The sequence below is a fragment of the Polaribacter sp. HL-MS24 genome (assembly GCF_032758595.1).
Taxonomy (GTDB): Bacteria; Bacteroidota; Bacteroidia; order Flavobacteriales; family Flavobacteriaceae; genus Polaribacter.
Map to the genome: position 1 here is coordinate 1935172 of NZ_CP136415.1, position 461373 is coordinate 2396544.

The window sequence follows — 461373 nt, forward strand, 5'->3', positions numbered from 1 at the left end:
AAAGTAGCATTAATTACAGGGATTACAGGACAGGATGGTTCTTATTTAGCAGAACTCTTATTAGAAAAGGGGTATGAAGTGCATGGAATCAAAAGAAGATCTTCATCATTAAATACAGATCGAATAGATCATTTGTATCAAGATCCTCACCATCCGAATCAACGGTTAAAATTGCATTATGGAGATCTAACAGACGCAATGAATCTTACCAAGATTGTAGAAGAATGTCAGCCCGATGAAATCTATAACTTAGGAGCGATGTCTCATGTGAAGGTGTCTTTTGATACTCCAGAATACGTTGGGAATGTCGACGGATTGGGAACTTTACGTATTTTAGAAGCGGTTCGTTTATTAGGTTTAGAAAAGAAAACGAGAATCTATCAAGCCTCAACCTCAGAATTGTATGGAGGAATGCCAGAGAATAAAAACGCCAAAGGATTTTATGATGAAAATTCACCATTCTATCCAAGATCACCCTACGGTGTTGCAAAAATCTATGGCTTTTGGATTACTAAAAACTACAGAGAGGCCTATAATATGTTTGCATGTAACGGTATTTTATTCAATCATGAATCCCCTAGAAGAGGAGAAACCTTTGTAACTCGTAAAATTACAAGAGCGACAGCAAGAATTGCCCTAGGGTTACAGGAGAAAATCTATTTAGGAAATTTAGATGCCAAACGAGATTGGGGGCACGCTAAAGATTATGTCCGTATGATGTGGATGATATTGCAAGCTGAGCAACCGGAAGACTGGGTCATCGCCACAGGAAAAACTACGACAGTAAGAGAATTTGTAAGAATGGCTTTTGGAGAAGTAGGGATTGAATTGGAATTTACAGGTAAGGGAGTAAATGAAAAAGGGACTGTTCTATACTGTACGAACCCTTTGTTTCAAATTGAATTAGGAAAAGAAGTAGTATCGATAGATCCTACTTATTTTAGACCAACGGAAGTAGATTTATTAATAGGAGATCCGAGCAAAGCAAAAGAAAAATTAGGTTGGGTGCCCCAACATGATTTGGCATCGTTGGTAAAAGACATGATGCAATCAGATGTGAAATTAATGCAGAAAGATCAATATTTGAAACAGGGAGGGTATTCTACAAATAACTATTTTGAATAAATAGGGCGATTAGATGAATGAGTCTTAAGGAAATGGTAATGTTTTTTTTAAACAGAAAATGAAATTTTGAATCACAGATAAAGAATAAAAATCAGTACTTTTGCAAAATTAACAATAGAGAAAATGAAAAAGAAAATTCAATTATTAGTAGTGATTTTATGTGTGTTTTGTTCCTCAATAATTCATGGACAAGATGTTAGTCAGTTAAAAAATATAGAGATAAGCACCTTGTCCGATGACCAAATTGCTTCGTATTGGGATGCCATTCAGAAAAAGGGGTACAGCCTTGAGCAAGTTGAGGTTCTTGGAAAAGCCCAAGGGATTTCAGCAACTAAAATTGATGAATTTAAAACAAGGGTAAATAGTTTAAGTTCAATCAAAGCTGTTGAAAGTAAAATTCTTAAAGTAAACGATGATGACGATGAATCATTCAATGATTCTTTTGGAATAAAAGAAGGCGAAATGGATGATAAAGACCAAAAAGAGACCTTGCTTTTTGGGTATGATTTCTTCAACAATTCGAAGGTTACTTTTACTCCGAGCGTGAATTTAGCGGTCCCTGATAATTATCAGATTGGTCCTGGAGATGAACTGATGATCGATTTATGGGGGGCCTCAGAAATAACCTACAAGACAACCGTAAACAATAACGGAAGCATCAAAATTAATGGAGTGGGTTTTATTTATGTCAACGGATTTAGTTTGGAAGTTGCCAGTAAAAAAATTATTGCCAAACTCAAAAAAAAACATGCTGGAATTGGAGCTTCCAAGGACAGTTACAATAAAATTGAGACCAATGTTACAGTATCAAAAATCAGAACAGTTCAAGTCAATATAATTGGAGAAGTGAAGGTGCCTTGGCACCTATTCATTGAACTCTTTGTCTACCGTATTAAACGCATTGTATGTAGCGGGAGGGCCCACAAAATTAGGAACTTTTAGAGAAATTAAACTAGTTCGGAAAGATGAAACTGTTGCGACATTAGACGTTTATGAATATTTATTAAATGGAACTCAAAAAGGAAATTTAAAATTACAAGATCAAGATGTCTTGTTGGTTGGACCGTATAAGAATTTAGTTACTGTAGAGGGAGCAGTAAAAAGACCTGGAATTTATGAGTTGACCCAAGAACAAACCCTGGCGAATTTAATTGATTATTTTGGAGGTTTTACCTCAAAATCCTACACCAGTTTATTAGTGGTTGAGCGTTTGAATGGAACTCAAAAAGAAGTCAAGGAAGTTGCTTTGAGCCAAGCAGACACCTTTGTAATGAAATCTGGAGACCGATTGGTCATTCAGGAAGTATTGGATACCTACGAAAACAAAATTTCTATCGAGGGTGCAGTTTATAGACCTGGAAATTTTGAATTTAATGAGGGACTAAGTTTAAAAGACCTCATAGAAAAGGCTCAGGGAGTAACTCCAGAAGCTTTTTTGTCGAGAGGTATTTTGGTAAGAACCTATGACGATACCCAAAAAGAAAATATTCCATTTTCTGTTCAAGCGATTATAAATGGAGCAACAACCATTCCTCTTTTGGCGAGAGATGATATTCGAATTTTTAGAAAAGATGAGTTAAGGGAGAATCGAACTATATCAGTATCAGGTGCTGTAAATACAGAACAAACGATCGATTTTATCGACAACTTGCAAATTGAAGATGTTATTGCAATGTCAGGAGGTCTTCAGGAAGGTGCAGATCCAGAGCAGATAAGTGTTTCTAGAAGGTTGAAAGATGGTAGTTTTAGGACCTTAAGCACGGTGTTTTCTGTTTCTTCAGCTAAAAATTTAGAAATTACTAGTGGTGAACCCTTTTATTTGAAACCTTTTGATATTGTGAGTGTTCGGTATGCAAAAGGCTATACAGCTCAGAAAACGGTTAGTGTGAAAGGAGAGGTCTATTATGAAGGAAAGTATGTGTTACAAGATAAAAATGAACGGATTTCAGACCTAATAAACAGGGCTGGAGGATTGACAATATTTGCTTATTTAGAAGGAGCTTATCTCAGTAGAAAAACCATTGGGAATAAAGAAGATATTGGAGCAACTCTTGAAAATACTTCTGAATTGGGGAAGGAAATTTCAAAAGAGTTGACCGAACAAACTACAGCAAAAATTGGTATAAATTTACCCTTAATTTTAAAGGCTCCTGGTTCCCAGATTGATTTATTATTAGAAGAGGGGGACGAATTAATTATTCCATCTGAAAAACAAACTGTAAATGTTACAGGAATGGTATTGTCCCCTAGTTTGGTGCAATTTGATTCAACCAGAAGTTTAAAAGATTATATTAATGGTTCAGGGGGGTTCTCCGAAAAAGCTAAAAAATCTAAAACCTATGTTGTCTATCAAAATGGGGATATCAAAACTACACGGACTTTTTTGTTTTTCAAATGGTATCCCAAATTAGCGCTAGGAGCAACTATTTTTGTTCCAGAAAAAGAGGAAAATAAAAAGAGATTGACAGTATCAGAAATATTAGGAATCACGACTTCGTTAGCTACTCTTGGGGTGCTTGTGCAAACCTTGACAAAATAAATTTACAACTCCTTTTAAAATTTAATTTTAATGTTACAACAAGAAAATAAAGATAGCAGCAATTTCGAAGAAGATTCTATAGACATCATAGCACTTATAAAGAAATTATGGATTGCAAGAACAACAATTTTAAAAACAACTCTCGTCTTTTTGTTTTTAGGACTCTTTATTGCGATCTTTTCAGAAAATCAATACACAGCATCTACTACTTTTGTGCCCATCAATCAAGGGAAATCTTCTGGAGGTAGCTTAAGTGGATTGGCTTCTTTAGCAGGAATAAACCTATCTGGAGCAGCAAGTGACACAAAAATTTCTCCAGAATTGTACCCAGAAATTTTTAGTAGTATTCCTTTTCAGATGGAACTGTTAAACACTCCACTTTCTATAGAAGGACAAGAATCTCCAGTAAGTTATAAAGAATATTACACTTCAATTTATAGTCCAGGTCTTTTGGGGAATTTAAAGAAATATACCATTGGCTTGCCATCTGTTATTTTTTCAGCATTGAAGTCAGATTCCATTGATGACAACATCGTTTTTGAAGAAAATCAGTTGATTCGCCTTTCTTCAATTGATAGGAGGTTAACTCGGCAATTAGAAAAACAACTCCTTTTAACGGTGAATGCTAAAGAGGGGTATATTACGATCGCTGTAACTCTTCCAGAGGCTGCTGCAAGTGCTCAAATGGCACAAAAGGCTCAAACTCTTTTGCAAGACTATGCTTTGAAATTTCAAACACAAAAATCGATTGAAGAATTCAATTTTATTGAAGATCGCTTTCAAGAAAAAGAAAATGAATTCAATAAGATAAAAATCGATTTGGCTCGTTTCAGGATCAAAATAGTGCGATCAATACCGCTTTAGGAAAAACAAAATTATTGCAATTACAATCGCAGTATAACCTAGTCTTTGCAGTCTATTCAGAATTGGCAAAACAATTAGAAACTCAGCGCTTACAGGTAAAAAAAGACACTCCAATATTTACCGTTCTAAAGCCTGTAACAATTCCTTCAGAAAAGGCAACTCCAAAAAGAGCACTAATCCTTGTTGTTTATTTGTTTTTGGGATTTGTTCTAAGCATAGGGTATGTATTGGTAAAAGAACCTCTTCAAAACATCTTAAAAGAAATAAGGGCGACTACGTAATTAAAACGTGTTGTCAACACTTTATTGAGTACTTTCAGAAAATTATTTTCTGAAAGTACTTTTTTTATTTTCTAGACTTTCGTTTTTTAAAAGGAGTTTTGAGGGATTTTGGAATACTTCATTCAATAGTAGTTTAGGGGGTTTTGTGCATAAATTGAGCTTCGTGTGTTTTAAATAACTATATTTGTAAAAAATTAGTAAATACTGCTATACTTACTAGAAAAAGACAAGAAAATGAATTATTTAAACACATTCCCCCTAAGAATGAGTGGAACAAATCATGGCTTCATGATTTTGTTATTCTTTGGTATTTTTTCACTCTCTCTTTATTTAATCCCCAAAATTAGAGCCATTGCACTCAAGGGAAATCACAGTGATACTCCAGATCATCGGAGTTCACACTCAAGTCCAGTAGCTACTTTTGGTGGTGTTACTTTTTTTATCAGTTATATTTTAGTGTTGTTTTTCGCACAGTCCTTGGACGATAATCAAATTTCTCTTACACTCATTGCTTCAATTACCATCTTATTTTTTACTGGTTTTTTGGATGATTTATGGAATCTGTCTCCCAAAATTAAATTTTTAGGTCAATTTGTAGGAGTTGCACTTTTGATGTTTCATCCAGAGTTTCGAATTCTCTCCCTACATGGTTTTATGGGCATTTTTGAAATCCCATTGTATGTGTCTATTGTTGGAAGTATGATTTTTTTACTGGGCTTGATAAACGCTTTTAATCTAATTGATGGAATAGATGGGTTAACTGGAATTACAGGGATTATAGTCGCTTCTTTTTACAGTTTTATGTTGTACAAATTAGAGTATTACTTTTTTTTATCAATCAGTATTGCTACCATTGGTACCCTGTTGGCTTTTCTCAGATTTAATTTTTCAGTTTCCAAAAAGATTTTCATGGGAGATACGGGGAGTTTGGTGATTGGTCTGGTATTGGGATTATTAACCCTAAAATTTATGTCGCTAGAAGATGGAGCCTATACAGTTTTATCCTTCAAGCGCCTGCAATTGCCTCTTTTTTTAGTGGGTGTATTGTTTGTGCCCATCTTAGATACTTTGCGAGTTATGTTTTTAAGGGCCGTAAAAGGTGTCTCTATGTTCAAGCCTGATAGGAATCACATTCATCATATCATTGTTGATTTTGGCTTGTCTCATCGTAAAGCATCCTTTTTTATTGGAGGAGTGAATTTTATAGTTGCATTGACTATGTTTATTGTGATTCAATATTTTAATGCGCTTCAGTCTTCGTTCATATTGCTGTTACTTTTTTTATTAGCCATTATTTTATTGTTTTTGATGAACAAGAACAGAGCTTCACTAAAGTTAAAAGCAAAGATTAAAAATTCAATGCTGAAAATGTTTTTTTAAGTTGAAACTTAGTGCGATTCAAAAGGATCTCTTACAATAATAACGTTATTTTTGCCCCTGATAACCAATGAATACAAAAACTTCCAAAAAATGGTTTGTAGTTTATACAAAACCTAGAGCAGAGTTAAAGGTTGTAGACCGTCTCTCTGCTACAGGAATCAAAGTATATGCACCTACTCAAACAGAAGTTCGTCAATGGTCCGATCGGAAGAAAAAGATACAAGTTCCCTTATTGCCTTCAATGGTTTTAGTGTATTTGTCGGAGCAAGAGACAAATGAGGTGTTTACTGTGTCAGGAGTCGTTCGTTATTTGTTTGAAAATGGAAAGCGTGCATGTGTTTCTAATGATGAAGTAGTTGCTATGCAATGCTATTTGGACACGAAGTATGAAATTCCAAAAAAAGGATTGGAAGTTGGTGATACCGTTAAGGTACCCTTGTTGGAACAGGAAGCTATTTTGCTTTCCGTGAAAGGAAAAAACTGTATTGCCCAGTTAAAAAAAATTGGAGCGCTAGTGTCATTTCAATCGAGTTAATCTATTGAAATTTTTATTTCCTCTAAATCCATTACTGTGAGTAGTGACGGCGAAGCCGTGGAAATAGACTACTTTTAGGCTGAAAAAAAATAGATAAAAAATAAAACAGACTAGCGATGGTAGTCGAGAAAAATATAAGTTATGAAAGTAGGAATCACCTTTTCAACCTTTGATCTTTTTCATGCCGGGCATGTAAAGATGTTGGAAGAAGCCAAACGTCAGTGTGATTATTTAATCGTTGGCTTGCAATTAGACCCTTCGATTGATCGCCCTGAGAAAAACGGACCTTCACAGTCTATAATAGAACGTTACATTCAGCTAAAAGGATCAAAGCATGTAGATGAGATTGTCCCCTACGTATCTGAGCAAGATTTAGAAGATATTTTACGTTCTTTTAAATTGGATGTTCGCATCATTGGAGACGAGTATAAAGAAAAGAACTTTACAGGAAGAAACTATTGCGATGAAAAAGGAATCGAGCTCTATTACAACGCTAGAGATCATAGGTTCTCTTCGAGTGGACTTAGAAAGCAAGTGAAACAAGTAGAAGATAAATAAGAAATGAATATTACAGTTATAGGATCCGGATATGTTGGGCTCGTCTCAGGAGCATGTTTTGCCAATAAAAACAGGTTAATATCCAACAATAGCAAACAGGTTTCATTTTAGTTTGTTAAGTAAATATAAATTAAAAGAAACCTTTTATAAAGAAATACCATTTTGGAAAGAATTGTTTTAGGTTTGTTAAAAAAAAAATCAATTTATCATAACAAAAAATTAAGAACTATGAAAATTTGTATTATAGGTGCTGGTTCGTTTGGAACAGCTATGGCAAATCAATTATCCAATAATTTATTAAATAAAGTAATCCTTTTTTCTAAAAATCAGCAGCAAATTATAGAAATTAATGAGGCTAATAGAAACACCAAATACTATCCCAATAAAGTTTTAAACAAGAATATTAAAGCTACTAGTGATAAAAACGAGGTTTTAAAAGCTGATGTTGTTTTAATAGCGGTTCCAAGTAACGAAATTAAAAATATTATTAATTTAATAAACTTCATAAATAAGAATTCCCTAATAATTAATTTATCAAAAGGAATATTTGAAGAAGGAAAGACTATTGTTGAGTTTTTAAAGGAAAATATTATTAACAGAAATATAGTAACGATGAAAGGGGGTACTTTTTCAGAGGAAATAATGAATAATTCACCGTCATTATTTACCCTTGGTTTTGATACAATTGAACAATACCATATCCTAAAAAAAGTGATTGTCAATACAAATATTTATGTTGATTACACTTCAGATATAAGAGGTGTTGAACTATTAAGTGTCTTGAAGAATATTTATGCCATACTAATAGGGGTAATAGATGCGAAATATAATTCAGCTAACACTAGGTTTATGATTCTTACAAAAGCATTTTCAGAAATTAGATTATTATTAGTAGCTCTAGGAGGCGAACAAGATACAATTTTTTTAGGTGCTGGATTTGGTGATTTAGGCTTAACAGCATTAAATGATATGAGTAGAAATAGGACATTAGGACTGTTAATTGGAAAAGGGTTTTATAATAACGAGTATAATTCAAATACTGTCGTTTTGGAAGGTATAAACGCAGTCAAAATGATTCATGAGTTGAGGTCTAAATCTCTTCATAATAGAACACCTTTGCTTAATAAGCTTTATAATTTTTTTGAAAATAAAGAACAATCTATTGCAATAGATTTTGAATCTCTAATAAGTAAAAAGATAAAAGTGGTCATCACGTATGGTACTTTTGATTTGTTGCATTATGGTCATCTTGAGATTTTAAAACGCTGCCGTGCACTAGGTGATAAATTAATTGTAGGTTTATCTTCTGATGAATTTAATGAGGTTAAAGGTAAAACATGTATAATTCCATATGATAAAAGAAAAGAATTTCTAGAATCATTAGAGTATGTAGATATGGTTATTCCTGAAAATAACTGGGATCAAAAGATTGAAGATATAAAAAAGAATAGTGCAGATGTGTTTGTTATGGGAAATGATTGGGAAAATAAGTTTGACAATTTAAAAGAATACTGCGAAGTGATTTACTTAGAAAGAACAAAAGGAATTTCTACTACAAAATTAAAATCTATTCTTGACAAATAGCTGAATATAGAAATTTTAAATACTGTTTAATAGAAGTTGTATAAATATTTTATTAATTAACAAGAATTGTTAAATATGTTGAAGATTAAAATTGGAATACTAAAACAGTTTACATTAAATAGTTTATTATATTGGATATCGAAAATGATACCAAAAGATGAGAATATATGGGTTTTTGGAGCTTGGTTTGGTAAAAAATATGCTGATAATAGCAAATACTTATTTGAATATATAAATGAATTTCATCCACAAATCAGAACAATATGGCTGACGGATAACGATGAAGTTATAAAGCAATTAGAATCAAGAGGAAATGAAGTATATAAAAAATATTCATTAAAAGCAATTATGATTGGCTTGAAGGCTAAATATTCAATTTTTGTGCATTCTAATGAATCTGATTGTATGTCGTTTTTGAATAATAGAGCTAAATTAATACAACTTTGGCATGGTATACCTTTAAAAAAAATAGGAAATGATGATTTATTAAAATTTAATACCAAAAAATATTTGAATCTTAAAAACCTAATTTTTCCTTTTTCAATAGAACATAATTATTTATGTATATCTGCATCAGAAGAAGATAAATCAAAATTTATGACGGCATTTAATTCAAAAAGGGTTGTTATATCAGGTTATCCCAGAAATGACACTTTTTTTAGTAGCAAATCTTTTAATAACAAACAATTTACGATAACTTATTTGCCAACATTCAGAGATAATTTAGATGATAAGATTGACCTGTTTTCAGATTTTGGTTTTCAGATAGAAAAATGGAATGAAACATTGAAAAATTTGGATATTAAACTTAATGTTAAAATGCACCCTGTAAATAAACCAAAAGATAGCTTGTTAAAGAATTATAGCGAATATAAATGTATAAATTTTTTAAATGAAATCGATGTTGCAGATGTTTTACCAAATACTGATATTTTAATAACTGATTATTCAAGTGTCTTTTTTGATTACCTACTTACAAATAAACCCATAATTTTTGCGCCGTTTGATTATGAGAAATACATAACAAAAGATAGAAAACTATATTATGATTATAATAAAACAACGCTAAGGTCCAAAATGTAAAAATTGGGACGAGGTACTTGAATGGGTTATAAAGTTTAAAGAAAATCAAGAGCTTTTTAAAGAAGAAAGGATAGTTATTAAAAATAGATTTCACACATTCCAAGATGGGAATAGTTGCGAGCGGGTCTACAACGAGATTATTAAAAAATAATTAATGATATAGTAAGTTTTGGAAATATTTAAAAAAGGGTCTATTAATTTTCTATATAAAATACTAGGTGGGATACTAGGTTTCGCAATTCAATGTTTTGCGGCAAAAATATTAGGAGCTTCAGAATTTGGGAAATATAGTTATTTCATGGGTTTAGTAAATACCTTGGGACTTATATTTACATTTGGAATCGCTTTTTATTTTCCTAAGATTTTTCAAAATAAAATAGACAAGATCACTATTATGTTATATAAATCACACTTTATGGGGGTTAACGTTTCTGATTTTACGAATACTGAAAGAATAATTCATTTCGATAGTGAAATAGAGCCGGACATAAATTTATTTATGAAAGATGTTGATGTGTTAATTACAGATTATTCTGGTGCTTATTTTGACTTTAAACTGACATCTAAACCTATTATACCTAGTCCTTTTGATTTAGAAGAGTACATGTCTTTTTCAAGAAAGCTGTATATAGAATACGAATCTTTAGAAGAATTAAAAGGAGAGGGCTGGAATGAAATATTAATGATCTTAAAACAAAAAAAATTCGCTAGCGTTCTTAATACTAAAGTAAAACTTAACGATTATTATGACGGAAACTCATCTAAAAGACTTTTAAAATCAATTAAACAAAGATTTTTTAACTGATGGGTATATTCAAAAAAGGCCTAACAAGTGTAATTTATAATTTGTTAGGTGCTTCAATAGGTTTATTTACACAATTTTATGCCGCAAAAGTTTTAGGTGTAGTTGAATTTGGTAAATTCAACTATTTTATGGGTATTGCTAATTCTATCGCATTAATATTCTCTTTTGGGGTTTCATTTTATTTCCCCAAAATATTCCAAGTGACCCATGATAAGAAAAAGTTATTCTCTCAATTTTTTTATAGTTTTGTTATTATTTTTTTAGTTTTTTTCCCAATTTGTTTCATTTTAATGAAGCCAAACATAAATGATAGTAATGATATTTTTCTTTTGGTTACAATTTGTTTCTTAATAATTTCCATAGGGTATTATAGGGCTTTCTTAATTGGAGTAAATAAAGCTCATGTATCAGCTAAAGTAAATAACTTTCTATTGAAGTTATTCGTATTGGTTGTTTTTGTATTTATTTATAGTTTCTATGACAAATCGAGTTATGCACTCATATATGCAGTCTTAATTTGTAATTTAATAATTTTAATACCTTTTCTGAAAAATACACTAATAAAAGGAGGGCCCAGTTTTTCTTTTATTAAAGGTTCTATCCTGTTTTATCTCATTCAATTATTATACAGTTTTTTTAATGAGTTCTCCAAAGTTTTACAATCAGATTTATTCAATTACGAAGCAGTTAGTTACCTGTCAATAGCATTATTGTTAGGTCAAGTTTTAGTTATTTTTGGTCAAAATTTTGCAAATGTGAGTTTGCCAACTTTTGCTAAAGCTTACATAGATAAAGATTTTGATTTAATGGCATATACTTTTAGAAGCGTTACCAGAATCAATGCATATTTTTTAATTCCAGTTTTTTTATTCTTTTTTTTTAATTCTGAGTTTATTTTATCCTTGATCGGGGAAAACTACGTTAAGGGTTCATTAATGTTGAAATTCATTTTATGTGGAACTTTTATAGGTTCTATCGTTGGACCTAATGGTTCGGTCTTATTAATGACTAATAAAAGTATTTATGAACTCGTAAATGGAGTATTAAAAATTTCTATAGTTATTTTAGTTCTAGTATTTTATGCTCAAAATTTTATTTGGGGTATGGCTTTTAGCATCGCAATTTCGGAGATTTTAATAAATGTAGTTAAATCTTTTGAATTATATTATTTATACAGAATATTTCCTTTTAATAAAAAAGAAGGATTTTATTTATTGTTAATTTTTATTTTAAGTTTGTGTATTTTCTATCTAATATCCATTTGTATTAATGGAACTATAAATATAATTGCTGTTAATTTTTTTGTTGGTTTTTCATTGTTGTTTTTATCTTTTTATTTTTCACCAAATAGTTATGATAGAGCTTTCCTAATGAAAACAATTAAACTAAAAGTTAAATAATACCCAGGGTTACCATTATAATGAAAAAGCTACTAATTATTTTTTTTGGACTAACTATCTTTATAACTACGAGATATGTTCCTCTTGGCAGTTTATCTGTATTAGCAAATATTTCATTAATATTAATTCCTGTAATTTATTTTCTCTACCATAAGAATAATATTAAAAAAAAAGATTTTATTTTTTTTATATTTATAATTTTGTGGACCAGTTTGCTATTTTTTTATTCAATAATTTTCTGTGGTAATGATTTTATTTTGGCACTTAGGTTTTTTATAATTGTTAACTTGATATTAGCTGCCTATTTCATTAAGTTGCCAATCATAATTTTGAAATTTCTTTTTTATTGTGTAGCGCTCCAATGTTTATTTCTCTTTCTTTTTGAAATAATACTAATGTTTAATTTGATTAATATATCACCCAGTGATATAAGATATTTTTTTAAGCTTCAAGAATGGGGTGATGTTTATTCATATAATAATTTTTTTTATAAAATCCAATTAAAGGGTAATGCTTTAATTCCTTTTGTTCTTTTTCTTTCTTTGCTTAAAATTAACATGATTAGGAACATAAATATTTTTAGAATTATTTTTTTTGCTGGCCTTATCATTTCAGGTAATTTTGCTTATATTTTAGGTTCAGCTTTCTTCTTGTTTTTTTATAATTTTTCGAACATCACTATAAATCAGTTTCACAGAAATGTAATTATTCTATTTACTCTAATAATTATATTTTCTTTTCCAGTTGCTGATTACTTAGATAATCAAATTAGCATGAAAAAGGATGTTTCTTTGGCTGTAAGGAAAGATCAAGTTAATGTTTTAACTAATAATCTTACAGAAAAACCTTTTAATTTCCTTTTTGGAAAAGGGATAGGTAATACTATAAATGTTAAAACTGCTTTCAGGGATTATACCGATGATATTTATTTTGAATTACAGCCTCTTTATTTTATAAATCAAATGGGTGCAGTAAATTTTTCTGTTTTTCTATTTTTAAATGTTATTTTTTTTCTGAAAAAGATGAGACTAAAATCAATAAAGATTGTTTATCTGTCTTACATTATTTATGCAGTAACAAACCCTTATATTTTAGACACAAACCATGTTATCGTGATAATCTCACTAATAACTTTAGATAATTATTTAAGAAATGAAAATAGGATGTATTCTAGTACTTTATAATCAAGAAAGTGAATTATTGACAACTATCCTAGATAGGATATCTAATCAAGTTAGTGAAGTTTATATCTCAGATAACTCTTCAAAAAATCAAAGTAATTTGTTTTCAAATTATAAAAACATAACATATCACTTTATTGGAAGTAATATTGGTATTGCAAGTGCTCAAAATTTAGGAATTAATTTCTTTTTAGAGAAGAGGATGGATTACATATTATTCCTTGATCAAGATAGCATACCAACTTCTAATTTGGTTTCTAGTTTAATTGCTAGTATTAATTTACTTTTGAAGAAAGGGGTGAAAATTGGTGCTGTAGGTCCAAGGCCATTTAATCGAGAAGAAGGTGTTGAATATAGAGGGAGAATAATGAAAGGGAAAAAGATCACGAAAGATATTACCGAAGTTAATGAATTAATCAGTTCGTCTTCATTAATACCATCACAAAACTTTAGCTCAGTTGGTATGCTGGATGATAGTCTTTTTATAGATGGAGTAGATCATGAGTGGTGTTGGAGAGCTTCATTTAACTTACATTTAAGATTTTTTATCATCGAAAGTGTTTTACTAAGTCATATGTTAGGTGAGGGTGATAGGCAGTTTTTAATAAGAAAAGTAGCCATTCCAACTCCTTTTAGAACTTATTTTCAGTTTAGAAACTACCTTAAATTAGTTAAAAGAAATTATGTTCCAATATATTGGAAGTTTTCAAATGGTTTTAAATATATAGTAAAGTATTTTTATTTCCCTTTAATGATAAAACCAAGGAGGGAGTATTTTAAAATGATTAATAAGGGAATTATCGATGGATTAAAAAATAGGAAGTAAATTATCGCAAAAAATTATAAATATTAATTTATAAACATTTATATGAAAGGAATTGTATTAGCCGGAGGAAGCGGAACAAGATTGTATCCGATTACAAAAGGAGTTTCAAAACAGTTATTGCCAGTCTATGATAAGCCAATGATATATTATCCATTATCTGTGTTAATGTTGTCTGGCATAAGAGATATTTTAATTATATCGACTCCTGAAGATTTGCCAAATTTTGAAAAACTTTTGGGTACTGGAGAAGATTTAGGAATAAAGTTAACATACAAAGAACAACCCAGTCCTGATGGATTGGCACAAGCTTTTATTATAGGAGAGGATTTCATAGGAAATGATGATGTGTGTTTGGTATTAGGAGATAATATTTTTTATGGGTACGGTTTTTCAGGAATTTTACAAAATGCTATAAATAATGTAGCTGAAGGCAAATCAACTGTATTTGGTTATTATGTAAATGATCCTGAACGTTATGGAGTTGCCGAATATGATAAAAAAGGAAATGTAATCTCTATCGAAGAAAAACCTACTGATCCTAAATCAAATTTTGCAGTAGTTGGATTGTATTTTTATACAAACGACGTCGTGGAAATTGCAAAAAAAATAAAACCATCTCACAGAGGAGAGTTGGAAATTACTACCGTAAATCAAGAATACTTAAAACAACAAAGCTTAAAGGTAGAATTGTTAGGTAGAGGTTTTGCATGGTTAGATACTGGGACGCATGACTCTCTAATGGAGGCTGGCCAGTTCATAGAAACCATTGAAAAGAGACAGGGGCTTAAGGTTGCTTGTTTAGAGGAAATAGCGTACAATATGAAATACATAGACAAAACGCAGTTAAATAAATTAGCAGAGCCATTAAAGAAAAATGGTTATGGTCAATATCTATTAAAATTAGCAAAGTAATAACATGAAGTTTATTAAAACAGAAATATCAGATGTTTATGTTATAGAGCCTTCAGTTTTTGGAGACAACAGAGGTTATTTTTTAGAATCCTACAATCAAAAAAGGTTTGAAGAAGTTGTTGGTAAAACCTCTTTTCTACAAGACAATGAGTCAAAATCATCTAAGGGAGTATTGCGTGGTCTTCATTTTCAAAAACCACCTTATGAGCAAGCCAAACTAGTAAGGTGTATTGAAGGAGAAGTTCTTGATATTGCGGTAGATATTAGAAAAAAATCAAAAACCTATGGCCAGCATATTGCAGTGCTATTATCTGGTAAAAATAAACGGCAGTTATTTGTTCCTAGAGGTTTTGCACATGGTTTTTTGGTTTTGAGCGAAAGCGCTACTTTTGCCTATAAAGTAGACAATACCTATGCGCCAGAGTTTGATGCAGGTATTCGATGGAACGATAAGAAGTTAAACATCCAATGGGGATTAGAAGAAAGTGAAGTTTTAGTCTCTTCAAAAGATTCTGAACTTCCTTTTTTTTTAGAATTTGAATCTCCTTTTACAAACTAAAATATGAGAGTATTAATTACCGGATCGAACGGGCAATTAGGATCAGAAATTAAAGAGTTAGTAACTAACTATAAAAAGGTAGATTTTATTTTCAAAGATCTTCCTGAGTTGGATATATGTAATTTTAAAGCATTACAAACCTTTATTATAGATCATAACATCAATGCAGTTATTAACTGTGCGGCTTATACCGCTGTAGACAAAGCTGAAGAGGAGTCAATTATTGCAACAAAAGTAAATAATGAAGGAGTATTAAATATTGTCAATGCTTTGGCAAAAGTGAATGGAAAGTTGATTCATATCTCTACTGATTATGTGTTTGATGGTGATCATTTTTCACCTTATAAAGAGTTAGATCCAGTGAGCCCAATTGGAGTATATGGAGAGACCAAAAGAGCAGGGGAACTTGCTGTTATCAATAGTGATATAGATTCGGTTGTAATTAGAACTTCGTGGTTGTATTCTTCTTATGGAAATAATTTTGTCAAAACAATGTTGCGTCTTGGCTCCGAGAAAGAAAACTTGGGAGTCATTTTTGATCAAGTCGGAACACCCACTTATGCAAGAGATTTGGCAAAATGCTGTCTTGATATTCTTGCTTTTAGTAAAGAAACGAATATAAATTCTAAAGGGAATCTGTATCATTTTTCTAATGAAGGTGTAGCTTCTTGGTATGATTTTGCTATTTCGATTATGGAACTAGGAGGAAAGAACTGTAAAATAAATCCAATTCAAACCAAAGATTATCCAACCTTGGCAAAAAGACCTCAATATTCAGTATTGAATAAGTCTAAAATAAAAATAGATTTTAAAATTGAAATACCTTACTGGAGAGATTCTTTAAAAGATTGTATCGAAAAAATTAAAAATTAGTTTATGAAAAATATATTAGTTACTGGCGGTGCTGGTTTTATAGGTTCTCACTTGGTAAGATTATTGGTTAATAAATATCCTGAATATCATGTAATAAACATGGATGTGTTAACCTATGCTGGTAATTTAGAGAATTTAAAAGATGTTGAAGATAAAGAGAATTACACTTTTGTGAAATGTGATATTTGTGATTTAAAAAAAGTATCACAAATTTTTAAAGAGTACAACATAGATTCAGTAATTCACTTAGCAGCCGAGTCGCATGTAGATCGTTCTATTGAAGATCCATTTTCATTTGCTCAGACCAATGTGATGGGAACCTTAAGCCTGCTGCAAGCAACAAAGGGATTTTGGAACTCCAATTTTGAGAATAAGTTATTTTACCATGTTTCAACCGATGAGGTTTATGGGTCATTGGGTGAAGAAGGATTCTTTACAGAAGAAACAGCCTATGACCCTCATTCTCCTTATTCTGCATCCAAAGCGTCTTCAGATCATTTTGTAAGAGCCTTTGCAGACACTTATGGCTTACCTGTGGTGATTTCTAATTGTTCAAATAATTATGGTTCTTATCAGTTTCCAGAGAAATTGATTCCGTTATTTATAAATAATATCGTTAATAATAAACCACTACCTGTGTATGGAAAAGGTGAAAATGTTCGTGATTGGTTGTTTGTAAACGATCATGCAAGAGCTATTGATGTTATTTTTCACAAAGGAAAATTGGGAGATACTTATAATATTGGCGGATTCAATGAATGGAAAAACATTGACTTGATAAAAGTAATGATTAAAACGGTAGATCGTTTGTTAGGTAGAAATGAAGGTACCTCTGAAAAGTTAATCACTTATGTAACGGATAGAGCAGGTCATGATCTTCGCTATGCAATCGATTCCTCAAAATTAAAAAATGAGCTAGGCTGGGAGCCTTCGTTACAATTTGAAGAGGGAATTGAAAAAACAGTGGCTTGGTATCTTCAAAATAATGAATGGATGGAGAAGGTAACTTCAGGAAAGTATCAAGAATATTATCAAAAAATGTACGATAATTAATTAAAATTTTCTTAAATATAATTATGAATTTTTCAGTTTTAATATCTGTTTATAAAAATGATAAACCAAGTTTTTTTAATTTAGCACTAGAAAGTATCTATGAGATACAATCGCTTAAGCCCAATCAAATTGTAATTATTAAAGATGGTCCACTAGGCCCTGACTTAAATCAAATTATTGATAGTTTTAAGAAAAACACTCCAAATGTTAAGCTAGTAAATTTATCAACAAATAAAGGACTAGGTGAAGCATTGAGAATTGGATTAAGAGAGTGTAGTTTTGAGTTTGTCGCAAGAATGGATTCTGATGATATCTCAAAACCTGATAGATTTAAAACCCAAATTAATTATTTAATTCAAAACCCAAACATAGATATATTAAGTTCTTGGGTAGATGAGTTTAGTGGTTCCGTGAATAATATCGTTTCAACAAGAAAATTACCATTAACTCATTCTGAATGTGCCAAAATGTTAAAGTATGGTTGCCCTATAAATCACCCTGCGGTAATTTTTAAAAAATCTAAAGTACTTAGCGTCGGCAGTTATGAAGCTTTTCATCTTAAAGAAGATATATATCTTTGGTTGAAATTATATGTCAATAATGCAAAATTTGCTAATATACCTGAATCTTTACTTTTATTCAGAGTTAATGATAACATGTACAAAAGAAGAAGGGGTTTTAAATATGCTAAATCTGAATTAAAACTATTTATATTCAGATATAAAAATCAAATCATTAATTTTTTTGAGTTAATAAAATTTGGGTTTTTAGTCAGTTTTATTAGGTTGCTACCAACATGTTTTGTAAAAAAAATTTACAAAATATTAAGGAAAAATTAGTTTTTTTCTGAATCCAATCGAATCCAATTGCGTTTATTAAGAAAGTTTCTAAAAATGCTCTTATTTCTAATCAATTATATTTCATTTTAATATTTGTGGGCGCCATTTTGTTAATCAAAGTGATTTTTTTTAAAATAATCTAAAATTGGTTTTATTGATACTACATAAAATTTGAATTTATAACAAATATAGACAAAGAAATTAAAGTTTATAAAATGAGTTCAAATTTTTAGATAAGGTTAAAAGACATCCTAAATATGCTCTGATCTATATTTTTTGTTTTCTGAAATATTGTAGCATATTGTTAAAAAAAATTCAGATAAAGACGATATTATATAAGTAAAAAATACTTTTTTTAGATAAAAATTCAAAATATGAGTAAGAAAAAAGGAATGATAGTATCTGGGTATTTTAACCACATACACAAAGGACATATAGAGTATTTTAATAATGCGAAAGCCCTAGCAGATGAGTTATTTGTGATTGTAAATAATGACCATCAAAGAGCACTAAAAGGGTCTAAAGAATTTCAACAAGAGCAAGAACGTGTTTTTATCGTCTCTAATGTAAAATCTGTAAATCATTGTGTTTTGTCTATAGACCAAGACAGAACGGTTTGTAAAACCATTGAAAAGATTGCTATAGACTTCGGAGAGTCTTATGATTTGAGTTTTGCAAATGGTGGAGATCAAAATAACAACACCATTCCAGAAAGACCAATCTGCGATCAGATGGGAATTACTTTAGTTGATGGGTTGGGTGATAAAATACAGTCTAGCAGTTGGTTATTAGAGAAGTAAACTTTTTTAACTAAATTTGAATGAGAATTTAATTTTAACACACATGTCATTCAATCCAAATTCAGCAAAGAAAGCAGGAAAAAAGTCTAAAAGAGGACCTGCAAAAAAAGAAGGGCCTTCTATCAAGGAAAAAATGGAAATGCTTTATGAAAAAGACTACGGACTGTAGTCGATTTATTTTAATCAACAATTTGATTTACAGTATTTTGTATTTTTTTAGATAGAGATTTCATTACTAAACGGCCATGAGTTTTTAAATTCATAAGCTTACTGAGTAACACAAAAGTTCCTCTTATTGTGTTTGATTTTATTAATCATAACACAATCTTCAATGTTTTTAATTTCTATGTTAAACTTTCTGAGTTATTTGATCATATCACCTTCCTTTTGTAAAGAAAATTGATTTTTTTTATACATAATGATGATTCAGATAAATTTCAGATAATAATTAAAGGTTCTAAAAGATCTTTCTTGGGTTTGTTATTAGTAGACTAGTACAAGAAATAATTAAATACTCCTTCAACCCTTTTTTTGAAAAATTGACAACCTAAGAAAATTAAGGGATTTCCAATATACCCATTAATTTATGGTTAAGATATAATTTTTCTTTACCCACTTTTTCAGATATCAAAAAACCAAATTTTTCTAATTCCATTAAATATTTACCCACGGTTTTTGGTGTCCCTAATTTAGCATCAATTAAAAACTGTCGTTTCGTGTAAGGCAATCTAAATAGTATTTCAACCAATTCTTTAGTATATACTTTAGGGATTGTTTCCTTAATCTTTGATGCCATTTGATCCATTAATGTAGTAACATTTTTTAAGCGTTCTAGTCCTTTATTAGCTGTATATTCAACCATTTCTAGCATATAAAGTATCCACTCTTCCCAATCATTATTTTCAGTTACCTTTCTCAGTTTTGTATAATAATCCGTCTTATTTTTAATAATATATTCACTTAAGTAAATAGCAGGAGTATCCAGTAGTTTTTCGAGTTTTAGATATAATAATAACAATATGCGTCCTGTTCTACCATTAGCATCACTAAAAGGGTGAATCGCTTCAAATTGATAATGCATTAACGCCATTTTAATCAATGAGTCAATAGGATCTTCACCATTTATAAAAGTTTCAAGATCATCCAACTTTTCTCTTATAATAGCTTCCCCTGAAGGTGGTGTGTAAATGGTTTCACCTTTCGTGTTTTTTAGGACAGTTCCCGGTATAGTTCTAATGCTAGCAGTATTTTTTTTAATACTTTGTACAATTTCAATACATAAGTTTGCACTTATAAAAGGTCGAGTTTCTATTGGTTGTAAACCATTCCAAAGTGCTTCTTTGTAGCTTATGACTTCTTTCGTAGCTGGATTATCAAACTTTTTGTCTTCTACTAAAGACCTATATAAATCATCATTTGTTGTGATGATATTTTCTATTTCTGAACTTGCTTTCGTCTCTTGTAAATGAATCGTATCCAAAAACAACGTTGGATTTGGTAAATTGCTAAGCATACCATTAAGTTTTGCTAGTGCTCTACTAGCATCAATCGTCTTGCGTAACACTTTAGTAGTTTCTAAATTTGTTCTAGGAGGTAAAATTGGTGAACTATTATAAGGTATATTTCTATTAAATTTTGTCATTTTAAACAAGGGTACATAGAACTCATATAATCTTAACGAGGGTAAATATGCTAAAAATTTACCTTTATTCTGCTAATGGATGTAATTTTTAAGTTCAATAAACAGATAATAAAAAAAAATAAGCGTTACGAATTACTATAGTAATCAAGAATTATTTGATATTTTGTAAAAATAGTGATTCAATCAAATTAGTTATTGTTATTTAATTAAATTGAAACCCTCTCTTTTATTGTAACTTAAGTTGAGGTTAAATTGACTTCTTTAGAAGCTCCCTGATTCAGATGGCAACTATTTTATTTTTAAAAATCGATTTTTTTCCAAAAAAAATGAAAAAACATTCGATCAAATCTCTGAGTATCCTCTGGAAAAGTCGAAAATACCCATAATAAAGAGGGGATACGGGAAGGGGGGGTGCGGGAGGGGGCAGCCAAATTTAAATCTAATCAATGAGCTTTTAAAATCGAACCCAAAAGTTCAATTTTAATTGGCATAAGATGTATTCAACTTTTGCTTTCTTTTACAAACTATATTTTAATAAATTCTCTAAAATTAGTTTTATCAATTATGATTTCCTTGGCCTCGTATTCGTTTACAAAAGTTTTTGGTAATCTTACTTTTTTCTTGTTATTCCATTTAAACTCAAAACCTGAGATCCTACCATTATGTTCTTCTACTAAATCTACCTCTTGCTGTTGTTTGGTTCTCCAGAAGTACATTTTAGCATTTGTGCTCTTATACTTATTTTGTTTAAGTCTTTCTGAAATTAAAAAGTTTTCCCATAAAGCACCAGTATCTTGTCTTAATTCTAAAGGATTAAAATTTCCAATAATTATATTTCTAACACCGTTATCATAGAAATATATTTTTTTATTCTTTTTAATTTCATTGCGTAAGTTTCTGCTAAAACTATGTAACTTAAATATTACATATCCTTTTTCTAAAATATCTATATAGTTGGCAACTGTATTTTTATCTACACCAACTATTTGAGCCAGTTCATTGTAGTTTACTTCACTTCCGATTTGAAGCGCTAAAGCTTGTACCAACTTTTCTAATACTTCTGGTTTTCTAATATTTGCAAAGGCTAAAATATCTCTATACAGATAACTGTTTACCAATTGTTTTAATAGTTCTTTTTCTTCTCCAGGATTGTTTAATATATCGGGATAGAAACCGTATAATATCCTATTTTCTAATTGTTGTTCTGCTGACACATAGCCCTCTGTATTTTCCAACTCTTCCCAACTTATTGGAAACAATTCATACTCCCATTTCCTTCCTGTTAAAGGTTCATTAATTGTATTTGATAAATCAAAAGATGATGAGCCACTTACAAATAATTGTACTTCTTTAAATTGATCTATAATTATTTTTAATGTTAGCCCAATACCTTCTATTCTTTGAGCTTCATCAATAAAAATGATTTTGTTAGACCCTATAATACTTCTAATTTGTGTTGTGTTAGGATTGTTTAATAGACTTCTTACTGTAGGATCATCTCCATCTAAAAATAGATGTTCTTTGGTATCTATGATCGTTTTAAGTAGCGTCGTTTTCCCTACTTGTCTGGGACCAATTAATGTAATAGCTTTCCCTTTGTTTATTTTACCTTCAATAGTTTTTTTTAGGTCTCGGTTGTACATTGTCTTTTTTTTTCACAAATATACTATTTTAGATTATATTCACTAATAGTTATGCTTTTTAGTGAATACAAGTATTGGGATACTATTTATGTATTTCATGTAACGTCATAAAAATTATAACAATAGTCCTTCATGAAATTTTTTAGAAAATTTAGAAGATGGTTCCCATTGGGGTTTTTAGTTCATCTTAATTGTTATAATTGCAAGAGATAACCGAAAGGCAGTATCTCCTCCAAGTGGGATCTGATTTACATATAATACTAATCGACAAACAGAAATTTCATTAACCGCTAAAATTTACCATCAGGTCCATTCACTGATTCTAATCGGAACTTATAATTTTCAATGAATCCTGAAGATAACTCGTGGTAATCCATCTGAGGTTTTAATCAACTTAAGGAAATTAAATCAGATAAAAACTTTTACAGCCTCCCTTGTAACATTTAAGTTTTACCTCGGACCTTCTTTAATTCTTATCTGCACATAAAAAGTGTCTCAAAACATTTATTGTAGCAAAAATTTAGCATTTTTTCTTCTGGCACCCTAATTTTTCGCTGTATCATAGCTTCAAAGAAATTCAAAGAATTTCTTTACACACTAAACCGTCGTCGTTAAGCTGTCTTTTTACCTTTTTAAGATGCCTCAACTTCATTTTTTTAAAACTAGATGTTCTTAAAAAGAATGATTAACTTTGAAATATGAAAGGAATCATATTAGCAGGAGGCAGTGGCACACGATTATATCCCATTACAAAAGGTGTATCAAAACAATTATTGCCAGTATACGACAAGCCAATGATTTACTACCCTTTATCAGTGTTAATGTTGGCGGGTATAAAAGAAATTTTAATTATTTCAACACCTGAAGATTTACCTAATTTTGAAAAACTATTAGGTTCAGGTGAAGATTTAGGAATTCAATTAAGTTATAAAGAACAGCCAAGTCCAGACGGTTTGGCACAGGCCTTTATTTTGGGTGAAGAATTTATCGGAAAGGATAGTGTTTGTCTTATTTTAGGCGACAATATCTTTTATGGTCAAGGTTTCACAGGAATGTTGCAAAATGCCGTAAAAAATGTAATGAAAGGAAAATCAACTGTTTTTGGCTATTATGTAAATGATCCAGAGCGATATGGTGTTGCTGCGTTTGATACGGACGGGAATGTAACTTCAATAGAAGAAAAGCCAGAACATCCAGCGTCGAATTATGCTGTAGTTGGCTTGTATTTCTACACGAATGATGTTGTGGAAATCGCTAAAAATATAGTTCCTTCTCCTAGGGGGGAATTGGAGATTACCTCCGTGAATCAAGAATACTTAAGACAACAAAACTTAAAGGTCGAATTGTTAGGCAGAGGTTTTGCTTGGTTAGATACGGGCACTCACGACTCTCTAATGGAAGCTGGACAGTTTATTGAAACGATTGAGAAACGTCAAGGACTAAAAGTTGCTTGTCTGGAAGAGATTGCTTTCTATATGAAGTATATTGACGTAAAACAATTATTAAAATTGGCAGAACCTCTTCGGAAAAATGGATATGGTCAATATTTATTAAAAATAGCAAAGAAAAATGAAGTATATTGAAACCGAAATTCCAGATGTTTTTATTATTGAACCCTCTGTTTTTGAAGATGAAAGAGGTTATTTTTTAGAATCTTTTAATTTGAAGAAATTTAAAAAGACCATCCACCCTATTACATTTGTACAAGATAATGAATCAAAATCTTCAAAAGGAGTTGTAAGAGGATTACACTTTCAAAAACCCCCTTTTCATCAAGCAAAATTAGTACGGTGTATAGAAGGAAGTGTTTTAGACGTTGCTGTTGATATTCGGAAAGGGTCTCCAACCTTTGGGAAGTATATTGCAGTTGAATTGTCAGGAGCAAATAAAAAGCAATTATTTGTTCCTAGAGGATTCGCACATGGATTTTCTGTGTTGAGCGAAACTGCAATATGTATTTACAAAGTAGATAACGAGTATGCACCAGAATATGATGCTGGAATTCGATGGAACGATACAAGTTTAAATATCAATTGGGGCTTGGCAGAAAATGAGGTAATCGTGTCTGAAAAAGATAAAGCTTTGCCTTTTTTGAATGAATTCGATACTCCTTTTAGTTTTAACGGATGAAACTATTAATTACAGGTTCAAATGGACAACTAGGATCAGAAATAAGAGTGCTTTCAGCCTCTTACAAATCCTTGAATTTTATCTTCAAGGATTTACCCGATTTAGATATTTGTAATTTAAAGGAATTACAAAATTTCATAACCAAAAATAAGATCACTGGTGTAATTAATTGTGCCGCATATACTGCAGTAGATAAGGCAGAGGAGGATGAAGGGATTGCAAAAAATGTAAATTCAAAAGGAGTCTCTAACATAGTGAAAGCGTTGCAAAAAGTAAATGGGAAGTTAATTCATATTTCAACAGATTATGTGTTTAATGGGGATCATTTTTTACCATATAAAGAGTCAGACCCAGTAAGCCCAATTGGAGTATATGGAGCAACCAAAAGAGCAGGGGAACTGGCTGTCATCAATAGTGCTATAGATTCGATTGTGATTAGAACTTCATGGTTGTATTCCTCTTATGGAAATAATTTTGTCAAAACCATGTTGCGTCTTGGTAACGAGAAAGAAAGCTTGGAAGTTATTTCTGATCAAGTGGGTACACCCACCTATGCAAGAGATTTAGCGAAAACATGTCTAGAGATTCTTTGTCGTGATAGTTCTAATGAAATCAGTGAAAATGGAAAGCTGTATCATTATTCCAATGACGGAGTTGCATCGTGGTATGATTTTGCTAAAGAGATTATGACACTGGGAGAGATGAACTGTAAAGTGCATCCAATTCAAACAAAAGACTATCCAACTCTGGCAAAAAGGCCTCAGTATTCGGTATTGAACAAGTCAAAAATAAAAACAGATTTTGATATTGAAATTCCCTATTGGAGAGATTCACTAAAGGAATGTATTGAAAAAATTAAAAGTTAGTTTATGAAAAATATTTTAGTCACAGGAGGAGCTGGTTTTATAGGCTCTCATTTGGTGAGATTATTAGTCACTACATATCCAGAATATCATATTGTAAACATGGATGTGCTAACCTATGCCGGGAATTTAGAGAATTTGAAAGATATTGAAGATAAAGCCAATTATACCTTTGTAAAATGTGACATTTGTGATGTTAAGAAAGTCGCAAAAATTTTTGAAGAATATACCATAGACTCAGTAATTCATTTAGCAGCAGAATCTCATGTAGACAGATCTATTGAAGACCCTTTTTCTTTCGCTCAAACCAACGTGATGGGAACTTTAACCTTGTTACAGTCTGCAAAAGCATATTGGAATGGAAACTTTTCAAATAAATTATTTTACCATGTTTCTACGGATGAGGTCTATGGTTCATTAGGTGAAGAAGGTTTTTTTACAGAGGAAACAGCCTATGACCCACATTCTCCGTATTCCGCTTCCAAAGCATCTTCAGATCATTTTGTAAGAGCTTATGCAGACACTTACGGTTTGCCTATAGTAATTTCTAATTGTTCTAATAATTACGGTTCGTATCAGTTTCCAGAAAAACTAATTCCGTTATTTATAAACAACATTGTAAATAATAAACCTTTGCCTATCTATGGGAAAGGAGAAAATGTTCGCGATTGGTTATTTGTAAACGATCATGTGAGAGCCATTGATGTTATTTTTCACAAAGGAAAAATTGGAGACACCTATAATATTGGTGGATTTAATGAATGGAAAAATATCGACTTGATCAAAGTACTAATTAAAACGGTGGATCGTTTGTTGGGTAGGAAAGAAGGAGCTTCTGATGCATTAATTACCTATGTGACTGATAGAGCAGGCCATGATGTACGCTATGCAATCGATTCCTCAAAATTAAAAAATGAGCTGGGTTGGCAGCCCTCTTTACAATTTGAAGAAGGGATTGAAAAAACAGTAGCTTGGTATTTAGAAAATCAAGAATGGATGGAAAACGTAACCTCTGGAGATTATCAGAATTATTATACAAATATGTATCAAACATAAAATGTTTTTTGTAATGTTGTGTGATTAGCTATGAGTCTCATACAGTATTCTTAAGAAGAATGCGATTGTATTCGAGTGTAAGATGATCTTAGAAGATAAATAAATAGGATGAGTAAAAAAAGGGAGTAATTGTATCTGGGTATTTTAATCCCATACACAAAGGCCATATTGAGTATTTTAACAACGCAAAAGCCTTGGCAGATGAATTGTTTGTGATTGTAAATAACGATCATCAAAGAGCTTTAAAAGGATCTAAAGAATTCCAACAAGAGCAAGAGCGAGTTTTTATCGTTTCAAATATAAAGTCGGTAGATCATTGTATTTTATCTATAGACCAAGACAGAACCGTCTGTAAAACCATTGAAAAAATTGCTTTAGATTTTGGTGCAACTTATGATTTGAGTTTTGCCAATGGTGGCGACCAAAACAACAATACCATCCCAGAAAGAGCTATTTGTGATCAAATGGGAATTAACTTGGTAGATGGTCTTGGAGATAAAATACAGTCGAGTAGTTGGTTGTTAAAAAAATAAATACGATTCCCAATTCAACCAATAATGGCATAACGTAAAAAGAAGTTCATTCTTATTTGTAGTAACCACCTACAATGGTGGTTTTTTTTCTTTGTATCAGAATGCTTCAATTTATTTACAGAACGAAAACGATTGAGGTTTTGAATTGCCTTGTGTATAAATAAAACTTACAATACCTTTGATTTAAATACTTTTTTATATGATCTTAATAGCAGATGGTGGTTCTACAAAAGCGGATTGGATAGCCTTAGATACAAACAAACAAGAGGCATTTAGAGTGCGTACTTTAGGTTTAAACCCAGCAGTAGTTTCTCAGGAGGAATTGACCAATAGAATTGTCAATATGTTTCAATTGATGAATGTCAAATCGGAAGTTACAGAAATTCATTTTTACGGAGCCGGTTGTGGTACCCCGACACCTATTGAGATTTTAAAGAATGTATTGCAAGAGATTTTTGTCAATGCAAAAATTCATATAGCAGAAGACGTACTTGCAGCTGTCTATGCTTCCACGGGTAATGCACCTGCTATTGTTTGTATTGTTGGGACGGGTTCTAATAGCTGCTATTATGATGGGAAGACTGTGCACATGAATACTGTTTCTTTAGGATACACCGTCATGGATGAGGCCAGTGGGAATTATTTCGGAAAACTGTTGTTGCGGGAGTATTTTTATGAGATGATGCCGAAAAGAATCGCTGCCAGATTTGAAGAACTGAATAATTTAGATCCCGATTTTATCAAGTTGAACTTGTATCGAAAACCAAATCCCAATATGTATTTGGCATCCTTTGCAAAATTTATGTTCGAATTTAAAGACGACCCATATATTCAGGAAATCATCAAAAGAGGATTTAATGAATTCTTCAAATATAGAGTATTACCATATGGGAAAACCTCGGATACTCCGATCTATTTTATCGGATCAATTGCGTTTTACTTTAGGGAAATTCTAGAAAATGTAGCCGAAGAAAATGGATTGAAAATCACGGGAATTATCCAAAGACCTATTGATAACTTACTTGACTATCACAGAAATAACATCAATTAAGCACTTCTAAAACGCGTTCTAATTGCATTCCTCGTGAACCTTTGATCAGGATATGACTTTGCGAAGGTTTATGTTTTTTTAGATGGTTTTCAAGATCTTGAAATGTGTTAAATTGAGGGTAAGCAGTATGCACTTGATGGAATAATTTCCCAACCAACAATACCGATTCAAAATTTGCTTCTAAAAGAAAGTCAGCAATCTGTTGATGCTCTTCTAGTTCAGCTTCACCCAACTCAAACATATCTCCTAAAATGAGTAGTTTGTGATCGGCCTTCATCATCTGAAAGCTTTCAAGAGCGGCTCTCATACTAGTGGGATTTGCATTATAGGCATCTAAAATAATTTTATGGGATGCTTTTTCTATGATTTGTGATCTGTTATTGTCAGGAGAATAGGTCGCTATTGCGCTTTTAATTGCTTGAAGTGGAACCTTAAAATAAGCTCCAATTGTTATGGCTGCGCAAATATTATCAAAGTTGTATTTTCCAATAAGATTGCTTTCGATAGTTGAATCTTGATAGCTCAATCTTAAGAATGGCTCTGAACTTAATAATTGCAAACTTTCCTCAAAAAATACTCTCTTGATTTTTGCAGTTTTTTCAACTTGAAGACGATCTTGCTGATTGACAAAAACAGTTTTGTCATTTTTTTGTAAATACGTATAGAGTTCTGTTTTTCCTTTGATCACTCCTGCAACACCTCCAAAACCTTCAAGGTGTGCCTTTCCAAAATTTGTAATGTATCCAAAATCGGGTGCAGACATTTCTGAAAGAAACTCTATTTCTTTTTGATGATTGGCCCCCATTTCTACAATTCCAATTTCTGTATCGGGTTTCATGGATAAGAGGGTAAGTGGCACACCAATATGATTGTTTAAATTGCCTATTGTAGCTACAGTTTTAAATTTTTTTGAGACAACAGCCTTGATCAATTCTTTGGTTGTTGTTTTACCGTTACTTCCAGTGAGTCCAATAATTGGAATTCCCAATTGGGTGCGATGATAGTTTGCCAATTTTTGAAGCGTTTCTAAAACATTATCGACCAATAATATTGACGAATGGGTTGCGTAGATTTCTTCATCTACAATGCTATAACTTGCTCCTGCTTCGAGGGCTTTTTTAGCAAAGCTATTTCCATTAAATCGTTCCCCTTTTAAGGCAAAGAAGAGCGTGTTTTTCCGAATTTTCCTTGTATCGGTATCGACTAAATGATACGTTGTATACAATTGGTACAGTTCCTCTATTTTCATTGTTTAAAGATAAAAAAACCTCATTGACTTGAAGCAATGAGGTTTATAAATAGTGCATCTATATTATATTCCTATTATCTAGAAGGGGTTCTTGCGGTTCTTTTTTCAGAAGTCATTGGACCGAATCTATCAGTAACACATCGGAAACCGATATAGTTGGAAGCCATGTATTCTGGTAGATACCTTCTTTGAGCTGGATCTAACCAGTACTCTCTATCAGACCAAGAGCCTCCTTTGTAAACTCTTGTATTGTTGCTGATCAATGTTGTTCTTTTTTCAGCGTCGTAAATGACAATCTCTGCACCTGTTATTGAATCTAAACCAATGGTAGGTTTTTTAGGAGAATTGTACATATTATCTCTTTTTGCATATTCATCCGTAGAATCATCATAATATGCTGATGAATTCAAATCCCCATCGAGAATACTTGCATTGTCAGCTTTTGTGAAATTTCTTCTCAAGGCTGCATCACTTTTTGTAATGAGATCATATTGTAAGGTACCTGGTAGATTTTTAGGGACAATTCTGCCGTTTTCTAGGGTGTCGTATTTAATTTCTGAGTTCTCAGTCCCAGTAATTATCACTTTTCCCTCTTTGTTGATCATTTTTTTAGTAAACACATTTCCTCTAAAATAATTAAAGTCATTGGCGTCGTTATCAACAATAGGTCTGTAAATATCGGAAACCCATTCGGCTACATTTCCAGACATATCATACAATCCAAATGCATTGGGAGGGTATGATTTTATTTTGGCAGGAATATCAGCTCCATCAGAACTCCACCCAGAGATTCCGCTATAATTTCCTTTTCCTTGTTTGAAGTTGGCCAATTGGTCTCCTTTCGATTTTTTAGCTTTCGATCTCGAATATTTACCATTCCATGCATATTTTTTTCTACCTCGAACAATATTGTATTCCCGATTTTCTATATTCGCCTTGGCTGCAAACTCCCATTCAGCTTCTGTGGGCAATCGAAATTTCGATTGTAAAATTGCATCTGCTTTGGTTATAGGTCTCCCTTGAAAAGAACCCCTTTCCTGACTCGCAGCTCCTCGAGCCCTTCTTTGTTTAACTCCTTTTTTGTAGATCGTTGTATCTCCTTCAAAAAGTAAAGAAGCATCTGTTAAAAAAACATCCGAATCAAAAAAGTTTCTAGTGCTGTCCGATTCAAAAATATTTTCAATGTGCCCTTTGTCAATCAGTTTTTTTAGGTTTACCACATTCGTTCTCCATTTACAGTATTCATTGGCTTGTAACCAACTAACTCCTACTACAGGATAATCAGCATAAGCAGGATGTCGCAAGTAATTCTCAGACAACAAATCTGTATTTCCAAGACTATTTCTCCAAACTAAGGTGTCTGGAAGTACGGAATTGTAGATGTGTTTGTATTTTTCTTCAGAAGGAGGAAAAACATCTTTTGTATATTGAATGTAAAGAAAGTATTCTGAATTGGTTACTTCGGCTTCATCCATAAAAAATGAGCGAACGTGAATTTGTTTTGGAGTGGAATTCCAATCAAACATTATGTCATCTTGAACTTGACCCATTGTAAAGGAGCCCCCATCTATAGCAACCATTCCTAAAGGAGGTTTTTGACCTTCGAAAGAATTTCCGCGAAGGTAATTACCATTTCTTGGATCGTTAAAGCTTAAGCCTGTTAGGGAAGATTTCCCAGTAGAAGATTGTTTACAACTAACAAAAAATACTGTTGATAAAACAATGAAAGTAATTTTTAATACGTTTTTCATTTCCTAAATGATATTGATAGGGTTTTTGATTAATTGTGCAATTTACGATAATTATAGTTTGCTGCAAGTAAAAATAAAATTAACGATTCAATTTTGATACTTATCTACAAAACGATTCCGTTTTTATTTTAGTATAGTTTATCTTTGAATCTCTTAAAATAACTCAATACAATCTGCGTTATTTGAATGTCACATATGAAAAAATCTGTATTCTTATTTCTTTTTACTTTTTTGGGGGTTACAATGTCAGCGCAAACAACCAATTCTGTCTTAGCAAAAGGGGAATGGTTTCAGTTTTCTATTGATACTTCAGGTGTTTTTAAAATTGATAAAAATCTTCTGCAGCAAATAGGAATTGGCGCCAATAATTTGAACCCAAAAAAAATACATATTTACGGAAACGGTGGAAACCCGTTACCTGTTTTAAATTCTGATTTTAGATACCAAGATCTTCAAGAAAATGCCATTTATATTGAAGGGGAGAATGATGGTGTTTTTGATCCTGACGATTATATATTATTTTATGGACAAGGGCCTCATCATTGGGCTACAAATCCGACCAATAAAACTGCAAGTCACATCCAGAATATTTATTCAGATAAAGCCTATTACTTCATTACTGTCAACGAGCTCGACGGAAAACGTATCCAGCAAAAAGCGCCTCTTACCAGTTCGGCTTCACAAACAATTACTACTTTTGATGAGTTTGTCTTTCATGAGAAAGAACTGATCAATATTTTTGCAACTGGGACCCAGTGGTTTGGTGAAAATTTGAGTTTTGAAAACAGTACTACTATTCGCATTCCTTTTCATAAGGCATTGGCAAATTCTCCACTATCAATTAAAGTACGAGGAGCAACCGTTTCGTCTACTGCCTCAACGATGGAGGTAAGTATGAATTCTCAAAACCTTTTTACCATCAATTTTCCTGCGGTCAATCCGAGCTCTTTAACCAAGGGTTTTGCAATTGATAATTCGAAAACATTTGAGAATTCGTCAGAATCTTTAGAGCTGACTGTTTCTTTTAATAATAATGGAAATCCATCGGCGAATGGTTACTTAGATTATATTGAAGTGGTTGGTAAAAAGCAATTAGTTGCAGATGGCACTCCTTTTTCTTTTCGAAGTTTTGAACAAGCCAATGCAACGAGTACAGTAGCATTTCAAATAGGAAATGCAACAAATGTTGCTCAGGTTTGGGATGTGAGCAACCATACAGCACCAGAGTCTATAATCAATGAGAATCCTACTGGAAGTACTTTTGATTTTAGGGGCGAAGCTGGAATTTTAAAAGAATACACTGTATTGGGGAGTACAGGTTTCTATATTCCTGAAACGGTTCAAAATGCCAAAATTTCCAATCAGAATTTACACAGTTTAAAAGAAATTAATTACCTCATCATTACCAATGCTGAACTCAAAGATCAAGCACAGCGATTGGCCGATTATCATCAAAGCAATTCGGGCTTCACAACTAAAGTCGTTAATCTTGATGAGATTTATATTGAATTTGCTTCGGGTTCGAGAGATATTACTGCCATTCGGGATTTTATCAAACATCTCTATGAGACCAGTACGTCTGAAGAGAAAAAATTAAAATATGTCACCTTTTTCGGAGATGCCACCTACGATTATAAAGATCGAAATTCTGAAAACAACAATATCGTTCCAGTTAAACTCACTTTTGATAGTTTCAATCTCGCAAATTCGTATGTTACCGACGATTTTTTTGTGATGTTAGAAGAGGATGAAGGAACGATGCAAAATACTCATACTGTTGATGTTGCTACAGGGAGAATTCCTGTGAATACCATTAGTGAAGCAAAAATAACCATCGATAAAATTTTGAGCTATTACAAAAAAGAAGCCATAGGGGACTGGCGGAACACCGTAACACTTCTGGCAGATGATATTGATCAAACTGCAGATATTTCCATTCAAAATGGAGTGGAGTTGATTGCAGATGAAATTCGTACTAATAAGCCTATTTTTAATGTCAATAAAATTTATGTAGATTCCTTTGTTCAAGAAAATTCTTCTGGGGGAGAGCGCTATACTGAAGTGAATACAGCAATTACCAATGCGATTGAAAAAGGCACTCTGGTCTTTAATTATTTTGGGCATGGGGGAGAGGATGGTTTTGCTTCTGAAAGAATTTTAGAAAAGCCTCAAATTCAAGCACTAAACAATCCCAATACTTTACCTCTATTAATCACAGTCACTTGTGATTTTTCTCGGTTTGATAACCCAAGTAGGTTGACTGCAGGTGAGCTAACTTTTCTCAATCCAACGGGGGGAGCAGCAGCCATGATTACCACAACTCGAGAAGTGTATATCTCTGTAGGTCAAAATTTCAACAAAGAGTTAATGGGGTATATTTTAGAATACAACAACGAAGTGTATACCATTTCGGAAGCACTGGTACAGACCAAAAACCAGTTTTTTAGTACTCAAAAATTCTTTATTTATTTCTTTGGAGATCCTGCAATGAAATTATCAGTACCTAAACCGAATGTGCGGATCACGAAAATGAATGGAATAGAAATTACCCAACCATTAGATACCCTAAAAGCCCTTTCGAAAGTGAGTTTTGAGGGAGTGGTTACAGATAATTTAAATACCACTTTAGTCGATTTTAATGGCTCATTATCGACCACTGTTTTTGATAAAATAATTGATAAAAAAACCTTAGATAATGACGGTTTTGGAGTGTTTTTAACTTTTGACACGCAAGACAGTAAGTTGTTTAGAGGGAAATCTACCGTACAAAATGGAGTGTTTCGATTCGATTTTATAGTACCTAAAGATATTAAAATATCGTACGGTAAAGGGAAAATGAGTTTCTACGCAGAAAATGGAATAGAAGATAAAGCAGGATATAATTTTGATCTTACAATCGGAGGAATAAATAAAAATGCACCTGAGGACACTATTGGTCCCGAAATTCAATTGTACATGAATGATGAGTCATTTATAGACGGAGGAAATACCAATACCTCTCCGAACTTAATTGCTGTATTGTCGGACGAAAGCGGAATAAATACTTCCATAACTGCCGTTGATCATAATATTGTTGGGGTTCTTGATGGTGATGAATCAAATCCAATTTCTTTGAATGATTTTTATCAAACAGAATTAGACGATTTTACCAAGGGGAAAGTAAGCTATAAATTAAGAGATTTGGAAGTAGGGCCGCACACCTTAAAATTAAAAGCTTGGGATACTTATAATAATTCCTCAGTGGCTACGTTAAATTTTGTGGTAATTAGTGATGGGATATTAAATTTAGAAAATGTATTAAATTATCCAAATCCTTTTGTAAATTACACAGAATTTTGGTTCAATCACAATAAGCCCAACGAGCTGTTAGAAGTGCAAATCCAAATTTTTACAGTATCGGGAAAGTTGATCAAAACGATCAATCAAAACGAACAAACTACTGGAAATTTGTCAAAATCAATTTCTTGGAATGGTTTGGACGATTTTGGAAACCGGATTGGAAAAGGAGTTTATATTTATAAATTAAGAGTAAAATCAATAGCAAGTAATCTTGTTGCTGAGAAGTATGAAAAATTAGTAATTCTTCAGTAAGTATCAGATATGCCAAATTAATAAGAAAATAGAAACATGAGAAAATTAGGATTATTTATTTTAATATGTTGTTCAGTTGTTTTAAAAACAAATGGGCAAGCAACAGAAATTGATACGAGACAAATTGGAGGAATTACAACCGCAGCCCCTTTTTTATTAATTATACCCGATGCACGATCTGGAGGAATGGGAGATATTGGAGTGGCAACAACGGGAGATGCTTTTTCACTGTTTCACAATCCTGCAAAAATTGCCTTTCATTCAAGACAAGTCAATTTCGGAATTACTTATTCTCCATGGTTACGAAATTTAACAGACGACATCTTTACAGGAAGTGCGTCTTACATTAATAGATTCAATGAGAATGCAGCATGGGGTGCAGATTTCAAATATTTTTCTCTGGGTCAAATAGAATTGACGGATGCAGGAGGGACTTCTACTGGGGTAATCAATCCAAATGAATTTGTTTTCACAGGTTCCTATGCCTTAAAATTGAGTGAAACTTTTTCGATGGGAGTTTCTTTGAAATACCTTCGTTCAAACCTAGCCTTTACAGGAGTTTCATCAACTTTACAGCCTATTAATTCATTCGGAGTTGATGTTTCTGGATTCTATCAGTCTGAAGAAGAAAACTATGGAACCTTCAATGGAAAATATCGATTAGGATTTAATATTGCCAATTTGGGACCCAAAGTTTCTTATGTTCCAGGTAGTGAGGACTTTATTCCTACCAACCTAAAATTAGGTGGGGGATTTGATTTTATCATAGATGATTATAATACCATTACAACCACATTAGAATTTACAAAATTATTAGTTCCTACACCTCAGGTTGATGGTTCAGAAGAAGATATTACATGGATTTCAGGTGTCTTCTCTTCTTTTGGAGATGCCCCAGATGGGTTTAGCGAAGAGCTAAAAGAATTTACCTACGCATTTGGAGCAGAATACTTATACAATAATGCATTTGCCCTGAGATCTGGATATTTTCATGAGAGTGAAGATAAAGGGAATAGACAATATTTTACGATGGGTGCAGGATTTAAAACCAATGCATTGAATATCGATTTATCCTATTTGATCAATGCTTCAGATGTCAATAATCCTTTAGAAAACACACTCCGCTTTTCAGTTTCTTTTGATTTAGGGGAGATTTATGATGATTATTAGCAAAGTGCTTTTTTTTTAGTAAGTTCGTACCAATAAAAGCAGTCAGAAAAGGCTGCTTTTTTTGACCAATCTATTTTGTATGAAAAAAATTGAAATAAAGTCTTCCGCACTTCTTTATGCGGATTTGTCAGAGCTTCCAAAAGCAGACAAGCTACTGATGAACAGAGCGATTGAAGCTAGGAAAACGGCCTATGCACCGTATTCAAAGTTTAGTGTTGGTGCTGCATTATTGCTGGCTAATGATGAAATTGTATTGGGAAATAATCAAGAAAATGCAGCCTATCCTTCAGGAATGTGTGCCGAAAGAGTCGCCATTTGGAAAGCGGGATCTGATTTCCTGGAATAAAAATTTTAAAATTAGCAATTTCTGCAAGTTCCTCTATTTCGAAAGTTGATAAGCCGATTGGTCCCTGCGGAGGCTGTAGACAAACGCTTTCAGAATACGAAATCAATCAAAAAGAACCAATGGAAATAATTTTTATGGGTGAAGTCGGAGAAGTGGTCAAAACAAACTCATTACTTTCTTTATTGCCTTTTTCGTTTGATAGTTCTTATCTGTAATATTCGGTAAAACAATTTTGATAAATCTAAAAAATAATCGTAAACTTCTTTTTAAGAGTTCCATTTTGAACGTTGGATATCGTATTTATTTGAAGTAATTGACACACATTTTGAAGGAGAGGTCCTCCATGAAATGAAACAACGAGTGATCTTTATCTCAATGGTAATCAGGCTTAAGCTGGAGAAGTGTAAAAAATAGCAGCACTGTTTTTTTTCTTCATAGTTTTTGAATTTTGTGTTGAACTTTCCATTGAGTAACATTCAATGAAGTCTTTATGTTCTCTATTTTGCTAATTTTGGTTAATAAATTGTATTTGCATGAATTTTTCTAAAATAACAGGAACCGGTTCTTACATTCCAACCATTAAAAAAAGAAATAGTGATTTTTTAGATACTCATTTTCTAAATCCTGATGGGAGTGATTTTTCAAATGGAAATGAGGATATTATTCAAAAGTTCAAAATGATTACAGGGATTGACGAAAGAAGGTATGCAGCCCCTGAATTTTTGACTTCAGACTTGGCGTTTTTTGCAGCTGAAAAAGCGATAGAAGATGCCCATATAGATCGAGAAGAATTGGACTATATTGTTGTGGCACATAACTTTGGAAATTTAAAAACTGGAGCCAATCAAAGTGATCTTTTGCCTAGTTTGGCAACAAGAGTCAAACATTTGTTAAAAATTGACAATCCAAATTGTGTTGCCTACGATATTCTTTTTGGTTGTCCAGGTTGGGTAGAAGGAGTGATTCAAGCACAAGCATTTATCAAAGCTGGAATTGCCAAAAAATGTTTAGTGATCGGAGCAGAAACACTTTCAAGAGTCGTTGATAAATTTGATAGAGATTCAATGATTTACAGTGACGGAGCTGGAGCTTGTATCATAGAGCTTTGTGAAAGTCAAGATTCTGGAATTTTAGGTCATGCTAGTCAAACATTTGCGAAAGATGAAGCCTATCATTTGTTTTTTGGAAATTCAAACAACAAAAAGGAAGACGAAAATGTACGCTACATCAAAATGAATGGAAGAAAAATCTACGAATTTGCATTGACAAATGTTCCCAATGCAATGAAGACTGCTCTTGATCAAAGCGGTGTTTCTATTGATGAAGTGAAAAAAGTATTCATTCATCAAGCAAATGAAAAAATGGACGAAGCAATTATCAAACGCTTTTACCGTCTCTATCAAAAACAGGTTCCAGAAAAAGTGATGCCTATGAGCATTCATACCTTAGGAAATAGTTCTGTTGCTACGGTTCCAACTTTATTAGACCTTGTGTTGAAGGGAAATATTGAGCACCAAGAAGTGCGCAAAGGAGATGTCATTATTCTTGCTTCGGTAGGTGCAGGTATGAATGTAAATGCTGTAGTGTATCGCTATTAAGTTTAAAATTGAAAGGTTGATCAGATTCTGAGAGTTGAACGATAATTCTACCTCATAAGAATTCTTTGCTCGTTTTGTCCTAAAACTTTTTCATACAAGGATTTCTTCATGACTAGATAGGAATACTATTTTATCAAAAAAAAACTATTTTCAGGACTTGAAATTTAAACTGAAATAGTATTTTTGCGCATGCAACAAAACAACGTACTCATATTAGATTTCGGATCGCAATACACACAACTAATTGCGAGACGTGTTAGAGAATTAAACATTTACTGTGAAATTCATCTTTTTAACAAACTCCCCAAAAACTTAGTAGATTTTAAAGCTGTTATTTTATCAGGAAGCCCAACTTCTGTTCGTTCAGAGCTTGCTTTGCACCCTGATTTATCAGAAATAAGAGCTAAGAAACCTGTTTTAGCGGTTTGTTATGGAGCACAATATTTAGCTCATTTCTCTGGAGGAAAGGTTGCTCCATCTAGTACCAGAGAGTATGGAAGAGCGAATTTATCTTACATAAAAAAAGACGAAACTTTTTTTGAAAATATTTCTGAAGGAAGTCAAGTTTGGATGAGTCATTCAGATACCATCAAAGAACTACCTGCCAAAGCAGTCTTATTGGCAAGTACCAAAGATGTAGAGAATGCTGCATATAAAATTGAAGGCGAAGAAACCTATGCCATTCAATTTCACCCAGAAGTATATCATTCTACAGATGGGAAACAACTTTTAGAAAATTTTCTAGTAAAAATAGCTCAGGTAGCACAAACGTGGACTCCCGATTCTTTTGTTGAAAGTACTGTAAAGTCTATTCAAGAGAAAGTTGGAAATGACAAAGTAGTTTTAGGACTTTCAGGAGGAGTAGATTCTACAGTAGCAGCCGTTTTGTTGCATAAAGCAATTGGTAAAAACCTCTATTGTATATTTGTAAATAACGGACTTTTACGTAAAAATGAGTTCGAAAGTGTTCTAGCTCAATACGAAGGGATGGGATTGAACGTTAAAGGAGTAGATGCTTCCGAACGTTTTATTTCGGCATTGGCAGGAATTATTGAACCCGAGTTGAAACGAAAAGCCATTGGAAATTCATTTATTGAAGTTTTTGATGATGAAGCACACCAAATTCAAGATGTAAAATGGTTGGCACAAGGAACGATCTATCCAGATGTAATTGAGTCGGTTTCTGTCAATGGTGGGCCTTCAGCAACCATTAAGAGTCATCACAATGTAGGGGGATTACCTGATTTTATGAAATTGAAAATTGTGGAGCCTTTGCGAATGATTTTTAAAGACGAGGTAAGAAGAGTAGGTGCCTCTATGGGCATTGATAAAGAATTGTTAGGTCGCCATCCTTTTCAGAGCCTGGATTAGGAATTCGAATACTAGGAGATATTACTCCAGAAAAAGTTCGTATTTTGCAAGAAGTTGATGCGATTTTTATCAATGGATTGAAAGAATATGGACTTTACGACAAGGTTTGGCAAGCAGGAGCAATGCTACTGCCAGTAAACTCTGTAGGAGTAATGGGAGATGAACGAACTTATGAAAAAGTAGTTGCCTTGAGAGCCGTAGAGAGTACTGATGGGATGACGGCTGATTGGGTAGACTTACCCTACGAGTTTTTGCAAAAAACCTCAAATAATATCATTAATAAAGTGAAAGGTGTTAATAGAGTTGTGTATGATATTAGCTCTAAACCACCTGCTACTATCGAATGGGAATAAAAAAAATTTTGCACACAATGAGAGAATTGAAACTTGTATTGTTTTTGTGTTTGTTGACCTTTGCGATTTCTTGTGGTCAGCAAAAGAAATACATCGAATACAAAGTTGCAAATGGGGAAACAATGCGCACCATCGCAAAAAAACTAGAGATTAAAACGAGAGATTTATTGCGTTTAAATCCTGATATTGGTCGAAGACCTAGCCCCAATACAGTTATCATTGTACCCAATAATAAATCCACCTATAAATTAAAAATACAAAAAGAAACAATTACTACATTTCCTACAGATGTTGAAAATGATACTCTTTCATCGGTAGCAATAGACGCAGAAAAGTTTCTTATGCACACGGTAAAAAAAGGAGATACGTTCTATAACCTAACCCGTTTTTACAATGTTACGCAGGAGGAATTGATTTTGTTAAATCCTGAACTTTCTGAAGGATTGAAATTATTACAGGAGATTAAAATCAAACCGATTAGAGTTGACCAGATTGAAGATAAAATTTACGAAGACGAAATACAGGAAGCAGTTTCTTTAAAAGTCGCTTTATTACTGCCTTTTATTGCATCAGAATATGATACAGTTTCTGCTGACGATATTTTTGACAATAGTAGATTGGCAAACTATGTTTCCGACTTTTATTTGGGAGCAGAATTGGCAATCGATTCGTTAAGGTCTCAAGGGATTTCAATAGACTTGAATCTCTTTGATACCGGTAGGAATAGTAGCGCTATAACAAGAATTTTAGAAGAAAATGATCTTAACGAAAATGATGTTATTATTGGCCCTCTGTATTCTGAAGAAGCAAACATCGTTGCTAAATCAATAAAAAAACCAATTATCTTTCCTGTATTCTCTAAAAATCAATCAAAGTTTATTTCGCCAGAAATTATAAAAACTGCTCCTGAAAAAAAAGTGTTTAGTGAAGCACTAGCTCATCATCTTAAAGAAGCTTACACCGAAGGTTCTCTTACGATAGTAAGTGATTACAAACCTGAATCGGATGCGCATGCTTTAAAAATTAGAGATGTGTTACAATCTTTAGATTCTGTAAAAGAAGTACATCTTTTAAAAGCGACGGAAGGATATATTGAGAAAGAACGTTTTTTAGAGGTTTTTAAGCCCTTAACCAACAATTGGGTAATCATGACTTCTTCAGATAATGTTTTGGTATCTGATGTGATTAATAGTGTGATCAGTTTGCCAGATTCGATCACTGCAAAGGTTTTTTCGATTGAAAAAGGAGCTGCCTTTGATCGAATTTCCAACAACAAACTTGCGAAGCTGGGGTTCACCTATGTGAGTGACCGTTTTGTGGATGAAAATTCACAAACTACTGCAATTTTCAACAAACAATACATCGCTAAAAATAATACATTACCTTCCTTTTACGCAACCAAAGGTTTTGATATTACCTATGATGTATTGATGCGTTTGGCTTCTGGAAATCATTTAAAAGCCACCTTTGAAAACGGGACTTCATATCGAGTTGAAAGTAAATTTAACTATAGCAAACAGCTCTTTCAGACAACTGAAAACAACGGCTTGTTTATCATCCAATACAATGAGGATTTAACACTTACGAGGTTAAAATAATGATCACACACAAATTTCAGACATAAAAAAAACCGCTCGATAGCGGTTTTTTTATGTAAAAAAGAAAACTTAAATCTTTTTCATTTGTTGTTTCATCATGGTCATTTGTTCTTTTAACATCCCATGTTTGTCTAGTTTTTTTGCTTCTGCCATCAAAAGTGTCGCTTCACGTTTACGTCTCTTTGTCATTGCAATCCCTGCCAATTGCAATTTTGCCATTGCCAAATCATGATTCATTGCCAAACCAAGTTTTACTGCTTTTCGTAAATACTTTTCAGCTTGTGTCATATTGGTTTGAGACAACATTATTCCATGCAAATAATTATAATATCCTTCTTGCTTCGTAGTCAAAGCAGCTGAGGGATTTTTAATGCGTCCCAACCATTTTTGAGCTCCAGGAAAATTTTGTTTTCGCAATTGCAGGAAAGATAACAAGATGAATTCATTTTTAAAATATAATAGAACAAAAATTCCTGCTAATAAAAGAATGGAAATTCCATTCATAATATTACCTAAACTGAATTGATAAACAGCCCAAATAGTGATGATTGCTGCAATGACGATTTTTATATTTTTATTGAACATGGCTCTTTTTTTGTGAATAGCAAAAATACATTTTTAAATGAAAAAAATGAAGACTTACTTTTTATAATATTTTTTGTACCTAAATGCTGCTGCTACAAATAGGAGTATTAAAAAACCAATATAGATATATGCCTCTCTAGGAGTTACTTGTTTGTCTCCACTAGCGTAGGAATGCAAACCAGATAAGTAAAAGTTGACTCCAAAATAGGTCATCATGATTGATAAGTAGACAAATGCCGATGCAAAATTGAACGCCAATCTACCTCTCAACCCAGGAATCAAACGCATGTGCAATACAAAAGCATAGAGCATAATTGAAATAAGTGCCCAAGTTTCTTTTGGATCCCAACCCCAATAGCGTCCCCAACTTTCATTGGCCCACATTCCCCCTAAAAAGTTTCCAATGGTTAACATTACCAAACCTACGGTCATAGACATTTCATTGATGACTGTCAATTCTTTGATGTTGATGTCCATTTTTTTCTTATTCTTCTTATTGGTAAATACAATTAAAAAGAGAGCGAATATCCCCAAGATCATCGAGAGTGAAAAAGGTCCATAGCTGGCTACAATAATTGAAACATGCACCATTAACCACCAAGAATTAAGAACTGGCTGTAAGTTGGCAATTTCTGGGTCCAACCAATTTTGATGTGCAAAAGCCAATGTGATGGCAGTTAAAAAAGTAGCAGCCGTTAACGTTAAAGAGGACTTTCTTCCTATGGTTAGTCCAAACAGCATTACTGCTATAGGCAACATAAATTATTGATTCGTAAGCATTACTCCAGGGTGCATTTCCGCTAATGAACCAACGAGATATTAAACCCATTGTATGCAAAAAGAATAGCACTCCTGTCAATCCAATTAACACTTTCACCAAAGTATTGATCCATTTTTTGGTATAAAAAATTTGTGTAATTACAAATAGGATCAGAAAAATACTTAGATACCCATAATACTTAGATAGCGTTAAAAAAGGCTGCGTCTTATTGTATAAAATTTCTAAATCGATAGTTTTCGCAGAGGGGTAGACAGCGGCTCCATATTTCTTTTGAAATGTTTTAATTCCTTCTAAAACTGTATCTGCTTGAGAATAATCCTTAGTCTTTTTAGCCTCTTGTAAAAATTGAATATAGACAGGTAAGGATTGTCTTACGAAAACAGAATCAGTGGCCTTAAAATTCACCTAGCAGTTTCTGGTTGAGAAACCCATGTGTTGTTTTCATCATTGGGGATTGGAAATATTTTTAATATTCCGCCACCGATAGCACTATATAATAAGCCAATTCTTCTGTCAATTTTGATAAGATCTTTTTGAAATTTATTTTTTACATTTTCTTTTTGAGCTTCTGCAACTTTTTCTCGTATTTTATAGACACCGGTTGGAGTAATAAAGTCCGATAATCGAGCATATTTTGTCTCTTTAGGAAGTTCTAAAATCTCTCTAATTTGTGTATTTCCTTTTTCAAGGTAAATAAAGGGAACTTCAAACCACAATCGAGGATTTTCGATAATTGATAACAAAACCTGACTGGGTTTCATATCGTTAAAACTATTCGTTTGGCTAACTTTTCTTACCAACTCTGAAGCAAAAGTATGGGCAGGTTTCATTCGCCCACCAGCATCTTGAATGATTAATTGGTTAAAAGCTTCTGCGTGTTTTTCGTCAACTAAATTCGCTTTTAAAATCGAATCAATTTGTCGATTCGAAATGGTTGTTTGTAGATGGCTGTTTTGTTGTCCAAAAGAAATTTGGCTAAACAACATCAACGCTATTGCAGCCATTGCTGATTTTTTAGCACGCATCTTTTTTAAGGATTTTTTTAAATCATCAAAACGAGTGTTTTTGGCGAAAAAGATACAAATCATTCCAAAATACAGCATCGAATATCCCAAGTAGGTCACAAAAGTTCCCCAAAAATCGTGATTTACTGAAAGGCGAGTTTGTTCGACTTCTCCCGATAAATCATAACTCGCCTGAAAGAATTTATACCCTCTGTAATCTAGAATATGATTCATGTAAATCCGGTAATCAAAAGTCTCACTAGGATCAATTAAGGTGATCTCACTGGCATACGAAGCTGCACTTTCTGAACTAGGATATTTTTCCAGCTGAAAATCATTCAGCTTGATCTGAAATGGAAGTTTTAATACTCTGGAACCGTATAAGATCCTAAAGTTTAGATTGTCCACTGTAATTTCTTTTGCACCTTCTGAATTGTATTTTCCTCCTGTTAATTCTATTCTTTCTGTAACTCCATTTGTTGTGATGTCAAAGACAACAACATCTAATTTTTTATCATCTTTAGGTCCACTTACCATTTTTAGGGTTCCTTTTTCTGCTGGCCTAGGAATGACAAACTGAAGTCCAGAAACATTGTGTAGGGTTAGGTATTGGAAATTCTGAACAGAATCTCTGTTGATAGTTCCTCTTTTCTGATCTGCCATACGAAACCAGTCTCCCTCTTCTTTTGCAACCATTTTTAAGTTTCCATCTTCTTTGAAGAAACTAACTGTTGCATTGTTATTCGGAGCATTGAAGCCTACCAGAATTCCGTGAATATTTTGGATAGTACCGCTTTTTATATAGTGTTCATGGCGGGTACCTTCAGAAGATTCGACAAAGAAAAGATGTTCTTCTCCATTTTCATCTTCAACCAATTTTTTTTCTGCCCACGGGATATAATCAACCAAGTCAAAGCTTACCTTTTGTTGCTGATCACTATTCTTTCCAAAGGAAGTTTCAAAGTGAACGTCATTTTCTCCCCAAGCAGAGAGCAAAAGTTTTTTGTGAATTTTTGGGGCCTGATCTTTATTGTCATCCATGACAATATTCAAATAAGTTGTTTCAGATAAAAATAAATCAGTAGTTTCCCCTTCATCAATTGGCATCACGCCTTCATAACCTACATACCGGGTAATTCCTGCACCAATTAAAATGAATAGAAAAGCCATATGAAATAACAGCACCGGCCATTTTTCTTTTCGAAGTAAACGGTATCTGAAAATATTTCCAAAAAAGTTGATGATGAAGAAAACCATGATCAACTCAAACCACCAAGCATTGTAGACAAGAGCTTTTGAAGTCTGTGTTCCGAAGTCATTTTCTATAAAAGTAGCAACCCCCATAGCAGTTGCATACAAAACGAATAAAAAAGCGGTTAAGCGGGTAGAATATAATAGATTGATAATTTTTTTCATCGGAATTGATGCTTTTTTTAGTTTCGCAAATTTAAGGATAAAACGCTTAAAAAGGGAATTCCTTTTCTTGTTTTTTAGTATTTAGAACTTTTAAAAAGAGTCGGTTTATAAAACTTTTTTAACGTTCAATAAAGTCCTGATAGGCTTGTTGTGTTATTGCTTTCCCTAAGGAGTCCAATGCTGTGTTTGAAGCGCCTGAAGATAGGATTGCTTTATTGCTTACAAAATCATAAACCACAACACCGTTTTTATCTAAAGTTCCAAATCCATTGTTAAAAATATAATGGGCATATTGATGCTCATCGTCAGTCAAAATACTCTTTCCCCATTCAAAAGCACTATTGTCAATCTCCAGCAATTCGAGGATTGTATAGGGAAAATCGACTTGCGATGCAATCGTATTTACAGTAATGTTGGTTTGCTGCAATGCACCTCCTAACCATAGCATCGGAATTTTAAATTTTTTAGGAGAGTTAAAAATACCCTCGTGTTTTGGTGAACGATGTCCGTGATCTGCCATGATCACTATTAATGTGTTGTTCCACCACTCTTGTTTTTTAGCATTTTTGATAAACTCTCCAATCGCTTTGTCCGTATAGGCGTGGGAACTTCTAAATTTATTTTCTTCAGTATCTTTACCAAATTTATACCTGTCTGGAAATTCAAAAGGTTCATGACTACTTAGTGTAAGCGCGAGTTTAAAGAAGGGTTCTTCTTGCTTTTGACTTAAATCATCACTTAATTTATTCATAAACACATGATCGTGAGCACCCCATTTTGAGTTCCAGTCTTTTTGATCAAACGAATCACCATCAACAAAATGGGTAACCCCTGCGTTTCTTAAATAGGTGTTCATATTCCCGAAATTCAGATCGCCTCCATAATAAAATGAAGTGTGATAGCCAGCATCAATCATGCTTTGGGTGAGCATGGGCAAGCTTCTATTTTTATTGGGAATTTTAATAATGCTCTTGTTGGTTTGTGGATAATACCCGCTTAAAATTGCGATCAATCCTTTGTCTGTTCGATCTCCATTTGCATAGAAGTTGGTAAACAAAATCCCTTCTTTAGAGAGTCGATTGAAGTTTTCTGTTACATTGGGTTCGCCACCAGTAACTGCTACTAATTTTGCCGTCAGTCCTTCCCAGATAATTAAAATTACATTGGGTCTTTTGGTGTTTAAAATTGAATCTTTTGTCGCTTTTAAACTATTTTTTCTCCTTGTAAGGATGATTTTATCGGCAATACTCGATTCAAATTTTTGATAGGGATTTTCAGTAGAAACCTTACTGTAGATAGAGTGGGTAAAGTTCCACATAAAGTTGACGGCTGCATGGTTTCCAAACATGTTCTTAGAGAAATACACATTACTTTGATTGATAGGAATCACTTGTAATCCCCCTCGAATTGGAATGATTAGTGTGGCTATTACTATGAAAAGAAAAGGGATAGCGAGGAGCGTTCCTCTTTCTAGTTTTTGAAATTGGGTGTTGATGGTTTTTTGAAAGCAGCGAATAAATATAAAGGAAAAAACAACCCACAGCAAACTACCAAAAAGCAGTTGAAAAGTAGAAGCACTTGCCCACATGAGCTCTGGGGTGTTTAAATAATTGAGCAAGGTTGCGTCGACTCGTATTCCCCAAGATTGATAGAGTGATGCATCGATCATTAGTATCAAATTCATCACGATTATTGCGATATAACTACTTACTTTCAATAGGAATGCACTTATTTTTTTAGAAACTAAAAGAGTGGAGGTAATTAAAAGAAAAGGGATGATCGAAAGATAGGCTGAAAAAGAAGCATCTAAACGAAAGCCGTACAGAAATGTTTTTAAAGTATCGATAATGCCTAATTGGGCGGTATCTGGATAATGAAAAAGTAAAAAAAGATTCCGAGCAAAGAAAAAATAGGCAATCCACAATAAATAATACTGAACGAAAAATTGAATCCTATTTTTGAAAGCTGTCATTTGAAGCGTATAAATAATTATTCGGTAACTTTTAACCGAGCTTTTGCACTGATGGTCTGATCTGCATAGCTTCCGTTTAAATATTTTAAATATCCTGTAATGGCAATCATTGCTGCGTTGTCTGTGGTGTATTCAAATTTTGGAATGTAGGTTGTCCAACCAAAATGTTGTTGGGCTGTTACTAATCGTTTTCGGATTTCTGAATTTGCAGAAACTCCTCCAGCTATTGCAATGTGTTTGATCCCCGTTTGACTTACAGTATTTTTAAGTTTGTCCATTAAAATTTCAACAATCGTATTTTGGATAGACGCGCAAATGTCATTTAAATTTTCTTTGATAAAATGGGGGTTGAGTCGTTGTTTTTTTTGAATGAAATATAAAATACCTGTTTTTAAACCACTAAAACTAAAGTCTAAATCCCCTACTTTGGGTTTGGTAAAAGAATATGCTTTCGGGTTTCCTAATTGAGCGTGTTTGTCTATTAAGGGGCCTCCAGGATAAGGGAGTCCTAATATTTTTGCTGATTTATCAAAAGCTTCTCCTACGGCATCATCAATAGTTTCGCCTAAAATTTCCATATCAAAATGATCGCTTACTTTTACAATCTGTGTATGCCCACCACTGATGGTTAAACAAATAAAAGGGAAGGGAGGAATTGTGCTTCCTTCTTCCAAAATAAAATGCGCCAAAATATGTGCTTGCATATGATTGACGTCAATCAATGGAATTGCCAAGCCCAAGGCTAAAGATTTTGCAAATGAAGTACCCACCAACAAAGACCCCATCAAACCAGGGCCACGTGTAAAAGCAATGGCAGAAAGATCTTCTTTTCGAATGTTTGCCTTTTCCAACGCTTGTTGGACAACGGGGACAATATTTTGCTGATGTGCTCTAGAAGCTAATTCTGGAATAACTCCCCCGTATTTTGAGTGTACCTCCTGATTTGCAATTACATTGCTCAGTACTTTACCATTACAAATAACAGCAGCACTTGTATCATCACAAGAAGACTCGATCCCTAAAATGTATGTTTTTTGCATTCAATGTTGTTGAATGACAAAATTAATCATAATTTTTTACGATGTAAGCGTTTTTTAAGAATAGAAATTTAATAGTTTGTTATATTTGGGCGTTCTTTGTGAAGGCTGGCAGTGTTTTTGAAAGATTGTTCAGGTTTCCCATCACTTAATACAATTGGTTATCAGAAAAATTGGAAAAATACTGCTAAAATGGATAAAGTACTTGGTGCTTTTTCTATTGTTGTTGGCTTTTTTGTTGTCTACATCTTTTGTTCAGACCAAATTAGCGAACATGGCTACCCATAAAATCAATACGGAGTACGGTACTGATTTATTGATAAAAAAAGTCGATTTATCTTTTTTGGGAAGTGTTCAATTGAGAGGGATCGAAATCAGAGACCATCACAAAGACACTCTTATTTTTGTAAATAGATTATCGACCTCACTCCTCAATGCCAAAAAAATACTTGATGGCGACGTAAAATTGAAAAACATCCGTTTGGAGGATGCTCATTTTTATATGAAAACTTACAAAAATGAACAGGAAGACAATCTTACAATTTTTATAGATCGCTTTGGTGAATCGTCGAAAGATTCTTTAAAACCTCCTTTTGTATTAGAAACGTCCAAAATAGCTGTCAGCAATTTAAATTACCAGCTGATCAACGAAAATGATCAACAAAAAATTAAGTACCAAGCTTTCAATATTAGTGGGGTTTTACAGGATTTCTCTATTGTTGGTCCCGAAGTGAAATCCGAAATTCGCGGTCTATCTTTTATCGATTCGAGTGGTTTGGGAATTACAAGTTTCAGTACTGATTTTGAATATACTCTCAGTGCAATGCACTTTCAAAATACTAGTTTAAAGACGCTGAATTCTTCTATCGATGGAGATGTTCTTTTTACATACAAGAGAGCCGATTTAGCCGATTTTAATAATAAAGTAAAGGTAAAGGCAGCTTTCAGAAAAAGCACTTTTTCTATTCGTGATTTTAAAAAACTATATAGTGAGCTGAGTGGGAACGATCTGCTCATTTTTACGGCGAACGCTAGCGGAACACTGAATAATTTGAAGATTCAAAATTTAGAACTTACATCCAAGAAGGGAGTCGAAATTTTTGGAGATCTTTCATTCAAACACTTTGTCAATTTTGACAGTGGTTTTACTTTTAAAGCAGATCTAAGCAAACTCTCTGCCACCTATTCCGATCTTAAAAGTATTCTTCCCAATATTTTAGGAAATACGATGCCATCAGAGTTTTCTCGTTTTGGGAGATTTAGTTTAAACGGATTGATTAAGGTTACTCCAGAGCAAGTCAACGCAAATGTGAAGATAGCTTCTGATATAGGAAGTGTAGTTTCGAATTTAACGATTGCCAATATTGACAATATTGACTTCGCAACCTATAAAGGAGATATTGGTTTGGTAAATTTTGACATTGGAGCCTTTTTCAACAATCCTCTTTTTCATCAGTTGTCTTTAAAAGGGGCTGTCAATGGAAGTGGATTTAAATTGGAAAACATCAATACCTCTTTTAAAGGAGTTGTTTCTAAATTTGATTTTAAAGACTATGCCTATCATCATATCAATGCAAATGGTCAGTATCAAAACAACAAGTTTGATGGCGAATTATCTGTTGACGATGAGAATCTTAAAATGAATTTTAAAGGTTTGGCTGACCTGTCTTCAGCAATTCATAAATTTGATTTTGATGCAGACATTTCTTTATTGAACCTCCAAAAAACAAATCTTTTTACAAGAGACTCTATAGCCCTTTTAAAAGGTAAAATTGTCATAGATGTTGAAGGAAATTCTTTTGAAAATATTGTAGGAAATGCATTTTTTAAAGATGTTTTTTACACGAATCAAGAGGAAGAATTTACGTTTAAAGAATTTAAAGTTTCTTCATCTGTCATTGAAGATATCAAACGAATTGAAGTTGAATCAAAAGACATTGCTAATGGATACTTGTCGGGTAAATTTACTTTTTCAGAATTGCTTCCTGTAGCCCAAAATGCCCTAGGAAGCATTTATACGAATTACCAACCCTATCAAGTTGCCGAGAATCAATTTATTGATTTTAATTTTACGGTTTACAATCAAATTGTACACGTGTTTTTTCCTGAAATTTATATTGATGATCAAACAAAGATCAAAGGGAAAATTGTGGCTGACAAAAACCAATTAAAACTCAACATCACTTCTCCAAGAATTGAAGCGTATGGAAATGAAGTTAAAGATGTCCGATTGCTAACCGACAACCAGAATACATTGTATAACACCAGTTTAACAGCCTCAAAACTGAATACCAAATACTATAGTCTTTCTAAATTGAATCTTTTAAACAGAACTGAAAATGACACTTTATATTTCAAATCCGTTTTTGATGGAGGAAAATTAAGTAAGGAAGCATTCAATGTCGATTTTTATTATACGATCAATCCAGAAGGAAAATCGGTGCTAGCTTTCCAAGAATCGACTTTCAATATCAAGGATAATGTTTGGAAGATTCATCCGAATAAGACATTTACAGATAAAATAATCTTTGACTTAAAAGCCGGTGAATTCGATTTCAGTGAGTTTCAAATTAATTCTGAGGAGCAACAAATTACGTTTACAGGAAGTTTAAAAGGCAATACGGAAAAGGCATTAAGAGCAGATTTTTCCCAAGTAAAATTAGAAAGTTTCTTGCCACAAATTGACAGTTTGGATTTAAAAGGAGTGTTTTCTGGAAATGTAGATTTTTTGCAGCAAAAAGGTGTTTACAGTCCTGTAGCTAGTATTCTAATTCAAGATTTTGAAATTAACAATGTCCTACAAGGTGATTTGGCATTGAATATTATTGGAGATAACTCCTATGAGAAATACAATGTAGACTTGTCTCTCAATAGCGAGAAAGTAAAAAGTATCGCAGCTAGTGGATCGTTAGATTTCTCTTCTACTCGTCCTTTAATTGAGTTGAACGTTTTTTTAGAAGATTTTCATCTCAATGCATTCAGCCCACTGGGCAAGGACGTTTTATCTTCCCTACGAGGAACGGCTAGTGGAGCTATCAAAGTAACAGGTTTTTTAGGAAACCCAGACATGCAAGGGATTTTGAGATTAAAAAAAGCAGGAATGCTTTTTCCGTATTTAAACGTTGATTATAATTTTGATGGGGAGTCTGTAGTTATTTTAGATGGGCAATCCTTTTTCTTTGACAAAATTAATTTGTTGGACAAAAAATTCAATACCAAGGGTGTTTTAGATGGGCGAATTTCTCATCTTAATTTTGAACTGTGGGAATTGGAATTGAATATTGATACCGATAATCTTTTAATTCTAGATACTCAAAATACCGATGATGCTCTGTACTATGGTACTGGATTTTTTAAAGGTTCTACAAGTATTACAGGACTGACAGATCAATTGACCATCGATGTAAATGGAAGTACACAGTAGGAACTGTTTTCGTAGTTCCCTTAAAGGATGTGGAAACTGTGAATAGTTATAAATTAATTCATTTCAAATCAGACACACTCAAATTTGCAGATCGACAAAAAGAATTGGTGCGAGACGCTTTGAAAGGACTCTCTTTAAATATGAACCTCGATGTTACCAAAGACGCAAAAATGCAAGTCGTAATTGATGAAGTATATGGAAGTCAGTTAACAGGTTTTGGTTCTGGAACCATTGATATTCAAATCAATACCAGAGGAAAGTTCAATATTTTTGGTGATTATACGATTGATAATGGAGTCTATGACTTTAAATATGGAGGTTTTGTCAATAGGCCTTTTGCCATTCAAAAAGGGGGAACGATTTCTTGGAATGGAAATCCTACTGACGCCAATTTAAATGTTGCAGCTGTATACAAAGCCAGAGCAAATCCGTCGATTTTATTACAGAACTTTAATTCCAGTAGAAATATTGAAGTTGATTTGGTAACTAAAATTACCGGTGGATTGTTCAATTCCCAACAAGAATTGGATATCGAATTGACAAATGTAGATCCTTCTATTGCAACAGAATTGGAGTTTATTTTAAATGACAATAACGTCAATGAAAAAACGACACAATTCATTTCCTTACTTACACTAGGGAGTTTTGTAAATCCAGATAAATTAAATTTTGATAGCACCTCTGCTATTACGAGTACCGCATCAAGTGCTGTTGCTGCCGCTTTCTCTAGTTTAATGAATAGTCCCGATAGCAAGTTGACTTTTGGAGTAGATTATGTGCAAGGAGTGGATAATAGTGATACAGACCGTCTTAATATTGACAACCAAGTAGATGTTTCTGTGAGTGCAAATGTAAACGACAGAGTTATTATCAACGGAAAAGTAGGAGTCCCTGTGGGGGCAAAAACCCAATCAAGTGTTATTGGAGAAGTAAAAATAGAAGTCTTGTTGAATAAGGGAGGCAACTTTAGAGGTGTCATTTTTAATCGACAGAATGAGATTCAATACTCAACAGAAGAAGAAGGCTATACACAAGGAGTAGGGCTCTCTTATCAAGTAAATTTCAATAACTTTTCTAGTTTTCTCAAAAAAGTCGGTTTAAAGAAAGCGTTTCAACCACAACCAGATCGTATTGTAAAAGAATAGCACCTTTCTAAAGAAAGAGATTTCGAGGATACCACAAATTAAAAGTTAGACTATTTTTCTCCAAATTTTTATCAGTATACAGACACAAATTAGCGAGAGAATAGAGAGGGTTGTTGCGATTAATTGTTCTCCATAAATCCAGTTTCCTGTTGCAAATAAAAAGGCATATACTCCAACAACTCCTGTACAAAAGGCAACAATTTTAATTCCAATATTTTTGAATTTATCTTCACCATCAAACACCAATTTTTCAAAATTCTCGATGGTTTCTTCCGAAGAGGGCTTTGTCAATAGTGTAACAGAAACCCAACCGATTGTTGTAATTAAGACTCCAATAATTAATTGCCAATAGCTGGCAATTTCAATCCAAGGGACTTCTTTTTTTCCATTGATAAAAAAGAAAATGGCAACGACAAAAGAAATCGCCATGGCAGCAATTTCACTGTAAGGGTTGATTCTATGCCAGAACCATCGCAGAATAAATAACAATCCAGTTCCAGCTCCAATCTGCAACAGCAAATCAAAAACATCTTTTGCTGACTGGAGGTAAAAAGAAAAAGTTGCAGCACTTATCATTAGAGCAACTGTAGTAATTTTACCCACCACTACTTTTTGTTGTTCAGAGGCTTCCCTGTTGATGAAACGTCCGTATAAATCATTGACAACATAGGAACTTCCCCAGTTGAGTTGTGTAGAGATGGTACTCATAAAAGCAGCGATTAGTGAGGTTAAAACAATGCCAATTAATCCTGCTGGTAAATAGGTAATCATTGCTGCATAGGCAACATCGTGTCCTTGCATTTCTGGGGGCAGATTTGGAAAGGCTGCATTGATATCTGCTAGAGTTGGAAAAATTACTAAAGAAGCCAATCCTACTAAAATCCATGGCCAAGGTCGCAAAGCATAATGTGCAAAGTTAAAAAATAGCGTGGCCCAGGTGGCATTTTTCTCGTCTTTTGCAGCCAACATTCTTTGTGCGATATAGCCGCCTCCACCGGGTTCAGCACCAGGATACCAAGTACTCCACCATTGCACTGCTATCGGAATTATAAATAAGGTAACCAAGGCTTCAGTATCTGAAAAATCAGGCAACAGGTCCAATTGTCCACTTACATTCTCGTGAGACAATAAAGTTGTCAATCCTCCAATTTCAGGCAAGTCTAAAATATAAATAGTTGCCCAAATTGAACCAATCATGGCAATGATAAATTGTACAAAATCGGTAATTAAAACGCCTTTAAGTCCTCCTAAAGACGAATAGATTACCACAACGATTGATGAGTAGACTAACATTTCTCCTTGGTCAATTCCCAATAGGATATTGGCGATTTTTGATCCAGCCAAACAAACGCTTGCCATGGTTACCACATTAAAAATAACTCCTAAATAGATAGCTCTAAAGCCTCTTAGAAAACCAGCCATTTTTCCTGAGTACCGAATTTCATAGAACTCTAGATCAGTTGTAATTCCAGATTTCCGCCACAATTTTGCATAAAAAATTACGGTTAGCATTCCTGTTAGTAAGAATGCCCACCATACCCAATTCCCAGAAACCCCTTCTTTACGAACCAATTCGGTTACTAATCCTAGCGTATCTGCAGCAAAAGTGGTAGCTACCATAGAGACTCCTAGCAGCCACCATGGCATATTTCTTCCAGAAAGAAAATACTCTGAAGTATTTTTTCCAGCCTTTTTTGAGACCCAAAGACCAATGCTAAGCGATAGAATAAAAAAACCGATAATGATCCCATAATCAAGATTCGACAAATTCATGCGTATATTTGTTTTTGTTTGACGAAAATAGTCAATCCATTTGAATAGACTGTAGCTTGAAATAAAAACATGAAATTCAGATATAAAATTCAGAAAAAAAACAGTGCTTAATTCGAAAACGATTTCGTCATTTTTTTATAAAAAAACCTTTAAATTCAGTACTTTTGTAATGTAAAAAATATGGAGAAAATAAAAAAAATTGGAGTAATGACTTCTGGTGGAGATGCTCCTGGGATGAATGCAGCAATTAGAGCGGTGGTTCGAACTTGCGCTTATCACAACATAGATTGTGTTGGGATCTATCGAGGATATGAAGGAATGATGCAAGGTGATTTTATTGACCTAAATGCACGTAGTGTAAAAGGGATTATCAATAAAGGAGGTACTTTCCTAAAATCGGCAAGATCGATTGAGTTCCGAACCAAAGAAGGTAGACAAAAAGCATACAATGCTTTAAGAGCAGCAAATATTGATGCTTTGGTTACCATTGGTGGAGATGGAACTTTTACAGGTGCAATGATTTTTAATCAAGAATTTGACTTTCCCGTAATTGGAATTCCAGGGACTATCGACAATGATATTTTTGGAACTTCACATACTTTAGGATATGATACAGCATTGAATACTGTTGTAGAGGTAATCGATAAAATTAGAGATACTGCGAGTTCACACAACAGATTGTTCTTTGTGGAAGTGATGGGAAGAGATGTTGGGCATATAGCTCTAAACGTTGGAGTAGGAGCAGGAGCTGAAGAGATTTTAATTCCCGAAGAAGATTTAGGCCTTGATCGATTGTTAGAATCTTTGGTAAGAAGTAAAGAATCTGGTAAATCTTCAAGTATCGTAGTAGTTGCTGAAGGAGATAAAATTGGAAAAAGCGTTTTCGAATTAAAAGATTATGTCGAAGAGCACATGCCAGAATATGATGTTCGTGTATCGGTTTTAGGGCACATGCAAAGAGGAGGTTCTCCTTCATGCTTTGACAGAGTATTGGCGAGTAGAATGGGTGTAAAAGCAGTTGAAAGTTTATTGGATGGAAAATCGAACTATATGGTTGGTTTGTTGTGTGATAAAATTGCATTAACTCCATTGGATAGAGCCATTAAAGGACAATCAAAGATAAATAAAGAATTAATTCGTGTGTCAGATATTATGACCACATAATAACAATTACAAATAAATAGATTATGATTAAAATTGGAATAAACGGATTTGGAAGAATTGGAAGGTTAGCTTTTCGTTCAGCAGTAAAAAGAGAAAATGTACAAGTTGTAGCAATCAACGATTTATTAGAAGTTGACTATTTAGCATACATGTTAAAATACGATTCTGTTCACGGTGCATTTGATGGAACTGTTGAAGTAAAAAATGGAATGTTAGTTGTTAACGGAAATGAAATTAGAATTACAGCAGAAAGAGATCCGGCAAACTTAAAGTGGGATGAAGTTGGTGCAGAATACGTAATTGAATCTACAGGATTTTTCTTAACTGAGGAAACTGCTGGAAAACACTTAGTAGCAGGTGCAAAAAAAGTTGTTTTATCGGCTCCTTCTAAAGATCATACGCCAATGTTTGTAATGGGTGTAAACAATACAGAATTAAAAGCAGATCAAAAGATTTTTTCGAATGCATCTTGTACTACCAACTGTCTAGCTCCAATCACAAAGGTTTTGAATGACAATTTTGGTATTGTTGAAGGTTTAATGACTACAGTACATGCAGCTACGGCAACCCAAAAAACTGTTGATGGTCCTTCTATGAAAGACTGGAGAGGTGGACGTTCTGCAATTCACAACATCATTCCTTCTTCTACAGGTGCTGCAAAAGCAGTAGGAAAGGTAATTCCTGCAATGGACGGGAAATTAACTGGAATGGCTTTTAGAGTTCCAACAATGGATGTTTCTGTTGTAGATTTAACGGTAAAGTTAGAAAAAGCGGCTAGCTACAAAGAAATTTGTGCTGCCATGAAAGCTGCTTCTGAAAGTGGACCGATGAAAGGTGTTTTAGGGTATACTGAAGACTTAATCGTTTCTCAAGATTTCGTTGGAGATACGCGTACATCAATTTTTGATGCAAATGCTGGAATCGCTTTAAACGACAATTTCGTAAAAGTTGTTTCTTGGTACGATAATGAAATGGGATACTCTACAAAAATTGTAGATTTAATTGAATATGCTGCAACTTTATAGTTGTTAAAAAATACATTGAAAATAAAAACCTGATAGATTCATTTCTATCAGGTTTTTTTATTTTTCAAGAGTTTCTAATAATTATTTTACGGCAATCATGCTAATTTCAACATTGACAAATTTTGGTAAGTTAGCAACTTCTACAGTTTCTCTTGCGGGTGCAGTTGCTTCGTTAAAATAAGTGCCATAAACAGCATTGATTTCGCCAAAATTATGCATATCAGAAATAAATATAGATGTTTTAATGACGTTTTCAAAGGTCATTTCTGCAGCTTCTAAAACAGCTTTCATATTTTCCATTACCTGTTTGGTTTCTGCCTTGATGTTTTCGAGGACCAATGCTCCTGTTGAAGGGTCTATGGCAATCTGTCCTGAAGTGTATAAAGTGTTTCCGCTTAATACAGCTTGATTATATGGACCTATAGGTGCAGGTGCTTTTGAAGTTGTAATAATTTTTTTCATAAGTGTATGAGTTTCTAAAGTGTAAAGATTTATAAAAATTAAAGTTTTAAATTCAAAATAATAATAATAATAGAAGACTGCCTACTGCCTACTGCCTCCTGCTTACTGCCAACTGTCTAAAGCATCCTAAAAAAGTCTCCTATCTGGTGGCTTGTTTTTATCCCATTTCAAATCTTGTAATACGGTTGATTTTACACCGATAAAGAAAGTGTATGAAGATATATTTCCAAAAGGAACCCAGTTAAAATTAAATTGCCAACTGTCTAAATCTCGAGCAAAGTTAAATCGAGAGAAGGTAAAAGCACCTCCTTTTACGTCGTATCCAGATGAATATCCTACTTTCCATTTTGGAGATAGTTCTAAATTTCCACTAAACATTATTGAGTGTGATTTTATTTCACCGGGTGTTATTCCGTTATTTGCATAGGCTGCAGAATAAGCTAAATTGATTGTCCAAGGGATGCTTGCTTTGTAGAGGTTAGCTTGTACATCCTCCTTTTTTGGATCTCCTCGGTTGACTCCCGTTTGAGAAAATCGATTGGAGGGATTCATTCCTTCGCCCAGTAAGTCAGGGGTAACTTGAGCTCCATTTCCTTTTTTGTCACCTTTTTTGGAGTCCTCCTCTTTCTTGAAATCAGCACTAGACAAACTATAGTTCGCTGTTAAGTTAGCTCTCTCTAGTCGAAAAATAGAGGCATTGAATTTATCAATCCGATTCCCATCATCATTTAGTTGATAAGGGTTTAATGAAGCGTTAAAGTTGACAGCCATCTTATCATTAAAAAGGCGCGTACCTGCACTCATACTTACATTACTCCAGCGCAAACTATCTGCCGCTATATTGTATGATGAGCTAAAATTCAAGTTGTTTAAGATTGATATCTTTTTGTCTTCTTCATCACTTTCTGGATCTTTGGGTGCCACTTTTGCCTCAACGACATTGTTTAAGGTGATTCCAATTGCATTACTCAATCCAGCATTGGGTTTTCCATACAACCCAACATTGTTGTCAAAAGGAGAATAGACACCCAAATCTAAAGGATCTTCACTTTGCTGTACTTGTTGATTGTATTTATCCGCAAAGTCAGGAGTGTAATTGTAAGAAATGGAAGGACGCACCGTATGTCGAATTGCCTTGAGACGCCCTTTTTTGAATTTAAAGGTTCCATATCTTGCAAAAGAAAGACTAACCCCTGTATTGTATTCTCGAAAGGATTTAAAACCACTAATAGTATCAGTGATGACCTCCTGAGTGTCTTGGTTGTATGTTTTTTGAAGGTACTTGAAATTCCAAGTTTCTTGATACGAAATATTAGGTGACAAGGTGAAATGTTTCAAAACTTTGATGTTTGTACTGGTTCCTGTTCTGTGTTTTACTCCAGAGCGCGCCGACTTAAACATTGCTGCTGTAAAGAATTCATCTTCAGTTGTACTAATTCGATACTCTCCTTGCATCGCGTAGTCAAATCCCATTTTCTGAAATGGATTTTTCTTTACTCCCCCTTTTCCTTCAAAAGGAAAAATCTTAGACATGGTAAGGTTGACAGAGGGGAAGGTCATATTCACAGACTGGTTATTGGTATTCTGAGAATGGGTTGCCGAGGTAGAAAGATTGAACGGTGTGCCTACAAATGTTTTTGAGTAACTTATGGATGAGTTGAATGTGTTGGTTAAAAATTGTGAGGTATTGAATTCGTTTAATGATTCTCTAAAAAAACGGCTACTTCCTACGTTTACAGATGCTGTAAACCTAGAGTTTGGACTCGCTTTTGCATCTTGAGAATGACTCCATCGTACATTGAAATTGCTAGCTTTGTTGTAGGTGTCAAAACCCCGAATTCCTTGTATATTGTTTTCAAAACTTAAATTAAAACTTCCGCTAAATCGATATTTTAAATTGTAGTTTGAAAGTGCTCGTAAGCCCCAGCTACCATTGGAATATACATCTCCTCTAAGGGCTAAATCTGCATAATCATTAATAGCGAAATAATACCCTCCGTTTTGCAAACCAATACCTCTGTTTGAACTTCCCGTGTCAAGCGCAGGGATTAAAAAACCAGAAACACTTTTTTCACCTAGGGGAAAATAGGCAAAAGGTAAAAACAACGGTGTTGGAATATCTGCAATGACCAAGTTACTAGTTCCAACTATTATTTTTTTACCAGGAATGAGTTTTGCTTTGTCAGTAGTGATATAATAATCAGGCTTCTCTTTTTTATCAGAAGTGGTAAACCGAATGTTTCGGACATAAATTGTAGAATCATTTACTCGTTTTGTTTTTTTTCCATAGGTAAACATTTCTCCCTGCTTGGTTTTTAAACCATAAATTAAGGCTCTTTTACTTTTGAAATTGTACAGTAAAGAATCTTGTTCAGTTTCTTCACTTCCTTGTTTAAAATAGGGACGTTGACTATAGCCCGTACTGTCTAAAATTCCCTTTGCAAATAAGGTCTCTTTTTCGTAATCTACAACAATAAGACCTGCTTTTAAATCAATTTCGCCATAAATTAAGACCGCTTCGTTATAAAGCGTTAATGTTTTGTCTTTAGCGTTTTGGATGGTGTAATCTTTTGCATCATGTGTAATAATGTCTTCGATGGTTTCCTTAGGTTTGATCGAATCTATCCGACTGGTATCTGCTTTTTTTGTAAAAAGGGTATCGTTTTTGATGTCTAAAGAAGTGTTTCGCTGGATGGTTTTTGCAGTATCAATTCGAATCGAAGAGATATCTCGTTCCTTTTGCTCCTGAACCTTCTGAGCATGCCCTATCTGGTATAGGAAAAGAGAGAAAAATAAAAGAATGTATGATCGGTTTGATTGCAAAGCTATAAATGCTATTTTTGTATCATGGTAAAAGTAGGATTAATGTTTGAAGCATCAAACTTACAGCTGCCAAAATTAGTTAAATTTTATTGATGAATTTTCTACTACACAACAAATTTATTGCCAAAACTAAAAAAACACTATTTTTAGTTATCATTTGTTTTTCGCTTGTCTATTCTTCAGGTCTTCATGCTCAAAAAAAGTATGTAGTCGTCTTGGATGCAGGACATGGAGGAAAAGATCCGGGAAATATGGGGAATGGCTTTAAAGAAAAGAACATTGCCTTAAAAGTAGCTTTAGGGGTAGGAGAACTTTTGGAGGAAGAGAATGCGATTAAAGTTGTTTATACAAGAGATAGAGATGTTTTTATTGATTTGTGGAAAAGAGGGGATGTCGCCAACCAAGCAAAGGCCGATTTATTCGTTTCCATTCATTGCGATTCACACACCTCGAATGCTTACGGAGCAGGAACTTTTGTTTTAGGAATCCGTGGAAATAAAAAAAACTTAGAAATTGCCAAAAGAGAAAATGCTGTAATTCTCTTGGAGGACAATTATCAACAACGTTATAAAGGATTTGACCCCAATTCTGCCGAATCGATGATAGGTTTGTCACTTTTACAAGAAGAAAATTTAGATAAAAGTTTAAATATTGCGAGCTTAATTCAGACCAATTTTTCCAAGAAATTAAAACGTTTGGATCGAAAAGTAAAGCAAGATAACTTCCAAGTTTTACGAGAAACCATTATGCCTAGTGTTTTGATTGAGTTGGGTTTTTTAACAAACAAACAAGAAGGACGGTATTTAAATTCTACAAAAGGACAAAAAGCATTTTCATCTACAATTGCTGAAGCGATTAAAAAATACATCAATCAACTGAAAATCAACACCATTGATGAGGTGAATGATGTTCCTGATACAAATAAAGAAACGCGACTAGAGTATAAAGTTCAAATAGCTTCGGGTAAAAATAAAATTGCTCCCAAATCGTATAATTTTAGGGGACTAAAAAATGTTGAAAGAATACAAGTAGGGGCCTCATATAAATACTATTATGGAGCTTCAAGTCTTTTGAAAGAAGCTAAGAATTCTTTGCGGTTGGCAAAGAGGAAAGGATATAAATCCGCCTTTATTGTAGCTTTTAAAAATGGAGTGAAAATCACTTTGAAACAAGCTCAGAATATCGAGTGATTTTAACACATTCGCAGCAAAATAATCAGTATTTTTGTTAAAAGAACAAGAAAAAAAATATGTCAAAAGAATTAAAAACTGGAATTGTAGCTATTATTGTGATTGTACTCTTTGTATGGGGGTATAACTTTTTAAAAGGAGAAAATATCTTTCAACCCAACAGTCGTCAGTTTCGAGTAGAATATTCCAATATTGCGGGTTTGAGTAAATCCAGTTTAGTCACCATTAATGGATTGAAAGTAGGAAAGGTAGATAAAATTTTATTCAACCCAGATTCTACAAAAAGAGGAGACTTAATTGTCCTTTTTTCTATGGAGAGTGATTTTCAATTTTCAAAAAATAGTGTTGTAAAAATCTATTCTCCTAGCCCTTTGGGAGGATCTAATTTAGCAATTGTTCCTAGTTATATTGGAGAAAACGCCATTTCTGGAGATGTTTTAAAAGGTGAGATTGAATCGAGTTTGTTTACTTCTATCGGTGAACGTTTAGACCCTATTCAAACAAAATTAGAACACGTTATTGTAAGTGCCGATTCATTATTTAAGAATGTCAATACCATCCTAGATGCCAAAACAATTTTAAGTGTTAAGAAATCGGTCAAAACGATTGAGTATACCATTGCAGATCTGCGTAAAACCATTCAATCGGTCAATGGAATTATGGATGCTACTTCATTAGACTTAAAAGAAACTGTAAGAAATACAAAATACCTTACACAGAATTTAGCCAATGTGACCGACACTCTTGTGAGTGCAGATATCGGAAAGATTTTGAGAGATGCCGAGCTTACCTTAGCAACTGTCAATTCGCTATTAGAAGGAATAGATCAAGGGAAAGGGTCATTAGGAAAGTTTATCAATGATGATGCGATGTATACCAATTTGACCAATGTTTCTAAAGAATTAGAGCAATTGCTCAGGGAAGTAAAACTCAATCCAAAACGTTTTGTTCATTTTTCACTATTTGGCAAAAAGGCGACACCTTACAACTAGGAGAATAATTTGGAAAACAAAACCAATCAATAATCTACGATATGAATTATATTTCTAATGTTCTTTTTGGAGTTTTGTTATTTGTCGGGATTGGTTTTTTCGTAATGAATATTCGAAAGATTTTTAGAAATATCAAGTTAGGAAAATCCGTTAACAGAACAGATAATAAAAAGCAACGATTCAAAAACATGGCAATGATTGCCCTTGGGCAGTCTAAAATGGTCAAAAGACCTTTTTCAGGTTTTTTACACATCATAGTCTATGTCGGTTTTGTGATCATTAATATTGAAGTTTTAGAAATTATTATTGACGGCTTATTTGGAACTCATAGAATCTTTCAACCTCTCTTGGGGAATGAATTTTATGGTTTTTTAATTGGGGTATTTGAGGTTTTAGCAACCTTGGTTTTTGTGGTTGTAATCATTTTTTGGTTGCGGAGAAATGTATCAAACATTCAACGATTTTTGAGTAAGGAAATGAAAGGTTGGCCTAAAAGAGATGGAAATTTAATTCTATACTTCGAAATGGTATTGATGTCTTTGTTCCTTATCATGAATGCCACAGACACTCCTTTTCAAGAAGCAGGCATTGGAAATATCGTCAGTCAATATGTAGCACCGATTTTTGAAAATTATTCCGCAGCAACGCTACATGCAATTGAACGAACAGCTTGGTGGTTTCATATTACGGGTATTTTAGTGTTTTTAAATTATCTATTTTATTCCAAACACTTACACATTTTATTAGCCTTCCCTAATACCTATTTTGGAAATCTAAATCCAAAGGGACAATTCCCGAATTCAGAAGCGGTCACCAAGGAAGTGAAATTGATGATGGATCCTTCAGCAGATCCCTATGCAGCTCCGGAAGAAGGGACTGAAGAGGAAGTTCCTGAAAAATTTGGAGCTTCTGATGTAGCTGATTTGAGCTGGGTACAATTGTTGAACTCCTACACTTGCACCGAATGTGGAAGATGTACTTCAGCATGTCCAGCAAGTCTCACAGGAAAAGAGCTTTCTCCACGAAATATCATGATGAAAACGAGAGATCGTTTGGAAGAAGTTGGACGGAATATCGATTTAAATAAAGGATCTTTTGTAGATGATGGAAAACAATTATTAAACGATTATATCACACCAGAAGAGCTTTGGGCTTGTACCAGTTGTAATGCCTGCGTTGAAGAATGTCCAGTAAGTATTGACCCATTATCGATTATTATGGATATGAGAAAATATTTGGTCATGGAGCAAAGTGCAGCACCACAAGAATTGAATATGATGATGACCAATGTAGAAAACAATGGTGCACCTTGGCAATACAATCAGCAAGATCGATTGAACTGGACTAAAGAAGAGTAAACGAAAACTTCAAAATAACATAGATGATGGTAGTACCTACAATGGCAGAAATGATGGCACAAGGCAAGCAACCCGAAGTTTTGTTTTGGGTGGGAGCAGCAGGAAGTTATGACGACCGAGCAAAAAAAATCTCCAGAGCATTTGTTAAAATTTTGCATTCTGCAAAAGTAGATTTTGCTGTATTAGGAACAGAAGAATCCTCAACAGGAGATGCCGCAAAAAGAGCTGGAAATGAATTTTTATTCCAGATGCAAGCATTGATGAACATTGAGGTTTTAAATGGATATGAAGTAAAAAAAATAGTGACATGTGACCCGCATTCATTCAATACCCTAAAAAATGAATATCCGGGATTAGGAGGAAAATACGAGGTTTTTCATCATACACAATTTATCCAGCAATTAATCGCTGAAGGTCGTTTAGAAGTCGACAAGACACCCCTAAAAGGAAAAAGAGTTACTTTCCATGATCCCTGTTATTTAGGAAGAGCCAATGAAGTTTATGAGTCTCCAAGAGATCTTATTCGAAGGTTGGGTGTGAATCTAACGGAAATGAAACGTCACAAAGAAACCGCACTATGCTGTGGAGCAGGGGGGGCGCAAATGTTTAAGGATGCTGAAAAAGGAAACAAGGAAATCAATGTTTTACGAACAGAAGATGCTTTGGCTACTCAACCTCAAATTATTGCAACGGGCTGTCCTTACTGCAATACCATGATGACAGACGGAATTAAATTCAAAGAAAAAGAAAGCGAAGTTGTGGTAAAAGACATCGCTGAGTTAATCATAGAAGCTAATAATTTATAATTATGAAACAGATTTTCTTATTTATTTTGGGAACTTTTATTTTTTCGTGCACGAAAACTGCGAGCGTAAAAGAAACCCCTACAACTCCTATTCAAGTAGTAGACAGTATTGTTTCTACTGATCAAAAAGAGAGTGAAAATGAAGTTGTACAAAATGATCAAATCATTTTTAAAGTTCAAATTGCCGCTTTGAAAAATTCAAATGCAATTTTAGCGAAGCTAAAGAATGTTACGATTACTCAAGAAAACTCACTGATCAAGTATCGATTGGGAGATTTTGAGAGCTATAAAGAAGCTCGTTCCTATAGAAGACAACTATTAGGAAGTTATCAAGGCGCATTTGTACAAGCCTTGCGAAATGGAGTTCCTATTTCGATCACAGAAGCGATACAAGACTAATTCTATGTCGGATTCTTTCCAAAACAGTGTCATCAACACATTTCCAACTATTTTTGAAGTGGTTTTTAAGCCAATTCAAAAGTCTTATTTAAAAGTAATTTTATTAAATATCACTTTTGTTTTTTTGTTGACATTAGGGCTTGTTTTTTTTTTAGATTCAAATGAACTTTTTGAAGTAAGTGAGTTTTCTTTTGCAATTTATATCATTATTACAGCTCTTTTTGCGGTGATTTTTTTTCTTAAAATAATAAGTTTTAAAACAAGAAAGTACATTGTTAGAGAAAAAGATCTCTCTTACAAAAGTGGATTGTTATTTAAAAAACTGACGACTGTTCCTTTTAACAGAATTCAGCATGTAGAAATAGATCAAGGCCCTTTTACTCGAATGTTCCATTTGGTTTCTTTGAGTGTTTTTACGGCTGGAGATAGCAGTGATGACTTAAAGATTCGTGGACTTTTAAAAGAAGAAGCCGATCAAATAAATGATTTTATCAGTTCACAAATAGATGGATAACAAAGAGCTCTTCCATCAGTTTAGCAGACAATCAAAAAAAGGGATTCTGATTATTTATTTGAATGCATTGTACAAATCTCTTAAAGTTTTATGGATTTTCCTTTTCTTCTTTCTTCAAAAATTCTCTAAGATTTCTGATAGCCAACTTGGTCTGATTTATTTGGGTATTGCCTGTTTGTTACTGTTTTTATTTTTTAGATCGTTACTGATCTTTAAGAATTTTCAATTCAAAATTGAAGATCAGCATTTTATTTTACAAAGAGGCATTCTAAAAAAGACGAATACCTCCATTCCATTTGATCGGATTCAGAACATTAAATTTAAACAAAATATTGTACAACAACTCATCAATGTTTTTGAAGTCAATATTGAGACAGCGGGTTCGAGCAAAGCAGAAATATCGATCAAAGCATTGTCTTTTAGCGATGCAAATGCATTAAAACAAAGTCTTAGCTCAAATACTTCTCGAACTTCAGATATTGAAAACATATCGAAACAAAAACCCTTATTGAAAATTAGTCTTTCACAACTGATAAAGGTGAGTCTTACGGAAAATCACCTACAAAGCTTCTTGCTTTTACTCGCCATTTTAATTGGGGTTTATCAACAAATCACAGAACTTTTTGGTGGCATGGGGGAGCGCGAATTAATGGATTTCTATATTGAAGAAACAAGTTTCTCTGGAACCAATATTCTTGTTATTATTGGTTTGCTTGTCCTATTTCTAGTAATTTCAGTTATCAGTTCAATGGTTCGAGTCTATTTTAGACATTTCAATTTAACGGTTTTTATTCAACATAATGCCTTAGAAATTGATCAGGGATTGACCACTAAAAGCTCGGTCATTTTAAAGAAAGAAAAGGTGCAGCATATTACCATTTCAGACAATCCTATAAAAAAGAAATTAGGGATTTCATTCATTACTTTTAAACAAGCAATTAGCGGGAAAACAAAAAAAAAACAAGATAAAATCATTAAGATTATAGGGTGTAAAAAGGAACAGGTTGGCGCAATAAAAAAATTATTGTTTCCAAATGAAGCCTTTGAAAATCCACTAAAAAAACTCTCTGACCACTACTATAAAAAAAGACTATACATGTTTACTGGAACCTTTTTTTTGGTCTTGAATGTATTGCTGTACGTTCGTTTTGAGTTGCATCCATTGTTTTGGTTGAATGCGTTAGTATTGCCTCTTTTAATTGGATGGATTCACTTAAAATATCAGAAACAATATTACTTTTGTACAAAAGATATTATTGTGATTGGTTCTGGAAGTATTGAAACGCACCATACCTATTTACCTTTCTTTAAAGTTCAAAATATCAAATTGAAACAGTCAATTTTTCAAGCAAAATACAAGGTGATTGATCTTGTTTTTCAAACAGCCGCTGGAAAAATACGCATTCCTTGTTTGAAAGAAGAAGACGCGTATAAAATTTATAACGATACTTTATTCAAAGTAGAAACAAGTAGACAATCATGGATGTAAATAGTTATCTCAAAGCCGCACGTTTAAGAACCTTGCCCTTATCGGTCTCTGGTATTATCGTTGGAAGTTTTCTAGGCAATCATAGTGAAGTGAATTCTTCAGCAGCCTTTATCGTTGTGTCTCCTATTTTTTGGTTGGCAATTTTTACTACAATTGGTTTTCAGGTTTTATCCAATTTTGCCAACGATTATGGGGATGGGATCAGAGGAACCGATGACAACCGAAAAGGGGAAGCAAGAATGGTCTCTTCAGGGGCTATTAGTCCCTTGCAAATGAAACGAGCAATGTTATTGACTTCTGCTATCACTTTGTGTTTGGCAATTGTTTTAATTTACCTAGCTTTTGGACGTGAAAATTTCGGCTATTCGGTTTTGTTTTTTTTCTTTGGGGTCGTATCCATAGTTTCTGCTATCAAATATACCGTGGGCAAATCGGCCTATGGCTATAGTGGTTTGGGCGATGTTTTTGTATTTTTGTTTTTCGGATTGCTCAGTGTGGTTGGGAGTTATTTTTTATATACTAAACAAGTAGAAGGGATTGTTTTTTTGCCTGCAATTTCGATAGGTTTGTTAAGTGCTGCTGTTTTGAACTTAAATAATATGAGAGATCAAATAGAAGATAAAAAGCATCATAAGAATACATTGGTTGTAATGTTGGGAAGTCAAAAAGCAAAAGTATATCACTTTTCATTGATTATTTTTGCCTTCATAGCAGCTGTTGTTTATGTTGAGTTGACTTATGCTTCATCCATTCAATATGTCTTTTTAATTGCTTTTATTCCCTTATTTCTCAATTTAAAAGTTGTAGCGCAAAACATTCTTTTTTCAGAATTGGATAGGGAGTTGAAGAAAGTAGCTTTGAGTACTTTCTTATTTGCAATCCTTTTTGGAATTGGTCAAATTTTATAAATTACTACCATGAAAACTATAAAAATCATATTAGGTCTCATTACTTTTTTAGTGCTAGCTTTTTTTTCAACGGGTTTGTTTGTGAGAGTAACAAATTATGAGGTTCATGTTTCCTTGGATCAACCTATTTCAGAAGTTTTTTCAAATTTCACAAACATTGAAAATAGGAAAAGTTGGATTCCCGAAATACAATCTGTTACTCGTTTGTCAGGAAATGAATACAGCGTAGGGTCGACCTATAAAATTGTTATTGAAAACAAAGGTCAAGAAATTACTATGACCGAAAAAATACTCGCATTTGTACCCAACGAAAAAGTAAGTATATTTTTTGACGCAGAAAATATGTTAAAAACAAATGAGTATATTTTTACTAAAAATAACGGGGGCACTATCTTGCAATTAAATTCGAGTTGCAGAAGTGATTCATACATTATGGCATGTATATTTCCATATTTTAAAGGAACCTTTAAAGCTCAAGATCAAACGTATTTGAATAATTTTAAAGCTTACATAGAAAACTAATTTTATTTTGAAAACAGCTAGTTATACTAAATACACTCTTGATTTTAAAAACCCTAGTGGAACTTCCCGAGGGATTTTGAGAACCAAAGAAACTTGGTTTATTATTTTAGAAGAAAATGGGCATAAAGGGTATGGCGAAACAGGTCTTTTTAGAGGCTTGAGTATGGATGATGTTCCTCATTACGAGGAAACTCTTCAGTGGGTCTGTAAGAACATCCATTTAGGACTGGACGAATTATTGAAGAAATTGATCTCTTTTCCATCCATTCAATTTGGCTTGGAGCAAGCTTTTTTATCCTTACAGAGCAAGGAACCTTTTGTATTATTTCCCTCTTCATTTACAGCTTCTCAAACTTCTATTCCCATCAACGGTTTAATTTGGATGGGAGATTCTTCTTTTATGAAAAGTCAAATAAAAGAAAAGTTGGTACAAGGGTTTTCTTGTTTGAAAATGAAGATCGGAGCCATTAATTTTGATGCAGAAATCGAGATATTGAAATCCATTCGGAAAGAATTTTCATCTTCTGAAATTGAACTAAGGGTCGATGCAAATGGTGCCTTTGCACCAAAAGAAGCTATGGGTAAACTACAAATCTTATCAGAGTTGGACTTGCATTCTATAGAACAACCCATAAAGCAAGGACAAGTTGAAGAAATGGCTGCATTATGCGCAAAAACACCCTTACCAATAGCACTAGACGAAGAACTAATAGGCGTGTTTTCTTCAACGGAAAAGAACGAATTGATCGAAACTATTCAACCTCAATATATTATTTTGAAGCCAAGTTTGGTTGGGGGGCTTGCTGGGTCTACAGCGTGGATTGCACTTGCTGAAAAAAATCATATCGGCTGGTGGATTACCTCCGCTCTTGAGAGTAATATTGGGTTGAATGCCATTGCTCAATTTACAGCGACCCTAAAAAACAAGAATCCTCAAGGACTTGGAACAGGCGGACTATTTACCAACAATTTTGAGTGCCCTTTGGAAGTTAAAAAGGGTACATTGCACTACAATAATACGAACAATTGGAAATTTAAATTATAAGGATGGGATTTATTGAGACAGGTTACAAAGGGAAAAATGATTGGTGGATGTATCTTTTGGGGGTATTTCTGGTTTTTTGCGGAACACAATTGGGTTCTATTCCTCTAGGAATTGTAGCTTTTATCAAATCAGAAGGGAATTTGAGCGTGCTTCAAGAAGCTGCAAATGATAATTTCATGAAAATGGGAATCAATTCGAATCTCTTTCTGTTCTTAATGATTTTTACTTTTATGGTAGGACTTTTAAGCTTGTTTATTACTGTAAAATACATTCATAAAAAACAATTCAAATGGATTGTTACTTCTCGAAATCAAATCGACTGGAAACGTGTTTCTTTTGGTTTTTTCTCTTGGGGATTAGTTGCAAGTTTCCTGATTTTGGTTGGGATCTATTTTGAACCAGAACTCTATGTGTGGAACTTTAAACCGATTCCGTTTTTTACACTCGTCTTTGTTTCAGTAATTTTCCTTCCTTTTCAAACAAGTACAGAAGAGTTGTTATTTCGAGGATATTTTATGCAAGCGTTGGGGTTGTTGGCAAAGAACAGGTGGTTTCCTTTAGTAATGACTTCGGTTGTATTTGGATTGCTGCATATGGCAAATCCTGAGATTGAAAAAATTGGAAATTTGGCATTGGTTTTCTATATCGGAACGGGTATGTTTTTCGGTATTACAACCCTAATGGATGAAGGAACCGAGTTGGCATTGGGCTTACACGCCTCAAATAATATAGTTGCTGCATTTTTAGTTACGACCGATTGGTCTGTCTTTCAAACCGATGCTTTATTTGTAGATAAAACAGAACCCTCATTATCTTTTCTCACGTTTTTGCCGGTTTTTATTTTGTATCCATTAATGTTATGCTGGTTTTCAAACAAATACCAATGGAGAAATTGGAAAGAAAAACTTTTTGGAAAGATAGAAAAACCACTATTTATTGATGATAATGAAATTGCATAACAATTTTCAATTAAACGGGAGAGGGTTTTCTTCTTCGGATGAACTCATTGATTTTTCCAAAGAAATTTCAGAGGAGGTATCTCTTTTCTTTAAAAGTTGGTTTTCTAAGACGCTTTCGATTGAAGTACATACTTCTGGATCTACAGGAGCTCCTAAAAGCATTTCATTAAAAAAAGAACAGTTATTTCATTCTGCCTATGCAACCGGTAAAGAACTTGATTTAGGACCCCATACAAAGGCTTTGATGTGTTTATCTCCAGCATATATTGCTGGTAAAATGATGTTGGTGCGCGCAATGGTTTTGGGATGGAGCTTAGACATTGTCAGCGCAGATTCAAATCCGTTGAAAGGCAATGACAAAGCCTATGATTTTTCTGCAATGGTGCCCTTGCAATTACAGAATTCTTTAGATAAGATTCATCAAGTGAAAAAACTAATTGTTGGTGGAGGAGTGGTTTCTCAGGAGCTCCAGGAACAATTACAAACTATTGATACAATTGTTTACGCAACTTATGGAATGACTGAAACTAGTACTCATATTGCATTGAAGCAGCTAAATCGTTTTCCGTTGGGAGAATGCTCTCAACACTCCTTTTACAAAGTACTTCCAAATATTAGAATCTACAAAGACACTCGAAACTGTTTGGTGATAGATGCACCAAAGGTTGCGGATACCATTCTTTTTACCAATGATGTAGTCGATCTAATTTCAGACACCCAATTTGATTGGTTGGGGCGTTTTGACAATGTAATCAATTCTGGAGGAGTTAAATTACATCCTGAAAAAATCGAAGAAAAACTATCTGTAATTCTTAGTCAGCGTTTTTTTGTCACTGGAATATCTGATGAACAATTAGGAGAAAAATTAGTATTGGTAGTAGAATATGGAGGCTTGAAAGTTAAAACCTTTAAATATTCTTTGGAACAAAAAATAAAAAATTTAGAAACACTTTCAAGGTTTGAAGTTCCAAAAGAGATCTATCTGACGTCCTATTTTGTAGAAACTGCGACCCAAAAAATCCAACGAAAAAAAACGTTGGATTTGATTGATTTGGCGTAGTGATTTTTTTATATTTCCATAGAATGATAGACATTTTGAACGTCATCATCCTCTTCTAATTTTTCTAATAATTTGTCTACATCTGCTTGTTGCTCTTCGTTAAGCTTGACCGTAGTAGTTGGAATTCTCTCAAATCCTGAAGATAAAATTTCTACAGACCTCTCTTCAAAGAAAGTTTGAATGGCACCAAATTGTTCAAAAGGAGCATAAATAATAACTCCTTCCTCGTCATCAAAAACTTCTTCTACTTCAAAATCAATGAGTTCTAATTCTAGTTCTTCCAAATCAATTGTGATGTCTTCTTTCTTAATGGTAAACGTACAAGTATGATCAAACATAAAAATAACGGAACCGGAATTTCCTAAGTTTCCATCACATTTGTTAAAAGCAGATCGAACATTTGCTACAGTTCTATTGTTATTATCAGTAGCCGTTTCTACAACAACTGCAATTCCGTGAGGAGCATAGCCTTCGAACAATACTTCCTTATAATTAGCAGTATCCTTATCTGTTGCTTTTTTTATTGCACGTTCTACGTTTTCTTTGGGCATGTTTGCAGCTTTTGCATTCTGCATTACAGCTCTCAAACGTGAATTTGCTTCTGGGTTTGGCCCTCCATCCTTAATCGCCATTACAATATCTTTACCAATTCTGGTAAAGGTTTTTGCCATTGCCGACCAACGCTTCATTTTACGTCCTTTTCTTAATTCGAATGCTCTACCCATTTCTAAATATTTTTGTATTAAAATTACTCAAGGCAAATGTATCAATTTGAAATCTGTTTCACAATTTTTTATGAACGAGTTCTATAAACTTATGGATTCATTTGTAGTAGTTGATACGATTGTTTGGCAATTTCAATCTCTTCATTGGTAGGAATTACTAAAACTTTAACAGGTGCATTGTCTTTTTGAATTTCCCGAATTGATGAAGAACGAATTTGGTTTTTAGTTTGGTCCAATTCAATTCCAAGAAAAGAGAGGTTTGTGCACACCATTTTTCTTGTTAAAATTGAATTTTCTCCGATTCCAGCTGTAAAAACAAGTGCATCTAATCCGTTTAAAATAGTAGCATATCCACCAATATATTTTTGAATTCGGTACGCTGCTAGTTGTAAAGCATTTTCACATTCTGTATCTCCAATAGTTGCTTTTTCTTCAATTTCTCTTACATCTGAAAACCCTGTTAGACCGAAGAGTCCAGACTTTTTTTGCAAAATTGCATTAACTGCATCAGCAGATGTATTCAGTTTTTTCATTAAAAAGAAAATAATAGATGGATCAATATCACCTGAACGTGTTCCCATAATTAGGCCATTTATCGGTCCGAAACCCAAAGAGTTTTCAATACTTTTTCCATTTTTAATGGCAGAAATACTACAACCATTTCCTAAATGAATGGTTATTATTTTTGATGATTTTATACCTAAATATGAAATTGCTTTTTCAGAAACGTATTTATGACTGATTCCATGAAATCCATAAGCACGAATTTTATAGGTCTCAAAATATTTTTTAGGAATTGCATATTGATATGCTTTTTGAGGCATGGTTTGATGAAATGCAGTATCGAATACAGCTATTTGTTTTGCAGAGGTAAAAATGGTTTCAGCAATTTCAATTCCTGTTAAATTTGCAGGATTGTGGAGTGGTGCCAAATCGAATAATTCACGAATATTATTTTTTACGTCATCAGTAATTACCACAGTTTTACTATAGTTACCTCCTCCATGAACCACTCTATGACCAACAGCCATAATTTCATCGACAGTATTTATAACTCCAATTCTTGCATCCATTAATGTGCTTGCAATCTTTTCTAAACCAATTTTGTGGTTTAAAATAGGAACTACTTCAGAATATTTTTCATCTTTCTTTTTATGTGTAAAAATGGCATCTTCCATTCCAATTCTTTCTACTAAACCCCTACATTTTACATTTTGTGAAGGCATGTCTATGACTTGATATTTTAAAGAAGATGAGCCTGCGTTTATGACTAAAATATTCATAATTATTGTTGTTGAGCTTGAATTACTGTTAATAAAACAGTGTTGAAAATATCATCTACCGTGCACCCTCTGCTCAAATCATTTACGGGTTTATTTAATCCTTGTAACATTGGTCCAATTGCCAATGCACCCGTTTCTCTCTGAATTGCCTTGTAGGTATTGTTTCCTGTGTTTAAATCTGGGAAAATTAAAACGGAAGCTTGTCCGGCAATTTCAGAATTTGGCATTTTGGTTTTTGCGACTGATATATCCACTGCAGCGTCATATTGTAGAGGGCCTTCAATTTTTAATTTTGGGTTTTTAGCTTGTACAATTTTTGTTGCTTTTCTTACTTTTTCTACTTCTTCTCCTTTTCCCGAACTTCCAGACGAATAGGATAACATAGCAACTTTGGCTTCAATACCAAAAGCTTCAGCAGAGCGTGCAGAAGAAATAGCTATTTCTGCCAATTGTTCTGCATTGGGATTGGGATTTACTGCACAATCTCCCATTACAGAAACTCTATCAGGCAAACACATGAAAAATACAGAGGATACAATAGAGACTCCTGGGGTTGTTTTTATTAATTGCAAAGCAGGTTTTATGGTGTGCATGGTGGTATGAATGGCTCCAGAAACCATACCATCTGCTAATCCACTTAAAATCATTAAAGTTCCAAAATAAGAAACATCTTTTGTAAGATCTTTAGCTATGGTTTCTGTCATTCCCTTGTGTTTTCTTTCATTAAAAAGAATGGTTGCAAAATCATCGTTATACATGGAGTTTTCTGGATTTATAATACGGATTTTGTTCAAATCGATTTGTAATCCCATTTGGTTGCACTTTTGTTGAATGCTCTCTTTATCTCCTAAAAGCGTTAAATTAACGATATCCAAAATTTGTAAACGAACGGCAGCCTTTAAAATTCGTTCGTCATTTCCTTCTGGTAAAACAATATGTTTTTTGTGTGTTTTTGCTTTTTGAAGTAAGTTGTACTGAAACATACTTGGTGTGAGTTTTACCGAGCTATATGAAGTTAACATATTAGTCAAACCTTCTACATTTACATAAGTGTCAAAAGTATCTAATGATAAGATTATTTTCTTGCTATGTGAAGCGTAAATTTTAGGTTGTACAGCACCCACTTTATTTGAGGTTTCAAAGGTTTCACTACCAACAGAAACAATAGGGACTGTTGCTTGTACGCCTTCAATAAGTTTCATAATCGATTCCTCTGGTAAGAGGCTTCCAGTTAAAACAATACCTGCTATTTTGGGATAATTACGAGAAGCATTTGCTTGTAAGGCACCCAAAATAATATCTGCTCTGTCACCAGGAGTAATCACGAGTGCATTTTCTTTAATACGGGTAAGGTAATTTCGTAATTGCATGGCTCCTGTACTGAAACTACCAATTGGATTGTCCAAAAATTGTTCTCCAAAAATGACCTTTCCATGTAAACTTTGAACAATTTCTTTGACAGTGGGATATGTTAAAAAATTTACTTTTGGAATTACGTCAATTTGTACCTTCTTGGGAATGATTTTTTTTAGCTTCTTGGTAATATATTCAATTTCTTCAATTTCAGTTTTGTTGGCAACGAGCCCAATTACATCGACTTCTTTGTTTACAAAAGAGGTATACGATAATTGCATACTATGAATGAACTCTTTTTTCTTTTTATCATTTCCTGAACCAACAATTAATACTGGAATTCCTAAGTTTTTCGCAATCATCAGATTTACATCTAATTCTGTAATTCCCCCTTCACCAGAAAAATCGGTTCCTTCTACGAGAACATAATCGTATTTTTTTTCTAGTTTTTTATACTTTTTAATTACATTCTGAATTACTTGATTTGATTTTCCTTCACTAAAAAGTGCTACAACTTCACTTTGTTCGTATGCGAAACAATCATCATAATCAATATCTAAATGAAAGAACTGAATTGCTGTATGGATGTGATTGTCATACCCCTCATTTTTGCTATTATTGATGATGGGTCTAAAAAAACCAACTTTAGAAGATTTGGTGAGCATCATTCTTAATAAACCTAATGATATGAGAGATTTGCCACTATTGGGTTCTATAGTAGCAATATAAATAGCTTTGCCCATTATAATTTAAAAATTAAAATACAATTATAAGGCATAAAAAAATGACTAAATGTGACATTAGTCATTGTTTAAGAACTTTCAAAACAGTGCTTTATATTTCCTAGGTTTGTGATCGTTGTATTAAAAAAAAGGAAGAGGATTGACTATATCCTTTTCCTTAGCTTCCATCTCAATAAGAACTCTGTAAGATTCAATAAATTCAGTATTGAAGCGTCGATGGTAGAAATGAGGAGTCTCGTTAAAAGGTATTTTGAACACCAACTTACACCTGTAATACTCCTAAATTAAATTTCTTTTCAATTGGCGCATGATTCGCAGCTTCTATTCCCATAGAAATCCAAGTTCTGGTGTCAAGTGGGTCGATCACTCCATCTGTCCAAATTCTTGCGGCAGCATAATACGGAGATATCTGATTGTCATAACGTTTTTTAATGTTGTCGAATAATTCCGCTTCTTTTTCGGGAGTAATTTCTTCGCCTCGCTTTTTTAAGGAAGCAGTTTCTATTTGCAACAGCACTTTTGCGGCAGAGTTACCACTCATGACGGCCAATTGTGCCGAGGGCCATGCTGCAATTAATCTTGGATCGTATGCTTTTCCACACATCGCATAATTACCTGCACCGTACGAGTTTCCGATAATGATGGTAAATTTAGGAACAACTGAATTACTTACTGCATTTACCATTTTGGCACCATCTTTTATGATTCCTCCATGTTCCGATTTACTGCCGACCATAAATCCTGTTACGTCTTGCAAGAATACTAAGGGTATTTTTTTTGATTACAATTGGCGATAAAACGAGTTGCTTTGTCAGCCGAATCGTTATAGATAACTCCTCCAAACTGCATTTCTCCTTGAGCTGTTTTCACCAATTTTCTTTGATTGGCAATAATCCCAACAGCCCATCCATCGATACGCCCATAACCCGTTAAAATGGTTTGTCCATACCCTTCTTTGTATTGATCAAATTCGGAGTGGTCTACCAGACGTTTGATGATTTCCAACATGTCATATTGGGCATTTCGTTCTTTAGGTAATATTCCAAAAATTTCTTCTGGATTTTCTTTGGGAGCTGCAGCTTCCGATCTATTAAAACCTGCTTTGTCATAATCTCCAATTTTATCTACGATTCGTTTTATTTTATCCAAGGCGTCTTTGTCGTCAAGTGCTTTGTAGTCGGTAACTCCAGAAATTTCACAATGAGTAGTTGCACCGCCTAAAGTTTCATTGTCAATACTTTCTCCAATTGCTGCTTTGACCAAATAACTACCTGCTAAGAAAATACTTCCCGTTTTATCCACTATGATGGCTTCATCACTCATAATTGGTAAATAAGCTCCTCCGGCTACACAGCTTCCCATGACTGCAGAAATTTGTGTAATTCCCATACTACTCATGATGGCATTATTTCTAAAAATACGACCAAAATGTTCTTTGTCTGGAAAAATTTCATCTTGAAGCGGCAAATACACTCCTGCAGAATCGACTAAATAAATGATTGGGATTTTATTTTCAATGGAAATTTCTTGGGCTCTTAAATTTTTCTTTCCTGTGATTGGAAACCAAGCACCAGCTTTTACAGTAGCATCATTGGCAACAACAATACATTGCTTTCCTCTGATATAGCCCATCTTCACAACCACACCTCCAGAAGGACATCCACCGTGTTCTTTGTACATATCATCACCAGCAAATGCTCCAATTTCAATACATTTTGAATTGTCATCTAACAGATATTCCACTCGTTCACGAGCAGTCATTTTTCCTTTTTCGTGATGTTTTTCAATCCGATCCTTGCCACCACCTAGTTTCACTTTGGCAAAACGTCTGCGCAAGTCTGAAACTAATAGTTTATTAAAATCCTCGTTTTTATTGAAGTTAATATCCATTGGGATGTATTTATGAGTCAGTAAAAATAATCATTTTTTGTCTTTTAAAAATGGGATTTCTTTTAAAACACTTTACCCTCAATTATTTTCTCAAAAGTGAGAAGTTTCCCCTTTTTTGGATTGGTTTTTTTAAAGTGTCAAACGGAGTTAAACGAATAGAGAGCTGTTTCGAGAATCACCTGATTGTAATAGGATGTTTTAAATTCCACTGTAATATATTCCTTGGAAAATAAATTGAGATTTTGTACTTTTGTCAAACGTTTAAAACCAGCTATCATGAAAATATGCTTATATGGAAAACAAGGACACGCGCATACTGTTGCATTTAAAAATTTTTTAAGAACGGGAGAGATTCCCTTCGAATACAAAGATGTTTTAAAAGATGAAGCGGCAAAAATTCATACCAAAGAGTTGTACAATGGACTTGTAAAAATACCTACCTTATTTATTGATGATTTGGTGTACTTACAGCCCACTTCAGATGAGTTTAATAAGATTATGGAAAACTTAATGTTAAAAGGATAATGGGAGATATTTCAAAAGATATTCAGTCTAAATTTGAAAATGAAAAAATCAAAGCATTTATCAATATCAAATACACTGCCAATTGGTTGAATAGTAAAGAAAACGATTTTTTCAAACCTTACGGAATTTCTCCCCAGCAATTCAATATTCTTAGAATAATACGAGGAGCAAAAAAAGAGATCAAAGTGCAGCTGATTAAAGATCGAATGATTGAACGTGCGCCAAATGCAACTCGTTTGATGGACAAACTGTGTGAAAAACAATTGATTGAAAGAATCCGTTGTGAACAAGACCGAAGAGTGGTTTATGTAAAAATTACACCCACAGGATTACAATTATTGAGCACCATTGATACTCACAAAAACTTATCTTTTTTAGATAATTTATCTAAAGAAGAAGCAAAAATATTAAGTGACTTATTGGACAAAATCAGATAACTAAGGGTTTGATTTATTGAGTTTAACATCATCAAGTACTATGAAAAAAATAAAAACAATTCAGTACAAAGTGGCAAGTCCCTTTGTCAATATGGGCCCCATACGATTGCGTCAACCATTACCAACAGCAGGGATAGAAAATGTAGACCCTTTTTTATTATTACACCATTATGGACCATATGCAATTTCTGAAATGAACAATCCGTTCGATTTAGGACCGCATCCTCATCGGGGTTTTGAGCCGATTACCCTGCTCTTTAAAGGAGAGCAATTCCACAGAGATTCTCTTGGGAATGAAATGGTTGTCAAAGCTGGAGGAGTTCAGTGGACTACTGCAGGGAGAGGAATTATTCATGCGGAAGCACCTACCAAAGAGTTTGTAAAAAAAGGAGGTGAGTTGGAAGGCATTCAATTGTGGCTCAATTTACCAGCAAAGGATAAAATGATGACTCCAAATTATCAACATTTAGAGGCCAGTCAAATTCCAACAATTACTTCGGAAGATCAAAAGGCAAAGCTGCATATAATTGCTGGAGATCAAAAAGGCGAAAAAGGATTGATCAAAACTCAAACAGCGGTCAATGTTTTTACAGCAGAATTGGATGCAGAGGGACAATTAGAAATTGACCTTCCAGAAAGTCATCAATCGCTCATTTACTTGTTGGAAGGATCTGTTGTGGTCAATCAAACTGAAGATTTACAAAAGGGAGAAGATCAGATGATTACTTTTCATCAAGATGGAAATGCCATTCAGGTAAATGCAAAAACTCGCAGTACACTTTTGATCTTATCGGGTGCTCCAATCAATGAAAAAGTGACGCAATACGGCCCTTATGTAATGAATACCCAAACCGAAATTTTAGAAGCAATGCGCGATTATCAGCAAGGAAAAATGGGGTATTTGTATTAATAATTTTTAAGAATCAATTAAACAATGAAGAAAATACGACACAACGCAAACTCAAGAGGACTTGCTGACCATGGTTGGCTAAAATCTTTTCACACTTTTAGCTTTGCCAATTATCAAAATTTCGAAAGAATGAACTTTGGAATGTTACGTGTATTGAATGATGATGTTGTTCAGCCCATGATGGGGTTTGGTACCCATCCGCATAAAAATATGGAAATCATTTCCATCCCACTTTCAGGTACTTTATCGCATAAAGACAGTATGGGAAATCAACGCGCTATTGAGGTTGGAGAAGTTCAGGTTATGAGTGCAGGAACAGGATTGACCCATTCAGAATTTAATGATAGTAAAACTGAAGCCGTCCATTTTTTACAACTTTGGATTTTTCCAGAAGTTGAAAATGCGAAGCCTAGCTATGACCAAAAAATGTTTTCAGAAAGTGGTCGGAAAAATAAATTTCAATTTCTTGTTTCTCCCCTTAATCAACAGATAGAGGGTTCATTGCCAATTCGTCAACAAGCCTACATTTCTAGGATAGATTTAGACAAAGAATTTGAGATTCATTATGAACTTACAAATGGCGCCTATTTTTTCTTATTGGAAGGGGAACTTTCTGTGGCGGATGAAATCCTTGAAAGAAGGGATGCTATCGGAATTTCAGAAACGAAAAAAGTATTGCTAAAAGCACGTACAAAAAGTTCAGTATTGATTATTGATGTTCCAATGGTGTAAAGTAGTTTACTTAAAACGACCTCCAATAATATAGTGTCAAGCCAAAGAATCATTTTCTTTGGCTTTTTCATTTGATAAATATAACTTATCTTGCTAACTGTTATGCATGCATAGCAAATAGAACTCTAAAAAATGAAATACAAGCACATATTTGAGCCTTTAGATTTAGGGTTTACCACCTTAAAAAACAGAATCCTCATGGGTTCTATGCACACGGGGTTAGAAGAAGAAAAAAATGGCATTGATAAAATAGCGGCCTATTATGCAGAACGTGCCAGAGGAGGTGTAGGGCTCATTGTTACTGGTGGAATTTCACCGAACATTCAAGGTTGGACTGGACCTTTTGCAGCAAGAATGTCTACTATAAAACACGCAACACAACATCAAAAAATTACCGCTGCAGTTCACAAAGAAGGGGGGAAGATTTGTATGCAAATCTTACATTCGGGGCGCTATGGATACCATCCCTTTACTGTAGCTCCTTCAAAAATAAAAGCACCTATAAACCCATTTAAGCCTTTCAAATTAACTCAATCAGGAATTAAAAGAACGATTCGAGATTTTGTCAATTGTGCTGAATTATCAAAGATTGCAGGGTATGATGGCGTAGAGATAATGGGTTCTGAGGGCTATTTGATCAACCAGTTTATTGCTAAAAGAACGAATAAACGAACAGATGCTTGGGGAGGTGATTATAAAAACAGAATGCGCTTGCCAATTGAATTGGTCAAACAAACAAGAGCAGCTGTCGGAAAAGAATTTATCATTATTTATCGCTTATCGATGTTGGATTTGGTCGAAAATGGTAGTTCTTGGGAAGAAGTTGTGCAATTGGGAAAAGAAATTGAAAAAGCAGGTGCAACGATTATCAATACCGGTATTGGATGGCACGAATCTCGTATTCCTACCATTGCAACTTCTGTTCCTAGAGCAGCATTTACTTGGGTAACCAAAAAAATGAAATCAGAAATTCAAATTCCTTTGATAACAACGAACAGAATTAATATGCCAGAAACGGCTGAAAAGGTTTTGGCCAATGGTGATGCAGACATGATTTCGATGGCGAGGCCTTTTTTGGCAGATCCAGAATGGGTAAATAAAGCCGCAGCAGAAAAGTCCGATGAAATCAATACATGTATTGGTTGTAATCAGGCTTGTTTAGATCACGTTTTTGAACAAAAAGTAGCCAGTTGCCTATAGTGAATCCTAGAGCCTGTCATGAGACAGAACTCAATTATCTTCCTACTAAAAATGTCAAAAAAATTGCAGTGATTGGAGCAGGGCCTGCAGGTTTGGCAGCTGCTACTATTGCTGCACAAAGAGGGCATTTAGTCACTTTGTTTGATTCAGATTCGGAAATTGGAGGACAATTTAACATCGCAAAACAAATTCCAGGAAAGAAGAATTTTACGAGACCCTACGGTATTTCAACAAACAAATAGAATTGCATAAAGTCACTGTTGAATTGAATACTAGAGTGAGCAATGAAGCACTTTTACAGTTCGATTTTGATGAAATTGTTATTGCTACTGGGATCAAACCTAGAACTCTGGATATTGAGGGAATTCATCATCCAAAAGTACTTAGTTATCTGGATGTATTGAAATTGAAGAAACCAGTTGGAAAACGAGTGGCTGTCATTGGTGCAGGAGGAATTGGCTTTGATGTTTCTGAATATTTATCACATGAAGGACCGTCTACTTCTCAAAATATTGAAGCTTGGTTAAAAGAGTGGGGAATAGACCCCTCCTTAGAAGCTAGAAGTGGAATAGAAAATATAACACCCGAATTTGAACCTTCTCCAAGAGAGATTTTTATGTTCAAAAGGAGTAAGGGTAAGTTTGGCGGAAACCTAGGAAAAACTACTGGTTGGATTCATCGTTCTTCTTTAAAAAAGAAAAAGGTGCAGTTTATTGGATCTGTTTCCTACACTAAAATTGACGATCAGGGCTTGCATTATTATCAAGATAATGAACACAAAGTACTAGCGGTGGATCATATTGTTATTTGTGCGGGACAAGTTCCTTTTAGGGAGTTATATCAGCCACTTCTCGATGCTGGAAAAAGTGTTCATGTGATTGGAGGAGCCGATTTCGCCTCCGAATTAGACGCCAAAAGAGCGATTCGTCAAGGAGCTAGATTGGCTGCAATTTTATAGCTATTTATCGAGCTAAAGTAAATAGATACAATATATTTGTACCTTAATTAATTTTTATCATGAAAAACAATATTCTCATACTTTTCCTACTTCAAGGTTTTTTGTTACTTGCACAGGAACCTCCTAAAATGTTAAAATACGATGCTGAAAATTCGGCAAATATTTTCTATTACCAAATAGATGAGGTTGCGAAGAAAATTAAAGTCAAAAAGGAACAGGTAAAGAATGTCACTAGAAAGGCACTCATTGATTATAACAATAAGATCAAAGATATTTCTTTTTTAAATTTTCAAGAATTAAGAGAACTTGAAACGTTAATCAATTCAGTTGGAGATCAAGTAAGAGGAAATCCTGATTTGGGAAGAAAACTTAGGAAAAATATTGAAATAGTTATTCTTCCAATTCGAGATTCTATCGAGGTGCATGAAAAAAAATTAAACAGTGCTCTGGAAACGATCTTGTCGAAAAGACAATATAAACGATGGCTCAAATACCAAAGAAATCAAAAAAGAAGTCTATTGCCAGAACGACCTAGGAGCAACAACCAAAGCATTCCTTCAAATATGAATAGAAGAAGTAATCGAGGTAGACCCAATTCAAGATTCTAAAAAAATATTTGCCACAAAACACTCTCATCAATAAGGACAAAAAGACTTTTAGGTTTTTGTTTCTATTTTCAGATTTAAACAATTAAAATAAAATAACGATATTTGTAACCCCCACTTAAATATAAGTTTTTAACTTTTTTTACAAAAAAAATAGACAAAAATGATGAACAAAAATACAGTGCTCTCTTGGGCCACGTTGATAATGATTATAGTTGGAATTAGTTTAATCGCTTTAGGGCTTTTTCGATATAGAGAGATTTCTGGTTGGGGATTTGCGGCAGTTGGTGCAGGTTTCTTTGCAATTGCATGGGTTTTTAATGCCTTAAAAGGAAGGGTATAATTAATATTGAACATTCAACACAAAAACATAATTAATGAGCGACGATAAGAAAGTAATTTTTTCGATGAATAAGGTGTCAAAAACCTATCAATCTACTGGAAAACAAGTTTTAAAAGATATTTATTTAAGTTTTTTTTATGGAGCTAAAATTGGAATTCTAGGTCTTAACGGATCTGGAAAGTCTACCTTATTAAAGATTATTGCAGGTGCAGAAAAGAATTTTCAAGGAGATGTCACCTTTGTACCAGGGTATAAGGTAGGGTATTTAGAGCAAGAACCTCAATTAGATCCAGAGAAAACAGTTTTAGAAGTAGTCAAAGAAGGTGTTGCCGAAACCGTTGCAATTTTAGACGAATACAATAAAATCAACGACATGTTTGGTTTGGAAGAAGTCTATTCGGATGCAGATAAGATGGACAAACTGATGGCACAACAGGCAGAATTGCAAGACAAAATTGATGCTGCTAATGCTTGGGAATTGGATACTAAATTAGAAATCGCCATGGATGCTTTGCGTACTCCCGATTCTGATAAGAAAATTGGCGTCTTGTCTGGTGGAGAAAAAAGACGTGTTGCGCTTTGTCGATTGTTATTGCAAGAGCCAGAAATTTTATTGTTAGATGAACCTACCAACCATTTAGATGCAGAATCTGTTCACTGGTTAGAGCATCATTTAGCACAGTACAAAGGAACAGTAATCGCAGTAACTCACGATAGGTATTTCTTAGACAATGTTGCTGGATGGATTTTAGAACTCGATCGTGGAGAAGGGATTCCTTGGAAAGGAAACTATTCTTCATGGTTGGATCAAAAATCACAAAGAATGGCTAAAGAAAGCAAAACGGCTTCAAAACGCCAAAAGACTTTAGAACGAGAATTGGAGTGGGTTCGTCAAGGAGCAAAAGGTCGTCAAACAAAGCAAAAAGCACGTTTGAAGAATTATGACAAATTGATGAGTCAAGACCAAAAGCAGGTTGATGAAAAACTGGAAATTTATATTCCCAACGGTCCTCGTTTAGGAACCAATGTAATAGAAGCTTCTGGAGTTTCAAAAGCTTATGCAGATAAATTATTATATGAAGACCTTGCATTCAATCTTCCACAAGCAGGAATTGTAGGAATTATTGGTCCAAACGGAGCTGGAAAAACAACCATTTTTAGAATGATCATGGGAGAAGAAACTCCTGATGCAGGAACTTTTAAGGTTGGAGATACTGCCAAACTTGCCTATGTAGATCAATCACATTCTAATATAGATCCTGAAAAATCCATTTGGGAAAACTTTTCAGAAGGACAAGATTTAGTCATGATGGGGGGAAAGCAGGTAAATTCTAGAGCCTACTTAAGTCGATTTAACTTTTCTGGAAGTGAACAAAACAAAAAAGTATCAACGTTATCAGGAGGAGAGCGCAACCGTTTGCATTTGGCAATGACTTTGAAAGAAGAAGGAAATGTGTTGTTATTAGATGAGCCTACCAACGATTTGGATGTAAATACCTTGAGAGCCTTAGAAGAAGGTTTAGAGAATTTTGCCGGTTGTGCCGTTGTGATTAGTCACGATAGATGGTTTTTAGACAGAGTATGTACTCATATTTTAGCTTTTGAAGGAGACAGTCAAGTGTACTTTTTTGAAGGTTCTTTCTCTGACTATGAAGAAAATAAAAAGAAACGTTTGGGCGGAGATTTGATTCCAAAACGATTGAAATACAAGAAGTTAATTCGATAATGATTTGTTGTAAATAGGTTACAATCCCCCTTCATTTTTTTGAAGGGGGATTTTTTTTACAAAAAAGGAATGAATTAAGATTTATGTTTTAAATTGAGCTCTTAATAGAAAAAGAATTCATTTTATGATCAAAGCCATTGCCCAAAATTTAGAAAGAGGAGTTCAGTTACTAACATCCATTACAGACGAACAATATTCAAACGCAAGCATACCCCCTTACTTTTCAAGTATTGGTTGTCATATGAGACATGTTTTAGATGCTTTTACGTCTATATTTAATGGATTGGAAAGTGGATGTGTCGATTTCTCAGATCGGAAAAGAAATACCATTAGTGAAGAAAAAACAACAGAAGGAATTCGCTATTTTCAAGAAACTCTCCAAAAACTCAAGAATCTTTCTTCTGAAAATTTAGAAAAAACAATCGAGGTGACGGATAATCTAGGAACTGGAGATATCACCATTACATACACCGTTGAAAATGCTTTAGCATATGCACATTCTCATGCCATTCACCATTTTGCGAGTATTGGGTTTTTAGTACATCAGCTTGGAATTGAATTGAAGAATCCTGATTTTGGATACAATCCTACGACCCCGAAAAACACTTTTAAAACACCATTTTCTTCAAACTAAATTTTTTCCCTTTTTGATGTACGAAAGCTTCAAGACAATTTGTGGGATGTACAAATTGATATTCTTGTGTGGGATCAAACCCTTCTTCATCAAACCTAAATATTCCTTCAAAGTCTTTTTGTCCCGAAGCGCTATATCTTGCTATTTTATAGGTGTCTTGATGCTCTTTTTTTACAATTTGAAACCATGCACCACTTCCAATTCCTCCTAGCCAAGTAGCACGTTCTGGAAAAAAAAGCTCTTTGTTTGGGAATTCTGTACCGATAGTACTGATTTCAGTGTTGAGCTTATTAAAAAAACAATTCTTGTATTCTTTAAAAATGGAACGGTTGAGGTATTCTCTATACTTTCCTTGATATACTTCGTGAATTTTCGAGGTTGTTTTTCCTTTAATCACATTTCCAATAGGACTTGATGTAATTACTTTAAAAGCTTTAAGAGCTGTTTTTATTTTTCTTTGTGTGGTTGATATTCTCAGTGTATCAGCAACAAATCGGGCACAATTACTCCCATTTTTATTGAATGCCCCGTAGGAGATTTCTTTTTGAAGAATGCACTGATGAATATAGTCAAATGCTTTTTGATAGTCAATTGCTTCATTGACACTTGCTATAAGTCTTCCTTCTCCATGTGTTTTCTCTGGGTGTTGTTCTATCCACAAAAGAATTTCTTTCAAGTTGGTTAAGGATCCTTTTTTGAAGTTTGCGGAAATTGGAATTGCGAGTTCAACATCGGTCTCTTTTGAACGTACCCTCCCATTTTTGTAGCTGGTAATGTATCGACCAAAATCAAAATAATTAATTTCTGTTTCATTTTTTTTAATCAACAATAAAGCTGCGTGTCCGGCTTGAATTGCATTTTTTTGACCAATGCCTAGGTAAGGCCAAAATCGGCTTGAAAACTCCCAAGTAGCAGGTCTGACAAAGGTGTCAGGGTAAGATAAAATTACAATGATTCCGTTTGAATGTAGCATGTGTACGCTGCCTTACTATTTTTGAAAGATGGCTTTAGAAATTGTGCCAAAGGTTTTAAATGCAAAATAGATGGTAAAAATAATTAAAAGACCTGCACTTACAAGAAATAAATGAGAAAGCCAATATTCAAATCCTTCCTGATATCTTTTGATCGCTTTGAATGCCATCGTTAATAAAACGGGAGACGCAATAAATAAGAGAATCAGTATAGCGAGTCTCTTCAGTGCCGTTGCCAATAGGTCTACATTCATATCTATAAGTTGAAATTTTTTATGGCATTTCTTACACTGCCATGTTTTTTTAATAATGTACTAGCGGTCTGTGGATCGATATTCAATTCTTGGATAAGCATATCAGTGCCTCTTGCTACCAGCTTATTGTTTGAGAGCTGCATGTCAACCATTTTATTTCCTTTTACTTTTCCTAGTTGAATCATTGTAGTAGTAGAAATCATATTCAAGACCAATTTTTGTGCTGTTCCTGCTTTCATTCGGGAACTTCCTGTTACAAATTCAGGGCCTACAACGACTTCTATTGGAAATTTTGAAACCGCAGCCAAGGGACTATTTTCATTACAAGTGATACAGCCTGTTGGAATATTTTTTTCATTGCATTTATTCAATGCAGCAATTACATAGGGGGTTGTTCCAGAGGCGGCAATTCCAATTACGATATCTTTTTCTGAGATAGCGTAAGCGAATAAATCTTCCCAACCTTGATTCAAGGAATCTTCTGCAAATTCAACTGCTTTCCGGATAGCAACATCACCACCGGCAATTAATCCTAAAACTAAATCATGTGAAACTCCAAATGTAGGAGGACATTCCGAGGCATCTAGGATACCAATACGCCCACTGGTTCCTGCACCTATATAAAACAATCTCCCTCCCTTTTGAAGTTGCTCAACAATTTTTTGTGTCAATTCTTCAATTTGTGGGATTGCTTTTTTGACGGCGAATGCAACAGTTTGATCTTCTTTATTGATCGTTGTCAATGTTTCTGAGATTGACATTTTTTCTAAATGATTGTATTTAGAATCTTGTTCTGTAGTTTTTATAAAAGACATGCTCCAAAAATACACTTTTTAAGGCAATTTTGAAGCATGATAAAATATGGGGAATTTATTTTATTCTGTTAAATTCAATTCATAGGTGGCTGTTTCTGCGATATGAAAATATCCCAAAGGAAAATTTTTTGAATTGGTTGTATTTACAATATTTCCTAGTAAAGAGGATGGAATAGTAGAAAATGGACCGCCCCCGCTTTGACCACTCTGACTAGAAAATACTCTAAAAAAAGTATAATACTCTTTGGTGACACTTGACATTTTTATGTCAACTGTTGAAGGGACCTCGATTTCCTCTTCTTGATAGAAAAAAGAAAAATTATATTCCGACCCATTGAAAAATCGATCTTCAATAGATAAGTAAAGGTTGTTTGCAAAATCGAATTGATAAAAATTATCTTGACTTCCATCATCAGGAAATATCACTTTGACTTCGGTTTCTTTTCCAGAAAACAACGTTTTTGTTCCTTGTTCAACGCTTAAAAACTGGGGTGTTTTCGTCTTTGTTGCTCTCCCTTTAAAAACTTGGTTGTTGTAGGTTACAGTTAATTCATATTCCACATCGTCTTCAGGGATGAAAGAACTACTTGGTTGATAGTTTCCGTTTGAATTGATATCTTCGAAATTGAGAGTGGTATTGTTTGAACTATTTGTCAAAGTTACGATGGCATTGGTCACCACAGGAATTTCTTCATCAAAATAATCTGCAGACAAACGCAATTTTACACTGGTATCTGCTGTTACAGGTACATTGTCAAAATACACCTCAAAAATCGCTTCTATGACTAATTTAGGTTCTCCAGAAGGAACCTCAATTTCGATGACTTCTTCACAGCTAAATAAGATGAGTACGCAAGAGATGAGGAGTGCTAATTTTTTCATTTTCTTTAGAATTTAAAGTTATAAGTAACAGAAGGGACCAAACCAAAAATGGATGTTTTGATGGCTTCATTTCTGTAGGTCTCTTGATTTTGTGTAAATGAAATGGAAGCTGCGTTTTTACGGCTGTAGAGGTTGTAGATTCCGAAAATCCATTCTCCTTGCCATTTCCTATTCTTATTTTTACTTGGATTCAAGGTTGCAGAAATATCCAATCGATGGTATGCTGGCAATCTATCTGAGTTTCTACGTGTATCATCATAAATAGGAGCATTCAGTCCTTGAAAATCGTATTGTCCAACAGGGTAGTTGGTTGGTTGCCCTGTTTGTAAAAGGAAGTTTGCGCTGAATTTCCACTTTTCATTGAGTTCGTAACTTGCATTTATAGAGAGGTCGTGTGTTTTGTCGTAAGGCGTGTTGTACCAGTTTCCGTTATTAATTCCTGGTTCGTTGTCATTTCGACCTGCGGTCAATTGTTCTGATTTGGAAAGTGTATAGGCAATCCACCCTTTCAGATTTCCTTCGTTCTTTCTGAATAAAAATTCCAAACCGTAAGCTCTTGCTTTTCCGTTTAAAATCACAGTTTCAATTGCGTTGTTGGCAACCAAATTTGCTCCATTGATATAGTCAATTCGATTTTGTATGTCTTTATAAAACACTTCCGTTTCTAAAGAGTACATTCCTTCTTGAATGGTTTTAAAATACCCGAGGGCATATTGATCTAAAAGTTGGGGCTTGATAAACCTTCCACTTGGTGCCCAAATGTCTAAAGGGGTTGGAGAGGAGGTATTGGACAGCAAATGTAAATATTGTGCCATTCGATTATAACTTGCCTTGATGGAACTTTCCTCATTTAATAAATAAGAAAATGAAACTCGGGGTTCAAAATTGTGAAAATTCGCGATGATATCACTCCGTCTGTAGGTTTCGATTCCTGTTTCAACTGCAGGCTCATATTTTTGTAACTCCTGATTATAGAGTACAGGAGTATCATTGGTGTAGACATTCAATTCATCTTGCCCCAGACGCGTGAAATTACTAAATCGAAGTCCGTATTTTAAAGTAAAATTAGCACTGATTTTTTGATCTGCCTCAATATAAGCAGCAAACTCATTCGCATATTTGTCAGTGAGTTTTTTTAAGAGGATACCAGAATCTTCTCTATTTGGGGCTATTTTCCCAGGATTGAATTTGGTGTAGATATTGTTAATTCCATAACTCAACTTAAAATTATCTTTAAGATAGTGATCAAAATCATATTTTAAATTCAAGTTGGTGATTCCAGAATCCCATTCAAATCCTACAAAATCTAGGGTTAATCCATAAAAATAATCGGAGTAAATGATGGATAAGTTTGAAAATAACTTGTCAGAAAAAAGATGATTCCAACGCAAATTAGCGACGGTATTCCCATAAGTATTGATAAAACTTTCATTGATTCCAAAGACATCCTTACCAAAATAGGTAGAAAAGAACAGGTTGTTTTTGTTGTCGAAACGATAGTTAATCTTGGAATTTAAATCATAAAAATAGGCTGTATTGTCATTGTTGAATAGCGGTAAAAAAAGATGCGCATAGGAGGCACGACCACCAATTAGAAAAGAACTTTTTTCTTTTTTGATAGGACCTTCTAATAACAATCTACTAGAAACCAATCCAATACCACCAGTCAGTTTGTACTCTTTGTTATTTCCTTCTTTTTGATATATGTCCAAAACAGATGAAAGGCGTCCTCCATATCTGGCAGGAATGCCTCCTTTGTATAATTGAACATCTTTGATGACATCGGGATTGAAAACAGAGAAAAAACCAAATACATGAGAGGAGTTAAATACGATCGCTTCATCTAATAGAATTAGATTTTGATCTGCAGAACCACCTCTTACATTAAAGCCAGAAGCTCCTTCACCTGCACTGGTAACACCTATGGCAATAAGATAATGGATTTAATAATGTCTGCCTCTCCCAACACTACCGGAATTTGCTTGATAGTCTTGGTTGACAATTTATGAACACTCATTTGAGGTGTCTTTATATTTAGCCTTTCAATACTACTTTCAATGATAATTTCATCCAAATTTTCAGCTTCTTCAAATAGAAAAAAGTCTTTGGTAGTTTTTTGAGTGAGCTCAAGGATTTCTGAAATGCTAGTATATCCTAAATATCCAATAGAAATTGTATGACTTCCAGCTGGAATCGTGATGGAATAAAATCCATATTCGTTGGTACTGGTTCCTGAATTCAATTCAGGAAAATAAATTGAGACTCCGATTAGAGTCTCGTTACTACTTTGATCATAAACAGTCCCACTAATCGTATAATTCTCTTGTCCAAAAACACCGAATGTTATGAGAAGTGAAGTGAGGAGGATGTATTTTTTAAAATCGTTCATTGATTTTTGTTTGTTTAGCAAAATTACAAATTTATTAAACAAAATTCAATAAATTTTTGTTAAATCATTGAACTGTATTTATATAGGAAATAAAATAACGGCTTTAGAATGCTATTGAGAACATTGTAAAAAAAAGACAGAACACCCATGGATGCTCTGTCTTCTATTTTTGGATTTATCTTTTTAAATAGCTGATAGAATTGAATTTAAAGTAGCACTTGCTCTCATGGCATTTACAGTCAATTCTTCATTCGGAAGGTAATAGCCTTTAATATCTACGGGCTTTCCTTGGATAATTTTCAATTCGTTTACAATGGTTTCTTCGTTCTCAGTCAATGCTTTTGCAATAGGTGCAAATTGTGCTTTTAAATTAGCATCGGTACTTTGTGTTGCTAATTTTTGTGCCCAATACATTGCGATGTAGAAATGGCTTCCTCGGTTGTCTAATTCCCCGACTTTTCTTGAAGGAGATTTATTCGTCTCTAAAAAAGTACCTGTTGCATCGTCTAGCGTTTCCGATAACACGATTGCCATTGAATTGTTGGTTGTTCTTCCTAGGTGTTCTAAAGAAACTGCTAATGCCAAAAACTCTCCTAAAGAGTCCCAACGCAAATGATTTTCTTCTTGAAATTGTTGAACGTGTTTTGGAGCAGAACCTCCAGCACCAGTTTCAAACAATCCGCCACCATTCATCAAAGGAACAATCGATAACATTTTTGCTGAAGTTCCCAATTCTAAGATAGGAAATAAATCGGTTAAATAATCACGCAAAACATTTCCTGAAACTGATATGGTGTCCTTTCCGTCTTTAATTCTTTTTAGAGTAAATTCAGTAGCCTTTACAGGTGATAAAATACGAATGTCTAACCCAGTTGTATCGTGAGTTGGTAAATAGCTATTTACTTTTTTTATGATTTCTGCGTCGTGAGCTCTTTCTTCATCCAACCAGAAAACGGCTGGAGTTTGAGAGTCTCTAGCTCTTGATACTGCTAATTTTACCCAATCTTGAATAGGTGCATCTTTTACTTGGCACATTCTCCAAATATCTCCTGCTTCAACCTTATGACTTAACAAAATTGTTCCATGGCTGTCAATAACATTGACAATACCGTCGGATACAATTTCGAATGTTTTATCATGAGAACCATATTCTTCAGCTTTTTGAGCCATCAAACCTACATTAGGAACCGTTCCCATAGTGGTTGGATCAAATGCTCCATGTTTCTTGCAGAAGTCGATGGTTGCTGAATAGATTCCTGCATAAGAGCTGTCAGGAATGACTGCTTTTGTATCTTGAAGTTGCCCCGTTGCATTCCACATTTGTCCAGAAGATCGAATCATTGCTGGCATTGAAGCATCTATTATGATATCAGAGGGCACATGTAGATTGCTTATCCCTTTTTCAGAGTTGACCATAGCAACTTCTGGGTTGTTTGCAAAAATAGTTTCAATATCTGCTAAAATTTCACTCTTTTCTGCTGCGGAAACTTGGTCCAAACAGCTCAATAAATGGCCAAATCCGTTATTGACATCCACACCAATTTTCTCAAAAGTTTGATTGTGTTTTGCAAATAAATCTTTGAAGAACACTTTGACAGCATGTCCAAATATAATGGGGTCAGAAACTTTCATCATGGTTGCTTTCATATGTAATGAAAACAAGACGTTTTGTTTTTTAGCATCTGCAATTTCAGCCTCTAAGAAAGACAATAAAGCCTTTTTACTTAAAGTAGTTGCGTCAATAATTTCATCTGCTAACAATGAAACCTTTTCTTTTAAAACCGTTTTGGTTCCATTAGAATGAATGTGTTCTATGCGAATGTCTGTAGCTTTGCTAAGGGTAATCGATTTTTCATTATGTGCAAAATCTCCTTCAGTCATTGATGCCACATGAGTTTTAGAGTCTGCCGACCAAGCACCCATAGAATGTGGGTTCTTTTTTGCAAAGTTTTTAACCGCTTTTGGAGCTCTTCTATCCGAATTTCCCTCTCGCAAGACAGGATTTACAGCAGAACCTTTTACTTTATTATATTTAGCTAAAATTGTTTTGTCTTCTTCGGTAATTACTTCTTCTGGAAAATCAGGGATGTTAAACCCTAAAGACTGTAATTCCTTTACAGCTGTTTTTAATTGTGGTACTGAAGCACTAATGTTTGGCAATTTAATAATATTTGCTTCAGGTTTTTTTGCCAAATCTCCTAGTTGTGCTAATGCATCTTCTACCTTTTGGTCCTCTGTTAAATACTCTGGAAAATTTGCCAAAATTCGAGCGGCCAAAGAAATATCTTTTGTTTCAACTTCAATATTTGATGAATTTGTAAATGCCTTTACAATTGGTAAGAATGAACGAGTTGCCAAAGCCGGAGCTTCATCAGTTTTTGTATAAATTATTTTAGCCATTAGATGATGTATTTTATAAAAAGCCTCAAGGCTTGAAATCAATCGAAATTTGCTTAAAAATAAGCTGCGCAAATTTAGGAATTAAGACTGATATTTTTACTGTTAAATTCTTATTAATTTGAGTATATTATTGTTAAAAACGAAAAATAGATGAATGATTTATGAATTTGTTTTATAATAATTGTCAAATTCAAGTATAGATTAAAAAAAGGTTATTTTAAAAATTGATTTCAAGAAAAAATTGAAACAATATTCTAGGATCAATGAAATGGTTTGTCAGTTGTTTTAGACTAAAAGAGGAAGCTCTATGATTCGAGAAGCTCAAATATTTAGAGTTTCTAATTTACTGCTCTTCTAAATTGCAAGTAATGAACATTTTGTGAACAATGGTTGTTAACATTTGTGCGTAAAAAAAGCGTTGTGGATAATCACAACGCTTTTAGATACTTTTATGTAAAAGAGATTATCTTCTTTTTTCAGTAATTCTAGCTTTTTTACCAGTAAGACCTCTAAAGTAAAAGATACGAGCTCTACGAACTTTACCTCTTTTGTTAATTTCAATTTTTTGAATAGAAGGTAGGTTTACAGGGAAAATTCTTTCAACACCCACAGTACCAGACATTTTTCTGATGGTAAATGTTTCAGAAAGACCAGATCCTCTTCTTTGAATAACAACTCCTCTAAAAAACTGAGTTCTTACTTTCTCTCCCTCTTTAATTTCATAAAATACAGTGATTGTATCACCTGCACCAAATGTTTCAAATTCTTTTTTTGTTACAAATTCGTCTTGAACAAATTTTATTAAAGCTTCCATATCTTAATTTAATAGTTTTTGTAAAATAACATTCACGATTTCTTCGTCAGAGGTTAATTTAGCGTGTGCAAAAATACCACTTTTTTTTAGTTCTTAAAACTAAAACGAATTATTTTTTAGATTGATAGTTTGTACAGTGAAAAACCCAGAATTTTCTCCGTTCTGAATTATTTATAGTAATGATAATTGGCTCTAATTCAGTTACTATATCGAAATATTTATGAAGTAATGGATGGTGTTTTCCGAGCTTGTTGTCGTTTTTAAAGCGCTTGTCCGAATCTATAAATAAGGCATTTTGGCCATCTAAAAGAGAGAGATCATCTCCTAAATAATCAAAATGCAGAGCGGGGAGCCCTATAATATTCTGAGCATAAACTTTATCCTCCATAAAAAAGTTCAAGCAGGCTGATGTCTTATAATTGTCATTGGAAAAAACAAAAGTGTCTTTATGGTTTTCTTTTATAACATCAATTTCTTCAGCCAATTCTTCCCATCCCACCCATGTATCATCACTTTTAATGGGAGCCACGTACCAAATTATTTGAATGCTGACAAGAAGGTGAAATACAATCGAAAAAAGGACTTGAATTTTCAATGTTTTTTTACGGATAAACATTCCTGCTAAAATAATTCCAGTGATGTAGGAGGGCATCATCCAATTGAGTTTTACCCAATAAATAGGAGTAAGGATAAAAAACCCCACAAAAGTTGGAATAAAAAATGCTAATAAAAATAAGGTTTTTGATTGTGGGAGTCTCCACTGAAGTAAGACTTTTTTACAATATTTAAATGTGAATGTGACAAATACTACAAAGAGTACTGGAAGCAATAGAAGCATCTGATGTCCTATGGCTCCAAAAAAGTATTTCGGAGAAAGTTTGAATTCTGAGATGGAATGGGTTCTTTCTGAAGATTGAAATGCAAAGGATGCGAAATCGTTTAGATAGTTCCAGTACCAAACCGGAAATGTAACTACTACCGATGCAAGTACTCCAAACCACATCCATGGTGATCGAAATAATTTTCTATATTCGTTTGAAAAGAGAAGAAAACCAAACAACCCAATTTGTAACAATAGGGCTGTGTATTTGCTGTTAAAAGCCAATCCCATTGCAATTCCGCCTAAAATAAAAAAGCCTTTTTGTTCTTTGAAAATTGCTTTGTACAAGCAAATCAAACTCAGTGTCCAAAACAAAACTAACGGTACATCGGGTGTTGAATTAAAGGATAAAATAGATATAAAAATTGTGGATGTAATAAGTACCATTGCCCTTTGTAGTTTTCCAAATGAAAGGAAGTAAGAGGCTAGTTTGTAGAAACTCAAAAGACTGATTGAAGTCACAAAAAAATCAGCGAACTTAACAACAAAAACCGATGTTCCAAAAATATCTGTAAAGAAACGAAGCAAGTACCCAATCATTCCAGGGTGATCAAAATAGGAAAGGGATAAATTTTGTCCGTATAAATAGTAGTACGCATCCTGAGGCATCAATCCCATAAAAGGTAAAAGTGCCAATCTAAAAACCTGAAATCCTATGACCCAATACAATGCATTGTTTTTCTCAATATGAGTATAGAGTCCCTTCAATAAATTACCAATGGTGTTATTCATGATTAAGAGTGGTCATCTAATAAATCGGGCCGTATTTGTTGGGTTCTTTCATAGGCCTTATCGCTTCGCCAATCTTCTATTTTTGGGAAATTTCCAGAAAGTAAGATGTCAGGAACGACATGACCTTCATAATTGGAAGGTCTCGTATAGACAGGAGGTGATAATAAATTGTCTTGAAAAGAATCAGTCAGTGCTGATTGCTCATCACCAATTACACCTGGAATCAATCGAACAACTGCGTCTACTAGGACAGCTGCGGCTAATTCTCCACCAGTCAATACATAATCTCCTATAGAAATTTCTTTGGTAATGTAAAGGTCTCTAATTCGTTGGTCTACTCCTTTATAATGCCCTGTTAAAATTAGAATATTTTCTTTTAATGAAAGTGTGTTTGCGGTAGATTGATTCAATGTTTTTGCATCTGGAGTCATGTAAATGATCTCGTCATAGATGCGTTGTTTTTGAAGATTTTTTATGCAATTTGCAATGGGTTCGATCATTAAAACCATGCCAGCACCACCCCCAAATTGGGTATCGTCAATCTGTCTATAGTTGCCCAAACCAAATTCGCGCAAATCATGCAAATAGATTTCTGCCAATCCTTTCTCTTTCGCTCGTTTTATAATCGAATGGTTAAAAGGACTTTCTAATAATTCTGGTGAAACAGTAATGATGTCTATTCGCATATTGCAAATGTAGTATTTTTGTGAGGGAATTTAAACGCTTGGATTTTAAAAAAGAATAAAGAGGCAGTCCGAAAAGGATTTGCTTTGTCAACCTGAACTCGTTTCAGATTCTAAATCAAATTGATTTTTAGTAAATCGAGATCCTAAAATACATTCAGAATGGCCAATTGACTCCTTTTAGATTGCCTCTTTATTTTTTCAATGTAGAGTTCTATTATTTTACATCCATCAATTCAACATCAAAAATTAATGTTGCATCTGGTGGAATTACACCTCCTGCGCCGGCAGAACCATAAGCTAAATTAGATGGAATTACAAAACGAGCTTTGTCACCCACTTTCAATAATTGAATTCCTTCGTCCCATCCTGCGATTACTTGACCAAGACCAACATTAAAATCGATTGGTTCTTTTCTTTTGTATGAAGAATCAAACACTGTTCCGTCTAATAATTGTCCTTTGTAATGTACCGAAACTCCAGCACCTTTTGTAGCTTGTTTTCCGGTTCCTTTTTGTAAAATTTGGTAACGCAAACCGCTTGTCGTTTCGTCATATCCAGCTGCAACCGAATCTAACAATGCTTTTTGAGCCGCTTTTTGTTCAGCTTCACGAGCTTCTCTTGATCCTTCAAAAGTTCTAAAAGCTTCTACAGCATTAAAATTTTCAGCAGTTTCGCCTACTCTTATAATTTCTACAGAGGTCAATTCATCTCCTTGACTAACGGAATCGACAATGTCTTGACCTTCAATAACAGATCCAAAAACAGTATGTTTATTATCCAACCATGGAGTTGGAATGTGAGTAATATAAAACTGACTTCCATTGGTCGCTGGACCAGAATTTGCCATGGCCAATTTTCCAGGGGCATCGTGTTTTAAATCTGGATGAAATTCATCATCAAATTTATATCCTGGATTTCCAGTTCCGGTTCCTTGTGGACAACCTCCTTGGATCATGAAATCTGGAATTACCCTATGGAATTTTAATCCATCATAATAAGGAGTTCCTTGCGGTTTAACTGAATTCTCTAAATTTCCTTCAGACAATGCTACAAAGTTTCCAACAGTTCCTGAGTTTTTTCATCTTCTAATTTTACTAAAATATCACCTTTTGAAGTGGTGAATTTTGCGTATATCCCGTTATTCATATTCTTAGTTATTTATCGATTATTTATTTTTTATGTTTTTATCGTTAAGGTTGATAAACCAAAACTACATCCAATATTAAAATTAGTTACATTTAGATTTCCCAAAGGAGAATTCATTTTCCCTGCCGATGCAAAGAACGAAATTCTATTTGTAATTTCATAATTCAACCCAATGGTGGGACGAATAATTATTCCTTCTCCAGTATCTACACCAGCACCACCAGCAGCGCCACCAGCAACTTCTATAAAAGCATGTACTTTGTTATTTAGTATTTTAGGACTATTTAAACCAATTCCAGCGATTCCTTGTGCATATCCTCCTGATTCTCCCTGATAAGCAAATCCAGCTTCACCAGTTAAATAAAAAGTAGTATTTAGATCATAATTCACTTTAAGAGCAAATAATTGCAAATCTACATTAGGATTATCCATGCGATAATGACTATCTGTTTTAGGGACATCAAAATAGGTTTGATTTTGTAGATGTATTCTTATTCCCTGTGTTTTAAACTCAGTAAAATCTTTTTGCCCATTATTGTTTTGTGTTCCACCAGAACTAACAAAATACTTAAATCCAAAACCAACAGTATAGGCCTCTAAATCACCATCCAAAGCTTTATAGTAGCCTCCATGAGAATTAAATGCAATAGATTCTGTAATTTTCAAATCTACTCCAACGCTTGGGTACATCATAAGTCCACCTTCTGGTGCAATTCTTCCTCCTGCAGCGCCTAAAGAGAATTTTGTAAATATATTCAGATATTTATCTTGATAGGGATGATATCCTAGCCCCAAAAATAAATCCATAAAGCCAGCACGGATTCCTTTATAAATAGCATCTGTATGAATAAAAAAGAAGGCATTACTCTGTAAGTATTTTTGATATTCAAACCCTAAAACAGACAATGTTTCAGTTAGAGGGCTTTGGTCATCTTTTTTTGAGCTTCCGAAAGGTTTAAAAAAATCGAATCGAATTTGAAAAGCACTTTTTGTGGCGGGTTGTATCCAAAAATTATCTACGGATACATTTGTTGCAGTAAATTGTTTTTCTGAATTTTTATACTCTGAAAAGTTCAATATACTTGGGATTTCTATGAAAAAAGAAACAGAATTGCTATTAATTTCTCCTGAATAAAAATTTAAATGGCTCAACTGAAGACCCAATGCGTAATTTTTTTGCTGGTATTTAAGTCCAATGTTTGGATTGATGAAGGCACCATCGTTGACTAAGTATCGATAACCTCCACCACCACCAAAATGAACATTCATATCGGCAAAAACATTTTTAAAAAGCTGTTTTTTAATTCCTAATTCTAAGCCAAGTGTAAACAAACCTCCTTGGTCACCAGTTAAAGCAGCATGCATTCCTACACCTGTATAGAACCAATTATTTAGTGGAACTTGATAATGAACACCTAATAAGCCCATTGTAGATTTAAGTTCCGAAAATCTATCTGAGGGCATTTTTACAGGAATGTAATTTAGGCGAAAAGAATTCTGAAGTGGTACTCCCTCTAATTCAGATAATGATATCGTTTCTTGGGATGTAAGCCTCCCAGAAAATATCAAAAGAAAAATAAGGAGCATTTTATTCATATTAATTTTTAAATTCGCTCGTGAAATGTAATTTTACTGTAGGGTACTTGCTCTGTGTCATTTGAATTGTAAACTCAGAGTCTGCTAAAAAGACCAACTGCCCCTGTTTATCTTTTGCTAAAAAACGTTGTTTGACTCTTTTAAAGTCTAAAAACTCAGCATTTTTAACATTTTCAGCTTCTACCCAACATGCCTTATGTACTTGTAAATTTTCATAACTACATTTGGCCCCATATTCGTGTTCTAATCGGTACTGAATTACTTCATACTGGAGTGCTCCAACCGTTCCGATCACTTTCCGGCCATTGCTATCTAGTGTAAATAATTGCGCCACACCTTCATCCATTAATTGATCCAATCCTTTTGAGAGTTGTTTTGATTTCATTGGATCTGCATTGTTCACATATCGAAAAAATTCTGGCGAAAAACTTGGTATTCCTTTAAAATTGAGGATTTCTCCCTCGGTCAAGGTATCTCCAATTTTGAAATTCCCAGTGTCATGGATTCCAACAATATCTCCAGGAAATGACTCATCAACAATTTCTTTCTTTTCAGCAAAAAAAGCATTGGGACTCGAAAATTTTACTTTTTTCCCATTTCGAACATGAAGATAAGGTGCATTTCGTTTAAAAGTTCCCGAAACTATTTTGATAAATGCCAATCGGTCTCTGTGTTTTGGATCCATATTTGCATGAATTTTAAACACAAAACCGGTCATTTCTTGTTCTTTAGAATCGACAAGACGTTCTTCTGCTTTTTTAGGAAGCGGGGCAGGAGCAATTTCAATAAATGCGTCCAACAATTCTTTTACACCAAAATTGTTTAATGCAGAACCAAAAAATACGGGTTGTAGTGTTCCGTTAAGGTATTCTTCTTGGTTAAAAGGAGGATAGACCTCATCAATTAATTCTGTTTCTTCTCGTAAAATAGAAGCCGCTTTTTCTCCAATAATATCGTCCAATTTGGGGTTTGATAAATCGTCAAATTCAAGCCCCTCACTAATCGACGATTTGTTGTCTCCAGAAAAGAGGTTTAATTTTTTCTCCCAAATATTATAGATCCCTTTAAAATCATATCCCATTCCAATGGGAAAACTCATCGGTGTTACTCGTAAACCTAATTTTTGTTCTACTTCATCTAGCAAGTCAAATGCGTCTTTTCCTTCTCTATCTAGCTTGTTGATAAAAACGAGCATTGGGATGCTTCGCATTCTACAAACTTCTACCAGTTTTTCGGTTTGTGGTTCTACTCCTTTTGCCACATCAATCACAACGATAACACTGTCTACAGCGGTTAAAGTTCTAAAAGTATCTTCTGCAAAGTCTTTGTGACCCGGGGTATCAAGAATATTGATTTTTTTGTCCTTGTAGATGAAAGCTAAAACGGAAGTGGCTACAGAAATTCCACGTTGACGTTCGATTTCCATAAAATCGGAAGTAGCTCCTTTTTTAATTTTATTGTTTTTTACAGCACCTGCCTCCTGGATGGCTCCTCCAAAAAGTAATAATTTTTCGGTTAAGGTTGTTTTTCCAGCATCTGGATGCGAAATAATCCCAAATGTTCTCCTACGCTTAATTTCTTCTAAAAAACTCATCAATAAAAATTAGGCTGCAAAGATACGTTTTACATTGGCAAAATCAATCTAAAATGCGGACTTTCATATGTACGTCCTCTTCGGGCCATTCGTCTATGCCCACCTTTAATTCTGCAATTTTATCCAGGGTTGAAAATCCAGATATTACTTCCCCAAAAACAGTGTGTTCGTTGTTTAAATGATGGGCCCCTTTTTTGTTCTGTACGATGTAAAATTCAAAAGGACTGGATTGTTTGTCGGGGTTGTTTTTCCAATCTCTAGCTGCTGCTAATGCTCCATATGAATGGGTTCTGTTTTTCCTGAATTCGGTTGGTAATTTGTAATTTCCATACTTGTATCGATCTTTGATGGTTTGAAAATTATCAGAATTTCCTCCTTGAATGACAAAGTTTTTTGCAATTCTATAAAAAACAGTGGTGTCAAAATATTGAATTTTAGTAAGGAAAATAAAGTTAGCTCTGTGCAGAGGAGTGTCGTTGTACAAACGCAATTGAATGTCGCCATAATCGGTTGAAATGATTACTTTGGTCTCTTTGTGTTGCTTGCCGTATTCTTTGAAGAAAACTTCAACATTGTGTTTGTTTAGGCTATCCCAAGCTTTTTCAACCTTTAATGGTGTTGACTTCTCAATCTTTTGGATGAGATTTAGGGGGACTGTTTTTTTTTCGTCTTTACATTGATACACAAGACTTAATAAAAGAAGGAAGAGGAATTGGTGTCTAATGTTCATGAAAACAGGTGATTTTTTTACAAATATAAATCATCAGAATGAAAGAAGGCAGCACAGCTATTTTTAGATTATTGATTATTGTAGGAGGGTTTCATTAGAGGATATTTTTTTTAGAAGAAAAGTAGAGTTAAAACAGTAAATACATCAGACAATAAATAAATACTGCAGAGAAAAGTAAGTGTCGGTTGATTTCACTATTTTTGTAGGATGGAGGAAAACGTGATTTTGGTAGATGAACATGACAATCAAATAGGATTGATGCCAAAAATGGAAGCACATGAAAAAGCAGTTTTACACAGAGCTTTTTCAGTATTTGTGTTTAATAAAAAAGGAGATTTAATGTTGCAACAAAGAGCTGCTCACAAATATCATTCTCCGTTACTATGGACAAATACTTGTTGTTCACACCAGCGAGATGGTGAAACCAATCTAGAAGCAGGAAAGCGCAGGTTGTATGAAGAAATGGGATTTACGACCCCTCTAAAAGAGGTTTTTTCTTTTATATACAAAGCTCCTTTTGACAATGGGTTGACAGAACATGAGCTCGACCATGTAATGGTGGGGCGTTTTGAAGGGAATCCAAATATCAATAAAGAAGAAGTAGAAAGTTATAAATGGATGCCCTTAGAAGCGGTTCAACAAGATATCAAAGCAAATCCAAGTATTTATACTGCTTGGTTTAAAATTATTTTTAAAGAATCTTATAAAATATTAAAAAATGCCTAAAGTTACTGTACACAGAAAAGCACATTTTAACAGTGCACATCGATTATATCGCAAGGATTGGTCTGATCAAAAAAATGTAGAAGTTTTTAATAAGTGTAGCAATCCTAATTTCCATGGTCATAATTACGAGCTAATTGTCTCTTTAACAGGTGAAATTGACAAAGAAACTGGCTATGTCTATGATTTGGGGATTTTAAAAAACTACATCAAATCAGAAATTGAAGAAGCTTTTGATCATAAAAATCTAAATATTGAAGTTCCCGAATTTAAGGAGCTTAATCCGACTGCAGAGAATATTTCAGTGATAATTTATGATAAACTGCGACTCCTTTTGCCTAAACATTTAGATTTAAAAATCACGCTTTACGAAACACCTAGAAATTTTGTAACTTATTCTGGAGAATAAATCCCATTCCTTTTTTATTGAATTAAAAATTGAAATATCCTATGAAAATTATAGCAATGATACCTGCTCGATATAGTGCATCTCGTTTTCCAGGGAAGTTAATGAAGGATCTAGGAGGGAAGTCGGTTATCCTTAGAACCTATGAAGCTGCCCTTAATACGCAGTTGTTTGATGAGGTATTTGTAGTAACTGACTCTGAAATCATTTCTAAGCATATTGAAGATGCTGGTGGAAAGGTTCTTATGAGTCAAAAAGATCACGAATGTGGTTCAGACCGAATTGCTGAAGCAGTAGAGTTTATTGACACAGATATTGTCATCAATGTTCAAGGAGATGAGCCTTTTATCGATGCTGTTTCGCTATCAAAGTTGATAGACGTTTTTCAAGAGGATAAAATAAAAGAAATAGATTTGGCCTCTTTAAAGGTTGAAATTACGGACAAAGATGAGATTGAAAACCCCAACAATGTAAAAGTAATTACAAATCAATTAGGATTTGCCTTGTATTTTTCAAGGAGCGTCATTCCCTTTCATCGAGACAAACAATTGGATGTAAAATATTACAAACACAAAGGAGTCTATGCGTTTCGAAAGCAGGCCTTGATTGATTTTTATCACATGGATCTAACGCCCCTTGAAGCTTCAGAAAAAATTGAAGCCATTCGATATTTAGAAGTAGGAAAGAAGATTAAAATGGTCGAAACTACAATCGAATCTGTTGGAATTGATACTCCAGAAGACTTAGAAAAGGCAAAGAAATATTTAAATTCATTATAAACTTCAACAATGTATAAAAACATAAAAGTAATTGCTTTTGATGCAGACGATACATTATGGGTAAACGAAACCTACTTTAGAGAAGCAGAACACCTATTTGCAAAACTGTTAGCGAACTACGAAACCGAAAATAAAATAGACCAAGAGCTTTTTAAAAAAGAAATTGAAAACCTCCAGTATTATGGATATGGAATTAAAGGTTTTGTTTTGTCTATGGTGGAGAGTGCATTAGAAATTTCAAACTATCAAATACCACAACAAAAGATAGCAAAAATTTTGAATATTGGAAAAGAAATGCTCGAAAAACCCATTGAGTTGCTTCCCGATATCGAACATGTTTTAGAGTTCCTGCAAAGAAATTATAAGTTGATAGTTGCTACGAAAGGGGATTTATTAGATCAAGAACGCAAATTAGAAAAGTCGGGTTTGCTAAAATATTTCCATCATATTGAAGTAATGAGTGATAAAAAACCGAAAGACTACCTCAAGTTGATTCAGCACTTAGACATTTATCCAGAAGAGTTGTTAATGATCGGTAACTCTTTGAAATCAGATATTCTGCCCCTGGTAGAAGTAGGGGCTATGGCAATTCATGTTCCTTTTCACACTACTTGGGTGCACGAAGAAGTTACAGAAGAAGAAAAGTCCACTACGCATTATAAAACAGTTTTAAATATAAAAGAAGTTTTAACGCTCTTTTAAATAAATAAACTATTTTTGCACTCATAAATAAATAAGATTATGGCAAGCATAAAAAACTTAAAAAAAGATATTAATTACACTTTAGGAGATTTGATTGAAGAATGCTACGTGTATCAATTATTAAACCCTAAAGCAGATGTAAAAGCTTCTGAAGCACTTATAGATGAGTCTATTGCTACTTTTGATGATTTAATTGCAAAATTAAATGCGAAAAATGTAGAGAACAAAAAAGCTCATTTTAAAGGAATCAGTTTAGAATTAGAAACAAAAGCTTCAGCTTTGGTAACTAAAATAAACGCTTTATAAACATAAAATTTTAATTTTATTTTAACGATTCTCTAACAAGGGAGTCGTTTTTTTTTGGCTATTTTTGAAAGGTAATAAACACAATAACAATATCTTTCATTAGATTTCGTTATTGTAAAAATGATCTTTAACTTATGGCTAGAGCAATGTTTGAGTACACTAAAACAATATTGAAAAAGGTAAGCTTTAATTCAGATTTGTTTTGTAAGGAGTTACAAAAGGCTTTAACGAGGTTGTTACCTCACGAAGTAAATGAGTTGACCATTTGGTTACAATCTTTTATTCAGAATAAGCCAGAATTACATGTTTGTATGAAATTAATTAGAGCATAAAAAAAGGAAGCGAAATGAATCGCTTCCTTTTTTTATTTTTTATCATTCATTCTTTTTCTACGATATTTTCGCATTAACTTTCTGCCAAATTCTCGTTCTGCAAGCCTTAGTTTTAAGATTTTTTTTATCGGAAGAATGGTTTTTAGTTTTCTGTAATATTTTTGAGTTTCTTCAAACTTCTTTTTTTCCAGGATTGCATCATGTCAAATAACACAAGTGCTCTACTTTCTTCAATACTATCGATTGTTTTTGCAGTTTTTAATTCGTTTTTTATCGACTCCGACTTTTTTCTGTATAGATCATGAGTTTCTGAATTGTATACATTATAGATTGGCCAAAACTTTTCTGCTTCAGAAGCTGTCAAATTGAGCTGTTCAGTTAAAAAAGCAATCTTAAGAGTCTTAATTTTTTGTTGGTGTTTCTCGAACTCTTGAGCATTTATTGAAATACTAAAAGTAATCATCACCAAAAGACTTAGAAGTGGTTTTTTCATATTAATAAAGTTCTTGGATTATTGTTATTTCTTCATTGGTGTAGAGATAACTTTCAATAGTGCTATCGCTGATATTTGTAAAGGCAAATTCATTCTCTAGCAATTCAGCTTCAGAAACAATTGAAACGATATCCTCTGTAATAGAGTTACTGGAATTATTTTCCAACCAATTTTCGATTTCGTTATCTGTAATATTATCAAAATTTACAACTCCAATGTCTCCAAATTGAAAAGAGTTGATTCCTATAAATATTACGACAGATGCAACTGCTGCGAATGGTATGATTTGTAAAAAACGGTTTTTTAACGAGATGACTTTGGGTTCTTTCGTAGTTCTTTTTAAAATACTGTCTTCCAAGGTGTTAAAGTAGTCTACGGGAGTTTCAAAGGCTAGAGGCTTTCTGTTTTTTTCTTCAAACAAACGAATCGAAAAATCGTCTTCTAAAGTTTCAAAGTAATTCTTTGATACCCTAAAGCCGGTTTCTTTCCCTGCCTTTTGTTGGATGAATTTTTCGCTATGAGAAGTCTCGTTGATCATTATTTTTAGACTATTATTTTGTTGAAAGGTTTAATGATGATTGTTTTTTATATAGGTTTCGATTTTCTTTACTGCGTGAAAATAAGAGGCTTTTAAAGCTCCCACCGAAGTTTCTAAAATTTCTGAGATTTGAGTATACTTTAACTCATCAAAATATTTCATATTAAAAACCAATTGTTGTTTGGAAGGCAATGTTGCAATTGCTTTTTGTAAAATGAGTTGAATCTCATCTCCTGAAAAATACACATCACTTTGCAGATTGGACACCATTTCTGAGTGAATTTCAGAAATATCAACATTTCGATCTTTTGCTCTTTTATTGATGAACGTAATAGATTCGTTGGTGGCAATTCGATACATCCAAGAAAATAATTTACTATCCGCTTTGAAGGTGTCAATATTTTTGAAAATTTTAATAAAAGTGTTCTGAAGTACATCATCAGCATCGTCATGAGAAATGACAATTTTCCGAATATGCCAGTACAGCCGCTCCTTGTATTGTGCAATCAACTCACGAAAAGCAAGTTCCTTACTCTTCGTGTTTTTCAATTGTTGTACTAAAGTAACTTCGTCTGTCAACTACCTCTTTTTTTATTAGACGGATTGAATACAAAAAGGTTTAATAACACTTGGCTTATCTCCTAAGTTTTGATTTAGAATATCCAAAAAGTCTTTTTTCTTTAATGGTGTCTGCTATTCCTTTTGGTAACATTTCTTCCCAATATGGTTCTCCTTTGAGAATCATTTTTAAAACCGTTCTTGAAAAGACATCTAAAATTTTGGGATCAAAATCATCAATATTGATAAGCTTCCCATTGTTCTTGAAGAATTTATACAATTCTTTCATTCTAGGATGCACTTTTAAATTTTCACTGTTAATGTATTCGTCTGTATTCTGGTCATGATATGGATACATATACACTTTCAAGTCTCTGTAAAAGAGTTTTCCAAATGCTTCCAATATACCACCACTTAAATTACGGTAGTATTTTTCATCAAAAATTTGAATTAAATTGTAAACTCCCATGGCAAGACCCATCCGTTCTTTGGTAAACTCACTAAAGTATTCGACCAATTTAAAATATTGTTGAAAATTGGTAATCATCACATTTTGTCCCAAAGAGCATAAGAGTTCTGCTCTGTCTAAAAAGTCACGTTCATTAATTTCTCCTTCAGCGCGGAGGTTACTCAAAGTAATTTCAAAAATGATTTTTGTATTTTTTTCAGTAACTTTATTTTCTGCAAAGAAGAGTTTTTTAGACTTCTCATACATATCCATATTTACTTTGGTTACAGGCCTAAAACTACCTCGCAAAGCTAAAATATTTTTCTTGTACAGAATTTGCGCGGGTAAGAGGTTGATTCCGTCAGGACCAAACATCACTGCATTTGTCATTCCGTTTTTTAGTAATTGCAAACTCATCAAACGATTGTCTACATACATAAAACGAGGACCGGAAAAATTGATCATGTCGATCTCTAATTGATCTTCATCCAAATTGTCATAAAAAGATTTTACGAGCTCTTTAGGATTGTCATTCAGATAAAATGCTCCATAGATGAGGTTGACTCCCAGAATACCTAGAGTTTCTTGTTGTAAACGTGCATCAGTTTCTTTAAAACGCAAGTGCAAAATAATCTCATTATATTCTTCTAAAGGATCTAGTTGGAAACGAATTCCAACCCAACCATGGCCTTTGAATTTCTTAGCAAAATCGATGGTAGCTACCGTATTTGCATAAGAAAAGAATAATTTTTCAGGGTGTTTATTTCTACTTAAACGATCTTCGATTAAATCAATTTCATGACGTAACATTCGTTTTAAACGCGGTTCCGTAACGTAGCGTTTGTCTTCTTCAATTCCATAGATAGCGTCAGAGAAATCTTTATCGTAGGCACTCATCGCTTTCGCAATTGTTCCTGAAGAGGCTCCAGCTCTAAAAAAATTTCTTACTGTTTCTTGACCGGCACCAATTTCTGCAAATGTTCCATAAATATCGGTATTTAGGTTGATTCTTAAAGATTTACTCTTAGTTGGAGGAATCGTACTTAATTTTTGATCTCCTTTTAAAGAAATTGCCATTTTTTATATTTATAAAGTCTAACAAATGTACTAAAATAGAATGCTATCAGTCAATTTTTATCTTATTTTTGTTTTGTGAGAAAACAAATAGCAAATAAATTTACAATTATTTTTTTAGGTACGGGAACCTCAACAGGAGTACCGATGTTGGCAAATAACCATCCCGTTTGTTTATCTCAAAATGAAAAAGATAAACGTTTGCGTTCATCCATTTTAATTTCTTGGGATGAATTTACCTATGTAATTGATTGTGGTCCTGATTTTAGACAGCAGATGTTGCGAGAACAGGTGCAATCTATTGATGGCGTTTTGTTCACTCACGAGCATTCAGATCATACAGCTGGAATCGATGATTTAAGACCTTATTGTTTTCAAATGGGAGAAGTTCCTGTGTATTTGGATCAATTAACCTTACAGAGTTTAAAACAACGATTTCAATATATTTTTGAAACAAAAAACAGATATCCTGGTGCTCCAAAAATTCAAATTAATCTAGTTGATACTATCGCATTTAGTTTACAAAATGAAAGAGTGCTTCCAATTAAAGCGATGCACGGAAGTTTACCAATTACTTGTTTCCGATTTGAGAACTTTGCCTATTTGACCGATGTAAAAACAATCGATTCTTCAGAAAAAGAAAAACTTAAAAACCTGGATGTGTTGATTGTAAATGCATTGCGAATCGAAGAGCATCCAACTCATTTCAATTTAGAGGAAGCACTGCGTTTTGTCAATGAAATCAATCCTAAAAAAACCTATTTCACACATATCAGTCACAAGTTTGGACTTCATGATGTTATTCAAAAAAACCTCCCAAAAAATGTTTTTATAGCCTTTGACGGATTAAAGATTGAAGTTTAATCGAAAAGAATTCCTCTAAGATCTCTCTCTTGGGGTTCCTTAGAAAGTTTCATGCCAGAGAAATCGGGAGTCTAAATCTTAAAATTTCGATTTTTGAACTTTTTTAGGTTGAAATGAAAATAGTGAAATACCTCTAAGCTTTGAATCGAGGATAGTTCGATTCAATAAATTTTTATTTTCCCCTTTTTATTTCTATTTATTGATAGAGAGATTATTCTATACCAAGGGTGGCATAGGAATTGATTTACCTATGCATGACCATCGGTGTTGAGTTAGTATAGAGCTGATTGTTAATGAATTAGTAAAAAATAAATATAAATTGACCATTCAATATTTAAAAATCAATGTCATTTTGACATATATAGCCCATGAGTAAGCCAAAAATAACCACTTTAGACAGTATGTCTTTGCACAATGCTTTAAATGAAGATTCTGAGTTAATACCATTGATGACTCCTGAAGATGAGGAAATTATCAATAATGAGAGTGTTCCAAACACTTTAGCCATTTTACCTTTGCGTAATACCGTTTTATTTCATGGGGTAGTTATCCCAATTACAGCTGGAAGAGACAAGTCGATTCAGTTGATCAAGGAGGCAAACAAAGGGGATAAAGTAATTGGAGTAGTTGCTCAAAAGGATGAAGATGTTGAAGAACCATCTTTGAAAGATATTCACACGACAGGTGTTGTGGCACAAATACTTCGTGTATTAAAAATGCCTGATGGGAATACCACGATTATCATACAAGGAAAAAAACGTTTTGAAATTGATACAATCATTCAAGACAAACCATATTTGAAAGCAACCGTAAAAGAGGCCATAGAGGACAGGTCTGTTGAAGATGAAAAAGAGTTCAAGGCGATTATTGAATCGATAAAAGAGCAGGCTTTAGAGGTGATTAAAGAAAACCCAATGCTCCCTTCAGAAGCATCGTTTGCGATTAAAAACATTCAGTCCGACGCTTTTTTGGTGAATTTCATTTCCTCAAATATGGATTTAAGTGTAGCTCAAAAACAGCTCATTTTAGAGAAAGACAATCTAAAAGAACGTGCTATATTGGCTTTGAAAAACTTGAACAAAGAACTTCAAAAACTACAATTACGCAATGATATTCAATCGAAAACCAGAGAGGATTTAGATCAACAACAACGAGAATACTACTTAAATCAGCAATTAAAAACGATTCAAGAAGAATTGGGCGGCGTTTCTAACGATCAGGAGTTGGAGGAAATGCGTTTAAAGGGAAAAGAGAAAAAGTGGAACAAAGAAGTAAAAGAAACATTTGAAAAAGAATTGTCTCGTTTGCGAAGAATGAATCCACAAATGGCAGATTATGGTGTGCAACGCAATTATTTAGAATTGTTGTTAGATTTGCCCTGTGGAGTCTATTCCAAAGACAAATTTGATTTAAAGCGCGCAGTTAAAATACTTGATAGAGATCACTTTGGCCTGGAGAAAGTAAAAGAGCGAATCATAGAACACTTGGCAGTTTTAAAGTTGAGAAAGGATATGAAATCGCCAATTATTTGTTTGTATGGACCTCCAGGAGTTGGAAAAACTTCTTTAGGGAAATCGGTTGCTGAAGCATTAGGACGGAAATATGTAAGAATGTCTTTAGGAGGTTTAAGAGATGAGTCTGAAATCCGTGGGCATCGAAAAACCTACATTGGTGCCATGCCAGGAAGATTGATTCAAAACCTAAAAAAAGCTGGAACATCAAATCCTGTTTTTGTGTTAGATGAGATAGATAAATTAGGTCAAAGTCATCAAGGAGATCCTTCTTCAGCAATGTTGGAAGTGTTAGATCCAGAGCAAAATACTGCGTTTTACGACAACTATTTAGAAGTTGGCTACGATCTGTCAAAAGTACTTTTTATAGCCACTGCAAATACTATTGGCGAGGTTCCTTGGGCTCTAAGAGACCGAATGGAGCTAATCAATGTTTCAGGTTATACGATTGAAGAAAAAATTGAGATTGCTAAAAAATATTTATTACCAAAACAATTAAAAGAACACGGACTATCGTCTAGTAACTTAAAGTTAGGGAAAGCTCAAATAGAAAAAGTAGTGGTAGGATACACTCGAGAATCTGGAGTTAGAGGTTTGGAAAAACAGATTGCCAAAGTGGTGCGTTTTGCTGCAAAATCGATAGCCTTAGATGAAGAATATGAAATTGTTATCTCTACCAAAAAAATAGAAGATATTTTAGGACCTCCAAGATTGGAAAGAGATAAATATGAAAATAATGGAGTTGCAGGGGTAGTTACTGGTTTGGCATGGACTGCTGTTGGTGGAGATATTTTATTCATTGAATCTATTTTATCCAAAGGGAAAGGGTCACTCTCAATTACAGGGAATTTAGGAAAAGTAATGAAAGAATCTGCAACCATAGCAATGGAATACATCAAAGCAAATGCAGTAGATTTTGAAGTAGATCCAGAAGTATTAGAGAATTACAATGTTCATATTCATGTACCAGAAGGGGCAACACCAAAAGATGGTCCTAGTGCAGGGATTACCATGTTAACCTCTTTAATTTCCTCATTTACTCAACGTAAAGTAAAAAGTAAATTAGCGATGACTGGTGAAATTACACTTCGAGGAAAAGTGCTTCCTGTAGGTGGAATTAAGGAAAAAATCTTAGCTGCCAAAAGAGCGAATATCAAAGAAATCATTTTGTGTAAAGAAAATGAAAAAGACATTTTAGAGATTAAAGAAAGTTATTTGAAAGGGCTTAGCTTTCACTATGTTTCAGAGATGAAAGAAGTTATTGATATTGCATTGACCAAGCAAAAAGTTAAGAACGCTAAGAAATTAGTTTAGGAAATTAGTCTTAGAAATTTAAGCTCCAGTTGTACAAAATCAATTTTGCAACTGGAGTTTTTTTTATTTAATTTCCAGAGTTAGTTTGGGAGGTTTTCCAAGATTCTGGAACAAAGTATCTAAGTGATTAATTGTATTTGAAGAATTCTTTTGAATTCTATTAGTTTTTATTTGAAGAATTCTTTCGAATTCTCCCAATGAACATCCATTTCACTTAAGGACATTTCGGAGAGGTTTTTGCCTTCTTTTTTTGCCGATTTTTCAAGAAATTGAAATCTATTGATGAATTTTTTATTGGTTTTTTCTAATGCATTTTCAGGATTCACACCAATAAAACGAGCATAGTTAATCAAAGAAAATAAGACATCTCCAAACTCCTTCTCGGTGTTTTCTGTATCTCCTTTTTTTATTTCTTCGTTCAACTCGGTCAGTTCTTCTTGAACCTTTTCCCAGACTTGTTCTGGTGCTTCCCAATCAAAACCCACACCGGCTACTTTTTCTTGAATTCGACTCGCCTTTACTATAGCAGGTAGATTTTTCGGAACTCCTTCCAAAACTGAGGTTTTACCTTCTGCTAGTTTCAATTGTTCCCAATTTTTCTTTACATCCTCCTCATTTTCTACCGTTACATCACCATAAATATGTGGATGTCGAACGATTAGTTTATCAGAAATTGAATTGGCAACGTCTCCAATATCAAAGGCTTTTTTCTCACTTCCTATCTTGGCGTAAAAAACAATGTGTAATAATACATCACCCAATTCTTTTTTGATTTCTTCTAAATCATTGTCAAGAATTGCATCTGCAAGTTCATAGGTTTCTTCTATAGTAAGATGTCGAAGGCTTTCTATGGTTTGCTTCTTGTCCCAAGGACACTTCTCACGAAGCTCGTCCATAATATCCAACAAACGACCAAAGGCGGCTAACTGCTCTTTTCTAGAATTCATTTTTTAAGGTATTGTGATGAAAGTTGTAACAGTTGAAAATTGAAAGGCTGCATATTTTGATATAGAATTCATTTTCAACTAATAACCACTATTCTCTTTCTGCTTCTTCTTTGGTCGCTTCTATTTTAGAGAAGTCCAAGCCAGCTTTTACCAAAAGATTATACCATTGAATTACTTTTTTTATATTTGAGGTATACACCCTTTCTTCATCGTAATTTGGTAATACTTCTGAAAAATATGCAACAAGATTTTTGCTATTTTCTTTATGCGAGATGCATTCTTTTCCTTCCTCTTTTTCAAAGATGGTTTTGAATACAGAAAGCAAAAGCACTTCTTCTTCGTAGGTGTAGATTGCAATGTTTTCCAGCATACTAATGTTTTGTGAAGATACGACAGGAAATCTTTTTTTGTCGACTAAAGATTCAACAATAACCCCTGTTTTTGTTTGTGAAACTACTTCGAATAATCCTGGTTTTCCAGTAACTGCAATAATTTTATTATATTCCATATGTATGTTTTGGTCTAACTAAATAGACTATTTACCTTTTTTTAAATTTGGGAAACGCATTCTATAATCCGCTCTAATTTTTCCTTTTGAAATGTTTTCTAATTTCTTTTTAAGAATTCGTTTCTTCAATGAAGAAAGTTTGTCAGTAAATAAAATACCTTCAATATGATCGTATTCGTGCTGAAACACTCTTGCAGCCAATCCGTCCAGAATTTCAGTGTGTGTTTGAAATCCTTCGTCTTGATATTCGATGGTGATTTTTTCATGACGAGTGACGTCTTCACGAACATCAGGAATACTCAGACAACCTTCATTAAAAGCCCATTCTTCTCCTTCTTCTTTGATGATTTTTGCGTTGATAAAAACACGATTAAAGTTCTTTAATACCTCTCTGTCTTTTTCTGATAGATCTTCATCATCAGCAAATGGAGAAGCGTCAATCAAGAATAAACGAATTGCTTTTCCGATTTGCGGTGCTGCCAATCCTACTCCAGAAGCATTGTACATGGTTTCTTTCATATTAGAAATAAGGGTTTCTAATTCGGGGTAGGTAGCATCAATAGAGGTTGCCACTTTTCGTAAAACAGGGTCACCGTATGCAACAATGGGTAATATCATTTATTCTTTTTTTTAAGGATGCAAAAATACAATTTACTCTGACCAATTGCCAATTTTAAGTGCGAATTTATATGAGTACACTATTTTTATTGATTGTATAAATAGGATTGCAATAGGATTGTAGCACTAATTTCGTCTACTAATGCTTTGTTCTTACGTTGATTCTTTTTGAGCCCACTATCGATCATTGTTTGAAAAGCCATTTTGGAAGTAAATCTTTCGTCGACTCTTCGCATTGGGATTTTGGGAAATAGGTTTTTTAGTTTTTTTAAAAATGGCAGAATTAATATTTCGCTTTCGCTATCTGTATTGTCCATTTGTTTGGGTTTTCCTACTAAAAATAATTCGACCTTCTCTCTAGAGCTATACTCTTTTAGAAAAGAAAAAATTTCTTTAGTATCAACTGTAGTTAAACCAGATGCAATAATTTGCATTTCGTCTGTTACCGCAATTCCTGTTCTTTTTTTTCCAAAATCAATTGCTAGAATCCTTCCCAAATTATCTTATTTTTCAACAAAAATACGAAATTAAACAAGGAAAGTAAATATGTTTAAAAATTGTATATTCGTGATGATTTTTAATGATAAATTTATATTTGTAAAAATTAAATAATGTAGATGAAAGATATTAGAGAAATTATTGAAGCAGCTTGGGACAACCGTGATTTGTTAAAAGAAGAAAAAACAATTGCAACCATTCGCAACGTTGTTGATTTATTAGACAAAGGTGCGTTAAGAGTTGCAGAACCGGCTGTGTCGGGTTGGAAAGTGAACGAATGGGTAAAAAAAGCGGTTGTTTTGTATTTTCCAATTCAGAAAATGGAAACCTTAGAAGCTGGAATTTTTGAATATCATGACAAAATACCTTTAAAGAAAAATTTTGCTGAAAGAGGTATCCGAGTGGTACCCAATGCAGTTGCTAGACATGGCGCTTTTATTGCACCGGGCACAATATTAATGCCAAGTTACGTTAATATAGGAGCCTATGTTGATGAAGGAACCATGGTAGATACTTGGGCAACCGTCGGATCTTGTGCACAGATTGGTAAAAATGTTCATTTATCGGGAGGTGTAGGAATTGGTGGCGTTTTAGAACCTTTGCAAGCTGCACCTGTCATTATAGAAGATGGTGCTTTTATTGGTTCACGATGCATCGTTGTCGAAGGTGTGCATGTGGAAAAAGAAGCCGTTTTAGGGGCCAATGTTGTTCTTACCATGAGTACCAAGATTATTGATGTAACGGGAGACACTCCTATAGAAATGAAAGGACGTGTTCCTGCAAGATCTGTGGTGATTCCTGGAAGTTATACGAAGAAGTTTGCAGCAGGGGAGTACAATGTACCTTGTGCATTGATTATTGGAAAAAGAAAAGAAAGTACTAATAAAAAAACCTCATTAAATGATGCCTTGCGAGAATATGATGTGGCTGTTTAATTGAAAAAAACACAATGAAAAAGATTACGGCAATCATTCCGACACTCAATGAAGAAATTCATATTTACGAAGCGATTCGTTCTGTTCGTTTTGCCGATGAAATTATTGTTATTGATTCTTTTAGTTCAGATCAAACGCTAGAAATTGCTCAAAAACACAATGTAAAAATCATCAAGCGAAAGTTTGATGATTTTTCTTCTCAAAAAAACTTTGCCATTGATCAAGCGCAGCACGACTGGATTTATGTCTTAGATGCTGATGAAAGAGTGACTCCAGAAGTTGAAAAAGAAATCTATGAAGCTGTTCAAAATCCAGGAAGTATGTTGGGTTTTATGTTCGTAGGACATTTTATTTTGCAGGAAAAAAATTAAACTATTCTGGATGTCAAAGAGATAAAGTGATTCGCTTATTTTTGAAGGAGTATTGCAGATACAATGGGAGTCTCGTGCATGAAACTATTCAGGCGAACGGAAAAATAGGTTACTTTAAACACAGGATTGATCATTTTTCCTACAAAAATTATGATCATTATATGTCTAAAATGAATCATTATGGAGGTTTAAGAGGAAAACAACTTTTTGAAAAAGGAATGAACGTAAATGTCTTTCATTTTTTGATCAAACCTACTGCAAGATTTCTAATTCATTACTTTTTAAGACTAGGGTTCTTAGATGGAATTCTGGATTTATATTTGCTAAAGCTCAGGCTTATGGAGTATATGTAAGATATGTAAAATTGTGGTTATTGAATAATGGAATTCAAGACCATTAATTTTTTTGGTAGAATGAATAATTGGCAATCAGCCTATATGCTTTGTAAGTTAGCAACGAAAATACTTGCCAAAAAGGACGAATAATTTCACGTATTATTTTTTTCCATAGAATCATTTTATTTTGTTGAATCGTACTCCCCCCAATTTTCTTATCAATACTTGTAACATATTGCTTGTTTGTCGATAGCAGCTTAACTTTGTGCTTGTGTACATCTTGTTTCATCACATCAATAGGAGCATAATAGCTGCTCAAATTCAGAGATAATTTTTTGGCTGCGTTTCTTCCGATAATTTGACCAATCATTAACACAGGTGGGATTATAAAAGTGGTAAGAAGTTCCTTTTTTTCGAAGCTTAAAAACCCCTTTTTGCCAGAGATATCAATAAAATCATTTATAGTAACTTGTGATAAAAGTTGTTCTAGATCGGTAAAAAAATCTTCATGTATTTGTGCATCATCTTCAAGAATAATCGAAAATTCTTCAGGTTGTTCAGACAGTGTTTTCCAAAGTTTAAAATGCGTCAAACAAATTCCGATTTCTCCATCATTTGGAAATGGGAAGTGTGCTAAAATAGTATGTTTTCTTTTTTCTTTTCGTAAGATACTTTTATCCAATTCTTTCCCGTAGATCGCAGGTATTCTTGTGAGAGGAATGTTTAATTTCTGAAATTGTTCCTCCATAAAACGTCTTCGTTCGACGCTTTTTTCTAAATTGATGTAATATACTTTGTATCTACTCATAGTCGGATCCAATTTTCGCAAGCAATTTCATTTTCGGTATTTACAAACCACTTTTTTGGGGAAATTACCGTTTTCTGTTTGTTGTTGTTCAGCCATGCTCCCCACCAAGAAAAACTACTATTTGCAGTGATATTGTTTTTGCAAAGACTCATTAGATATAGATCTTCATGCGGTATTGTTGTATGATCTATAAAAGTAGCATTTTCTATTTTTAGGTTTTCTTTTGTCCACGAAATGTCGTCAGAAAATACAAAAAAATGAGTTTCTTGATGTTTTTCAAGTAAAATGCTGATCGCTTCTTTATAATAGTCTAAACCACAAGTACCATGAACTGTATTTGTTTTTTTATTAGAAATATAATCTCCTCTTCGTATGTGTAAGGAACAGCTGCTTGTTTCTGATTCAATGGTTGTTCTATACATTTTTGTGGTTTCAGAAAGTTCTTTTTGGATGACAAATTCCTCAAGTAATCTTTCTCGGATGCCTAAAAAATATTTTTCGGATTGAAAGTAGCCTTTTACAAATTCATTCCCAGAAAGATGCAATAAGCTTTTGTCAAACAAAAGACTATTTTCTTTTCGGTTTTTTTTGAGTTGAATGTTCCCTAAAAAACTAGTAATAGGACTTGCAGCCTCCAAACCAATCTTAAAATGATCTAATTGATAGCCACCATGTAATTTATAGGTTTTGATTTTTGAAAGACCTAATGTTACTTCATAGCCTTTTTGTTGTAGGGCTCTTGCATAAGCATATTGAAACATTTGATTACCCAAACCACCAAGAATTCTAACAACAATCATTTTAGGTTTAATTTATAAGAATATCCTATTTTTGCAACAGCAGTAAAAATACAAATTTATTGTTATAAAGATTGAATTTTAAAAAATTGAAAACACAAAAACAACCTAGAATCTCTCTTGTTAAAGAATGTTTAGAGTTAGGAGGCACAATTTTATATCCAACAGATACTGTATGGGGAATAGGTTGTGATGCTACAAATTTTAAAGCGGTATCAAAAGTTTTTGAATTAAAAAAGAGAGCAGAAACTAAAAGTTTGATTGTGTTGGTAAGTTCGATTCATATGTTGAAAAAGTACGTTTCAGTTCCGAAAAGAGTCCTTCAAATATTAAAAGAAACCACTCAACCAACTACTATCATCTACCAAAATCCGAAAGGATTTGCAAAAAATGCAATTGCAACAGATGGTACGATAGCGGTACGAATAGTTCAAGATGCATTTTGTAGAAAACTAATTAAACGCTTTCAAAAACCAATCATCTCTACTTCTGCTAATCTAAGTGGTGCTGATACTCCAAAATCATTTCAAGAAATTAGCCTACCAATTTTGGAAGGTGTTGATTATATAGTAAATTTGCAGTCCAACAATGCGCATACAAAACCATCGACAATTTTGAAAGTGGATGGAAATGATATTTTGGTTTTAAGAGCCTAGGTTTTTACCATCAATTCACGATTTAAATTTTACTCCCCACAGGAGTTCAAACCCAGTAAGGGCTTTTAAAAATAATATGAACTACAAAGAGGCAATTTCGTTAGAGATTTTTAAAGTAATTTCCAATGCATCACAAGAATTATCCATCGATAGTTATGTGATTGGCGGGTTTGTCCGTGATTTTTTTCTCAAAAGAGGAGCTACAAAAGATATCGATATTGTTGCAATAGGAAGTGGGATTGATTTGGCTGAAAAAGTGGCCAGTCTTTTGCCTCACAAGCCCAAAGTTCAAGTTTTTAAAACCTATGGAACTGCCATGTTGCGCTATAAAGATGTTGAAATTGAATTTGTTGGCGCACGGAAAGAATCCTATACTGAGGATAGTAGAAACCCAGAAGTTTCGGCTGGAACGCTTCAAGACGATCAGAATAGAAGAGATTTTACAATGAATGCGTTGGCATTGAGTTTGAACGCCTCTAATTTTGGAGATTTGTTAGATCCGTTTCAAGGAATTGAAGATCTTGAAAATAAGTGCATTAAAACCCCCTTAAATCCAGATATTACTTATTCTGATGATCCTTTGCGAATGATGCGTGCCATCCGATTTGCAACACAATTGCATTTTAATATCGAGGAAACTTCTTTAAACGCTATTCATAAAAATTCGAAGAGATTAGAAATCATCACCCGAGAGCGTATCATTGACGAATTGAACAAAATCATCTCCTCTCCAGTTCCTTCCGTTGGGTTCTTATTGTTAGAGCAAACAGGCTTATTGCATCAAATTTTACCAGAACTGGTAGCTTTAAAAGGGGTAGAGGAGATTGAAGGACAAAAGCACAAAGATAATTTTTATCATACTTTAGAAGTGGTTGATAATATTTCTGAAAACACCCAAGATGTTTGGTTGCGTTGGGCTGCTTTATTGCATGATATTGGAAAAGCACCCACTAAAAAATTTAGTAAAAAAGTTGGGTGGACTTTTCATGCTCATGAATTTGTAGGCTCAAAAATGGTTTATAAATTGTTTAAGCGCTTAAAAATGCCTTTAAACTCTAAGGTGAAGTTTGTCCAGAAAATGGTTTTATTAAGCTCTAGGCCGATCGTTTTGGCAACCGAAGTTACAGATGCAGCAGTAAGGCGCTTGGTTTTTGATGCGGGAGACGACATCCATTCTCTGATGACGCTTTGTGAGGCAGATATTACAACCAAAAACCCAAAAAAATTCAAGAGATATCATCACAATTTTGAAGTAGTTCGAACCAAGATCAAAGAAGTAGAAGAACGCGATCGAGTTCGTAATTTTCAACCTCCAGTTTCTGGAGAGGAAATTATGAAAGTATTTAATTTACAACCTTGTAGAGAAATTGGCCAAATTAAAGAAGCCATTAAAGAAGCCATTTTAGATGGAAAAATCCCAAACGAATACCAAGCTTGTTTTGAGTTTATGCTTGAAAAGGGCAAGAATTTAGGGTTTGTTGTTGAATAGAATCTCTTTTGCAAGCTTCCGCTAATTGGGTGAAGTTTCGATTTTAACTCAAACTTTGCATAGTGACTAACTTATAATATTCACCTTTTTGAGCTAGTAATTCATCGTGTTTTCCTTGTTCTACAATTTTTCCTTTTTTGAGAACAACTATTTTATCTGCTTTTTGGATGGTCGATAAACGGTGGGCAATCACTAAAGAGGTTCTGTTTTGCATCATTTGCTCCAAAGCAATTTGCACCAATTGCTCCGATTCGGTATCAAGAGCAGAAGTTGCTTCATCTAAAATCATGATTGGAGGATTCTTCAAAACAGCTCTTGCGATCGACAAGCGTTGTTTTTGACCTCCCGAAAGGGTGTTTCCGCTATCCCCAATATTAGTGTCAAATTTTTGAGGTAGTTGTTGAATGAATTCGTTGGCATTGGCAATTTCTGAAGCTTCTAAGACGTCTTGATTTGTGGCATTTTGATCTCCTAGTTTAATGTTGTTTGCAATACTGTCGTTGAATAATATTGATTCTTGTGACACTATACCCATTAAGTCTCGTAAGGATTTTTTTGTCACGTCTTTGATGTTGTGACCATCAATTAAAATTGCTCCTTTGTGAACATCGTAAAAACGTGTAATTAAGTTGGCGAGTGTTGATTTTCCACTCCCAGACTGCCCAACCAGAGCAACCATTTCCCCTTTTTTAATGGTCAGTGAGAAATCTTTTAAAACTTCGGTTTTTTTGTATTTGAAAGAAATATTTTGAAATTCAATTTCAGAGTTAAAGCTAGTAATGAGAGTCGCATTTTCTTTTTCTTGAATATCGTTTTTAGTATTCAATACTTCTATAATTCGCTCTGCGGAGGCTTCACCTTTCTGGATATTATAATAAGCGGTTGTAATTAATTTAATAGGATTTAAAACGGTATAAAATAGCACGATGTACCCAAAAAATTCATCAGGTTGTAAACTACTAGTGTTGGATAAAACTTCTGATCCTCCATACCATAAAATAGCAATAATAGTAGCAGAGCCCAAAAATTCACTCATTGGAGAGGCTAAGGTTTGTCGATGAAAAACACTGGTCATTAAATTTTTAAACTCTTTTGTAGAAGCATTGAATTTAGATTCAATAACGTTTTCAGCATTGAAGCCTTTTATAATTCGTAAGCCTGTTAGAGTTTCTTCAATAAAGGATAGAAAATTTCCCGTTTCTTTTTGTGCTTTTTCAGATTTTGCTTTTAATTTTTTACTAATGGATGAAATGATAAAACCAGAAACAGGGAGTAAAACAAATACAAATAAGGTCAGTTTTACACTCATAAAAAGCATGATTCCAATTGCGATTATCACTGTTAGTGGTTCTCGAACAATGGTTTCGATAGATGTAAGAATCGATACCTCGACTTCTTGTACATCTGCTGTCATTCGTGCTATAAGATCTCCTTTTCTTTTTTCTGAAAAATACGCAATGGGTAAAGTAACGATTTGATGGTACAATTCATTTCGTAAATCTCTTACAATTCCAGTTCTTAAAAAAGTTATGACAAAGGATGCCAAATAGCGAAATAAGTTTTTTAAAAAAAATAGGGACAAGGCCAACAAACAAATAAATAACAGGGTTTTGATAGTTCCCTGAGTTTCAATTTTATCAGAAATAAAATGATAAAAGGAATCTTTAAAATAGGTTCCTATTTTTGTAATTCCTTCATAGGTAGGTTTTTGGGTCACTTTATTTTCAGTGCCAAATAAAATCCCTAAAACAGGAATAAAAGCCAAAACAGAGAGCACATTGAAAAAGGCATATAAAATATTAAACACAACGTTGAATACCGTATACTTTCGATATCGCTTTTCGTATTTTAAGATGTCTTTAAAATAGCTCATTAATTGAGTTTCATTTCTTTGATAATTCTTTGAATTTTAGCATCCAAAGCGACTTCTGTTTTTTCAGCATTTGCTGTTGTGTCTAAAGGAGTGTTTACACTAATATAAAATTTTATTTTAGGTTCTGTTCCACTGGGTCTTGCTGCAATTCTTGTTCCATTTTCTGTTTGATAAATCAATACATTCGATTTTGGCAAGTCAATATTTGTTTCTTTTCCAGTTATCAGATTTTTTTCTATGGAAGAATTATAATCCGAAAGTGTTATGATTCTTTCTCCATCAATCATTGTCAATGGATTGTTTCGCATCTCACTTAATATTTGTTGAATTTGAGCAGCACCATCCATTCCTTTTTTGACAATAGAAATTAAATGCTCTTTGTAGCAATTGTTTGCTACATAAATTTCCAATAATTCTTGATAAAATGAACTGTTGTTTTGTTTTGCATAAGCTGCAACTTCGCAAGCCAAAAGGGTAGCGGTTACTGCATCTTTGTCTCTTACAAAATCGCCTACCATATATCCAAAACTTTCTTCACCACCGCCAATAAAGTCCATCGTTTTGAAATCTTGAATCATTTTGGCAATCCATTTAAAACCAGTCAACCCAATTTTAGTTTCGACACCGTAATTGCTAGCAATTTTATTAACCAATTCAGTGGAAACAATAGTGGAGCCAATAAATTGGTTTCCATTAATTTTTCCTTCTTCTTTCCATTTCTTTAATAAGAACTGAGTCATGACTACCATGGTTTGATTTCCATTCATCAATTTCATGTTTCCTTGAAGATCCCTAACAGCAACCCCCAATCGATCACAATCGGGATCTGTACCAATCACGATATCTGCCCCAATTTTATTGGCCAAATCTGTTGCCATTTTTAAAGCTTCAGGTTCTTCAGGATTTGGTGACTTTACCGTTGGGAAATTTCCATCCGGTTTTCTTTGTTCTTCAACGATATGTACATCCGTATACCCTGCTTTTTCCAAAGCATCTGGAATTGAAACAATCGAGGTTCCATGCAACGAGGTAAATACAATTTTCAAGTTCTTTCGGTCAATAGTTTCTGAGAGACTTCCGTTTTTTACAGCACCATCAATAAATGCAGCATCGACTTCTGCTCCAATTTCTTCGATAAGTGCATCATTTCCAGTAAAGTTGATGTCAGAAAAATGAAGGCTATTGACAGTTTTGATAATTCCGTTGTCATGTGGAGGTACGATTTGACCACCATCTGACCAATATACTTTGTATCCGTTGTATTCTGGTGGGTTGTGAGAGGCTGTTAATACGATTCCTGCATCACAGTCTAAATAACGAACAGCAAAAGAGAGCTCTGGTGTTGATCGTAAATCTTCAAACAAAAAAACTTTGATATTGTTTGCCGTAAAAACATCGGCTACAATTTTGGCAAATTTCTTGCTGTTGTGTCTGCAATCGTAGGCAATTACTACTTTTAGTTCTTCTTTTTGAATGTTCTGAATAAGGTAATTAGAAAGGCCTTGAGTAGCTCTTCCTAATGTGTATTTGTTAATTCTGTTGGTCCCAGCACCCATAACACCTCTCATTCCTCCGGTTCCAAATTCTGTGTCTTTATAGAACCTGTCTTCCAATTCAGGAGAGTTGGTGTCAATCAGTTGCTGAATTTCTTTTTGTGTTTCGGTATCAAAAGTTGAAGAAAGCCACTGCTTCGCTTTGTCTAAAATATCACTCATTTTAATAATTTAAGCTGCAAATATAAGTATTAGAAATTGAGTTTTTCTTTTATTGAGTAGTGTTTTACGTTGTCCTTAGATTTAATTATCAATTCACCAATAAAACCTGCTAAAAACAATAATGTTCCTAAAATCATTGATGTCAAGGCGATAAAAAACCAAGGATTTTCAGTTACCAAAATAGTAGGATATCCGTGGTAGAGTTTATACAATTTGACTGCTCCAATATATAGTGCGGAAGTGGTACCAAAGAAAAACATAAAAGTTCCCCAAAGGCCAAAAAAGTGCATGGGTCTTTTTCCGAATTTTGATAAAAATGAAATCGTGATTAAATCGAGAAATCCATTGATAAAACGATCGATTCCGAATTTGGTAACGCCATATTTTCTGGCTTGATGACTTACAATTTTTTCACCAATTTTTGTAAACCCTTCATTTTTAGCTAAAACAGGAATGTATCGGTGCATTTCTCCACGGACTTGTACTGTTTTGATAACTTCTTTTTTGTAAGCTTTTAATCCACAATTAAAGTCGTGTAGTTTTAGTCCCGAAGTTTTTCTGGCAGCTGCGTTGAATAATTTTGAAGGAATGTTTTTTGTAATGATATTGTCATAGCGTTTCTTTTTCCATCCCGAAATAAGGTCAAAATTTTCTTTAATGATCAGATCATACAATTCTGGAATCTCATCGGGATTGTCTTGTAGGTCTGCATCCATAGTGATTACCACAGCACCTTGTGCCAATTCAAAACCTGCATCCAAAGCTTGAGATTTTCCGTAATTTTTTTGAAAACGGATTCCTTTTACGGCAGAATTAACTTGAGACAGTTTTTGAATCACTCCCCATGAAGTATCCTCACTACCATCATCTATAAAAATGATTTCATATGCATATTGATTGGATTGCATGACTTTTGCAATCCAATCGTGTAATTCTTGTAAAGATTCATCTTCGTTTAAAAGAGGTATAACTACCGATATATCCATATTATGTTGTTACTGGATTGATATTGTAAACTTACAAAGTTTGTCGTTTACATTCGGTAATTTAATAACTTTCTTCTTCTTTCTTTTTCTTTAAGATCAATGCGAGCAATAATCCTACTATGGAAGAGATTGCCAAAGTTGAGAAGTATCCTTTTATTTGCGCTGTTATTGAGAAGTTATCTTGTGCTTTTATTTTTTCAATTGCTTCATCGATCTGTTCCATTGGAACATTGAAATTCTCCATGGTTTCCGTCGTTTTTATTATTGTCAATTCTTTTACGGTTTCCTGAAGTTCAGGATCTACAACGATAAAAATTAAGATGGTCAGCAAGGTTGAAAGTAAAAGTGCCAAAGCGTTTGAAATAAAGAAAACAGTAAAACCTTCTTTAAAAGTCATATACCCTTGCTGTTCTTTTTTCAAACTTCCAATGACCCAAAATCCGTTTACAAAAAAACCAATCAATAGCAATACAATAAACCAGTAGTTTGTAAAAAAGTTAATGTCAACTACATAAGCGTATAGTGTAAGAGAAATTAAAAAAAGTCCATAAATAATTCCAAAATTTATTCCTTTTGCTTTGATAAGTGGATTCATAGTTTTTAAATTTAAGTGGTTACAAATATATTGAATTCCTTTTTGTCGTTTTTAAAAAACAATCAAAAACAATTGATTAGTAGTCAAACTATTAGAAATGTTACAAAAATTTTGACATTTTTTTAACGGTATAAATAAAAATAGATTGTAAATTTGCCTAGCAAGTCCTACACAACTAGCTCCCTTTGAATCCTCCAGGGCGGGAACGCAGCAAAGGTATTAGGTTGTAGCAGTGTGATGTAGATAGCTTGCCATTTTTTATGCCCTAAAGTTTCCTGTCTAAAGTGTTGATTTCTTTCATCTTTATAAGAACACTTCAGCTATTTTTTTTCATATTTGTACTTGAATCAGAAGTTACAATCCATCTTTTTCTGAATTCGTTAAGGTTTTTATTTTTTTAATTCAATCTAAAAGATATTCATGTCCAAAGTCGTCATCGTTACTGGAGCATCCTCAGGAATTGGGAAGGCAATCGCGACTCTTCTAAATGCTGAAGGATGTAAGGTGTATGGTACTAGCCGAAATCCAAGTACTTTGACCTCTTCTCCTTTTGAAATGATTGCTTTAGATGTACTTGACACTGAAACCATTGAACATACGATTCGTTTTATTCTGGACAAAGAGGGTAGAATCGATGTATTGGTGAACAATGCAGGAATGGGAATTACAGGATCTTTAGAAGAGACTCCTAATTTTGAAATGCGAAGAGCTTTTGATACCAATTTTTTTGGAGCAATCGATATGATGAAGGCTGTTTTACCTCAAATGCGAGCACAAAAGTCAGGCACGATAATTAATATTACTTCGATTGCAGGTTATATGGGCTTACCATTTCGAGGGGTGTATTGTGCCACAAAAGCAGCATTGGAAATCATTACTGAAGCAATCAGGATGGAGATAAAAAGCTTTGGGATTGATGTCGTAAATATAGCTCCCGGAGACGTTGCAACCAATATTGTTGCGGGTAGGTATCACACTCCAGTCTTTGAGGACTCAGCATACAAAGAAGTGTATGAAGCAAATTTAGACTTGATAAATGCAGATGTAACTACAGGAATAGATCCCTCTCGAATAGCTAAAAAAGTTCACCAAATTATTCATAAAAAAAATCCTAAAATCCATTATAAAGTTGGAGGATTCATGGAGAAATTTTCGATCGTTTTAAAAAGGATTTTACCCGATTACCTCTTTGAAAAATTGCTAAGGAACCATTACAAAATATAAAAAGGGGAATTGTTTATAAATGATAGAAAATACTTTTTATTCCGTTCAGTAAATAAAGGGCTTCTTAGTATCTTTGTTTCATTATGAATAAAAAAGTCACCACTAAATAGATACAAATGAAATTTTTTATTGACACAGCAAATTTAGATCAGATACAAGAAGCACAGGCTCTTGGTATTTTAGATGGAGTAACTACGAACCCGTCTTTGATGGCTAAAGAAGGAATTACAGGACAAGCCAACATCATCAATCATTACAAAGCAATTTGTGAGTTGGTAGAGGGCGATGTTTCTGCTGAAGTGATCGCTACAGATTTTGATGGAATGGTCAAGGAAGGAGAAGCCTTGGCTGCTTTAAACCCGCAGATTGTGGTAAAATTACCAATGATTAAAGACGGAATCAAAGCGTGTAAGTATTTTTCTTCTAAAGGAATTAAAACAAATGTTACTTTGGTGTTTTCTGTAGGTCAAGCCTTATTGGCAGCAAAAGCCGGTGCTACCTATGTTTCTCCATTTATAGGCCGTTTGGATGATATTTCTACAGATGGTTTGAATCTAATTTCTGAAATTCGTTTGATCTATGACAACTACGGATTTGAAACGCAAATTTTAGCAGCTTCTGTGCGTCATACTATGCACATCATCGATTGTGCAAAGTTAGGTTCGGATGTAATGACAGGACCTTTAAGCGCGATAGAAGGCTTATTGAATCATCCTTTAACTGATATTGGTTTGGCTAAATTTTTAGCGGATTATAAAAAAGGAAACTAGTAAATAGGTATTTGGTTGAAAAGCAAAGGTTTTTATAGTAGCCACTGTTCAAACTTTTTCTTTTCAACTTTTTACTTTTGAACATCAGCAATGTATCCCAAAAAAGAATTAGCACAAATGGTGATAGCCGCCTGTATTCAATTTAATATTGATACAGTAGTGATTTCTCCAGGTTCACGTAGTGCCCCACTAACAGTCGGTTTTACCAATCATAAAGATTTTAAAACCATTAGTCTTGTAGATGAGCGTAGTGCTGCTTTTTTTGCGCTAGGAATTGCCCAGCAAACCCAAAAACCAGTTGCTATTTTATGTACTTCTGGGTCGGCTTTACTCAATTATTATCCTGCTATAGCTGAAGCTTTTTACAGTTCAATTCCCTTAGTAGTTCTCTCAGCAGATCGACCTAAACATTTGATTGATATCGGTGATGGACAAACAATTCGTCAGGAAAATGTGTTCGAGAATCACATTTTGTTTGCTGCCAACTTAATTGAGGGAGAAACGTTTAACATTCAAAATGCACAATTCTTAGTCGATGCATTACAGACAGCAACAAGTCAACTAGGCCCTGTGCATATCAATGTACCTTTTGATGAGCCCCTGTATGAAACGGTAAGTACTTTTAACGAATTTCATTTTCCTATTGCGACTTCAAAGTCTTCCATAGCTGGTTTTTCGGAATTATCAATTTCTACTGAACTTGCAGGTATTTGGAATACTGCCAAAAAGAAACTCATCCTAGTAGGAGTACATTTTCCTGAAGCAGAAATCAACTCACTAATGCATTTTTATGCGGATGATCCGTCGGTATTAATTATGACCGAGACGACTTCTAATTTACATCATGCAAATGTAGTGGAATCTATAGATCAATTGATTTTTTCGTTAGATGAAAAGGAATTCAAAGAATTACAGCCAGAAGTTTTGATCACTTTTGGAGGAATGATTGTTTCCAAGAAAATCAAACAATTTTTACGCACTTATCCACCCAAACATCATTGGAGCATTGATGTACAAAAAGCCACAAATACATTTTTTTGTTTGACAGAATTTCTTCAGATTTCTCCAATTGCTTTTTTTACTGCCTTCAATCAGGTAGTTCATAAAGGAAATGGAAATTATCAACAACATTGGTTGAAATTTCGAGATCATAAGCGACGCAAACATCAAGAGTATTTGGCAGATATTGAGCATTCAGATTTTAAAGTCTTTCACCAAGTTTTACAGAGTGTTCCTCAGAATTCACAATTGCAAATTAGCAATAGCTCTATGATTCGTTATGCACAGTTATTCTCGATTCCTCAATCGATAGAAGTCTTTTGCAATCGAGGGACAAGTGGAATAGACGGTAGTACCAGTACAGCTATTGGTGCCGCATTTGCGAGTAAGAAACAGACAGTTTTTGTTACAGGAGATCTTAGTTTTTTTTATGATAGCAATGCATTGTGGAATCGTCAAATCCCTATCAATTTCAGATTGATTTTGATCAACAATTCTGGAGGAGGAATTTTTAAAATTATTCCAGGGCCTTCCACAACAAATACGATTGAATATTTTGAAACACCTCATTGTCTCACAGCAAAACATTTGTGTGCAATGCATGGTTTTGAATATCAGGTTGCAGCATCAACAGCCCAAGTAGAAAAAGAATTGAATGGGTTTTATGATTCGTCAGAAAAGCCAAAAATTTTAGAAATTTTTACGCCAAGTGCAAAAAATGATTTAGTTTTAAAAGAATATTTTAAATATATAAAGTAATGGAGTTACAAGAAGGAGATAAAGTGCAGCTCATTATTGAGACAGAAACGGCCCTGGGCTATACGGTTTTAATCAATGAAGAATTTGACGGATTGTTATACCGAAACGAAGTTTTTCAAGAATTGGAAGAAAATATGGAAGTGACCGGCTATATAAAAACCATTAGAGATGACGGTAAAATAGATGTTTCATTACGTCCTCAGGGATTTCGAAATGTGATTGACTCTGATGTAGATAAAATACTCCATAAATTAAAAGAAAGTAGAGAAGGCTTTTTATTATTGACCGATAAAAGTTCGCCAGAATCGATTAAATTCCATTTAAAAATGAGTAAAAAATCGTTTAAGAAAGCCGTTGGAAACTTATACAAGCAAAAACAGATCACGATTAAATCGGATAGAATAGAGTTAATTAAAGCCTAAATTATGATAAAAGCCGATTGGAAAACAGCTAAAGTTTACGAAGACATTACCTATACCAAATCGAATGGAGTAGCAAGAATTGCATTCAACAGACCCGATGTTCGGAATGCTTTTCGTCCCAAAACGACCAAAGAATTGTATGATGCATTTTACGATGCAGGCGAAGATGTCAACATCGGAGTGGTATTGCTTTCTGCTGAAGGACCAAGTGCCAAGGACGGAGTGTATTCTTTTTGCTCTGGGGGCGATCAAAAAGCACGAGGACATCAAGGCTATGTAGGAGATGATGGGTATCACCGATTAAACATATTAGAAGTTCAAAGATTGATTCGTTTTATGCCTAAAGCTGTCATTGCTGTTGTTCCAGGATGGGCGGTAGGAGGCGGACATAGCTTGCATGTGGTGTGCGATTTAACCCTAGCTTCAAAAGAGCATGCAATTTTTAAGCAAACAGATGCAGATGTAACCTCTTTCGATGGAGGCTATGGTTCTGCCTATTTGGCAAAAATGGTCGGACAAAAAAGAGCAAGAGAAATCTTCTTTTTAGGAAGAAACTATTCTGCACAAGAAGCCTATGAGATGGGAATGGTCAATGCGGTAATTCCACATGAAGAACTTGAAGATACGGCTTTTCAGTGGGCACAAGAGATTTTAGAGAAATCTCCAACCTCGATAAAAATGTTGAAATTTGCAATGAATTTAACTGATGACGGAATGGTCGGGCAGCAAGTATTTGCAGGCGAAGCAACTCGTTTGGCATACATGACGGATGAAGCAAAAGAAGGGAGAGATGCTTTTTTAGAAAAAAGAAAGCCTAATTTTCCTAAAAAATGGATTCCATAGGTTCGTTTTTCTAACTCATAATTTCAATTCATTACAATGAAATCACAAATCGTTACTTTTTTAATAAAATGCCCAGATCAAAAAGGATTGGTCGCAAAAATCACGAATTTCTTTTTCGAAAAAGGATTTAACATTATTAGCTGTCAGCAATATGTAAATTCCATAGAAAAAATGTATTTCATGAGAATTCGACTTGATGCAGAGGGAGCTAGTCTTACCAAAAAAGAATTGGAACACAGTTTTTTAGAAATTGCAGTTCCTTTGCAGTTTGATTGGTCTGTTAATTTTGGAGGGGTCAAACAAAAGGTTGCCATTATGGTATCGCACACAAGTCATAATTTATACAATTTGTTAGAGCGTCAAAAAGAAGGGAATTTAGATTGTGAAATTGAAATGGTGATAAGCAACCATAACAAATTAAGACCCATAGCAGAAATGTTTGGGGTTCCCTATCATTATTTACCCATTACCAAAGACACAAAATCTGAGCAAGAAGCTCAAATCATCGCGTTGCTTGATGCTCATGAGATCGACTTGGTCATTATGGCTCGATACATGCAAATTTTATCTTCTGAGTTTATCAATCGATATCCAGAAAAAATTATCAATATTCACCATTCATTTTTACCAGCTTTTCAAGGAGCAGACCCTTATAAAAAAGCTTATGAAAGAGGGGTGAAGCTGATCGGAGCTACCGCACATTATGCAACTGAAGATTTGGATGAAGGACCTATCATTGTGCAAAACGTGGAAACTGTAACCCATGATAGTACTCCAAAAACCCTAAAAAAATTGGTGCAGATATTGAAACCTTAGTCTTGTCGAGAGCTGTTAATTGTCATTTACAAAACCAAATTATTGTTTCAGGAAATAGAGCTATTGTTTTTCCAGAAGCGGGAGAGTAGTTCGAATGCCATGGGACCAACAGGAAATTACGAATTGCGATGTGCATTTGAATCCTTTTTAAATGATTTGTAACACATCATTGATAAATTGAAGAACTATTTTGAAAATAATTTGCATTGGGCGCAACTACGCAAAACACATTGAAGAATTGGCAAATGAAAGACCGGAAAATCCTGTTGTCTTTTTAAAGCCAGATTCTGCGATTCTACCTAAGAAAAATCCCTTTTTTATTCCTCCGTTTTCAAATGATATTCATTATGAAGTTGAGGTTTTGGTCAAAATCAATAAAGTTGGAAAGCATATTTCTGAAAAGTTTGCCCATAAATATTATGATGAAATTGGTTTGGGAATTGATTTCACAGCCAGAGATGTTCAAGAAGAATGCAAAACAAAAGGTTTGCCTTGGGAAAAAGCAAAAGCGTTTGATGGCAGTGCCGTTGTTGGAGAATTTTTTCCGAAAACGCAATTCGATCTTACAGCTTTAAATTTTCAATTAACTTTGAATGAGACATTGGTTCAGGATGGAAATACCAATCAAATGCTTTGGAAAATAGACGAACTGATATCTTATGTGTCCCAATATTTTACGCTGAAAAAAGGAGATATTATTTTCACAGGTACTCCTGCAGGTGTAGGGAAAGTTTCAGAAAACGATGTTTTAGTAGGAATAATCGCAGGGAAGGAAGCTTTTCGAATTCGAGTGAAATAGAAAAGCCTTCTTAATAAAGGTGCCAATTAGTAACCCATACAACATGAAAGCTGAAATTATTACCATAGGAGACGAAATTTTAATTGGTCAAATAGTAGATACCAACTCACAATGGATTGGGACAGAATTGAATAAAATTGGAGTTTCTGTTTACCAAATTTCCTCAATACAAGATGACAAGCAACATATTCTAAATGCCTTACAAGAGGCACAGGAACGAGTTGATATTGTTTTGATTACAGGTGGATTGGGGCCTACTAAAGATGATATCACCAAACACACTATCGCAGCGTATTTTAATGATCATTTGGCCTTAAATGAATCTGTTGTAAACCATATTAAGCAATTGTTTGAAACCTATAACATTCCTTTTGGGGAGTCGAATCGTTTACAAGGAATGCTCCCTACCAAAGCTACTTATTTAAAGAATGAAGTGGGTACAGCATATAGGAATGTGGTTCAATGAAAATAACACTGTTTTTATTTCGATGCTTATGGAGTTCCAAACGAAATGAAACATTTGATGCGAACAAAAGTGCTGCCTAAAATTCGAAAGGAATTTAACTTGCCTTTCATTATTCATAAAACCATTATGACTTATGGACAAGGAGAAAGTATAATTGCAGAACGGATTGCTGATTTTGAAGACAATTTACCTTCTTTTATCAAATTGGCCTATTTGCCAAATTACGGACGTGTTCGATTGCGCTTGACAGCGAAAGGAGATCAAAAAGAGCTTTTAGAGACCACTTTAACGAATTTGATTCAACAATTGTATCAATTGCTACCAGATATCATTTCTGGTGTCGACGAGTCGGGTACGATTGAGAAAAAAGTAGGTGATTTGCTAACCGAGAGAAATCAAACGGTTTGTACCGCAGAAAGTCTCACAGGAGGAAGAATTGCTGCAACTTTGGTGGAAGTTCCAGGTGCTTCAGCTTATTTTAAAGGCAGTTTGGTTGTGTATACCGCTGCGTTAAAGGAAGAACTTCTTGGAATTTCCAAGGAGCTAATTGACAAATATACCGTAGTTAGTAGTGAAGTGGCCATCCAAATGGCAATACAGGCACGATTGAAATTGAAGACAGATTACGCCATTGCAGTTACAGGAAATGCTGGCCCTACAACAGATCACAACGATAAAAGTGTGGGATTGGTATATATATCAATTGCTTCAAAAGACGAAGTTATAGCGCATGAGTTCAACTTTGGGCAACCTAGAGAAAAAGTTTTAAAAAGAACAGTGAATAAAGCCCTTGAATTATTCGCGAAAGAAATTCAAAAAAATTAGCGAAATAGTTTTGTTTGAACTTAAAAAAATATGTAAATTTGCACCTCGTTTAGAGATAATACAATAAAAACGATCCAGAAGAATGTCAAAAGTTTGTGAATTAACAGGAAAAAAAGCGATGGTTGGGAACAATGTTTCTCATGCTTTGAATAGAACCAAAAGAAAATTTAACGCTAATCTTATGACCAAGCGTTTTTATATACCAGAAGAAGATAAGTGGGTAAAACTTAAAATATCTGCCTCTGCGTTAAAAAACATTAATAGAAAAGGTATTTCTGCAGTTATTAAGGACGCGAAAGCGAACGGATTTTTAACGAAGTAATCTTCCCTCAATAAAAATATACAGAGATGGCAAAAAAAGGAAACAGAGTTCAAGTAATATTAGAGTGTACAGAACACAAAGCAACTGGTTTACTAGGAACTTCAAGATATATTACTACTAAGAATAAGAAAAATTCTCCTGATAGAATGGAAATTAAAAAATTCAATTCTATCTTAAAGAAAATGACAATTCATAAAGAAATTAAATAAGAAGGAACATGGCAAAGAAATCAGTAGCATCGTTACAGACAGGATCAAAAAGATTAAGTAAGGCTATAAAAATGGTGAGATCTCCAAAAACAGGAGCCTACATGTTTGTAGAAACAATCCTAGACCCTTCAAAGGTAGATAGCTTTTTAGCTAAAAAGTAATTATCTTCCATACATATTATACAAAGCTACCTTCTAATTTAGAGAGTAGCTTTTTTTTATATCTTTACATCTCAGTTCTTCCTTTTTAAGAAAAGGAGTTTCAATTAAATTTTTATTCAAAGATGTTACTAATAAGAAGGGTAGGATTGCATTGGAATTTTTTTTAGAGCACAAGAAATAGCATACATACAAACCATGAGTTTTTTAAAAAACATATTTTCAAAAGAAAAAAAAGAAACCTTAGACAAGGGCTTAGAAAAAACCAAAACAAGTTTTTTCACAAAGCTTTCCAAAGCTGTTGTTGGGAAATCGAAAGTCGACGATGATGTTTTAGATAATTTGGAAGAAATTTTAGTCGCATCAGATGTTGGTGTTGCTACTACCTTAAAGATTATTAATAGGATAGAAGAGCGAGTTGCCAAAGATAAATACTTGGGTACAGAGGCCTTAAATCAAATCCTACACGAAGAAATTGCAGGTTTATTATCCGAAACTAATTTGGGAGACGAAACTGAGTTTACTATTCCTACAAACCAAAAACCCCATGTTATTATGGTTGTGGGTGTTAATGGCGTTGGAAAGACAACTACAATTGGTAAATTGGCAAGTCAGTTTAAAAAACAAGGGTTCAAAGTTGTCTTGGGAGCAGCAGATACCTTTAGAGCGGCAGCCATTGATCAATTACAGATTTGGGCAGACAGAACAGGTGTTCCAATTGTTCGTCAAGAAATGGGTTCAGATCCAGCATCGGTAGCATTTGATACCTTGACCTCCGCAGTCACTCAAAATGCAGATGTGGTCATTATTGATACGGCAGGGCGCTTGCATAACAAAGTCAATTTAATGAACGAATTGACAAAGATCAAGCGAGTTATGCAAAAGGTGGTTGTAGATGCACCTCACGAAGTGTTATTGGTATTGGATGGGTCTACTGGACAGAATGCCTTTGAACAAGCAAAACAATTTACAAAAGCCACTGAGGTAACTTCTTTGGCTGTAACAAAATTAGACGGAACCGCAAAAGGGGGAGTTGTCATTGGAATTTCAGATCAATTTCAAATACCTGTAAAATATATTGGAGTCGGAGAAGGAATCGATGACTTACAAGTCTTTAATAAGCACGAATTTGTCGACTCCTTTTTTAATTAAAGTTGAAAATAGCGTGTTTTAATACTCCTTTTACTTCTTTGTAAAAGGAGTATTTTTTTTATCATATATTTATCATTCATACTAAATAACCTAATTGAAAACTATTTTAGGGGAATTTTTAAGAAGTAAAAGGGAATGATTTATCTTTGTAACAGTTAAAAAAAAAGAAAATGGCATTAATAAAATCAATCTCTGGTATTCGAGGTACAATTGGAGGGAATACAGGTGATAACTTAACTCCAATAGATGCAGTAAAGTTTGCAGCAGCATACGGAGCCTTCATTAAGAAACGAAACGCAACAAAACAACAAATAAAAGTAGTTATTGGAAGAGATGCTCGTATCTCTGGAAAAATGATCTCGAGTTTAGTCGCCAATACCTTAGTGGGGTTGGGGATAGATGTCATTGACCTAGGCCTGTCTACAACACCAACTGTTGAGGTCGCTGTTCCTTTAGAAAAGGCAGACGGTGGAATTATCCTCACTGCTTCTCACAATCCAAAACAATGGAATGCTCTGAAATTACTCAACGAAAAAGGAGAATTTTTAAATGGCGCCGAAGGAGAAAAAATATTAGAATTGGCAGAAAGTGAAGCCTTTTCTTTTGCAGAAGTTGATGATTTAGGAAGCTATACCAAAGACAGTTCCTATTTAGAAAAACACATACAGGAAGTTTTAAAATTAGACTTGGTGGATGTAGCCGCCATTCAAAAGGCAAACTTTACAGTAGTGGTCGATGGCGTAAATTCTACTGGAGGAATCTTTATTCCTGCATTGTTAAAAGAACTCAATGTTACTTGTATAGAATTGTACTGTACACCTAATGGAGAGTTTCCACACAATCCTGAGCCATTAAAAGAGCATTTGACCGATATTTCTAATTTGGTCGTAGAAGAAAAGGCAGATTTTGGAATTGTGGTGGATCCCGATGTAGATCGATTGGCATTAGTTTGTGAGGACGGTTCTATGTTTGGTGAAGAATATACCTTATTGCTTGTGCAGACTACGTTTTAGGGCGTTTGGGTGGCGGAAATACCGTTTCCAATTTGTCTTCTTCAAGAGCCTTAAGAGATGTCACCGAAAAGCATGGGGGTAGCTATACTGCAAGTGCTGTTGGAGAAGTGAATGTAGTGCTGAAAATGAAGGAAACCAATACGGTAATTGGTGGAGAAGGAAATGGTGGAATCATCTATCCAGCTTCGCATTATGGGAGAGATTCTTTGGTAGGAGTTGCCTTGTTTTTATCGCATTTGGCGCATCAAAAAATATCATGTAAAACACTAAGAGATTCGTATCCAAGTTATTTTATGAGTAAGAATAAAATTCAATTAACGCCATTAATAGACGTTGATCAAATTTTAGAAACCATGACCCATCTATATAAAGAGGAAGAAGTAAATACCATCGATGGTGTGAAAATTGATTTTGCAGATGAATGGATTCATCTGAGAAAGTCAAATACAGAGCCAATTATTAGAATCTATACAGAAGCAACCTCACAAGAAGCTGCAGATAATTTAGCAGTACGATTTATCAACGAAATTAAGGAGATTATAAAATAATTTAATAATAAATTATGAACATACATACTGGAATTTTGTGGGGACTCCTTTTTAGCTTTTCAACTTTACTAGGACAAGAAATAGGAGATGTTCCAAAGGCTCACACAGTGGTCAATAAAGGAAAATTCTTTGTGTATTGGGGTTGGAATTGGGCAAATTATTCCAATTCAGATATCCGATTCCAAGGGGCAGATTATGACTTTATATTGTCGGATGTCCGTGCGGAAGACCGACAAACAGCATTTTCTGTGAATGATTATTTCAATCCCGCAAATATTACCATCCCACAAACCAATTACAGAATTGGGTATTTCTTCAAAGAGCATTATACCATTTCTGTGGGGGTAGATCACATGAAATATGTCATGATTGCTGATCAAAAGGTTCAAATTAACGGAGAGATCAATACTCAAAACCCGATCTATGACGGTAGCTATACGAATCAAGAAATTCAATTATCTGAGGATTTTTTACAATTTGAACACACTGATGGGTTGAATTATGTAAATTTAGAACTCAAACGGTTTGACAATATTGATCATTACTTGGGTTTGGATTTAGAAAATTTACAAATCAATCTTACTGAAGGATTTGGTGCAGGGATATTGTATCCAAGAACAGACACCACATTGTTAGGGAAAGAAAGGCATGATAATTTTCATTTATCTGGATGGGGAATTTCTGCTGGAGCAGGATTGAATATTACTTTTTTAAAGCATTTTTATATTCAGGCTGATTATAAAATTGGATACATCAATATGTCCGATATCAAAACCTCATTAAGTTCTTTAGATTCGGCATCTCAACATTTTTATTTTTTTCAAAACAACATTTTAATCGGAGGGAAATTTGGAATTTTCTAGTAAGAAAATGAAGCTAGAGCAATATTTTAATCAATTTAGAGAACAGATCATCGGTATTGATCAGACCTTTCAAACCCCTTATGGGTTGAAAAAAATGAGATATACAGATTGGACTGCTAGTGGAAGATTGTATGGTCCAATTGAGTCTAAAATTACACATCAATTCGGTCCTTTTGTTGCAAATACGCATACAGAAACTTCGACTTCTGGAGCTGCAATGACACTCGCGTATCGGGAAGCACGAAAAATAATTAAAAATCATGTAAATGCCAATGATGATGATGTCCTGATTACTTCGGGTTCTGGGATGACAGGGGTTGTCAATAAATTTCAGCGAATTTTAGGGCTAAAAGTTTCTGAAGGCTTAAAACCCTATACTACAATTCCCGAAGACTTGAAACCGATTGTTTTTGTCTCTCATATGGAGCATCATTCCAATCAAACTTCTTGGTTAGAAACAATAGCAGATGTCGAAGTAATTCCTTCTAATGAGGAGGGTTTACTTTGCTTGAAAAATTTTGAAAAAGCGATTCTAAAATACCAACACCGAAAAATTAAAATAGCTTCGATCACTGCTTGTTCAAATGTAACAGGTATTAAAACGGAATATCATAAAGTGGCAAAATTACTTCACCAGTACAATGGGTTGTGTTTTGTCGATTTTGCTTGTTCTGCACCTTATGTAAGGATCGACATGCATCCAGCAGCTCCCGATGCCTCTTTGGATGCAATTTTTTTTTCGCCACATAAATTTTTGGGAGGACCTGGAAGTTCTGGTGTTTTGATTTTTAATAAAAGGTTATATAAAAATGCGGTTCCAGATAATCCTGGAGGAGGAACTGTGAGTTATACCAATCCGTGGGGACAACATGATTATTTTGATGATGTTGAAACCCGAGAAGATGGGGGAACTCCAGCGTTTCTTCAAACGATTCGGGTAGCGCTTTCGATTCAATTAAAGGATCAAATGGGCACCGATAAGATTCAAAATCGTGAAGACGAAATTAATGAAATTATTTTCAAGACCTTAGAGAATCTCCTGGGGTTAAAATTTTAGCACCCAATCAAAAAAAACGGTTGAGTATTTTTTCCTTTTATTTTGAAAAATACCACTTTAATTTAGTTGTAAAGTTGTTAAACGATCGTTTTGGAATGCAAACTCGAGGCGGTTGCTCTTGTGCAGGAACCTATGGTCACTTTTTGTTGAATGTTGATCAAGAAGCCTCTCATAGAATTAAAGGAGAAATTTTGGAAGGCTGTTCTTCTCATAAACCAGGTTGGATTCGGATGTCTCTTCATCCTACTATTTCCAACGAAGAAGTTGATTTTATTTGCAATTCATTACAATTATTGGCAGTCCATATCGAGGATTGGTCAAAAGAGTATCGTTATGACATCCAAAAAAATGATTTCGTTCATATTTCTGTTCCACCAGTTGAAACGGACCTAATTGACGATTGGTTCTCTTTGTAATCTTTATTGAAATTTTGCAGGTACCTTGTTTCTGTGTTTAAAACGCTTGTGAGACCACAAATAGAGTTCGGGCTGCTGCATAATATTTTGTTCCGTTAATGCGATGTATTGGTCGGTAATTTCGTAATTGTTAAATTTCGTTGGGGTATCTGTGATCAATTGAAATTCAGTCTCATAATACCCTCGTTTAATTTTTCTTGTTACATAATTGATCACTACCAAGTCAAATTTCTTTGAGAGCATTTCTGCACCTGTATGTACAGGAACTTTTATTTGAAAAAAATCTCTCCAGTAATACGTTTTGTGTACTTGAGGAGATTGGTCACTTAATAAGAGATAAGCTCCTGGTCATTTCCAGAAAACCGTTCATGCATTCCTTTCACCATCTCAGAAGTTTTGTATCCAATACAGCCAAACTTTTCTCTGGAGGCACGAACCCATTTTTCAAAATAGGGATTACTAAGTTTTGTGTAGGCACCGTAGATAGGGTTGTTTAGTACCAAAGGCAAACTTATAGACCATTCCCAATTGGCTTGATGTGCACCTACCAAAGCCACACTTCGTTGTTTCTTGAAATATAAGTTAACCAATTCTGGATTTTTGTAGGCATATCGTTTTCGGATTTCTTTTTCGCTAATAGAAAAAGCTTTGATACTCTCTACAAATAAATCAGTAAAATGCGAAAAGAACTTTTTTGAAATTGCTGTTCTTTCTTTTTGCGTTTTATCTGGGAACGCCAATTGCAAGTTTTCTAAAACAACTTGTTTTCGATATCTAAAAACATGATAAATTAGAAAGTATAAAACGTCTGATAGAAGATATAAAAGTCGCATTGGTGTTCTAGACAACATCCAAATAAGTGGGTATGAAATTGCAAATAGAAGAAACTGCATGGATATTCTTTTTATTTTGCAAATATCGTATTAAAATTAATAATGGAATCGTTTTCCTAAGTTCATTTTAGTATGTTTGTGAAAAGCTACAAAAATATGAATCAAGCCGTTTTATGTATCATTATTGCGAATGTAATTGCCTCTATGAAGGGGTTTCATGATCCTTCGTTTTTAAATACCTATAAATTTCAGGTAAATAAAGTGCTTGCTGGAGAAAAATTAAGAACGCTTACCTCAGGATTTCTTCATGTTGATTGGACACATCTTGGCTTCAATATGTATGCCCTCTATTTGTTTGGAAGAATCGTTAGCAGTATGTTGGGGACTCCTTATTTTTTACTCATCTATTTTGGAAGTTTGATTACTGGAAGTTTATACGCTTTACAACATCATAAAAACGAACCCTATTATAGTGCAGTGGGGGCCTCGGGTGCTGTTACAGGAATCGTTTATGCTTCTATTTTATTATACCCAGAAATGGAACTGTATCTCTTTTTTGTTCCGATTCCGATACTAAGGCTATATTTTTGGGATTGGGTATTTGTTGTATTCTATTTATGGAATGAAAAAGCAAGTGGGAAATATTGGTCATTCTGCACATTTAGGAGGAGCAATGGGCGGTTTTGCACTCACGCTTTTAGTAAAACCGGAGCTATTTTCAACCCATACATTTGTGGTTGGTTTGTTGGCAGTTCCAATCGTTTTATTGCTGCTTTTTGGGGATCGCTTAAAAGAGCTGTAATACACCAATCCAAACTTTTTGAACGAGGAATTTGAGTGAAGTTATTCAAGATGAATTACTCCGCTGGGTTTTCTAAAATAAATAGAGTTTAGAGCAAAAAAAAACTCCATTGTGCAATGGAGTCTTTAGAGCGAAAGACCGGGTTCGAACCGGCGACATTCAGCTTGGAAGGCTGACGCTCTACCAACTGAGCTACTTTCGCGTGGTAAAGAGCCACAAAGATAGAATCATTTTTAACTTAAACAATCTTTTTTTGTGAAAATTTATGAATATTTTGTTCTCTCTTACAGTATATTTTAAAAGTGAAATGCACCAATAAGAGTGCCTTTATTGACTTGAAATTCACGGTTTCTTCCTAACGAGATCTCAACTGCCTCACTACCTATTACTTGCATGTATTTGGGAGTGAGAATTGTAAGCTCCCCCTAATTAGGACTGTTTAAATTTTCTACTATCGAATTTGATGATATTTTGAGCTATAAATCAAGTTTTTATCGCTCAAAATTGTTTCCTATAAGAAAAATGGGAGTTATTAGCGTAGAAAAGAACAAGAATAGTAGTTGTCAAAAAAATAAAAAAGCAGTTACATAAACGATGTAACTGCTTTTTTTTTGTAGCGAAAACGGGATTTGAACCCGTGACCTCAGGGTTATGAATCCTGCGCTCTAACCAACTGAGCTACCTCGCCATTTATTCTTTGAGGCTGCAAATATAATCGAATTTTACAGACTAGCAAGAGCTGGTTTTAAAATTTTTTTAAAATAGAATAAATAACTATATTGTGAGCTCAATAAAAAAGCAATGGAAAAAATAAAATACGAAATTGAGATTCCTATACATGCTTCTCCAAGAATGTTGTATCAATATATTTCTTCACCCTCAAATTTGCAAGAATGGTTTGCAGACAAGGTGAACTCTCGGGGTAAGATTTTTAGTTTCTTTTGGGAAGATGTTGAAGAAAAAGCAGAATTGATTACCAAAAAAGCAGATGATCGAATCCGATTCAAGTGGTTGGAAAGTGAGGATGATGATAGTTATTTTGAGATTAAAATTCAGGTAGATGCACTTACCAAAGATGTTTCACTAATCATTACAGATTTTGCTGATGATGAAGATGAAGTTGAAGAATCAAAGCAACTGTGGGAAAATCAAATTGACGAACTTAAACATACCATCGGAGCCTAATCTCCAAAGGAAAGAATCTGAAACTCGACAAATCGTCGGGTTTTTTTATGCTTCATTCATACAAAAAACAGTAATTTTACGCTTTTAAAAATCTACAGATGGTAAACTTCAACGGCGATCTCGTCCATTCAGATCAGATCACTTTAACAAAAGACAATAGGGCATTTAAATACGGTGATGGCCTTTTTGAAACCGTAAAAGTAGCCCAGAATTCTGTTGTTTTTTGGGAAGATCATTATTTTCGACTCATGGCTTCTATGCGAATGTTGCGAATGAACATACCAATGTCTTTTACTTTAGAGTTTTTGGAAGAAGAAATTTTGAAAACAGTAAAAGTTCAAGACGCAGCAACGTCTTATCGAGTTCGTTTGTCTGTCTATAGAAGAGACGGTGGTTTGTATACCCCGGCGACCAACGAAATTGATTATTTATTGGAGGTTTCCCCAATCAAAATTCTTGAAAAAGGAAGTTACAGCATTGATTTGTATAAGGATTTTTACAATTATTCAGGATTGCTTTCTACAGTGAAAACAAACAATAGAATGCTCAATACCCTAGCAAGTATATTTGCCCATGAAAATGATTTGAACAATGCCATCCTTTTAAATGAAAATAAAGGAGTAGTTGAGGCGACCAATGGAAATATCTTTATTGTAAAAAATCAAGTTATTAAAACACCTGCTTTAACAGAAGGCTGTATCAAAGGAGTTACTCGTGGGAAGATTATAGAAATCATCTCAAAAAACGAAGATTTTACAATTGAAGAAACTTCCATCTCACCTTTCGAAATTCAAAAAGCAGACGAAGTCTTTATCACTAACGCGATTACCGGAGTGCAAACAGTGACCAATTACCGGAAGAAAGTTTTTGCTACTGCAATTGGAGAAAAGCTTTCGAATTCTTTACGAATCTTACAAGTATTAAAGAAGTAATTAGTTTTGATTGAAGTCACTAGGAGCATTTGCCCAAAGTTTGTAAGCACCTCCTTTTTGTAACAATTTATTTTTCCAAAGAGTCGCATTGTCTTTAGCAAAAATATTATCGAAGTCATTTTCTGAAACAAACCAAGAATCGCTTTTTACTTCTTCTAAAAGTTGCTCTTTTGTCCATCCAGAATATCCTAAGAAAAATCGAATATCTGAATTGTCTAAGACATTGTTTTCTAATAATTTTTTGAGGGTTGAGAAATTTCCTCCCCAATAAATTTCATTGCTTACGGCAACACTATCGGGAATCAAATTGGGAACACGATGCACAAAATAGAGGTTGTCTTGTTCTACAGGTCCTCCTTCATATACGGTAAATTTTGATTGAATGTCAGGCAATAAATCTTGAAGAGTAAACTCTAAGGGTCTGTTCAGTATAAAGCCAACAGCATTGTTTTCTGTCAATTCTGTAAGCAAAATGATGGTTCTATTAAATGAGTTGTCATTTAAAATAGAAGGCTCAGCAATGAGTAAGTTTCCTTTTTCTGGTTTGATAGCTAATGATTTTATTAGATCGAAGATACATTTTTTTTAATCCATAAAAAAAACTCTCTTAAAAAATAAGAGAGTTTTATATAACTTAAGAGTACGTATTAGTTTACAGCTTCGCTTAAACCAGCACCAGCTTTAAATTTTGCTACGTTTTTAGCAGCAATTTGAATTGTTTTTCCTGTTTGAGGGTTTCTACCATTTCTAGCAGCTCTGTTAGAAACAGAAAATGTTCCGAAACCTACTAATGCAACTTTTCCACCAGCTTTTAAAGCTGAAGTTACGTTACTAGTAAAAGACTCTAATGCTGCCTTAGCTGCTACTTTAGAAATTCCTGCGTCTGCAGCGATTGCGTCGATTAAATCTGACTTGTTCATAATGATTAAATTTTTAAAATTAGTGTAAAGTTTTTGCCTATCGGCTTAACAAATATAGACGGATTCAGCTTTCACGCAAATTAACACCCTAAAAAAATCCTGTTTTGTTAATAAATAGAGTGATTTTGTTAATAACAGCACTAAAAAACAGGGTTATCTCTCGAATACCATACCAATAGGGGCTTTAGATCATTTTTGATTCCGTACTGAAAACGTAGCCATTGAGAAGACTTTTTGAATCCATTTTTTTCTTTCCAGCGAGTTTAATTTCATCAATAAAGAGGTAGCCACCTTGAACAGCAACTTTTAGTTCTTTTTTTGAAGAAAGAATGGTTCCAATCTCATTTTTATGTGGAGTAAATTCTTTACGAACAGCATATATTTTTGCAGAAATTACTTCATCACCATCTATGATGTTGGTCCATGCTGCTGGAAAAGGATTCAATCCACGTATTTTGTTATAGATGGTCTCTAAAGGTGCGTTCCAATCAATTTTACAATTATCAGAATTCAGTTTGTAAGCCGATTTTTCTTCCAGCTCGGGTTGTGTATAGGTTGTTACGGTATTGTTTTGAATTAATGCTACGGTTTCGTTCACCAAGTCAGCACCTAAGTGCATTAATTTGTCATGCAGGGTTCCAACAATCTCATCCGAATCAATTTCAACTTCTTTTTGAAGGATGATTTCTCCAGTATCTATTTTATCATCAATAAAAAAAGTAGTAACACCAGTTTTGGTTTCTCCATTTATAATAGCCCAATGAATGGGAGCTGCCCCTCGATATTCAGGTAATAAAGAAGCGTGAAGATTGAATGTTCCATAAGCAGGCATCTGCCATACTTCTTTGGGCAACATTCTAAACGCAACCACTATTTGTAAATTGGCATTTAAATTTTTTAACTCTTTTTGAAATGCTTCACTTTTTAAATTGAGAGGTTGCAAGAGGGGCAATCCTTGAGACATTGCATATTCTTTTACAGCAGATTGATGAATTTTTCTTCCCCTACCAGCGGGTTTGTCAGGCGCAGTAACAACACCTACAATTGTATAATTTGCTGAAACTAATTTTTTTAAAATTGTCACCGCAAAATCTGGGGTTCCCATAAAAATAATTCGGATATCTCTCATTCGTTGTTCTTTAAATAGAATTTGTTTTGATTGTTGATTGCTAGAGTATCTTCCAATACCAATGCTTGCAAATGTATTAAAATGTGCTTTTCATTGGCTTCAATACGATGACAAATCTCTAAAGAACTTAACGATGTATTTTGGGAGAGTAGTTCTAAAATCATTGCTTTCAAAGAATCAGGACTCTTTTTTTTGGACAGACACACATCACAAATACCACAGGGTATGGTTTTTAGTTCATCAAAATAGCGCAGTATTTGGATGCTTCTACACATACTGTCATTCTTTATAAAACGAATGATGTCGGTTGCCTTTTTTCTTTTTTGAAGAAGGTAGTGTTCAATTTCTTTGGCACTTCTGTTGATCGTTTTTTCGTCTTCTCTAGGGTGTAAAAACAGTATTTCGGAATTGGATAGGGCGGGCTTGTATATCAAAATCTCTTCTTTTTCTAGGGCAGTAAAATAGGCACAAACCATTTGATGGGTCAATCCAGCTTTTTTTGCCAAAAAATATTCATCAATTTTTGTTTCTTGCTCAAATAAACCTGCATAACTTCTTAAGACGATCGCTATAAAATGATGTAGTTTTTTATTTCTTTGAGTAAAATGTATGACTTGTTTGCTCGTGGCTGTAAATTGCAACACTGATTTTTTATTGAAATCGGAGTGTATACTTATAATTTCTTGGTTATTCAGTAATTTTAAACAGGTAGATACTTTGGAAGCTGAAAACTCATATTTTTTACTAAATGCAAATACGTCAAATTGAAATGGAGTTTCGACCAATTCTCCATTGGCTATTTGAAAATATTGAAACAATTTTTTGTAAACATTTTTAATTTCTACAATTGTGGGTAAGTGATGTTCTAACTGTTCTTCGAAAAGTCGAATGTCTGTATCATTTTGCAATACAACCGAAAATGATTTTTTACCATTTCTTCCCGCTCTTCCTGCTTCTTGCACATAGTTTTCTATACTAGATGGGATATTCAAGTGAATAACAACTCCTACATTTGCTTTGTCGATTCCCATACCAAAGGCATTCGTCGCTACAACAATGGGGGTTTTTTCGCTCATCCAATTGTCAAAAGTTACTTTTTTTATGTCTGAAGATAGACCTGCATGATAAAAGCTACTTTTGAAGTTATTGGCATTTAGAAAATTTGAAATCTCTTCGGTTCTTTTTCTTGAATTGGCATAAACAATTGCAGGTGTTTTTGTTTTTTTAAAAATCTCAAGAAGTCGATTCAATTTATCCTCAACTTTAAAAATTTGATATGCCAGATTTTCTCTTTTAAAGGTTTGTTTAAAAAGAAGGGCATCTTCAATTCCTAGATTATTATGAATGTCGTCAATTACTTTCTGATTTGCTGTGGCAGTCAATGCAATCATTTTCACATCGGGTAAAATTGCTTTCAAAACATTGATATTTCTATAAGAGGGCCTAAAATCGTGACCCCACTCTGAAATGCAATGTGCTTCATCTACAGCAATAAATGAAACGTGAAGTTCTTTTATTTTTTGTTGAATGAGACTAGACTGAAGACGTTCTGGAGAAATGTATAAGAATTTAAAGTTACCAAATTTTAAATTATCAAAAAGTGAGACGATATCATCTTGGGTGCTTTTCGCAGGAATGCTCATAGCTTTAATTCCTTTTTCTTGCAAACTATTCACTTGATCTTGCATCAACGCTATAAGGGGAGAAATAACAATGCAAACTCCTTTTTCTAAAAGAGCTGGAACTTGAAAACAAATCGATTTCCCTCCTCCAGTAGGTAATAAGGTAACTATATTTTTTTTTGCTAAAACCGCAGCGATGATTTCCTCCTGTAAGGGTCTAAATTTTGGATGGCCCCAATACTCTTTGAGTATTTCTATTGAGGTACTCATAGTGAATGCTCTAACGAATTGAGAATAAATTGGCTTCGATCGGTGATGCTACCAAAAGGAACATTGATCATTTTATAACCAATTTGTTCGTAAGCTTTTTCTATAAATGTATTGATGAATTGGGCTTGCTCAAAAGTTTCATACCGCTCATTGTCGGAGATATAAATTTCTTCCCAGGAGCAAACATAAATACTTTGTCGTAAAGATATTCATTGCTTTTCGATAAAAATTTTTCTGGAAACGGAGTGTTGAAATAATTCATATAGGCAAACACGTCTGGGATTCCTCTGTCAAAAAAAATAAGAGGCTCTTTACTTTGAGAAGCTTCTAGGTATTGTCGCTCTCTTCCTTCTAAAAGCAGTGTACTAAAAAGTAGAGGCTCTGTCAAAAACATCTGCTCGATTCCTTCTTCTTTTGCTTTTAGGGTTACTTCTCTTGAGACTTCCTGCATGCACAAAAAACCTTGATTAGTTAAAGCATTTAGTACCGAGGTTTTGCCTGTTCCTAGCCCGCCAATTAAAACAATTTTCTGCTGCATATCACAAAAATAAATCATTCCCTTTATAAAACTAAGTTTTTAGTGTAATTTTGTGTATTGTTATTTTAAAGTAAACAATAAAAAATAGAATTTATGGTTAATGAAAGAGATGCGTTTTATTCAAATTTAAAACTGCAGCTAGAAGATACAACAGATTTTCCAGCAGAGTACATGTACAAATTTATTGTCCCTACAAGCGAAAATCAAGTACAAGAAGTACAAGATGTTTTTAATAAAGGAGGTGCTGTGATAACAACAAAAAAATCAAAAACTGGCAAATACGAAAGTTTAACCGTTCTTTTAAAAGTAATCAATGCAACAGAGGTTATTGAGTATTACCAAAAAGCTGAAAAAATAAAAGGAATAGTATCATTATAAGGAGTCTAAATCATGAAAAAAATTATTGTAGTAAGTATGTTGTTGATGCATACATTCGTTTTTTCTCAAACGAAGTCTAAAACATTAGTAACGATCAATGATGAAAAAATTTCAGTTGCTGATTTTAAACAGGTGTACGAAAAAAATTTAAACGTTATTGAGAGTGAAGCTTCAAAAGACATTGCGAATAATTTAGATTTATTCATCAATTTCAAATTAAAAGTGAAGGAAGCTTATGCAATTAAATTAGATACCCTCCCGTCCTACAAGAAGGAGATTGAGATGTATCGAAATCAATTATCAGCACCTTACTTACAAGATAAAAGTTTAATAGAAAAATTATTATCGGATGCTTACTATAGAACTAAAAATGAAATCAAAGCCAAGCATATCTTAATTCGCTCTGCTATGGATGCAAGTCCAGCAGACACTTTAGCAGCCTATCAAAAAATTGTAGAAATTAGAAACCGAATTATGGCTGGTGAGGATTTTGAAACTGTTGCCGAAGAGACCTCTGAAGATGAGTCTGCGAGAGATAATTTGCAGAGAAAATACCGAGGAAATAGAGGTAATTTAGGCTATTTTTCCGCATTTAGAATGGTATACCCTTTTGAAAATACAGCTTACAATACAAAAATTGGAGAGATTTCGATGCCTTTTAAAACCCGTTTTGGGTATCATATAGTGAAGGTAGATTCTATACGACCTTCCAAAGGTGAAGTAGAAGTAGCACATATTTTAGTTACAGATACGACACAGGTAGGGAAAGCAAAAATTGAAGAGGCATATGCAAAACTAAATGCGAATGAATCTTTTGAATCTTTGGCAAAAGAATACTCGAATGATACTTCTTCAAAAGGGAATGGTGGAAGATTGAATAAATTTGGTTCTGGAAGAATGGTCCCACCTTTTGATAAAGCAGCATTTTCTTTGAAAAGAGAGGGGGAATTTTCTGCTCCTTTCAGAACTCGTTTTGGATGGCATATCATACAACTCATAAAAAAACATCCTGTAAAATCTTTTGAGGAAATGAAAGCTGAACTAACTACTCGCTTAAAAAATAGCGGTACTATGAAGCTTTCTGATGAAGCTGTTTTAAACAAGTTAAAGAATACATATCAAATTGAAGTCAACGAAAGCTCCAAAGCAATTTTCAAACGAAAAGAGATTAGGAGTATTCCCAAAGATTCTTTACAAAATATTTTGTTGCAAATTAACGAGAAAAAATTCACTCAAGAGGATTTCGTAACCTCTATTCAGAATAAGAAAAACACTCCCATAAATGTGCTTTTCGAAGCTTATAAGGATCAAGAAATACTAAGGTATTTTAAAGAAAATCTAGTGCATACCCAACCTGAATATGCAAATACACTTAAAGAATACGAAGACGGCTTGCTTTTGTTTGAATTGATGAAAGAAAAAGTATGGGAAAAATCGACCAAGGATACTTTAGGCTTGAAAGAATTTTTTATAAAAAATAAAAAGAACTATTCCGAGGATGATTTAACCAAAATCAAGGGGCAGGTCATCAATGATTATCAAAATTTATTAGAGCAAAACTGGATTTCAGATTTAAGAAAGAAGAACCAAGTCATCGTGAACAAAAAACAATTAAAAAAACTGATTCAATTTTACGAAAAAAACTAATGAAATTCATCTCATTTCTTTCGATTCTTTTTCTTTTTTCTTCATGTAATTATCTGAGCTTTAAAAAAGAAGAAATTCTTGTTCCAGTTCCTATAGCGTCAATTTTTGATGATGAATTGTTTGTAGATGATATTCGGAATTTAGTTCCAAAAAATATTTCTAAAGAGGATAGTTTGGTGATTGTGAAAAATATGATACACAATTGGGGAGTGAAAAAAATTATGCTAAAAAAATCCTTAGACAATAATACTTCGCAAGAAAATGCTAAAATTAATAACTTGGTTGAAAACTATAAGCAAAGTTTGTTAATAAATAATTATAAAGAGCAATTGATCAAACAACAATTAGATACCCTTATTTCTGATGAAGAAGTTGAGCAGTACTATGAATTGAACAAACAAAATTTTAAACTCAATGAAGAGCTTTTGAAAATAAAGTATTTACACTTTAAAAAGGATTTAATCAATAAAAAAGAGATTGTATCCTTATTCAAATCCGATGAGATTGAAGATTTAGAAGCTTTAGAAAAACATCAATTGACCTTTAATTCTTTTCAATTAAATGATAGTGTTTGGGTTGCTTTAGATAACATTTTGTTAAAAATCCCTTTTTCGAGAGAAATCCTGTTAAAAAAAACAAAATTCATTCAGAAACAAGATTCATTAAGTTTATATTTGGTCACTGTTAAAGATGTTTTAAAAAGAAACGATCTTGCACCAATGAGTTATATTGAGTCGACCATCAAACAATTAATTTTACACCAACGTAAAATAGAATTAATTAGAAAAATAGAACAAATAATAGTTAAAGATGCCATACAAAACAAAAGTTTCAAAATATATTAAATCCATTATTTTACTGTCTTTTTTTGCGATCTCAATTCAAGGGACAGCTCAGAAAGTTAAAATAGATGGTGTTGCAGTTGTGATTGGAAAGAATATTGTTTTAGATTCTGATATCGATAAGTTTAAGCAAGAAGTTTTATCAAACAGTGAAGGAAAAATTGAAATATCCGATTGTGAAATGTTAGAGCAACTGATGTTACAGAAATTACTTTCTCATCATGCGATTATTGACAGTGTTACTGTTTCAGATTCTCAAATCAATGCAAGTGTTGAAAACAATATTGCTTACTTTAAGCAACAATACGGTTCTGTTGAAAAAATGGTTTCTGCTTATGGTTTTAATGATGAAGACGATTTGAAAAAAGAATTGTACAAAATCGAAAAGGAAAATGCTTTGGTAAAACAGGAGCAACAAAAAATCACAGAAAAAGTAGATGTAACTCCCGAAGAGGTTCGTTTGTACTATCAAGGTTTAAAAGACAAAAACGAATTGCCAGAATTCCCAGCAGAAATTGAATTGGCCCAAATTGTTTTGTATGCAGAACCTACTGAGGAGGAGAATAACCGTATTGTTGAAAAATTGAAAGAAATTCGACAGGATATTCTTGATGGGTCTAGTTTTAAAATGAAAGCGATTATCAATTCCGATGATCCAGCGGTAACTCAAAATGGCGGTAAATACGAACTGACGAAAGAAACTCAGTTTATCAAAGAGTTTAAAGAAGTAGCATTTACCTTAGATACAGAAGGTCAAATATCAGAACCTTTCAAATCTTTGTTTGGATATCATATTATTCAGCTGCATAAAATCAAAGGAAACACTAGATCTGTGTCTCATATTTTAATGCAACCAGAAATTCCAGATGAAAAATTAAAAGAAACTGAAAAGAAAGTAGAAGATATAATCAAAGAGATAGAATCAGGTTCAATTACCTTTGAAGAAGCTGTCAAGAAATATTCTCAAGACAAAGATACCAAAAACAATGGAGGACTGATTATCAATGGTCAAACAGGAGAATCTAAATTCGATTTGACCAGAATGGATCCAGCCTTGTACGCTAGAGTCAACGATCTACAGCAAGGAAGCATGACACCTCCATTTTATGATGAAAGTAGAGGAGGAGAAAAAATGTACAAGTTTTTTTATATGAGAGAAAGAACCAATACTCATACAGCAGATTTGGTTCAGGATTATGAAAAAATTCAAACTCTTGCCCTTCGAAAAAAGAAGGAAGAAACGATTGCAAAGTGGTCTAAAGAGAAAATTTTTGAAACATATATCAAGCTGAATAATAAGCATGCAAAATGCAGTTTCGAAAGAAATTGGAAAAAGGAAATTGGAAAGTAATGTCAGATGTCGTAGCCGTAGATAATTTAGTCGAAAAGTATCATCAATTAAAAAAGGAGATAGGAAAAATCATTGTAGGGCAGAATGAAGCGGTTCACTTTACCCTCGTTTCTCTATTTTGCGGTGGTCATTCACTTTTGATTGGGGTACCCGGTTTGGCAAAAACTCTTTTAGTCAATACGGTCTCTGATGCGTTAGGGTTGAATTTTAAACGAATTCAATTTACTCCTGATTTAATGCCTTCTGATATTTTAGGAAGTGAAATTTTGGATGAAGATCGTCATTTTAAATTTCTAAAAGGGCCTATTTTTGCCAACATCATTCTTGCTGACGAAATCAATAGGACACCCCCAAAAACTCAAGCTGCTTTGCTAGAAGCAATGCAAGAGCGATGTGTAACAATTGCAGGAAATCAATACCCTTTAGCTCCTCCTTTCTTTGTGTTAGCAACACAAAACCCTATTGAACAAGAAGGAACTTATCCTTTGCCAGAAGCACAGTTGGACCGCTTCATGTTTTCGATTCATTTAGAATATCCTACTTTTAAAGAAGAAGTACTTGTGGTAAAAAACACAACCTCTTCAATCGTGAATGCCATAACACCTATTTTGTCTGCTCCAGAAATTATAGCTATTCAACAGTTGATCCGAAGAGTTCCTGTAGCCGATAATGTGATTGAATACGCAGTGAAATTAGTTGGAAAAACAAGGCCCAAGTCAATAGAAGCGAGTGACTTTGTTCAAAAATATTTGGATTGGGGTGCAGGTCCTAGAGCCTCACAGAATTTAATTTTAGCAGCCAAAGCACATGCAATTGTGAGCGGAAAATATTCTCCAGATATCGAAGATGTCAAGGCAGTGGCAATACCTATTCTTTCGCATCGAATTGTGAAAAATTACAAAGCTGAAGCAGAAGGGATTAGTGTTTCAGAGATTATTACCACATTATTTTAGCACTTTTCAGGAAAAAAAGATTACGATTTTTAAAAAGTGATTCTTTATCAATTTAAGATATTTCTGTATGTTCAAAGAAGCTAAAAACATTTCCTCCATACCTTTTGTCGTAAGAATGCTTTTCGTGTTTTGTCAAATCGGTGTGTTTTGAATGCTCAATGATTAAGACTCCCTCTTCTTCTAGCGAATCATTTTCAAAAACCAAATCTACAATTTTTAAAAATTGTTCTTCTTCAAAATCATAGGGAGGATCTGCAAAAATTACATCGGCTTTAAGGGGTGTTTTTTCTAAAAAAACATAGACGTCTTTTTTGTAAGTATTGATGTCTAAATCTAGCTCTTTAGCAGTTTCGTTGATGTACTTGATACACCCAAAAAAGCTATCTACAGCATAAATCTCTTTGGTACCACGAGAAGCAAACTCAAAGCTAATATTTCCAGTTCCTGCAAATAAATCTAGTACGCGTATGGAATCAAAATAATAAGTGTTGTTTAAAATGTTAAACAACGACTCTTTTGCCATATCTGTAGTAGGTCGTACAGGTAATTTTTTTGGTGCCGATAATCTTCTTCCTTTGTGTTTTCCTGAGATGATGCGCATTGGTTATCCTAAAAGTATATAGTTTGTATGATTGGAGAAAGTGGTGTTTGAAAATATTGGGTTTTTGCTTTGTAAGAAATTTATATTTCTAACATATTGAAAAGCAATTTTATAAATGGCATCATTTTTTTCAATCTCTCCTGTGAAAAATAATGGGAATGTATTGGTGTTCAAGCCTAATTGTTCTGCTGTAAAAAGAATGTAGTAAATAAAGTCTTCTTTTGTTTCAAATGAAAATGAATTTGAAAGGAGTACCTGCTTCTTTTCTAATACTACTATCGAAAAGTGTTGTTTTTGAACATCAACATACATGGTCTTTTCTTCTTTGTTTGAAATTTTAATCAGTTTTTCTATTAAAATAGTGGTTGCATGTTTGTATTCAAATTCGCCATAATTTTGAAATAAGTAGTTATTGACATTCACAAACGGTAGATAAACGTTATGAGCTTGTATCGAAGGAAGTGAGTCAAAGGCATAGAAATCAGTCGCTAAGGTTTTAATTGTGTGCCCTAGGTAGTCTTTAAGGTTTTTCTCATTAAAAAACGCCTCAGGAACCAAGGTAGATAAATTGTTTTGGTGAACGACCAAAACTTCTGAAAAATCTTCTTGTAGAAAACTATTTTCTTTAAAAATAGTTTCAATTTCCGTAACTAAATTATCGGCGGTTTGTAGAGATTTTGCAAAGGTATATTCGCAAAAATGTAAGATATTTTGAGTATCTAAGTTTGTAATACAAAAAGAAAATCCATCCAATGTAAATTGGATGGATAATTTATGATGATTAGATTTCTCTAATGATGTGTTAATTGTCTTCTTTGTCACTTTTTTTGTCATATGAAGGAGGCCAGTTTCCACCGGAAGTTACTTCGTTTAAAGAACCTACAGATATAAACTCTCCTTTAATTTGATCAGTAGCATTGGCTTCTAATTCAAGTTTTATTAACGAAGGATTTAAGCCTTCTAAGATTGATTTTTTATCAGTTTTTGCTTCAAAGGTAGGAACAACTAAGCCTTGTACTTTTTCAACAGTACCAATTTCTAATTCAAATTCTTTTCCTTCAATTCCTGGAACTTGAAACATTGTTTTATAGTCAAGGTCTTTAAAATACTTCAATACGGGTTCATAACCAATCGTATCTTTAATTCTCTTTTCTACAGCGACCATCAGGGGTTGCCATCTAGAGCCTTTGTTTACTTGGATCACAGTATCTCTAATCTCCGTAAGTGCTAGTTCTGCGCTGTCAATAAATTGAATTAATCCCGCCTTGTCTTTGGAATACTTTCCTGTTACTTGGTAGTGACGGACTTCTGCTTTTCTAATGATTTTTAATTTTTCAACAACTTTCGTATATCTTTTAACTTTTTCTTCATTAAAATGGATAGGTTCCATAATACCATTGTAAATTTTAGAAACCAATAAAATTGTTATAACTAATAATAGCAACGAAGCTATCCATCTTAACTTTAAAGGTAAATACTTCACGACTACGATAGCCAATCCAATTGCAACTAAAATCGCTGCTAAAATCTGTAATATTAATCCCATCTGATATTTTGTTTATTTTAAGAGTATAGTGGCAAATCTACAATTTTTTTTCAATGATAAAAATTTTTATTCGTATTTCAATGTATCTTTGATCTTTTATCAATTTTATGATCAAATCTCCAGCCGATTTTTATACCGAAATCGTACAAAAATTTCCTTTTACTCTAACAACCAAACAGCGCGAATTGTTTGCTTTATTGGGGAATTTTATATTTGATCCCGATAGGAATGCTATTTTTATTTTAAAAGGGTATGCCGGAACCGGAAAAACGACTACCATTAGTACATTTGTGAATGGCTTAAGGTACGCTGGAATGAAATCGGTCTTACTAGCACCAACAGGTAGAGCCGCCAAAGTAATCGCCGTATATTCTAAGAAACCTGCATTTACAATTCATAAGAAAATTTATTTTCCAAAAAAACAAAGCAATGGGGGAGTCCGTTTTGTCATTCAACCCAATAAGCACACCAACACTATTTTTATTGTAGATGAGGCCTCTATGATTCCGGACAAGTCACAAAACGGTCAGCTCCTTGATTCGACGTCTTTATTGGATGACCTTATTTCTTATGTGTATTCTGGTAAAAACTGTAAATTGGTTTTTGTAGGAGATACGGCTCAGCTTCCTCCTGTAAAATTAGATGTAAGTCCAGCGTTGGTATCTGATACCTTGGAGTTGGATTATGATAAAAATGTAGTAGAAATTGAATTGGATGAAGTGACTCGTCAGCACGAGAATTCTGGTATCCTAGCCAATGCGACTCAATTGCGATTACAAATTCAACAACAAAATGTAGATTTTAGGTTTGATATCAAATTTCCCGATATTATTCGATTGACTGATGGGTACGATATCGAAGATGCACTTGTAACTGCCTATGAAAATGGAGTAGAAGACACTGCCTTTATCGTCCGTTCCAACAAAAGAGCCAATCAATACAACGAGCAAATACGATATCAGATACGAGGGCAAGAAAATGAGATTTCTACAGGCGATTATATCATGGTGGTCAAAAACAATTATTATTGGTTAGACGACACTTCTGATGCAGGCTTTATCGCGAATGGTGATATTTGTGAAGTGGTTCGGATTAAAACAATCAAAGAGTTGTATGGTTTTAAATTTGCAGAAGTAGAAATTAGGATGATCGATTACCCAAACATCAAATCTTTCGAAACGGTTGTGATGTTAGATACCCTTTCTAGCGAGAGTCCTTCTTTGTCTTATGAGGAATCAAATAAATTGTATGAAGCAGTGAAAGAGGATTATGCCGATGAAAAATCTAAATTCAAGCAGTTTTTAGCCATAAAAAACAATAAGTATTTCAATGCGCTACAAATTAAGTTTTCCTATGCCATTACTTGTCATAAATCGCAAGGGGGACAGTGGAAAACTGTTTTTATTGAACAACCCTATTTGCCAGAAGGACCCTCAGTAATTTATTACCGATGGCTATACACAGCCATTACCAGAGCCCAAGAGAAGCTCTATTTAATAGGTTTTAAAGAAGATTGTTTCGATTTAGTTGAATAAGTAATTCAGTTGAATGCTTCCGAAATAATTGGCATTTTTATATCGTAAGTCTTTAGACTTTCTTCCATTTAAATGATAGGCATATCCAAAATTAAATCGGTGTATGGAAAAGCGAAGTCCAAATTCAAGGCTCATATATTCACGAATGAGTTTTTTGGTTACTTCACTACCTGTATTTAAAAAACTACCTTGTATTGTTGCATCATACAAGGTGTAATTAAAATGTGTTTTTAGATAGAAAAAAACTTCCTGCTCGTTATGATATTTAGAAAAATGATCATTAATGCTAGTATTGAAAGCAATCGAATTCATCATTTCTTGTAAAGGGTAAAAGCTCATTCGTCCCAAAAAACCACTAGAAATATTGGTAAAAACAGTTCCCACTTTTGCACTATTGTTCCAAGTAAGGTCGAAGTGGTTGGAGGGATCTGTTATGATTAGTTTCTGATAAGATGCCTGTAAGTTCAATCCAAATGCATTTTTGATTTGATGCTTCCAACCCTCAGCCTTGACAAAACCTCTTATAGTATGAATGGCATCTTGTAACTCTTTTCCAAATGCAGCAGGACCAATCATACCCAATTGTAGAGAGGTAATAAAAATTTGATTGTTGGGATAGATACGATGAATGCCAAAACTTCCATAGAGATAACTCGCAAAAGGTCTGTCATGCATGGAAACATCTGTAACTTCAACTTTATAAGGAGTGAACATTTGATGCCCAATTTTACACTCTAAAATTTTTTTTTCTAACTTTTTAGTGGTATTTTTACTTAGGTAACGATAGGTTAAAAAAATACCATTGGTGTAATATCGATCTTTAGAAATGGAGATGTAATAATCATTATCCGTTTGAAAACTAAACTCTTTGCGGAGTTTTTTCTGTGAATAGAGAACAGAAAAAGAGCAAAAAAACAAAATTAGAATACTATTTTTCATAAGAAAATCAAATATAAGCTTTGTGATTTAATTTCATTAAAATAGAACAATTAGATTAAAAAAACGAAGTACTTTAGACCATTAATTATCTAGTATGATTGAAGAAGAAAAAAAACTAACAGCAGAAGATTTTGAAAGGATTTCGACAACCAAAGACTTGTTAGATGCCTTAGAAAGAAAAAACATTTCATTTTCAAAAGTACAAAAAACTATTTTGTACAATGAAGAATTAAGACAATTACAAATTGAACTTGTTAAACTTCAGCAATGGGTTTCTAAAAACAATAAAAGAGTTGCTGTGGTCTTTGAAGGAAGAGATGCTGCAGGAAAAGGGGGGAGCATTCGACGGTTTATGGAGCATATGAGTCCGAGGTCAACACGTTCTGTCGCGTTAAACAAACCGACAGAAATTGAAAAGGGACAATGGTATTTTCAACGATATATTAAAGAATTACCCAATCCTGGAGAAATTGTTTTTTTTGATCGAAGTTGGTACAACAGAGCTGTAGTGGAACCCGTGATGGGGTTTTGTAGTAAAGAGCAATACAAAGGATTTTTAGTACAAGTTCCAGAGTTTGAGCACATGATGTATGAGGATGGGTTGATTATTATTAAGTTTTGGCTTTCAATATCGAAAGAAGAGCAATTAAAGCGTTTTAGTAATCGAATTATCAACCCTTTGAAAAAATGGAAGTTTAGCCCTGTTGATCAAAAAGGACAAGAATTATGGGATATATATACGCACTACAAAGAAGAAATGTTTTCAAAAACACACACCTCATATAGTCCTTGGGTGATAATCAAAACCAACGATAAAAAGACAGCACGTTTAGAGACTATCCGACACGTACTATCTCAATTCGATTATGATGATAAAGGGACGGTAGCGACAACCTTAACTCCTGATCCAAACATTGTCATGCGTTACTTTCGCTCTAATATTCAAATGGATTAATCATGGAAAATAAATTGACAGAATTAGACCTTAAAAAACTGAACTCCAATAAAGGACTTTTGGCCTTATTGTCCAAAGAACCACTCAGTACAGAAAGAGCCATCCGATTTGTAGACTACGAAAAAAGATTGATAAAACTGCAAACAGAAATTATCCGTTTGCAAAAGTGGGCCATTGAAAAAAATGAACGAATTATCATCCTATTTCAAGGAAGAGATGCTGCCGGTAAAGGGGGAGCAATCCGAAGAGCCACAGAACGAATCAATCCAAGACATATGCGAATTGTTGCTTTGCAAAAGCCCACCTTAGACGAGCAAACGCAATGGTATTTTCAACGGTATGTAGAACAATTCCCAAAAGCTGGAGAAATGGTCTTTTTCGATAGAAGCTGGTACAATAGGGCGGTGGTAGAGCCTGTAAATGGTTTCTGTACCCAAAAACAGTATGAAGTTTTTATGAATCAAGTGAATAATTTTGAACGAATGATTTTAGAATCGGGAATTCATTTGGTTAAAATTTACATGTCAATTTCTAAAAAAGAACAAGCAAAACGTTTTGAAGATATTAAAAGTGATCCTTTGAAACAATGGAAAATGACTGCTGTAGATGAAAGAGCACAAGAACTTTGGGATGATTATACAGAGTATAAAAAAGCCATGTTTGCCAAAACCAATACTGAGGCATCTCCTTGGAAAATTATTCGTGCCAATAGAAAAACAGAAGCACGTTCTAATGTGATCAAACACATTTTAGCAAGCATACCGTACGATAAAAATACAGAAATTTAAGACAATTTAGATTTCATTTTTGTAAATATATAGTACACTTCGCCTGCTATTTGTTGACTGGTCTTTTCATAAATAGCGTCTTGATCTTGAGAATCATCAGAGAATTTTGGGTCTACAAAAGGAAGATGAAAACGATGAGATGCTGTTGGAATAAAAGGACAGTTTTCGTCGGCATTATTACAAGTAGTAACTGCAATAAAAGGATGTAAGTTTTCAGGATCGTCAAACAATTTTGAAAAGCCTAGAATTGATTTTTTTGCGTCTTTAAATGAAATTGAATATTTGGGGTTTTCATGGGAAAAATTGAGAAGCTCAAATTCAAACCCTTCCGATTGTAATGTGTTTACTGTATTTTTGAAAAAAGCAGTGACTTCTGTTCCTCCAGAAAACGCATTGATGTTGAGCTCAAAATAGGCTGCTGCATAATAAGACCAAACTTGACCGAATTGACTTCTACGAGAGTTGTGGGTACAAATAAAGTTTAAATTAACCGTTCCCTCCTTTTGGTATATTGCTGCAAGGGTATTTGCAATATTGTTTAATAATTCAGACCTCTCTTTAGAGATTGACAGTGTAGCATAGGAATTTTCAAAGAAATTTTGAAGAGAAGTAGTTGAAGTCTTTAGCATCTTGTTATTTTTGTGCAAAAATAAGACATAATATTCAAGGTCAAAATTAATTTAAAGTTAAATAATTCTATGAAAATTGGTCAAAAAGTGGCTGTTTTAGATGATGTATTAAAAGGAGAAGTTGTTTCAGTAAACGGAACCACTGTTTCGATTCGAGATACTCAGGGCATGGTGTTTAATTTTGAAGCAAAAGAATTGGTATTGGTCAAAGAAGATCAATTTGAAATTTCGAAATTTTCAGATATCAATCACCCTTTACTCAAAGAGAAAATGCAGGAGCAAGTAAAGAAACCTTCTTTTTTTGTTAAAGACAAAAACGAAGTGATTTTGGAGGTTGATTTGCATATAAACCAATTGACAAAGTCTACTCGTGGGATGGATAACTTTGATATGCTGACTCTACAAATAGATACCGCTAGGAGTAAAGTGGAATATGCAATTCAAAAAAGAATTTCAAAAATTGTCTTTATTCATGGTGTTGGAGAAGGGGTTTTAAAATCAGAACTCAATTCTTTACTCAATAAATATCCTGTAAAATACTATGATGCTTCTTACAAAAAATACGGTTTAGGCGCAACCGAAGTATATATATTCCAAAACCCTAATTAATTCCTATTTTTGTGAAATGAATTTAATTTACTTAGACAATGCAGCCACTACTTCCATCGATCCAGAAGTCATTCATGTGATGCATGCGTCCATGCAAGATACTTTTGGAAATCCATCTTCAACCCATCAATTTGGTAGAAAAGCCAAGACAGCAGTTGAAACGGCTCGAAAAAACATTGCAAATCAATTTAATATCTCTTCAAGTGAAATTGTTTTCACCGCAGGAGGTACAGAGGCAGACAACCTGATCATACACAATGCAGTCGTGCATCTAGGGGTACAGCGAATCATTACTGCAAAAACAGAACATCATGCTGTTTTACATACGGTAGAGCACTTTCAACAATTGGGACTCATTAGCACTGACTATGTTCATGTAGACGAATTTGGATCTGTAGAGATGCATCATTTAGAAACGCTATTAAGTTCTTCTAAGCAAAAAACATTAGTGAGTTTAATGTACATCAACAACGAAGTAGGAACTATTTTACCCGTTGAAGAGGTCTCTTTTTTATGTAAAAAATATGCAGCATTATTTCATTCAGATACCGTACAATTGATTGGGCATTATCCGTTGGATCTCCAAAAAACAGCTATCGATTTTATGGTAGCAAGCGCACATAAATTTCATGGACCTAAAGGAGTTGGTTTTGCCTATTTCCGAAAAGGATTTGGTATTATGCCCATGTTTCACGGAGGCGACTAGGAAAGAGGCGCAAGGTCTAGTACCGAAAATGTGCACAGTATTTTAGGTATGGAAAAAGCCTTGGAAATTTCGATTGCTGGAATGGAAAAGGATCAGCAACATATTTTGAAGATCAAGGACTACTTTATTGCTGAACTTCAAAAATTAGATAAAAGGATTCAGTTTAATGGGCATTCCTCTGATCCAGATAAAGGCACCTACACTCTTTTAAACGTTCGTTTTCCGATTCAAAATGAGATGTTGCTTTTTAGCCTAGATATGGCAGGAATTGCCGTCTCGGGGGGAAGTGCATGTCAAAGTGGTAGTCAGAACGGCTCTCATGTATTGCAAGAGATTTTAAGTGCTACTGAAGTTACGAAGACTTCAATTCGATTTTCATTCTCAAAGTATACCACACAACAAGAAATTGATGCAACTATTTTAAAGCTACAAGAAATTGTATAACTGAGCTCAGATGAAATACACATTCGGATTCCTACTAATAATCACTTCTCTTTCTTCTTTTGCCCAAAATGCACTGAGAATATTTGAAAGTGCCAGTGTGTCTAAAGAGAATTTATTAGAAATTAAAGTGAATGACGGGGACTATTACATTCAGTTTTACACCCCCACAATTGTAGAAACAAATTTTATCCCTAAGGGTGAGCTGAAAAACAAACAATCCCATGCGGTAGTTTTAACTCCGAAGAGACATAAGGTCCGTTTCAAAGAAACTTCAGAAAATCTTAATTTCACTTCAAAAGGGATACGAGTGGAGGTGCAAAAACTGCCCTTTAAAATCTCGTATTTTTATAAAAAGAAGCTCATTAGCTCTGAAAAATTAGGCTATTCTAGAGATTCAGTACACCAGAAAATTGAACTTAATTTGAACCAAGATGAGGTGTTGTATGGAGGTGGAGCAAGAGCTTTGGGAATGAATCGAAGAGGAAATCGCATGCAACTCTACAATAGAGCACACTATGGGTATGAGTCCCATTCTGAGCTGATGAATTTTACCTTACCTATTGTTCTCTCTTCTAAAATGTATATGATTCATTTTGACAATGCACCGATTGGGTACTTGGACTTGGATAGTAAGCAGGACAATACCTTGACTTATGGAACCATTTCAGGACGCAAAACCTATCAAGTTATCGTAGGAGATTCTTGGAAAGCACTCATCGATTCTTATACCGATTTGACAGGAAAACAACCTTTACCTCCCAGATGGACTTTTGGTAATTTTTCTAGCAGATTTGGGTATCATTCTCAAGAAGAGACGGAAGCGACTATTCAAAAGTTTCATGAAGAAAGAATCCCTGTAGACGCTGTAGTTTTGGATTTGTATTGGTTTGGAAAAGAGATTCAGGGAACCTTAGGGAATTTTGAAGTGTACAAAGATTCTTTTCCAGACATGAAGGGAATGATTTCTAAGTTTAGAAAAAAAGGAATCAAAACAGTTTTAATCACTGAGCCTTTTGTATTGACTACTTCAAAAAAATGGGAAGAAGCGTCTGCTAAAAAAATATTGGGAAAAAAGGCAGATGGAAGTCCGTATATCTATGATTTCTATTTTGGAAATACAGGTTTGATTGATATTTACAATCCAGAGGGAAAACAATGGTTTTGGAACATTTATAAGGATTTAAGAAACTTGGGAGCTCAAGGAATTTGGGGCGATTTGGGAGAGCCCGAAGTGCATCCGAGTGATTTGTTACACGAAACTGGGACAGCAGATGAAGTGCACAACCGATACGGACATGATTGGGCTCGATTGATCTTTGAAGGCTACCAAAAAGAGTTCCCAACAGAAAGACCTTTTATTTTAATGCGTGCTGGAGCTGCTGGTTCTCAACGTTTTGGTATGATTCCTTGGTCAGGAGACGTGAGTCGAAGTTGGGGAGGATTACACTCCCAACCAGAAATAGCTCTTCAAATGGGAATGCAAGGTTTGGGGTATATGCATTCCGATTTAGGAGGGTTTGCAGGTGCAAATCTAGATGACGAGCTTTACGCACGGTGGCTGCAATATGGCGTTTTTCAGCCTGTTTTCAGACCTCATGCTCAAGAACAAGTTGCTAGCGAGCCAGTTTACAGAAGCGAACCTACCAAACAATTGGCGAAAAAAGCAATCGAATTGCGATACCAATTATTGCCCTACAATTACAATTTGGCATTTCAAAACAATCAACATGGAACTCCGTTGATGCGTCCTTTATTTTTTGAAGAGCCCAATAACAAAGCACTCAGTTCTAATTCGAGAACCTACTTGTGGGGAGACGATTTTTTGATTTCACCTATTTTAACTGCAGGCGCTCAAAAACAAGAAGTGTATTTTCCAAAAACAGCTTTTTGGTTTGATTTTTATACCGATGCCAAAATCGCAGGTGGACAGACAAAAAGTGTGGATGTGTTTGAAAATTCAATTCCTACTTTTGTGAGAGCAGGGGCTTTTATCCCTATGGCAACATCGATGCAATCTACTGATGAGTACGATGCCAATACGATTGAGTTACACTATTATCACGATGCCTCAGTTACCAAGAGTAAAAGACAATTGTATACAGATGATGGGGCACTTTCGAATGCTTTTGAGAACGAAAAATATGAATTGCTAACATTTGAAGCTGAGCTGACAAAAAAATGCTTAGAAATTCAATTTGAAGCTACATTTGGCGCTCAGTGGAACCCGAAGCAAAAAGAAGTGCTATTGATTCTCCACAATATTGATTGGCAGCCTAAAAAAATTAAAGTAGGGCGTAAAAGAGTACGCATTGCTCAAAAAGAAAACATCCTCAGTATTCCGTTGCAATGGAATGTAAACCGAACATTAAAAATAAAACTAACTCGTAACTAATCATTCATGAAAAAACTACTTTCCATTGGATTAATGACAATTGTTGTAATGGCTTGTGTCAAAAAAGAGGTATCGATGATGCCTGCTATTTCCAAAGCAGATTTAGAAACTGCTGTTATTTATGAAGCAAATATCCGTCAGTATTCCCCAGAGGGGACTTTTGAAAAATTTACAAAAGACATCCCAGAACTCAAAAAATTAGGCGTTAAAATCTTATGGCTAATGCCAATTTTTCCAATATCACAAACCAATCGAAAAGCAACTGGAGGAGCCGATAGCAAGTTTGCTTCTGAGTTTCCTTTGGAAGAACAATCGAAATATTTGGGGAGTTATTATGCAATTTCAGACTACACGAAAATTAATCCAGAATTTGGAACCATCGAAGATTTTAGAGAATTGATAACTACAGCTCACGAACATGGGATTTATGTGATATTAGACTGGGTTCCCAATCATACGGGTTGGGACCATACTTGGTTATCGACACATCGAGATTATTATACCCAAAACGAAGAAGGGCAGGTTATTCACCCAAAAGATACCGATTGGACCGATACCGCAGATTTGAATTACGACAATCCGAAAATGAGAGAACAGATGATTTCGGAAATGAAATATTGGATCCAACAGGAAGATATTGATGGGTTTCGATGCGATGTTGCAGGGTCAGTCCCCACTTCTTTTTGGAAGACAGCCATCCCAGAATTAAGAGCAGAAAAAGATATTTTTATGCTGGCAGAAGCATGGGAACCTGAATTGATGGAAGATTCTCTTTTTGATATGGCATACGCATGGGATGGACATCATCTGATGAACAGTTTGGCAAAAGGAGAAAAAACCATAGAAGATTTGAAAACCTATATCAACAGAACCTATTCAGAGCGCTATGCAGAAGACGATATCTTAATGAATTTTGTTACCAATCACGATGAGAATTCGTGGAGTGGTACTATTCAAGAACGAATGGGAGCTCAGGCGGAACTTATGACAGTAGTAAGCTATATTTTACCGGGGATGCCTTTAATTTATTCAGGACAAGAATATGACTTAAATTATCGATTGAAATTTTTTGAGAAAGATTCGATTCCAAAAACCAAAGGGAAAATGTTTGCACTCTTGGAAAAATTAGGAAAATTAAAAAATAACTATTCAGCCTTGAATGGTGGAAAGCAAAAAGCTACTTTTGAGGTGTTGGAGAGTACCGATGAGGTATTTGTTTTGAAAAGAAATAAAGGAACTCAAACACTACTTTTGATTTCGAATTTTTCAAATACACCTTCACAGGTAACGCTTTCAGAAAAAGGAAGTTTTACCGATTATATGTCTGGAGCGTCTTTGGAGATCAATGGTTTACCTATTTCTCTAGAGGCCTTTACCTATAAAATTTTGATTAATTAAATAGAATTTACTGAGTTGTCTAGATGTCTAAGACGAATAGAGCTAACAGTAGCCGTATTAAAACTAAAGAAACACGATGAAAAAAATACTCGTATTGATAAGTATTGTTGCTTTTATGAGCTGCAAACCTACTTCAGAAAAGCAAGTGATTGCTTTAACTAACCAAAAGGAATTTGTTTGGGAAGGTGCAAACATTTATTTTTTGTTGACAGATAGATTCCAAAATGCTGATCCTTCCAATGATGTTCATTTTAACCGACAAGATGATGCTGCAACACTTAGAGGGTTTAAAGGGGGAGATTTGAAAGGGATTACTCAAAAAATAAACGAAGGTTATTTTACTGATTTAGGCATTAATGCCATTTGGTTAACACCAATAGTAGAGCAAATTCATGCAGGAACCGATGAAGGGACTGGGAAAAGTTATGGGTATCATGGATATTGGACCAAAGATTGGACGGCAATAGATCCCAATTTTGGAACTAAAGAAGATTTAAGTGAATTGGTCGCTACTGCCCATAAAAATGGAATTCGAATTTTGTTGGATGCAGTCATCAATCACACTGGACCCGTGACCGACCAAGATCCCGTTTGGCCAGAAAGTTGGGTGCGAACAGCTCCACAATGTGACTATTCCAATTACGAAAAAACGACCAGTTGTACCTTGGTTAAAAATTTGCCAGATATTCGAACTGACAGTAATGAAAATGTAGCACTGCCTCCCCAATTGATAGCCAAATGGAAAGCTGAAGGAAGGTACGAACAAGAAGTTGAGGAATTGGATGCCTTTTTTGCAAGAACTGGCTATCCTAAAGCACCTCGTTTTTACATCATGAAGTGGCTTACAGACTATATTACAGAATTTGGAATTGATGGCTATCGAGTAGATACTGTTAAACATGCAGAAGAATATGTTTGGCAAGAATTTAGTAAAGAATGTGATTATTCTTTTGCTCAATACAAGAAACAGAATCCCGAAAAAGTGTTAGACAGCAACGATTTTTATTTAGTTGGTGAAGTTTATAACTATGGAATCTCGACAGGAACCACCTATGATTTTGGGGATAAAAAAGTAAATTATTTTGACAATGCCTTTCAGAGTTTGATCAATTTTGATCTTAAATGGAATGCACAGCAAATGGCAACAAAAGACGTGTTTTTTATGTACGATTCTATTTTGAACAGTAGTTTAAAAGATTATGGTGTTTTGAACTATATGACTTCTCACGATGATGGTCAGCCTTTTGATAGGGAGCGTAATAATCCAATCAAAACTGCTGAACTCTTACTGCTATCTCCAGGAACTTCGCAGGTTTATTATGGTGACGAATCTGCAAGAGAATTGATTGTGCCAACGGCAACTGGAGATGCCAACTTACGCTCGTTGATGAACTGGAATACAATCGAAACTGATCCAAAAACACAAGCGATTTTACAGCATTGGCAAAAAATTGGTCAGTTTAGAGCAAATCATCCAGCAGTTGGTGCAGGGAAACACGAACTGATTGCAAGTGCTTCAGGTTTGGTGTTTTCGAGAGTGCGAAACAACGACAAAATCATTGTGGGTATGGAGCTTCCAATAGGCTACAAAACAATTCCAGTTGCTTCTCTTTTTAACGATGGCACACTGCTTAGAGATGCTTATTCGAAACAAACTCTTACAGTTATAGCTGGGGAAGTTAGTCTTACCAACAACGCAGCAATTGTCTTGTTAGAAGAACTTCCTGTCTTGTAATCAGTTTAGATTGTAAAATATAAATGTCAAATTGACATTTTTTAAAGTAAAAAAGATCAATGTTTTGAAAATTTGACAGCTAAAGACCCAATTTTAATCAAAATTGGATGATAAAATGCAGTTTTTTATGATTTGGTATTTTTTTTGTTTGAAGAGAATTGAAATTCTATAAAGATTTCAAATTTCAAATAATGTTTAATTTAAATTTTGTAATTATGAGCAATTTAGTTAATGTTCCTAAAAGCGGAAGTTTATCAAACAGTAATTTAAATCAAAACTTCCCAACTTTGTCAAATTGGTTGGACGATATTTTTAATAGAGACCTACCATCAGTATTTACATCCAACTTCAATACTGGAATCACTTTACCAAAAGTAAATATTAAAGAAACTGCCGATGCTTTTATCGTAGAAATGGCTGTTCCTGGTCTCAAAAAATCAGATTTCCATATTGATATTGACAATCAAGTATTATCAATTTCTACAAAATCAAAGGTAGAAAATGAGCAAAAAGAAGAAAATTATACCCGTAGGGAGTTTGGGTACGCTTCTTTCAAAAGAACTTTTACTCTTCCTGAAAGTGTCAATGATGATAAAATTAATGCAAACTATAACGATGGTATTTTGAGTATTGAGTTACCTAAAAAAGAGGAGGCAAAACAAAAGCCTATCAGAAGCATTAAGATTTCATAATTGATTCATTGAATTTTTTTATTGAATTCTATAGAGGAGACCGATACGTCGGTCTTCTCTCTATTTCATTTAAGATCGAAATAACCTAAAAATGAGAGATTTTGTTGAAGTTACTATTCACAGCAAATCCTTAATTAAGTTGAATCTAATATTTAAAGAGATGAAAAAATATTTTTTAGTAATGATCATTAGTTTGTTAAGTGTCAGCTGCAATGGACAGCAAAAAGATACAACTAAAAATGAAGAAAAAAAATTGAACAGCCAAAAGGTTCTTGGAAAGTTGATAAGGAATATGACGATCAAGGAAATTTAATTAGATATGACAGTATTTATTCATGGTCATCATCCAGGAAATTCAATGATCTTTCAACTTTAGAAAAAGATAGTGTATTGCAATCTTTTAAATCGAGATTCTTTACCAATTTTTCCGATTTTGACAATAAAAGGTTTGAGGACATTTTTTCTAAAGATTCACTTTTTAGCAAACAGTATTTTAACGATGATTTTTTTAGAAGTGATTTTGGAAAGGACTTTATGGATATTGACAAAATTCTTCAACAAATGATTGCTAGGCAGAAGAAATTTTTGGAAAAATATCACTCAGAATTTACCAAACCTACAGACGAAAACTAATTAGTTTTCGTCTTTTTTTGAATTTTATTTTCAATTTAATGTTTAGGTGATTTCAATAAATGCTTAAAGTGTCTTAATAAGGGTTGTTTTTTTAAAGTTCTAAGCTTGATGGAAATTCTCAATGTTATCGAACGATTTTACAACCTATATTATAATAATAGTCTGAAACAATGGTGGTATTCTCTATTTGATCTGTGCAATTTGTATGCATCCAAAAAGAACGAATAAAGTCCTTGAGCTCCTCTCTTGGTTTTATTTCTTTATAGATACTTTGTTTAGTCATTTCAAGCTTTCTTGAAAATTTTTCTTTTGGATTGGTATGATATTGTTTTACTATTTAAAACGATGTACTTGTAAAAATTGTAAATTTTAAGAGACTTCATAAACCTAATAATAGTTTGTTTTCGACATGGGTTGATTGGCATTTTTATAATTTTTAGATCTCCTTCTGATAATTCTGAAATTAAAAGGTCATATAACTTGTTGAAATGAGAGTCTCTATACCTGCGTTTTGAACTCAATAGAAGATTTAGTAACGCTCTTGAATTAAATGGTGATACTATATCTTTACCCAAAGCGTGACTTTCTGTTTTTGATTTTGCAGCCCAGTTTCCCATTTTTTCCTCCCAGTAAAACATATCTAAGTAGTGATATCCATTTTTTTTAAATAGTTCCTTGTCCTTTAACCATTCAAAGTATTGATTAATTGCAAAAGTTAAATTTGAATAGCCCTCTAAAAAACACAAATCTTTAGCTGTTGCTCTTTTATAGTAGCCATAATAATTTCGTGATATTTCACTAATATTCCCATTTACAAAGATGTATTTTTCTTTATTTTTAGTAGTCATTTTTAGAAATCTAGGGAAATCAATATCATTAATGTAGGCAGTATTTTTTTTAGAAGATGTTGTACAGATTTTATCATCTTCAATTGTAAATGATTTATTATAGTGGGCTGTGATTTTTTTTGGTATATCAATATCATGATGAGAGTTATTCATATTCCAGTGTTTTGAAATAAAATATTCACAATCCACATTTAAACTTGATAAAAATAATACACGACTATCATAACCTCCAGTTACTGCCATTTTTAATTTGTTCCGGAACGCCAAAGATGAAATGTATCCTTTTAGCATCTCTGCACTTCTTTTGATAATTTCTCTATTAGGGAGTTCTTTAATTTTTTGGTTAGGGAAAAAACGAAAAACAATTTTATCTTTAACCTTCAAAAGGTGGTTTGGCATAAGATGAAAAATATTTTTCTTATGTGTAGTATTTCTAACAAAAAGACATTTTTTATAAAATGTTTTTGATTGATAGAATGCTATTGCATCAGCATCTGTATGTTCCTCTGGTTCTATTGATAAACTTAATAATTTTGGTTGAGTCCCAAAGCTTCTAAAGTTGTCATCGTAGTATATTTCTTTTTGACCAGAAGCATCATTAAAGATGTAAATAGTGTCGAAAAGTTTTACAATTAAAACGAATGCACCACAATATATATCAGTATTACTAATGATGTTATCAATAGCTGTATTTTCTGAAATCTTTTGAAGTATTTGCTTATTTGTAAATTCAGGATTTTCCCAATCGTATACTGATCCCAATAAATGAAATTCTGAACACTCAGTTTTTATAAACTCATATTTTGAATCTACTCCAAGATAAAGAAAGTAATTTTCAATAGTTTGTTTATGTTCTAAATTAGGGTGACTTAATTTTTTGTCTGTTAATAAAAATTGTTTTCTATACATTGTTTTTCCTTTTTCATAACAGTTTCATATTGATTATTCTTCTGTAATTTCCAAACAATAAAAATCTTAATTTGATTATTATTAATATTATCTAAAAATGTTGGATTTCTATATTGTACTTCAATTTTCAGTATGTTTGTTCGGATCATTTATTCCTCACTCTATTCAATTATATATATCCAATAGGTATGTGTTGTCGAATTATTATAAAGGTAGGGTACTCAATGCAATTTAATTATTTTTTTTAATATGACAAAATAAATATAAATATACCCTTATCTTATAGTGTAGCATTTACTATAGATAAGCACATGTACTTGAATGAAAAAGCTATTTAATTTAAATAACAGTAAAGTACTAAAAGGAAGATTGATTTTGTGTGGCGATGTGAGTACGGGAATAGGAAAGCAAAAAAAAAGCACCCCAATCGGAGTGCTTTGAATGATTAATTTGAGTAAATATCGTCGTATAGGTCTTGGTATATTTTTAGGATGATGGCACGTTTCATTTTCATGGTAGGTGTCAAATGCCCAGCATCTATTGTCCATTCTTCTTTGGTAAGTCTGAATACTTTTATTTGTTCCCATTTCCCAAAATGCGTATTGCAAAGATCTACTTCTTGTTGAATTCGGTCTTGGACTTCTTGAGATGCAATGATTTCTTCGTTCGTTTTTCCTATTGAAAGTTTTTTGCGATCGATCCATTCTCGAATAAAATCAAAGTTGGGTTGAATCAAGGCAGCTGGCATTTTTTGTCCTTCTCCAATTACCATTACTTGTTCTATAAATCGAGATTGTTTCAATTCTCCTTCCAATAAAGGTGGAACTACATATTTCCCCCCAGAGGTTTTGAACATTTCTTTTGTCCTTCCCGTTATGGTTAAAAATCCGTCTGCATCCACTTCTCCTTTATCTCCTGTGTGAAAATATCCATCCTTAATGACTTCTGCAGTTTTTTCTGGGTCTTTATAGTAGCCCATCATTACATTGGGACCTTTGACTAAAATTTCTCCGGTCTCAGCAATTTTAATGTGTACATTTTCGATAATCTTTCCAACCGTTCCTACCCTGAACCCACCGTCTTCCACACAATTTACAGAAACTACGGGAGAGGTTTCTGTAAGTCCATACCCTTCCATAATTGGCATTCCTGCTGCAGTAAATATCCGTGTCAATCGTTGTTGTAGGGCAGCAGAACCTGAAACCATTAATTTCAACTCACCTCCTAAGGCAGCTTGCCATTTTGAAAAAATCAATTTTTTTGCCAAGCTCAATTGCTTTTCATACCACCAACCATTTGCGCCATAAGGTTCGTATTTCAGTCCTAAATCGACCGCCCAAAAGAACAAGCGTTTTTTGATTCCGGTCAAATCAGCTCCTTTTGCAATAATTTTATCATAGATCTTTTCATACAGTCGCGGAACAGCGGTCATCACTTGTGGTTTGATTTCTTGTGCGTTTTCGCTAAGTTTTTCTAAGGACTCTGCAAAATAGACGTGTACACCACAGTATTGGTATAAATACAAAATCATTCGTTCAAAAATATGACAAACAGGCAAGAAACTGAGTGCCTTATCTTTTCCGTAAGCTAGAGGAACTCTTTTCTTACTTGCCAACACATTGGTCACAATATTGTTGTGGCTAAGCATTACACCTTTTGGTTTTCCTGTGGTACCTGAAGTATAGATTAAGGTAGCCAAATCCTCGGGTTGTACGTTGTTTTTTCGCTCTTCTACTTGGGGTTGTAGACTCATGTCTTCTCCCAAGGTTATTATTTCTTCCCAGTTATTTTCACCCTCAATGGCATCAAAGGTATAAACACCTTTAAGCTCTGTATTTCCTTTAATGAGATTAATTTTGTCCAGAACTTCCTGATCGGATACAAATACATAGATTGCTCCAGAATGATTGAGCACATATTCGTAGTCTTCTTTAGAAATAGTAGGATAAATCGGTACATTTTGTGCACCAAGTTGTAAAATTCCGATATCACAGATATTCCATTCGCTTCTGTTGGTGGATGAAATAATAGCGATTTTATCATTGGCTTGAACTCCCAATTGCAACAAGCCTCTGCTGATTGTATTTGCCTTGTTGATGTATTCTTGAGAGGAAATGGTTTTCCATTTCCCATTGTATTTTGTTGAAAAAGCATAAGGCAGATTGTACTTTTCTAATTGATGGTAAGGGAAATCAAATATTCGTGTAATTTCAGCGGACATATTTCTTGTTGTTTGTGTAGGGCAAATTAGGAAATTTCTCTTGAATTCGCAAATGAATAAGATTTGTATTAAAAAATTAAGAATTATATATTTTTTGATACAAATCTTGGTATTTTTCTTTAATTATTTTCCGTCTCATTTTCATAGTAGGAGTAAGGTGACCTCCTTCAATGGTCCATTCATCGGGAGTGATTTCAAACTTTTTGATTTGTTCCCACTTTCCGAATTTCTGATTGTGAATATAAATTTCTTCAGCTACTCGATCGATAAACCGTTGGTTGGTGAGTATGGTTGTGGTATCCAAGTTTTTTCGAAGTGCCCATTCTTTAGCGAAATCAAAATTTACTTGCAAGATGGCAGCCGGCATTTTTTCCGATTCACCTACAATCATTATTTGTTCTATAAAACGAGATTGTTTGAGTTCATTTTCCAGAACAGCTGGAGCGATATATTTTCCTCCAGAAGTTTTAAACATTTCTTTTTTTCGGTCGGTAATTGTTAAAAAACCATCGGCGTCAATTTCTCCAATGTCCCCTGTATGTAAATACCCATCAATAATGGTTTTTTGAGTCATTTCCTCCTCCTTATAGTATCCCATCATTACTGTTGAACCTTTCATTAAAACCTCCCCATCTGCTGCAATTTTAAGTTCCAACCCTTCAAGGGCTTTTCCTACGGTACCAATCTTTAATCCATTATTTTTTAACTCATTTAAGGTTATTGCCGGCGAGGATTCGGTCATTCCATAGCCTTCAAAAATGGGGATTCCTGCTGCCATAAATACACGAATCAATCGTCCTTGCAAGGGAGCGCTTCCGCTGAGCATAAATTCTAAGTGTCCTCCTAAGGCTTCTTGCCATTTAGAAAAAATGAGTTTTCGTGCGATGTTCAATTTGAAGTCATACCATTTCCCATTTTGATGATAAGGCTCAAATTTTTCTCCCAAAGAAATTGCCCAAAAAAACAAGTTTTTTTTGATGCCTGTTAATAAACTTCCCTTGGCGATAATCTTGTCGTATATTTTTTCTAGCAACCTAGGAACTACTGCTAGAAAATGAGGTTGTACTTCCCGAATGGTCTCGCCTAATTGATCGATACTTTCAGCAAAATAGACTTGATAGCCCAAATATTGATAATAGTAGGAAGCCGATCGTTCAAAAATATGACAGATAGGCAAGTAGCTGATGATTCTTTTATGATTTTCGGCTAAGGATAGTACTGAATGGGTTTTAAAGATATTGTCTACAATGTTTCGATGTGAAAGCATCACTCCTTTGGGAGTTCCTGTAGTTCCTGAAGTATAAATGATGGTTGCTAGCTCTTCGGGGTGTATACTTTGTTTTAACTGTGCAATCGTTTCGGTATGATTGTTTTTTTCTGCGATAGCTAAAAAGGCATTCCAGCTGTTGTCTGTATTGGTTTCGTTTAAATAAAATACTTTTTGAACCTGAGTTTGATCGAGTACTTTCTGTACTTTTTCGTAAAGGGCTTCATCTGACACAAAACAGTATTTTGCATCAGAATGATGTAATACATAGGCATAGTCCTTTTCGGAAAGGGTAGCGTATAAGGGAACATTTTGAGCTCCAATTTGCATCACTCCAATATCTAGGATATGCCAATTTGGATGATTATTTGTTGTGATAACGGCAATCTTATCGTTTTTCTGAACTCCTAATTCCAACAAAGAGGCACTAACTTGATGTGCTTGTGCGATGTATTTTTTGGTGCTAATGTTTTTCCATTGCTGATTTTCTTTGTACAAAAAACAGTTTTCTTGAGCATGGTTTTCTAACTGATAGTCTGCAAAGTCAAAAAGACGGGTCGGTTTCATAGGGGAATATTTATAGCAATATAAGAAAAGAATTTCACACAAAAAGAAGGTTCGCTTCTGATGAAACGAACCTCGAGAAATATTGAGTTCAAAAATGGAGTGTTTAGACGGACGAAATTATTCGATTTCCCTAATTTTTATGGACTAGGAATTTACTAAAACTCTGCCCATTGATTTGGGTATATTTGTTCTCGATATTAAAGGCAACTCTCATTCCATTGATGTTAAAGTCACCATCAATCATGGCAAATTTTAGATCTAAATTGTCTTCAAATTTTGAATTTTTAAAAGAAACTCCTTCTGAAAATTTTGCGTATTTAAAAATGGCTGTATCTTTAAAGACTGCCTCCGAAAAATTGGCGTGATTATTAAAATACGCATATTTAAAGGTGGCTATTTCGTAGAAAATACTGCTATCAAAAAGTGCTTTTCGTTCAAATTTTCCATATTTAAAGGAACTATCACCATTAAATTTCGATTCAGAGAATTCTGAATGTTGACTGAATTTGGAATATTTAAAAAGTGCTTTTTGTTCAAAGGTGCAATTTTTAAAAATTACATCCTCTTCAAAATTTGCGATATAAGTATATCCTGAATTTTCATCTGGAATGTATGCCAATACGTCGTCTTCAAAAGTGCAATTGACAAAAGAAATCTTGGTTTTGATGTTTTTTTCAATCACATTGGAAGTTCCATTTTGATTCCAATTGAACCAGCTTTTTTTCTTTTTTGGATTTTTTTAATGGCATCTTCTCTGAACGTTAAGTCAAAAGTACCAACAATAGTTGCATTTTCGTAGGCTATGGATTTTCCGCTTTTGATATCTTGTAGGATTTTTGAAGCTTCAATTTTTTGTTGTCCATAACTAACGATTCCGAAGAATAGAACTAACAATCCTACAAATCTAATTTTCGTTTTCATTTGATTCATTTTAAAGAGTTTCTAATTTAATGACGCTAGATGCTGAACGATGTGACAGTGTTGCTAAAAAAAAAGCAAACTTTTTAATGAAAGTTTGCTTTTTTATTTTTGTCTAGAATCGATTACTTTTTGGTATTGATCCATTTTCGTGCATTCACAAAAGCTTCCAGCCATGGAGAGACTTCATCTTTTCTTTTCGATGGATAGTTTGCCCAGTTCCATTGAAAGGTAGAACGTTCTATATGGGGCATGGTAACTAAATGACGACCAGAAACATCGCAAAGCATAGCCGTGTTGAAGTCGGAGCCATTCGGGTTGTTTGGATAACCTTCATAGCCGTATTTTGCAACGATATGATAGTTTTCTTCTGTTTCTGGTAAATTGAATTTTCCTTCTCCATGAGATATCCATACTCCTAATTCAGTTCCTGCTAATGAAGACAGCATCACAGAGTTGTTCTCTTGTATTTTTACTGAAGTAAAAGAAGATTCGTGCTTATGAGAATCGTTGTGCACTAATTTCCCATGCACTTTGTGTTTTGGATAAATTAAATCCAACTCCATCCAAAGCTGGGCACCGTTACAAATACCAACAGACAATGTGTCTTCTCTTTTAAAGAAATTTTTCAAGGCTTTGTTTGCTTTGGCATTGTATTTAAATGCTCCTGCCCAACCTTTGGCAGAACCCAAGACATCTGAATTGGAAAAACCACCTACTGCTCCAATAAATTGAATGTCTTCTAATGTTTCACGTCCCGAAATTAAATCAGTCATGTGAACATCTTTTACTTCAAAACCAGCCAAGTACATGGCGTTAGCCATCTCGCGTTCGGAATTGGACCCTTTTTCTCTAATAATGGCAGCTTTGGGTCTTTGAAAGCCGTTTCCTACTACCTCGTTTAATTTTCCACTAAAGTTTTTTGGAAAACGGTATTGTAAAGGTTGTTTTTTATAGTTTTCAAAACGATTTTTTGCCAAACCGTTTGCTGTTTGTCTTTGATCGAGTAGGAAAGAGGTTTTGTACCAAAGGTCTCTCAAAGTTGCAACATCAAAGGTACATTGCGTTTCATTATTTTGGATACTAACGGTTCCTGTTGAATTGGCTGTACCAATTGTGAAAAATTCAATATTATTTTTTTCAAATACCGTTTCAACAGCTGCATCTGCTTGGAAGACAATTCCTGCGTTTTCAGCAAACAAGACCTTGATTGTATCTTCTTCATTCAGTGATGAAAGATTGATATTGGCTCCTATTTGCACTTCAGCAAAACACATTTCTAGCAAGGTTGTTATCAAACCTCCTGAAGCGACATCGTGTCCTGCAACAATTTTTTCTTCTTTGATTAATGTTTGCAAGGAATTGAAAGCACTCTTTACAAATTTAGCATTTTTGACATCAGGTGCATCGCTTCCAATGGCATTCAATGCTTGGTAAAAAGAACTTCCTCCCAATTTGAACTCATCCTGAGAGAAATTGATATAGTAAATTTTTCCTCCATCAAGTTGTAAAACAGGTTCAACAACCTTACTGATTTCACTACAATTTGCAGCTGCAGAAATGATTACCGTTCCTGGAGAAATCACCTCTCCATCTGGATATTTCTGTTTCATTGAAAGTGAATCTTTTCCTGTAGGAACATTGATTCCCAATTCGATAGAAAAATCCGAAACTGCCTTCACGGCTTTGTACAAACGAGCATCTTCTCCTTCATTCTTACAAGGCCACATCCAGTTTGCGGATAATGAAACGGAGGCTAAATTATCTTTTAGAGGAGCCCAAATGATGTTGGTCAATGCTTCTGTGATTGAATTTCTACTTCCTGCCCCTGGATGAATTAATCCAGAAATTGGTGAGTGGCCAATCGAGGTGGCAACCCCTTCTTTACCATTATAATCCAATGCCATTACACCGACATTGTTCAACGGAATTTGTAAAGCACCTACACATTGTTGTTTGGCAACTTTTCCCCCTACACATCGGTCTACTTTATTGGTAAGCCAGTCTTTACAGGCAACAGCTTCTAATTGTAATACTTGTTCTACATAGCTGTGAATATTTTTGCTTTTGTATCGTGGATTTTTATAACTTCTTACTACAGTAGTGTCGGTAAGTATGGTTTTGGGTGAAGAACCAAACATGTCTTCTAGAGCCAAATCCATCGGCTTATCGCCTTTGGTTTTTGATGCAAAAGTAAATCGGTTGTTCCCAGTTACTTCACCAACGGTATACATGGGTGAGCGTTCACGTTCTGCAATTTTCTGTAAGGTCTCTACATGCTTTTCACCAATGACCAATCCCATTCTTTCTTGAGATTCATTTCCAATAATTTCTTTAGCAGATAGCGTAGGATCTCCAATGGGTAGTTTGTCCAAATCAATTTTTCCACCTGTATCTTCAACCAATTCAGACAAACAGTTCAAGTGTCCACCAGCTCCATGATCATGAATGGATACAATAAAATTATCGTCGCTTTCTACCATCCCACGAACGGCATTGGCAGCACGTTTTTGCATTTCTGGATTTGATCGTTGCACCGCGTTCAATTCAATTCCTGAAGCGAATTCTCCAGTATCTGAAGAAGACACTGCAGCTCCACCCATCCCAATTCGATAGTTCTCACCTCCTAAAATGACAATTTTGTCTCCTTCTTTTGGAATGTCTTTAATTGCTTGATCTGCTTTTCCATATCCAATTCCACCTGCTTGCATGATGACTTTATCATAGCCTAACTTTCGAGGTTTTGAAGTACTTGAAGCAGCATTTTCTTCGTGCTCAAAAGTAAGTACAGAACCTGTAATTAAAGGTTGACCAAATTTATTTCCAAAGTCGGAAGCTCCATTGGATGCTTTGATTAAAATATCCATTGGAGTTTGGTACAACCAATCTCTTGCTTCAAATTTTTGTTCCCAATGTCTTTTGCTTTTCTCTCCATCAGCTGCGTCGTTCAAACGAGAATAGGAAGTCATATAAACCGCTGTTCCAGCCAAAGGAAGCGATCCTTTTCCACCAGCAAGACGGTCTCTAATTTCTCCACCTGAACCAGTTGCAGCACCGTTAAATGGCTCTACTGTGGTCGGGAAATTGTGTGTTTCTGCCTTTAAAGAAATCACAGAATCAAAATCGGTGGTTTGGTAATAATCAGGCTTGTCTGCTGTTTTTGGAGCAAATTGCACCACTTGTGGACCTTTGATAAAGGCAACATTGTCTTTGTATGCAGAAACGATGTCGTTTGGAAACTGTTTAGACGTCTCTTTGATCATTTTGAATAGGGAAGAGGGTTGCTCTTCTCCATCAATCACAAAAGTTCCGTTAAATATTTTATGTCTACAGTGTTCTGAGTTCACTTGACTAAATCCGAAAACTTCAGAATCTGTTAATTTTCTTCCAATTTTTGTTGCCACACCTTCCAAGTAAGCCACTTCTTCGTCATTCAGCGACAATCCTTCTTGTTGATTGTATGCAGCAATATCATCGATCTCTAAAATTGCCTCTGGCTTAACGTTGATGTCAAAGGACCCTTGGTGCAAGCTGCTCAATTTTTCTGAAATCATTGGATCAAAATCTGTAAAGTCTTCAGAAACGGAAGTAAACTCTTCAATTCGAATGATTCCTTTAATTCCCATATTTTGGGTAATTTCTACGGCATTAGTACTCCATGGAGTAATCATTGCTGCTCTAGGTCCAATAAAAAAAGCGTCGATTGAAGACACTTCTATTTTGGGTTGATTGGCAAATAACCACGTTAATTTTGCAATGGAGGTTTGGGGTAATTCTTTTGTTGTTTGAACAGCAAATACTGTACTGTCTGTGTTTCCGAAAAAGTGAATCATTCTATTATTTTTGGTGTGTTGTTCTAAGTAGCAAATTTACTTTTTTTAGTTAAAATGGAGCCTATTTATTTAAGAGAATATCCAGAGTTATTCACGGAGTTATAAACGGAAAAAGACAAATCGTACTGATTTGCCTTTTTCAATTTATATTCCTTAAGAAGTGAACTTATTGCTTGATGATTTTTTGGGTTGTCAATTGCTTTTCTGAGGAAATTCTGTAAAAAAATTTCCCTAGAAAGTCTTAGACAATATTGATTTTACTTTTATTTTCGCTCTAACAAGGCCATGTAAAATCCGTCAAAACCAGAAATATGGGCAAAAACTTTTTTGTCAGAGACAAAGGTGAAGTCGCTTCCAGCTTCAGATTCTAAGAAAGTTTTTACTTGATTTTGATTTTCAGATGGTAAAATAGAACAGGTTGCATAGACCATTTTTCCACCAGGTTTTACCATGGCAGCATAGCTTTGTAAAATCTCTTGTTGAATTTTTTTAATATTCTCAATAAATTCGGGTTGTAATTTCCATTTAGAATCTGGATTTCTACGAAGAACTCCTAATCCAGAACAAGGAGCATCAATCAAAACGCGATCGGCTTTTCCGTGTAATTTTTTAATGGGTTTGGTAGAGTCGATGACACGCATATCGATGTTGTGTGCTTTGTTTCTTTTGGCCCTAACTTTTAGTTTTCGAAGTTTACTTTCGTAAATGTCCATGGCAATAATTTGCCCTTTATTTTGCATCAATGCAGACAAATGCAGAGTTTTTCCTCCGGCACCAGCACAGGTATCAACGACTTTCATTCCGGGTTGAACGTCCAAATAGGCGGCAACTAACTGAGATGAGGCATCCTGAACTTCAAAGTACCCATTGTGAAAGGCTTCCGTTTTAAAAACATTGGCTCTTTCTGGTAGCATCAGAGCATCTGGATGATTTGCTACGATTTCTGTAATAATCCCTTCAGCTTTTAATTTCATTTGAAGAACTTCTCTTGAAATATTCAAGGTATTTGTTCTTAAAATTACTTTTGCTTGTTGATTCAATGCTGCTATTTCTTTGGTCCAAAGCTCTTCGCCTAATTCAGCCAAACAAATTTCATCCATCCAATCTGGAATTGATTCTCTGTATTTTCTAGTTTTAGACAATTCAGCAAAACGCCCTTTGATTTTTCTTTCTGGAACATTTCCTATCTGATTCCAGTCTGGCAAGGCAATTCCTCTTAAAATACACCATACAGAAAACAACCTCCAAATATTATCTCTATCGTACGGGACTTTTACTTCTGCAATTTCTGCATACAGTCGATTCCAACGAACAATGTCGTAAATGGTTTCAGCAACAAATTTGCGATCTCTTGCGCCCCAACGTTTGTCTCGTTTCAATGCTTTTTCGACAGCTTTGTCTGCATAAACGCCTTCGTTGAATATATCTCTAATACTATCTATAACTGAAAAAGTTAAGTTTCTGTGTAATCTCATTGTATGTTTTATAAAGCTTGCAAAGATACGCTATTTTAAGGCATTTACTTGGTTCTTTTTTCTTTTCCACAGATTAAAAGAAACAAAATACCCTTTTGTAAAAATTGAATTCTTTATTTTCGTAGTTGAAAATTGTATCCATTGAATTTAAGCAATCCAATTACATATATTACTGGAGTTAGTGTTCATCGAGCATCGCTTTTTTACGCCGAATTGGGAATCAAAACCTGTAATGATTTGCTACACTTTTTCCCCTTTCGATATATCGATAAAACCCAGTTTTACTCCATCAAAGAATTGCAGCCCAATTCTTCTGAGGTACAGCTAGTTGGTAAAATTACCCATGTCAAATCGATTGCACAAAAAAGAGGGAGTAGGTTGGTGGCAACGTTTCAAGATGCATCAGGAACCATGGAGTTGGTTTGGTTTAAAGGACAGAAGTGGATCAAAGACTCCTTAAAAATCAATGTTCCCTATGTGGTATATGGAAAATTAAACCATTACAATGGGAGCTTTAGCATACCGCATCCAGAGATGGAGTTGGTGAGTGAATACAAAAAAAAGTTGCAGTCCAAAATGCAGCCAGTTTATCCTTCGACAGAAAAATTGACCAATTCGGGAGTTTCCAACAAAATGGTTCGGGGCTATATTCAAAGTTTGTTGCAGCAAGTTTTTGAAGGGATTCAAGAAAGCCTGTCCCAAGAGATTTTGGATGATTTTCAATTGATCTCCAAAAGAGAGGCTTTGTTGAATGTTCATTTTCCCAAAAATCAAGAACTGCTGACAAAAGCCGAATTTCGTTTGAAGTTTGAAGAATTGTTTTTTATTCAATTGCAATTGGCTCGAAAAAAGCTCATCAATAAAGCAAAAATAAAGGGCGCTGTTTTTGAAAATGTAGGAGAAGTCTTTAATGAATTTTACAGTAAAAAATTACCTTTTGATCTGACCAATGCTCAAAAAAGAGTGTTGAAAGAGATTCGAAAAGATGTGGCTTCCGGGGCACATATGAATCGATTGTTGCAAGGGGATGTGGGTTCAGGTAAAACTATTGTTGCCTTGTTAGCGATGTTATTGGCAATTGACAATGGATTCCAGGCGACCATTATGGCACCCACAGAAATTTTGGCAAGACAGCACTATATTGCTGTCTCCTCGCTTTTGGAAGGAATGAAACTGAATGTGGATATTTTAACCGGTTCTGTTAAAGTGAAAAAACGGCGAGAAATTCACGAAAATTTAGAAAACGGATCGCTACATATTTTAATTGGTACTCATGCTTTGTTGGAAGACAAGGTGAAGTTCCAAAACTTAGGGATTGCAATCATCGATGAGCAACATCGATTTGGAGTTGCCCAGCGCTCAAAATTGTGGGCAAAGGGGAGTGAAAATTCCTCACAGCAAGGACGTGTTCCTCCTCATATTTTGGTCATGACTGCGACTCCTATCCCTAGAACCTTGGCAATGTCTGTTTATGGAGATTTGGATATTTCGGTGATAGATGAATTGCCTCCAGGAGAAAAGAAGTTAAAACCGTTCATCGCTATGATAGCAATCGATTGTCAGTTTTTAAATTCATGCGAGATGAGATTGGAAAAGGGCGTCAAATTTATTTGGTCTACCCTCTGATTCAGGAATCTGAAGCGATGGATTATAAAGACTTAATGGACGGATACGAAAGTGTTTCCAGAGAATTTCCCACGCCAAAGTATCAAATCAGTATTGTACACGGAAAAATGAAGCCAGCAGACAAAGAATTTGAAATGCAACGTTTTGTAAAAGGGGAAACTCAAATTATGGTAGCAACCACCGTGATTGAAGTTGGAGTAAATGTGCCCAATGCAAGTGTGATGGTGATTGAAAGTGCAGAACGATTTGGACTCTCGCAACTGCATCAATTACGAGGGCGTGTTGGGCGAGGAGCGGACCAAAGCTATTGTATACTCCTTACCAGTTTTAAATTGTCTGACGAAGCAAAAACCCGTTTAAAAACAATGGTGGCTACTTCGGATGGATTTAAAATTGCAGAGGTTGATCTAAAATTACGGGGTCCGGAAATATTATGGGAACCCAACAAAGCGGGGTATTGAACTTGAAAATTGCAGATGTTGTAAAAGATGGAACTACCTTGGTAAAAGCTAGGAATGCTGCTATTGGACTCCTGCAAGACGATCCTAGTTTGCAAAAACCGGAACACAAAGGCATCTTGCAAACCTTTACTGCGATTTATAAATCTTCTGGAATTTGGGCGAATATTAGTTGACATGTTTACTGTATTGTCATGCTGTTACCAGCGGAGCACTTACGTTAGCAGAGACTAGTTATTCTATTATTCTCGTGGTTTTACGATCCTAGAAATAACTGCCCCCCACAAAGGGCATTGGGTCCTATATACCCCCCCTACAAAAAACACTACAGCACACTCATTTTTTAGTATGGCATCCCGCACAACGGCTTAAAAAGGAAGGTTTTTTACTTTTTTTCGGGGCTTGTGCAACGGTTACTTTTGTTGTGTGTAGTTTTTTTATTTCGTATTTAAATTCAAGAACTTTTAAATTCCATAATGTCAAAGTTTGGATAGCTGTAATTCTATCATTTTCGCAGCTGACGACTAACTTGTCCTTGAATGACCGAATAAATTTAGTCCATAATTGACCTTTTGAATCCCTGAGCAAAAAGTAAAATCCGCTATCACCAATTTTTTGTCCTGATGAATCCAAAATGAGTTCACCTTTCTCACCAACTTTAGGAGATAAGATTACTGTGGCATTTCCATTTGGTAAAGGAAAAATAGCCTTAATGCAAATCTGTTTGTTTGGTAATGAACAAGTTTTATAAACTCCTGAGTAAACTACTTGGCCTGTTGATTTAAAGGTTCTAAGCCAAATTGTTCTTTTGACTTCATTTGTTTTAGAATCATGTAGTTTAATTATTTCGTTGGTGAGGCCTGATCCTTCTTCTAGGTTTTGAATTGGAACATTTAGTTGTTCAATTCTTCTACTGAAAATCATTCTCACTAACAAGCCAAAACTTTTGAATATAGGATTCCATTTTGCTTTTAGCTGTAGGTCATAATTTGATGTGTTTTCATAGAAGTCAATTACTTCTGGAGATAGTCTCTTTAGTTCAGTTTCTGGCAGTCCTAGATTTAGAATTGAATCAAGTAACCCTCTGTTTTTTCTTTGGTTATCAAGGACTAAACTCTCATCTTTAGCTAACTGCACAATGAATTTTGTCCCGATTCCATTTGTTCCACCAAATGGCCCTAAAAGCCATTGATAATTCTTATTGTCAATCCGCTGCCCAAACAGTATGACCCATTGTTGAGTAATCCAATCCTGAATGCTTTGATTTTTTCTAGCTATTCCCATCTCCACAATCAAGGTTTAATTACTGGGAATAAAATTCGATTGACCTTTCCATTTTCCGAACTCTGTTAAAGGCTTAAATCGAAGAGTGGTAAACTCAAAATGAAAGTTCTTTCTTTCCCTTTCTTTCATTGCGTTTGAATGCCTTTTCGGTTTTTCTACTTTACTGTGACCATGTACCATATTGGTCATTTCTTTTTCAGATTTCCAAATTGAAAAGGTTGAGACTGTGTTAGGGAATTTAACTGAGGCTAACGATAGAGTTGTTCCTGGATGGTCTCTAACTAGCTTTTCAACGGGTCTTCCCCAATGTATAAATCTAGGAACTGCCAAAGGTTTCATTCTTGCTATTGTAACAGCAACAACAGGAGAATATGAGCTTTCTAATTGGTCTTTATCATTTGGTATTTTGAATCCACTAAACTTTCCCCATTCTCTAATAAAAGACAAACGCACATGCCAACCTTTTGCTAAAATTCTTCCAAAACTGTCCTGCTCCAAATAGTTTTCAAGTACATTTTCATTTTCCCATTGCATAAAAACTGCTACTTGACCTATTAAAACTCTTAAGGGAGAAAAAATTGGTGAACCTAGGGTCATTGCCGTCATATATTCAGAGTGAATCAGTCCTTTTGTATTCTTAGAAATTGGATTCGAGAACATTCCTTTTACCGCAACAAAAAAAGGAAGTTTGACTAAATGATAAGAGAATATGCTCACTTTGATTTTGATTGAATTATTTGTTCTATGCGGTTCTTCTAATTACACACAACGTTTTACAATATGAAACGGTTGGGTTTTCGGAGCGCGTTCGTATCCACCGAGGAAAAAGCTGGCGCGAGACCTGCTGCGCAAAGTCTCCCGACTTTGAGCTTATATAATTCTCATTCATTAATTTTTTGTTCAAATTCATTTTGATACTTCAAAATTTGCATTTCATTTTATGATTTTTTAGTTGCGCGAAGTCGGGAGACTTTGCGCAGCTGGCTTATTATGGTACAAGTGGGCAAAAAAGCATAAATTCCTCAAAAAAACAATACAGCACACTCATTTTTTAGTATGGCATCCCGCATATCGGTTTAAAAAGGAAGGTTTTTTACTTTTTTTCTGGGCTTGTGCAACGGTTACCATTGTTGTGCTTAGTACTTTTTTGTTGCGATTATAATCCCAGTTGACCAATTCATTTTTGTCAGATTAAAATCTTTCCGATTTTCTAAATATTCAATTAGTTTGTCAACATTTTCTTGATGTCCATCTGGCCAATTTGGTTGAGTCAACATATCGTCAATTATATATAATCCACCAACTTTTATCATATCAAGAATTTCCTCAATCTCACTATATTTTCCAGGCCAAGCGTCAGCAAAAACTAAATCAAATTTATCTTTATTGTAATTTTTTATCCACTCAGTTCCGTCTGCACATATTAATTCCACTCTTTTATCTTGACCGAAATAATTTTCAGCTATCTCAATAAGTTTGGGGTCATTGTCAACGCTAATTAGTTTAGATTCAGAGTCCATTCCGTCAATCATCCAAGAGAGTGATAATCCAATTCCAGTTCCTTATTCCAATAAGTTTGATTTAGGTTTAGATGTTATCAGTGTTTTTAAAAACGTTCCGATGTATAGGTCAGAAGGCATTGTAAATCCTATTTCTTTGGATTTATTCTCAATTTCTGAATGAATTTTAGGCTTGTCAAGAATATTTGAGTCTTTCATATTATCTAATTGTTGTCATTTTTCATTTCAAATGTTGCTTCAAAATGTTCAACTGTAGGGAATGGGTCATAATAATGATGCAAAAGTCCTTTCCAATAAGCATATTGTTCAGATTGTCTAAATCCAATAGTATGGTCTTCTAACTTTTCCCATTCAACTAATAAAATGTATTTATTTTTTTGTTCTATACACCTTTTTAGTTTGTGGTTTAAATATCCATCTATAGAGCTTATATATTCACTTGCTTTTTTAAAATCTTCTACGAATCTGCTTTCTAATCCTTTTTTCACTTCGAGTATTGCAACTTCTAAAATCATTTATTATCTATTTTGTTTCTTCATTTTGGGTATTAAGCCCAACGGCTTGGATATGAGTAGTAGGAGAGGTACGAGCCTATTACTTATATCTTTTGTGCCTGTTGCACAAGTATTTACCCAAATATAAGTAAATATAGATTGATAATAAAAATATTTTCTTTAAATTTAAGGATGCAAGGAAAAAAGACCTATCAAGAAAAGCTGTTTACTTGTTTTAGTTTGAGCGAACGAGTACCCAAAGACAATTTTTACCGCCAGTTAGGAGGCGTTTTAGATTTAGACTATTTGTATGGCTTGACTAGAGCTTATTATGGTACAAGTGGACAAAAAAGCGTAGATCCCTCCAAAAAACAATACAGCACACTCATTTTTTAGTATTGCATCCCGCACATCGGCTTAAAAAGGAAGGTTTTTTACTTTTTTTCGGGGCTTGTGCAACGGTTACCATTTTACAAACAGTTATTGTTCTTCATATGTAAATAATAATTGTACAGTCGATAACTGGATTTGTCCACCATTATTCACAACTAGATTCTCATTTCTTTTAACTTTTATAAGATTTGCGCTTAAGTTTGCACTAATAACATTTATAATAGTGTCAAAAGTTAAAGTTATTCCTTCATAATTAATCTCATAATGCCCAGTTCCTCCATTAATTTTTTGACATTCAATTTCAGAATAAGTTAAAGTTTCAGAATTTAAATTTTGAGATATATTTAAATAATCCCAATCTATTATTCCATTTGAATTAAGAGTCATTGACGATGAGCAGGAGATGTAGTCTATTAGTTCTGTACTAACAAATTCTCCATTTAAATCAGTATCTAAAGCTATATTCGATTCAATTGATATTAAATTATAAATTCCAGCTACACTTCCGATTTTTTCTTCCTTATCAGATGAACAAGACAAAATTGTTAATCCAATTAAAATGGTAAGCAGTAAGTTCAGTTTTTTCATTTCGTAAATTTGAGTTTTAATTGTTTGTAACGGTCTCGTGTATGAGTAGTAGTGGGTTTCTACGCACAAACCTTTCGGTTTTGCACTGACCTTTATTTTATATTTATACTTTGATTTTATCACTTAAACCGCTATTACTTATACACCGTGTGCCTGTTGCACAAGTATTAACCCAAATATAAGTAAATATAGATTGATAATAAAAATATTTTCTTTAGATTTAAGGATGCAAGGAAAAAAGACCTATCAAGAAAAGCTGTTTGCTTGTTTTAGTTTGAGTGAACGGGCACCAAAAGACAATTTTTACCGACAGTTAGGAAGCGTTTTAGATTATTTATATCGGCTGACCAAAGCATATTAAGAAAGCAGCTGAAAAAAAAGCATAAATCCCTCCAAAAAACACTACAGCACACTCATTTTTTAGTATTGCATCCCGCACATCGGCTTAAAAAGGAAGGTTTTTTACTTTTTTTCGGGGCTTGTGCAACGGTTACCGTTGTTAGCAAAAGTTTTCTAGAATAAATAATATCCTACACTGAATTGAATTAGAGTATTAGTTCCTTTTTTTAATTCCCCATTAAAATCTGGCTTATCAATAGCTTTAGTCAAACCTTGATATAAATTAAGTTCAAAAATCAAATCTTTCAACTTTTTTCCTATTCCTAAATTAATTCCCACATCAAAAGGTTGACTTCTAAGAAACCGGGTATTATTATTACTACTTCCATTTCCATTAAGAAACACTCCTAACTGAGGTCCAAGAAGTATATATGTTGATTCATAAAATTTGTAGTTTAAAGAAACATTCATATAGTTAGATTCATACATAATATTTTCGGGAATATTAGACTCATATCTATTTCCTTGTTGCGAGAAAGTTATTTTAGGTCTAAATTTTATTTTCTCTTTAATTTCATATTCATAAAAACCTCCAATGTGAAATCCCATTTTATCAGAAATTGAAACCTGACCTAAAATTCCTTCTGAAATTGATGAGTTATTTAGTCCTATAATAATTCCTCCTTTTTTTTGAGAAAAAATTATAAATGGTATAAATAATAATAAAATAATTGTTAGTTTTCTTTTCATTTTGGGTTTTATTTTAATTTTTGCTAACGGTTTGTATATGATTTGTAGGCATTACGAACCACGAACTTTAAATAACCTACATATTTTGAAACGAGAATAAAAGATTGAACATTAACATAACTGCCTATAAATTATATACTTTGTGCCTGTTGCACAAGTATTTACCCAAATATAAGTAAATATAGATTGATAATAAAAATATTTTCTTTAAATTTAAGGATGCAAGGAAAAAAGACCTATCAAGAAAAGCTGTTTGCTTGTTTTAGTTTGAGCGAACGAGTACCCAAAGACAATTTTTACCGCCAGTTAGGAGGCGTTTTAGATTTAGACTATTTGTATGGCTTGACTAGAGCTTATTATGGTACAAGTGGGCAAAAAAGCGTAGATCCCCTCCAAAAAACACTACAGCACAGCCATTTTTTAGTATGGCATCCCGCACAACGGCTTAAAAAGAAAGGTTTTTTACTTTTTTTCGGGGCTTGTGCAACGGTTACCATTGTTGTGTGCTGCCATTTATCAGTTTTTTAATTCACTAAATTCTTTTTTCAATAAGAAAATTCCAATAATCGATACTAATATTGCACTGAAAGTAATTAGAATTAAATTTGTAAAACCACCATACAATTCTGTTAGTGATTCATTCATCATTGTTTCCGCATCCATAAAATACATTCCTAAAAAAGCAATAAGGTTATTTACTAAATGAATCAAGATTGATAGCGATAATTTTTTTGTTCTGTAATAAACCCAACCTGAAAATATCCCAATTATTGTAGCACTAACAAACTGCCACGGATTTAAATGAACGATTCCAAAAAGAACACTTGATAAAATAATTGATTTAACTGGAGAATATTTTTGTAATAATCCATTTAGAATAATTCCCCTAAAAATCAATTCTTCGATTATAGGTGCGGCAATAACTATTGCTAAAAAAGAAAACACCCCTTTTTGATTTGCGAATTCAAGAAATATCTTTTGCATAAACTCAGGCATTGGTAATGAATTAACAATTGGTTGTGTTATTCCTGTTTGAATTGCAATTATGGAGATAGAAACTAATGCCATTATCTTCATAGAACTAAGGCTAAAATTATATTTATTAATTCCTATTCTTTTTTTTCTTATCAAATGAGCGATACCAAAAGGAACTCCCATTGCTAATAAGTAATAAACTAAAAAAGAAATCTCTTTTCCTAGCACATTGTTTAGTATGAGGTTTACTGGACTAAATAATAACATTGAAAGTATTGCTATTCCAACAATCCCCCAACTTTGTCCTACATTGGGGAAATAAGTTTCCTTTTTCTCAATCATAATTATTTATTGTTCTTTTTTTTTGGTTGCACACAACGGTAATGTATATGAAAAGTAGCAGACTAAAAATGTTACTACTTTCAATTTAACAATAAAGATAGCAGTTAAGTGCAAACTACAAAGTTTGTGCTTAACTGCTATTTTTTATAAACCGTGTTAGCAAAAGTGTTTACTATTCAAATAATTCTAAATCAGACTCATTAATTGTAAAAACCCACTCCTCATCGTCTCCATTCGCCTGAAATGTCCAGTTTTTACGATTATATATATCCTTTTGTATGTTCCGTTCTTCACCTATATTATTGTCAATATCTATATAACCATAATTATTATTTGGTTTTAACCATTTTATAGTCTTATTGATATCTGTAAACATTATTGAGTCAAAATCAGAAATTGCGCCAAAATCTCCCCCTAACGCACTAAACTCTAAAATATTTAATGTGTTATTTTGGAATAAATCGAGAGTATTTGAATTTCCTTGTTTGTATAGTTTAACGTTTAAGTCTTTTGTAGTTAAATTTTCTATAAAAAAACTTTTGTTACCTGATTTAGGGTCACAAGATAGAAGCAATAAAGCTAATACTAATAAGTGTATTATTTTAGTATCCATAATCATCAAAAATTTGATTAACTGTTGGAATGTTTTTACCAACCCTTGAATTATATTCAGTATTTAACTTAGGTATAGTATTCACGTGAGAGTTTAGTGACGAATAAATATCCTGAATTGAGTAATCAGCTTCATTAACTACTCTTCTATTTATAATAGGTGGAATCCAACCATCTTTTAAAGTAACATAAAATCTTGTCGTACCGAATTCTTCTTCTGCCAATCTTGCACCAATATAATATCCCCACATTTCACCAACACCTGCATAACCAGAGTTATGTCCGTGTCCATCACCATAAGCTCCGTAAGTAATGATATAGTTGATGTATTTTACCCAATAGCCACTGCCTACTTTTTTATGATGGCTTGCGTGACCTAGTTCGTGAAAAGTGGTCTCAAAAACTCCATCTGTACCTTGACTGGCATTGGCTTTAATGATAATGTCAGGAAGTACAAAACGAGTTACTAACCATAATGCGTTTATTGGTAATGAAATTGTAGTTTTGCTAAAGAAAGAAATTAAATCAGAGTTAGTTCTAAAGCCAATCCATCCCCAAGTTCTTCTTAACATTGGCGCTGCTCCTCCACCTGATTTTCCATTGGCAACAATTCTTAGATTGGAATGCGGTTTTCCTATTCCAAATCGTGTACAGTAATCTAAATATTTTACTGTAGCATTATTTACAGTTGACCAACGCCAACCAACGGAATTAGTCCCAAAAGTAATATTATGACCATATTTACTATGTTTTCCTGCTCTGTACCTTGCTGATGAAATGCTAATGGTGGATGGCCAAATTTTAAATCCTCTTGTATTTTTAAAAACTACGGTGTATCTAACACTTCGTCTATAGCCTCTGTTTACTCTATAAAAACCTTGTGAATTTGTCCAACCTTTTGCCCATTTAAACCAACGCCTTGTTTTTACTTTTACACCTAATACTGGGTCATTTCCTCCTGTTACCGTATTTCTTACCCTAATATAGCCTTGAGGTTTTCTTTTGCTTCTTCTTGCTGAAATACCATTTTGGCTATCTTGTTCATCTTCGGGTTCTTCCCAATTGTCTGTAATACGTAATGCCTCGTCTTCTAAGTCATAAAGAAAACTTTTTGAAATGGCACTTTTCCCTGCAATGGTGGTCGTAGTGGTTTCATCTTCCCCTTCATCTCCTTCTTCCTCTTCGGGTCCAGATTCCTCAATCAAGAATAAATCTTCTATTTTTTCATAAGCCACATCAGAATGGAATTGATAATCTTTTACTACTGAAGTATAAAGCCATTGGGCTTGTTCTATTTCGGTATTTTCATCTACAAAATAATCGCCTTCTTGCTCAATTTCTACATCTAAAGGAATAATTGAAAGGTTTAGAGAATCGGCAAGTAATAGGTTCTTTTGCTCGTCGTTCTCCACCCAAAATTTCACATAATAATCGGTAGCTTGAATGTCTAAATCATCTTTTAATGTTTTTGCGGAATAACTTTTAGATGACTTTTTTTGTTTTTCTTTTAGGCTTTCCAAAGCTAATCGCATATTTTTAACAGAATATGGATTTTCCAGTTTTTCTCCTAAGACAATTTTGCCGTCTGATTCAGATGCGAGTTCTTCACTTAATGTCAGTTCTGATTGTGGTGTGTCCTCAATTTCGTTTTGACAGGAATAAATCAATATTCCAATCAGTGTTAATGTTAAAAACCGTAAGCTTTGTTTTCTCATAATTTTTGTTTTAATAGTTAATGTTTGTGTTACATTTTTGCTAACGGTCTAGTGTATGAGTAGTAGCGGATTTCTACTCACGACCTTTTCAGTTTTACACTGACCTTGTTTTATACTTACACTTTGTTTTTATTACTTAAACCCCTATAACTTATACACCTTTTTAGCACCAGCTATATTTTCAACTCTCCTTTCAAAATGATTTGAGCCTTGCTTTTTATCGTCATTTCTTCCTCATTCAACAATTCAACTTCCATAAATCCAGTTCTTTCTGAACATTGAAAAGAATTCATCTTTGACTTCTTCAATTTCTTTCCCCAATATTTTGCCAAAAAGGTATGCGTTCCACCTGTTACAGGGTCTTCATTCGTCCCACTCCAAGGCCAAAAATATCTTGATTCAAAGTCAAATTCCACCTTTGTCGAATGTGCAGTTACAACTACTCCGTTAATCTCTTTATGTGATTTTTTTAGCTTGTCAAAATCGGGGGATAGGTTTTTTAATAATTCAGCACTCTGAATTTCAAGTAACAATATTTTGGTTTCAGCGTTGTATTCGCTATTACTCACTTCTTCAATTCCAAGGGCTTTAAGTAATTCAAATGGTACTTCTTTAGGGATTGTCTCATAAATTGGGAATCCCATTTTAATGAATTCTTCATTGCGTTTAATTGGTAATTTCAAGTTCTGAATATTCACAAAAGTGAGTGAATTTTGTCCGTTTTTTTCAAAAAGTACTTTTGAAGAAGCTAAAGTAGCGTGTCCACACAATGGAATTTCCATTACTGGTGAAAAGAATCTAATGGGATATTCATTATTTTCATTAAGCTCACCAATAAATGCCGTTTCTGATAATCCTAATTCTTTTGCGATTGAAAGCATTTCTGAATCAGACAGTTCATTTTTTAATATACAGACACCCGCTGGATTTCCTTTAAAGGGTTGGTCCGTAAATGAATCAACGATATAGGTTTCTATTTTTTTCATTCTTACTTGATCTGCTCTAATTGGTGCTAACGTGTTTGTATATGGTTTGTTGCGTGGTTTAAGCACCTAATTTAGCATATAAAAACCGAATAGAAATACGCGAGGATTTTCGTAAGTAGGCTAGAACTAGCAATAAATTATATACGGTGTTAGCTGTTGTTATTTTTCATTTCAAAAGTTGTTTCGAAGTGCTCAACAATTGGAAAAGGGTCATAATAATGATGTAAAATTTCTTTCCAATGTTTATACTGTTCTGATTCTCTAAATCCGATTGTATGGTCTTCTAATTTATTCCACTCAACAAGTAAAATATATTTATTAGTTTGTTCCAAACATTTTTTTAGTTTATGATTCAGGTATCCATCTATTGAACTAATATATTTACTCGCTTTTTTAAAATCCTCTTCGAATTTATTTTCTAGCCCTTTTTTTACTTCTAGCATTGCAACTTCTAAAATCATTTGTCTTTTTATTAAATATTATTATCAATTGACATTATCCATAATCCACGCAGATTACTTTCTTTCCCTATCTGCACTACCTTTTCTTTTAAGAAACCAAGAGATTCATATAGTTGTATTGCTCTTTTATTATCAGAGTAAACATCAAGCCAAATTCTATTTGCGTTATATTTCTCAAAACAAATTTTTTTAATCAATTCGATTGAGTCTTTCCCGTAGCCAAATCCTTTTTCGGAAATTACAATTCTTCTAAATTCGATAGATTTTTTATGGTCAGAAATTCCATTTAAGATTATGTGTCCAATTAGTTTATTATTTCCTTTTTTGAATATTGATAAATGACATTCATTTTCTAATATTTCTTTATGTTCTGCTATATCGTATTGTTGGACAAACTGAGAATTTTCCTTTTCAAAGGTTATTATCTTGTTAAGGTCTTTAAAGTCAGTTTTCTTAATTAATATTTTCTCTGTTTGTTCCATTTTCCTAATAACAGCTAACGTTGTTGTATAAGATTAGTTGCGTATTTTAAGAACTAAAGTTAGCAAATGAATCACAGATAGAAAGTCCGCGAGGACTTTCGTAAGTAGGCAATAAGCCAGCAATAAAATTTATACGGTGTTGTGTGCAGTTTTATATTTTTAGTCATATTTTTTTCACTAAAATCTATGAAATAATATTCCTTTATAGAATTATAAATAAATTGTAAATCCTGCTCCTAATATAAAACCATTATTTGTTGTTTCAAAAGTAGATTGGTCACTTCCGCTTTCTCTATATTGGTAGCTAATAGTTGGTTCTAAAGAAATGTGTTTGTTTAAGAAAAATGCATAACCTAATCCGAATTGATAACTGAAAAAGTCACTTTCACTCTCAATGCCTTCATTTTCACTGTTAGCTTTTCCAAAACCTAAAGATGCTTGACCAAAAAGACCATTGACTAAATAATATCTTAAGAATGGTCCAATTGTTATAGATGTACTATTACTTGAAAATTTCGTTCCATTATTGTCTATAAACTCATTATCAAAATAACCAAATGAAGTCTCTAACCCTAAAGCTAATCTATCAACTACAAAGTACGCTGCTTTCGGATTAATTCCGAAACCGAAGTTACTACTTTCAGTTGTATTAAATCCATTTTGTACAGATTTTGAATTGTTAGTTGAAAAGTTAACAGAGCCATCAACTATAAAATTTCCTTTATCTGTAGGTTTATTTTTTGTTCCTTTTTCCTGAGAAAATAAAGTAAAGCTTGAGCAAATTACGATACTCATAAATAATAATTTTTTCATATTGAATTTTTTTAAGTTTTTATTTAATTAGCAATAAATATGCTAAAATTCAGATTTTACTTTTTATTTTCATCAAATTTTTCATTTAATTGCACACAACGTTTAGGCTATGGTTAGTTTGGGACTTAAAAGTAATTAATTTCCGTATAAGCACTTAGCCAAAACTTTTTATTTTGTTTTATCTTTTTCTTTATAAAAGCCAAATCAAAAAGATTTGGAGGGCTTTATAAATATACCCAAACATTGGGTTAAGCACCAAAACCCGTATTAATTATAGCCATTGTGCCTGTTGCACAAGTATTTATCCAAATATAAGTAAATATAGATTGATAATAAAAATATTTTCTTTAAATTTAAGGATGCAAGGAAAAAAGACCTATCAAGAAAAGCTGTTTGCTTGTTTTAGTTTGAGCGAACGAGTACCCAAAGACAATTTTTACCGCCAGTTAGGAGGCGTTTTAGATTTAGAATATTTGTATGGCTTGACTAGAGCTTATTATGGTACAAGTGGGCAAGAAAGCGTAGATCCCGTAGTTTTTTTCAAACTGTGTTTGGTCGGCTATTTAGAAAACATCATTAGTGATCGCAAGCTGATATCCCATTGCAGCATGCGTATGGATATTTTGTATTTCATCGGTTATGATATCGATGATGAACTGCCATGGCATTCAACGATTAGTCGTACACGACAATTGTTTCCAGAAAGCCTCTTTGAAGAGGTATTTACCAAGGTTTTAGCACTGTGTATTTCAAAGGGGATGGTCAGTGGTCACACCCAAGCCATTGACTCCGCCCCAGTGAAAGCCAATGCATCCATGGATAGTTTGGAACTCAAAGTTCCCAAAGAAGACTTAGAATCACACTTGCAGAAGATACGTCATATCAGCCGTATGGATAAACCCCATCGACAAGCCAAAGAAAACAAGGCCTCTAAAACTCAACAAACTATTGATGCAAACAAACAAGAACTAGGCGCTATAAAAAGCCGTAACAAGAACTGGTCAAAAAATCAAGATCAGCGCCCCGGTGCAGGCAACAAAGGCAGTAAATACACCAGTAACAAAACCCATTACAGTCCGACTGATCCTGATGCAAGAATTAGTGTAAAACTAAGGCAAAGCGAGAAAACTCAATTATATGAGTCAGCTAAGTGTAGACACTGCCCACCATGTCATCACCGATATTCAAGCTTACCATGCCGATAAGAAAGACAATCAATACCTTCAGGATATTGTGAATCGCTTAAAACCAAGACTTCACCACTCGGGATTACTATGGCAAAACTGTGTCGCCGACACGGGTTATAGTAGTGGAGAGAACTATGCCTTTTTAGAACAAGTGAACTTACAAAGCTTTATTCCACCACACGGCACCTACAAAGGTGGTCCCAAAGGGTTTATTTACAATGATCAAGAAGACCATTATGTATGTCCACAAGGAAAATCCATCCCCTTCAAAAAAGTATTTAAAGACTACCGCACCCAGACCTTAAAAAAGGAATACCGAGGGTCGAGTAAACTATGTAATGGCTGCCCAATAGCAAGCCAATGCCTAGGTAAATCCGCCAAAGAGAAGAAATTTTCTGTAACCTACTACCGAGAGGAATATGAGCGAAACAATGCACGAGTCCACAGCAAACAAGGACGCTTTATGAAACGTAAACGTCAAAGCACGGTAGAACCTGTTTTTGGGACACTGACTCAATTTATGGGTCTGAGAAAGATCAATACCATAGGCATACAGCAAGCCAACAAGGTGATGCACCTAGCAGCAATGGCTTACAATCTGAAAAAGTATGTGAAATTCACTCAAAAACTGGCAAAATCTAAGGCAAAAGCCCTTGGTTTTGTGTTTTTTGAAATTACCGCCCTCACAAAGGGCATTGGGTCCTATATACCCCCCTTTAAAAAACAATACAGCACACTCATTTTTTAGTATGGCATCCCGCACATCGGCTTAAAAAGGAAGGTTTTTTACTTTTTTTCGGGGCTTGTGCAACGGTTACTAGTGTTGGCAAATCGTTTTTATTTCCTTTCAAATATTAAATCGGGACCGTCAACATAAGATTTTCCTATAGTCATTTTCCCATTAGTTAAGTTATATGTCCATTTAGATTCATTAATTTTTACTAATAAGATTTTTGGATCAGTCGTTCCTCCAAGATAATCCTCTCCAAAAAAGTAATTATATTCTCCATCTGGATGACTTACATCTTGTCCTCCAGTTACTTTCAAAATTCCGTTTGATTGAAATTCATAAACTATGTTTTCATTTGAATAGTCCGTTGAACTTTGTCCTCCAAATCCAAAAATTTGCACCTCTATTAATTTCCATTTTCCAATAATTTCATTATTCGTAGAGTTTTTGTCGTCGTTTAAACAACTAGACAATATTCCAATTGTGAATATTAATAATATAATTTTTTTCATAATTTAAAGTGTTTTTATATTATAGATGCAATTATTTCCATTTAGTTGTGTCAAATGTTTGCCAATCGGTTTGAATATGGTGCGTGCCATTTTTTCACTTACAAAGTATCTTGGTTTCAATCAGTTTCAAATTTAGTAAATCTTTCTCCACGAAGCACTAACTGCGGCATGCACTATATTTTTTGTTGGCAATAGTTAGTATTCATAAAGGTAAGTTAAGTCACTTCCTTGAAAGTTCAATAAAACTTTTCTTTCGTTATTTACTTGTATATTACTAAGATTAAAATAGAAGTTTTTTTCAATGAGTGCTTCACATTCATCATTGTCAGTAAATACAATTCTTAAATTTCGTTGAACAGGGTTTGATTCAAAAATATCTCTGTTATCAATTAATTTAGCTGATACTTCTTCACAACCACCTCCATATCTAATTTTAATTTTTAAACATTCATTCTCAAAATTCAAACTAACGAGATCAAAAGTGTCAGATTGAGAATTATGAAATTGATTAGAGTCTATAATCACAGCATTGCATTTTTTTTTCTGTGCTGTATCTTCTTCACTACACCCTATAATAAAGCAAAAGATTGTTAGAATTAAAATCATTTTTCTCATAATTATAGTTTTTTGTTAAAATTGATTATTCATAAAAAACTGATTAAACATTTAGATATAATTATCTAAGTAAATAAATTGTTTTTGTTTCAGTTAATCCTTTCATTGTTGTTTTGACAAAATGAATACCTGACCGAAGTTTTGACAAAGAAATTGTTTCTTTGGCGTTGGTTATATTTTTATTCAGAACCCTTTCTCCTGTAAAATTATAAATAGAGATATTAACTGTATTGTCTTTTGTCTCAACCAAACGGATGATTTTCTGCATATCAGGTTCATTCAATTCTGTATCCCTGCTGCGCAAAGTCTCCCGACTTTGAGCTTATATAATTCTCATTCATTAATTTTTTGTTCAAATTCATTTTGATACTTCAAAATTTGTATTTCATTTTATGATTTTTTAGTTGCGCGAAGTCGGGAGACTTTGTGCAGCTGGCTTATTATGGTACAAGTGGACAAAAAAGCGTAGATTCCCTCCAAAAAACACTACAGCACACTCATTTTTTAGTAAAGCATCCCGCACATCGGCTTAAAAAGGAAGGTTTTTTACTTTTTTTCGGGGCTTGTGCAACGGTTACCGGTGTTACAAACAGTTTATATTTCATATTCAATTCCTAAACTGAAAATTGATGGTTTTATTGAATTATCTCTTTCAATAAGACCAAGAAAATATCTTATATTTATTCTCAATTTTTCAGATATTTTATAGCCTAAACCTAAATTAAAGCCTAAATCAAATTTGTCATAATTCGTGTTATTATTTTGAGAATTATTTCCTTGATTTAACCCAAAAGAATCTTTGGTAGTTTCTTGTTTTCGATTTATAACATAACCTAATTGAATTCCACTTTCTAAATTAAATTTTTCATTAATAAAATATTGTAAAATAATTGGTAAAGAAATTACAGATTCATTTATTGTTTCTTCAATATCACTAACTCCTATAAGAATTCCATTTGAGTCAAATAATGAAATATCCTCGAATACTCTTTTTGTTCCTTGGTTAGAAAAAAGTAATTCAGGTTGTATTCTAAACTTTTTAGAAATTTTTATATTTGAATAACCTCCAATATAAAACCCAATTTTTCCTTGATATTCTACAATCCTGGAATTCCCAACATACACATCTGGTGTGTATTTTGACATATTAATTCCTGATTTAAGACCAAAATTCATTTTAGTCATTTGTGCATTTATTGAAATATTAGCTAATAATATTAAAATAATCAAAAAGTTCTTTTTCATCTATGATTTTTGTTTTTAATTGTTTGTAACTGTAAACTGTATGGTTAGTGGCGTGTTAAAAGGCTATAACTTTCATCAAGCACAAACCTTTATAAAAAAGAGCTAACCCTATAGCTAGCTCTTTCTAGCCATTAACTATACAGATTGTTACCCAACGTATGTTATTCAAATTTAATAGTTTTTTCAGTTCTACGAATTTTTACAATACTATAAGGTTGAGTCATTACCAAACTAACAAATTCAGTTTCATTTGTCGAAACAACTAAGCTACTTTCATTTTCAGTAATATTAGTTATTTTCACTTCCCAACCATTGGATTTAACCTCCAGAAAAACAGCAATTAACAAATAACTGTCAAAATCTATAGTCGTTTCAGTAAAATTATCTGAAACATTGTTAACTGAATTCATTTGGGTAAGTAAATTCTGCCAATCACTAGTATTATTAATAACCATATTGGACTTTACAATTCCTTCACTTCCATTTCCACTTAAAATATCGTTACTTATTACAGTAAATACTATGTTTTGAGGAAAAGTATTCTCATTTTTTGAGTCATTACAACTAAAAAGAGATAAATTTATTGATAAAATTAAAATTATATTTCTCATAATATTATATTTTTTTTAATTAATCTATTTTTCTAAAATGATGACCCTGCTGCGCAAAGTCTCCCGACTTTGAGCTTATATAATTCTCATTCATTAATTTTTTGTTCAAATTCATTTTGATACTTCAAAATTTGCATTTCATTTTATGATTTTTTAGTTGCGCGAAGTCGGGAGACTTTGCGCAGCTGGGTTACTGTTGTTAGGCACAGTACTTTGTTAAAATCCATAAGTTAATTGTTCAACTGTGTAGCTATTATCCACAGGGTTAAAATTGATAATATTTTTATAAGCAACGTCGGTACAGATAAATAAGGAAGGTAATGTAATATTCAAAACTTCTTCACTACTATCTAAATTTCTAATTACTAACGTCATATTATCTAAATAAGTTCCTTTGAAATCTTCTTTTGAACTATCTGGATTGAATTGTCCAAGATGGATTATTAATTCTAAATTATTCTGAATAGTTATTTCTTGTAATCCTTGTGTGGATGAATGAGGATGACTATAAGATGTTCCCTCAAATCCTTCAGCTCCTTCAAAAATCGAATCATTATCATCAATTTTATAGTTTATTTCATAATAAAAATACTCTGCTTCAACTCCACAGCTATTTGTATGTCCAGTAATATTTAACTCAACTTCATAAATAGATGACAGGGTTGTAAAAGTTTCTTCATTTCCATACGTAATACCATTTTCATTTGTCGCATAAGCTCTTAAATAATAAGTTGTGTTCTCCTGTAATCCAGTAATCTCTGAATTAAAGTCATAGCTATTTGTATTATTTTCTATGTGGTTGTCGTCAATTGTGGGATTTTGAGAGGTACTCCAACATATTCCTTTATTTATTATTGTGCCATCTCCATCGTCATTAATTATTCCTCCACTCGTTGCACTGTTTAATGTAATGTTTTCTATAGTTTTTGTTGTAATATTAATTTCTCCGATTGCTGTTGTAAACTCAATTTCGTTTCCGTAATACTCTCCAGTTGGATTTACAAAAAACGCTCTCATATAATATATTGTATTTCTTTCCAAATTAGTAACATCAGATGAAATGTTTACTCCATTAACTTCTATAACGTAATCATCAGTTTTTGGAAGTGTTGTTTTGGCATAAACAAAACCTTGAGAAGTTACTGTACTCTCACAAGTTGGAGCGATAATTTGTCCACTAAATATTGCACTAGTTTCAGTAATGTTGGAAGCATTTTCGGCAGATAAAGTTGGTGTATATGTGCAATCAGAATTATTCTCATTATCTGAATTTGAGCAGGATGTAAATATGAATAGAAAGATTAAAATGTTAAATGTAAATTTCATGGTATAATGATTAGTTCTAGATTTTTTGTTTGTATTGTGCCTAACGGCTCGAATATGCGTAGTGCGGGATTACAAGGCATTTCACTATCAAACCGCTACTTTGTTTATTAAATGCTTTAATGTTCAAATTAACTAAATCACCCCGCATTACTTATGTTTATTGTTAGTGGCTGGCATTATTTCCGTTTATAATTTAATTCTCCTTTTTTTATATCTGGATAGTAATCATCAGCATAATCTATTCGTAAAGTATCCACATCTATGCTATATTTGCTTTTTAGTGGACCCATAAAAATATCAGCACGAATTATCTGTATAGTCAAGGAATCATTTGCATAATTATACTCATAAATCTCATTTCTGCGTTCAAATCTATCGTTTGTCTTAAAAATCAAAGTGTCATTCTCTGAAATCCATGTACCAATAAAATCATTTGGCTCAACGTAGCATAAAAGAATATTCTCTCCGCTTTCACCATTGAAAAACTGCAAATTATCTAAATCTTCTATCATCAAATAGTCCTTGTCTGACAATTTTTCGTATTTATGTTTTGAAGGAATCACAGCAATGTACAAGTGTCCATTATAACTAAATTCAATACTATCTCCGTCTATTTCATATAGGAATTCCTGTCCATTGATTAACACGTCTGTCGAATTTTTAAAATCAAAGGTCTTTGAATAATCCTCATTATAAGTCCATATGCCAAGTAAGGACAGATTATCACTATTTTCTTCTTTCTCACAGCCTGAGATTAGAATTGCTATCAGTATTCCTTGAAACAATATTTTCAGATTTTTCATGTTCTTTTAATATTTGGCTACTCTGTCAAGATGATTGTTATATACCAGTGGTTGCGTCCTGCTTGCCACTAACGGCCCGGCTATGCGGAGTGCGGGATTTGTACCCACAAGCCTTTCAGCCTGCCGTAAATTTTATTAATTGCTGTTACTTTCAAATCACCATTAAACCCCGCATTACGTATAGCCATTGTTCCTGTTGCACAAGTATTTACCCAAATATAAGTAAATATAGATTGATAATAAAAATATTTTCTTTAAATTTAAGGATGCAAGGAAAAAAGACCTATCAAGAAAAGCTGTTTGCTTGTTTTAGTTTGAGTGAACGGGCACCAAAAGACAATTTTTACCGACAGTTAGGAAGCGTTTTAGATTATTTATATCGGCTGACCAAAGCATATTAAGAAAGCAGCTGAAAAAAAAGCATAAATCCCTCCAAAAAACACTACAGCACACTCATTTTTTAGTATTGCATCCCGCACATCGGCTTAAAAAGGAAGGTTTTTTACTTTTTTTCGGGGCTTGTGCAACGGTTACCGTTGTTACAGGGAGTTTCTTTTTCCCATTCGTTTTAATAGTCTCAAATGGGATAGTATTCCACCCCAATAAGTTGTTTGATTTGGTTTTATATTATTCTCAAGTAAAGTGTAGTACAAGATTCTGTTGAGTTTGGGGTAATGAATGTGATGTATATGTGGAAACAAATGATGTGCAATGTGATTGTTGAATCCGCCTAGTATGAAGTTCGCAGTTTCGCTAAATGGGTGCATATCATTTGAACTTTTTATTTGGTTCATTAGCCAAGATGTCTTGATATAACCGTTATCATCTGTCGTAGGATATTCAGTTTCTTCAACGTGATGAGTCATAAAGAAAGTGAAAAGTAAAAACAAAGACTGTGTTAAGTGCATCAGAAAAAAACCTGCCAAAACAATAAACCAAGCTTGTCCTGAGAAAAGCATTGGTAAAACAAGTATAAAGGTCAGATAAAAAGTCTTTTGTGTCCAGAATGAAAGATGATATTTGAACCCTTTTTTTTCTGTGTATTCGTCTTTTGAAAATAGAATTACAAAATCCTTGATGAAAACCCAAAAAAGCGAATAAGTGGTATAAGCTAACGGAGCATAAAAGTGTTGAAACTTATGATACCAAAAGTGTTCACTGTTTGGAATTACTCTTATTAGTTTTGTTATTTTCAAATCGGAGTCGTAGTCTTCCACATTAGGTGCATAGTGATGCGAGTTGATGTGTCTTTGTTTCCAAGCTTCCGCGTGTGCACCAACAATGGTATAAATGAAAATAAAGCAAAGGTTATTCAGCTTTTTATTTTTAAAAATCGTGTTATGAGAAAAGTCGTGTGAAAAGTTGAAAGCGAATAGTAACGACACAAAACCGTATAAAATAAAGCTAAGTACAAAGTAAATTGGATTTTCTACCAAATAAAGTAAGAAGTATGCAACAACCGAAAACGAAAAGTAGAAACTAAACTTAGCCCATATCTTCAACAGAAATACTTTCTTGTCGAAAATAAGCTGTTCATCTACTTGTCTGTAAATGGTTTTTAGCAATTCACTGTCCTTGGAGATATGAACATGTTTATCTCGCAAAAGGTATTGGTTTAAAAGATTTTTGTGTTCCCATTCCTTTTAAAAATCGGAAATGAGATGCTAATGATTTTCTATATGGCATTTCCATATAGTTCAGTCCGTGTTTTTGTGCTAACTCTCTGAATATTGGCAGAATTTCTAAATAGTGAACGTGGCAAATGTTAGGCAACAAATGATGTAGAGCGTGAGCATTGAAACCGCCCAATGTCCAATTGAAAAATATGCTGTCGGCATTGTAATCAACGGACGTGCACATCTGTAATTTTGGCCAACTCATATCCAATTTGTTATTCTTGTCAGAAACAGGATGTTCTACATAATCCGACAAATGAGATACACCTAAAACCCCCACAAACAACAAAGACACCATAAAATGATTCAATAAGAATGCTAACAAAACGTTTTCCCATCCAAAGTTCAATAAGTAAATAGGGAGGATAATCATATAACCTAAATAAAGAAGTTTGTAAATAACCAATTTGAATACTTCATTTCTTGGGATTTCAATTTTTATAGTCCTGCTAGAATAATTTAAAAGCATCAAGGTCTCACGAAAGAAGAACCAATTCAAAGAGTAAAGTAGATATAAAAATGGAGCATAAATGAACTGATAACGGTGAAACCATTTTAATTCTTGACTTTCAGTCATTCGGAATAATGGATTATTTAAAACGTCTATGTCGCTTCCTTCAACATTGGTATATAAATGATGCGATTCGTTGTGGTTCTTTCCCCATACGTAAGCATTGTTACCTTGAAGATTAAAACTTATTGAGAACAGCACTTTGTTCCAAAATTTACTTTTTACTGCAACTCCGTGTGCAGCATCGTGCGAAATATTAAAAGCCGTCAAAAGCACAGAAAGTCCCATTAATAGATAAAAAATATAAAAACCTAAAGTTGTAGTGCTAGTAATCATAAGTCCGTAAAACAAGATGTCAAGACTGAAATAAAGTATGATTTTAAAAATCATTGTCTTGTTACCTGTCTTTCGAATTCCTTTTTCAGAAAAGTACTGTTCGATTCTTTCGTTCAGTTCTTTGTAGAAGGTGGAACCTTCATCTTTTGAGAATTTCAGTTTTTTCATTAGTTCTTCTTTTCTGGGTAATCGGTCTTTTTAAATGCCCTGTAACGGTTAGTATAAGAATAGTATCCGAGTGCGTGACACCTACTTGTCAAGGTAAAAGAAAGTTGAAGCGGGCTACAATCCATGATTTTACTACTATTTTGGCTATTATTTTTATACATTGTTCCTGTTGCACAAGTATTTATCCAAATATAAGTAAATATAGATTGATAATAAAAATATTTTCTTTAAATTTAAGGATGCAAGGAAAAAAGACCTATCAAGAAAAGCTGTTTGCTTGTTTTAGTTTGAGCGAACGAGTACCCAAAGACAATTTTTACCGCCAGTTAGGAGGCGTTTTAGATTTAGAATATTTGTATGGCTTGACTAGAGCTTATTATGGTACAAGTGGGCAAGAAAGCGTAGATCCCGTAGTTTTTTTCAAACTGTGTTTGGTCGGCTATTTAGAAAACATCATTAGTGATCGCAAGCTGATATCCCATTGCAGCATGCGTATGGATATTTTGTATTTCATCGGTTATGATATCGATGATGAACTGCCATGGCATTCAACGATTAGTCGTACACGACAATTGTTTCCAGAAAGCCTCTTTGAAGAGGTATTTACCAAGGTTTTAGCACTGTGTATTTCAAAGGGGATGGTCAGTGGTCACACCCAAGCCATTGACTCCGCCCCAGTGAAAGCCAATGCATCCATGGATAGTTTGGAACTCAAAGTTCCCAAAGAAGACTTAGAATCACACTTGCAGAAGATACGTCATATCAGCCGTATGGATAAACCCCATCGACAAGCCAAAGAAAACAAGGCCTCTAAAACTCAACAAACTATTGATGCAAACAAACAAGAACTAGGCGCTATAAAAAGCCGTAACAAGAACTGGTCAAAAAATCAAGATCAGCGCCCCGGTGCAGGCAACAAAGGCAGTAAATACACCAGTAACAAAACCCATTACAGTCCGACTGATCCTGATGCAAGAATTAGTGTAAAACTAAGGCAAAGCGAGAAAACTCAATTATATGAGTCAGCTAAGTGTAGACACTGCCCACCATGTCATCACCGATATTCAAGCTTACCATGCCGATAAGAAAGACAATCAATACCTTCAGGATATTGTGAATCGCTTAAAACCAAGACTTCACCACTCGGGATTACTATGGCAAAACTGTGTCGCCGACACGGGTTATAGTAGTGGAGAGAACTATGCCTTTTTAGAACAAGTGAACTTACAAAGCTTTATTCCACCACACGGCACCTACAAAGGTGGTCCCAAAGGGTTTATTTACAATGATCAAGAAGACCATTATGTATGTCCACAAGGAAAATCCATCCCCTTCAAAAAAGTATTTAAAGACTATCGCACCCAAACCTTAAAAAAGGAATACCGAGGGTCGAGTAAACTATGTAATGGCTGCCCAATAGCAAGCCAATGCCTAGGTAAATCCGCCAAAGAGAAGAAATTTTCTGTAACCTACTACCGAGAGGAATATGAGCGAAACAATGCACGAGTCCACAGCAAACAAGGACGCTTTATGAAACGTAAACGTCAAAGCACGGTAGAACCTGTTTTTGGGACACTGACTCAATTTATGGGCCTGAGAAAGATCAATACCATAGGCATACAGCAAGCCAACAAGGTGATGCACCTAGCAGCAATGGCTTACAATCTGAAAAAGTACCTGAAATTCACTCAAAAACTGGCAAAATCTAAGGCAAAAGCCCTTGGTTTTGTGTTTTTTGAAATTACCGCCCTCACAAAGGGCATTGGGTCCTATATACCCCCCTTTAAAAAACAATACAGCACACTCATTTTTTAGTATGGCATCCCGCACATCGGCTTAAAAAGGAAGGTTTTTTACTTTTTTTCGGGGCTTGTGCAACGGTTACCATTGTTGTGTGTAGTTTTATTTCTCTATTTTATCATAGTTTTTCAGCGTTTTTAAGACCCATAATGTCTGTATTCCTGCCCATTCTAACTTTGTTCCTTCACTAATGCCATACCAAGTATCCCAACGTCCATCCTCTTTTTGTTTTTCAATTAATGTTTGTAAATCCGACTCAATAGTTTCTTTGTTAAACATAGAATAAAACACACTTTCAGTAGAATTGGCATAGTTCAAACTATGTGGTTTACCATATAATCCCCATCCATCATCAGATTTATCATTACAAATAATACCATCTGCTGATATCCATTTTTTTAAGTTGCTGATTCTTTTATTAGCCTTCTCTTTACTTCTGGTATTAGTTAAGAATGTCAGCCACCTTGGCACACATAAATAGCAGAAGACGTGTTTATCTTGAATTCGTTCAAATTCACTCCAAACAAACTCTTCTGCTTTTTTCATCCAAGGGATGTCTATCTCATACTTTTCCAAAACCCCAAGTAGAGGTGCAGTAGTGCTTAAAGCCGCCCATTCTTTAACTGTTTTAAAATGTCCTTCGCAGGGATAATCACTTTTTGGTCTAAACATCCAAGGCACACCTCCTTTTTCTGTTGTTATACTCTCAAAATATGGCATAAAATCTTTTAGAATGATTTCTTTGGTCAAACAACCAACTTCATCAAGCGTTTCAAGTGCCATAATACTAAATAGAGGTTGACTTTCAGGTGATGCCGTATCTGGTTCCATTCCGTGACCAAATCCACCATCAGAATTTCGATAAGCATTAACAGCGTGAAAAACGCCATTTTCATCTCCATTTCTAAAATGAAATTCAAATAAACGTCGTTCAATCATTCTCGCATTTGTCAATATAAAATCCCTTGCCTTTAAATATTTATCTTTTGATAATTTCATTCTTTATTTTGGGCGTATTCAATTACACACAACGTTTTGGCTATGCGCAGTGTTCCGAAGGGCATTGCGTATAGGTATTGTTGTACACAGATTTTATTTATTCAATATCCAATTTACCAAGTCCTTTTTGTCTACAATCGACCAACTATGAGGATGTCTTTCGCCATTTGCTCTGTATCCTTTATCAATTGTCGGAATATATTCAACACTTTCATATCCTTTCTCGATAAGACTTTCAGATAATTTTTTGATATAAAAAGCGTTCATTTGTTCGTAATCAGCCATTCGATTTTCTTTCCACCAAAGAGTGTCAGGTTCTGTATAAAGTCTGATTTTTGTACGCTTTAATTTTTTTAGGTTTGAGATGTTATTCGTGCTATAAGTGAATACAGCACTGTTTTCATATTTTGCAATATTGTCCTTTGGATTACCGAAGTTATTGCCTAAAATTTCTAAAAGCCATATACTTTCTTGAATTGAAGGTTCAGAAAAATTTCGTTCTATATTTTTTTCAGATGATTTGTACAATGCGGTCAAATCTATTGGTGAATCTACGATAAACACTCCTTTCGGGTCAATATAGAATTGTTTCATCCCAATAATAAAATCACTTATTAATAGACTTACAACTCCACCACTTGAAAAGCCACCGACAAAAATATTTTCAGTTGGCAGTTTATTTTCAATAATTATGTCCTGTAATTTTTTTGCGAGTTGATATTTTTCACTTTTCTCAAGCCATAGTTTCTGATTAAAATTTGACAACAACACAGCAATACTGTTTTCTCTTGCAATATCAAGAATTTGGAACTCCCTTTTTATATCATCAGCATTTTCAGGATAACCACCGAATAAAATTAAAACGCCTTTTATTTCTTCGCTTGGCTTATGAAGTTCGTAATCTTCTTTTATGATTTCGGTGAACTTAATTTTTTCAGCAGTTGGTTGTGCCTTTTCATGTTTGTTCTGTTTACACGAAACAACTACAATAAAAAATAATAGTAAAATGGATGCTTTTTTCATTCGTCAAATGGTTACCAACGGGAGACTTCGCAATAAGCCCCATTTTAGTTAAAGATTAATTGATTAGATTTATTTATATCGCATCTAAAGGTTTGTTTTACGTTCAAAAAGAGTCGTAATAGTTTAGGTTTTATATCTAGATAGTCTTTTAAATCGACTACAAATGACTTGATTTGTGATGATAAATGAAAGGCAAGCTCTTTGAGCCTGTTTTTCAAGGTTTTCACCCTGCTGCGCAAAGTCTCCCGACTTTGAGCTTATATAATTCTCATTCATTAATTTTTTGTTCAAATTCATTTTGATACTTCAAAATTTGCATTTCATTTTATGATTTTTTAGTTGCGCGAAGTCGGGAGACTTTGCGCAGCTGGCTTATTATGGTACAAGTGGGCAAAAAAGCATAAATTCCTCAAAAAAACAATACAGCACACTCATTTTTTAGTATGGCATCTCACACAACGGCTTAAAAAGGAAGGTTTTTTACTTTTTTTCGGGGCTTGTGCAACGGTTACCGGTGTTAGGCAACGTATTTTACTCCATTCTTTTAAGATTATAGTCTTTTTTGTTTAATAAGTAAAGAAGTCCATCTTTCCCACCTAAATGTCCCATTCCAACTGCAATAAATGTTGGCTTATTTTCTATGATATTAATTATGTCATCAATCCAGTTTTTATTCCGTTGATTAATAACTAAATCAGTTATTTGAGCAGGCGAAATATCTTTAAAAGCACCAATCTGTTGATGTTTATACATTTTTAGAGTTCGTTTATATACTTTAAGTATACTGTCATATTCAAATTCACTTTTAGGTAACTTAACTCCATTTAGTTTTTTCATTACTTCTATAATTTCATCGGTAGATTCTAGTCCAGTTACTTTAATTTCATTTTCTTGAGCGATATTTATCAGTTGACTTTCCATTGAAACAAGCTCATTTCCATATTCTGACATTATAACTCTGTAAGTCTCTTTAATAAAGTCTGGAATTTTAAAATTCATAAATTTTTGTTGTTCCGATTTGTCAGTAACATCTCTTTCAAGTGCTAATTGTTCACATTTCTTAAGATTGATAACTATTTTTTCAGGAAATTCTATTTCATTTTTTGGATATAAATGAATTGTACCAAAAAGGTAAGATGTCTTTCCTTTTTTTGAAGTGATTTCCCAAAGATTTCCTTTATCAAAATCCCTTTTTTCTTTATGAAAACAAGATGTTATTGTAAATAAAATTGATATTAGAAGTAGAGTTTTTTTCATATGTTGCCTAACGTGTTCGTGTATGGTTTCGTTGCGTTGTGTACTAAGTTAGTAAAAAGAAAGAAACCCATTGTTCAGAAGCGACAGAAATTCCTATCGGAATTTCCGAGCAATGAACTATACATGTTGTGCCTGTTGCACAAGTATTTACCCAAATATAAGTAAATATAGATTGATAATAAAAATATTTTCTTTAAATTTAAGGATGCAAGGAAAAAAGACCTATCAAGAAAAGCTGTTTGCTTGTTTTAGTTTGAGCGAACGAGTACCCAAAGACAATTTTATCGACAGTTAGGAAGCGTTTTAGATTTAGACTATTTGTATGGCTTGACTAGAGCTTATTATGGTACAAGTGGACAAAAAAGCGTAGATCCCTCCAAAAAACAATACAGCACACTCATTTTTTAGTATTGCATCCCGCACATCGGCTTAAAAAGGAAGGTTTTTTACTTTTTTTCGGGGCTTGTGTAACGGTTACCTTAGTTGTGCAACGTTATTTTTAAAATAAGATATAAAAAATGTAAAAACAAAAAGATATTATAAAAAAAACATAAATATAATTGTTTTTTGTATTCTTATTTAGATGAAACTTATAGTTAAAACAAAGACTGAATGGAAATGTTGGGATTAATAAATACAAATATTCATATTTAAGTTTAAATAAAATAATGAAACTAAAAACAATTACTTGTAAACAAGTTAAAGCAAATAATAATTTACCGTATTTAATTTTTGATACAATATTCAAGTTTTTTTTGTAAAAATTATAAAAGTAATAAACTATTATAATTAAGATTATAACTTTAATATAAGCGTAAGAACTAAAATATGTTTCCATAATTTTTTAATAGTTAGAAGTTGCTTCTCTACATCTGGCATGATTTTCAATAGCCACAACAGTTTCGATTATGGCGTCAGCAACAGCTACACCATAACAAGGAGATGCTACGCCTAAAGTCATTAAAGTTAAAACATTACACCAAGTTATAGCTCTATCATATGATGCATGTATATTATGAAAATCTTGTTCAAATTTGTCGTCACATGGATCTTCATTCTTACTCATATGTGAATTTGTTTTTTTATTATATTATTTTTTTGATGATTTCTAATTCAGTTAATAACTCATGTTTGGACAATAGAACTAATTCAGGATAATTTTCTTTATGTTAATTATATTCTTTTCAACATTCTTTTTGTGATTTTGATATTCTTCATAAAGACCTAATTCTTTTAAAATTTCTTCTTGATTATTATTTTTACTATAATAGATTTTATTTTTAGTCTCCTTTTTTGCATTTTTAAGATTATTCATAAGTAGATTAGAAAAAGTAATATTTTTGATATACAAGATCTTCAAAATATTTATCAAGTTTTATCTTATTTTTTAAATTTTACTCTTTCTATTTTCAATAACTCGGTTTACTCTATATTTAAAACAAAATGAATATAGTAAAATAAATTCAAAATGTTCTTAAGAGGCTTTTCAACTTTCCCATACTCCTCTCACATTTTTTTAATGTTGTTAGTTTTCAACTTTGGATTGTCAGTCCTTCCTAGACTTTGATTTGGTTCATGTTGCACAACGTTGCGTATAAGAATAGTATCCGAGTGCGTGACACCTACTTGTCAAGGTAAAAGAAAGTTGAAGCGGGCTACAATCCTTGAATTTACTACTATTTCGGCTATTATTTTTATACATTGTGCCTGTTGCACAAGTATTTACCCAAATATAAGTAAATATAGATTGATAATAAAAATATTTTCTTTAAATTTAAGGATGCAAGGAAAAAAGACCTATCAAGAAAAGCTGTTTGCTTGTTTTAGTTTGAGCGAACGAGTACCCAAAGACAATTTTTACCGACAGTTAGGAGGCGTTTTAGATTTAGAATATTTGTATGGCTTGACTAGGGCTTATTATGGTACAAGTGGACAAAAAAGCGTAGATCCCCTCCAAAAAACAATACAGCACACTCATTTTTTAGTATTGCATCCCGCACATCGGCTTAAAAAGGAAGGTTTTTTACTTTTTTTCGGGGCTTGTGCAACGGTTACCTTTGTTGGTGGTATGTGCTTTCTTCTTCATTCTCTTTATTTATTAACTCTAATGCAAAGCCTAAAAACACTTTATGAGCTTTTGTAAAATGAAAATTATCTCCCATTTTTTCAATTATATTTCGTTTTAACATTGTATTATAGATTAAACTCTTCCTGCTTTCAGGACTGCTTATTTGCTTGTTTTCTTTGATAATTTCATTCCAGCTATGAGAGTTTTTAAAATACTGATTTATTCTTTCTAAATTGAAAAATGAACTATTTAACTCATCAATAAAGTTTTTACCTTCTTTATCTATTTCATAGGATAGGATTGATATAAATGTCATTATATCTCTTGATGTTTTTTCGTCTGTATTTTTAGAAATTAAATAAATATATTCAGTTTCTACTATTAATTCATAGCCGAAAGATTCTTGGAAGAAATCAGTATAAAACTCTTTGTTTTCTAATTCTGAAATTGTTTTGAAAAGCTTTCCTGAAATAAAATAAATTTTCCGTCTAACAAACTTTTTACAATGTCATAATGATATTCAGGATATTCAATCTTCATCTTTTGTTATTTTTAGAACAGGTATTTTAAGTTCTGTATTATCATTTTCTATAATAATTTTTTCGTATTTATTTTGATATACTATATTAATGTCTTTCTCAAATAAAAGAGAGACCATTGTAAAGTATTGATTTGTGCTAAAATCTGAATTGTCAGATTTTATTTCATTATTAGTCCATTCGAAGAAATTTTGGATTGGTAAAGATTCTACCATTCTTACTTTATATTTGATTTTATCAAAAATCCAATCTTCAAAACTATGACTTTCATCATTAATAAAAACTTCTTCTTCTAATTGAAATTGCTCAAAATACTCTTTGGTAGAAAGCCCAAAGTCATTAGAAAAAACATTGTCTCTAAATTTTTGCAATAATTCTTTTTGCGGACTATCTTTTTTATAACAAAACCCCTTACTTAAATAATGATGCATTCCTTTTAATATTGAATTTTCAGTTTTAATTCGTTCAATTAAAGGAATTAGTTCATTTACTAATATTTCTGATTGTTGTCGAATATCAATTAAGGTTTGTTTTAGTCTATTATACAAGCGTCCAAATTTTAAACGAATATTCTCATCTTGGAAATTTAATCTTTTCTCATTTGTATATTCAGAGATATTTAGTAAAATATTATAAATAGATTCAGAGTTATGTATATCAATAATATTGTTCAAAGGAATTATGTAATATTCAATCCAAAAACTTGCTTTATGAATCTTTTCTTGATAGTCAATATTATCAATATTTGCTTTTAAATCCCTTGATTTTACTAACAAACTTGATGTGTTGTTTTTGACTTGCGACAAGAATTTATCAATTTCATTTGTTAAAGAATCAATTCTTTCTATTAATATATTTTTGTCTTTGTTTATATCTTCTTTTATCTTGATGAATAGATTAGTAATTGATTGAACATATTTTTCAATCTCTTCGGGTAATAAAGGTTTGAATTGTTGTAGAATAAATTCAAAAAGATTGTAATAAACATCCGTTATTTGGTATTCATCATTGATGTTTTTTAAAATCTGGTATACAAACAATTGATTTTTAATTTCTACTCCATATTTTTCAATTTCATTATCTAAAAACTCATAGTCAATAGAATTGTTTCTTGATTGAGCCAAAAACAATTCTTTCAACAAATCAAAATGTTGATGAATAAATGATAATATTGTTTTCGGTTCTGCTTTAATCATCAGTTAAAATTTCTTGTTCTAAAAATTTATTATTCTTTAATACAAGTTCTCTAATTTTAACAACTTCTGGCAAATGAGAATTTTTAACTCTAATTGTCATCTTAGCTTTGTTTCCTTTTAATGATTTAGAGAACTTCTCATACAATTCATTAAAATTGTTCGGAACATATAATTTAGTATTTGGATAAATAGATTTTATTCGTAGATATTCATCCAGTCCGTTGAAATCGTAATCAACAAAAACGGAATATTCGTTTGCTTCAATTTTTTTGATAGAATCTTTTCCTATTCTTCCATATTTATGAAAATATATATAATTATTACCTAAAACTTTTTCGGCTCTTAGAAATGTATCCAAATTCTCAACAAAACAAACCTTACCAGCAATAATAATTGGGTTTTTTATTGAAAATAGTCCAAATGTTTTGGTATAATAATTCAAGTCAAGTTCTTTGCTATTGATTAGAGTCTTTTTGAAACCACGTATTAAAAATATTGGTTCATTTTTTATTTGAGAAGCCTTTGAATCTCTATATCTTTTAATATTCGAACTTTTTGATTTTGAAAAGGAGTTTACAGGGAAACTTTTAGAAAAAAAAATATCAAATAAATTTTCGTTATTAATTGAAACAACAAAGCCTTTTCCTTTTTTTTCTTTTAGCAAAATATTACTTGATAATAACGACTGAAAAATGTTAGAATTAAAAACACTTTTCGGAATCTTTGAAGCAGAAATCTCTTTTAGCTCTTTTAAAAAGTTATATGTTTTAAAATCTATTTCTTTCATTTTATTTTTCTTCTATACATTGCATTACCATTTTTTGCACTAACAATAATCTTCCCTTGACTTCTGAAAATTTTATAATATTTATCAAATCCATCATATGGGTGAAGTGCTGCGGATATAGGCAAAAAGTTATTGTCCTTACAAAACTTTAATAATTCAATTCTGTTTTCATCATCAATAGTTCCTAATTCATCAATGAATAATACAATTTTATTTTCTTTATCATTGATTGTTAACTTATTGATTATTGCCATAATGATAACCAGCCTAATCATCTTGTCTGTTCCATCAGATTCAATTTGATTTTTCAAATCAACAGCTTTCTTTTTCCCTTTGTTTTCAAGATGTAGCTTAATATCGAATAAATCAGAAAAATTAATGGTTATACCATTTTCAAGATATTTTTTCAGAACATTTAGATTATCTGTTTGGTCAAATAATATTTGATTATAATCTAAACCTTGTATTTCCATTATCTTGTTTAAATCCTTTTTTAAGGTATCATTTTGAATTAGTTCAATCTTTAAAGAATCAATATCAGAGATTTTAATTTTCCTTAATTTGCTATTGAATTGGTTTACAACCCAAGAATAAAATTCGTCATAACTTGATAATAAAGACTTTGCTTGTGCTGAATACAAAGAAGAAATACTACGAAGTAAATCTTTAATGCTTTTCTCTTTTTTGTTTATTGTTGCTAACTCACTTTCAATGTATTCAATCAATTTTTCTTCATTTGCTTCAACGGAATTGGTTTTATTCTTTAAGCGTTCAAATAATATATCTTTATCTGTTTTAAAGCTATTTCTATCTTTAAGAAATCTATTAAAGTCTGCATAAATATTATTTAACGAACTTGATGTTTCATTTTCAATTTCAATAATTCCTGTTTCTTCAATTTCAATTTTCCAATCTATTATTTCTTTCCTTTTATCATTTAAACCCTTTATATCTCCAATAATGTCAGAATACTTACCGTCAAATTCTTTTATTTTACCACCTATTTTTATTATTTCTTTTTCAAGTTCGTCAAACTCTTGTTGATTGGTTTTAATTCTTTTTGAGATAATATCTATTTCTTTTATAAGATTAGGTAAAGAATTTATTTCATCTATTTTACTCTGGTAATCAGAAATTTCTTTTTTAATCTTTATAAGCTCTTCTTTATTATTCTCAAATTTCTCTGCTATAGGTAGTAAGTCGTTATTTGCTTTTATTTCTTTTTGAAGTTGCTCAACAGATTCTTTTAATTCTTCTATTGATTCAATGGGTTTAGTTTTAATGTTATCAGGTAACTTTATTGCACCATCAAATATTTGCATTATTTCAGAAATCTGCTCAATTTCTTTTTCAATATAATCTTTTGATATACTTGTTAAATTATCAGAGAATATACTGTTAATAAGTTCTTTTGCTTTTTTATATTTTGAAATTTGATGAATTAATAAGTTTTTGTAATTATCAATTTTCTCTTTTATATTTTCAAGGTTTTCCGTTTGCTTTTTGACTTTGTTTTCAATAATTTGTTTACTTAAATCTTGTGTTTCTATTTGAGATATTTTTGTTTCTATCTGTTTTCGTTTAGTATCTAAATTTTCAATAGATTGTTGAAAAAACGGAATCGTTTTAGAATCTCCAATTGATAAGATTGCTGTCTTTTTTTCTTCTAACTTATCAAAATCTTCCTTGTCTCTTTCTACGATTGTTTTAACACTGCCTTTCTTTTGTAACAGTGTATCTTTTTTGGGTTTTAGATTTTCATTTAACTCAACATAATACTGTTTTTTTAAAATCTCTTTTTCTTGCGTTTTTTCGTGTATGTCATTAAAAACGATTTTGTATTTATCATTAAAGTTGTAAACTAATTTCGCTAAAATTGTATTTGTCGCTTTGTATTGATTTACAAGTTCTTTAAATATACTGAAATCTTTCTCTACACTTCTAATTGCTTTAATCTCATTATTAAAATTTAAAAGACGGTTGATTTCATTTTGGCTTTGCTTTGTAAAAACAATTTTTTCTTTCTCTTTTTTGTCTGCAATAATTAAAGAATCCTTTAAAACAGTATTATCTATATCTTTTGAGTAAATTAGATATTTATAAATTTTAGAAAAATTATTACTTAAACCGTCTGTTTTGACATTTGAATCTAACCAAACAGCTGCGTTATTGCTTTTTCCGGATTTGTAAATAAAATTAAAGACTTCACGTTTATCCTTAAACTTATTGAAATCAATTTGATTAGTAATGTGATTTGATTCTATTTCTTGAAGTGAGTAGAGCCGTTGGCTATCTTGATTGATGAACAAAGCTTCTTTGTATTCATTTTCAATTTTATAATATTCTAAGTCTCCATCAACATTTCTTTTTATAAGAATACAATAATATCTGTTTTTGAAAATCTCAAAAATCAAAAAGCTTTTATTATGAGTAGGAAAATAATGGTGAATTGTGCTTTTGTCTCCACTTCTTTGTCCACTAAAAATCATTCTTTTTCCATCGACAATAAAAAGAAAATTCAAAGCATAAATCAGTGTACTTTTTCCAATATTATTTGGTCCTATTAATTGAATTGCATCAGCATCTTTTAATTCAATGTCTGCTTTTGAGTAAATGTCAGAATTTAATAGGATTAATTTTGTTATCATTTGATAATTTTTATTGTTTGCACTTCGTTTCTTTGCATTACCTCCAACGGTGAGTATATGAAAAGTTGCCGATTTCGAAGTACTACTTTCCAATTTGCGATAACGTTTTGGCTAAGCTGCGTTTTAATGCAGTTTAGGTTTTGTTAGCAACTGGCTATTTATCAAATTTACTAAATCGTTCTTTTTTTAAGTCTTTCCAATCCTCCTTGACAATACTATAGTAAACATCATTTTTACTTTTTCCTTCGGAATCTATATAATTATTTCTAAAAACTCCTTCTTTTATTGCTCCAAGCTTTTCAATCGCTCTTTGTGAACGAATATTGCCTTCATCTGCACTAAATTGTATTCGTCTGAATCCTATTTTTTCAAACCCGAAATTTAATAATTCATATTTACAGGCTTTGTTTAGCCCAGTTCCTTGAAAGTCTTTTCCGTACCAAGTCCATCCAATTTCAGATTTCTGACTAGCAATATTGATGTTTCCATATCGTGTGCTTCCTGCTACTTTTCCACTTTTTTTGTCAATAATTAAAAATGGATAGCAAACACCATTTTCCTTGTCTTTAAGTGTGTTCTTTATATAATTTTCAAAATCAGATTCTGTTCGTATAAACATTCCCATATACTTCCAAATTTCATTATTGAATATTATTTCTTTAAGTTCTAGGTTTCTTATATTTTCAAAAGGAATTAGTAAAACTCTATTATTTTCAAGTTCTATATTTGATTTCAAAATTTCTATATTCATTGTCTTTTTGCTTGTTGCTAACGTTTAACTATACAGATTGTGCCTGTTGCACAAGTATTTACCCAAATATAAGTAAATATATATTGATAATAAAAATATTTTCTTTAAATTTAAGGATGCAAGGAAAAAAGACCTATCAAGAAAAGCTGTTTGCTTGTTTTAGTTTGAGCGAACGAGTACCCAAAGACAATTTTTACCGCCAGTTAGGAGGCGTTTTAGATTTAGAATATTTGTATGGCTTGACTAGAGCTTATTATGGTACAAGTTGACAAAAAAGCGTAGATCCCCTCCAAAAAACACTACAGCACAGCCATTTTTTAGTATGACATCTCACATAACGGCTTAAAAAGAAAGGTTTTTTACTTTTTTTCGGGGCTTGTGGAACGGTTACCGGTGTTACAAACAGTTTATATTTCATATTCAATTCCTAAACTGAAAATTGATGGTTTTATTGAATTATCTCTTTCAATAAGACCAAGAAAATATCTTATATTTATTCTCAATTTTTCAGATATTTTATAGCCTAAACCTAAATTAAAGCCTAAATCAAATTTGTCATAATTCGTGTTATTATTTTGAGAATTATTTCCTTGATTTAACCCAAAAGAATCTTTGGTAGTTTCTTGTTTTCGATTTATAACATAACCTAATTGAATTCCACTTTCTAAATTAAATTTTTCATTAATAAAATATTGTAAAATAATTGGTAAAGAAATTACAGATTCATTTATTGTTTCTTCAATATCACTAACTCCTATAAGAATTCCATTTGAGTCAAATAATGAAATATCCTCGAATACTCTTTTTGTTCCTTGGTTAGAAAAAAGTAATTCAGGTTGTATTCTAAACTTTTTAGAAATTTTTATATTTGAATAACCTCCAATATAAAACCCAATTTTTCCTTGATATTCTACAATCCTGGAATTCCCAACATACACATCTGGTGTGTATTTTGACATATTAATTCCTGATTTAAGACCAAAATTCATTTTAGTCGTTTGTGCATTTATTGAAATATTAGCTAATAATATTAAAATAATCAAAAAGTTCTTTTTCATCTATGATTTTTGTTTTTAATTGTTTGTAACGTGTTTGTGTTATGAAAAGTTGCTTTTTAAAAGTACGGCTATTTTCCGAAGGAAAATAGAAGAACTTTAGAAAAGCATATACTTTTGATTAAGCTAAAAATAAGCAATTTTTTATACACGATGTTAACAAATGTTATTTAATAATTCATATTATTTTTTTGTAAAATAGCTTTATTCACAACTTTCATATTCAGCGATAACTTTTAATATTTGACTTTCTCTAAATTCTCTTTTTTTAAGTTTTTTAACCAAAGAAGGGCAATCTGAAAAATATTTCATAGCTCTCTTCCTGAAAGATTTAGTAAAAAGTGATGCACTCATATTTGTAGGTAAGGTTATTAAAGGAGAAGCAATCTTTTCATTTTTTCTTAATATATAAAATTCATTATCTTGAGATGAATAGTAAGTTGAAGATGTAAAACCACGTTCTCCACCCCAATAGCACAAGTATCTTGCTTTTGTAGACCTATGAATCTGTTTTCTGTGAATTCTTTTTTCCTTTGTCTTGCTGTTACTTATTCTATTGGAGTTGCTATTTTTTCTTTCCAATGAGTATCAATGAATCTCCGTCTTCGAATTCGGTATATTCTTCAAGCAACAAAATTTCAAAATTCCTCCCAAATAAATCTCTCAGGCTTTCATCTGTTTGGTAATTTACGAGTAGTCCTTTAAAAAGTTCTTCTCCTTTACCTTTCCAAAATGAATGGCAAATTACACCACTGTCATTTAATAAATCAACCTGTCGTAGTATAGATCTTCTTAATTCTTCGTCCGTTAAATGTTGTAAGACTTTATTTGAAAATATCCCATCGAACTTTCTTTGGGTGCGAAGTGTTATGGCATCTAAATTTAAAAATTCATCCTTTGCATTATTTCTAATTAATCGATTCAGAAATTCTGTTGAATAATCTGAACCCACAACTCGATATTCTTTTTTTAATATTTGAAAATCAGTTCCAGGACCTGAACCGATCTCAAGAAGCAATGAATTTGATGGTAAGAAATGAGATAGCTTTTCAATCAATTCTTCTCCGTGGACGTCTTTGGCCAATTTTATATATTCTTCAACGGATTTTTTAGTTTTGTAATAATTGTCATTCATACCGTTTATTCCTATTTCCAAAGTTCACTGAATGAACTCCATTTTTTATTTACCTAGAATTGAAGCTGTATTCTTAATCAATGCAAGTTAATGTTTTTCAACGAACTAAAAAAAATAGGTATACACTCAGTAAAGAGAGATTGAAAGGAAGGATAGAAGTGTCAAGTCGTACGGATATTGGCTTGTTACCTTACAGCTTTTCTTTTAAAAGGGCAATTTCGTCACGCAACTGCGCGGCAACAAGAAAATCTAATGATTTAGCAGCGGCTTCCATATGTTTGCGTTTTTCACGGATTCGTTTTTCAATTTCTTCTTTGGGCAAGTACTGCAAATCTTGTTCTGCGGCCTTTTGTTTGGCATTGTCGTAATGATAACTCGACACTGCCGATTTGGTTAAAGTGTCTTCAATTTTCTTATTGATTTGTGTAGGAGTAATCTTGTTTTGGGTATTGTAGGCAATTTGCTTTTCTCTTCTGCGATCGGTTTCGTCAATGGTTTTTTGCATACTATTGGTCATCTTATCAGCGTAGAGTATGGCCAAACCATTTACATTTCTAGCGGCTCTACCTATTGTTTGGGTCAATGACCGATGACTTCTAAGAAAACCTTCTTTATCTGCGTCCAAAATGGCGACCAGAGAGACTTCGGGAAGGTCCAAACCTTCTCTTAATAAGTTGACACCAATGAGCACATCAAACAAGCCTTTACGCAAATCCTGCATGATTTCTACTCGCTCTAGGGTGTCTACATCGGAATGAATATAACGACATCGAATGTCCACCCGCGCCAAATATTTGGTCAATTCTTCTGCCATTCGTTTGGTAAGAGTAGTAACTAAGGTGCGTTCGTTTTTTTCTACGCGAATTTGAATTTCTTCAATCAAATCATCAATCTGATTCAAACTGGGTCGAATTTCAATAATAGGATCCAGCAAACCTGTTGGTCGGATGATCTGTTCAACAAAGACGCCTTCTGTCTTTTGCAATTCGTAATCTGCTGGGGTAGCACTCACAAAAATAGTTTGGTTTTGAATGGCCTCAAACTCTTCAAATTTTAAAGGGCGATTGTCCATGGCTGCTGCCAATCGGAATCCATATTCGACTAAATTCTCTTTCCGACTGCGATCGCCTCCATACATGGCATGGGTTTGCGGAATGGTAACGTGACTTTCGTCAATTACCATCAAATAATCCTCTGGGAAATAATCCAACAAACAAAACGGGCGGGTGCCCGGTGCTCGTCCATCTAAATACCGTGAATAATTTTCAATTCCTGAACAATAGCCCAATTCTCGAATCATTTCTAAGTCAAATTCAGTGCGTTCTTTTAAGCGTTTTGCTTCCAAGTGCTTTCCGATTTCTTTAAAGTAATCGACCTGCTTCACCATGTCTTCCTGGATTTGATGAATGGCATTTTGTAAAACATCGGGAGAGGTTACGAATAAATTGGCAGGATAGATGGTAAGTTCTTCAAAAGATGCAATTACTGTGTTATTTTCCAAATCGAAAGATTCAATTTCTTCAATTTCATCCCCAAAAAAGTGAATGCGAAACCCGTGGTCTCCGTAGGATGGATAAATGGTTACGACATCCCCCTTTACTTTAAAAGTCCCGCTTTTGATTTCAATTTCGGTTCTAGAATACAAACTAGTCACCAATTGGTGTAAAAATTTTGTCCGAGCTATTTGCTGACCTACGGCAACTGGAATTACATTTTTCTTAAATTCCACTGGATTCCCAATTCCGTACAAACAAGAAACGGAAGCAACAACCAAAACGTCACGTCTGCCAGAGAGTAGGGAAGAAGTGGTGCTCAATCTCAAGCGTTCGATATCTTCGTTGATGGAAAGATCTTTTTCAATATAGGTACCCGTAACGGGAATGTAGGCCTCTGGTTGGTAATAATCGTAGTATGATACAAAATACTCCACCGCATTTTCTGGAAAAAAATGTTTGAATTCAGAATACAATTGGGCTGCCAAGGTTTTGTTGTGTGCCAACACTAAGGTGGGTTTTTTGACATGTTGGATGACATTGGCCACTGAAAAAGTTTTTCCAGAACCCGTAACACCTAGTAAGGTTTGATACTTTTCTCCGGAAACAATACTTTGGGTGAGCTGTTTGATAGCTTCTGGTTGATCTCCAGTAGGAGAGAATTCTGACACTAATTTAAATTCCATCGAGTAAAAATACGGATTGTTTTAGTAGATTTTATCCTCTGTGCTAAGAAAAGTTTATATAATTTGGATTTGGTTTTTTTGGTAATTTCTATTTTCTCAGGAGTGAAAAATGGCCTTTTTTAAGAATGGACGCTTTGCTCGTATCTGCAGGGATCAATTGAATGGCATACCAATAATCATCAGAAGATAATCTCTTTCCATTATGGTTTCCATCCCAACCCTGTCCGTCTATAGGTACTTGGGCAACAAGTTTACCAAAGCGATTGAATATTTGAATACTACTGTTGGGGTAAAAGGTTTTGTTTGCACCTTTGACGACCCAAGTATCATTGAATCCATCACCATTAGGCGTAAAGAATTTTGGAAATTGAATAACAGATATTTGTAAGGTTGTATCTGGCGAACAGCCATTTTTATCATTGACAATGAGGGTGTAAATTCCTCCTTCAAGATTTTCAAAAAGAGGGTCTTCTTGAAAACCGATAAATGGGATCCGTGTTGAAGTGTCATCATTTCTCAATGCATACTGATAGTCTCCTGGGCCAAGATCATTACTGAGGGTGTCAATACTCACTGAAATGGTATTGTTATTGCCAATATTGTTGCTTTCATCAATAATGGTGATAAAGTTTTCAACCAATGTTGCAGGATTGGATGCATTGACGACTACCGATTCTGTTTGAGAACAATTCGTCCCATTAGTCGTAGTGGCAGTAACGCTGTAGGTTCCGCTTTGTGTGATGCTGGCACTGTCAGTAGTACTAATAATTGTTCCACTAGTATCTTTCCATTCGTAAGCATACACATCGTCAGCACGATCTATTGAGATCGTCAGAGGAATTGCATTTAAACATAAAATTTGTGGTGATGTGATGGAAAAATCAGGCAATGAATTGACGATGATATCAAAACGTGCATCATCATTAACGCATGAAGTTGCTTTGTTTTCAATTCTGACAAAGATTGTTTCAGTTCTATAGGAATTTGAATAGGGAGAAGCCAAAGGGAAATCTCCAGAAGTAGCTGCTGCTTGAGAACTGTGAAAACTCACGATATAATCGTCAGGGTCTTGTAAAGGACCTAAAATTTCAACAATTTTTCCATCCAAATCAATGTTTTGAATCAATCCGTTGGTGTCAGATCCATCCAAATCATCATCACAATCAGAGAGATTCGAAATATTTTCAAAGCTAGGTTCTGGGTGTACGATAATAGTTAGTGTCGATTGTCTGAAGGAACAGCCTGTCGAATTGTCTAAAATCCTGATGAATAAAATTTCTTCACTAATAGCGGTAATTGGGTCAATTACCACTCGATCTCGATCGGAATCATAACTGTTTTTATTGATACCAGTTGAAGATAAATCGTCTAGGTCAGCACGTGTTTTGTGATAACTTACAGTATACTCATTTGGATCTTTAGTTCCTAATACATAGCTATCTGTACTACTCAGATCAATATTTTGTGCCAAACCATTGCGAAGATCCCCATCGTTTGAACCAGCATCACAGACTAGCACTGGTGGAATTAATGTAGTAATTATCGGCAGAGGTTTGATTATGAGTTCAAAACTTGCATGAGTATTGACACAGCCTGTATTCTTGTTCTCAATACGAATAAAAATGAATTGACTGACGATATCTCCAACGGTAAAAGTAGCAGGAACATCATTGGTAAATTGTGTTGGATTTGAAATAAAATCCGATTGGGTCATATCACCAGAAATGGCAGCTTCTTGTGTTTTATAAAAAGTGAAATTAAAATCACTTGAATTTTGACCAGTTCCCTGAAGTAGAGGTGTGATTTGTTGGGTAAGGTCGATATTTTGGTTACTTCCGTTAGTGAAATCACCATCTAAAATCCCAGTATCACAGAGAATAATAGGATCAAGCCTATGGGTACTCGTGATTGGTGTTGAATGAATTTGGAGATCAAATTGCCCCAAACCTTCACATTTGTTATTGACATCACTTAATATTTTAAAATAGATTGGGAACTGAATTCCTTCAGGAATGGTCGTGATTTCTATTTTTGTTGGGTCATTTCGGTAATTGGTAATATCGATTGCATTTAAATTATTGGTGCGATCTACAAAATTTTCATAATAATAAACGGTTGTATTTGCTGGTGGATTGATGCTGTTTTCAATCGCTGTTTTGTCTAGAAAAAAACTAGAGATGTTATCGGTATCATCGTTCATTCCAGAGGTGTCATTTCCATTAGCATCTAAAAAATCATCACAAACTGGAGGCTGAAGATCATTGTAACCATTGTCTGGTGTTTGTCCTGAATTAATGGTGAGCCTTGTCAAGTCGGGAGCACATCCTTTTTCTGAAATCACTTTGACATAAACCATTTGAGTCGAATTTACAACAATTGGGTAGGAGGTAGGATCTGTAATTGGATTTAAACCAAGTTTGTCTTCAAAATATTCAAACCTTGTATTAGGGGTTGCAGTAATATTAATTTCTCCAGTAGTTAAATTGACTGTTGGGTTGGTATTGGTGTTGCTGATACATTGTTCGAGTGTTGGATTTGCTTTTAAGATTGGCAATGCATTGATTGTTAAGCGAATTGCATTGGAAGTGGTTCCGCAAGCATTCCCAATCCTTCCTTGAATCACTTGAAACCTGTAGTTATTAAATGACAAGGGGGGCTAGTGATCTGTAGCTCTTTTGTCGTTACGCCATCATAGCGAGCATCATTTACTAGATTGATCCAGGTAGCACCATTATCTGTACTTAGTTGCCATTGATAGCTGTCTGCGGTTGATTCAATTGTTAAGCGATTCGTTTCCAATTCACAGAATTCTTGATCCACAAAAGGAACATTGATTAGAATTGGAGCAGCAGTAACATAATCCAAATTGGGGGATGTATAACCATCGATTCCACTGGTTACTTTTCCGGTTGAATTAATAGTAATGGGTAAAGTACCTAAGATTCCATCTGTATTGTTGTCTGTAAATCCTGCTTCGATTACATCATAACAGTCATCTTCATCGCTATCTAAATCTATAAAATTGGGGATTTTGTCTCCATCTATATCGAGAGTTGCGATTGTTTCAAAGTCGTCATGAAGTCCATTCTGATTGTTGTCCACAATCGTATCGATTATCCCGTCATTATTAGAATCTATTAGGGCTATTTGTGCATCATCGAGTCCAGTTTCAACAAGGTCATAAATCCCATCATTATCAGCATCTACATCGTAAACGTTTAAAATTGTATCTCCATCACTATCTAGGTTTGAGGGAAGAGTCTCAAACACATCAAATAAACCATCCAAATTTGTATCGATAGTTGACGTGTTCAGGGTTCCAGTCGTTTCGTACAGATCGCGAATTCCATCGTTATTGGAGTCAAGATCGTAGGCATCTTCTATGCCATCATTATCGGTATCTTTTGCAAAGCAGGTCAAGCTAAAATTACCTTGAAAGACAGATGCAGCTGTGGTATTGCTTAAATGATGCTCAAAAGTAGTTCCCAAAATTTTGCTTGCAACAAATTTATAAGGAGTTGTTCCTGTTGGAGTTGAGTTGTATTTGAATCGAATTTCTGTAGAAGAAAAATAGAGGACACCTGCTTCGAAAACACCATCAAAATCGGTGTCAATTAACAATTGATCATCGGGATCGACAAGACTGATGTTTTTATTATTGGGTGAAATTTTAATCATAAAATATTCTCCTTCAACGGGGGTATGTGGATTTCCTTGAGCTTCGGTAAATTGAAAGTTGATTGTTTCTGTGAACAATAATGAATAACTTAGGTCGGAGGTGTTTCCTGAATTTACTGTAGTGGTAAAATCCCCAGTATTCGTTCCAGTAAAAGTATTGGTTGTAGCGCTGGTATTACTTTCTATAAAAGAACTAGAGACTATTGAAACATTGGTAGAACCGTCTGAAAAGATAATTTCAGGTGCATTACTGGTTGTCAAATTTATAATGGCATCCCCATTCGATTCGTCACAGTTTAAAATTCCATCATTATCAATATCGATGTCTAAATTGTCAATCACCAAATCTTTATCAACATCGTCTGGGCATATATTTACTGGAATTACGACAGACTCAATAACGTTTCCAGAACAAGTTAAAAATCCTTTCAATTGATAATTTCATGGATTTTCGGGCATGTAATTTGGAGTAGAAACTCCTGTAGATATAAAACCACCCCCAAGACCATCATCATAAAACCATTCATAAAAATCAAATAACTCTGTATTTCCTGCTGAAAGGAGCACATTTGGAATACAATTTCCAAGATTTACTACCGTTGTTTGAAAATTAACTTCTGGAGCAGAGGGAAATCCTGAATAAAAACTTCCTGAAGTAGCAAATCCATTATAATTGAAATAGGCACAATACAATTCACCGTCACTTTCTACTTTGATATTTCCAGTCAAACCAGAGACTTTATAAGTTTCGTAGTTTGTGTTTCCATCTACTGTAAAAGGACCTTGAACATTAAAACTTGTAATGGGATTGTCATTGATAGTTATAGTAGCACCAGTAGTACTTACGATGGTTGTCCCTCCTGTAAAATCTCCATCTCCAATTTTATCAATCGTTGCTATGTTGTTTACATTCCCTCTGTTTTCGCAACTTAGAGGGGGAACAAAAAACATTCCTTGATTGGGTTCGGCAGCGCTTCCAGATCCATCCAATCCTCCAATTCCTTGGTAAGCAAAAACTGCTTTAGAGGTTTGTACATACATATTGTTTCCGTTGGTATAATTATCACCTTCGATAACATAGTATTCTCCTGCATCTATGGTAGCCACAAGAGTTCCTCCGTTGATGAAAATTTCGGTAGCATCTTCATGAGCAATTAATAAGGCATTTTCCCAACCATTACTTCCACTTCCTTTTACAAAAATATATTCTGACCCTATTTTTGACGCATCTACAATTTGGTCAAAACCATAGTCACGACCATCATATCCTTGGTCAAAAGAACCTGTAGCAGAACCACTATTGACAACGATAGGTTTGTCTGAAGAAATTTGTCCCCCTATCAAATCATTTGGATCTCCTCCTGAGCTTGAAGATACGGCAACCACATAGGTTTCGCCTTCATTTAAATTTATAGTAATAGGAATTGAACCGGAATAATTTGCAATGGTAATACCAGTTGGTAAATCATCAATTGTGATGTTGGTATTATTTTCAGTGGCCATCATGGAAGCAAAAGTTGCATGTCCTTCAATAGGGTCTGAACTTGCTCTTACCATTCCACCAATTCTAAACTCTGTCCCCAATGCTGCGGCACCTTTACTAACCAATGCACCTGCCTGATATAGATTGGGTCTACTGGATCGAACTCTTACAGATACATAAATTACATCTTCTGCTTCAATAATAAAGCCTTTGTTATTAACAATGGTACTAGACATGTCGATGGGGAGATGTAATTGACTGTTATTGTTAAAGTCGTTTGAACCACTAGCGTTTAAAACCGCTTGCTCAATTGGATTTCCATTAGATACTACACCACTATATGCAGGTATATCTTGTTGACCAACGGCTGTAATTGTATAGGCAATTGCTTGATTTTTTGGTGTCGAAATATAAATGTATTGATCAGAAAAGAGATCATCATTCGTTAAGGGTGGGAGATAATGTTTTTTACTTAATTGCCCCAAAACAGTGAAACTTGTACAAATAAGAATAAGAAATACAAGGAGACGTTTTAGCGACATTTTTTGGAATTTGGGGATGAAATTCAAATATATTTAAAAAGGATTACAAATCCCTCTTTTTTAACAGTCGATATGACCCGTAGATGAAGATTCCAGTCCAAAGAATGACAATGAAAATGTCTGTAAATTCAACAGCATAACTTTTTGTAAATCCTCCCATTTGATTTGCAATTGTTTTTACAACTCCCAATCTCGAACTAAGGTTCTTTGATCAGGTTACTCATTGCTTCAAGCGGAAGCCAAAAAATGACTTCTGAAGCCTCAGCCATAGTCTCTTTGGATCCTCTAAAAATCCATAAAGAAATTAGCCATAAAATGCCTTCAGTCATCCACCAAACAAGCATAGCACCAATGGCAAATGCAGATCTTTTTACAAAAATCCCTAAGAACAGTCCAAAGGAGAAAAAACCTACTAATTTGACAAAGAAAGCAACTAAATATATTAAATCTGTAACAATGATAGAAAGCTCATTGTAGTCAGAATAGATCAAGCCCAATATTAAGGAAACAATGAATACGAAAATGGTTGAAATCAATGCAAAAGCAATAACAGTATAGAATTTAGATAAAATAAACTCCTTTTTACTCAAGCCATCAATTAGGTTTTGCTTTAACGTTTTGTTACTGTATTCGTTAGACATCATAGATACAATTACCAACAGTAAGAAAAACTTTAGAGTTCCTGCCACAAAGGTGTTGAAATGCCAGATATAGGGAAAATTGAAAATCCCTTGCTCTGCCAAGTGGATTGTTTGACCAAAAAAAGGAATTTTAATAGCAGCAATTAAAGCGATAGCCATGAGTAATCCGAAGTAAATAAGAATCAAGATCTTACTGGCTCTGTTGTGTTTTAATTTATGAAATTCTATAGAAAGGAGTCTAAACATGACGTTCTTTTTTTGCTGATGAGTTGTTGGTTAAATCGAGGAACTGTTGTTCTAAACTCGGTTTGCGTTTGACCAAGTGTGAAACAGTAAACCCGTTTTCAAACAAATAGGCATTCATTTCAGAAGCCGAAAAATCTTTGTTTAGGGTTGCGATAAAGGTGTCTTGTTCTTTATGTACTTTTTGAATGGCAGGATGTTTTTCTAAGATTTCTGCAAATTCAATTGCATCTGTATCAATTTTTATGTCGATAAATCCATTCGAAACAGACATTTCATCTACGCGTCCACTATATAACTTGATTCCTTTTCGAATCACCACCACATGCGTACATACTTTTTCAACTTCGTCTAAGAGGTGAGAGGCTAATAAAATGGTAGTTCCGCTTTTGGCAATATTTTGAATAATGATTCTAATTTCATGAATTCCTTGTGGATCTAATCCGTTCGTAGGCTCGTCTAAAATTAAGATTTCAGGATCATTTAATAAGGCAGAAGCGATAGCCAAACGTTGTTTCATTCCTAATGAAAAGGTTCTGAATTTGCTATGTTTTCTTTCGTAGAGGTTGACAGATTGTAATTTTTCATCGATTTTATCGGTGGAAATTTCTTTGATTTTACATATTAGCTCCAAATTCTGAGAGGCTGTCATGTATGGATAGAAATTGGGGCGCTCAATGATAGCGCCTACCTTTTTAAGAGCTTGATGGGTAGACAATTCTCCATTAAACCATGAAAAATCACCAGAAGTTTTATTGACGACATTTAATATGATTCCTAAAGTGGTCGATTTCCCACTTCCATTAGGTCCCAATATTCCATAAACATTCCCTTTTTGAATGTCAAAAGAAAGATTGTTGACTGCATGAACTAGACCGTATTTTTTGTCGAGATTTTTAAGAGAGAGTATGGTTTCCAAAAAAATGTTGTTTAATTGATTATCTATAAGACGATCAATTTACAAATTTGTTACGAATCAAAGAGAGAATTTGAAAGAAAGTGCTATCTCGTTTTTGTTTGGGAAATAGGGAAAAAGAGGTGGAGTACAGGTCATTAATATTCATTAAAATCATACTCGTCAAAATCTCCAAATTCGTCATCAATACCGTCAATAGTATCTGTTTCATCTTCGTTGTCTGAAACAAACTCTTTTTCAGGAGCATCTGCAGGAACTTCACCTACCGAAAGAATGATCAGGGGTAAGCCTTATTTTTCTTCTGAAGAAATTTCTAAAACTTCCACGTAAAAAGTCCACATTTTAAGAAAATCGTAGACATAAATAAGTTTTTGATTTACTTCGGGTAAGCTGCTGCTTAGCATACACGTTTGCATCGAAATCCCCTCCCCAATTTCTTCCATACTGAACAATGGAATTTCTTCACCTTGATTCCATTCTTCATCCGTTCTGTAAAACGAAGCCATTTCCTGACCTTTAAAGCCAAAAGATTTTGCGATGGTTAAATGTAAATTTTCTAGATTGATGTTACTCTCAACCAAAAGCGTTCTAATAACGTCTTCTTTGGTGTCTAAAATTACTCGGATTTTGTACATGAAATAGTTTAGCTTTTCAAGGTCAAAAATACAAATTTTTATGTGTAATTTTACATTAGAATTACAACATATGGATAAAAAAGAAATTTTAGCAGGTTTTAACGCAAGCTGTAAAGATACATTGATGGAATCACTTGATATAGAGTTTGTTGACCTTGGTGATGATTTTTTAACCGCAAAAATGCCAGTAACTAGCAAAGTGCATCAACCCTATGGTCAATTGCACGGGGGAGCAACTGCAGCTTTGGCCGAAAGTGTTGGAAGTGCTGCTTCTCACTTTTTTATTGATTCAAAAAATCATTTCATCAATGGAATTCAACTTTCCATCAACCACATCAAAAGCAAACGAGAAGGAATGGTTTTTGCTACTGCAAAAAATATTCACAAAGGAAAAAGCACTCATTTATGGGAAGTTACCATTATTGATGAAGAAGGTATGTTGATTGCAGTTGCTAAAATGACCAACATCATTTTGGAAAAAAGAAAATAACCCTAGAAACAGATATAAGCTTGACTATTTTCGATACAATTACAACTCATTTAGAACAACAAATCCCTTTTGTAGTCTATCGAAAACCCAATGAAAAGAAGCTCTCTGGTTTTTTTCAAAAATCGAAGGAGTTGTTTTTGGTAGAAACGTTTAGTGCTTCTGGTTTTGTATTTTCACCGTTTGACAATCGGGAGCCTTCAATTTTAATTCCAAAAAAGGAATCAGATTTTTTTCAAGAAGAACTTTTGCTAACTGCTCCTATTTCGTCAGAAGCAAGCTCATTTGTGTCAGATTCTACTTCTAAAGAAATCCACCTTCAATTGGTAAAAAAAGCAATTTTAGAGATTCAGAAAAAGCGCTTTCAAAAAGTGGTGCTTTCGAGAAAAGAGAAACAAAAACTTGTTAATTTTGAATTGGTCAATAGCTATAAAAAATTATTGCAGAACTATCCAAATGCCTTTGGGTATGTTTGGTATCATCCTAAAGTAGGCTTGTGGATGGGTGCAACCCCCGAAACCTTATTGACAATTTCTGATGGGCATTTTGAAACCATGTCTTTGGCAGGAACTCAAATGAACACAGGAAGTGCTGATATTCAGTGGCAAGAGAAGGAGATAGAAGAACAACAATTGGTCACCACCTCTATTCGTTCTCAAATCAATGAAATTACAAGGGATTTAATAATTGAAAAAACAGAAACCATAACCGCTGGAAATTTACTTCATTTAAGAACTAAAATTTCTGGAGATTTGATTGACAAACAGACTAGTTTAAAAACCTTGATCAACGCTTTGCATCCTACACCAGCTGTATGTGGTTTGCCACGATTAGAAACCAAAAATTTTATTTTAGAGAACGAAAACTACCATCGATCTTTTTATACAGGCTATCTGGGTGAATTGAATTTAAAAACGCCTAAAAGTAAAATTGAAAAATCTGCACTTTATGTTAATTTGCGTTGTATGGAAATTCAACAGAACAATGCGATTCTTTACATTGGCGGAGGGATTACCAAAGATAGCGATGCCGAAAAAGAGTGGGAAGAAACTGTGTCTAAGAGTAAGGTAATGAAAGCTGTTCTATAATCACAAAAAGCCGCTAGTTAAAACTAGCGGCTTTTTGTAAAACTGGATCTCAACATGATCCTTGTCTTAATAAATCATTTAACAAACTGATCTAAGATGCTAAATGTCTTCAAACGAAATGTCTGTAAAACTATCTGTCGATGTGTTTTCTTCTTTAGAAGCTAGCTTTGTTGTAGCATCTGTTCCCTCTTCTTTCTTAAAATCTTTTTGATGACGTTCACTTATAACTTCGTCACCCTTTTCATTCAAAATATAATCGGTTGCTTTCCCCAACATCTCTTGAAAATCTTTAAAATCTTCTTTGTAGAGGTATATTTTGTGTTTCTGATAACGGAACGAACCATCATCATGGGTAAATTTTTTACTCTCAGTAACGGTTAAATAATAATCATCAGCTTTTGTTGCTCTCACATCAAAAAAATAGGTTCTTCTTCCAGCTCTTAGTACCTGTGAAAAAATTTCTTCTTGCTCAACTCTTTCTGCCATAATTCTTTTTAATAGTAGTTATTAATCATGTTTGTTTGAGTAACAAATCTAATAAAATATTTCACTTAGTAATGTTAAAGGCTAAATTTCTTTTTCTGAAACTTGCTGGTCGTATAAATCTTTATAGTATCCATCTATGTTTACTAACTGATTATGAGTGCCTTGCTGTATAATTTCACCCTCGTCTAAGACAATGATCTTGTCTGCATTTTTTGCAGAAGAAATGCGATGACTTACAATAAATGTAGTTTTATTCTTGGAAACCTTTTCCAAATTGGAAAGAATTTGTTCTTCGGTTTCTGTATCCACAGCAGATAGACAATCGTCAAAAATTAAAATACTTGGATTTTTTAGAATGGCTCTTGCAATCGATACTCGCTGTTTTTGTCCTCCAGAGAGTGTCACTCCTCGTTCTCCTAAGATTGTATTGTATCCGTTTTTAAAATCGATAATATTGTCGTGAACAACTGCATTCTTTGCAGCTTTTTCAATTTCTTTTTTACTAGCGTATTCTTTTCCAAATTTGATATTGTTTTCGATCGTATCAGAGAATAAAAATGGATCTTGAGGTACAAAACCAATCTGATTTCTCAATTCGTCTAAATTGGTTTTAGTAATGGGTTGGTCATCAATTAAAATTTCTCCTTTACTCACGTCATAAAGTCTAGAAATAAGGTTGATGATCGATGTTTTTCCAGAACCTGTTTTTCCCAAAATAGCAATTGTTTCACCAGTATTTACTGTAAAACTAATATTTTTTAAAGCAGTGATATCGGTATCATCGTAGTCTAAGCTTACATTTTTAAAAGTAACTTTCCCTTGTAAGGTAAAGGGGGTAGAATTTTGGTTTTTTATTTCGGGTACTTGTTGTAAAAATTCATTGATCCGTAATTGAGATGCTTCTGCTTGTTGTACCATTGAAGTGACCCAACCGACAACTGCAACTGGCCATGTAAGAATGTTGACATACAAAATAAACTCTACAATGGTTCCTATTTGAATTTCTCCATTGATGTATTGGCGTCCTCCAATATAGATCACAATGAGGTTGCTAATTCCTATCAGCAAAACCATTAAGGGGAAAAAAAGAGCATTGGCTTTGTTTAAATCAATATTTTTTTCTTTGCTTAAATCTGCGATTGTATCGAAATCTTTAATAATAGAAGCTTCAATACCATAGGATTTTACCACATTTATTCCAGAGAAAAATTCTTGGTTGAAAGTGGTTAGCTTGGACAAGTATTGCTGAACAATGGCACTTCTTTTATGAATGACTTTGCTCAAGGTAAATACTGAAACTGACAATATTGGAAAGGGTAGGAGTGTGTATAAGGTTAGCGTGCTATCCACCTGTGCCATTTGTGTAAAACAAACAATAAATAGCACCACCATATTGGTTGTGTACATGACGGCAGGACCGACATACATTCTTACTTTTGAAACATCTTCGCTGATACGATTCATCAGATCTCCTGTTCTATTTTTCTTATAAAAATTGAGTGACAGCCGTTGGTATTGATGATAGATTTCGTTTTTTAAATCATATTCGATCAATCGAGAAGTTACAATGATCTTTTGACGCATTAGAAAAGTGAAAAAACCTGCAACGATAGAAAGAGCAACGATGATTAAAATATTGATTAATAATTCTTTTTTTACCAGTGTAGTATCGGTAATTACTCCATTTTGATAATCTTCAACTGCATTTAGAGAGTTTCGAATAATTTGTGGAACCTGTAAGGCGAGTAGTTTCGAAAAAACAGTAATTAATAGTCCGACTAAGAATCGCCATTTATACTTTAAAAAGTATTTATTTATGTAGGATAGGGCTTTCAATTTGAATTATAGCTGTTGTATTGTAGAAATACGATTTCTTCAACGGTTTATATGTTTCTGTTTCTAAAAGAGCATGAGGGTCTTTTTGATCTGATTTAATTCTTTGTTCTTTTGAAATTTCAACGATCAAATTTAAATCCAATTTTTTAGTGAAATTCTAGAACTTGGACTTCTCAAAAAATATTTTTTAGAAGCCACGAAGATACAGGAATAAAAATAATTAATTGGATTCAGAGTACAGTTTTAGAATTGGTTTTTAGGACTACAAAAAAATTTCATTTGTATTTTTCGGAGCTGAGGCTCTAACTGATTAGTAGGTGCATTCATACGCTATAGAAACGGTTCATTTTTTTTTCAGACAAACAAAAATGGAACGAAGCAGTCCCTATACCATCCAATCATTTCAAGGGAAGATACTGACCATTCAAAATGATATGCTATGATATTTGAGTTCCAAAAATAGCTACTCAAAAAAAAACTTCAAATTCACCAAAGAAAAAATAAATAAGTCTATTTTTGCATCGCGATAGAAACGAATCTATCGCTCTTTTTTTTAAACACGTTCTTTAAATGATCAACAGAAGACATATTCGCGTAAAAGTAATGCAGTCTGTGTATGCTATGCAACAATCTCTAAATGACGATGTCATTAAAGAAGAAAAATTCTTAAAACATAGTATTCAAAAAATGTTTGATTTGTATGTTTTAAATATTCAATTAATCATTGAAGTTAAAAAATTAGCTGCAAAAAAAATTGAATTATCAAAAAAGAAATTTCTTGCTACTCAAGAAGATTTAAAACCCAATACTAAATTTATCAACAATAAGTTAATTTGCGCTTTGGAAGAAAGTGTTAGTTTGGATGGGTATATCGAGTTGAATAAAATTGACAATTGGTCTTTGGACAGTGAATATGTGAAGATTGTCTTTGAAGAACTTCAAAAGAGTGATCTTTTTAATCTGTATGTTAGTACAGAAGAGGCCTCCTTTAATGCTGATAAAAACTTTGTAATAGCCTTTTTTAAAGAAATTATTGCACCCAATGAAAAATTGGCAGATTATTTTGAAGATAAAATGATTTCTTGGGTTGATGATATTCCATTTGTAAACACTTGGATTGTAAAGTCACTATCAAAACAAAAAGAAGGCAAAATATTTGTGTTAGACAGTTTGTATAAAGACAATGATGACAAGCAGTTTGTATCGGATTTATTCAGAAAAACAGTTTTAAGACAACATGAGTATCAACAAGATATAGCCGATCAAACACCGAATTGGGAAGCAGATCGGATTGCAGATATTGATATGATTTTGATTAAAATGGCGATCACAGAATTTTTAAACTTTCCATCGATTCCTACCAAAGTAACTATCAATGAGTTTATAGAAATTGCTAAAGATTACTCTACTGAAAGAAGCAGTTATTTTATCAATGGTGTTTTGGACAAGCTTTCTAAAGAGTATTTGAAAGAAAACAAAATAAAAAAAATAGGGAGAGGTTTGTTATAAGCCAACAATTTATTAGTTTTACAAAAAAAAATAAAACCCCATGAAGAAAATTATAATACTTTTCGCTTTGACTCTTTCAGCAGGATTTTTTACTGCTTGTAAGGATACAAAGGCTGCCTCAAAAATTGATGTCGTTAATTTAGAAAAAGCTAAAAAAAGAGACACTGAAATCAACAAAGGAGCTGCTAGTATTTCTTTTGATAAAATCGAATATGATTTTGGAACAGTCAACGAAGGAGATGTTGTTGAAACGGTATATAAAGTTACAAACTCCGGAAATACAGATTTGATCATTACCGACGCGAAAGCAAGTTGTGGATGTACCGTGCCAGTTTGGCCTAGAAACGCCATCAAACCGGGAGAATCTGCCGATATTGCTGTAAAGTTTAATACAAGAGGAAAACCAAACAGACAATCTAAAACCATTACTTTATCTACGAATACAGCCCTAGGTAGAGAAATCTTAAAATTATCAGGAATGGTAATTCCAAATCCAAATAAATAAAAAATATGTTTCAAGTAATTTTTTTACAGGCAGACGCTGCTGGTGGTTTAATGAGTATGTTGCCGTTTTTGGCAATGATTTTAGTTCTGTACTTTTTTATGATCAGACCACAAATGAATCGTCAGAAAAAAGAGAAAACCTTTCAAGCTGAAATTGGAAAAGGTAAAATGGTGGTTACCTCTAGTGGAATTCACGGTAAGATCGTGGATGTAAATGCTACAGACAATACCGTTATTATAGAAACAGGTGCTGGAAAAATTAAATTTGAGCGCTCTTCAATTTCTATGGAATTGAGCAAAAAATATTTACCAAAAGAAAAAAAATAAGTTTTTTCTGCGTAAAATTTAAAGTGAGCAATTTGCTCACTTTTTTTGTATCTTCTTTTTCCGTAGATTGCATTAAAAATTGATCACCTTTTGAAATTCACTAAAAAAATATCGAAAACCTTTTTTGTTTTTCTCGTCTTGTCCTTATTAATTTGGTTGCTCATTACCTTTTCTAAAGAATATGTAACACAAGTTTCTTTGACGGTAGCCTATGACGAGCTTCCTCAAGACCAACTCTTGCAAAAAGCACCCGAGAAGGAGCTTCAAATTATCGCTAGAGGAACGGGATTCAAACTTCTCTCTACACGACTGTTTAATCACCATGTTCAGTTAAAGACAAATAATTTGTCGAAAAAAGGAAAGCATGATTACTTCTTTTTAGCATCCACTCAAAAATCACATATTCAGAAACAATTGGTTTCTGGTTTGTACTTAGTTGGATTTGTCAAAGACACCATTCATTTAGAAATTGGGCAACTCCTCTCTAAAAAAGTTCCAGTAATTCCTAATTTAAAGATCGATTATCACATTGGTTATGATGCTTTAAAACCCCTAGTAATCAACCCGGATAGTGTCTTGGTTTCTGGGCCAGAAGCACAGGTAAAAGCTTTAAAAGAGCTCACCTTTCAGCAAATTTCTTTAGAAAATGTGAGTGCAAACTTTTCTCAAAAAGCATCTCTTCTATTGGATGAACGCTTGAAAAATATAAAATACAATGTCAAAGAAGTAATTGTTAACGGATTTGTAGAAAAATTCACAGAAGGAAGTCTTATGACTCCGTTTACTGTAAAAAACAGACCTAAAAACTTGAATCTAACTACCTTTCCGAAAGAAATAAAAGTTGTTTTTAAAGTCGATTTGCCAAGATTTAAAAATGTGGATCAAAATTCATTTACCATTGTTTGCGATTATGCAGTTTCAGAAGCAAATGGATTTCCGTATTTGATCCCCAAACTAATTTCTCAACCCAGTTTTGTCAGGAATGTAAAACTGATTCCAAATAAAATTGATTATTTAATTCAGAAATAAAATGATTGTGGGTCTCACAGGTGGTATAGGTAGTGGTAAAACAACCGTTTTAAATTTTTTTAAGGCGTTTCAAAACATTTCGGTATATATTGCAGATGAAGAGGCTAAGAACTTGATGAATAGCTCACCTCTGCTAAAATCTCAACTAATCAATGCTTTTGGTAAGGAACTATTTGTAGACAATACCCTCCAAAGGGCCTATCTTTCAAATCTTGTGTTTAAAGACCCCAAAAAACTTCAAATTCTTAACGAAATTGTACATCCACAAGTGGCAAAGCATTTTTCCGAATTTGTAGCTTTGAATGCTCATAAAGCCTATATTCTTTACGAAAATGCAATTTTATTTGAAACACAAAATAATCAATTTTGTGATTGTATTCTCACCGTTTCTGCCCCATTAGAAGATCGGATTTCGAGAATCATTCACAGAGATCAAACAACTCGAAGAGCTGTTTTAGATAGAATGCAGCATCAATTTCCAGAAGAAAAGAAAAGATTGCAATCCAACTACCTCATCCAAAATACTTCTTTACCTGCTTTGAAAGAAGAAGTATATAGGATTCATAATATTTTAACATTATAGCGATCATCTGTTCGTTTATTTTCAGGGTTTGTCTTAAAAAAATCTTAAAAATTAATATTTAATGTGAAAATATCCTGATAAACATAATTAGTTATGAATATTAAACTAAATTTGAACAATGTCTAAAAGAATGTTTGTTTTGATTGTGTTTCTTATGAGTGTTTCACTCATAGGAATTATTGCTGTGCAAGTATATTGGGTGAATAACGCGCTTGAAAGTAAAAAAGAACAATTTGATAAAGATGTTTTTAAAGCCTTGGCATCAACATCCGAGAGAATTAAAACCAAAGAAAATGATCAGCTTTATGAAAAGCACAAAGGGATCATTGAAAAAATTGAGTTGGCCGATCGAGCAAAAATAAAAAATTATTTATTTCAAGAATACGATCAACAGCAAAATCAACGGTTTTCTGTAGGAACCACCATCTTAGAAGAGAATTTTAAAATTCCTACAGATTTTTTAGACAATGATTCTATTTTGGTAAAGAGAATCACCACCAAAAAAGATGTTTTCAAAGCGATTTCTATCAAAAAGGAAGGTGATTTGTTTGGTGTAAATAGTGAAGAGCGCTATTCCTATTATTATCGAAATAAAGAACAAGAAAAGAAAGAGCTTTTGGCTGCCTTTGAAGATTTTAAAGACAGTTTACCAATTACGGAAAGGATTTCAAACCGAGAGTTGAATGCAACTTTGAGCGAAGAACTGCAAAAACGAAATGTTACCATAGATTATAAATACGGTGTGTATAATAACGATGGATTGGCAACTCCTTTAAAATCGGGGTATTATACGATCAATCCGAATGAGAGTCAAGGTTATCCACTGATAAAGAACGGAAAAGGAGATTATTACAAACTATACATTACTTTTCCAACTCGAAATAAGGTAATTTTATCGGGTATTTCAAGCATATTGTTGCTTTCTTTGTTTTTTATTTTTATCATTATTTTGGCTTTTTCTAGTTCGTTGTATCAATTAATGCGACAGAAAAAAATATCGGAAATCAAAACGGATTTCATCAATAATATGACCCACGAATTCAAAACACCCATTGCTACGATTAATCTGGCTTTGGATTCCATTAAAAATCCGAAAATTATAGATGACAAAGACAAAGTGTTGCGTTATGTAAAAATGATTCGTGATGAAAACAAGCGAATGCATGCACAAGTAGAAAATGTATTGCGCATTTCTCGATTAGAAAAAAATCAAATTGAAATTGACAAAGATAACATCGATATGCATGAGGTCATTGAAGATGCAATGACACATATCAGTTTGTTGCTTCGTGACCGAAAAGGGAGTATTCAAACCCATTTTGAAGCCATTATTGATGAAATTTCTGGAAACCAATTTCATTTGACCAATGTGATAGTAAATATGTTAGAAAATGCAATTAAATATTCTGAAGGAGCTCCAAAAATTGACGTGTACACAGAAAGCACCAATAAGTTTTTTGTGTTTAAAATAAAGGATGAAGGAATTGGAATGCATAAGAATATTCAGAAAAATGTATTTCAGAAATTTTATCGAGAAGAAAGGGGCAATATACACAATGTAAAAGGTCATGGTTTAGGGTTAGCCTACGTGAAGGAAATTGTTGAAAAGCATCACGGAACAGTTTTTGTAGAAAGTGAAAAAGGAAAAGGAAGTATATTCACAGTAAAATTACCAATAATTTAATAAATAGAAAAGATGGGAAAAAAGAAAATTTTATTAGTTGAAGATGATCCAAACTTTGGAATCGTCTTGAAAGATTACTTAGCATTAAACGATTATGAGGTCACCCATGCCAAAGATGGCGTAGAAGGGTTGATCATGTTTAAAAACAGTACTTATGATTTGTGCATTTTAGATGTAATGATGCCGCGTAAAGATGGCTTTTCTTTAGCACAAGACATTCGAATGACCAATAAAGAGGTGCCAATTATTTTTTTAACAGCAAAAACGTTAAAAGAAGATGTGTTGAAAGGATATTCAGTAGGTGCCGATGATTATTTAAACAAACCTTTCGATTCTGAAGTTTTATTGTATAAAATTAAAGCAATCTTACAACGAAAAGAATCTGATATTTCTTCTGATTCTGAACAATTTGAATTTACAATAGGTAAATTTTTATTCAATTCGAAATTACGACACTTATCTATTGGTGAAGATGAAGAACCTCAAAAATTATCTCCAAAAGAGAGTAAATTACTACGAATGTTAGCCATTCATAAAAATGATTTAATGCCTAGAGAGTTGGCGTTGACCAAAATTTGGCGTGATGATAATTATTTTACCTCCAGAAGTATGGACGTTTACATTGCCAAATTGAGAAAATATTTAAAACGTGATGAAGGAGTTGAAATTTTAAACATTCATGGAGAAGGTTTCCGATTGATTGAAAAAGGTTAAGTATTCCAAAACAATAAATTACCCCATCTTAAAAACCTGATAGCTTACTACTATCAGGTTTTTTTATAAATAGTGATTCTGAATTTTATTCTTATTTTTACAACATGGCTCAGTTTATTAAAATATATAATGAAAACCCTAATCAAAAAGAGATTGATAAGGTGGTACAGGTGCTGCAAAACGGCGGATTGGTAATCTATCCTACCGACACGGTTTATGGTTTGGGTTGTGATATTACCAAAACAAAAGCTATTGAGAGAATTGCGCAAATCAAAGGAATTAAGATGGATAAAGCTAATTTTTCTTTTGTTTGTAACGATTTAAGCCATCTCTCAGATTATGTAAAGCAAATTGATACAGCTACCTTTAAAATCTTAAAAAGAGCACTACCTGGACCGTATACTTTTATTCTACCGGGGAGTAAGAACTTACCCAAAGCATTTAAAAATAAAAAAACAGTAGGGATTCGAATTCCGGATAACTCGATTATTCGAACTTTGGTGAAGGCCTTGGGGAATCCCATAATTACTACTTCAATCAAAGATGAAGATGATATTTTGGAATATACTACAGATCCCGAATTGATCTTTGAGAAATGGCAACATCTGGTAGATGTAGTTATTGATGGAGGTTTTGGAGATAATCTAGGTTCTACGATCATAGATCTAACAACTGAAGTACCTACCATCCTTCGGGAAGGAAAGGGGAGTATCGATATTCTTTAGGTTTAAAGTGATTCTTAAACGATTACTTTAGGTCGTGATACTTTTTTCTACCCATCACAAAATACTGCCATACCACACTAGTGTGTAGATTATAGTTAGATTTTTTTTGAAGTTTTCTTCGTTTTCCTAAAAATTTAATAAAGTTTTTATAAAAACTGATATGAGCTTTTAAAATGGCAAAGGTATGTATAGGCCTGAATTCAAATAAAAATTTCACTCCCGCAATACCGTCTAAAATTAAACGTGAGATGACCACAAATAGAAACCATTTTTTAGGTACATTTTTAACTACATTTAACAAACTATTTCTAAAATTTAAATAGGTTTTATGAGGATTGGTCTCTTGTAAAGTAGCTCCTCCAACGTGGTATACCGTAGACAAACCAACGTATTTGACATCGTATCCGCTATTTTGAGATCTCCAACAAAGATCGATTTCTTCTTGATGGGCAAAGTAATCTTCATCAAAACCACCTAATTGATGGTACACTTTGGAACGGATAAAAAAACAAGCACCAGAAGCCCAAAATATTTCTGAAACATCATTAAACTGATGAGTGTCAAGTTCAATTTCATTAAAAACCCGACCTCTACAATACGGATATCCGTACAAATCTAGAAATCCTCCACCAGCACCTGCATATTCAAACTTAGTCTTGTCTTTAAAATCTAAAATTTTTGGCTGAATAATGGCTGTGTTTTCTTCTTTTTTAAAAACTTCTAAAATGGGAGTAATCCAGTTTTGGGTAACTTCTACATCCGAATTGATTAGGCAGTAAATATCTGCTGAAATGGATTGAAGAGCGTCGTTATATCCTTTTGCATAACCACCATTGATAGTATTTTCGACAATCTTTACTGAAGGAAAATATCTCTGTACGTATTGAATAGAAGCATCTGTAGAAGCATTGTCTGCCACATAAATTTCGGCTTCTTGAGCACTAAAATTTACAATACCGGGCAAAAAATGTTCTAACAGTTTTTCTCCATTCCAGTTTAAGATGACAATAGCTGTTTTCAAGAAGTAAATTTACGTTTTTATGCTGAGTTTGACAGATGATTATTTTTGAAATTTAATTCTAGTTTTTCTATTTTTATTAAGTCAAGTTTATGGCTGATAATTTGGAACCTCTTTCAAAAAAATATAGCTTTCATTTTTAAAATCCATTTTGCAATAAAAATGCTCTAAACCATTGGTTACGATTAAATAAGTAGCGTTTAACTTTAAATTGTATTGCGCAATCTGATCAAAAGTAGCTTGTGTTATTTTGATGGATGGAGCTTTGCATTCTACAATAATTTCGGGATTCCCAGCGGTATTAAACACTAAAATATCGGTTCTTTTGATACGATTATTTAGAACCAATTGCTTTTCCAAAGCGATTAGCGATTTTGGATAGTTCTTTTCTCTAATCAAAAAAGAAACATAGTGTTGTCGGACCCATTCTTCGGGAGTTAAGACAATAAATTTTTTTCTCAAATCATCAAAAATTAGCGTGTTGTTTTCGACGCTTTTGAGTTTGAAGGTGTAAGTTGGTAGATTGAGATCTTGCATATCTTGTACTACGAAGATCACAAATTAAAATGAGTTACAAAAAGGAAAGCAGAGATTTTATTGTAAGGTCCTTATAATTTAGATCTTAGTGAACAGTCAACAACGATCAGGCATGAAGCACAAATATGCTATCCTTTTTTATCTTTTTTAATGAATTGTTTATGAGAAGATGGATCATGCCTGTCTGATTCAGTATCTTTGTTTTTACGAAATTGATTATTTTCATCAGTAAATTTCGGCTAAAAATTACAATATCCCCATGAAGGAAATTAATTCGATTGTATCAGATATTAAAAAAGGAGATCTCAAACCCATCTATTTTTTAATGGGAGAAGAATCTTATTATATTGATAAGCTTTCTGATTTTATTGAAAGAACTGTTTTAGACGAAGCAGAAAAAGGCTTCAATCAGCAAGTAGTGTACGGTAGAGATACAACCGTAGAGGAGATTGTTTCCTCAGCTAAGCGCTATCCCATGATGGCAGAGCGCCAGGTATTGATTGTAAAAGAAGCTCAAGATTTGAGTCGTACTATTGAAAATTTGGTTTCTTATGCAGAAAATCCACAACCTACAACGGTTTTAGTTCTTAATTATAAATATAAAAAATTAGATAAGCGAAAAAAACTTTACAAGGTAATTGCAAAATCGGGATTGATTTTTGAAAGTAAGAAATTATATGAAAATAAAGTTTCAGATTGGATTGGTAGAGTTTTAAGTGGCAAGAATTTCAAAATAGAACCCAAAGCTGCCCAAATGTTGGTTGAGTTTTTAGGAACTGATCTAAGTAAGATTTCAAACGAACTAGACAAGTTAATGTTAGTTTTGCCTGCTGGAACGATTATCAATCCCATCCACATTGAAGAAAATATTGGAATTTCAAAAGATTTTAATAATTTTGAGTTGAGAAAGGCAATCGGAGAGAAGGACATAGTCAAAGCGAATCGAATTATTGCTTATTTTGCCGAAAACCCAAAGAACAATCCCTTGGTGATGACGATTTCTTTGCTAAATAATTTCTTTACACAATTGTTGATGTTTCATGGATTAGAAGATCGATCCAAGAATACTGTTGCCAAAAGTTTGGGTGTCCATCCGTTTTTTATCGATGAATATTTTTTGGCGGTACGTAATTATCCCATGCGAAAAGTAGCTCAAGTCATTGCTTTTTTAAGAGATGCAGATGTAAAAAGCAAGGGGGTCGGTGCTAATCAGTCGGATGAAGATGTCTTAAAAGAATTATTGTTTAAAATTCTGCATTAACTCTTTCTCTATGAAAAATATATTCAATATCGAAGTAGCTCAGACGATTGTAAAGCGAATCGAAAATTTAAGTACAACAAGTAGCCCCATTTGGGGGAGTATGTCGGTTTCTCAAATGTTGGCACATTGCTGCGTTGCCTACGAAATGGTTTATACAAATCAATATTCACGACCAAACAGACTCAGCCGTTGGATACTCAAAACTTTTGTTAAGAAAATGGTTCTTTCAGAAAAACCCTACCCAAAAAATGGTAAAACTGCTCCACAATTCAAAATTAAAGATGAGAAAAACTTCGAACTAGAAAAAGATCGATTAATTGCCTTTATTAATAAAACTCAGCAATTCGGTGAAGCTGAGTTTGAAGGTAAAAGATCTTCTTCATTTGGTTCTTTAACTGCTTCAGAATGGAGCTGTTTATTTTACAAACATCTAGACCATCACCTAACACAGTTTGGTGTGTAATTTATAATTTACAAAAAAAAACCGAGCAAATTTTGCTCGGTTTTTCTATTTGATATAGTGAAATTTTCTATTGGGTTCCTTCATTGATAACGGCTTTATCTGCAATGATTCTCTTGTCCATATTGGCTACTTCCCAAGCGGTATGAAAAATAAGTCGCGTTCTATTTTCTAGCAACTCATAATTAATTTTATCTGGAGTATCAGAGGGTTGATGGTAGTCTTCATGTGTTCCATTAAAGTAAAAGATAATAGGAACATTGTACTTTGCAAAGTTATAATGATCAGATCTGTAGTAAAAACGGTTTGGATCGTTTTCATCATTGTATTTATAATCCAAATTGATATTGGTATATTTTTTATTAACTGCTTCAGAAAGGTTGTGCAATTCGGTACTCAACTTATCAGAACCTATTAAATATACATAATTTGGATCCTCTTTGTGTCTTTCGTCTATTCGACCTACCATATCAATATTGAGGTCACAAACAGTATTGGCTATTGGATATACTGGATTTTCTGTATAATATTTAGAACCTAACAATCCTTTTTCTTCTCCAGTAACATGTAGGAATAAAATCGAACGTTTTGGACCTTTTCCAGCATCTACAGCCTTTTTAAAAGCCTGTGCAATTTCTAGAATAGCTACAGTACCGGATCCATCGTCATCAGCTCCGTTATAAATTTTTCCTTCTTTGATTCCTTCGTGATCTAGATGTGCTGAAATCACAACAATTTCTTCTGGTTTTTCAGTTCCTTCGATAAAGGCAAGAACGTTTTCAGAATCTTTCAAACCTCCTCTGCGTGCGTTTGCATTTAACCAAGTAGCAGGTACCTCTTGAAAGTAGTCATCTCCACCAATTCCTGAAGCTATTCCTTGATTTACATAGAAATTTTTTAAGTACTCTACTGCTTTTTTCTGTCCTGGCTCTCCAGTATTTCTTCCTTCAAATTCGTCAGATGCATAAATGAATAGGTGTGCACTTAAATCTTTAGCGGTAATAGTTTTTGCAAATTTTACAGCTTGATCAATATTTGCTGGTTCTTTCTTTTTTAGGTCTTTTCCAGATCCACAAGCGATGAAAGCAAGTACACTGGCTGCATATAGTATTTTTTTCATGGATAAATGTTTAATTTTTTCAAAGTAATTAGAAGTCAAATGTAGCGAAACTTATACTTACATCAAATTTAATTTTTGGTGATGACGAATTGTTCTAAGGTTCGATTAAATTTCACGATTTCCGACGTGAATAAGGTTTCAAAAGCATTTTGAGCAATCAATGACGCTGTGGTTCCTGAATAGATTTTATTTTCTGATAAAAGTATCAGTTCATCACACATCTTTGTGGCCAAATTAATTTCGTGTGTAGAGATTAAGATGGTTTTTTGGGTGGTAAGAGTCAGTTGATGTAGTAGCTCAAAAATTGTAATTGTTTGATGCATGTCTAAATGTGCTGTGGGTTCATCTAAAATGATGATTTGAGTATCTTGTGCCAAGGCTCTCGCTATCAAAACACGTTGCAATTGCCCATCGCTCAATTCATAAAACAGGCGATCTTGAAGGGCTTCTAAGTTAGTTTTCTCGATTGCCCATTGAATTTTTTCAAGATCGTCATTTGATAAACGATCGATCCAATTGGTATAGGGCTGTCTTCCCAGTGCAACCAGCTCAAAAACGGTCAATTGACTTTCAGGAATTCGTTCCGTTAAAACCAAACTGATGGTTTTTGCCAATTCTTGATGTGAGAAGGCGTTGCTCGGTTTTTGATTGATAAAAACGGTCCCTTCTAAAGGTTTTTGAACGTTAGAAAGGGTTCGCAATAAGGTGGATTTTCCAATTCCGTTTTGACCAATTACTGCTGTAAAACTTCCTTCTTGAATTGCGAGATTCATTTCATTTGCAATCACTTTTTGATCTTTTTTTTGATGATAACCGATGCTCAGGTTTTCAGCAGAAAGGATGTTCTTTTTTACAGTGTTCAAAATTCAAATTTTAATACTATTATACGACTATTTTCTTTTTCCGAATCAACAACCAAATCACAATGGGCGCCCCAAACAAAGAGGTAATTGCATTGATGGGTACTGTAAATTCACTCGTTGGCAATTGTGCAATACTATCACAAATGAGCAATACGATGCCTCCAATAATTGCAGAAGCAGGGAGAATTATTTTATGATTTGAAGTAGCAAAAACAATTTTTGCTATATGGGGTACTGCCAGACCAATAAAGGCAATAGGTCCCGAAAAAGCTGTTATAATTCCTGTGAGTAAACTGGTAATTCCTAAGATAATCGTTCTGTTTTTTTTAATATTGATGCCCAAACTTTTCGCATAATTTTCGCCCAACAAAAAACTATTCAAAGGTTTGATTACTGAAAAAATACCCAGAATTCCAATGAGATACAAACTTCCAAATACGCTAATTTCTGACCAGCTTAAGTTTCCTAAACTTCCAAAACTCCAAAATAAATATTGTTGAATTTGAGCGGCTTCACTAAAATAGGCGAGTACCGAAATAATTGCTGCTGTAAAAGACCCAAACATCAATCCGATAATTAAGATAGACATGGTATTGCGTACTTTGTTTGCGGCAATAATCACTGCTGATAATACTAAGAATGCTCCCAAACTTGCGGCAATAGCTAAAGACCAATTGGAAATTGAATTGCTTAGAAAATAACCACCAAAAAGTGAAGAACCTAAAATCAATATGGCAACTCCTAAACTTGCTCCTGAGGATATTCCTAATACAAAAGGACCTGCAAGTGGATTTCGAAACAGTGTCTGCATCAATAATCCACAAATTGAGAGTCCTGAGCCCACCAAAATTGCTGTGATAGCTTTTGGCAATCTAAAATCTAAAACGATGGTTTGCCAGCTTTCTTTGGATGTCATATTTCCAACAAGACTTTGAAGAATTTCTTCAAAAGGGATGGATACCGAGCCTAAACTAATATTCAGAAAAAAGAAGACTATCAGTAAAACCGAGAGTAGAATAAAATGTTTTGAATAGGATTTATGTTCCATTATTTGTGGTATCCCTATGAGATCTGTGTTTTATGATTTGTTAAAAAAACAATCAATTTTTGTATTGCAATTCCACGATGAGAAATTGTATTTTTTTCATCTGATTTCATGCTCGCAAATGATTCTTGAAACCCTTCAGGTTGGAAAATGGGATCGTATCCAAATCCTTTTTCACCTTGTTTATCGAATAAGATTTTACCTTTACAAATTCCTTCAAAGAGAAATTGTTTTCCATCTAAGTTTAAACAAATGGCTGTTCGAAACTGTGCTTTTCTATTTTCTTTCCCATCCAATTCCTTCAAAAGTTTCTGCATATTGTTTTCAGCATTAGAGGGCTCTCCAGCATATCGAGCTGAATAAATACCCGGGCTTCCGTCCAAAATATCGACCTCCAATCCTGTGTCATCTGCAAAACAATTGTATCCAAATTTTTGGGTAATATAATCTGCCTTTATTCTTGCATTTCCTTCCAAGGTTACTTCTGTCTCGTCAATTTCTTCCTCACAACGAATGTCTTGTAGGCTTAAAAGTTCAATCGTGTTGGGTAGCATTTCTTGAACTTCTTTTAATTTATTGAGGTTGTTGGTTGCAAATACTAATTTCATGCTGTATGTATAATAATCAATTGGAACAAAGTTACAATGTTTTATGTGTCTTGCGCTGTTTTTCTATAAAGTGAATATTGAAATAAGTTCGTTTCACTCGTGATGATAGGGTTCGTTTTTTAAAATGGTAAATCCTCTGTAGAGTTGTTCAACAATAAATAACCGAATCATTTGGTGTGAAAAAGTCATTTTAGATAGTGCTATTTTTCCAGTTGCTTTTTGGTATACTGTATCAGAAAATCCATAGGGCCCTCCAATGACCAATACAAGTTGTTTGATTCCTGCATTCATTTTCTTTTGCAAATACTGTGAAAACTGAATCGATGTAAAATGAGTTCCCTTTTCGTCTAATAAGACTAACTGATCGGTACTTTGTAGCTTGGAGAGTATCAATTCTCCTTCTTTTTCTTTTTGTTGAATTTCACTTAAGTTCTTTACATTTTTGATGTCTGGAATGATATCCATCTCAAATTTGATATAATGTTTGATGCGGTTTTGATATTCTTCAATTAGTTGAATCAGATGTTTATGATCTGTTTTCCCAATGGCGAGTAATTTAATTTTCATCCTTCAAAATTACGAATTATGATTTTAGAATGTGGAATTAATTGCCCGAATTCATCTTTCACATTTTATAATTAAAATACTATTTTTACATCAGAATTATACGAGTTATGATATCAAGAGAATTATTTGACAGAGAAGTTGAAGGCATTATTTCGAATGCAATAAGAGAAGATGTTGGCAATGGAGATCACACCTCTCTTTCGTGTATTCCTTCGGATGCCAAAGGGAAAGCAAAACTATTGGTAAAAGAAGACGGTATCATTGCAGGAGTTGCCTTTGCGAAACAAGTTTTTGCTTATGTTGATTCCAATTTAGAAGTAGAAACTTTTATCAACGATGGAGAGCCTGTAGTAGTTGGAGATATTGTTTTTCACGTGTCTGGAAAATCACAATCAATTTTGATGGCGGAACGAGTGGTGCTAAATGCCATGCAAAGAATGTCTGCAATAGCAACAAAAACAGCTTTTTTTGTAAATTTACTAGAAGGAACTCAAACCAAAATTTTAGATACTCGAAAAACCACTCCTGGAATTAGAGCCATTGAAAAATGGGCAGTAAAAATAGGTGGAGGGGAAAATCATCGATTTGCTTTGTATGATATGATTATGATTAAGGACAATCATATTGATTTTGCAGGCGGTATCACTGCTGCAATTGCCAAAACAAAAAACTATTTGAATGTAAATAACCTAGATTTAAAAATTATTGTTGAAGCAAGAAGCCTTGAAGAAATTAAAGAAATTCTTTCTAATGAAGGGGTTTATCGAATTCTCATTGATAATTTTAATTATGAAGATACCAAAAAAGCAGTCGCGCTCATTGGCAATCGCTGTTTTACTGAATCCTCAGGAGGAATCAATGAGAACACAATTCGGGAATACGCAGCTTGTGGAGTCGATTTTATTTCATCGGGCGCCTTAACTCATTCTGTTTCGAATATGGACCTGAGTTTGAAAGCGGTGTAAATAAGTATAAAGTTGGAACTGCAAAGTTTGGAAGTACAAGGTAGGAAGTATGGAAGTTAGAAATGTACTTTAAAAACGGTTAACCTTGTAACTGATTAAACAATATATCAGAAATGACAGACAATTATTTTGATAGTGAGTCTTATACTAAAATTGATTTTACGAGTACTAAAATCAAAAAAGGGGAGTACGATAATTGTACGTTTACCAATTGCAATTTTGAAAATATTCATGCGTCCAATATTCAGTTTGTTCAATGTGAATTTGTAGATTGTAATTTTAGCAATAGTATTGTAAAACACACAGCCTTCAGAGATGTGGCTTTTATGCATTGCAAGATGATTGGTGTTAAATTTAATGAGTGTGATCCTTTTCTGTTACAAATGCGATTTCAATCTTGTCAATTGAGTTTTTCATCATTTTATCAAGTAAAACTCCCTAAGACAGCATTTCTAAATTGTAATTTGGAGGAAGTCGATTTTACTGAAGCTTGGATCAGTTCTTCAATTTTTGACGGTTGTGATTTAAAAAAGGCTATTTTTGAGAAAACAAATTTAGAAAAAGTAGATTTTACTACGGCTTTTAATTTTTCAATTTCCCCAGAAAAAAACAGCTTAAAAGCTGCGAGATTTAATAGAAATACTATTGATGGATTGCTCCTACAGTATCAAATTATTATAGATTAAGATCGTTTTACAAAATGAGTACAGAAATTGAAAATAACTTAAAAAAAATACCCGTTATCAATTTGTTGGTGAAGTTTGGGAAAAAGATTACAATTCCAGGCTTACAAGGAATGTCTTTGTACGATGTTCTGGAAATGTACTTTGTAGGAATTGTAAAAGGAGCTTTGACCTCAAGAGCTGGTGGAATTGCATTTAGTTTTTTTATGGCAGTTTTTCCATTTTTACTTTTTATTTTAACCTTAATACCTTACATCCCTATTGAGGGTTTTCAAGAAGGATTGTTCTCTTTTATCAAAGATATACTGCCCCCACAAACCTTCGAAGCAGTCAATGTCGTTATTGGTGATATCATCAACAATCAATATGGAGGCTTGCTATCTTTTGGGTTTTTATTGTCTATTTTTTTGATGACCAACGGAATCAATGCCATCTTTGGAGGTTTTGAATATTCTTATCATGTGACCGAATTTAGAAACGTCTTTAAAGCGTATTTTATTTCTTTAGGCGTTTCGTTACTGACTTCTTTTTTTCTTAATAGTAACAGTAGGATTGGTGGTTTTATACTAAGGTAGCATTGTCTAAAATAGACGATAATGGTTGGTTGAATACCAGTGATTTAGATTTGTTTTATTTCGGAAGAGGCTTGTTGTTTTTAATCATGATTTTTACTATTGTTTCTTTGCTTTTTAGGTATGGTACCAAACAAGGAAAGGAAACCAAATTCTTTTCTGCTGGAGCAATCTTAACAACAATTTTGTCTTTGTGTACTTTTTATGTTTTTGGAATTTATGTTGTCAAGTTTGCACAATACAATCAGCTCTATGGGTCTATTGGGACTCTTTTAATATTGATGTTGTTTGTATGGCTCAATTCCATCATTTTATTGCTCGGTTTTGAATTGAACGCTTCTTTGTATCGTTTAAGACAGCAAAATAAAAGGACTCCAACTTCTGAGTAATCATAACTTTTTCACGATATTTGCCGATGCAAATACACATTTCGAATAGGTTGTTCAAAATTTGTACTGTATCATCCATAATTTAGTATATGAAACCAAGCATCCCAAAAGGAACCCGAGATTTTTCGCCAGTAGAAGTTGCCAATCGAACCTATATAATTGATACGATTAAAAAGGCTTTTGAAACTTTCGGTTTTCAGCCTATAGAAACCCCGAGTTTTGAAAATTCAGCTACCTTAATGGGAAAATATGGTGAAGAAGGGGATCGATTGATTTTCAAAATTTTAAATTCTGGAGACTATCTAGCAAAGGCTGACGATAAAAATCTATCTGAAAAAAACAGTATCAAATTAACTCCTCAGATTTCAGAGAAAGCCTTGCGTTATGACCTTACCGTTCCTTTTGCAAGATATGTAGTACAACACCAAAATGAAATTACCTTTCCATTCAAACGATATCAAGTTCAGCCTGTTTGGAGAGCAGACAGACCACAAAAAGGACGTTTCAGAGAGTTTTTTCAATGCGATGCAGATGTAGTTGGGAGTCAATCCTTATGGCAAGAAGTAGAATTCATTCAATTGTACGATACTGTATTCAGTCAATTGGGCTTATTGGGTACAACTATAAAAATAAACAACAGAAAAATCTTATCAGGAATTGCAAAAGTAATAGGTGCGCAAGACAAACTGATCGATTTTACAGTAGCTCTTGACAAGCTGGATAAAATAGGAAAAGAGGGGGTAATTAAAGAAATGCTATCCAAAGGAATTCCTGAAGATGCCATTGAAAAAGTACAGCCTTTGTTTGATTTTTCTGGGACTAATCTTAACAAGTTAGCTTCACTAGAGACCCTTTTAAAATCTTCAGAAGAAGGAACGAAGGGAGTGGAGGAGTTACGCTTTGTAATCGACTCAGTAGAAGCATTAGGGCTTCAATCTGCACGTTTAGAAGTGGACGTAACCTTGGCAAGAGGATTGAACTACTACACGGGTGCAATTTTTGAAGTTAGCGCTCCAAAAGGCGTACAAATGGGGTCTATTGGTGGAGGAGGAAGATATGACGATTTAACCAGCGTTTTTGGACTAAAGGAGGTATCTGGAGTTGGTGTTTCTTTTGGATTGGATCGTATTTATTTGGTGTTAGAAGAATTAGGTTTGTTTCAAACAGTCGATTTGCCAACACCTAAGGTCGTGTTTTTAAATTTTGATGCTACAACTGATCTTCTTAAAATGAAAGCTATCAAAAGCTTGAGAGAAAATGGAATCAAATGTGAATTTTATCCGGATTTGGCAACATCGAACAAACAGCAAAAAAAACAATGGAAATATATTTCGAACAGAGCCATCGAACATGTGGTGTCTCACCTAGATCAGGATGTGTTCACACTAAAGAATATGATTACAAACGAACAATCAAACTGTTCTCTTTCTGAGCTAATTCAACATTTGAAATAGCTTCATTCTCAAAGATAGATTGATGAGGTTGTGGAATCATTTCTAGAAACCACGGTTTGAAAGTTATTGAATCCTAAGAATAATTGATAAAAAAATAAATTAATACGTTGCAAACACGTAAATTTGCACTTTAATAATTGATTGAAATGTTTGAATTGAATAGCAAAATGAATGACGAAAGAATAGACCAAATAGGAGAGGACCATGTGGCGACTTCTGCTCAAAACCCATTAAGAGCAGACGCTTTTGACCTTTCTGACAATGAAAAAATTGAAAAAATACAAGAGAGTGTAAAAGATATTTTACAAACTTTAGGAATGGATTTAACAGACGATAGCATGCAAGGAACTCCAAAACGAGTAGCCAAAGCATTTATCAACGAAATCTTTATGGGATTGAATCCTGCAAACAAACCTTCAGCTTCTACCTTTGACAATAATTACAACTACGGTGAAATGTTAGTAGAAAAAAATATTGTGGTATATTCTACCTGTGAGCACCACTTATTACCGATTATAGGAAGAGCACATTTATCTTATATTTCTAACGGAAAGGTAATTGGATTGTCTAAAATGAATCGTATTGTAGAGTATTTTTCTAAAAGACCTCAGGTTCAAGAGCGCTTAACAATGCAAATTGTTCAAGCCATGCAAGAAGCTTTGGGTACTCAAGATGTTGCCTGTGTAATTGACGCAAAACATTTGTGTGTCAACTCAAGAGGAATTAAAGACATTGAGAGTTCTACTGTGACCTCAGAATTTGGTGGGAAGTTTAAAGAAAAAGAAACTCGAAAAGAATTTTTACAATATTTACAAATGGATACTAAATTCTAGTTGTAGTGTATTTGTATCATACAAAACCCCATTTTGAAATTTTCAAAATGGGGTTTTTTTATTTTGTATGGTAATTGTAGAGTTCTTTTTTGTCAGATTCTGACAGCATCCTCTTAAATTTACAAAAAACAATTACTAAATGAATGATATTCAATTTACATCAGTAAAGCAACCTTTGCTTATTCTCTTTTTTCTCATTTCACAATTTCTATTTTCTCAAACAGTTCCAGTGGGAAGTGGGAGTTATACGAAGACTTATCCAGGAGCCGATGCAGCAGGTAGAAACGGGTATCCATCAGGAACTCCTCAATTATCTGGGAATGCACTCGGGAAACCTGTACCTACAAATGATTGGTGGTCAAAATTAGTTAAAGAAAATCATGCCGATAATTTATTCAATTATCCGATGACGCTTAAAACAACCAATTCAGGATTGATTGTTACTTATATTCCTTCAGGTCCTATTGGTGATTCATCACCCATAGAGGTTCGTTTGTCTGGTTTAAATACGACACAAGCCACTGTTTCTGACTATTCAGATTGGACAGTTTCGATGAATTGGAAAGACAGCAGTCATGAACTGACCACAACTGCAGGTATAGGGATGCCGTTTTTATACTTTGAAAAAGATGCAGATGACCTTGTCGAAATTGAGGTTAAATCAGGTACGACTAGTATTTCCAACGAACTTTTGCTTGTTGAAAATGCATCCAGTGGTGCCGATTTTGTGTTTTATGCTCCTGTTGGAAGTACTTGGACTCAGTCAGGAACAACATTTTCTTCAACATTGAACGGAAAAACTTATTGGTCTATGGCAATGTTGCCACAAAATACCTCTGGTATTTCTACGGTAGCGCAAACATTTAAAAAATACGCTTATGTATTTCCAACCAATACGACTACGATCTGGAATGTTGATGCAACAACTTCTATTGTAAGTTCAACCTTCGCAGTAACAACAGAAGTCAAAGAAGGAAGCGAAACTAACATGCTTTTGGGATTATTACCACATCAATGGAATAATTTAAAAAGTACATCTCCACAACCCACAGTTACCAGCTATAGTTCAATACGTGGTCAGTTAAAAATGTTAGAAGGAAATACATTTACAGTTGAAAATACTTTCAAAGGAATCTTACCTACATTGCCGTATTTGGCAAATTATAGCGAAGGATTTAATCCTTCTGCCTTAGATGCAAAAATCAGTCAAATTGAAAACGATGGAATGGCCGATTGGACCGATTCGTATAATGAAGGTCAGGTAATGAACCGTTTGATTCAGACTGCAAGAATTGCTGATCAAATGGGGAATACAGTTGCAAGAGATAAAATGATTGCTACGGTAAAAGAACGATTGGAAGACTGGTTGTCTTATCAATCTGGAGAAGTTGCTTTCTTATTTCATTACAATTCTGATTGGTCAGCTTTATTAGGATATCCTGCAGGTCATGGGCAAGATTCAAATCTTAATGATCATCATTTCCATTGGGGATATTTTATTCATGCAGCAGCCTTTATGGAACAATTTGAGCTAGGATGGGCTAGTCAATGGGGTGAAATGATTAACCTTTTGGTACGAGATGCCGCTTCATCAGACAGAAATGACACCACCTTTCCGTTTTTGAGAAATTTTAGTCCTTATGCAGGACATAGTTGGGCAAATGGTTTTGCAACTTTTCCGCAAGGAAATGATCAGGAATCAACTTCAGAAAGTATGCAATTTGCCTCCTCACTCATTCACTGGGGAAGTATTACCAATAATGAGGACATTCGAGATTTAGGTATTTACATTTATACGACCGAACAAACAGCGATTGAAGAGTATTGGTTTGACATGTACGAACGAAATTTTTCTGCTACCCAACCCTATAGTTTAGTTTCTCGAGTTTGGGGAAATTCCTATGACAATGGTACTTTTTGGACTGGAGATATTGCTGCTTCTTACGGAATTGAATTGTACCCAATTCATGGAGGATCTCTATATTTAGGACACAATACCACCTATGTTGAAAAACTTTGGAATGAAATTACACAGCAAACAGGAATTATTGGCAATCAAGTCAATCCAAATTTATGGCATGATGTGTATTGGAAGTACTTGTCTTTTATCGATCCACAAGCTGCGATTGATTTGTATGATTCTTATCCAGATCGGGAGATAAAATTTGGAATTTCTGATGCTCAAACCTATCATTGGTTGCACGGAATGAATGCTATGGGTTCGGTAGCCGTCTCAATCACTGCCGATCATCCAATTGCAGCAGCATTTGCAAAAGATGGGGTAGTTACCTATGTAGGGCACAACTATTCAAATGCTCCTATCACTATCAATTTCTCAGATGGGTATTCTTTGGATGTACCTGCGCGCCAAATGGCAACAAGTATGGATGCCTCAGTATCTGGAGTTCTAAGTTCCGACTTTGATCAAGCCTATGCAAATGGAAGTGTGAATTTAAGTGTTGCCACTTCTGGAACTGGAATTACCCAAGTAGATTTTTATGACGGAGCCACTTTGATTGGTTCAAAAACTTCAGCCCCATATGATTTGAAAGCTGAAAATTTATCTATGGGGATTCATGGGTTTTATGCAAAAGTTTTTGCAGGTACCAATTTTAATGTGACCAACATTATCAAAGTACAAGTGGGAGAGCAAGTATCATTTTTTGATGTTCCTTCAGCAATTCCTGGGATTATCGAACCTGGAAATTACGATGTGTTTGAAGGGGGAGTAGGACAAAATATTAGTTATGTCGATGCTTCTCAAAAAAATGAGGGTGATTATCGACTAGATGAATATGTCGATGCTGAAAATAATACTTCTGAAGGGAAAATAGTGGGTTGGTTTTCTGCAGGTGAGTGGATGGAATACACTATTAATGTTCAAAATTCAGGAAAATACAATCTAGATTTTCGTTATTCCTCCGGAAATCCTAGTGGTGGAGGTCCTTTTTATCTTGAAATTGACGGTGTAAAAATTAGTCCAGACATCACTGTTACTACTACCAACGATTGGGGGAATTGGGCGAGTAAAACGGTCAATGATATTGAATTTACTAGCGGAATTCATGTTCTAAGAGTGGTCATCACAAGTGGCGAATTTAATTTAGGGAAAATGAATTTCACCTATTCTACACCTTTAAGTTATGTTCCGCCAATAGCCAACGCAGGCGACAATGTTGTGGTTGTTTTACCAGCTTCAACGGCAACACTCGATGGAACTTCAAGCTATGATCCTGATGGAGGCGGAATTAGCTATCAATGGAGTCAAATATATGGTCCTTCAACAATTGCATTTAATGATCCGACAACAGTTTCACCTTCGATTTCAAATCTAGAAAAAGGGATCTACAAATGTAAATTGGAAGTAAGTAATGGGAGCTATTCAGCCCAAAGTGAGGTGTTTGTTTTGGTGCAAGAAACTTCCAATTCCAATCCAACGGTGAATCTTACATCTCCTGTAAATAATGCTGCCTATTCGGAAGGAACACCCATTACATTAACCGCTTCGGCATCCGATTTGGATGGAACTGTTGCAAAGGTTGAATTTTATGATGGCACTACAAAACTTGGTGAAGACACTAGCTCTCCATATAGTTATACATGGACGGGAGCCTCAGTAGGAACACATCAATTGAAAGCAACTGTAACGGATACGAATGGGGGAGTAGGAGTCTCACAGATTATTAGTATTTCTGTAGCAGAAGTACAATCGTGTTCAGAGACATCAACTGAAGCTCGAGAAGGATCCTTTTCAACAGGATATAGCGTTACTTTTGAAACAGTAGGGTCCAATGTTGAGATTACTTTTGAATTGTTGGATACCAATCGATCAGGGGTAATAGCTTATTTATGGAAAGAATCTCCTTTTGCAGAAGTTCAAATGGATCCAATAGGTGGCTTGAAATTTTCTAAGACTGTTGGGGGGTTACAAGCTGGTGAAACGATTCGTTATGCCTGTAAATTTGCTTTTGCGGGTGGCTTAGCGGTTACCAAATATCTTTCTTATGAAGTTGGGAGTAACTGTGGTTCTTTAAGTGTAGAAGATGAAGTGTTGGAGGATTCTATTTTAATGTATCCAAATCCAGTTGGAAATCAGCTCTTTATTAGATCGCAGTCCGAGAGTGTTACCAAGGTTCAAATCTATTCATTACAAGGACGTTTGGTGAAAACAGTTACAAACAACTTAGAAAAAGTATCTGTAGAAGAATTGTCGAGTGGTTTGTATATGGTTCAAATAACAACTTCAAAAGGGATGATTTCTAAAAAGCTCATGAAGCAGTAAGCACTGTTGTCCAAAAAAAATAAGTTCCAGCTAAAAAGTCTTTCTTTTTAGCTGGAACTTTAATTTTAAACTATAATTAGGTACTAATGATTAATCACCACTAGTTAAACTTTTACACAATTCCATGGACTAACTGACAATAACCCATTCTCCTTTTTCGATCAATGGAATGGCTTGTTTGAATTTTACTTCTTTTTGTTCGCCACTCATGACATTTTTGATGGTTACACGTTCGTTTCTTCCAATTTTGGGTTGGTCTCTTACGATAGTCTCGATAGGCTCTTGTTGCTGACGCGAATTTGAAATTGCTTGTTCAGTAGAGTTTTGCACAGTAGCTTTAGAAGTATTCAAACTCTGTCTTTGTTGACTTCGGGCTTCTGAAATTTGGTTGGTATCTTTAGACGGTAATTCTCCTTTAAACAAGAAAGACAATACTTCTCTATTGATTTCTGCTACGGTCATTTTAAACAACTCAAAAGCTTCAAATTTATAGATTAATAATGGGTCTTTTTGCTCATACGATGCATTCTGAACCGATTGTTTTAAATCGTCCATTTTGCGTAAATGATCCTTCCAGTTTTCATCGATAATTGCTAACGTGATATTTTTTTCAAAATCGGTGATTAAACTTTTTCCAGCACTTTCATAAGCATCCTTAAGGTTGGTGACTACTTGTAAGGATTTGCTTCCATCGGTAAAAGGGACTACAATACGTTCGTATTTATCGCCTTCGTTTTCATATACATCCTTAATAACTGGATAAGCCAAAACGGCATTTCTTTCAATTTTGCTTTTGTAGTGTTTGGAAACAATTTCGTATAGTTTGTCGATAAGTTCTATTTCAGACATGTTCTCAAACTCTTTTTCTGAAAAAGGAGAGGACATTGCTGAAAATCGAATCAGCTCGAATTCGAAATTTTGAAAATCTTTAGCCGGTTTGTTTTGATTGATGACAGCTTCACAAGTTTCGTAAATCATGTTTGCGATATCAATTTGCAAACGTTTCCCATCCAAGGCATTTCGTCTTCTTTTATAGATAAATTCCCTTTGGGCGTTCATAATATCATCGTATTCTAACAACCGTTTTCGCACTCCAAAGTTGTTTTCTTCTACTTTTTTCTGTGCTCTTTCAATAGACTTTGAAATCATAGAATGCTGAATGACTTCGCCTTCTTTCAAGCCCATTCTGTCCATCATTTTTGCAATTCGATCGGAACCAAATAAACGCATTAAATTGTCATCCAAAGCGACATAGAACTGAGAGGAACCCACATCCCCTTGTCTTCCTGCTCGTCCTCTTAACTGTCTATCGACTCTTCTCGAATCATGACGTTCTGTACCAATAATTGCCAAACCTCCTGCATCTTTTACTTCTTTTGCCAGTTTAATGTCAGTTCCACGACCGGCCATGTTCGTAGCAATGGTTACAACTCCTGGTTTTCCAGCTTCAGCAACAACGTCAGCTTCCCTTTTGTGTAATTTTGCATTTAAGATATTGTGAGGAATCTTCCGCATTTGTAACATTCTACCTAGCAATTCAGAAATCTCTACAGAAGTTGTCCCTACAAGAACTGGTCTTTTTTCAGCAACTAGTTTTACAATATCCTCGATGACGGCATTGTATTTTTCGCGTGCAGTTTTGTACACTAAATCGTCCTTGTCGTCTCTTTGGATGGGTTTGTTTGTTGGAATTTCAACAACGTCCAACTTATATATTTCCCACAATTCTCCAGCTTCTGTAATCGCAGTACCTGTCATTCCAGACAGTTTTCGATACATTCTAAAGTAGTTTTGAAGTGTGATGGTTGCAAAGGTTTGTGTAGCGTCTTCGATTTTTACATTTTCTTTTGCTTCGATGGCTTGGTGCAGTCCGTCAGAATAGCGACGACCGTCCATGATTCGACCGGTTTGTTCATCAACAATCATGACTTTGTTTTCCATCACCACATATTCCACATCTTTTTCAAAAACAGTATATGCTTTCAAGAGTTGGTTCATGGTGTGAATACGCTCACTTTTGATACTAAAATCTTTGTATAATTCTTCCTTTTCTGCGGCTTTTTCTTCAGGAGATTTTTCAGAGGTTTCAATTTCACCCACTTTTACACCAATATCCGGCAACACAAAAAATGTGTCATTGTCTGTTTTTTCAGACAAATGAGCAATTCCCTTATCGGTTAAATCGATTTGGTTGTTTTTTTCTTCAATTACAAACCATAGGTCTTCATCGACAAGAGGCATCATCTTATTGTTGTCTGCCATATAGGTGTTTTCTGTCTTTTGAAGAATTTGTTTGATTCCTTCTTGAGATAAAAACTTGATCAATGCTTTGTTTTTTGGGAGACCTCGATAGACTCTCAGCAATAAAAAACCTCCGTCTTTTATATTTCCTTCGGCCAATAATTTTTTAGCTTCTGCTAAGACACTTACAAGATGTTGTCTTTGTAAGCTAACTAATTCAGAGACCAAGGGTTTTAGTTCTGTAAACTCGTGTCTATCTCCTTGTGGTACTGGTCCTGAAATAATTAATGGTGTTCTAGCATCATCTATTAAAACAGAATCGACCTCATCAATAATTGCATAGTTGGGTGCTCTTTGAACCAAATCTTCTTTTGAGCTTGCCATATTATCTCGCAAATAATCGAATCCAAATTCGTTATTAGTTCCGTAGGTAATGTCAGCATTGTAGGCTTTTCTACGTGCATCTGAATTGGGTTGGTGGTAGTCGATACAGTCCGTAGTAAATCCGTGGAATTCAAAAATTGGTCCCATCCAAGCTTTATCACGTTTTGCTAAATAATCGTTGACGGTGACCAAATGCACACCATTACCGGTTAGGGCATTTAGATAGACAGGTAGGGTAGACACCAATGTTTTTCCTTCACCAGTCATCATTTCTGCTACTTTTCCTTGATGCAATACAGAGCCACCAATTAGCTGAACATCATAATGTATCATGTCCCAAGTCACTGGTTTTCCTGCCGCATCCCAAGAATTTGCCCAAAATGCTTTGTCGCCTTCTAATGTAATGTGATCTCTTTCACCAGACAATTCTCTGTCATAGGGAGTCGCTGTAACTTCAAGCTCTTCGTTTTCTACAAAACGCTTTGCTGTTTCTTTAACCACAGCAAATGCTTCTGGCATAATTTGCAACAAGGTGGTTTCAGAAATTTTGTATGCCTCATCTTTTAAGGTGTCAATTTCTGAATAGATAAACTCTTGTCTGTCGATATCGGCAGTTGTTGCTTCCAAATCTAAGGCCGTTATTTTGGCATTAATTTCTTTGATAGCTTCTTGAATGATGCTTTTAAATTCTAGTGTTTTGTTTCGTAGCTCATCGTTGGTTAACTGCGCAATTTCGGCCTCAAAGCGTTTTACATCGTCAATGATAGGTTGAAGAATTTTTAAATCTTTTTGCTGTTTGTCACCTACAAAAAGTTTGATTACAGAATTTAATATGCTCATAGCGATCTATTTTTTATGCAACAATTTTAGGTTGCTTTATTTCAGTATAAATCAAGAAGTTAGTTCTTGATCTTTTGAATCATATAGTATGATCAAAATATAACAAAAAAAAAGCCTCAGAGAGAGACTTTTTATATTGCTGTTAATTTAGTATTCATCTTCGTTCCAAAGATAATCATCCTCGGTTGGATAATCAGGCCAAATTTCGATAATGGAGTCATATGCATCCCCTTCATCTTCGATATCTTGTAGATTTTCAACTACTTCTAAAGGAGATCCAGTTCTAATAGCATAATCTATTAACTCATCTTTGGTTGCTGGCCAAGGGGCATCTGCTAAATAAGATGCTAATTCTAATGTCCAATACATTTCTTATTGTTTAATTTTGTGCAAAAATAAATTTTTTACGCAATTATGCAAGTCTTTTTTAAGAAATATACAATCAATATATAAAGAACTTAATTTTTTTTTGTAGGAATCCACTCAATCTCCGCTACTAGTAAGTCTTTAGACAATTTTCGTGCCAATACAAAAAGATAGTCAGAAAGTCGGTTTATGTATTTTAAAATGTCATTATCAATGGGTTCTTGATCATTTAATTCAACACAAAGGCGTTCTGCACGTCTACAAACACATCTAGCTAGGTGACAGAATGACACAGATTGATGCCCTCCAGGTAAAATAAAATGGGTCATTTGTGGGAGATCTTGCTCTAATTTGTCGATTTCATTTTCTAAAAAAAGAATGGAGGTTCCATCAATCTTAGGGATGTTCAACCGCTCTTTTCCATTTTTTAATGTTTCTTTTTCAGCAGGGGTTGCCAACATTGCACCCAAAGTGAACAAGTCATTTTGCACTTTAAGTAAGGCTTCTTGTAAAGCTGCTGAAATTTCTTGATCTTTAATCAAACCAATATACGCATTTAGCTCATCGATAGTTCCGTAGCTATCTATTCGTAAATTCGATTTTTTTACTCTGGTTCCGCCAAATAGGGCCGTTGTTCCGTCGTCACCAGTTTTTGTGTATATTTTCATTTGTTTAAAGTTTCTTTTTGTAAAGCTGTAAAGTTACAAAGTTTTAAAGTTGTAAAAGAGTAGAAAGTGGAAAGTTCTTATACTCCATTAAACCCGAATTTTAAAATGCTCTTTTTCTTGCTCTTTTCGGAAGAAAACAATTCCGCACTCAAAGACATCTACCGTAACTGTTACTTTTGGATGTGCTTTGATAAATTCCCAAAGGGCAACCCTTTCGTTGTTTTTATAGATTGCTTGGATGACAAAAACAGTTTTGTTGTGAGTGCCTAAAAGGCAATTTTCAAAGGATGCAATCGCTTCTTCTTTTGAACAATTTCCTCCAAATAAGATCAGATCGTAGGATTGGTTTTGAGCAATCTGTGCAGTTTCAGTAAAATTTTCTAAAGGAGTAATCCTTGCAGATGTAGTGCTTGCTTGTACAATAGAAGTCGTAAAATCTGTTGAAGGCCCAATTTCTAAAATAGCTGTGGGTTTGAAATACTGACAAAGCTGCATCAGGATGGTGGCTTTTTTTAACGAGTAGTTTGCATTGTTTATGCGTTTTCCTAGTAAGACTTGTTTTTGTATTTTTTTGAACTCAGCGATGCTATTCGCATTTACTTTAGTATACAAACAGCGAGTTATAAAACGATAGACAAAAGGAGAATGGACTCCATGCTGATTTTTTGAGTGAAAAAGAAAAATGAAATATTGTACAGCTTGAAAAAACATGGAAAGGTATTGAGCCGCAAAAGTAAAAATAAATTAGCGGTGTATCCCTAAAGAAAATGAATTAAGAATTTACTGTTTTTTTCCTTTCAAGTACACGGATTCAATTACAGGGTTTCCGAAACTATAAGGAATAAAACCATACGAAGGAATTTCCTTGGTGATGATAAAATTAGCAAGTTTTCCTTTGCTGATGCTTCCTACTTGGTTTGCAAGTCCCATAGCATAAGCACCATTAATGGTTGCCGCATTGATGGCTTCTTCGGGAGTCATTTTCATTTGAATACAGGCAGTAGCTACTACAAAATTCATGTTTCCAGATGGCGTAGAGCCCGGATTGTAATCGGTTGCCAATGCCAAGGGTAAATTTGCCGCAATGAGTTTTCTCGCAGGAGTGTATGGAATTCCTAAAAAGAACGAACAGGAGGGAAGTGCTACAGGCATTGTTTGGGTGTTTTTTAGAGCTTCTATGTCTTCTGTAGTCATTTCCTCTAAATGATCAACAGAAAGTGCAGCATGATTGACGGCAAGCTGTATTCCGCCAAAAGAATGAAACTGATTGACATGTATTTTGGGCGATAGCCCATATTTTTTTCCAGCGACTAAAATTCGTTCTGTATCTTTTAAGTCGAAATAGCCCACCTCGCAAAAAATGTCTATGAAATCTGCTAAATTTTCAGCAGCAATTGTTGGAAGCATTTCTTGAATAATCAAATCGAGATACCCCTCTTTGTTGTTTTTGTAGGCAGCTGGAATAGCATGTGCACCTAAAAAAGTGGCTTTTATTGGAAGGTCAAAAGTTTCTTTTAAACGTTTGATAACACGAAGCATTTTGATTTCTGCTTGCACTGTGAGTCCATAGCCCGATTTAATTTCGAGACTTCCTGTTCCCATGGCAATCACTTCTTTCACTCTTTTTGCAGATTGTTGATAGAGTTCATCTTCGGTTGTTTTTTCTAATTGCTTTGCAGAATTTAGAATTCCGCCCCCTTTTTTGGCAATTTCTTCATAGCTTAAACCATGAATTCGATCGAAAAATTCTTGGGCTCTGTTTCCTGCATACACCATGTGGGTATGCGAGTCGCACCAAGTTGGAAGAATCATTTGATTGCTGCAATCGATGGTAGCATCGGCGGCAATGTCTCCAAGAGTTTCCATGCTACCAAAGTCTTTGATTACCTCATTTTCTATCCGTAAGAAAGCATTTTTTAGAGTAGGCAAAACGCGCATTTCATTTCCAGATACTTTTTGAACCGATGTTTCCCGAACCTGTATCAGCTCTTTGATATTGATGAATAATTGGGTCATAAAAAATGATTAGATTTGCATAACAAACTTACACAAAAGAAAGCGAATGATTCCAAAAAATGAATATGCAGGCTATTTTGAGCATTATATCCAATTGGTTTCTGCTGAACCGTTGTCTATAAAAACTCAATTGGAAAAGTCGCAAAAGGACTTTGATGCATTATTGAGAAATCTTCCAGCGGAAAAACACGGATTTTCTTATGCAGAAGGCAAATGGACCTTGAAAGAATTGATTCAGCATGTGATTGATACCGAACGAGTTTTTGCATACCGTGCCTTGTGTTTTGCTCGGAATGACCAAACAGCTTTGCCTTGGTTTCGATCAAGATGTGTTTGTAGCGAACGGTAATGCCAATCAATTGAACTATTTCGATTTGCTTGATGAAATGGCGACCTTACGAAAAAGCACCCTACAAATGTATACGAGTTTTTCTGAAGAAGCCTTATTACGAAAAGGGGAGGCTTCTGGAAATACCCTGTCAGTAAGAGCTTTGGGGTATTTATTTTCTGGACATCAGGTTCACCATTTGAATATTGTAAAAGAACGCTATCTATAAAGTGGGTTTGTAAGAAGAGGCATGTCTCTTGTTTTATTGTTGATAGCTATTCTATACCTGCTTTTCCGCTGCGCAAATTTTGACTACGTCGAATCTTCGATTTCCTAACTTTGAGTCATACAATTGTATGCCGTCTTACCGCCAGTCCTGTTTTTGTTGAGAACTTTTCTTTTTGCGACCTTGTTACCGAGACTTTTTTGGTTTGCTCCGCAAAGTTTTCTGACTTAGCAGAGGGGGGATAAATCATTTTCTTTAGCAAACTTTCTAGTATAAAACTTTTCTAAATCTTCTTTTTCTTGGGTAGTTAATTGTGTGTTGCGTTTTTTTTCTGCCTCTCTACTTCTTTCTCCCAATCCACTTTTGAAGGATCGATACTTTCCCAGTAAGCTATCACTGCTTCCGTGTTTTTCCTGTGTGCTTCCGTCAGGTAGGTTTGTTCCGCTTCTGCTTCCGCTTCCGCTTCCGCTTCCGCTTTTGCTTTTCGATCCAACACGTTCTTCAGCGCTATTAATCTCGCCATGTCGTTCTCCGACATTTTCTGAAATTCTTCTTTCGAAATTGGTTTCATAATATTGTATTTTTTCTTGAAGTGTAAGTTCGCTAATATAATCATCCGCTGCGCAAATTTTGACTACGTCGAATCTTCGATTTCCTAACTTTGAGTCATACAATTGTAAGCCGTCTCAACGCCAGTCCTGTTTTTGTTGAGAACTTTTCTTTTTGCGACCTTGTTACCGAGACTTTTTTGGTTTGCTCCGCAAAGTTTTCTGACTTAGCAGAGGGGGGATAAATCATTTTCTTTAGCAAACTTTCTAGTATAAAACTTTTCTAAATCTTCTTTTTCTTGGGTAGTTAATTGTGTGTTGCGTTTTTTTTCTGCCTCTCTACTTCTTTCTCCCAATCCACTTTTGAAGGATCGATACTTTCCCAGTAAGCCATCGCTGCTTCCGAGTTTTTCTTGTGCGCTTCCGTTAGGTAGGTTTGTTCCGCTTCTGCTTCTGCTTCTGCTTCCGCTTTCGCTTTCGCTTCCGCTTTTGCTTCCGCTTCTGCTTCCGCTTTTCGATCCTCCATCACGCTCTTGAACGCTATCAGTGCTAGTCGTTCTGCTCGTGTCATTTCCGAAACTTTTTTCCGAGGTTTCTTGTTTTCCATATTCTTGTTTAAAATATTCTATAATTTCCCTTTCAGATAATTCGCTAATATAATCATCCGCTGCGCAAATTTTGACTACGTCGAATCTTCGATTTCCTAACTTTGAGTCATACAATTGTAAGCCGTCTCAACGCCAGTCCTGTTTTTGTTGAGAACTTTTCTTTTTGCGACCTTGTTACCGAGACTTTTTTGGTTTGCTCCGCAAAGTTTTCTGACTTAGCAGAGGGGGAATAAATCATTTTCTTTAGCAAACTCTCCAGCTGCGCAAAGTCTCCCGACTTTGAGCCATTTAATTTCTAACCTCTATTCTCATTTAAATTCATCTTTTAATATTGATTATATTTTGTTATTGACGCTTTTTTTAAAATATCTATAACTGGATTATCTACAATCTCTATAGCAACTAAACCTTCACTGTTTAAATAATTACTTGCGCTAGAGTATCTATAATGTGATGCTTTCTCTACAATTCCTGCACGAACAGGATTTAAATGAATATAATCTAGCTTAGACCACATAAATTTGTGTGAATACACTTCTTCTGCATGATTACCATATTGCCAAAATTGGTAATTCTTATTTCTACTATGTGTTTCTGTTGCTTTTTTAAAACGTTCTAACATCCATTCTCTTCTACTTTCAGGTTCTGTCTGTATTTTTTCTAATGTTTTTGTGGCAGTAAACTTTTTAAAATCTCTTATTAAATCTGAAAGTTTACCTTTTTTAGATTGCACTATTAAATGGATATGATTACTCATTATTACATAACCGTATAACAACATTCCTTTTTTCTCTATGCAAAACGCCAAACTTTCTATAACTACATCTCTATAAGACTTTCTCGTAAATACATCTACCCAATCTACTACTGTAGCTGTTATAAAATGTATTTTTTCTTGATCTCGTATAATGTAACCTTCTTTCAATTTTTGTCTTTTTTTCTAGTTATCTTTTCGTTTTTTATGTGCCTCAAAATCGGGAAATCGAAGATTCGACGTAGTCAAACTTTTTGGTTTGCGCCGCTAAGTCAGGAGACTTTGCGGAGCGGGGCTTAAGTTTTAATTATTTTCATACTATAAATGGCTATATAAAGAAGGTATATGTTCCTTATTTATTTCTATTTTATCTTTATTTGATTTAAACCACTCTATTACCCATTCAACATCTGCTTTCGTGCATTCAAGATAACTTTTATGAAAGCCATCTTCTTCTTTAAAATAGTCTTGAAAATCACTATTATTAATTAAATCTAATAGATAGTCTAATGTTCGTATTGGAATTGAACTTTCTGAAACATCCCCATGGTCAATTGTGTCAAAGTATTTTGCCTCTAATACTTTAGAGTAGACAAGTATGGCTTCTTTGGTAAGTAATAGTCCTGCTCTGGGGTAAGCAGATTTGATATTTATTAAAGAGTTCTCACGATTATCCCCATCTTTGTTTGAAAGGATATAATCAACATTTTCTTTTAATTTAGCTAATTGATTGGTATAATATGGCTCTACTTTAAGTTTTGCTAATGATAATTTTATTGCAGAACCACTAATATGTGTAGTATCTTTTAAAAGTTCTTTTAAAAAAATAATGGCTTTATCCTGTTCCTCAACAAATGCAACTGCATAAATCAGTGAATTTGATATTTTATAGTTCCAATAATAATTGTACTTATTATCTAACTGTCTTTTATAATCAGGTATTGTGTCAGGCTGTTCACTTGATAACAATTTTTCTAATTCTACTTTCTGCTTTTTATATCCAGTATATTGTCTTCTGTTAAACCTCTTTCCATACATAAAATTAGCACTATCTTTTAGTTTTTCTGATATTTCTTCTAATCTTGATTTGTAATTTATAAGCACTCTTTTTTTAGAAATTTCTTTTATATATTCATTTGAATATCTCTTTTTTATTACTTCTAATAATAGTCCTATACTTTTTTTTGTATAATCTCTTTTATAAATATGATACCCTCCACAGTTTAATTTTCTTAAATTAATTCCTTCATTTTTGTTTAATTGGTCGCTATAAAACAAACAATGTTCGTAGTTTTCCAAAGTATATGTAAGCCGTTCACTATCACTAATATTTTGTGCCTTACATGAATATATGCTTACCAGTAAAAGTATTGGTAATATGAAAATTCTATTATTTAATCTTTGTTTTTTCATAGTTAATTATTTGGATTTTGAAATTGGTAATTAAATAGATGTTTTAATTGAAATAAGAAAAACATATTTCGTTTCGTACTATAATCCATAAAGGAGTTAGTTGTTCCTTTCGGTATTTTTCTTGCCCAGCTGCGCAAAGTCTCCCGACTTTGAGCTTATATAATTCTCATTAATTTTTTGTTCAAATTCATTTTGATACTTCAAAATTTGCATTTCATTTTATGCTTTTTTTAGTTGCGCTAAGTCAGAGACTTTGCGCAGCGGGTCAAACTTTTTGGTTTGCGCCGCTAAGTCAGGAGACTTTGCGGAGCGGGAAAATCTTTACCGCGTTTCCCACCTGTCCAACTCCTTGCCTGTAGCAATTTCTACTAAATGAGCCATACCTATCCCGTTAAATAACTCTATCTGCCCCTCGGGGTGGAGTAAGGGATTCACGTAATCTTTTGCTACTATTTTATCTTCTGAATAGCCCTTTTCTAACAACGTTTCTCTACTAGTGTTTATTGATCGCCTTTGCTCTTCAATATATTCCTGATCCACCAAGCGCATGCCCGTAATTCCCTTCTCATGCCATTGCCATAGCAAAGCTCCCTTTGCATCATAACAAAAGACATTGCCGCCTTCCCAATTAAATTTGGACAGCCATCGTTCTTTATCGCCTGATGTTCCCCAATCAATATCTAATGATGAAGGATAAACCAACAAGACTACCATATCCCTGAAAATTAAAAATTCATCAATCCTTTCAGGAAGTATTACTTTTTCCCTATTGATAATTGCAATGTTATGTTCAATTTTTATATTCATTTTTTAGCTTAATTTATTATCTCTCCAACCTCTTTAAACCATTCTTTTGGCGGACTAGAACCATACCCCAACACCTCATACTGTACCGCACCGCCAGACCTGTTTTTATTTACAGCTTTCCAATATTGCGGTCCCGCAACCGACTTGTGCAAGCTTGTGCCTTTGGGGACTTCTACCAATGAAAAATGGGTAGGTTCACCCGGTAGCGCCAGCTTTTCGGTCATTTCCTTAATATTTCCCTTAAATGCCTTAAAATCTTCTATGCGCATAAGCCATTCTTTAGGTGGTTGCCCTTTTATATGTAACCGAACAAAATAGGCCGTTTCTGCCAATTCAAAACGGGTAATTGAGTGTGCCGTTGAATGTGGATAATTCGTAGCGTTTTTGCCATATCTTTGATGATATTCAACTTTCACATCGCTGTGGTTTCGCCGTATAGTTTTTCCGAGTTCAGGTGGAGCATGGGTTCAAAGACTTTTTTAATAAAAATGTGGCTACGCTTTAAAGCTTTCTATTTTTGCTATCTCTTTTTTTAATTCTGATTTATTATATTTTTCAGGATAGTAATTTGAATAATAAATAGCATCATTTAGTAATTCTAGTAAGCGTTTGTTGTGATTTTTTAAACTACGAGCAATAATCAATGCTCCATCAAGTAATCTTAAATCCATATCTGATTCAACAAACCTTGATAAGCGGATTTCTTTCAAGCAATCAAGAATACTTAAACCTTGTAGTTCATTATCATTATTCAAATTCTCAAACTTATAAACAATTGTTAATATATCATTTATGTAATTTATTCTTTCATTTATTTCTAAAGAATTTATTGTTTCTAATTGCTTTTGAATATTCATCTTAAAAGTCAGGGATAAATGATTGAGTGTTATATTTTACTGGTGCAGTCCAAGTGCTTCTATCTAAAACAAGCGTTTGTTGTGTACCGCCAGTTGTAGTATATCCTCTTTGATTGGTAGAAGCAATTGTACTACGGTATGTAGTAGAAGATTGATTTGCAGTAATTTTATAAATATCATACTCATCTGCCATACTACCTAAAGGCAAACCTGATTTACTCTCAAAGTTGACTCCTTTGCTCATTAAATTATCTAATTCTGATTTGGTAACCCAATATCTCCCAGCTGCGCAAAGTCTCCCGACTTTGAGCTTATATAATTCTCATTAATTTTTTGTTCAAATTCATTTTGATACTTCAAAATTTGCATTTCATTTTATGCTTTTTTTAGTTGCGCTAAGTCAGAGACTTTGCGCAGCGGAGAAAATCTTTACCGCGTTTCCCACCTGTCCAACTCCTTTCCCGTAGCAATTTCTACTAAAGAATCATAACTGGGCCCTGCATGGCATAAAATGACCTGCCCCTCGGGGAGGAATAGCCCCACCCAGTTTTTGTCTGCAGTTGGATGTTCTTTGTTAATGGCATCAATATATTCCTGATCCACCAAGCGCATGCCCGTAATTCCCTTCTCATGCCATTGCCATAGCAAAGCTCCCTTTGCATCATAACAAAAGACATTGCCTTGTTTTTTGTAATGTTTTCCTCCGAAATAATTACCAGTCTTTAAGTATATGTCGTACTCTATATCTCTTTCTCCTACTATTGTACACAAAATTATAAATTCTTTATAGGTAATCATTTGGTAAATTCTTGCTGGCATTTTGATAATACTCTCTCCAAATTCAACTGTCTTATAATCAATTTTTCTAACTTTAATCATATATGTTTAATGTGTTATTTTTCCAATTTCTTTATACCATTTTACCATTTTTTGTTCATCCCAATCCAACACCTCATACTGTACCGCACCGCCAGACCTGTTTTTATTTACAGCTTTCCAATATTGCGGTCCCGCAACTGACTTCTGCAAGCTTGTGCCTTTGGGGACTTCTACCAATGAAAAAGGAGAAAACCTTTACCTCGTTTCCCACCTGTCCAACTCCTTGCCTGTAGCAATTTCTACTAAATGAGCCATACCTATCCCGTTAAATAACTCTATCTGCCCCTCGGGGTGGAGTAAGGGATTCACGTAATCTTTTGCTACTATTTTATCTTCCGAATAGCCCTTTTCTAACAACGTTTCTCTACTAGTGTTTATTGATCGCCTTTGCTCTTCAATATATTCCTGATCCACCAAGCGCATGCCCGTAATTCCCTTCTCATGCCATTGCCATAGCAAAGCTCCCTTTGCATCATAACAAAAGACATTGCCGCCTTCGTAAGAATATTCACTTTTAATTCCTTCCACATAGCCACCTCTCCACTTTCCGTTTTTAACATAACTTGAATTAACAAGTCCACTAAGTATGTTTATAATTATGTATTGCTTATATTCAATATAGTGGACTATGAGGTCTGGAAGGATAATTTTTAATCCTTTGCTTTTATATATTCTTGTTTTACAATTTACATTCACAAATCTTACCATTCTTAATTATTTATTCTTCCAACCTCTTTAAACCAATTGTCTCGAATTGTAATTTCCTCCAATTTTTCCCAATCCAACACCTCATACTGTACCGCACCGCCTTCAGGTTTACTCATAAGATTTTTATTCTTATCGTACCACTTTTGCGGTCCCGCAACCGACTTGTGCAAGCTTGTGCCTTTGGGGACTTCTACCAATGAAAAATGGGTAGGTTCACCCGGTAGCGCCAGCTTTTCGGTTATTTCCTTAATATTTCCCTTAAATGCCTTAAAATCTTCTATGCGCGTAAGCCATCTAGTAGGTTTTTGTCCTTTTATATGTAACCGAGCAAAATAGGCCGTTTCTGCCAATTCAAAACGGGTAATTGAGTGTGCCGTTGAATGTGGATAATTCGTAGCGTTTTTGCCATATCTTTGATGATATTCAACTTTCACATCGCTGTGGTTTCGCCGTATAGTTTTTCCGAGTTCAGGTGGAGCATGGGTTTTCTTGAACTCCTCAAACAGTTCTTTAACTTTTCCTGCTTTGAACAGCTGCCTGTATCGGGTTACGTTAGCTAAATAACCTCCCGTTTCATCTCCCCAGCGTTTTACGCCTTTTGCTAAGTCTTCAACTAAATTAGCTCCTTTTTTGGTTTTAGACAAATTCAAAATACCTCCAGAAACAAAAGTCGTAGTTACGGCTACTAAATCTTTGTGGATTTGATAGTTTATTTCTTCAGAAGAACCACTGTATTGGTCAACTTTACTTTCTACCCATTTCTCCAGCGCTTTTTTAAACTCAAAATCGTCAAGAGCTTTATGAATTCGTTTTCTAGCTTGTTCATCAAAACGATATTCAATGTATAAACTTAGTAGAAGTGGAATCCCTTTTACTTCCTCAGCAATACCGTCAATAATACCCGCATTATTTGGTTTGATACTTAGCCTAAAAACGCTTTGGCAAGCTACCTCTACAGAAGGATTCCAAAAACATTCAGGCAATTGGATGCCATCAATAAAACTGCTAAACAATCGGTTGATCTCCAATACCGCCTTAAAAATATCATTACTTAGGTTTTTGGGAGTACGATCTAGTTCAATAAGATTGCTAATGGCGTTTTTATGTAAACTTTTTACCTCAGCGATTTCACCCTTTAAATCCCCAAAAAAACCATCCGAGAAAGTAACCTTATAAAACAGTTGGTTTTGTGCAAAGTCGTAGTGGTAGTGCAATGTGGTGCCCTCGGGGTTGTTGGTGAGCTCCCTTGCAAGTTGCTGTTTGTCTTTAGGGCTGGTATCGGTTGTGATGACAATACGATAGGGTTTGCGCTCTAACGTAAAGGTTTTGTTTACAAAAAGGGTATCGCGCAAGGCTTGGTCAACTGGTATGGAAATACGCTCACCATCAGGAACAACAATTTCATTTGATGGGTCTGTAAAGCTATAGCTGCCGTCAAAATAGCCGTCTCCGTTGCCCACAGTGCCATCGGAAGTGCCTACACCCAATTTTTGGGCTATGTTGTTTACCGCTTCTTGTACTTGCGCAACCGTAGATATTTTTTGAGCGATCTCCTTTTCGGCAACAGCTATGGCTTCTTTGTCAGCTTTCTGTTTTGCACTATCTAAAGCTTCTCTCACTTTTTTAAGAGCTTCTTCTTCCTGAGTAAGCTTGGCTTCTTGCTTAGAGAGATCTTCTTTAATTTCTTGGACTTCTTCCTCGCTTAGTGTTGCGTCTTCTTGCTTTTTCTTTAAGGCCTCAAAAATATCTTTTATAAGCTGTTTTATTTCTCGTACTGCAGCTTTTACACTTTCCACGTTCTCCCAATCAGGATCATAAGTAGTTTTTACCACCCCATCAACCAATTGGTAGTCGGTATTGATAGTAATCCCCTCAAAAGCAACAGCCAATTTGGTATCTGCTAAATAGGGTACTATTATAAAGCCTTTTCCTGTGAATTTTCCACCATTATTTTGTACTTCTTTAACAGTAACAGGAAAATCGCCTGCGGTAAAGGTTTCGTTTACGCCTATATTTTGTAATGGGGTTTGGTTGTTTATTTGTATGTCGGGTACTACACCACAGTTGTAGCTTACCGTTTCTTCATTGGTAGGCATGGTAAACTGGTTTTCACTCGTGTAGGAGTAATACTGGTTTAAAGAAGCCAAGGAGCTACAGGTGCCACCCACTCTAAACTCGTAAGTAACTCCAGCCTCTAAATTAGAAATCTGTGCCTGCTCGTTAGAGGTATACACCTCAAACCATTGGTGTTTTTCTTTTTTAGGAACATAATCTTTTTGTTTTTGTCCTTTTCTGGCACGTTTTTTATTTTTCTTTTCTCGTCTTTTGCGTTGTTTGTCGGTTTCTTGAGTATAGCTAACTTTTCTGTACTGTACGTGGTATTTATTATGCTCAAAATTTCCTTGCCAGTTGATTTTTACAGTACTTTGGTTGGTAGCTTCAGAGAGTGGAAATTTAGGTGTATCACAATCTTTGGTTAACCTAAAATGGAAAATTTCACTATGGCCATTGTTTTTAAAGACTGCATTTTCGTCAATACCCGAAGTGGAAATTGCCCGAACACGCCACGCATAGGTTTTATCGGGTAATAAGGCAGGCTTAGTATTGTCATATAAAAAAGCATTGGCTCGTGTAGTCTCTTTGTATAAAGGAGGAGAGGCTAAAAAAGCGGCTTGTGGATCCATTTGCTCGTCCCACAATTCTCGTATCTCGAATTCATAAGACAGATTGGTCGCCGTGGTGCTACGCGATTGCCATTCAAAAAAAATATTCAACTGGTTTTTAAGTACAATTTGATCCCCTCGCTGAGGTTTGATTAAAATGGGAGGGTCGTTGAGAATTAAATATACAGGGAAACAGCTCTTCCGAGACAATCGTTGTCCAGAGAGGAAATCATACACCTCAAAGCAAAAATTGTAACGTCCATCGGGTAAGGCTTGGTTGTATTGCTGTGGCGAGAGTCCTAAAAGATTATTGAGATTAAAATAGGGTCTTAAATCTAAATTAGACAAGCGTTGGTTAATACCTCCATCTAAAAAAATAGGAGTTGCTCCTGCAACAAAATCTAAGGTCTGTATGTTTAAGCCTTGTCCTTCTATATACATTTTAAGGCGTACTTGCCGTCCTAACTCTTGGGTGTCGGATAATAATAGATTTACAAATAGTTTTTCGCTGGAAGTAGTTTGGTAATGCGAGAGTTTTAAACTATGGGGCGGTATCAGCTGTGGCGTTACCTGTACTGGATATATTTGAGCGCTTGTTAAAAGGCTAAAAGTCAAGAAAAGTAGCGTTATAAATTGTTTTGCTCTTTGTTTCATTTGATTTTTTGCGACGACATTTATTTTTCTCACAGTTATTGATGTATTTATTGATAACAACGGTTCAACCCCATTCCTGTTATTTAGATTATCAATGCAAGTTATAAATATTTTGTAAAAAAACAAATATAAAATTAACATAAACCCATAAAAAAACCGAAACTGTGAAGTTTCGGTTTGGTATTAAAAAATGTTTTTAGATTTTTTATGGATTCGGAAATTTTGCTCTAATTTTATCCAATGATAAATTGTGTATGCTTCCCACATGAGAGTGTTTTTTACCTAAATCAGGTGTGTAGCTACCGGCTTGCACTTGCCCTCCAATTTGTTGGTAGGCTTCTCTAAACGACATGCCTTCTATGACCAGATTGTTAATGCTATCTACCGTAAAGAGATACTGGTATTTTTCATCATTCAAATCAATATCTTTGACAATGACTTGCTGTATGGCGTAATTGAAGATGTCCAAAATATCTTTGACATCCTCAAAAGCATTGATGATGTTTTCTTTTAGCAGCTGAAAATCTCTATGGTATCCTGTGGGTAGGTTGTTAGTGATGAGTAACATTTCGGTATGCAAAGCCTGTATTTTGTTGCACTTCCCACGAATCAATTCAAAGACATCGGGATTTTTTTTGTGAGGCATGATGCTGCTTCCCGTGGTCAATTCGTCTGGAAAGCTAATAAAACCAAAATTCTGACTCATGTACAAACAAACATCCATCGAAAAACGGGCTAGCGTATTGCACAATCCCCCTAAGGCCGCAGCAATGGATCGTTCGCTTTTTCCTCTACTCAATTGTGCTGCTACTACATTGTACTTTAAAGTAGAAAAGTGAAGTTCTTTGGTGGTCAATTCTCGGTCGATAGGGAAGGAGCTTCCATAACCTGCCGCTGAGCCCAAAGGATTTTGATCAACCACTTTTGCTACTGCATTGAGCATGTGTACATCGTCAATCAACAGTTCTGCGTAGGCAGAAAACCACAAGCCAAAAGAGGAAGGCATGGCAACCTGCAAATGCGTATAGCCTGAGTAACAAAGCTTCTTTGTGTGTTTCTGCTAAATTTAAAAGGGTATCAAATACCAGGGCTACCTTTGTGTTGACAACGGCTAAATTCTCTTTATAATACAGTTGAAGCGCTACCAAAACCTGATCGTTTCTAGAACGTGCAGTGTGGATTTTCTTACCTACTTCTCCTAATTTATTGGTCAATTCCCATTCTATTTTTGAGTGTACGTCTTCAAATGATTCCTCAATGATAAATTTTTTATTTTCAATGTCACTAGCAAGTTCGCCTAGACCTCTTTTCAAGTCTGTCAATTCTGCAGCAGTAATGATGCCAATTGATTCCAGCATGATGGCATGTGCCAAAGACGCTTGTACATCATATTTAGCGATGTGCATGTCAATTTCTCGGTCGTTCCCTACGGTGAACAGTTCTATTTGTTTGTCTATTGTAAATCCTTTGTCCCAAAGTTTCATATTGTACTGTTTAATTGTATGATTAATAATTGACCGCTGATAAATATTTACTACTTATTGATTCTCCAGAATACACTTGTTTAACAATTTGATATAGAGCTCTATTCCTTCCTCAATTTCTGAAAGATAAATAAATTCATTGGCAGAATGTGAGCGGGTACTATCTCCAGGACCCAGTTTGAGCGATTGGCAGCTCAGTACCGCTTGATCAGACAATGTAGGCGAGCCATAGGTGCTTCTTCCAATTGCGAGTCCTGCTTTTACCAAATCGTGTTCTGGAGAAATAGCGGAAGAGTTAAGACGCAAACTCCTTGGAGTGATTTTTGTACAAGGCGATTTTTCTTGTAATATCTGTGCAATTTCTTCATTGCTGTAGGCATCATTCACCCGAACATCAATCACCAAATCGACATGAGCGGGGACTACATTGTGTTGACTTCCAGCTTTGATTTGGGTAACGGTCATTTTAACATCTCCCAAAGCTTGGGATGTTTTCTCAAATTGAAATTCTTGAAACCATTTCAATACCTCAATCGTATTGTAAATGGCATTGTCGGTATTCGGATGTGCTGCATGACTGGGAGTGCCTTCAACAACGGCATCAAATACCACCAAGCCTTTTTCTGCAATGGTAAGGTTCATTAAAGTGGGTTCGCCAACTATGGCGACATCAATCGGAGGGATGATGGGTAACATACTGTTCAGTCCATTGGCTCCACTACTTTCTTCTTCTGCAGATGCCACAATCACCAAATTGTATTTCAAGTCCTTGAAAGTATAAAAATAAGTGAAGGTAGCAATCAAAGACACCAAGCATCCTCCAGCGTCATTGCTACCCAAACCGTACAATTTTCCATCTTCAACAATTGCCTTAAAAGGATCGTTGGTGTAGGCTGAATTTGGTTTTACGGTATCGTGGTGCGAGTTGAGTAGGAGCGTTGGTTTGTTTTTATCAAAATGTTGATTGGTAGTCCAAACATTATTTTTAGTTCGTTGAAAAGGAATGTGATGGCTTGTAAACCACTGCTCGATGAGTTGTGCTGTTTGCTCTTCTTCGGATGAAAAAGATTGAGTTTCGATTAATTCTTTTAAAAGAGAAATGGCTTTTTGTGTAAGATCGTTAATTTTCATAGCTATAATGAGATTGTGGTATAGGTATCGTTTTCTTGACTAAGCATGGATGTGTTTCCCAAGTATACTCGGGTGACTCCCTGTTGTAAGGCATCAAAGCAATTCTCCAATTTGGGAAGCATTCCATCAGAAATACTTCCTTCTTCGATGAGTTGTTTGTAGATGGGCGCATTGATGTGTTTGATGACAGAATCTTTGTCGTTAAAATCTTTCAATACTCCATTCAATTCAAAACAGTAATAAAGTGAGGTTTCGTACAGTGCACTCATTCCAACCGCTAGCTGACTGGCAATGGTGTCTGCATTGGTATTCAATAATTGTCCGTTTCCATCGTGGGTAATTGCACAAAATACAGGAGTGAAATTGGCTGCGATCAATTGGTCGATGGCAGTGTGATTTACTTTTTTGACATCTCCCACATACCCAAAATCAATATCCTTGACAGGTCTTTTATCTGATTGAATACTATTCAGGTCTGCACCTGTCAACCCAATTGCATGGATCTGATTGGCTTGTAATTTTGCCACCATATTTTTATTGACCAAACCTGCATAGACCATGGTAATGACTTCCAGAGTTTCTTTGTCGGTAATTCTTCTTCCCGCTACCATTTTGGATACAATTCCGAGCTTGGAGGCTATATGAGTTGCACGTTTTCCGCCCCCATGTACCAAAATTTTCTTTCCTTCAATTTTCGAAAATAAATTCAAAAACTCCACCAAAGAAGTTTCGTCTTCGATAATATTCCCTCCAATTTTAACAATAGCTAATTTTTCCATTTTAAGAACCATTTATGTTGTTTGACAATCCATTCCTTCCAGTATTTTCTTTAAAACCAATTGAGCTGCAAATGTTCGGTTATTTGCTTGTGCGATCACCAAGGAATGATTGCTGTCTAAAACGGCATCTTCTACGACTACATTCCTTCGCACAGGCAAACAATGCATGAATTTTGCGACTCCAATAGTGTCTTTTCTAATCATCCAGTCTGAAGCTATTTCGATCACTTTTCCATACTCCTCATAAGAGCTCCAGTTTTTTGCATAGATGAAATCGGCATTTTTAAAGGCCTCTTCTTGATTGTGAAATATTGGAGTGTTTTTGGTGATTTCAGGATTCAAATCATAGCCTTCAGGATTTGCAATTACAAATTCCACATCCATTTTTTGCATGGTATGTATAAAACTATTTCCTACTGCATGAGGTAATGCTTTGATATGTGGTGCCCAGCTCAATACTACTTTTGGTCTCTGCTGTGTGCTGTTTTCTGCTATGGTAATTGCATCGGTCAATCCTTGTAAAGGATGCGCTGTAGCACTTTCCATATTCACTATAGGCACAGTGGCATATTTTAAAAAGGACGTCAAAACGTGTTCGCTTTCATCTTTTTCTTTGTCTGTCAAAGTTGGAAATGCACGAACCGCAATAATATCACAATACTGAGAAACGACTGCTGCTGCTTCTTTGATGTGTTCTGCGGTGGTTCCATTCATAATGGCTTCTTCTCCAAATTCAATGCCCCATGCATCGCCAGAAACATTCATTACAATGGGGTTCATTCCTAAATTCAATGCTGCCTTTTGGGTGCTCAATCGCGTTCGCAAACTGGCATTGAAAAACAACAACCCGAGGGTTTTATTTTTTCCTAATTCAAGATTTTGTAAAGGATTTTTTTAAGTGCAATCGCCTCTTCAATCCAGGTATGGAGGTTGTCAATATCGTCTATATGGGTAAATTTTTTCATGATAATTCACTGATTAATGCATCAAAAAACTGATCCAGATGTTCTTTTTTGATTGTGAGTGGCGGAAGGATTCTTAGTACATTTGGATTCTTTGCACTTCCAGTAAAGATGTGGTGATTGTAAATGAGTTTTTTTCGAAGTTCTGCTACTGGAAAATCAAATTCCAAGCCCAACATCAATCCTCGGCCTTTAACGGTTTTTAATTTTGGAACAGTTAAGGATTTCTTTAAGAAATGCGTTGAAACCTCTAAGGCATTTTGCATCAATCGTTCCTCTTCAAGTACATTTAAAACGGTCAACGAGGCTATACATGCCAAGTGATTTCCTCCAAAAGTTGTTCCCAATAGTCCATAGGATGCTTTGATGCTTGGGTGAATTAAAATTCCTCCAATTGGAAAACCATTTCCCATTCCTTTGGCAATTGGAATAATGTCTGGAGTTACGTTGAATTTTTGAAAGGCGAAAAAGTCACCGGTTCTTCCAAATCCCGACTGAACTTCATCTGCAATAAAACAAGCCTTGTATTTTTTGCAAAGCCAATCAATTCCTTCGTAAAATTCTGCGGTACTTTCGTCCAAACCACCCACACCTTGAATAAATTCGATAATCACAGCACAGACGTCATTTTTTGCGAGGGCCTTTTCTAAGCCAACCAAATCTCCCAATTCTAAGATTTCAACTTCTTGTTGGGCATTGAGCGGAGCAATTATTTTTGAATTGTCTGTAGCAGCTACCGCTGCCGAAGTTCTTCCGTGAAAACCGTTTTTAAATGCAATTACTTTCTTTTTATTGGTGTGGAAAGAAGCTAATTTCAATGCATTTTCGTTGGCTTCTGCTCCCGAATTGCATAAAAATAGTTCGTAGTCTGTACAGCCCGAAAGTGCTTGTAATTTGCTTGCCAATTCAACTTGAAGGGGGTTTTGTATCGAGTTGCTATAGAAACCCATTTTGGCAACCTGATCACTAATGTTTTTGACATATTGAGGATGAGAATGCCCAATTGAAATTACGGCATGACCCCCATACAAATCTAAATATTGTGTGTCGTTTTCATCATACACAAAAACATCTTCTGCCCTTACAGGAGTAATGTCGAACAAAGGATATACATTGAATAAACTCATATCTGATCTTTTTTGATGCTGTGAATTTTATTGAAAGAGGCAACCATTCCTTGGATCAAAGAAGAGCTTAGCCCTTTGTGTTCCATTTCGTTCAACCCTTCTATAGTACAGCCTTGTGGTGTGGTTACTCTGTCAATTTCTTCTTCGGGATGATTCCCGTTTTTGATTAATAAATTGGCTGCGCCTTCACTGGTAAACATTGCCAATTCTTGTGCTTCTTTGGCATCAAATCCTAGCTGGATGGCTGCTTGGGTAGTTGCGCGAATCAATCGCATCCAAAAGGCAATACCACTGGCACAGACTACTGTAGCAGCTTGCATTTGCGTTTCAGGAATGCTCAACGAATGCCCTAATCTGTTGAAAATGGCTTCAGCGATTCCAATTCGTTTTTCTCCTTGGAGGTTTGAACACAAACAGGTCATCGATTTTCCGACAGCAATAGCCGTATTGGGCATTGCTCTAATAATAACCGTATCGATTCCTACAAGGGCTTCTATTTTTGAAATTGAAAAACCGGTAATGGTCGAAATTAAGACATGTTTTTCGGTTAATATTGGTTTTATTTGCTGTAGAATCTGTTCAAAATGGGCAGGTTGCACTGCAAATATAATGATGTCTGATTTAGCGACTGCTTCTTCGTTATCTATTGTTAGGTACACATTTTTGTAACCATCAAATTCAGCAATGGAGTCTATATTCCTTTTGGTTAAATAGAGGGAAGTAATCGCATTGTTGGTAATTAGCCCTTTTGCAATGGATTTTCCTAAATTTCCAGTTCCTATGATTGCTATTTTCATAATTTTTATTTTTTACAATTGAAATTAGTTAAAAGTAGGTTGCTTTTAATTGCAACCCTTCGGTCTCTTCAAACCCGTACATTAAATTCATATTCTGAACGGCTTGCCCAGATGCACCTTTTAATAAATTGTCAATGCTACTTGTGATTAATAATTTGTTATCGTGTTTCATCAAATGAATCAAACACTTATTGGTATTGACGACTTGTTTTAAATGCACTTCTTCATCGGAAACAACAGTAAAAGCGGCCTCCTTATAGAAGTTTTTATAGCTTTTTTTTGCATCTTCAATCGTTCCGTTATAGTGTGTGTAGACAGTAGCAAAAATTCCTCTTGAAAAATTCCCGCGATTGGGAACAAAATTGATTTCACTGTCAAAATCGGATTGTAGTTGATTTACTGTTTGATAAATTTCACCCAAATGTTGATGGGTAAAGGCTTTGTAATGAGAAAAGTTATTGTCTCTCCACGTGAAATGAGTGGTGTTGGATAGGGAAGTCCCTGCACCAGTAGCTCCTGTCACGGCATTGATATGAATGTCATTACTCAGTAATTTATTGGCAGCCAAAGGTAAAATTGCCAATTGCAATGCCGTTGCAAAACAGCCTGGATTAGCAATGTAATTTGCTTTTTGAATCGCTTCTCTTTGGGTTTCTGGCAACCCGTAAACAAATTCTTTTCCTTCAAAATTTTTGTCAGCAACCAATCTGAAGTCATTACTCAAATCGATGATTTTTGTTTTCTTAGAAAAGGTGTTATTTGCCAAAAAAGAGGTCGAGTTCCCGTGACCTAAACACAAAAATAAAAGATCCACTTCTGAATTGATTTCTGAGGTAAAACTGATTTCGGTATCTCCAATTAAATCTTGATGAACTTTATAGATTTTATTGCCTGCATTGGATGTGCTATAGATAAAGTTGATATTTGTTTTGGGATGTTGTAAAAGCAATCGAATCAACTCACCCGCAGTATAGCCTGCGCCTCCAATAATTCCTATTTCTAATTTTTTCATGTGATTTCAAATTTTAAATTTTAGACCTATCAAGTTTATCCAACTCGATGCATCTTCAATTATGTGTTTACTTGTTGATATATTTTATTCTGATTTCCAATAATTTTGATAAATCCTTTGGCTTCATCAGCAGTCCAACCTTTGTTTTCTTCGCCGTAACTTCCGAATTTAGAGTCCATCAAATCGTGTTTAGAAACAATTCCGTCCAGAGAAAAATGATACGGTTTTAAAGTTACGATGACATCTCCGGAGACTTTGTCTTGTGAGCTTTCAAAAAAGGCTTCCATATCTCTCATCACTGGATCTAAGTACTGACCTTCATGCAAATGCATTCCATAGAAACTTGCCAAATATTCTTTGTGTTGCAACTGCCATTTTGTAAGGGTATGCTTTTCTAATAAATGATGTGCTTTCAAGGTAATCATTGCTGCAGCAGCTTCAAAACCGACTCTACCTTTCATTCCTACAATGGTATCCCCAACATGAATATCTCTTCCAATTGCATATTTTGATGCAATCGTATTTAACTTTTCAATGTTGTTTTCTGGGCTGTCAATTACATAATTGAGTCCAGTTAGTTCTCCTTTCGTAAAGGTCAATTTTATCTTTTCTTCTCCATCTGCTTTCAATTGAGAGGGATAGGCAGTTTCTGGCAATGAATTTTCGGAAGTCAGTGTTTCCGAACCTCCGACACTAGTTCCCCACAATCCTTTGTTTACAGAGTATTTGGCTTTTTCCCAAGAAAGATCAATTCCGTTTTCTTTTAAATAAGCAATTTCTTCTTGTCGGCTTAAGCTTCCATCTCGAATGGGAGTGATGATTTTAATATGAGGTGCCAAGGTCTGAAAAATCATATCAAATCGTACTTGGTCATTTCCTGCTCCAGTACTTCCATGCGCAATATATTCGGCATCGATACTTTTTGCATACTCGATAATTTCGATGGCCTGAATAATTCGTTCAGCACTAACAGAAAGGGGGTAGGTGTTATTTTTCAATACATTTCCAAAGATTAAATATTTGACTACTTTTTTATAAAAAGTAGCAACAGCATCAATGTTTTTATAGGTTGAAACTCCCATTTGATAAGCATTTTTTTCAATGCTCTCTATTTCTTTAGCTGAAAATCCTCCTGTATTTACGCTTACTGCATGTACATCATATCCTTCTTTGCTAAGACTTACTGCGCAATATGAGGTATCGAGTCCTCCACTGTAGGCGATTACTAATTTACCTTTGCTATTGTTTTTCATTGTTGTTTTTTTTTAGAAATAGGTGTTGTTTTATGTTTTTCAATCGTTTAAAAACGGTCTCTTTGACTTCCTTTTTGGGTTCGGATTTTTTGGTTTTTGGGTCGTACAACATACCAGTGCACAAACACATTTTTTGTTCAGTGCGGGTTAATACATCGTAGTTTTTACAGGTTTGACAACCTTTCCAAAAAGATTGATCGTCGGTAAGTTCTGAGAAGGTTACTGGCTTATAGCCTAAGTCGCTATTGAGTTTCATTACTGCTAATCCTGTAGTAATACTGAATACTTTTGCATCTGGGAACTTGGTTCTCGAATGATTAAAAACAACTTGTTTGATTTGTTTTGCCAACCCGATATTTCTGTAATTCGGATGTACTATTAATCCTGAATTGGCAACGAATTTTCCGTGCCCCCAAGCTTCTATGTAGCAAAAACCTGCAAATTGATCCTCATCTAAAGCGATCACTGCATTGCCATTTTCCATTTTGGAAATGATGTATTCTGGTTTTCGCTTAGCAATTCCAGTTCCTCTTACTTTCGAAGCCTCTTCGATGGTATTGCAGATAATTTCTGCATAGATACTATGTGATTTGTTTGCAATTACAATTTGCATTGAATTGAGATTTTTATATTTAAAAGATTTGATATATTGTTTTGAAGAGCAGAATTGGACGCACCTAATTCTATAATTTAGTAGCACCCATAGGGCGACGCGTAAAAATACGGGGTAACCTATTCATCGTATTAGGAAGAATAACTCGATTTGGATGGTTGGAAAGAATAGGTAAAGTTGACATGATAAAAAAATAATAATAGAATAAATCGTAGGTTGCTATCTTGAAGAATTAGCGCATGGGTTTGCGACAGCGCAAACTGGGATTTATTGATTGTATTTTGTATATACTTGTTATCATGGTCCCAAATATATATATAATTGACTATTGAGAACCTTTTATCGATGGTTTTTTTTAAACTTTTATGATTTTAGCATTTTATTCAATCTAAAATTTAATTTAATTTATTTTTTATAAAGTGAAAATGTGAATTGTTAAAATTAGTTAGGATATCAATAGAGGTTAATGGCTCGTTGGATTGGGGATTTATCGAAAACAATGACACTTCATCCTGAAAATACAACAGTTGAGTATACTTTGTTATAAGTGGTTTTGTAAAATTCGCATCTTTGAGTCATCAAAATGAAAGAAATGAAACTTATACTTACCATTGTAGTTGGTGTAATACTTTTTGTATCTAACCAGTTGTTTGCTCAACAACAAATTATTGTACATATAAAAAAAATCCCTTCAGACAAAGGAGTTGTAAGGGTAGGTCTGTATAATAAGGCCAATTTTAGACTGCAATCTTTACAAAGCGCGGTTGGAAAAATTACAGATGGGCGTTCAGCTGTTGTTTTTAAAAATGTGAATCCAGGGGAATATGCTGTGTTATGCTACTAGGATGCAAATGAGAATCAAAAAATGGATTTTCTGCCCAATGGGATGCCTCTTGAAAATTATGGTGCGTCAAATAATTCAATGTCTTACGGTCCACCTCGCTATGAAAATGCTAAATTTACAGTTGCTGATAAAAATATTGTTTTAGAAGTTCGATTATAGAATTTATAAATATTCATGACCTCAAAGATAATTTCAAACAAATGAACAACCAAGAAGCATTTACCATCAATAGCTTAAAAAAAGGATTCTTTTTATGTTTAAAAATAACCCTCATATTTGGAGTGTTTTTTGCTGTCATATTTGGGCAGAGAACAGTAGAAGGCTTTTTATGGTCATTGTTAATTTCTGCAATGTATTCCTATGGATTGGGTTTTGGAAATGGTTTTATCAATACTTATTTATCTCAAAAATGGAGTTGGATTACCCAAACCAATCAGCGTGTTTGGGCAGGAGTGATTGCCACGATTCTGTATACAATCCCTGTTGTGCTGGGGATTGATTATGTCGTATTTATTGTTCTAAATGGAGTGGATCCTTCTGATTTTTTCAAAGGACAGTTTTTTTGGGCACATTTGTTTTACATTATTCTTTCTTTGGGTGTTTCTGCATTTTTACATGCCAGAGGTTTTATGATCAAATGGAAAGCTGCAATGATGCAAGAATCAACCAAACAAGAGATTGTAGCAAAAACAGAAACCGCAAAATTTGAATCTTTAAAAAATCAATTGGATCCTCACTTCTTATTCAATAGTTTGAATGTATTGACTAGTTTGATTGGTGAAAATTCAGAGAAAGCAGAAAAATTTACTACTAAACTATCAAAAATATATCGATATGTTTTGGAACAACGAACAAAAGAACTAGTGCCTTTGGAAGAGGAATTGACTTTCGCAAAAGCCTATATGGAATTGTTGAAGATGCGTTTTGAGGGGGCTATACAATTTGTGATTCCAGAAACGATAAACAATAGTGAGTTCAAAATCGTGCCTCTTTCTTTACAGTTGCTTTTAGAGAATGCGGTAAAACACAATATAGTTTCAGCTACTCAGCCCTTAAAAATTAGCATTTTCGAGAAAGAGGGGTATGTGCATATTCAAAACAATAGCAATCCAAAAGAAGTCATTGTAAAAAGCACACAAGTTGGTTTGGGAAATATAGCAGATCGATATGGCTTGCTGAGTCGCAAAAACGTTTTAATTGAAAATAATCACAAAACATTTACAGTGAGTTTACCATTGTTAAAAAAACCAGAATATCTTATGAAAGAAACTAATTTTGAAAACAGTAGCTATGTAAAAGCTGTAGAAAAGGTCAGACGCTTAAAAGAATTTTATCAAAATTTAGTGACCTATTGTCTGGTCATCCCTTTTTTGATTTTTATAAACTTATGGATCTCTCCAGGATTTCAATGGTTTTGGTTTCCTGCTTTTGGTTGGGGAATTGGATTGTTTTTTCATTTTTTAGACGTAAACAATTATAACTTATTATTAGGCAGTGACTGGGAAGAGAAAAAGATTCAAGAAATCATGCAAGAACAAAAAAATAGAAAAGAAATAAGATGAAAAATCACTATTTAGAAGAACGACAGTATTTGAAAGCGAAAAAGAGAGTAAAAGAAATCAAAGGATTTTATATACACTTGATTGTTTATGTTTTAGTGAATGTCTTTATTAGTGGGCTCATCATTTTTGGATTTATGCGGGGAGGATCTCTAAGCCTTACTGATGCCATTTTAAATTTTGGAGTCTATTCTACTTGGTTGTTCTGGGGAATTGGGGTCTTCGTTCATGGGTTGGGTGTTTTTGGTTTTATTTCTCTTATTGGAAAAGACTGGGAAGACCGAAAAATTAAAGAGTTGATGGAGAAAGAGGAACGGAGAAAGTAGATTGTTCCTAAAGAATTAAAGTTGAAATAAATAAACATTAAAGAGATGCTGAATACTATCATACATAGTAATATGGGATTATTTCATACCCTATTTGCTATTTTGGCAATGGTTTTTGGAGCGCTTGTGGTACAGAAAAAGAAAGGGACTACAACTCATAAAAGAATGGGATCTATATATGTTGTTTGCATGCTATTATTGAATATCACTTCTTTTTGGATTGTAAATTTTGGAGGATTTAGTCTCTTTCATGGACTGGCAATTATTAGTTTGCTCACCGTTTTATTGGCAATAATTCCAACCTTGCTAAGAGTGAAAAAATGGATGTATTTTCATTTTTATTATATGAATTGGTCTGTTGTTGGGTTGTATTGTGCGTTCTGGGCAGAAATTGGAACCCGTTTTGCCAAAAATAGTTTGCAATTTTGGGCAGCTGTATGTGTAGCAATGTTACTTACTTCCATTTTTGGAGCGATCCTCATCAATAAAAAAGCAAAACAATTAAAATTAAAGTAGAATGAATGTATTGATTATAGAAGACGAAAAACCAGCAGCAAGAAGATTGAAAAGAATGCTCTCAGCTATTGGTATTGATGCGCATACAATGCTTCATTCAGTTGAAGAATCCATTCAGTGGTTTTTAGAAAATGAGCATCCAGATTTGATTTTCTTGGACATTCAATTATCCGACGGATTGTCTTTTGAAATTTTTGAAGAGGTTGAAATACAATCTGCGATTATTTTTACCACAGCTTATGATGAATATGCCTTAAAAGCCTTTAAATTGAACAGCATCGATTATGTATTAAAACCTATTGATGAAGAAGAATTGCAAGTAGCAGTAGAAAAATTTAGAACTCAGCAAAAAAGAGTAGCAGCTCTTGGGCTTAGTATAGAGGATATTCGGAAATTATTTGCAAACCCAGTAGATCAAAAATTTAAAAAACGTCTTACGGTTAGAGTAGGGCAGCACATTAAAATAATTCCAATTGGTGAGGTAGAATGCTTTTTCAGTGAAAACAAATCTACCTATATTTTCACCAAAGAAAAGAGAAGTTACTTGTTGGATAACTCATTAGAGCACTGGCAAAAACAGATAGACCCTATTCGTTTTTTTAGAGTGAATAGAACTTTTATCGTTCAAATGGATGCCATCAAAGATATTATTGCCTTTTCGAATAGCAGGTTGAAATTGATTTTAAACAGTTATCACGATTCAGAGATTATTGTAAGTAGAGAACGTGTTAAAGAGTTTAAAAACTGGATAGGTTGACCCTTATTTTTGTGGAATTCTATTTTTTTTCACCTTCTTCTGATTCTTCCTTGTGGAACTCTCGATCTCAATGAGTTTCTTTGACAATTGATTCCTTTAAAATAAATTCAAAAAAAAATATAATTTTAATTACTTTAAGAGTTTTTTATTAAATTAGTGTTCAAATTGTTAAAGATTAAAGAGCTTTGAGGACACTATTTCTATAATAATTCTATCCCAACTTACATGCCTCATTAGAGTCTTTACAAGCGAGTTTTATCGTGTTTAACATTTTGTGAGTGCTTACTAAATCTATTGATTTGAATAGTTTTGCAACTATTTATAGGTGCTTTGTGTAAATTGTAATTGGGATCGCATACCAGATGTTCTGCATCTAAGTCAATCTCATTGACTATTTCTAAAAAGTTACCTTTTCAATACATTTTTTGAGTCCTCCAATGCAATCTTCAATAACTGTGAGTTTTGGGATTGTTTTTTTTGAATCTGTATATCAACAGAGTCTGAGACTCATTAAATCTATAGTATGTTAAAACGATTGTTGTTTTTCTCATTATTAGTCGTCTTGGCGATCACATTGTATTTCAATCCGAATTTTAAAACAATTCTAGCAGGGGTAGCGATTCTACTTTTTGGAATGATTATGTTGGAGGAAGGTTTTAAGGTTTTTACCAAAGGGCCTCTTCAAAAAATCTTAAAAAACGCTACCAACAAATTGTATAAAAGTATTGCTGCAGGTGCGCTTGTAACCGCATTTATACAGTCCAGTTCTTTGGTGTCTGTGATTACCATTTCATTTATTAGTGCAGGATTGATTACTCTTTCAGGTGGTTTAGGACTCATTTTTGGTGCAAATATTGGAACCACTGCTACCGCTTGGTTGGTTGCTGGTTTTGGGTTGAAAATTAAAATTTCCTCTTTGGCGATGCCTGTATTAATTTTTGGGTTGATTTTTTCTTTTCAGAAGAAGAAATCTTTCAAAGGAATTGGAAATGTATTGGCAGGATTGGGGTTCTTCTTTTTAGGAATTTTTTATATGAAAGAGGGTTTCGATGTTTTCAAAGATCATATCGACTTAACTCAATTTGCGGTAACGGGCTTTTTGGGTGCCGTTATCTATACAGGTTTGGGAATTATGATTACTACCATCTTGCAATCCAGTAGTGCTACTTTGGCGCTGATTTTGACTGCTTTGGCTGCCCAACAAATTGAATATGAGAATGCATTAGCTCTGGCGATTGGTGCAAATGTAGGAACCACTATCACTGCAATTTTAGGTTCGCTGGGTTCCAATGTCGCTGGTAAAAGATTAGCTGGAGGACATTTTGTTTTTAATATTCTTACAGGAGTCGTTGCCTTACTTTTTATTTTTCCATTAGCGAGATTGGTAAATAATATTGCAGATATATTTCATATTTCAGAAACGGATTTTACCTTAAAGTTAGCCATCTTTCATACTATCTTTAATCTGTTAGGAGTGCTGTTGATGATCCCGTTTTTAGGGAAGTTAGAAAAATTATTGATCAGTGTTTTTAAAGAAAAAGCAGATAAAGAAATTGATGAACCGAAGTATCTAAACGAATCTGTATTGGAGTTCCCTAGTTCAGCCATCACTGCTTTGTTCAATGAATCTAAATATTTATACCAAAACGCAATTTTTAAAATTGTGGCTCATGGACTCAATATACATCGAAATGATATCAAATCGGATGAGAAGATTAAAAAAATCATTCACAAATCTACTGAAGACATGCATGTCAATATAGAAGAACTTTACTATCACAAGGTAAAAACCATTTATGGTGAAATCTTAAAATATGCAACAATCATTCAAAACGACTTGAAGCTTAATAAAAAACAGAACAAAACAGTAACAGATATTAAAACTGCCAATCGCAAAATGGTAGAAATTATTAAAGATGTTCGAGAATTGAATAAAAATGTCACTTTTTCTTTAACAATAGGAAATCCACATTTATTAAAAGAATACGATGGATTTAGAAAGAAAGTGACTAAAGTACTACGTGTAATTTATCTCTTTAGAACGGAAGAAGATTCTTCTGAATTTGCCTTAAAATTGGCTGCATTAAAATCAGAAGCGAAAGAGCACATTCGCATCAGTAACCAATCGATTGATGCTCTTATTCGAAAGGATTTAATTTCTGCCGAAATGGCTTCCTCTCTTTTCAATGATTATTCCAATGTAAATGATATGATCAAAAAATTAATTTCTGTGGCTGAACTACTTTATGGAGAAAATGACAATCTTTTTGAAACCCATGAGCAACTTCAAGTGAATCAATAAAACTTTCGATTTCGTTGTTTTTTTTGTTAACATAAAGTTAATGATTAGCTAACGGTAATTTAATATCAACTTAACTAAATTTGTGTGTACTGGCAATAATAACCCCCCCATTTTTAATTAATAATATTGAATTACAAATCATCTACAATGCTTTAGGTGTTGTAGGCTAATATTCATGAATTATGGAACACATTTATTTGTACATTTTAATTGCCATTACAATTTTAGCCGTTGTAGATATTATCGTTGGTGTTAGTAATGATGCTGTAAACTTTTTAAATTCCGCTATTGGATCAAAGGTCATTTCGTTAAAAACGATTATGATTGTAGCCAGTTTAGGAATCTTTATTGGAGCGGTCTTTTCTAGCGGAATGATGGAAGTTGCTCGAAAAGGAATTTTTGTACCTAGTCAATTTATGTTTGATGATATCATGCTTATTTTTATGGCGGTGATGATTACAGACATACTGCTGTTAGATTTTTTCAATACCTTGGGGCTACCCACTTCCACGACAGTTTCAATTGTTTTTAATCTTTTGGGAGCTGCCGTTATGATGTCGTTGATAAAAATATCACAATCAGAAGTACTCACCCTAGCTGATTTAGGGAATTTTATCAATACAAAAAAAGCGATGGAAATCATTTTCGGAATTTTACTATCCGTTGTCATTGCTTTTTCTGTTGGTGCTCTGGTGCAATGGTTTTCACGAGTTGTTTTCACTTTTCACAATGAGAAAAAAATCAAAAATTTTGGAGCTTTGTTTGGAGGTGTTGCTTTAACAGCAATTACCTACTTTATTTTTTTGAAAGGCTTAAAAGGGACACCCTATGCTGGAGAATTAAAGGGATTTATGGTAGGGAATGAATTGTATATATTATTGGGAAGTTTTGTGTTCTGGACTTTTTTTGCTTATCTTTTTGAAATAATCACTAACAAAACCGTGCTTCTTTTTGTAATTTTAGTAGGTACTTTTGGATTGGCATTAGCGTTTTCTGGAAATGATTTGGTCAATTTTATTGGAGTTCCAATGGCAGCCTATCATTCATACGAGGCATGGGTGGTATCGGGTGTTGATGCTTCTTTATTTTCGATGGAAGTATTGGATAAGAAAGTTCCTGCAGAGCCATTTTTATTATTCCTTTCGGGTGGAATTATGGTATTGACCCTTTGGTTTTCTAAGAAAGCTAAAACAGTAGCTGAAACAGAAATAGGTTTGTCACGTCAAGGGGAAACACATGAAAAATTTCAACCCAACCGAATTTCTCGAGGACTTGTCAGAGGAATTACCCAATTATCAGATTATTTCAGTCCTCTAGTGCCTAAAGCCATTCAGTCTCGAATTAACAATAGTTTTAAGAAACCAGAATTGATTCTTACAAAAGATCAAAGTCTTCAAGCTCCTGCATTTGATATGATCCGTGCTTCTGTAAATTTGATGGTTGCAGGAATCTTAATTGCCATTGCTACTTCAATGAAACTCCCTTTATCGACCACCTATGTAACTTTTATGGTGGCTATGGGTACTTCACTTGCTGACAGAGCTTGGGGAAGAGATAGTGCTGTATATCGTGTTGCGGGTGTTTTGAATGTCATTGGAGGTTGGTTTGGAACTGCAATTGGTGCTTTCTTTGCTTCTGGAGTTGTAGTGTTGCTGATTTCTTGGAACCCCAAAATTGTCATCCCAATCCTATTGATTATTACAGCTGTTTTGTTGTATCGAAATTATGCTTCTCATAAAATAAAATCAAATAAAGTTGTTCATGAGGATCGCTTACTCAACTCGGAGAGTAGGTCAGTTCAAGGGGTGATTCAAGAAAGTGCTAAAAATATTGCTAAAGTAATTAAGCGAACCAATCAGATTTATGAAAATTCTATTTTGGGTCTTGCAAAACAAGATATTTACTTACTTCAAAAAGGGAAGGGGCAAGTCGTTAAACTTTCAGAAGAAGTAGATGATTTGAGAGATAATATTTTCTTTTTTATTAAAAATTTAGAAGAATCTAGTGTTGAAGCGAGTGGTTTTTATATCAATATTTTGGGATATTTACAGGATATTTCACAGTCTTTAGAATACATTTCAAAAGTTATTTACAAGCATGTAAACAACAATCATAAAAAACTTAAGACTTCTCAAAATCATGAATTGGAAGAAATATACACCAAGCTCAACCATTTGTTTATTGATACACAAAAAGCTTTCAAGTCGGGTTCTTTTGAAGAGATTGGAGTGATTATTAGTGAGAAAAGGGAAGTCTATGATTTGGTGAAGACTAAAATAAAAGCACAAGTAAAAAGAACACGTACAGAGGAGTCAAGTCCCAAAAACACCACCTTATATTTCAGCATTTTGTTGGAAACTAAAGATTTGATGAATGCCATTATGAATTTGTTAGAAGAATACCATAGTTCACATGATAGTTCTATAGAACCTGCTACCATTCCGAGTATAGAGCCTCCAAAAGAAGACGAAACAATGGTTCCTTAAATCGGATTCGAGTATTGAACCAATCAAAACCCCTATTCTAAGATTCATTTTTAGAAAGGGGTTTTATAGATATGCCAATCCTCATAATTTTGAATTTTCTTCACAAAAATTGGGTCCATATGAATTTAAGTTTTTGCCTTTTTTAACGTGAATTTTATTAAATCCAGTGGATCCTATCATTCCGATATTTTCATAAGTTTTTTTCTTTTTCAGGTTAAGATGAAATGAGTGAACTATCCCTATGGCTCAGCTTCGAGAATAGTTTCATCGAGAAATTTCTTTATTGATACCTCTTTCAATAGTGATACTACTATTATTTTTTATCAGAGATTTTTTCTTTCTTTAAAAAATACCCATATAAATTTAGAATTACAACGAGGGTCCAAAAAAGTCTATAGACCCAAATATTTGATTCAAATGTAAATAGTTTATCTACAACTGAATTATCATAAAAACTATGGAGTATAATTATTATTGCTAAGAATATTATTATAAGTTTTTGTGCTTTATCTTTCATGTTATTTTTTAATATTCATCAATTTTCTTTTGTTTAAATTGGTTTTTGTTGAAATTTGAATTTATGTGCATCCTGCATATAACTAAATTTGTATTAATTCTTTATAGGAAGAATTATTTAATTAAAATCAATGCAAGCTAATAAATAAAAATTAAAAAACAAAAAAATAAACGCACAATTATATAATGATGCGTTTCGTATAAATTATAAGAAAGTGCGTTGGAAATAAAACTTTATAGGAATTCTTTCAATTGAGAGAAATGGTCTATCACTGTATCGGCATTTTCAAGAGTTTGCCCTTCCGAAAGTACATTTGCGTAGCCAATAACAAAGATCCCAGCGTCATTGGCAGCTTTAATGCCATTGTCCGAATCTTCAATAACGACACATTGTTCTTTGGGAGTGTTTCCTAAAAGAGCTGCTTTTTCAAAAATTTCTGGGTGGGGTTTGGAAGCTTTCAAATCGGCACCACTAATTTTTGCACTAAAGTAGGAGTGAAGCTTAAAACGATCAAATACTCGATCAATATTTTCCATTGCTGATGAAGAAGCAAGCACTAAGGTGATTCCTTTGGCATGTAAATAGCGTATTAGTGCTTCTACTTCGGTAACTAAATGAAGATGAGGGTCATTTTCAAAATAACCTGTATAGCGTCTTCTTTTGTCCAATACCAGTTCTTCGAGGTCGGCATCCAAGTTAAAATGGGTACTCAGTCTCTGAAAGGCATTGATGGTAGAAGAGCCTGTTAGTGTTTTATAAAGTTCATCAGAAACATCCAAGCCTAAAGATACAAAGGTTTCATAATAGGCTTTTTTGTGAATTTCTTCGGAATCGATAATGACGCCATCCATATCAAAAATGACGCATCGGATATTTTTTGGGATGTTTTTCATGGATTTTTTTGTTCGTGAATTTTGGGTAAAGCCGTTTCTAAAAATCTTGCATTCAGTTCAGGTGTGGGGCGCATGCATTGCTGTTTTTTACCAAACCATCGGTACCTATTTTTGGCAATACAATCATAGAGATGATTTCGAACAACTTCTGGGAGAATCCAAAAAATTTGAGTCAATTTCCAGAATCCGCCAAGATCGTTCATGATTTGCAAAACGGCATTCGCTTTAATTTCATAGGAAATACCCGGTGTATATAGAATTAGACTGTCTAATTTTACAGCATCAATCTTCAAGGAGTTGCGTATTTGTTGTCCAGCTTCCGACTGAAGGGGACAGAAGACAAACCGATTTTTTAGATCGTGTTGGATCACTTTTAAAACAGCAGTGTTGCATAGATTGCAGACTCCATCAAATAGAATAATTTTTTTATCTGGAGGGTACACAATCATACACTTGTTTTCTTTTTTTTGTTTTGCACAAAAGTACTTCATCTTTTTTAGATACGTTGTGTAACATTTTTAATTTTTAAACGTCTTATATTTGTTGACTGTTTTGAACAGATTTGAAACAGGACAACGAATACCATTCAGTACTTTTACCAAAAATTAAGCAGCAGATGATTAAAATTGAAAAGCTTCACAAATCCTATCCTATTGGAAAGGATTCTTTACATGTTTTAAAAGGAATTGATTTACATATTAAAGAAGGGGAGTTCGTTTCTATCATGGGGTCTTCTGGGTCTGGAAAATCTACGTTATTAAATATCGTTGGCCTGCTTGATATTCATGATGAAGGAAATTATTATTTGAATGGAGATCTTATCAAAAATCTAAACGAGAAGAAAGCAGCCATCCTTAGAAATAAGTTTTTAGGTTTTGTATTTCAATCGTTCAATCTTATTTCCTACAAAACGGCCCTCGAAAACGTTTCATTGCCATTGTATTATAAAGGAATGAATCGAAAAGAGCGTTTAAAAGTTGCGATGGATTATCTTGATCGGGTGGGCTTAAAAGATTGGGCAAATCATTTGCCAAGTGAACTTTCAGGAGGTCAGAAACAACGGGTTGCAATAGCGAGAGCATTGGTTACAAAACCCAAAGTAGTTTTGGCTGATGAACCGACTGGAGCCTTGGATTCGACTACTTCAGACTCGGTGATGGATTTACTAAAAGAGATCAACAATGATGGAATGACTGTTTTTGTGATTACCCACGAGGAAGAAATTGCCGCTCAAACTGAGCGAATAGTTCGTTTGAAGGACGGTGTAATTATCAGTGATGAATTAACAAAAGCGGCTAAAGCAGTATAATATGTTTGATATCGATCGTTGGAGAGAAATATTTCAAAGCATCAATAAAAACCGATTGCGTTCTGTAATGTCTGGTTTTACTGTTGCTTTTGCTATTTTATTATTCACGTTATTATTGGGTGTTGCCAGCGGATTGGGAAACTTTTTTAAAGGTGCTTTTGCAGATGATGCTCAGAATATGATGTTTGTTCGAGTATGGAAAACAACAAAACCATATAAAGGATTACAAACAGGTAGAAGCATTCAGCTTAAAAATACCGATTACAATTACGTTACCGAAGAATATGCAGACAAGATTCAGTATCAATCTGCACGAATTTATAAGAATTTTTCTATCAAATATAAAAATGAAGCCAATACGTATAGTGTAAGGGCCGTGCATCCAGATCATCAGTTTTTAGAAAAAACGATTATGGAGGAAGGTCGGTATTTGAATGATCGAGATTTACGCCAAAAGTCCAAAGTAATTGTTTTAGGAAGACTGATAAAAAAAGATTTATTTGGGGAATTACCTGCCTTGGGAAAACGTGTCAACGTAAATGGGAGTTCCTTTTTAATCATTGGAATTTTTTCTGATGAGGGAGGTGACAATGAAGAACGATTAGCCTATTTGCCAGTAACTACAGCTCAAATGATGTATGGAAACAATGACTATATCAGTCAGATTAATTTAGGTTATAACCCTAATTTAAGTACAGATGCAGCCATTGCTTTTGGAAAAAAAGTTGAACGCGATATGCGTAAAAAACTAAATATTCATCCAGATGATCAAAGTGCCTTGTCGGTACGGAATATGGCTGAAGCCAATAAGTTTGTAGGAGTCATCATGTTGGCATTGTACATCATCATTGCTTTTATTGGCTCTGGGACATTGATTGCAGGCATTATCGGTATAAGCAATATCATGATTTTTGTAATCAAAGAACGTACGAAAGAATTTGGAATCCGAAAGGCTTTAGGTGCAACACCTTGGTTCAATTGTAGGAATGGTTGTTCAAGAATCGGTATTGATTACAACTATTGCAGGCTATGCAGGTTTGTCTTTAGGAACCTATCTACTGAGCTTTATTGGAGATAGTTTGGAAGAAAATTATTTTATTAAAGATCCTAGTGTAAGCTCTGGGGTTGTCATAGGTGCCACTATTATTTTAATTCTTTCAGGATTAATTGCAGGGTATGTACCCGCGAAAAGAGCTGCAAAAATTAAACCTATTGAAGCATTAAGAGCAGATTAATTATGAGATTTTTATTTGATTCAGATACTTGGCAAGAAATTTACGGAAGCATCCGTAAAAATAAAGTACGAACTGGGATCACCATTATTGGGGTTTTGTGGGGCATCTTCTTGTTGGTAGTTTTGTTAGGAGCAGCGAGAGGTTTAGAGAATAATTTTAAGAATGCTTTTGGGAATTTTGCCACAAACAGTGTATTTATTTGGACACAGTCTACAGACACTCCTTTTAAAGGGTTTCAAAAAGGGAGACAGTTCAGTTTAAAAACGAAGGATATTGATGTATTGAAGTCTGAATATGAGAATGAAATTAAATTATTGGCTCCCAGAAATCAAACAAATAACTTAATTGTCAGAGCATTTAAATCGGGTAATTTTCAAGTGAGTGGGGATTTTCCAGTTCTAGACCAAATTCAAAAGAAGAGTATCATCTTTGGACGTTTTTTGAATACCAATGATATTTTATCAACGGCCAAGGTTACGGTGATTTCTGAAGAAATGTACAAGCAATTGTTTGATAAAGGAGAAAAACCAATTGGAGAGTATATTAAAATCAACAGCATTAATTATAAGGTGGTAGGGGTTTACGGACCTTCTAACGGAATCGACCTAGACGGTGAAACGGCATACATTCCTTTTTCTACCTTTAAAAAAGTATACAACACCGCCAATAATATTGCCTGGATGGTGGTTACTGCCAACGAAGGGATTGATATTGAACAAATGGAAAGTGACATCATTTTAACCTTAAAGAGTTTGCACAAAGTACATCCTGAAGATGAACGCGCTTTTGGTTCTTTCAACTTGGGGACAAGGATTGCAAAAATGACAGGATTTTTAACAGGAATGCAATTTTTAACCTGGTTTGTAGGAATTGCTACACTCATTGCAGGAGTATTTGCCATTGGAAATATCTTGTTGATTACTGTAAAAGAACGCACCAAGGAAATTGGAATTCGAAGAGCCTTAGGAGCAACACCAAAAAGCATTCGACAACAAATTATATTAGAATCGGTATTTTTGACAACAGTTGCAGGAATGCTGGGAATAATTTTCGGAGCCTCAGTGTTAATGATCATTGATTCTTTATTCGGCCAAGGAGATGAGGCTACATTGATCAATCCAACGGTAAACATTCCCATTATTTTAGCAGCATTTACAACATTAATTATTTTAGGAACCTGTATCGGTTTGATTCCAGCCCACATGGCAACAATTGTCAAACCCATAGAAGCATTAAGAGAAGAATAAATCAATCAAAAAATCATGAGTAAAAGAGCAAAAATCATTTTAGGTAGTATCGTCATTTGTTTTATCGCCGCATTAGTTTGGTTCGGTGTGAAAAACAAAAAGAATATCATTTTGTATGAAACTGAAAAACCTTTCAAAACTACCATTGTCAAGAAAACGGTGGCAACAGGAAAGGTGACTCCTTTGGAAGAAATTGAAATCAAACCACAAATCACTGGGATTATTGATAAAATTTTATTGTTAGAAGGTGCCAAGGTGAAGAAAGGAGATTTGATTGCTACAGTACGAGTGGTACCTAACGAACAATCTTTGTTAAGCGCTAGTGGTAGAGTAGACAATGCAAAGTTGAGACTCAACAATGCGGAGATTACCTATAGAAGAAATAAACAATTATTTGACAAAGGGGTAATCGCTCAGTCAGCCTTTGAGTCGGTTGAATTGACCTATGATCAAGCCAAACAAGATTTGAAAAATGCAGAAAATGATTATCAAATTATTAAGAAAGGGTCATCCGGTTCTGGAGCTGCAGCAAACACAAATATCCTTGCTCAAATGTCGGGAACCTTATTGGAAATTCCTGTTAAGGAAGGAGATCAGGTGATTCAGTCCAACAATTTTAATGCAGGAACTACCATCGCATCGATTGCCGATATGAGTAAAATGATTTTTGAAGGAAAAGTTGACGAATCTGAAGTGGGTAAATTAATCAATGGAACTGAGATTGAGGTTTCTATTGGGGCCATTGAAGGTGTTAAATTTCCTGCGAAATTAAACTTTATTGCTCCTAAAGGGACTGAAGAAGGAGGAGCCGTTCAATTCAAAATTAAAGCAGATGTAACATTGGATGAAGAATATTTTATTCGTGCTGGATATAGTGCCAATGCCGATATCGTTTTAGAAAAAAAGACAGTGTTGTATCGATCAAAGAAGCTTTGTTAAAGTTTGATAGAAAAACTGAAGAGCCCTATGTAGAAGTAAAAATGGAAGATGGAAGCTTTGAAAAAAGAACCTTAAAACTGGGAACTTCAGATGGAGTTAATGTCGAAATTTTAGAGGGAGTTACTTTGGAAGAAGAAATCAAAATCTGGAACAAAGTTAAGAAAGACGAGAAAGAAGAAGATGAAGAATAGTCTTTCAACATTAAAATAATCAAAAAAAGGAACTCCATTTGGGTTCCTTTTTTTTGATCTGGTCATTGATATTGAATCTCTATTTTGAAGCGAGCTAGTTCAAAGTTACTATTTTGAGTTCTGTGTACCAAATTAACAGTAAATACCACAAATGGCTTGTAAACCTAACATTGATAAAAGGGTTTTTTATAGAAAAACGCTATTCAAAGGCTTACAGGAACATTTTAGCTACTTTTTCTGCTTTTCTACTTTCGCTGTAGTCATAAAATCCTTCTTCAGATTTCATTCCCAATTTTCCAGCCATTACCATATTGACTAATAAGGGACAGGGAGCATATTTTGGGTTTTTAAAGCCGTCATAGAGTACATTCATAATCGATAGACAAACATCAAGTCCAATAAAATCAGCCAGTTGTAAAGGTCCCATTGGGTGGGCCATACCCAATTTCATTACTGTATCTATCTCAAGGACACCCGCTACACCATTGTATAAGGTTTCTATTGATTCGTTGATCATAGGCATTAAAATTCTGTTGGCAACAAACCCAGGGTAATCATTCACAGCTACAGGTATTTTATTAATTTTTTTTGACAAATCAACTGTAATCTGCATTACTTCATCTGAAGTGTTGTAGCCTCTAATAATTTCGACCAATTTCATTATTGGAACCGGATTCATAAAATGCATACCAATCACCTTATCAGGTCTGTTGGTTGCTGCAGCAATTTGAGTAATTGAAATCGATGAAGTATTGGTCGCTAAAATGGTTTCTTTTGGACACAATTCGTCCAGTTTTTTAAAAATTTTTGTTTTTAAGGCTCTATTTTCAGTAGCTGCTTCTACAACCAAGTCGGCATATTGTATGCCTTCTTCAATAGCCGTAAAAGTTGTAATATTGGCTAAGGTTTGCATTTTGTCTGCTTCCGAAATTTTTTCTTTAGAAATCATTCGGTCCAAATTCTTAGAAATCGTAGTAATTCCTTTGTCCAATGCTTCTTGGGATACATCGATTAATTGGACTTTATAGTGAAACTGAGCAAATGTGTGCGCAATTCCATTTCCCATTGTTCCAGCTCCTATAACAGCGATATTTTTCATAGCGTATCTTTTTATTTAGGTGTTTTAATCGGTTTTCACTTCTTGTTTGTCGCAACAAATTGCGAAAGAGCTCAAACAAACTACTCAATCCTATCGCAAATTCCTAAATTTAAATCGATCTTAATTTTTTTAGAAACAATTAATTATTTGTTGAGCAATTCTCAAAGCTTCTGTTCCATGCTCTAAAGAAACGACTGGTTCTGTGTCGTTTTCAATAGCGTCCGCAAAAGATTCCAATTCGTCCAAAATTGCATTATTGGCTTCTACTGATGGATTGTCAAAATAAATTTGTTTTTTAACCCCTTCAGCATTTTGTAAAATCATAGCAAATTCGTCTGGATTTTCAGGAACGTCTTTCATTCGAACGACTTCTGATACCTTCTCTAAAAAATCTACAGAGATGTAAGCATCTTTTTGGAAAAAACGTGATTTACGCATGTTTTTCATTGAAATTCTGCTGGCAGTTAAATTGGCAACGCATCCATTTTCAAACTCAATTCGTGCATTTGCAATATCAGGAGTTTCAGAAATTACGGAAATTCCACTTGCATGCACATTTTTTACTTTCGATTTTACAACTGAGAGAATGATGTCTATATCATGAATCATCAAATCCAAAACAACAGGAACGTCGGTTCCTCTTGGGTTGAACTCTGCCAATCTATGGGTCTCAATAAACATTGGATTTTGAATCATGTCTTGAACGGCAGTAAAAGCAGGGTTAAAACGCTCTACATGTCCAACTTGTCCCTTTACATGATGTTGACTGGCTAATGTTTTGATAGCTTCTGCTTCCAATACTGTTTTTGTGATTGGCTTTTCAACAAATATATGACAGCCACTTTCGATTGCTTTTTTTGCACAATCAAAATGAGAGAGTGTAGGTGTAACAATATCGATTACCTCCACAGCAGCGATCAAATCATCAAGTGATTCGAATAATGTATAGCCAAATTCTTTGGCTACTTTTTCTGCATTTTCAGTATGGGGATCGTAAAATCCTACCAATTCGAATTTCTCAGATTGTTCTAATAATCGTAAATGAATTTTCCCTAGATGACCCGCACCTAATACTCCAGCTTTTAGCATAAATATATTTTTGGCCATTCTTTCCCTTGATGACGTCCTTAAATTAGTGTTTGGCTTTTTAGATCAAATCAAAAAAAATCCAATAACAAATATACAATTTTATAAGATTGTATTTGGATTTATTACTACTTTTAAGCTTTTAGAAACGAACTAGAATTGAGAGACACATCAAAACATCAAGGACTTAGAAATCAGCTGGCTAACGTCTTAAGAGCGAAAGGGATTACAGATGGAAAAGTGCTAAATGCAGTTCGGGAAATCCCTCGTCATTTATTTATTGACAGTAGTTTTGAAGATCATGCATACAAAGATAAAGCATTTCCGATTGCTGCCGAACAAACCATTTCTCAACCTTATACAGTAGCTTTTCAGACACAAACATTGGAAATAAAACCCAATGATAAAGTATTAGAAATTGGAACTGGATCAGGTTATCAAACAGCAGTTTTACTCGAATTGAAAGCATCTGTTTATACGATCGAAAGACAACACGAATTGTTTAAAAAGACATCTTTATTTTTGCCGAAGTTAGGCTATAACCCTAAGAAATTTATTTTTGGCGATGGTTACAAGGGCTTGCCCTCTCAGGCTCCTTTTGACAAAATAATTGTGACTGCTGGTGCTCCTTTTGTTCCGAAACCTTTATTATCGCAGTTAAAGGTAGGAGGGATGTTGTTGATTCCAGTAGGAGATCAAACACAAATGATGACCTTGTTTATTCGAAAATCTTCCAAAGAATTTGAAAAACACGAATTGGGTGATTTTGCCTTTGTTCCGATGTTGGAAGAAAAGAATTAGCGTTTACGGCTAATCGATCACTGGTACTTATAAAGTGGCATCAGCATAAAGATTCCACTTCCCTTGCACACGCATCACTTGTTCAATCACGTCTCGCACACATCCGTCGCCCCCTTTTTTGTTAGAAATGTATGTAGCGACTCCCTGAATTTCAGGAACGGCATCATTTGGGCAAGTTGGCAAGCCTACTAATTTCATCACTGGAAAATCAGGAACATCATCTCCCATGTAGAGAATGTTTTCAGGTAGTAAATTGTATTTTTTTACCAATTCCTGATATTGTTCTATTTTTTGGTGAGCTCCTAGGTAAATGTCTTCAATCCCCAGTGCATGCAATCTTTTTCGAACCCCTTCATTGGTTCCTCCAGAAATAATGCAAATTCGGTATCCATTGTTCAAGGCTACCTTCATCGCATACCCATCTTTAACATTCATATGTCTTACCAATTCACCATCGGGCATAATAGTTAGCATTCCGTTAGTTAGTACACCATCTACATCAAAAATAAAAGTGGTGATTTTGGGCAATAATAGTTTGTAGCTAATTTCCATTTTGGATTGATTTTGTAAGGATTGAATAAATATTTTGTTGATTTGGGTTCAGCATTGCTAAATGACTGTCGATTGTTTTTTGATCATTGCGAATTGCAGGCCCCGTCTGTGCTTCCTCTGGGGATAGTGTTTTAATTTTTTCTGCTGTTTCTTGAATTAAGGGCTGTAAAATTTCAAAGGGAACTTGGTTGTTTTTACAGAGATCTTTTCCAATTGTATAGAGATGATTGGTGAAGTTATTCACAAATACGGCTGCTACATGCAAGGCTTTTCGTTGTTCAGAATTGATTGCATATACGTTTTTACTGAGAGTCTTTGCCAAGGTTTCTAATAAGGCATAGTTTTCTTTATTTGTCGTTTCTATGCAAATAGGAATTTTAGAAAAATCGATGGGTTTCTCTTTTGAGAACGTTTGCAATAGATAAAAAACACCTTTGTTTGTTTCGTTTTGCAAGGCTTCCATAGGAAAACTTCCAGAAGTATGTACTACAAATGAATTGATAATTTTGGATGATACCGCAGCAATTGCGTTATCTGAAACAGCAAGAATGCTGATATCTGCTTGCGGTACTACTGTAATATTTCTAGAACTAATTTTTAGAACCTTTACTGTAGCTATATTTAAGAGTGCTTTGTATAGGTGTGTAGCCACATTTCCGTTTCCGATGATAAGTATAGAAATCATGTAAGCGAAGATATTCAAATTTTATAGATTCTTCCTTTAGGATTTCCTAAATTCGCTTTATAATTTTTGAAACAAATGAAAAAGCAAAATACCTTAGGAATCAATACCCAATGTGTGCATGTGGGTGAAGTTAAGGATACACAGTTTAAAGGAGCGGTTTCTCCAATTTATATGGCAACTTCTTATGCCTTTGATCAGGTAGATGTAAAGCGCTATCCAAGGTATTTTAATACTCCAAATCAGGAAATGTTGTGTAAAAAAATTGCTGCTTTAGAACATACCGAAGCAGGGTTGATTTTTGGATCAGGGATGGCAGCAATCAGCACTGCAATGTTTGCTTTTTTAAAAACAGGGGATCATATCATTATTCAACAAGTCATCTATGGAGGAACTTACAACTTGATTGTTTCAGAATTTGACAAATATGGTATTGAATATTCTTTTACGGACTCTGATCGAGTGGAAGATTTCATACCATTAATTAAAGAAAATACCAAAGTACTATATATCGAAACCCCTTCTAATCCTTTATTGGGAATCACAGATATCAAGGCAATTGCTAGATTGGCAAAAAAACATTCCATCATTACCATGATCGATAATACTTTTGCCTCCCCGATTAATCAGACCCCTGCCGATTTAGGCATCGATATTATTTTACATTCTGCTACAAAATACATGGGAGGGCATTCCGATATTTCTGCGGGAGCGATTGCTGCTAGTCAGTTTCATGTAGATTTAATTTGGAAAACAGCTATTAATTTTGGAGGAAATTTAAGCGACCAAACAGTTTGGTTGTTAGAACGAAGCTTAAAAACCTTAAACCTTCGTGTAAAAGAGCAGACCAAAAATGCTCAAGAAATGGCGGAATACTTAGAAGGAAATTCAGATATCGATCGGGTGTATTATCCTAGGTTGAAAAGTCACCCACAGCATGAGCTAGCAAAATCTCAAATGCACGGATTTGGAGCTATGTTGTCTTTTGAGTTGCAAAAAGGAATTGATCCCATGGTTTTTCAAAATCATTTACAACTCATCAAACCCTCAATGAGTTTAGCAGGTCTAGAGAGTACTACGGTAAGTCCATCTCAAACGACACACGCATTGTTGAGCCCTGAAGAGCGTTTAGAAAGAGGCATTCGTGATGGGTTGATTCGTTTTTCTGTAGGCATTGAAGAGTCGAAAGATTTAATAACAGACATAGAGCAGGCAATCGAAAAAACCAAATATTAACTTTAGGAGTGATTTGTTCGTTTTCTGAAGTCTGTTTTCAAAAAAAGTCCAATTTGTAATCTATCTAGATGCATGTGGTTGATATACTGGTATAAGTATCCCACTTCAAAAGAACAATTTGATGAGGCTTTGAATCCCATTGCCGAATACAATCGATTCTCTGTATACAGCTTTCCTTTAAAATTAAAAAAACACTCGTTACTTGCTGTTAGGTATAACTGTTTATTTAGCAAAATTTTCGTTTTTAATCGATACCGCGCTCTGTTTAGTAAAGTTAGAACTCCTTTCGAATTTATATTTCTATGTTCGATTCTAAAACGATGAGTAAAGGGACTTTGAAAAATATTAGGGGTATATGCAACTTGTGCATAGAATCTATGTTCTTCTGTATTTGGGTCTGTATCTGTTGCAATGGTCCGATCGATATCTAAGTAAAGATAGCTTACTGTTGCTTTCAGTTTGGTTGAAAGCTTATAGTTGATACCCAAACTGTATAGGCTAAGATTGTAGTTTTGAAAGGTTTTATAATTTCGTTTTTCAAAACCAGAGAGGATACTCCATTTTTCTGAGATTTGATGGTTTGCATAGATTAGTGACCAACTTCCCAAGTGTTTTTCGGGAGCGAATTGACTTGTGCAATGAATGGAAAACAAAAATAACAAAGCAGCTAAAAGTCTCGTTTTCATAGAAAAGGTAAAAAAAGGCTAGGTTTTCAAATATTCCAAAAAAAACCTAGCCAGAGAAGAAATTACATATGATCTAAATGGTGATGCTCATCGATTAATGGACCACCTTCAATGATATGATCAGAAGCTTTTTCAGCAAATTTCTCGAAGTTTAAGTGAAAGAAATGTGCCAGATGTATTGATTTACTGATGTAGACTCCTTTTTGTAACCAAGTATTCATTGGGTCTAACATTTCTGTTGGAACATTCGGACAATATTTCGGCATAAACAATCCGAAAATTGGATGCTGATCATATTCGACAGTATCTAAGCTTCCTTTCAAAATTTCAGTAATCATCGCCCTTGTATATTTTAATTTGATTCGAGAACCAATACCATAAGGTCCACCGGTCCATCCAGTATTGATCAACCAAACGTTTACGCCCGCATCTGTCATTTTTTTACTCAACATTTCGGCATACTTTGTTGGATGCAATGGCATAAAAGGCTCTCCAAAACATGCAGAGAAAGAGGGGACAGGTTCTGTAATTCCTGCTTCAGTTCCTGCTACTTTGGCAGTATATCCAGAAATAAAGTGATAGGCAGCTTGCCCTGGAGTTAATTTTGAAACTGGAGGTAATACGCCAAAAGCATCACAGGTTAAAAAGAAAATATTCTTTGGATTTCCTGCAAAAGAAGGCTTTTGAATATTATCAATATGATCAATTGGATAACTGACCCTTGTATTTTGAGTAATGGATCCATCCATATAATCCACATCGCCATTTTCTGTAAAGACCACATTTTCTAACAATGCTCCTAGCTTAATGGCTCTAAAAATATCGGGTTCTTTTTCTTCGGTCAAATCAATTACTTTTGCATAACAGCCACCTTCAAAATTAAAAATAGTGTTTTCGGCAGTCCAACCATGCTCATCATCTCCAATTAATTTTCTACTTGGATCAGCAGAAAGGGTTGTTTTTCCTGTTCCAGACAAACCAAAGAAAATGGCGGTATCTCCATTATCGCCAACATTGGCAGAACAGTGCATTGGCAAAACATTTCTTTCAACAGGTAAGATTAAATTTAATGCAGAAAAAATTCCTTTTTTCATTTCTCCTGTATAGGCAGAACCTCCAACCAATGCAACCTTTTTAGAAAAGTTGATGATTGAAAAATTTCCTTGACGAATTCCATATTCCTTTGGGGCATCACAAACATAACCTGGGGCACATAAAATCAACCAGTCTTCTTCAAAAATAGCAAGTTCTTCATTGGTAGGTCTTAAAAACATATTGTATACAAACAGATTTGACCAAGGATATTCTGTTACGGTTCTGATGTTTGTTCTGTAGGTTGGGTCAGCGCAGACATACCCGTCTCTCACATATAATTCTTTGTTCGATAAATAGTCTACGATATTGGCTTGTAGTTTATCAAAATTATGTGGTGAAACTAGTTTGTTTGTTTTCCCCCACCAAACCTTATCTGTAGTATATTCATCTTTTACAATAAAACGGTCTTGAGGCGATCTCCCAGTAAATTTTCCAGTGTTGATCGCTAAAGTTCCGTTTTTTGTTTCGGTTCCCATTCCTTTGGCTACAGTTATTTTTTGTAACTCTTCTGGGCTTTGATTCCAATTTACAGTAGCATTTTTGATCCCGTAAACTTCTAAATCTGATTTTTTTGGAATAATTGAATTTGCTTTCATACTTATTTTTATTTAATGATTAATATATTAAAATGGCCAAATTATTGGCACGAGGATTAATGACGTTATTAAAAAGAGCAATAAGAGAGGAACCCCCACTTTTAAATAATCTAAAAATTGATAGCCCCCAGAACTCATTACCATTGCATTCGTAGTAGTTCCTATGGGTGTTAAAAATGCAGTAGAGGCACTAATGGCAACAGTCATCAACAAGGGTTCTGGAGAAATTTGCATAGTGTTAGCTGCAATTAAAACAATAGGCGCCATCAAAACAGCAGTTGCAGAATTATTGATAAACTGGCTAAAAGTGGTCGTTAGACTGAAGATTCCTACCAACAGTAAAATTGGGTTTTCTTTTCCGAGAAACTCAATCATAGAATTGGAAATCATTGTTGCTGCCCCTGTTTTTTGAATGGCAAGTCCCATAGGAATCATAGCAGAAATCATGACAACACTAGTCCAGCTAATCACTTTGTAGGCTTTAGAAAAAGGAATACAGCCAGTGAATAAAATGATTCCAGCACTCAGTAAAGCAGCAATAGCTCCAGGAACAATTTTAAAAACCAGTAAAACAATCATAAAAATCAATGCAGCAAGTGCGATGAAAGATTTTGGTGTTAACTCGTCAATGTCTTTTAGCATTTCTTCGGGCCTACCAATTACCACAACATTTTTGTGTTGATTTTTCAGTTTTTCGATATTTTCCCAAGATCCTCTAATAATAAAACTATCTCCAGAATTTACAGAAATGGTATCTTCCAAATAGGGTTTTTTATGTCTTGAAGTTGCTAATAACTGAATGTCATATCGTTTAAAATATTCGTGTAATTTAATTTCTCTTCCCACTAAAAAAGATTTGGGAGTTACAATCACTTCAGACATTCCAACCTCTTGGTTGATTAGGTTGTTTCGCAATTCATTTCGAGCAGATTTTACTGGCAATAACCCAAGTCGAAATGTGATCATTAAAGCATTGATGTCTTCTGTATTTCCTTTTACGGTAATAATGTCGTGATATTTGAATTTTGTCCCTTTATCTGGAAATTCGATAAATGGTTGAGTTCCTTTCAACCTATTTGAGTGCCTTCTTTTCAAACGGATAATATGGACTTTAAACTTATTTTCTAAATTCCATTTGCTAATTTTTGTATTGATCAATGGAGAAATTGATCGAACTCGCAACCGATAATAGTCATTTTCAATTTTATATGCTTCGATCCATTCATGAAGCGTTGCATCAATATTAATGGGCTTGTTATTGGTCTTATTTTTTGGTAATAACTTAAACCCTATATACCGAAAGTAGAGGATGGCTATGACTAATAGTGGGAGTCCTATCAAACCAAATTCAAAGAAAGAAAACCCATCGAAACCTGCACTAATTAAAGCGTTATTTACAATGATGTTTGGTGGAGTTCCCGTCAAGGTAAGTAAACCTCCCGTATTCGATCCAAATGCAACAGGAATTAATATTTTCGATGGCATTGTACCAATACTCCATGCAGATGCAATTGAGGTGGGTAAAAGGGTTGCTACGGTTCCGGTATTACTGACAAATCCAGAGAGGATACCTGAACCCAAAGTGATAATTACCAATAACTTTGGAATACTTTTTCCCGCTAAGGCAATTAATTTCTTACCTGCCAAGGCCGTCCATCCTGTTTGTGATAAGCCTTCACCAATGATAAATAATGAACCAATCATAATCACAGTTGGGTTGCTAAACCCACTAAGGGTTTCAGAAACAGTTAGAATTCCGCATAAAAACAAACTCAGCATGGAAACTAAAGCAACTACATCAGGAGGGTATTTCCCCCAAATAAATAAACCAATTGTAATGGTTAAAATCACCAGCATTAACGTCATCAAATCCAATCTTTTGAGTTTTTTTCTTTTTCTTTATAGAGATAAATTTAGAGCTAATCTGAGCTTGTTTTTATGATATATATCATACTTTTTGGCAGTCTTTCATTTTTGTCATTATGATAATATTTGTTTTGTATTATTGAAAAGTTAAAAGAACGAAAACGTAATAGAACTAATGCTTTATGAAATTATTCTATTTATTTGGTTATTTTTGAGAGTTCATATTTTGAGTTGAGAGAACTTGAGCTTTATTTCTTACTAGAAAGAAGTCAGAAACGAACAATTGAATCAATCATAATTACAGAAAAAAAATATCATGAAATTAGATATATTAGCATTTGGTGCACATCCTGATGATGTAGAGTTAGGCTGTGGAGCAACCCTATCCAAAGAAATTTCTTTGGGAAAAAAAGTAGGTATAGTCGATTTGACTCGCGGTGAGTTAGGTACTCGAGGTACTGCAGAGTTACGCTCTATTGAAGCTACTAATGCTGCCAAAATATTAGGAGTTAGTGTCCGTGAAAACTTGAATTTTGCTGATGGCTTTTTTGTCAACGACAAAGAGCATCAAATGGCTGTATTGCAAATGATTCGAAAATACAAGCCAGAGATTGTACTTTGCAACGCCATAGATGACCGCCACATCGATCATCCAAAAGGAAGTAAATTGGTTTCAGAGGCTTGTTTTTTAAGTGGATTGGAGAAAATTGTGACTGAAGTAGCTGGAGAGTTGCAAGAAAAATGGCGTCCAAAGCAGGTATATCATTATATTCAATGGAATTCTATCACTCCCGATTTTGTAGTGGATGTGAGTGGTTTTATTGAAACGAAAACAAAAGCAGTTTTGGCCTACTCGTCTCAGTTTTACGATCCTAGTAGTGAGGAACCAGAAACCCCTATAACTAGTAAAAACTTTATAGAGAGTATCAATTATAGAGCGAGAGATCTGGGGAGGTTGATTGGTGTAGAATATGCAGAGGGCTTTACCACAGAACGTTACCTTGCAGTTCAAAATTTAAGTAAATTAATTTAAATTTTTCTTTTCTTTGAATAGAAAAAACGATTATATTTGCACCCGAAATTATATGGTGGTTGTAGCTCAGTTGGTTAGAGTATCGGTTTGTGGTACCGAGTGTCGCGGGTTCGAGTCCCGTCTTCCACCCAAAATTAAATCCTTCTCATTGATGAGAAGGATTTTTTTGTTGCTATTATTTTAGAAATTTAAAAACTGTGTGCTAGTTTACCTGAATATCAAAGGTTTTAAAAACCAAGGAAGTCTTCAATAGAAGTCGGATCACATCACTCTAAGGCACTAGGCATTCTTCAATGCATCCCATAGAATACAGCCCAATAGTACCACTATGATTGTTAGTAATACGATTTTGCCGCATTGCCCTAAAATGATACTGAATCGAGAATCTTTGTTTGTATTAGGCATTTTTATTGATAAAATTAAAGAGTTTAAAAAAAAACAATTTAATTTTTAAAATGGTTTTTACTTATTTTTTTCGTTAAAAACACATCATTTATCGATAAACGACACTTTTTTATAGACAAGCATTATTATAAATATTAATACTCCTATTGGTTTTGTTCAAGCTGAATTCTTTAAAAAATCAACTTTTCTGCTAAATATTTAGCAGTATGGGATTTTTTATTCATTGCTAATTTTTCAGGTGTTCCTTCAAAAATTAGATTTCCTCCATTTTTTCCACCTTCCAAACCCAAATCGATAATATAGTCAGCACATTTGATAAGCTCTATATTGTGTTCTATTACTAAAATAGAATGTCCACGTTCAATCAAAGCTTCAAAAGAGGCTAATAATTTTTTAATATCATGAAAATGCAATCCAGTAGTGGGTTCATCAAAAATAAAAAAGGTTTTGTCCTTGGTAGTTCCTTTTACTAGGAAGGAAGCTAATTTGATACGTTGGGCTTCTCCACCAGATAGGGTAGAAGAAGACTGTCCCAATTGCACATATCCTAACCCTACGTCTTGCAGTGGTTTTAGTTTTTGAGAGATTTTCTTTTCTCCATTTTCAGTAAAAAAATCAACAGCATCATCAATGGTCAAATTAAGGATGTCATCAATATTTTTTCCATCTATTTTTACCTCTAAAACCTCTTTTTTAAATCGTTTGCCAGAACATACATCACATTCTAGATGTACATCTGCCATAAATTGCATTTCAATGGTGACTTCTCCTTCTCCCTTACAGACTTCACAACGACCACCTTCAACATTAAAAGAAAAATGCTTTGGCTTGTAGTTTCTGATTTTTGATAATTTTGAATTTGAAAATAAGGCGCGAATATCGTCATAGGCCTTGATATAGGTAACTGGGTTGGATCTTGATGAACGTCCAATTGGGTTTTGATCGATGAATTCAACATTCTTTAAGCTGTCAAAATCGCCAGTAACAGAGGTGTGTTGTCCTATTTTATTTCCATAGCCGGTCAATTTTTTTTGAAGGAAAGGGTACAAGATGTTTTTGACTAAGGTACTTTTTCCAGATCCGGAGACTCCCGTAATGACACTCAGGCAATTTAAAGGAATTGTCACATCAATATTTTTGAGGTTGTGTTCTCTAGCCCCAACTATTTTAAGAACATTTTTAAGGGGTCTTCTTTTGGATGGAATTTCAATTTTCAATTCTTCATTGAGATATTTCGCGGTCAATGAATCCGACTTTAAAATATCTTGATAGCTTCCTTCAGCAACTACATGCCCTCCAAAAGTACCAGCCTCCGGACCAATATCGATGATATAATCCGAGGCTTTCATGATGTCTTCATCATGTTCTACGACCACTACAGTATTTCCGAGGTCGCGCAAGTCTTTTAAGACTCCAATCAACCGCTCGGTATCTTTGGGATGCAGTCCAATACTTGGTTCGTCCAAAATATACATGGAGCCTACTAATGAGCTTCCTAGAGAGGTTGCTAAATTAATTCGCTGACTTTCACCTCCCGAAAGGGTATTTGATGTTCTGTTGATGGTCAAATAATTTAAGCCTACATTATTCAAAAATTGCAAGCGATTTTTAATTTCGATCAACAAGCGTTTTGCAATTTTTTCTTGATGATCGTTGAGTTCAATCTGTTGAAAAAAGTCAGCCAATTCATCCAAAGGAAGCGAAACCAAATCTGAAATGGTTTTCCCATCTATTTTGATATACTCTGTTTCTTGTCGCAATCGCTTTCCTTCACAGGCAGTACATTTTGTTTTTCCGCGGTAACGAGAAAGCATTACTCTATTTTGAATTTTATAACTCTTTGCTTCTAAAGCAGTAAAAAAGTGATGGATTCCATGAAAACTTTTATTTCCATTCCAAACCAATGCTTGTTGTGCTGCTGTCAATTCAAACCATGGTTTATGAATGGGAATATCAAATTTGAAAGCGACACTGATCAATTGTTCTTTGTAGTGAATAGATGAAGGGGTTTTAAAAGGAAAAATTGCGTCATCATAGATAGACAATCCTGTGTTTGGAATCACTAGGTCATTATCGATTCCAACGACATTTCCATATCCTTCACAGGTAGGGCAGGCGCCATAAGGATTGTTAAAGCTGAATAAATGAGTATTGGGCTCTAAAAAAGACATCCCATCCAAATCGAATTTATTACTAAACTCTGTAGTCACAGCCTTTTCTATGTTTTCGATATAACAAATTCCTTTTCCTTCAAAAAAAGCAGTTTGTATTGCATCTGCTATTCGGTTGTAAAAGTCTTCATCATCTTTGGTAATGATTCGATCGACCACCAAAAATAAGTCTTCATTTTTGTATTCTTCGATTGGGAAATCACCAATTCTAAAAATAGTATCCTTCCATTTTAAACGTGCATAGCCCTGTTGCTCTAATACTTGTAATAGGGTTTTTAAATCTCTATTTTTATCTATGATAATGGGTGCTAATAAGAGAAGTTTTGTTTTTTCTTCGAACTTTTTCACAAAATTCACCACATCAGAAACGCTATCCTTTTTAACTTCATTTCCAGAAATAGGAGAGTAGGTGGTTCCAATTCTAGCGAATAACAATTTAATATAGTCGTAAATTTCGGTAGATGTCCCTACAGTAGAACGCGGATTTGTAGAATTCACCTTTTGCTCTATCGCAATCGCTGGTGCAATTCCTTTGATATAATCAACTTTTGGTTTGTGTAGTTTTCCTAAAAATTGACGTGCATACGAACTCAAACTTTCTACATACCGTCTTTGCCCTTCAGCATATAAGGTGTCAAAAGCCAATGAAGATTTCCCAGAACCAGATAATCCTGTAATAACCACCAGTTTATTTCGAGGAATCACCACATCAATATTTTTTAAATTATGGAGTCTAGCCCCTTTGATAATGATGTTTTTCTTGGGATTTACGGTGGAAATATCTGCTTTCATGTATTCAAAAATATAACTGTAAAAATACCACTTTTCAAAGTCTAAACTAAATGAATTAAAATGAAATTTGTTAAAATAGTTGTGAAATTAAATAATAATGAAGATATTTGAATTGTTAATCTTCAAAAAAGAAACGCCTATATAAAAAAAATTACTTTTAAACTATTATCAATTAATAAGAATGAAAAGCTCTCTGCTTTTTAAAAAGTAATTTTATGATGCGTAAAAATTCAATTCCAGATAGTACCTTAGTCCGTGAATTTATTCAAGGAAACGAAGCTTCTTTAGAGGTTTTAATTTACAGACACAAACAACGTTTGTATAGTTTTATTTATAGCAAAGTATTGAACCGAGATCTTACTGAAGATATTTTTCAAGATACTTTTATAAAGGTTATTCGTACCCTCAAAAAAGGGACCTATAACGAAGAAGGAAAGTTTTTGCCTTGGGTTATGCGGATTTCTCACAACCTTGTGATTGATCATTTCAGAAAAACAAACCGAATGCCTGCCTTTAAAAATACTGACGAATTTGATATTTTTTCAGTGATTAGAGATGGGGCATTAAATGCAGAGAAGAATATGATCCAAGAGCAAATATATTCAGATGTCAGGGATCTTGTGGAAGAGTTAGTACCCGAGCAAAAAGAAGTGCTGATAATGCGAATGTATAAAGACATGAGTTTTAAAGAAATTAGCGAAAACACGGGTGTAAGCATCAATACTGCCTTGGGAAGAATGCGGTATGCATTGATGAATTTGAGAAAATTGATTGAGAAACACAATATTATTTTGGTAAATTAATACTAAAGAAGGAATTGATACGTTATTGATTTATAACCAGTTAATTCATAACGTATATGATGAAAATCTACTCCAAAAAGTCATCTGATTTTCAGATGCAACCCACAGAAGAAACAGTTCAATTTCTGATTAATTTTTCAAAGTCTTTCGCTTTTGTAAAAACCAAATCAGAGGATTACATTGAGTTGAATTTGAATTAAGAGTGGAAAAGCTCCAACCTAAGTTGGAGCTTTTTTAAGCTTAAGGACTTTTCTTAAAAAATCACTTTTGGAAGCTATGTTTTTTATAGTACTCCTCTAACACCGTTTTTCTACCTATTGTTTTGGTGATGATATCCTTATCCAAATCCCAACCTCTTGCAGGAGAATATTCTCGACCGTACCAGATTATTTGTAAATGCAAATCATTCCACAGTGCTTCTGGGAACAATCTTTTAGCATCTTTTTCTGTCTGACTAACATTCTTTCCATTGGTTAAATTCCATCGATAGAGCAGTCTGTGAATATGGGTATCTACGGGAAAAGCTGGAACTCCAAATGCTTGGCTCATGACGACACTCGCTGTCTTATGTCCTACTGCAGGCAATTCTTCCAAACCTTCAAAAGATTGAGGAACCTCGCCCTGATATTTTTCAATCAAAATTTTCGACAATCCATGAATTCCTTTTGATTTCATGGGTGATAAGCCACAAGGTCGAATGATTTCTTTAATTTCCTCGACTGACATTTTGATCATATCGAAGGGATTGTCTGCTCTGGCAAACAACAATGGGGTAATTTGGTTGACCCGAACGTCAGTACACTGTGCTGACAATAATACTGCAATGAGAAGTGTATAGGGGTCTTTATGGTCTAAAGGAATAGGAATTTCTGGATAGAGTGCCTCCAATTGCTCAATGACAAATTGTACTTTTTCGGATTTGGTCATGCTTTTGTTTAAAGAGTTCAAGGTGTAAAGTTAAAAAGTTGAATAGTAAAAAAGACTAACAAACCGTGTTTTTTCAGAATACAAATGAGAAAGGTGTAAAATAGGCTGTTTTTTATTCTAAAAAGTTTTTGAATCCAGGATTTACTTTATAACTTTCAACTTTTAATCATATACCCAAAAAAACATGACTACATTAAAAATAGGTGACCCTGCTCCAAATTTCAATTCAAAAGACGAAAAAGGAAATACGATTCAATTGTCTGATTTTTCAGGTAAAAAATTAGTTTTATTTTTTTATCCCAAAGCAAGTACCCCTGGATGTACCGCTGAAGCCTGTGACTTAAGAGATCATTACGATGCTTTTTTAGCCAAAGGCTATGCTATTTTAGGAGCCAGTGCAGATTCGGCAAAACGTCAACAAAATTGGATAGACAAGCATCAATTGCCTTTTCCGTTATTAGCAGATGAAGACAAAACAGTTATCAATGCCTTTGGTATTTGGGGACCTAAAAAATTTATGGGTAAAGAGTACGACGGAATTCATAGAACGACCTTTGTTATTGATGAACAGGGAATCATAGAAGATATCATTTCAAAAGTAAAAACCAAAGCGCATGCAGAACAGATTTTAGGGTAAAAGAAGAAGCTACAGATAGCGTCGATGTGTATTGACGCTACATGGGTTTAAAACTTCATCCCGATTTTAAAATTCAAAACTCTTCCAGTCATAAAATTTGGAATCCCAAATTGAGATTTTGAATAGACATCTCGAACCCAAGTATTGGTAATGGCATTCTGGATATCAAACATATTGAAAAGCTCCAAACCTGCTGTAAGTTCTTTAAAATGAGATCGAAACCCTGAGCTGAATTGTTTTTTCTCTCCAACAAATACAAAAGAAACTCCTAAATCAGCTCTCTTATAATCACGCAAACGATTTTGAAAGTTGTAGGGATTTGAATAGGAAGGGGAACCTCCAGGAACACCAGTATTGTAAACGAGATTCAGATAGGCTTTTAAATCAGGTAAATTGGGGACATAATCTTGAAACAGAATACCAAATTTTATGCGTTGATCAGAGGGACGAGAAATTTCACCTTGCTGGTCGATATTTTCCTTGGTCTTCAAATATCCCAAGCTGACCCAGCTTTCACTTCCTGCAATGAATTCTCCATTTAATCGAAGATCGATTCCTGTTGCATAGGCAGTAGTTTTGTTATCTGCTCTATATCGGATTCTGACATTGTCAATCGAATAAGCATTGACATCGCTTAAATCTTTATAATAAATTTCTGAGGTGAGCTTAAAAGGGCGTTCCCATAAGTCAAAACTGTAGTCCATACCCGTTACAAAATGGATGGATTTTTGAGCTTTGACATTGACATTGATTTTTCCATCATAATCTTTCAATTCTCTATAAGAAGGGGGTTGTGAAAACCATCCTCCTGAAATCCGAAATAACATGTCTTGTTTCCAGTTGGGTTTGATAGCAAACTGTCCTCTTGGGCTAAAAATGAATTGACTTTTTGAGGAAACTCCGTTACCAGCAACAGTCCAGTGTTGAGCACGAACACCTGCACTGTACCAGATTTCGGTATCATTCCAAAAATGTTTTTGATTGATCTGTACAAATCCTGAAATGCGATTTATTTGGACAGAATTGTCAGCTCTAATATTTTGAAAAGGAGTCAAAGGCCCCTCAAAAGGAACATAAGGTTGGTTATTTCCTGCTGTAAAAGGGGGACGAATAGAAAAACCTAAAGAATCAATCATTTCCCATTCGCGAATACGATCTTTAACATCTTCGTGCTGGTATTTTACCCCAGCGGAGACTTCTAATTGTTCTTTTTGATAGGTTCCTTTGAGTTGGAAATTACGAATTAATGCATCCATATCATTTCTGGCATGATTGAGTTGTGACCCAATTCCCTTAGAAAATTCAACATTTCCAAAATTCTCAGAATCAATATTGGCATCTACTTCACCCAAATTGTAAGTGGCTGAAATGTCAAAATATTCTTCTTCTTGGGTGTTGTAGCTAGTAGCTGTTGCAATTATATCGAGCTCTTTCGATATTTGATAGTTTGCCGATAGTGCCCCAAAAAGGGTCTGGTATTTATCTTTTTCTTGACCCTCATAAAAAACAATCAATTCTCTCGGATTATTTAGGGTTCCAAAACGAGTTCTTCGAGAGATTGGGGTATAGCTATAATAATTTAAAGAAAAATTTCCTAGAAAGTGAAGTGTCAGTACCTCAGAAGCTTTATAGGAAAGAAAGGATTGAATGTCGGAAAATCTGGGTCTAAAGTTGGTTTCAATTTGTTTGCTATTCACAAAAAGACTGTTATCTCGATATCGAATTCCTGTGATGCTGCTGAGTTTCTTGTTGAGCAATTGTGCCTCTAGAGTGATGCTTCCTCCCAAAATACTAGCATCTATAGTTGTCGAAAATTCCTTAGCTTGTCTGTAGGTGATGTCTAAAACAGAAGATAATTTATCGCCATATTTCGCTTGAAATCCTCCCGCTGAAAAATTGATATTCTGAATCATATTTGAATTGATAAAACTCAATCCTTCTTGTTGTCCAGAACGAATCAAAAAAGGTCTGTAAATTTCAATTCCGTTTACATACACCAAATTTTCATCAAAATTACCACCTCTTACATTGTATTGGGTACTCAATTCATTATTGTTGTTTACACCCGGTAAAGTCATTAAAACATTTTCGACACCTGCATTAGGACCAACAATATTTTTCGCTTTTAAAACATCAATCTTTGTAATTCCTGCTGCATTTTGTTTGTTGTTTTTGATAGTGATTTCTTTTAATTCTTCAGTTTTAGCAGTTAAAATGGGTGAATATCGAATGATATTTTTATTGATGGTAGTAAAAACCTTTGAAATAGAATAATGAGCAATATGACTGTATACGATTGTGACTTTTTTATCCAAAGGAACCCGAAGAGAATAATTTCCATTTTCATCTGTTGTAGTTCCTGATGTATTGAATTGAACGTTGACTCCTTCAATAGGCTCTTGTTTCGTGTTTTTTACAACCCCTTTTAGTATGGTTGTTTTCTGTGCCAACAATACTGCGGGCATAAAAAAGAATAAGAAAAGTATTTTATTCACGTTTGATCTCTATTATGTTTCGCTATTTTCTATAAAACGTTCTTGTTAGGGTATTCGTATTAAAAACATTGTCTAAAACTTCAAGTTTAAAAATATGCTTTGAACCCACTAGTTTTTTGTCATTAAAATCATAGGTCAAAATTCCTTTTTTATGATTGTATTCCATTAAAATCCATTCTCCATCTAAGGTTGCTTCATAACTATGAATCCCCGATTCAGCATCTGAAATTTTTACTTGTAATGTTGTAGCATTCGAAATCCACTGCCCTTCATTCAAATATAATGGGGTGATTTGGGGTATTTCGGTATCGAAAAGTAATTTAAAATTCCCTAAAGTTTTGGTTGTGGTAAAAAACGTCGTGTCCTTTTTCCGAGTCAATTGATAATTGGGATATTTTTCATTATTTACATTGGCTATATACAATTGTTCTTTTTCAGCTTCTGAATAGTTAGATACATTAAAGGTTAAGGTATAACTCTTGTCTAATGGAATGGATGGATTATGAATTTTGGCAACCCCATTTTCCTTTTTTAAGTCCAAATAACAATCTTCATAAAAGGTGTTTTTAGGAAAAGCAACCGACACATCTTCAAAAGTGAATTTTTGAAATTTTGATGCAACAATTTTATAGGCGGTGGTATCTTTAGTTTTTGCAAAGATTGCATTACTTGGAACTCCTTTGATAGGGATTTTTAAAGTGCTGGTATTGCCCTTGATATCTTTAGCTATAATTTTTACTGTATAGTTGAAGCCTTCTGTGATAGTAAGTTTCCCATCGTTTTTTAAGTCTTTATAAATGGACAAAGTATTTCTGGGTACTCGGTGTGTTTTTTGAATTCTACGTTTATAGGTTTTATAATACGGATAGTCAATCAACAGGTTAATAAGCTTACTTTCTGAAAAAGAAAAAGTAGTTAGGTCGTGGTAATATACCCTTTGCTCATTGACCAACATCTCTAAACTGAATATTCCATTTTTATTCGATGCTTTGTTCAAACGATCAAACACATCAACCCCAATACCAATAGTTCCATTTGCTAACACTCTATTGGTTGTGTAGTTTCCTTTGCGATCATTTTTTAAGGGTAAAGAAACATTGAGATTGTTGTTGTCAATTCTGGAATCACTTTCTAGAGTATATACATGTACAGCACGAAAAACAGGTCTGATTGTATCTCTAGGAAGAAGCCCAAAAAGCATGGGGTTGATTACTTTTTCGGTTCGAGAATTTCTGATTTCGTAATGTAAGTGAGGAGCACTAGACCCTCCAGTATCTCCCGAATAGGCAACGATACTCCCTTTTTTCACAGGGAATTTGTCCTCTTTAAGATAGATGTTTCCAGTAGCATATTTTTTCTTTTTGTATTGAATAGTTTTCACAAAGGTTTCAATCTCGGGTGTAAATTTTTTTAAATGAGCATAAACTGTGGTATACCCGTTAGGGTGGGTAATATAGAGAGCTTTACCGAAACCGTATTGAGATATTTTAATACGTGAAACGTATCCATCAGCGGCAGCATAAATTTTAAGGCCTTCTTTTCCATTTGTTTTGATGTCGATGCCCGAGTGAAAATGATTGCTTCGCAATTCACCAAAAGTACCCGCAAGAACTAATGGAATATCCAATGGACTTCTAAAATAATCTGCGGGAAATTTTTGTTGACTATAACTTAATACCGAGCTACAAAGGAGTAAACTTAAAATATACTTCATTCAATTAGTAAAATTTTAGCTAAAATAGTAAATTTTGTGACCAGAGGGAATGTTATTGAGATTCAATTGAAAACTAAAAACTCAATAAAACCTTGTATAATGAAAAAAGAATATTAACTTTGTTAGAATAGTTTTTTCTAGAAGTTAAAATGAGTATACCAATAGAAGCAATTCATACACTGGAAGTTAAATTAAAAAATTTACTTTCCAATTATGAATTTTTAAAAAGTGAAAACGAAATATTGCTTCAAAATGCAAGCATATCTCAACAAAAACTTTTAGAGCAGCAAAAAATAATAGAAGCACAACAAAACGAGTACCATCTTCTTAAAATTGCAAAAACTATTGAAGGCAGTAAAGAGAATACAAGAGATACAAAGCTTAAAATAAATACTTTAATTCGAGAAATCGATAAATGTATTATTCAGTTGAATGAGTAAGTTCATTAAATTGTGGGAAATTTGAAAATTAACATTGTAATTGCAGGAAGAACATATCCTTTAAGTGTAAATACGACACAAGAGGAGCAAGGGATGCGCAAAGCAGCACTAGCAATTAATACGTTGATTTCGAATTATGAGCAAAACTATGCAGTTAGCGACAAACAAGATGTTTTAGCAATGTGTGCATTGCAATTTGCTTCCAAATTAGAAATTTCCCAATTGAAAGAATCATCAACAGATACTGAAGTATTAGAGAAAATAAGTGCCCTTACCCAATTGGTGAATAGTCATTTAGAATAAGTTCTGTAAAAGATAATAATAACATACTGCCTACGTTAGTAATTTGTTTGATAAACTCAACACGAATCTATTATGAAGGATAAGTCTTAGTTGTTAAAGCAAGCCATCTTAGAATGGATCCTTGATCAGCTAGTGAGTCCTATAAGTACCATAATGGAGTTTATATAAACCCGTCTAATGTAGGCTTTTTTATACACTAAATTTAAATTATGCAAGAAATGACATTACCCATCGCAGTGGGTACTTTAATAGGAATAGTACTAGGTTTTATAATTGCTAAATTAGTAGAAAAAGCCAAAGGAAAGAAAATCTTAAATAGTAGAAGGAAAGAGGCTGCTACCATTTTGAAAGTAGCTCAAATTGATGCAGAGGCATTAAAAAAAGAAAAAATATTACAAGCCAAGGAAAAATTTATTGAACTGAAATCGGAACATGAAAAGGTAATTTTAGCACGTGAAAAGAAAATTTCTGATGTTGAAAAAAGAATTCGTGATAGAGAATCTCAAGTAGCTTCAGAAGTAGATAAAAACAAAAAATTGAATCGTTCTTTAGAACAAAAAGAACAAGATTACGATTTCAAATTGGATCTACTAGACAAAAAAGAAAGTGATGTAGCGAAGATGCATAAGCGTCATGTAGACATGTTAGAGCAGATTTCGGGCTTGTCTGCAGAGGAAGCTAAAAAGGAATTACTTACTTCGCTAAAAGACGAAGCGAAAGCAGATGCCATGGCATTTATTCAAACCACTATTGAAGAATCAAAATTGACAGCAGAACAAGAAGCTCGCAAAGTAGTGCTCGGAACGATCCAACGAGTTGGAGTAGAGCAGGCGGTAGAAAATTGTGTTTCTGTATTTAATTTAGAGTCCGATGATGTGAAAGGAAGAATCATTGGTAGAGAAGGAAGAAACATTAGAGCAATAGAGGCAGCCACTGGTGTAGAAATTATTGTTGATGATACTCCAGATGCGATTATCTTATCCTGTTTTGACCCAATTCGAAGAGAAGTTGCTCGTTTATCTTTGCACAAACTTGTAACAGACGGAAGAATTCACCCAGCTAGAATTGAAGAAGTCGTTAGTAAAACAGAAAAACAAATTACTCAAGAAATTATAGAAGTAGGGAAAAGAACCGTAATTGATTTAGGAATTCATGGTTTGCATCCAGAATTGATTAAGGCAGTAGGACGAATGAAATATCGCTCTTCATACGGACAAAACTTATTACAACACTCGAGAGAAGTTGCTAACCTTTGTGGAATTATGGCTTCGGAAATGGGGTTGAATGCTAAAGTAGCCAAACGAGCAGGTCTTTTGCACGATATAGGAAAAGTACCTGACGCTGAGAGTGAACTTCCACACGCTTTGTTAGGAATGCAATGGGCAGAGAAATATGGTGAAAAGCCAGATGTATGCAATGCGATTGGAGCTCACCATGATGAAATTGAAATGAAGAGTTTGATTTCTCCTATTGTTCAAGTATGTGATGCGATTTCAGGAGCAAGACTAGGAGCTAGAAGACAAGTATTGGATTCTTATATCCAACGATTAAAAGATTTAGAAGAAATTGCATTTGGCTTTACAGGAGTTCAAAAAGCCTATGCGATTCAAGCTGGACGTGAGTTGCGTGTGATGGTAGAAAGTACAAAGGTAAGTGATACCAAAGCGTCAGAGTTATCCTTCAGTATTTCTCAAAAGATTCAAAATGACATGACCTATCCTGGACAAGTAAAAGTGACGGTTATTCGAGAAACCAGAGCCGTGAATGTTGCAAAGTAATTCAGACGAATAAAATGTTTTTAAAATCCTGCTTATAGCAGGATTTTTTATTTTCGAGGATGAAAAGTCTCTACAACTTTTTGTAGATAACTTTTGTCCAAATGCACATAGATTTCTGTAGTGGTAATACTTTCATGTCCTAGCATTTGTTGTATGATTCTTAAATCGGCACCCCCTTTTAACAAATGAGTAGCAAAAGAATGCCGGAGGGTATGAGGGCTAATTTTCTTTTGAAGTTGAATTTTTTCTGCTAATTTTTTTAAAAACACATAAATCATTTGTCTGCTCAATCCGTTTCCTCTTCTATTTAAAAATAAGATATCCTCAAATTTTTTGTTAGGCTGTAGCTGATTTCTATAATTTGTTAGATAGGAGCGAATCAATTTTTGAGTCGAAGAATGAATTGGAACGAAACGTTGTTTATCTCCTTTCCCAATAACTCTAATAAATCCTTCTTCAAAAAAAAGATCTGATATTTTTAAGGAGATCAATTCGCTAACCCTCAATCCACAACTATAGATAGTTTCAATAATAGTTTTATTTCGTTCTCCTTGTGGGTGGCTTAAATCGATAGCGCCAATTAATGTGTCAATCTCTTCTTGAGATAATGTATCTGGAAGTTTTAAACCCAGCTTAGGCGTTTCAATGAAATCGGTAGGATTGAGGGTTCTGTAGCCTTCAAAAATCATATAATCAAAAAAACTTCGCAATCCTGAAATAATTCTAGCCTGAGTTCTAGGGTTTACTTCTTTGGCAGTTTCATAGATGAAATGCTGAATTGTATGCTCTTCAATAGCTGTAGGAGCGACGAAGATTTCGTTATGCTCAAGGAATCTTATAAGTTTCTGTAGATCGATTGAATACCCCGAAATAGTATTTGTCGATAACCCTCTTTCGATCTTTAAAAAAAGCTGAAAATCCCGAATTGCATGTTCCCATTTCATACTTGTAAATCTACAAAATAAAACGATTCTAATTCATAATCATTTCTTATTGGTGAATCTGAAATAAATTGAGATATATTCCAAAAGTCAAAATTGATGCTATAGAAGTATCCTCTTACCTATGAAAATGAAATTCTTACGCTGCATTTTTTCTCACTTATTCTGAAATAAATTACACTTATACCCAAATTATAACACTTATTTATTGATGCAAGTATTTTTTTAAAATTAGTATTTACTTTGCTCTAAAGTCATAAAAGACTTCCATATAAATTAAAAATTCAAAAGTTATGAAAAAAGTAGTATGTATTGTTGTAATGACAATGTTAGGATTGGGTAGTTTAAGCGCGCAAGATGTAAAACTTGGAGTTAAGGCAGGGATAAATTTTTCAAATGTTAGTGGAGATATAGAAAATTCAGATTTTAAAACAGGTCTTAATTTTGGAGGATTTGCAGAAATTAATTTATCAAGCAAATTTATTTTTCAACCTGAGATATTGTTTTCTGGTCAGGGAGCTAGTTATAAAGAATCATATGGAACATATAGTTCTGAAGAGACAATTAAATTGAATTATTTAAATTTTCCATTCATGGTTAAATATGCTCTTTTGGACAAATTTGCACTTGAATTTGGACCACAACTTGGTTTTCTACTTTCTGCAAATGCTAATGGCACTGAAACAAATAACGGAGAGATACTATCTTATGATATTAATATCAAAGAATATTTGAAATCTATTGATTTTGGACTAAATTTTGGAGCATCCATTGATATTACTAAAAACATATTGATTGGTGCAAGATACAACCTTGGGTTGTTAAATATTAATGAAGATCTTGAAGATGATGAAAATGAAAATATTAAAATCCAAAATTCAGTATTCTCATTTTCTGTTGGATATAGATTCTAATTTGTAAAAATAGAATTAATAATAAGGAAGCAACAAATGCTTCCTTTTTTTATTTTAAAATAGTTGTATTTTTACGGCATGAAGATATTAATTATAAATGGGCCCAATTTAAATTTGCTAGGCAAAAGAGAGCCAGAAATATATGGAACCCAAACTTTTGAAGATTACTTTCAGCTTTTAAAAGGAACCTATTCACAATTAGAATTGCAGTATTTCCAATCGAATATTGAGGGAGAACTTATTGACAAATTGCATGAAGTAGGGTTTGACTATGAGGGAATCATTTTAAACGCAGGTGCTTATACACATACTTCAGTGGGGATAGGGGATGCCATAAAAGGAATTGAAACCCCCGTGGTAGAAGTTCATATTTCCAACGTACATGCTAGAGAAGAATTTCGCCACAAAAGTTTTATTGCTCCCAACGCAAAAGGAGTTATTTTTGGTTTTGGACTCAAAAGTTACAATTTAGCCATCGAAAGTTTTTTATAAATTCAGGCGCATCTTTATATCTGAGCGTTTGTAGTGAGATTTCTCCTCTAATGGAATTTCCTGAAATCCCACTTTTCGATACAATTGAATTGCCGGAACCAACTTTTTGTGAGAATAGAGCGTAATGCTCTTCCATTGTTGTGCTCTTGCAAATTGGATGCAATACTTCATCAGGAGAAGTCCTATTTTTTTTCCTTGATAGTCTGGCATAACCGCCATTTTACTCAGTTCGAAAAAATTTCCCTGATTGATTAGCGCAACAGTTCCTACAATGAGGGAATCTGTTTTTGCAAAAAAGATAAACCCTCCATTTAGAAGAATGTTCTCTTCAGGATTACTTAAAACCTTTTCATCATAAGGTTCTACATAAAAAAAATCTTCTAACCATGCCACATTTAACTCGTAAAACCGATCTGCATATTGTGCTTCAAAAGGGATGATATCAATTGTTGAAATCCGCACGGTTATGCAATTTTATCATTAATGATCTTCATCATTTCGAGTTCTAATGAGAGGGTGTGTTGGTAGATATTCGCTGCTTTTGAGAGTATATCTGTTGCAAATTCACGGTCCTTAATCTCTTTTGCGTTGATTCTAACATTAAAATATGCACCAGTAACGGCAGCTTTTGCACATAAAACACCAACGCCACCGTCTGAAAGTGAATTCTGTAGTCCCTTTTTCATCATTTCAATCATTACTTCAATTGAATTGAAAGCGGTTTCCATTACTTTGAACGGAATTTCAGTAGCATATTTCGTAGCCGTTTCGATGGCATTTGTTCGTAGTTCAATTTCCTCAGCATTGCTTTTCGGCATTCGAAACCCGTGAATAATTTGATGAAAAGCATTGGTGTCTTCGTCGACTAAAAACAAGAGGTCATCTTTATATTTTTGCCCCTTTTGTGCCCAATCAGAAAAATACTCCCATTGATCGTCCCAATAAGGTTTGTTTGCAGAAAGATTTGCAACCATCGTTCCTAAAGAGACTCCCAAAGCACCCACATAGGCAGCAATACTTCCACCATAAGGTGCCATGGATTCCGATGCTGTTTCTTCTGCAAAATCGCTAACAGTTAAATCGATTAATTTCTTGCTACGATCACTATTCATTACATATTCAATAATCCTTTCTTGTGGATGAAATGGTTTTAAATCGTCGAGGCCTAAAGATTTTACAGCGATATTTATTTTTTCTTTTTCAGAAATCCCTAAAGATCGTTGTTGCTTTTTCAAATAAAAGTCCGCAGCATCTAGCATGGCTTGTAAAGGGACAAGACCCACCAATTCAGATCCAGTAACCCTTAAACCGCGCTTGGTTGCTGCTAAGCAGGTTTCATAAAACGCTTCATGCATGGAGGTAATACTTATATTGGTTAGGTTGTAGGATATTTGAGCAATTCCATATTCTTCAATAAACCAACCAATTCCTTTTACCGCTTTAAGTCTCCTGGAATTCGCTCAGGATTTCCATTAGCATCCAACACAGGTTTTCCGTTGACCATTTTAGTACGTCCATTTTCTCGAATGTCAAAAGCGATGGCATTGGCTCTCCGGGTAGAGGTTGAATTCAAATTGACATTATAGGCAATTAGAAAATCTCTTGCAGAGATTGCAGTGACTCCAGATTTTTCAATTTGAGGATTGTATGTCAAAGGACCAAAATCAGGGGTCCAATTGGGATTGGCAACTTTTTCTTTCAAACCTTCATATTCTCCCGAACGAACTGTTGCTAAATTTTTTCGATCTTCTTTAGTTGCTGCATTTTCATAAAAATATCCAGAAATACCTAATTCTTCACCCACTCTTTTACCTAAAAGACGTGCATATTCTGCAGTCTCTTCCATAGAAATATTGGCAATCGGTACCAAAGGACATACATCCGTAGCACCAAATCGAGGATGCTCACCAGTCTGTTGGCTCATATCAATCAATTCTGCAGCTTTTTGAATTAATCGAAAAGCAGCTTCAATGACCTTTTTAGGCTCCCCTACAAAGGTAATGACTGTTCTATTGGTTGCTTTTCCAGGATCAACATCCAATAACTTCACTCCTTCTACTGTTGTAACACTATTTGCAATGGCGTTGATTTTCTTCAAATCGCGACCTTCACTAATATTTGGCACACATTCTATAAGCTGATTTTTCATGATTGTTGTTTTATAAATTGTAAAAATAACAGGATTTTGCGATATATAAATACGAATTCATAATTATTGCAGTCGATAATTACGAAATCAATAAATAAAATTTCAACCCCATTTTTTAAGACTTAAAAATTGCAGATTCAATGTGCTTTTGTAAGAATCGATATCTCACAAATAGAAAGACGATTAATGGGAGTACTGCTAAAGGAAAAGACTGGATTTTTGCAATCCAAAAAATAAGAAAAACAATGAGTAAGAAAGCAACTATAGTTACATATACTTGCAACCATTTCATCGGTTTTTCTTTTAAGAGGAGGAAGGCAATACAAAGGTTGGGAGCAAATGCCCATAAAACATTAAAGTTATTTGGAGTTGTAGAATGGTTTGTGAAAAACCAAAGAAAAACAAGTACTACTCCAATAGTGCCTGTAAAAAAGAAGCTAAGGAAGTCGATCCATTTTGTTCTTTTTTTCTTTTTGTAATCGTTGTAAGTGATCCAAATTCCTAATAAAGAAAAGAGTGTAAAAATTAGGAAAGGGCTGATAACTTGTGGTTTGTATTTCTGATTGGGATGCGTTAAAAGCATCTCTTCTCTTTTAACAAAATCTTCAACCTTTCCATCGACGGTAATTGTAGCTACTTTAAATTTCTTGAAAACATAATCGGGTAAATACATATAGTCTTCCTCTGGAATGATGTTGTCTAGCTGATTTCCCAATGCCAGATTAATTCCAAAATTTCCCCAAGTATTCCAGGGAATTTCTTTTTCCATTAAGCTTCGTAAACTCTCATCTTTAGAGATTGATTTCAAAGGAGGGAAATGTAATTTATTTCCTAACAGAATTGTGCTTAGATCTCTTAATTTAGTTGCACAATTATTGTAGTAGGGATCGTATAAATATTGTCTATTATTTGGTGTAGCGTTGTTTTCTAAGTAAATAAAAAAAGATTGTTTTTCTTGTTGATTGAGGTTTAAAACTTGTTGTTTTACCCATCTTTTCTGATAGTTATAACTATTTAAAAAACTTTCAAAGCGCTGTCTTCCTAAATTGTAAAGTAGTTTCCCTTTTACAAAGTTGGTGTAAAAGTTGGGTGCATTAAAATCAAACATTCCATAATTATAGATGATGTCTAATTGCAAAACAGGATCTTTAATCCGAATGGCAGAATGTCCAAATGCTTCAAAAAGTTCGCTTCCCGAATCTGCTGTTACAATGCTCACTTCGGAATATACAGAGAGTTGAACTGGTGTTTGGGAATTCGTAAACAAAGAGATGAATAGAAGTAAAAGAAGTGCATTTTTTTTCATAATAATTAAGGTCTAAAAAATCGATAATCAAAGGTTATGGAAAACACATTTGAATACAAAGCGTTTCCTATGCTTCCAATATTGGTTAAGGCATAGTCAATTTGAATTCCGTTGTATTGAAATCCTGCACCAAAATTGGGTTGTAAAGAAAGAGATTTGTTATTGTCTGATTCTGCGATGAATTGAAAATTACCCACACCAGCCCTCAGATAGACCAACTTGTCAAAATCTAGCTGAAAACCAACCGCAGGATCAATACTTATAAAATCTGAAGCAAAAACATCATTCGTTTTTAAAAAACGCACATTAGCATCTACTTCTGAAAGCAGGTGAAAATATCTTCCAATTTGAAAGTTCTTGGCAATTCCCAATTGAATTTTAGGCTTGGTAACTTCCGTTGTTTCGGGTAATTCTTGATTTTGCCCTGGAATCGCATTTTTGATCTTATCAAACCCTTCTTGATTTATGCTCCAGCTATTAAAAGTAGTAGTCACATCTCTTACCATCAATCCCATTTTCCAATCTTTTCTCTCAAATTGAATTCCAGCATCGAATCCAAACCCCCAAGAAGAAGCAAAGTCCCCAATAATTCGTCGTACAACTTTTGCATTGACACCAATTTTTAGATCTTTAAAAATGAGATTTCTTGCATAGGCCATATTAAAAGCATAATCTGCCGCAGAAAATAAACTAATTCTATTGAAGTCGATGTTTCCCTGATTGTCTATTAATTCCGTGGTATTTAAAATGTCATCAACACCAAAACGAATAATTGCAAAAGCAATGGCACTTTCTTTGTCAATAGGCATTGCAAAAGCAGCGTAATTATAATTAGCAATTCCAGCAAAATAGGAGGCATGCATCAGAGCACCTTGATAATCTTTGATTCCAACCAAACCTGCTGGATTCCAATAAATTGAATTTACATCATTGGTGGTCGCTACGACCGATTTACTCATTCCTAAGGCAGCTGCATCGACGCCAATATTCAAAAATTCGTTCGAGTAATTTCGAAATGCTTGTGCATTCAGAAACAGTGGAAAAAAGATGAAAAGAAAAAGAATTTTTGGTTTCAAAAGGCTTAATTTATAAACAACAAATATCGAATTATATATTTGAAATAACAGTTCTTTCACACAGATATTGTATGTACTATAAATTCTGTTTGATAAAATTGAGCATTCTATTTTCCAACCATCTGTTCTCTTGAGGTAAAAAAGATGATATAAATCCTACATGCCCGCCATATTTGGTGATTTCTAAATAAAAATTCTTTGATGCGGTTGCTTCTTTAATTGGATAACATTCTGCTGGCAGAAAAGGATCATCTTGAGAAGTGATTAAAATCGTAGGTTTTTCTATACTTGCGAGGTAGGGCTTTGAGCTTGCTTTTTCCCAGTAATCTTCGGGTCCTGAAAACCCAAATACAGGAGCGGTATAAAGGACATCAAAATCTCTGAAGACCTTTGCTTTAAGAAGTTTTTCTTTGTCAAGATTGAACTCTGGAAAATTCTTGGCTTTTAGCAATACTTTTGCTCGTAGCGTTTTCAAGAATTCATCCACATAAATTTTATTTTTGAAGGTACCCATCTCTTTTCCTGATGAAGCCAAATCTATCGGAACAGAAACAGCAATAGCACATTTAATTTTTGAAGATTGTGTTTTTGCATATTCGCCCATATATTTTAAAGTCAAATTACCTCCCAAACTATAGCCTACAATCACAATCTCATCATAGGAATAGGTATCAGCCAGATGATTGATTACAAAGTGTACATCCTCTGTTTTCCCTGAATGATAGGTTTGTACTAACCAATTATCTTCGCCAGAACAACCTCTCAAATTGAATGCAACCGTATCGAATCCTTCTGCATTCATTTCATTAGAGGCTGCTATAATATATTTTGATTGTGAACTCCCTTCTAGGCCATGAATCAAGACGACCAAAGTTTTTGATCCTACCAAAGAGAAATCCAGATCGATAAAGTCATCATCCCATGTAAGAATCCGTTTTCGATTGTAAGAAACCTGCTCTTTCATAAATAGCGCTCGATAAACAGTATTGAAATGCGAATTTCGAAACGGTAGGGTAGGAAAGAAGGTTGATTTTAGTAAAGGCATCTTTTTTTTAATAGCAATTAGATACAAATATGACAAATTTTTAACAAATTTGAAAACCTCCAAAATAGATTTCCTATTTTAGCCATCTAATCTGATGAATATTTCGATGAAAAAACACATTCCCAATTTACTAACATTAGGTAACCTTTTATGTGGCACAATTGCGACCATTCTTGCTGTACAAGAAAATTATCAAGGTGCTACATTTTTAGTGGTAATGGGAATCGTATTTGATTTTTTTGATGGATTTGTAGCTCGATTACTAAACGTTTCTGGAAATTTAGGAAAAGAATTGGATTCTTTGGCGGATATGGTAACCAGCGGAGTTGTACCATAATTATCATGTTTAATTTACTAGAAGTCTCTGTATTTTCAAATATTGAAAAAAGCATAGATGATGAGCATCTATGGGGATTGATCTCTATGGACACTGGCTATTTGAAATTTGTTGGCTTGCTACTAACGCTAGGAGCTTGTTACCGATTGGCAAAGTTTAATATTGATACCAGACAGTCCGATTCATTTATAGGGCTACCAACCCCAGCGATGAGCTTATTTGTCATCTCACTACCACTGATTCAAGAGCAAACTGACTATGTATTTGTTCAAAACCTAATTGCTAATAATTATTTTCTCATAGGTGTTACTCTTCTTTTAACCTTTTTGATGAATGCTGAATTGCCTCTGTTTTCGTTAAAGTTTAAAGAGTATCGTGTTCAAAATAATAAGGTGAAATACTTGTTTTTGATTGCATCGATACTATTGATCATCAGTGCAGAAATTCTTGCAATCCCTTTGATTATTATTTTGTATTTACTGCTTTCTGTTGGAAGAAATTTCAGTAAAAAAGATGTACTGTAAGGAAAAATTAGATAAATTTCTTTTTCTTGAGTTCAAAATCCTTACCAAGATAGACTTTTCGGACCATTTCATCTGCAGCAAGTTCTTCAGGGGTTCCCTCTTTTAAAATACTTCCATTGTACATTAAATAAGTTCTGTCTGTAATGGCCAAGGTGGCTTGAACATCATGGTCAGTTATTAATATACCAATATTTTTATTTTTAAGTTGAGCAACAATACTTTGAATATCCTCGACAGCAATTGGATCTACACCAGCAAAGGGTTCATCTAATAAAATAAATTTCGGATCGGAAGCCAAACAACGTGCAATTTCTGTTCTTCGTCTTTCACCTCCAGACAATAGATCGCCACGGTTTTTACGAACATGGCCAATATTAAATTCTTCTATTAGTGATTCTAATTTTATTTTCTGCTCTTTTTTAGAGAGTTTTGTAAATTGTAGGACCGACATGATATTGTCTTCTACAGAGAGTTTTCTGAAAACAGAAGCTTCTTGTGCCAAATATCCAATTCCTTTTTGAGCTCTTTGATACATGGCATCGTTGGTGATTTCTTCATCATTTAAAAAAATCTGACCAAAATTGGGTTTTACCATTCCTACAATCATATAGAAACAGGTGGTTTTACCAGCGCCATTAGGTCCCAGAAGTCCAATAATTTCGCCCTGCTCTACTTCCAAAGAGATGTCCCGCACCACTTTTCTACTTCCGTAAATTTTCTGAATATTATTGGCTTTTAAAATCATTTGCTATCTGTAATTGGGTAAATGTTCAATGGGGTAAATGTAAGAATTCTTGTTTCTAAAAATCTTAATAGACTCAAAAAATTAGTGCAATTAACCTATGCGTTTTCTTCTAGGAGTTCCCAATACTCAACAGCACGTCTTAAATGCGGAATGACAATGGTTCCTCCAACTAGAGTAGCAATCGACATGGTCTCCATCATTTCTTCTTTGGTGACACCGCTTTTCATGGCAGATTCTAAATGGTATTGTACACAATCATCACAACGTAAAACCGCAGAAGCAACCAAGCCCAATAGCTCTTTTGTTTTGGTAGGTAAATGTCCTTCTTTGAATGTATTAGTATCTAGATTAAATATTCGTTTAATAACTTTGTTGTCGTCTTTTAAAATGGCGTCGTTCATTTTTTGACGATAGGCATTGAATTCTTGAACTTTATTTGGCATTTTTTTCTTGTCTTTTGATTACAATCGCAGCAACTTTAATGCTGATTTCGTATAAAATTAAAATAGGAATGGCTACAATTACTTGGCTGGCTACATCTGGAGGGGTAATGATTGCCGCTAGAATAAGTACGACTACAAGTGCGTGTTTTCTGTATTTTTTTAAAAATTCTGGAGTAATTAGTCCCATTTTAGCTAAAAAATAAATAATTACTGGAAGTTCGAATAAAATGGAAACTCCTAAGAGCATATTGGTCACGAGTCCAATATGAGACTCTAATGTAAAACTATTTTCTATGGAGGAAGAAATTTGGTAATTGTATAAAAAGTTAATTGAAATAGGTGCAATTATATAAAAACTAAATGCAACTCCAATAAAGAATAGCGCTGAGGCTATAAAAATAAATCTTTTCGATTTTTTAACTTCATCCTTGTGGAGTCCTGGGGTAATAAATCGCCAAAATTCCCATAAAATATAGGGGAATGCAACAATGATTCCTAGGATAAAGGAAGACCATATTGAGTTCATCAATTGAGAGGTCACAAGAATACTGATTAACTTTTTTTCGGAAAAACCGATATCGCAAAAATCACTTTCTGCTCCAAAAAAAGTAAAAAAGTCACAAAAAAGTTGATAGGTAATGAAATCGGGTTGAATATGAGCAAGTAAGAAATTATCATAGACTTCTTCTGCAAAAATAAAAAACACAATTGCAAAGATGAAAATTGCAGCAGCACTTCGAACTAGATGCCACCTAAGTTCTTCTAAATGCTCCAAAAACGACATTTCTTTTTGTTTGGTCATTAGAAAATTCCTTCTTTTATTAAATCGTGTAAATGTACAACTCCAATATAATTATTTGACTTGTCTGTTACTAGAATTTGAGTGATATTGTTGTTTTCTAATCTTTCTAAAGCTTCAACAGCCATGGCATCTTCCAGAATTGTTTTTGGTTGGATTCCCATAATGTCTTTTGCAGTAAAAAGATCAATGTTTGTGCTCTTATTCAACATTCTTCGAATATCACCATCAGTAATAATTCCAACGATGGCATTTGCTGAATTTAAGACAGCAGTAACACCTAATCTCTTTTCAGAAATTTCAATCAGCACTTTGCTAATTGAATCATTTTCAAAGACTATCGGAGTTTGATTATTTTTAATCAAGTCTGAAACTCTCAGATACAATCGTTTCCCTAAAGCTCCCCCAGGGTGGTATTTAGCAAAGTCTTTACTACTAAAATTATTGAGTTTTAACAAACACACTGCAATGGCGTCTCCCATGACCAATTGAGCCGTTGTACTGGTTGTTGGGGCTAAATTATTAGGGCAGGCTTCCTTTTCTACAAAAGTATTCAAAGGGAAATCTGCATTTTTTCCTAAAAAAGAATCCATATTTCCAGTAATCGCAACAATTTTATTACCGTAGTTTTTGATCAAAGGAACCAATACTTTAATTTCTGGGGTGTTTCCACTCTTAGAAATACAAATGACCACATCGTCTTTTTGAACATTTCCCAAGTCTCCATGTATGGCATCTGCCGCATGCATAAAAATTGCAGGAGTTCCAGTTGAGTTTAAAGTTGCTACTATTTTATTCGCAATATTGGCACTCTTACCAATTCCAGTTACAATGACTCTGCCTTTCGATTTTAAAATAAAGTTGATCGCATTTGTGAAATTCTCATCTAATAAATTAGTGAGATTTGCAATAGCATTACTTTCAATTAAAATAGTTTCTTTAGCTGTATTAATTATTGAATTGTTATCTTTCAAACTTTAAATGATTTTATCAGAATAAAAAAAAGTTATATCTTTCAATTATTAAAAGCAAAATTACCACAAATAATTTACAGAATGGAAACAATTGTATTTGCTTTCTGCAAAAGTTTATTAAATAGGGTAACAAATACATAAATTAATGGATCTACATAGTCCTCTGAAGAAGTTTTTTGGGTTTGATAAGTTTAAAGGATTACAAGAACAAGTAATCGCAAGTATTATAAAAGGGGATAATACTTTTGTAATAATGCCAACAGGGGGTGGAAAATCGCTTTGCTATCAACTTCCAGCACTCATGTCAGAAGGAACTGCTATTGTAGTCTCTCCTTTGATTGCTTTGATGAAAAATCAAGTAGATGCCATTCGAGGAATTTCAGAGCACAAAGGCATTGCACATGTTTTAAATTCCTCTTTGAATAAGACAGAAGTCAATCAGGTAAAGGCCGATATCGAAAGCGGTATCACCAAATTGTTATATGTTGCACCAGAATCTTTGATTAAAGAAGAGTACGTAAATTTTTTAAAAACCCAAAAAATTTCCTTTGTTGCCATCGATGAAGCACACTGTATTTCTGAATGGGGACACGACTTCAGGCCCGAATATCGAAATTTAAAACACATCATTAAAGCCATTGATGATGTCCCAATTATTGGGTTGACGGCTACTGCAACCGAAAAAGTGCAAGAAGATATTTTGAAAACCTTAGGGATTTCAGACGCAAATAGGTTCAAAGCTTCTTTCAACAGGCCCAATCTTTTTTATGAAGTACGACCTAAAACCAAAGAAGTAGAAAAAGACATTATTCGGTTTGTAAAGCAGCGCGTTGGAAAATCAGGCATCATTTATTGTCTCAGTAGAAAAAAGGTAGAAGAAGTTGCACAAATATTACAAGTCAATGGAATCAAAGCAGTACCCTATCATGCTGGTTTAGATGCGAAAACACGTGTAAAGCATCAAGACATGTTTTTAATGGAAGACTGCGATGTGGTTGTAGCTACCATTGCATTTGGTATGGGAATCGATAAGCCCGATGTACGATATGTAATACACCACGATATTCCAAAAAGTTTAGAAAGTTACTATCAAGAAACAGGTAGAGCCGGTCGAGATGATGGTGAAGGGTATTGTTTGGCATTCTACGCCTATAAAGACATTGAAAAATTAGAAAAGTTTATGGCAAGTAAACCTGTTGCAGAACAGGAAATTGGACATGCATTGTTGCAAGAAGTGGTAGGATATGCCGAGACTTCAATGAATAGAAGAAAATATTTACTCCATTATTTTGGAGAAGAATTTGACGAAATTAACGGTGATGGAGCAGATATGGATGACAATTCTAAAAATCCAAAGAAAAAACACGAAGCCAAAGAAAATGTTATTAAGTTACTTACCGTAATTCAAGAAACCCTTCAGCAATACAAATCGAAAGACATTGTAAACACTATTATGGGTAAAGAAAATGCCTTACTAACCTCTCACAAAACTCATCTACAACCCTTTTTTGGGATTGGTAAGGACAGAACATCTTCGTACTGGATGGCATTAATACGTCAAATATTGGTCGTTAATTATATTAGAAAGGAAATTGAACAATACGGTGTTTTAAAATTGACAGCGAATGGTGAAAACTTCATGAAAGAGCCGACTTCTTTTTTAATGACCGAAGACCATTCGTATACTGAAGGGGACGATAATTCGATCATTGTAAATACAAAGTCCGTGGGTGGTGTTGCAGATGTAAAACTGGTGAAGCTTTTAAAAGATTTGCGGAAAAAAGTTGCCAATAAACTAGGTGTTCCCCCTTTTGCAGTTTTTCAAGATCCATCTATAGATGACATGGCTTTAAAATATCCTATGGATCTAGACGAACTGTCTAAAGTTCATGGAGTTGGTGAAGGAAAAGCACGTAAATTTGGAAAAGATTTTGTAATACTAATTAAGAGCTACGTAGAAGAATACGACATTTTACGTCCCGATGATTTAATTGTAAAAAGTACAGGTGTCAACTCGGGTTTGAAACTTTATATCATTCAAAATACAGATCGTAAACTACCATTGGAAGATATTGCCAAATCCAAAGGACTGAAAATAGATGAACTGATCAAAGAAATGGAAGCTATTATTTTTTCTGGAACGAAGTTGGATGTCAATTACGCATTGGATGATTTGTTAGACGAAGAGCAACAAGAAGAAATCTACGAATATTTTATGGAGGCAGAATCCGATAATATCCAAGATGCTATTGACGAATTTGATGGTGAATATGATTTTGATGAACTGCGATTGATGCGTATCAAATTTATCAATGAAGTAGGGAACTAGGTCTGATTGTTATGATAATGAGGTTACATGGTGAAAATCGTTAATACAATACCCAAAATAATTGCGGTAAATTTTTGAACATTAAACTTGTGATTTTCTGAACTTTCAAACAAAATGATTGTAGAGATATGTAAGAATACTCCAATAATCAAAGCAGTAATCTCAGACGCATAGGTTGTAAAAAAAATAATTTTGTCTCCCACTAAAATTCCCAATGGACTCATTAATCCAAAGAAAAGCAAAAACGTAAAGGTTATTTTTTTTGAGTACTTTGTTTGTATTAAAAAAGTGGTCAATACAATCGCAATTGGTAGTTTGTGGACAATAATGGCCCACAGCAAGTTGTCTCCAGCATTGTGAATTGGCAATCCTTCAGAAAAAGCATGAATACACAAACTGACAAATAATAAAGTAGGAAAACGTTTGTCATGTGTATGAATATGTACATGCCCGTGTTCAGCACCTTTCGAAAATGATTCCAAAATCGATTGAACAATAATTCCGATTAGAATGTAAATCCCAATCCATTTATAGTCATTTCCATCAACATAAACCTCTGGAAGCAAATGCAGTATAGTGACAGAAAGTAAATAGGCACCACTAAAGGCTAGTAATAATTGTATAAATTTCTTACTCGGTTTCAATACAAAAACCAATGCAGTACCCAGGATTACGGCAAATATCAGTAGAATATAACTCATTTATTTGGCAACTAAAATTAAACGATCAGACGTATTTTTTTCAAAAGTAGACAAATTATAATCACCAAAAATTTCAACCAATTGAAAACCAACTTTATTGAAGAAAGAAGTCATTTTTGGAAGATCTAAAAATTTAACACGTTCAGTGTAGGAATGATCAGCACCATTAGTTGTAAAAGAGATATTTTTAATAATAAACCCCTCTTTAATTTCACGTTGAATATAAAAGGTAATGTCATCTACTATTTTTGTTTCCTCTTTGACCAAGGTCGCCTCAAGTTTTGTTGCATTTAGAAAATCAAACACAAAAAAGCCGTCTTTTTTTAACCCTTTTTTGATACTGTTCAAAACTTTTAGATCTTCTTGGTCATCTTCAAAATATCCAAAACTTGTAAAAAGGTTAAAAATCGCATCGTATTGATGATCAATAGGGTCTCTCATATCCCAAACTTCAAAACGTAAAGTTTCATTTTCGAACTGTTTTGCATGAGAAATACTTTTTTCAGACAAATCACCTCCAGTGACATTATAGCCTAGGGAATTTAAAAAGATGGAATGACGCCCCTTACCACAGGGTAAATCGGCAACATGTGCACCTTTTGGAAGTCCCAAAAAGCGTGTAATATTTTGCATAAATAATTGAGCATCAGAATTATTCCTATTTTTATACAGGATATGATAGTAGGGGGTATTGAACCATTCTGTAAACCAATCTTTTGTTTTCATAAGTTTTAAAAGTCTGTAAAAGTAACTAAAACTAATGGCTTGCAAAATGATATTTGGAAACTTTGAAATATCATTTTTATAAAATGTATTTTTGCAAAGAATTTTACAATATGGAAAAAGATTTTAAAATGGTGGCTACCACCATGTTTGGCTTAGAGGGTGTTTTGGCAAATGAGTTGACGAACCTAGGTGCAAAAGACGTAACAGAAGCAGTCAGAAGTGTCTCTTTTAAAGGAGATACGGGTTTTTTATACAAAGCAAATATTGCTTTAAGAACGGCTATTCGTATTTTAAAACCGATTAAGGTTACAAAAATCTATGATGAAGAAGATTTATATGACGCTGTAAAAAAAGTAAAATGGGAACAATATTTAGACATTGATGGCACTTTTGCGATTGGTGCTGTATCCAATTCTGTGAATTTACCCAATCATTCGCATTACATCGCATTAAAATCTAAAGATGCCATTGCCGATTATTTTCGAGATAAATTTGGTAAAAGACCTAATGTAGATGTTGACTATCCTGATTTGAAAATTCACATTCATATCAAAAACGATTACTTGACTATTTCACTTGATTCTTCTGGAGATTCATTGCACAAGCGAGGGTATAGAACCGCAACGAATATTGCACCTATCAACGAAGTTTTGGCTGCTGGAATGGTTTTGTTATCGGGCTACCGAGGTGATGAAAACTTTATTGATCCGATGTGTGGTTCAGGGACGATTTTAATTGAAGCTGCCATGATTGCAAATAATATTCCTGCAAACATCAACCGAAAACGTTTTGGGTTTGAAACTTGGAAAGATTATGACGAAGAGTTGTATTTTATCATTCAAGATGCCTTGCTCAAAAAAATTACCAGTTCTCATTTTAAAATTATGGGTTTTGACAAAGCTCCTTCTGCCATTCAAAAAGCAGAAGCGAATATCAAAGCAGCAAATTTAGAGGAGTTTGTTGGGGTGCACCATGTGAATTTTTTCAATTCTAAAAAAGAAGTTTTTGGAAATACAACGATGATTTTCAACCCTCCTTATGGAGAGCGTTTAAGTTTAGATACCAACGAATTTTATGGGAAAATAGGGGATACCTTGAAGCACCATTATCCGGGTTGTTCTGCCTTATTGATTACCTCAGATATTCAAGCCTTAAAGAATGTAGGTTTGAGAACTTCAAAGAGAATCCCACTTAAGAACGGGGATTTAGATTGTCGGTATGTAAAATACGAATTGTATGAAGGTTCTCGTAAATTTAAGAAATATCAACAAGATTATCCTTCAGATAATACTAGTGAAACGGAAGACTGAACTGATTCATCTTATTTTAAAACCAATTCAACCCACTTTTTAGGATTTTCCAACATTGGGAAATGACCACAATGGTTTATCCATAATAATGTGTTGTTTGGGATTTCTGCCGATAACAATTCTGCAATTGCTGCAACTGCAACCGGATCATTTTTAGCCCATATAATTTTGGTTGGAATTGACGTTTCTTTCAATGCTCCAATCCATCGATGCCAAAAAGTATAGCGTTCTACCATATAAGAACTCAGTAAGTGAATTACTTTTCGACCATTATTGTGTTCTATTTGAGTCCAGATTTCCATCAATTCTTCATCAGTCGCTTGCCTTTTGTCAAAATAGACATTCCGGATATTCCTTTTAAAGATGGGGAAGCGCATCAGTTTTGAAACCCATTTCCCAGTGTATTTGTTTTTTAATAATTTCTGAATGGTGCGCAATTGGGACAATTCGATATGCACAGAACCATTGCAAAGAAGCAGTTGGTCTATTTCTAAATTGATTTGCTTCCTATTGTGTCTTGCGATAATCTCAGTACAAACACTGGTGCCATAGTCGTGTGCCAAAAGGGTTACTTTTTGAACACCCAATTGTTTCCAAACTTCCAATGCAACGTCAGCTTGTTCAATAAGCGAATACGAATAATCCAAAGGTTTGTCAGAAAATCCGTAGCCTAGGTGATCGTGGAGTATGACTCGATATGTTTTTGCCAATTCTGGCAAGACTTTGTAGTAATCAAAGGAAGAAGTGGGGTAGCCATGTAAAATGACGAGTGTTTCTCTAGGATTTTCTTCTGATGGTTTTGAAATTGAAGTGTCAATAACAAAAATATTTTTACCGAAAACAGTTCTAAATTCTCCCTTATTTCTCCATTCTTGAGCCGTCATATTTGTTTCAAATTTTCTAACGACAATGTAGTGATTTTTATGTAATTTTGAAATTCAATGTTCCGTTGACCTAGCCTTTTTTTGAAGTGATTGTAATCGTATTTTTATAAGTGAAACATCTCTTAGGTCATGGAACGAGAAACACACATAAAATTATTTTTTTGCAACACTTTATAGATCTTATACTACCCATTCCTATTCAGAAGACGTTTACCTATTCGGTAACCGAAGACGAAGCGAATTTTTTGAAAAAAGGGATGCGTGTGGCAGTTTCTTTCGGTAAAACAAAGATGTACACTGGGTTGGTTTTTAACATTCATCAAATGGCACCTACGCTGTATGATGCAAAAGAGATTCATCAAATTTTAGATGAAGAACCCTTGGTCAATGAGCAGCAATTACAGCACTGGAGTTGGATTTCAGACTATTATATGTGTTCGTTGGGCGAGGTGTATAGAGCTTCTTTGCCCTCCGCATTTCTGCTGGAAAGTGAAACAATAATTATTAAAAGTGATGTTCCAATTGACGAATCAATATTACTCGATGACGAATTTTTAGTCTACGAAGCTTTACAGCATCAATCTCAATTAACGCTTCATCAAGTTGCTGCTATTTTAGGGAAGAAAAAAGTAATGCCGATTGTCAACACATTGATTCAGAAATCGGCCATAAGCATTCAAGAAGAAATCTACGAGCAATACAAACCCAAATTGGTCAAGTATGTTCGATTGCATCCCGATTATTCGTCAGATGCTTCTTTAGAAAAACTATTAGAAACACTTTCAAAAGCAAAAAAACAACGAGAAGCTGTTCTTGGCTTTTTCCAATTATTGTCTTCCAAAAAACCGATAAAAGCAAAAGATTTAGAAGTTAAAGCAGCCGTTTCTTCGAGTGTTTTAAAGTCGTTAGTTGACAAAAATATCTTTGAGTTTTACGAAATACAAATTGACAGAATCAGCTTTGTTGGAGACACCAATGATTTGAAGCAACTCAATGAATTTCAACAGGTTGCATTACAAGAGATCAAAGACAGTTTTCAAAAAAAAGATGTGACTCTGTTGCACGGAATTACAAGTTCTGGAAAAACAGAAGTCTATACCAAATTGATTCAAGAAGTACTTGATACTGGAAAACAGGTTTTATTTTTATTGCCTGAGATCGCATTAACAACACAAATTATTACTCGTTTACAAGTATATTTTGGAGACCAAATTTCAGTTTTTCATTCAAAATATTCGATCAACGAAAGGGTCGAAGTGTGGAAAAATGTTTTGGAAAATAAATCAAAAGCACGCATTATTTTGGGGGCCAGGTCTTCTATTTTTTTACCATTTTCGAACCTAGGACTCATTGTCGTTGATGAAGAACACGAAACTTCCTACAAACAGTTTGAACCTTCTCCGAGGTACAATGCTCGCGATGCAGCTATTGTTTTGGCAAAGATTCATAAATCAAAGATTCTTTTAGGTTCTGCTACTCCATCATTAGAGACTTCTTTTAATGCTGCTCAAAACAAATATGGTTTGGTACCTCTAAATCGACGTCATGGCAATGTACAATTGCCAAAAATCGAATTGATTGATATCAAAGAGAAGCAGCGTAAAAAAGAAATGAAAGGTCATTTTTCCGATCGAATGCTTCTATTGATTCAGGAAGCTTTGGAAGCAAAAGAACAAGTCATTTTATTTCAAAATAGACGAGGATATTCCCCCGTTGTAGAGTGCAAAACCTGTGGTGTTTCTCCAGAATGTCCAAATTGTGATGTGACCTTAACTTTTCATAAATTCAAACACGAATTGCGTTGTCACTATTGCAACTATCAGCGTGCCATGCCAAATAGCTGTGGTGCTTGTGGTAGCAATACTTTAGATACTAAAGGTTTTGGGACAGAACAAATTGAGATGGAGCTTAAAACTTTATTTCCTGATTATACGATTGGGAGAATGGATTTGGACACTACACGTGGTAAGCATGGGTATCAGAAAATCATAGGAGCCTTTGAAGCTAGGGAAATAGATGTATTGGTAGGCACCCAAATGCTTTCTAAAGGATTGGATTTTGAAAATGTATCTTTGGTTGGAATTTTGAATGCGGATAGCATGTTGAATTTTCCTGATTTTAGAGCTCATGAGCGAGCATATCAAATGATGGTACAAGTTTCGGGTAGGGCAGGGAGAAGTAAAAAACAAGGAAATGTAGCCATTCAGACTTTTAACCCCAATCATCAAATATTGCAACAAGTTTCTACGACAAGCTATTTAGCTATGTACAAGGAACAATTGCAAGAACGTTGGCAATACAAATACCCTCCGTACTTTAGATTGATTAAAATCACTTTAAAACATCGAGATTACAACAAGGTAGATAGTGGGATAGATTGGTTAGCAAAAGCCTTGCAACAATCCTTTGGAGAGTTTGTGTTGGGGCCATCTGCACCTGCTGTTTCCCGTATTCGAAATCAATATATTAAAAATTTGGTGATAAAAATTCCACCAAAGCAGTCGTTAGCTAATACTAAAAATCAGATTCTCAAAATTAGAAATACCTTTGAAGCAGTAAAAGATTATAGACCCATCCGTTTTATTATTGATGTGGATGCCTATTAGCAAATCTCTGAAATCGATTCATTGAACAAGCTATCCAATAAATATTTTTTCCCCGAAGCAACCTTTTTCATCGTTCTGTAGTCTATATAGTGTAGGCCATTAAAAACGCACCAAAATTTGAAAATAATTTCATTGCATACCCATCAAACTTCGCTGATTCAAAAGGCGATTAAGAACGACAGAGAGGCACAACAATATCTGTTTGATCAATATGCTCCAAAAATGTTGGGTGTTTGTAGGCAGTATGTAAAAGACATGCATCATGCAGAAGATTTGTTGTTGCAAGGATTTTTAAAGGTGTTTACCAATTTACACACCTTTAAAAACGAAGGAAGTTTTGAAGGTTGGATTCGTAGAATCATGGTCAACACCTGTATTTCACACCTCCGAAAAAAGAATTTGATCGATGTATCAGAGGAAGACCGTATTTTTAATGATGCTTCAACCCAAAGTCTTGAAAACACCTCTGTTGCAGACATTCAAAAAATTATCGATGCTTTGCCAGATGGTTATAAAATGGTGTTTAATTTATTCGCAATAGAAGGGTATAAGCATTCAGAAATTGCTTTAAAACTCGGTATTTCTGAAAGTACCTCCAAATCTCAATTGTTCAAGGCACGTAAACTATTACAACAAAATTATTACACAATGAATCAAACTGCTCATGGAAACAAATAAGATAGACAAAAGTATTCAAAACAAATTGAAAGACAGAACTTTTGAGCCATCTTCTTCGGCTTGGGATCGCTTATCAGTACAATTAGATACACAAGCTTCTCCAAAGAATTTTTCTTGGGCAAAGTATCTTGGGATAGCCGCTAGTATTTTGGTACTCCTTTCCGTCGGGGGATCGTTTTTTATGAATTCAACCGATCCCATCTCTAAAGACCAAGTAATTGTAAAACAGGAGATAGATACACGCCTTAACACGAAAATCACACATATTCCAGTCGAGAAGGGCGACATTATAATTACGGGTACAAAACAAAAAGAACTACAAAAAAGTACAGAAGTAAAAAAAGATCCAACAAATCCTTCTCAGGAATTTCTAGCAATAGAAGACCTCATTTCAGAAAAGGATTCTATTGAAAAGACAATAGTAATCACAAATATTGATGAAATTGTAAAGGAGTCAGAAGTGGCTTTTGTTCAACAAGAAATTTTTGAGAACACTCCTAAAAGCAGTATTCAAGTCAATAGCCAAGACTTATTGTATGCAGTGACGCATTCTCAAAACGAAATTGCTACCTACTACGCTAAAAACAATACGGATAGACAATCGGTATTGAAAACAATACAAGATGAACTCAACAAAGCGAATTTAAAAGTAGACCCGAAAACGATTTTAGCCGAAGTCGAAAGAACCCTTTTGGAAGAAACCTTTGAAAATAACTTTTTAGCGCTATTAAAGAAAAATATTTCATCACTTGCAACTGCCGTTGTTAGTAGAAATAACAACTCAACAAAAAATTGAGTTACACAGACTCATAACAACAAATTTAAATCCTATTAAATGAAAAAAGTTTTATTCCTCTTGGTGCTCTTGGTGACAGTTAGTGCGTATTCTCAACAAAAAATATTTGAAAAAGAAGTAAGCAAAATTTCTAAAGAAATTGAAAACATTACCAAAATTCAAAAAGATTCATTAAAAACCAAGGTAGCCAAGATTCAAACACGTTTGGATCAAGGAAAAATCACAAAGACCACTGCAGCTTCTTTAAAAAATGAAGCAGCAAGCTATCATGCAAAAAGAATTGAAGAGCAGGTTAGTGAGCAAGAACAATTGCTTCAAAAGTTGGTACAAGAAAAAACCAACGGTAACATTGCCAGTATGGAGGATACAAATAGAACGTTTCAAATAGGGAAGACTACTTTTCGATTGTCAGTAGATAGTGAGGATGAGGGTTCCATAGATATGGATTTTGATGAAGATAGAAAGAGTAGAAAGAAAGAACCAAAGTACAGAAGAACGACAAGTCAATTTGTGTTTGCTATGGGGGTTAATAATGTTCTTCAAGACCATGAAATCGGTTCTTTAAATCATTCAGAATATCAGTTTTGGAGATCTCATTTTTATGAAATTGGATATACCCGAAAAATGCGAATTGATAAAACTCCTTCTCAACTGTACTTCAAATATGGTTTGTCATTTTTGTGGAATAATCTTCGTCCAACAAACAATCAGCAGCATTTGGTAGAGGGAGAGAGCACTCTCTTGGTAACAAGAATTTATGAAAATTTGTCTGAAAGTAGATTGCGCCATGTACAAATGATTTTTCCAATACATTTGGAATGGGATCTGTCCAAAAATAGAATTAATAATGATGGTTATGTGGGCGATCGAAGCAATAGATCGTTTCGTTTTGGAATTGGGGGCTTTGTTGGATTTAAATTGGGTACTCGACAATATTTAGAATATAAAAAAAATGAGGGGGTTGCTATTGAAGAAGTACAATATGATAACTTTAATATGAATACTGTCAACTATGGCTTGAGTAGTTACATTGGATATAAATCGACAAGTTTGTATGTTAAATATGATCTAAATCCCTTATTTAAAAACACCACAGTACGAAACATTTCACTTGGAGTGCGTTTGGATCTGAATTAATGTGGTGCAAATAGTTATGCACATCTTTTATTTTAGACCTGTTTTAACCAGAAGTTCTCGCATTGATAGATTCAAAAAAAGCTTTTAAAATATTGTGAATAAGATGTTTTAAATACCAAAAAAGTTCCTATATTTGCAGCCTTAAAAATAATCAATAAATATTTAATTATGAATCATTACGAAACTGTTTTCATTTTGAATCCCGTTTTATCTGATACTCAGATAAAGGAAACAGTACAAAAGTTTGAGGACTATTTGGTTTCTAGAGGAGCTGAAATGGTATCTAAAGAAGATTGGGGCTTAAAAAAATTAGCTTACCCAATTCAAAAGAAAAAAAGTGGTTTTTATCACTTATTTGAGTACAAAATTTCTGGTGAAGAGATTTCAGCGTTTGAATTAGAATTTAGAAGAGATGATAGCATTATGCGCTACCTTTCTGTTAGATTGGACAAACATGCTGCAGCTTGGGCAGAAAAAAGAAGCGAACGTGTTAAATCTACAAAAAAATAAGACATGGCATCAATAGAACAACAAGCAAAAGGAGGAAAGTCTGCAGACGTTAGATATTTAACTCCCTTAGACATTGACACTAAGAAAGAAGCAAAATACTGTAGATTTAAGAAAAAAGGTATCAAGTATATCGATTATAAAGATGCAGACTTCTTAATGTATTTAGTAAACGAACAAGGTAAAATTTTACCAAGACGTTTAACAGGAACATCATTAAAATATCAACGTAAAGTTGCGCAAGCAATTAAAAGAGCGCGTCATTTAGCGTTAATGCCTTACGTTGGAGATATGTTAAAATAATAAAGAAGTAGAGATATGGAATTGATATTAAAACAAGACGTAGAAAATTTAGGATTTCAAGACGATGTTGTAACTGTGAAAAACGGATACGGTAGAAACTTTTTAATCCCTACAGGACAAGCGGTTTTAGCTACTTCATCTGCAAAGAAAGTCTTAGCAGAGAATTTAAAACAAAGAGCTTACAAAGAAGCAAAATTAATTGAAGATGCAAATGTAATTGCTGAATCAATTAAAGGATATGAAATTAAAATTGCATCTAAAGTAGGTTCAGGAGACAAATTATTTGGATCTGTAAACAACATCGACTTAGCTGCAGCATTGGCAAAAGCAGGAACAGATATTGATAAGAAATTTATCAAAGTTGTTGGTGGTTCTGTGAAAAGATTAGGGAAGTATGAAGCTTCTGTGCGTTTGCATAGAGCCGTAGTTGCTGACATTACTTTTGAAGTAATTGCTGAATAAGCATTCACTTTCAATATTAGTTAAAAAAAGCTCGTTAGAAATAACGAGCTTTTTTATTTTTGTATCAAGTTAGATTTTTTTTTCAAAAAGAGAAAACTACTGGCAAAGATTCCCAATAATTTTTATGAATAGGAAAACTCATTATGAAATACAGACAGCTTACCAAAGAACAATTTGAAAATTTGCACGAAGAGTTTGCACGTTTTTTAGCTTCACAAAGTATCGATGCTAAAGAATGGAAACAGATCAAGGCAGAGAAACCAACTATTGCAACAGACGAAATGAATGTGTTTTCAGACGTAGTTTGGGATGATGTGCTAACTAGAACTCAGTATTTAGAACATTTTTCTGAAACTACTGCGAATTTATTCAAATGTGAAGACGATGAAATTCATAGGATTGTAATTAAGATCAATTGGGATATCAATCTACTAGAACAAAAAGGTTTTGAATGGTTGATGCAAAACCCTATGGACAACTCTGTTGATATCTTTAAAGGTTCTAAGCCTTATCAAGGAGAACGTAATGTCGAATTGTTTGATTTAATTGAAAAGGGAAGTTCCGTTTCTAAAGGAGAAATTTTTGATTATTTCAATCAGTTGGTTTCATAAACACTAGATTCCTTTTTTCGCAATTTTTTACTCATATTTTGAAATCATAATTTTTTTCTTTTTTTTAATCAAACTCGCTGTTTTTAGCGATTTTATTGTGTTTTAGCTACAATTTTAAAAATCAAAAAATTGACTAATTAATTCAATATTGAATATTATTACATATATTTCTTTCATATATGAAATATTTTACGTATATGCATTTTTTTTGTAAATTTGATTTGTTTTGCAACGAAGCAATAACGGCCAAATTTTAAGATCATTAACGCACTATCAGTATTAAAAGACAACCAGAATTTAGAAAAACAGCTGTATAAAGTTGTAAAATTCTTCTCAAAAAAAGTAGAAAAATCATTCAAAGAAAGCTTGAGTTTTAAAATAGCTTTAGAGGTTATTTGGTCTAAAAATATTGCAAACAAGCAGATTTGTAATGAAGGTGGATTAAAATTAATTCGATCATAAGATGGATACATATAAAAAGTCCTCTGAATTAGGTCAAGATTTAATTTTAGCCTACCTGAAGAGCAGAATGAAAGAAAAAAAAGTCACACAAAACAAACTTGCAGAGATATTGCAAATAGGAGTGACAACCCTATATCGGTATTTTAAGAAAGAAACCCCAATGCCTTTAGGTGTTTACTTAGAAATATGTGGAGCTTTAGAATTGCGACCTTATTTGATACCCTCAGAAAAAGACAATACCGAAATGCAAAGAATGTTTTTTAGTTAACTACATTAGTAGTAAAAAAGCATTCATAATTTTTAATACGCTATATGGAGTGAAGCTATTTTCATGATGTATAGCGTAATTTTTTAAGGATATTTTTTCTTCTTAAAAATTAAAGTCTTCGAGTTTTTAAAAGAACTACGAATACAATATCAAAAATACCCCCAACAGAATCCCTGCTAAAGGAATCATTTTTTTTCGCTTGTTTTTTTCTTTAAAGACAAGACCACCCACCACTACAGCAATGAGTATTTGACTACGTTTGATTGCAGATAAGAGCATTATCAAGGCTTCTGGATCTTGTAGAGCTTTAAAATAGAAATAATCTGCCATTTGTAATAAGACACCAACCGCAACGATAGACCATCGCCAGAAAAAAGGGTCGCGTTTTTTCGGAAAAGGAAACCAGGTTACTATTACAATAGCGAATAATAGCAGCACTGTATAGCTACAAAACCAAAATTGTAAGGTTTGCGGATTCAATACCAAACGCTGAATTAAGAACTTGTCATACAAGCCACTAGAGGCTCCTAGGAATGTTGCTCCAATAATGGCAAAAACCCATTTGTTTCTTTTAAAGTAGATCCCCTCTTTCTTTCCTATTTTAGAATATCCAAGAACAGACAAAATAATAAGTATAAAGCCAACCCATTGTATTCGGTTGGGTTGTTCATTATAAATTAAAATGGCACCGATAAAAGTAAAAAAAGGTCCAGCAGAACGTATCGGTGTCACAATAGTCAAGGGTAGATGTTTTAAGGCTTGATAGGCCAAGATCCAGGAAGTTGTCATCATCACCGCCTTTACAAAAATAAAACCATGAGTTTCCCATGGAATAGGAGTAATGTAAAGGCCAACTTGTTGTGTATATTCAGGAAAAAATAGAGAGCCTAGATAACAAGGAGCTAATATCAAAAAACCTGAAAAAACAGTACCCAAAAGTACTGGTAATACAGCGTTGCCTTGAACAGCATGTTTTTTACATAAATTATGCAGTCCTAAAAAAAGTGCAGCCAATAAACCCAAATACATCCACATGGCGCGAATATAGTTTTTAAAGGTATTTGATGATTAGAATAGTTGTATTTTTTTAATAGAAAGGATTCTTCGAGATGATGTCTGGGAGTTTCTTATAAAATTTAGATTTTTGATCTTTTCAGGTCAAAATGAAACGAGTGAACTCTATGGCTCTGCTTCAAGCTTTGCTCGTTTCAAGATTTTTTTATTCACACCACAAAAAATCAGTAGAAAGAGATTTATAAGCTTCGTTGAGCTACTAAAATTCGTGCCGCTGTTCCTTGGTAGAAGAGGCGCTTAATAATTGATTAAAGGTTCTAATCAGATCAAAGTTCGTGGTAATCTGTTCAGAAACCCCAATGCCAGTAACTCCTGTTTTTAAAATTTCGGTCACATCAGTGGTGGTGATCCCACCAAATCCAATCATGGGTGTTTCTGTTTCTAAGGACTCTAAGATGGCTTTATACCCTTTCAAACCCATAGCTGGATGAATATTCTCTTTGATTTCTTTATTTCTAAAGGGAGTCAAACAAATATAATCCACTTCGTTCTTAATATGATTTTTACACTCTTGTAGGGTGTTTGCAGTTCCTCCAATCATTTGCCATAAGGTGTACAAATGCATCCTAACGATAGTAGGGCAGGAGTCATTTTTTTCTAAACGAACTCCATCCGCTTTGATGTCTTTTGCAATTTTATAATGTCCATTAAGAATCAATCGTGTTTGAAAATGCGAAGTAATTTCTCGAGCAGCTGCTGCGGTTTCTAAAATTTTTTTATCGGAAACATTTCTTAAACACAATTCGACTAACTCCGCACCAGAAGTACAAGCTTTTTGAATGTTTTCTAAATGCTCTTTCGGAGAGTTTCCTTGAGAAATATAATGTAGCTTGGGAATGATCATAACGATATTGAGACTATTCGAGAATGTTCCATAAAATTTGACTCCAAACGTTTTAGCGCTGGATGCATCTTTTCTGCATAAATCACAAACTGGCATTTGTGTATGCTTTGAGTAATTGAAATCAAATCGGCAGTTGATGTTCCTTGTGCTAAAAAATCGGCATCATCAATGCTTAAAATCTTGACTTGTGTCGTATTTACTCCCTCCAGCAAAAGCAACTTATTCATTTGTTTGGTTGTAGAGATCAAAATATCAACACCTTCAAAAATTTCTGATTTTAACAAATCAATATGAGATTTTTCATCTGCTAGATAAACACGTACATCGGTGTATCTTGTGTATTTTGAAAACTCTTCATAGATTTCCAATGCATCATCATTTGAGCCTACAAGAACAATAGCTCTGGGTGCGGTACCAAACTCTTCACATTTAATTTTGTGCAAAGTGGTTAAAATCAAAGTAGTTGTTTTTCCAAGATCTTTTTCGGCTATACAAAAAACACTGGTTCCGCTTTTTATGGTTGGAATACTCGCTTTCTGAAAGGGAGTAGGACTGGTGATTTCTTTAGAATCAAGAAAGGCTTTAAGATGTGGGTGTAATTTTTTAAATGGCATAGGAAATAAAAAAATATGTTGTCAAATAATTGCAGCAAATGTACAACTTAATTGGCGTAGATATTTTATCTATTGATTCACATAAAGGATTTTACTTTCATTGTGAGATTATTTTTACAGGTTCTCTGTAAATGCAAATTGGTATTGTGTGCTCATGCTATTTATTAGATTTTTGTATTTTTACTAACGAAAATGAATTGTTCATACCCCATAGTAAAAAATTGCAATTTTTCATTTTTATAAAATCGTAAATACTTGACATTAATTAGATTGAAACTGACTGTAAAGATTCTGTATATAGATTATAAACAATAAATTGACTTTAGTTTTGTACTATAATTTATATTATGTTAAATAGAGTTTTTAAACAAGCTGTGATAACTCAATCTTCCCCCTTCTATTCAGATTAGTGAAAACATAAAAAGAAATATTTCTTGTGTGCTTAAATTCAATATTTTTGCATAAATATGTGTAGAATGGTTTTAGAAGTAATTTACGAGGATGAATACTGCATTTGTATCAGTAAACCGAATAATGTAGTGGTGCATCATTCATATCTTTCAAGAAATGTTGCCGATGAAGAATCATTATTGCAATTGTTGGAAGCACAATTTGGTAAAAAAATGTATCCTGTACACCGACTGGATCGTAAAACTTCGGGCATCATCTTGTTGGCTAAAGAGACAAGCTATGTCGCTAAATTTCAGGAATTATTTACCCTTGGAGAAATTCAAAAAACCTACTATGGGGTTGTTCGAGGACACGCTCCAGAATCAAAAATTATCGATACCCCTGTGAAGGGAAAAGATGGAAAATCTCATAAAGAAGCACTTACCCATTTAAAAACGCTGGAGACTATCGTTTTGGACATTCCAGTTAGACCCTATCACACCTCACGTTATAGTTTAGTAGAATTACAGCCAAAGACGGGAAGAATGCATCAATTGAGAGCGCATACGCTCAAAATCAGTCATCCTTTAATTGGTGATGCAAAATATGGGGACAAACACCATGATATCATGTTTGAAAGAAATTTTGGTTGGAAAAATTTATTTTTGCATGCTGGAAGCTTGGTCTTTAAACATCCCTATACAGAAGAACTTTTAAACTTAAAAAGCAAATTCCCAGAAGATTGGAATTCTCTTTTTAGAGAGTTTCAATGGAAAAATCCACATGAATAAAGTGTTATTCTTCAATTACTTTTAACACTAATTTTCCGTTTTTTTCACCAGAAAAAAGACGCTCATAGGTTTCTTGAAAATTCTCAATTCCCTCATAAATGTCTTCTCTAGATTTTAATTTTCCTTCTTTCAACCAAGCTCCCATTTCTTTGGCTGCAATCCCAAAATCTTTGATATAGTCCATTACCACCATACCTTGCATGGTAGAACGGGTGACTAAAAGAGATAAATAATTGCTTGGTCCGTTTATTTTGTGCTTGTTGTTGTACTGTGATATTGCTCCACAGATAACAACTCTGGCATGCATTCGTAATTTACTCAAAGCAGCATCTAAAATCATTCCTCCTACGTTGTCGAAAAAAACATCAACTCCCCTAGGACATTTTTTCTTTAATGCTGTGTAAATATTTTCTGACTTGTAATCAATCGCTTCATCAAATCCCAACTCATTGATAAGATATTCACATTTATTTTGACCTCCAGCAATTCCAATTACGGTACAGCCTTTGATTTTTGCAATCTGACCAACAATACTTCCAACAGCGCCAGCAGCTCCAGAAACTAAAACAATATCTCCTTCTTTAATTTTTCCAACTTCGGTAATTCCAAAATAAGCAGTCATACCTGGCATTCCCAAGGTCCCTAAATACATTGGCATGGAGGCCAAACCCTCATCAACTTTATACCACCCATCTCCGTTTCCAATGGCATATTGCTGAACTCCTCCCCAACTTGTTACACAATCTCCAATTTCAAATTTTGAATTATTATGGGTAGCAATCACTTTTCCAATAGAACCCGAACGCATTACATCTCCTACAGCAACGGGAGGAATATATGATTTTGTATCATTCATCCAACCCCGCATAGCAGGATCCAATGAGATATAATGATGCTGAACGAGGATTTCTCCATGCTGTAATTCAGGTACGGGATGCTCTTGTAGTTCCCAAGTTGCTGCATCTGGAGTTCCTAGGGGTCTTTTCTTAAATATGATTTGTTTATTGTTCATTGGGGGTTGTTTTGTGCCTAAATATACTATTTTTTAATAATTCAGCAGTAATTTTAAATGTTTTTCAAAACTACTTTTTGCCAAATACTGATTTTCTAAATCTCCTTGAAAAGGAATGGGTGTCTCTAAACTCCCAACTCTTTTGACTGGTGCATCTAGATATTCAAAACAGTTTTCAGTAATCAATGCAGATATATCGCTTGCAATTCCGCCAAAAAGAGAGTCTTCTTGAAGTATGATTGCTTTCCCCGTTTTTTGAACCGATGCATACAGCGTTTCTACATCCAAAGGTTGTAAAGTTCTCAAATCGATCAAATCTGCAGCAATCGAGGGATTTTTTTCTAAAGTATCTAAAGCCCAGTGTACCCCTGCTCCGTAGGTTATGATTGTAATTTGACTTCCTGACTTGATTAGATTTGCTTTTCCGATTTCAATGGTGAAATACTCCTCACTGACTTCTTGATAAATTGAACGATACAAAGCTTTGTGTTCAAAAAATAAAACAGGATTTGGATCATTAATCGCTTCTGCCAACAAGCCTTTGGCATCTTGAGGAAAAGCTGGATACACGACTTTTAGTCCTGGTGTCTTGGTAAACCATGCTTCGTTGGTCTGGCTGTGAAAAGGGCCCGCTCCTACTCCGGCTCCACATGGCATTCGTATGACCACATCTGCTTTTTCGTTCCAGCGATAATGTGATTTTGCTAATAAATTTACCACGGGATTAAAACCTGAGGTTACAAAATCTGCAAATTGCATTTCCATCATCACTTTCATTCCGTTTACAGACAAGCCATATGCAGTTGCAACAATTGCCGACTCGCAAATCGGTGTATTTCGAACCCTCGCCTCTCCGAATTTCTCTAAAAATCCGTCTGTAATTTTAAAAACTCCTCCGTAACTGGCAATATCTTGTCCCATCAAAATCAATTCATCGTATTTTTCCATGGATTGAAAAAGCCCTTCTGAAATGGCATCTACAAAACGAATGTTCTTCTTGTGTGGAGAAGGAACTATTTCTTGAAACAAATGCTCTTTAAAGACATCTGCCAATTCTGTTTCTACATTGGGAACAATTTTTTCTTCTTCAAAGGCAATGGTTAGGTGGGCATCGATTTCAGATTTTATTTCTGAATGTAAACTTGCAATCATTTCAGGAGTTAGACAGTCTTTCTCCAATAAATATTTTTCAAAATTGATAAGTGGATCTTTGGTTTTCCATTCCTGAATTAATTCTTGAGGTACATAGGAAGTACCACTAGCTTCCTCATGTCCGCGAAGACGAAAGGTTTTAAATTCGATTAAAACAGGTCTTGGATTGTTTCGAACACTTTCTGCAATTTTTGAAACTTTGGAATACACTTCCAAAATATCGTTTCCTTCTATAATGTGACTTTCCATTCCATACCCAATTCCTTTATCGGCTAAATGTTCGCAATTGAATTGTTCACTTGTAGGGGTTGACAGTCCGTACCCATTATTTTCGATACAAAACAATACGGGGAGCTTCCAAACAGAAGCAACATTTAAGGCTTCGTGAAAATCCCCTTCACTGGTGCCTCCATCTCCAGTAAATACTGCACAAACTTGTTTACGATTTTTAATTTTATTGGCTAATGCAATACCGTCTGCAACTCCAAACTGAGGCCCTAAGTGAGAAATCATTCCTACAATATGATACTTTTGTGTTCCAAAATGAAAACTCCGGTCTCTTCCTTTTGTAAAGCCGTTCATCTTTCCTTGCCATTGCGAGAACAATCGGGAGAGTGGGATTTTTCGAGTAGTAAAGACGCCCAAGTTTCGATGCATAGGCAACATGTACTCATCTGGCTGAAGTGCCATAGCAACTCCAACTGAGATGGCTTCTTGTCCAATTCCTGAAAACCACTTCGAAACTTTTCCTTGACGCAATAAAATCAACATCTTTTCCTCGATCAAGCGAGGTTTTAACATGTTTTCATACAATTCAATCAAGGTCTCTTTTGAAAAGGAATACGTACTATCGTTGGATTTATAAAACATGTAAGTTTTTGTTTGTTGGTATACAAACATAAAAAATCCTCATCAAATGATGAGGATTTAATAATAAATATGTTCGATAATCTATAATTCTTTAAAAATAGCGTGCATCATTCGTTTTTTATCGTTGATGCTTTCTTCCAACGCAATCATGGTTTCTGTTCTATTGACCCCAGGAATTTCATCAATAGCATAAATAATATCTTTGGCATCTGATGTTCCTTTAGCTCTTACTTTACAGAAAATATTATACATCCCTGCCACTACATATGCAACAGTTACATTTGGAATTTTACGTAAATCCTCAATTACATTTTGTGTCTTAGAGGTTTTGTCTAGAAAAATACCTACATGAGCGATGAATGAATAGCCCATTTTTTCATAATTAAGCGTTAATGTTGAACCTTGAATTATACCTTCATCTTCCATTTTTTTTACACGAACGTGAATGGTTCCTGCAGAAACTAATAATTTTTTTGCGATGTCTGTAAATGGGGTTCTAGCGTTTTCGATTAGGATGTCTAAAATTTGATGATCGATTTCATCTAGCATGTATTTTTTCATAATTGCGTATAATTCAAATATATTGACAAATATATGAATTTAATTTATAAAAATTGTAAAAACAATGAAAAAAATTTAAGAAAATTAGCAATCGCAAACGATTTCGTTATGAGAAAGATATGATTTTAGATCATTATCTGCTACTTTTTGCAGATCAAAGACTAATTGATTGTTAATAATTTTTTCTTCATATTGAAAAGCAACATCCTTTTTTTGGGAAGTTGGATACCGATGAATAACATCATAGAAATTTTGTATGTTGTTTGGAATGTTGAAATATTCCTCATAGGCTTCAAAAACATCGTTGCTAGCAATATGATAGATTCCTTGTACAAGGGCGAAAAAATTATACTTTCTAGTCACTTCTCTCTCATAGTCATTTGGGAAATGACCTGCTTCTATTAAAATCGTGTTATAGCCCAATTTTTGAAAGGTATCCCCAGTAGCAGTTGGGTAAAATTCATCAGTATAGCGCCCCACTGCATTTGGAATGACTTGCTGCAACACCTTATTCATAGCAACAATGACATTCATCGTTTGTTTTCTGCCAAGGGTAAGTGCTCTGCTTACTTCTTCTGAAGGAGCTAAAAAAGAAATCGTAGCAGGGTGTTTGCTTCCTTCAACTCCAAAAATAGTCCGTTGATCGTGTAAATTGAAACAAAAATCAGGCTGAATACTGTCTAATACAGATCTTAGAAGTTTACTTTCAACTGCTGTTCTATCTACAGCGTCTCTATTCAAGTCTACCTTGTTGGCATTTACTCGGGTATAAACCTCCGATCCATCCGGGTTGAGCATCGGGATTATATATAAGGTACATTCCGTTAAAATCTTTTCTATACAAGGTTCTGAGTTCAATCCAAGGGTGTTTAACAAATCGAAAACAGCTTTGGTACCAGTACTTTCATTTCCATGCATCTGACTCCAAATAAGAATTTTCTTTTTTCCAGTTCCTATTTTGATACGGTAAATCGACCTTTGCTGTTCTGAAAAACCTATTTCTTGTACCTCAATCTTTTTCTGATGATTTAAAAGAATTGGTGCGATGTCTTTTAGGCGAATCCATCTCCCAAACAAAGCGGTCTCTTTTCCTTTGTCAAATAATTCATCTAAAATACTCAGGGATAGGAATGGCATAAAATGGGATCTAAAATTTATGCCTCAAAAATACAGAATTCCATTTTGGTAACAAATCATTTTTTTACAATTGTAAAACAACTATTTATTACAATTGTAAACTGCTCTTGATGGAATGTTCATTACTTCTGTAAACAGTTTCCTCACGGTTTAATTTTGTAACCATCAAAATAAATGATACAATATAGATTTTCTATTTAATTTATTTAAAATTAACTTTTTCAATGCTTTATAAAGTTTACTTAAAGTTTTAATTTAATATATAGCAACTGTTTTTGTTAAAGTTATGTTTCTCATTGCTTATTCAGGAAACTTGAGTTACTTTTGTAACATAAATATAAATTACATTGGTAAACACTACTGAATTTACAAATCGATTGAAAGAAGTGATGGACTTTCATCAGCTTACGGCCTCTTTATTTGCAGATAAGATTGGTGTGCAGCGTTCTAGTATCTCACATATTTTATCAGGTAGAAACAAACCAAGTTTGGATTTTGTCCTCAAAGTGACCTCAATCTTTTCTGATGTAGATCTGTATTGGCTCTTAAATGGTGTTGGTGTATTTCCAAAAACAAGCACTTCCACTCCACCACACGCTTCTCTACAAAAAAATCCAGGGCTATTTCCCACCACAGATGAGGATGCTGCTAAAAAAATCAAACGAATAGTCGTCTTTTACCAAGATGGTACTTTTGAAGAATATCAGAAATAGTGCTCTGTCTATAGATAGTTGCTTTATGCTATGGAAAATTATAAAAAAAACATATAAATTATATAAATATTAATTAATGATCAATTAGTAATATTGATATCACCATTCCCCTTAAAATAAGAACATAAAAAAGTCCTACACGAAGCAGGACTAAAGATTTTCATCTACGGCATATAGCCTTATTGTGATAAGATTAAAGATTAGGATTTTTAATCTAAACAAATATAGTGAATATATATTCACAAAATAAAAAGTTTTTTCCTCGTTTTTTTTAATATAAATTTTATCTTTATTAAAAAAATAGAAATCAATGATGAAGAAGCTTGGAATAAGTTCAGGACCCCATAGTATCGGGTGGGCTTTGATTGAAAGCAATAGCATTTTAGGCATGGGGAGTCGTATTTTTCCTGAAGGGGTTCTTGACCTTGGAAAAGGAGAAGGGCGCGAAACTTCCAAAAATGCAAGTAGAACAGAAGATAGAGGAAAAAGACGTCAAATTTTTAGAAGAAAAATTAGAAAAAAAATCTTATTGAGACTATTAACAGCTAATGGTTTATGCCCAGTTGAAGCTTCTTTGGTTACAAATTGGAACGGTCCTACATTTTTTAAGAATCCAATAATTTCACAATGGTTTCATATGAATCCCTACTCGATACGATCTAGGGCTATTAAAGAAAAAATTTCTTTGTTTGAAATAGGTAGAATTTTTTACCATATGATTCAACGAAGAGGCTTTTTAAGCAATAGCAGAACCGCTAGTGCCGACGTAAAGAAAACCAGTGTGTTGTATAAGGGAGAGGCGTTAATCGGTAAAATTGGAATTGAGAATACCCTTGATCATGTTGCTAAAAGCAAAACATTAGGAAACTATTTGTTTTCAATTTTCCCAAAAGAAAATGAGCCCTATGATGGCGAAATGGAGCGAATTAGAAATAGATACACCACAAGACAAATGTATATCGATGAGTTTGAAGCAATCTGGAAGTTTCAAGAACAGTTTCATCCCGAATTGACCGAGACATTAAAATCGAATATTGGTGGACGTAAAAAAGACAAGTATCCTCAAGACGGTGTTTTGTTTTACCAAAGACCCCTCCGCTCTCAGAAACATTTGGTGGGCTACTGTCATTTTGAACCTAAAAAAACCAAATGTCCACAAAGTGCTATTCCTTTTGAATTATTTCGAATCTATCAATGGGTCAATACGATTTCCTGTGATTTCAAGGGAGAAAAACAAACGATTACTGCCCAAGAAAGAAAAAAAATTATTGCGCTTTTACTTTCAAAAGAGAAAATTCGTTTCAAAGAGATCAGAAAAAAACTCGGAAAGTTGGATACAGCATATCAATTTAATTATAAGGATCTAGATCAAATAATTGGATCTCACACCATCAGTCATTTATCTCATAAAAAATTCTTTGGCCCTCAATGGTTTGATTTTTCAGAAAAAGAACAAGAAGATATCTGGCATGTTCTGTATTTTTTTGACGATCGAGAAAAATTGAAGGGATATGCGAAAAAACATTGGGGCTTTGACGAAGATCAAGCAACTCTAATTTCTAAATTCAACCTAAAAGAAGGCTATGCAAGTCTGAGTAGAAAAGCCATTCGCTCTATTCTTCCTTTTTTAAAACTTGGGTTTGTGTATGATATTGCAGTCGCTTTTGCGGGTGTGAAAAATGTACTCGGAAACGATTGGTATCAAAACGAAAAATTTTTGTTAATCAGTATTCCAGAAATTGTAAGCTCCAATTTAAAAGTTGGCTACATTGAGCCCTTAAAAACCATGTTGCAAAATATGTTTCATTGTACGGAAAAACAATTAGTAAAACTATACCATCCCACTACCTCTATTAAAACTACTGAAATTTTAGAAAAACTTCCTGTAGATGATAAAGCAGACAAAGAGCTCCTGAAGATTAAAAATCCTGTTGTAACTTCAGTACTGTTTGAAATTAGAAAATTAGTAAATGAACTAATCGAGGCCTATGGTAAGCCCGACGAAATTAATATAGAATTAGCACGTGATTTAAAGGCTTCAAAGAAAAGTCGATATGAAACAAGAAGAAAACAACAATTTTTTGCAAAGGAAGACGACCGAGTAAAAAAAGAACTTATGCTACTTGGACAACAAATCAACCATAGTAATATCTTGAAATACAAACTTTGGGAAGAATGCAATTATACCTGTCCGTACTCAGGAAAAGCCATACGTATTTCTCAACTTTTTACGGAAGAAATACATATAGATCACATTTTTCCTTGGAGTCGTTCATTAGACGATCGATTTACCAATAAGACACTCTGTTATGCTACTGAAACTATCGCAAAAGGAAATAAAACCCCCTATGAATATTATAGTACACAAGGAGATCAGAAATGGGAGGAAGTAAAAATGCAAGCACTGAATTGTTTTAAAGATAAATATCCTAGCTATCCCAATGCCTACTCTAAATTCAAACATTTTGTCCAAAAAAAGCATGATGAAGGTTTTATTAGTAGACATTTGAACGATACTCGATATATCAGCAGAGAAACAAAAAATTACCTTTCTAAAATTTGTGGGAGTGTGTTGGTAGCCTCTGGACATATGACAGCGAGACTAAGACATCATTGGGGATTGAACAGTATTTTAAATACTCAAGAAGATACCAAAACCAGAGATGATTACAGACATCAAGCTATCGATGCTTTAGTGATAGCATGTACAACAAGAAGTCATTTGCAAGAATTGAAAAAAAGAAATCGCTATCATAAGAACCAAGAGCTCAAAGACTTTCCTATCCCTTGGGCACATTTTAAAGAAGATGCCGAAAACGCAATTACACAAATTCTAATTTCTCATAAAAAGCAAAAGAAATTGCTATCTGTTAGAACCCACAAAACTATTAAAAAAGGGGTAGAATACAAGAATATTGGAATTGCTGCCAGAGGACAATTGCACAATGAATCTGTGTATGGCTTAAGACAATCACCACAATCTAATAAAGCATTTCACATTAGAAAACCATTAGAAAGTTTGACTACAGAAAAACAGTTAGACAAAATTGTAGACCCCTCCATTCATTTTTTAATACTTCAAAGAATTAATCATTTAGGTGGTTTTATCAGTGGTAAAATTCCTAATGAAACCTTTTTTACAATCAATGAAAAGGGTCTCAAGCAACCTCAAATTTTTTTACCAAATAAAAATGGTTTGCCTGTAGCTATTAAAAAAGTAAGAATTAAAGAAAATATAAGAAAAGCAGAACAACTTAAAAGAGAAACTAATCAGTATGTAAACCCGATGAATAATCATCATGTACTGATTTATAAAGATTTAGATGGCAACCTTTATGAGGAGGTCGTTACCTTTTGGACAGCAGTAGAAAGAAAAAGACAGGGACAACCCGTCGTTCAGTTACCAAAAAACGGTACTGAAATAGTAACTACTTTAGAAATCAATGATATGTTTTTACTAGGTTTAGAGGAGGAAGATATTGATTGGAATGCTATAGATTATAGACTATTGCAAGATCATTTATATCGAGTTCAAAAATTTTCATCCAAGGATTATTATTTTAGAAAGCATTACGAAAGTACATTAGATGGGGATTTAGGTAAGGCATACGAATATATCAAAGGTTTTGGAAATGGAAAAACAGGATGGAAAACCTTCAATCCAATTAAAGTGAAAGTCAATAGTATTGGTATTATCAAAAAAGTATACAATACTTCTTTTTTACAAAGTTCAATGACAATTCGAAAAAAAACTAAAGAAATTTCTTAATCAAGTAGGTAATCGTTTAAGCATCAAATGCAGAAAAAAAGACAGGAATTGTAGCTGTTACAGTTGTGGTTTGATAAAGATTAGGATAAACGATGACCAGAAGGCGGAAGCAGTGTTCAGTATGAGTGCATTAAAAATTGACCACTGCTTTTTGCTTATTGACCTCCGAAAATTAATCACTGATAGGCGATCACTACACACTAGATCAACTTTGCCATAGCAGTTTTAATGGTTTCAATATTGGTTTCTTTATTGGGTGGATTTTGTTTTTTTTGGGTCTGAATCATTTTTCGCATCAAGTTGATGACTACCTTATCAAAATCAAATTCCTTATATTGATTTCCTTTTACAATCATATCTTCAACAAGATTTTTAATCGCTTCTGTATTGTTGCTTTCAGAAATTTGATCAAAGGCTTTAAGATAGATGGCTTTGGTTTTAGGATCTCCAGTTAAAAACATTCCTGAAAGTACGTTTTTCGCAATAAATGGGAGTTCTTTCTCGTCCTTTTCTTCAATAAAAATTTGCGTCAAAGGGGTGGCTAAAATTTTGCGAATTTCGTCGGGAAAGGATTTGGATTTCTCAATTGCTAATTGCTTATTTACATAGTACATTGCAACCAAACTTTTCCCAACAACTGCATAAGACTCACTGTTGAGATGTTTACTGAAAATTGGGGTCAATTCAGGGTCAATTAATTTTCCTAAGGTCTCTATCGCAGCAGCTTGTACAAGAGTTTTAGAATCATTTTGGGCGATTTTCATAATTCGCTGAATCGCTTCTTTCTTAGAAAATTTATTGATCAAATCGATGTTTTCTAGGGCTAAAATCCGAATTTTGTAGTAAGAATCATTTAAGGCATCTACAACAGCGTTAAAGGCATCTTTATCGTCTTGTTTTTTAAGAACCTCCAATAAGGCTTCCCTCCGATCTCCGTAATTTTTTGCATGTTTCAATTGAAAAATATAATCACTCAAGACCTTGTTCTCTTTGATTTCACACAACAGAACCCCGTCGGCGTTTACTTGAATAAAATCGGGTTGTTTTTGATAGGAAAAGGTAAAAGAAGCATCATTGCTGTCTACAAATACTTGTTCTCTTCTTGAGCGCCCATTTTCATAAATATCAATAGCAAAGGGAAATTTGAACTTTTCGGATTGTAATTGAATAATATTGACGGTTACTTTTTTTTGGATGGTATTGTAATCGTAAGAGACTTCTATTTGCGGGTGATTTGCCCCATAAAACCATTGATTAAAAAACCAATTGAGGTCTTTCCCAGTGATTTTCTCGAAGGCCAATCGGAGTTGGTGTACTTCTGCCGATTTGAATTTATTTTCATTTAAATAGAGCTGTAAGGCTTTGAAAAAGGCTTCGTCTCCCAAATAGTTTCGCAACATGTGCAAAATTGTTCCTCCTTTATTATAACTCACCAAATCGAAGAGGTCTTCTTTATTTTCGTACTGAAAACGCACCAATTTTTTGGAGGCATCCTGACCGTTGAAATAGGCCAAATTATTTTCGTACAAATGCGCATTTGCTTCTTCGTCTCCATATTTATGAGCTCTCCATAAGTATTCGCTGTAGTTTGCAAAAGACTCGTTGAGAGCAAGATTTGACCAGCTTTCAGCAGTGACTAAATCTCCAAACCAATGATGGAAAATTTCATGTGCTATTGTATTTTCATGTGTATTTTGATCGATGAGCTGTCCTGGTTTTTGATAGGCCTGTTCTCCATGTACTACGGCTGTGGTATTTTCCATAGCACCACTCACATAGTCTCTTACGACTATCTGATTGAAGCTCTTCCAAGGGTAATCTACTCCTAACAGTTCAGAAAAAAAATCAATCATTGCTGGAGTATCTCCAAAAATTGCCTTTGCATGAGGTGCATATTCTTTTTCCACATAATAGGCAATCGGAAGTTCACTAGATGTTTCTTTCACAACTTCAAATTCACCAATACCCATAAAAAAGAGGTATGGCGCATGTTTCTGATCAAATTTCCAATAATCAGTTCGGTTTGTACCCGATCGAGTTTGCGAAATCAATTCCCCGTTTGAAAGTGTGGTGTACTTTGCAGGTACTGTAATGTAGATTTCTTGCGATGTTTTTTGATTTGGGCTGTCTAGGGTTGGAAACCAACAACTACTAGCTTCAGTTTCGCCTTGGGTCCATATTTGAGTTGGTTTGTGGGTATCTAACCCATCAGGATTGATAAAATACAATCCTTTTGCGGCTTTGATAGCGGCACTTCCCTCCTGTTGAACCTTTTCTGGTCTTGCAGTATATCGGATATAGAGTGTATAGGATTCTTCTTTGGTATACGTTTTAGGAAGGTCGACAATCAACTGTAAATTGTTGTAATGAAAATCCAATTTTTTATTGGCCAAACTTACTAGATGAATCAACATTCCTTTTGCATCTAGGGTGACTTTGTTGGTGGGATAGAAATAGGGTTTTAAGGTAATCCATGCTTCACCGTTGAGCTGTCGCTCTTTAAAATTGAAATCTACTTTTAGTTTGGTATGCTCTAAAACATGTATTTTATCTCGTTCACCACGATATATAGTTGAATTCTGTGCAAAACTAACTGCAACAGAAAGATAGATACATAGGGAAAGTATTCGTTGAAATTTCATAGTCTCTGCGTCAAGGTATCAAAAATAAGAAAATAAAGTCGTGTGCGTGTTAACTCGCCGTTAAAAAGAAATAGCTGTATTCTCTTTCGAAAATACAGCTATAAATGAACCTATGAAGAAGGCTATTTGAATTTAAAAAATCGTTTTGAATTGGTTGAGGTCGATGGCATCCATGTTTACGTCGATTTTTCCGAGCATTTCCATAATTCTCGCGGGATTCATATTTTTCCCTAAGATCCTTGCAACTCCTACTCCCACTTCGTCACTGTATCCAAAAGCAATAACTTCGTCAATTTCTGCTGCATCACCTGTGTAATAAAGTTTCATATTCATCCCTTTTGCTTTGACGCTTCCTAGGGTTTTATATTTTTTATGGGAAAAAATTGTTTTCAATGTTGCCATTTCTGTTTCATAAGCAGTCCCATTTTCTGCAGTTTTTTTGAAAAAGGCAGCGTTTATTTTTTGAATGCTTTTCGCGGTTGTTTTGACTTCCTCAGAAGCACCTTCTTTAGGGCTAAGCAGCAACTGAACAGGAAGATCTCCGTACATATAGCCTTCTTTTTCACTGCTTTCTACTAAGTAGGTTTGTAAGGATTTTTCATTTGTACAGGCTGTTCCAAAAAGTACCAGAAGTACGAATGAAATGATGGTGGTTGTTTTTTTCATTTGATTTTATTTTCAAAGAAACGTTGAGCGATTCTTGGTCCAAAGTTCCTTTTGATTGATTTACTTCTTATTAGATTCATTAACGAAAGTATCGGTCAATTCAGAGATTTTATTAACATCAATGTTACCAGTTAAAGAAACGATGACTGCCTCTGTTTTCTTTGTTGAGTTTTTTTCTACATCATTAATAAACATCAATACTTCACTAACGTAATCCTTGTTTTTAGTAGCTTTTACATAGATTTTAATTCGAGAATCTTCGTCTTTGACACGCATCAACTCGGTCAGTTTTTGTTTTTTGATTGCTGTTTTGCTCATCGCATCCATTTTACTTGCAATTGCTACATCTTTGGTAGAAAACATTTTAAATTCATTCAAATCTCGAATGATTTTAAAGATTTGCATTCCTTCGTTGTTTTCAATTTGTACATTTTCAAATTTTGAGAGAATTTCAAATGCATCTTTGGTAATTACGACCATGTCAACATTGTCCATGTCTTCTAATTGATCAAAAAAGGACTGTGCATTTGAAAGGATTGGTATTAATGTTACTGCAATGAATAGGATTATTTTCTTCATAATTTATAGTTTAGGGGTGTGTTATTTTAATATTTTATTGATCGTGGTTTCATAGGTCTGCACTTTTGCAATGGCATTTTCACCTTTTTTAAGGTTTATAGACAAGAGCGTTAGCGCATTACTAATCTGTGCGTATTGTTGTTCTAATTTTCGTTGTTTGTATATTTCTGAACTTGCATATACGCTTACTAGAAGTGCTAAAGAAGCTGCTATCGAAAACCATCGAAGTCTTTTGCCTTTCGGCTTTTGAGTGGTGAACCTCATGGGTTTTGAAAAGCTTTCGGCTTTGCTGATTGTAAAATAGCTAAATAGCGATTGGTATTCTTGCAGGTGTGGTGCAACAGGTCCTTCTGTAAAATAGCTTTTCAAGGTGGCTTCCTCCTGCAAAGAGGTTTCTGCGTTTAGGTATTTTTCTAGTAATTTTTCTATGTTAGCTAACTCCATAGTTGTGTTTTTTTGTAAGTTGTTCTCTGACTGTTTTTCTCGCTCTGCTGAGCGCTACTCGAATTGCTGTTGGTTGCATGTCAACAATTTTTGCAATTTCGTCAAAATCATACTCTTCAACATCTCTAAGTTGAATGATGGTTCTTTGTTGTTCTGGTAAATTTTGAATCAATTGGTGCACTTGGTTGACACTGTCTCGATATTCAATTTTATTTTCTAAACTCGTTTCTTTTTCTTTATAATTGCTGTGCACTAAAGTTAAATTACTGGCTTGTTTCGACTTTAATCGATCATAGCAGTAATTCTTTGTCATGGTCATTGCAAATGCTTCAATATTTTTATACTCTCCAATTTTCTCTTTCCGTGTCCATAATTTAAATAACAATTCTTGGGTGGCATCTTCGGCTTCTTCAGTAGAAACTAACAGTCTTTTTGCTAATCTAAAAACTTTGTCTTTAAATGGTAAAACAATATTCAAAAAATCGGATTGTTTCATTATCTATTAGTTTGTATCGCAACCAGTAACAATTTTTTCTTTCTTCTGAAAGGTTGCTACACTTTTATGACGAGTATCAATTTATTTTGTTACACAGAATTATAAAAATAATACTAATATTCTTTAAATTGCGTTTAATTACAAAGTAAAATCCAAACCTATGAAGTTGAAATTGTCTTTAAAAATTGTGATTGCATTAGTGAGTATTGTCTTACTCTCCCATTGTTCTTCTAAAACAGAGAACATTCCCGAAAATATCGAAGTAAACCATTTTGTTTGGAAGGGACTCAACGCTTATTATCTTTGGCAAAATTCTAAACCGGACCTAGCTGACAAACGCTTCAACTCACAAAGAGCCTTAAATAATTACCTGTCGGGATTTCCAACTCCTGAACTACTTTTTGAAAATTTGCTGTTCAGACCTACAGATCGATTTTCAATGATTTTTAATGATTATGTAGCTTTAGAAAATGCCTTCCAGGGGATAACGTTAAACAACGGAATGGAGTTTGGACTGGTACGCTACAGAACGTCTTCTAGTAATGTTTTTGGATATGTTCGTTATGTAGTGCCCGGCTCTGATGCATCCATCAACGGTGTTACCAGAGGAATGATTTTTAATCAAATTGATGGAAAACAAATCACCGATACCAATTATGGCACTTTATTATCTTCCAATAGTTATTCTATTGGTTTGGCCGAGTACAATGACGGGGATCCAATCGCGACTGAAAACAGCATACAACTTACCAAATCTCAATTGGAAGAAAACCCTGTAAAAATTGCAACCGTTTTAGATGAGGGAGTGGATAATAAAATTGGCTATTTGATGTACAATCAGTTTTCATCTTCTTTTGATGATGAATTGAATGCCGCTTTTCTAACTTTTAAAAATGATAATATTTCTGATTTAATTGTCGATTTGCGTTACAATGGTGGAGGCTCTGTTCGAACTGCAACTTATTTAGGAGCGATGATTACAGGTGGGTTCAATGGAGAAATTTTCTCAAAGCAAGTGTGGAATGAAAAAGTAATGGCAGAATTTCCTGAAGAAGACTTTCTAAATCGGTTTACCGATAAAATTGACAATGGTGTCGTTTCAGAAAATATCAACTCCTTGAATTTATCTCGGGTTTATTTCATCGTTTCGGGCAGTACAGCTTCTGCTTCTGAATTGGTAATCAATAGTCTACGATCTTATATTGATGTTTTTTTGGTTGGAACTGAAACCGTTGGCAAACAAGTGGGATCAATTACCTTGTATGATTCGGATAATTTACAAAAAAACGGATTGAATTTCAATACCCAACATAACTATGCATTGCAACCTATAGTATTAGAGATCGCCAATAAAGATGATCAAAACGAAATTAATGGTTTTGTTCCAGGGACTACCCTTCCAGGTGTTGTATTGAGTGAAGATTATGGCAATTTAGGAGTTTTGGGAGAGCGGTCTGATCCCCTTTTAGACAGAACAATTAGGTATATGCTCACTGGAGAAAGAGGAACGGAAACTTCCTCAAGAGGTTTGCACTCTGAGGAAATTTACAACTCAAAATTAGCAAGCCCTACGAGCAATAATATGTATGTAGAGCTTCATTAAATTTAGCCCAATACATCGGGTCTAAATTCACTCATATTGGATTTGTGTTTTGATTTTGCATATTCATAACCAGAGTCCCACCACTTTCGCATTAACTTTTGATCAAAAACCAAAGAATTGGTTGTTAAAACAGTTGGTGTATAATATAAGTTTAAGGTGACGTCTTTATTGGTTGCAGCCAATTTGCCAATAGTAATATTGTGTTTCTCTACATGTGTCAACATAAAATCAAAGACATCAAAGAGCAATGAAAAAGGATTTTTGGCAGGCAATCGATTTGTTTGAATAACTTCTGTATCTAAAATAATTGCATCAATTTCTGTAGCTCCTCTTAAAATGGCCTCACGAATTGGAATTAAAGAGCCAAAACCACCATCGCCATATTGACAGTGCTCTTTCTCGAGCAAGCTCATAAACGGAATATAATTGCATGAAGCCCAAATCCAATCACAAAAATCATTATAGGAACAGTCCCGAATGGACTTGTATTCAATTTGATTGGTTGTTAAGTTAGAAACAGTCACAAGCACCTCTTTGTCTTTAGCGATGATATTTTCAAACATTTCTAAAGTGATCTTAGTTTTGATGAGTTTTTGTAAGTTTTTACTTTCTCCAAACGTTTTTCGCCCATTGATAAAATTCCAAAGTGTGTTTAAATGATTGATGCTAATAATTTTTTCACCAGCAACCATTTTAATTGTAAATGGATCGTTACTAAAAATACTTTTCTGAGTAACGTTGGTATACAATTCCTTTAATTCTTCGAGCATCCCAAGGGATAAATGAGACACCATTAAGCTTCCTGTAGAAGTCCCTAAAAAAAGGTCATATTCCTTACCTTCGTTATTCAATAAATACTGTGCAACTCCCCCAGCAAATGCTCCTTTGCTTCCGCCACCTGAAATTACCAATGCTTTTTTCATAAAACTCGATTAGGATGTATTAAATTCGTATTGTAAACATATTAAAAATGAAAAGACGATTCATCCTTATTGTTGTCGCAATTATTTTTGTTTCTTGCAATCAACCTTATATTCCTAGAACAATCGAGTCGATTGTAATTGAAGAGTATAAAATAGACAGTGCCAGCATTCGGGCCATTCAAGCAATGAATGTCGATCATCTTGTGTATGCGGGTTCCAACGGAACCATCGGTACCACCAAAGATAATGGAAACTCTTGGAAGGTAAAAAAAATAATCTTTCAAGACACCATAGTGCCACATTTTAGAAGTTTGGCATTCAATGGAAATCATTTGTATGCCCTTTCCGTGGGAAACCCTGCTCTATTGTATCGAATTTCAGAAGATGAATCTACCCTTGTTTATTCAGAACTGCACGAAAAAGTGTTTTATGATTCCCTGCATTTCTTTGAAGATCAATTGCATGGTATTGGTGTTGGTGATCCAACTGATGACTGTGCATCGATTATTGTAACAAACGATGGAGGTGCGAACTGGAAAAAAGTTGCCTGTGAATTTTTACCAAAATTTGAAGAAGGAGAAGCTTTTTTTGCCGCTAGTAATACCAATATCAAAACTTTAGGAAGTACAGTCTGGATTGCTTCTGGAGGAGAAAAAGTAAGGGTTTTAAAATCTACCGATTTTGGAAAGACATGGGAAATTTTCAGCACTCCAATACAGCAAGGTACTGGCCCACAAGGAATTTATTCTATTGATTTTCATGACCAAATGAATGGAATCATAGTGGGTGGAGATTATACCAAACCATTAGAAAACACAGCTAACAAAGCAATAACTATAGATGGTGGGAAAACTTGGAAACTTGTTGCGGATGGTCAAAACCCTAATTATAAAAGTTGTGTGCAATACGTTCCAAACACCCATGGAAAAGAGATTTTTGCTGTTGGGAAAACGGGAGTTTCTTTTTCAAATGACGCAGGAATAACTTGGAAGGATATTTCTAACAACTCCTATTACGCCATCCAGTTTGTAAATGAACATACAGCATGGTTATCGGGACATCATAAAATAGGGAAACTCGAATTGAACACTCTTTTCAACAAAAGCAAATAGACGCATTATTCTATTATTAAAAAATCAAAATTAACAATGATCATTTCTAAAGAAAAAATTATACAACGATTTGTAAGTTATGTTACAGTTGACACCGAATCAGACCCTAACAACCCTGCTTTTCCTTCAACTGAAAAACAATGGAATTTGGCACGAATATTAGAAAAAGAATTGAAAGCCATTGGCCTGCAGGATGTTGAACTGGATGCAAACTGTTATCTCATGGCGACTTTACCCAGTAATTTAGACTACAGGGTTCCTACGATTGGTTTTATCGCTCATATAGACACCAGTCCCGATTTTACAGGAAAAAATGTACGCCCTCAGATTCACCACGAATATGATGGAAAAGAGATAGTTTTAAACTCAGCTCAAAGCATTGTTTTATCTCCCGATTATTTTGAGGACTTATTAGAATACAAAGGACAAACAATCATCACAACCGATGGAACTACCCTATTGGGTGCTGATGACAAAGCAGGTATCACAGAAATTGTTTCTGCAATGGAGTATTTGGTTCAACACCCAGAGATCAAACATGGAGATATCAGAATTTGTTTCACTCCCGATGAAGAAGTTGGCAAGGGGGCGCATTTATTTGATGTAGAAAAGTTTGGTGCAGATTGGGCTTATACGATGGATGGAAGTCAGATTGGAGAATTGGAATACGAGAATTTCAATGCAGCTTCTGCAAAGATCACCATTGAAGGAAAAATTGTTCACCCCGGTTATGCCAAAGGAAAAATGATCAATTCGATATTGATTGCCAATGCGTTTATCGCAGCCCTACCACCACAAGAAGTACCTGAAAACACCCAAGGATATGAAGGTTTTTATCACTTGCATGATCTCACAGGAACCGTAGAAAAAACAGTCCTTGAATACATCATTAGAGACCATGATTTGGACTTATTTGAAAAACGTAAAAACAATATTCTATCCATTGGCGCTGCACTCAACAAAAAATATGGAAAAGATCTTATACAGATTGAACTGAAAGATCAATATTATAATATGCGAGAAAAGATTGTTCCAGTCATGCATATTGTAGATATTGCCGAAGAAGTGATGAAGGAATTGGGTATCAAACCTCTGATCAAGGCCATTAGAGGAGGTACCGATGGTTCGCAGCTCTCTTTTAAAGGATTGCCTTGTCCCAATATTTTTGCTGGTGGACATCATTTTCATGGAAGATATGAATACGTTCCTGTGGAATCCATGATCAAAGCCACAGCAGTCATTGTGGGAATTGCAGAAAAAGTATCCCAAAAATTGAAGTGATCATTTAAAATAATTCAGGATTTTTTCCTTGAACATGCTTAAAAAAATCATGGAAGTATTGAAAATCCGCTTCCATATTGTCTGTTGTGGTATAAGGTTCTGAAATCAGTATTTGTTTTTTACCAAAATCTAAGGTTGCCATTACAATAGGCACTCGAGCTCCTTTGGCGATGTAATAAAAACCTGTTTTCCATTTGTCTACTTTTTTTCGAGTTCCCTCCGGAGAAAGTCCTAATCGAAATTCATTTTTAGAATTAAAAATTTGAACAATTGATTCTACTAAATTATTATTTTTACTTCTGTCTACAGGAGTTCCTCCTAATAAACGAAAGAAAAAACCAAAAGGTCCAGAAAATAACGACCCCTTTCCGATAAAGTTGATCATTGTTCCTGAGGCCATTCTTGACAAAATTGCAATTGGAAAATCGATCCAACTGGTGTGAGGTGCAGCTATCACAACATATTTTTTAATATCTTGAGGGAAATCTCCCACTAATCTCCAGCCTAAAATTCTAAATAATATAAATTTCGAAAATCCTTTCATTGTATATTTTAAAGTTCTAAATTTAAGGACTTAATTCGAAATGATGATAGATTTAATAATTAACTTTTTATTGATAGTATTTGGGATTCTAATCGGCTTATTTATAGGTAGTCTATTAGGAAAACTAAAAAGAGAAAAGGAGAATTCAGTCCTAGAGGGACAAAATTCCTTGTTACAAACTTCCAAAGAATATGCTGAAAAGTCTGTTTTAGAACTTCAAAAAGAACTCAAATTTTTGCAGCAAGAAAAAGAGCAACTCCTCACGATGAATTCCCGTCAAGAAGCAGATTTAAGAAATCTGCAACATAAACTTGAGGAAAACAAAGACGAAGTCGAAAAGCTTCAAGAAAAATTTACCAAAGAATTTGAGAATTTAGCGAATAAAATTTTAGATGAAAAATCTGTTAAATTCACAGCACAAAATCAAGAGAATATTAAAAGCATTTTGAGCCCTTTGCAAGAAAAAATTAAAGGGTTTGAAGACAAAGTAACGCAGACCCACAAAGAAAGTATTGATTATCATGCTGCACTTCGTCAGCAAATTATTGGTTTGAAAGAGATGAACTTACAGATGAGTAAGGAAACCATCAACTTGACCAAAGCTTTGAAAGGAGACAATAAAACTCAGGGAAATTGGGGAGAACTGGTCTTAGAACGAGTCTTAGAAAAATCGGGTTTGGAAAAAGATCGAGAATATTTTGTACAACAAAGTTTTACAAACGAGGAAGGAAAAAGAGTACTCCCCGATGTTGTGATTCATTTGCCAGACAACAAAAAAATGATCGTTGATTCTAAAGTTTCCTTAACAGCCTATGAGCAATTTGTCAATTCCGAAGATGAAAAAGACAAAGAACAGTTTCTAAAAGAACATGTCAATTCTCTTAAAAGACATATTGAACAATTGAGTGAAAAAAAGTATGAAGATATTTATAAAATTGAATCACCCGATTTTGTATTGCTTTTCGTTCCAATTGAACCTGCCTTTGCCATTGCATTGAATGCAGATAATTTCTTATACAATAAGGCATTCGAAAAGAATATCGTGATTGTTACCCCATCTACCCTATTGGCAACTTTACGAACTATTGATTCGATGTGGAACAACGAAAAACAGCAAAAAAATGCGTTAGAAATCGCAAGACAAGCTGGTGGTTTGTATGACAAGTTTCATGGTCTGTTGAGTGATTTGATTGGTGTTGGAAAGAAAATTGACGCTTCTAAAACGGATTATAATGCAGCCATGAACAAACTTTTTGAAGGAAAAGGAAATCTAATTACCAGTGTAGAAAAATTGAGAAAAATGGGTGCCAAAGCCAAAAAAGCACTCCCAGAAAATATCATAGATCGAGCAAACAATGATGATGAAAATGAAGAATAATACATTTCTAAAAACAAACTATGCTTGAGTCAGAGCTTCGAGGAATTCTTTTCGGTTAAAGAAACTCTTGTACTTTTCGATCTCTTTTTATAAAATAATAACGTCCTTTTTTGAGAACCTTTTTTCGATAGCCAAATAAATGAAAGATTTCTGTGGCCAAAAAGGCAGCTGTTTTTGGATTTACCTCCAATCCATAGGGGTCTTTTCTGACTCCACGCACACCTATAGTAATAATTTTAACACGTGATGAAATTGTATTTTCCGACAAAATCGAGACAGTGATAACCAGAAGCGAGAAATCTTGGAGATGATAAAAAAACCATCATCTCCTTTTGGTTGATACAAAGGCATAAAAAGTTCGCCATCGATGGGTGCAACTACTTCTTTTTGATTGCTAAATGCCAAGAGTTCCCTTTTTGAAATCTTTTGAAAATTCCGAAACCCACTTACCATTTTAAAATTCTCAAAAGGCTTGATCGAGTGTCTGTAATCGATTTTATAAAAAACCTGCTGTTCCTTAAAGAGCGACAAGTTGTGTTGGTAAAATGAATACTTGGGTACTGCTTCCTTTTGGAGGCAATTAGATGCAACCAAGGCCAACCACAAAAATGCAATACAATTATCAACAGACACTTCTTTTTCATGCTGACCTGCCTCAAATCCCAATGCTATATGTCCGTATTCATTGAGATAAGTAAGCAAGGGACCTTCTAAATATTCTTCAATTCCGAGCACCGTAGGAATGGAAAAATTGGAAGAAAATTTTCTATTATTGAGCGAATCGCTAATGGTAATGAAAGGTTGGGTATCTGAAGAAGTGGTATGCAAGTCTAAAAAATAAAAAGGCCCATTTTCAATATGGAGAATTTCTTTTAAAAAGGTGTAAATTTCATTTTGTTCTTGAGATTCAATTTCTAAATCATCCTCTAAATGCAATTTTAAAATTTCTTCTTTGGTCCAAATTCGGTTCAAATCAACATTTTGAAAGCGGATATTTTCAGCGAGTGCAGCGATATTTCCTGAAATTCCATAGAAATTCCCACTAAATTGAATGTCTTGCTCTTCAATGGTTTTGAAAACTTTTATCAAGGCATTTACTCCTGCCCGCTCATTGCCATGAATTCCTCCAATAGCAATCACAGTAGGAGATTCTTTAATTCCTTGAACACTACCAATGATTCTTTGTATGAAAATTTTCTCTTGAAAGGATTCAATTTCGATAGGACGACTCATAAAGTTTTTTTGATTTGTTCAATTTTTTCAAAATCACTTTTTGTAATAATACCCACTAATAAATCCCCATTAACAACTACTATTGCAGTATTTTTTTTACTGTTCATGATATTTTTTGCTGTTTGATAGGACATGTCTGGATTTGCAATACCAAAATTAGTATTCATGATGTTTTTGGCAATTGTTTTGAAGGTATTTTTAGAAGAAAAATCAATTTCTTCCAACTGACTTTTATCAATAATTCCTACAATTCTGTTTCTTGAATTTACTACGGGGATGTGGTGAACTTTCTTCCATTCCATAATTTTAGACACCAATTTCAATAAATCGTTTTCATGCACAACATAAAGATGTGTCGACATTATTTTATAGACTTTATCGTATTTTTTTTGACTGTCATTTTTGTAGAACTCTACAGGCTTCCATTCAGAAATAGGGATATTATCCTGCTGATTTTTATGGATGTTTTCAGTTAAGATCACATTCGATTCGTAGTTTGAAAATTCGGCTCGTAGTGTTCGTTTGTTGCGAATCAACCATTTACTCCCCGTAGTATTAGTATCGATTCTCTTTTGGATAATTTCTAGATAATGATCAATTTCAGTCTCATCAATATTCGATTTCAACAAGCCTTCTTTAGCCATTGGAATTAAAACCGTTTCCAATAGCTTTTTTGCAGACATCCCTTTTCCAAACCAATTAAAATAACTGTCCATTCCTGTCCTAGCTGCATTAATGAAGTTGCCTCTCGCATCATTGAAAGGCATTTTACGCCAAATTTTTTCATATTGTTTTGGCATCCCTTGCATCACTCCTACCCACAAAAGAGCATTTGCAATTTCATCTTTTACACTGGGGCCTGCAGGGATGTATCGGTTTTCAATTCGAATATGCGCTATATTGTCGTGAACGCCATAGCACAATCGATTCCACTTATAGAGCGTCCCATTGTGTAAATTTAAGGCCATGAGTTTGGGCATGATACCTTGTTGCACTAACTCGAGAGAATCTTCTTCAATTTTTGAAGAGACAATAGGAGGATATCTTGAAATATCATCAGTAAATAATTCTAAAATAGATTCTTTTACCCAGCTTTCGCCAAATGAAACTCGTGCTCTTTGTTCTCTAGAAATATGAGAAATATTTCGTAAGTCGATACTTTGCTGAAAGAGGGCAATTCTAGTTTCGCTCCAAAGTTCTTTCCCCAGTAAAATTGGTGAGTTTGTCATGATTGACAATATGGGTCCTGCGATAGCCTGAGACCAATTGTATTTATCGATCGCTTCTTCAGGACAAATTTGTAAGTGCACTTGAAAACTTGTATTACAGGCTTCAAATAAGATTGATTCATGTTTTAGAATAAGTTCATCTACCCCTTGGATATGAATTTTAAAATCTTCCCCACGTATTTTTTTCAATATTGAATTGAGTGTTTTGTAGCGTTTGAAGGGAGTCACATTTTTAAAGACCAAATCTTTTTTCTTCAATGTGGGTAAGATTCCAGCTAGAATTAATTTAGTATTTTGAACTTGTTCTGCTACGTTCGATCCTTTTTCTAAGAGTGCTATCAGCTGCTTTTCAAGATCCGAAAAACAAGTGTGAGTCAATTCAAAAGGATCTAAATTGATTTCTAAATTGAAGAGTGCGAGTTCTGTGGTATAATGCTTGTCATCCATTTTCTCAAGAATCTCTAAGGCTGTCGTTGAGGGCCTAAAATCTTTATCTACAAGACACAATTCCTGTTCTACCCCTACTCTTTGAATTCCAGTTTCAAACATTTGATGTTGAAGCATATACTCAAAAGCTTCAATATCATTGAGTAGATGTCGTACAAATTCTTTGCGCTGTTTTTTTGTTTTGATCGCTATTACAGATTGAGATCCCATTGTACATCAATTACACTCAACGAAGTTCTAATAAACTTTTTATAAAAAACATGACAAATATCATCACAAAAAAACGGGCTCACTAAAAGTGAACCCGTTGTATATTTTGTAGGGATGAAATACATTACATCACAAACAATCTTCTGTGAGACATCATTGCTGAGACTCTTTCTCCAATTTCGTGTAAAGCTTCATCATTTTCAGCATTCTGTATTGCTTCATCGATAAAACCAACTACAGCAGCCATATCCGATTCTTTCAAACCACGAGTTGTAATAGCAGGGGTTCCTACGCGGATTCCAGAAGTTACAAACGGGCTTCTATCATCAAAAGGAACCATGTTTTTATTCACAGTGATGTCTGCTTTTCCAAGTGCAATTTCAGCATCTTTACCAGAAATATTTTTGTTACGTAGGTCAATCAACATCATATGGTTGTCCGTACCTCCAGAAATTAAGTCATAGCCTTTGGCAACAAATTCTTTTGCCATGGCAGCTGCATTTTCTTTTACCTGAATTTGATATTCTAAAAATTCATCTGTTAAGGCTTCTCCAAAAGCAATTGCTTTTGCAGCAATTACATGTTCTAAAGGTCCTCCTTGATTTCATGGGAAAACCGCCGATTGCAATAAAGAAGACATTTTCTTTAAGCTACCATTTTTCAACGTTTCTCCAAAAGGATTGTCAAAGTCTTGTCCCATCATGATCAGTCCCCCTCTTGGACCGCGCAACGTTTTGTGGGTCGTAGTGGTAACAATATGGCAATGTGGTAAGGGATCGTTCAAAATTCCTTTTGCAATCATTCCAGAAGGATGAGAAATATCAGCTAATAAAATAGCTCCAACACTGTCTGCTATTACACGAAAGCGTTTGAAATCGATGTCTCTAGAATAGGCAGAAGCTCCAGCTATAATTAAGTTTGGTTGTTCTTTTGTAGCTGTTTCCTGTATTTTATCATAATCTAAAACTCCAGTTTCTTTTTCAACTCCATAAAAAGAGGTCTTGTATAATTTTCCTGAGAAATTTACAGGAGAGCCGTGTGTTAAATGCCCTCCGTGCGATAAATCGAATCCTAAGATTTTGTCCCCAGGTTTTAAACACACTGAAAAAACAGCAGTATTGGCTTGAGAACCTGAATGAGGTTGCACATTCACATAGGCAGCACCAAATAATTCTTTAGCTCTGTCAATCGCAATTTGTTCAACAATATCAACAATTTCACAACCTCCATAATAACGCTTTCAGGATATCCTTCTGCATATTTGTTGGTTAAAACAGAACCTTGTGCTTTCATTACTTGGTCGCTTACAAAGTTTTCAGATGCAATTAACTCTAGTCCGTTTAATTGTCTTTCTTTTTCCTCCTCTATAAGGTCGAAAATTAAATTATCTTGTTGCATTGTTGTGGGTTTTATAAGTTTACAAAAATAATGAAAAAGAGGGTTGTATGAAATATCTTTTCCAACTATTTTTTCGTTTTCTTTTAACAATTATTGTATTGGTATAAATGGACTGTTAAAAATAAGTTTTTGATGATTTTTCATTCTCGGAAAGAGAAAAAATTGCATAGATTTGATAAAAATTAAAATCTCAGCTCATGATCATTACAGCGAATAATCCCAACAGAAAATCTTGGTTACAGGTTTCAAAAGATTCAGATTTCCCAATACAAAACATTCCTTTCGGAGTCTTTATTACTAGAGAGGATATGATTACTATTGGTAGTCGAATTGGTGATTTTGCAATTGATTTAGGCGCATTTCATCAGTTGGGTTATTTTGAAGGAATTCCATTAACCGATGATTTATTTTTACAAGACAATTTGAATGATTTTATCGCTGATGGTAGAAAAACATGGCGCTTGGTTCGAAATAGAATTGCTGAAGTTTTTGATGCAAGCAACGGTCGTTTGCGAGATCACGTTGAACATAAGGAAAAAATAATCTTTAGAATGGATGAAGTAGAAATGCTTTTGCCGGTTTCTGTAGGAGATTATACCGATTTTTATGCGAGTAAAGAGCACGCAACCAATGTGGGCTCATTGTTTAGAGACCCCGATAATGCTTTGTTGCCAAACTGGCTACACATTCCTATTGGCTATCATGGAAGAAGTTCTTCGATAGTCCCTTCTGGAACGCCCATACGAAGACCCTACGGACAAACCAAACCTGCAGAAGGAAGTACTACTCCTGGTTTTGGCCCCACTAAACTCTTAGACTTTGAGCTTGAAATGGCTTTTATTACAACAGATGCCAATGTTTTGGGCGACCGAATTCCGATTGAAGAAACAGAAGAATACATCTTTGGATTGGTACAATTCAACGATTGGTCTGCAAGAGACATTCAAGCATGGGAATATGTGCCTTTAGGCCCCTTTTTAGGGAAAAATTTTGCCTCTACCATTTCACCCTGGATCGTAACCTTAGATGCCTTAGAACCATTTAGAACAGACAATCCAAAACAGGTACACGAGCCGCTTCCCTATTTGAAACAAGAAGGAAAAGGAAGTTATGACATCCATTTGCAAGTAGGTATTCAGCCTGAAAATGGAGAGGAAACTGTGATTTCCAACTCCAATTTCAAATATATGTATTGGACCATGGCACAGCAATTGGCGCATCACACCGTAAACGGATGTCCCGTTGAGGCGGGTGATATGATGGGCTCTGGAACCATTTCAGGACCAACTAAAGATAGCTATGGCTCGATGTTAGAACTTACCTGGAGAGGACAAAACCCAATTAGGCTAAAAGACGGAACCACCCGTAAATTTATCAATGACAACGATACGGTAATTATGCGAGCGCATTGTAAAAAGGATCAGGTACGAATTGGTTTTGGTGAATGTGTTGGGAAAGTATTGCCAGCGAAATAGCGACCTATTGCTTCTTAAAACAACCAAGAAGCTGTCGATACAGCTTCGTTGGTGTTTTAGAAAGTGCCTTCGCTGTAGCAAGAAAGAAATCTTGAGACAGGGTTCGACTGCTAGGGCAAGGATCTTGTTGATGCCGTTGAACGAATTTGTTATACATTTCTCCCTTCAATTTTTCCTATCCTTACCGTCAGAGCGAGACGCACTCGCTAGCGCGGGAAAGGTTTTTACTTTTTTCGTAGGCTTGTGCAACGGTTACCGGTGTTAGCACCAGTTAAATTTTTAATTTTCCTTTCAGAACAATTTGAGCTTTACTTTTTATCGTCATATTCTTCTCATTCAATAATTCAACTTCCATAAATCCAGTTCTTTCTGAACATTGAAAAGAATTCATCTTTGACTTATTCAATTTCTTTCCCCAATATTTTGCCAAAAAGGTATGCGTTCCACCTGTTACAGGGTCTTCATTCGTCCCACTCCAAGGCCAAAAATATCTTGATTCAAAGTCAAATTCCACCTTTGTCGAATGTGCAGTTACAACTACTCCGTTAATCTCTTTATGTGATTTTTTTAGCTTGTCAAAATCGGGGGATAGGTTTTTTAATAATTCAGCACTCTGAATTTCAAGTAACAATATTTTGGTTTCAGCGTTGTATTCGCTATTACTCACTTCTTCAATTCCAAGGGCTTTAAGTAATTCAAATGGTACTTCTTTAGGGATTGTCTCATAAATTGGGAATCCCATTTTAATGAATTCTTCATTGCGTTTAATTGGTAATTTCAAGTTCTGAATATTCACAAAAGTGAGTGAATTTTGTCCGTTTTTTTCAAAAAGTACTTTTGAAGAAGCTAAAGTAGCGTGTCCACACAATGGAATTTCCATTACTGGTGAAAAGAATCTAATGGGATATTCATTATTTTCATTAAGCTCACCAATAAATGCCGTTTCTGATAATCCTAATTCTTTTGCGATTGAAAGCATTTCTGAATCAGACAGTTCATTTTTTAATATACAGACACCCGCTGGATTTCCTTTAAAGGGTTGGTCCGTAAATGAATCAACGATATAGGTTTCTATTTTTTTCATTCTTACTTGATCTGCTCTAATTGGTGCTAACGGTTTTGTATAAGCCCAGTAAGGGATTTGTACACTTGTAGTTTCGGTTTAAAAATAATTCTACAAACACAAAACTGCTTTTATTCCAAGCCTTAAACCCTTATTGGGCTTATACGTTGTTGGTAGCCGTTTATTTTTCAACTAATACAAACCCTTCATCTCTAAAATATGGCCAAATTCCATACCAATGACCTTTCCCAAAAATAATTAAAGATTTTTCTTTATTATATTTTAAAACTTTATTAGCAGCTATACTATCCCTATAGTATCTTATTGCGTAATATTTATTTAGTTTACTACATTTATATTTTTCCTTAAAACCTGTATTGTAATCACATTTATCTAAAATAATTACACCATTCTTTTTTTCATGAGCTTGTATTAATTCTGTCAAAGAAACATCAATATTAATATCTAAAGTGTCAATACCTAAAATTTCTTTTGATTGTGACACAAACTTTTTGTTTTTAAAATATTTTGGTAAAGATTTATTTGATTGACTAGTTAAATCATTAATTTGAAATCTTCCAAGTATTTTTCTATACTTCCTAAGTAATATAAATAATTCTTTTTTATTTATTGAGTCTAATTTTTTACTATAATATTTTTTATTAATGTTTATTTCTTCGTAAAATATAGTATAATTTTCATTTTTTAATGAATCAATAATTTTTTTTGATTTATTATAAAAACTAGGTTTTGCTAAGTGTACCATAGGGAGAAAAACAACTATTTGATGGTCATTTTTCATAATTTTTAAACTTTTTTCTACATTATTAGGAGTAATAATAGATAGCATAATCCTATTGCAACTTAAAAAAAAAGTAATTATTATTGTAAATAGAAGAATTCTTCTCATAAAGTTTAATGTTAAAATTAAGAAGGAAAATGAATTTTCCTTCTTAACCATTTTTATACTTTTATTTAATTAATCCTAGTAGTATTTTTAATGCTACTTCTACAACAGCATCAACATAACAACCAAATTTACACCAACCTCTACCTTTAATTTTTTTTCCATCTCCATCAGTATATCTTTTATGACAATCAGATTTACATTCACTGATTCCTCCTGCTTTTTCATAATTTTTAGAATGTAAACTTTTTGAAGTTCCATCAGGATTAATATGAATATCTGAGTAAATTAATTCATACAATTCTTCTTTTGAAAGACCTGTAGCTTTAATTAAGTTTTCAGAAAGTTCAAAACCTAAAAATTCTTCTTTTTCATCATCCATTTTAAATTCAATATTACCAGTCAGTTCTATATCTGAGTTTGTTGATTTTTTAGAACTCTTGTTATTAGAAATTTTAATGTCAACAACCTTGGAAAGAATGTTTGCTTCATCTAAATTTTAATCTTTGTCACAAGAAATCATAAAGATTATTGTGAAAGCCATAATAAATTTTGATAGTATTTTCATAATTTTTGTTTTTTATGAAATTACCCAACTTTAAAAAAGTTGGTTTGGGAAATATTCCCGTTTTTGGTATTCATTCAATTCTACTATTTTGCTTACTCTTAATGTTCAAATCTCTTTAAGCGAGTGGCTTTTGTTGTTTCAATGTACAACTTTTCTTTTTTATGAACATTTAATTTTAACGCAATATTATCGTCAAATGGCTACCAACGTTTGGGCTATGAGTAGTTGCGTGGTTTAGCACTTAACTTTACAAGTACACACCAAACTGAAAATACGTGAGCTTGCCTGCGGCAGGCAGGGATTTTCAGAAGTAGGCGTGAATAAGCAATTACTTATAGCCATTGTGCCTGTTGCACAAGTATTTACCCAAATATAAGTAAATATAGATTGATAATAAAAATATTTTCTTTAAATTTAAGGATGCAAGGAAAAAAGACCTATCAAGAAAAGCTGTTTGCTTGTTTTAGTTTGAGTGAACGGGCACCAAAAGACAATTTTTACCGACAGTTAGGAAGCGTTTTAGATTATTTATATCGGCTGACCAAAGCATATTAAGAAAGCAGCTGAAAAAAAAGCATAAATCCCTCCAAAAAACACTACAGCACACTCATTTTTTAGTATTGCATCCCGCACATCGGCTTAAAAAGGAAGGTTTTTTACTTTTTCCTGCTGCGCAAAGTCTCCCGACTTTGAGCTTATATAATTCTCATTAATTTTTTTTCAAAATTCATTTTGATACCTCAAAATTTTCATTCTATGCTTTTTTTAGTTGCGCGAAGTCGGGAGACTTTGCGCAGCTGGCAAGAAAGAAATCTTAAGACAGGGTTCGTTTGCTAGGGCAAGGATCTTGTTGATGCCGTTGAACGAATTCGTTATACATTTCTCCCTTCAATTTTTCCTATCCTTACCGTCAGAGCGAGACGCACTCGCTAGCGCGGGAAAGGTTTTTACTTTTTTCGTAGACTTGTGCAACGATTACCAGTGTTAGCAAACGTTATTATATTGGAAGTTGCCAATTTAAAATTAATTTTAACGTGTTTGTTTTTATCTTACTAAATACAGGAATTTGTGATATATCTGCTAATCCAAATTCATTTCTTAATTCTAGTGTAAAATGATTCTTTTCAGTTAGTGCAAATTGGTAAGAAACACCAAAAAGAATTCCATAATCATAATCATCAATAATTTGTTCTGATTGCTGAGTAAAAGACTCATCGCCAACTTCGTTAATCGGTGATTCACTTTCTATAACTTTGGCTTCATTTTCTATATTCAAGGCATGGTTATAAAAACCTCCAAGATTAAATCCTAATTTTTTTGAGTTACCTATATTATATCTTAAAAAGACAGGGATATTAATGTAGCTAAATCTAATTTCATCTTCTATAGTATAACTTCCAAAACCACCATTAGAAACGGATGAAATACGGTGTACCCATACCATTGTTTTCCTATCGTAATTTATGTTTGATAGAAAGGATAAGTTTTGATTAATTTTATATTCAATTGAAAATCCAAAAGAATAGTTTAGCCTTCCATTATATCGTTCAAAAACATAATTTTGTTTCAATTCAAATAGATTTCCGCCTAGGTTTATTCCATACTTGAATTTACTATTTTTGCTTTCTTGTGAAAACAAATTTATTGATAGAAATAATAATATAATTATTGAGGTAAGTTTAAATATTTTCTTGTTCATTTCGCTAATGTTTGCCAATGTTTGCCAATGTTTGCCAACGTTTGCATATACGGCGGGCGGGCGGTTAGCCCGACAGATCGTTATATGCTTTGTGCCTGTTGCACAAGTATTTACCCAAATATAAGTAAATATAGATTGATAATAAAAATATTTTCTTTAAATTTAAGGATGCAAGGAAAAAAGACCTATCAAGAAAAGCTGTTTGCTTGTTTTAGTTTGAGCGAACGAGTACCCAAAGACAATTTTATCGACAGTTAGGAAGCGTTTTAGATTTAGACTATTTGTATGGCTTGACTAGAGCTTATTATGGTACAAGTGGGCAAAAAAGCGTAGATCCCCTCCAAAAAATACTACAGCACACTCATTTTTTAGTATGGCATCCCGCACATCGGCTTAAAAAGGAAGGTTTTTTACTTTTTTTCGGGGCTTGTGCAACGGTTACCATTGTTGTACACAGTTATTTTTAATTTAACATTTTTCCTTTCTCATCAAATAGTTTAAAGCTTTTATATGATGTCGATAGAAATGATTTTTCTTCTTTAGTCATTAAGTCTTCGAATTTATAAATAAGGTAATTCAAAGTCTTTAGGTATTCCTAACATCAATAAGTTTCGATTATTTAATAAAACAAAGCGGACATATTTTCTTTTAGGAAATGACACATAAAGTGATATTGCATTTTCAAAGTCTAATTCGTCTACTAATTCCTTTGGCATATCTTCTGTCACTCTGTTTCTGTTATTTACGAATGACTTATCGGTTGTGAATTTAATGTAAACCTTATTTTCTCTATTGACATTAATGATTTGTTGTAAAAATGAATGTTGCTCAACACGAGATTTCAATTCATTTTTTTTGTCAATGAAATTTTGAAGCGGTGTGATTTCCTCTCCGATTGCCATTATTAAGTCGTATATAATTCTTCCATCAGAGTTTTTGTCAATAAGTTCGGCTTGCCAACAGTCTCCGTCGAAACTATAAGAATAAATATTTGCGATTATTGAGGATTTGATATCAAAGTTATCTAACGTTTGCTTTTCACGATAAAGTAAATCGTATAATTGTTTGTTTGGGTTTTGAATTCTTGATTTTATTTCTTTAGGAAGAAATGGAATTAGATTTTCAATGTCTTTCTCTAACTGGATTCTTTCAATACTATCTTTAACAAAATATTGGTAATTTTTTAGTGTATTATAAAAATGTAGCTTATTAAAAGCATCAATTTCTTTGTCTTTGATTATTTCGAAAACTGTATTCTCGAAATATTCTTGTTTGCCAGAATTTAAGTTAGCATATGCTTTTGCGATTTTGCTACCATCAGAAAAATAGTGGGTTCGCATTGTATCAGTAATTCTTACGTTAGAACCCAATAAGATTTTATCAATATCTATATCGAGCTTTGCAAGCTCTTCGATATATGTTTTTCTAGCGTTTGAAGCAATATTACTATTTGCGTTTCTGGAAACATTATCATTCATTATGTTTAAGAACGACTTTATAAAAACATTCCAATTTTGAGTTTTTGAAGCCAAACTCGCAATCCTTTTTTGTTGAATTATTGGTCCGTTGTCAAAACTACAAGTTCCCACTTGTCTATTTTGCCTCATTAATTCCAAGGCTCTTTTCTCCGAAATAAGTTGAGCAGTAAAATCCTCTAAATCTCCATTTGAGACTTTGTTTATTTCTGCATAATCTAAAGCTTCTAATAGCAGATTTTTAAAATTACGGTCATTTGCATAAAGGCTGTCTGCAAATTTCTCTTTTTTAGATTGCCATTCATTTAGTTCGTTTCTGCGAGCAATATAATCTTGTTCTTTTCTGTAAGGTGGTTTGTTGGTTTTTAGTTCATAGTAGTTCACTAATGAGTCAATAATAGTTCTATTATATGGTTTAAATTCATTTGACTTGTCGTCATTATCATAAAAAATGGATGTTTCTGGCTTTACTATTAGGTCTGTGTAGTTTATCCAATCTGAAAGTTGTTTTGGGATAGCTATTAGTTTGAAATCATGATTTAAGTAGAAGCCTTTTATTATGGTTGATTCTTTATGTTTGCCCCATTTCTCTTGGTAAACAGAGAAATACATTCTAGTATTCTGTTTTTCATTTAAAAAGAATTGAATGTCATAGTTTTGACTGTCAATAATGTGTCTTTGACTTTTGCCAATTTCAAATGATTTTATCTGTAATTTCTTTTCCTTTTTGTAATTTGAATAGGCATTTTTTATAATTAATAAATCTTTGTCAACTTGTAATCCTTTGAATTTATTTTTTAGCTGTTTTATATTATCTGATTTCTTTAATTCAGTAATAAATTTGTTTGGGGTTTTTGTGATAATTTCGAAATAACTTGCTGATGTCTGTGGTAGTGAGAAAAAATTAGGCGTTTCACTTTGGCTGTAATTCTTTTCCAAGTGTATTATGATAGAATCAAGTTTTGGAATATCACTTTCGCTAATTATTGAAGTTTGACAGAAAACATTTCCTGAAATTAATAATGATAGTAATATGTAGATTGATTTTGTCATAATTGTGTACAACGGTGATTATAAGCATAGTAGCTGACGTTAGGAAGCTATTATCGCTTATACCTTGTTGTGCGGTCGTTATTATTCAAATTCAGTTTGCCATTTAATTTTATATTTTTTAAATATTACAATAGCTATTACCATAACTATAAAAATACTCAACACTGTCAAAGTCGAAAATAATTTCCAACTGGTTTTAATGGACAAATAAAATGGAATCCTTGTCAAGACCTCCGCACAAAAAGCACAATATAACCCAACTACACTCCAATACATATAATTGAAATGTCTAAAAATATAATTCCTACCCTTTCGTCTTAACATAGGGTACATTCCAGCCAATAAGGTCAAAAAGCTTACTATAGCGAAAAAATGAAAAATTCCAAACCCTCCAAAAAGTCTATAAATCATAAATGCAGTAAAGTTTACCAATAACATAGACGTCACATAAATATATCCAATCTGCTTATGTCTTTTTGTTCCTTTCTTACTTATTAGTACAACAATTCCGGTAATCATCGCTACAATTGAAACCAATAAATGTATCAATCCTATATTTCCACTTACAATGTTTTCCATTTAATTAAGGTTTTGAGTTTATAATGCCACACAACGTTTTGGCTATGCGCAGTGTTCCGAAGAGCATTGCGTATAGGTGTTGTGCCTGTTGCACAAGTATTTACCCAAATATAAGTAAATATAGATTGATAATAAAAATATTTTCTTTAAATTTAAGGATGCAAGGAAAAAAGACCTATCAAGAAAAGCTGTTTGCTTGTTTTAGTGTGAGCGAACGAGTACCCAAAGACAATTTTTACCGACAGTTAGGAGGCGTTTTAGATTTAGACTATTTGTATGGCTTGACTAGAGCTTATTATGGTACAAGTGGGCAAAAAAGCGTAGATCCCGTAGTTTTTTTCAAACTGTGTTTGGTCGGCTATTTAGAAAACATCATTAGTGATCGCAAGCTGATATCCCATTGCAGCATGCGTATGGATATTTTGTATTTCATCGGTTATGATATCGATGATGAACTGCCATGGCATTCAACGATTAGTCGTACACGACAATTGTTTCCAGAAAGCCTCTTTGAAGAGGTATTTACCAAGGTTTTAGCACTGTGTATTTCCAAAGGCATGGTCAGTGGTCACACCCAAGCCATTGACTCCGCCCCAGTGAAAGCCAATGCATCCATGGATAGTTTGGAACTCAAAGTTCCCAAAGAAGACTTAGAATCACACTTGCAGAAGATACGTCATATCAGCCGTATGGATAAACCCCATCGACAAGCCAAAGAAAACAAGGCCTCTAAAACTCAACAAACTATTGATGCAAACAAACAAGAACTAGGCGCTATAAAAAGCCGTAACAAGAACTGGTCAAAAAATCAAGATCAGCGCCCCGGTGCAGGCAACAAAGGCAGTAAATACACCAGCAACAAAATCCATTACAGTCCGACCGATCCTGATGCAAGAATTAGTGTAAAACATAGGCAAAGCCAGAAAACTCAATTATATGAGTCAGCTAAGTGTAGACACCGCCCACCATGTCATCACCGACATTCAGGCTTACCATGCCGATAAGAAAGACAATCAATACCTTCAGGATATTGTAAATCGCTTAAAACCAAGACTTCACCACTCGGGATTACTATGGCAAAACTGTGTCGCCGACACGGGTTATAGTAGTGGAGAGAACTATGCCTTTTTAGAACAAGTGAACTTACAAAGCTTTATTCCTCCACATGGCACCTACAAAGGTGGTCCCAAAGGGTTTATTTACAATGATCAAGAAGACCATTATGTATGTCCACAAGGAAAATCCATCCCCTTCAAAAAAGTATTTAAAGACTACCGTACCCAGACCTTAAAAAAGGAATACCGAGGGTCGAGTAAACTATGTAATGGCTGCCCAATAGCAAGCCAATGCCTAGGTAAATCCGCCAAAGAGAAGAAATTTTCTGTAACCTACTACCGAGAGGAATATGAGCGAAACAATGCACGAGTCCACAGCAAACAAGGACGCTTTATGAAACGTAAACGTCAAAGCACGGTAGAACCTGTTTTTGGGACACTGACTCAATTTATGGGTCTGAGAAAGATCAATACCATAGGCATACAGCAAGCCAACAAGGTGATGCACCTAGCAGCAATGGCTTACAATCTGAAAAAGTATGTGAAATTCACTCAAAAACTGGCAAAATCTAAGGCAAAAGCCCTTCGTTTTGTGTTTTTTGAAATTACCGCCCTCACAAAGGGCATTGGGTCCTATATACCCCCCTTTAAAAAACAATACAGCACACTCATTTTTTAGTATGGCATCCCGCACATCGGCTAAAAAAGGAAGGTTTTTTACTTTTTTTCGGGGCTTGTGCAACGGTTACGGTTGTTAGCAAATGTGTTTTTGTTTTTTTTAATTATCTTGCTCATGAATACTACCATCCATTAATGAATCTTCAAAAATATTAAGACCTAAATTAACTCCATATCTACTTTTTACAACTCCATTCTTAGCGATTTCAGCAACTACTAATTCATCAGACTCAAATTCATTATACAACAATAGAGGTTGACGTCCTTCTAATTGATAAGTAAAATATGCCTTATCAGAAATTTCTTTTATTAAACTTAGATTAGGTTTCCACCTGTTATGGTCTACTGCAATATATTGTGCTTCGGAATCATTATTCCTTATTCTTATAGTGGGTAAGGTATATGATTCTGTACCTACAAAATTACCATCCTTCATACCTCCTATAGTTATTTTTATATTCTTATGTTCTAAGTCAGTTGTATTTGCTATATCAAACATAATTCCAACTCGAACGTTTTCTTCATCTGATGGCAGACAAGAGGTGAATAAAAAAATACAACAAATTAATATTATTTTTAATTTCATAATTCTAATCGTTTTAAAGTTTATAGCAAGGTACTTTTTCTATTCTTTTATTTCCATATATGATTTTGGGGCAGTTTCCATAATTACCTCCATAACCACAATTGGAATAATCATATCTTATAATGTTTCTTTCCCAAGAAGAGGGCGCAATTGTTCCCGAAAAATAAACTGCTGTATTTGGATGTGTAGCATCAATTTTTGCTTTTATTTGTGGAGCAGATCTATCACTTGTGATTTGATTGTTTGGGAATATAGTACTTCTTGCTTTCTTCACAATAAAGCAACTTCTTTTATTCACAGCATTACGCACTAAATCTTTTATTCTACTCGTACTAGGGGTGTTTAAGCCATAAATCCATCCAAACCAAGTTTTTCTATAACTAGTATTGTCAGACCATATTTTTCTGCCAATAGCATTATTATGATAATCCATAGCTTCGCTATCAACAGGATTATTATCATTGCATTCTTCATTAGCATCTGCCACTGCTTTTGCAAAAGCTATACGAGGATTTTTTGAACTAAAAGTAAAATAATAATCTGCCAATAAAGCATTCCATAAAATATGTCTATAAGCATCTCCTCTTGTATCTGTCCCACCACCGCCAGCATAACCATAATAACTTCCATAGGAGTCAGGATAATAATTTCCAGCAGAGGTACTTGCTCTTGTAGATGCTAAAACCATAGCATAAGTAGCTCGTACAAACCCCCATTTAATACTAATGATTTTTTTATAGACGCAAGTCTTACTTCTAGCAGCAAACTTGCCTGCGTATTCATCTTCCTTTTTTGCAATCTTATCTAACACTACATAATCTAAATTTTGAGAATAATACTCATCTATTAATTCAATATTTTCTTCAATTTCTGTTTCAGTAAGTGTTGGGAAATCTTGTTTTATCATTTCCAAATGTTCTTGTGCTTCTTTTTCAAATTCTATTTGTTTAAGTTGTTCTATTTCTAAAAGTTGAATGGAATCTAATTCTTCTGGAATTTGTTCTTCAAATTCCTTCTCTACTTTTTTATAAGGAAATAAATCTAGAACTGTTTAAGTAACTTCAGCAATAATTTCTGCATTGGGTAATTCCGAATTTCCCGCTTTAAAAGCCAATCCTTTTTGTTTTGCTACGGCACGTTTTGAAGTTTGATATAGGTGTTTTAAGTTTTCTTCAGTATGTTTTATTTCTAAATCTTTAATAGGTGTAGAAAATCTATGATTTACTGGCAAACCTTTAAAATCGATTAGTTTAGAAGTGTCAATTTCTGCAACAGGTTCTGTTAATTCAGTGTTCTCATTAAATTCTTCTTGGCAAGAAGAAATTAATATTCCAAAAATTAGTAATACTGTTAATGTTAGTTTGTTTACGTTTTTCATAATTCGTTGAAGGTTTTAAATTAGTAATTCGGTTTCTAGCATATTTGCTAACGTTGTTGTGTATGATTAGTGGCGTGTTTCAGTAACTGATTTAGTAAATAAAAACCGAATAGAAAATTCCAGCGGAATTTTCGTAAGTAGGCGGGAACCAGCCATTAATTATACAGAGTGTTAGCAAATGTTATTTTTTCATTTTTAGTTTTATTTTCGATTTAACAATTTCATAGTCATAATGTAATTCCGTGTTATCATCAAATTTCAAGAGAATAGTATTTTCTTTTAAAGTATAATTTCCTAAATAAGGTGTTGTTAGGATTTCCTCTCCGTAATCATCATCTTTTTCTATTCTAAAATCTGTCCAAAGAGTAAATGTTCTATCGGAATTGAATTTTATGTTTGAACTTCCTTTTTCAACACTTAAAGTAAGGTTTTCTAAATTTTTCAAGTCTTTTTTATTATTACATTCTAAAAACCAAACTCTTTCATTTAAGAATAATTCATTTTTAAAAGTTACTTCCCAATTATCCCCAAATTTATTTGCTAAATCCTTATGAGTAGATGAATTTTCTTTTGGATGATTAATAAAATCATAATCATCTTTTGCGAAAATATAAATAAGTTTTACTCCCCAATGTTTGAAAATATTTTTCTTTAAGTCAAGATATTCAAAATTAGGTTTGCATTTTATATACTCTTTCAAAATCAAACTATCACTTTCAACTTGAGAAAATGAATTAAAAAAAAATATAAATAAAAAAATGATAGTTATTGTGTTTTTCATTCTAATATTTGCTAACGTGTTTGTGTTATGAAAAGTTGCTTTTTAAAAGTACGGCTATTTTCCGAAGGAAAATAGAAGAACTTTAGAAAAGCATATACTTTTGATTAAGCTAAAAATAAGCAATTTTTTATACAAGATGTTAACAAATGTTATTTAATAATTCATATTATTTTTTTTGTAAAATAGCTTTATTCACAACTTTCATATTCAGCGATAACTTTTAATATTTGACTTTCTCTAAATTCTCTTTTTTTAAGTTTTTTAACCAAAGAAGGGCAATCTGAAAAATATTTCATAGCTCTCTTCCTGAAAGATTTAGTAAAAAGTGATGCACTCATATTTGTAGGTAAGGTTATTAAAGGAGAAGCAATCTTTTCATTTTTTCTTAATACATAAAATTCATTATCTTGAGATGAATAGTAAGTTGAAGATGTAAAACCACGTTCTCCACCAATCATTCCTAATGACATTGTTGAGTTACTAACTGTTCTTGCGTATAGTTTAACTTTTTTAAATTCAATTAGTTTAAATAATTGGTATTTTGATCTTGACGTTTTTACATATTCAAAAATAGCTGTTTTATTATTTCGTTCTTTTATTAATGCTTTGTTTACATTGGAATGGTCAAATTCAAACTCCTTGTCTTTCTCACTTTTTTTAAATTTAATTTTATGATAATTAACAAGAACTCCTTTATTTATAAGTGGCAATTTTAAATTTCCTATGATTGTATCTCCATTTTTTAATATTAAGCTTCCTTCAAACCATTTTTTTTGAGCATTTCCAACGTTTATGATTAAAATTAATAATAATAGTGTAATCTTCTGTTTTTTCATTTTGTTAATTATTTTTACTCTTAGTTTTTATTAGTGTTAATTTATAAATAATTCAATAAACTTATTGAAAATATAAGAAATTTAATAATTCGCGCAATATTTGCTAACGTTTCTGTATAAACTTTGTTGCGGTTTCGTCAAGCTAAAAGCAAGTAAATAATTACTGATTAGAAAGTCCGCGAGGACTTTCCCAAGTAAGCTAAATGTTAGCAATACAGTTTATACCTTGTTGTAACACGTTTATTTTTTTATGAATTTTAAAATTTGATATTTCTTTTCAGATAAAACTTTAATTGTATATACTCCATAATTCAATTGGGCTATATCTATTTTTTTCAACGAAGATTCACTCTCTTTTTCGAGAATAAGTTTACCTAATGAATCATAAATTATTACAGATTTAAGTTCAACGTTTGATATAAAATAAATTACATCGTTAGCTGGATTTGGATATAACTTAAGTAAATCATTTTTATAATCTTTTGAAGAAAGTAATGCAGAGTTTATAAATGTAATCCACTTGCAATATTTAGCAAAGGGTTCTGAACTACCATTAAAAATTTTAATAATATTTGTTTTACCTGAAAACTTATCAAGTTTTCTTAGTTCAATACCACCATTATTATTCCTTACTGTTAAATAAATAGTATCAGAATCTGTGTCCCAAGCCATTCCATTTTGAGTTATGGCATTAAAATCTAAACTACTTATAAATGTAGTTTCTGCTGTAGTTTTATTAATACTATATAAACTACTATTGTAAACGTCTATTGCGAACATATTTGAACTTCCGTCAATAGCAACAGATTTAGCTCTAATTCCTGTTTCTCCAATAAGATTTACAGATGCTGTTTCAATATTAATACTATATAATGATTTGTTTGCTAAAGCAAAAAGATTACCTGTTAATGGATCAAATTCAAAACCTGTGAAATATAAACAATTATCAAAATTACCAATAGTAAATATCTGCTTTAAGTTAAGGTCATATTTTTTAAGTGAGCAATTATAAGCATAATATATTATAAATGGATTCTTAGAATCTACTGCTCCTGCTTCCATATTTGCTCTAGGGTATCCGAGACTAGTTTCTCTTTCAAATTGATATGCGTTATCAATTCTCCCCTTTTTTAATGTCATTTCAGGATCAACTCTATTTTGATCTTCAAAACCGGCATATAAAACTGTTTGTCCTTTAATTTTATTAGAAACAAAAAATATTAAAGATAAAAAAAGATAGTAAATTATTAAATGGGTTGTTTTTTTCATAATGTGTTACCAACGGTCTAGTGTATGAAACGTAGCGTGTAAAAAGACACTAAATTTTCGGATTAACACAGAGCCGAATTTTTAATTTTCATGTTTAATTTTTTCTAAATATAACCAAATTAAAAATTTGGCGGACTTAATAAATAAGCAAAAACCTTTGGTAAAGCCTTTACTAGCTATGTTTTATACACATTGTTATCTGGCAGGCTTTTTTCCGCAAACTTGCTAGCGTTGGCAAAGACATACTCTTTTACAGTTTTGGTGTAGCTTTGGATGGTGCGACTGGAAATGTGTATGGCATTCAGCGTAGGCAATTCCCCTATGCCATTAAATTGTAACTTTCACTTGGCGGAAACAATAGCTCAATTCCTTTCGGTTTGATTTTAAACAACGGACCTTTTTCTACCACTTTCCCTTTTGAGTTTCGCTTAATTAAATGGTCAAGCGTAATTATTCCTTGTTCAATTAGTAAGTCAAATTGAGAAGTGATTGGCTTTTTTGTGTGCTCTACCAATTTATATTGAAAATGCTCTCGGTCATTTATTCTAGTGCTTTCGGCTTCTACCCAAAACGTTTCTTTATGTTTTGTTTTTAGTCGGTTATGAAGTTTATCCAATGTCCAAACCACAAAATCTCCAACTTCTGGTTTATCAGAGTTTTCAATCAGTTGTTTAATATCGTTATCAATTCTTAGATTCAAACCTTGCGAGTTTCTAGTAATTGCAGAAACTGTGCAATACAATTTAAAATCCTCTTCTCGTTCATAACCAAAATTGTCGAGAATTTCTGCGGAACTTTTAAACTTACTTAATTTCCAATCTGGAACTTGTGCAAATAGATTTTTACGATTTGTTCTACTATTTCTGAATGATTTAAGTTCAATTCCTTTATAATCTGGTTGTTTAGACGAATTAATGTCAATTCCTAGTGCTGTCTCAAGTGTTCTGCCTACAGAAGTGTCAGCATCGACCATTGAAGGAATTGGGCCAGCATTTGCTATTTTTCTTAACATTGCCAAAAGCTCAAAAGCTACTTCATTCTCAGTCGTGTTAATTGCATTAATTAACTCTTGAAATGGATTTAGAATTGAAGAATTAATCAATTCTCTGATGTCTAATTTTGTCAAGTTGAAAACTTGAAGTCGACTATCAAAGTAAGTTATTGCAATAATATCGTTTGGATCTGCAACCTTTGTTAAGCTATAAAACCAAATTCTTGGGTCTCCTTTTTTAGTTGAAGGACGATATAAAGATGCTTGTGATTTTATTGTCTTAAAACCAGTATGAATAACTGCTGGAATCATTACTTTACTCTCTGTACCTTGTTTTTGTAATTTGTAATCGTGAATATTTTCACTTTTTAAATAACTTCTGACAGAACCAGTTGCATCCATTATGGATTTTTTTAATCCCGTTTCGGTTGGTTCAATTAAAGTAAGAGAAACTTGGTTTTTAGTCAGTAATTTTATCTTTTCTTGTTCTGAGTTTGTAAGCTTTCTCACTTGATATGTTTTAAAATTTCACTTGCGACTGCTCTAGCTAATAAAGGCGGAACAGCATTTCCAACTAAAGTGTATTGTGGTACTTCTGTTTTTCTATTATTTCCACCTGTAGACCGCTTTCCTTGAAATACAAATGAGTCATCAAACGATTGTAAGCGTGCCATTTCTCTAACTGTTAAAGACCTTGGCGAATTGTAGTGAATGTAATCGTCTGCAATAGTCATTATTGTAGAGCTTTGCTCGTCTGGTTTTAAAACATTGTAATTTCTTTTGTTTGTAGAAAGATTTAATTTCTCAAGTTCTGGTTGTGATTTTCTATAATTACCATTTTTTAAAATCACTCCAAGTCTTTCAATAACGGTTTCGTTTTGATTACTTGTTTTGTGATTATTTAAGATGTCAAAATATTTCTCTCCATTCTCCAAACCTTCGGTATTCTTGACGTAAAATGGTTTTGTTTGAGGCTTAAATCGTTCAATTAATCTACCTTTTTTTGACCATTCTGCAAATGATTTTCCACCTTTGGAAATAGGCTTTCCGTCAATTTTTCTTTTTTTGAGAAGTTTAGCCATTTTCTTTGCGGTTCCGTTGTATTGAGCAGAAATATCAATTTCTTCATATCGATGTGCTTCTTGGTTATTACCAATAAAATCTAAATCGTATAAAGCTTCAAAAATGGTTACTTTTTCTTCTTCGGAAACTGTTGCAGGGATTTCGGAAATATACTTTTGATCTTTGCGACAACCAATGAAAAGTACTCTTTCTCTATTTTGAGGAACACCATAATTTGATGCGTTTGCAACAAATGGTTGTTCTATTTTATAAAGCCTAATACTTTCAAGAATAGTCTCTAATTCCCTTTTTTGTGATTTGTTGCATTGAGATTTTAAAATCTCAATGGATTCATCAAAAGATGTTGTGTAGATTTTTAAAGCAGTTATAATATCCTCACAATCTTTTTTGTAATTAGTTGGAACTTTTAAAGCTTTAAATGAGTTTTCAATTTTTGAAATGATATTTTCAGAGCTTATCTCAGTTAGAAAATCTGTAAAGGAATTTGCAAAGTCATCACTATCAATATTACAAAAATCCATTTCTTTGATAATGTCACGCTTTAATTTCTCCCATTCTTTTGTTCTTGCCAAAAGGTTAAAGCCGTGACGAATGGTATTGATATTTTCGTCCGTTTTACTGGTTTTATAATCTGCGATTTTTGGTGTTAGTTTTTTAAATCTATTCTCTACAAAGTTGATGAAATCAGTTTTTCCAGTTTCTTTATCTTTTTTAAGTAGTTTTTCAAGTTCAACTCTTTTTACAATACTATCTAAAAGGAAAGAATTTGATTCTTTCCGAATTTTTTTGATGAATGTATTTAGTAATGGAATTTCTTTTGTGTCAACAATAGAGTTGATTTCCTTGATAATCAATTCTTTTATTTTCCCACCTTCTTTAGTCAAAATGCCTTTTACATTTTCCATCACAAAGTACTTAGGTTGTAAAACCTTAATGACTTCTAGGTAGTGAGAAAAAAGGTCGTCTTTTTTATCGAATTTTTTTCGTTTTCCTGCAAGACTAAAACTTTGACAAGGTGGTCCACCGCAAACAACATCAATGTTACGACCATTTATTTTTTCTAATAAATTGTCTAAAAAGTCTGGTTCAGTAATATCCTGTTTTAAAAATTCAGCATCCAAACCTAATTGATGATTATAGCGAACAACGTGAGTTAATTCGCAATTTTCGTTGATGTCGTTGGCAACAACGAAATCGAAGAATTTATTATTATGTTCAGCTTGTAAAAAACCTTCACTAAAACCGCCAGCTCCAGCAAATAAATCTACAAAAGTGAAAGGTTTTCCATAAAGTGCAACCTGTTCTTTAACAATATTTACATTGTTACTTTCTTTGTAGTTTTCTATGTGTTCGTTCAATACGCTTTTTACTTCGTCTTGTACAAAGATTTTCTTATTAGAGTGGTGCAAAAGTTCGTCCGCACGTTCTCTTAGGAAATCTAAATAATGGTTGATTTCGTGAGATTCTACACTCAATCCAATCGCTTTTTGTTTGGATTTATTGAAGTTTTTCGGTTCTATTTTCTGTCCTGTAGAAACCTTAACTTGGCTTCCGTTACAGTTTATTCGAAGATGAATTGGTGCAAACCCTTTTTTGTCAGGTTTGTCTAAATAAAAATTAATTGTTGCCATAATTATTCACGGACGTTTTTACGTACACGGACAAATTTACGGACATTTTTTTAAATTCCTATTTAAATTCTGATTTTTGTTCTGAGTGAGCGTTGGGAAAAGGCAAGCTCTTTTTATTTTTTGAAGCACAAAAAAAATGAAATGTGCTTGACTGTGCGGTTGGCTTTTCAGCTTGCAGGTAACGGTTAGTATATGAAAAGTAGCAGAATAAATACTCTTTATATTCGTATTAAAAACAAAAATAGCAGAAAAGAATTAAACTTTGTAGTTTGCACTTAACTGCTATTTTTTATATACCGTGTTGGTAGCCGTTACTGTTTAATTTCTGCCTCCATACTACACACTTCGGCACAACCTCCACCATCAAGACAAGCTTTAACCGCATTACCTACACATCTAGCTTGTCGCATTCCGGCTCCAATCCCACTTAATTCTGGGCATTCGGTTATTTCCCCTGTCTTTTCACAAGAAACCTTTATTCCACCGCCTTCAATAGATTTCGATGCTTGATTTGAAAAACCTTCCGCAAAACCATATTCAAATTCGTTTAAATATCTTATGTTTTCAATGATATAATTCTCTCCTTCCATTCGAATATCAAATTTTGCAGCCACATATGAAGTACTCTTCGAAGTTGACTCACCATTTTTGCCACCCAAATTAGATTTTATATTGCTGATTTGTTTTTCAAAATCAACTAGAGCTAATTCCTCACTGTTTTGTTCCTCATTTGATGTAGAATCACTTTCGCAATTAGTAAATGAGATACTAACACTTAAAAGAAATAAATAGAAAAAATTCATTTTTAAAGTTTTCATGTTATAAGTTTTTATTGCCCATTAAGGTCTTAGGCTGTTAGGTTTCGACCTTTAGTCGGTATTTATTCTTCACTTTCATAGAGTTAATTTACGTTTTTTCTTTCAAATTCCGTAAGTCGGATGGTCTTTAAATCACTCTGTTTCGGTTCCCAAATGGCTACCAACGTTTTGGCTATGCGCAGTGTTCCGAAGGGCATTGCGTATAGGTATTGTTGTACACAGATTTTATTTATTCAATATCCAATTTACCAAGTCCTTTTTGTCTACAATCGACCAACTATGAGGATGTCTTTCGCCATTTGCTCTGTATCCTTTATCAATTGTCGGAATATATTCAACACTTTCATATCCTTTCTCGATAAGACTTTCAGATAATTTTTTGATATAAAAAGCGTTCATTTGTTCGTAATCAGCCATTCGATTTTCTTTCCACCAAAGAGTGTCAGGTTCTGTATAAAGTCTGATTTTTGTACGCTTTAATTTTTTTAGGTTTGAGATGTTATTCGTGCTACAAGTGAATACAGCACTGTTTTCATATTTTGCAATATTGTCCTTTGGATTACCGAAGTTATTGCCTAAAATTTCTAAAAGCCATATACTTTCTTGAATTGAAGGTTCAGAAAAATTTCGTTCTATATTTTTTTCAGATGATTTGTACAATGCGGTCAAATCTATTGGTGAATCTACGATAAACACTCCTTTCGGGTCAATATAGAATTGTTTCATCCCAATAATAAAATCACTTATTAATAGACTTACAACTCCACCACTTGAAAAGCCACCGACAAAAATATTTTCAGTTGGCAGTTTATTTTCAATAATTATGTCCTGTAATTTTTTTGCGAGTTGATATTTTTCACTTTTCTCAAGCCATAGTTTCTGATTAAAATTTGACAACAACTCAGCAATACTGTTTTCTCTTGCAATATCAAGAATTTGGAACTCCCTTTTTATAACATCAGCATTTTCAGGATAACCACCGAATAAAATTAAAACTCCTTTTATTTCTTCGCTTGGCTTATGAAGTTCGTAATCTTCTTTTATGATTTCGGTGAACTTAATTTTTTCAGCAGTTGGTTGTGCCTTTTCATGTTTGTTCTGTTTACACGAAACAACTACAATAAAAAATAATAGTAAAATGGATGCTTTTTTCATTCGTCAAATTGTGTACAACGTTTAGTATATGAAAAGTAGGCGATTTAGAAGCACTAAACTTTCGGTAGGATACAAAGTTTGATATGGGCTAAAAGCCTTGAATTCAATACTGTTTCGCCTATATTTTATATACATTGTTAGCACCAGTTATTTTATATTTTTAGCTCTCCTTTCAAAACGATCTGAGCTTTACTTCTTATAGTCATTTTCTCTTCATTCAATAATTCAACTTCCATAAATCCAGTCCGTTCAGAGCATTGAAAAGAATTCATTTTAGTTTTATTTAATCTGACACCCCAATATTTAGCTAGAAAGGTATGGGTTCCACCTGTCACAGGGTCTTCATTGGTTCCACTCCAAGGCCAAAAATATCTTGATTCAAAATCAAATTCAGGCTTTGTCGAAATCGCCGTTACCAGTACTCCGTTAATTTCTATGTGCGATTTTTTTAATTTGTCAAAATCGGGTGTCAGATTTTTCAGGATTTCAGCATTTGTGATTTCAAGCAATAATATTTTGGTTTCTGCATTGTATTCACTGTTATTTATTTTTTTAATCCCAAGTGCTGTAAGTAATTCAATAGGTGATTCTTGCGGTATTGTATGATAAATCGGGAACTCCATTTTTATAAATCCATCTTCAAGTGTAATTGGTAATTCCAAATTTTGGATATTCACAAAAGTGAGTGAATTTTCTCCGTTATTTTCAAAAAGTACTTTTGAAGAAGCAAGAGTAGCGTGTCCGCATAACGGTATTTCCATTACTGGCGAAAAAAATCTTATAGAAAACACATTTTTCCCATTTAGCTTACTGACGAATGCTGTTTCTGAAAATCCTAATTCTTTTGCAATTGAGAGCATTTCAGAATCTGCAAGACTCTCGTTCAATAAACAGACTCCCGCTGGATTACCTTTAAATGGTTGGTCGGTGAAAGAATCAACAATGTAGGTTTCTATCTTTTTCATTCTTATTCTGCTCTTATTGGTGCTAACGGTCGGTGTATGGTGTCGTAAGGGATTGCGGGCAATAAACCTATCAAGTTACAACCCAAAATTGAGGCGGGTAATACCGCTCGAAAACCTCTGAAACCCTTATGCACTATACACATTGTTATGGCTCGTTTATCATTAATATTCAGTCAAATATCGGTTTTAATTCTTTATCTTTATATAACTCATACATTTTCATTATCTGTTCTTTTGTTACTCTACGTTCCGACAATTCTGGTAAATCTGATATATCAAAAAATCCAACATCACTTGTCTCAATCCCTGTTTGAGCCTCACCTCCTATAATTTCACACTCCATAAATAATTGGTAAACATCAAAAGGAAATGGTTTTTCTTGATATTTATTATAGTCAATCAATCCCAAAATCCGTGTTGGTTTTACATCAAATCCAGATTCCTCCTTTACCTCATTTATCGCTATCTCACTAGGCAACATTCCCGTATCTGCATAACCGCCTGGTAAACTCCATCTACCGTCCATTTTTTCTTTAACCAATAATATTTTATTCTCACGAAAGACAACAGCTCGGATTCCTACTTTTGGAGTCTGATAGCCAACATCTCGATTAAAAACAAAATCAAGTTTCCTTGTATCAATCTCCGTAATATTATTCATTATCGTCAAACTCAAATTGAGCAATTCGGTATATCGTTCTTTGTCAAATTTGTCTTTTGTAAAAGTCAATCCTGTTTGAGCGATTGAATTTATTCGTTTTGCAATTTCCAGCCAGTGCTCAGGAACTTTATTATTCATGGTTTATATCTAAAATACTTTTAAGTTCATTGAAGTTATGGATATAATAATTCGCATTATCCCCTTTAATTATATTTTCTCGTAATATCTGGACTGTTATCATCTGTAAATCATTTCCCGATTTAATTTCAGAATCGGGGTTGTCTCCAACCACAAATATTTGACTTGGTAATAAATTATGATTTTCTATTATTTGTTTAAACACTAAACTTTTAGGCTGATTATCAATAATTGGGTCAATTATGAAAATTTCTTCAAAATCCTTTTCAATCCTCAAAGCTTTAATTTTTGCCAATTGCAAATTCTTTATCCCAGTTGTAACAAGAAACTTTGTTTGTGGAATAGATTTTAAATATGAATAATCAGAGTATGGATTAATATTTAAGTTGATGTCGGCAGTTTTAAAAAAATCGAAAGCGCTTAAAACTAAACCATACTTGACATTATGTTTATTGAAAACGTAGTCAATTGGTCTTATCCAAAGCTCATTAATGATGTCATTAATTTGTGAAGAATCATGCTCTACTTGCAAACATTCCGTTAAGTTATTGAAGAAAGAATCGAAAACTTCCTTATCCATAGTCTTTGTTGGAAAGATTGTATCATCAAGGTCTAATATGATTGATTGGTTATTCAATTTTATCTGCTTTTATTTCCTATTTAACTGAATGTTCTATTGTTCGCAAATGAGCCATAACGGCTCGGCTAAGCGTAGTGCGGAGGCAAGGAAACTTTTTGTTTCCGTCTGCGCACGAAGCTAAAGCTTTTGGTTTTGCTTTTTCTTTTTTTGTCCAAAGCTAAATCCATAAGATTTAGCGACATTATAAATATACACAGACCTTTCGTTTTTGCCCTAAAGTCCGCATTACGTTTAGGTTGTGTTACCCAACGTTTTTTTGCGTAATCTTATTCAGGTAAACCAGATTCATATTTTTAGATTAATCCCTAATTGTATTCCGTAAGCATAAGGTTTGTAGTCTTTTCCAAAATCTTTGTCACTATATGTGGTTAATGCTGATTTGTAGAACCCTTCAGCAAGAATACTCCAATTACTATTGATGCTTAAAATGGCTCCGATTTTGGGCTGTATGGCTAATCCACTTTTAAGTAAGGGATAATCTTCTGTCGGAATTTCATAGATAAAATCGTTTTCTATAAAAAACCTAACTTTTTTTCTGGATTAAAAATATACCTATAACCAATAGAAACACCATAAAAGCTCCATCGCTTAGTAAGTTCATAGGGGGAGAAAGTGCCACCACCATCTCCAGTAAGTCCTTTTTCCCAATACCTATAACTAGAAGCGCCAAGTCCTATCTTCAAACTATTTTTTTGATTTAATTCTCGATAAAGATTTAGAGAGCCATTTGGTGTATTTTTTGGTTTTTGCTCTTCGGGAAAGCAACCTTCAATACAGCGATTCTGGTTGACCGGTTGGTTGTAATGCAACGTTCTTGAAAGGCCTAGATTAAATTGTATGCTATATTTACTTTTGGGACTATCTTGACCTATGAGAGTTTTAGGGTATGCAAACAATAATATCAATAGTAAAATATGGATTGAATATTTCATTCGGTTGTAATCTAATTAGAACTTTAAGGATGTTTATTTTCAACAATGGTTGCGTCTGAGTAAAGTCCATCTGCGCAAAGATTACGTCCGAGTAATGTCCATTCGCGCAAACCTTTTTTTAGTCATTATCGCTTATTTTGACTAAACATTAATATTTTGTCAAAATGTTGGGTAACGTTTACTGTATGGTTAGTGGCGTGTTAAAAATTTTAAAATTTTTGGTAAGCAATAAATTTTATAAAAAAGAACTAACCCTAAAGTTAGTTCTTTGCAGCCATTAACTATACAGAGTGTTATGGGCTTTTAATCTTTAAACTCTTTCTTTGAAGTCATTTTTCTAACATTCTCTTTATTAAATCCTCCAATAATATAATTAATAAATAAAGAACCTGCAAAAGAAAATAGAATACATAAATACATCATAGGGTTTTTCTTATTTTCAATTATTGTTTTTATAGTAGCTGGTTTATCTGAAAAGTAAAGTCCATAAAACATAATTAATGTTCCTAATGTAATAGTTAGTATCCTAAATTTATAAAAGTGCTTTTTAAGAAAGAATTGAATTTTTTTACTTTTTTTCATAATTTCTTACTTAGATTTATTGACTAGTATTTCTTGCTTGATTTAAAAAACTCTTTTAGAGCTACACCTCCACCACAATCTACAGCTGTCCAAATCGCTCCCCAAATTGCTCCTACAGTTGCACCACCAGCAGCTCCAAAAACAGCTCCACCAACAGCTCCAGTTGCTGTTCCAACACCAGGTAAAACTACGGTACCACCAGTAGCTCCATAGTATGCTCCACTTATTGCACCACCGATAGCTCCAGTGACTATTCCTCTTCCAATAGCTTTTCCAGCATTTATACGCATACAATCCCAAAAACCATCCCCTTGCCCCCTTGAACTAAAGCTTGATTTCTTTTCTGCATCATCAATTTCAATAATCCCATCTAAGACTAAGATTGACTGTTCAGATGCTATTAAAAGAGAATGAATTTGCTCATATTCTTCGGAATTAAAATTTTGTTGAGTTAACAAATCTTTATGAGATGTTACTATGTCAAGGATGTATCCATCTTTACTATTAGCAAGTTCATTATAAAAATTTACTAAAAACTCTTTTTGCTTATCTGAATAGATATCCGAAAGTTCATTTACTGTATAAACAATTTCTTCTGTTGAAGATTTAGAATACTTTCTTTGAAAATATTTATCATCACCAGTTTCTATAAACTCATCAACTTCTTTAGATAATGATTCATCATATTCAAGCATATTATTAAAAGATATAATATTTTCTTTTAAGCTTAAATTTAAACTTTCATAATCAATTTGTTGCGATTCAATTTTTAAATTGTCGTTATCTGATGTACAAGCTGTAATCATTAATAACATTAAGGTCACATAAATAATAGATTTCAAATTTTTCATTTTAATTTGTATTTAATTTTTAACGTATTCAACTTTTTAGGAGGGTTGAACACTTGCAATTTTGCCATCTTTTTCAAGAAACTCCGTTTATAGACAATTCAAAGTTTTAACTCTTTTATTTTTTTCTTCCAAGCAGAGTTGATTCTCGGATATGGTTGATATTTGTTCTAATTGCCCATAACGGTTAGTATATGAAGCGTAGCATCCCGTAGGGTGCTATGATTTCATATACATTGTTATGAGCTGGTTTGTTTACTTAAGTTTCTAATACATTGTTCTCTAATGTTCCAGATTTCATCAAATGTCATTTTCTGATTACTGTTTACTACCCATTTTTTTAGATAATTTCTATGAAAATTCACTTTGAAGTCTGCAACTTGTTCCGGTTTAATTTCTATCTCTTCAAGAATGTCATTCTTGAGTTTTAAAAAATCGGAATCCACAGTTGTTAAGTCGAGATATTTTTCGTCTATTTTCAAATAGCAATGTGCTTCAGGAATATATTCAATAGAATTCTTCGCTAATTCATCTCCAATTCCTGTCGTATTTGAGTTATTCATCTTATAAATTCCCAAAATAAGTTTCACTTCTTGAATGTTATTCAATTTGGCAATTTGAGATAGAAAAGCGTGTTTTGAACTGTAACTTCCTTTATTTTCTTTAATTACTAATGAAAAATCTGTTCGATTTGAATTTCTCCCATATGGGATATTTTTGACGAAATTCATCAATTGTTCCCAATTTTGAATTCCTTTTTCATTAACAAGGATGGTTAAATCGTCTTTTGAGTTTAAATTTCCTTTAATCATAGACTTTTAAATTGTTGAGAACATATTTATGTCAAGTAAGTTGTCAAATACTAATTCTGCTCCATTATTAATAAGTACTTCTCTATTTTTATCGCCAATTCCAATGAATTCTATATTTAATTGCTTTGCCGTTTTTAAGTCCCACAATCCATCTCCTATAGAAATTGTACGTTCAAATCTATCCATATTGTAAAAGGCTTGAGCATTTACAATAGCTCTTTTTACGATTTCTTCTCTTTCATAAATATTATCAGAAGCAACTAATAAACTTTCATCAAATTTGACACCAATCGATTCTAATTTATGAATAGCAGGTCTTCTTAAAGAGCCTGTTGCAAAGCAAATTCCAAAATCGGAATTAGTGTCCAAATATTCAATCAATTTCTTTGCTCCCAAAATCTCCAGTATCTCCTGAGACTTTATCTTCTTATATAAACCATTTTCAAATTCAATGTTTTTTTTGGCAGAGAATTTTTCATTTCTATCTGTCTCAAAAATTTCTTTTGAGATATAGGAATCAGTATGGTGCATAAATGATTTGTATTCTGCATTAATTTGACGAACACCTATCTCCAACAACATTTCTGTAAATGCCTTCTGGTGAACTTTGACGCTGTCAGTTAAAGTCCCGTCAATATCAAAAACGATTAGATTCTTCTTTTTCAAATTGTTTGTTTTACTTGCTCATAACGATCTTGGCTATGAGTAGTTGCGTGGGTTAGCACTTAACTTAACAAGTACACACCAAACTGAAAATCCACGAGGATTTTCGGAAGTAGGCGATAACAAGCAATTACTTGTAGCCCTTGTTACCACACGTTTTTTATAAATTAATTATCATTGGTAATTCAGGTCTTAAATCAAATGATTTTTTCTGAACATTATTGTCAAAATATAATTCCATTAAATGTTCTGTTCCATTTTTGACGGTTATGTTTTCAATTCCGTTAACTGCCTTGATTGTTTCTGTTTCCAAGTCTAAGCCAGACGATGTAATTGTGATATTCGTTATTTTTTTTGCTCCGTTTGGATGTTTAAAAAATTCTCTCCAAATTGAATATTCTTCTGGGATTTTTTTTAAATCAGCCAATGTTTCAAATCTGTCGGATTCAATTTCTGGGTAAACAACAAAAATTGAAGGTTCACCAAGGTTGGTTTTTGAGTTTTTTGCGGAATATATGTTTACATTTTCTTCCATCCAATCTTGATGATATCTAACTTTCTCAAAAGGTATTTTCTCGATTTTATAATCCTTTATTTTTAGAGCGATACTAAACGGTGATGCTCCATTTTCTTTAAAGTTTGCACGTTCCACAAAATCCAACTCTTTATTTTTCTTATTGTTTTCTTCTAATTCACTTTGGTCGTAAACAAAAATCAACTCTAAGTATCCATTGAGAAAATTGAAATATCTGCCTGCTGTTCCTTGTCCTTCGTGTATTTGGGAAAGTGAGTCGGGAACAGAAGTAAATCCAATTTCTATTAATTTTTCTTTTGCTTTTTTGGGATTTTCAACCCAAATATTGAAATGGTCAACCTCTAAATTAGACGAAACATTTTCAACCGTTTCGTTGATGTCAATATTGGTTTTTTTCTTCTCTTTGCAAGAGGAAAGTCCCAAAATCAAAGCTAAAATTATTATGTAATTTCCAAGGTTCATTTTCAAATGTGTGGTAACTAGTGTATATGAACACCTTTAGGTGTGTTTATTTCCTTTATATTTTGATTTTGTTCCACAATACTTCCCAAATCGGTATGTATTGTTGAACTTTTTGTCTTGTAAAAATCATCCAAAGGATTTTTTATTTTCCCAATTTCTTGCGTAGACACCTGTGTGTATATCTCCGTTGTTTTGGAGCTACCATGCCCTAAAAGTGTTTGAATATGTCTGAGACTCACCCCTTGCTCTAAAAGGTGAGTTGCAAAACTGTGTCGAAGCATATGAGGAGTAATCTTTCTTCGTATTCCTGCTATTTTGCTCGCTTTCGATAGTACTTTCGCTATACTTGACGGACTATATTGTCCTCCATTTGCTCCTTCAAAAAGCCAAGTTTTTGGCTTGTATTTTTTGTAGTATTCTCTTAGATGATTAAATAATTCCTTAGAAATAATGCTTTGACGGTCTTTATTTCCTTTACCACCGCGAATCAAAATCAGGTTTCTAGAAGAGTCGAGATCAATGATTTTTAAATTCAGTAATTCACTTCTTCTCAATCCAGCAGAATAAATTAGTGAAATAATACAGCGGTGTTTTAGGTTTTTAATTGTGGATATAATAGCAAACACTTCTTCCTTTGAAAGTACTTTAGGAAGTAACTTCGCTTTCCTTGGGCGTTCAATGTTAAAAACCATTTTGGGCTGCTGCAATACTTTTTCGTAATAAAATTTAATAGCATTAATGGCTTGGTTCTGTGATGAAGCAGATACTTTCTGCTTTTGAATAAGATACAGTAAGTAACCCTCGATATCATCTTTGTCTAGAGTTTCTAAATTATGTTTGGAAAAATAGGAACTAAATTTTTTAAATTCGGAAACATAGGACTTAATCGTATTTTCGCTATACCGTTTTAGTTTTAAATGTTCAATATAGGTGTTGGGGATCGGTGTCTTAGCGTATGCTTTTCGTTTAATACGTTCTTTGGGTAGAGTACGGTCTTTTGTAATTTTAAGTGCCGAATAATCCACATAGGCAATGCTTTTAAATACATTAAAAACACGATGTAAATTAAAATCTTTTTTTTTCACATACCATGAGCTTAAGGTCTGACTCCAGCGAGTATTTTCAATTGTTTTGACACAGCCAATAAGTTCCTTGTCAAAAGGAAACTGAATCACAATAATCGATTCATTCCTCAATTGATGCGGCCTTAATAGTATATTTTTCATTCAATGTATTTAACTCTTTAACTTCCCTTTTTTATAAACCAAACACAGCTCCGCTAGTGAGTGTCCCATTTAGAAATTATATGGAGACCCCACAAAGAAGTATCATTTTAACGGAATGTTTCTTCTTTAAATCACAATAACCGTAGAATCCTATTGCGGCTGTTGCAATTACCAATGCAAGTTAAAAATAAATTTTAAAAAATACAAATAAAAATAAACATACAGTTATATAATGAAACTGTTTTTTAGAAAAATGAGGTAAAATTCAAGGGAGTAGAGGTCGAGATTGGTAAAGAGAATTCCAAAGCTAAAGGAGCTTTAAGGATGCAGTTATTTTGGAGGAAATTCAATCTTTTTTACAATAAATTAACCAATCTCCATTTGAAAATTGTTAATTTTGTAGAATGCAAAAAATAATACTCGCGCTACTGCTCGTTTGTAGTCTTCTGGGGCATTCGCAAACAGATTCGTTAAAAGTAGTCAACTTAAAGGGACAAATTGTACATGGCGAAAGCAAGCGTGCACTAAGTGCTGCCCATATTTTAAACTTGAACCGTGTGGAAGGAACCATTACCAGCGATACAGGGTTCTTTGAGCTTCTTACCCGTGCCAACGACACCATTTTGGTTTCCTATTTAGGTTTCGCTTCAATCAAACTAAAAGTTACCAACGATTTATTGAAAGGAAACGAATTGATCATTGCCTTGTATGAAAAACCAGAAGAAGTACGTGAGATTGTCATCAAGTCTACCAAATTGATTGGTGTCTTAGAAATTGATGTCAAGCAAGTGCCTAAGGACCGATTTACAAGAATCCATATCAATGGTTTGCCTCAAACCTATGAAGTTGGAAAACCTAAGGCCAAAGACTTTTCCTCCCCGTTAGCTGCCTTGTTTCAACCTGTAGATTTCTTATACACTCTTTTTGGGAAAAAACCCAAACAGTTGCGAAAACTTCAAAAACTAAAAAAGCAAGATGATTTACGAAAAATGCTTTCTGGTAAATTTGATCGTGAAGTAATGATGGAATATTTAGAGATGGACCGTCAGGAATTATCGGAACTACTCTCTGACTGTAATTATTCTGAATACTTTATCAAAAAAGCTTCTGATTTGCAAATGATCGAAGCTGTTTTGGATTGTTATGAAAATTACAAGGCAAATAAAAAGGGTAAAATTGAGCGAAATAACATTCCAGAAAGAATTCAAAATTAAACCCTGATAACAAGCTATCATTCCATGAAACACCATATGATATTCAAAAAAAAATCCAGCGATTCGCTGGATTTTTTTGTTACAAAAAGTAAATTCTTATTGATTTCCTAGGATGATTGGCATTCCAGATTTTCCAGAACCAATAACAACGACTTTGCTATTTGGTGATTTAGCCAACTGTAAAGTTGCATCTATCCCTTTTTCTTGTAGGATTTTATCGGTTAATGAAGCACTTAAAATTTTATTTGCAACGGCTTTCCCTTCTGCATCAATTTTTTGTCTTTTTGCTTCTTTTTCAGCTTTAGAAATTCTAAACTCATATTCTAAAGATTCCTGCTCTTGCTTTAATTTGGTTTCAATGGCAGTTCTAATGGTTGCCGGTAATTTTACGTCCTCAACCAAAACTCTTTTCACCAATAAATATTGGTCTTTTAGAATAAGTTGCACCTCGTCTAAAATTTCTTGCTCAATCACATCTCTTTTACTAGAATACAATTGCTCTGGTGTATAACGCCCTACAACACTTCTTGCTGCTGCATTAATGGCCGGATCTAACAATTCACGTTCGTAATCTTCTCCTTTGGTTTTAATCAGGTTTCCTAAATTGCTAAATTCTGGTTCATACCAAATTGTCCCATTTACACGAACTTCCAATCCGTTTACAGAAAGAACATTCATTTCATCAGAAATAGATTGCTGACGCACTTTTCGAACAATCATCTTATTCCATGGCAACATGATGTGAAATCCTTCGCCATAGGTTTTTTCGGTATCTATACCGCTTCCTAAACTTTCAAAAATAACTCCTCCTTCTCCAGGACCAATAGTTACCGTCGATTTAGAGAATAAAAATATTCCGATTACTGCTACAATAATAAAAAATACTCCCCCTTTTGGAAAGTTCATATCTACTTGATTTCTTGACATTTTTATTTGTTTTAAATTTACTCAAATTTACAATTTATTATTCGTTGCCTCAAAGATTTCCATTGATAAAACCACGGATCTTTTATGACCTACTAAAATTGATCTTTTCAAAGTACGAAATCCCTCTATAAAAAATTCCTGAACTACTTGACAAGAAACTCTTCAAAGAGCTCTTTTACAAGTAGGTTTGATATCTTATTGTTCTAAATTGATAGCATTAAAATGAGTCAATTCTGCATTCTCAAAATGAGTGTCTATTTGTATAGGGTTGCAACAGATTTCGCAATCTTCTACATAATTTTCGTTGCGGACGCTGGTGTCTAGCAACATTGAAATTTCTTCCCAGCAATAGGGACATTGAAAAAAGTGTTCTAACATTCTTTAAATTTTACCATAATATTTTCTTACAAACCATTCAATCGTTAACAATAAGAGAATCAACGCTAACAACCATTTAAAATCAATCAAATGCTGTTCTTTAAGAGTCGATTTTTGAGTTGTCACCAAGGTTGCATCGGAATTCAATTCATTGATCAATCGATCAATTTCTGAAGAAAGATAGGCCTTCCCTCCTGTTGCATTGGCGAATCGAGTAAGCTTGTCTGAATTTGCATTGTGAAACTGTTCTTCGATGCGAGATGCAATAACGGAAAAAGATCCTCTTTTTTGAATTTGCTGTCCTTCTACACCCACATTGTAGGTGTAATTCCCTGAAGGAAGGTCTTCGAGTACAAGCTGAAAAGTATCATTGACTAGAGAAAAAGGAATCTTTTTGATTGCTTTGTTTTCTTCGTTGACAAGTGTACACAGCAAAGAAGCCCTCTTATCAAATTGGTAATTCTCGTCTGTATAATAGGCTGAGAGATGGATAGGGAGATTTGCAGGATATACTGCAGCTGCCCTTACATCCAATCGATTTCTTTTTTTATTGGAAGCGAGGTATTGCGCAAGACTTCCAATAAATTCATCAAAATCATGAAAAGAATTATTCATTAAATAACTAGTAGCCCTCCATTTCCAAATACCTTCTCCAAAAATGACTGCTGTTTTTTGATTATTTTGCTCAAGTGTTGCAATTAAAGGCTGTTGAGATGAGATTCCCAAAACATTCTGTGACAGCAATTGCTGATGTTCTCTAGAAATCAAAACCTCTCCAAATTGATCTTTTAACGGCGGAAAATTTTTAAATCCGATGTCTTTTTGTAAAAATGGCAAAAACGAAGCATTGAAGTCTGCACTGTAATTTTCTGTCTGATGGATGGCCTGTTTCGAAAAACCTAGTTGTTGTTGATTGATGAAATTCCAATCAGTAGCCGCACCAGAAATCAAGAGATAATTTAAATTTTGTGTTTTGATTGAAGTCAATAAGTCCTTGAATTTATTATTCGGTTGATACAATACAACAAACTGACAATCATTGATTTGATTTTTTAATTCATCAATTAAAACAATTTCTACAGAACGCTGTTTATTCGTTTCAAGTGATTTTTTTAAAAGCCCTAAATCAGGGTGTGAAATGGAGGATACAATCACAATTTTTGTTTGCTCACTAATGACTTCTACAGAAAATTTCTTTGAATTATTTTGAACATTCTTTTCATTTTCTATGGGTTGAACCGATGCCGTATAAAAATGAAAGCCTTCTTTACGAGCAGTCAGATGTGGGTTGATCGTTACTGATTTTTTTGAGGGTGTAAACCGAACATTCTGAGTATAGACAGATTTCCCTTGTTGGTAAATGGTAAATCGACGAGTTACAGGGGTATTGCCTTTATAGATCAACATCACTTCTACTGGAAACTTATTTTGTACATAACTATAGGCATTCACGTTGATTTGACGAATACTCAAATCCTGATACCGTGTAGTATCTCCAATAATAATTGGGAAAACAGGTTTTTTAGGGTTGGTAAATTCATAATCAATTCCTGAAGTTTGATTGCCATCGGAAAGGAGTACAACAGCCCCATTAGGGCTTTGATACAAATTCTGTATGGCTTGTAATCCTTTGGAAATGTCAGTCTGATGCTCATTAAAACGCAAAGAGTCCTGCACACGTACATCTTCTCCAAATGCGACATATTGAATGTCAAATTTCGTACGAAGCGCTTTGTTTGATTCAATCTTGTGCACCACCGATCGAACAGTATCCGTCTGATTTAAGAATTTTATGGAAGAAGAATTATCAATCAACACCCCTAGAACAGGTTTATTATACTCAATAAGAGTTTGTTCAATCGTGGGATTGATCAATAAGAGAAATAATGAAAAAAGACTAAAAAAGCGCACTACAAAAAAGAAAGCTTTCCGATTTCTTGAGTCTTGAGATTTGTAGAGATATTGAAAATATACGATGGACAGACTCAACAAGAGGGCAAGAAGTATCAAAAGGATCGTATTTGTTTGCAATGGTTCTCTTTTTAGGTAAAGATATAAAGAACTCCCTAAAAAATGAAAACCTGCAACGTTAATTTGTTACAGGTTTTGAATGATTGCAGGTATGGAGGATTAAGTAAGCATCCCTCCGTCTACAGAAAGCGTTTGTCCTGTAATATAAGTACTCATGTCAGAAGCTAAGAATACACAAGCATTCGCAATATCTTCTGGCTTTCCTCCTCTTTTTAATGGAATTGAATCTCTCCAGTTTTGTACTACAGCAGCGTCGAGTTTGTCAGTCATTTCAGTTTCAATAAAACTAAGGCGCTATCACATTGCTTCTGATGTTACGAGACCCCAACTCAAGTGCTACGGATTTTGAAAAACCAACGATTCCTGCTTTAGAAGCTGCATAATTGGATTGCCCTGCATTTCCTTTCAACCCTACTACAGAACTCATATTGATGATAGTACCACTGCGTTGTTTCATCATTGGACGAATCACAGCTTTGGTTAAATTGAAGACAGATTTTAAGTTTACTTCGATTACCGTATCGAAATCTTCTTCAGAAATACGCATTAACAAATTGTCTTTGGTAATTCCTGCATTGTTCACCAAGATATCGATTGCTCCAAACTCTTCTACAACGTTTTTGGCTAATTCTTGTGCTGCATCAAAGTTGGCAGCATTTGATTGGTAGCCTTTTGCAGCAACACCAAACGCTTTTAATTCTGCTTCTAATGCATTTGCAGCATCTACAGAAGAACTATAGGTAAAAGCTACATTTGCACCCTGTTTTGCAAATTCAATGGCGATTCCTCTGCCAATTCCTCGAGTTGCTCCAGTAATAATTGCAGATTTATTTTCTAGTAATTTCATTTGTACTTGTTTTTGAGACGGCAAATATACTAAAATAAAAGAGGCTGACAGAAAAGGTTTGGCTTGGTCAATCTCAACTCAAATTAGAAACGATAACTAATTTAGAATGAACCAGATGCTCCTTTTTAGACAGCTCTTTTACATAAAGTAAAATGATTGCAATTACTGCTTGACTTCTTTGTTTGAAACGTAGTTAAACAAATAGTCGACATCCAATTCTTTTATTTTTCCTAATTTTTTTAATGACTTCACGTCAAGTTCATTCTTATTTCCAATCACCAAAACAGTATAAGATGCTCCTTTAATATTTTTATCAAAAAATACTTTCAAATCATTCAAGGTCATTCCTTTAATGGTATTGTACATCAATTCTCTATTGTCATTCTCAATCCCCAATTTTTTCAATCTCTCATAGGACCAAAAGATATTCGATTTTGTAATTCGTTGTGCTGCTAGCTGCTTTAAAGTAGCCTCTTTTGCTGCGTTGAACTGCTTTTCTGCTTCTGGCATGTTGTTCATCAAATCCAGCATCGCCTCAACAGCTTGTTCCAATTTATTAGCCTGAGTACCCACATAAGCCATCACATAGTTTGGCGCATCTTTTTTAGATGCATTCTCATAGGAAGCAAAAGCAGAATATGCCAACGACTTTGATTCTCTAATCTCTTGAAATACAATAGAAGATAAGCCACTACCAAAATAGGTATTAAATAAAGTTGAAGCTGCCATGTTTTCAGGATCAAAAGGGGCTCCCTTTGCTAAAAACAACATTTCTGATTGTACCATATCGTAATCAGTAAAGTATACATTGCCACCAGTTTCAATTTCTTTGTACTCCTTTTTTGGTGGGTATTCTTTTAAGTCTCCATAGAGTTTGTGACTTGTATTCAATGAGGCTACTGCAGCGTCAACACCCTTGCCGTAATAAAAAACTCGCTGTTTGTAATTCTTCATGTCTTTAATCAAAGCAACTAATTCCTCTGGATTAATGGCTTTTAATTCGTCCATTTGGATCAAATCTCTTAAAGGAGAGTCTTCACCATATTTGCCATAATTCATTAAGCCATTCCAAAGAATATTTCCCTTTTGAGTTTTCCCATCTTGGCGTCCTTTATAGATTTTCTCCACGTATTTATCATAGGCTTCTTGATCAGCTATCGCATTGTCCCAAAGATGTTCTAGCAACTCCAACCCTTTTGGTAAATTTTCTCTTAAACCATTTAAACCCACATAGGTTTTGTCCTTTGCAGTGCTTACATAATAAGAAATCCCCAATTTGTAAAACTCTTTTTTAAGTGCTTCGTTGGTGAATTTGTCAGTCCCTAAATATTCTAAATACCCAGCGGCTAGTGATAATTTTTTATCGTTATCACTTCCCATATCAAAAATGATGTTCATATCAAACAAATCATTTTTCTCGTTGACAACATAGGAAACCTTGATGTCATTTTCCGTATGTGTTTCTTGGATCGCAGTTTTATAATCTACAAATTTTGGTTGTAAGGGCTCAGATTCAATTTGGTTAAATGCTTTGATATAGTCTGAACTTTTACCCCTATTCAAATTGATTGGAGTAATTCCTGGATTGGAAACTTTTACAATATTATCATCAGTCCCTTTTCTCTTATAAGTAAGAACATAATTATTGGTATAAAAACTGTTTGCAAACGCCACTAATTCATATTTGGTGATTTTCTTTAAATCGTCTAAAAATTTAATTCGATCAGACCAATTTTGATTATAAATAAAGGCATCTACGTAGGAGTCTGCCAAAGCTGAATTGTTTTCATATTGTCTAGTTTGATTTAGTTTTAAATCATTCACAACAGCTTCGATCATCCATTCATCAAACTCACCGTTCTTTAATTTATGTATTTGCGCTAAAAGTAAATCTTTCACCTCATCTAGAGTTTGACCCGATTTTGGAGTTCCAGTAAAGGTATGATATCCGTAATCTTTTAAAAATGTCGGAGAACAGCTCGCTCTCTGTACCAATTGTTTTTGATTTAAATTTAAATCGATAATTCCAGCATTTCCATTTGCCATGATCATATCACAAAGGGTTACTAATTTTTCTTCCTCTGTATTAGTCCCTCCCGACCTAAAAGCCAGAGAAATATTTTCAGAAGTAGGACCAAAAACTTCAGTGACTACAGGCGCTGTAATAGGTGCTTCTTTCGGCAAAGTTGGATGAGTCAATTCTTTTCTTTCAAAGGTGCCAAAAGTAGCATTGACTTTTTGAATTGTAGTGTCAAATTCTAAATCGCCAACCAAAACAAGGGCCATATTATTTGGAACATAATACGTGTTGAAATAATTATTAATATCGACCATAGAAGGGTTTTTTAAATGCTCTCCAGTTCCAATAGTTGTTTGTTGTCCGTAAGGATGATTTGGAAACAAACCCTCTAACATGGCAGCATATCGTTTTCTGAAGTCATTATCTTGACCGCGATTGAATTCCTCAAAAACAGCTTCTAGCTCTGTATGAAACAATCGCAATACCAATGTGCTAAAACGTTCAGCTTCTAATCCGATCCATTTATCAAATTCATTTGCAGGAATTTTATTGGTATATACGGTTTGCTCAAACCAAGTGTATGCATTTGTTCCCGTTGCTCCAAGGGAAGCAGTCATTTTGTCGTATTCATTTGCAATAGAATAATTTGATGCTTCTAGGGAAACCTTATCGATCTCTTTGTACAAAGCTAATTTTTTAGCAGCATCCTTTTCTGCTCGATGCTGTTCGTATAACCTAGAAATTTTATCTAAATAGGTTTTTTCTTTTTCCCAATCTGCGGAACCGATTTTATGAGTTCCTTTGAACAACATATGCTCTAAATAGTGAGCCAATCCAGTAGATTCCTTTGGATCATAATTTGAACCCGCCCTAACAGCGATATAAGTTTGGATTTTCGGTTCATCAGAATTTTGACTTAGATATACTTTTAACCCATTTTCTAAGGTATATAAGCGTAATCCTGTTGGATCATTCTCCACAGTTTCATAGGTAAAACCGTTGCTGTCTTTTTGAGTTGTAGTTTCATAACTTGTCTCATTAGTTGAACAACTTAGAGCTGAGATAAAAAACACACACATACAGAATAATTTAATTTGCTTCATAATAATGTATTTATTGTTAAATAAAAAAATCCGTTGAATTTACAAATTCAACGGATTATATTTATATAAAACTACAATTTTAACAGTTACTTATGTTAAAATTAACGATTTAACACTTTTGCAACCATTTCTCCAATTTTTGCTGGAGAACTTACAACATGCACTCCATTTTCAGCTAAAATTTTCATTTTTGCTTGAGCAGTGTCATCTGCCCCACCTACAATTGCACCAGCATGTCCCATTGTTCTTCCTGCTGGAGCAGTTTGCCCAGCAATAAAACCAACAACTGGTTTTCTATTTCCATCTGCTTTGATCCATTGAGCTGCTTCTGCTTCTAAGTTTCCGCCAATTTCACCAATCATTACTATCGCTATTGTTTCGTCGTCATTCATCAACATTTCAACAGCTTCTTTGGTAGTAGTTCCAATAATTGGATCTCCACCAATACCAATGGCAGTACTGATACCAAAACCTTGTTTTACAACTTGGTCTGCAGCTTCGTAGGTTAAAGTTCCAGATTTAGAAACGATTCCTACATTTCCTTTTTTAAAGATAAATCCGGGCATAATTCCCACTTTAGCCTCGCCTGGAGTAATCACTCCTGGACAGTTAGGTCCTACTAGCGTACAATCTTTTGCATCGATATAGGCTTTCACTTTAACCATGTCAGCAGTAGGAATCCCTTCAGTAATACAAATAATTACTTTGATTCCCGCATCAGCAGCTTCCATTATTGCATCAGCAGCAAAAGCTGGAGGTACAAAAATTATTGAAGTATCTGCTCCTACTTTTTCAACAGCTTCTAACACAGTGTTAAAAACAGGTTTGTCTAAATGTTTTTGACCACCTTTACCTGGTGTTACACCACCAACTACGTTGGTTCCGTAATCAATCATTTGACCCGCATGAAACGTACCTTCACCACCTGTAAAACCTTGAACTATAATTTTTGAATTTTTATTTACTAAAACACTCATTGGTTTTTATTTTTTTTATTTTTTTACTGGTGCAAAAATAGTTTATTGTAAGTCGTAAAAAAAGAATTTTAAGAATTCTTTCGGTCTTTTAAAAATCGCTTCATTTCTGCCATTTCTTTTAGCTTTTCTCTCGATTCTGCGATCGGTGTTCCAAAGTATGATTTCCCTCCTTTAACCGATTTTGTAACTCCTGTTTGCCCAAGAATCACAGCTCCTTTGCCAATTGTAATTCCGCTATTGGTACCGACCTGCCCCCAAATGGTCACTTCATCTTCAATGATTACACAACCTGCGATTCCTGTTTGAGAAGCAATTAAACACTTTTTCCCAATTACAGTATCATGCCCAACGTGCACCTGATTGTCAATCTTGGTTCCATTTCCAATTTTTGTATCGCCAGTAACACCTCTATCAATCGTACAAGATGCGCCTAAATCGACATTGTCTTCCAAAACAACCCGTCCTCCTGAAAGTAATTGATCAAATCCGTCTGCTCTGTTTTTATAATAAAAGGCATCAGCTCCCAAGACTGTATTTGCATGAATATTTACATTGTCTCCAATGACGGTATGGTCATAAATTGCAACATTTGGATGAATGATACAATTGCGACCTATGCGTACCTTATTTCCAATAAAAACATTGGGTTGAATTACTGTCCCCTCTCCAATAATAGCACTTTCAGCAATGCTAACTTTTGCTGCGATAAAGGGATTGAAGTGTTTGGTTATTTTATTAAAATCACGAAAAGGATCTTCCGAAATTAACAATGCTTTTCCTTCTGGACAGGGAACCTTTTTATTAATTAAAATGGTAGTTGCCGCAGAATTCAATGCTTTATCGTAATATTTAGGATGATCAACAAATACAATATCTCCTTTAACAACCACGTGAATTTCATTAATTCCTGTGATTGAAAAATTGGAATCGCCCACAAAATCAGTATTGATAAGTTGCGCTATCTGTGATAAAGTTTGAGGAATATTAAATTTCAAAATTATTCTTTAATTCTTTCTTGATAGGTTCCTTTGGTAGTTTCTACCTTAATCTTATCTCCTTCGTTGATGAACAGAGGAACATTAACGATTGCTCCGCTTTCAACCGTTGCAGGTTTGGTAGCATTGGTTGCCGTATTTCCTTTAATTCCAGGTTCCGTATGGGTTACTTCTAAAACAACACTAGCTGGCATGTCTACAGACAATGGCATATTGTCTTCAGCATTGATAATGATGGTTACAATTTCTCCTTCTTTCATTAAGGAAGGTGCGTCTAAAACAGATTTTTGTAATTGAATTTGGGAATAGTCTTTTTCATTCATAAAATGATAGATATCACCATCATTGTATAAATACTGAAACTTATGAGTTTCAACTCGAATATCTTCAATCTTTCTTCCAGCAGGGAAGGTATTGTCTACAACTTTTCCGTTGGTAACACTCTTTAATTTTGTTCTTACAAATGCGGGACCTTTCCAGGCTTCACATGTAAAAATTCAACGACTTTATAAATATCGTTATTGTAACTTATACATAAACCGTTTCTTATATCTGATGTTGTAGCCATTTTCTTATTTTAATTATTATGTGATTAAGTTCTCAAATTTTTAACTTCCCATGTACCCTTTCATGATTCCTCGTTGAGAGTTTCGAATGAAAAGGATGATTTCATCTCTTTCGGTAGTCGCTTCCATTTCAGCTTCTATTTTCTCTAAGGCTTGGGTATTGTTGTATTTACTTTGATAGAGAATTCGATAGATATTTTGAATTTCTCTGATTTTCTCTGTTGAAAAACCTCTTCTTCTCAATCCGATAGAATTGATTCCCACATAGGACAGTGGTTCTTTCCCCGCTTTTGTAAAAGGGGGAACATCTTTTCGAACGAGAGATCCTCCTGAAACCATGGCGTGATCTCCTATATGAATAAACTGATGTACTGCTGCCAAACCCCCTATAATTGCATGTTCACCAATAGTTACATGCCCTCCTAAGGCAACACCATTCACTACAATCGAATTATTACCAATAATACAGTCATGAGCGATATGAGCTGTTGCCATAATCAGACAATTGTCTCCGATTTCTGTTTTACCAGATGCATTTGTTCCTCTGTTGATTGTTACACATTCACGAATGGTTGTATTGTCTCCAATAACTGTCAAAGAGTCTTCTCCTTCAAATTTTAGGTCTTGTGGAATAGCTGAGATGACTGCTCCAGGGAAGATTCGACAGTCTTTACCAATTCGTGCTCCTTCCATGATAGTTACATTGGATCCAATCCAAGTACCTGATCCAATAATTACATTGTTATGGATGGTCGTAAAAGGTTCTATTACAACATTTCTAGCAATTTTTGCTTGTGGATGTACGTATGCTAATGGTTGATTCATAGGCTATTTTATTTTTGAAATTTGAGCCATTAATTCTGCTTCGGCTACTAACTTTCCGTTTGCGTAAGCATAGGCTTGCATATGGCAAATTCCTCTTCGAATAGGCGTAATCAAATCACATTTAAAAATCAATGTATCTCCAAGGCAATACTTTTTGTTTGAACTTTACATTGTCCATTTTCATAAAATAAGTCAAGTAATTTTCTGGATCTGATACGGTACTCAAAACTAAGATCCCTCCACATTGTGCCATAGCTTCTACTTGTAAAACTCCTGGCATTACTGGCGAACCAGGAAAATGACCTACAAAGAAATCCTCATTCATCGTTACATTTTTCATTCCAACAACATGTGTCGAAGAAAGTTCTAAAACACGATCCACGAGTAAAAATGGAGGCCTGTGTGGTAAAATATCCATAATCTGATGGATATCTAACAATGGGGGTAAATTTAAATCGTAATGAGGAACTTTATTTCGTTTCTCTATTTTGATAATATTGGATAATTTTTTTGCAAACAAGGTATTGACTTGATGTCCTGGTTTGTTGGCAATAACTTTTCCTCGAATTCGAGTCCCTACAAGTGCCAAATCGCCAATAACATCTAACAATTTATGTCTTGCGGCCTCATTTGCCCAGTGTAAACTGAGGTTATCCAAAATACCGTTGGGTTGAACAGCTATATGTTCTTTGTTGAACGCTTTTTTTAATTTCTCCATAGTGTCGTCAGACAATTCCTTGTCGACATACACAATGGCATTGTTTAAATCTCCTCCTTTTATCAAATCATTTTCTAAAAGCATTTCAATTTCGTGTAAGAAACTAAAGGTTCTTGCATCGGCAATTTCATCTTTAAAATCTGAAATAGCGGTCAATGTTGCATTTTGAGTTCCTAAGATTTTCGTACCAAAATCAACCATAGTCGTTACTTGATATTCTTCAGAAGGCATCAAAATAATTTCACTTCCAGAAGCTTCATCTTTAAAAGAAATCACTTCTTTGACAATATATTCATCAATTTCTGCGTCTAATTCTTGAATACCTGCCTTTTCAAGGGCTTCTATAAAAAACTTAGAAGAACCATCCATAATTGGCGGTTCTGAAGCATTCATTTCTATCAATAAGTTATCGATATCAAGTCCTACTGCAGCAGCTAAGACATGCTCAGAGGTTTGAATTTGTACCCCATTTTTCTCTAAGTTAGTTCCTCTTTGTGTGTTGACAACGTATTCTGCTTTTGCTTCTACGGTTGGTTTTCCTTCCAAATCTACACGAACAAAGGCAAATCCATGATTTGCTGGAGCGGGTTTAAATGTCATTGTAACTGTCACTCCTGTATGTAAACCAACACCAGTAAGTGAAATCTCGTTTTGAATTGTGTTTTGTTTTTTACTCATTTGAAATGCTTTTTTGAGTAGTAAACTCTTTTTCTAATTGATTAATTTTTAATGCCAAATCGGGGAGATTTTTAAAATACACTGCGCTTTTATTGTAGTCCTTCAGTCTAAAAGCAGGAGTTCCATTCACAATTTCATTGTCTTTTATATTTTTAGTAACACCAGCTTGTGCTAATATTTTTACATGATTTCCTATAGATAAGTGTCCACTTATTCCTACTTGACCGCCTATCATACAGTTTTCACCAATTTTGGTAGAACCTGCAATCCCTGTTTGAGATGCAATCACCGTATTTTTTCCAATTTCTACATTGTGAGCAATCTGGATTTGATTGTCGATCTTCACTCCGCTGCGAATAATCGTTGCGCCCAATGTCGCCCGATCGATAGTTGCACAAGCACCAATATCTACATGATCTTCTATGATTACATTTCCTATTTGTGGTATCGCTGTATAGGCTCCACTCGCGTCTGGAGCAAAACCAAAACCATCAGCACCTATAATAGCTCCTGAATGAATTTTACAGTGGGCTCCTATTATAGAATCAGAATAAATTTTGACACCAGCAAACAATAGAGAATGATCTCCAATGGTTACATTGTCTCCGATAAAAACGTTGGGGTAAATTTTCACATTGTTTCCAATGTTTACATTCGCACCAATATAGGCAAATGCTCCAATATATGCTTCAGAGCCAATAGTCGCTGAATCTGAAATAAAGTGAGGAGTTTCTCTTCCTACTTTGTTGTTTTTTACGGTATTGAAAAATGCTAATAATTTCGAAAAAGACTTGTATGCATCTTCTACTTTAATGAGCGTTGTTTTGACTTCTTTTTCAGGAACAAAGCTTTTATTCACAATCGCAATAGAAGCATTAGTTTCGTATAAAAATGAGGTATACTTTGGGTTGGACAAAAAGGTTAATGACCCTTTTTCTCCTTCTTCTATTTTAGATAATTTAGAAACTTCTGCTGCTAGGTTCCCAACAACTTCTCCTTCTAAAATTTCGGCTATTTGTTCTGCTGTAAATTTCATCAATTGCAAAAATATAAAATTTCTTAGGATTGGGCTAATTTCATTTGCTTTGGATAGCAAACAAAATGTTTAATTACAGGTTTCGTCAATGCTTGTAAATTTAATTGATCCGAAGCTTTTGCAATATCACTTAACTTTCCATTTTTATTCAAAATTTGAATCGGCAACAACGGGTTGTAAGCTTGATTCTTAATGGTTTTTTGAAATACAAAATAACGAGCTTCTTCTTCTGAAAATTCCATCTTTGTCATCATTTTTGAAATTTTCTTTTGAAGATACTCTTCAGAAAAAGGATTTTCTTGAATCTCTACTTTTAAGAGTTTTCTATTTACAATCATATTTGAGAGTGCAGAAAGTACCCTGTCAGAATGTGCTGTCCACTCTTTAATGGCTGATAAAATATCATAATCATCTAACTTTGAAAAAATCTCTAAGGTTGAATCAGTAAAGTTTTCTTTTGAAATTTTTGTGTTCAAAAAAAAGAACAAAGCTTTGCTTGCAAAGAGTTTAGCACCTCCCTCAGACAATTCTTTAGCCCTGCGCAAAACATTGACCAACATATTCTCTGCAGATAATCCAGTTTTATGCAGATATACTTGCCAATACATCAATCTGCGTGCGATTAAAAATTTTTCAACAGAATAAATTCCTTTTTGTTCAATAACCAAGGAATCATTTGCAACATTCATCATAGCTATTAATCTTTCTGAAGAAATATTCCCTTCAGCAACACCGGTATAAAAACTATCTCTTCTTAGATAATCCAATCGATCAATGTCTAGTTGACTTGAAATTAGCTGGTTGAAAAATTTTCTAGGATATTTTCCTTCGAAAATCTCAATGGCTAAAGTTAGCTGACCCTCAAATTGGTGATTTAATTTTTTCATGAATTGTAAAGAAATTTCCTCATGAGAAATTCCATCAACAATGCTGTGTTCAAGAGCATGTGAAAATGCACCATGACCAATATCATGCAATAAAATAGCAATGTATAAGGCATTTGCTTCTTCGTCTGAGATTTCAATTTGCTTTAATCGCAATACATGAACGGCATTTTGCATCAAATGCATGCATCCAATCGCATGATGAAAACGCGTATGATTTGCTCCTGGATAGACCAAATTGGACAGCCCCATTTGAGACACTCTTCTCAACCTTTGGAAATAAGGATGTTCAATAATATCAAATAATAATGAATTTGGAATTTTAGTGAATCCGTAGATAGGATCGTTTAATATTTTTAATTTGTTTGATTTCAATGTTACAGATCTATTGATTGTAGCGCAAAATACAAACAATACTTTAGAACTTTATTTTATTGGCAATATTTTATCATTTTAAAGCTTGAAAAGCAATAACAAATGAATACTTTTATCGTTAGTGATTATAAAATTGAGCAATGATGAAAAACATACAGATTTTATGGGTAGATGATGAGATCGATTTGTTAAAACCACATATTTTATTTTTAGAACGAAAAAACTATGAAGTAACTTCTTGTACCAATGGTTCAGACGCAATAGATCTGGTAAGTGAACAAAACTTTGACATTGTTTTTTTAGATGAAAATATGCCTGGAATTTCAGGTTTAGAAACCCTTTCAGAAATCAAACAAAAACAGGCAAATTTGCCAGTAGTTATGATAACTAAAAGTGAAGAAGAGTATCTTATGGAAGAAGCTATTGGTTCTAAAATAGCAGATTACTTAATAAAGCCTGTCAACCCTAGCCAAATATTACTAAGTCTAAAGAAAAATTTAGACCATTCTCGATTAGTTTCAGAAAAAACTACCTCGAGTTATCAGCAGGAATTTAGAAAAATTTCCATTGATTTGTCGATGGTAAACTCTTACGAAGAGTGGATTGAACTATACAAGAAACTAGTTCATTGGGAGTTAGAGTTAGAATATATCAGTGATGCAGGAATGTTGGGGATTTTAGAAAGTCAAAAACAAGAGGCTAACACTCAATTTTTTAAGTTTATTAAAAAAAATTACGCAGATTTTCTCACAGCTCATGACAAACCGACTTTTTCGCATACCGTGTTTAAAAATTATGTGATGCCCCATTTGAGTAAAGATCAAGGAGTGTTGTGGGTTGTGGTAGATAATTTACGTTACGATCAATTTAGAATCTTAGAACCCCTGATCAATACCTATTATAAAAAAGAAGATGAGTATTCTTACTTTTCAATTTTACCAACGGCAACACAATATGCAAGAAATGCTCTATTCTCGGGCTTAATGCCTTCTGAAATGGAAAAACGTTTTCCAGAATTTTGGAAAAACGACACCGATGAAGGAGGGATGAATCTTTTTGAAAATGAATTTCTTACTGACCAAATAAAACGATTGGGACTAGACATCAATCACCAATACTATAAGATTACCAGTTTAAAAAACGGGAAAGAATTAGCAGACAATTATAATGGTACCAAACAAAACGATTTGACTGCTGTGGTCTATAATTTTGTAGATATGCTCTCACATTCCAAAACGGATATGGAAGTGATCAAAGAGTTGGCAGGTGATGACAAAGCATATCGCTCTTTGACCCTTAGTTGGTTTAAAAACTCTCCTTTGTTTGAAATCATACAAAAAGCACAATTACTGGGTCAAAAATTAATCATAACTACTGATCATGGAACGATCAATTGTAAACATCCAACCAAAGTAATTGGCGATAAAAACATCAGTTCCAATCTTCGCTACAAAACAGGAAGAAGTCTCTCTTACGAAGAAAAAGATGTGTATGCGGTTCGAAACCCGAAAGATATTTTCTTGCCAGCAGTTGCAATCAACAGTCCTTTTATTTTCGCGAAAGAAGATTTGTTTTTTGCTTATCCCAATAACTTTAATCATTTTGTCAAGTATTATAAAAATTCCTATCAACATGGAGGAATATCATTGGAAGAAATGATCATTCCTTGTGCAATATATAGCCCTAAGTAAGTTTTTGCAGCAAAAAGAAGATTGACAGAAATTACTAATCTTTGAGAAGTACTTAAATTGGGATAGAACTATTCCAAAGGTTTCTTATTTTTGCAAGATGAACAAAAACTACTCTTTAAAAGACTTAGGGGCCATTGCCCATGAAGTAATTGCATCTGCAAAACACAAAACGGTCTTGTTTTACGGAGAAATGGGTGTAGGAAAAACTACATTGATCAAAGAAATTTGTGCAGCTTTGGGCATAGAAGATCGAGTCTCCTCTCCTACTTTCTCATTGGTAAATGAATATCACACTCAAGAAAATGAGTCAGTTTTTCACTTCGATTTTTACAGAATTACAGAAGAGGAAGAAGCTTTGGATATGGGAATTGAAGATTATTTCGACAAAAATCATTGGTGCTTGATTGAATGGCCAGAGAATATCGAAAATTTACTACCTTTAGATGCTGTTCAGATTCATTTATCAATATTAGAAAATGGACAGCGTAACATTCAATTAACGTCACACATATGAGTTCTTTTTCCCCTTTCAGTCCAGAAGAGTTGTTGCCTCAAACAGAAATGCTAGAAATTAAAAAGCGAAAAGGAACCCTTTTTATTGGCTTACCCAAAGAATCATTCTTAGGTGAAAAACGTGTTTGTTTAACTCCAGATGCAGTAGCTGCCTTTACTGCAAATGGACATCGAATTGTTATTGAAACGGGTGCAGGTGATGGCGCAAACTTTACAGACAAAGAATATTCGGATGCAGGTGCCAAAATATCTTACAATAGTGAAGAAGCTTTTAAATGTACGATTATCTTAAAAGTAGCTCCTCCTTCAGAAAAGGAAATTTCTTATATCAATCCACAAGCAATTTTAGTTTCTTCAATGCAACTAAAAACTCAGAACAAACATTATTTTGAATGTTTGGCCAAAAAGAGAATTACTGCCATTGCGTTTGATTTTATCAAAGATGAAGATGATAGCTATCCAATTGTAAAATCCCTGAGTGAAATTGCAGGAACTGCCTCAGTTTTAATAGCAGGCGAATTAATGAGCGGCGTGAATAAAGGAAATGGATTGCTTTTTGGAAATATTGGAGGAGTACCCCCCACCAGTGTGGTGATTTTGGGTGCAGGAACTGTGGGCGAATTTGCTGCTAGAACCGCAATTGGATTGGGAGCTAGAGTTAAAGTTTTTGACAATTCGATTACCAAACTTAGAAAACTACAGCATTGCTTAAACGCACCAATTTACACTTCTACAGTGCAACCAAAATCCTTGACAAAAGCCTTGATGCGATGTGATGTCGCTATTGGAGCAATTCGAGGGAAAAATAGATCTCCAATAATTGCCACTGAAGGGATGGTTGAAAAAATGAAAGAAGGCGCCATCATTGTCGATGTAAGCATAGATACTGGTGGATGTTTTGAAACTTCTAACGTAACCACCCATACCACACCTACTTTCATTAAACATGGAGTCATTCATTATTGTGTGCCTAACATCCCTGCTCGTTATGCAAGAACCGCCTCGGTATCGATAAGTAATATTTTTACTCCATACCTCTTAAACATTGCCGAAGAAGGCGGATTTGAGAATACTGCTCGCTTTGATAAAAGTTTACGAAATGGGATGTATTTTTATCATGGAGTTCTAACCAATAAAACGATTGCAGATTGGTTTGATCTTCCGTATAGAGATATTAATTTATTGATTTTATAAGGGATTCTCTACCATTAAAAACCTAAATTTGCAGATCAAAAGGAAACCATGCTTGTTAAAAGAATTTTTTATTATTTAGTAGGACTGTCTTTAGGATCAGTAGGAGTATATTTCTTTTGGCAACAAAAAAACGCCACTTTTGACTATGGAATGGATGCCAGAACTCTCAAAACCATTCGAATCAAAAAACGGGTGTTTTCAGATGATGCACTAATGACCATGCAACAACATCACATAGACACCACAAATATTTCTACTATTTTACATTTAGGTAATGTGGATTTTGGAAAGGGAAACCCGAGACAAAAACCATGTGCCGACTATTATATTTCAGGAACAAAGGAATTGAAGAACGTCAGTCTCTTGATACAACGTTGCGATTCTACAGCCACTATTGAAAAAGTAATCGTTCGATAGATAAGTGTTTTTTTTATAGGATACTTAGGGCACTAACTCAACTACACACTCTCATTTTAAATTACAAAAAAAACCGCATCAAAATAGGAGCGGTTTCATTGGTTATGTATGAGTGACCCTATGTTAAGGTCACCCGAACTTTCTTTTTCTTCAAACGGCTATTGTTTAGTTTTTCCACCAACTCATCAGCAATACTTAGAGGTACTGCAACAAAAGCACAATCTTGTTTCAACTCTATGTCCCCCAGTTGATCTTTGGTAATGTTTCCTTGTTTAAAAAACAAGCCTGCAATGTCTCCTTTTGAAATTTTATCTTTTCTACCTCCAGAAATGAATAAGGTTTCCCAAAATTGTGGTTTTCGAGGAGCTTTTTTAGAAATATCTTCAATTTTTGATTTCTTGATGAATTCGGGTAAGGTTTCTTTTTCCCATTTCAGTACATAAGCAGTTCCTTTCGCGTCTACTCTCGCAGTTCTTCCATTTCTATGTGTAAATTCTTCTGCGGCTTTAGGAAGCTCAAAATGAATGATATATTTCAATTCAGGAATATCTATTCCTCTTGCTGCCAAATCGGTTGCAATCAAAATTTGACTGGTTCCATTTCTGAATTTAATCAAAGAGCGTTCTCGCTCTCTTTGTTCCATTCCTCCAGAAAAAGTACTGTGTGCTATTTTATTTTTATCTAAAACCTGACTCACCTTTGAGATACTGTCTTTTAAATTACAGAATACAATTCCGGGCTGATTTCCAAGGTGTAAAATCAAATCTACTAGGGTCTGTGTTTTGTTCTTTGATGAAGCAACCACAGTTTTTACTTCCAACTTTGAATCCACTTTTTTCTTTAAGTAATTGATGATTTTGGGTTGATCTAATCTTACAAAATCAGGGATTTCTACCCCTTGTGTGGCAGAAGTTAGAACGCGTTTGTTCAAAGAAGTTAATTGATTGATTATTCCTCTCATTTCATATTCAAAGCCTACTTCCAATGATTTGTCAAATTCATCTAAAATCAGCGTTTTAATATGATCTTTAGAAAAACGTTCATTGGCAAAATGATCTGAAATTCGACCTGGAGTACCAATTAAAATAGTAGGAACATGTTTCAATTCGATTTTATCTTTAGACATTGGACGTCCACCATATACGGCATTGACTTTAAAACCAGAACCCATATTGCGAACTACCTGTTCTATTTGAATTGCCAATTCGCGTGAAGGCACCAAAATTAAAACTTGTACTTCTTCCGAATCTGGATCTAAGGTTTGAATAATTGGTAATAAAAACGCCAGTGTTTTCCCAGTCCCTGTTGGGGAAAGTAAAATTGTATTGGTATTGGATTCTATGAGTGAAATAGCCTCCTCTTGCATTGGGTTCAATGCGAGAATATTTAGTTTTGCTAAAATATCTTGTTGATCTTTGATCGTATTTGCCATATCTTTTTTTACTTAACTTGTGAATGAAACTCCTTACTCCTTCTTTGCTTTTCGCTTATCCCTATTCAAAGCTACCAGTCAATTGGAAAATAATCTTTTAAAAATTTTCCTGACCAGTGCTTTCCAGTGTTGATTCCATCAATTAAAGGATCCATTACTCGTGCAGCACCATCGACAATGTCTAAGGGAGGCTGAAAATCATGGATCTCTACTTTCTTTTTAGACAATTCAGCAGGATCTTCGTCCGTTACCCAACCGGTATCTACAGCATTCATATAGATTCCTGATTTTGCAAATGTTGCTGAAGAGGTATGTGTCAACATGTTCAATGCTGCTTTTGCCATGTTGGTATGTGGATGTCGGTCTACTTTTTTAAATCGGTGAAACTTACCTTCCATTGCAGATACATTGATAATATGCTTCTTACCAGTATTCTGTTTTTTCATTAAATTTGACAAACGATTGCATAAAACAAAAGGTGCTACAGCATTTACCAACTGAACTTCGACCATTTCTGTAGTTTCAATTTCGCCCAATTTCAAACGCCAACTGTTGGTTTTTCTTAAATCTACCTGCTGTAAGTCAGCATCTAGTTTTCCTTCTGGAAAAACTTCTGATGTTTGCAAAGAATTATCAAAGCTGTAAGGAATTTGAGAAAGAGCTGCTGAATTTCGTAGCCCAATTCCAGGTTCTGGACCATGCCATGTTACGGGGAGTACATTATTCTTACTTGTTTTTGAAGTACCAATACTCAAATCAGTCAATTCTTGTAGGCATTCAATATGATTTTCGAGGAGTTTTATTGCCAGCTTCGGTAATTGATCAATCGGAAGTTTCTCGTTTTCCATCAAATGAAAATAAAACCCAGAGGGTCTTCGTACGGTTTGAGCTGCATTGTTGATCAGGATATCCAATCGATCATATTTTTGTTCTATATAATTACAAAAAATCTCTACACTTGGGATGTGACGCAAATCCAACCCGTGAATATGCAATCGGTCACTCCAATCTTTATAATCTTCTTCTTTGGAAAAACGAATGGCAGAATCTGCAGGAAAACGAGTCGTTGCCACTACGGTTGCTCCCGAACGCAGTAACATTAATGTGATGTGATACCCAATTTTTAATCGAGAACCTGTAATAACTGCAACCTGATCTTTTAAATCGGTTGTTTGAAACCGTTTCGCATAGTTCAAATCACCGCAAGGGGTACACATGGTATCATAAAAATGATGTAACTTCGTGAAAACAGTTTTACAAACGTAACAGTTTCGAGGAGATTCTAGTTCTGGAGTCTCTTCTGAAATTGAAGTAGCTGCAAGTAATTTGGGAGCTACAAAGAGTGCTGCCTCACGAGCTGAACGGATTCCCGTTGACTTCCGTGCATGTACATCTTTGGCAATCATTTTGCGTTTTGCTGCCTTTTTAGCATCTTTCCTTCGACGTTCAAATTCATCACGATTGGGTCTTGTCAATTCTCCTGCAACCTTAAATAGCGCAACGCGTTGTGCTTCGGGTAACTCGAACAATTGATTGGTATCCGCCAACAAACTCTGTAAAGTTTTAATGCAGGAATCGATATCGGTAGGTTGCTGTTGATTGCTCATATAATGATCCTGCGATTACTTTTTAGATTTCTTTTTAGTCACTTCTGTTTTGGCAATCGAAACAGTTGTTTGTGCAATGTGATTTGCCAATAATTTTTCAATCAACTCTTCTTTGGTTAAGTGATGAAAGACCGTTCTCACTTTCTTTCTAAATTCTTCTGAAAGGGTCTTGTTGGGTTTGGTTTTAAAGATTTTTTTCGCCCATAGCAAACCATTATTTTCCTCGATACTTTGCGCATCTGCTTTCTGAAAAGCCTTGAAAACGATTCCTAATTCTTTTTCAAAATGAACCATCTCTTGTGCTTCTTCTTGTTGTAAAATAGTTAAAGAAAGTCCCTTTGCCCCTGCTCTCGCAGTTCTACCGCTACGGTGCACATAGGTATCATAGGTATCGGGTAAGTGATAATTGATTACATAGGAAATTTCTTTTACGTCAATACCACGTGCTGCCAAATCTGTTGCCACAAGAATATCAAGATGACCTTCTCTAAATTGACCCATAATACGATCTCTAATTCCCTGAGTCAAACTCCCGTGCAATGCACCAGAAGAAAATTTATTGATTGCTAGGTTTTTGGCCAATTTGTTTACGGCCGCTTTTGTTTTACAAAAAATAATTCCTCTTTGTCCTTCTTTGGTATTTAAAAAATGTAGTAAAACCTCCAATTTTTCAATTGGTTCAACAATGACATACTGGTGATCAATCCCCTGATGTCCAAGAGTTTTCATATCTGCCTCTAGGTGCACAACCGCAGTTGCCATATAATTATTCACCATCTGTTTGATTGCTCCAGAAAGTGTTGCTGTGAACAAGAGGGTTCTTCTCTTTTTTGGAATTACTTTAATGATGCTGTCCAAGCCTTCTTTTAAAGCACTGACCATTTCATCGGCTTCATCCAAAATAAAATACTGGATATTTGAGAGATCTATGGCCTCACGTTTAACAAGATCAGCCAAACGGCCGGGGGTAGCTACTACAATATGTGTAGTTGCTTTTAATCGATCAATTTGAGGTTTTATCGGTATCCCACCACAGATTACCGCAATAGATACCTCTGGACTGTGCGCAGCAAAAGACTCTAAATTGGTGTGAATTTGCTGCCCGAGTTCTCTAGTAGGAGCTAAAATAACTGCTTGGATGGCAGTATTCTTAGGATCGATTAGTTGTATCAGTGGCAAACCAAAAGCAGCAGTTTTTCCAGTTCCTGTTTTGGCCAAGGCAACCACATCTTCTGTTTGAGATAAAAATACTGGGATAACTTTCTTTTGAATATCTGTAGGGTTAACGATTTGAATATCAGATAAACGTTGTTGAATTTCTGAATTAATTCCTAAATTGGAAAAAAGATTTGACATGAAAAAAAATTTATGCAAAGATACTGACACTTTTGGCAGAAAATATACTTAGTGCTGCAATATTCTGAGGATTTATTAAAGGTTGTAAAGTTGGAATTTTACTGAAATAGGCGTAATAAAAAAGACCCATCATTTTTGATGGGTCTTTTTAAAAACTTTAAGTATATATTTAGATAACTTTTACGTTAACTGCATTTAATCCTTTGTTTCCTTCTTGTAAGTCAAATTCAACTTGATCTCCTTCATTAATCTCATCGATTAATCCAGAAATGTGTACGAAATGATCTTTTTCAACTCCTTCTTCAGTGATAAATCCAAATCCTTTAGATTCATTGAAAAACTTTACTGTTCCTTTACTCATTATATTGTTATTAAATTAATTAAGGTACAAAGATAGAACTATGTTTCTACTTCACACAACTTTAATTCACTTATTTTAATTTTATTTTTATTTTTTCAGTGACTTACTCCTTAAAATCTAGACAGTTTCAAGAACTTATATGAATGTATCAGGGGGTTTAAAGTCTCTTTTATCAAAGAAAAAAGAAGCCTTTTTTTCTACATTCAAAATGTGTTAAAAATTACTATTTTATTGATAATCAGTTATAATCGCTTCCGAGACGTGATGAAATAGACCCCCGTTAAGAGAATTACCGCTGCAATTATAGATTGATTGCTCAATTGTTCCTCCAATACATACCAACCTAAAAGCATCGCAACGATGGGATTTACATAAGCCGATGTAGATACCTTATCTGGAGAAACATTTTTCAATAAAAAGTTAAAAGAGGTAAATGCTACAATTCCACCAAAAAGAATCAATCCAATAACGGAGAGCTGAGCATTTAAACTCCAGAGAGATGGTGAAACCCAGGTTTCTTGCAAGCCAAAACTAATCGCCAATAAAAAGACACCTGCAATGAGCATTTGATATCCCGTACTCACAAAGAAATTTTTAGGCAAATCTGCTTTGGAAACAAAAATGCTACCATAACTCCAACTCAAAACACAACTGAACATGACAATAATTGCGAATAGACTCCCCTCTTTTGAGGAAACCCCTTTTTGACTGACGAGTAAGTACATACCAAACATTCCGAGTGTTACTCCAATAATGGACTTTATTTGCATTCTTTTTCCGTCAATCAAACGCATTAAGAGAAGTACAAACAAAGGTTGAGTAGAAGCTAATAATGCTGCAAAACCACTATCAATATAGTTTAGTGCCCACACAAATACCCCATTTCCATATACTAGAAAAAGAAATCCAGCTATGAATGCGTTTAATAATTGTTTTATTGAAATCCGTAAAGACTTCTTTAAAATTTTAGCGATTCCTAAAATTAAGCTTCCAGCAGTCAAAAAACGAACAGCTGCCAACGAAAATGCAGGGATTTCAGAAACAGCAATTTTATTCAGTAAATAGGTAGAACCCCAAATGAAATAAATTGAGAAAAATGCTAAGAGTATTAAAAGCTGTTTTTTATCTATTTTCAAAATATTGATTTAGCCCGCGAATTTAGACTAATAAATTGAATTTTTAGCGGGAATCAATGAGATTTGATTGGTCTTATGATGTTCAAAAAAAAACTCTGCTAATTCAGCAGAGTTTGTATATTTTGAGGTGATGAATACTATATTTTAGTCACTTTCACAGCATTCATTCCTCTCATTCCTCTTTCCAATTCGAAAGATACTTTATCATTTTCTACAATGGTATCAATTAAACCACTTACGTGAGTGAAATATTTTTCATTATTTATTGAATCGATAATAAATCCGAAACCTTTGGATGAATCAAAGAAAGATACTTTTCCTTTTCTTACAGGGTCTTCTTCTGGTAAATCTTCTTTCTTAGGAACAGATACTGCAATGTCTTCCAGTTCTATTTCTACTTTTAAATCTGGATCTGGTGGAGTGTCTGTTAAGTTTCCATCATGGTCTACATAGGCAAACTGGATTCCTTCTGTTCCATTTTCATCTCGGTCAGCCTTACGGGCATCCATCTTCTTCTTCTTGTCAAGACGCTTTTTTAAGCGCTTTTTCTCTTTTTCACTCTTACTAAAGGTTTGTTGCGATTTTGCCATTAATTAAATAAATATTTTAAAGATTATAGATGATTATAAAGATAAAATACTTTACTTAAAATTACAAACAAACAAATTTAAAGGAGTTGTGTATTCTTTCTTACCCTACAAAGATAATATTTTTTAAATGATTAATTAAATTTTATATTCAAATTTCAATAAATAATAGTTTTGCTTTTTGATATTAATAGTAATACTATTATATTTGCAAAAATATATTGAAGTATGCAGCATTTATTAGGTAATATCAAAATTTCAATTCCCGATAAAATCTATATAAAAGATCCTGAAACCTCTGAATTGGGGAAGAAAATTCTGGAACATAGTATTCTTTTGATAGATGAAATTGGTTTTGAAAATTTTACGTTTAAAAAACTAGGGTTGCGCATCAATTCAAATGAAAGCTCAATTTATAGGTATTTTGAAAGCAAACACAAACTTTTATTATATCTAACTTCATGGTATTGGTCGTGGTTAGAATATCAATTAGTCATCGAAACCTATAGTATTCAAAACCAGTTAACAAAGTTGGAAAAAGTCATTGAAGTGGTTACTCGGGCTGTTACAAAAGACAGTAATTTTACACATATCAACGAAATTTTATTGTACAAAATAATTGTCAATGAGGGTCCAAAATCCTATTTGACCAAAAATGTGGATGCTGAAAACAAAGAAGGATACTTTACTGTTTACAAACGTCTGATCAGTCGAATTCAAGAAACAATCACAAGCATTCATCCTAAGTATCCGTATGCGCTTAGTTTAGCTAGTACTCTCCTAGAAGGTGCAATTCACCAACATTATTTAAAAGAACATTTCCCAACCTTAACCAGTGCAGACAGTGAAACAAGTATTACCCAATATTTCAATCAATTAGTAAAAAACGCAATTAAATAAAAGATGAAAAAAATACAATTATCCCCTGAAACGATTTATTGGTTTGTTGGAATTGGAACGTAAAGATATTTTTCAAATTTTTTACTACGCAATTTTCAATGGATTTGTTGCTTTGTCTTTGCCCTTAGGAATTCAAGCAATTATCAATCTAATTCAAGGAGCACAAATATCTACTTCATGGTTTATCTTAGTAATTTTGGTTACCATTGGAGTCGTGTTTTCTGGGGCACTACAATTAATGCAATTACGAATTATTGAAACCATTCAGCAACGTATTTTTATACGGGCTTCTTTTGAGTTGACCTATCGTTTTCCAAAAATAAAAATGAATGCGTTACGGAATGAGTACCCACCAGAATTAGCAAATCGATTTTTTGACACCCTAACTATTCAAAAAGGACTGTCTAAAATTTTGATCGATGTCCCTTCTGCCCTATTGCAAATTATTTTTGCCTTGATTTTATTATCATTTTACCACCCGTTTTTTATCATTTTTGGGTTTCTATTGTTGGTTTTAATCTATATTGTATTCAAGTTTACGGCTCAAAAAGGATTGCAAACAAGTTTAGAGGAATCAAAAATAAAATACAAAGTAGCACATTGGATTCAAGAAGTTGCTCGAACATTGGTGAGCTTTAAACTTTCCGGAAATACCAATTTAGCACTCGACAAAAACGATGCATTGGTAGACTCGTACATCACTGCTAGAAATCGACATTTTAGAATACTAGTAATTCAATTTATTCAAATGATTGGATTTAAAGTGTTTGTCACCGCAGGACTGTTATTAATTGGAGGTGCTTTGGTGTTAAATCAAGAAATGAATATTGGACAATTTGTTGCTGCAGAAATTATTATTCTTTTGGTGATAGCTTCTGTTGAAAAATTGATTACGGGCTTAGAATCATTTTATGATGTGTTGACTTCCATAGAAAAATTGGGTCAAATTGTTGACAAAGAATTAGAATCTCAAGAAGGAAGCAAATCAACTTTTAAAAATGGGATCCACATTGAATTGGATGCCATTTCCTACAAAGTAAAAAATAGAAAAAAAGCAATTATTCAAAACATTTCTTTGGAGCTATCACCTAAAAGTAGACTCTTGATTCAGGGAGAAAGTGGATCTGGAAAATCGAGTTTACTTCGTTTGATTTCTGGCATCAACTCTCATACTTCGGGGAATATTTACATTAACAATTTATCGTTAAGTAGTTTACATCTCAATCATTACAGGTCCAATCTCGGTTTGTCGCTATCGGATGAAACTCCTTTTGAAGGAAGCATTAGAGAGAACCTTACTTTTGGAAATAATACAGTCGCTAATGAATTAATTTTTGAAGTCCTAGCGGTAGTTGGTTTAACGCAATTTATCAAAGAACAGCCCAATGGATTGGAAACGGTTTTGTATCCAGAAGGAAAGCAAATGTCCTATACAATTGCAAAGAAAATAATTTTGGCAAGAGCTATAATTAAACAACCCAAGGTTATGATTTTAGAAGATCCTTTGGATCAATTTAATCCTAAAGAAACCAATCATATCATCAACTACTTAACCGATCCGCAAAGAGTTTGGTCTTTAATAGTAGTCAGTAGCAATCAAGAATGGGTTAAAAAATGTAGTCAAGTAATTACCTTAGAAAAAGGAACCATAAACAAATAAGCGATGTTAAATATTTCTAACAATCAGTTGCACAAAAAAGTAAACTTGAAAAAATACAAGTCAGGTACAACAATTTTCGACAAAGAGTATTACAAAATGTTCAATCGCTTTTTATTGATATTTGCTGGTATGGGATTTGTTCTATTATTTCTTCCTTGGACACAAAACATCACAGGAAAAGGTTTGGTAACCACTTTAAGCCCAGAGCAAAGACCTCAAACGATTCAATCTCAAATCCCGGGAAGAATTGAAGAATGGTTTGTTCAAGAGGGTGATTTTGTCAAAAAAGGAGATACTATCATGAGAATTTCTGAAGTGAAAAGTGATTATTTTGATGGCAAACTCATTGAAAGAACCAGTGAGCAAATTTCTGCTAAAAACGCTTCTGTTATTGCTTATAACGAGAAAGTAGCTGCTTTACAACGACAGATAAAAGCATTGAAAAATGAACAACAATTGAAAATTGAACAAGCAAAAAACAAATTGTTGCAATCGAAGTTAAAAGTGAAAAGAGATAGCATCGATTTTGTTGCTGCAAATACAAATGTCAAAATTGCAACCACTCAATACAATCGTACCTTGACTCTTCAAAAAGAAGGCTTAAAAGCCGTAAAAGATGTAGAAGAAAAGCGATTAAAATTGCAAGAGACTGATGCAAAAAGAATCTCACAAGAAAACAAGTTGCTGGGAAGCAAAAATGAAATTTTAAATGCACAACTAGAATTGTCTCGAATACAAGTCGCTTTTACCGATAAAATTTCAAAAGCACAAAGTGAGATGTACACTGCAAAATCTGCAGGATATAATGCACAAGCTCAAGTATCAAAATTAGAGAATAGCAACAGTAATTATAAAGTTCGAAATAGTCTTTTATATGTTACTTCGCCACAAAACGGATATATTAACAAAGCCGTCAAAGGAGGAATTGGTGGAACCTTTAAGTCAGGAGAAGATTTGGTAGGAATCATGCCAGCCAACTATGAATTAGCTGTTGAAACCTTTGTAAGACCCATCGATTTGCCATTGCTTCATTTGGATGAAAAAGTTCGAGTACAATTTGATGGATGGCCTGCAATTGTTTTTAGTGGATGGCCTACTATTTCCTATGGAACCTATGGAGCAAAAGTGGTTGCAATCGAACGATTTATCAGTCCTAATGGAAAATATCGGGTTCTTTTGGCTCCCGACGCAAAGGATCATCCATGGCCCGAAGTATTGCGAGTAGGCTCGGGAGCAAAAACCATTGCACTATTGGAGGATGTCCCGATATGGTTTGAATTCTGGAGACAACTGAACAGTTTCCCTCCAAATTATTATCAACCTGAAAACGGATCAAAGAACAGCAAAGTGTCTAAAAATTAAGTTATGAAAAAGCATATTATACTCCTCAGTATTTTTTCATTTTCTGTTGGTTTTTCTCAAGAAAACATCTCAAATGTATTGAGTTTGTCTGAATATTTGGGATTTGTAAAGTCCTATCACCCCATCGTTAAGCAGGCCAATTTAATACTTCATACTAGTGAAGCTCAATTGCTAAAGGCAAGAGGTGCTTTTGATCCAAAAATTGAAGTTGATTATAACAAAAAACAGTTTCAAAATAAAGACTACTACAATAAACTCAATGCAGCATTTAAAATTCCAACTTGGTATGGAATAGAAGTTAAAGCAAATTTTGAAGAAAATGATGGATTGTATTTGAATCCAGAATCCGAACTTCCAATAGACGGGCTCTACAGTGCAGGGGTTAGTATTTCTCTAGCAAGAGGTTTTTTGATGAATGAGCGTATGGCCTCTCTAAAAAAGGCCCGTTTTTTCATCAATCAAGCCAAAGAAGAACGACAAATTCTTGTCAATGACATTTTACACAATGCATCCATCTCGTATTTTGATTGGCTGAAAGCCTACAAGGAAAAAATGATATTTGAAGCATTTTTAAAGAATGCTGAAATTCGACTTTATGCCACTCAAAAAGCCTTTAAAGCAGGTGATAAGCCAGCAATTGATACCTTAGAAGCAGGAATTACTTTAAAAACACGGAAACTAAACTTAGAAAAAGCGCGTATACAATTGATAAAATCTTCTTTGGCACTTTCTTCTTTTTTATGGTTGAACAATAATACTCCTGTAGAATTGCAAGCCAACATGATTCCCGATATCCAAACGATGGATTCGATTGATACTGCATTGAATATTGCACTTTTTAATATTGAAAATTTTGACATTGAGCAACACCCAAAGATGAAAGCGATCTCCTATAAAAGAGAGGGGCTCGATATGGATAGAAGGTTGAAAAAAAATAATTTATTACCAAAAATAGACCTGCAATACAATGTATTGACAGAAAATAGTCCCCAGTTGAAGGCATTGAATACCAATAATTATAAAGCTGGAGTATCTTTTAGTGTCCCTTTGTTTTTAAGAAAAGAGCGAGCAGATTATAAATTAGCGACAATCAAATTGAAAGAACTTGATTTTGAAAATCAGTCTACCCTAGTAGTGCTCAAAAACAAAATCAATGCCATTCAACTAGAACTAGCTTCTTTTCAAATTCAAGAAGAGTATACTACAACCATCGTTGCAGATTATTCTACTTTATTAAAAGCAGAAGAACGAAAGTTTTTTTTAGGAGAGAGTTCATTGTTCTTAGTAAATTCTAGAGAATCTAAATTGATTGATGTACAACTCAAAGCAATTAATTTAGAGAATGCTTTTTTTACTTCAAAAGCAGCATTATTTAAAACTGCAGCCATTTCAATTCTTGAATAAAAAATGTGATTTGAAATTTTAACACCTTATTTACAAACACTTTACCGATATTTTTTGTACATTTATATTTATAACTATAAATATACAAAATCATGTCACAATCAAATAAACCAAATATCGTATTTTGGATTCTAAGCATCGTTGCATTGGTATGGAATATAATGGGCGTTTTAAATTACATTGGACAGGCTTTTATTACAGATGATTTGAAAGCCTTGTTGCCCGAAAATCAGAGGTTGTATATGGAATCTGTTCCAGCTTGGGCAACTGCAGCTTTTGCTTTTGCAGTTTTTGCTGGAGTTCTAGGATCTCTTTTGTTGTTGTTGAGAAAAAAAATTGCCAAAACATTTTTTATCATTTCCTTACTAGGGGTTCTTGTACAAATGACTCATGGATTTATGAGTGAAATAAAAGATGTGTATGGACTAGGAGGAATTGCAATGCCAATTCTGATTATTGGATTTGCAGTATTCTTAGTCTGGTATTCTCGATTGGTCGATTCAAAAGGGTGGCTGTCTTAAGAGATTCCTAATAATAATGAAGCTTACTTTTAAGCAGCTCAATTTTTATTCAAATAATGCTGCAATAAATTCAGCAACACAAGCGGGTTTTTCTTGACCTTTGATATCGATAATACATTCAAAAATTACTTTAATACCCTTTTCACCCAAAGGAGCTATTTCTTTGACCATCGAACGCATTCTTAATTCACTGTTAACAGGAACAGGACTAGGGAAACGAACTTTATTCATTCCATAATTTAAGCCCATGGTTACACTTTGGATTGTAAATGCGTTTTCGAGCATCTTAGAAATCATGGCCACCGACATAAATCCGTGAGCAATAGTCATCTTAAATGGACTTTCCTTTGCGGCTCTTTTTTTATCAATGTGAATCCATTGTTTATCTAAAGTAGCATTTGCAAAATCATTGATCATTTGTTGTGTGATTGGATACCAATCTCCATCCGGTAAGGATTTTCCCAACATGCTACTAAATTCAGTAATATCCTTAAAAAGAAGTGCTTGCATGATTGTTAGTTTTTTTGAAAAATATCGTCCTTAATTTTAGGTAATTCTAGATGAAATTTCACTGCAATAGAGCGCACAAGTACTACTGTGCAGATCGTAGCCAGTAACTGTATAGATTCTGAAAGCTGAATAAAATTTGCTATCCAAAATACCAAGCCACCTAACAAACATGCGGAGGCATAAATTTCTTTTTGAAAAATCAATGGAACTCTGTTGGTCAAAACATCTCTTAAAACACCTCCAAAGACTGAAGAAACCATTCCCATCAATATTGCAACAAAAGGGTGTAAATGATAGCTAAACCCTTTCTGAACACCTAACATGGTAAAGACAGCAATCCCAATTGTATCAAACAAAAATAAGGTTTTACTTAAAGGGGCAATTTTCGATTTGAATAAAAAGGTAAATACAACAGCAATTAAAATCGTCCACACATAATTTAAATCACCAATCCAATTAATTGGATGCGCATTGATCATAATGTCACGGAGCATTCCACCTCCCACAGCAGTTACAAAGGCAATTATTAGAACTCCAAATAGATCAAACTTTTTATCAGAAGCAAATAAGGCACCACTAATGGCAAATGCAAAGGTTCCAATAAGGTCTAAGATATAAATTAACTCCATTACTACGATTCTACTTCGGTAAAACTAATTTTGAGTTCTTTTTGAATTTCATGAATCCTTTCCAATTCACTCGGTAAGATAAAAGCGATAGAATTTCCTGTTTTCCCTGCTCTTGCAGTTCTTCCACTTCGATGGGTATAGTATTCCATCTGTTCGGGTAATTGGTGGTGTATGATAAACTCCAAACCTCTTACATCAATACCTCTTGCAGAAACATCAGTAGAAATTAAATACTGTAAACTTCCGTTCTTAAAGGCTCGCATTGCTTTTTCACGATCTCTTTGTTGCATATCTCCTTCTAAGGCTCCTACAGAGAATCCTTCTTCTTTTAGTTGATGACACAAACTCTGAACCCCTAATTTTGTTTTACAAAAAATGATTCCTCGTTCTGTACCTCTTCTTTCAATATAGGAAATGATGGCATTCGTTTTTTGCTTGATAGTGGTCTTTATGTATTGATGATTGATGTTTTCATTTACCAAAGAATTTTTATTGATTTCAACTCTAGGTGAATTTGAATCCATATAAATTTTGATAATTCGTTGAATTTCATCAGGCATGGTCGCAGAAAACAACCACGTATTTCTTTCTCCAGTTGTGAATTTTAAAATACGATTTAAATCTTGTTTAAATCCCATTGATAACATTTCGTCAGCTTCGTCCAACACCAAAGTAGTAATGTGACTGATATCAATATCCCCACGTTCAATTAAATCGACCAACCTCCTGGTGTTGCTACAACAATATGAGTAGTTCTTTTTAATTTATTGATTTGTATATCAATTTTCTCTCCACCAAAAACAGCCTCTAAAAAGATTTTATCCTCACAATATTTTGTGTACTTGAACAATTGTTTTTTAATCTGTTGCACCAACTCTCTAGTTGGCGATAATATCAAGGCTTGAATTTCATCTTTATGAGGGTCTATTTGTTGTAAAATAGGCAACCCAAAAGCAGCGGTTTTTCCAGTACCCGTTTGCGCTAATCCTACAAAATCTGTTTTTGACTTTAATAATAAAGGAATGGCCTTTTCTTGAATTTCTGAAGGAGAACTAATTCCTAACTCCTTTAATCCTTGAAGAAACTCTTTACGGATTCCTAATGCTGAAAATGTTGACATAATTGATGGTTCTAATATAGATGCACAAAGATACTTTTATTTGAAAGGTTCTAATACTTTTAATACGTTTTCTCTAATTCTAGTAGGCTTGTAGGTTATTGCATCCAACATACCATAAATGGTTTTTGACTTTACCAAAAGAGTTCCATTTTTAGAAAACTCAATATGCCTTTCAGATTTAAATCCTTGAGTGTTTCCAATCCATGTTTTCACAAGCACTTCATCGTTCAGAACTGCCTGTCCTACATAATCAATTTCATGTCTTAAAACGACCCAAATATATTCAGGTAGCGGGTAATTCTCTGTCAGAACAGTCCAATGTTGGTGAGCTATTTCGTCCATCCATTTTACATAAATAGCATTATTTACGTGATTTAATTCATCAATATCTTCCGACTGTACAATACGTTTCAATTCAAAGATTGAGCTCATGGATCTATTTTTTTACAAACCTATACAATTTTATGTGGCGATAATAATAAATGAGGTCTGAATTCAACACAACTGTTATAAAATCGTCATCTTTGCAGTCGAAAAATTATGGTAAAACTAGCAGAAGAATTAGGCAGAGCAGAGATTAGTAAATTATTGATAAAACAAGCAGTTCCAGCATCTATTGGAATTCTTGTCATGTCATTAAATATGATAATAGACACTATTTTTGTAGGGCAATGGATTGGAGTATTAGCCATTGCGGCTATCACTGTAGTATTACCCATTGCATTTATGATCTCTTCTATTGGAATGGGAATCGGTATTGGAGGAAGTTCAATTATTTCAAGGGCTTTGGGAAATGGAGATGTTAAAAAAGCCATTCTTACTTTTGGAAATCAAATGAGCTTAACAATTCTTTTGGTATTGCTATTTGTTATTTTAGGAAATCTTTTTAGTACTGAAATCTTAACGCTTTTTGGAGGAAAAGGAGGAATTTTACAACCTAGTCAAGAGTATTTTGACATCATAATTTATGGGGTTCCTTTTTTAACCTTTGCCATGATGGGAAACCCAGTAATTAGAGCAGTAGGAAAGCCGAAATTTGCCATGTATGCCATGATGGTTCCTGCAGTAGTCAATATATTTTTAGACATCTTACTGATAAAGTATTTAAACATGGGCATGTATGGAGCTGGTCTTGCGACTTCAATTTCCTTTGCCAGCTGTGGTTTGTTTATTCTTTATTTCTTTATTTCAAAAAAAAGTGAAATAAAAATTGTTCCTAAATATTTTCGATTCGATATTTCAATCGTGAATGAAATTGTTAAACTAGGAGGTGTCTCGGTAGTTAGACAAGGAACTATCAGTGTTTTAATGATTGTCTTAAATTATTCCTTATACAAATATGGAGGTGAAATTTCGATTTCAATCTTTGGAATTATCAATCGAGTGATGATGTTTGCCTTATTCCCAATTATGGGCATTACACAAGGTTTTTTACCAATTGCAGGCTATAATTATGGTGCCAAAAAATTTGATCGAGTGATAGAAACCATTCAAAAAGCCATAGGGTATGGTTGTGCAATTGCTGGGTTTATTTATGTGTTGATCATTATTTTTGCAAAAGAAATCATCAGTATTTTTTCTACAGATCCGATCTTACTAGCTGAAACACCAAGAGCAATGATACTAGTCTTTTTAGTTTCTCCTATCATTGCGATACAATTGGTGGGATCTGCGTATTTTCAAGCTGCAGGAAAAGCTTTGCCTGCATTGTTATTAACCCTCTTGAAACAAGGTGTTTTCCTTATTCCATTGGCCTATATTTTACCTGTTTATTACGGTGTAGACGGTGTATGGTATTCGTTTGCCATTGGCGATGTACTTGCGACAATCATTACCTATGTAGTTTTAAAAAAAGAAATAAAAACGAATTTAAAGGAGACTTTCCCCATTTAAATTGGTCATTAAAATATCACTAAATAGATCAAAAAAGGGTCGCAATGCTTTGTAGCTTTCATTTACTTCGTTTACAAAATTTTCTGACAAAACTTCTGCATCGGTAAAATTTCGGACGGCTATAAACCCCTTTTTTCGTAATAAATCGATAGCTGGATGTTCTTTGTCAAAACCTCTTGGAGCTGTTTTTAGCTCCCCTAGACTTTCAAACTGGTTTCCAAAATATTTTTGAAAATTAGGGTCTTTTAAAATACCTCTGATTTCAGAAGCATCCATCTCTATTTCTTTTCGAATCCTGAACAAATCCTCTTTATTAGGTTCCCAAAACCCACCAGCTAGCATTGATTCTCCAGGTTTAATTTTCAAAAAATACCCTCCTCTTAATTCTTTTCCTAATCTAGAATAAGAATTTGAAAAATGGGCTTTGTAGGGAGTTTTATCATGAGAAAAACGAACGTCTCTATAGATTCTCATCATTTTAGATTTTTCAATTTCGTCGTGATGTTGCAATTGTTCGTGAATCGCAGCAAAAACTTCTTTGGCATTTTTTTGAGCATTCAAATAGGTTAGTTTGTTATCAGCAAACCAATCTCTATTGTTGTTTTGTTGAAGCTCATTTAAATAGTGTAAGGTCGATGAATTGAATTGCATAAAAATAATTTTAAATGTGAAATTTACGAAAACTATTTGGAAAGGGTTTTGTATTTTCGAAGATGAATGCAACAAAAAACCAAAGACATCCAAAAACATTTTGAAGGTTTTCTCAAAACTCCCAGTTTATGGGTAGGGAAACCGTTTTATACTTTCGAACCTTTTAAAATAGCGCAGCAGTTTACTGCTTTTAATCTCGCAATTGACGCCAATCTAAGACTGGGGAAATACATCGAACGTTTTGTTTCCTTTCAACTTCGTCAAAATCCTCAGATCGAAATTCTTTCTGAAAATATTCAAATTCAGAGAGAAAAAACCACCTTAGGAGAACTTGATTGTATCCTCTTAAAAAATAAAAAACCGATTCATCTTGAAGTGATTTATAAATTTTACTTATATGATCCCTCCGTTGGAACTGACGAAATTTCCCATTTTGTAGGTCCCAATAAAAAAGACACTTTGCGCTCTAAATTAAACAAACTCAAAGAAAAACAGTTACCTCTGCTCTACTCCAAGGAATGTATTCTTTATTTAGAAAAGCTTCCTTTGGAAATTGATCAAATTGTTCAACAGGTCTATTTTAAAGCACAATTATTTATTCCTTATTCAGCAAAGAATATTCAGTTACACCAATTGAATTCGGAGTGTATTGTTGGATTTTATTTTCATAGAAATGAAATTTCCCGATTGAATACAGCTACATTCTATATTCCAAAAAAGAAGGATTGGTTAGTCATACCTCACACGAATGTAGATTGGCTTAGCTATTCAGATTTCATTGACCAATCTAAAGACTTTTTAGAAAGGCAATTTTCCCCACTCTGCTGGGTAAAAAACCCAAAAGGAGTACTCGAGAAATTCTTTTTTGTTTGGTGGTAAAACGAGTGCTTATTTTTGCCTCTTTTTTAGCTCTGCTTCAATGTCTTTTAACTTAAATCCTTTTGCTTGAAGCAATAATAGATAATGGAATAATAAATCGGCAGATTCATAAATAAACAATTCATCATTTGAATCCATTGCTTCAATCACAACTTCCACAGCTTCCTCTCCTACTTTTTGTGCTACTTTATTGATTCCCTTGTCAAATAAGCTTGCCACATAGGATTTCTGAGTGTCTTTGTTGGCAACTCTCTCTGAAATAACTTCTTCTAAGGTAGAAAAGAACCCATAATTTGGACTATTAACTTCATTCCAACAAGTATCGCTTCCTTTGTGACAGGTAGGTCCATTTGGATGCACTTGGATCAATAAACTATCATTGTCGCAGTCCAATTTGATATCAACTAAATTTAATACGTTTCCACTTTCCTCTCCTTTGGTCCACAAACGATTTTTTGTTCTACTAAAAAAGGTAACCAATTGGGTTTCTTGAGTTTTAGCAAAGGCTTCTTCGTTCATGTAGCCCAACATCAAGACCCTTTTGGTCGTTGCATCTTGGATAATCGCAGGTACTAATCCGTCTGAATTTTTATTAAAATCGATATTCATTCTTGTTGTTTTATTACTCCTGTTAGCAAATTTAATTATCTAATCGGAGAATTTGGGTACTTGTTAACTATTATTATTTAAAAACTCTTATCCTTTACTTATTATTAGATACGCACTGGAATGGAATGGACTTTCAATGCTTTTTTCAATTCTAAAATTGGTATTTCACCAAAATGAAAAACACTTGCTGCCAATGCGGCATCGGCTTTTCCTTGTTGAAAGGTATCTATAAAATGCTGTATGGTTCCAGCTCCACCAGAAGCAATAATCGGTATATTCAATTCAGTTGACAATTTTGCTAAAGCTTCATTGGCAAAGCCTTTTTTTGTGCCATCATTATTCATTGAAGTAAATAAAATCTCACCCGCTCCTCGTTCTTCTACTTCTTTTGCCCAATCAAATAAATTGATCTCCGTAGGAATACTTCCTCCTGCTAAATGCACCAACCATTGACCATCAACTTCTTTTGCATCTATTGCCACCACGACACACTGACTTCCAAATTTATCTGCCAATTCATTAACCAATTCAGGTCTTTTGATTGCTGAAGAATTAATCGATACTTTATCTGCACCACATTTCAACAAAAGGTCTACATCTTCAACAGAAGAAATTCCACCTCCAACTGTAAAGGGGATATTGACTTGTTCCGCAACTTTCAAAACCATTTCAACCATCGTTTTTCTCGCTTCTAGAGTTGCCGAAATGTCTAAAAAAACCAGCTCATCTGCGCCTAAATCGGCATATTGTTTCGCTAGAACTACGGGATCTCCTGCATCTATTAAATTGATAAAATTAATTCCTTTTACTGTTCTTCCGTTTTTAATATCTAAACAAGGAATGATTCTTTTTGTTAACATGCTGTATGGCTCTATATTTGGGGTTCTGTTCTTTATAATAGATAGGAAATAAAAGAAGTACGATATTAAAAAATGAAGGTGAATAAGTCTATTGTACTTCAAACTTTCAATAGTATAGGTCTCCTATTTTCTACTGTTGTACTATAAAATTCTCCAATTGTTTTAAACTAATTTTATTCTCATAAATTGCCTTTCCAATAATAACTCCTTCGCAGCCAATTTCCGACAACTTTGGGAGTTCTTCAAAGGTTGAAATTCCTCCAGAGGCAATTAACTTTATGGGATTTTCGGAAGCTATTGTAGTAGATTCTAAAATACTTACATAGGTTTCAAAACTGGGGCCCAGCAACATTCCGTCTTTGGAAATATCTGTACAAATAATATATTCGATACCCTTTTCCTGATATCCTTTTATAAATGGGATCAACTCCATATTACTTTCTTCTTGCCATCCATTAGTTGCGATTTTCCCTCCTGTTTGGTCGGGATAAAAATCTGCTCCCAAAATGATTTTTTCAGTACCATATTTTGAAATCCAGCGCTCAAAAGTTGCTCTATCTTTCACTGCGATACTGCCACCTGTAATTTGGTGTGCACCTGAATTAAATGCAATTTCTAGATCTTTGTCTGATTTCAAACCTCCTCCAAAATCTATCTTTAAATTTGTTTTTGAAGCGATTTGTTCCAAAACTTTATAATTGATTATTTGACTTGCTTTTGCTCCATCTAAATCGACTACATGTAAGAATTCTATTCCTGCAGCTTCAAATTCTTTGGCAACCTCTATGGGGCTTTCATTATAAATTTTTTTGGTACTATAATCACCTTTTGTCAAGCGGACACATTTTCCGTCTATTATGTCTATCGCTGGTAGTATTCTCATATCTTAAATATTTTTTATACAGTTAGATTGGGAAAATTTGATATTCAAAGTGAGCTATTAAAAGTGAAATATTAAAAGTTTGATATTTAATGTTCTTACTTCTACTATCTAACTTCTTACTTTAATTCTATAAAATTCTTCAAAATTCGTTCTCCTTCTACGCCACTTTTTTCTGGATGAAACTGGACTCCATAAAAATTATTTTTTTGCAAGGCAGCAGCATAAGGAATTTCGTAATCGGTAATTGCAATGGATTCCTTGCAGTTTTCAGCATAAAAACTATGTACCAAATACATAAATTCTTTCTCTTGGATTCCTGTAAACAGGTTGGATTTCAAACTAGAAATGGTATTCCACCCCATTTGAGGAACTTTTACATTCTTTGAAAAGCGCTTTACTTCGACATTAAAAATTCCAAGTCCTTTGGTATTCCCTTCTTCAGAAGAATTGCACATGAGTTGCATGCCTAAACAAATTCCCAATACAGGTTGAGTTAACGTAGGAATCACAACATCCAACCCGCTTTTTTTCAACATTTTCATCGCAGAGCTAGCTTCTCCAACACCTGGAAAAATAATCTTGTCGGCAGCTCTAATTTCTTCAATAGAGTTGGATAAAATAGCATTTATACCTAATCGATTAAAAGCAAACTGAATACTTTTAATATTTCCGGCACCATAATCGATAATTACGATTCTCATAATGAGTTATTTATTATTTGTTGTTTATCAATAAGTTACATTATTACCAATAAGAACTTCGTCTTAGAGCATTCCTTTTGTGGAAGGTAAAAACATGTTGTTTGCATCTCTTTTTACAGCCATTTTCATTGCTTTAGCAAAGGCTTTAAAAATTCCTTCAATTTTATGGTGCTCGTTAGTTCCCTCTGCTTTGATATTCAAATTACATTTTGCACCATCAGTAAAGGATTTAAACAAGTGAAAAAACATTTCTGTAGGCATGTCCCCTATTTTTTCTCGTTTAAATTCAGCATCCCATTCCAACCAATTTCGACCACCAAAATCTACTGCAACTTGCGCTAAACAGTCGTCCATTGGCAAACAGAAACCATAGCGTTCAATTCCTAATTTGGTTCCCAAGGCCTTGTTAAAAAGTTCTCCAAATGCAATCATTGTGTCTTCGACTGTATGGTGTTCGTCCACTTCCAAATCGCCCTTTACTTTGATGGTAAGATCCATAGCTCCATGACGACCAATCTGATCCAACATATGATCAAAAAATGACAAGCCTGTAGAAATATCGTTGTTCCCAGAACCATCTAAATTCACTTTGATATAAATTTTCGTTTCGTTGGTATTCCTTGTAATTTCTGCTACTCTATCTTTCAACTTTAAGAAATTATAAATTTCAGCCCAATCAGTACTTTTAAGAGCAATACAACCAACAATTTCTTGTTTAGACTGTTCGATATCTTCAATTCCTAAATCAGGATTTTCAGCTAAATAGATTCCTTTTGCCCCTAAGTTTTTTGCCAATTCCATATCTGTCATTCGATCTCCCAATACAAAAGAGTGCTCCAAATCATAGGTTTCAGAAAAATAGTGAGTCAAAAGACCTGTTCTTGGCTTTCTAGTAGATGCATTTTCATGTGGGAAAGATCTGTCGATCAACACTTCAGAAAAGACAACACCTTCTTTTTCAAAGGCACTGATGATTTTATTCTGTGCTGGCCAAAAAGTATCTTCAGGAAAAGAACTGGTACCCAATCCATCTTGATTGGTAACCATTACCAACTCATAATCCAATTCTGAAGCAATTTTTGCCATGTATTGAAATACTTTTGGGTAAAATTCTAACTTCTCCAAACTATCCAATTGATAATCTACAGGGGGTTCTAAAACCAAAGTTCCATCTCTATCTATAAATAATACTTTTTTCATTTATAATTCTTTTAAAGCGTTCCATAATGTTGTATTCTCTTCTTCGGTTCCGATAGTAATTCTTAGGCAATTTTCACAAAGAGGTTGTGTAGTTCTATTTCGAATCACAATTCCCTTTGCGATGAGTTGTTGGTATCGTTTGGTGGCATCATCTACTTTGATCAACACAAAATTACAAGCTGTCGGATAAATCTTTTGAATAAAAGGAATTGTTTCCAAACGAGAAATCAACGCTGTTCTTTGATTTTTTATCTCAAGAATTTCTAAACTTACCTCTTCAGCCTTACTCAAACGCTCAACTGCTCTTTGCTGTGTAAGTTCGTTGACATTATAGGGGGGTTTGATCTTGTTTAGAATACTGATAATTTCTTGAGAAGCATAGCAAACCCCTAAGCGGATTCCTGCCAAGCCATAAGCCTTTGACAACGTTTGTGTAATGATCAAATTTGGAAATTCTTCCAATCGTTCCAACCAACTTTTTTCATCCGAAAAATCAATATAGGCTTCGTCTATCACTACCAAACCTTTGAATTCCCCCAACAGAGTTTCCACTTTTTCTGTCGAAAAACTATTTCCAGAAGGATTGTTAGGTGAACATAAAAACAAAATTTTTGTACGTGGATTTACATGCTTTAAAATTTCAGTAACTTTTGGTTGAAAACGATCAGTCAATAGGACTTTTGTATTTTCAATCGCATTGATATTCGCCAAAACACTGTACATCCCATACGTAGGAGGCAATGTGATAATATTGTCTATGTTAGGCTCACAAAAAGCTCTAAAAATTAAATCCAAAATTTCATCACTCCCATTTCCTAATACAATATTTTTGGGTGCTACTTTTTTTAGCTTCGATAAAATTTCTTTCACCTGATTTTGTTGTGGATCGGGATATCGATTGACACCGTTTTCGAAAGGATTTTCGTTCGCATCTAAGAATACCATATCCTGTGTACTTGAATCACTGTATTCATCTCTTGCCGAAGAATACGGTTGCAAACCTTTGATGTTCTCTCTTACGAGCTGGTTGATGTTGAAATTTGTAGTATCCATAATCGCATCGACTCCCAAAGGTCGTCGTCAAATAATTATTTGTTTATTTTAAATCGTTTAATCGTAAAATCACAGCATTTTTATGGGCTTCTAAACCTTCCTCTGCGGCCATAACAGCGATAGAATTTCCAATATTCAAAATTCCTTCTTTAGTGATTTCTTGAAAGGTAATACTTTTTGTAAAGCTATCTAGATTCACCCCAGAATAGGCTTTCGAAAAACCATTGGTTGGCAAGGTGTGATTTGTTCCGGAAGCATAATCACCAGCACTTTCAGGGGTATAATTCCCAATAAACACTGAGCCAGCATTTTCAATCTGATCTACATAAAAACTCGTATTCTTAGTACAAACAATAAAGTGCTCTGGTCCGTATTCATTGATCAATTCCAAGGCAATTTCATCAGAAGCAACCCATATCGATTTGGAGTTGTCGATGGCTTTTTGCGCGATATCTCTTCTAGGAAGCGTTATTAATTGTTTTTGAAGTTCCAAAGAAACTTTTTGAATTAGTTTTTCTGATGTTGAAACCAGAATGACTTGACTATCTGCTCCATGTTCAGCTTGACTCAACAAGTCTGAAGCAACATAACTCGCATTGGCAGTATCATCAGCAACCACTAATAATTCGCTTGGCCCTGCAGGCATATCAATTGCAACACCATATTTGGTTGCCAATTGTTTAGCAACGGTTACAAATTGATTTGCAGGTCCAAAAATCTTATAGACCTTCGGAATGACTTCAGTACCAAAGGTCATTCCAGCAATGGCCTGAATCCCCCCTACCTTGAACACTTTGGTGATACCACAGAGTTGTGCTGTATATAAAATAGCGGGATGAATCTCTCCGTCCTTGTTGGGAGGGGAACACAATACAATTTCTTTACATCCTGCAATTTGTGCTGGAATAGCAAGCATTAGAACGGTAGAAAATAAAGGAGCGGTTCCTCCTGGAATATACAAACCTACTTTTTGAATGGGTCTTTTTTCTTGCCAACACGAAACACCATTAGTGGTTTCTATAAAAACCTTTTCCGTTTTTTGAGCTGTATGAAACGCTTCAATATTTGATTTTGCCTGTTGAATTGCAATTTTCAATTCATCGGAAACTTTAGCAACTGCAATTGAAAATTCAAATACAGCAACTTGGGTGTTTTCTAATTCGACACCATCAAAAAGGGCAGTATATTTTGAAATGGCAGCATCCTTATTTCTTTTAACGTCGTCAAAAATTTGAGTTACCGTTTGTTCAATATCACCAACCGTTTGTGTGGGGCGTTGCAATATGGTTTTCCACTCTTTTTTTGCGGGGTTCTTTATGATATTCATTGTATTCGATTTTAAGAGATTCTAAAAAATTTCGCGTCAAAAACCAACAAGGTTTGAGTCTTTTAAATAACCATGTTTTCAATTGGACAAACCAATATTCCTTCTGCACCTGAAGCTTTGAGTTCATCAATAATTTCCCAAAACTGTCCTTTGTCAATCACAGAATGCACAGAACTCCATCCATTTTTTGCCAATGGCAAAACTGTAGGACTTTTCATTCCAGGTAAAACAGAAATGATTTCTGAGAGTTTGTCATTGGGAGCGTTCAGTAAAATATATTTTGAATTTCTCCCTTTCAATACTGCTTTAATTCTAAATTGAATTTTTTCTAAAATAGTACTCATTTCTTCCGAAATTAAGGGTGAAACTGCTAAAACAGCTTCCGATTCAAAAAGTACTTCAATTTCTTTCAATCCGTTTTTAAACAAGGTACTTCCACTCGATACTATATCACAGATTCCATCTGCCAAGCCTATACTAGGAGCAATTTCCACAGAACCACTAATGGTGTGTAAATTAGCGTCAATAGCATTTTGCTGTAAATATTTCTGGACGGTATTGGGATAGGATGTGGCGATTCGTTTTCCTGCTAAATCTTTCAATGAATTTGCTTTAGAACTTTTCGGTACCGCTATCGAAACTTTACATTTCGAAAAACCCAATCGTTCTACAAATTGAAGATCACTTCCTTTTTCGATCAATACATTTTCTCCAATAATGGCAACATCTACCACTCCGTCTCTCAAGTACTGAGGTATGTCACCATTCCTTAAATAGAAAACTTCTAAAGGAAAATTTCTTGCTGAAGCTTTTAACTGATCTTTACCGTTGTCAATAGCAATTCCAATTTCTTTTAAGATTCGCATAGAATCTTCATTTAATCTTCCTGATTTTTGAACTGCAATTCTAATTTTTTTCATGTTCTGTTGTTTAATGCTTGAGCAATCCGTCTTATTTTCATAGAAAAAACCCGCTTGATTGTCTCAAACGGGTTTGTAAATATCTTGATTTTATTCAATACATTTTCACTTCGCTTGATTGCAAATTAGAAAATGGTGGTGATGGTTTTGAATAAATTTCATTTTTTTGATCGTAAGCAACAAATATAGTGATTTTAATATTTATAAAAAAAAACCTAGTAACGATATTTGATATTTCCCTTTATTTTTAAGGGTATCATAAAATTTAGCACTCGTTTGTGCATAATTATAATATTTTTTTATTTTAAATTATAAATACAGTAATAAAAATGCAACATCCTGATTGCGAACAGGTAACATTACGAGTAACCTAAAACTAAGTTCAATAAAACTTTCATATTTGAACAAAATAAGATATCTTTCAAAAAAAAACATATGAATTATGAGAAAAAATTTAAAGCTCTTCTAGAAAAGTATCAAAGACTCGAACAACAATTAGAAGGACTACTCATAGATTCCGATAAAAAATTGCCTTCCTATCTCGAAAACAATAATGAAATGTTTGTCATTATTGAATTAATTTTTGATACAAATAATCAAGCTGTAGACTTCTACTTTCGAAAAGTTAATTCTACTTTTCAAAAAATAATTGGCCTCCCAATTGAAGAAATCATAGATCACAAAGTAAATGATATTTTTGTGATCGTTGAAAATTATTGGTTTGAAACCTTTGCTAGGGTATTAAAAACAGGAAACACTCAATCTTTTCAGAATTATTCTAAAGAGCTTCAAAAGTATTTTGAAATTTATGCCTGTAAAGTGAATGAGCAAGAAATCGCTATAATTTTTAATGAAATTCCAGAAAATACTAAAAAACTTACCCAATTAAAAGAAACCAAAGCCAAAGTAGTTGCCCTAAACATTTCTAAAGACCGTTTATTAACCGTGATCGCACACGATCTAAGAAGTCCTTTTAATGTAATTCTTGGGTATTCTAATTTATTAATCGAAAATGCAACTGCAAATCGAAATTTAGAAGAAACGTTAAAATACAGTACCATCTTATACACCAAAGCCAAAGAGTCTCTAGTAATGTTAGACAATATTTTGGAATGGGGAAATACTCAAAACGAGTATGTTAATTTTAAAATTGAAAAGATTAGAATCAATATTCTTATTGAAGAAATGATTCAGATATTACATCCGAGTGCTAGTATTAAAAAGATTTCCTTAGTCTTTAATGCATCTGATCCTATTGCTGTACTAGCAGATCGAAATATGTTGAAATCAATTTTTGTAAATCTTATTTCAAATGCAATTAAATTTACCAATGCCAATGGAGAGATACAAATTTCTTCTAGCATTCAAAACGATTTTTGTGAAGTTAGAATCTCTGACAACGGTGTAGGAATCGATCCTAAAAAACAGGCCGAGTTATTCAAGTCAAATAAAAACACTTCATCTATAGGAACCGCTGGAGAATCTGGTAGTGGATTGGGACTGCTAATTTGTAAAGAATTTGTCCAAATGAATCATGGAGAAATAAAATCTGAAAGTAAAATAGGAAGAGGAAGTAGTTTTATATTTACACTTCCATTGAGTTTATAACTAAGAGATTCTCAATTTTTATCATAAAAAAGACTCAAGTTTTTACTTGAGTCTTTGTATTTTTAATCGCTTTTTTTTTAAAATTATCCCTTAAAAACAATTTTACGCATACGAAGATTTTCTGGAGTTACCTCTAAATATTCGTCAGCTTTAATATATTCCATATTTTCCTCTAATGAGAAATTTATTTTTGGAGCAATTTTCATAGCATCATCGGTACCCGATTTTCGCATGTTAGTTAATTGCTTTCCTTTGATCAAGTTTACAGCCATTTCATCAGATTTTGAATTTTCACCAATGACTTGACCAACATAAATCTCTTGATTCACATCAATAAAGAAACGTCCTCTGTCTTGTAAGCGGTTTAATGCATAGGCAGTTGCTTTACCAGCAGCAGAAGAAACGATTGCTCCTTTTACTTCTTCGGTAAAGTCTCCTTTGTAAGGCCCATATTCACTAAATCTATGGTTGATAATTGCGGTACCCGCAGTTGCTGTTAAAATTCTGTTTCTTAAACCAATCAATCCTCGAGATGGAATTGAAAACTCTAAATGTTGAAGATCTCCTTTAGGTTCCATGATTAATAAATCACCTTTACGTAAAGAAACCAAGTTTACCGCTTTAGAAGCAACATCTTCAGGAACATCAATCGACAATGTTTCCATTGGCTCATGTTTCTTCCCATCAATCATTTTAATAATTACTTGTGGTCTTCCCACTTGCAATTCATATCCTTCTCTACGCATGGTTTCGATCAATACGGATAAGTGTAAAACACCACGACCAAAAACATTAAATTTATCTTCAGAATCGGTTGTTTCAACTTTTAAGGCTAAATTCTTTTCTAATTCTTTAAAGAGGCGATCACGAATGTGACGAGAAGTAACATATTTTCCTTCTTTACCAAAGAAAGGAGAATTGTTAATTGTAAACAACATGCTCATGGTAGGTTGGTCAATTTCTGTTCTTGGCAACGCTTCAGGATTTTCTAAATCAGCGATAGTATCTCCAATTTCGAAACCTTCCAGACCTGTTATTGCACAAATATCTCCACAAGGTACTTTTTCTACTTGAACTTTCCCCATTCCTTCGAATACATGGAGTTCTTTGATTCGAACTTTCTTTGTAGATCCGTCAGCCTTACAAAGCATATACTCTTTTCCTACTTCTAAATCTCCCCTAAATACTCGTCCGATGGCAATTCTACCTGTAAAAGAAGAAAAGTCTAAAGAAGTAATTTGCATTTGAGGAGTACCTTCATTGTATTTGGTTGCTGGAATTGACTCCAACACGGCATCCAATAAAGGAATAATATTTTCGGTTTGATTTTGCCAATCGGTACTCATCCAATTGTTTTTTGCTGAACCATAGACTGTTGTAAAGTCCAATTGCTCCTCTGTTGCTTCTAATGCAAACATTAAATCAAAAACTTTTTCATGAACGATATCAGGAGTACAGTTTTCTTTGTCTACTTTGTTAACAACCAAAATAGGTGTTAATCCTAACTCTAAAGCTTTCCCTAACACAAAACGAGTCTGAGGCATCGGTCCTTCAAATGCATCTACTAACAACAAAACACCGTCTGCCATTTTCAATACACGCTCTACTTCACCACCAAAATCGGCGTGACCCGGAGTATCAATAACGTTAATTTTTGTATTCTTGTAGGTTACAGAAACGTTTTTGGATAGAATTGTAATTCCTCTTTCACGTTCTAAGTCATTATTGTCTAACAATAAATCTGTACGTTCTTTACGATCGTCCAATACTTTAGCTTGATCAATAATTTTATCTACTAGTGTTGTTTTTCCGTGATCGACGTGCGCAATGATTGCGATATTTCTTATTGGTTGCATTTGTACTTTCTTAAATTTCGTGCAAAAGTAGTTGTTTAGATGTGAATTACAATCTTTCTATCGAGTTATTTTAACCAAAAAAGCCTTTTCACATGTCATTGTTTGGGAGTATGCTACTTTCAAAATCCACAAAGCCACTTTTCTGAAAGGATACACTTACCGATAAAAAAGGAAACAATCCCTTTTGGATTATGAAAATTAAAGATCTTCTCGAAAAGCTGAGGGTAAGATATTTGGAATCAATTTGATAAGTAAAGGCAATAGCAAAGCGCCACCTATAGTAAGAGAAAGACAGCAAATGCAGGAATGGCCTTGCAAATATCGAGCAATTGGTTTCTAACTTTTAACGTTTCTTCTTCGGTCAAATCCGTTTTTATTGATTTTTTAATCAATCGAACCACTTCCTTACTCTCGGCTAATTCTTTCGCCAATCGCGCTTTATTTTTAATCAGTAAAATGTTAAGTTCCTCTCTGGAAGTCATTACAATTTTCTTCTTTTTCGTTCTGCCTGAATCAGATTCAGCTCTCTGCTGGTCTGTCCAGCTACCGAAGTATTTTCTTCTGCTCTTCTAATCAAATATGGCATCACGTCTCTAACTGGTCCAAAAGGAACATACTTGGCTACGTTGTAGCCTTCTTTTGCCAAGTTAAAACTGATGTGGTCACTCATCCCTAATAATTGCCCAAACCATAAGCTAGGATCATCTACAGCAATGTGGTGCTTTTTAGCAAGTTCCATCACCAACATTGAACTTTCCTCATTATGAGTTCCTGCAAAAAGAGCAATTTTTTTATGTTCCAAAATATAATGAATTGCTTCATTATAATTTAAATCTGTAGCAGCTTTGTCGGCACAAATTGGTGAAGGGTAATTGTGTTCATAAGCTCTTCTGCGTTCTTTTTCCATATACGCACCTCTCACGACCTTTAATCCAATATAAAACCCTTTTTCTTGTGCTCTTTGGTGCAGTGCTTTTAAATATGACATTCTATCATGTCGATACATTTGTAGGGTATTAAAAACAATCGCTTTTTCTTTGTTGTAGGTTTCCATTAAATCTTCTAACAAATCGTCAGCAGCCCCCTGCATCCAACTTTCTTCAGCATCAATTAATAGTGGGATATTTTTTTCAGAAGCAGCTTTACATACTTCGTGGAAGCGTTCTTTAACGCGCTCCCATTCTGTATTTTCTTCAGGGGACAATTCCTTACCTTCTGTTATTTTTTGAAACAAACCGAATCTTCCAAAACCAGTTGGTTTGAATACGGCATAAGGAATCGATTTTTTATCTTGACTAAATGCAATTACTTTCAAAATTTTCTCAACGGTTGCATCAAAAACTAGTTCTCCTTCTTTTCCTTCCACAGAATAGTCCAGAACGCTACAGACATTTCCCTTTTCATACATTCCATCTATTACAGTTAAACAATCTTCTTCGTTTACGCCACCACAAAAATGATCAAAAACTGTCGAACGAATCAACCCTTCAACGGGTAAATGTGCTTTTAAAGCAAAATTGGTAACTGCTGTTCCAATACGAACCATCGGTTGGTTTTGAATCATCTTAAAAAGAAAATATGCACGTTCTAGTTCAGAATCTGATTTTAAAGAAAATGCAACTTGGGTGTTTTCGAAAAATTTCATTAAGGGTATAATTTAATTCAACAAAGATAGCGATAGACTGCAAATAATTTAATAATTTCTACTTAAATTGCGCATTTATTGAAACCCATATGAAATCTATTCAAGCTGCCTCTTATCTTGTTCACTTTCAAGATAAAGCCTACCAAAACCTTAACAATTTAATTATTGAAAAGAACTACTCTACCCTCTTTATTCTAGTAGATGAGAATACTTTTGAACACTGTTATCCTAAATTTATTCCGAATTTGGTTACAGAAAAACCAATTGAGGTTATTGAAATTGAATCTGGTGAAATAAATAAAAACATAGAGACTTGTATTGGTGTTTGGAATGCAATAACTGAATTGGGTGGAGATCGAAAAAGTTTACTCATCACTCTAGGTGGTGGTGTCATTACAGATTTAGGTGGTTTTGTTGCGGCAACTTTTAAACGTGGAATTGACTTTATCAATATTCCGACCACTTTATTATCGATGGTTGATGCATCTGTAGGTGGAAAAACAGGAGTAGACTTAGGGGTATTGAAAAATCAAGTTGGATTGTTTTCAAATCCAGAAATGGTGTTGGTTGATTCTCAATATTTGTCGACCGTTACAGAACGAGAAATTAAGTCTGGAATGGCAGAAATTATTAAATACGGACTTACTTATGACCTGCATCTTTTTAATCAGATAAGAACATCTAAAGAACCCAATTACGATGAATTAATATTTCGATCTGTAGAAATAAAAAATGAAATCGTTTTGCAGGATCCTAAGGAACACAGTTTGCGAAAAATTTTAAATTTCGGGCATACTATTGGGCATGCAATTGAATCTTTTTACCTAGAATCAAAAGACAAAGAAAACTTGACGCACGGGGAGGCTATTGCAATTGGAATGGTTTGTGAAAGTTATATTTCTTCAAAATTATTAAACTTCCCTGTCCAAAAATTAGCCTTGATAAAAGAAACGATTGTCGATCTCTATCTCAAAACGAACCTTTTAGAAAGTGATTTTGGAGCTATTCTTGACCTATTGAAACACGATAAGAAAAATGTAAGCGGACAAGTTAACTTTGTATTGCTCAATGATTTTGAAAATCATCAATTGGATTGTAAAGTCTCTGAAGCACTCATTATTGAAAGTATGAATTTCTATAATTCTTAAGACGTTTCACAACAAGATTTGTAGATATCCTCATAGACTGGCAAGATATTTTCTAATGAAAATTGCTTGGTATGTGCCTTTGCATTTTGTTTGAATTGTAAAAGGGTAGCATCATCTTTTAAGATAGAGATGGTATTTTGTGACATCTCAACTACATCTCCCAAATTACTTAAATATCCTGTTTTTCCGTGAATATTCACTTCTGGCAACCCCCCAGTATTTGTTGATATTACTGGAGTATTTGCGGCCATTGCTTCCAGTGCAGCAAGTCCAAAACTTTCTGTTTCTGAAGGCAGTAAAAAAACATCCGAATAGCATAATACCTTAGCTACCTCGTTGCTATTTCCTAGAAAAAATACTTTTCCAGAAAGTCCCAATTGCTCAACCAATTGCTCTGTTTTTGCTCTTTCTGGACCATCACCTACCATTAATAGTTTTGAAGGAACATCTTGTTGTACTAAATGAAAAATTCGTACTACATCTTCAGTTCTTTTTACAGATCTGAAATTACTCACATGGGTTAAAATTCTTTCATTAGGATTTGCCAATGCAATTCGTTGGCACTCTTCATGGTTCGCATGGTCGTACTTTTCGTCATCAATAAAATTATAAATTACTTGAATCTCTTTTTTGATATTAAAAAGGCGATTGGTTGTGTCTTTTAAACTTTTAGAAACTGCCGTAACCACATCAGAATGATTGATGCTAAATTCAACCGCTGTTTTATAGGTTGGATGGCTTCCAACTAAGGTAATGTCAGTTCCGTGAAGTGTTGTAACCACTTTGATGTGAATTCCTTTTTCTTTCAACATTTGCTTAGCCATATAGGCAGCATAGGCATGTGGTATTGCATAATGCACGTGTAAGACTTCCAAATGGTGTTTTTCTACAACATCTACCATTTTAGTTGATAGTGCCAATTCGTAGGGTTGATAGTGAAATAATGGATATTCTTCTAGCAGGACTTCATGAAAATGTAAATTGTGTGAAATAAAATCTAAACGCACAGGTTGGTTGTAAGTAATAAAATGAACTTCGTGCCCTTTATCGGCCAAAGCCATTCCCAATTCTGTTGCGACAACTCCACTTCCACCAAAGGTTGGATAACAAACAATACCTATTTTCATTCCTAGTATAAAGATTTAATATTTGAGCGATTTACAATTTCCTCGCAGTAAAGATACTTGTATTCTAAGAGAACTATTCAAAAAAAATACTTAAGTATGGATCCAAAATGTTTAACATTGACACAATTGACTCATTATCAATTTATTTATAATTAAACAATCATTTAAACCTCTTAAAATTTAAAAACCTTTGAGTTCCTCCTTATAAGCTGACTGAGAAGAAATCTCTAGCTCTTCAATCTAAAGGCAAAGAATCACTGTTGAAGAGTACAAAAAAAAAGAGTTTTTCAACATTATTGAAAAACTCTTTGATAACTATCGTATTTCACTTTTAAAAGTGAGAAATGTGTTTTTAATAATCTCCTAAGGTTTCTGGATTTTGTGACAAAGCATCTTCCAATTGAGCATCACTAGGTGCTTTCCCATGCCAAGCATGCGTATGCATCATAAAATCGACCCCATTCCCCATTTCTGTTTTTAACAAAATACAAACGGGTTTTCCTTTTCCTGTTTTAGATTTTGCAGCAGCCAAAGCAGCTAAAATAGTATCGATGTCATTTCCTTTTTCAACTTCTAAAACCTCCCAATCAAAAGCTTCAAATTTTGCTTTGATGCTTCCCATTGCCAAAACCTCATCGGTAGAACCGTCAATTTGCTTTCCATTTAAATCGATTGTACAAATAATATTATCTACCTTTTTGGCAGATGCGTACATAATTGCTTCCCAGTTTTGTCCCTCTTGCAGTTCTCCATCACCATGTAAAGTATAAACGATTTTTGAGTCTCCGTTTAATTTTTTTGCTTGTGCAGCACCAATTGCAACCGACATTCCTTGTCCTAAGGAACCTGAAGCTATTCGGACTCCTGGCAATCCTTCATGTGTTGTTGGATGCCCTTGTAATCTAGAGTCTAACAATCTAAAAGTTGCTAATTCTGACACAGGGAAAAAGCCACTATGTGCCAAAACACTATAAAAAACAGGCGAAATATGTCCGTTTGATAAGAAGAAAAGATCTTCGTTGACACCGTCCATCGGAAAGTCTGAAGAATAGTCCATTACTTCTTGGTACAGACAGCTAATAAACTCTGCACACCCCAAAGAACCACCCGGGTGCCCTGAATTTACTTTATGAACCATACGTAAAATATCTCTACGAACTTGTTGCGTGAAATCTTGTAATTGTTGTGTTGTTGGCATTTTTAAATTATAATTTGTTGTGAACAAAAATACAAAAGTGATTGGATTTGTATTGGCTTTAAAAAATATTTATTGAAGATTTATTAACAGCCTGTTTATAGTCCCTCTTCAGGCGACTAAAATGGGTCTATACCTAAGTTTTTTGTTTCTTTTTCTTTGCAGCGGGAAACAATACATTGTTTAAAATAAGGCGATATCCTGGAGATGTAGGATGCAATTCCAATTCGGTTTTTGGGTCTCCAACTCGATGAGTATAATCTTCTGGATCGTGCCCTCCGTAAAAAGTAAACATCCCTTTTCCTTTGGTGCCATGTATATACCGAGCTTCTCTATTGGTTTTGTTTTCCCCCAGAACCAATACATTCGACTTGATCGTACTACGATCAAACGAAGTGGTCTGTCCCATAAAACCTTTGACCACTGTGGTATGATTTTGAGTCAACATTGTAGGAACTGGATCCCATTTAGCAGAAAATTCTACCAATGAAAAATAATCGGATGTTTTAGGGATTTTACGCTTTTGAGTCATGTCGATACTAGAAAACTCATAGGTTATAGGATTGCGAATCAATTCAAAATCTTTAAAGGCAAATGTTTTACGATCATTGATTTTAGATTGATAGTTCGGTTCAGAGGCGTCTCCATCAAACATGGCTTCTGCAATATCTACCCCTTCTGCTGAAAGGGCGATGTCAAAACTATCCGTTGCAGAACACATTGCAAACATAAATCCACCCCCAATCACATAATCTCTAATTTTTTTTGCAACAGCTAACTTTTCTTGAGAAACTTTCTCAAACCCTAATTCTTTGGCTAATTTTTCTGCCCGTTGTTTGCCTTCAATATACCAGGAGTCGTCCTAAAAGAACCGTAAAACCGACCATACTGCCCTGTAAAATCTTCATGATGCAGGTGCAACCATTCATACAATAACAATTTATCATCGAGAACTTCACGGTCATAAACAACGTCGAAAGGAATTTCAGCATAGGTCAATACCATGGTTACTGCATCGTCCCAAGGCAATTTATCTTTTGGCGAATAGACTGCGATTTTTGGAGCTTTCTCTAGGGTTACCGCATCCTGATTGGAAGAGGGTGCACTAATTTCTTGCAATACCAGTTGGGCTTTTGCATCCGAAATTACCTCGTAAGAAACCCCTCTTATTTTGCATTCTTTCTCAATTATTTTATTGTGTTCTATCAAAAAGGCTCCACCATCATAGTTGAGCAACCATTTTGACTTCAGCCCTACTTCCAAACCAAAATACACAATTCCATAGGCCTTCAAATGATTTTTCTGATTCTCATCACTCATAGGGATGTAGATAAAAGATGCCCAAACTGAGTTTGAAATCATTAAAAATAAAAGAAATGAGAGCCCTTTTTTCATTTGCATTTTTTTATGAATTCATTCATCAAATAAAAATAGTGAATTAAAATGGAATGTCAGTTTCATCTCCTCCAAATGCATCTTTGGGTTCAATTCTTTGATCTGGAAAAACATCATCTGGAAAATCTGCATTCATGGATGATTGAAATTCAGAGCTAAAACCTTCTTCTAAATCTGAAAATTTTGCCAAATGCCCTGTAAATTTCAAACGAATATTATCCAAACCACCGTTTCTATGTTTAGCAACAATAAACTCTCCTTGTCCTTCACATGGTGTGTGTTCGTCATCGTCCCATTCAGTCATTCCGTAATATTCAGGACGGAAAATAAAAGAGACAATATCTGCATCTTGCTCAATTGCACCCGATTCACGTAAATCAGACAGTAATGGCCTTTTGGACCCACCACGTGTTTCCACTGCACGAGACAATTGCGAAAGTGCAATGACTGGAACAGCCAATTCTTTTGCCAATGCCTTTAAGTTTCTAGAAATCATAGAGATTTCTTGTTCACGGTTCCCTCCTGCTTTTCCACCAGCTGTCATTAATTGTAAATAATCAATCACAATAATTTTTACGCCATGTTGTGACACCAATCTTCGTGCTTTTGCACGCAAATCAAAAATGGACAAAGACGGGGTATCATCAATAAAGATGGGTGCATCAGATAATTTTTTTACTTTCACGTTGAGTTGTTCCCATTCGTGAGGCTCTAAATTTCCTTTTCTTAATTTTTCAGAAGTCAGCCCAGTTTCCGAAGAAATCATACGGGTAATTAACTGCACAGAAGACATCTCCAAAGAGAATACAGCAACTCCATGATTGAAATCAATGGCCATATTTTTTGCCATCGAAATCACGAAAGCTGTTTTTCCCATACCGGGACGTGCAGCAATGATGACCAAATCGGAAGGCTGCCAACCAGAAGTTAAAGCATCTAATTTGGTAAACCCTGTTGCCAAACCAGACATTCCTTCTTGATTTCCAATTTCCTGAATTTTCTTTAAGGCTTGCTTAACCAAAGAACCTGCATCTTCAGAACTCTTTTTTAAGTTCCCTTGTGTTACTTCAAATAATTTAGCCTCTGCATCGTCTAATAAATCAAAAACATCAGTACTTTCATCGTAAGCGTTTTCGATAATTTCACTTGAAATAGAAATCAACTTTCGTTGAATGTATTTTTGAAGAATGATCCGAGCATGGAACTCGATATGTGCAGAGGATGCAACTTTTTGTGTTAAACGAATTAAAAAGAAATCACCTCCAACAAATTCTAATTTCCCTTTCTTTTTCAACAAGTTCGAAACTGTCAAAAGGTCAATAGGCTCTGAATTCTGGAATAATTCAAAGATGACCGCATAAATTTCATGGTGTTTGCTGTCGTAAAAAGCGTCTGCACTTAAAATATCGATAACATCATCAATTCCTTTTTTATCAATCATCATCGCACCGAGTACAGCTTCCTCTAATTCGACTGCCTGTGGCGGAATCTTACCTTTTTCAAGGCTAATAATTCTCGATTTATCTACTTTTGTTCCTGCGATCGCATTCGTTTTTTCCATGGATACAAATGTAATTTTTTACATTGATTGGGCTTTAAGAATTAGAACTTTTATTTGTTGACAATTATTGTAAACTAAATTGTTATTATCTTGTTCATAACCACACAACTTCTAAATTGATTTGTTATTTTTACCCATATGAAAATTAACAAAAAGCATCTTTTTCTCACAATTCTACTTCCAATTCAGATTGTTTTGGTACAAGCTGCTGGGAAACATCCAGCCATTGTTGAACACTATTATTCTCAAGGTATTTACCCAATCATTGCTGCATTTTTTCGAATGCTATTTGGATGGATTCCGTTTTCTTTTGGAGATGTATTGCTTGCTTTACTTCTTTTTTTGTTCCTACGGTTTGTCTATAAAATGTTTAAAAATAAATTCAAAAATTGGCTTCCGAAATTGGTGCAATTGACTGCCGCACTCTCTCTTCTCTATGGATGCTTTTATCTCTTTTGGGGATTGAATTACTACCGCATTTCTTTGGCTAAAAACTTAGGTTATAATCAAACAGAATACACCACACAACAATTGCTCCATACAACTTCTGAGGTAATTGAACAGTTGAATTATTGTCATGAAAGTATTACCCAAAATGATACCTTGAGAGTCCATAACCCTTATTCCTCAAAAAAAATGTATCAAATGGCATTGAACGGTTATAAAAATTTAGCGCATGA

The 461373-nt window shown here is 34.0% G+C and carries 416 protein-coding genes, 3 tRNA genes, 2 other RNA genes and 28 pseudogenes (2 of these 449 cut by a window edge); 198 read left to right on the plus strand and 251 right to left on the minus strand.

The window, feature by feature from the left end; genetic code table 11:
- The 23 genes from gmd to RRF69_RS09210 all read left to right on the plus strand — a co-directional run.
- Nucleotides 1-1125, plus strand: the 3' portion of a protein-coding gene (gene gmd / locus RRF69_RS09110; RefSeq protein ID WP_316939485.1) for a GDP-mannose 4,6-dehydratase. The gene continues 3 nt to the left of window position 1, outside the view; only the last 1125 of its 1128 coding nucleotides appear in the window; its start codon lies beyond the left edge, outside the window; its stop codon occupies nt 1123-1125.
- A 123-nt stretch (nt 1126-1248) separates the two neighbouring features.
- The gene (locus tag RRF69_RS09115) at nt 1249-2067 is read left to right on the plus strand and encodes a polysaccharide biosynthesis/export family protein (protein ID WP_316939487.1); all 819 of its coding nucleotides are present in this window, start codon (nt 1249-1251) and stop codon (nt 2065-2067) included.
- On the plus strand, nt 2006-3664 hold the full coding sequence (locus RRF69_RS09120; RefSeq protein ID WP_316939488.1) for an SLBB domain-containing protein: 1659 nt from the start codon (nt 2006-2008) through the stop codon (nt 3662-3664). The genes RRF69_RS09115 and RRF69_RS09120 overlap by 62 nt, the downstream gene beginning before the upstream one ends.
- 30 nt (nt 3665-3694) lie before the next feature.
- Nucleotides 3695-4528 carry a Wzz/FepE/Etk N-terminal domain-containing protein gene (locus RRF69_RS09125; RefSeq protein ID WP_316939489.1) on the plus strand — a complete coding sequence of 278 codons (834 nt, stop codon included), beginning with the start codon at nt 3695-3697 and terminating at the stop codon, nt 4526-4528.
- Between the two features lie 14 nt (nt 4529-4542).
- Entirely contained in the window at nt 4543-4809 is a 267-nt protein-coding gene (locus RRF69_RS09130) for a GNVR domain-containing protein (protein WP_316939490.1), read from the plus strand.
- A 264-nt stretch (nt 4810-5073) separates the two neighbouring features.
- On the plus strand, nt 5074-6189 hold the full coding sequence (locus RRF69_RS09135) for an MraY family glycosyltransferase (protein WP_316939491.1): 1116 nt from the start codon (nt 5074-5076) through the stop codon (nt 6187-6189).
- Between the two features lie 67 nt (nt 6190-6256).
- Nucleotides 6257-6724 (plus strand): transcription termination/antitermination NusG family protein, encoded by a 468-nt coding sequence (locus RRF69_RS09140; RefSeq protein ID WP_316939492.1) that lies wholly within the window; start codon nt 6257-6259, stop codon nt 6722-6724.
- Nucleotides 6725-6865: 141 nt separating this feature from the next.
- Entirely contained in the window at nt 6866-7282 is a 417-nt protein-coding gene (locus RRF69_RS09145; protein ID WP_316939493.1) for an adenylyltransferase/cytidyltransferase family protein, read from the plus strand.
- A gap of 3 nt (nt 7283-7285) precedes the next feature.
- Nucleotides 7286-7393, plus strand: coding sequence for a hypothetical protein (locus RRF69_RS11810; protein WP_410479455.1), 108 nt, complete (start codon nt 7286-7288; stop codon nt 7391-7393).
- A 51-nt stretch (nt 7394-7444) separates the two neighbouring features.
- On the plus strand, nt 7445-8866 hold the full coding sequence (locus RRF69_RS09150) for an adenylyltransferase/cytidyltransferase family protein (RefSeq protein WP_316939494.1): 1422 nt from the start codon (nt 7445-7447) through the stop codon (nt 8864-8866).
- A 144-nt stretch (nt 8867-9010) separates the two neighbouring features.
- The gene (locus RRF69_RS09155; RefSeq protein WP_316939495.1) at nt 9011-9949 is read left to right on the plus strand and encodes a CDP-glycerol glycerophosphotransferase family protein; all 939 of its coding nucleotides are present in this window, start codon (nt 9011-9013) and stop codon (nt 9947-9949) included.
- A 28-nt stretch (nt 9950-9977) separates the two neighbouring features.
- Nucleotides 9978-10100, plus strand: a complete 123-nt coding sequence (locus tag RRF69_RS11815; RefSeq protein ID WP_410479483.1) for a hypothetical protein — start codon at nt 9978-9980, stop codon at nt 10098-10100.
- An 18-nt stretch (nt 10101-10118) separates the two neighbouring features.
- Entirely contained in the window at nt 10119-10754 is a 636-nt protein-coding gene (locus RRF69_RS09160; RefSeq protein WP_316939496.1) for a CDP-glycerol glycerophosphotransferase family protein, read from the plus strand.
- On the plus strand, nt 10754-12154 hold the full coding sequence (locus RRF69_RS09165) for a hypothetical protein (protein ID WP_316939497.1): 1401 nt from the start codon (nt 10754-10756) through the stop codon (nt 12152-12154). The genes RRF69_RS09160 and RRF69_RS09165 overlap by 1 nt, the downstream gene beginning before the upstream one ends.
- Before the next feature lie 395 nt (nt 12155-12549).
- Nucleotides 12550-13338: a hypothetical protein gene (locus RRF69_RS09170; RefSeq protein ID WP_316939498.1), complete on the plus strand. Its 789-nt coding sequence runs from the start codon at nt 12550-12552 to the stop codon at nt 13336-13338.
- The gene (locus RRF69_RS09175; RefSeq protein ID WP_316939499.1) at nt 13307-14161 is read left to right on the plus strand and encodes a glycosyltransferase; all 855 of its coding nucleotides are present in this window, start codon (nt 13307-13309) and stop codon (nt 14159-14161) included. Before RRF69_RS09170 ends, RRF69_RS09175 begins: the two co-directional genes overlap by 32 nt.
- Before the next feature lie 42 nt (nt 14162-14203).
- Nucleotides 14204-15073, plus strand: coding sequence for a glucose-1-phosphate thymidylyltransferase RfbA (gene rfbA / locus RRF69_RS09180; RefSeq protein WP_316939500.1), 870 nt, complete (start codon nt 14204-14206; stop codon nt 15071-15073).
- A 4-nt stretch (nt 15074-15077) separates the two neighbouring features.
- Complete coding sequence (rfbC, locus tag RRF69_RS09185; RefSeq protein WP_316939501.1) at nt 15078-15632, plus strand: dTDP-4-dehydrorhamnose 3,5-epimerase; 555 nt, start codon at nt 15078-15080, stop codon at nt 15630-15632.
- 3 nt (nt 15633-15635) lie between these two features.
- On the plus strand, nt 15636-16505 hold the full coding sequence (gene rfbD / locus RRF69_RS09190; protein ID WP_316939502.1) for a dTDP-4-dehydrorhamnose reductase: 870 nt from the start codon (nt 15636-15638) through the stop codon (nt 16503-16505).
- Between the two features lie 3 nt (nt 16506-16508).
- The gene (rfbB, locus tag RRF69_RS09195; protein WP_316939503.1) at nt 16509-17558 is read left to right on the plus strand and encodes a dTDP-glucose 4,6-dehydratase; all 1050 of its coding nucleotides are present in this window, start codon (nt 16509-16511) and stop codon (nt 17556-17558) included.
- Between the two features lie 23 nt (nt 17559-17581).
- Nucleotides 17582-18397 (plus strand): glycosyltransferase, encoded by an 816-nt coding sequence (locus RRF69_RS09200; protein WP_316939504.1) that lies wholly within the window; start codon nt 17582-17584, stop codon nt 18395-18397.
- Between the two features lie 374 nt (nt 18398-18771).
- On the plus strand, nt 18772-19197 hold the full coding sequence (locus RRF69_RS09205) for an adenylyltransferase/cytidyltransferase family protein (protein ID WP_316939505.1): 426 nt from the start codon (nt 18772-18774) through the stop codon (nt 19195-19197).
- 43 nt (nt 19198-19240) lie between these two features.
- Nucleotides 19241-19366, plus strand: a complete 126-nt coding sequence (locus tag RRF69_RS09210) for a hypothetical protein (RefSeq protein WP_316939506.1) — start codon at nt 19241-19243, stop codon at nt 19364-19366.
- Between the two features lie 387 nt (nt 19367-19753).
- Here RRF69_RS09210 and RRF69_RS09215 read toward each other — a convergent pair whose 3' ends face one another.
- Complete coding sequence (locus tag RRF69_RS09215) at nt 19754-20839, minus strand: Fic family protein (RefSeq protein WP_316939507.1); 1086 nt, start codon at nt 20837-20839, stop codon at nt 19754-19756.
- Nucleotides 20840-21363: 524 nt separating this feature from the next.
- Entirely contained in the window at nt 21364-22482 is a 1119-nt protein-coding gene (locus tag RRF69_RS09220) for an ATP-binding protein (RefSeq protein ID WP_316939508.1), read from the minus strand.
- Between the two features lie 698 nt (nt 22483-23180).
- Between RRF69_RS09220 and rfbA (RRF69_RS09225) the strand changes: the two genes are divergently transcribed.
- From rfbA (RRF69_RS09225) to RRF69_RS09250, 6 genes are all read left to right on the plus strand, one after another.
- Nucleotides 23181-24065 (plus strand): glucose-1-phosphate thymidylyltransferase RfbA, encoded by an 885-nt coding sequence (rfbA, locus tag RRF69_RS09225; RefSeq protein WP_316939509.1) that lies wholly within the window; start codon nt 23181-23183, stop codon nt 24063-24065.
- Complete coding sequence (gene rfbC / locus RRF69_RS09230) at nt 24052-24612, plus strand: dTDP-4-dehydrorhamnose 3,5-epimerase (RefSeq protein ID WP_316939510.1); 561 nt, start codon at nt 24052-24054, stop codon at nt 24610-24612. Before rfbA (RRF69_RS09225) ends, rfbC (RRF69_RS09230) begins: the two co-directional genes overlap by 14 nt.
- The gene (rfbD, locus tag RRF69_RS09235; protein ID WP_316939511.1) at nt 24609-25478 is read left to right on the plus strand and encodes a dTDP-4-dehydrorhamnose reductase; all 870 of its coding nucleotides are present in this window, start codon (nt 24609-24611) and stop codon (nt 25476-25478) included. Before rfbC (RRF69_RS09230) ends, rfbD (RRF69_RS09235) begins: the two co-directional genes overlap by 4 nt.
- A 3-nt stretch (nt 25479-25481) precedes the next feature.
- A complete protein-coding gene (gene rfbB / locus RRF69_RS09240; protein WP_316939512.1) occupies nt 25482-26531 on the plus strand; it encodes a dTDP-glucose 4,6-dehydratase in 1050 nt (349 codons plus the stop codon).
- 167 nt (nt 26532-26698) lie between these two features.
- Nucleotides 26699-27064: a cytidyltransferase gene (locus tag RRF69_RS09245; RefSeq protein ID WP_316941129.1), complete on the plus strand. Its 366-nt coding sequence runs from the start codon at nt 26699-26701 to the stop codon at nt 27062-27064.
- A 199-nt stretch (nt 27065-27263) separates the two neighbouring features.
- Nucleotides 27264-28115 (plus strand): N-acetylglucosamine kinase, encoded by an 852-nt coding sequence (locus tag RRF69_RS09250; RefSeq protein ID WP_316939513.1) that lies wholly within the window; start codon nt 27264-27266, stop codon nt 28113-28115.
- Here the strand turns inward: RRF69_RS09250 and RRF69_RS09255 are convergent.
- Together RRF69_RS09255 and gldJ are read right to left on the minus strand one after the other, a co-directional pair.
- On the minus strand, nt 28108-29364 hold the full coding sequence (locus tag RRF69_RS09255) for a UDP-N-acetylmuramoyl-tripeptide--D-alanyl-D-alanine ligase (RefSeq protein WP_316939514.1): 1257 nt from the start codon (nt 29362-29364) through the stop codon (nt 28108-28110). The two genes, RRF69_RS09250 and RRF69_RS09255, sit on opposite strands and share 8 nt — an antisense overlap.
- 74 nt (nt 29365-29438) lie before the next feature.
- A complete protein-coding gene (gene gldJ, locus RRF69_RS09260; protein WP_316939515.1) occupies nt 29439-31115 on the minus strand; it encodes a gliding motility lipoprotein GldJ in 1677 nt (558 codons plus the stop codon).
- Nucleotides 31116-31310: 195 nt separating this feature from the next.
- On the opposite strand from gldJ, the gene porU reads away from it, so the two are divergent.
- The 6 genes and pseudogenes from porU (at nt 31311) to RRF69_RS09290 (ending at nt 41142) form a co-directional block, all read left to right on the plus strand.
- Nucleotides 31311-34706 carry a type IX secretion system sortase PorU gene (gene porU, locus RRF69_RS09265; RefSeq protein WP_316939516.1) on the plus strand — a complete coding sequence of 1132 codons (3396 nt, stop codon included), beginning with the start codon at nt 31311-31313 and terminating at the stop codon, nt 34704-34706.
- A gap of 36 nt (nt 34707-34742) precedes the next feature.
- Entirely contained in the window at nt 34743-35876 is a 1134-nt protein-coding gene (gene porV / locus RRF69_RS09270) for a type IX secretion system outer membrane channel protein PorV (protein WP_316939517.1), read from the plus strand.
- Nucleotides 35877-35955: 79 nt separating this feature from the next.
- Nucleotides 35956-36437, plus strand: a pseudogene (gene cdd / locus RRF69_RS09275) (cytidine deaminase).
- A 318-nt stretch (nt 36438-36755) separates the two neighbouring features.
- Nucleotides 36756-37820: a ketoacyl-ACP synthase III gene (locus RRF69_RS09280; protein WP_316939518.1), complete on the plus strand. Its 1065-nt coding sequence runs from the start codon at nt 36756-36758 to the stop codon at nt 37818-37820.
- 189 nt (nt 37821-38009) lie between these two features.
- Nucleotides 38010-39544, plus strand: a pseudogene (gene guaA, locus RRF69_RS09285) (glutamine-hydrolyzing GMP synthase).
- Nucleotides 39545-39561: 17 nt separating this feature from the next.
- The gene (locus tag RRF69_RS09290) at nt 39562-41142 is read left to right on the plus strand and encodes a LysM peptidoglycan-binding domain-containing protein (RefSeq protein ID WP_316939519.1); all 1581 of its coding nucleotides are present in this window, start codon (nt 39562-39564) and stop codon (nt 41140-41142) included.
- Between the two features lie 69 nt (nt 41143-41211).
- Here RRF69_RS09290 and RRF69_RS09295 read toward each other — a convergent pair whose 3' ends face one another.
- From RRF69_RS09295 to tsaD, 5 genes are all read right to left on the minus strand, one after another.
- On the minus strand, nt 41212-41727 hold the full coding sequence (locus RRF69_RS09295; RefSeq protein WP_316939520.1) for a DUF2892 domain-containing protein: 516 nt from the start codon (nt 41725-41727) through the stop codon (nt 41212-41214).
- Nucleotides 41728-41781: 54 nt separating this feature from the next.
- Nucleotides 41782-42486: a cytochrome c biogenesis protein gene (locus RRF69_RS09300; protein ID WP_316939521.1), complete on the minus strand. Its 705-nt coding sequence runs from the start codon at nt 42484-42486 to the stop codon at nt 41782-41784.
- 423 nt (nt 42487-42909) lie between these two features.
- Complete coding sequence (locus RRF69_RS09305; protein WP_316939522.1) at nt 42910-44928, minus strand: cytochrome c biogenesis protein ResB; 2019 nt, start codon at nt 44926-44928, stop codon at nt 42910-42912.
- Nucleotides 44929-45046: 118 nt separating this feature from the next.
- Complete coding sequence (locus tag RRF69_RS09310; protein ID WP_316939523.1) at nt 45047-46900, minus strand: LTA synthase family protein; 1854 nt, start codon at nt 46898-46900, stop codon at nt 45047-45049.
- A gap of 17 nt (nt 46901-46917) precedes the next feature.
- Entirely contained in the window at nt 46918-47940 is a 1023-nt protein-coding gene (gene tsaD / locus RRF69_RS09315; protein ID WP_316939524.1) for a tRNA (adenosine(37)-N6)-threonylcarbamoyltransferase complex transferase subunit TsaD, read from the minus strand.
- 271 nt (nt 47941-48211) lie between these two features.
- Here tsaD and RRF69_RS09320 point away from each other — a divergent pair, with 271 nt between their 5' ends.
- Together RRF69_RS09320 and RRF69_RS09325 are read left to right on the plus strand one after the other, a co-directional pair.
- On the plus strand, nt 48212-51361 hold the full coding sequence (locus RRF69_RS09320; protein ID WP_316939525.1) for a translocation/assembly module TamB: 3150 nt from the start codon (nt 48212-48214) through the stop codon (nt 51359-51361).
- A 38-nt stretch (nt 51362-51399) separates the two neighbouring features.
- Nucleotides 51400-52506 (plus strand): translocation/assembly module TamB domain-containing protein, encoded by a 1107-nt coding sequence (locus RRF69_RS09325; protein ID WP_316939526.1) that lies wholly within the window; start codon nt 51400-51402, stop codon nt 52504-52506.
- Nucleotides 52507-52551: 45 nt separating this feature from the next.
- Here the strand turns inward: RRF69_RS09325 and RRF69_RS09330 are convergent, their stop codons facing one another.
- Nucleotides 52552-54279, minus strand: coding sequence for a sodium:solute symporter family protein (locus RRF69_RS09330; protein ID WP_316939527.1), 1728 nt, complete (start codon nt 54277-54279; stop codon nt 52552-52554).
- A 180-nt stretch (nt 54280-54459) separates the two neighbouring features.
- On the opposite strand from RRF69_RS09330, the gene pfkA reads away from it, so the two are divergent.
- Nucleotides 54460-55443 carry a 6-phosphofructokinase gene (gene pfkA / locus RRF69_RS09335; RefSeq protein WP_316939528.1) on the plus strand — a complete coding sequence of 328 codons (984 nt, stop codon included), beginning with the start codon at nt 54460-54462 and terminating at the stop codon, nt 55441-55443.
- A 23-nt stretch (nt 55444-55466) separates the two neighbouring features.
- Complete coding sequence (gene gap, locus RRF69_RS09340; protein ID WP_316939529.1) at nt 55467-56468, plus strand: type I glyceraldehyde-3-phosphate dehydrogenase; 1002 nt, start codon at nt 55467-55469, stop codon at nt 56466-56468.
- Nucleotides 56469-56549: 81 nt separating this feature from the next.
- Here the strand turns inward: gap and RRF69_RS09345 are convergent, their stop codons facing one another.
- Nucleotides 56550-56930, minus strand: coding sequence for a Rid family detoxifying hydrolase (locus RRF69_RS09345; RefSeq protein ID WP_316939530.1), 381 nt, complete (start codon nt 56928-56930; stop codon nt 56550-56552).
- Nucleotides 56931-57056: 126 nt separating this feature from the next.
- Nucleotides 57057-59753, minus strand: coding sequence for a putative LPS assembly protein LptD (locus RRF69_RS09350; protein ID WP_316939531.1), 2697 nt, complete (start codon nt 59751-59753; stop codon nt 57057-57059).
- 92 nt (nt 59754-59845) lie between these two features.
- Here RRF69_RS09350 and RRF69_RS09355 point away from each other — a divergent pair, with 92 nt between their 5' ends.
- From RRF69_RS09355 to RRF69_RS09410, 12 genes are read left to right on the plus strand one after another with little or no spacing between them, the layout of a single operon-like run.
- Nucleotides 59846-60943, plus strand: a complete 1098-nt coding sequence (locus RRF69_RS09355) for an N-acetylmuramoyl-L-alanine amidase (protein ID WP_316939532.1) — start codon at nt 59846-59848, stop codon at nt 60941-60943.
- A gap of 59 nt (nt 60944-61002) precedes the next feature.
- On the plus strand, nt 61003-61935 hold the full coding sequence (locus RRF69_RS09360) for an MlaD family protein (protein ID WP_316939533.1): 933 nt from the start codon (nt 61003-61005) through the stop codon (nt 61933-61935).
- 41 nt (nt 61936-61976) lie between these two features.
- Nucleotides 61977-63293, plus strand: coding sequence for a (Fe-S)-binding protein (locus RRF69_RS09365; protein WP_316939534.1), 1317 nt, complete (start codon nt 61977-61979; stop codon nt 63291-63293).
- Nucleotides 63294-63319: 26 nt separating this feature from the next.
- Nucleotides 63320-64099 (plus strand): (Fe-S)-binding protein, encoded by a 780-nt coding sequence (locus RRF69_RS09370; RefSeq protein WP_316941130.1) that lies wholly within the window; start codon nt 63320-63322, stop codon nt 64097-64099.
- A gap of 2 nt (nt 64100-64101) precedes the next feature.
- A complete protein-coding gene (locus RRF69_RS09375; RefSeq protein ID WP_316939535.1) occupies nt 64102-64497 on the plus strand; it encodes an SPOR domain-containing protein in 396 nt (131 codons plus the stop codon).
- A gap of 4 nt (nt 64498-64501) precedes the next feature.
- A complete protein-coding gene (locus tag RRF69_RS09380; protein WP_316939536.1) occupies nt 64502-65011 on the plus strand; it encodes a PH domain-containing protein in 510 nt (169 codons plus the stop codon).
- Entirely contained in the window at nt 65004-66500 is a 1497-nt protein-coding gene (locus tag RRF69_RS09385) for a PH domain-containing protein (protein ID WP_316939537.1), read from the plus strand. The genes RRF69_RS09380 and RRF69_RS09385 overlap by 8 nt, the downstream gene beginning before the upstream one ends.
- A complete protein-coding gene (gene menA, locus RRF69_RS09390) occupies nt 66491-67408 on the plus strand; it encodes a 1,4-dihydroxy-2-naphthoate octaprenyltransferase (protein WP_316939538.1) in 918 nt (305 codons plus the stop codon). Before RRF69_RS09385 ends, menA begins: the two co-directional genes overlap by 10 nt.
- Nucleotides 67409-67417: 9 nt before the next feature.
- Complete coding sequence (locus RRF69_RS09395) at nt 67418-67930, plus strand: SRPBCC family protein (RefSeq protein WP_316939539.1); 513 nt, start codon at nt 67418-67420, stop codon at nt 67928-67930.
- Between the two features lie 7 nt (nt 67931-67937).
- Nucleotides 67938-68975, plus strand: a complete 1038-nt coding sequence (locus tag RRF69_RS09400) for an o-succinylbenzoate synthase (protein WP_316939540.1) — start codon at nt 67938-67940, stop codon at nt 68973-68975.
- Between the two features lie 2 nt (nt 68976-68977).
- Nucleotides 68978-69934 (plus strand): CPBP family intramembrane glutamic endopeptidase, encoded by a 957-nt coding sequence (locus RRF69_RS09405; RefSeq protein ID WP_316939541.1) that lies wholly within the window; start codon nt 68978-68980, stop codon nt 69932-69934.
- The gene (locus tag RRF69_RS09410; protein WP_316939542.1) at nt 69921-70994 is read left to right on the plus strand and encodes an AMP-binding protein; all 1074 of its coding nucleotides are present in this window, start codon (nt 69921-69923) and stop codon (nt 70992-70994) included. The genes RRF69_RS09405 and RRF69_RS09410 overlap by 14 nt, the downstream gene beginning before the upstream one ends.
- Before the next feature lie 8 nt (nt 70995-71002).
- Here RRF69_RS09410 and RRF69_RS09415 read toward each other — a convergent pair whose 3' ends face one another.
- The 4 genes and pseudogenes from RRF69_RS09415 to RRF69_RS09430 all read right to left on the minus strand — a co-directional run bounded on the left by RRF69_RS09415 (nt 71003) and on the right by RRF69_RS09430 (nt 76988).
- Nucleotides 71003-71719, minus strand: coding sequence for a YebC/PmpR family DNA-binding transcriptional regulator (locus tag RRF69_RS09415; protein ID WP_316939543.1), 717 nt, complete (start codon nt 71717-71719; stop codon nt 71003-71005).
- An 89-nt stretch (nt 71720-71808) separates the two neighbouring features.
- On the minus strand, nt 71809-73002 hold the full coding sequence (locus RRF69_RS09420) for an acetate kinase (protein ID WP_316939544.1): 1194 nt from the start codon (nt 73000-73002) through the stop codon (nt 71809-71811).
- A 2-nt stretch (nt 73003-73004) separates the two neighbouring features.
- Nucleotides 73005-75098 carry a phosphate acetyltransferase gene (gene pta / locus RRF69_RS09425; protein ID WP_316939545.1) on the minus strand — a complete coding sequence of 698 codons (2094 nt, stop codon included), beginning with the start codon at nt 75096-75098 and terminating at the stop codon, nt 73005-73007.
- A 262-nt stretch (nt 75099-75360) separates the two neighbouring features.
- Nucleotides 75361-76988 (minus strand): annotated as a pseudogene (locus RRF69_RS09430) (acyl-CoA carboxylase subunit beta).
- Between the two features lie 276 nt (nt 76989-77264).
- On the opposite strand from RRF69_RS09430, the gene RRF69_RS09435 reads away from it, so the two are divergent.
- The 9 genes and pseudogenes from RRF69_RS09435 to RRF69_RS09475 all read left to right on the plus strand — a co-directional run bounded on the left by RRF69_RS09435 (nt 77265) and on the right by RRF69_RS09475 (nt 85058).
- Nucleotides 77265-77513: a glutaredoxin family protein gene (locus RRF69_RS09435; protein ID WP_316939546.1), complete on the plus strand. Its 249-nt coding sequence runs from the start codon at nt 77265-77267 to the stop codon at nt 77511-77513.
- Entirely contained in the window at nt 77513-77950 is a 438-nt protein-coding gene (locus RRF69_RS09440; RefSeq protein WP_316939547.1) for a MarR family winged helix-turn-helix transcriptional regulator, read from the plus strand. Before RRF69_RS09435 ends, RRF69_RS09440 begins: the two co-directional genes overlap by 1 nt.
- A 40-nt stretch (nt 77951-77990) precedes the next feature.
- The gene (locus RRF69_RS09445; RefSeq protein WP_316939548.1) at nt 77991-78860 is read left to right on the plus strand and encodes a pirin family protein; all 870 of its coding nucleotides are present in this window, start codon (nt 77991-77993) and stop codon (nt 78858-78860) included.
- Between the two features lie 24 nt (nt 78861-78884).
- The gene (locus RRF69_RS09450; RefSeq protein WP_316939549.1) at nt 78885-79592 is read left to right on the plus strand and encodes a pirin family protein; all 708 of its coding nucleotides are present in this window, start codon (nt 78885-78887) and stop codon (nt 79590-79592) included.
- A 132-nt stretch (nt 79593-79724) separates the two neighbouring features.
- Nucleotides 79725-81750, plus strand: a pseudogene (locus RRF69_RS09455) (FAD-dependent oxidoreductase).
- Between the two features lie 59 nt (nt 81751-81809).
- Nucleotides 81810-82358, plus strand: coding sequence for a hypothetical protein (locus RRF69_RS09460; RefSeq protein WP_316939550.1), 549 nt, complete (start codon nt 81810-81812; stop codon nt 82356-82358).
- Between the two features lie 163 nt (nt 82359-82521).
- Nucleotides 82522-82698, plus strand: a complete 177-nt coding sequence (locus tag RRF69_RS09465; protein ID WP_316941131.1) for a CAL67264 family membrane protein — start codon at nt 82522-82524, stop codon at nt 82696-82698.
- A 34-nt stretch (nt 82699-82732) separates the two neighbouring features.
- Nucleotides 82733-84424 carry an energy-dependent translational throttle protein EttA gene (gene ettA / locus RRF69_RS09470; protein ID WP_316939551.1) on the plus strand — a complete coding sequence of 564 codons (1692 nt, stop codon included), beginning with the start codon at nt 82733-82735 and terminating at the stop codon, nt 84422-84424.
- 124 nt (nt 84425-84548) lie between these two features.
- Nucleotides 84549-85058 carry a DinB family protein gene (locus RRF69_RS09475; RefSeq protein ID WP_316939552.1) on the plus strand — a complete coding sequence of 170 codons (510 nt, stop codon included), beginning with the start codon at nt 84549-84551 and terminating at the stop codon, nt 85056-85058.
- Here the strand turns inward: RRF69_RS09475 and RRF69_RS09480 are convergent.
- The 13 genes and pseudogenes from RRF69_RS09480 to RRF69_RS09540 form a co-directional block, all read right to left on the minus strand.
- Nucleotides 85033-86031 (minus strand): DUF6695 family protein, encoded by a 999-nt coding sequence (locus tag RRF69_RS09480; protein WP_316939553.1) that lies wholly within the window; start codon nt 86029-86031, stop codon nt 85033-85035. The two genes, RRF69_RS09475 and RRF69_RS09480, sit on opposite strands and share 26 nt — an antisense overlap.
- A gap of 15 nt (nt 86032-86046) precedes the next feature.
- The gene (locus RRF69_RS09485; RefSeq protein ID WP_316939554.1) at nt 86047-86283 is read right to left on the minus strand and encodes a DUF6095 family protein; all 237 of its coding nucleotides are present in this window, start codon (nt 86281-86283) and stop codon (nt 86047-86049) included.
- A 2-nt stretch (nt 86284-86285) separates the two neighbouring features.
- Nucleotides 86286-87098 (minus strand): N-acetylmuramic acid 6-phosphate etherase, encoded by an 813-nt coding sequence (gene murQ, locus RRF69_RS09490; protein WP_316939555.1) that lies wholly within the window; start codon nt 87096-87098, stop codon nt 86286-86288.
- Nucleotides 87099-87158: 60 nt separating this feature from the next.
- Complete coding sequence (locus tag RRF69_RS09495) at nt 87159-87980, minus strand: DUF4249 family protein (protein WP_316939557.1); 822 nt, start codon at nt 87978-87980, stop codon at nt 87159-87161.
- Nucleotides 87981-87985: 5 nt separating this feature from the next.
- Nucleotides 87986-90369, minus strand: a pseudogene (locus tag RRF69_RS09500) (TonB-dependent receptor).
- Between the two features lie 183 nt (nt 90370-90552).
- On the minus strand, nt 90553-92769 hold the full coding sequence (locus RRF69_RS09505) for an NADP-dependent isocitrate dehydrogenase (protein ID WP_316939558.1): 2217 nt from the start codon (nt 92767-92769) through the stop codon (nt 90553-90555).
- A gap of 463 nt (nt 92770-93232) precedes the next feature.
- On the minus strand, nt 93233-93583 hold the full coding sequence (gene rplS, locus RRF69_RS09510; protein ID WP_316939559.1) for a 50S ribosomal protein L19: 351 nt from the start codon (nt 93581-93583) through the stop codon (nt 93233-93235).
- A gap of 109 nt (nt 93584-93692) precedes the next feature.
- Entirely contained in the window at nt 93693-95195 is a 1503-nt protein-coding gene (locus RRF69_RS09515; protein WP_316939560.1) for a glycosyltransferase family 39 protein, read from the minus strand.
- 2 nt (nt 95196-95197) lie between these two features.
- On the minus strand, nt 95198-95881 hold the full coding sequence (trmD, locus tag RRF69_RS09520; RefSeq protein ID WP_316939561.1) for a tRNA (guanosine(37)-N1)-methyltransferase TrmD: 684 nt from the start codon (nt 95879-95881) through the stop codon (nt 95198-95200).
- A 214-nt stretch (nt 95882-96095) separates the two neighbouring features.
- Nucleotides 96096-97027 (minus strand): annotated as a pseudogene (locus RRF69_RS09525) (peptidylprolyl isomerase).
- A 30-nt stretch (nt 97028-97057) separates the two neighbouring features.
- Nucleotides 97058-98491, minus strand: a complete 1434-nt coding sequence (locus RRF69_RS09530; RefSeq protein WP_316939562.1) for a hypothetical protein — start codon at nt 98489-98491, stop codon at nt 97058-97060.
- 133 nt (nt 98492-98624) lie between these two features.
- A complete protein-coding gene (locus tag RRF69_RS09535; protein ID WP_316939563.1) occupies nt 98625-100217 on the minus strand; it encodes a peptide chain release factor 3 in 1593 nt (530 codons plus the stop codon).
- 43 nt (nt 100218-100260) lie between these two features.
- Entirely contained in the window at nt 100261-100947 is a 687-nt protein-coding gene (locus tag RRF69_RS09540; protein ID WP_316939564.1) for a peptidylprolyl isomerase, read from the minus strand.
- Between the two features lie 207 nt (nt 100948-101154).
- On the opposite strand from RRF69_RS09540, the gene idi reads away from it, so the two are divergent.
- The 6 genes from idi to RRF69_RS09570 all read left to right on the plus strand — a co-directional run bounded on the left by idi (nt 101155) and on the right by RRF69_RS09570 (nt 104195).
- A complete protein-coding gene (idi, locus tag RRF69_RS09545) occupies nt 101155-101673 on the plus strand; it encodes an isopentenyl-diphosphate Delta-isomerase (RefSeq protein ID WP_316939565.1) in 519 nt (172 codons plus the stop codon).
- Entirely contained in the window at nt 101666-102079 is a 414-nt protein-coding gene (locus RRF69_RS09550; protein WP_316939566.1) for a 6-pyruvoyl trahydropterin synthase family protein, read from the plus strand. The genes idi and RRF69_RS09550 overlap by 8 nt, the downstream gene beginning before the upstream one ends.
- A gap of 41 nt (nt 102080-102120) precedes the next feature.
- Nucleotides 102121-102855 carry a 3-deoxy-manno-octulosonate cytidylyltransferase gene (gene kdsB / locus RRF69_RS09555; protein WP_316939567.1) on the plus strand — a complete coding sequence of 245 codons (735 nt, stop codon included), beginning with the start codon at nt 102121-102123 and terminating at the stop codon, nt 102853-102855.
- A 9-nt stretch (nt 102856-102864) separates the two neighbouring features.
- On the plus strand, nt 102865-103557 hold the full coding sequence (locus RRF69_RS09560; RefSeq protein ID WP_316939568.1) for an HAD family hydrolase: 693 nt from the start codon (nt 102865-102867) through the stop codon (nt 103555-103557).
- A gap of 39 nt (nt 103558-103596) precedes the next feature.
- Nucleotides 103597-103863 carry a hypothetical protein gene (locus RRF69_RS09565; RefSeq protein ID WP_316939569.1) on the plus strand — a complete coding sequence of 89 codons (267 nt, stop codon included), beginning with the start codon at nt 103597-103599 and terminating at the stop codon, nt 103861-103863.
- Nucleotides 103864-103997: 134 nt separating this feature from the next.
- Nucleotides 103998-104195: a hypothetical protein gene (locus RRF69_RS09570; protein ID WP_316939570.1), complete on the plus strand. Its 198-nt coding sequence runs from the start codon at nt 103998-104000 to the stop codon at nt 104193-104195.
- A gap of 142 nt (nt 104196-104337) precedes the next feature.
- Here RRF69_RS09570 and RRF69_RS09575 read toward each other — a convergent pair whose 3' ends face one another.
- Genes RRF69_RS09575 through RRF69_RS09590 form a run of 4 tightly spaced genes read right to left on the minus strand, consistent with a single transcriptional unit; the run spans nt 104338 to nt 107309 of the window.
- On the minus strand, nt 104338-104688 hold the full coding sequence (locus RRF69_RS09575; protein ID WP_316939571.1) for a hypothetical protein: 351 nt from the start codon (nt 104686-104688) through the stop codon (nt 104338-104340).
- Between the two features lies 1 nt (nt 104689).
- Nucleotides 104690-105226 (minus strand): hypothetical protein, encoded by a 537-nt coding sequence (locus tag RRF69_RS09580; RefSeq protein WP_316939572.1) that lies wholly within the window; start codon nt 105224-105226, stop codon nt 104690-104692.
- A 30-nt stretch (nt 105227-105256) separates the two neighbouring features.
- Entirely contained in the window at nt 105257-105805 is a 549-nt protein-coding gene (locus RRF69_RS09585) for an RNA polymerase sigma factor (protein WP_316939573.1), read from the minus strand.
- A gap of 55 nt (nt 105806-105860) precedes the next feature.
- Nucleotides 105861-107309 carry a TonB-dependent receptor gene (locus RRF69_RS09590; RefSeq protein ID WP_316939574.1) on the minus strand — a complete coding sequence of 483 codons (1449 nt, stop codon included), beginning with the start codon at nt 107307-107309 and terminating at the stop codon, nt 105861-105863.
- 144 nt (nt 107310-107453) lie between these two features.
- Here RRF69_RS09590 and RRF69_RS09595 point away from each other — a divergent pair, with 144 nt between their 5' ends.
- Nucleotides 107454-108170 carry an MBL fold metallo-hydrolase gene (locus RRF69_RS09595; RefSeq protein WP_316941132.1) on the plus strand — a complete coding sequence of 239 codons (717 nt, stop codon included), beginning with the start codon at nt 107454-107456 and terminating at the stop codon, nt 108168-108170.
- A 368-nt stretch (nt 108171-108538) separates the two neighbouring features.
- A complete protein-coding gene (gene lon / locus RRF69_RS09600; RefSeq protein WP_316939575.1) occupies nt 108539-110995 on the plus strand; it encodes an endopeptidase La in 2457 nt (818 codons plus the stop codon).
- 167 nt (nt 110996-111162) lie between these two features.
- Here lon and mazG read toward each other — a convergent pair whose 3' ends face one another.
- From mazG to ruvX, 4 genes are all read right to left on the minus strand, one after another.
- Entirely contained in the window at nt 111163-111942 is a 780-nt protein-coding gene (gene mazG / locus RRF69_RS09605; protein WP_316939576.1) for a nucleoside triphosphate pyrophosphohydrolase, read from the minus strand.
- 88 nt (nt 111943-112030) lie between these two features.
- Nucleotides 112031-112450, minus strand: coding sequence for a DUF5606 domain-containing protein (locus RRF69_RS09610; RefSeq protein WP_316939577.1), 420 nt, complete (start codon nt 112448-112450; stop codon nt 112031-112033).
- Between the two features lie 27 nt (nt 112451-112477).
- Nucleotides 112478-113068, minus strand: coding sequence for a peptide deformylase (def, locus tag RRF69_RS09615; RefSeq protein WP_316939578.1), 591 nt, complete (start codon nt 113066-113068; stop codon nt 112478-112480).
- 86 nt (nt 113069-113154) lie between these two features.
- Entirely contained in the window at nt 113155-113565 is a 411-nt protein-coding gene (ruvX, locus tag RRF69_RS09620; protein WP_316939579.1) for a Holliday junction resolvase RuvX, read from the minus strand.
- 120 nt (nt 113566-113685) lie between these two features.
- On the opposite strand from ruvX, the gene RRF69_RS09625 reads away from it, so the two are divergent.
- From RRF69_RS09625 to RRF69_RS09635, 3 genes are all read left to right on the plus strand, one after another.
- Nucleotides 113686-114501: a 2,3,4,5-tetrahydropyridine-2,6-dicarboxylate N-succinyltransferase gene (locus RRF69_RS09625; RefSeq protein WP_316939580.1), complete on the plus strand. Its 816-nt coding sequence runs from the start codon at nt 113686-113688 to the stop codon at nt 114499-114501.
- Between the two features lie 14 nt (nt 114502-114515).
- The gene (locus tag RRF69_RS09630) at nt 114516-114872 is read left to right on the plus strand and encodes a glycosyltransferase family 2 protein (RefSeq protein WP_316939581.1); all 357 of its coding nucleotides are present in this window, start codon (nt 114516-114518) and stop codon (nt 114870-114872) included.
- A gap of 161 nt (nt 114873-115033) precedes the next feature.
- Entirely contained in the window at nt 115034-115225 is a 192-nt protein-coding gene (locus tag RRF69_RS09635; RefSeq protein WP_316939582.1) for a hypothetical protein, read from the plus strand.
- 43 nt (nt 115226-115268) lie between these two features.
- Here RRF69_RS09635 and RRF69_RS09640 read toward each other — a convergent pair whose 3' ends face one another.
- Both RRF69_RS09640 and RRF69_RS09645 read right to left on the minus strand, forming a co-directional pair.
- A complete protein-coding gene (locus RRF69_RS09640; RefSeq protein ID WP_316939583.1) occupies nt 115269-116015 on the minus strand; it encodes a glycosyltransferase family 25 protein in 747 nt (248 codons plus the stop codon).
- Complete coding sequence (locus RRF69_RS09645) at nt 116012-116815, minus strand: alpha-1,2-fucosyltransferase (protein ID WP_316939584.1); 804 nt, start codon at nt 116813-116815, stop codon at nt 116012-116014. The genes RRF69_RS09640 and RRF69_RS09645 overlap by 4 nt, the downstream gene beginning before the upstream one ends.
- A gap of 86 nt (nt 116816-116901) precedes the next feature.
- Between RRF69_RS09645 and RRF69_RS09650 the strand changes: the two genes are divergently transcribed.
- Together RRF69_RS09650 and RRF69_RS09655 are read left to right on the plus strand one after the other, a co-directional pair.
- Nucleotides 116902-117468: an L-threonylcarbamoyladenylate synthase gene (locus tag RRF69_RS09650; RefSeq protein ID WP_316939585.1), complete on the plus strand. Its 567-nt coding sequence runs from the start codon at nt 116902-116904 to the stop codon at nt 117466-117468.
- Nucleotides 117469-117544: 76 nt separating this feature from the next.
- The gene (locus RRF69_RS09655) at nt 117545-118957 is read left to right on the plus strand and encodes a CCA tRNA nucleotidyltransferase (RefSeq protein WP_316939586.1); all 1413 of its coding nucleotides are present in this window, start codon (nt 117545-117547) and stop codon (nt 118955-118957) included.
- Between the two features lie 43 nt (nt 118958-119000).
- Here the strand turns inward: RRF69_RS09655 and RRF69_RS09660 are convergent, their stop codons facing one another.
- From RRF69_RS09660 to RRF69_RS09675, 4 genes are all read right to left on the minus strand, one after another.
- A complete protein-coding gene (locus tag RRF69_RS09660) occupies nt 119001-120830 on the minus strand; it encodes an ABC transporter ATP-binding protein (RefSeq protein ID WP_316939587.1) in 1830 nt (609 codons plus the stop codon).
- A complete protein-coding gene (locus tag RRF69_RS09665; RefSeq protein ID WP_316939588.1) occupies nt 120830-122545 on the minus strand; it encodes a phospho-sugar mutase in 1716 nt (571 codons plus the stop codon). The genes RRF69_RS09660 and RRF69_RS09665 overlap by 1 nt, the downstream gene beginning before the upstream one ends.
- A 29-nt stretch (nt 122546-122574) precedes the next feature.
- Nucleotides 122575-123531 (minus strand): glycosyltransferase family 2 protein, encoded by a 957-nt coding sequence (locus RRF69_RS09670; protein ID WP_316939589.1) that lies wholly within the window; start codon nt 123529-123531, stop codon nt 122575-122577.
- Nucleotides 123532-123592: 61 nt separating this feature from the next.
- The gene (locus RRF69_RS09675; RefSeq protein WP_316939590.1) at nt 123593-124126 is read right to left on the minus strand and encodes a DUF4199 domain-containing protein; all 534 of its coding nucleotides are present in this window, start codon (nt 124124-124126) and stop codon (nt 123593-123595) included.
- Nucleotides 124127-124284: 158 nt separating this feature from the next.
- On the opposite strand from RRF69_RS09675, the gene ffs reads away from it, so the two are divergent.
- From ffs to RRF69_RS09755, 16 genes and pseudogenes are all read left to right on the plus strand, one after another.
- An RNA gene (gene ffs, locus RRF69_RS09680) (signal recognition particle sRNA small type) lies at nt 124285-124383 on the plus strand.
- Nucleotides 124384-124546: 163 nt separating this feature from the next.
- Nucleotides 124547-125350, plus strand: coding sequence for an SDR family oxidoreductase (locus RRF69_RS09685; protein WP_316939591.1), 804 nt, complete (start codon nt 124547-124549; stop codon nt 125348-125350).
- A gap of 116 nt (nt 125351-125466) precedes the next feature.
- Complete coding sequence (gene fsa / locus RRF69_RS09690; RefSeq protein WP_316939592.1) at nt 125467-126120, plus strand: fructose-6-phosphate aldolase; 654 nt, start codon at nt 125467-125469, stop codon at nt 126118-126120.
- A 90-nt stretch (nt 126121-126210) separates the two neighbouring features.
- Nucleotides 126211-127878 (plus strand): 2-succinyl-5-enolpyruvyl-6-hydroxy-3-cyclohexene-1-carboxylic-acid synthase, encoded by a 1668-nt coding sequence (gene menD, locus RRF69_RS09695; protein WP_316939593.1) that lies wholly within the window; start codon nt 126211-126213, stop codon nt 127876-127878.
- Nucleotides 127878-128300: a DNA-binding protein gene (locus RRF69_RS09700; protein ID WP_316939594.1), complete on the plus strand. Its 423-nt coding sequence runs from the start codon at nt 127878-127880 to the stop codon at nt 128298-128300. Before menD ends, RRF69_RS09700 begins: the two co-directional genes overlap by 1 nt.
- 3 nt (nt 128301-128303) lie before the next feature.
- Nucleotides 128304-129143 carry a 1,4-dihydroxy-2-naphthoyl-CoA synthase gene (locus tag RRF69_RS09705; protein WP_316939595.1) on the plus strand — a complete coding sequence of 280 codons (840 nt, stop codon included), beginning with the start codon at nt 128304-128306 and terminating at the stop codon, nt 129141-129143.
- 36 nt (nt 129144-129179) lie between these two features.
- Entirely contained in the window at nt 129180-129959 is a 780-nt protein-coding gene (gene purU, locus RRF69_RS09710) for a formyltetrahydrofolate deformylase (protein ID WP_316939596.1), read from the plus strand.
- 190 nt (nt 129960-130149) lie between these two features.
- Nucleotides 130150-130758, plus strand: a complete 609-nt coding sequence (locus tag RRF69_RS09715; RefSeq protein WP_316939597.1) for a fumarylacetoacetate hydrolase family protein — start codon at nt 130150-130152, stop codon at nt 130756-130758.
- Between the two features lie 43 nt (nt 130759-130801).
- Nucleotides 130802-132049 (plus strand): annotated as a pseudogene (locus tag RRF69_RS09720) (competence/damage-inducible protein A).
- Between the two features lie 82 nt (nt 132050-132131).
- Nucleotides 132132-132371, plus strand: a complete 240-nt coding sequence (gene rpmB, locus RRF69_RS09725; RefSeq protein WP_316939598.1) for a 50S ribosomal protein L28 — start codon at nt 132132-132134, stop codon at nt 132369-132371.
- 26 nt (nt 132372-132397) lie between these two features.
- Nucleotides 132398-132580, plus strand: coding sequence for a 50S ribosomal protein L33 (gene rpmG, locus RRF69_RS09730; RefSeq protein ID WP_316939599.1), 183 nt, complete (start codon nt 132398-132400; stop codon nt 132578-132580).
- 8 nt (nt 132581-132588) lie between these two features.
- Nucleotides 132589-132741: a DUF4295 domain-containing protein gene (locus RRF69_RS09735; RefSeq protein ID WP_316939600.1), complete on the plus strand. Its 153-nt coding sequence runs from the start codon at nt 132589-132591 to the stop codon at nt 132739-132741.
- Between the two features lie 195 nt (nt 132742-132936).
- Nucleotides 132937-133890 (plus strand): signal recognition particle-docking protein FtsY, encoded by a 954-nt coding sequence (ftsY, locus tag RRF69_RS09740; RefSeq protein ID WP_316939601.1) that lies wholly within the window; start codon nt 132937-132939, stop codon nt 133888-133890.
- Nucleotides 133891-134060: 170 nt separating this feature from the next.
- A pseudogene (glmM, locus tag RRF69_RS09745) lies at nt 134061-135451 on the plus strand (phosphoglucosamine mutase).
- Between the two features lie 14 nt (nt 135452-135465).
- Nucleotides 135466-136314, plus strand: a complete 849-nt coding sequence (locus tag RRF69_RS09750; RefSeq protein ID WP_316939602.1) for a hypothetical protein — start codon at nt 135466-135468, stop codon at nt 136312-136314.
- A 7-nt stretch (nt 136315-136321) separates the two neighbouring features.
- Nucleotides 136322-137787 (plus strand): annotated as a pseudogene (locus RRF69_RS09755) (aminotransferase class V-fold PLP-dependent enzyme).
- Nucleotides 137788-137790: 3 nt separating this feature from the next.
- On the opposite strand, the gene RRF69_RS09760 reads toward RRF69_RS09755, so the two are convergent.
- Together RRF69_RS09760 and RRF69_RS09765 are read right to left on the minus strand one after the other, a co-directional pair.
- Nucleotides 137791-138030 carry a hypothetical protein gene (locus RRF69_RS09760; RefSeq protein WP_316939604.1) on the minus strand — a complete coding sequence of 80 codons (240 nt, stop codon included), beginning with the start codon at nt 138028-138030 and terminating at the stop codon, nt 137791-137793.
- 83 nt (nt 138031-138113) lie between these two features.
- Nucleotides 138114-138680, minus strand: a complete 567-nt coding sequence (locus tag RRF69_RS09765; RefSeq protein ID WP_316939605.1) for a hypothetical protein — start codon at nt 138678-138680, stop codon at nt 138114-138116.
- Nucleotides 138681-138776: 96 nt separating this feature from the next.
- Between RRF69_RS09765 and RRF69_RS09770 the strand changes: the two are divergent.
- A pseudogene (locus RRF69_RS09770) lies at nt 138777-139422 on the plus strand (rhomboid family intramembrane serine protease).
- Nucleotides 139423-139551: 129 nt separating this feature from the next.
- On the opposite strand, the gene RRF69_RS09775 reads toward RRF69_RS09770, so the two are convergent.
- Both RRF69_RS09775 and RRF69_RS09780 read right to left on the minus strand, forming a co-directional pair.
- Nucleotides 139552-139624: transfer RNA gene (locus tag RRF69_RS09775), tRNA-Gly, on the minus strand.
- A gap of 412 nt (nt 139625-140036) precedes the next feature.
- A tRNA-Met gene (locus tag RRF69_RS09780) sits at nt 140037-140110 on the minus strand.
- 113 nt (nt 140111-140223) lie between these two features.
- Between RRF69_RS09780 and RRF69_RS09785 the strand changes: the two genes are divergently transcribed.
- A complete protein-coding gene (locus tag RRF69_RS09785; protein WP_316939606.1) occupies nt 140224-140607 on the plus strand; it encodes an START-like domain-containing protein in 384 nt (127 codons plus the stop codon).
- Nucleotides 140608-140705: 98 nt separating this feature from the next.
- Entirely contained in the window at nt 140706-141539 is an 834-nt protein-coding gene (locus tag RRF69_RS09790; RefSeq protein WP_316939607.1) for an aminotransferase class IV, read from the plus strand.
- On the opposite strand, the gene RRF69_RS09795 is transcribed toward RRF69_RS09790, so the two are convergent.
- From RRF69_RS09795 to RRF69_RS09820, 5 genes and pseudogenes are all read right to left on the minus strand, one after another.
- Nucleotides 141540-142103 (minus strand): YqgE/AlgH family protein, encoded by a 564-nt coding sequence (locus RRF69_RS09795; RefSeq protein ID WP_316941133.1) that lies wholly within the window; start codon nt 142101-142103, stop codon nt 141540-141542.
- A gap of 83 nt (nt 142104-142186) precedes the next feature.
- Complete coding sequence (locus RRF69_RS09800) at nt 142187-142459, minus strand: HU family DNA-binding protein (protein ID WP_316939608.1); 273 nt, start codon at nt 142457-142459, stop codon at nt 142187-142189.
- 184 nt (nt 142460-142643) lie between these two features.
- Entirely contained in the window at nt 142644-143588 is a 945-nt protein-coding gene (gene fmt, locus RRF69_RS09805) for a methionyl-tRNA formyltransferase (protein WP_316939609.1), read from the minus strand.
- Complete coding sequence (locus RRF69_RS09810; RefSeq protein WP_316939610.1) at nt 143585-145480, minus strand: ATP-dependent DNA helicase RecQ; 1896 nt, start codon at nt 145478-145480, stop codon at nt 143585-143587. The genes fmt and RRF69_RS09810 overlap by 4 nt, the downstream gene beginning before the upstream one ends.
- Nucleotides 145477-146036: pseudogene (locus tag RRF69_RS09820) on the minus strand (AAA family ATPase). The gene RRF69_RS09810 and the pseudogene RRF69_RS09820 overlap by 4 nt, the downstream one beginning before the upstream one ends.
- Before the next feature lie 75 nt (nt 146037-146111).
- Here RRF69_RS09820 and RRF69_RS09825 point away from each other — a divergent pair.
- From RRF69_RS09825 to RRF69_RS09845, 5 genes are read left to right on the plus strand one after another with little or no spacing between them, the layout of a single operon-like run.
- Nucleotides 146112-146396: a DUF493 family protein gene (locus tag RRF69_RS09825; protein WP_316939612.1), complete on the plus strand. Its 285-nt coding sequence runs from the start codon at nt 146112-146114 to the stop codon at nt 146394-146396.
- 12 nt (nt 146397-146408) lie between these two features.
- On the plus strand, nt 146409-148043 hold the full coding sequence (locus RRF69_RS09830) for a peptidylprolyl isomerase (protein ID WP_316939613.1): 1635 nt from the start codon (nt 146409-146411) through the stop codon (nt 148041-148043).
- Nucleotides 148043-148888 carry a hypothetical protein gene (locus RRF69_RS09835; protein WP_316939614.1) on the plus strand — a complete coding sequence of 282 codons (846 nt, stop codon included), beginning with the start codon at nt 148043-148045 and terminating at the stop codon, nt 148886-148888. The genes RRF69_RS09830 and RRF69_RS09835 overlap by 1 nt, the downstream gene beginning before the upstream one ends.
- Entirely contained in the window at nt 148854-150236 is a 1383-nt protein-coding gene (locus RRF69_RS09840) for a peptidylprolyl isomerase (RefSeq protein WP_316939615.1), read from the plus strand. The genes RRF69_RS09835 and RRF69_RS09840 overlap by 35 nt, the downstream gene beginning before the upstream one ends.
- Entirely contained in the window at nt 150236-151189 is a 954-nt protein-coding gene (locus RRF69_RS09845; RefSeq protein ID WP_316941135.1) for a MoxR family ATPase, read from the plus strand. The genes RRF69_RS09840 and RRF69_RS09845 overlap by 1 nt, the downstream gene beginning before the upstream one ends.
- Before the next feature lie 52 nt (nt 151190-151241).
- Here RRF69_RS09845 and RRF69_RS09850 read toward each other — a convergent pair whose 3' ends face one another.
- Genes RRF69_RS09850 through RRF69_RS09860 form a run of 3 tightly spaced genes read right to left on the minus strand, consistent with a single transcriptional unit; the run spans nt 151242 to nt 153336 of the window.
- A complete protein-coding gene (locus RRF69_RS09850; RefSeq protein WP_316939616.1) occupies nt 151242-151790 on the minus strand; it encodes an RsmD family RNA methyltransferase in 549 nt (182 codons plus the stop codon).
- Nucleotides 151791-151793: 3 nt separating this feature from the next.
- Nucleotides 151794-152612, minus strand: coding sequence for a DUF3822 family protein (locus RRF69_RS09855; protein ID WP_316939617.1), 819 nt, complete (start codon nt 152610-152612; stop codon nt 151794-151796).
- Complete coding sequence (locus tag RRF69_RS09860; protein WP_316939618.1) at nt 152593-153336, minus strand: hypothetical protein; 744 nt, start codon at nt 153334-153336, stop codon at nt 152593-152595. Before RRF69_RS09860 ends, RRF69_RS09855 begins: the two co-directional genes overlap by 20 nt.
- Before the next feature lie 107 nt (nt 153337-153443).
- On the opposite strand from RRF69_RS09860, the gene RRF69_RS09865 reads away from it, so the two are divergent.
- A complete protein-coding gene (locus tag RRF69_RS09865) occupies nt 153444-154871 on the plus strand; it encodes an ATP-dependent RecD-like DNA helicase (RefSeq protein WP_316939619.1) in 1428 nt (475 codons plus the stop codon).
- On the opposite strand, the gene RRF69_RS09870 is transcribed toward RRF69_RS09865, so the two are convergent.
- A complete protein-coding gene (locus tag RRF69_RS09870; RefSeq protein WP_316939620.1) occupies nt 154860-155810 on the minus strand; it encodes a lipid A deacylase LpxR family protein in 951 nt (316 codons plus the stop codon). The two genes, RRF69_RS09865 and RRF69_RS09870, sit on opposite strands and share 12 nt — an antisense overlap.
- Nucleotides 155811-155904: 94 nt before the next feature.
- On the opposite strand from RRF69_RS09870, the gene ppk2 (RRF69_RS09875) reads away from it, so the two are divergent.
- Together ppk2 (RRF69_RS09875) and ppk2 (RRF69_RS09880) are read left to right on the plus strand one after the other, a co-directional pair.
- The gene (gene ppk2 / locus RRF69_RS09875; RefSeq protein WP_316939621.1) at nt 155905-156765 is read left to right on the plus strand and encodes a polyphosphate kinase 2; all 861 of its coding nucleotides are present in this window, start codon (nt 155905-155907) and stop codon (nt 156763-156765) included.
- Nucleotides 156766-156767: 2 nt separating this feature from the next.
- Nucleotides 156768-157553, plus strand: a complete 786-nt coding sequence (ppk2, locus tag RRF69_RS09880) for a polyphosphate kinase 2 (RefSeq protein WP_316939622.1) — start codon at nt 156768-156770, stop codon at nt 157551-157553.
- Here ppk2 (RRF69_RS09880) and RRF69_RS09885 read toward each other — a convergent pair.
- Entirely contained in the window at nt 157550-158182 is a 633-nt protein-coding gene (locus RRF69_RS09885; RefSeq protein WP_316939623.1) for a hypothetical protein, read from the minus strand. The genes ppk2 (RRF69_RS09880) and RRF69_RS09885 overlap by 4 nt on opposite strands.
- 69 nt (nt 158183-158251) lie before the next feature.
- On the opposite strand from RRF69_RS09885, the gene RRF69_RS09890 reads away from it, so the two are divergent.
- From RRF69_RS09890 to RRF69_RS09920, 7 genes and pseudogenes are all read left to right on the plus strand, one after another.
- Nucleotides 158252-158791 (plus strand): Smr/MutS family protein, encoded by a 540-nt coding sequence (locus RRF69_RS09890; protein WP_316939624.1) that lies wholly within the window; start codon nt 158252-158254, stop codon nt 158789-158791.
- 16 nt (nt 158792-158807) lie between these two features.
- A pseudogene (locus RRF69_RS09895) lies at nt 158808-159941 on the plus strand (cysteine desulfurase family protein).
- 10 nt (nt 159942-159951) lie between these two features.
- Nucleotides 159952-162333, plus strand: a complete 2382-nt coding sequence (locus tag RRF69_RS09900) for a TIM-barrel domain-containing protein (RefSeq protein WP_316939625.1) — start codon at nt 159952-159954, stop codon at nt 162331-162333.
- Between the two features lie 6 nt (nt 162334-162339).
- Complete coding sequence (locus RRF69_RS09905) at nt 162340-163731, plus strand: alpha-amylase family glycosyl hydrolase (protein WP_316939626.1); 1392 nt, start codon at nt 162340-162342, stop codon at nt 163729-163731.
- Between the two features lie 76 nt (nt 163732-163807).
- Nucleotides 163808-165466: an alpha-amylase family glycosyl hydrolase gene (locus RRF69_RS09910; RefSeq protein WP_316939627.1), complete on the plus strand. Its 1659-nt coding sequence runs from the start codon at nt 163808-163810 to the stop codon at nt 165464-165466.
- A 215-nt stretch (nt 165467-165681) separates the two neighbouring features.
- Complete coding sequence (locus tag RRF69_RS09915; RefSeq protein WP_316939628.1) at nt 165682-166158, plus strand: Hsp20/alpha crystallin family protein; 477 nt, start codon at nt 165682-165684, stop codon at nt 166156-166158.
- A gap of 390 nt (nt 166159-166548) precedes the next feature.
- Nucleotides 166549-166791: a hypothetical protein gene (locus tag RRF69_RS09920; RefSeq protein ID WP_316939629.1), complete on the plus strand. Its 243-nt coding sequence runs from the start codon at nt 166549-166551 to the stop codon at nt 166789-166791.
- Between the two features lie 124 nt (nt 166792-166915).
- Here the strand turns inward: RRF69_RS09920 and RRF69_RS09925 are convergent, their stop codons facing one another.
- From RRF69_RS09925 to RRF69_RS09960, 8 genes are all read right to left on the minus strand, one after another.
- Nucleotides 166916-167074 (minus strand): hypothetical protein, encoded by a 159-nt coding sequence (locus RRF69_RS09925; RefSeq protein WP_316939630.1) that lies wholly within the window; start codon nt 167072-167074, stop codon nt 166916-166918.
- Nucleotide 167075: 1 nt separating this feature from the next.
- Nucleotides 167076-168548 carry a hypothetical protein gene (locus RRF69_RS09930; RefSeq protein ID WP_316939631.1) on the minus strand — a complete coding sequence of 491 codons (1473 nt, stop codon included), beginning with the start codon at nt 168546-168548 and terminating at the stop codon, nt 167076-167078.
- A gap of 445 nt (nt 168549-168993) precedes the next feature.
- A complete protein-coding gene (locus RRF69_RS09935; protein WP_316939632.1) occupies nt 168994-170769 on the minus strand; it encodes a long-chain fatty acid--CoA ligase in 1776 nt (591 codons plus the stop codon).
- A 76-nt stretch (nt 170770-170845) separates the two neighbouring features.
- On the minus strand, nt 170846-172603 hold the full coding sequence (locus tag RRF69_RS09940) for a long-chain fatty acid--CoA ligase (protein ID WP_316939633.1): 1758 nt from the start codon (nt 172601-172603) through the stop codon (nt 170846-170848).
- Nucleotides 172604-172733: 130 nt separating this feature from the next.
- Nucleotides 172734-173285, minus strand: a complete 552-nt coding sequence (locus RRF69_RS09945; RefSeq protein WP_316939634.1) for a pentapeptide repeat-containing protein — start codon at nt 173283-173285, stop codon at nt 172734-172736.
- Nucleotides 173282-173524: a hypothetical protein gene (locus tag RRF69_RS09950; protein ID WP_316939635.1), complete on the minus strand. Its 243-nt coding sequence runs from the start codon at nt 173522-173524 to the stop codon at nt 173282-173284. The genes RRF69_RS09945 and RRF69_RS09950 overlap by 4 nt, the downstream gene beginning before the upstream one ends.
- A gap of 122 nt (nt 173525-173646) precedes the next feature.
- Nucleotides 173647-177354, minus strand: a complete 3708-nt coding sequence (gene purL, locus RRF69_RS09955; protein WP_316939636.1) for a phosphoribosylformylglycinamidine synthase — start codon at nt 177352-177354, stop codon at nt 173647-173649.
- Nucleotides 177355-177617: 263 nt separating this feature from the next.
- Entirely contained in the window at nt 177618-178829 is a 1212-nt protein-coding gene (locus RRF69_RS09960) for an RsmB/NOP family class I SAM-dependent RNA methyltransferase (protein ID WP_316939637.1), read from the minus strand.
- A gap of 141 nt (nt 178830-178970) precedes the next feature.
- Between RRF69_RS09960 and recG the strand changes: the two are divergent.
- Nucleotides 178971-181089 (plus strand): annotated as a pseudogene (recG, locus tag RRF69_RS09965) (ATP-dependent DNA helicase RecG).
- Between the two features lie 160 nt (nt 181090-181249).
- Here the strand turns inward: recG and RRF69_RS09970 are convergent.
- From RRF69_RS09970 to RRF69_RS09990, 5 genes are all read right to left on the minus strand, one after another.
- Nucleotides 181250-182197, minus strand: coding sequence for a hypothetical protein (locus RRF69_RS09970; RefSeq protein WP_316939638.1), 948 nt, complete (start codon nt 182195-182197; stop codon nt 181250-181252).
- A gap of 15 nt (nt 182198-182212) precedes the next feature.
- Complete coding sequence (locus RRF69_RS09975) at nt 182213-182914, minus strand: hypothetical protein (RefSeq protein WP_316939639.1); 702 nt, start codon at nt 182912-182914, stop codon at nt 182213-182215.
- Between the two features lie 419 nt (nt 182915-183333).
- Nucleotides 183334-183750, minus strand: coding sequence for an O-methyltransferase (locus RRF69_RS09980; protein ID WP_316941136.1), 417 nt, complete (start codon nt 183748-183750; stop codon nt 183334-183336).
- 9 nt (nt 183751-183759) lie between these two features.
- Entirely contained in the window at nt 183760-183915 is a 156-nt protein-coding gene (locus RRF69_RS09985) for a hypothetical protein (RefSeq protein ID WP_316939640.1), read from the minus strand.
- Between the two features lie 5 nt (nt 183916-183920).
- Nucleotides 183921-184232 (minus strand): antibiotic biosynthesis monooxygenase, encoded by a 312-nt coding sequence (locus RRF69_RS09990; protein ID WP_316939642.1) that lies wholly within the window; start codon nt 184230-184232, stop codon nt 183921-183923.
- A 171-nt stretch (nt 184233-184403) separates the two neighbouring features.
- Between RRF69_RS09990 and RRF69_RS09995 the strand changes: the two genes are divergently transcribed.
- Complete coding sequence (locus tag RRF69_RS09995; RefSeq protein ID WP_316939643.1) at nt 184404-184607, plus strand: hypothetical protein; 204 nt, start codon at nt 184404-184406, stop codon at nt 184605-184607.
- 84 nt (nt 184608-184691) lie between these two features.
- Here the strand turns inward: RRF69_RS09995 and RRF69_RS10000 are convergent, their stop codons facing one another.
- On the minus strand, nt 184692-185192 hold the full coding sequence (locus tag RRF69_RS10000; RefSeq protein ID WP_316939644.1) for a hypothetical protein: 501 nt from the start codon (nt 185190-185192) through the stop codon (nt 184692-184694).
- A 226-nt stretch (nt 185193-185418) separates the two neighbouring features.
- Here RRF69_RS10000 and RRF69_RS10005 point away from each other — a divergent pair, with 226 nt between their 5' ends.
- The gene (locus RRF69_RS10005; protein ID WP_316939645.1) at nt 185419-185553 is read left to right on the plus strand and encodes a hypothetical protein; all 135 of its coding nucleotides are present in this window, start codon (nt 185419-185421) and stop codon (nt 185551-185553) included.
- Nucleotides 185554-185705: 152 nt separating this feature from the next.
- Here RRF69_RS10005 and RRF69_RS10010 read toward each other — a convergent pair whose 3' ends face one another.
- Entirely contained in the window at nt 185706-186281 is a 576-nt protein-coding gene (locus tag RRF69_RS10010; RefSeq protein ID WP_316939646.1) for an outer membrane beta-barrel protein, read from the minus strand.
- Nucleotides 186282-186500: 219 nt separating this feature from the next.
- On the opposite strand from RRF69_RS10010, the gene RRF69_RS10015 reads away from it, so the two are divergent.
- Nucleotides 186501-186809: a hypothetical protein gene (locus RRF69_RS10015; protein WP_316939647.1), complete on the plus strand. Its 309-nt coding sequence runs from the start codon at nt 186501-186503 to the stop codon at nt 186807-186809.
- On the opposite strand, the gene RRF69_RS10020 is transcribed toward RRF69_RS10015, so the two are convergent.
- From RRF69_RS10020 to RRF69_RS10050, 7 genes are all read right to left on the minus strand, one after another.
- Nucleotides 186798-187598: a type II CAAX endopeptidase family protein gene (locus tag RRF69_RS10020; protein WP_316939648.1), complete on the minus strand. Its 801-nt coding sequence runs from the start codon at nt 187596-187598 to the stop codon at nt 186798-186800. The genes RRF69_RS10015 and RRF69_RS10020 overlap by 12 nt on opposite strands.
- 172 nt (nt 187599-187770) lie before the next feature.
- Nucleotides 187771-188211 carry a hypothetical protein gene (locus RRF69_RS10025; protein ID WP_316939649.1) on the minus strand — a complete coding sequence of 147 codons (441 nt, stop codon included), beginning with the start codon at nt 188209-188211 and terminating at the stop codon, nt 187771-187773.
- The gene (locus RRF69_RS10030; protein ID WP_316939650.1) at nt 188201-189925 is read right to left on the minus strand and encodes a hypothetical protein; all 1725 of its coding nucleotides are present in this window, start codon (nt 189923-189925) and stop codon (nt 188201-188203) included. The genes RRF69_RS10025 and RRF69_RS10030 overlap by 11 nt, the downstream gene beginning before the upstream one ends.
- Before the next feature lie 173 nt (nt 189926-190098).
- Entirely contained in the window at nt 190099-190911 is an 813-nt protein-coding gene (locus tag RRF69_RS10035) for a PhzF family phenazine biosynthesis protein (protein ID WP_316939651.1), read from the minus strand.
- A 149-nt stretch (nt 190912-191060) separates the two neighbouring features.
- Nucleotides 191061-191372: an antibiotic biosynthesis monooxygenase gene (locus RRF69_RS10040; protein ID WP_316939652.1), complete on the minus strand. Its 312-nt coding sequence runs from the start codon at nt 191370-191372 to the stop codon at nt 191061-191063.
- 11 nt (nt 191373-191383) lie between these two features.
- Entirely contained in the window at nt 191384-191854 is a 471-nt protein-coding gene (locus RRF69_RS10045) for a GNAT family N-acetyltransferase (protein ID WP_316939653.1), read from the minus strand.
- A gap of 210 nt (nt 191855-192064) precedes the next feature.
- Nucleotides 192065-192667, minus strand: a complete 603-nt coding sequence (locus RRF69_RS10050) for an outer membrane beta-barrel protein (protein ID WP_316939654.1) — start codon at nt 192665-192667, stop codon at nt 192065-192067.
- 326 nt (nt 192668-192993) lie between these two features.
- On the opposite strand from RRF69_RS10050, the gene RRF69_RS10055 reads away from it, so the two are divergent.
- Both RRF69_RS10055 and RRF69_RS10060 read left to right on the plus strand, forming a co-directional pair.
- The gene (locus RRF69_RS10055) at nt 192994-193872 is read left to right on the plus strand and encodes a transposase (protein ID WP_316939655.1); all 879 of its coding nucleotides are present in this window, start codon (nt 192994-192996) and stop codon (nt 193870-193872) included.
- Complete coding sequence (locus RRF69_RS10060) at nt 193805-194602, plus strand: transposase (protein WP_316939656.1); 798 nt, start codon at nt 193805-193807, stop codon at nt 194600-194602. The genes RRF69_RS10055 and RRF69_RS10060 overlap by 68 nt, the downstream gene beginning before the upstream one ends.
- 89 nt (nt 194603-194691) lie before the next feature.
- Here the strand turns inward: RRF69_RS10060 and RRF69_RS10065 are convergent, their stop codons facing one another.
- From RRF69_RS10065 to RRF69_RS10095, 7 genes are all read right to left on the minus strand, one after another.
- Nucleotides 194692-195057 (minus strand): hypothetical protein, encoded by a 366-nt coding sequence (locus tag RRF69_RS10065; protein ID WP_316939657.1) that lies wholly within the window; start codon nt 195055-195057, stop codon nt 194692-194694.
- A 234-nt stretch (nt 195058-195291) separates the two neighbouring features.
- Nucleotides 195292-195711 carry a hypothetical protein gene (locus RRF69_RS10070; protein WP_316939658.1) on the minus strand — a complete coding sequence of 140 codons (420 nt, stop codon included), beginning with the start codon at nt 195709-195711 and terminating at the stop codon, nt 195292-195294.
- 61 nt (nt 195712-195772) lie between these two features.
- Nucleotides 195773-195979 (minus strand): T9SS type A sorting domain-containing protein, encoded by a 207-nt coding sequence (locus RRF69_RS10075; protein WP_316939659.1) that lies wholly within the window; start codon nt 195977-195979, stop codon nt 195773-195775.
- 326 nt (nt 195980-196305) lie between these two features.
- On the minus strand, nt 196306-196956 hold the full coding sequence (locus tag RRF69_RS10080) for a porin family protein (RefSeq protein WP_316939660.1): 651 nt from the start codon (nt 196954-196956) through the stop codon (nt 196306-196308).
- A gap of 161 nt (nt 196957-197117) precedes the next feature.
- On the minus strand, nt 197118-197567 hold the full coding sequence (locus RRF69_RS10085; protein ID WP_316939661.1) for a protease complex subunit PrcB family protein: 450 nt from the start codon (nt 197565-197567) through the stop codon (nt 197118-197120).
- 216 nt (nt 197568-197783) lie between these two features.
- The gene (locus RRF69_RS10090) at nt 197784-198893 is read right to left on the minus strand and encodes a hypothetical protein (protein WP_316939662.1); all 1110 of its coding nucleotides are present in this window, start codon (nt 198891-198893) and stop codon (nt 197784-197786) included.
- Between the two features lie 176 nt (nt 198894-199069).
- Nucleotides 199070-199696, minus strand: a complete 627-nt coding sequence (locus tag RRF69_RS10095) for a hypothetical protein (RefSeq protein WP_316939663.1) — start codon at nt 199694-199696, stop codon at nt 199070-199072.
- Between the two features lie 266 nt (nt 199697-199962).
- Between RRF69_RS10095 and RRF69_RS10100 the strand changes: the two genes are divergently transcribed.
- Nucleotides 199963-200097 (plus strand): hypothetical protein, encoded by a 135-nt coding sequence (locus tag RRF69_RS10100; protein ID WP_316939645.1) that lies wholly within the window; start codon nt 199963-199965, stop codon nt 200095-200097.
- A 138-nt stretch (nt 200098-200235) separates the two neighbouring features.
- Here RRF69_RS10100 and RRF69_RS10105 read toward each other — a convergent pair whose 3' ends face one another.
- Both RRF69_RS10105 and RRF69_RS10110 read right to left on the minus strand, forming a co-directional pair.
- Nucleotides 200236-201300, minus strand: coding sequence for a fatty acid desaturase family protein (locus RRF69_RS10105; protein WP_316939665.1), 1065 nt, complete (start codon nt 201298-201300; stop codon nt 200236-200238).
- Entirely contained in the window at nt 201290-202387 is a 1098-nt protein-coding gene (locus RRF69_RS10110; protein ID WP_316939666.1) for an acyl-CoA desaturase, read from the minus strand. Before RRF69_RS10110 ends, RRF69_RS10105 begins: the two co-directional genes overlap by 11 nt.
- Nucleotides 202388-202593: 206 nt before the next feature.
- Here RRF69_RS10110 and RRF69_RS10115 point away from each other — a divergent pair, with 206 nt between their 5' ends.
- Nucleotides 202594-203472, plus strand: a complete 879-nt coding sequence (locus RRF69_RS10115) for a transposase (protein ID WP_316939655.1) — start codon at nt 202594-202596, stop codon at nt 203470-203472.
- Nucleotides 203405-204202, plus strand: a complete 798-nt coding sequence (locus RRF69_RS10120; protein WP_316939667.1) for a transposase — start codon at nt 203405-203407, stop codon at nt 204200-204202. Before RRF69_RS10115 ends, RRF69_RS10120 begins: the two co-directional genes overlap by 68 nt.
- Nucleotides 204203-204289: 87 nt before the next feature.
- On the opposite strand, the gene RRF69_RS10125 is transcribed toward RRF69_RS10120, so the two are convergent.
- The 9 genes from RRF69_RS10125 to RRF69_RS10165 all read right to left on the minus strand — a co-directional run bounded on the left by RRF69_RS10125 (nt 204290) and on the right by RRF69_RS10165 (nt 215455).
- Nucleotides 204290-205186 (minus strand): hypothetical protein, encoded by an 897-nt coding sequence (locus RRF69_RS10125; protein WP_316939668.1) that lies wholly within the window; start codon nt 205184-205186, stop codon nt 204290-204292.
- A gap of 93 nt (nt 205187-205279) precedes the next feature.
- Entirely contained in the window at nt 205280-206209 is a 930-nt protein-coding gene (locus RRF69_RS10130; protein ID WP_316939669.1) for a hypothetical protein, read from the minus strand.
- A 531-nt stretch (nt 206210-206740) separates the two neighbouring features.
- Nucleotides 206741-207466, minus strand: coding sequence for a TraB/GumN family protein (locus RRF69_RS10135; protein ID WP_316939670.1), 726 nt, complete (start codon nt 207464-207466; stop codon nt 206741-206743).
- A gap of 844 nt (nt 207467-208310) precedes the next feature.
- Nucleotides 208311-208532 carry a hypothetical protein gene (locus RRF69_RS10140; protein WP_316939671.1) on the minus strand — a complete coding sequence of 74 codons (222 nt, stop codon included), beginning with the start codon at nt 208530-208532 and terminating at the stop codon, nt 208311-208313.
- A gap of 985 nt (nt 208533-209517) precedes the next feature.
- Nucleotides 209518-210015 (minus strand): condensin complex protein MksE, encoded by a 498-nt coding sequence (locus tag RRF69_RS10145; protein WP_410479484.1) that lies wholly within the window; start codon nt 210013-210015, stop codon nt 209518-209520.
- 48 nt (nt 210016-210063) lie between these two features.
- The gene (locus RRF69_RS10150; RefSeq protein ID WP_316939673.1) at nt 210064-211269 is read right to left on the minus strand and encodes a hypothetical protein; all 1206 of its coding nucleotides are present in this window, start codon (nt 211267-211269) and stop codon (nt 210064-210066) included.
- Nucleotides 211262-212056, minus strand: coding sequence for a hypothetical protein (locus tag RRF69_RS10155; RefSeq protein ID WP_316939675.1), 795 nt, complete (start codon nt 212054-212056; stop codon nt 211262-211264). The genes RRF69_RS10150 and RRF69_RS10155 overlap by 8 nt, the downstream gene beginning before the upstream one ends.
- Nucleotides 212053-214797 carry a hypothetical protein gene (locus RRF69_RS10160; protein ID WP_316939676.1) on the minus strand — a complete coding sequence of 915 codons (2745 nt, stop codon included), beginning with the start codon at nt 214795-214797 and terminating at the stop codon, nt 212053-212055. Before RRF69_RS10160 ends, RRF69_RS10155 begins: the two co-directional genes overlap by 4 nt.
- A gap of 61 nt (nt 214798-214858) precedes the next feature.
- Entirely contained in the window at nt 214859-215455 is a 597-nt protein-coding gene (locus RRF69_RS10165; protein ID WP_316939677.1) for a GNAT family protein, read from the minus strand.
- A 116-nt stretch (nt 215456-215571) separates the two neighbouring features.
- On the opposite strand from RRF69_RS10165, the gene RRF69_RS10170 reads away from it, so the two are divergent.
- Nucleotides 215572-215724 (plus strand): hypothetical protein, encoded by a 153-nt coding sequence (locus tag RRF69_RS10170; RefSeq protein ID WP_316939678.1) that lies wholly within the window; start codon nt 215572-215574, stop codon nt 215722-215724.
- 138 nt (nt 215725-215862) lie between these two features.
- Here RRF69_RS10170 and RRF69_RS10175 read toward each other — a convergent pair whose 3' ends face one another.
- From RRF69_RS10175 to RRF69_RS10220, 10 genes and pseudogenes are all read right to left on the minus strand, one after another.
- Nucleotides 215863-216513, minus strand: a complete 651-nt coding sequence (locus tag RRF69_RS10175) for a porin family protein (protein WP_316939679.1) — start codon at nt 216511-216513, stop codon at nt 215863-215865.
- A gap of 201 nt (nt 216514-216714) precedes the next feature.
- Nucleotides 216715-217092, minus strand: a complete 378-nt coding sequence (locus tag RRF69_RS10180; protein WP_316939680.1) for a hypothetical protein — start codon at nt 217090-217092, stop codon at nt 216715-216717.
- A complete protein-coding gene (locus RRF69_RS10185) occupies nt 217076-217645 on the minus strand; it encodes a class I SAM-dependent methyltransferase (protein WP_316939681.1) in 570 nt (189 codons plus the stop codon). The genes RRF69_RS10180 and RRF69_RS10185 overlap by 17 nt, the downstream gene beginning before the upstream one ends.
- A 190-nt stretch (nt 217646-217835) precedes the next feature.
- The gene (gene uvrB / locus RRF69_RS10190) at nt 217836-219824 is read right to left on the minus strand and encodes an excinuclease ABC subunit UvrB (RefSeq protein WP_316939683.1); all 1989 of its coding nucleotides are present in this window, start codon (nt 219822-219824) and stop codon (nt 217836-217838) included.
- Nucleotides 219825-219912: 88 nt separating this feature from the next.
- Nucleotides 219913-222447 carry a T9SS type B sorting domain-containing protein gene (locus RRF69_RS10195; RefSeq protein WP_316939684.1) on the minus strand — a complete coding sequence of 845 codons (2535 nt, stop codon included), beginning with the start codon at nt 222445-222447 and terminating at the stop codon, nt 219913-219915.
- Nucleotides 222444-223934: a hypothetical protein gene (locus RRF69_RS10200; protein ID WP_316939685.1), complete on the minus strand. Its 1491-nt coding sequence runs from the start codon at nt 223932-223934 to the stop codon at nt 222444-222446. The genes RRF69_RS10195 and RRF69_RS10200 overlap by 4 nt, the downstream gene beginning before the upstream one ends.
- A gap of 9 nt (nt 223935-223943) precedes the next feature.
- Entirely contained in the window at nt 223944-225470 is a 1527-nt protein-coding gene (locus RRF69_RS10205) for an IgGFc-binding protein (RefSeq protein WP_316939686.1), read from the minus strand.
- Between the two features lie 100 nt (nt 225471-225570).
- Nucleotides 225571-226414, minus strand: a pseudogene (locus tag RRF69_RS10210) (ABC transporter permease).
- On the minus strand, nt 226407-227330 hold the full coding sequence (locus RRF69_RS10215) for an ABC transporter ATP-binding protein (protein WP_316939687.1): 924 nt from the start codon (nt 227328-227330) through the stop codon (nt 226407-226409). The pseudogene RRF69_RS10210 and the gene RRF69_RS10215 overlap by 8 nt, the downstream one beginning before the upstream one ends.
- 134 nt (nt 227331-227464) lie before the next feature.
- Nucleotides 227465-227962: pseudogene (locus RRF69_RS10220) on the minus strand (IS1096 element passenger TnpR family protein).
- Nucleotides 227963-228032: 70 nt separating this feature from the next.
- Here RRF69_RS10220 and RRF69_RS10225 point away from each other — a divergent pair.
- Both RRF69_RS10225 and RRF69_RS10230 read left to right on the plus strand, forming a co-directional pair.
- Nucleotides 228033-228452: a PaaI family thioesterase gene (locus RRF69_RS10225; RefSeq protein ID WP_316941137.1), complete on the plus strand. Its 420-nt coding sequence runs from the start codon at nt 228033-228035 to the stop codon at nt 228450-228452.
- A 20-nt stretch (nt 228453-228472) separates the two neighbouring features.
- Complete coding sequence (locus RRF69_RS10230) at nt 228473-229537, plus strand: chorismate-binding protein (RefSeq protein ID WP_316939688.1); 1065 nt, start codon at nt 228473-228475, stop codon at nt 229535-229537.
- A 99-nt stretch (nt 229538-229636) separates the two neighbouring features.
- On the opposite strand, the gene RRF69_RS10235 is transcribed toward RRF69_RS10230, so the two are convergent.
- Together RRF69_RS10235 and RRF69_RS10240 are read right to left on the minus strand one after the other, a co-directional pair.
- The gene (locus tag RRF69_RS10235; protein WP_316939689.1) at nt 229637-230023 is read right to left on the minus strand and encodes a PUR family DNA/RNA-binding protein; all 387 of its coding nucleotides are present in this window, start codon (nt 230021-230023) and stop codon (nt 229637-229639) included.
- Nucleotides 230024-230104: 81 nt separating this feature from the next.
- The gene (locus RRF69_RS10240) at nt 230105-231859 is read right to left on the minus strand and encodes an ABC transporter ATP-binding protein (RefSeq protein ID WP_316939690.1); all 1755 of its coding nucleotides are present in this window, start codon (nt 231857-231859) and stop codon (nt 230105-230107) included.
- Between the two features lie 570 nt (nt 231860-232429).
- Here RRF69_RS10240 and nusB point away from each other — a divergent pair.
- The 8 genes from nusB to RRF69_RS10280 all read left to right on the plus strand — a co-directional run bounded on the left by nusB (nt 232430) and on the right by RRF69_RS10280 (nt 238934).
- Nucleotides 232430-233368: a transcription antitermination factor NusB gene (gene nusB / locus RRF69_RS10245; RefSeq protein WP_316939691.1), complete on the plus strand. Its 939-nt coding sequence runs from the start codon at nt 232430-232432 to the stop codon at nt 233366-233368.
- A 40-nt stretch (nt 233369-233408) separates the two neighbouring features.
- The gene (locus RRF69_RS10250) at nt 233409-233873 is read left to right on the plus strand and encodes a DUF1573 domain-containing protein (RefSeq protein WP_316939692.1); all 465 of its coding nucleotides are present in this window, start codon (nt 233409-233411) and stop codon (nt 233871-233873) included.
- Between the two features lie 5 nt (nt 233874-233878).
- Nucleotides 233879-234199, plus strand: coding sequence for a preprotein translocase subunit YajC (yajC, locus tag RRF69_RS10255; protein ID WP_316939693.1), 321 nt, complete (start codon nt 233879-233881; stop codon nt 234197-234199).
- A 90-nt stretch (nt 234200-234289) separates the two neighbouring features.
- A complete protein-coding gene (locus RRF69_RS10260) occupies nt 234290-235228 on the plus strand; it encodes a YbbR-like domain-containing protein (protein WP_316939694.1) in 939 nt (312 codons plus the stop codon).
- 1 nt (nt 235229) lies between these two features.
- Complete coding sequence (gene coaE / locus RRF69_RS10265; RefSeq protein ID WP_316939695.1) at nt 235230-235811, plus strand: dephospho-CoA kinase; 582 nt, start codon at nt 235230-235232, stop codon at nt 235809-235811.
- Between the two features lie 118 nt (nt 235812-235929).
- Nucleotides 235930-237495, plus strand: coding sequence for a HAMP domain-containing sensor histidine kinase (locus tag RRF69_RS10270; RefSeq protein ID WP_316939696.1), 1566 nt, complete (start codon nt 235930-235932; stop codon nt 237493-237495).
- 12 nt (nt 237496-237507) lie between these two features.
- Nucleotides 237508-238209: a response regulator transcription factor gene (locus RRF69_RS10275; protein ID WP_316939697.1), complete on the plus strand. Its 702-nt coding sequence runs from the start codon at nt 237508-237510 to the stop codon at nt 238207-238209.
- A 104-nt stretch (nt 238210-238313) separates the two neighbouring features.
- Entirely contained in the window at nt 238314-238934 is a 621-nt protein-coding gene (locus RRF69_RS10280; RefSeq protein WP_316939698.1) for an L-threonylcarbamoyladenylate synthase, read from the plus strand.
- 22 nt (nt 238935-238956) lie between these two features.
- Here RRF69_RS10280 and RRF69_RS10285 read toward each other — a convergent pair whose 3' ends face one another.
- Nucleotides 238957-239955: a glycosyltransferase family 2 protein gene (locus RRF69_RS10285; protein ID WP_316939699.1), complete on the minus strand. Its 999-nt coding sequence runs from the start codon at nt 239953-239955 to the stop codon at nt 238957-238959.
- Nucleotides 239956-240042: 87 nt separating this feature from the next.
- The gene (locus RRF69_RS10290) at nt 240043-240489 is read right to left on the minus strand and encodes a type I restriction enzyme HsdR N-terminal domain-containing protein (RefSeq protein WP_316939700.1); all 447 of its coding nucleotides are present in this window, start codon (nt 240487-240489) and stop codon (nt 240043-240045) included.
- A gap of 259 nt (nt 240490-240748) precedes the next feature.
- Between RRF69_RS10290 and holA the strand changes: the two genes are divergently transcribed.
- Nucleotides 240749-241750, plus strand: a complete 1002-nt coding sequence (holA, locus tag RRF69_RS10295) for a DNA polymerase III subunit delta (protein ID WP_316939701.1) — start codon at nt 240749-240751, stop codon at nt 241748-241750.
- A gap of 10 nt (nt 241751-241760) precedes the next feature.
- Nucleotides 241761-242213, plus strand: a complete 453-nt coding sequence (locus RRF69_RS10300) for a DUF1569 domain-containing protein (protein WP_316939702.1) — start codon at nt 241761-241763, stop codon at nt 242211-242213.
- A gap of 67 nt (nt 242214-242280) precedes the next feature.
- Here the strand turns inward: RRF69_RS10300 and RRF69_RS10305 are convergent, their stop codons facing one another.
- The 5 genes from RRF69_RS10305 to rlmH all read right to left on the minus strand — a co-directional run bounded on the left by RRF69_RS10305 (nt 242281) and on the right by rlmH (nt 246413).
- On the minus strand, nt 242281-243330 hold the full coding sequence (locus RRF69_RS10305) for a M28 family metallopeptidase (protein WP_316939703.1): 1050 nt from the start codon (nt 243328-243330) through the stop codon (nt 242281-242283).
- 68 nt (nt 243331-243398) lie between these two features.
- The gene (locus tag RRF69_RS10310) at nt 243399-244193 is read right to left on the minus strand and encodes an ABC transporter ATP-binding protein (protein ID WP_316939704.1); all 795 of its coding nucleotides are present in this window, start codon (nt 244191-244193) and stop codon (nt 243399-243401) included.
- Between the two features lie 19 nt (nt 244194-244212).
- The gene (locus RRF69_RS10315) at nt 244213-245241 is read right to left on the minus strand and encodes an iron ABC transporter permease (protein ID WP_316939705.1); all 1029 of its coding nucleotides are present in this window, start codon (nt 245239-245241) and stop codon (nt 244213-244215) included.
- A gap of 14 nt (nt 245242-245255) precedes the next feature.
- Nucleotides 245256-245846: a non-canonical purine NTP diphosphatase gene (locus RRF69_RS10320; RefSeq protein ID WP_316939706.1), complete on the minus strand. Its 591-nt coding sequence runs from the start codon at nt 245844-245846 to the stop codon at nt 245256-245258.
- A gap of 93 nt (nt 245847-245939) precedes the next feature.
- Nucleotides 245940-246413, minus strand: a complete 474-nt coding sequence (gene rlmH, locus RRF69_RS10325; RefSeq protein ID WP_316939707.1) for a 23S rRNA (pseudouridine(1915)-N(3))-methyltransferase RlmH — start codon at nt 246411-246413, stop codon at nt 245940-245942.
- A gap of 107 nt (nt 246414-246520) precedes the next feature.
- Here rlmH and nadC point away from each other — a divergent pair, with 107 nt between their 5' ends.
- The 6 genes and pseudogenes from nadC (at nt 246521) to RRF69_RS10360 (ending at nt 255591) form a co-directional block, all read left to right on the plus strand.
- Complete coding sequence (nadC, locus tag RRF69_RS10330; RefSeq protein ID WP_316939708.1) at nt 246521-247378, plus strand: carboxylating nicotinate-nucleotide diphosphorylase; 858 nt, start codon at nt 246521-246523, stop codon at nt 247376-247378.
- A gap of 113 nt (nt 247379-247491) precedes the next feature.
- Nucleotides 247492-248064, plus strand: coding sequence for a pentapeptide repeat-containing protein (locus RRF69_RS10335; RefSeq protein ID WP_316939709.1), 573 nt, complete (start codon nt 247492-247494; stop codon nt 248062-248064).
- A 14-nt stretch (nt 248065-248078) separates the two neighbouring features.
- Nucleotides 248079-249022 (plus strand): annotated as a pseudogene (locus tag RRF69_RS11820) (YihY/virulence factor BrkB family protein).
- An 89-nt stretch (nt 249023-249111) separates the two neighbouring features.
- On the plus strand, nt 249112-250476 hold the full coding sequence (gene hisS, locus RRF69_RS10350; protein ID WP_316939712.1) for a histidine--tRNA ligase: 1365 nt from the start codon (nt 249112-249114) through the stop codon (nt 250474-250476).
- Between the two features lie 167 nt (nt 250477-250643).
- Entirely contained in the window at nt 250644-251309 is a 666-nt protein-coding gene (gene folE / locus RRF69_RS10355) for a GTP cyclohydrolase I FolE (RefSeq protein ID WP_410479456.1), read from the plus strand.
- A 139-nt stretch (nt 251310-251448) separates the two neighbouring features.
- Nucleotides 251449-255591: a glycosyl hydrolase gene (locus RRF69_RS10360; protein ID WP_316939713.1), complete on the plus strand. Its 4143-nt coding sequence runs from the start codon at nt 251449-251451 to the stop codon at nt 255589-255591.
- A gap of 129 nt (nt 255592-255720) precedes the next feature.
- On the opposite strand, the gene secA is transcribed toward RRF69_RS10360, so the two are convergent.
- The 5 genes from secA to hutI all read right to left on the minus strand — a co-directional run bounded on the left by secA (nt 255721) and on the right by hutI (nt 262106).
- Nucleotides 255721-259056, minus strand: coding sequence for a preprotein translocase subunit SecA (gene secA, locus RRF69_RS10365; protein WP_316939714.1), 3336 nt, complete (start codon nt 259054-259056; stop codon nt 255721-255723).
- A gap of 147 nt (nt 259057-259203) precedes the next feature.
- Nucleotides 259204-259425, minus strand: coding sequence for a DUF2795 domain-containing protein (locus RRF69_RS10370; RefSeq protein ID WP_077809574.1), 222 nt, complete (start codon nt 259423-259425; stop codon nt 259204-259206).
- 89 nt (nt 259426-259514) lie between these two features.
- The gene (locus RRF69_RS10375) at nt 259515-260090 is read right to left on the minus strand and encodes a cob(I)yrinic acid a,c-diamide adenosyltransferase (RefSeq protein WP_316939715.1); all 576 of its coding nucleotides are present in this window, start codon (nt 260088-260090) and stop codon (nt 259515-259517) included.
- Nucleotides 260091-260177: 87 nt separating this feature from the next.
- On the minus strand, nt 260178-260702 hold the full coding sequence (locus RRF69_RS10380; RefSeq protein WP_316939716.1) for a hypothetical protein: 525 nt from the start codon (nt 260700-260702) through the stop codon (nt 260178-260180).
- 168 nt (nt 260703-260870) lie between these two features.
- Nucleotides 260871-262106: an imidazolonepropionase gene (gene hutI / locus RRF69_RS10385; RefSeq protein WP_316939718.1), complete on the minus strand. Its 1236-nt coding sequence runs from the start codon at nt 262104-262106 to the stop codon at nt 260871-260873.
- 46 nt (nt 262107-262152) lie between these two features.
- On the opposite strand from hutI, the gene RRF69_RS10390 reads away from it, so the two are divergent.
- Nucleotides 262153-262455, plus strand: coding sequence for a DinB family protein (locus tag RRF69_RS10390; RefSeq protein ID WP_316939719.1), 303 nt, complete (start codon nt 262153-262155; stop codon nt 262453-262455).
- The gene (locus RRF69_RS10395; protein ID WP_316939720.1) at nt 262436-262663 is read left to right on the plus strand and encodes a DinB family protein; all 228 of its coding nucleotides are present in this window, start codon (nt 262436-262438) and stop codon (nt 262661-262663) included. The genes RRF69_RS10390 and RRF69_RS10395 overlap by 20 nt, the downstream gene beginning before the upstream one ends.
- Before the next feature lie 304 nt (nt 262664-262967).
- On the opposite strand, the gene RRF69_RS10400 is transcribed toward RRF69_RS10395, so the two are convergent.
- From RRF69_RS10400 to RRF69_RS10500, 21 genes and pseudogenes are all read right to left on the minus strand, one after another.
- A complete protein-coding gene (locus tag RRF69_RS10400) occupies nt 262968-263231 on the minus strand; it encodes a hypothetical protein (RefSeq protein ID WP_316939721.1) in 264 nt (87 codons plus the stop codon).
- Between the two features lie 284 nt (nt 263232-263515).
- Nucleotides 263516-263779 (minus strand): hypothetical protein, encoded by a 264-nt coding sequence (locus tag RRF69_RS10405; protein WP_316939722.1) that lies wholly within the window; start codon nt 263777-263779, stop codon nt 263516-263518.
- 362 nt (nt 263780-264141) lie between these two features.
- Nucleotides 264142-264741, minus strand: a complete 600-nt coding sequence (locus RRF69_RS10410) for an REP-associated tyrosine transposase (RefSeq protein WP_316939723.1) — start codon at nt 264739-264741, stop codon at nt 264142-264144.
- Between the two features lie 147 nt (nt 264742-264888).
- A complete protein-coding gene (locus RRF69_RS10415) occupies nt 264889-265983 on the minus strand; it encodes a hypothetical protein (RefSeq protein ID WP_316939724.1) in 1095 nt (364 codons plus the stop codon).
- A gap of 321 nt (nt 265984-266304) precedes the next feature.
- Complete coding sequence (locus RRF69_RS10420; RefSeq protein WP_316939725.1) at nt 266305-266790, minus strand: hypothetical protein; 486 nt, start codon at nt 266788-266790, stop codon at nt 266305-266307.
- Nucleotides 266791-266798: 8 nt separating this feature from the next.
- A complete protein-coding gene (locus RRF69_RS10425; protein WP_316939726.1) occupies nt 266799-267206 on the minus strand; it encodes a hypothetical protein in 408 nt (135 codons plus the stop codon).
- 78 nt (nt 267207-267284) lie between these two features.
- The gene (locus tag RRF69_RS10430) at nt 267285-267647 is read right to left on the minus strand and encodes a hypothetical protein (RefSeq protein ID WP_316939727.1); all 363 of its coding nucleotides are present in this window, start codon (nt 267645-267647) and stop codon (nt 267285-267287) included.
- A gap of 1 nt (nt 267648) precedes the next feature.
- Nucleotides 267649-267891 carry a hypothetical protein gene (locus RRF69_RS10435; RefSeq protein ID WP_316939728.1) on the minus strand — a complete coding sequence of 81 codons (243 nt, stop codon included), beginning with the start codon at nt 267889-267891 and terminating at the stop codon, nt 267649-267651.
- Nucleotides 267892-268076: 185 nt separating this feature from the next.
- Nucleotides 268077-268526, minus strand: coding sequence for a hypothetical protein (locus tag RRF69_RS10440; protein WP_316939729.1), 450 nt, complete (start codon nt 268524-268526; stop codon nt 268077-268079).
- 6 nt (nt 268527-268532) lie between these two features.
- Entirely contained in the window at nt 268533-268676 is a 144-nt protein-coding gene (locus RRF69_RS10445) for a hypothetical protein (RefSeq protein WP_316939730.1), read from the minus strand.
- Nucleotides 268677-268721: 45 nt separating this feature from the next.
- Nucleotides 268722-269234, minus strand: coding sequence for a hypothetical protein (locus RRF69_RS10450; RefSeq protein WP_316939731.1), 513 nt, complete (start codon nt 269232-269234; stop codon nt 268722-268724).
- A gap of 2 nt (nt 269235-269236) precedes the next feature.
- Entirely contained in the window at nt 269237-272551 is a 3315-nt protein-coding gene (locus RRF69_RS10455; protein WP_316939732.1) for a hypothetical protein, read from the minus strand.
- A gap of 205 nt (nt 272552-272756) precedes the next feature.
- Nucleotides 272757-274035 (minus strand): annotated as a pseudogene (argH, locus tag RRF69_RS10460) (argininosuccinate lyase).
- Between the two features lie 54 nt (nt 274036-274089).
- Nucleotides 274090-275166, minus strand: a complete 1077-nt coding sequence (locus RRF69_RS10465) for a M20 family metallo-hydrolase (protein ID WP_316939733.1) — start codon at nt 275164-275166, stop codon at nt 274090-274092.
- A gap of 2 nt (nt 275167-275168) precedes the next feature.
- Nucleotides 275169-275945 carry an acetylglutamate kinase gene (gene argB, locus RRF69_RS10470; protein WP_316939734.1) on the minus strand — a complete coding sequence of 259 codons (777 nt, stop codon included), beginning with the start codon at nt 275943-275945 and terminating at the stop codon, nt 275169-275171.
- Between the two features lie 12 nt (nt 275946-275957).
- Nucleotides 275958-276910, minus strand: a pseudogene (locus RRF69_RS10475) (acetylornithine carbamoyltransferase).
- Nucleotides 276907-278034: an aspartate aminotransferase family protein gene (locus RRF69_RS10480; RefSeq protein WP_316939735.1), complete on the minus strand. Its 1128-nt coding sequence runs from the start codon at nt 278032-278034 to the stop codon at nt 276907-276909. Before RRF69_RS10480 ends, RRF69_RS10475 begins: the two are co-directional and overlap by 4 nt.
- Nucleotides 278031-278831: a pyrroline-5-carboxylate reductase gene (proC, locus tag RRF69_RS10485; protein WP_316939736.1), complete on the minus strand. Its 801-nt coding sequence runs from the start codon at nt 278829-278831 to the stop codon at nt 278031-278033. Before proC ends, RRF69_RS10480 begins: the two co-directional genes overlap by 4 nt.
- Before the next feature lie 28 nt (nt 278832-278859).
- Nucleotides 278860-279843 carry an N-acetyl-gamma-glutamyl-phosphate reductase gene (gene argC / locus RRF69_RS10490; protein ID WP_316939737.1) on the minus strand — a complete coding sequence of 328 codons (984 nt, stop codon included), beginning with the start codon at nt 279841-279843 and terminating at the stop codon, nt 278860-278862.
- Nucleotides 279844-279902: 59 nt separating this feature from the next.
- On the minus strand, nt 279903-281096 hold the full coding sequence (locus tag RRF69_RS10495) for an argininosuccinate synthase (RefSeq protein WP_316939738.1): 1194 nt from the start codon (nt 281094-281096) through the stop codon (nt 279903-279905).
- Complete coding sequence (locus tag RRF69_RS10500; RefSeq protein ID WP_316939739.1) at nt 281083-281709, minus strand: GNAT family N-acetyltransferase; 627 nt, start codon at nt 281707-281709, stop codon at nt 281083-281085. The genes RRF69_RS10495 and RRF69_RS10500 overlap by 14 nt, the downstream gene beginning before the upstream one ends.
- 592 nt (nt 281710-282301) lie before the next feature.
- Between RRF69_RS10500 and RRF69_RS10505 the strand changes: the two are divergent.
- The 7 genes and pseudogenes from RRF69_RS10505 (at nt 282302) to RRF69_RS10535 (ending at nt 290499) form a co-directional block, all read left to right on the plus strand.
- A pseudogene (locus RRF69_RS10505) lies at nt 282302-282712 on the plus strand (DUF2141 domain-containing protein).
- A 41-nt stretch (nt 282713-282753) separates the two neighbouring features.
- On the plus strand, nt 282754-284115 hold the full coding sequence (locus RRF69_RS10510) for a 2TM domain-containing protein (RefSeq protein ID WP_316939740.1): 1362 nt from the start codon (nt 282754-282756) through the stop codon (nt 284113-284115).
- A complete protein-coding gene (locus tag RRF69_RS10515) occupies nt 284112-284438 on the plus strand; it encodes a 2TM domain-containing protein (protein ID WP_316939741.1) in 327 nt (108 codons plus the stop codon). The genes RRF69_RS10510 and RRF69_RS10515 overlap by 4 nt, the downstream gene beginning before the upstream one ends.
- A gap of 45 nt (nt 284439-284483) precedes the next feature.
- Nucleotides 284484-284954, plus strand: coding sequence for a DUF2306 domain-containing protein (locus RRF69_RS10520; protein ID WP_316939742.1), 471 nt, complete (start codon nt 284484-284486; stop codon nt 284952-284954).
- Nucleotide 284955: 1 nt separating this feature from the next.
- Nucleotides 284956-285711 carry a LytTR family DNA-binding domain-containing protein gene (locus RRF69_RS10525; RefSeq protein ID WP_316939743.1) on the plus strand — a complete coding sequence of 252 codons (756 nt, stop codon included), beginning with the start codon at nt 284956-284958 and terminating at the stop codon, nt 285709-285711.
- Between the two features lie 523 nt (nt 285712-286234).
- Nucleotides 286235-288013 (plus strand): Na/Pi symporter, encoded by a 1779-nt coding sequence (locus tag RRF69_RS10530; protein WP_316939744.1) that lies wholly within the window; start codon nt 286235-286237, stop codon nt 288011-288013.
- 182 nt (nt 288014-288195) lie between these two features.
- The gene (locus RRF69_RS10535; protein WP_316939745.1) at nt 288196-290499 is read left to right on the plus strand and encodes an inorganic phosphate transporter; all 2304 of its coding nucleotides are present in this window, start codon (nt 288196-288198) and stop codon (nt 290497-290499) included.
- A gap of 750 nt (nt 290500-291249) precedes the next feature.
- Here the strand turns inward: RRF69_RS10535 and RRF69_RS10540 are convergent.
- Entirely contained in the window at nt 291250-291909 is a 660-nt protein-coding gene (locus tag RRF69_RS10540) for an HAD family phosphatase (protein WP_316939746.1), read from the minus strand.
- Nucleotides 291906-292400 carry a thiol-disulfide oxidoreductase DCC family protein gene (locus tag RRF69_RS10545; protein WP_316939747.1) on the minus strand — a complete coding sequence of 165 codons (495 nt, stop codon included), beginning with the start codon at nt 292398-292400 and terminating at the stop codon, nt 291906-291908. The genes RRF69_RS10540 and RRF69_RS10545 overlap by 4 nt, the downstream gene beginning before the upstream one ends.
- A gap of 125 nt (nt 292401-292525) precedes the next feature.
- Between RRF69_RS10545 and RRF69_RS10550 the strand changes: the two genes are divergently transcribed.
- The 4 genes and pseudogenes from RRF69_RS10550 (at nt 292526) to RRF69_RS10565 (ending at nt 296830) form a co-directional block, all read left to right on the plus strand.
- Entirely contained in the window at nt 292526-293218 is a 693-nt protein-coding gene (locus RRF69_RS10550) for an ABC transporter ATP-binding protein (RefSeq protein ID WP_316939748.1), read from the plus strand.
- Nucleotide 293219: 1 nt separating this feature from the next.
- A pseudogene (locus tag RRF69_RS10555) lies at nt 293220-294453 on the plus strand (ABC transporter permease).
- 2 nt (nt 294454-294455) lie between these two features.
- Complete coding sequence (locus tag RRF69_RS10560; RefSeq protein WP_316939749.1) at nt 294456-295700, plus strand: ABC transporter permease; 1245 nt, start codon at nt 294456-294458, stop codon at nt 295698-295700.
- A gap of 15 nt (nt 295701-295715) precedes the next feature.
- Nucleotides 295716-296830 (plus strand): annotated as a pseudogene (locus RRF69_RS10565) (efflux RND transporter periplasmic adaptor subunit).
- Between the two features lie 211 nt (nt 296831-297041).
- Here RRF69_RS10565 and RRF69_RS10570 read toward each other — a convergent pair.
- A complete protein-coding gene (locus tag RRF69_RS10570) occupies nt 297042-297929 on the minus strand; it encodes a 3-hydroxybutyryl-CoA dehydrogenase (protein WP_316939750.1) in 888 nt (295 codons plus the stop codon).
- Between the two features lie 129 nt (nt 297930-298058).
- Nucleotides 298059-299018 (minus strand): Gfo/Idh/MocA family oxidoreductase, encoded by a 960-nt coding sequence (locus RRF69_RS10575; protein ID WP_316939751.1) that lies wholly within the window; start codon nt 299016-299018, stop codon nt 298059-298061.
- A gap of 156 nt (nt 299019-299174) precedes the next feature.
- Here RRF69_RS10575 and RRF69_RS10580 point away from each other — a divergent pair, with 156 nt between their 5' ends.
- Nucleotides 299175-299816: a protein-L-isoaspartate(D-aspartate) O-methyltransferase gene (locus RRF69_RS10580; protein WP_316939752.1), complete on the plus strand. Its 642-nt coding sequence runs from the start codon at nt 299175-299177 to the stop codon at nt 299814-299816.
- A gap of 27 nt (nt 299817-299843) precedes the next feature.
- Here the strand turns inward: RRF69_RS10580 and RRF69_RS10585 are convergent, their stop codons facing one another.
- A complete protein-coding gene (locus RRF69_RS10585) occupies nt 299844-300368 on the minus strand; it encodes an HAD-IIIA family hydrolase (RefSeq protein WP_316939753.1) in 525 nt (174 codons plus the stop codon).
- Entirely contained in the window at nt 300358-301053 is a 696-nt protein-coding gene (locus RRF69_RS10590; RefSeq protein WP_316939754.1) for a DUF2520 domain-containing protein, read from the minus strand. The genes RRF69_RS10585 and RRF69_RS10590 overlap by 11 nt, the downstream gene beginning before the upstream one ends.
- A 75-nt stretch (nt 301054-301128) precedes the next feature.
- Between RRF69_RS10590 and RRF69_RS10595 the strand changes: the two genes are divergently transcribed.
- Complete coding sequence (locus tag RRF69_RS10595; RefSeq protein WP_316939755.1) at nt 301129-302286, plus strand: PLP-dependent aspartate aminotransferase family protein; 1158 nt, start codon at nt 301129-301131, stop codon at nt 302284-302286.
- A gap of 2 nt (nt 302287-302288) precedes the next feature.
- Here RRF69_RS10595 and RRF69_RS10600 read toward each other — a convergent pair whose 3' ends face one another.
- The 3 genes from RRF69_RS10600 to RRF69_RS10610 all read right to left on the minus strand — a co-directional run bounded on the left by RRF69_RS10600 (nt 302289) and on the right by RRF69_RS10610 (nt 306529).
- Entirely contained in the window at nt 302289-302972 is a 684-nt protein-coding gene (locus RRF69_RS10600; protein WP_316939756.1) for a DUF2490 domain-containing protein, read from the minus strand.
- Between the two features lie 62 nt (nt 302973-303034).
- Nucleotides 303035-304663: a phosphoenolpyruvate carboxykinase (ATP) gene (gene pckA, locus RRF69_RS10605; protein WP_316939757.1), complete on the minus strand. Its 1629-nt coding sequence runs from the start codon at nt 304661-304663 to the stop codon at nt 303035-303037.
- 27 nt (nt 304664-304690) lie between these two features.
- On the minus strand, nt 304691-306529 hold the full coding sequence (locus RRF69_RS10610; protein ID WP_316941139.1) for an SLC13 family permease: 1839 nt from the start codon (nt 306527-306529) through the stop codon (nt 304691-304693).
- A 316-nt stretch (nt 306530-306845) separates the two neighbouring features.
- On the opposite strand from RRF69_RS10610, the gene bshB1 reads away from it, so the two are divergent.
- Together bshB1 and RRF69_RS10620 are read left to right on the plus strand one after the other, a co-directional pair.
- Nucleotides 306846-307562 (plus strand): bacillithiol biosynthesis deacetylase BshB1, encoded by a 717-nt coding sequence (gene bshB1, locus RRF69_RS10615; protein ID WP_316939758.1) that lies wholly within the window; start codon nt 306846-306848, stop codon nt 307560-307562.
- A 54-nt stretch (nt 307563-307616) separates the two neighbouring features.
- A tRNA-His gene (locus RRF69_RS10620) sits at nt 307617-307692 on the plus strand.
- Nucleotides 307693-308137: 445 nt separating this feature from the next.
- Here the strand turns inward: RRF69_RS10620 and uvrA are convergent.
- Nucleotides 308138-310930, minus strand: a complete 2793-nt coding sequence (gene uvrA / locus RRF69_RS10625) for an excinuclease ABC subunit UvrA (protein WP_316939759.1) — start codon at nt 310928-310930, stop codon at nt 308138-308140.
- A gap of 218 nt (nt 310931-311148) precedes the next feature.
- Here uvrA and RRF69_RS10630 point away from each other — a divergent pair, with 218 nt between their 5' ends.
- Entirely contained in the window at nt 311149-311733 is a 585-nt protein-coding gene (locus RRF69_RS10630) for an RNA polymerase sigma factor (RefSeq protein ID WP_316941140.1), read from the plus strand.
- Between the two features lie 261 nt (nt 311734-311994).
- Here RRF69_RS10630 and RRF69_RS10635 read toward each other — a convergent pair whose 3' ends face one another.
- Complete coding sequence (locus RRF69_RS10635) at nt 311995-312660, minus strand: endonuclease III (protein WP_316939760.1); 666 nt, start codon at nt 312658-312660, stop codon at nt 311995-311997.
- A gap of 184 nt (nt 312661-312844) precedes the next feature.
- Here RRF69_RS10635 and bcp point away from each other — a divergent pair, with 184 nt between their 5' ends.
- Nucleotides 312845-313297: a thioredoxin-dependent thiol peroxidase gene (gene bcp / locus RRF69_RS10640; protein ID WP_316939761.1), complete on the plus strand. Its 453-nt coding sequence runs from the start codon at nt 312845-312847 to the stop codon at nt 313295-313297.
- Nucleotides 313298-313344: 47 nt separating this feature from the next.
- On the opposite strand, the gene RRF69_RS10645 is transcribed toward bcp, so the two are convergent.
- Both RRF69_RS10645 and RRF69_RS10650 read right to left on the minus strand, forming a co-directional pair.
- On the minus strand, nt 313345-315792 hold the full coding sequence (locus RRF69_RS10645) for a carboxypeptidase-like regulatory domain-containing protein (RefSeq protein ID WP_410479457.1): 2448 nt from the start codon (nt 315790-315792) through the stop codon (nt 313345-313347).
- A 22-nt stretch (nt 315793-315814) separates the two neighbouring features.
- Nucleotides 315815-317506: a M23 family metallopeptidase gene (locus RRF69_RS10650; RefSeq protein WP_316939762.1), complete on the minus strand. Its 1692-nt coding sequence runs from the start codon at nt 317504-317506 to the stop codon at nt 315815-315817.
- A gap of 149 nt (nt 317507-317655) precedes the next feature.
- Between RRF69_RS10650 and RRF69_RS10655 the strand changes: the two genes are divergently transcribed.
- The 4 genes from RRF69_RS10655 to rny all read left to right on the plus strand — a co-directional run bounded on the left by RRF69_RS10655 (nt 317656) and on the right by rny (nt 320027).
- Entirely contained in the window at nt 317656-317946 is a 291-nt protein-coding gene (locus RRF69_RS10655) for a hypothetical protein (RefSeq protein ID WP_316939763.1), read from the plus strand.
- A 12-nt stretch (nt 317947-317958) separates the two neighbouring features.
- A complete protein-coding gene (locus tag RRF69_RS10660) occupies nt 317959-318249 on the plus strand; it encodes a cell division protein ZapA (RefSeq protein WP_316939764.1) in 291 nt (96 codons plus the stop codon).
- 54 nt (nt 318250-318303) lie between these two features.
- Nucleotides 318304-318411, plus strand: a non-coding RNA gene (gene ssrS / locus RRF69_RS10665) — 6S RNA.
- 47 nt (nt 318412-318458) lie between these two features.
- Nucleotides 318459-320027 (plus strand): ribonuclease Y, encoded by a 1569-nt coding sequence (gene rny, locus RRF69_RS10670; RefSeq protein WP_316939765.1) that lies wholly within the window; start codon nt 318459-318461, stop codon nt 320025-320027.
- Nucleotides 320028-320074: 47 nt separating this feature from the next.
- On the opposite strand, the gene xerD is transcribed toward rny, so the two are convergent.
- Nucleotides 320075-320971 carry a site-specific tyrosine recombinase XerD gene (xerD, locus tag RRF69_RS10675; RefSeq protein ID WP_316939766.1) on the minus strand — a complete coding sequence of 299 codons (897 nt, stop codon included), beginning with the start codon at nt 320969-320971 and terminating at the stop codon, nt 320075-320077.
- A gap of 290 nt (nt 320972-321261) precedes the next feature.
- On the opposite strand from xerD, the gene RRF69_RS10680 reads away from it, so the two are divergent.
- Nucleotides 321262-321882, plus strand: a complete 621-nt coding sequence (locus RRF69_RS10680) for a porin family protein (RefSeq protein WP_316939767.1) — start codon at nt 321262-321264, stop codon at nt 321880-321882.
- A gap of 78 nt (nt 321883-321960) precedes the next feature.
- Entirely contained in the window at nt 321961-322374 is a 414-nt protein-coding gene (gene aroQ / locus RRF69_RS10685; RefSeq protein WP_316939768.1) for a type II 3-dehydroquinate dehydratase, read from the plus strand.
- Here aroQ and RRF69_RS10690 read toward each other — a convergent pair.
- From RRF69_RS10690 to RRF69_RS10715, 6 genes are all read right to left on the minus strand, one after another.
- Entirely contained in the window at nt 322369-322836 is a 468-nt protein-coding gene (locus RRF69_RS10690; protein WP_316939769.1) for a GNAT family N-acetyltransferase, read from the minus strand. The two genes, aroQ and RRF69_RS10690, sit on opposite strands and share 6 nt — an antisense overlap.
- 2 nt (nt 322837-322838) lie before the next feature.
- Nucleotides 322839-323801 carry a cyclodeaminase/cyclohydrolase family protein gene (locus RRF69_RS10695; protein ID WP_316941142.1) on the minus strand — a complete coding sequence of 321 codons (963 nt, stop codon included), beginning with the start codon at nt 323799-323801 and terminating at the stop codon, nt 322839-322841.
- 5 nt (nt 323802-323806) lie between these two features.
- The gene (ftcD, locus tag RRF69_RS10700; protein WP_316939770.1) at nt 323807-324523 is read right to left on the minus strand and encodes a glutamate formimidoyltransferase; all 717 of its coding nucleotides are present in this window, start codon (nt 324521-324523) and stop codon (nt 323807-323809) included.
- 115 nt (nt 324524-324638) lie between these two features.
- Nucleotides 324639-325829, minus strand: coding sequence for a DUF4105 domain-containing protein (locus RRF69_RS10705; protein ID WP_316939771.1), 1191 nt, complete (start codon nt 325827-325829; stop codon nt 324639-324641).
- Nucleotides 325830-325834: 5 nt separating this feature from the next.
- Nucleotides 325835-326905, minus strand: a complete 1071-nt coding sequence (locus RRF69_RS10710) for a PorV/PorQ family protein (RefSeq protein WP_316939772.1) — start codon at nt 326903-326905, stop codon at nt 325835-325837.
- A 76-nt stretch (nt 326906-326981) separates the two neighbouring features.
- On the minus strand, nt 326982-327950 hold the full coding sequence (locus tag RRF69_RS10715; protein ID WP_316939773.1) for a YheT family hydrolase: 969 nt from the start codon (nt 327948-327950) through the stop codon (nt 326982-326984).
- Between the two features lie 106 nt (nt 327951-328056).
- Here RRF69_RS10715 and RRF69_RS10720 point away from each other — a divergent pair.
- A pseudogene (locus RRF69_RS10720) lies at nt 328057-328811 on the plus strand (CDP-alcohol phosphatidyltransferase family protein).
- Between the two features lie 7 nt (nt 328812-328818).
- Here RRF69_RS10720 and lptB read toward each other — a convergent pair.
- The 4 genes from lptB to RRF69_RS10740 form a co-directional block, all read right to left on the minus strand.
- The gene (gene lptB, locus RRF69_RS10725) at nt 328819-329556 is read right to left on the minus strand and encodes an LPS export ABC transporter ATP-binding protein (RefSeq protein WP_316939774.1); all 738 of its coding nucleotides are present in this window, start codon (nt 329554-329556) and stop codon (nt 328819-328821) included.
- 95 nt (nt 329557-329651) lie between these two features.
- A complete protein-coding gene (locus tag RRF69_RS10730; RefSeq protein WP_316939775.1) occupies nt 329652-329999 on the minus strand; it encodes a carboxymuconolactone decarboxylase family protein in 348 nt (115 codons plus the stop codon).
- Nucleotides 329989-330801: a twin-arginine translocase subunit TatC gene (gene tatC / locus RRF69_RS10735; protein ID WP_316939776.1), complete on the minus strand. Its 813-nt coding sequence runs from the start codon at nt 330799-330801 to the stop codon at nt 329989-329991. The genes RRF69_RS10730 and tatC overlap by 11 nt, the downstream gene beginning before the upstream one ends.
- On the minus strand, nt 330801-331772 hold the full coding sequence (locus RRF69_RS10740) for a KpsF/GutQ family sugar-phosphate isomerase (RefSeq protein WP_316939777.1): 972 nt from the start codon (nt 331770-331772) through the stop codon (nt 330801-330803). The genes tatC and RRF69_RS10740 overlap by 1 nt, the downstream gene beginning before the upstream one ends.
- Before the next feature lie 145 nt (nt 331773-331917).
- Between RRF69_RS10740 and RRF69_RS10745 the strand changes: the two genes are divergently transcribed.
- Nucleotides 331918-334101, plus strand: coding sequence for an ATP-dependent DNA helicase RecQ (locus RRF69_RS10745; RefSeq protein ID WP_316939778.1), 2184 nt, complete (start codon nt 331918-331920; stop codon nt 334099-334101).
- 23 nt (nt 334102-334124) lie between these two features.
- Here the strand turns inward: RRF69_RS10745 and RRF69_RS10750 are convergent, their stop codons facing one another.
- Both RRF69_RS10750 and RRF69_RS10755 read right to left on the minus strand, forming a co-directional pair.
- The gene (locus tag RRF69_RS10750) at nt 334125-334802 is read right to left on the minus strand and encodes a ZIP family metal transporter (protein ID WP_316939779.1); all 678 of its coding nucleotides are present in this window, start codon (nt 334800-334802) and stop codon (nt 334125-334127) included.
- Nucleotides 334803-335528 carry a class I SAM-dependent methyltransferase gene (locus RRF69_RS10755; RefSeq protein ID WP_316939780.1) on the minus strand — a complete coding sequence of 242 codons (726 nt, stop codon included), beginning with the start codon at nt 335526-335528 and terminating at the stop codon, nt 334803-334805.
- A 110-nt stretch (nt 335529-335638) separates the two neighbouring features.
- Here RRF69_RS10755 and RRF69_RS10760 point away from each other — a divergent pair, with 110 nt between their 5' ends.
- Nucleotides 335639-336838, plus strand: a complete 1200-nt coding sequence (locus RRF69_RS10760; protein WP_316939781.1) for a class I SAM-dependent RNA methyltransferase — start codon at nt 335639-335641, stop codon at nt 336836-336838.
- An 11-nt stretch (nt 336839-336849) separates the two neighbouring features.
- Here RRF69_RS10760 and RRF69_RS10765 read toward each other — a convergent pair whose 3' ends face one another.
- Complete coding sequence (locus tag RRF69_RS10765) at nt 336850-337722, minus strand: alpha/beta hydrolase (RefSeq protein WP_316939782.1); 873 nt, start codon at nt 337720-337722, stop codon at nt 336850-336852.
- Nucleotides 337723-337883: 161 nt separating this feature from the next.
- Between RRF69_RS10765 and priA the strand changes: the two genes are divergently transcribed.
- The 9 genes from priA (at nt 337884) to RRF69_RS10810 (ending at nt 345552) form a co-directional block, all read left to right on the plus strand.
- The gene (gene priA, locus RRF69_RS10770; protein WP_316939783.1) at nt 337884-340328 is read left to right on the plus strand and encodes a primosomal protein N'; all 2445 of its coding nucleotides are present in this window, start codon (nt 337884-337886) and stop codon (nt 340326-340328) included.
- Between the two features lie 117 nt (nt 340329-340445).
- The gene (locus tag RRF69_RS10775) at nt 340446-341006 is read left to right on the plus strand and encodes a sigma-70 family RNA polymerase sigma factor (RefSeq protein ID WP_316939784.1); all 561 of its coding nucleotides are present in this window, start codon (nt 340446-340448) and stop codon (nt 341004-341006) included.
- The gene (locus RRF69_RS10780) at nt 340993-341802 is read left to right on the plus strand and encodes a hypothetical protein (protein ID WP_316939786.1); all 810 of its coding nucleotides are present in this window, start codon (nt 340993-340995) and stop codon (nt 341800-341802) included. The genes RRF69_RS10775 and RRF69_RS10780 overlap by 14 nt, the downstream gene beginning before the upstream one ends.
- A 39-nt stretch (nt 341803-341841) precedes the next feature.
- Nucleotides 341842-342939: a hypothetical protein gene (locus tag RRF69_RS10785; protein ID WP_316939787.1), complete on the plus strand. Its 1098-nt coding sequence runs from the start codon at nt 341842-341844 to the stop codon at nt 342937-342939.
- A 168-nt stretch (nt 342940-343107) separates the two neighbouring features.
- Nucleotides 343108-343449: a 30S ribosomal protein S6 gene (rpsF, locus tag RRF69_RS10790; RefSeq protein WP_316939789.1), complete on the plus strand. Its 342-nt coding sequence runs from the start codon at nt 343108-343110 to the stop codon at nt 343447-343449.
- 3 nt (nt 343450-343452) lie between these two features.
- Nucleotides 343453-343749, plus strand: a complete 297-nt coding sequence (gene rpsR, locus RRF69_RS10795) for a 30S ribosomal protein S18 (RefSeq protein WP_237589689.1) — start codon at nt 343453-343455, stop codon at nt 343747-343749.
- Between the two features lie 15 nt (nt 343750-343764).
- A complete protein-coding gene (rplI, locus tag RRF69_RS10800) occupies nt 343765-344211 on the plus strand; it encodes a 50S ribosomal protein L9 (protein ID WP_316939790.1) in 447 nt (148 codons plus the stop codon).
- Between the two features lie 143 nt (nt 344212-344354).
- Nucleotides 344355-344822: a DUF6495 family protein gene (locus RRF69_RS10805; protein ID WP_316939791.1), complete on the plus strand. Its 468-nt coding sequence runs from the start codon at nt 344355-344357 to the stop codon at nt 344820-344822.
- A 463-nt stretch (nt 344823-345285) separates the two neighbouring features.
- Nucleotides 345286-345552 carry a helix-turn-helix transcriptional regulator gene (locus RRF69_RS10810; RefSeq protein ID WP_316939792.1) on the plus strand — a complete coding sequence of 89 codons (267 nt, stop codon included), beginning with the start codon at nt 345286-345288 and terminating at the stop codon, nt 345550-345552.
- Nucleotides 345553-345687: 135 nt separating this feature from the next.
- Here RRF69_RS10810 and RRF69_RS10815 read toward each other — a convergent pair whose 3' ends face one another.
- The 3 genes from RRF69_RS10815 to RRF69_RS10825 all read right to left on the minus strand — a co-directional run bounded on the left by RRF69_RS10815 (nt 345688) and on the right by RRF69_RS10825 (nt 348084).
- Nucleotides 345688-346587: a DMT family transporter gene (locus tag RRF69_RS10815; protein ID WP_316939793.1), complete on the minus strand. Its 900-nt coding sequence runs from the start codon at nt 346585-346587 to the stop codon at nt 345688-345690.
- 238 nt (nt 346588-346825) lie between these two features.
- Complete coding sequence (locus RRF69_RS10820) at nt 346826-347470, minus strand: thiamine phosphate synthase (RefSeq protein ID WP_316939794.1); 645 nt, start codon at nt 347468-347470, stop codon at nt 346826-346828.
- The gene (locus tag RRF69_RS10825; RefSeq protein WP_316939795.1) at nt 347467-348084 is read right to left on the minus strand and encodes a DEAD/DEAH box helicase; all 618 of its coding nucleotides are present in this window, start codon (nt 348082-348084) and stop codon (nt 347467-347469) included. The genes RRF69_RS10820 and RRF69_RS10825 overlap by 4 nt, the downstream gene beginning before the upstream one ends.
- Before the next feature lie 476 nt (nt 348085-348560).
- On the opposite strand from RRF69_RS10825, the gene RRF69_RS10830 reads away from it, so the two are divergent.
- Nucleotides 348561-349265, plus strand: a complete 705-nt coding sequence (locus RRF69_RS10830; protein ID WP_316939796.1) for a pseudouridine synthase — start codon at nt 348561-348563, stop codon at nt 349263-349265.
- Between the two features lie 4 nt (nt 349266-349269).
- On the opposite strand, the gene RRF69_RS10835 is transcribed toward RRF69_RS10830, so the two are convergent.
- The 4 genes from RRF69_RS10835 to RRF69_RS10850 all read right to left on the minus strand — a co-directional run bounded on the left by RRF69_RS10835 (nt 349270) and on the right by RRF69_RS10850 (nt 353997).
- On the minus strand, nt 349270-350277 hold the full coding sequence (locus RRF69_RS10835) for an NADP-dependent oxidoreductase (protein WP_316939797.1): 1008 nt from the start codon (nt 350275-350277) through the stop codon (nt 349270-349272).
- Nucleotides 350278-350310: 33 nt separating this feature from the next.
- A complete protein-coding gene (locus tag RRF69_RS10840) occupies nt 350311-352299 on the minus strand; it encodes a thiamine pyrophosphate-dependent enzyme (protein ID WP_316939798.1) in 1989 nt (662 codons plus the stop codon).
- 81 nt (nt 352300-352380) lie between these two features.
- Nucleotides 352381-352860 (minus strand): Lrp/AsnC family transcriptional regulator, encoded by a 480-nt coding sequence (locus RRF69_RS10845; RefSeq protein WP_316939800.1) that lies wholly within the window; start codon nt 352858-352860, stop codon nt 352381-352383.
- Between the two features lie 84 nt (nt 352861-352944).
- A complete protein-coding gene (locus tag RRF69_RS10850; RefSeq protein ID WP_316939801.1) occupies nt 352945-353997 on the minus strand; it encodes a M14 family zinc carboxypeptidase in 1053 nt (350 codons plus the stop codon).
- Nucleotides 353998-354344: 347 nt separating this feature from the next.
- Between RRF69_RS10850 and RRF69_RS10855 the strand changes: the two genes are divergently transcribed.
- Nucleotides 354345-354710 (plus strand): helix-turn-helix transcriptional regulator, encoded by a 366-nt coding sequence (locus RRF69_RS10855; protein WP_316939802.1) that lies wholly within the window; start codon nt 354345-354347, stop codon nt 354708-354710.
- A gap of 310 nt (nt 354711-355020) precedes the next feature.
- Nucleotides 355021-358479 (plus strand): type II CRISPR RNA-guided endonuclease Cas9, encoded by a 3459-nt coding sequence (gene cas9 / locus RRF69_RS10860; protein WP_316939803.1) that lies wholly within the window; start codon nt 355021-355023, stop codon nt 358477-358479.
- A gap of 200 nt (nt 358480-358679) precedes the next feature.
- Here cas9 and RRF69_RS10865 read toward each other — a convergent pair whose 3' ends face one another.
- The 5 genes from RRF69_RS10865 to RRF69_RS10885 form a co-directional block, all read right to left on the minus strand.
- Nucleotides 358680-361121, minus strand: coding sequence for a M1 family aminopeptidase (locus RRF69_RS10865; RefSeq protein ID WP_316939804.1), 2442 nt, complete (start codon nt 361119-361121; stop codon nt 358680-358682).
- A gap of 132 nt (nt 361122-361253) precedes the next feature.
- Entirely contained in the window at nt 361254-361787 is a 534-nt protein-coding gene (locus RRF69_RS10870; RefSeq protein WP_316939805.1) for a DUF4252 domain-containing protein, read from the minus strand.
- Between the two features lie 60 nt (nt 361788-361847).
- Entirely contained in the window at nt 361848-362366 is a 519-nt protein-coding gene (locus tag RRF69_RS10875; RefSeq protein WP_316939806.1) for a DUF4252 domain-containing protein, read from the minus strand.
- A gap of 21 nt (nt 362367-362387) precedes the next feature.
- A complete protein-coding gene (locus tag RRF69_RS10880; RefSeq protein WP_316939807.1) occupies nt 362388-362810 on the minus strand; it encodes a hypothetical protein in 423 nt (140 codons plus the stop codon).
- The gene (locus tag RRF69_RS10885; RefSeq protein ID WP_316939808.1) at nt 362797-363306 is read right to left on the minus strand and encodes an RNA polymerase sigma factor; all 510 of its coding nucleotides are present in this window, start codon (nt 363304-363306) and stop codon (nt 362797-362799) included. The genes RRF69_RS10880 and RRF69_RS10885 overlap by 14 nt, the downstream gene beginning before the upstream one ends.
- Before the next feature lie 160 nt (nt 363307-363466).
- On the opposite strand from RRF69_RS10885, the gene RRF69_RS10890 reads away from it, so the two are divergent.
- Nucleotides 363467-364909, plus strand: coding sequence for a S41 family peptidase (locus RRF69_RS10890; protein WP_316939809.1), 1443 nt, complete (start codon nt 363467-363469; stop codon nt 364907-364909).
- Between the two features lie 2 nt (nt 364910-364911).
- On the opposite strand, the gene RRF69_RS10895 is transcribed toward RRF69_RS10890, so the two are convergent.
- Complete coding sequence (locus tag RRF69_RS10895; RefSeq protein ID WP_316939810.1) at nt 364912-365832, minus strand: patatin-like phospholipase family protein; 921 nt, start codon at nt 365830-365832, stop codon at nt 364912-364914.
- Between the two features lie 47 nt (nt 365833-365879).
- Here RRF69_RS10895 and RRF69_RS10900 point away from each other — a divergent pair, with 47 nt between their 5' ends.
- Both RRF69_RS10900 and pepT read left to right on the plus strand, forming a co-directional pair.
- Complete coding sequence (locus RRF69_RS10900) at nt 365880-366944, plus strand: oxidoreductase (protein ID WP_316939811.1); 1065 nt, start codon at nt 365880-365882, stop codon at nt 366942-366944.
- A gap of 36 nt (nt 366945-366980) precedes the next feature.
- Nucleotides 366981-368225, plus strand: a complete 1245-nt coding sequence (pepT, locus tag RRF69_RS10905; RefSeq protein WP_410479458.1) for a peptidase T — start codon at nt 366981-366983, stop codon at nt 368223-368225.
- Between the two features lie 4 nt (nt 368226-368229).
- Here pepT and RRF69_RS10910 read toward each other — a convergent pair whose 3' ends face one another.
- Nucleotides 368230-368769: a 1-acyl-sn-glycerol-3-phosphate acyltransferase gene (locus tag RRF69_RS10910; protein ID WP_316939812.1), complete on the minus strand. Its 540-nt coding sequence runs from the start codon at nt 368767-368769 to the stop codon at nt 368230-368232.
- A 43-nt stretch (nt 368770-368812) separates the two neighbouring features.
- On the opposite strand from RRF69_RS10910, the gene rmuC reads away from it, so the two are divergent.
- The gene (gene rmuC / locus RRF69_RS10915; protein WP_316941144.1) at nt 368813-370147 is read left to right on the plus strand and encodes a DNA recombination protein RmuC; all 1335 of its coding nucleotides are present in this window, start codon (nt 368813-368815) and stop codon (nt 370145-370147) included.
- Between the two features lie 55 nt (nt 370148-370202).
- Here the strand turns inward: rmuC and RRF69_RS10920 are convergent, their stop codons facing one another.
- The 4 genes and pseudogenes from RRF69_RS10920 to glyA all read right to left on the minus strand — a co-directional run bounded on the left by RRF69_RS10920 (nt 370203) and on the right by glyA (nt 374664).
- Entirely contained in the window at nt 370203-370367 is a 165-nt protein-coding gene (locus RRF69_RS10920; RefSeq protein WP_316939813.1) for a hypothetical protein, read from the minus strand.
- Between the two features lie 2 nt (nt 370368-370369).
- A complete protein-coding gene (locus RRF69_RS10925) occupies nt 370370-371380 on the minus strand; it encodes a succinylglutamate desuccinylase/aspartoacylase family protein (protein WP_316939815.1) in 1011 nt (336 codons plus the stop codon).
- Entirely contained in the window at nt 371377-373266 is a 1890-nt protein-coding gene (locus tag RRF69_RS10930; protein ID WP_316939816.1) for a CBS domain-containing protein, read from the minus strand. Before RRF69_RS10930 ends, RRF69_RS10925 begins: the two co-directional genes overlap by 4 nt.
- A gap of 124 nt (nt 373267-373390) precedes the next feature.
- A pseudogene (glyA, locus tag RRF69_RS10935) lies at nt 373391-374664 on the minus strand (serine hydroxymethyltransferase).
- A 197-nt stretch (nt 374665-374861) separates the two neighbouring features.
- Between glyA and fahA the strand changes: the two are divergent.
- A complete protein-coding gene (fahA, locus tag RRF69_RS10940) occupies nt 374862-376139 on the plus strand; it encodes a fumarylacetoacetase (protein WP_316939818.1) in 1278 nt (425 codons plus the stop codon).
- 271 nt (nt 376140-376410) lie between these two features.
- Here fahA and RRF69_RS10945 read toward each other — a convergent pair whose 3' ends face one another.
- From RRF69_RS10945 to RRF69_RS10955, 3 genes are all read right to left on the minus strand, one after another.
- The gene (locus RRF69_RS10945; RefSeq protein WP_316939819.1) at nt 376411-377223 is read right to left on the minus strand and encodes a PhzF family phenazine biosynthesis protein; all 813 of its coding nucleotides are present in this window, start codon (nt 377221-377223) and stop codon (nt 376411-376413) included.
- Nucleotides 377224-377383: 160 nt separating this feature from the next.
- A complete protein-coding gene (locus RRF69_RS10950) occupies nt 377384-378004 on the minus strand; it encodes a hypothetical protein (protein WP_316939820.1) in 621 nt (206 codons plus the stop codon).
- A gap of 169 nt (nt 378005-378173) precedes the next feature.
- Nucleotides 378174-378491, minus strand: a complete 318-nt coding sequence (locus RRF69_RS10955) for a hypothetical protein (RefSeq protein WP_316939821.1) — start codon at nt 378489-378491, stop codon at nt 378174-378176.
- Nucleotides 378492-379097: 606 nt separating this feature from the next.
- Here RRF69_RS10955 and RRF69_RS10960 point away from each other — a divergent pair.
- On the plus strand, nt 379098-379232 hold the full coding sequence (locus tag RRF69_RS10960) for a hypothetical protein (RefSeq protein WP_316939645.1): 135 nt from the start codon (nt 379098-379100) through the stop codon (nt 379230-379232).
- Nucleotides 379233-379674: 442 nt separating this feature from the next.
- On the opposite strand, the gene RRF69_RS10965 is transcribed toward RRF69_RS10960, so the two are convergent.
- From RRF69_RS10965 to RRF69_RS10975, 3 genes are all read right to left on the minus strand, one after another.
- Complete coding sequence (locus RRF69_RS10965) at nt 379675-380394, minus strand: porin family protein (RefSeq protein WP_316939822.1); 720 nt, start codon at nt 380392-380394, stop codon at nt 379675-379677.
- Between the two features lie 542 nt (nt 380395-380936).
- Nucleotides 380937-382904, minus strand: coding sequence for a hypothetical protein (locus tag RRF69_RS10970; protein WP_316939823.1), 1968 nt, complete (start codon nt 382902-382904; stop codon nt 380937-380939).
- Nucleotides 382905-382985: 81 nt separating this feature from the next.
- Nucleotides 382986-383483, minus strand: a complete 498-nt coding sequence (locus RRF69_RS10975; RefSeq protein ID WP_316939824.1) for a DUF2306 domain-containing protein — start codon at nt 383481-383483, stop codon at nt 382986-382988.
- Nucleotides 383484-383641: 158 nt separating this feature from the next.
- Between RRF69_RS10975 and RRF69_RS10980 the strand changes: the two genes are divergently transcribed.
- Nucleotides 383642-384487 carry a transposase gene (locus RRF69_RS10980; protein ID WP_316939825.1) on the plus strand — a complete coding sequence of 282 codons (846 nt, stop codon included), beginning with the start codon at nt 383642-383644 and terminating at the stop codon, nt 384485-384487.
- Nucleotides 384420-385217 (plus strand): transposase, encoded by a 798-nt coding sequence (locus RRF69_RS10985; RefSeq protein ID WP_316939826.1) that lies wholly within the window; start codon nt 384420-384422, stop codon nt 385215-385217. The genes RRF69_RS10980 and RRF69_RS10985 overlap by 68 nt, the downstream gene beginning before the upstream one ends.
- Before the next feature lie 99 nt (nt 385218-385316).
- On the opposite strand, the gene RRF69_RS10990 is transcribed toward RRF69_RS10985, so the two are convergent.
- From RRF69_RS10990 to xerA, 20 genes are all read right to left on the minus strand, one after another.
- Nucleotides 385317-385802: a hypothetical protein gene (locus tag RRF69_RS10990; RefSeq protein WP_316939827.1), complete on the minus strand. Its 486-nt coding sequence runs from the start codon at nt 385800-385802 to the stop codon at nt 385317-385319.
- Nucleotides 385803-385815: 13 nt separating this feature from the next.
- Nucleotides 385816-386709, minus strand: coding sequence for a DUF6973 domain-containing protein (locus tag RRF69_RS10995; protein WP_316939828.1), 894 nt, complete (start codon nt 386707-386709; stop codon nt 385816-385818).
- Between the two features lie 144 nt (nt 386710-386853).
- Entirely contained in the window at nt 386854-387180 is a 327-nt protein-coding gene (locus RRF69_RS11000; protein ID WP_316939829.1) for a hypothetical protein, read from the minus strand.
- Between the two features lie 181 nt (nt 387181-387361).
- Nucleotides 387362-387961 (minus strand): hypothetical protein, encoded by a 600-nt coding sequence (locus RRF69_RS11005; protein WP_316939830.1) that lies wholly within the window; start codon nt 387959-387961, stop codon nt 387362-387364.
- Nucleotides 387962-388149: 188 nt separating this feature from the next.
- On the minus strand, nt 388150-388797 hold the full coding sequence (locus RRF69_RS11010; RefSeq protein ID WP_316939831.1) for a hypothetical protein: 648 nt from the start codon (nt 388795-388797) through the stop codon (nt 388150-388152).
- 240 nt (nt 388798-389037) lie between these two features.
- Nucleotides 389038-390066, minus strand: a complete 1029-nt coding sequence (locus tag RRF69_RS11015) for a T9SS type A sorting domain-containing protein (RefSeq protein ID WP_316939832.1) — start codon at nt 390064-390066, stop codon at nt 389038-389040.
- Between the two features lie 319 nt (nt 390067-390385).
- A complete protein-coding gene (locus RRF69_RS11020) occupies nt 390386-391567 on the minus strand; it encodes an MvaI/BcnI restriction endonuclease family protein (RefSeq protein ID WP_316939833.1) in 1182 nt (393 codons plus the stop codon).
- The gene (locus RRF69_RS11025) at nt 391564-393771 is read right to left on the minus strand and encodes a DNA cytosine methyltransferase (RefSeq protein ID WP_316939834.1); all 2208 of its coding nucleotides are present in this window, start codon (nt 393769-393771) and stop codon (nt 391564-391566) included. The genes RRF69_RS11020 and RRF69_RS11025 overlap by 4 nt, the downstream gene beginning before the upstream one ends.
- 311 nt (nt 393772-394082) lie before the next feature.
- Nucleotides 394083-394589 (minus strand): hypothetical protein, encoded by a 507-nt coding sequence (locus RRF69_RS11030; protein ID WP_316939835.1) that lies wholly within the window; start codon nt 394587-394589, stop codon nt 394083-394085.
- 225 nt (nt 394590-394814) lie between these two features.
- Nucleotides 394815-395744 carry a hypothetical protein gene (locus RRF69_RS11035; protein ID WP_316939836.1) on the minus strand — a complete coding sequence of 310 codons (930 nt, stop codon included), beginning with the start codon at nt 395742-395744 and terminating at the stop codon, nt 394815-394817.
- 152 nt (nt 395745-395896) lie between these two features.
- Nucleotides 395897-396709, minus strand: a complete 813-nt coding sequence (locus RRF69_RS11040) for a PhzF family phenazine biosynthesis protein (protein WP_316939837.1) — start codon at nt 396707-396709, stop codon at nt 395897-395899.
- Between the two features lie 169 nt (nt 396710-396878).
- Nucleotides 396879-397508 (minus strand): NUDIX hydrolase, encoded by a 630-nt coding sequence (locus RRF69_RS11045; protein ID WP_316939838.1) that lies wholly within the window; start codon nt 397506-397508, stop codon nt 396879-396881.
- Nucleotides 397501-398145, minus strand: coding sequence for an HAD family hydrolase (locus RRF69_RS11050; protein WP_316939839.1), 645 nt, complete (start codon nt 398143-398145; stop codon nt 397501-397503). Before RRF69_RS11050 ends, RRF69_RS11045 begins: the two co-directional genes overlap by 8 nt.
- Before the next feature lie 515 nt (nt 398146-398660).
- Nucleotides 398661-399080: a hypothetical protein gene (locus RRF69_RS11055; RefSeq protein WP_316939840.1), complete on the minus strand. Its 420-nt coding sequence runs from the start codon at nt 399078-399080 to the stop codon at nt 398661-398663.
- A gap of 303 nt (nt 399081-399383) precedes the next feature.
- Entirely contained in the window at nt 399384-399662 is a 279-nt protein-coding gene (locus tag RRF69_RS11060) for a hypothetical protein (protein WP_316939841.1), read from the minus strand.
- 23 nt (nt 399663-399685) lie between these two features.
- Nucleotides 399686-400513, minus strand: a complete 828-nt coding sequence (locus tag RRF69_RS11065) for a hypothetical protein (protein ID WP_316939842.1) — start codon at nt 400511-400513, stop codon at nt 399686-399688.
- Nucleotides 400514-400749: 236 nt separating this feature from the next.
- Nucleotides 400750-401322: a hypothetical protein gene (locus tag RRF69_RS11070; protein WP_316939843.1), complete on the minus strand. Its 573-nt coding sequence runs from the start codon at nt 401320-401322 to the stop codon at nt 400750-400752.
- Between the two features lie 6 nt (nt 401323-401328).
- The gene (locus tag RRF69_RS11075) at nt 401329-401988 is read right to left on the minus strand and encodes an HAD family hydrolase (protein ID WP_316939844.1); all 660 of its coding nucleotides are present in this window, start codon (nt 401986-401988) and stop codon (nt 401329-401331) included.
- A gap of 157 nt (nt 401989-402145) precedes the next feature.
- Nucleotides 402146-402982 (minus strand): VOC family protein, encoded by an 837-nt coding sequence (locus RRF69_RS11080; RefSeq protein WP_316939845.1) that lies wholly within the window; start codon nt 402980-402982, stop codon nt 402146-402148.
- A gap of 17 nt (nt 402983-402999) precedes the next feature.
- Nucleotides 403000-404208 (minus strand): site-specific tyrosine recombinase/integron integrase, encoded by a 1209-nt coding sequence (xerA, locus tag RRF69_RS11085; RefSeq protein WP_316939846.1) that lies wholly within the window; start codon nt 404206-404208, stop codon nt 403000-403002.
- 404 nt (nt 404209-404612) lie between these two features.
- On the opposite strand from xerA, the gene RRF69_RS11090 reads away from it, so the two are divergent.
- A complete protein-coding gene (locus RRF69_RS11090) occupies nt 404613-405422 on the plus strand; it encodes a carboxypeptidase-like regulatory domain-containing protein (protein ID WP_316939847.1) in 810 nt (269 codons plus the stop codon).
- Between the two features lie 96 nt (nt 405423-405518).
- On the opposite strand, the gene RRF69_RS11095 is transcribed toward RRF69_RS11090, so the two are convergent.
- The 12 genes and pseudogenes from RRF69_RS11095 to RRF69_RS11150 form a co-directional block, all read right to left on the minus strand.
- Nucleotides 405519-406349, minus strand: a complete 831-nt coding sequence (locus tag RRF69_RS11095; RefSeq protein ID WP_316939848.1) for a prohibitin family protein — start codon at nt 406347-406349, stop codon at nt 405519-405521.
- Nucleotides 406350-406544: 195 nt separating this feature from the next.
- Nucleotides 406545-406727 carry a CPXCG motif-containing cysteine-rich protein gene (locus RRF69_RS11100; protein ID WP_316939849.1) on the minus strand — a complete coding sequence of 61 codons (183 nt, stop codon included), beginning with the start codon at nt 406725-406727 and terminating at the stop codon, nt 406545-406547.
- A 3-nt stretch (nt 406728-406730) separates the two neighbouring features.
- Nucleotides 406731-408758: a VWA domain-containing protein gene (locus RRF69_RS11105; protein ID WP_316939850.1), complete on the minus strand. Its 2028-nt coding sequence runs from the start codon at nt 408756-408758 to the stop codon at nt 406731-406733.
- 99 nt (nt 408759-408857) lie between these two features.
- Nucleotides 408858-409605, minus strand: a pseudogene (fabG, locus tag RRF69_RS11110) (3-oxoacyl-[acyl-carrier-protein] reductase).
- A 162-nt stretch (nt 409606-409767) separates the two neighbouring features.
- Complete coding sequence (locus tag RRF69_RS11115) at nt 409768-412728, minus strand: M16 family metallopeptidase (protein ID WP_316939851.1); 2961 nt, start codon at nt 412726-412728, stop codon at nt 409768-409770.
- 101 nt (nt 412729-412829) lie between these two features.
- On the minus strand, nt 412830-413705 hold the full coding sequence (sucD, locus tag RRF69_RS11120; RefSeq protein ID WP_316939852.1) for a succinate--CoA ligase subunit alpha: 876 nt from the start codon (nt 413703-413705) through the stop codon (nt 412830-412832).
- A 68-nt stretch (nt 413706-413773) separates the two neighbouring features.
- Nucleotides 413774-414700 (minus strand): UDP-3-O-(3-hydroxymyristoyl)glucosamine N-acyltransferase, encoded by a 927-nt coding sequence (locus RRF69_RS11125; protein ID WP_316939853.1) that lies wholly within the window; start codon nt 414698-414700, stop codon nt 413774-413776.
- 2 nt (nt 414701-414702) lie between these two features.
- Nucleotides 414703-415268, minus strand: a pseudogene (efp, locus tag RRF69_RS11130) (elongation factor P).
- A gap of 40 nt (nt 415269-415308) precedes the next feature.
- Nucleotides 415309-416091, minus strand: a complete 783-nt coding sequence (gene lpxA / locus RRF69_RS11135) for an acyl-ACP--UDP-N-acetylglucosamine O-acyltransferase (protein WP_316939854.1) — start codon at nt 416089-416091, stop codon at nt 415309-415311.
- A 3-nt stretch (nt 416092-416094) separates the two neighbouring features.
- A pseudogene (locus tag RRF69_RS11140) lies at nt 416095-417487 on the minus strand (bifunctional UDP-3-O-[3-hydroxymyristoyl] N-acetylglucosamine deacetylase/3-hydroxyacyl-ACP dehydratase).
- Nucleotides 417480-418523, minus strand: a complete 1044-nt coding sequence (gene lpxD, locus RRF69_RS11145) for a UDP-3-O-(3-hydroxymyristoyl)glucosamine N-acyltransferase (RefSeq protein ID WP_316939855.1) — start codon at nt 418521-418523, stop codon at nt 417480-417482. The pseudogene RRF69_RS11140 and the gene lpxD overlap by 8 nt, the downstream one beginning before the upstream one ends.
- A gap of 23 nt (nt 418524-418546) precedes the next feature.
- Nucleotides 418547-419782, minus strand: coding sequence for an HD domain-containing protein (locus RRF69_RS11150; RefSeq protein WP_316939856.1), 1236 nt, complete (start codon nt 419780-419782; stop codon nt 418547-418549).
- A gap of 143 nt (nt 419783-419925) precedes the next feature.
- On the opposite strand from RRF69_RS11150, the gene RRF69_RS11155 reads away from it, so the two are divergent.
- The 4 genes from RRF69_RS11155 (at nt 419926) to RRF69_RS11170 (ending at nt 423597) form a co-directional block, all read left to right on the plus strand.
- Nucleotides 419926-421473, plus strand: coding sequence for a bifunctional response regulator/alkaline phosphatase family protein (locus RRF69_RS11155; protein WP_316941145.1), 1548 nt, complete (start codon nt 419926-419928; stop codon nt 421471-421473).
- Between the two features lie 97 nt (nt 421474-421570).
- The gene (gene tsaE, locus RRF69_RS11160) at nt 421571-421987 is read left to right on the plus strand and encodes a tRNA (adenosine(37)-N6)-threonylcarbamoyltransferase complex ATPase subunit type 1 TsaE (protein WP_316939857.1); all 417 of its coding nucleotides are present in this window, start codon (nt 421571-421573) and stop codon (nt 421985-421987) included.
- Nucleotides 421984-423180, plus strand: a complete 1197-nt coding sequence (locus tag RRF69_RS11165; RefSeq protein ID WP_316939858.1) for an alanine dehydrogenase — start codon at nt 421984-421986, stop codon at nt 423178-423180. Before tsaE ends, RRF69_RS11165 begins: the two co-directional genes overlap by 4 nt.
- Before the next feature lie 48 nt (nt 423181-423228).
- On the plus strand, nt 423229-423597 hold the full coding sequence (locus RRF69_RS11170) for a DUF4258 domain-containing protein (protein WP_316939859.1): 369 nt from the start codon (nt 423229-423231) through the stop codon (nt 423595-423597).
- Nucleotides 423598-423715: 118 nt separating this feature from the next.
- Here the strand turns inward: RRF69_RS11170 and RRF69_RS11175 are convergent, their stop codons facing one another.
- The 6 genes from RRF69_RS11175 to RRF69_RS11200 all read right to left on the minus strand — a co-directional run bounded on the left by RRF69_RS11175 (nt 423716) and on the right by RRF69_RS11200 (nt 430079).
- Entirely contained in the window at nt 423716-425029 is a 1314-nt protein-coding gene (locus tag RRF69_RS11175) for a DEAD/DEAH box helicase (RefSeq protein ID WP_316939860.1), read from the minus strand.
- Nucleotides 425030-425100: 71 nt separating this feature from the next.
- Nucleotides 425101-426636 (minus strand): SDR family oxidoreductase, encoded by a 1536-nt coding sequence (locus tag RRF69_RS11180; protein WP_316939861.1) that lies wholly within the window; start codon nt 426634-426636, stop codon nt 425101-425103.
- A gap of 15 nt (nt 426637-426651) precedes the next feature.
- Nucleotides 426652-427992: a DEAD/DEAH box helicase gene (locus RRF69_RS11185; RefSeq protein WP_316939862.1), complete on the minus strand. Its 1341-nt coding sequence runs from the start codon at nt 427990-427992 to the stop codon at nt 426652-426654.
- A gap of 169 nt (nt 427993-428161) precedes the next feature.
- Complete coding sequence (locus tag RRF69_RS11190) at nt 428162-428353, minus strand: cold shock domain-containing protein (RefSeq protein WP_316939863.1); 192 nt, start codon at nt 428351-428353, stop codon at nt 428162-428164.
- Nucleotides 428354-428595: 242 nt separating this feature from the next.
- A complete protein-coding gene (locus RRF69_RS11195) occupies nt 428596-429489 on the minus strand; it encodes an EamA family transporter (RefSeq protein ID WP_316939864.1) in 894 nt (297 codons plus the stop codon).
- Between the two features lie 137 nt (nt 429490-429626).
- Complete coding sequence (locus RRF69_RS11200) at nt 429627-430079, minus strand: cold shock domain-containing protein (protein ID WP_316939865.1); 453 nt, start codon at nt 430077-430079, stop codon at nt 429627-429629.
- A gap of 225 nt (nt 430080-430304) precedes the next feature.
- Here RRF69_RS11200 and RRF69_RS11205 point away from each other — a divergent pair, with 225 nt between their 5' ends.
- From RRF69_RS11205 to RRF69_RS11225, 5 genes are all read left to right on the plus strand, one after another.
- Complete coding sequence (locus RRF69_RS11205) at nt 430305-430976, plus strand: TetR/AcrR family transcriptional regulator (RefSeq protein ID WP_316939867.1); 672 nt, start codon at nt 430305-430307, stop codon at nt 430974-430976.
- Nucleotides 430977-431022: 46 nt separating this feature from the next.
- On the plus strand, nt 431023-432636 hold the full coding sequence (locus RRF69_RS11210; protein WP_316939868.1) for a peptidase domain-containing ABC transporter: 1614 nt from the start codon (nt 431023-431025) through the stop codon (nt 432634-432636).
- 3 nt (nt 432637-432639) lie between these two features.
- Nucleotides 432640-433998: an HlyD family secretion protein gene (locus RRF69_RS11215; protein WP_316939869.1), complete on the plus strand. Its 1359-nt coding sequence runs from the start codon at nt 432640-432642 to the stop codon at nt 433996-433998.
- Between the two features lie 3 nt (nt 433999-434001).
- Nucleotides 434002-435402, plus strand: a complete 1401-nt coding sequence (locus RRF69_RS11220) for a TolC family protein (RefSeq protein WP_316939870.1) — start codon at nt 434002-434004, stop codon at nt 435400-435402.
- A gap of 92 nt (nt 435403-435494) precedes the next feature.
- On the plus strand, nt 435495-435923 hold the full coding sequence (locus RRF69_RS11225; RefSeq protein ID WP_316939871.1) for a hypothetical protein: 429 nt from the start codon (nt 435495-435497) through the stop codon (nt 435921-435923).
- Between the two features lie 45 nt (nt 435924-435968).
- On the opposite strand, the gene RRF69_RS11230 is transcribed toward RRF69_RS11225, so the two are convergent.
- The 4 genes and pseudogenes from RRF69_RS11230 to RRF69_RS11245 form a co-directional block, all read right to left on the minus strand.
- Nucleotides 435969-436433 carry a MaoC family dehydratase gene (locus tag RRF69_RS11230; RefSeq protein ID WP_316939872.1) on the minus strand — a complete coding sequence of 155 codons (465 nt, stop codon included), beginning with the start codon at nt 436431-436433 and terminating at the stop codon, nt 435969-435971.
- A 5-nt stretch (nt 436434-436438) separates the two neighbouring features.
- Nucleotides 436439-437062, minus strand: coding sequence for a trimeric intracellular cation channel family protein (locus RRF69_RS11235; protein WP_316939873.1), 624 nt, complete (start codon nt 437060-437062; stop codon nt 436439-436441).
- A 2-nt stretch (nt 437063-437064) separates the two neighbouring features.
- Nucleotides 437065-438182: pseudogene (locus RRF69_RS11240) on the minus strand (DEAD/DEAH box helicase).
- A 36-nt stretch (nt 438183-438218) separates the two neighbouring features.
- Nucleotides 438219-438614 (minus strand): thioesterase family protein, encoded by a 396-nt coding sequence (locus RRF69_RS11245; protein WP_316939874.1) that lies wholly within the window; start codon nt 438612-438614, stop codon nt 438219-438221.
- 108 nt (nt 438615-438722) lie between these two features.
- Between RRF69_RS11245 and RRF69_RS11250 the strand changes: the two genes are divergently transcribed.
- Nucleotides 438723-440075, plus strand: a complete 1353-nt coding sequence (locus RRF69_RS11250) for an MATE family efflux transporter (RefSeq protein ID WP_316939875.1) — start codon at nt 438723-438725, stop codon at nt 440073-440075.
- On the opposite strand, the gene RRF69_RS11255 is transcribed toward RRF69_RS11250, so the two are convergent.
- Complete coding sequence (locus tag RRF69_RS11255) at nt 440052-440726, minus strand: DUF2461 domain-containing protein (protein WP_316939876.1); 675 nt, start codon at nt 440724-440726, stop codon at nt 440052-440054. The two genes, RRF69_RS11250 and RRF69_RS11255, sit on opposite strands and share 24 nt — an antisense overlap.
- A gap of 66 nt (nt 440727-440792) precedes the next feature.
- Between RRF69_RS11255 and RRF69_RS11260 the strand changes: the two genes are divergently transcribed.
- On the plus strand, nt 440793-441605 hold the full coding sequence (locus RRF69_RS11260; RefSeq protein ID WP_316939877.1) for a DUF1853 family protein: 813 nt from the start codon (nt 440793-440795) through the stop codon (nt 441603-441605).
- A 9-nt stretch (nt 441606-441614) separates the two neighbouring features.
- Here the strand turns inward: RRF69_RS11260 and hisIE are convergent, their stop codons facing one another.
- The 8 genes from hisIE to hisG form a co-directional block, all read right to left on the minus strand.
- On the minus strand, nt 441615-442214 hold the full coding sequence (gene hisIE / locus RRF69_RS11265) for a bifunctional phosphoribosyl-AMP cyclohydrolase/phosphoribosyl-ATP diphosphatase HisIE (RefSeq protein ID WP_316939878.1): 600 nt from the start codon (nt 442212-442214) through the stop codon (nt 441615-441617).
- 104 nt (nt 442215-442318) lie between these two features.
- Entirely contained in the window at nt 442319-443074 is a 756-nt protein-coding gene (gene hisF / locus RRF69_RS11270; protein WP_316939879.1) for an imidazole glycerol phosphate synthase subunit HisF, read from the minus strand.
- A gap of 130 nt (nt 443075-443204) precedes the next feature.
- Entirely contained in the window at nt 443205-443957 is a 753-nt protein-coding gene (hisA, locus tag RRF69_RS11275; RefSeq protein WP_316939880.1) for a 1-(5-phosphoribosyl)-5-[(5-phosphoribosylamino)methylideneamino]imidazole-4-carboxamide isomerase, read from the minus strand.
- Nucleotides 443958-444073: 116 nt separating this feature from the next.
- On the minus strand, nt 444074-444658 hold the full coding sequence (gene hisH, locus RRF69_RS11280) for an imidazole glycerol phosphate synthase subunit HisH (protein WP_316939881.1): 585 nt from the start codon (nt 444656-444658) through the stop codon (nt 444074-444076).
- Between the two features lie 63 nt (nt 444659-444721).
- Nucleotides 444722-445858 carry a bifunctional histidinol-phosphatase/imidazoleglycerol-phosphate dehydratase HisB gene (gene hisB, locus RRF69_RS11285; RefSeq protein WP_316939882.1) on the minus strand — a complete coding sequence of 379 codons (1137 nt, stop codon included), beginning with the start codon at nt 445856-445858 and terminating at the stop codon, nt 444722-444724.
- Nucleotides 445859-446911: a histidinol-phosphate transaminase gene (gene hisC, locus RRF69_RS11290; protein ID WP_316939883.1), complete on the minus strand. Its 1053-nt coding sequence runs from the start codon at nt 446909-446911 to the stop codon at nt 445859-445861. It lies immediately after the preceding gene.
- Between the two features lie 43 nt (nt 446912-446954).
- Nucleotides 446955-448238, minus strand: coding sequence for a histidinol dehydrogenase (hisD, locus tag RRF69_RS11295; RefSeq protein WP_316939884.1), 1284 nt, complete (start codon nt 448236-448238; stop codon nt 446955-446957).
- A 62-nt stretch (nt 448239-448300) separates the two neighbouring features.
- On the minus strand, nt 448301-449158 hold the full coding sequence (gene hisG / locus RRF69_RS11300; protein ID WP_316939885.1) for an ATP phosphoribosyltransferase: 858 nt from the start codon (nt 449156-449158) through the stop codon (nt 448301-448303).
- Between the two features lie 435 nt (nt 449159-449593).
- Here hisG and RRF69_RS11305 point away from each other — a divergent pair, with 435 nt between their 5' ends.
- Nucleotides 449594-450766: a HAMP domain-containing sensor histidine kinase gene (locus RRF69_RS11305; RefSeq protein WP_316939886.1), complete on the plus strand. Its 1173-nt coding sequence runs from the start codon at nt 449594-449596 to the stop codon at nt 450764-450766.
- A gap of 83 nt (nt 450767-450849) precedes the next feature.
- On the opposite strand, the gene typA is transcribed toward RRF69_RS11305, so the two are convergent.
- The 3 genes from typA to RRF69_RS11320 all read right to left on the minus strand — a co-directional run bounded on the left by typA (nt 450850) and on the right by RRF69_RS11320 (nt 454267).
- Nucleotides 450850-452622, minus strand: coding sequence for a translational GTPase TypA (gene typA, locus RRF69_RS11310; RefSeq protein ID WP_316939887.1), 1773 nt, complete (start codon nt 452620-452622; stop codon nt 450850-450852).
- A 275-nt stretch (nt 452623-452897) separates the two neighbouring features.
- Nucleotides 452898-453053, minus strand: a complete 156-nt coding sequence (locus RRF69_RS11315) for a hypothetical protein (RefSeq protein ID WP_316939888.1) — start codon at nt 453051-453053, stop codon at nt 452898-452900.
- A gap of 50 nt (nt 453054-453103) precedes the next feature.
- On the minus strand, nt 453104-454267 hold the full coding sequence (locus RRF69_RS11320; protein WP_316939889.1) for a proline dehydrogenase family protein: 1164 nt from the start codon (nt 454265-454267) through the stop codon (nt 453104-453106).
- A gap of 89 nt (nt 454268-454356) precedes the next feature.
- On the opposite strand from RRF69_RS11320, the gene aroB reads away from it, so the two are divergent.
- Entirely contained in the window at nt 454357-455415 is a 1059-nt protein-coding gene (gene aroB, locus RRF69_RS11325; protein ID WP_316939890.1) for a 3-dehydroquinate synthase, read from the plus strand.
- Here aroB and bshA read toward each other — a convergent pair.
- From bshA to dnaB, 4 genes and pseudogenes are all read right to left on the minus strand, one after another.
- On the minus strand, nt 455412-456542 hold the full coding sequence (gene bshA / locus RRF69_RS11330) for an N-acetyl-alpha-D-glucosaminyl L-malate synthase BshA (protein WP_316939891.1): 1131 nt from the start codon (nt 456540-456542) through the stop codon (nt 455412-455414). The genes aroB and bshA overlap by 4 nt on opposite strands.
- A gap of 352 nt (nt 456543-456894) precedes the next feature.
- Complete coding sequence (locus tag RRF69_RS11335; protein ID WP_316939892.1) at nt 456895-457740, minus strand: transketolase; 846 nt, start codon at nt 457738-457740, stop codon at nt 456895-456897.
- A gap of 133 nt (nt 457741-457873) precedes the next feature.
- Nucleotides 457874-459057, minus strand: a pseudogene (locus tag RRF69_RS11340) (asparagine synthetase B).
- A gap of 118 nt (nt 459058-459175) precedes the next feature.
- On the minus strand, nt 459176-460693 hold the full coding sequence (dnaB, locus tag RRF69_RS11345; RefSeq protein ID WP_316939893.1) for a replicative DNA helicase: 1518 nt from the start codon (nt 460691-460693) through the stop codon (nt 459176-459178).
- Between the two features lie 138 nt (nt 460694-460831).
- Here dnaB and RRF69_RS11350 point away from each other — a divergent pair, with 138 nt between their 5' ends.
- Nucleotides 460832-461373: the 5' portion of a DUF3810 domain-containing protein gene (locus tag RRF69_RS11350; RefSeq protein ID WP_316939894.1), read on the plus strand. Its footprint extends 529 nt past the window's final position; 542 of the gene's 1071 nt are visible here — the first part of the coding sequence; its start codon is at nt 460832-460834; its stop codon lies beyond the right edge, outside the window.

Bases quoted from the DNA above. Each gene is read 5' to 3' on its own strand.
- RRF69_RS09530 (WP_316939562.1), bottom strand. From the start codon at position 98,491: ATGCCCTCAGATAGATTTTCGGAACTTAAATCTACAATGGGCTTATTA.
- RRF69_RS09410 (WP_316939542.1), top strand. From the start codon at position 69,921: ATGAAATTGCATAACAATTTTCAATTAAACGGGAGAGGGTTTTCTTCT.
- RRF69_RS10050 (WP_316939654.1), bottom strand. From the start codon at position 192,667: ATGAAAAAATTATTATTTATGAGTATCGTAATTTGCTCAAGCTTTACT.
- RRF69_RS09985 (WP_316939640.1), bottom strand. From the start codon at position 183,915: ATGAAAGACTCAAATATTCTTGACAAGCCTAAAATTCATTCAGAAATT.
- trmD (WP_316939561.1), bottom strand. From the start codon at position 95,881: ATGCGAATAGACATCATTACTGTTTCACCAGAATTATTAGAAAGTCCT.
- RRF69_RS10815 (WP_316939793.1), bottom strand. From the start codon at position 346,587: ATGTGGATGTATTTGGGTTTATTGGCTGCACTTTTTTTAGGACTGCAT.
- RRF69_RS10950 (WP_316939820.1), bottom strand. From the start codon at position 378,004: ATGAAAAATGACCATCAAATAGTTGTTTTTCTCCCTATGGTACACTTA.
- RRF69_RS09200 (WP_316939504.1), top strand. From the start codon at position 17,582: ATGAATTTTTCAGTTTTAATATCTGTTTATAAAAATGATAAACCAAGT.
- RRF69_RS11335 (WP_316939892.1), bottom strand. From the start codon at position 457,740: ATGCCAACAACACAACAATTACAAGATTTCACGCAACAAGTTCGTAGA.
- RRF69_RS10250 (WP_316939692.1), top strand. From the start codon at position 233,409: ATGAAGAAAATTATAATACTTTTCGCTTTGACTCTTTCAGCAGGATTT.
- yajC (WP_316939693.1), top strand. From the start codon at position 233,879: ATGTTTCAAGTAATTTTTTTACAGGCAGACGCTGCTGGTGGTTTAATG.
- RRF69_RS11260 (WP_316939877.1), top strand. From the start codon at position 440,793: ATGCAACAAAAAACCAAAGACATCCAAAAACATTTTGAAGGTTTTCTC.
- RRF69_RS09290 (WP_316939519.1), top strand. From the start codon at position 39,562: ATGAGAGAATTGAAACTTGTATTGTTTTTGTGTTTGTTGACCTTTGCG.
- RRF69_RS10635 (WP_316939760.1), bottom strand. From the start codon at position 312,660: ATGACCAAATCCGAAAAAGTACAATTTGTCATTGAGCAATTGGAGGCA.
- RRF69_RS10070 (WP_316939658.1), bottom strand. From the start codon at position 195,711: ATGAGAAAAATGATTTTAATTCTAACAATCTTTTGCTTTATTATAGGG.
- RRF69_RS09420 (WP_316939544.1), bottom strand. From the start codon at position 73,002: ATGAATATTTTAGTCATAAACGCAGGCTCATCTTCTTTAAAATATCAA.
- RRF69_RS11055 (WP_316939840.1), bottom strand. From the start codon at position 399,080: ATGAAATATTCAATCCATATTTTACTATTGATATTATTGTTTGCATAC.
- RRF69_RS10420 (WP_316939725.1), bottom strand. From the start codon at position 266,790: ATGAATATAAAAATTGAACATAACATTGCAATTATCAATAGGGAAAAA.
- RRF69_RS09950 (WP_316939635.1), bottom strand. From the start codon at position 173,524: ATGAAAACGAAAATTAGATTTGTAGGATTGTTAGTTCTATTCTTCGGA.
- hisS (WP_316939712.1), top strand. From the start codon at position 249,112: ATGAAACCAAGCATCCCAAAAGGAACCCGAGATTTTTCGCCAGTAGAA.
- rplI (WP_316939790.1), top strand. From the start codon at position 343,765: ATGGAATTGATATTAAAACAAGACGTAGAAAATTTAGGATTTCAAGAC.
- RRF69_RS11170 (WP_316939859.1), top strand. From the start codon at position 423,229: ATGCTTGTTAAAAGAATTTTTTATTATTTAGTAGGACTGTCTTTAGGA.
- RRF69_RS11035 (WP_316939836.1), bottom strand. From the start codon at position 395,744: ATGAAAAAAGCATCCATTTTACTATTATTTTTTATTGTAGTTGTTTCG.
- RRF69_RS10080 (WP_316939660.1), bottom strand. From the start codon at position 196,956: ATGAAAAAGAACTTTTTGATTATTTTAATATTATTAGCTAATATTTCA.
- rmuC (WP_316941144.1), top strand. From the start codon at position 368,813: ATGATAGATTTAATAATTAACTTTTTATTGATAGTATTTGGGATTCTA.
- RRF69_RS10780 (WP_316939786.1), top strand. From the start codon at position 340,993: ATGGAAACAAATAAGATAGACAAAAGTATTCAAAACAAATTGAAAGAC.
- uvrB (WP_316939683.1), bottom strand. From the start codon at position 219,824: ATGGAATTTAAATTAGTGTCAGAATTCTCTCCTACTGGAGATCAACCA.
- RRF69_RS11080 (WP_316939845.1), bottom strand. From the start codon at position 402,982: ATGAACCTTGGAAATTACATAATAATTTTAGCTTTGATTTTGGGACTT.
- RRF69_RS11215 (WP_316939869.1), top strand. From the start codon at position 432,640: ATGTTAAATATTTCTAACAATCAGTTGCACAAAAAAGTAAACTTGAAA.
- fsa (WP_316939592.1), top strand. From the start codon at position 125,467: ATGAAATTTTTTATTGACACAGCAAATTTAGATCAGATACAAGAAGCA.
- rfbC (WP_316939501.1), top strand. From the start codon at position 15,078: ATGAAGTTTATTAAAACAGAAATATCAGATGTTTATGTTATAGAGCCT.
- RRF69_RS10360 (WP_316939713.1), top strand. From the start codon at position 251,449: ATGAATGATATTCAATTTACATCAGTAAAGCAACCTTTGCTTATTCTC.
- RRF69_RS10390 (WP_316939719.1), top strand. From the start codon at position 262,153: ATGATTCCAAAAAATGAATATGCAGGCTATTTTGAGCATTATATCCAA.
- RRF69_RS10805 (WP_316939791.1), top strand. From the start codon at position 344,355: ATGAAATACAGACAGCTTACCAAAGAACAATTTGAAAATTTGCACGAA.
- coaE (WP_316939695.1), top strand. From the start codon at position 235,230: ATGATTGTGGGTCTCACAGGTGGTATAGGTAGTGGTAAAACAACCGTT.
- kdsB (WP_316939567.1), top strand. From the start codon at position 102,121: ATGAAAATTATAGCAATGATACCTGCTCGATATAGTGCATCTCGTTTT.
- RRF69_RS09750 (WP_316939602.1), top strand. From the start codon at position 135,466: ATGAACATACATACTGGAATTTTGTGGGGACTCCTTTTTAGCTTTTCA.
- RRF69_RS10120 (WP_316939667.1), top strand. From the start codon at position 203,405: ATGAGTCAGCTAAGTGTAGACACTGCCCACCATGTCATCACCGATATT.
- rfbB (WP_316939512.1), top strand. From the start codon at position 25,482: ATGAAAAATATTTTAGTCACAGGAGGAGCTGGTTTTATAGGCTCTCAT.
- RRF69_RS09170 (WP_316939498.1), top strand. From the start codon at position 12,550: ATGTTTAATTTGATTAATATATCACCCAGTGATATAAGATATTTTTTT.
- RRF69_RS09565 (WP_316939569.1), top strand. From the start codon at position 103,597: ATGGCAAGCATAAAAAACTTAAAAAAAGATATTAATTACACTTTAGGA.
- RRF69_RS10630 (WP_316941140.1), top strand. From the start codon at position 311,149: ATGCGTAAAAATTCAATTCCAGATAGTACCTTAGTCCGTGAATTTATT.
- RRF69_RS11190 (WP_316939863.1), bottom strand. From the start codon at position 428,353: ATGAGTAAAGGAACAGTAAAGTTTTTCAATGAATCTAAAGGATTTGGA.
- RRF69_RS10015 (WP_316939647.1), top strand. From the start codon at position 186,501: ATGCAAGGAAAAAAGACCTATCAAGAAAAGCTGTTTGCTTGTTTTAGT.
- ftsY (WP_316939601.1), top strand. From the start codon at position 132,937: ATGAGTTTTTTAAAAAACATATTTTCAAAAGAAAAAAAAGAAACCTTA.
- RRF69_RS09735 (WP_316939600.1), top strand. From the start codon at position 132,589: ATGGCAAAGAAATCAGTAGCATCGTTACAGACAGGATCAAAAAGATTA.
- rfbA (WP_316939509.1), top strand. From the start codon at position 23,181: ATGAAAGGAATCATATTAGCAGGAGGCAGTGGCACACGATTATATCCC.
- RRF69_RS09320 (WP_316939525.1), top strand. From the start codon at position 48,212: ATGGCTACCCATAAAATCAATACGGAGTACGGTACTGATTTATTGATA.
- RRF69_RS09480 (WP_316939553.1), bottom strand. From the start codon at position 86,031: ATGCTACATTCAAACGGAATCATTGTAATTTTATCTTACCCTGACACC.
- RRF69_RS09115 (WP_316939487.1), top strand. From the start codon at position 1,249: ATGAAAAAGAAAATTCAATTATTAGTAGTGATTTTATGTGTGTTTTGT.
- RRF69_RS10110 (WP_316939666.1), bottom strand. From the start codon at position 202,387: ATGAAAAAACTGAAATTCTCAAAAGATGAAGGTTCCACCTTCTACAAA.
- RRF69_RS11810 (WP_410479455.1), top strand. From the start codon at position 7,286: ATGAATATTACAGTTATAGGATCCGGATATGTTGGGCTCGTCTCAGGA.
- aroB (WP_316939890.1), top strand. From the start codon at position 454,357: ATGAAATCTATTCAAGCTGCCTCTTATCTTGTTCACTTTCAAGATAAA.
- RRF69_RS09610 (WP_316939577.1), bottom strand. From the start codon at position 112,450: ATGGAATATAATAAAATTATTGCAGTTACTGGAAAACCAGGATTATTC.
- RRF69_RS10275 (WP_316939697.1), top strand. From the start codon at position 237,508: ATGGGAAAAAAGAAAATTTTATTAGTTGAAGATGATCCAAACTTTGGA.
- rpsF (WP_316939789.1), top strand. From the start codon at position 343,108: ATGAATCATTACGAAACTGTTTTCATTTTGAATCCCGTTTTATCTGAT.
- RRF69_RS10430 (WP_316939727.1), bottom strand. From the start codon at position 267,647: ATGAATATTCAAAAGCAATTAGAAACAATAAATTCTTTAGAAATAAAT.
- RRF69_RS10415 (WP_316939724.1), bottom strand. From the start codon at position 265,983: ATGAAAAAACAAAGATTAAATAATAGAATTTTCATATTACCAATACTT.
- RRF69_RS10045 (WP_316939653.1), bottom strand. From the start codon at position 191,854: ATGGAACAAACAGAGAAAATATTAATTAAGAAAACTGACTTTAAAGAC.
- RRF69_RS10290 (WP_316939700.1), bottom strand. From the start codon at position 240,489: ATGCAAGATCTCAATCTACCAACTTACACCTTCAAACTCAAAAGCGTC.
- RRF69_RS09330 (WP_316939527.1), bottom strand. From the start codon at position 54,279: ATGAATTTGTCGAATCTTGATTATGGGATCATTATCGGTTTTTTTATT.
- RRF69_RS11220 (WP_316939870.1), top strand. From the start codon at position 434,002: ATGAAAAAGCATATTATACTCCTCAGTATTTTTTCATTTTCTGTTGGT.
- RRF69_RS09765 (WP_316939605.1), bottom strand. From the start codon at position 138,680: ATGCAGTTTCTTCTATTTGCAATTTCATACCCACTTATTTGGATGTTG.
- RRF69_RS10040 (WP_316939652.1), bottom strand. From the start codon at position 191,372: ATGATTTTAGAAGTTGCAATGCTAGAAGTAAAAAAAGGGCTAGAAAAT.
- RRF69_RS09850 (WP_316939616.1), bottom strand. From the start codon at position 151,790: ATGCGCATCATCTCAGGAAAACACAAAGGAAGAAGATTATCGGCACCA.
- RRF69_RS09540 (WP_316939564.1), bottom strand. From the start codon at position 100,947: ATGAACATTAGACACCAATTCCTCTTCCTTCTTTTATTAAGTCTTGTG.
- xerA (WP_316939846.1), bottom strand. From the start codon at position 404,208: ATGAAAAATATACTATTAAGGCCGCATCAATTGAGGAATGAATCGATT.
- RRF69_RS11255 (WP_316939876.1), bottom strand. From the start codon at position 440,726: ATGCAATTCAATTCATCGACCTTACACTATTTAAATGAGCTTCAACAA.
- RRF69_RS10955 (WP_316939821.1), bottom strand. From the start codon at position 378,491: ATGGATGATGAAAAAGAAGAATTTTTAGGTTTTGAACTTTCTGAAAAC.
- RRF69_RS09345 (WP_316939530.1), bottom strand. From the start codon at position 56,930: ATGAAAAAAATTATTACAACTTCAAAAGCACCTGCACCTATAGGTCCA.
- RRF69_RS09635 (WP_316939582.1), top strand. From the start codon at position 115,034: ATGTCTAAAATGAATCATTATGGAGGTTTAAGAGGAAAACAACTTTTT.
- RRF69_RS09365 (WP_316939534.1), top strand. From the start codon at position 61,977: ATGAATTATATTTCTAATGTTCTTTTTGGAGTTTTGTTATTTGTCGGG.
- RRF69_RS10970 (WP_316939823.1), bottom strand. From the start codon at position 382,904: ATGACAAAATCAATCTACATATTACTATCATTATTAATTTCAGGAAAT.
- RRF69_RS09595 (WP_316941132.1), top strand. From the start codon at position 107,454: ATGTTGGCAAATAACCATCCCGTTTGTTTATCTCAAAATGAAAAAGAT.
- RRF69_RS10075 (WP_316939659.1), bottom strand. From the start codon at position 195,979: ATGCAGAAAATCATCCGTTTGGTTGAGACAAAAGACAATACAGTTAAT.
- RRF69_RS10900 (WP_316939811.1), top strand. From the start codon at position 365,880: ATGAAAAGACGATTCATCCTTATTGTTGTCGCAATTATTTTTGTTTCT.
- RRF69_RS10020 (WP_316939648.1), bottom strand. From the start codon at position 187,598: ATGATTGAGAAAAAGGAAACTTATTTCCCCAATGTAGGACAAAGTTGG.
- lpxD (WP_316939855.1), bottom strand. From the start codon at position 418,523: ATGAAATTTACAGCAGAACAAATAGCCGAAATTTTAGAAGGAGAAGTT.
- ppk2 (WP_316939622.1), top strand. From the start codon at position 156,768: ATGGAAAATAAATTGACAGAATTAGACCTTAAAAAACTGAACTCCAAT.
- RRF69_RS10450 (WP_316939731.1), bottom strand. From the start codon at position 269,234: ATGGTAAGATTTGTGAATGTAAATTGTAAAACAAGAATATATAAAAGC.
- RRF69_RS10975 (WP_316939824.1), bottom strand. From the start codon at position 383,483: ATGGAAAACATTGTAAGTGGAAATATAGGATTGATACATTTATTGGTT.
- aroQ (WP_316939768.1), top strand. From the start codon at position 321,961: ATGAAGATATTAATTATAAATGGGCCCAATTTAAATTTGCTAGGCAAA.
- RRF69_RS10530 (WP_316939744.1), top strand. From the start codon at position 286,235: ATGTTAAAACGATTGTTGTTTTTCTCATTATTAGTCGTCTTGGCGATC.
- hisA (WP_316939880.1), bottom strand. From the start codon at position 443,957: ATGAGAATACTACCAGCGATAGACATAATAGACGGAAAATGTGTCCGC.
- hisF (WP_316939879.1), bottom strand. From the start codon at position 443,074: ATGTTAACAAAAAGAATCATTCCTTGTTTAGATATTAAAAACGGAAGA.
- RRF69_RS09785 (WP_316939606.1), top strand. From the start codon at position 140,224: ATGGAAAAAATAAAATACGAAATTGAGATTCCTATACATGCTTCTCCA.
- RRF69_RS10315 (WP_316939705.1), bottom strand. From the start codon at position 245,241: ATGGAACATAAATCCTATTCAAAACATTTTATTCTACTCTCGGTTTTA.
- sucD (WP_316939852.1), bottom strand. From the start codon at position 413,705: ATGAGTGTTTTAGTAAATAAAAATTCAAAAATTATAGTTCAAGGTTTT.
- RRF69_RS10980 (WP_316939825.1), top strand. From the start codon at position 383,642: ATGCAAGGAAAAAAGACCTATCAAGAAAAGCTGTTTGCTTGTTTTAGT.
- RRF69_RS11040 (WP_316939837.1), bottom strand. From the start codon at position 396,709: ATGAAAAAGATAGAAACCTACATTGTTGATTCTTTCACCGACCAACCA.
- gldJ (WP_316939515.1), bottom strand. From the start codon at position 31,115: ATGAAAAACGTATTAAAAATTACTTTCATTGTTTTATCAACAGTATTT.
- RRF69_RS10185 (WP_316939681.1), bottom strand. From the start codon at position 217,645: ATGAATGACAATTATTACAAAACTAAAAAATCCGTTGAAGAATATATA.
- RRF69_RS10570 (WP_316939750.1), bottom strand. From the start codon at position 297,929: ATGAAAAATATCGCTGTTATAGGAGCTGGAACAATGGGAAATGGAATT.
- RRF69_RS09495 (WP_316939557.1), bottom strand. From the start codon at position 87,980: ATGAAAAAATTAGCACTCCTCATCTCTTGCGTACTCATCTTATTTAGC.
- RRF69_RS10960 (WP_316939645.1), top strand. From the start codon at position 379,098: ATGCAAGGAAAAAAGACCTATCAAGAAAAGCTGTTTGCTTGTTTTAGT.
- RRF69_RS09830 (WP_316939613.1), top strand. From the start codon at position 146,409: ATGAAAAAAATTATTGTAGTAAGTATGTTGTTGATGCATACATTCGTT.
- RRF69_RS10755 (WP_316939780.1), bottom strand. From the start codon at position 335,528: ATGAAAACAAAAGATTGGTTTACAGAATGGTTCAATACCCCCTACTAT.
- RRF69_RS09210 (WP_316939506.1), top strand. From the start codon at position 19,241: ATGTCATTCAATCCAAATTCAGCAAAGAAAGCAGGAAAAAAGTCTAAA.
- RRF69_RS10510 (WP_316939740.1), top strand. From the start codon at position 282,754: ATGAACAACCAAGAAGCATTTACCATCAATAGCTTAAAAAAAGGATTC.
- RRF69_RS09575 (WP_316939571.1), bottom strand. From the start codon at position 104,688: ATGAAAAAACCACTTCTAAGTCTTTTGGTGATGATTACTTTTAGTATT.
- RRF69_RS09860 (WP_316939618.1), bottom strand. From the start codon at position 153,336: ATGGGATTAATATTACAGATTTTAGCAGCGATTTTAGTTGCAATTGGA.
- RRF69_RS09535 (WP_316939563.1), bottom strand. From the start codon at position 100,217: ATGAGTTTTTTAGAAGAAATTAAGCGTAGGAGAACATTTGGGATTATT.
- bcp (WP_316939761.1), top strand. From the start codon at position 312,845: ATGACTACATTAAAAATAGGTGACCCTGCTCCAAATTTCAATTCAAAA.
- holA (WP_316939701.1), top strand. From the start codon at position 240,749: ATGAAGGAAATTAATTCGATTGTATCAGATATTAAAAAAGGAGATCTC.
- RRF69_RS10000 (WP_316939644.1), bottom strand. From the start codon at position 185,192: ATGAAAAAACTGAACTTACTGCTTACCATTTTAATTGGATTAACAATT.
- RRF69_RS09630 (WP_316939581.1), top strand. From the start codon at position 114,516: ATGAAAAAGATTACGGCAATCATTCCGACACTCAATGAAGAAATTCAT.
- proC (WP_316939736.1), bottom strand. From the start codon at position 278,831: ATGAAAATAGCAATCATAGGAACTGGAAATTTAGGAAAATCCATTGCA.
- RRF69_RS11180 (WP_316939861.1), bottom strand. From the start codon at position 426,636: ATGAGCAATCAACAGCAACCTACCGATATCGATTCCTGCATTAAAACT.
- tsaD (WP_316939524.1), bottom strand. From the start codon at position 47,940: ATGCAAAAAACATACATTTTAGGGATCGAGTCTTCTTGTGATGATACA.
- RRF69_RS09395 (WP_316939539.1), top strand. From the start codon at position 67,418: ATGAAAACTATAAAAATCATATTAGGTCTCATTACTTTTTTAGTGCTA.
- RRF69_RS10840 (WP_316939798.1), bottom strand. From the start codon at position 352,299: ATGTTTTATAAATCCAACGATAGTACGTATTCCTTTTCAAAAGAGACC.
- RRF69_RS10925 (WP_316939815.1), bottom strand. From the start codon at position 371,380: ATGAGTCGTCCTATCGAAATTGAATCCTTTCAAGAGAAAATTTTCATA.
- RRF69_RS09295 (WP_316939520.1), bottom strand. From the start codon at position 41,727: ATGTTCAATAAAAATATAAAAATCGTCATTGCAGCAATCATCACTATT.
- RRF69_RS11095 (WP_316939848.1), bottom strand. From the start codon at position 406,349: ATGTCAAGAAATCAAGTAGATATGAACTTTCCAAAAGGGGGAGTATTT.
- RRF69_RS09640 (WP_316939583.1), bottom strand. From the start codon at position 116,015: ATGAGTAGATACAAAGTATATTACATCAATTTAGAAAAAAGCGTCGAA.
- RRF69_RS09865 (WP_316939619.1), top strand. From the start codon at position 153,444: ATGATCAAATCTCCAGCCGATTTTTATACCGAAATCGTACAAAAATTT.
- argB (WP_316939734.1), bottom strand. From the start codon at position 275,945: ATGGAAAAATTAGCTATTGTTAAAATTGGAGGGAATATTATCGAAGAC.
- RRF69_RS10300 (WP_316939702.1), top strand. From the start codon at position 241,761: ATGAAAAATATATTCAATATCGAAGTAGCTCAGACGATTGTAAAGCGA.
- RRF69_RS10465 (WP_316939733.1), bottom strand. From the start codon at position 275,166: ATGAAAATTAACGATCTTACACAAAAAGCCATTTCTCTTTTAAAAGAA.
- RRF69_RS10575 (WP_316939751.1), bottom strand. From the start codon at position 299,018: ATGCTAAAAGCTGGAGTATTAGGTGCGGGTCATCTAGGGAAAATTCAT.
- RRF69_RS11175 (WP_316939860.1), bottom strand. From the start codon at position 425,029: ATGGCAAATACGATCAAAGATCAACAAGATATTTTAGCAAAACTAAAT.
- RRF69_RS10175 (WP_316939679.1), bottom strand. From the start codon at position 216,513: ATGAAAAAGAACTTTTTGATTATTTTAATATTATTAGCTAATATTTCA.
- RRF69_RS09405 (WP_316939541.1), top strand. From the start codon at position 68,978: ATGGGATTTATTGAGACAGGTTACAAAGGGAAAAATGATTGGTGGATG.
- nadC (WP_316939708.1), top strand. From the start codon at position 246,521: ATGATATCAAGAGAATTATTTGACAGAGAAGTTGAAGGCATTATTTCG.
- rlmH (WP_316939707.1), bottom strand. From the start codon at position 246,413: ATGAAAATTAAATTACTCGCCATTGGGAAAACAGATCATAAACATCTG.
- RRF69_RS09465 (WP_316941131.1), top strand. From the start codon at position 82,522: ATGAACAAAAATACAGTGCTCTCTTGGGCCACGTTGATAATGATTATA.
- RRF69_RS10810 (WP_316939792.1), top strand. From the start codon at position 345,286: ATGGATACATATAAAAAGTCCTCTGAATTAGGTCAAGATTTAATTTTA.
- RRF69_RS10100 (WP_316939645.1), top strand. From the start codon at position 199,963: ATGCAAGGAAAAAAGACCTATCAAGAAAAGCTGTTTGCTTGTTTTAGT.
- ftcD (WP_316939770.1), bottom strand. From the start codon at position 324,523: ATGAAAAATCAGCTTATAGAATGTGTGCCAAATATTAGTGAAGGTCGC.
- RRF69_RS11010 (WP_316939831.1), bottom strand. From the start codon at position 388,797: ATGAAAAAACAGAAGATTACACTATTATTATTAATTTTAATCATAAAC.
- RRF69_RS10165 (WP_316939677.1), bottom strand. From the start codon at position 215,455: ATGAATATAGAAATTTTGAAATCAAATATAGAACTTGAAAATAATAGA.
- RRF69_RS09935 (WP_316939632.1), bottom strand. From the start codon at position 170,769: ATGTCCGCTGAAATTACACGAATATTTGATTTCCCTTACCATCAATTA.
- RRF69_RS10835 (WP_316939797.1), bottom strand. From the start codon at position 350,277: ATGAACAATAAACAAATCATATTTAAGAAAAGACCCCTAGGAACTCCA.
- tsaE (WP_316939857.1), top strand. From the start codon at position 421,571: ATGAACAAAAACTACTCTTTAAAAGACTTAGGGGCCATTGCCCATGAA.
- RRF69_RS11230 (WP_316939872.1), bottom strand. From the start codon at position 436,433: ATGCAAGCACTTCTTTTTAAGGATATTACTGAATTTAGTAGCATGTTG.
- RRF69_RS10890 (WP_316939809.1), top strand. From the start codon at position 363,467: ATGAAGTTGAAATTGTCTTTAAAAATTGTGATTGCATTAGTGAGTATT.
- RRF69_RS11090 (WP_316939847.1), top strand. From the start codon at position 404,613: ATGCAAAAAATAATACTCGCGCTACTGCTCGTTTGTAGTCTTCTGGGG.
- RRF69_RS09450 (WP_316939549.1), top strand. From the start codon at position 78,885: ATGAAGAAAATACGACACAACGCAAACTCAAGAGGACTTGCTGACCAT.
- RRF69_RS10595 (WP_316939755.1), top strand. From the start codon at position 301,129: ATGAAAAAGCAAAATACCTTAGGAATCAATACCCAATGTGTGCATGTG.
- RRF69_RS09700 (WP_316939594.1), top strand. From the start codon at position 127,878: ATGGAGTTACAAGAAGGAGATAAAGTGCAGCTCATTATTGAGACAGAA.
- RRF69_RS10030 (WP_316939650.1), bottom strand. From the start codon at position 189,925: ATGAGAAAACAAAGCTTACGGTTTTTAACATTAACACTGATTGGAATA.
- RRF69_RS11000 (WP_316939829.1), bottom strand. From the start codon at position 387,180: ATGAAAAACGTAAACAAACTAACATTAACAGTATTACTAATTTTTGGA.
- RRF69_RS09915 (WP_316939628.1), top strand. From the start codon at position 165,682: ATGAGCAATTTAGTTAATGTTCCTAAAAGCGGAAGTTTATCAAACAGT.
- ettA (WP_316939551.1), top strand. From the start codon at position 82,733: ATGAGCGACGATAAGAAAGTAATTTTTTCGATGAATAAGGTGTCAAAA.
- hisB (WP_316939882.1), bottom strand. From the start codon at position 445,858: ATGAAAAAAGTATTATTTATAGATAGAGATGGAACTTTGGTTTTAGAA.
- RRF69_RS09280 (WP_316939518.1), top strand. From the start codon at position 36,756: ATGAATTTTTCTAAAATAACAGGAACCGGTTCTTACATTCCAACCATT.
- RRF69_RS09655 (WP_316939586.1), top strand. From the start codon at position 117,545: ATGAACTACAAAGAGGCAATTTCGTTAGAGATTTTTAAAGTAATTTCC.
- fmt (WP_316939609.1), bottom strand. From the start codon at position 143,588: ATGAGAGATATCCGAATTATTTTTATGGGAACCCCAGATTTTGCGGTG.
- lpxA (WP_316939854.1), bottom strand. From the start codon at position 416,091: ATGAATCAACCATTAGCATACGTACATCCACAAGCAAAAATTGCTAGA.
- RRF69_RS10495 (WP_316939738.1), bottom strand. From the start codon at position 281,096: ATGAAAAACAATAGCAAAGGTAAATTAGTAATCGCCTACAGTGGAGGA.
- RRF69_RS09825 (WP_316939612.1), top strand. From the start codon at position 146,112: ATGGTTAATGAAAGAGATGCGTTTTATTCAAATTTAAAACTGCAGCTA.
- RRF69_RS10825 (WP_316939795.1), bottom strand. From the start codon at position 348,084: ATGCCATTTAAAAAATTACACCCACATCTTAAAGCCTTTCTTGATTCT.
- lptB (WP_316939774.1), bottom strand. From the start codon at position 329,556: ATGATTTTAAAAGCCAATAATATTCAGAAAATTTACGGAAGTAGAAAA.
- xerD (WP_316939766.1), bottom strand. From the start codon at position 320,971: ATGAAATGGGAACATGCAATTCGGGATTTTCAGCTTTTTTTAAAGATC.
- RRF69_RS09385 (WP_316939537.1), top strand. From the start codon at position 65,004: ATGGATAACAAAGAGCTCTTCCATCAGTTTAGCAGACAATCAAAAAAA.
- RRF69_RS10500 (WP_316939739.1), bottom strand. From the start codon at position 281,709: ATGCAAATTGTAATTGCAAACAAATCACATAGTATCTATGCAGAAATT.
- lon (WP_316939575.1), top strand. From the start codon at position 108,539: ATGAGTAAGCCAAAAATAACCACTTTAGACAGTATGTCTTTGCACAAT.
- RRF69_RS10520 (WP_316939742.1), top strand. From the start codon at position 284,484: ATGCTGAATACTATCATACATAGTAATATGGGATTATTTCATACCCTA.
- RRF69_RS11100 (WP_316939849.1), bottom strand. From the start codon at position 406,727: ATGTTAGAACACTTTTTTCAATGTCCCTATTGCTGGGAAGAAATTTCA.
- RRF69_RS09885 (WP_316939623.1), bottom strand. From the start codon at position 158,182: ATGCTAAAGACTTCAACTACTTCTCTTCAAAATTTCTTTGAAAATTCC.
- RRF69_RS09925 (WP_316939630.1), bottom strand. From the start codon at position 167,074: ATGACTAAACAAAGTATCTATAAAGAAATAAAACCAAGAGAGGAGCTC.
- RRF69_RS10730 (WP_316939775.1), bottom strand. From the start codon at position 329,999: ATGCCAAATAAAGTTCAAGAATTCAATGCCTATCGTCAAAAAATGAAC.
- RRF69_RS10945 (WP_316939819.1), bottom strand. From the start codon at position 377,223: ATGAAAAAAATAGAAACCTATATCGTTGATTCATTTACGGACCAACCC.
- RRF69_RS09515 (WP_316939560.1), bottom strand. From the start codon at position 95,195: ATGAATAACACCATTGGTAATTTATTGAAGGGACTCTATACTCATATT.
- RRF69_RS09890 (WP_316939624.1), top strand. From the start codon at position 158,252: ATGAAAATTGGTCAAAAAGTGGCTGTTTTAGATGATGTATTAAAAGGA.
- RRF69_RS10865 (WP_316939804.1), bottom strand. From the start codon at position 361,121: ATGAAATTTCAACGAATACTTTCCCTATGTATCTATCTTTCTGTTGCA.
- RRF69_RS10880 (WP_316939807.1), bottom strand. From the start codon at position 362,810: ATGGAGTTAGCTAACATAGAAAAATTACTAGAAAAATACCTAAACGCA.
- nusB (WP_316939691.1), top strand. From the start codon at position 232,430: ATGATCAACAGAAGACATATTCGCGTAAAAGTAATGCAGTCTGTGTAT.
- RRF69_RS09625 (WP_316939580.1), top strand. From the start codon at position 113,686: ATGAAAGATATTAGAGAAATTATTGAAGCAGCTTGGGACAACCGTGAT.
- RRF69_RS09660 (WP_316939587.1), bottom strand. From the start codon at position 120,830: ATGAGCTATTTTAAAGACATCTTAAAATACGAAAAGCGATATCGAAAG.
- RRF69_RS11025 (WP_316939834.1), bottom strand. From the start codon at position 393,771: ATGGCAACAATTAATTTTTATTTAGACAAACCTGACAAAAAAGGGTTT.
- RRF69_RS09445 (WP_316939548.1), top strand. From the start codon at position 77,991: ATGAAAAAAATAAAAACAATTCAGTACAAAGTGGCAAGTCCCTTTGTC.
- rfbD (WP_316939511.1), top strand. From the start codon at position 24,609: ATGAAACTATTAATTACAGGTTCAAATGGACAACTAGGATCAGAAATA.
- murQ (WP_316939555.1), bottom strand. From the start codon at position 87,098: ATGTCTTTTATAAAAACTACAGAACAAGATTCTAAATACAATCATTTA.
- RRF69_RS10985 (WP_316939826.1), top strand. From the start codon at position 384,420: ATGAGTCAGCTAAGTGTAGACACCGCCCACCATGTCATCACCGACATT.
- RRF69_RS10535 (WP_316939745.1), top strand. From the start codon at position 288,196: ATGGAACACATTTATTTGTACATTTTAATTGCCATTACAATTTTAGCC.
- RRF69_RS10590 (WP_316939754.1), bottom strand. From the start codon at position 301,053: ATGATTTCTATACTTATCATCGGAAACGGAAATGTGGCTACACACCTA.
- RRF69_RS09835 (WP_316939614.1), top strand. From the start codon at position 148,043: ATGAAATTCATCTCATTTCTTTCGATTCTTTTTCTTTTTTCTTCATGT.
- RRF69_RS10320 (WP_316939706.1), bottom strand. From the start codon at position 245,846: ATGAAATTAGTATTTGCAACCAACAACCTCAATAAATTAAAAGAAGTT.
- RRF69_RS11205 (WP_316939867.1), top strand. From the start codon at position 430,305: ATGCAGCATTTATTAGGTAATATCAAAATTTCAATTCCCGATAAAATC.
- RRF69_RS10225 (WP_316941137.1), top strand. From the start codon at position 228,033: ATGGATAAAAAAGAAATTTTAGCAGGTTTTAACGCAAGCTGTAAAGAT.
- RRF69_RS09175 (WP_316939499.1), top strand. From the start codon at position 13,307: ATGAAAATAGGATGTATTCTAGTACTTTATAATCAAGAAAGTGAATTA.
- hisD (WP_316939884.1), bottom strand. From the start codon at position 448,238: ATGAATATCATAAAGAACCCCGCAAAAAAAGAGTGGAAAACCATATTG.
- RRF69_RS11005 (WP_316939830.1), bottom strand. From the start codon at position 387,961: ATGAAAAACACAATAACTATCATTTTTTTATTTATATTTTTTTTTAAT.
- dnaB (WP_316939893.1), bottom strand. From the start codon at position 460,693: ATGGAAAAAACGAATGCGATCGCAGGAACAAAAGTAGATAAATCGAGA.
- RRF69_RS09205 (WP_316939505.1), top strand. From the start codon at position 18,772: ATGAGTAAGAAAAAAGGAATGATAGTATCTGGGTATTTTAACCACATA.
- RRF69_RS09790 (WP_316939607.1), top strand. From the start codon at position 140,706: ATGGTAAACTTCAACGGCGATCTCGTCCATTCAGATCAGATCACTTTA.
- RRF69_RS09645 (WP_316939584.1), bottom strand. From the start codon at position 116,815: ATGATTGTTGTTAGAATTCTTGGTGGTTTGGGTAATCAAATGTTTCAA.
- cas9 (WP_316939803.1), top strand. From the start codon at position 355,021: ATGATGAAGAAGCTTGGAATAAGTTCAGGACCCCATAGTATCGGGTGG.
- RRF69_RS10930 (WP_316939816.1), bottom strand. From the start codon at position 373,266: ATGGGATCTCAATCTGTAATAGCGATCAAAACAAAAAAACAGCGCAAA.
- hisC (WP_316939883.1), bottom strand. From the start codon at position 446,911: ATGGATACTACAAATTTCAACATCAACCAGCTCGTAAGAGAGAACATC.
- RRF69_RS10010 (WP_316939646.1), bottom strand. From the start codon at position 186,281: ATGAAAAGAAAACTAACAATTATTTTATTATTATTTATACCATTTATA.
- rpmG (WP_316939599.1), top strand. From the start codon at position 132,398: ATGGCAAAAAAAGGAAACAGAGTTCAAGTAATATTAGAGTGTACAGAA.
- RRF69_RS09990 (WP_316939642.1), bottom strand. From the start codon at position 184,232: ATGATTTTAGAAGTTGCAATACTCGAAGTGAAAAAAGGATTAGAAAGC.
- RRF69_RS10600 (WP_316939756.1), bottom strand. From the start codon at position 302,972: ATGAAAACGAGACTTTTAGCTGCTTTGTTATTTTTGTTTTCCATTCAT.
- RRF69_RS09550 (WP_316939566.1), top strand. From the start codon at position 101,666: ATGCCTAAAGTTACTGTACACAGAAAAGCACATTTTAACAGTGCACAT.
- tatC (WP_316939776.1), bottom strand. From the start codon at position 330,801: ATGACCAAACAAAAAGAAATGTCGTTTTTGGAGCATTTAGAAGAACTT.
- RRF69_RS09485 (WP_316939554.1), bottom strand. From the start codon at position 86,283: ATGAATGTAGACCTATTGGCAACGGCACTGAAGAGACTCGCTATACTG.
- RRF69_RS09505 (WP_316939558.1), bottom strand. From the start codon at position 92,769: ATGGCTAAAATAATTTATACAAAAACTGATGAAGCTCCGGCTTTGGCA.
- RRF69_RS10140 (WP_316939671.1), bottom strand. From the start codon at position 208,532: ATGAGTAAGAATGAAGATCCATGTGACGACAAATTTGAACAAGATTTT.
- RRF69_RS10155 (WP_316939675.1), bottom strand. From the start codon at position 212,056: ATGAAAGAAATAGATTTTAAAACATATAACTTTTTAAAAGAGCTAAAA.
- purL (WP_316939636.1), bottom strand. From the start codon at position 177,354: ATGATTCACTTTTTCGGAAACACAGACAGTACAGTATTTGCTGTTCAA.
- RRF69_RS11015 (WP_316939832.1), bottom strand. From the start codon at position 390,066: ATGAAAAAAACAACCCATTTAATAATTTACTATCTTTTTTTATCTTTA.
- RRF69_RS09435 (WP_316939546.1), top strand. From the start codon at position 77,265: ATGAAAATATGCTTATATGGAAAACAAGGACACGCGCATACTGTTGCA.
- RRF69_RS09305 (WP_316939522.1), bottom strand. From the start codon at position 44,928: ATGAAAAAAATTATCAATCTATTATATTCTACCCGCTTAACCGCTTTT.
- menA (WP_316939538.1), top strand. From the start codon at position 66,491: ATGGATGTAAATAGTTATCTCAAAGCCGCACGTTTAAGAACCTTGCCC.
- RRF69_RS10440 (WP_316939729.1), bottom strand. From the start codon at position 268,526: ATGATTAAAGTTAGAAAAATTGATTATAAGACAGTTGAATTTGGAGAG.
- fahA (WP_316939818.1), top strand. From the start codon at position 374,862: ATGATCATTACAGCGAATAATCCCAACAGAAAATCTTGGTTACAGGTT.
- RRF69_RS10655 (WP_316939763.1), top strand. From the start codon at position 317,656: ATGAGTATACCAATAGAAGCAATTCATACACTGGAAGTTAAATTAAAA.
- RRF69_RS09460 (WP_316939550.1), top strand. From the start codon at position 81,810: ATGAAAAACAATATTCTCATACTTTTCCTACTTCAAGGTTTTTTGTTA.
- RRF69_RS10025 (WP_316939649.1), bottom strand. From the start codon at position 188,211: ATGGATACTAAAATAATACACTTATTAGTATTAGCTTTATTGCTTCTA.
- RRF69_RS10990 (WP_316939827.1), bottom strand. From the start codon at position 385,802: ATGAAATTAAAAATAATATTAATTTGTTGTATTTTTTTATTCACCTCT.
- RRF69_RS09140 (WP_316939492.1), top strand. From the start codon at position 6,257: ATGAATACAAAAACTTCCAAAAAATGGTTTGTAGTTTATACAAAACCT.
- RRF69_RS09570 (WP_316939570.1), top strand. From the start codon at position 103,998: ATGGCTAGAGCAATGTTTGAGTACACTAAAACAATATTGAAAAAGGTA.
- rfbC (WP_316939510.1), top strand. From the start codon at position 24,052: ATGAAGTATATTGAAACCGAAATTCCAGATGTTTTTATTATTGAACCC.
- RRF69_RS10270 (WP_316939696.1), top strand. From the start codon at position 235,930: ATGTCTAAAAGAATGTTTGTTTTGATTGTGTTTCTTATGAGTGTTTCA.
- hutI (WP_316939718.1), bottom strand. From the start codon at position 262,106: ATGACCCAATTATTCATCAATATCAAAGAGCTGATACAGGTTCGGGAA.
- RRF69_RS10820 (WP_316939794.1), bottom strand. From the start codon at position 347,470: ATGATCATTCCCAAGCTACATTATATTTCTCAAGGAAACTCTCCGAAA.
- RRF69_RS09560 (WP_316939568.1), top strand. From the start codon at position 102,865: ATGTATAAAAACATAAAAGTAATTGCTTTTGATGCAGACGATACATTA.
- RRF69_RS09215 (WP_316939507.1), bottom strand. From the start codon at position 20,839: ATGACAAAATTTAATAGAAATATACCTTATAATAGTTCACCAATTTTA.
- RRF69_RS09960 (WP_316939637.1), bottom strand. From the start codon at position 178,829: ATGAGATTACACAGAAACTTAACTTTTTCAGTTATAGATAGTATTAGA.
- RRF69_RS10375 (WP_316939715.1), bottom strand. From the start codon at position 260,090: ATGAAAATATACACAAAAACTGGTGACGACGGAACAACGGCCCTATTT.
- RRF69_RS10870 (WP_316939805.1), bottom strand. From the start codon at position 361,787: ATGAAAAAAACAACCACCATCATTTCATTCGTACTTCTGGTACTTTTT.
- RRF69_RS09940 (WP_316939633.1), bottom strand. From the start codon at position 172,603: ATGAAACCGACCCGTCTTTTTGACTTTGCAGACTATCAGTTAGAAAAC.
- RRF69_RS10995 (WP_316939828.1), bottom strand. From the start codon at position 386,709: ATGATAAAACAAGATTTCCCAACACTTACTGAAACAGAAATTGAAGAA.
- RRF69_RS09675 (WP_316939590.1), bottom strand. From the start codon at position 124,126: ATGAATCCACTTATCAAAGCAAAAGGAATAAATTTTGGAATTATTTAT.
- RRF69_RS09970 (WP_316939638.1), bottom strand. From the start codon at position 182,197: ATGGGAATAGCTAGAAAAAATCAAAGCATTCAGGATTGGATTACTCAA.
- RRF69_RS09870 (WP_316939620.1), bottom strand. From the start codon at position 155,810: ATGAAAAATAGTATTCTAATTTTGTTTTTTTGCTCTTTTTCTGTTCTC.
- RRF69_RS09685 (WP_316939591.1), top strand. From the start codon at position 124,547: ATGTCCAAAGTCGTCATCGTTACTGGAGCATCCTCAGGAATTGGGAAG.
- RRF69_RS10895 (WP_316939810.1), bottom strand. From the start codon at position 365,832: ATGAAAAAAGCATTGGTAATTTCAGGTGGCGGAAGCAAAGGAGCATTT.
- RRF69_RS11030 (WP_316939835.1), bottom strand. From the start codon at position 394,589: ATGAAAACTTTAAAAATGAATTTTTTCTATTTATTTCTTTTAAGTGTT.
- RRF69_RS10745 (WP_316939778.1), top strand. From the start codon at position 331,918: ATGGATCTACATAGTCCTCTGAAGAAGTTTTTTGGGTTTGATAAGTTT.
- RRF69_RS09360 (WP_316939533.1), top strand. From the start codon at position 61,003: ATGTCAAAAGAATTAAAAACTGGAATTGTAGCTATTATTGTGATTGTA.
- hisH (WP_316939881.1), bottom strand. From the start codon at position 444,658: ATGAGAATCGTAATTATCGATTATGGTGCCGGAAATATTAAAAGTATT.
- porU (WP_316939516.1), top strand. From the start codon at position 31,311: ATGAAAAAATCTGTATTCTTATTTCTTTTTACTTTTTTGGGGGTTACA.
- bshA (WP_316939891.1), bottom strand. From the start codon at position 456,542: ATGAAAATAGGTATTGTTTGTTATCCAACCTTTGGTGGAAGTGGAGTT.
- RRF69_RS10005 (WP_316939645.1), top strand. From the start codon at position 185,419: ATGCAAGGAAAAAAGACCTATCAAGAAAAGCTGTTTGCTTGTTTTAGT.
- RRF69_RS10750 (WP_316939779.1), bottom strand. From the start codon at position 334,802: ATGAGTTATATTCTACTGATATTTGCCGTAATCCTGGGTACTGCATTG.
- RRF69_RS10715 (WP_316939773.1), bottom strand. From the start codon at position 327,950: ATGCCTTTACTAAAATCAACCTTCTTTCCTACCCTACCGTTTCGAAAT.
- pfkA (WP_316939528.1), top strand. From the start codon at position 54,460: ATGGAGAAAATAAAAAAAATTGGAGTAATGACTTCTGGTGGAGATGCT.
- RRF69_RS10845 (WP_316939800.1), bottom strand. From the start codon at position 352,860: ATGAAAAAATACATGCTAGATGAAATCGATCATCAAATTTTAGACATC.
- RRF69_RS09310 (WP_316939523.1), bottom strand. From the start codon at position 46,900: ATGACAGCTTTCAAAAATAGGATTCAATTTTTCGTTCAGTATTATTTA.
- RRF69_RS10150 (WP_316939673.1), bottom strand. From the start codon at position 211,269: ATGATTAAAGCAGAACCGAAAACAATATTATCATTTATTCATCAACAT.
- RRF69_RS09910 (WP_316939627.1), top strand. From the start codon at position 163,808: ATGAAAAAAATACTCGTATTGATAAGTATTGTTGCTTTTATGAGCTGC.
- RRF69_RS10280 (WP_316939698.1), top strand. From the start codon at position 238,314: ATGGCTCAGTTTATTAAAATATATAATGAAAACCCTAATCAAAAAGAG.
- RRF69_RS11305 (WP_316939886.1), top strand. From the start codon at position 449,594: ATGAATTATGAGAAAAAATTTAAAGCTCTTCTAGAAAAGTATCAAAGA.
- RRF69_RS11155 (WP_316941145.1), top strand. From the start codon at position 419,926: ATGAAAAACATACAGATTTTATGGGTAGATGATGAGATCGATTTGTTA.
- RRF69_RS11235 (WP_316939873.1), bottom strand. From the start codon at position 437,062: ATGGAGTTAATTTATATCTTAGACCTTATTGGAACCTTTGCATTTGCC.
- pckA (WP_316939757.1), bottom strand. From the start codon at position 304,663: ATGAAAGCAAATTCAATTATTCCAAAAAAATCAGATTTAGAAGTTTAC.
- RRF69_RS10875 (WP_316939806.1), bottom strand. From the start codon at position 362,366: ATGAAGAAAATAATCCTATTCATTGCAGTAACATTAATACCAATCCTT.
- RRF69_RS10235 (WP_316939689.1), bottom strand. From the start codon at position 230,023: ATGGCAGAAAGAGTTGAGCAAGAAGAAATTTTTTCACAGGTACTAAGA.
- RRF69_RS09840 (WP_316939615.1), top strand. From the start codon at position 148,854: ATGCCATACAAAACAAAAGTTTCAAAATATATTAAATCCATTATTTTA.
- RRF69_RS10095 (WP_316939663.1), bottom strand. From the start codon at position 199,696: ATGAAAAATCTGAAAATATTGTTTCAAGGAATACTGATAGCAATTCTA.
- porV (WP_316939517.1), top strand. From the start codon at position 34,743: ATGAGAAAATTAGGATTATTTATTTTAATATGTTGTTCAGTTGTTTTA.
- RRF69_RS10455 (WP_316939732.1), bottom strand. From the start codon at position 272,551: ATGAAACAAAGAGCAAAACAATTTATAACGCTACTTTTCTTGACTTTT.
- RRF69_RS10435 (WP_316939728.1), bottom strand. From the start codon at position 267,891: ATGAGCAAAGGAGTCAACTTTGAGAGTAAATCAGGTTTGCCTTTAGGT.
- RRF69_RS09705 (WP_316939595.1), top strand. From the start codon at position 128,304: ATGATAAAAGCCGATTGGAAAACAGCTAAAGTTTACGAAGACATTACC.
- idi (WP_316939565.1), top strand. From the start codon at position 101,155: ATGGAGGAAAACGTGATTTTGGTAGATGAACATGACAATCAAATAGGA.
- RRF69_RS10335 (WP_316939709.1), top strand. From the start codon at position 247,492: ATGACAGACAATTATTTTGATAGTGAGTCTTATACTAAAATTGATTTT.
- RRF69_RS11070 (WP_316939843.1), bottom strand. From the start codon at position 401,322: ATGATTAAAGGAAATTTAAACTCAAAAGACGATTTAACCATCCTTGTT.
- RRF69_RS09845 (WP_316941135.1), top strand. From the start codon at position 150,236: ATGTCAGATGTCGTAGCCGTAGATAATTTAGTCGAAAAGTATCATCAA.
- RRF69_RS10550 (WP_316939748.1), top strand. From the start codon at position 292,526: ATGATTAAAATTGAAAAGCTTCACAAATCCTATCCTATTGGAAAGGAT.
- RRF69_RS11115 (WP_316939851.1), bottom strand. From the start codon at position 412,728: ATGAAGCAAATTAAATTATTCTGTATGTGTGTGTTTTTTATCTCAGCT.
- rpsR (WP_237589689.1), top strand. From the start codon at position 343,453: ATGGCATCAATAGAACAACAAGCAAAAGGAGGAAAGTCTGCAGACGTT.
- RRF69_RS11185 (WP_316939862.1), bottom strand. From the start codon at position 427,992: ATGTCAAATCTTTTTTCCAATTTAGGAATTAATTCAGAAATTCAACAA.
- RRF69_RS10650 (WP_316939762.1), bottom strand. From the start codon at position 317,506: ATGAAGTATATTTTAAGTTTACTCCTTTGTAGCTCGGTATTAAGTTAT.
- RRF69_RS09665 (WP_316939588.1), bottom strand. From the start codon at position 122,545: ATGAGTGATATTTTAGACAAAGCGAAGCAGTGGCTTTCTTCAACTTTT.
- RRF69_RS09125 (WP_316939489.1), top strand. From the start codon at position 3,695: ATGTTACAACAAGAAAATAAAGATAGCAGCAATTTCGAAGAAGATTCT.
- RRF69_RS10585 (WP_316939753.1), bottom strand. From the start codon at position 300,368: ATGGAAATTAGCTACAAACTATTATTGCCCAAAATCACCACTTTTATT.
- pepT (WP_410479458.1), top strand. From the start codon at position 366,981: ATGATCATTTCTAAAGAAAAAATTATACAACGATTTGTAAGTTATGTT.
- typA (WP_316939887.1), bottom strand. From the start codon at position 452,622: ATGCAACCAATAAGAAATATCGCAATCATTGCGCACGTCGATCACGGA.
- RRF69_RS10525 (WP_316939743.1), top strand. From the start codon at position 284,956: ATGAATGTATTGATTATAGAAGACGAAAAACCAGCAGCAAGAAGATTG.
- RRF69_RS09995 (WP_316939643.1), top strand. From the start codon at position 184,404: ATGCAAGGAAAAAAGACCTATCAAGAAAAGCTGTTTACTTGTTTTAGT.
- RRF69_RS11245 (WP_316939874.1), bottom strand. From the start codon at position 438,614: ATGAGCTCAATCTTTGAATTGAAACGTATTGTACAGTCGGAAGATATT.
- RRF69_RS10765 (WP_316939782.1), bottom strand. From the start codon at position 337,722: ATGACGGCTCAAGAATGGAGAAATAAGGGAGAATTTAGAACTGTTTTC.
- RRF69_RS09145 (WP_316939493.1), top strand. From the start codon at position 6,866: ATGAAAGTAGGAATCACCTTTTCAACCTTTGATCTTTTTCATGCCGGG.
- RRF69_RS10680 (WP_316939767.1), top strand. From the start codon at position 321,262: ATGAAAAAAGTAGTATGTATTGTTGTAATGACAATGTTAGGATTGGGT.
- RRF69_RS11060 (WP_316939841.1), bottom strand. From the start codon at position 399,662: ATGAAAAAAAGTAAAAAAATTCAATTCTTTCTTAAAAAGCACTTTTAT.
- RRF69_RS10060 (WP_316939656.1), top strand. From the start codon at position 193,805: ATGAGTCAGCTAAGTGTAGACACTGCCCACCATGTCATCACCGATATT.
- RRF69_RS10610 (WP_316941139.1), bottom strand. From the start codon at position 306,529: ATGACGTTAATGCTGGTGATTTTAACCATTACAATTGGTTTATTTATT.
- RRF69_RS10545 (WP_316939747.1), bottom strand. From the start codon at position 292,400: ATGAAGTACTTTTGTGCAAAACAAAAAAAAGAAAACAAGTGTATGATT.
- argC (WP_316939737.1), bottom strand. From the start codon at position 279,843: ATGAAAAAATTAGAAATAGGAATTATTGGAGGCGCAGGCTATACTGCG.
- RRF69_RS09220 (WP_316939508.1), bottom strand. From the start codon at position 22,482: ATGTACAACCGAGACCTAAAAAAAACTATTGAAGGTAAAATAAACAAA.
- RRF69_RS10705 (WP_316939771.1), bottom strand. From the start codon at position 325,829: ATGAAAAAAAATGCACTTCTTTTACTTCTATTCATCTCTTTGTTTACG.
- RRF69_RS09370 (WP_316941130.1), top strand. From the start codon at position 63,320: ATGGTAGTACCTACAATGGCAGAAATGATGGCACAAGGCAAGCAACCC.
- RRF69_RS09900 (WP_316939625.1), top strand. From the start codon at position 159,952: ATGAAATACACATTCGGATTCCTACTAATAATCACTTCTCTTTCTTCT.
- folE (WP_410479456.1), top strand. From the start codon at position 250,644: ATGAATGACGAAAGAATAGACCAAATAGGAGAGGACCATGTGGCGACT.
- RRF69_RS10760 (WP_316939781.1), top strand. From the start codon at position 335,639: ATGGAAAAAGATTTTAAAATGGTGGCTACCACCATGTTTGGCTTAGAG.
- RRF69_RS10085 (WP_316939661.1), bottom strand. From the start codon at position 197,567: ATGAGAAATATAATTTTAATTTTATCAATAAATTTATCTCTTTTTAGT.
- RRF69_RS10885 (WP_316939808.1), bottom strand. From the start codon at position 363,306: ATGAAACAATCCGATTTTTTGAATATTGTTTTACCATTTAAAGACAAA.
- RRF69_RS11225 (WP_316939871.1), top strand. From the start codon at position 435,495: ATGTCACAATCAAATAAACCAAATATCGTATTTTGGATTCTAAGCATC.
- RRF69_RS10125 (WP_316939668.1), bottom strand. From the start codon at position 205,186: ATGAAATTATCAAAAGATAAATATTTAAAGGCAAGGGATTTTATATTG.
- RRF69_RS09580 (WP_316939572.1), bottom strand. From the start codon at position 105,226: ATGATCAACGAGACTTCTCATAGCGAAAAATTCATCCAACAAAAGGCA.
- hisIE (WP_316939878.1), bottom strand. From the start codon at position 442,214: ATGAATATCGATTTTAATAAAAATTCAGACGGATTAGTACCTGCGATT.
- RRF69_RS10170 (WP_316939678.1), top strand. From the start codon at position 215,572: ATGCAAGGAAAAAAGACCTATCAAGAAAAGCTGTTTGCTTGTTTTAGT.
- RRF69_RS09165 (WP_316939497.1), top strand. From the start codon at position 10,754: ATGGGTATATTCAAAAAAGGCCTAACAAGTGTAATTTATAATTTGTTA.
- pta (WP_316939545.1), bottom strand. From the start codon at position 75,098: ATGGGCAAAGCTATTTATATTGCTACTATAGAACCCAATAGTGGCAAA.
- RRF69_RS09905 (WP_316939626.1), top strand. From the start codon at position 162,340: ATGAAAAAACTACTTTCCATTGGATTAATGACAATTGTTGTAATGGCT.
- gap (WP_316939529.1), top strand. From the start codon at position 55,467: ATGATTAAAATTGGAATAAACGGATTTGGAAGAATTGGAAGGTTAGCT.
- def (WP_316939578.1), bottom strand. From the start codon at position 113,068: ATGATATTACCCATTGTTGCATACGGTGACCCTGTTTTACGAAAAGTG.
- RRF69_RS11065 (WP_316939842.1), bottom strand. From the start codon at position 400,513: ATGAAAAATTTGAAATCTATTATTTATGTGACCTTAATGTTATTAATG.
- RRF69_RS10910 (WP_316939812.1), bottom strand. From the start codon at position 368,769: ATGAAAGGATTTTCGAAATTTATATTATTTAGAATTTTAGGCTGGAGA.
- RRF69_RS10830 (WP_316939796.1), top strand. From the start codon at position 348,561: ATGGTTTTAGAAGTAATTTACGAGGATGAATACTGCATTTGTATCAGT.
- RRF69_RS09155 (WP_316939495.1), top strand. From the start codon at position 9,011: ATGATACCAAAAGATGAGAATATATGGGTTTTTGGAGCTTGGTTTGGT.
- RRF69_RS09810 (WP_316939610.1), bottom strand. From the start codon at position 145,480: ATGAGTACCTCAATAGAAATACTCAAAGAGTATTGGGGCCATCCAAAA.
- RRF69_RS10480 (WP_316939735.1), bottom strand. From the start codon at position 278,034: ATGAGTTTATTCAATGTATATCCTTTGTTCGACATTACTCCTGTAAGG.
- rfbB (WP_316939503.1), top strand. From the start codon at position 16,509: ATGAAAAATATATTAGTTACTGGCGGTGCTGGTTTTATAGGTTCTCAC.
- rny (WP_316939765.1), top strand. From the start codon at position 318,459: ATGCAAGAAATGACATTACCCATCGCAGTGGGTACTTTAATAGGAATA.
- RRF69_RS10035 (WP_316939651.1), bottom strand. From the start codon at position 190,911: ATGAAAAAAATAGAAACCTATATCGTTGATTCATTTACGGACCAACCC.
- secA (WP_316939714.1), bottom strand. From the start codon at position 259,056: ATGAGCATATTAAATTCTGTAATCAAACTTTTTGTAGGTGACAAACAG.
- rplS (WP_316939559.1), bottom strand. From the start codon at position 93,583: ATGGAAGCTTTAATAAAATTTGTTCAAGACGAATTTGTAACAAAAAAA.
- RRF69_RS10305 (WP_316939703.1), bottom strand. From the start codon at position 243,330: ATGAAAAAAATACTATATGCAGCCAGTGTACTTGCTTTCATCGCTTGT.
- RRF69_RS09255 (WP_316939514.1), bottom strand. From the start codon at position 29,364: ATGAAAATAGAGGAACTGTACCAATTGTATACAACGTATCATTTAGTC.
- mazG (WP_316939576.1), bottom strand. From the start codon at position 111,942: ATGAATTCTAGAAAAGAGCAGTTAGCCGCCTTTGGTCGTTTGTTGGAT.
- RRF69_RS09135 (WP_316939491.1), top strand. From the start codon at position 5,074: ATGAGTGGAACAAATCATGGCTTCATGATTTTGTTATTCTTTGGTATT.
- RRF69_RS09355 (WP_316939532.1), top strand. From the start codon at position 59,846: ATGAATTTTCTACTACACAACAAATTTATTGCCAAAACTAAAAAAACA.
- RRF69_RS09930 (WP_316939631.1), bottom strand. From the start codon at position 168,548: ATGTATAGAAAACAATTTTTATTAACAGACAAAAAATTAAGTCACCCT.
- RRF69_RS09800 (WP_316939608.1), bottom strand. From the start codon at position 142,459: ATGAACAAGTCAGATTTAATCGACGCAATCGCTGCAGACGCAGGAATT.
- RRF69_RS09415 (WP_316939543.1), bottom strand. From the start codon at position 71,719: ATGGGTAGAGCATTCGAATTAAGAAAAGGACGTAAAATGAAGCGTTGG.
- RRF69_RS11200 (WP_316939865.1), bottom strand. From the start codon at position 430,079: ATGGCAAAATCGCAACAAACCTTTAGTAAGAGTGAAAAAGAGAAAAAG.
- RRF69_RS09475 (WP_316939552.1), top strand. From the start codon at position 84,549: ATGATCAAAGCCATTGCCCAAAATTTAGAAAGAGGAGTTCAGTTACTA.
- RRF69_RS09670 (WP_316939589.1), bottom strand. From the start codon at position 123,531: ATGGATATATCGGTAGTTATACCTCTTTTAAACGAAGATGAATCTTTA.
- RRF69_RS11165 (WP_316939858.1), top strand. From the start codon at position 421,984: ATGAGTTCTTTTTCCCCTTTCAGTCCAGAAGAGTTGTTGCCTCAAACA.
- RRF69_RS09380 (WP_316939536.1), top strand. From the start codon at position 64,502: ATGTCGGATTCTTTCCAAAACAGTGTCATCAACACATTTCCAACTATT.
- RRF69_RS10515 (WP_316939741.1), top strand. From the start codon at position 284,112: ATGAAAAATCACTATTTAGAAGAACGACAGTATTTGAAAGCGAAAAAG.
- RRF69_RS09375 (WP_316939535.1), top strand. From the start codon at position 64,102: ATGAAACAGATTTTCTTATTTATTTTGGGAACTTTTATTTTTTCGTGC.
- RRF69_RS09250 (WP_316939513.1), top strand. From the start codon at position 27,264: ATGATCTTAATAGCAGATGGTGGTTCTACAAAAGCGGATTGGATAGCC.
- RRF69_RS09760 (WP_316939604.1), bottom strand. From the start codon at position 138,030: ATGCTCTCAAAGAAATTTGACTTGGTAGTGATCAATTATGTAACAAGA.
- RRF69_RS09300 (WP_316939521.1), bottom strand. From the start codon at position 42,486: ATGTTGCCTATAGCAGTAATGCTGTTTGGACTAACCATAGGAAGAAAG.
- RRF69_RS11320 (WP_316939889.1), bottom strand. From the start codon at position 454,267: ATGAAATTTTTCGAAAACACCCAAGTTGCATTTTCTTTAAAATCAGAT.
- RRF69_RS10540 (WP_316939746.1), bottom strand. From the start codon at position 291,909: ATGAAAAACATCCCAAAAAATATCCGATGCGTCATTTTTGATATGGAT.
- RRF69_RS09440 (WP_316939547.1), top strand. From the start codon at position 77,513: ATGGGAGATATTTCAAAAGATATTCAGTCTAAATTTGAAAATGAAAAA.
- RRF69_RS10400 (WP_316939721.1), bottom strand. From the start codon at position 263,231: ATGAAACCAATTTCGAAAGAAGAATTTCAGAAAATGTCGGAGAACGAC.
- purU (WP_316939596.1), top strand. From the start codon at position 129,180: ATGAAATCACAAATCGTTACTTTTTTAATAAAATGCCCAGATCAAAAA.
- RRF69_RS10560 (WP_316939749.1), top strand. From the start codon at position 294,456: ATGAGATTTTTATTTGATTCAGATACTTGGCAAGAAATTTACGGAAGC.
- RRF69_RS10370 (WP_077809574.1), bottom strand. From the start codon at position 259,425: ATGTATTGGACATTAGAATTAGCATCTTATTTAGCAGATGCCCCTTGG.
- menD (WP_316939593.1), top strand. From the start codon at position 126,211: ATGTATCCCAAAAAAGAATTAGCACAAATGGTGATAGCCGCCTGTATT.
- bshB1 (WP_316939758.1), top strand. From the start codon at position 306,846: ATGAAATTAGATATATTAGCATTTGGTGCACATCCTGATGATGTAGAG.
- ppk2 (WP_316939621.1), top strand. From the start codon at position 155,905: ATGATTGAAGAAGAAAAAAAACTAACAGCAGAAGATTTTGAAAGGATT.
- RRF69_RS11250 (WP_316939875.1), top strand. From the start codon at position 438,723: ATGGTAAAACTAGCAGAAGAATTAGGCAGAGCAGAGATTAGTAAATTA.
- rpmB (WP_316939598.1), top strand. From the start codon at position 132,132: ATGTCAAAAGTTTGTGAATTAACAGGAAAAAAAGCGATGGTTGGGAAC.
- RRF69_RS11045 (WP_316939838.1), bottom strand. From the start codon at position 397,508: ATGAATAATAAAGTTCCTGAGCACTGGCTGGAAATTGCAAAACGAATA.
- RRF69_RS10130 (WP_316939669.1), bottom strand. From the start codon at position 206,209: ATGAAAAAAGCATCCATTTTACTATTATTTTTTATTGTAGTTGTTTCG.
- uvrA (WP_316939759.1), bottom strand. From the start codon at position 310,930: ATGAAAGCAGATATTTCCACCGTAAATCCCAAGAAAAACATCATTATC.
- rfbD (WP_316939502.1), top strand. From the start codon at position 15,636: ATGAGAGTATTAATTACCGGATCGAACGGGCAATTAGGATCAGAAATT.
- RRF69_RS09590 (WP_316939574.1), bottom strand. From the start codon at position 107,309: ATGGCAATTTCTTTAAAAGGAGATCAAAAATTAAGTACGATTCCTCCA.
- rfbA (WP_316939500.1), top strand. From the start codon at position 14,204: ATGAAAGGAATTGTATTAGCCGGAGGAAGCGGAACAAGATTGTATCCG.
- RRF69_RS10090 (WP_316939662.1), bottom strand. From the start codon at position 198,893: ATGAAATTTACATTTAACATTTTAATCTTTCTATTCATATTTACATCC.
- hisG (WP_316939885.1), bottom strand. From the start codon at position 449,158: ATGAAAAAAATTAGAATTGCAGTTCAAAAATCAGGAAGATTAAATGAA.
- RRF69_RS10785 (WP_316939787.1), top strand. From the start codon at position 341,842: ATGAAAAAAGTTTTATTCCTCTTGGTGCTCTTGGTGACAGTTAGTGCG.
- RRF69_RS10405 (WP_316939722.1), bottom strand. From the start codon at position 263,779: ATGACACGAGCAGAACGACTAGCACTGATAGCGTTCAAGAGCGTGATG.
- RRF69_RS10135 (WP_316939670.1), bottom strand. From the start codon at position 207,466: ATGAAAAAAACTCTACTTCTAATATCAATTTTATTTACAATAACATCT.
- RRF69_RS10850 (WP_316939801.1), bottom strand. From the start codon at position 353,997: ATGCCATTCCTATCCCTGAGTATTTTAGATGAATTATTTGACAAAGGA.